At 63.4% G+C, this 323,649-nt stretch carries 319 protein-coding genes, 5 tRNA genes and 1 riboswitch; of the genes, 162 read left to right on the forward strand and 162 right to left on the reverse strand.

Annotated elements, in window-relative coordinates; translation table 11 throughout:
* Positions 1–82: 82 nt before the first annotated feature.
* Positions 83–159, forward strand: a tRNA-Met gene (locus tag CHR90_RS14860).
* Positions 160–214: 55 nt separating this feature from the next.
* On the opposite strand, the gene CHR90_RS14865 is transcribed toward CHR90_RS14860, so the two are convergent.
* From CHR90_RS14865 to CHR90_RS14885, 5 genes are all read right to left on the reverse strand, one after another.
* The gene (locus CHR90_RS14865) at positions 215–361 is read right to left on the reverse strand and encodes an SGNH/GDSL hydrolase family protein (RefSeq protein ID WP_212668704.1); all 147 of its coding nucleotides are present in this window, start codon (positions 359–361) and stop codon (positions 215–217) included.
* Positions 362–426: 65 nt separating this feature from the next.
* Entirely contained in the window at positions 427–1,065 is a 639-nt protein-coding gene (locus tag CHR90_RS14870) for an SGNH/GDSL hydrolase family protein (RefSeq protein ID WP_094409833.1), read from the reverse strand.
* Between the two features lie 9 nt (positions 1,066–1,074).
* Positions 1,075–1,533, reverse strand: a complete 459-nt coding sequence (locus CHR90_RS14875) for a hypothetical protein (protein ID WP_094409835.1) — start codon at positions 1,531–1,533, stop codon at positions 1,075–1,077.
* A gap of 76 nt (positions 1,534–1,609) precedes the next feature.
* Positions 1,610–1,930 (reverse strand): ribbon-helix-helix domain-containing protein, encoded by a 321-nt coding sequence (locus CHR90_RS14880; RefSeq protein ID WP_094409836.1) that lies wholly within the window; start codon positions 1,928–1,930, stop codon positions 1,610–1,612.
* Between the two features lie 54 nt (positions 1,931–1,984).
* A complete protein-coding gene (locus CHR90_RS14885; RefSeq protein WP_094410194.1) occupies positions 1,985–2,566 on the reverse strand; it encodes a DJ-1/PfpI family protein in 582 nt (193 codons plus the stop codon).
* Positions 2,567–2,713: 147 nt separating this feature from the next.
* On the opposite strand from CHR90_RS14885, the gene CHR90_RS14890 reads away from it, so the two are divergent.
* From CHR90_RS14890 to CHR90_RS14900, 3 genes are all read left to right on the forward strand, one after another.
* Entirely contained in the window at positions 2,714–3,637 is a 924-nt protein-coding gene (locus tag CHR90_RS14890) for a pyridoxal-phosphate dependent enzyme (protein WP_094409838.1), read from the forward strand.
* A gap of 93 nt (positions 3,638–3,730) precedes the next feature.
* Positions 3,731–4,678, forward strand: coding sequence for a UDP-glucuronic acid decarboxylase family protein (locus CHR90_RS14895; protein WP_094409839.1), 948 nt, complete (start codon positions 3,731–3,733; stop codon positions 4,676–4,678).
* Positions 4,679–4,776: 98 nt separating this feature from the next.
* Positions 4,777–5,289, forward strand: a complete 513-nt coding sequence (locus tag CHR90_RS14900; RefSeq protein ID WP_094409841.1) for a TIGR00645 family protein — start codon at positions 4,777–4,779, stop codon at positions 5,287–5,289.
* On the opposite strand, the gene CHR90_RS14905 is transcribed toward CHR90_RS14900, so the two are convergent.
* A complete protein-coding gene (locus tag CHR90_RS14905) occupies positions 5,283–6,293 on the reverse strand; it encodes a TAXI family TRAP transporter solute-binding subunit (protein ID WP_094409842.1) in 1,011 nt (336 codons plus the stop codon). The genes CHR90_RS14900 and CHR90_RS14905 overlap by 7 nt on opposite strands.
* A gap of 147 nt (positions 6,294–6,440) precedes the next feature.
* Here CHR90_RS14905 and CHR90_RS14910 point away from each other — a divergent pair, with 147 nt between their 5' ends.
* The 6 genes from CHR90_RS14910 (at position 6,441) to CHR90_RS14935 (ending at position 10,882) form a co-directional block, all read left to right on the forward strand.
* Positions 6,441–7,166 (forward strand): glycerophosphodiester phosphodiesterase family protein, encoded by a 726-nt coding sequence (locus tag CHR90_RS14910; protein WP_170941423.1) that lies wholly within the window; start codon positions 6,441–6,443, stop codon positions 7,164–7,166.
* 67 nt (positions 7,167–7,233) lie between these two features.
* On the forward strand, positions 7,234–8,622 hold the full coding sequence (locus CHR90_RS14915; protein ID WP_094409845.1) for a leucyl aminopeptidase family protein: 1,389 nt from the start codon (positions 7,234–7,236) through the stop codon (positions 8,620–8,622).
* Between the two features lie 5 nt (positions 8,623–8,627).
* Positions 8,628–9,245 (forward strand): NAD(P)H-dependent oxidoreductase, encoded by a 618-nt coding sequence (locus CHR90_RS14920; RefSeq protein WP_094409847.1) that lies wholly within the window; start codon positions 8,628–8,630, stop codon positions 9,243–9,245.
* A gap of 96 nt (positions 9,246–9,341) precedes the next feature.
* Positions 9,342–9,701, forward strand: a complete 360-nt coding sequence (locus CHR90_RS14925; protein ID WP_094409849.1) for a MarR family transcriptional regulator — start codon at positions 9,342–9,344, stop codon at positions 9,699–9,701.
* A gap of 64 nt (positions 9,702–9,765) precedes the next feature.
* A complete protein-coding gene (locus CHR90_RS14930) occupies positions 9,766–10,191 on the forward strand; it encodes a MarR family winged helix-turn-helix transcriptional regulator (RefSeq protein WP_212668705.1) in 426 nt (141 codons plus the stop codon).
* 73 nt (positions 10,192–10,264) lie between these two features.
* Positions 10,265–10,882, forward strand: a complete 618-nt coding sequence (locus tag CHR90_RS14935; protein ID WP_094409852.1) for a permease — start codon at positions 10,265–10,267, stop codon at positions 10,880–10,882.
* Between the two features lie 69 nt (positions 10,883–10,951).
* Here the strand turns inward: CHR90_RS14935 and CHR90_RS14940 are convergent, their stop codons facing one another.
* The 4 genes from CHR90_RS14940 to fsa form a co-directional block, all read right to left on the reverse strand.
* Positions 10,952–12,199, reverse strand: coding sequence for a methyl-accepting chemotaxis protein (locus CHR90_RS14940; RefSeq protein ID WP_094409854.1), 1,248 nt, complete (start codon positions 12,197–12,199; stop codon positions 10,952–10,954).
* A gap of 168 nt (positions 12,200–12,367) precedes the next feature.
* The gene (locus CHR90_RS14945) at positions 12,368–13,327 is read right to left on the reverse strand and encodes a tyrosine recombinase XerC (RefSeq protein WP_094409855.1); all 960 of its coding nucleotides are present in this window, start codon (positions 13,325–13,327) and stop codon (positions 12,368–12,370) included.
* 2 nt (positions 13,328–13,329) lie between these two features.
* Positions 13,330–14,070, reverse strand: coding sequence for a DUF484 family protein (locus tag CHR90_RS14950; protein ID WP_094409857.1), 741 nt, complete (start codon positions 14,068–14,070; stop codon positions 13,330–13,332).
* A 17-nt stretch (positions 14,071–14,087) separates the two neighbouring features.
* Complete coding sequence (gene fsa / locus CHR90_RS14955; RefSeq protein WP_094409859.1) at positions 14,088–14,744, reverse strand: fructose-6-phosphate aldolase; 657 nt, start codon at positions 14,742–14,744, stop codon at positions 14,088–14,090.
* A 93-nt stretch (positions 14,745–14,837) separates the two neighbouring features.
* On the opposite strand from fsa, the gene CHR90_RS14960 reads away from it, so the two are divergent.
* The 9 genes from CHR90_RS14960 (at position 14,838) to CHR90_RS15000 (ending at position 24,634) form a co-directional block, all read left to right on the forward strand.
* Entirely contained in the window at positions 14,838–17,069 is a 2,232-nt protein-coding gene (locus CHR90_RS14960; RefSeq protein ID WP_094409861.1) for a primosomal protein N', read from the forward strand.
* A gap of 88 nt (positions 17,070–17,157) precedes the next feature.
* Positions 17,158–18,375: a bifunctional phosphopantothenoylcysteine decarboxylase/phosphopantothenate--cysteine ligase CoaBC gene (gene coaBC / locus CHR90_RS14965; RefSeq protein ID WP_094409863.1), complete on the forward strand. Its 1,218-nt coding sequence runs from the start codon at positions 17,158–17,160 to the stop codon at positions 18,373–18,375.
* Positions 18,375–18,833, forward strand: coding sequence for a dUTP diphosphatase (dut, locus tag CHR90_RS14970; RefSeq protein ID WP_094409864.1), 459 nt, complete (start codon positions 18,375–18,377; stop codon positions 18,831–18,833). The genes coaBC and dut overlap by 1 nt, the downstream gene beginning before the upstream one ends.
* A gap of 13 nt (positions 18,834–18,846) precedes the next feature.
* Entirely contained in the window at positions 18,847–19,296 is a 450-nt protein-coding gene (locus CHR90_RS14975; RefSeq protein ID WP_094409865.1) for an RrF2 family transcriptional regulator, read from the forward strand.
* A 69-nt stretch (positions 19,297–19,365) separates the two neighbouring features.
* Positions 19,366–20,319 (forward strand): cysteine synthase A, encoded by a 954-nt coding sequence (gene cysK / locus CHR90_RS14980; protein ID WP_094409867.1) that lies wholly within the window; start codon positions 19,366–19,368, stop codon positions 20,317–20,319.
* Positions 20,320–20,390: 71 nt separating this feature from the next.
* On the forward strand, positions 20,391–20,786 hold the full coding sequence (locus tag CHR90_RS14985; protein ID WP_094409868.1) for a MarR family winged helix-turn-helix transcriptional regulator: 396 nt from the start codon (positions 20,391–20,393) through the stop codon (positions 20,784–20,786).
* 46 nt (positions 20,787–20,832) lie between these two features.
* Complete coding sequence (locus CHR90_RS14990; RefSeq protein WP_094409870.1) at positions 20,833–22,137, forward strand: MFS transporter; 1,305 nt, start codon at positions 20,833–20,835, stop codon at positions 22,135–22,137.
* Positions 22,138–22,234: 97 nt separating this feature from the next.
* Positions 22,235–22,798: a NifU family protein gene (locus CHR90_RS14995; RefSeq protein ID WP_094409872.1), complete on the forward strand. Its 564-nt coding sequence runs from the start codon at positions 22,235–22,237 to the stop codon at positions 22,796–22,798.
* A 99-nt stretch (positions 22,799–22,897) separates the two neighbouring features.
* Positions 22,898–24,634 carry a glucosaminidase domain-containing protein gene (locus CHR90_RS15000; protein ID WP_094409874.1) on the forward strand — a complete coding sequence of 579 codons (1,737 nt, stop codon included), beginning with the start codon at positions 22,898–22,900 and terminating at the stop codon, positions 24,632–24,634.
* Here CHR90_RS15000 and CHR90_RS15005 read toward each other — a convergent pair.
* Entirely contained in the window at positions 24,631–25,521 is an 891-nt protein-coding gene (locus tag CHR90_RS15005) for a LysR family transcriptional regulator (RefSeq protein WP_094409876.1), read from the reverse strand. The genes CHR90_RS15000 and CHR90_RS15005 overlap by 4 nt on opposite strands.
* Positions 25,522–25,645: 124 nt before the next feature.
* On the opposite strand from CHR90_RS15005, the gene CHR90_RS15010 reads away from it, so the two are divergent.
* Positions 25,646–27,022 (forward strand): MFS transporter, encoded by a 1,377-nt coding sequence (locus CHR90_RS15010; RefSeq protein WP_094409878.1) that lies wholly within the window; start codon positions 25,646–25,648, stop codon positions 27,020–27,022.
* A 36-nt stretch (positions 27,023–27,058) separates the two neighbouring features.
* On the opposite strand, the gene CHR90_RS15015 is transcribed toward CHR90_RS15010, so the two are convergent.
* The 8 genes from CHR90_RS15015 to CHR90_RS15050 form a co-directional block, all read right to left on the reverse strand.
* The gene (locus CHR90_RS15015; RefSeq protein WP_094409880.1) at positions 27,059–29,440 is read right to left on the reverse strand and encodes a transporter substrate-binding protein; all 2,382 of its coding nucleotides are present in this window, start codon (positions 29,438–29,440) and stop codon (positions 27,059–27,061) included.
* Positions 29,441–29,849: 409 nt separating this feature from the next.
* Positions 29,850–30,641, reverse strand: a complete 792-nt coding sequence (locus CHR90_RS15020) for a hypothetical protein (RefSeq protein WP_094409881.1) — start codon at positions 30,639–30,641, stop codon at positions 29,850–29,852.
* Between the two features lie 21 nt (positions 30,642–30,662).
* Positions 30,663–31,076, reverse strand: coding sequence for a DUF350 domain-containing protein (locus CHR90_RS15025; RefSeq protein WP_094409883.1), 414 nt, complete (start codon positions 31,074–31,076; stop codon positions 30,663–30,665).
* Positions 31,076–32,662, reverse strand: a complete 1,587-nt coding sequence (locus CHR90_RS15030) for a DUF2491 family protein (RefSeq protein ID WP_141210966.1) — start codon at positions 32,660–32,662, stop codon at positions 31,076–31,078. The genes CHR90_RS15025 and CHR90_RS15030 overlap by 1 nt, the downstream gene beginning before the upstream one ends.
* Before the next feature lie 115 nt (positions 32,663–32,777).
* The gene (locus CHR90_RS15035) at positions 32,778–34,358 is read right to left on the reverse strand and encodes a methyl-accepting chemotaxis protein (protein WP_170941424.1); all 1,581 of its coding nucleotides are present in this window, start codon (positions 34,356–34,358) and stop codon (positions 32,778–32,780) included.
* Positions 34,359–34,660: 302 nt separating this feature from the next.
* A complete protein-coding gene (locus tag CHR90_RS15040) occupies positions 34,661–35,485 on the reverse strand; it encodes an N-acetylmuramoyl-L-alanine amidase family protein (RefSeq protein ID WP_094409888.1) in 825 nt (274 codons plus the stop codon).
* Between the two features lie 155 nt (positions 35,486–35,640).
* A complete protein-coding gene (locus tag CHR90_RS15045; protein ID WP_170941425.1) occupies positions 35,641–36,087 on the reverse strand; it encodes a ribbon-helix-helix domain-containing protein in 447 nt (148 codons plus the stop codon).
* A gap of 430 nt (positions 36,088–36,517) precedes the next feature.
* On the reverse strand, positions 36,518–36,880 hold the full coding sequence (locus tag CHR90_RS15050; protein WP_094409892.1) for a hypothetical protein: 363 nt from the start codon (positions 36,878–36,880) through the stop codon (positions 36,518–36,520).
* A gap of 513 nt (positions 36,881–37,393) precedes the next feature.
* On the opposite strand from CHR90_RS15050, the gene CHR90_RS15055 reads away from it, so the two are divergent.
* The 4 genes from CHR90_RS15055 to CHR90_RS15070 all read left to right on the forward strand — a co-directional run bounded on the left by CHR90_RS15055 (position 37,394) and on the right by CHR90_RS15070 (position 41,255).
* Positions 37,394–38,368: an aliphatic sulfonate ABC transporter substrate-binding protein gene (locus tag CHR90_RS15055; RefSeq protein ID WP_094410195.1), complete on the forward strand. Its 975-nt coding sequence runs from the start codon at positions 37,394–37,396 to the stop codon at positions 38,366–38,368.
* A 91-nt stretch (positions 38,369–38,459) separates the two neighbouring features.
* Entirely contained in the window at positions 38,460–39,626 is a 1,167-nt protein-coding gene (ssuD, locus tag CHR90_RS15060) for an FMNH2-dependent alkanesulfonate monooxygenase (protein ID WP_094409894.1), read from the forward strand.
* A 7-nt stretch (positions 39,627–39,633) separates the two neighbouring features.
* Entirely contained in the window at positions 39,634–40,470 is an 837-nt protein-coding gene (locus tag CHR90_RS15065) for an ABC transporter permease subunit (RefSeq protein WP_094409896.1), read from the forward strand.
* Between the two features lie 5 nt (positions 40,471–40,475).
* On the forward strand, positions 40,476–41,255 hold the full coding sequence (locus tag CHR90_RS15070; protein ID WP_094409897.1) for an ATP-binding cassette domain-containing protein: 780 nt from the start codon (positions 40,476–40,478) through the stop codon (positions 41,253–41,255).
* Here CHR90_RS15070 and CHR90_RS15075 read toward each other — a convergent pair.
* The 4 genes from CHR90_RS15075 to CHR90_RS15090 form a co-directional block, all read right to left on the reverse strand.
* Positions 41,252–42,142 carry a hypothetical protein gene (locus CHR90_RS15075; RefSeq protein WP_094409898.1) on the reverse strand — a complete coding sequence of 297 codons (891 nt, stop codon included), beginning with the start codon at positions 42,140–42,142 and terminating at the stop codon, positions 41,252–41,254. The two genes, CHR90_RS15070 and CHR90_RS15075, sit on opposite strands and share 4 nt — an antisense overlap.
* A complete protein-coding gene (locus CHR90_RS15080) occupies positions 42,139–43,620 on the reverse strand; it encodes a cobyric acid synthase (RefSeq protein ID WP_094409900.1) in 1,482 nt (493 codons plus the stop codon). Before CHR90_RS15080 ends, CHR90_RS15075 begins: the two co-directional genes overlap by 4 nt.
* A 1-nt stretch (position 43,621) precedes the next feature.
* Complete coding sequence (locus tag CHR90_RS15085) at positions 43,622–44,299, reverse strand: lipid-binding SYLF domain-containing protein (protein WP_094409902.1); 678 nt, start codon at positions 44,297–44,299, stop codon at positions 43,622–43,624.
* Between the two features lie 130 nt (positions 44,300–44,429).
* Positions 44,430–45,215 (reverse strand): hypothetical protein, encoded by a 786-nt coding sequence (locus CHR90_RS15090; RefSeq protein WP_094409903.1) that lies wholly within the window; start codon positions 45,213–45,215, stop codon positions 44,430–44,432.
* Positions 45,216–45,396: 181 nt separating this feature from the next.
* On the opposite strand from CHR90_RS15090, the gene CHR90_RS15095 reads away from it, so the two are divergent.
* The 7 genes from CHR90_RS15095 (at position 45,397) to CHR90_RS15125 (ending at position 51,207) form a co-directional block, all read left to right on the forward strand.
* Positions 45,397–46,872 (forward strand): AMP nucleosidase, encoded by a 1,476-nt coding sequence (locus CHR90_RS15095; protein WP_094410196.1) that lies wholly within the window; start codon positions 45,397–45,399, stop codon positions 46,870–46,872.
* 3 nt (positions 46,873–46,875) lie between these two features.
* Complete coding sequence (locus CHR90_RS15100) at positions 46,876–48,147, forward strand: DUF445 domain-containing protein (protein ID WP_094409905.1); 1,272 nt, start codon at positions 46,876–46,878, stop codon at positions 48,145–48,147.
* Between the two features lie 3 nt (positions 48,148–48,150).
* Entirely contained in the window at positions 48,151–49,041 is an 891-nt protein-coding gene (locus CHR90_RS15105) for a LysR family transcriptional regulator (protein WP_094409907.1), read from the forward strand.
* Between the two features lie 105 nt (positions 49,042–49,146).
* A complete protein-coding gene (locus CHR90_RS15110; protein ID WP_094409908.1) occupies positions 49,147–49,581 on the forward strand; it encodes a DoxX family protein in 435 nt (144 codons plus the stop codon).
* A gap of 62 nt (positions 49,582–49,643) precedes the next feature.
* On the forward strand, positions 49,644–50,270 hold the full coding sequence (locus tag CHR90_RS15115; protein WP_094409910.1) for a peroxiredoxin: 627 nt from the start codon (positions 49,644–49,646) through the stop codon (positions 50,268–50,270).
* Between the two features lie 39 nt (positions 50,271–50,309).
* A complete protein-coding gene (locus CHR90_RS15120; RefSeq protein ID WP_141210967.1) occupies positions 50,310–50,543 on the forward strand; it encodes a hypothetical protein in 234 nt (77 codons plus the stop codon).
* A gap of 4 nt (positions 50,544–50,547) precedes the next feature.
* Positions 50,548–51,207, forward strand: a complete 660-nt coding sequence (locus CHR90_RS15125) for an SCO family protein (RefSeq protein WP_229671552.1) — start codon at positions 50,548–50,550, stop codon at positions 51,205–51,207.
* A 22-nt stretch (positions 51,208–51,229) separates the two neighbouring features.
* Here CHR90_RS15125 and CHR90_RS15130 read toward each other — a convergent pair whose 3' ends face one another.
* From CHR90_RS15130 to ddpX, 4 genes are all read right to left on the reverse strand, one after another.
* Entirely contained in the window at positions 51,230–51,649 is a 420-nt protein-coding gene (locus tag CHR90_RS15130; protein ID WP_141210968.1) for a hypothetical protein, read from the reverse strand.
* Between the two features lie 289 nt (positions 51,650–51,938).
* Positions 51,939–52,160 (reverse strand): hypothetical protein, encoded by a 222-nt coding sequence (locus CHR90_RS15135; protein WP_094409916.1) that lies wholly within the window; start codon positions 52,158–52,160, stop codon positions 51,939–51,941.
* Between the two features lie 189 nt (positions 52,161–52,349).
* Positions 52,350–53,372 carry a polysaccharide deacetylase family protein gene (locus CHR90_RS15140; RefSeq protein ID WP_170941426.1) on the reverse strand — a complete coding sequence of 341 codons (1,023 nt, stop codon included), beginning with the start codon at positions 53,370–53,372 and terminating at the stop codon, positions 52,350–52,352.
* A 134-nt stretch (positions 53,373–53,506) separates the two neighbouring features.
* Positions 53,507–54,067: a D-alanyl-D-alanine dipeptidase gene (gene ddpX, locus CHR90_RS15145; RefSeq protein ID WP_094409920.1), complete on the reverse strand. Its 561-nt coding sequence runs from the start codon at positions 54,065–54,067 to the stop codon at positions 53,507–53,509.
* A gap of 126 nt (positions 54,068–54,193) precedes the next feature.
* Between ddpX and tsaB the strand changes: the two genes are divergently transcribed.
* The 7 genes from tsaB (at position 54,194) to CHR90_RS15180 (ending at position 59,643) form a co-directional block, all read left to right on the forward strand.
* Positions 54,194–54,922 carry a tRNA (adenosine(37)-N6)-threonylcarbamoyltransferase complex dimerization subunit type 1 TsaB gene (tsaB, locus tag CHR90_RS15150; RefSeq protein WP_094410198.1) on the forward strand — a complete coding sequence of 243 codons (729 nt, stop codon included), beginning with the start codon at positions 54,194–54,196 and terminating at the stop codon, positions 54,920–54,922.
* Positions 54,919–55,386, forward strand: a complete 468-nt coding sequence (locus CHR90_RS15155) for a GNAT family N-acetyltransferase (protein WP_170941427.1) — start codon at positions 54,919–54,921, stop codon at positions 55,384–55,386. Before tsaB ends, CHR90_RS15155 begins: the two co-directional genes overlap by 4 nt.
* 140 nt (positions 55,387–55,526) lie before the next feature.
* The gene (locus CHR90_RS15160) at positions 55,527–55,946 is read left to right on the forward strand and encodes a Ros/MucR family transcriptional regulator (RefSeq protein ID WP_094410199.1); all 420 of its coding nucleotides are present in this window, start codon (positions 55,527–55,529) and stop codon (positions 55,944–55,946) included.
* A gap of 222 nt (positions 55,947–56,168) precedes the next feature.
* Entirely contained in the window at positions 56,169–56,555 is a 387-nt protein-coding gene (locus tag CHR90_RS15165; RefSeq protein WP_094409923.1) for a Fur family transcriptional regulator, read from the forward strand.
* Between the two features lie 5 nt (positions 56,556–56,560).
* Positions 56,561–57,415, forward strand: coding sequence for a GNAT family N-acetyltransferase (locus tag CHR90_RS15170; protein WP_094409924.1), 855 nt, complete (start codon positions 56,561–56,563; stop codon positions 57,413–57,415).
* Positions 57,416–57,427: 12 nt separating this feature from the next.
* Complete coding sequence (locus tag CHR90_RS15175; protein WP_094409925.1) at positions 57,428–58,267, forward strand: lysophospholipid acyltransferase family protein; 840 nt, start codon at positions 57,428–57,430, stop codon at positions 58,265–58,267.
* Positions 58,264–59,643 (forward strand): L-serine ammonia-lyase, encoded by a 1,380-nt coding sequence (locus CHR90_RS15180; protein WP_094409926.1) that lies wholly within the window; start codon positions 58,264–58,266, stop codon positions 59,641–59,643. Before CHR90_RS15175 ends, CHR90_RS15180 begins: the two co-directional genes overlap by 4 nt.
* 42 nt (positions 59,644–59,685) lie before the next feature.
* Here CHR90_RS15180 and CHR90_RS15185 read toward each other — a convergent pair whose 3' ends face one another.
* Entirely contained in the window at positions 59,686–61,152 is a 1,467-nt protein-coding gene (locus CHR90_RS15185) for an aminotransferase-like domain-containing protein (RefSeq protein ID WP_229671553.1), read from the reverse strand.
* Positions 61,153–61,356: 204 nt separating this feature from the next.
* Between CHR90_RS15185 and CHR90_RS15190 the strand changes: the two genes are divergently transcribed.
* The 10 genes from CHR90_RS15190 to CHR90_RS15235 all read left to right on the forward strand — a co-directional run bounded on the left by CHR90_RS15190 (position 61,357) and on the right by CHR90_RS15235 (position 68,301).
* Entirely contained in the window at positions 61,357–61,617 is a 261-nt protein-coding gene (locus CHR90_RS15190; RefSeq protein WP_094409927.1) for a hypothetical protein, read from the forward strand.
* Between the two features lie 91 nt (positions 61,618–61,708).
* Positions 61,709–62,461: an alanyl-tRNA editing protein gene (locus CHR90_RS15195; protein ID WP_094409929.1), complete on the forward strand. Its 753-nt coding sequence runs from the start codon at positions 61,709–61,711 to the stop codon at positions 62,459–62,461.
* An 11-nt stretch (positions 62,462–62,472) separates the two neighbouring features.
* Positions 62,473–63,078 carry a GNAT family N-acetyltransferase gene (locus CHR90_RS15200; protein ID WP_094409930.1) on the forward strand — a complete coding sequence of 202 codons (606 nt, stop codon included), beginning with the start codon at positions 62,473–62,475 and terminating at the stop codon, positions 63,076–63,078.
* Complete coding sequence (locus CHR90_RS15205; protein WP_094409932.1) at positions 63,075–63,917, forward strand: PhzF family phenazine biosynthesis protein; 843 nt, start codon at positions 63,075–63,077, stop codon at positions 63,915–63,917. Before CHR90_RS15200 ends, CHR90_RS15205 begins: the two co-directional genes overlap by 4 nt.
* 65 nt (positions 63,918–63,982) lie before the next feature.
* The gene (locus CHR90_RS15210) at positions 63,983–64,813 is read left to right on the forward strand and encodes a PhzF family phenazine biosynthesis protein (protein ID WP_212668706.1); all 831 of its coding nucleotides are present in this window, start codon (positions 63,983–63,985) and stop codon (positions 64,811–64,813) included.
* Positions 64,814–64,857: 44 nt separating this feature from the next.
* A complete protein-coding gene (locus CHR90_RS15215) occupies positions 64,858–66,612 on the forward strand; it encodes a DNA polymerase III subunit gamma/tau (RefSeq protein WP_094409934.1) in 1,755 nt (584 codons plus the stop codon).
* Positions 66,613–66,639: 27 nt separating this feature from the next.
* Positions 66,640–66,963 carry a YbaB/EbfC family nucleoid-associated protein gene (locus CHR90_RS15220; RefSeq protein WP_094409935.1) on the forward strand — a complete coding sequence of 108 codons (324 nt, stop codon included), beginning with the start codon at positions 66,640–66,642 and terminating at the stop codon, positions 66,961–66,963.
* 18 nt (positions 66,964–66,981) lie between these two features.
* Positions 66,982–67,581: a recombination mediator RecR gene (recR, locus tag CHR90_RS15225; RefSeq protein WP_094409936.1), complete on the forward strand. Its 600-nt coding sequence runs from the start codon at positions 66,982–66,984 to the stop codon at positions 67,579–67,581.
* 79 nt (positions 67,582–67,660) lie between these two features.
* Positions 67,661–67,918: a type II toxin-antitoxin system VapB family antitoxin gene (locus CHR90_RS15230; RefSeq protein ID WP_094409938.1), complete on the forward strand. Its 258-nt coding sequence runs from the start codon at positions 67,661–67,663 to the stop codon at positions 67,916–67,918.
* On the forward strand, positions 67,912–68,301 hold the full coding sequence (locus CHR90_RS15235) for a type II toxin-antitoxin system VapC family toxin (RefSeq protein WP_094409939.1): 390 nt from the start codon (positions 67,912–67,914) through the stop codon (positions 68,299–68,301). Before CHR90_RS15230 ends, CHR90_RS15235 begins: the two co-directional genes overlap by 7 nt.
* Here CHR90_RS15235 and CHR90_RS15240 read toward each other — a convergent pair.
* The 6 genes from CHR90_RS15240 to CHR90_RS15265 form a co-directional block, all read right to left on the reverse strand.
* The gene (locus tag CHR90_RS15240) at positions 68,270–69,070 is read right to left on the reverse strand and encodes a glycosyltransferase family 2 protein (protein WP_094409941.1); all 801 of its coding nucleotides are present in this window, start codon (positions 69,068–69,070) and stop codon (positions 68,270–68,272) included. The two genes, CHR90_RS15235 and CHR90_RS15240, sit on opposite strands and share 32 nt — an antisense overlap.
* A 14-nt stretch (positions 69,071–69,084) precedes the next feature.
* On the reverse strand, positions 69,085–70,227 hold the full coding sequence (locus CHR90_RS15245; RefSeq protein ID WP_094409943.1) for an NADH:flavin oxidoreductase/NADH oxidase: 1,143 nt from the start codon (positions 70,225–70,227) through the stop codon (positions 69,085–69,087).
* An 87-nt stretch (positions 70,228–70,314) separates the two neighbouring features.
* Positions 70,315–70,641 (reverse strand): acyl carrier protein, encoded by a 327-nt coding sequence (locus CHR90_RS15250; protein ID WP_094409944.1) that lies wholly within the window; start codon positions 70,639–70,641, stop codon positions 70,315–70,317.
* Positions 70,642–70,706: 65 nt separating this feature from the next.
* Positions 70,707–72,224 (reverse strand): lipopolysaccharide biosynthesis protein, encoded by a 1,518-nt coding sequence (locus CHR90_RS15255; RefSeq protein WP_094409946.1) that lies wholly within the window; start codon positions 72,222–72,224, stop codon positions 70,707–70,709.
* Between the two features lie 12 nt (positions 72,225–72,236).
* Positions 72,237–73,307, reverse strand: coding sequence for a GDP-mannose 4,6-dehydratase (gmd, locus tag CHR90_RS15260; protein ID WP_094410202.1), 1,071 nt, complete (start codon positions 73,305–73,307; stop codon positions 72,237–72,239).
* A 53-nt stretch (positions 73,308–73,360) separates the two neighbouring features.
* A complete protein-coding gene (locus CHR90_RS15265; protein ID WP_094409948.1) occupies positions 73,361–74,152 on the reverse strand; it encodes an RNA methyltransferase in 792 nt (263 codons plus the stop codon).
* Positions 74,153–74,274: 122 nt separating this feature from the next.
* On the opposite strand from CHR90_RS15265, the gene CHR90_RS15270 reads away from it, so the two are divergent.
* Entirely contained in the window at positions 74,275–75,462 is a 1,188-nt protein-coding gene (locus CHR90_RS15270) for a GGDEF domain-containing protein (RefSeq protein WP_094409949.1), read from the forward strand.
* Between the two features lie 71 nt (positions 75,463–75,533).
* Here the strand turns inward: CHR90_RS15270 and CHR90_RS15275 are convergent, their stop codons facing one another.
* Genes CHR90_RS15275 through cysS form a run of 3 tightly spaced genes read right to left on the reverse strand, consistent with a single transcriptional unit; the run spans position 75,534 to position 79,060 of the window.
* Positions 75,534–76,082, reverse strand: a complete 549-nt coding sequence (locus CHR90_RS15275) for an ATP-dependent Clp protease proteolytic subunit (protein WP_094409951.1) — start codon at positions 76,080–76,082, stop codon at positions 75,534–75,536.
* Positions 76,079–77,671 carry a citramalate synthase gene (cimA, locus tag CHR90_RS15280; protein WP_094409953.1) on the reverse strand — a complete coding sequence of 531 codons (1,593 nt, stop codon included), beginning with the start codon at positions 77,669–77,671 and terminating at the stop codon, positions 76,079–76,081. The genes CHR90_RS15275 and cimA overlap by 4 nt, the downstream gene beginning before the upstream one ends.
* A 15-nt stretch (positions 77,672–77,686) precedes the next feature.
* On the reverse strand, positions 77,687–79,060 hold the full coding sequence (gene cysS, locus CHR90_RS15285) for a cysteine--tRNA ligase (RefSeq protein WP_094410203.1): 1,374 nt from the start codon (positions 79,058–79,060) through the stop codon (positions 77,687–77,689).
* A 37-nt stretch (positions 79,061–79,097) separates the two neighbouring features.
* On the opposite strand from cysS, the gene CHR90_RS15290 reads away from it, so the two are divergent.
* Positions 79,098–79,550 carry an HIT domain-containing protein gene (locus tag CHR90_RS15290; RefSeq protein ID WP_308421778.1) on the forward strand — a complete coding sequence of 151 codons (453 nt, stop codon included), beginning with the start codon at positions 79,098–79,100 and terminating at the stop codon, positions 79,548–79,550.
* A 515-nt stretch (positions 79,551–80,065) separates the two neighbouring features.
* A tRNA-Met gene (locus tag CHR90_RS15300) sits at positions 80,066–80,142 on the forward strand.
* Between the two features lie 26 nt (positions 80,143–80,168).
* Here CHR90_RS15300 and CHR90_RS15305 read toward each other — a convergent pair.
* A complete protein-coding gene (locus CHR90_RS15305) occupies positions 80,169–80,864 on the reverse strand; it encodes a GntR family transcriptional regulator (RefSeq protein WP_094409957.1) in 696 nt (231 codons plus the stop codon).
* A gap of 94 nt (positions 80,865–80,958) precedes the next feature.
* Between CHR90_RS15305 and CHR90_RS15310 the strand changes: the two genes are divergently transcribed.
* Positions 80,959–82,131, forward strand: coding sequence for a benzoate/H(+) symporter BenE family transporter (locus CHR90_RS15310; RefSeq protein WP_094409959.1), 1,173 nt, complete (start codon positions 80,959–80,961; stop codon positions 82,129–82,131).
* Between the two features lie 30 nt (positions 82,132–82,161).
* On the opposite strand, the gene hflC is transcribed toward CHR90_RS15310, so the two are convergent.
* Positions 82,162–83,037 carry a protease modulator HflC gene (gene hflC, locus CHR90_RS15315; RefSeq protein WP_094409961.1) on the reverse strand — a complete coding sequence of 292 codons (876 nt, stop codon included), beginning with the start codon at positions 83,035–83,037 and terminating at the stop codon, positions 82,162–82,164.
* A complete protein-coding gene (gene hflK / locus CHR90_RS15320) occupies positions 83,034–84,230 on the reverse strand; it encodes an FtsH protease activity modulator HflK (protein ID WP_094409962.1) in 1,197 nt (398 codons plus the stop codon). Before hflK ends, hflC begins: the two co-directional genes overlap by 4 nt.
* A gap of 114 nt (positions 84,231–84,344) precedes the next feature.
* Here hflK and apbC point away from each other — a divergent pair, with 114 nt between their 5' ends.
* Positions 84,345–85,454: an iron-sulfur cluster carrier protein ApbC gene (gene apbC / locus CHR90_RS15325; protein ID WP_094409964.1), complete on the forward strand. Its 1,110-nt coding sequence runs from the start codon at positions 84,345–84,347 to the stop codon at positions 85,452–85,454.
* Between the two features lie 47 nt (positions 85,455–85,501).
* On the opposite strand, the gene CHR90_RS15330 is transcribed toward apbC, so the two are convergent.
* The 9 genes from CHR90_RS15330 to CHR90_RS15370 form a co-directional block, all read right to left on the reverse strand.
* Entirely contained in the window at positions 85,502–86,650 is a 1,149-nt protein-coding gene (locus CHR90_RS15330; protein WP_094409965.1) for a DUF4167 domain-containing protein, read from the reverse strand.
* Between the two features lie 238 nt (positions 86,651–86,888).
* Positions 86,889–87,770, reverse strand: coding sequence for a peptide chain release factor N(5)-glutamine methyltransferase (prmC, locus tag CHR90_RS15335; protein ID WP_212668707.1), 882 nt, complete (start codon positions 87,768–87,770; stop codon positions 86,889–86,891).
* Entirely contained in the window at positions 87,754–88,827 is a 1,074-nt protein-coding gene (gene prfA / locus CHR90_RS15340; RefSeq protein ID WP_212668708.1) for a peptide chain release factor 1, read from the reverse strand. Before prfA ends, prmC begins: the two co-directional genes overlap by 17 nt.
* Before the next feature lie 12 nt (positions 88,828–88,839).
* Positions 88,840–90,090 (reverse strand): histidine--tRNA ligase, encoded by a 1,251-nt coding sequence (gene hisS, locus CHR90_RS15345; RefSeq protein ID WP_094409970.1) that lies wholly within the window; start codon positions 90,088–90,090, stop codon positions 88,840–88,842.
* 62 nt (positions 90,091–90,152) lie between these two features.
* The gene (locus CHR90_RS15350; RefSeq protein WP_094409972.1) at positions 90,153–90,908 is read right to left on the reverse strand and encodes an alpha/beta fold hydrolase; all 756 of its coding nucleotides are present in this window, start codon (positions 90,906–90,908) and stop codon (positions 90,153–90,155) included.
* Between the two features lie 133 nt (positions 90,909–91,041).
* Positions 91,042–92,361 (reverse strand): bifunctional folylpolyglutamate synthase/dihydrofolate synthase, encoded by a 1,320-nt coding sequence (locus CHR90_RS15355; RefSeq protein ID WP_094409974.1) that lies wholly within the window; start codon positions 92,359–92,361, stop codon positions 91,042–91,044.
* 18 nt (positions 92,362–92,379) lie between these two features.
* The gene (gene accD, locus CHR90_RS15360) at positions 92,380–93,255 is read right to left on the reverse strand and encodes an acetyl-CoA carboxylase, carboxyltransferase subunit beta (RefSeq protein WP_094409975.1); all 876 of its coding nucleotides are present in this window, start codon (positions 93,253–93,255) and stop codon (positions 92,380–92,382) included.
* Positions 93,256–93,284: 29 nt separating this feature from the next.
* Positions 93,285–94,010, reverse strand: coding sequence for an orotidine-5'-phosphate decarboxylase (gene pyrF / locus CHR90_RS15365; protein WP_094409976.1), 726 nt, complete (start codon positions 94,008–94,010; stop codon positions 93,285–93,287).
* Between the two features lie 11 nt (positions 94,011–94,021).
* Entirely contained in the window at positions 94,022–94,978 is a 957-nt protein-coding gene (locus CHR90_RS15370) for a bifunctional riboflavin kinase/FAD synthetase (RefSeq protein ID WP_094409978.1), read from the reverse strand.
* A gap of 237 nt (positions 94,979–95,215) precedes the next feature.
* Between CHR90_RS15370 and CHR90_RS15375 the strand changes: the two genes are divergently transcribed.
* Positions 95,216–96,268, forward strand: a complete 1,053-nt coding sequence (locus CHR90_RS15375) for a response regulator (RefSeq protein ID WP_141210969.1) — start codon at positions 95,216–95,218, stop codon at positions 96,266–96,268.
* A gap of 53 nt (positions 96,269–96,321) precedes the next feature.
* On the opposite strand, the gene CHR90_RS15380 is transcribed toward CHR90_RS15375, so the two are convergent.
* The 4 genes from CHR90_RS15380 to CHR90_RS15395 all read right to left on the reverse strand — a co-directional run bounded on the left by CHR90_RS15380 (position 96,322) and on the right by CHR90_RS15395 (position 100,742).
* On the reverse strand, positions 96,322–97,824 hold the full coding sequence (locus CHR90_RS15380) for a tripartite tricarboxylate transporter permease (protein WP_094409982.1): 1,503 nt from the start codon (positions 97,822–97,824) through the stop codon (positions 96,322–96,324).
* Positions 97,825–98,457 (reverse strand): tripartite tricarboxylate transporter TctB family protein, encoded by a 633-nt coding sequence (locus CHR90_RS15385; protein WP_094409984.1) that lies wholly within the window; start codon positions 98,455–98,457, stop codon positions 97,825–97,827.
* Positions 98,458–98,597: 140 nt separating this feature from the next.
* Positions 98,598–99,581, reverse strand: coding sequence for a Bug family tripartite tricarboxylate transporter substrate binding protein (locus CHR90_RS15390; protein ID WP_094409986.1), 984 nt, complete (start codon positions 99,579–99,581; stop codon positions 98,598–98,600).
* A 273-nt stretch (positions 99,582–99,854) separates the two neighbouring features.
* The gene (locus CHR90_RS15395; RefSeq protein WP_094409988.1) at positions 99,855–100,742 is read right to left on the reverse strand and encodes a LysR family transcriptional regulator; all 888 of its coding nucleotides are present in this window, start codon (positions 100,740–100,742) and stop codon (positions 99,855–99,857) included.
* A gap of 126 nt (positions 100,743–100,868) precedes the next feature.
* Here CHR90_RS15395 and CHR90_RS15400 point away from each other — a divergent pair, with 126 nt between their 5' ends.
* The 4 genes from CHR90_RS15400 to CHR90_RS15415 all read left to right on the forward strand — a co-directional run bounded on the left by CHR90_RS15400 (position 100,869) and on the right by CHR90_RS15415 (position 104,606).
* Complete coding sequence (locus tag CHR90_RS15400) at positions 100,869–101,966, forward strand: 4-oxalomesaconate tautomerase (protein WP_094409990.1); 1,098 nt, start codon at positions 100,869–100,871, stop codon at positions 101,964–101,966.
* A gap of 44 nt (positions 101,967–102,010) precedes the next feature.
* Positions 102,011–102,403, forward strand: a complete 393-nt coding sequence (locus CHR90_RS15405) for a hypothetical protein (protein ID WP_094409992.1) — start codon at positions 102,011–102,013, stop codon at positions 102,401–102,403.
* A gap of 96 nt (positions 102,404–102,499) precedes the next feature.
* Positions 102,500–103,216: a helix-turn-helix domain-containing protein gene (locus tag CHR90_RS15410; protein WP_170941428.1), complete on the forward strand. Its 717-nt coding sequence runs from the start codon at positions 102,500–102,502 to the stop codon at positions 103,214–103,216.
* 10 nt (positions 103,217–103,226) lie between these two features.
* Positions 103,227–104,606: a PepSY-associated TM helix domain-containing protein gene (locus CHR90_RS15415; protein ID WP_094409995.1), complete on the forward strand. Its 1,380-nt coding sequence runs from the start codon at positions 103,227–103,229 to the stop codon at positions 104,604–104,606.
* Between the two features lie 160 nt (positions 104,607–104,766).
* On the opposite strand, the gene CHR90_RS15420 is transcribed toward CHR90_RS15415, so the two are convergent.
* The 6 genes from CHR90_RS15420 to CHR90_RS15445 form a co-directional block, all read right to left on the reverse strand.
* The gene (locus CHR90_RS15420) at positions 104,767–105,792 is read right to left on the reverse strand and encodes a hypothetical protein (RefSeq protein ID WP_141210970.1); all 1,026 of its coding nucleotides are present in this window, start codon (positions 105,790–105,792) and stop codon (positions 104,767–104,769) included.
* 8 nt (positions 105,793–105,800) lie between these two features.
* A complete protein-coding gene (locus tag CHR90_RS15425) occupies positions 105,801–107,060 on the reverse strand; it encodes a pesticin C-terminus-like muramidase (protein ID WP_094409998.1) in 1,260 nt (419 codons plus the stop codon).
* A gap of 2 nt (positions 107,061–107,062) precedes the next feature.
* Positions 107,063–107,926 (reverse strand): PAAR domain-containing protein, encoded by an 864-nt coding sequence (locus tag CHR90_RS15430; protein WP_170941429.1) that lies wholly within the window; start codon positions 107,924–107,926, stop codon positions 107,063–107,065.
* Positions 107,927–108,121: 195 nt separating this feature from the next.
* Positions 108,122–108,198, reverse strand: a tRNA-Arg gene (locus CHR90_RS15435).
* A gap of 28 nt (positions 108,199–108,226) precedes the next feature.
* The gene (gene pip / locus CHR90_RS15440; protein WP_094410002.1) at positions 108,227–109,198 is read right to left on the reverse strand and encodes a prolyl aminopeptidase; all 972 of its coding nucleotides are present in this window, start codon (positions 109,196–109,198) and stop codon (positions 108,227–108,229) included.
* 59 nt (positions 109,199–109,257) lie between these two features.
* Positions 109,258–110,055, reverse strand: coding sequence for a carbonic anhydrase (locus CHR90_RS15445; protein ID WP_094410004.1), 798 nt, complete (start codon positions 110,053–110,055; stop codon positions 109,258–109,260).
* Positions 110,056–110,124: 69 nt separating this feature from the next.
* Between CHR90_RS15445 and CHR90_RS15450 the strand changes: the two genes are divergently transcribed.
* The 6 genes from CHR90_RS15450 (at position 110,125) to CHR90_RS15475 (ending at position 116,136) form a co-directional block, all read left to right on the forward strand.
* The gene (locus tag CHR90_RS15450; RefSeq protein ID WP_141210971.1) at positions 110,125–110,904 is read left to right on the forward strand and encodes a thermonuclease family protein; all 780 of its coding nucleotides are present in this window, start codon (positions 110,125–110,127) and stop codon (positions 110,902–110,904) included.
* Between the two features lie 58 nt (positions 110,905–110,962).
* Positions 110,963–112,471, forward strand: coding sequence for a M48 family metalloprotease (locus CHR90_RS15455; RefSeq protein WP_094410008.1), 1,509 nt, complete (start codon positions 110,963–110,965; stop codon positions 112,469–112,471).
* Positions 112,472–112,502: 31 nt separating this feature from the next.
* Positions 112,503–113,024, forward strand: coding sequence for a MarR family winged helix-turn-helix transcriptional regulator (locus CHR90_RS15460; protein ID WP_094410010.1), 522 nt, complete (start codon positions 112,503–112,505; stop codon positions 113,022–113,024).
* Between the two features lie 39 nt (positions 113,025–113,063).
* Positions 113,064–113,567 (forward strand): arsinothricin resistance N-acetyltransferase ArsN1 family A, encoded by a 504-nt coding sequence (locus CHR90_RS15465; RefSeq protein ID WP_094410012.1) that lies wholly within the window; start codon positions 113,064–113,066, stop codon positions 113,565–113,567.
* A gap of 80 nt (positions 113,568–113,647) precedes the next feature.
* Positions 113,648–114,904, forward strand: coding sequence for an FAD-dependent oxidoreductase (locus tag CHR90_RS15470; protein WP_094410013.1), 1,257 nt, complete (start codon positions 113,648–113,650; stop codon positions 114,902–114,904).
* Positions 114,901–116,136 (forward strand): MFS transporter, encoded by a 1,236-nt coding sequence (locus tag CHR90_RS15475; protein WP_141210972.1) that lies wholly within the window; start codon positions 114,901–114,903, stop codon positions 116,134–116,136. The genes CHR90_RS15470 and CHR90_RS15475 overlap by 4 nt, the downstream gene beginning before the upstream one ends.
* Here the strand turns inward: CHR90_RS15475 and CHR90_RS15480 are convergent.
* On the reverse strand, positions 116,075–116,494 hold the full coding sequence (locus CHR90_RS15480) for a rhodanese-like domain-containing protein (RefSeq protein WP_094410016.1): 420 nt from the start codon (positions 116,492–116,494) through the stop codon (positions 116,075–116,077). The genes CHR90_RS15475 and CHR90_RS15480 overlap by 62 nt on opposite strands.
* Positions 116,495–116,587: 93 nt before the next feature.
* On the opposite strand from CHR90_RS15480, the gene ftrA reads away from it, so the two are divergent.
* The 3 genes from ftrA to CHR90_RS15495 are packed head-to-tail and all read left to right on the forward strand — an operon-like array spanning position 116,588 to position 118,658.
* A complete protein-coding gene (ftrA, locus tag CHR90_RS15485) occupies positions 116,588–117,643 on the forward strand; it encodes a transcriptional regulator FtrA (protein ID WP_094410017.1) in 1,056 nt (351 codons plus the stop codon).
* A 13-nt stretch (positions 117,644–117,656) separates the two neighbouring features.
* Positions 117,657–118,220 carry a biotin transporter BioY gene (locus tag CHR90_RS15490; RefSeq protein WP_229671554.1) on the forward strand — a complete coding sequence of 188 codons (564 nt, stop codon included), beginning with the start codon at positions 117,657–117,659 and terminating at the stop codon, positions 118,218–118,220.
* A gap of 18 nt (positions 118,221–118,238) precedes the next feature.
* Entirely contained in the window at positions 118,239–118,658 is a 420-nt protein-coding gene (locus CHR90_RS15495; RefSeq protein ID WP_094410019.1) for a DUF1284 domain-containing protein, read from the forward strand.
* Here the strand turns inward: CHR90_RS15495 and CHR90_RS15500 are convergent.
* From CHR90_RS15500 to CHR90_RS15520, 5 genes are all read right to left on the reverse strand, one after another.
* Positions 118,655–119,278 carry an FMN-binding negative transcriptional regulator gene (locus CHR90_RS15500; protein ID WP_094410021.1) on the reverse strand — a complete coding sequence of 208 codons (624 nt, stop codon included), beginning with the start codon at positions 119,276–119,278 and terminating at the stop codon, positions 118,655–118,657. The genes CHR90_RS15495 and CHR90_RS15500 overlap by 4 nt on opposite strands.
* Before the next feature lie 16 nt (positions 119,279–119,294).
* Positions 119,295–119,627 (reverse strand): AzlD family protein, encoded by a 333-nt coding sequence (locus CHR90_RS15505; RefSeq protein WP_094410023.1) that lies wholly within the window; start codon positions 119,625–119,627, stop codon positions 119,295–119,297.
* Complete coding sequence (locus CHR90_RS15510) at positions 119,624–120,340, reverse strand: AzlC family ABC transporter permease (protein ID WP_170941430.1); 717 nt, start codon at positions 120,338–120,340, stop codon at positions 119,624–119,626. Before CHR90_RS15510 ends, CHR90_RS15505 begins: the two co-directional genes overlap by 4 nt.
* 145 nt (positions 120,341–120,485) lie before the next feature.
* Positions 120,486–120,701: a DUF1150 family protein gene (locus CHR90_RS15515; protein ID WP_094410025.1), complete on the reverse strand. Its 216-nt coding sequence runs from the start codon at positions 120,699–120,701 to the stop codon at positions 120,486–120,488.
* A gap of 167 nt (positions 120,702–120,868) precedes the next feature.
* Complete coding sequence (locus CHR90_RS15520) at positions 120,869–121,327, reverse strand: Hsp20 family protein (RefSeq protein ID WP_094410026.1); 459 nt, start codon at positions 121,325–121,327, stop codon at positions 120,869–120,871.
* A 161-nt stretch (positions 121,328–121,488) separates the two neighbouring features.
* Between CHR90_RS15520 and CHR90_RS15525 the strand changes: the two genes are divergently transcribed.
* Positions 121,489–121,821 carry a type II toxin-antitoxin system RelE/ParE family toxin gene (locus CHR90_RS15525; protein WP_094410027.1) on the forward strand — a complete coding sequence of 111 codons (333 nt, stop codon included), beginning with the start codon at positions 121,489–121,491 and terminating at the stop codon, positions 121,819–121,821.
* On the forward strand, positions 121,808–122,113 hold the full coding sequence (locus CHR90_RS15530) for a helix-turn-helix domain-containing protein (RefSeq protein WP_229671555.1): 306 nt from the start codon (positions 121,808–121,810) through the stop codon (positions 122,111–122,113). The genes CHR90_RS15525 and CHR90_RS15530 overlap by 14 nt, the downstream gene beginning before the upstream one ends.
* Here CHR90_RS15530 and nth read toward each other — a convergent pair.
* Positions 122,110–122,745: an endonuclease III gene (nth, locus tag CHR90_RS15535; RefSeq protein WP_094410206.1), complete on the reverse strand. Its 636-nt coding sequence runs from the start codon at positions 122,743–122,745 to the stop codon at positions 122,110–122,112. The genes CHR90_RS15530 and nth overlap by 4 nt on opposite strands.
* A gap of 96 nt (positions 122,746–122,841) precedes the next feature.
* Here nth and CHR90_RS15540 point away from each other — a divergent pair, with 96 nt between their 5' ends.
* The 7 genes from CHR90_RS15540 (at position 122,842) to CHR90_RS15570 (ending at position 130,095) form a co-directional block, all read left to right on the forward strand.
* On the forward strand, positions 122,842–123,354 hold the full coding sequence (locus CHR90_RS15540; RefSeq protein WP_094410028.1) for a DUF2244 domain-containing protein: 513 nt from the start codon (positions 122,842–122,844) through the stop codon (positions 123,352–123,354).
* 111 nt (positions 123,355–123,465) lie between these two features.
* On the forward strand, positions 123,466–124,437 hold the full coding sequence (locus tag CHR90_RS15545) for a tripartite tricarboxylate transporter substrate binding protein BugD (RefSeq protein ID WP_094410029.1): 972 nt from the start codon (positions 123,466–123,468) through the stop codon (positions 124,435–124,437).
* Between the two features lie 160 nt (positions 124,438–124,597).
* Positions 124,598–125,059, forward strand: a complete 462-nt coding sequence (locus CHR90_RS15550) for a tripartite tricarboxylate transporter TctB family protein (protein WP_094410030.1) — start codon at positions 124,598–124,600, stop codon at positions 125,057–125,059.
* 13 nt (positions 125,060–125,072) lie between these two features.
* Positions 125,073–126,575, forward strand: coding sequence for a tripartite tricarboxylate transporter permease (locus tag CHR90_RS15555; protein ID WP_094410031.1), 1,503 nt, complete (start codon positions 125,073–125,075; stop codon positions 126,573–126,575).
* A 77-nt stretch (positions 126,576–126,652) separates the two neighbouring features.
* Positions 126,653–127,699: a LacI family DNA-binding transcriptional regulator gene (locus tag CHR90_RS15560; RefSeq protein ID WP_094410032.1), complete on the forward strand. Its 1,047-nt coding sequence runs from the start codon at positions 126,653–126,655 to the stop codon at positions 127,697–127,699.
* A gap of 39 nt (positions 127,700–127,738) precedes the next feature.
* Positions 127,739–129,295 (forward strand): exodeoxyribonuclease VII large subunit, encoded by a 1,557-nt coding sequence (gene xseA, locus CHR90_RS15565; protein ID WP_094410033.1) that lies wholly within the window; start codon positions 127,739–127,741, stop codon positions 129,293–129,295.
* Positions 129,292–130,095: a M23 family metallopeptidase gene (locus tag CHR90_RS15570; protein ID WP_229671556.1), complete on the forward strand. Its 804-nt coding sequence runs from the start codon at positions 129,292–129,294 to the stop codon at positions 130,093–130,095. Before xseA ends, CHR90_RS15570 begins: the two co-directional genes overlap by 4 nt.
* A gap of 7 nt (positions 130,096–130,102) precedes the next feature.
* On the opposite strand, the gene CHR90_RS15575 is transcribed toward CHR90_RS15570, so the two are convergent.
* The 3 genes from CHR90_RS15575 to CHR90_RS15585 all read right to left on the reverse strand — a co-directional run bounded on the left by CHR90_RS15575 (position 130,103) and on the right by CHR90_RS15585 (position 131,769).
* Positions 130,103–130,414, reverse strand: coding sequence for a hypothetical protein (locus CHR90_RS15575; protein ID WP_094410034.1), 312 nt, complete (start codon positions 130,412–130,414; stop codon positions 130,103–130,105).
* Between the two features lie 132 nt (positions 130,415–130,546).
* Positions 130,547–131,044: an arsenate reductase/protein-tyrosine-phosphatase family protein gene (locus tag CHR90_RS15580; RefSeq protein WP_094410035.1), complete on the reverse strand. Its 498-nt coding sequence runs from the start codon at positions 131,042–131,044 to the stop codon at positions 130,547–130,549.
* Between the two features lie 209 nt (positions 131,045–131,253).
* Positions 131,254–131,769, reverse strand: coding sequence for a hypothetical protein (locus CHR90_RS15585; protein WP_094410036.1), 516 nt, complete (start codon positions 131,767–131,769; stop codon positions 131,254–131,256).
* Between the two features lie 206 nt (positions 131,770–131,975).
* On the opposite strand from CHR90_RS15585, the gene hslV reads away from it, so the two are divergent.
* The 7 genes from hslV (at position 131,976) to yihA (ending at position 137,137) form a co-directional block, all read left to right on the forward strand.
* A complete protein-coding gene (hslV, locus tag CHR90_RS15590; RefSeq protein ID WP_094410037.1) occupies positions 131,976–132,521 on the forward strand; it encodes an ATP-dependent protease subunit HslV in 546 nt (181 codons plus the stop codon).
* The gene (gene hslU / locus CHR90_RS15595; protein WP_094410038.1) at positions 132,518–133,831 is read left to right on the forward strand and encodes an ATP-dependent protease ATPase subunit HslU; all 1,314 of its coding nucleotides are present in this window, start codon (positions 132,518–132,520) and stop codon (positions 133,829–133,831) included. The genes hslV and hslU overlap by 4 nt, the downstream gene beginning before the upstream one ends.
* Positions 133,832–133,904: 73 nt before the next feature.
* Complete coding sequence (rpmH, locus tag CHR90_RS15600) at positions 133,905–134,039, forward strand: 50S ribosomal protein L34 (RefSeq protein WP_094410039.1); 135 nt, start codon at positions 133,905–133,907, stop codon at positions 134,037–134,039.
* Between the two features lie 67 nt (positions 134,040–134,106).
* A complete protein-coding gene (gene rnpA, locus CHR90_RS15605) occupies positions 134,107–134,466 on the forward strand; it encodes a ribonuclease P protein component (RefSeq protein ID WP_094410040.1) in 360 nt (119 codons plus the stop codon).
* Positions 134,463–134,768, forward strand: coding sequence for a membrane protein insertion efficiency factor YidD (gene yidD / locus CHR90_RS15610; RefSeq protein WP_170941431.1), 306 nt, complete (start codon positions 134,463–134,465; stop codon positions 134,766–134,768). The genes rnpA and yidD overlap by 4 nt, the downstream gene beginning before the upstream one ends.
* Before the next feature lie 15 nt (positions 134,769–134,783).
* Complete coding sequence (gene yidC, locus CHR90_RS15615; protein WP_308421781.1) at positions 134,784–136,466, forward strand: membrane protein insertase YidC; 1,683 nt, start codon at positions 134,784–134,786, stop codon at positions 136,464–136,466.
* Positions 136,433–137,137 carry a ribosome biogenesis GTP-binding protein YihA/YsxC gene (gene yihA, locus CHR90_RS15620; protein ID WP_373283918.1) on the forward strand — a complete coding sequence of 235 codons (705 nt, stop codon included), beginning with the start codon at positions 136,433–136,435 and terminating at the stop codon, positions 137,135–137,137. Before yidC ends, yihA begins: the two co-directional genes overlap by 34 nt.
* Here the strand turns inward: yihA and CHR90_RS15625 are convergent.
* Positions 137,134–137,901, reverse strand: coding sequence for a class I SAM-dependent methyltransferase (locus tag CHR90_RS15625; RefSeq protein WP_094410042.1), 768 nt, complete (start codon positions 137,899–137,901; stop codon positions 137,134–137,136). The two genes, yihA and CHR90_RS15625, sit on opposite strands and share 4 nt — an antisense overlap.
* Before the next feature lie 194 nt (positions 137,902–138,095).
* Here CHR90_RS15625 and argB point away from each other — a divergent pair, with 194 nt between their 5' ends.
* From argB to CHR90_RS15650, 5 genes are read left to right on the forward strand one after another with little or no spacing between them, the layout of a single operon-like run.
* Positions 138,096–139,010: an acetylglutamate kinase gene (argB, locus tag CHR90_RS15630; RefSeq protein WP_094410043.1), complete on the forward strand. Its 915-nt coding sequence runs from the start codon at positions 138,096–138,098 to the stop codon at positions 139,008–139,010.
* 24 nt (positions 139,011–139,034) lie between these two features.
* Positions 139,035–139,874: a 2,3,4,5-tetrahydropyridine-2,6-dicarboxylate N-succinyltransferase gene (gene dapD / locus CHR90_RS15635; RefSeq protein WP_094410044.1), complete on the forward strand. Its 840-nt coding sequence runs from the start codon at positions 139,035–139,037 to the stop codon at positions 139,872–139,874.
* Positions 139,825–141,024: a succinyl-diaminopimelate desuccinylase gene (gene dapE, locus CHR90_RS15640; RefSeq protein WP_094410045.1), complete on the forward strand. Its 1,200-nt coding sequence runs from the start codon at positions 139,825–139,827 to the stop codon at positions 141,022–141,024. Before dapD ends, dapE begins: the two co-directional genes overlap by 50 nt.
* Entirely contained in the window at positions 141,021–141,599 is a 579-nt protein-coding gene (locus CHR90_RS15645) for a hypothetical protein (RefSeq protein WP_094410046.1), read from the forward strand. The genes dapE and CHR90_RS15645 overlap by 4 nt, the downstream gene beginning before the upstream one ends.
* Before the next feature lie 5 nt (positions 141,600–141,604).
* Positions 141,605–141,946 carry a DMT family protein gene (locus tag CHR90_RS15650; protein ID WP_170941432.1) on the forward strand — a complete coding sequence of 114 codons (342 nt, stop codon included), beginning with the start codon at positions 141,605–141,607 and terminating at the stop codon, positions 141,944–141,946.
* A gap of 6 nt (positions 141,947–141,952) precedes the next feature.
* Here CHR90_RS15650 and CHR90_RS15655 read toward each other — a convergent pair whose 3' ends face one another.
* From CHR90_RS15655 to CHR90_RS15680, 6 genes are all read right to left on the reverse strand, one after another.
* Positions 141,953–142,258 (reverse strand): type II toxin-antitoxin system RelE/ParE family toxin, encoded by a 306-nt coding sequence (locus CHR90_RS15655; protein WP_170941433.1) that lies wholly within the window; start codon positions 142,256–142,258, stop codon positions 141,953–141,955.
* 2 nt (positions 142,259–142,260) lie between these two features.
* Positions 142,261–142,506 carry a ribbon-helix-helix domain-containing protein gene (locus CHR90_RS15660; RefSeq protein ID WP_094410048.1) on the reverse strand — a complete coding sequence of 82 codons (246 nt, stop codon included), beginning with the start codon at positions 142,504–142,506 and terminating at the stop codon, positions 142,261–142,263.
* A 50-nt stretch (positions 142,507–142,556) separates the two neighbouring features.
* Positions 142,557–143,306, reverse strand: a complete 750-nt coding sequence (gene truA / locus CHR90_RS15665; RefSeq protein ID WP_094410049.1) for a tRNA pseudouridine(38-40) synthase TruA — start codon at positions 143,304–143,306, stop codon at positions 142,557–142,559.
* A 152-nt stretch (positions 143,307–143,458) separates the two neighbouring features.
* The gene (gene purH, locus CHR90_RS15670) at positions 143,459–145,066 is read right to left on the reverse strand and encodes a bifunctional phosphoribosylaminoimidazolecarboxamide formyltransferase/IMP cyclohydrolase (RefSeq protein ID WP_094410050.1); all 1,608 of its coding nucleotides are present in this window, start codon (positions 145,064–145,066) and stop codon (positions 143,459–143,461) included.
* 8 nt (positions 145,067–145,074) lie between these two features.
* Positions 145,075–146,934, reverse strand: coding sequence for a polysaccharide biosynthesis protein (locus CHR90_RS15675; RefSeq protein WP_094410051.1), 1,860 nt, complete (start codon positions 146,932–146,934; stop codon positions 145,075–145,077).
* Positions 146,934–147,887 carry an MraY family glycosyltransferase gene (locus CHR90_RS15680; protein WP_229671558.1) on the reverse strand — a complete coding sequence of 318 codons (954 nt, stop codon included), beginning with the start codon at positions 147,885–147,887 and terminating at the stop codon, positions 146,934–146,936. The genes CHR90_RS15675 and CHR90_RS15680 overlap by 1 nt, the downstream gene beginning before the upstream one ends.
* Before the next feature lie 310 nt (positions 147,888–148,197).
* Between CHR90_RS15680 and CHR90_RS19960 the strand changes: the two genes are divergently transcribed.
* Entirely contained in the window at positions 148,198–148,506 is a 309-nt protein-coding gene (locus tag CHR90_RS19960; protein WP_094410052.1) for a BrnT family toxin, read from the forward strand.
* Entirely contained in the window at positions 148,469–148,798 is a 330-nt protein-coding gene (locus CHR90_RS15690; protein WP_170941434.1) for a BrnA antitoxin family protein, read from the forward strand. Before CHR90_RS19960 ends, CHR90_RS15690 begins: the two co-directional genes overlap by 38 nt.
* On the opposite strand, the gene CHR90_RS15695 is transcribed toward CHR90_RS15690, so the two are convergent.
* Together CHR90_RS15695 and mutY are read right to left on the reverse strand one after the other, a co-directional pair.
* Complete coding sequence (locus CHR90_RS15695; RefSeq protein ID WP_094410054.1) at positions 148,795–149,439, reverse strand: hypothetical protein; 645 nt, start codon at positions 149,437–149,439, stop codon at positions 148,795–148,797. The two genes, CHR90_RS15690 and CHR90_RS15695, sit on opposite strands and share 4 nt — an antisense overlap.
* 3 nt (positions 149,440–149,442) lie before the next feature.
* The gene (gene mutY / locus CHR90_RS15700; protein ID WP_094410055.1) at positions 149,443–150,483 is read right to left on the reverse strand and encodes an A/G-specific adenine glycosylase; all 1,041 of its coding nucleotides are present in this window, start codon (positions 150,481–150,483) and stop codon (positions 149,443–149,445) included.
* A gap of 132 nt (positions 150,484–150,615) precedes the next feature.
* Between mutY and CHR90_RS15705 the strand changes: the two genes are divergently transcribed.
* The 3 genes from CHR90_RS15705 (at position 150,616) to CHR90_RS15715 (ending at position 154,844) form a co-directional block, all read left to right on the forward strand.
* Positions 150,616–151,050: a DUF721 domain-containing protein gene (locus CHR90_RS15705; RefSeq protein WP_170941435.1), complete on the forward strand. Its 435-nt coding sequence runs from the start codon at positions 150,616–150,618 to the stop codon at positions 151,048–151,050.
* Positions 151,051–151,142: 92 nt separating this feature from the next.
* Positions 151,143–154,142: a phosphoenolpyruvate carboxylase gene (locus CHR90_RS15710; protein WP_170941436.1), complete on the forward strand. Its 3,000-nt coding sequence runs from the start codon at positions 151,143–151,145 to the stop codon at positions 154,140–154,142.
* An 87-nt stretch (positions 154,143–154,229) separates the two neighbouring features.
* Positions 154,230–154,844, forward strand: coding sequence for a DsbA family protein (locus tag CHR90_RS15715; RefSeq protein ID WP_094410058.1), 615 nt, complete (start codon positions 154,230–154,232; stop codon positions 154,842–154,844).
* Between the two features lie 87 nt (positions 154,845–154,931).
* Here the strand turns inward: CHR90_RS15715 and CHR90_RS15720 are convergent, their stop codons facing one another.
* Positions 154,932–155,480 (reverse strand): TetR/AcrR family transcriptional regulator, encoded by a 549-nt coding sequence (locus CHR90_RS15720; RefSeq protein WP_094410059.1) that lies wholly within the window; start codon positions 155,478–155,480, stop codon positions 154,932–154,934.
* A 79-nt stretch (positions 155,481–155,559) separates the two neighbouring features.
* Here CHR90_RS15720 and CHR90_RS15725 point away from each other — a divergent pair, with 79 nt between their 5' ends.
* Entirely contained in the window at positions 155,560–156,405 is an 846-nt protein-coding gene (locus CHR90_RS15725) for an alpha/beta hydrolase family protein (protein ID WP_094410060.1), read from the forward strand.
* A gap of 18 nt (positions 156,406–156,423) precedes the next feature.
* Here the strand turns inward: CHR90_RS15725 and CHR90_RS15730 are convergent, their stop codons facing one another.
* From CHR90_RS15730 to xth, 3 genes are read right to left on the reverse strand one after another with little or no spacing between them, the layout of a single operon-like run.
* Positions 156,424–157,623 carry a phosphoglycerate kinase gene (locus CHR90_RS15730; RefSeq protein ID WP_094410061.1) on the reverse strand — a complete coding sequence of 400 codons (1,200 nt, stop codon included), beginning with the start codon at positions 157,621–157,623 and terminating at the stop codon, positions 156,424–156,426.
* Between the two features lie 18 nt (positions 157,624–157,641).
* Positions 157,642–158,115 carry a hypothetical protein gene (locus CHR90_RS15735; RefSeq protein ID WP_094410062.1) on the reverse strand — a complete coding sequence of 158 codons (474 nt, stop codon included), beginning with the start codon at positions 158,113–158,115 and terminating at the stop codon, positions 157,642–157,644.
* Positions 158,112–158,915 carry an exodeoxyribonuclease III gene (gene xth, locus CHR90_RS15740; RefSeq protein ID WP_170941437.1) on the reverse strand — a complete coding sequence of 268 codons (804 nt, stop codon included), beginning with the start codon at positions 158,913–158,915 and terminating at the stop codon, positions 158,112–158,114. The genes CHR90_RS15735 and xth overlap by 4 nt, the downstream gene beginning before the upstream one ends.
* A 332-nt stretch (positions 158,916–159,247) precedes the next feature.
* On the opposite strand from xth, the gene gpmI reads away from it, so the two are divergent.
* From gpmI to CHR90_RS15765, 5 genes are read left to right on the forward strand one after another with little or no spacing between them, the layout of a single operon-like run.
* Entirely contained in the window at positions 159,248–160,801 is a 1,554-nt protein-coding gene (gene gpmI, locus CHR90_RS15745; RefSeq protein ID WP_094410063.1) for a 2,3-bisphosphoglycerate-independent phosphoglycerate mutase, read from the forward strand.
* Position 160,802: 1 nt separating this feature from the next.
* The gene (locus tag CHR90_RS15750) at positions 160,803–162,035 is read left to right on the forward strand and encodes a murein hydrolase activator EnvC family protein (protein ID WP_094410064.1); all 1,233 of its coding nucleotides are present in this window, start codon (positions 160,803–160,805) and stop codon (positions 162,033–162,035) included.
* A gap of 8 nt (positions 162,036–162,043) precedes the next feature.
* Positions 162,044–163,426 carry a S41 family peptidase gene (locus CHR90_RS15755; RefSeq protein WP_094410065.1) on the forward strand — a complete coding sequence of 461 codons (1,383 nt, stop codon included), beginning with the start codon at positions 162,044–162,046 and terminating at the stop codon, positions 163,424–163,426.
* Positions 163,427–163,460: 34 nt separating this feature from the next.
* Positions 163,461–164,648, forward strand: coding sequence for a divergent polysaccharide deacetylase family protein (locus tag CHR90_RS15760; protein WP_094410066.1), 1,188 nt, complete (start codon positions 163,461–163,463; stop codon positions 164,646–164,648).
* Positions 164,645–165,130: an RNA pyrophosphohydrolase gene (locus tag CHR90_RS15765; RefSeq protein ID WP_094410067.1), complete on the forward strand. Its 486-nt coding sequence runs from the start codon at positions 164,645–164,647 to the stop codon at positions 165,128–165,130. Before CHR90_RS15760 ends, CHR90_RS15765 begins: the two co-directional genes overlap by 4 nt.
* On the opposite strand, the gene CHR90_RS15770 is transcribed toward CHR90_RS15765, so the two are convergent.
* From CHR90_RS15770 to queE, 9 genes are all read right to left on the reverse strand, one after another.
* Positions 165,127–165,861: an energy transducer TonB gene (locus CHR90_RS15770; RefSeq protein ID WP_094410068.1), complete on the reverse strand. Its 735-nt coding sequence runs from the start codon at positions 165,859–165,861 to the stop codon at positions 165,127–165,129. The genes CHR90_RS15765 and CHR90_RS15770 overlap by 4 nt on opposite strands.
* Positions 165,858–168,674 carry a hybrid sensor histidine kinase/response regulator gene (locus CHR90_RS15775; RefSeq protein WP_094410069.1) on the reverse strand — a complete coding sequence of 939 codons (2,817 nt, stop codon included), beginning with the start codon at positions 168,672–168,674 and terminating at the stop codon, positions 165,858–165,860. The genes CHR90_RS15770 and CHR90_RS15775 overlap by 4 nt, the downstream gene beginning before the upstream one ends.
* Positions 168,671–169,972 carry an urea ABC transporter substrate-binding protein gene (locus CHR90_RS15780; protein ID WP_094410070.1) on the reverse strand — a complete coding sequence of 434 codons (1,302 nt, stop codon included), beginning with the start codon at positions 169,970–169,972 and terminating at the stop codon, positions 168,671–168,673. The genes CHR90_RS15775 and CHR90_RS15780 overlap by 4 nt, the downstream gene beginning before the upstream one ends.
* 110 nt (positions 169,973–170,082) lie before the next feature.
* A complete protein-coding gene (locus CHR90_RS15785) occupies positions 170,083–170,760 on the reverse strand; it encodes an energy-coupling factor ABC transporter permease (protein WP_094410071.1) in 678 nt (225 codons plus the stop codon).
* 35 nt (positions 170,761–170,795) lie between these two features.
* Positions 170,796–171,007, reverse strand: a riboswitch (cobalamin riboswitch).
* A gap of 31 nt (positions 171,008–171,038) precedes the next feature.
* Positions 171,039–171,815: a nickel/cobalt efflux transporter gene (locus CHR90_RS15790; RefSeq protein ID WP_094410072.1), complete on the reverse strand. Its 777-nt coding sequence runs from the start codon at positions 171,813–171,815 to the stop codon at positions 171,039–171,041.
* A gap of 6 nt (positions 171,816–171,821) precedes the next feature.
* Entirely contained in the window at positions 171,822–172,073 is a 252-nt protein-coding gene (locus CHR90_RS15795; protein WP_094410073.1) for a metal-sensing transcriptional repressor, read from the reverse strand.
* A 69-nt stretch (positions 172,074–172,142) separates the two neighbouring features.
* A complete protein-coding gene (gene queC / locus CHR90_RS15800; protein WP_094410074.1) occupies positions 172,143–172,868 on the reverse strand; it encodes a 7-cyano-7-deazaguanine synthase QueC in 726 nt (241 codons plus the stop codon).
* Positions 172,868–173,239 carry a 6-pyruvoyl trahydropterin synthase family protein gene (locus CHR90_RS15805; protein ID WP_094410075.1) on the reverse strand — a complete coding sequence of 124 codons (372 nt, stop codon included), beginning with the start codon at positions 173,237–173,239 and terminating at the stop codon, positions 172,868–172,870. The genes queC and CHR90_RS15805 overlap by 1 nt, the downstream gene beginning before the upstream one ends.
* A gap of 1 nt (position 173,240) precedes the next feature.
* Positions 173,241–173,897 (reverse strand): 7-carboxy-7-deazaguanine synthase, encoded by a 657-nt coding sequence (gene queE, locus CHR90_RS15810; RefSeq protein ID WP_094410076.1) that lies wholly within the window; start codon positions 173,895–173,897, stop codon positions 173,241–173,243.
* Positions 173,898–174,008: 111 nt separating this feature from the next.
* On the opposite strand from queE, the gene def reads away from it, so the two are divergent.
* The 12 genes from def to CHR90_RS15870 all read left to right on the forward strand — a co-directional run bounded on the left by def (position 174,009) and on the right by CHR90_RS15870 (position 187,004).
* Positions 174,009–174,539 (forward strand): peptide deformylase, encoded by a 531-nt coding sequence (gene def, locus CHR90_RS15815; protein WP_094410077.1) that lies wholly within the window; start codon positions 174,009–174,011, stop codon positions 174,537–174,539.
* 2 nt (positions 174,540–174,541) lie between these two features.
* A complete protein-coding gene (gene fmt / locus CHR90_RS15820; protein WP_094410078.1) occupies positions 174,542–175,450 on the forward strand; it encodes a methionyl-tRNA formyltransferase in 909 nt (302 codons plus the stop codon).
* A 13-nt stretch (positions 175,451–175,463) separates the two neighbouring features.
* Complete coding sequence (locus CHR90_RS15825; RefSeq protein ID WP_094410079.1) at positions 175,464–176,210, forward strand: SDR family oxidoreductase; 747 nt, start codon at positions 175,464–175,466, stop codon at positions 176,208–176,210.
* A gap of 147 nt (positions 176,211–176,357) precedes the next feature.
* Positions 176,358–178,499 (forward strand): methyl-accepting chemotaxis protein, encoded by a 2,142-nt coding sequence (locus CHR90_RS15830; protein WP_094410080.1) that lies wholly within the window; start codon positions 176,358–176,360, stop codon positions 178,497–178,499.
* A 40-nt stretch (positions 178,500–178,539) separates the two neighbouring features.
* Positions 178,540–179,388 (forward strand): DeoR/GlpR family DNA-binding transcription regulator, encoded by an 849-nt coding sequence (locus tag CHR90_RS15835; protein ID WP_094410081.1) that lies wholly within the window; start codon positions 178,540–178,542, stop codon positions 179,386–179,388.
* 93 nt (positions 179,389–179,481) lie between these two features.
* Positions 179,482–181,050 (forward strand): glycerol-3-phosphate dehydrogenase, encoded by a 1,569-nt coding sequence (gene glpD / locus CHR90_RS15840; RefSeq protein WP_229671559.1) that lies wholly within the window; start codon positions 179,482–179,484, stop codon positions 181,048–181,050.
* Positions 181,047–182,123, forward strand: coding sequence for an ABC transporter ATP-binding protein (locus CHR90_RS15845; protein WP_094410083.1), 1,077 nt, complete (start codon positions 181,047–181,049; stop codon positions 182,121–182,123). Before glpD ends, CHR90_RS15845 begins: the two co-directional genes overlap by 4 nt.
* A gap of 7 nt (positions 182,124–182,130) precedes the next feature.
* Complete coding sequence (locus tag CHR90_RS15850) at positions 182,131–183,225, forward strand: ABC transporter ATP-binding protein (RefSeq protein WP_094410213.1); 1,095 nt, start codon at positions 182,131–182,133, stop codon at positions 183,223–183,225.
* On the forward strand, positions 183,218–184,105 hold the full coding sequence (locus tag CHR90_RS15855; RefSeq protein ID WP_094410084.1) for a carbohydrate ABC transporter permease: 888 nt from the start codon (positions 183,218–183,220) through the stop codon (positions 184,103–184,105). Before CHR90_RS15850 ends, CHR90_RS15855 begins: the two co-directional genes overlap by 8 nt.
* A 2-nt stretch (positions 184,106–184,107) precedes the next feature.
* Positions 184,108–184,905 (forward strand): carbohydrate ABC transporter permease, encoded by a 798-nt coding sequence (locus tag CHR90_RS15860; RefSeq protein ID WP_094410214.1) that lies wholly within the window; start codon positions 184,108–184,110, stop codon positions 184,903–184,905.
* A gap of 11 nt (positions 184,906–184,916) precedes the next feature.
* Positions 184,917–185,198 (forward strand): DUF2160 domain-containing protein, encoded by a 282-nt coding sequence (locus CHR90_RS15865; RefSeq protein ID WP_094410085.1) that lies wholly within the window; start codon positions 184,917–184,919, stop codon positions 185,196–185,198.
* Between the two features lie 63 nt (positions 185,199–185,261).
* A complete protein-coding gene (locus CHR90_RS15870) occupies positions 185,262–187,004 on the forward strand; it encodes an ABC transporter substrate-binding protein (protein ID WP_094410086.1) in 1,743 nt (580 codons plus the stop codon).
* A gap of 152 nt (positions 187,005–187,156) precedes the next feature.
* Here CHR90_RS15870 and CHR90_RS15875 read toward each other — a convergent pair whose 3' ends face one another.
* Positions 187,157–187,750, reverse strand: a complete 594-nt coding sequence (locus CHR90_RS15875) for a TetR/AcrR family transcriptional regulator (RefSeq protein WP_094410087.1) — start codon at positions 187,748–187,750, stop codon at positions 187,157–187,159.
* 114 nt (positions 187,751–187,864) lie between these two features.
* Between CHR90_RS15875 and CHR90_RS15880 the strand changes: the two genes are divergently transcribed.
* Positions 187,865–188,614 carry an SDR family NAD(P)-dependent oxidoreductase gene (locus CHR90_RS15880; protein WP_094410215.1) on the forward strand — a complete coding sequence of 250 codons (750 nt, stop codon included), beginning with the start codon at positions 187,865–187,867 and terminating at the stop codon, positions 188,612–188,614.
* 48 nt (positions 188,615–188,662) lie between these two features.
* On the opposite strand, the gene CHR90_RS15885 is transcribed toward CHR90_RS15880, so the two are convergent.
* Positions 188,663–189,691 carry an NAD(P)/FAD-dependent oxidoreductase gene (locus tag CHR90_RS15885; protein ID WP_212668715.1) on the reverse strand — a complete coding sequence of 343 codons (1,029 nt, stop codon included), beginning with the start codon at positions 189,689–189,691 and terminating at the stop codon, positions 188,663–188,665.
* 121 nt (positions 189,692–189,812) lie between these two features.
* On the opposite strand from CHR90_RS15885, the gene tsaE reads away from it, so the two are divergent.
* The 4 genes from tsaE (at position 189,813) to trxA (ending at position 197,220) form a co-directional block, all read left to right on the forward strand.
* Positions 189,813–190,301 carry a tRNA (adenosine(37)-N6)-threonylcarbamoyltransferase complex ATPase subunit type 1 TsaE gene (tsaE, locus tag CHR90_RS15890; protein WP_094410089.1) on the forward strand — a complete coding sequence of 163 codons (489 nt, stop codon included), beginning with the start codon at positions 189,813–189,815 and terminating at the stop codon, positions 190,299–190,301.
* A gap of 13 nt (positions 190,302–190,314) precedes the next feature.
* Positions 190,315–193,251, forward strand: a complete 2,937-nt coding sequence (gene addB / locus CHR90_RS15895) for a double-strand break repair protein AddB (RefSeq protein ID WP_094410090.1) — start codon at positions 190,315–190,317, stop codon at positions 193,249–193,251.
* Positions 193,248–196,799, forward strand: coding sequence for a double-strand break repair helicase AddA (gene addA / locus CHR90_RS15900; RefSeq protein ID WP_094410091.1), 3,552 nt, complete (start codon positions 193,248–193,250; stop codon positions 196,797–196,799). Before addB ends, addA begins: the two co-directional genes overlap by 4 nt.
* 100 nt (positions 196,800–196,899) lie before the next feature.
* On the forward strand, positions 196,900–197,220 hold the full coding sequence (trxA, locus tag CHR90_RS15905; protein WP_094410092.1) for a thioredoxin TrxA: 321 nt from the start codon (positions 196,900–196,902) through the stop codon (positions 197,218–197,220).
* Between the two features lie 139 nt (positions 197,221–197,359).
* Here the strand turns inward: trxA and CHR90_RS15910 are convergent, their stop codons facing one another.
* A complete protein-coding gene (locus CHR90_RS15910) occupies positions 197,360–198,559 on the reverse strand; it encodes an MFS transporter (protein ID WP_170941438.1) in 1,200 nt (399 codons plus the stop codon).
* Positions 198,560–198,664: 105 nt separating this feature from the next.
* On the opposite strand from CHR90_RS15910, the gene CHR90_RS15915 reads away from it, so the two are divergent.
* Entirely contained in the window at positions 198,665–199,702 is a 1,038-nt protein-coding gene (locus tag CHR90_RS15915) for a GlxA family transcriptional regulator (protein ID WP_094410216.1), read from the forward strand.
* Here CHR90_RS15915 and CHR90_RS15920 read toward each other — a convergent pair.
* A complete protein-coding gene (locus CHR90_RS15920) occupies positions 199,620–200,885 on the reverse strand; it encodes a GAF domain-containing sensor histidine kinase (protein WP_094410094.1) in 1,266 nt (421 codons plus the stop codon). The two genes, CHR90_RS15915 and CHR90_RS15920, sit on opposite strands and share 83 nt — an antisense overlap.
* A 79-nt stretch (positions 200,886–200,964) precedes the next feature.
* Here CHR90_RS15920 and CHR90_RS15925 point away from each other — a divergent pair, with 79 nt between their 5' ends.
* Together CHR90_RS15925 and CHR90_RS15930 are read left to right on the forward strand one after the other, a co-directional pair.
* Positions 200,965–201,714, forward strand: a complete 750-nt coding sequence (locus tag CHR90_RS15925) for a hypothetical protein (protein ID WP_094410095.1) — start codon at positions 200,965–200,967, stop codon at positions 201,712–201,714.
* Positions 201,711–202,607 (forward strand): glucosamine kinase nucleotide-binding domain-containing protein, encoded by an 897-nt coding sequence (locus tag CHR90_RS15930; RefSeq protein ID WP_094410096.1) that lies wholly within the window; start codon positions 201,711–201,713, stop codon positions 202,605–202,607. Before CHR90_RS15925 ends, CHR90_RS15930 begins: the two co-directional genes overlap by 4 nt.
* A 2-nt stretch (positions 202,608–202,609) precedes the next feature.
* Here CHR90_RS15930 and CHR90_RS15935 read toward each other — a convergent pair whose 3' ends face one another.
* From CHR90_RS15935 to CHR90_RS15980, 10 genes are all read right to left on the reverse strand, one after another.
* A complete protein-coding gene (locus CHR90_RS15935; protein ID WP_170941439.1) occupies positions 202,610–204,172 on the reverse strand; it encodes a methyl-accepting chemotaxis protein in 1,563 nt (520 codons plus the stop codon).
* 347 nt (positions 204,173–204,519) lie between these two features.
* Complete coding sequence (locus CHR90_RS15940; RefSeq protein WP_094410098.1) at positions 204,520–206,217, reverse strand: methyl-accepting chemotaxis protein; 1,698 nt, start codon at positions 206,215–206,217, stop codon at positions 204,520–204,522.
* Positions 206,218–206,415: 198 nt separating this feature from the next.
* On the reverse strand, positions 206,416–207,126 hold the full coding sequence (gene phoB, locus CHR90_RS15945; RefSeq protein ID WP_094410099.1) for a phosphate regulon transcriptional regulator PhoB: 711 nt from the start codon (positions 207,124–207,126) through the stop codon (positions 206,416–206,418).
* A gap of 4 nt (positions 207,127–207,130) precedes the next feature.
* On the reverse strand, positions 207,131–207,877 hold the full coding sequence (gene phoU, locus CHR90_RS15950) for a phosphate signaling complex protein PhoU (protein WP_094410100.1): 747 nt from the start codon (positions 207,875–207,877) through the stop codon (positions 207,131–207,133).
* Positions 207,878–207,900: 23 nt separating this feature from the next.
* Entirely contained in the window at positions 207,901–208,707 is an 807-nt protein-coding gene (gene pstB, locus CHR90_RS15955; protein ID WP_094410101.1) for a phosphate ABC transporter ATP-binding protein PstB, read from the reverse strand.
* A 5-nt stretch (positions 208,708–208,712) separates the two neighbouring features.
* A complete protein-coding gene (gene pstA, locus CHR90_RS15960; protein ID WP_094410102.1) occupies positions 208,713–210,020 on the reverse strand; it encodes a phosphate ABC transporter permease PstA in 1,308 nt (435 codons plus the stop codon).
* The gene (pstC, locus tag CHR90_RS15965) at positions 210,013–211,398 is read right to left on the reverse strand and encodes a phosphate ABC transporter permease subunit PstC (RefSeq protein ID WP_094410103.1); all 1,386 of its coding nucleotides are present in this window, start codon (positions 211,396–211,398) and stop codon (positions 210,013–210,015) included. The genes pstA and pstC overlap by 8 nt, the downstream gene beginning before the upstream one ends.
* 114 nt (positions 211,399–211,512) lie before the next feature.
* On the reverse strand, positions 211,513–212,541 hold the full coding sequence (locus CHR90_RS15970) for a substrate-binding domain-containing protein (protein ID WP_212668709.1): 1,029 nt from the start codon (positions 212,539–212,541) through the stop codon (positions 211,513–211,515).
* Positions 212,542–212,873: 332 nt separating this feature from the next.
* A complete protein-coding gene (locus tag CHR90_RS15975) occupies positions 212,874–214,373 on the reverse strand; it encodes an ATP-binding protein (protein WP_229671560.1) in 1,500 nt (499 codons plus the stop codon).
* 19 nt (positions 214,374–214,392) lie between these two features.
* Positions 214,393–216,660 carry an NADP-dependent malic enzyme gene (locus CHR90_RS15980; RefSeq protein ID WP_094410104.1) on the reverse strand — a complete coding sequence of 756 codons (2,268 nt, stop codon included), beginning with the start codon at positions 216,658–216,660 and terminating at the stop codon, positions 214,393–214,395.
* A gap of 419 nt (positions 216,661–217,079) precedes the next feature.
* Here CHR90_RS15980 and mdh point away from each other — a divergent pair, with 419 nt between their 5' ends.
* The 5 genes from mdh (at position 217,080) to odhB (ending at position 224,550) form a co-directional block, all read left to right on the forward strand.
* On the forward strand, positions 217,080–218,039 hold the full coding sequence (mdh, locus tag CHR90_RS15985; protein WP_094410105.1) for a malate dehydrogenase: 960 nt from the start codon (positions 217,080–217,082) through the stop codon (positions 218,037–218,039).
* 250 nt (positions 218,040–218,289) lie between these two features.
* Positions 218,290–219,486, forward strand: a complete 1,197-nt coding sequence (sucC, locus tag CHR90_RS15990) for an ADP-forming succinate--CoA ligase subunit beta (RefSeq protein WP_094410106.1) — start codon at positions 218,290–218,292, stop codon at positions 219,484–219,486.
* A gap of 2 nt (positions 219,487–219,488) precedes the next feature.
* Positions 219,489–220,367: a succinate--CoA ligase subunit alpha gene (sucD, locus tag CHR90_RS15995; RefSeq protein ID WP_094410107.1), complete on the forward strand. Its 879-nt coding sequence runs from the start codon at positions 219,489–219,491 to the stop codon at positions 220,365–220,367.
* 44 nt (positions 220,368–220,411) lie between these two features.
* Positions 220,412–223,312: a 2-oxoglutarate dehydrogenase E1 component gene (locus CHR90_RS16000; RefSeq protein ID WP_094410108.1), complete on the forward strand. Its 2,901-nt coding sequence runs from the start codon at positions 220,412–220,414 to the stop codon at positions 223,310–223,312.
* Positions 223,313–223,329: 17 nt separating this feature from the next.
* The gene (gene odhB / locus CHR90_RS16005; RefSeq protein ID WP_094410109.1) at positions 223,330–224,550 is read left to right on the forward strand and encodes a 2-oxoglutarate dehydrogenase complex dihydrolipoyllysine-residue succinyltransferase; all 1,221 of its coding nucleotides are present in this window, start codon (positions 223,330–223,332) and stop codon (positions 224,548–224,550) included.
* Positions 224,551–224,631: 81 nt separating this feature from the next.
* Here the strand turns inward: odhB and ccmB are convergent, their stop codons facing one another.
* The 3 genes from ccmB to CHR90_RS16020 are packed head-to-tail and all read right to left on the reverse strand — an operon-like array spanning position 224,632 to position 226,050.
* On the reverse strand, positions 224,632–225,291 hold the full coding sequence (ccmB, locus tag CHR90_RS16010; RefSeq protein ID WP_094410110.1) for a heme exporter protein CcmB: 660 nt from the start codon (positions 225,289–225,291) through the stop codon (positions 224,632–224,634).
* Between the two features lie 11 nt (positions 225,292–225,302).
* Entirely contained in the window at positions 225,303–225,836 is a 534-nt protein-coding gene (locus CHR90_RS16015) for an RNA polymerase sigma factor (protein WP_094410111.1), read from the reverse strand.
* Position 225,837: 1 nt separating this feature from the next.
* A complete protein-coding gene (locus CHR90_RS16020; protein WP_094410112.1) occupies positions 225,838–226,050 on the reverse strand; it encodes a YgaP family membrane protein in 213 nt (70 codons plus the stop codon).
* A 130-nt stretch (positions 226,051–226,180) separates the two neighbouring features.
* Between CHR90_RS16020 and CHR90_RS16025 the strand changes: the two genes are divergently transcribed.
* A complete protein-coding gene (locus CHR90_RS16025) occupies positions 226,181–227,068 on the forward strand; it encodes a LysR substrate-binding domain-containing protein (RefSeq protein ID WP_094410113.1) in 888 nt (295 codons plus the stop codon).
* A gap of 86 nt (positions 227,069–227,154) precedes the next feature.
* Here CHR90_RS16025 and CHR90_RS16030 read toward each other — a convergent pair whose 3' ends face one another.
* Both CHR90_RS16030 and CHR90_RS16035 read right to left on the reverse strand, forming a co-directional pair.
* Positions 227,155–227,604, reverse strand: a complete 450-nt coding sequence (locus CHR90_RS16030) for a Dps family protein (RefSeq protein WP_094410114.1) — start codon at positions 227,602–227,604, stop codon at positions 227,155–227,157.
* Between the two features lie 45 nt (positions 227,605–227,649).
* The gene (locus tag CHR90_RS16035; protein WP_276526806.1) at positions 227,650–229,488 is read right to left on the reverse strand and encodes an ABCB family ABC transporter ATP-binding protein/permease; all 1,839 of its coding nucleotides are present in this window, start codon (positions 229,486–229,488) and stop codon (positions 227,650–227,652) included.
* Positions 229,489–229,616: 128 nt separating this feature from the next.
* Here CHR90_RS16035 and CHR90_RS16040 point away from each other — a divergent pair, with 128 nt between their 5' ends.
* Positions 229,617–230,429: a ComF family protein gene (locus tag CHR90_RS16040; protein ID WP_229671562.1), complete on the forward strand. Its 813-nt coding sequence runs from the start codon at positions 229,617–229,619 to the stop codon at positions 230,427–230,429.
* Here the strand turns inward: CHR90_RS16040 and CHR90_RS16045 are convergent.
* Together CHR90_RS16045 and CHR90_RS16050 are read right to left on the reverse strand one after the other, a co-directional pair.
* Positions 230,405–231,955, reverse strand: a complete 1,551-nt coding sequence (locus CHR90_RS16045; RefSeq protein WP_094410115.1) for a methyl-accepting chemotaxis protein — start codon at positions 231,953–231,955, stop codon at positions 230,405–230,407. The genes CHR90_RS16040 and CHR90_RS16045 overlap by 25 nt on opposite strands.
* 297 nt (positions 231,956–232,252) lie before the next feature.
* Entirely contained in the window at positions 232,253–232,750 is a 498-nt protein-coding gene (locus CHR90_RS16050; protein ID WP_094410116.1) for a c-type cytochrome, read from the reverse strand.
* A gap of 312 nt (positions 232,751–233,062) precedes the next feature.
* On the opposite strand from CHR90_RS16050, the gene CHR90_RS16055 reads away from it, so the two are divergent.
* Positions 233,063–233,695: a YitT family protein gene (locus CHR90_RS16055; protein WP_094410117.1), complete on the forward strand. Its 633-nt coding sequence runs from the start codon at positions 233,063–233,065 to the stop codon at positions 233,693–233,695.
* 4 nt (positions 233,696–233,699) lie between these two features.
* Here CHR90_RS16055 and CHR90_RS16060 read toward each other — a convergent pair whose 3' ends face one another.
* The 6 genes from CHR90_RS16060 to CHR90_RS16085 all read right to left on the reverse strand — a co-directional run bounded on the left by CHR90_RS16060 (position 233,700) and on the right by CHR90_RS16085 (position 238,955).
* A complete protein-coding gene (locus tag CHR90_RS16060) occupies positions 233,700–234,713 on the reverse strand; it encodes a zinc-binding alcohol dehydrogenase family protein (protein WP_094410118.1) in 1,014 nt (337 codons plus the stop codon).
* Positions 234,714–234,971: 258 nt separating this feature from the next.
* Complete coding sequence (locus CHR90_RS16065; protein ID WP_094410119.1) at positions 234,972–235,766, reverse strand: MetQ/NlpA family ABC transporter substrate-binding protein; 795 nt, start codon at positions 235,764–235,766, stop codon at positions 234,972–234,974.
* A 69-nt stretch (positions 235,767–235,835) separates the two neighbouring features.
* A complete protein-coding gene (locus CHR90_RS16070) occupies positions 235,836–236,492 on the reverse strand; it encodes a methionine ABC transporter permease (protein ID WP_094410120.1) in 657 nt (218 codons plus the stop codon).
* A complete protein-coding gene (locus tag CHR90_RS16075) occupies positions 236,485–237,453 on the reverse strand; it encodes a methionine ABC transporter ATP-binding protein (protein ID WP_229671563.1) in 969 nt (322 codons plus the stop codon). The genes CHR90_RS16070 and CHR90_RS16075 overlap by 8 nt, the downstream gene beginning before the upstream one ends.
* A gap of 6 nt (positions 237,454–237,459) precedes the next feature.
* Positions 237,460–237,660 (reverse strand): hypothetical protein, encoded by a 201-nt coding sequence (locus CHR90_RS16080; protein ID WP_094410121.1) that lies wholly within the window; start codon positions 237,658–237,660, stop codon positions 237,460–237,462.
* Positions 237,661–238,070: 410 nt separating this feature from the next.
* Entirely contained in the window at positions 238,071–238,955 is an 885-nt protein-coding gene (locus CHR90_RS16085; protein ID WP_094410122.1) for a TauD/TfdA dioxygenase family protein, read from the reverse strand.
* Between the two features lie 270 nt (positions 238,956–239,225).
* Between CHR90_RS16085 and CHR90_RS16090 the strand changes: the two genes are divergently transcribed.
* The gene (locus tag CHR90_RS16090; RefSeq protein ID WP_094410222.1) at positions 239,226–239,669 is read left to right on the forward strand and encodes an RrF2 family transcriptional regulator; all 444 of its coding nucleotides are present in this window, start codon (positions 239,226–239,228) and stop codon (positions 239,667–239,669) included.
* A 188-nt stretch (positions 239,670–239,857) separates the two neighbouring features.
* On the opposite strand, the gene CHR90_RS16095 is transcribed toward CHR90_RS16090, so the two are convergent.
* Positions 239,858–240,556: a pirin family protein gene (locus CHR90_RS16095; RefSeq protein WP_094410123.1), complete on the reverse strand. Its 699-nt coding sequence runs from the start codon at positions 240,554–240,556 to the stop codon at positions 239,858–239,860.
* Between the two features lie 121 nt (positions 240,557–240,677).
* Between CHR90_RS16095 and CHR90_RS16100 the strand changes: the two genes are divergently transcribed.
* Positions 240,678–241,610 carry a LysR family transcriptional regulator gene (locus CHR90_RS16100; protein WP_212668710.1) on the forward strand — a complete coding sequence of 311 codons (933 nt, stop codon included), beginning with the start codon at positions 240,678–240,680 and terminating at the stop codon, positions 241,608–241,610.
* 42 nt (positions 241,611–241,652) lie between these two features.
* On the opposite strand, the gene CHR90_RS16105 is transcribed toward CHR90_RS16100, so the two are convergent.
* From CHR90_RS16105 to CHR90_RS16135, 7 genes are all read right to left on the reverse strand, one after another.
* Complete coding sequence (locus CHR90_RS16105) at positions 241,653–242,168, reverse strand: chorismate--pyruvate lyase family protein (protein WP_094410124.1); 516 nt, start codon at positions 242,166–242,168, stop codon at positions 241,653–241,655.
* A gap of 76 nt (positions 242,169–242,244) precedes the next feature.
* Entirely contained in the window at positions 242,245–242,913 is a 669-nt protein-coding gene (locus CHR90_RS16110; RefSeq protein WP_170941440.1) for a YoaK family protein, read from the reverse strand.
* Positions 242,910–243,338: a DoxX family protein gene (locus CHR90_RS16115; protein ID WP_094410125.1), complete on the reverse strand. Its 429-nt coding sequence runs from the start codon at positions 243,336–243,338 to the stop codon at positions 242,910–242,912. The genes CHR90_RS16110 and CHR90_RS16115 overlap by 4 nt, the downstream gene beginning before the upstream one ends.
* A 2-nt stretch (positions 243,339–243,340) precedes the next feature.
* Positions 243,341–245,194 carry an amidohydrolase gene (locus CHR90_RS16120; RefSeq protein ID WP_212668711.1) on the reverse strand — a complete coding sequence of 618 codons (1,854 nt, stop codon included), beginning with the start codon at positions 245,192–245,194 and terminating at the stop codon, positions 243,341–243,343.
* 53 nt (positions 245,195–245,247) lie between these two features.
* A complete protein-coding gene (locus tag CHR90_RS16125) occupies positions 245,248–245,499 on the reverse strand; it encodes a DUF1427 family protein (protein WP_229671564.1) in 252 nt (83 codons plus the stop codon).
* Between the two features lie 11 nt (positions 245,500–245,510).
* Positions 245,511–246,338: an alpha/beta fold hydrolase gene (locus CHR90_RS16130; protein WP_094410128.1), complete on the reverse strand. Its 828-nt coding sequence runs from the start codon at positions 246,336–246,338 to the stop codon at positions 245,511–245,513.
* A 66-nt stretch (positions 246,339–246,404) separates the two neighbouring features.
* The gene (locus CHR90_RS16135; RefSeq protein WP_094410129.1) at positions 246,405–247,064 is read right to left on the reverse strand and encodes a hydrolase; all 660 of its coding nucleotides are present in this window, start codon (positions 247,062–247,064) and stop codon (positions 246,405–246,407) included.
* Positions 247,065–247,343: 279 nt separating this feature from the next.
* Here CHR90_RS16135 and CHR90_RS16140 point away from each other — a divergent pair, with 279 nt between their 5' ends.
* Positions 247,344–247,829, forward strand: a complete 486-nt coding sequence (locus CHR90_RS16140) for a hypothetical protein (RefSeq protein WP_094410130.1) — start codon at positions 247,344–247,346, stop codon at positions 247,827–247,829.
* Here the strand turns inward: CHR90_RS16140 and CHR90_RS16145 are convergent.
* On the reverse strand, positions 247,804–249,897 hold the full coding sequence (locus tag CHR90_RS16145) for a methyl-accepting chemotaxis protein (protein WP_094410131.1): 2,094 nt from the start codon (positions 249,895–249,897) through the stop codon (positions 247,804–247,806). The genes CHR90_RS16140 and CHR90_RS16145 overlap by 26 nt on opposite strands.
* A 474-nt stretch (positions 249,898–250,371) precedes the next feature.
* On the opposite strand from CHR90_RS16145, the gene CHR90_RS16150 reads away from it, so the two are divergent.
* Positions 250,372–251,718 carry a nitrate regulatory protein gene (locus tag CHR90_RS16150; RefSeq protein ID WP_094410132.1) on the forward strand — a complete coding sequence of 449 codons (1,347 nt, stop codon included), beginning with the start codon at positions 250,372–250,374 and terminating at the stop codon, positions 251,716–251,718.
* Positions 251,719–251,725: 7 nt separating this feature from the next.
* Here the strand turns inward: CHR90_RS16150 and CHR90_RS16155 are convergent, their stop codons facing one another.
* Positions 251,726–252,427 carry a GntR family transcriptional regulator gene (locus tag CHR90_RS16155; protein WP_094410133.1) on the reverse strand — a complete coding sequence of 234 codons (702 nt, stop codon included), beginning with the start codon at positions 252,425–252,427 and terminating at the stop codon, positions 251,726–251,728.
* A 298-nt stretch (positions 252,428–252,725) separates the two neighbouring features.
* On the opposite strand from CHR90_RS16155, the gene CHR90_RS16160 reads away from it, so the two are divergent.
* The 5 genes from CHR90_RS16160 (at position 252,726) to CHR90_RS16180 (ending at position 257,654) form a co-directional block, all read left to right on the forward strand.
* The gene (locus tag CHR90_RS16160; protein ID WP_094410134.1) at positions 252,726–253,706 is read left to right on the forward strand and encodes an ABC transporter ATP-binding protein; all 981 of its coding nucleotides are present in this window, start codon (positions 252,726–252,728) and stop codon (positions 253,704–253,706) included.
* Between the two features lie 57 nt (positions 253,707–253,763).
* Positions 253,764–255,056, forward strand: a complete 1,293-nt coding sequence (locus tag CHR90_RS16165; protein WP_094410135.1) for an ABC transporter substrate-binding protein — start codon at positions 253,764–253,766, stop codon at positions 255,054–255,056.
* Between the two features lie 63 nt (positions 255,057–255,119).
* On the forward strand, positions 255,120–256,022 hold the full coding sequence (locus CHR90_RS16170) for an ABC transporter permease (RefSeq protein ID WP_094410136.1): 903 nt from the start codon (positions 255,120–255,122) through the stop codon (positions 256,020–256,022).
* A gap of 1 nt (position 256,023) precedes the next feature.
* The gene (locus CHR90_RS16175) at positions 256,024–256,914 is read left to right on the forward strand and encodes an ABC transporter permease (RefSeq protein WP_094410137.1); all 891 of its coding nucleotides are present in this window, start codon (positions 256,024–256,026) and stop codon (positions 256,912–256,914) included.
* On the forward strand, positions 256,914–257,654 hold the full coding sequence (locus CHR90_RS16180; RefSeq protein WP_094410138.1) for an aspartate/glutamate racemase family protein: 741 nt from the start codon (positions 256,914–256,916) through the stop codon (positions 257,652–257,654). The genes CHR90_RS16175 and CHR90_RS16180 overlap by 1 nt, the downstream gene beginning before the upstream one ends.
* Here the strand turns inward: CHR90_RS16180 and CHR90_RS16185 are convergent.
* From CHR90_RS16185 to CHR90_RS16210, 6 genes are all read right to left on the reverse strand, one after another.
* Positions 257,628–258,551 (reverse strand): ROK family protein, encoded by a 924-nt coding sequence (locus tag CHR90_RS16185; protein WP_094410139.1) that lies wholly within the window; start codon positions 258,549–258,551, stop codon positions 257,628–257,630. The two genes, CHR90_RS16180 and CHR90_RS16185, sit on opposite strands and share 27 nt — an antisense overlap.
* 3 nt (positions 258,552–258,554) lie before the next feature.
* Positions 258,555–259,610: an ABC transporter ATP-binding protein gene (locus tag CHR90_RS16190; protein ID WP_094410140.1), complete on the reverse strand. Its 1,056-nt coding sequence runs from the start codon at positions 259,608–259,610 to the stop codon at positions 258,555–258,557.
* Positions 259,610–261,112 carry an argininosuccinate lyase gene (gene argH, locus CHR90_RS16195; RefSeq protein ID WP_094410141.1) on the reverse strand — a complete coding sequence of 501 codons (1,503 nt, stop codon included), beginning with the start codon at positions 261,110–261,112 and terminating at the stop codon, positions 259,610–259,612. The genes CHR90_RS16190 and argH overlap by 1 nt, the downstream gene beginning before the upstream one ends.
* Before the next feature lie 6 nt (positions 261,113–261,118).
* On the reverse strand, positions 261,119–261,937 hold the full coding sequence (locus CHR90_RS16200) for a carbohydrate ABC transporter permease (protein WP_094410142.1): 819 nt from the start codon (positions 261,935–261,937) through the stop codon (positions 261,119–261,121).
* The gene (locus CHR90_RS16205) at positions 261,934–262,836 is read right to left on the reverse strand and encodes a carbohydrate ABC transporter permease (RefSeq protein ID WP_094410143.1); all 903 of its coding nucleotides are present in this window, start codon (positions 262,834–262,836) and stop codon (positions 261,934–261,936) included. The genes CHR90_RS16200 and CHR90_RS16205 overlap by 4 nt, the downstream gene beginning before the upstream one ends.
* Before the next feature lie 68 nt (positions 262,837–262,904).
* Complete coding sequence (locus tag CHR90_RS16210; protein ID WP_094410144.1) at positions 262,905–264,170, reverse strand: extracellular solute-binding protein; 1,266 nt, start codon at positions 264,168–264,170, stop codon at positions 262,905–262,907.
* Between the two features lie 198 nt (positions 264,171–264,368).
* Between CHR90_RS16210 and CHR90_RS16215 the strand changes: the two genes are divergently transcribed.
* The 4 genes from CHR90_RS16215 (at position 264,369) to CHR90_RS16230 (ending at position 270,831) form a co-directional block, all read left to right on the forward strand.
* The gene (locus CHR90_RS16215) at positions 264,369–265,547 is read left to right on the forward strand and encodes an ROK family transcriptional regulator (protein ID WP_094410145.1); all 1,179 of its coding nucleotides are present in this window, start codon (positions 264,369–264,371) and stop codon (positions 265,545–265,547) included.
* 7 nt (positions 265,548–265,554) lie between these two features.
* Positions 265,555–267,621 (forward strand): PIG-L family deacetylase, encoded by a 2,067-nt coding sequence (locus CHR90_RS16220; protein ID WP_170941441.1) that lies wholly within the window; start codon positions 265,555–265,557, stop codon positions 267,619–267,621.
* Between the two features lie 114 nt (positions 267,622–267,735).
* Positions 267,736–269,883, forward strand: a complete 2,148-nt coding sequence (locus CHR90_RS16225; protein WP_094410147.1) for a TonB-dependent siderophore receptor — start codon at positions 267,736–267,738, stop codon at positions 269,881–269,883.
* 72 nt (positions 269,884–269,955) lie between these two features.
* Positions 269,956–270,831 (forward strand): ABC transporter substrate-binding protein, encoded by an 876-nt coding sequence (locus CHR90_RS16230; RefSeq protein WP_094410148.1) that lies wholly within the window; start codon positions 269,956–269,958, stop codon positions 270,829–270,831.
* Here CHR90_RS16230 and fhuF read toward each other — a convergent pair.
* Genes fhuF through CHR90_RS16265 form a run of 7 tightly spaced genes read right to left on the reverse strand, consistent with a single transcriptional unit; the run spans position 270,809 to position 280,104 of the window.
* Positions 270,809–271,528 carry a siderophore-iron reductase FhuF gene (fhuF, locus tag CHR90_RS16235; RefSeq protein WP_094410149.1) on the reverse strand — a complete coding sequence of 240 codons (720 nt, stop codon included), beginning with the start codon at positions 271,526–271,528 and terminating at the stop codon, positions 270,809–270,811. The two genes, CHR90_RS16230 and fhuF, sit on opposite strands and share 23 nt — an antisense overlap.
* Complete coding sequence (locus CHR90_RS16240) at positions 271,525–273,456, reverse strand: iron ABC transporter permease (protein WP_170941442.1); 1,932 nt, start codon at positions 273,454–273,456, stop codon at positions 271,525–271,527. Before CHR90_RS16240 ends, fhuF begins: the two co-directional genes overlap by 4 nt.
* The gene (locus CHR90_RS16245) at positions 273,453–274,259 is read right to left on the reverse strand and encodes an ABC transporter ATP-binding protein (RefSeq protein ID WP_094410151.1); all 807 of its coding nucleotides are present in this window, start codon (positions 274,257–274,259) and stop codon (positions 273,453–273,455) included. Before CHR90_RS16245 ends, CHR90_RS16240 begins: the two co-directional genes overlap by 4 nt.
* Positions 274,260–274,313: 54 nt before the next feature.
* Positions 274,314–275,624, reverse strand: a complete 1,311-nt coding sequence (locus CHR90_RS16250; protein ID WP_094410152.1) for a lysine N(6)-hydroxylase/L-ornithine N(5)-oxygenase family protein — start codon at positions 275,622–275,624, stop codon at positions 274,314–274,316.
* Complete coding sequence (locus CHR90_RS16255) at positions 275,621–277,423, reverse strand: IucA/IucC family protein (RefSeq protein ID WP_094410153.1); 1,803 nt, start codon at positions 277,421–277,423, stop codon at positions 275,621–275,623. Before CHR90_RS16255 ends, CHR90_RS16250 begins: the two co-directional genes overlap by 4 nt.
* Complete coding sequence (locus CHR90_RS16260) at positions 277,420–278,334, reverse strand: GNAT family N-acetyltransferase (protein ID WP_094410154.1); 915 nt, start codon at positions 278,332–278,334, stop codon at positions 277,420–277,422. The genes CHR90_RS16255 and CHR90_RS16260 overlap by 4 nt, the downstream gene beginning before the upstream one ends.
* A gap of 3 nt (positions 278,335–278,337) precedes the next feature.
* Positions 278,338–280,104 carry an IucA/IucC family protein gene (locus tag CHR90_RS16265; protein WP_094410155.1) on the reverse strand — a complete coding sequence of 589 codons (1,767 nt, stop codon included), beginning with the start codon at positions 280,102–280,104 and terminating at the stop codon, positions 278,338–278,340.
* Between the two features lie 113 nt (positions 280,105–280,217).
* Here CHR90_RS16265 and CHR90_RS16270 point away from each other — a divergent pair, with 113 nt between their 5' ends.
* On the forward strand, positions 280,218–281,399 hold the full coding sequence (locus tag CHR90_RS16270; protein WP_170941443.1) for an MFS transporter: 1,182 nt from the start codon (positions 280,218–280,220) through the stop codon (positions 281,397–281,399).
* A gap of 91 nt (positions 281,400–281,490) precedes the next feature.
* Here the strand turns inward: CHR90_RS16270 and CHR90_RS16275 are convergent.
* A tRNA-Ala gene (locus CHR90_RS16275) sits at positions 281,491–281,566 on the reverse strand.
* A 246-nt stretch (positions 281,567–281,812) separates the two neighbouring features.
* Here CHR90_RS16275 and CHR90_RS16280 point away from each other — a divergent pair.
* Positions 281,813–282,547, forward strand: a complete 735-nt coding sequence (locus CHR90_RS16280) for a substrate-binding periplasmic protein (protein WP_094410157.1) — start codon at positions 281,813–281,815, stop codon at positions 282,545–282,547.
* Between the two features lie 76 nt (positions 282,548–282,623).
* On the opposite strand, the gene CHR90_RS16285 is transcribed toward CHR90_RS16280, so the two are convergent.
* Positions 282,624–282,992 (reverse strand): TIGR02300 family protein, encoded by a 369-nt coding sequence (locus tag CHR90_RS16285; RefSeq protein ID WP_094410225.1) that lies wholly within the window; start codon positions 282,990–282,992, stop codon positions 282,624–282,626.
* 186 nt (positions 282,993–283,178) lie between these two features.
* On the opposite strand from CHR90_RS16285, the gene aroA reads away from it, so the two are divergent.
* From aroA to CHR90_RS16305, 4 genes are all read left to right on the forward strand, one after another.
* Complete coding sequence (gene aroA / locus CHR90_RS16290) at positions 283,179–284,513, forward strand: 3-phosphoshikimate 1-carboxyvinyltransferase (protein ID WP_094410158.1); 1,335 nt, start codon at positions 283,179–283,181, stop codon at positions 284,511–284,513.
* 1 nt (position 284,514) lies between these two features.
* On the forward strand, positions 284,515–285,132 hold the full coding sequence (gene cmk / locus CHR90_RS16295) for a (d)CMP kinase (protein ID WP_094410159.1): 618 nt from the start codon (positions 284,515–284,517) through the stop codon (positions 285,130–285,132).
* A 143-nt stretch (positions 285,133–285,275) separates the two neighbouring features.
* Positions 285,276–286,967 carry a 30S ribosomal protein S1 gene (gene rpsA, locus CHR90_RS16300; RefSeq protein WP_094410160.1) on the forward strand — a complete coding sequence of 564 codons (1,692 nt, stop codon included), beginning with the start codon at positions 285,276–285,278 and terminating at the stop codon, positions 286,965–286,967.
* Between the two features lie 199 nt (positions 286,968–287,166).
* Positions 287,167–287,595 (forward strand): hypothetical protein, encoded by a 429-nt coding sequence (locus CHR90_RS16305; protein WP_094410161.1) that lies wholly within the window; start codon positions 287,167–287,169, stop codon positions 287,593–287,595.
* Between the two features lie 17 nt (positions 287,596–287,612).
* Here CHR90_RS16305 and CHR90_RS16310 read toward each other — a convergent pair whose 3' ends face one another.
* Positions 287,613–288,791 carry an alginate O-acetyltransferase AlgX-related protein gene (locus CHR90_RS16310; RefSeq protein ID WP_094410162.1) on the reverse strand — a complete coding sequence of 393 codons (1,179 nt, stop codon included), beginning with the start codon at positions 288,789–288,791 and terminating at the stop codon, positions 287,613–287,615.
* A gap of 3 nt (positions 288,792–288,794) precedes the next feature.
* Positions 288,795–290,168 (reverse strand): MBOAT family O-acyltransferase, encoded by a 1,374-nt coding sequence (locus CHR90_RS16315; protein ID WP_094410163.1) that lies wholly within the window; start codon positions 290,166–290,168, stop codon positions 288,795–288,797.
* A 123-nt stretch (positions 290,169–290,291) separates the two neighbouring features.
* On the opposite strand from CHR90_RS16315, the gene tyrS reads away from it, so the two are divergent.
* The 3 genes from tyrS to CHR90_RS16330 all read left to right on the forward strand — a co-directional run bounded on the left by tyrS (position 290,292) and on the right by CHR90_RS16330 (position 292,487).
* The gene (gene tyrS / locus CHR90_RS16320) at positions 290,292–291,560 is read left to right on the forward strand and encodes a tyrosine--tRNA ligase (RefSeq protein WP_094410164.1); all 1,269 of its coding nucleotides are present in this window, start codon (positions 290,292–290,294) and stop codon (positions 291,558–291,560) included.
* Between the two features lie 67 nt (positions 291,561–291,627).
* Entirely contained in the window at positions 291,628–292,155 is a 528-nt protein-coding gene (locus tag CHR90_RS16325) for an EndoU domain-containing protein (RefSeq protein ID WP_094410165.1), read from the forward strand.
* Between the two features lie 11 nt (positions 292,156–292,166).
* Positions 292,167–292,487, forward strand: a complete 321-nt coding sequence (locus CHR90_RS16330; protein WP_094410166.1) for a hypothetical protein — start codon at positions 292,167–292,169, stop codon at positions 292,485–292,487.
* A 5-nt stretch (positions 292,488–292,492) separates the two neighbouring features.
* Here the strand turns inward: CHR90_RS16330 and CHR90_RS16335 are convergent, their stop codons facing one another.
* The 4 genes from CHR90_RS16335 to CHR90_RS16350 all read right to left on the reverse strand — a co-directional run bounded on the left by CHR90_RS16335 (position 292,493) and on the right by CHR90_RS16350 (position 295,689).
* Positions 292,493–293,761, reverse strand: coding sequence for a Tom20 family protein (locus CHR90_RS16335; protein ID WP_094410167.1), 1,269 nt, complete (start codon positions 293,759–293,761; stop codon positions 292,493–292,495).
* A gap of 7 nt (positions 293,762–293,768) precedes the next feature.
* The gene (locus tag CHR90_RS16340) at positions 293,769–294,413 is read right to left on the reverse strand and encodes a hypothetical protein (RefSeq protein WP_094410168.1); all 645 of its coding nucleotides are present in this window, start codon (positions 294,411–294,413) and stop codon (positions 293,769–293,771) included.
* A gap of 128 nt (positions 294,414–294,541) precedes the next feature.
* Positions 294,542–294,618: transfer RNA gene (locus CHR90_RS16345), tRNA-Pro, on the reverse strand.
* 60 nt (positions 294,619–294,678) lie between these two features.
* The gene (locus CHR90_RS16350; protein WP_094410169.1) at positions 294,679–295,689 is read right to left on the reverse strand and encodes a polyprenyl synthetase family protein; all 1,011 of its coding nucleotides are present in this window, start codon (positions 295,687–295,689) and stop codon (positions 294,679–294,681) included.
* A 172-nt stretch (positions 295,690–295,861) separates the two neighbouring features.
* On the opposite strand from CHR90_RS16350, the gene CHR90_RS16355 reads away from it, so the two are divergent.
* From CHR90_RS16355 to CHR90_RS16385, 7 genes are all read left to right on the forward strand, one after another.
* Positions 295,862–296,620, forward strand: a complete 759-nt coding sequence (locus CHR90_RS16355) for a tRNA1(Val) (adenine(37)-N6)-methyltransferase (RefSeq protein WP_094410170.1) — start codon at positions 295,862–295,864, stop codon at positions 296,618–296,620.
* A 99-nt stretch (positions 296,621–296,719) separates the two neighbouring features.
* Positions 296,720–298,096: an MATE family efflux transporter gene (locus CHR90_RS16360; RefSeq protein ID WP_170941444.1), complete on the forward strand. Its 1,377-nt coding sequence runs from the start codon at positions 296,720–296,722 to the stop codon at positions 298,094–298,096.
* Positions 298,097–298,108: 12 nt separating this feature from the next.
* Positions 298,109–298,363 (forward strand): hypothetical protein, encoded by a 255-nt coding sequence (locus CHR90_RS16365; protein WP_094410172.1) that lies wholly within the window; start codon positions 298,109–298,111, stop codon positions 298,361–298,363.
* Between the two features lie 125 nt (positions 298,364–298,488).
* A complete protein-coding gene (locus tag CHR90_RS16370) occupies positions 298,489–299,364 on the forward strand; it encodes a glycine--tRNA ligase subunit alpha (RefSeq protein ID WP_094410173.1) in 876 nt (291 codons plus the stop codon).
* Between the two features lie 17 nt (positions 299,365–299,381).
* Positions 299,382–301,535: a glycine--tRNA ligase subunit beta gene (glyS, locus tag CHR90_RS16375; protein ID WP_094410226.1), complete on the forward strand. Its 2,154-nt coding sequence runs from the start codon at positions 299,382–299,384 to the stop codon at positions 301,533–301,535.
* A 116-nt stretch (positions 301,536–301,651) separates the two neighbouring features.
* Positions 301,652–304,342: a pyruvate, phosphate dikinase gene (gene ppdK, locus CHR90_RS16380; RefSeq protein ID WP_094410174.1), complete on the forward strand. Its 2,691-nt coding sequence runs from the start codon at positions 301,652–301,654 to the stop codon at positions 304,340–304,342.
* A 218-nt stretch (positions 304,343–304,560) separates the two neighbouring features.
* On the forward strand, positions 304,561–306,687 hold the full coding sequence (locus CHR90_RS16385; RefSeq protein WP_170941445.1) for a sensor histidine kinase: 2,127 nt from the start codon (positions 304,561–304,563) through the stop codon (positions 306,685–306,687).
* A gap of 455 nt (positions 306,688–307,142) precedes the next feature.
* Here CHR90_RS16385 and CHR90_RS16390 read toward each other — a convergent pair whose 3' ends face one another.
* Genes CHR90_RS16390 through CHR90_RS16400 form a run of 3 tightly spaced genes read right to left on the reverse strand, consistent with a single transcriptional unit; the run spans position 307,143 to position 309,203 of the window.
* Positions 307,143–307,703, reverse strand: coding sequence for a carboxymuconolactone decarboxylase family protein (locus CHR90_RS16390; protein ID WP_212668712.1), 561 nt, complete (start codon positions 307,701–307,703; stop codon positions 307,143–307,145).
* Positions 307,700–308,578 carry an NAD(P)-dependent oxidoreductase gene (locus CHR90_RS16395; RefSeq protein WP_094410177.1) on the reverse strand — a complete coding sequence of 293 codons (879 nt, stop codon included), beginning with the start codon at positions 308,576–308,578 and terminating at the stop codon, positions 307,700–307,702. The genes CHR90_RS16390 and CHR90_RS16395 overlap by 4 nt, the downstream gene beginning before the upstream one ends.
* A 10-nt stretch (positions 308,579–308,588) precedes the next feature.
* Entirely contained in the window at positions 308,589–309,203 is a 615-nt protein-coding gene (locus tag CHR90_RS16400; RefSeq protein ID WP_094410178.1) for an FMN-dependent NADH-azoreductase, read from the reverse strand.
* Positions 309,204–309,303: 100 nt separating this feature from the next.
* Here CHR90_RS16400 and CHR90_RS16405 point away from each other — a divergent pair, with 100 nt between their 5' ends.
* Positions 309,304–310,224 (forward strand): LysR family transcriptional regulator, encoded by a 921-nt coding sequence (locus CHR90_RS16405; protein ID WP_212668713.1) that lies wholly within the window; start codon positions 309,304–309,306, stop codon positions 310,222–310,224.
* A 13-nt stretch (positions 310,225–310,237) separates the two neighbouring features.
* Here the strand turns inward: CHR90_RS16405 and sppA are convergent, their stop codons facing one another.
* Genes sppA through fabI form a run of 6 tightly spaced genes read right to left on the reverse strand, consistent with a single transcriptional unit; the run spans position 310,238 to position 315,161 of the window.
* Positions 310,238–311,977, reverse strand: coding sequence for a signal peptide peptidase SppA (gene sppA, locus CHR90_RS16410; protein WP_094410180.1), 1,740 nt, complete (start codon positions 311,975–311,977; stop codon positions 310,238–310,240).
* A gap of 10 nt (positions 311,978–311,987) precedes the next feature.
* Complete coding sequence (locus CHR90_RS16415; RefSeq protein WP_094410181.1) at positions 311,988–312,584, reverse strand: peroxidase-related enzyme; 597 nt, start codon at positions 312,582–312,584, stop codon at positions 311,988–311,990.
* A gap of 31 nt (positions 312,585–312,615) precedes the next feature.
* The gene (locus tag CHR90_RS16420; RefSeq protein ID WP_094410182.1) at positions 312,616–312,897 is read right to left on the reverse strand and encodes a helix-turn-helix domain-containing protein; all 282 of its coding nucleotides are present in this window, start codon (positions 312,895–312,897) and stop codon (positions 312,616–312,618) included.
* Positions 312,894–313,235: a type II toxin-antitoxin system RelE/ParE family toxin gene (locus tag CHR90_RS16425; protein WP_229671566.1), complete on the reverse strand. Its 342-nt coding sequence runs from the start codon at positions 313,233–313,235 to the stop codon at positions 312,894–312,896. The genes CHR90_RS16420 and CHR90_RS16425 overlap by 4 nt, the downstream gene beginning before the upstream one ends.
* Positions 313,236–313,266: 31 nt before the next feature.
* Complete coding sequence (gene aroC, locus CHR90_RS16430; RefSeq protein WP_094410183.1) at positions 313,267–314,337, reverse strand: chorismate synthase; 1,071 nt, start codon at positions 314,335–314,337, stop codon at positions 313,267–313,269.
* 5 nt (positions 314,338–314,342) lie between these two features.
* Positions 314,343–315,161 carry an enoyl-ACP reductase FabI gene (gene fabI, locus CHR90_RS16435; RefSeq protein WP_094410184.1) on the reverse strand — a complete coding sequence of 273 codons (819 nt, stop codon included), beginning with the start codon at positions 315,159–315,161 and terminating at the stop codon, positions 314,343–314,345.
* Between the two features lie 304 nt (positions 315,162–315,465).
* On the opposite strand from fabI, the gene CHR90_RS16440 reads away from it, so the two are divergent.
* Entirely contained in the window at positions 315,466–315,702 is a 237-nt protein-coding gene (locus CHR90_RS16440) for a hypothetical protein (RefSeq protein ID WP_094410185.1), read from the forward strand.
* A 49-nt stretch (positions 315,703–315,751) separates the two neighbouring features.
* Here CHR90_RS16440 and CHR90_RS16445 read toward each other — a convergent pair whose 3' ends face one another.
* The 4 genes from CHR90_RS16445 to CHR90_RS16460 form a co-directional block, all read right to left on the reverse strand.
* A complete protein-coding gene (locus CHR90_RS16445) occupies positions 315,752–316,339 on the reverse strand; it encodes a hypothetical protein (RefSeq protein ID WP_094410186.1) in 588 nt (195 codons plus the stop codon).
* A 182-nt stretch (positions 316,340–316,521) separates the two neighbouring features.
* Positions 316,522–318,345, reverse strand: coding sequence for an extracellular solute-binding protein (locus CHR90_RS16450; protein WP_094410187.1), 1,824 nt, complete (start codon positions 318,343–318,345; stop codon positions 316,522–316,524).
* Between the two features lie 39 nt (positions 318,346–318,384).
* Entirely contained in the window at positions 318,385–319,074 is a 690-nt protein-coding gene (locus CHR90_RS16455) for a TetR/AcrR family transcriptional regulator (RefSeq protein ID WP_094410188.1), read from the reverse strand.
* A 224-nt stretch (positions 319,075–319,298) separates the two neighbouring features.
* Complete coding sequence (locus tag CHR90_RS16460) at positions 319,299–319,847, reverse strand: c-type cytochrome (protein ID WP_094410189.1); 549 nt, start codon at positions 319,845–319,847, stop codon at positions 319,299–319,301.
* 219 nt (positions 319,848–320,066) lie between these two features.
* On the opposite strand from CHR90_RS16460, the gene CHR90_RS16465 reads away from it, so the two are divergent.
* The 4 genes from CHR90_RS16465 to CHR90_RS16480 all read left to right on the forward strand — a co-directional run bounded on the left by CHR90_RS16465 (position 320,067) and on the right by CHR90_RS16480 (position 323,601).
* Positions 320,067–320,816, forward strand: a complete 750-nt coding sequence (locus CHR90_RS16465; protein ID WP_094410190.1) for a 3-deoxy-manno-octulosonate cytidylyltransferase — start codon at positions 320,067–320,069, stop codon at positions 320,814–320,816.
* Positions 320,817–320,843: 27 nt separating this feature from the next.
* Positions 320,844–321,710, forward strand: a complete 867-nt coding sequence (locus tag CHR90_RS16470; RefSeq protein WP_094410191.1) for a prephenate dehydratase — start codon at positions 320,844–320,846, stop codon at positions 321,708–321,710.
* Positions 321,711–321,791: 81 nt separating this feature from the next.
* Complete coding sequence (locus CHR90_RS16475; protein ID WP_094410192.1) at positions 321,792–322,658, forward strand: prephenate dehydratase; 867 nt, start codon at positions 321,792–321,794, stop codon at positions 322,656–322,658.
* A 1-nt stretch (position 322,659) separates the two neighbouring features.
* On the forward strand, positions 322,660–323,601 hold the full coding sequence (locus tag CHR90_RS16480) for a glutaminase (protein ID WP_094410193.1): 942 nt from the start codon (positions 322,660–322,662) through the stop codon (positions 323,599–323,601).
* Positions 323,602–323,649: the final 48 nt, after the last annotated feature.

Below are 323,649 nucleotides of genomic sequence, written 5' to 3' on the forward strand. Positions count from 1 at the left end.
CGTCCTCAAGCAGCGCTACGCGCGGTAGGACAAACAAACACCGTCCTAAAGTAGGCCAAAGCCGATAGGACAAACAAACAAACGCGGGGTGGAGCAGCCCGGTAGCTCGTCAGGCTCATAACCTGAAGGCCGCAGGTTCAAATCCTGCCCCCGCAACCAATCCAAAAAAAACCCGCAAATCACACGATCTGCGGGGATTCTTGGTTTTAAGACCTTACAGCCCAAGCAGCGCGCGAACCCTTGGCGCGAGGGCTTGCCCCAGGGCGCGGGTATTGGCCGCATCGAGGTGAGTGCCATCGAGCGGCGTCGTTTCGGCGACCGTGCCCGCGTCGAAAAAGCTGCACCCAAGTTCGTCGGCCAAATCCCGATAGACGNAAAAAAAACCCGCAAATCACACGATCTGCGGGGATTCTTGGTTTTAAGACCTTACAGCCCAAGCAGCGCGCGAACCCTTGGCGCGAGGGCTTGCCCCAGGGCGCGGGTATTGGCCGCATCGAGGTGAGTGCCATCGAGCGGCGTCGTTTCGGCGACCGTGCCCGCGTCGAAAAAGCTGCACCCAAGTTCGTCGGCCAAATCCCGATAGACGCTCGCCAGCAGGCGCGACTCCGCGACGCTGCCCCGGTACATCGCCGCAAACACCGGATTGTCGGTTTCGCACAGCGGCGGCGGGGCAACGAGCAGAATCTGCGGCGGGGTCGCATCCCGCCCCCAATCGTGAAAGCGGATGAGGCCGACGAGCCGTTTCATCCCCTGGCGCGCACCGATGGCCGAGCCATGGATCATCGGCTTCATGTCGTTGGTGCCCAGCATGATAATCACGAGGTCGAGCGGACCGTGGCTGTGCAGCAGGGTCGGCAGGAGGCGCGCGCCGTTGCGGTCGCAGTCGGCGAGATAATCGTCATAGGCGGTCGTCCGTCCGCCGAGCCCTTCGGCAACCACCTCGACCTCCGGCCCGAGGGCGGAGCGCAGGGCGGTCGGCCAGCGGTCCGCATACGCATGACGCCCGCCAGTCGCGGCGTCGGTGCCCCAGGTCAGCGAGTCGCCAAAGCAGAGAATAGTCTTCATGGCCGAGACTTAATCTTTCGGGGCCGTCCAGGGTTTGGCCTGCGGAGCGGGCGGCGGAGCGACAAAGCCGACCGGCAGGGCTTTCGGACGCTCGCCGAAACTCTCGATACAGGTCTTCTTAACGCCCGAATCTTCAATGGTGCCGCATTCCACCTTCTCGCGGATTTCGCGGAACCAGGGGCTATTGTTGATCAGCGCCGTATAGCGCTTCTCGGCCGCCGGGTTGCTGGGCGGACCATCGGGCTTGGCATCGCTGTCGGGAACCACGAGGGCCGCCGGAACCGGCTTAACAGCGGCGGGCGGCGCGGCGGGCTTCATCGGGACGATCACTGCGGCGGGCTGCACGCGCACGGCGGGGCGCGGCTGCGCTAACAACGGTTCGTTCCCGCCAACCCACGTGAAGCCGAAGGCGAAGCCGGTCGAGAGGCCTAGCACTAAGCCGCCGGTGATAATTCCGAGTGCGCGCATCTGCCGTCTCCCTGGCCAAACGTTCGGCGCAGTGTATCGGCGTCCTGCTTCAGGAACCAGCCTTGTATGACGCGCGTCAATGATGAACCGGGATCCCGCGCAGCGGGAGGCGTCGGTCGGTTGGGATCGTGCCGGTCAGTTGCAGGCTAAGGTAACGTGTGCAGCAGACCCGTAGGAAGGAGGTGAAGTTCCCCACCTCCGGGCGGCTTTCGCAGAGTTCATCGTAGAGTTTGGTGATGAGCTGGGCGAGGGAGAGCCGGTCGCGCGTGGCGATTTCTTCCAGCACGCCCCAGAACATCCGCTCTAACCGTAAGCTGGTGGAGACGCCGCCGAGGCGTAGGGAGCGGCTTTCGGCCTCCCACAGGGCTGGGTCGGCGGACATAAAGATTTCGCACATGGTTCCCTCCCCGACCTTGGCCCCGATTGCGCATCGAGGCCAGGCCAAAGAAGTTTAGCCGTGCTGGACGGTCACGCCAAGCACGGTCAGGATCTGGGCGATCCAGGCGGGATGGGCGGGCCAGGCTGGGGCGGTGACCAGTAGCCCATCGGTTACGGCGCCGTCGATGGGAATATCGGCATAGAGGCCGCCCGCCAGTTCTACTTCTGGGCGGCAGGCCGGATAGGCTGAGCAGCGCTTACCCTTCAGAACCCCGGCCGCCGCCAGCAGTTGTGGACCGTGGCAGATGGCGGCGATCGGCTTGCCTGCGGCGTCGAAGGCCTGCACCAGCGCGATCACCTGGGCATCGAGCCGCAGATATTCCGGTGCGCGGCCCCCTGGGATGACCAGCGCATCAAACTCCTCGGCCTTGACGCTGGCGAAGGTGCCGTTGAGGGCAAAGTTATGCCCGCGCTTTTCCGAATAGGTCTGTTGGCCTTCAAAATCGTGAATGGCGGTCGCGACCGTCTCCCCCGCCTTTTTACCGGGGCAGACCGCCGTGACGGTTAAGCCAACGGCCGCGAGCGCCTGGAAAGGCACCATCACTTCATAATCTTCGACATAGTCGCCCACGACGAACAGCAGCCGCTTGCCCATGCGTTTCATCCCTTATTGTGTTTGATCCCGGTTATTCCGGCGCAAGAAGCCTAATCCGCTTCGTCGGGCGGTGGGTGGTATAGGCTTAACACAGGGGTAGCGCGGCGCGCAGCGGCGGGGCAGGGTGGCATCAGCAAGGAGACGAGAATGCGCTTACATCACCAGACCCCGTTTGTGATCTCGACGGCGCTATCCGTCCATGCCGGGCGAACCGTGGGGCTGAAGATGGAGGCGTTGCAGCCTTCTGGCTCGTTCAAGCTGCGTGGGGTGGGGCACGCCTGCGAAACCTATCGGGCGCGCGGGGCGCAGCGCTTCATCTCTTCCTCCGGCGGGAATGCTGGGCTGGCGGTCGCCTATGCGGCGCGGGCCTTGGGCGTGCCTGCCGTCATCGTCGTGCCGGAAACCACCTCTGACCGGGCGCAACAGTTGCTGCGCGCCGAGGGGGCGGCGGTGATCGTCCACGGCGCCTCCTGGCAAGAAGCGAACGCGGAGGCGCAGGCACTGATCGGCGCGGCGGACGCTTTTATTCATCCCTTCGACGACCCGCTGCTGTGGGAGGGGCACGCCAGTATGATCGACGAGGTAGCCGCCGAAGGATTTCGCCCCGATGCGGTGATCGTCTCGGTCGGTGGCGGCGGGTTGATGGTGGGGGTGATCCGGGGCCTCCAGCGCAACGGCTGGGGCGATGTGCCGGTGCTGGCGGTGGAAACGGCGGGGGCAGCGTCCTTGGCGGCGGCCTATGCGGCAGAAGAGCGGGTGACCCTGCCCGCCATCACGTCCCTCGCGACCTCGCTGGGGGCAAAGCAGGTGTGCGCCGAAGCCTTCGATCTGCGCCATCGTCACGCCATAACCCCGGTTCAGGTCACCGATGCCCAGGCAGTTACGGCCTGCGCTCGCTTCCTTGACGATCACCGGATTTTGGTGGAACCGGCCTGCGGGGCCGGTTTGGCGGTGGTCTACGACATGCCGGAGCGTTTGGCCGATTTCGCCCGCGTCCTTATTATCGTCTGCGGCGGGGCGACGATGACGGCGGCGCAACTCGCAGCGTGGCAGCAGGGCGTGCCAAGCTGACGGTGGGGTTACCGAAAATTCAGTGGCGCCCCCGGCGCGCTTGCGGCACTACTCGTGCTCTCGATACCGTTTCTGAGCGTGGGGTTTCCGGCGATGTTTTCTGCCAAGCGTATTCTGGTCAGCGGTGGGGCGGGCTTCCTCGGGTCGCACCTCTGCGAGCGCCTGCTGAATGAAGGCCACGACATTCTGTGCGTGGATAATTACTTCACGGGGACCAAGGCGAATATCGCCCATCTGCTCGATCATCCGCGCTTCGAAGTGATGCGCCACGATGTGACCTTCCCGCTGTATGTGGAAGTGGACGAGATTTATAATCTCGCCTGCCCGGCCTCGCCGATCCATTATCAGTTCGACCCGGTGCAGACGACGAAAACGTCGGTCCACGGCGCGATCAATCAACTCGGTCTCGCCAAGCGCGTGCGGGCGAAGATTTTCTTGGCCTCCACCTCGGAAGTTTACGGCGATCCGACCGAACATCCGCAGACCGAAAGCTATCGCGGCAACGTCAACCCCATCGGCCCGCGCGCCTGCTACGACGAAGGCAAACGCGCTGCCGAAACCCTGTATTTCGACTATTGGCGCCAGCATAAGCTGCGCATCAAAGTCGCGCGTATTTTCAACACCTACGGCCCGCGCATGCATCCCAACGATGGGCGTGTGGTGTCGAACTTCATCATTCAGGCCCTGCAAAACGAGCCGATCACCCTCTACGGCGACGGCAGCCAAACCCGGTCCTTCTGCTATCAGTCCGATCTGATCGAAGGTTGGGTGCGCCTGATGAATACCGGCGACGAGGTGACCGGCCCGGTCAATATCGGCAATCCCCACGAAATGACCGTGCGCGAGTTGGCCGAAACCATCGTGCGCTTGACGGGGTCTAAGTCCGATCTCATCTACAAGCCACTACCGCAGGACGACCCGACCCGCCGCCGCCCGGATATCACCCTGGCGAAGAAGCTGTTGGATTGGGAACCGAAGGTGGCGCTGGAAGACGGGCTGAAGGAAACCATCGCCTACTTCCGCAAGAAGCTGAACGGTTAGTCTCGGCCTAGTCCTCAGGCGGGCGGCGGGGCGCAAGAACCTGCCGCCCGCCGCCGTCGCGCCGATCCATCCCTCTCGTGAAAGCCCCACCCTGTCCGATGAAAAAAGCCGTCGAACATCGCCTGGAGCAGTTGATTTTCAGCAGCCGCTGGCTGATGGCGCCCTTCTATCTGGGCCTTATCGTCTCGCTGGCGCTCTTGCTGGTGAAATTCGTTCAGGAACTGATCCATATCCTGCCGAATATCCTGGCGCTCAAGGATACCGAGGTTATTCTCGCGGTCCTAACGCTGGTCGATCTGTCGCTTGCGGGTAATCTGCTGCTGATGGTGATCTTTGCCGGGTACGAAAACTTCGTTTCCAAGATCGATACCGGCGATTCGGAAGATCGACCGGAATGGATGGGCAAAGTCGATTTCAGCGGCCTCAAGCTAAAGCTGGTGGCCTCCATCGTCGCCATCTCCGGCATTCACCTGCTGAAAACCTTCATGAATGTGCATCAGGTGAATAAGGAAGACCTTGGTTGGCAGGTCGGCATTCATATGGCCTTCGTTGTTTCCGGCGTGCTGCTGGCCTATATGGATAAGCTGGCGCATGCGGCGAAGGATCACTGATCCTTTTTGACGAGGGCGGCATAGGCGGCCATCGCCCCCGGGTGATAGGCCAGAACGCTGGACCGCCGCGCCCCCGCGAGGCTGATTTGACCGACAGCGCCGGCAGCGCCGATGGTTTTCAGCGTCGTCGGCGCCCAGAGCGAGCGGACGAAGGCTTCGGTGAAGTCATCGGGCAGGTCGGCGCGCACGACGAGAACCAGCGGCTGGCCCACCGTCTCCACCCCGGCAACGCCGGGATAAAGCGCGCCGGGCAGCACTTCCGCCGTCAAAACCCGCTGCGAGGCGAGCGGCGTTACCGGCAGCAGTTTGAGCGGCAGGCTGCGCGCCCGCTGGCTGACCAACGCATTGCCCGGCCAGAGGGTGGCGAAGGCGGCGCGCACTTCCCCCTCCGCCAAGGCATCCAGGGCGAACTCAAGCGGCATGAGTAAAGCGCGCTGCCCGGGTTTCAACAGATGGGCGGGGCCGATGACCTGCCGGGCCAGCCCGGTTCCGGCCTCAGGCCCTTGCGCCAGGGCGAGCGGTTGGCCGATCAGATCGCCGAGGCTGCTGGCCGGATCGTCTTGCCGCAGAAAAACATGCAGGGTTTCGGCGGACAGGGTGGCAAGCGCCCGCAGCGACTCCTGCGCCCCGGCGTCACCCGCCGAGAGCCAGGAGGCAAGATCGCGGGCAAAGACCAACGCCCCTTCTGCCTGCCCGCCGCGCAAGAGATCGAGCGCCCGGGCCGGGCCGTGGGCGGCCCCCTGCGCCACGACGATAAGCCCCGGCACGCCGCAACTGCCGCCCTTATCGCAGCCCCGCCCGCCCAAGGGGTTCGAGAGGCTGGTGGCCAGCCCGGTCGCTAGCGCAAAGGCGGCACTTCCCAGCGGCCCGGCGGCGAGGCGGAAGAACCGCTGTTCCGGCACGTCTTGCCCCCAGGCGGCCCGCCCTGATGCAAGCAGGCACGCCGTCCCGCCGATCAGCAGACCGCGGCGCGTTGGGGAAAAGCGGAAGACAAAGCCGGACATGGCGGAAAGGGCCGTGAATAAACGAGAAAGACCTGTAAAACGCCAAGCAGCGTGCCTAAAAACTATGGCAGCATCGCGCCGAATATGCACGCTATGGCGTCGTTGGTCGCATCTTTGTCTTACATCATGACGTTTAGGGGAAGGTTAATGGTCGATCTAGGGCTGCCGCCAATCATTGGGCATCGGGGCGCGCGCGGGCTTGCGCCGGAAAATACGCTCAGCGGGCTAAAGGCCGCTTTCGGGCAAGGGGTGCGCTATGTCGAGATCGACGCCAAGCTGACCCAGGACGGCGTGGTCATTCTAATGCATGACGAAACCCTGGACCGCACCACGAATGGCAGCGGCGCGGTTGCCGAAACCCCCTATGCGTTGATCCATACGCTGAATGCCGCAAAAGCCTTCCCCGATCTGGCCCCAGAACCGCCGCCGACTTTGGTGGAAGTGCTGGAGTTGGTGCAGTCGGTCGGGGGTGGCATCAATATCGAAATCAAACCCTGCCCAGGCCGGGAGCGGGAAACCGCCGCCGCCGTGATCGACGTGGTGCGCGCCACTTGGCGCCAACCGATCTTGCCGCTGCTCTCCTCCTTCCAGCGCGCGTCGTTGGAAGCCTGCCGCGATCTCGCCCCCGATCTGCCGCGCGGCTACCTGTCGGAAATCGAGGGCGAAGATTGGGTTGCCGAAGCCAAAAGCCTCGGGTGCACGACCTTGAACCTCGGGTGGAAGATGCTCACCCCTGCGCAGGTTCCGGGGCTGATCGCGTCCGGCCTGCCGCTGCTATTGTGGACGGTGAACGAGCCGGAGGTTGCCCGCGCTTTCCTGGCCGCTGGGGCGACCGCCATTATCACCGACCGGCCTGACATTGTTTGCGCCTGACACGGCTTTTCAAATCCGACTAGGGGCGGCATGGTAGGCCCCTGCCTATTTTTTGTGAGTATTCGGAATGAGCTTCGCTCTCGTCGATAAAGCCGAAAATCCCCGGCTTCTCTACCTCGCCACCCGAGACACGTTGGAAGGCTTGCTGGAAACCCTCGGTGCCGACGTTCGCGCCTGGGCCGACAGCCAAGGCTTTACCGCCGATCCGGGCAGCCAGCTTGGGTTACCGGACAACGGCGGGGTGATCGTCGGGATGGGCGACGACAGCAGCCCGCTGGGCGGGGCGGATGCGGAGTTCTGGGCGCTAGGCGCTTTGCCGGACAGCCTACCCCTCGGCAGCTATGTGCTGGCGCATCAGCCCGCCGAACCCACGGCGTCGCGCCTTGCGCTCGGTTGGGCGCTCGGGGCCTATGCTTTCACCCGCTATAAGAAGCGCAAACGCGCGCCTGCATCGCTGGTCTGGCCGGAACAGGCCAACCGCGAGCGGGTAACGGCAATGGCGGAAGCGGTCTATCTGGGCCGCGACCTGATCAATACCCCGGCGGGTGATCTGGGGCCGAAGGAACTGGCGGCAACCGCGCGCGACGTGGCCGAACAGCATCGCGCGAGTTGTTCCGTCATCACCGGCGATGATTTGCTGATCGAAAACTACCCGGCGGTCCACGCGGTCGGGCGGGCGGCGACCAATGGCCCGCGCCTGATCGATCTGCGCTGGGGTGATGAGAATCACCCGAAGATTACCTTGGTTGGTAAGGGCGTTTGCTTCGATTCGGGTGGGCTGGATATTAAGCCTGCGGGCGGCATGCAGCTTATGAAGAAGGATATGGGCGGCGCCGCCAGCGTACTCGCCCTTGCCCATGCGCTGATGCGGGCGAAACTGCCGATCCGCCTGCGCGTGCTGATCCCGGCGGTGGAAAATGCCATCTCCGGCAATGCCTTCCATCCGCTCGACGTGCTGGCGACGCGCAAAGGCCTGACGGTGGAGGTTGGCAATACCGATGCCGAAGGTCGCTTGATTCTCTGTGATGCCCTGGCCGAAGCCGACCGCGAAAAACCCGCGCTGCTGATCGATTGCGCTACCCTGACCGGTGCGGCCCGCGTCGCCCTGGGGCCGGACCTGCCGGTGATCTTCACCCGGCATGACGCGCTGGCCGACGATTTGCAGAATAAGGCCGCCCAGCAGGCCGATCCGGTCTGGCGTCTGCCGCTATGGCCGGGCTACCGTCGCTTGCTGGACAGCAAGGTCGCCGACCTTAGCTCGACCGGCGAAAGCAGTTTCAACGGCGCGATTACGGCAGCGCTGTTCTTGGCCGAATTCGTCGATCCCAGCACCAAGTGGGTGCATATCGATATGATCGCCTGGAACACCCGCAGCCGCCCAGGCCGCCCGGAAGGCGGGGAAGTGCAGACGATCCGGGCGCTGTTTGCCCTGATCGAAGATTATGTGACGGCCTAACGCCGATGCCGCACCTGCTGCTCGTCGCCGCCCATCCCGACCCGGACAGTTTCACCCTGGCCCTGGCCCGGCGGATGGCGGCGGCGGCGACCGCAGCGGGCGCGACGGTCACCTTCCACGATCTCTACCGCACCGCGTTCGACCCGCGTCTGACGGTGGCCGAAGCGCGCGGCCAGCCCAGCGACGATCCGTTGGTGAAGGCCCATATTCACGATTTGGTAACGGCGGACGCGCTGATCGTTCTTCACCCCAATTGGTGGGGCGGGCCGCCCGCGCTGCTAAAAGGCTGGATCGACCGGGTTTTCGCCCCGGGGGCAGCCTATGATTTCGAAAAGAAGATCGACGAGGGCGGTCTACCGATCCCGCTGCTGCGCACCCGCGCGGCCCTGATCGTCAATACCAGCAATACCGCCGAGGCGCGCGAGGCAACCGTTTTCGGCGACCCGCTAGAGCGGATGTGGCGCGACTGCCTGCTTGGCTTCTGCGGGGTGCAGGGTATCGACCGCTGGGTGCTGCGCATCATCGCCACCAGCACGCCGGAACAACGGGCCGCGTGGCTATCCGATGCCGAATGCCGGGTGATGGCCTTGCTTCAAGCGCTTACCAGCCCGCGCCCTGCGTAAAACCTTAATCCGCAGGATCACAAATCATCTTGCTTTAGCCCGTGTCATACCGCAGCTTGATTTGACTTCGAAACGAGTGCGGCGAGTGCGACCAGAATGGCCGATGCACGGGAACCGATGAAAACCGCGACGGCGCTCGATATGTGGCGCCTGACCACGGTGGAAGGGGTGCGGCGCGATTCGCCGGACCTGACCGCACGGCAAATGGCGGTGATGCTGACCGTCTATCTAACCCCGCCGCCCCATACGGTGCGGGGGCTTGCGGCGCAATTGAATGTATCGAAGCCCGCCATCACCCGCGCGCTCGACCGGCTATCGCAATTGGGCCTCGCCAAACGCAAGGTCGATCAGACCGACCGCCGCTCCATTCTGGTGCAGCGGACGGTCAAAGGGTCGATCTACCTTACCGAGTTCGGGGAAATCGTGACGACAACCTTGCGGACGCTGGAGCTTTAGACTTCACTCAAGCGGGATGGAAAAATCATTTGACAGAATAGGTTGATATAAACATAATTGGATTGTGAGCACGACCCCGACCCCCTTTGACGCTGCGACGTTCTGTTTCTGCCTTGCTGCCAGTAAGGCAGCCCGCGCCTTAGCACGGCGCTACGACGAAGCGTTTCGGCCTATTGGGCTTACGAACGGACAGTTCTCGATCTTGGTTGGCGTTGCACTCGAATTACCCGTCGGCCTAGGCGAATTGGCCGACGCGCTTGGGATGGATCGCACGACGCTAACTGCAGCCTTAAAGCCGCTCGATAGGCAGGGGCTGGTTTCAATTACGCCTGACCCGAAAGATGCCAGGCTAAGGCGGTTGCGATTGACCGAGCGGGGTAAGGACGTTGTGGCAGCGGCGCTGCCAATCTGGGCTGAAGTTCAAGCCGAAGTCCGGGCCCGGTCTGATGGCATCGATGTATTAGGTACGCTCAACCGCGTCAGTGTTTAGACCGGGCACATACCGCCGCTTTTGGTTGGTGTAAATAGGTTGATATCAACTTATCTCGAAAGGAGATCGAATTATGACGCACCCTGCCAACGCACTCGCTGAACATCCCCATCGGGGGGCGCATCAGCGGGTCGCCGCTGTTGCCGCTCTCTGGCTCGTCACCGTTATCATCGCGGCACAGACCGGTACACTCACCCGTCTCTATATGCCGCTGATCGGGGGAATTGTTGCCGTAACCATACTGGCCCCGACCCTTTGGTACTTCCGGTCTCCTAGTCTGCGCGCCTTCGTGGATTCGATAGGGCATCGGCCCCTTATGCTCCTCCACATTTGGCGGATTCCCGCTGCTCTCGCTTTTTTCTGGTACGGCGCGCAGGACGCGTTACCCCCGTTGTTCTGGGGGCTCGCAGGAACGGGCGATTTAATTGCGGGGGGCTATGCGGCATGGCTTGCCACGCGACCGGAAAGCCGGACGCAATACGTATCGTTCCACCGTTTCGGCTTCGCTGATTTTGTCGTTGCTGTCGGTACTGGTCTTACGTTTACCCTGTTAGAAGATCCGCGTATGGGCCTCATCGCCGAACTTCCCTTGGCGCTCATTCCACTTTTTGGCGTCGGCATCTCTGGGACGACACACCTTATTGCCTTCGACATGCTGCGTCGGGGTACCGGGCTTCGTACCGACGCCTGAACCGCAATTTCTAAAGCCAGAAATTGGTCATGGCTGTCGGTTTCCCCGACGGCCATGACCACTGCCCGATCATACCGCGCGAATTCGGGCGATAAAGCGATCCACTTCCTGCATCAGATGCGAGGATTCGCGCGTCAGTCCCGAGGTTGCGGTCAGCACTTGCGCGGCGCTCGATCCGGCTTGCCCGGCGGCCTGCGACACGCCCGCGATGGTGCGGCTCACGTCTTCGGTCGAACGCGCGGCTTCCTGCACATTGCGGGTGATTTCGCGCGTGGCCGCTGATTGCTGTTCGACGGCGGCAGCAATACCGCTCGAAATATCGTTGATTTTCAAAATGGTCGCGGCGATGCCCTGGATCGATTCGGCGGCGCCGCGCGTGGCGGTCTGAATGGTTTCCGCCTGCTCGGCGATATCCTCGGTCGCTTTCGAGGTTTGGGTGGCGAGCGATTTGATTTCGGACGCGACGACGGCAAAGCCGCGCCCCGCCTCTCCCGCCCGCGCCGCTTCGATGGTGGCATTCAGCGCCAGCAGATTGGTTTGCGCGGCGATTTCGTTGATGAGGTGAACGACTTCGTTAATCTTCTGTGCCGCCGCGACCATGCCGGTGACCGATTCGGTCGTCCGCCGCGCGTCGCCCGCCGCTGTGCTGGCAATGGTCGCCGATTGCGTGACCTGTCGCCCAATCTCGCCGATGGACGCCGCCAGCTCTTCCGAGGCGGAGGCGACGGTCTGCACCGAATGGGCCGCCTGATCGGTCGCTGAACTGACCATCTGCGATTGGCGCGACGTTTGTTCGGACAGCGCCGCCATTTCCCGCGCGGTGCCGTTCAGCGTATCGGCGGCATGACTGACCGAATGGCAGACGCCGCGCACCGATTGTTCGAAACTATTGGCGAGATCTTCCAGCAGGCGGCGCTTTTCGGCTTCGGCATTGGCTTCGGCGGTGCGCTTTTCCGCGTCCAGCCGGTTGATCTGGGCCAGATTCTCCCGGAAGATTTCCGCCGCGCGCAGCACGTCGCCAATTTCATCGCGGCGGCGGACCATTGGAATCGCGGTGTTTACGTCGCCCGCCGCCAAGCCACGCAGGGCGGCAATCGCCGCCCGTAAGGGGTTCCCGATGCCGAAGCGCGCGATCACCAACCCTTGGGCACAGCCGAAAACAATGCAAACGATCATAACGATCTGCAAGTGATCGGCGGCTGCCGGGGTTGCGGCGGCGCGGATGCCCATCAGGCCGACAATCAGCGTTAAAACGGCTTGGACGGCGATTAAGGTCGTCTGCTTCCAAAACAGACGGGTATCTGCCAGCAGGCTCATGTGCTTTCCCTCCCCAGGGAATCCTAATTTTTAAGGATTTGTTAGCATGACTATTCATCAACTTTTAGGGAGTGTCAATAACGTCATTCAGTTTACGTGAACGGCAGATTCTTTTCGTCTAAAGTCTTAACTTCGGTCACAGAAGAACAGGGTGTAATACCTGACCTTTTAGGGCGTTGGGACGGCCCGGCGGGAGCGGGGATGGGCGGCGCGATGCACCGCCAGAAGCCGCGCGGCATCGACTTCTGTATAGCGCTGGGTTGTCGAGAGCGAGGCGTGGCCCAACAGCTCCTGAATGGTGCGCAGGTCGCCGCCCGAGGCCAGAAGATGCGTCGCAAAACTATGGCGCAGGGCGTGGGGCGTCGCGCTTTCGGGCAGGGCGAGCGCCGCGCGTAGGCGCCGAACTTGCCGCTGTACAACGCCCGGATTGAGCGGCCCGCCGCGCGCACCGACGAACAGCGGCCCGTCCGGCGGCAGCGGGTGCGGGCAGGCGGCCAAATAGGCCCGCATCGCCTCGGTGATGACGGGCAAAACCGGGACGATCCGCTCCTTATTCCCCTTACCGCGCACGCGCAGCACGTCCGACAGGGGGGCCTCGGCGCGCGTCAGGCCAAGGGCCTCTCCCAAGCGCAGCCCGCAACCGTAGAGCAGGGTGATCAGCGCCAAATCGCGGTCGCCGATCCAGGGTTCGCTGGCGATCTCCGCAATATGCTCCAGACTATCGGCGGCTTCCGCCTCGCTCAGGGCTTTCGGGGCGGCTTTTGGCAGGCGTGGCGTGCGGATGACCGCCATAACCGGATTATGCAGCACCCCCTGCTGATCCAGCCGGGCGAAGAGGCTGCGCAAGGCCGACAGCCCCCGGGCCAGCGAGGCGCGGGAAATCCCGGCTTCCGTTCGCCGGGCGAGGAAGGCGCGAATATCGGCGGGGGTAAGGGCGGCAAGGCTGGCCAGCGTCGGCAGCGCGCCGTGATGTTCGGTCAAAAACAGCAGGAAAGCCGCAAGGTCGCGGCCATAACCATCTAACGTGTGTTTGGAGGCACGCTTTTCCGCCCCCAACCATGTTAACCACGCGGTGACGCTATCAGTCAGATCGGCGGCAGCAGAAAGCTGAAGCCCGGCGGGCAGCATGATTAATCTTCGAGGTCGAGCCAGGCGCGGGTCGTAATCTCCACCGTCTCGGCCAGGAAACTGATGAGTTCGGTTCCCTGCCCCGGATGGAAAATACCCGGACGCCGCGCCCCCAGCGCCAGTAGCGCGGGCGGGGCATGGCTGGAGATATGCAGGCGGATCAGCGCGTCCGACCGGGCGAGGCCCGCCAGTTCTTCGCCGTAAATCTCCGGCTCGCCAGTAATATCGGCGCGCAGCAGAATGGGTTCGCTGCCCAGCGTCTGGTCGATATACCCAGCGGGCAGAAGGCGCACATTGCTATTCGCCGCAACCGACCCGTCGCCCGTCGCTTCCAAGCAGAAACCCACGGCATCCACATCGAGCAGGCTGGCGAGTTCGTCGGTCAGCACGGTGATGAAATCTTCAAAACTGCGCGCGCCGATCAAGGCAATGATCGCGGCATGCACGCGGCCCTGGCTGACCAGATTATTGCGGCTGGTGGCGATCAGCTTGCGCTGATTGAGCTTCAAGCGGCTGATGTCCGACCGCAGTTTTTGGACAATGAACTGCTGAAGATCGACTACCCCGTCACCCATCGCGCGCACGGGCGGTAGCAGCACCCCGGCAATATCGGGGTGCCGCACCAGAAAATCGGGATTGCGGCGCAGATAGGTCAGCACGGCGGCATCGGTTAGCGCATCGGCCTTACTTTTGCCGCTGCCCTCGCCGGTCCGTCCGCTCTGTTCCGCGCTGCGCTCGTCCATCCCTGGTTACTCCGGTCCTAGAGGATCGACTGGCCGGTCCCGGCCCAATCCTTAATGAAGGTCTCAAGCCCCTTGTCGGTCAGCGGATGCTTGTAGAGCGTCCACAGCAGCGAAGGCGGCAGGGTCGCCACATCGGCGCCCATCTTAGCGGCCTGGATGATATGGCCGGGATTGCGCACGGAGGCGACGAGCACTTCCGTCGTGAACTGCGGATAGGCCGAATAGATTTCCAGAATATCGGCGATCAGCCCCAGACCATCGTGACCAATATCATCGAGCCGCCCGACGAAGGGGGAGATGAAGGTCGCGCCCGCTTTCGCCGCCAGCAGCGCTTGCGCCGGGGAGAAGCAGAGGGTGACGTTGGTTTGGATGCCCTTGTCGGACAGTGCCTTACAGGTCTTCAGCCCATCGACGGTCAGCGGCAGCTTCACGGTGACATTGCTGGCGATGGCGGCGAGGTGCAGCCCTTCCTTCAGCATCGTCTCGTAATCGGTCGCGGCGACTTCGGCTGAGACCGGGCCTTCGACGATCTCGCAGATTTCGGCAATAACTTCCGTGAACTTCCGGCCGGATTTCGCTACCAAGGACGGGTTGGTCGTGACCCCATCCACCAGCCCGGTCGGGACCAGGGCTTTGATTTCCGCAACATCGGCCGTATCGATAAAGAACTTCATCCTGATGGCTCTTCCCTTAACCAAGGCGGCTTCCCCGCCCGGATTTACCGCCGCAGGCCGAACCTGGGGCGTAACACAGGTGGACTTTAGCCGATGACCCGCCGTCCCGCTAGGCCCGAGGCAGCGCGCGAGACTGCATCGCTCCTAAGCGAGCCTGCACGCGTGGCCGTTCTGCTGCCGCTGCCCCTTGGGGAACTCTATGAGTATGCCGTGCCGGAGGGGATGGAGCCGCCCGCGCCGGGCACGATCTGTTCGGTGCCGCTCGGTAAGCGCTTCCTGCCCGGCGTGGTCTGGGACCGGCCGGAGGGCCTGCCGGAGATTGCGGCGAGCCGCTTAAAGCCGCTGGCCGCGCTCTACCCCGTGCCGCCGATGGCGGCGCCGTTGCGCAAGCTGATCGACTGGGTCGCGGCCTATACCCTTAGCCCGCCCGGCGCCGTGCTGCGCATGGGCCTGTCGGTGCCCGATGCGCTCGAGGAACCGGCGTCCCTGTCGCGCGTTCGCCTCTCCCGCCTCGGCGGCGAGGGGGCGATGACGGCGGCCCGGAAGAAAGTGCTGGCGGTGCTGGAGGAGGAGGCGGACGCGATGGCGCCCGCCGACCTCGCCCGCGCCGCCGGGGTTAGCCCGTCCGTGGTTGCCGGTCTCGTTAAAACCGGTTGGCTGGAGCCGCTGACCCTTTCCGCCGATACGGGGGACGCGCCGGACTATCAGTGGCGGGAAGCGGAATTTTCGGGCGATCAGCAGGCGGCGGCAGATCATTTGGGGGGGCAGGTGCGGGCGGGCGGGTTCGCCGTTACTCTGCTGGATGGGGTCACGGGATCGGGCAAGACGGAAGTTTACTTCGCTGCGATTGCCGCCGCCCTCGCGGCTGGGAAACAGGCGCTGGTGCTACTGCCAGAAATCGCCTTGTCGACCCAATGGCTGCACCGCTTCCGTAAGCGCTTTGGGGCCGAGCCGTTGGTTTGGCACTCCCATCTGACCCCAGCGGCCCGGCGGAAATCCTGGCGACGGGTGGCCTTGGGGCAGGCGCCGGTGGTGGTCGGTGCGCGCTCCGCCCTCTTCTTGCCGCTGCAAAACCTGGGGCTGATCGTCGTTGATGAAGAGCATGAAGCCAGCTTCAAGCAGGAAGATGGCGTGCTCTATAACGCCCGCGATATGGCGGTGGTGCGGGCCCGGTTGGAGCAGATTCCGATTCTGCTGGCCTCCGCCACCCCGTCGCTCGAAACCGTGGCCAATGTCGAAGCCGGGCGCTTCCACTGCACCGCCCTGCCCGAACGGCATGGCGTGGCGGCCCTGCCGGAAATCGCCGCCATCGACCTGCGGCGCAGCCCGCCGCCGCGTGGGGCGTTTCTGTCGATCCCGCTGCGCGACGCCATTACGGAAACCCTGGCGAAGGGCGAACAGGCGATGCTGTTCCTCAATCGCCGGGGCTATGCGCCGTTGACGCTGTGCCGCACTTGCGGGTTCCGCTTCGAATGCCCCCATTGTTCGGCGTGGCTGGTCGAGCATCGCGGGCGCGGGCGGTTGCTCTGCCATCATTGCGGCCATAGCCAGCCGGTCCCGCACGCCTGCCCGTCCTGCGGGACGGAAGACGCGCTGGTTCCTTGCGGGCCAGGGGTGGAGCGGGTGGCGGAGGAAGCAGCGGCGCTGTTCCCCGACGCGCGGTTGGCGATCATGGCGTCCGACCTGCTGAGTTCCGCCGACGCGATGAAAAAGCTGATCACCGAGGTGCAGGATCGGCAGATCGACCTGCTGGTCGGCACGCAAATGATGGCGAAGGGCCATCATTTCCCGCATCTGACCCTGGTTGGGATCGTCGATGCCGATCTTGGCCTCGCCGGTGGCGACCTGCGCGCGGGGGAGCGGACGTTCCAGGTTCTACACCAAGTCGCAGGCCGCGCGGGGCGTGCCGAGCATCCTGGTCGGGTGCTGATGCAGACCCTGCAGCCGGAGCATCCCGTCATCGCCGCGCTTTTGGCTGGGGACCGCGACCGCTTTCTCGCCGCTGAAATGGCCGACCGGCGCGCCCACGGCATGCCGCCGTTCGGGCGGCTCGCGGCGATCATCCTGTCCGCCCCCAGCCCGGAGCTGGCCGAACAAAGCGCCCGCCGCCTCGCCCGTCTGGCGCCGACTGACCCGGATGTAACCATCCTCGGCCCTGCGCCTGCCCCGCTGTCGATGCTGCGCGGGATGTACCGCTGGCGCTTTCTGATCAAAACCCCGCGGGAGAAGCTGCCGCAACCCCTGCTGCGGGCGTGGCTCGCCCGGGCCGACCTGCCGAAAACTGTCAAGCTGGCGGTCGATATCGACCCCTATAGCTTTCTGTAAAACGCCATCGTGGCCCCGATTCCCCTTGCAACGACGGCCATTTCATCGCATTTTCCATGCGTAAATTGTCCTTTAGGCGGTCAAACAGATGCTGTCGGGAAAAAGGCTGCTGCTGATCATCGGCGGGGGAATTGCCGCCTATAAGGTGCTGGAGCTGATTCGCCGTCTGCGCGATCGCGGCGTCGATGTGCGCTGCGTGCTGACCAAGGCGGGGGCGGAGTTTGTGACGCCGCTATCCGTGGCGGCCCTGTCGGAAAATAAGGTCTATCAGGATCTCTTCTCGCTGACCGATGAAAGCGAGATGGGCCATATCCGCCTGTCGCGAGAGGCCGATCTGGTGCTGGTGGCCCCCGCGACGGCCAATTTGATCGCCAAGATGGCCGCCGGGATTGCCGACGATCTCGCCACCACGGCGCTGCTGGCGACCGATAAACCCGTGTTGATTGCCCCGGCGATGAACACCCATATGTGGCAGCACGCGGCGACCCAAGCCAATGTCGCCACGCTGATTGCGCGCGGCATTACGGTCATCGGCCCAGCGGCGGGGGATTTGGCCTGCGGCGAGGTCGGGTCGGGCCGTCTTGTGGAAGTGCCGGGCCTGCTGGCCGCGCTGGAGGAGGCGTTTCACCAGCACCAACCGCTGCCGTCGCTGGTCGGCAAGCACGCCATCGTCACTTCCGGCCCCACCCATGAGCCGATTGATCCGGTGCGCTATATCGCCAACCGCTCCTCGGGCAAGCAGGGCCATGCGATTGCGGCAGCGCTGGCAGCCGCAGGCATGCGGGTGACGCTGGTTTCCGGCCCGACGCAGGAACCGGTTCCAGCCGGTATGGATTTCAAGCCCATCGAGAGCGCGCAGCAGATGCTGGCGGCGGTGGACGCGGCCTTGCCCGCCGATGTTTTCGTTGGGGCGGCGGCGGTCGCCGATTGGCGCGTCGCCAGCGCCGCTGATCAGAAGCTGAAAAAGGGCGCCGATGGCCCGCCCGCCCTGGTGCTGACCGAGAACCCCGACATTCTGCGCACGGTCTCCCAGCATCCGAAGCGCCCGGCGCTGGTGATCGGCTTTGCGGCGGAGACGGAAAAGGTGCTGGAGCATGCCGCCGCCAAACGGGTGCGCAAGGGCTGCGACTGGATTTTGGCCAATGACGTTAGCCCGGAAACCGGCACGTTCGGCGGCACCCATTCGCGCCTGTTCCTGGTGACCGCCGCCGGGGTCACCCCCTGGCCGCATAGCGCGAAGACCGACGCCGCCCGACGGCTGACCCACGCCGTCGCCGAATATTTTTCAACCATGAGAGACGCCTGATGACCGCCGTTCCCCTGCCTGTCCGCCGCTTGCCCCACGGGGCCGATCTGCCGCTGCCCGCCTATGCGACCGAGGGAGCGGCGGGGTTCGATCTGCTGGCGGCGGTGGCCGAACCGCATACGCTTGCCCCCGGTAAACAGGCGCTGATCCCGACCGGCCTCGCCTTCGCTATTCCTGCCGGATACGAAGGGCAAGTGCGTCCCCGCTCCGGTCTCGCTGCGAAGCACGGCATTACCGTGTTGAACGCCCCCGGTACCATCGACGCGGATTATCGCGGCGAGGTGCAGGTGATCCTGATCAACCACGGCGATCTGCCCTTCACGGTGGAGCGGGGAATGCGTATTGCGCAGTTTCTGCTCGCCCCGGTGACGCGGGCCGATCTGACCCCGGTGGATAGCCTGGACGATACCGCGCGCGGCGCGGGCGGCTTTGGCTCCACCGGCCTTGCTTCAGCCTGAGGAGGCTCCTGTGATGCTCGGCCTGCCGCGTAAAACCCTGCTTGCCATCGAAGCCGTTCTGGATATCGCCTATCACGCGGGCGGCACCACGGTGCAGTCGGGGGATATCACCACTCGGCAAGGCATTCCCCGCCGCTCGCTGGAGCCGATCCTGCAACAATTGACCCGCGCCGGGATTCTGGCGGGGGTACGCGGGCCGCGCGGCGGCTATCGGCTGGCGCGCGAACGGCGGCGCATCACCTTGGGCGAAATCATCCGCCTCGTGACCGGGGAGGAGGAGAACGAGGGGCCGGACGCCAGCACCTCCGACCTCGGCACCAAGGTCGTGCAGCCGCTGTGGACCGAACTGACGGCGGAAGTCATGGCGCGGCTCGAATCGATCACCCTGGAAGACCTATGCGACCGCGCCCGCAGTGCCGGGATTCTGGCGAATACCACCGCCGTTGTGGATTTTACCATTTAACATCCGATTGGCGATGTTATATACAATTCCACTAGAATAATTTCGGTAATTTACCGACGGAGATCTGTAATGACCGCCACCTTCCGTAACCGCATTTACGACAGCATCGTCGATACCATCGGCGCGACGCCGCTGGTGCGCGTGTCGAAACTGGCCGCCGACCGGAAGGCGGGGGCCGAAATTCTGGCGAAGCTGGAGTTTTTTAACCCGCTCGCCTCGGTCAAAGACCGCATCGGTCTGGCGATGATTGATGCCGCCGAGCGCGACGGGCGCCTGAAGCCGGGGGCGACGCTGGTCGAACCGACGTCGGGCAATACCGGCATCGCGCTGGCCTTCGTGGCGGCGGCCAAGGGCTATAAGCTGGTCCTGACCATGCCCGAATCGATGTCGGTCGAACGGCGTAAGATGCTGCGCCTCTTGGGCGCCGAATTGCGCCTGACCCCGGCGGCCCAAGGGATGAAGGGGGCGATTGCGGCGGCGAACGAGTTGGTCGCCAATGATCCGAATGCGATCATGCTGCAGCAGTTCGAAAACCCGGCGAACCCGGCCGTGCATCGGGCGACGACCGCCGAAGAAATCATCGCCGATACCGAGGGCAAGGTCGATTTCATCGTCGGCGGCGTCGGCACCGGCGGCACGATCACCGGCGTCGGTCAGGTGCTGAAAGAAAAGCTGCCGGGCGTCAAGGTGGTGGCGGTCGAGCCGGAAGATAGCCCCGTGCTGTCGGGCGGCCAGCCCGGCCCCCATAAGATTCAAGGCATCGGCGCCGGGTTCGTGCCGGGCATTCTCGATACCAAAGTGATCGATGAAGTGATCCGCATCGGGAACGACACCGCCTTCCGCACCGCCCGCGATGTGGCGCGGCTGGAAGGCTTGCCGGTCGGCATTTCCTCTGGTGCGGCCCTGGCCGCAGCGCTGGAACTCGCCGCCCGCCCGGAAAATGCGGGCAAGCGCATCGTCGTCATCATCCCGTCGTTCGCCGAGCGTTATCTTTCGACCGCGCTCTTCGAAGGGCTGGAATAAGCCGCATGCAGGGGAAGGGTCAAACCTTCCCCTTGCTTTAATCGGGATGCGGGCATATACCCGTTTCTACGATGAGCGACTGCTACTGCATCCTGCTGCGCACAGCCTCCCGCAAAGTCACCGCGCTTTATGATGCGGCCTTGGCGCCCTTCGGCATTACCCTGGCACAGTTTAGCCTGATGCGGCGTATTCGGCGGGGGGAGCCAGTGTCGATCACCGACTTAGCCCAGCGGGCGGAGTTGGACCGGTCGACCGTCGGGCGCAACCTGAAGCCGCTAGAACGGTTGGGCCTCGTGCAGCATGTCACCAGTCTTGACCAGCGCGAAGCCTCCGTCGCTTTAACCGAGGCGGGGCATGCCCTGTTGAAGCGGGCCGATCCAATTTGGCATCAGGTCCAGGTCGATCTTGAAACCCGGTTGGGCGCGGTGGATGCCGGGCAGCTCACCCGCTTGCTTCACGCTTTGTAATTTTTACTTAAAAACGGGTATATACCCTTAATGAACGGAGGCGCCGATGCGCGCGGACCCTGTGACCCAAGACCCCAGCCGATTGGCGGCCTTTCTCGCCCAACGCGGCATTCATTATGGTTGGGTGGTCGCAGCGGCGACCTTTCTGACCATGCTCGCCACCGCCGGGGCCCTGGGGTCTGCCGGGGTGATGATCGAGCCGTTGCAGCGGGAATTCGGCTGGTCCACCGCCGATATTTCCTTCGCCTTTGCCGTGCGGCTGTTGCTGTTCGGGCTGATGGGGCCGTTTGCGGCGGCCTTCATGACGCTGTTCGGCGTTCGCCGCGTTGTGATGCTGGCGCTGGGGATGATCGGCAGCGGCATTTTCGGCTCGCTGTTCATGACCCACCTGTGGCAGCTCGTGCTGCTGTGGGGCGTTATCCTCGGCTTCGGGACGGGCATGACCGCGCTCGTGCTGGGCGCGACGGTGGCGACGCGCTGGTTTGCCCATCGGCGCGGGCTGGTCGTTGGGCTGCTGACCGCCAGCAATGCCACCGGCCAATTGGTCTTTCTGCCGCTGCTGGCGACGCTGACCACTGAAATCGGCTGGCGAGCGGCCTTGATCTTCATCCTCTGCGCGTTGACGCTGGCGTTTGCGTTGGTCGCCCTGCTAATGCGCAATCATCCGGCCGATGTCGGCCTCGGCCCCTATGGCGGCAGCTTCCAGCCCGCGCCCGCCCCGCAGGATGCGAGCCTTAGCAACCTGATCGCCCTTCCTTTAGGCGCGTTGAAAGAGGCGGCGGTAACGCGGACCTTCTGGGTGCTGTTCCTAACCTTCTTCATCTGCGGCCTCTCGACGAATGGGCTGATCCAGACCCATTGGGTCGCGATCTGTGGCGATTTTGGCATCGTGCCGGTCGGCGCCGCCGGGATGCTGGCCCTGATCGGTGTCTTCGATTTCATCGGCACGATCGGCGCGGGCTGGCTGTCCGACCGCTACGATAACCGCTGGTTGCTGGCGTGGTTCTACGGGCTGCGCGGTTTGTCGTTGCTCTATCTTCCGTTCACCGAGTTCAACGTCTATCTTCTGTCGATCTTCGCGGTCTTCTACGGCCTCGATTGGATTGCCACCGTGCCGCCGACGGTGAAACTGGCCGCCGAGCGTTTTGGCCCGGCGCGGGCGCCCCTGGTTTTCGGCTGGGTGTTCGCGGGGCATCAGTTGGGCGCGGCGACGGCGGCGTTCGGGGCGGGAACGGCGCGCACGGAATTTGGTACCTATCTGCCCGCGCTTTATATCGCCGGGGCGGCCTGCTTGGTGGCAACGCTGCTGATCCTATCGCTCAAGCGCGCGGCCAAACCAGCAACCGCATAGAAGATCGCCGTTAACCCCCTCTTGCCTTCCGGCGCGAAACGGACCAAATTGGTCCCATATCGCGCCGGACGCCCCGGCTCTACCTAAGGGACCAGCCATGTTCATCCAGACCGAAGCCACGCCCAACCCCGCCACGCTGAAGTTTCTGCCCGGTCGCCCGGTACTGGGGCGCGGCAGTGTGCATTACGCCTCGGCGGAGGAAGCCGTCTCCTCGCCGCTGGCGCAGCGGTTGTTCGGGGTTGCCGGCGTGACCGATGTGTTCCTGGGCGATGATTTCGTCACCGTCACCAAGGCGGGCACGGAAGAATGGTCGGTGCTGAAGTCCATCGTCATGGCGGCGCTGATGGATCATTTCCTGTCCGGCCTGCCGGTGCTGCAGGATATCGACGGCACCGACATGGACGAAGACGAAGAGTTTGCCGAGGAAGATGCGGGCATCGTTCAGCAGATCAAAGAACTGCTGGACATGCGCGTCCGCCCCGCCGTGGCGCAGGATGGCGGTGATATCGTTTTCCGAGGGTTCGACAAGGGGGTCGTCTATCTTAAGATGCGCGGTTCCTGCGCGGGTTGCCCCAGCTCCACTGCGACCCTGAAAATGGGCATTGAAAATATGCTCAAGCATTACGTTCCAGAAATCACGGAAGTGCGTGCTGTCGCTTAAAGAATCGCGTTTGAAGCAAAACTGGGCCTGCGCGTAAGACCAAGTCTGACGCGCAGAGTCCAAGACTCCTGCCGATCATCGCGCTAGACTTTTGGCGCGATGCGGGAGGAAGCGGAAACACTGGCGGTCAGCCCGCCGGAAAAGCGATTCTGGCGGCCGTTGCTCGGCCTGCTGGCGCTTGAGTCTGCCGTCGCAACGCTGATCCTGATTGCAGGCCATCCGCCGCGCCCGCCCGCCGCCGTCACCATTCATCTGCCGCCCGCGCCGCTGCTGGCGAAAAAGCAGTTCGTGCCGCCCCCCTCGGAACTCGCGGCCCTGGCCGAACAGCGGCACGCGCCGGTGCCGTTGACGCCGCTGCAAGCCTTCGCCCGGCTAAAGCCGCTGGTCGAACCCGCAACGGCGGCGCTATCGGTGGACCGGATCGGCCCGACGCCGTTCACCCCCCGCCGCGATCCGTTTCGGCCGGAGCCACGGCTGCCGGATGCCCTGCCGGTGGACCGGGCAATCGTTAACCCGCGCCCGCGCGAGACGGAAGCAACCTGGCTACTCGCCGCGCGCGACCGGCTCGACCCCGCGCCGCCGCCCGTCGCCGCGCCGCCCGACGAGACGCCGGGGCAGACCGCCTGGGTCGATCCCGACCAGACGCTCGCTTATGACCTGAGCGAACCCGCCCCGCTGCTGCTGGCCCAGCGCGCCGATCCTATCCCGGACGCGGCCCTGCGCGATCAAGCGGAATTGCTGCCGGGTCCGAACGTGCCGCCGCTAAGCGAAAGCCTGCGCGCCGTCGCCGAATTGGTCGCCCTGCGCGAGGAGTTGCACGGGCTGCCGCCGGGGGCCGATCCGCTGGTCCGTACCCGGGCACTGCTGGCCGATGCGCTGGTGCCCGGTGGGTATAAAGATCAGGATCTCAGCGGGTTTCGCGGGGTCGAAATGTTCGATTACGCCGCCCTGCAACTCCAGCGCCGCAGCGCCAGCCGCCCCGCGCGGGCCACGCCGCGCTTCGGCATCGAACCCTATGCCGGGGCCTTCACCGTCAGCGCGGTTTCCCCGCCGAAGCCGGAGCTTTTGTCGCGCAGTGCCGTCGGTTCGACCGCCAAGCTGCTCTCGCTATTCGACGCTCATGATTACGATACGGCGCTGGAGTCAGAGGTGCCGGGCGTTTTTCTGGCCCGCCTGCCGCACGATCTGCCCCATGCGGTCGATCCGCAGGAGCGCAAGGGCGTTTTCGTGCGTTCCGTCCTGCCGCATCTTTTGCACGTCAACGAGCATCTGCTGGAAACCCGCCGCCGCATTCTGAAGCTGGCCGGGCGGGTGGAGACGGGCGAGTTGACCGACGAAGACCGCGCGTTCGTGACGGCGGTGCTGACGGAATTTCGCTTAGACCGCTGGTCGTTGCCCGAGTTGCTGAAGCGCGTCGATATCGTGCCGCCGTCGCTGGCGCTTGCCCAAGCGGCGGAAGAAAGCGGCTGGGGCACCTCCAATCTGGCCCGCGATGGCAATGCCTTGTTCGGGATGGTCATGTGGGTGCGCGATGCCGATGGGCGGCAGGTGCGCCGCCAGCGCCCCTATGCCGATCTGGCTGAAGGGGTGGCCTCCTATATCCGCAATCTCAACACCCATTTCGCTTATGCCGGGTTCCGCGACCAGCGCGCCCGCCTGCGCCTCAGCGGGAAGGAAATCTCCGGCCCGGCGTTGATGGCCTCGCTGGGGCGCTATTCCGAACGCGGGCAGGATTACGTGCGCTCGGTCAATAGTCTCCTCGCCTATAATAATCTGCACGTCCTTGATTCGGCCCGCCTGCGCCTTGCCAGCGCCGAGACCGAACCGACGCCCTAAGCCTTACAAATCGCCCGCAAAGTTTCCCGCAGCCAGCGGTGCGCCGGGTCGGCGTCGAAGCGCGGGTGCCAAAACAGCGAGACGGTGATTTCTGGCACCGCAATCGGCAGTGGGAAAGCAATCAACCCCGCCCGCAATCCCGCCGTATGTTGCTCCGGTACGGTCGCGATCAGATCGCCGCTCCGCACCAGAAAGAGTGCCGCCGCAAACCCGCCGACAATCGTGCGGACCTGCCGGGTTAGGCCAAGCGCGGCGAGGGCCTCGTCGGCGGGCCAGCGTTCCACCGGGCGGCGGGCGACGGCGATATGCTGCCCGGCAGCATAGTCTTCCGCCGTTACCCTCCCTCCGGCCAGCGGATGCTCCGGGCGAACGACGCCGATAAACCGGTCGCGAAACAGCGCCTGCGCCCGGACTTCCGGTCCCATTGCTGGGCCGATCACGCCGGTTTCGAGGTCGATGCTGCCGTCGCGCAAGGGGGCGCTATCCTTATCCTGCTTCGGCACAAAGCGTAGCCGCACCCCGGGGGCCTCACGGGCCAGCGTTGCCAGCAGGGGTGGGCCGAAGGTTTCCAGAAAACCATCGCTGATCCGCAGGGTGAACGTGCGGGATAGATGGGCGGGGTCGAAATCCGCACCGATCCGAAACAGTGCCTCGGCCGCCTCCAGCACGCGCCGCACCTCCGGGCGCAGGGCTTCGGCGCGCGGGGTCGGCACCAGCCCGCGCCCGGCGCGGACCAGCAGCGGATCGTTGAAACTGGCCCGGAGCCGGGCCAAAGCGCGGCTCATGGCAGAGGGGCTGAGCTGCAAGCGTTCCGCCGCGCGGGCAACGCTGCCTGCGCTCAGCAGAACGTCGAGGGTGATCAATTGGTCAAGGTCGGGGCGGGGCATGCCAGTCAGCTTAGCACGGCCTGACAGGGCGTTTCATGCAGCTATTCAGTGCAATCGCTGCGCCTGCCGCCTGATTTGGCAGCGCGGCACACTCCAGGGATCATGCCTTGTAAAGGATAACCCCATGTCATCCACGTCTACCCCGCGCCGGGCGTTGGCCGGTCTGGCGCTCAGCCTTCTGCTGGCCGCCCTCGGCACCAGCAGCGCCACCATCGCCCTGCCGACCCTCGGCCAGAGTTTCGCCGCGCCGTTTCCGGTCCTGCAATGGGTCGTGCTCGCCTATCTTGCCACCAGTACCGCCCTGGTCGTCGGCGCGGGCCGGATCGGCGATTTGCTGGGGCGCCGCCGCCTGCTGCTCGGGGCGCTGTCTCTCTTTACCCTCGCGTCGATCCTCTGCGCGCTGGCGCCGTCGCTGCCGGTCTTGATCGCCGGGCGCGCCTTCCAAGGGATCGGCGCGGCGGCGATGCTGGCGCTAACCGTTGCACTTGCCAGTAGTGCTGTGCCGAAAGAGCAAACGGGCCGGGCGGTCGGCTTGATGGGAACCATGTCGGCCCTAGGCACGGCGGCGGGGCCGTCGGTTGGCGGGTTCCTGATCGCCCATCTTGGTTGGCCGTCGCTGTTCTGGCTGAATGTGCCGCTGGCGCTGATCGCCCTCGGGCTGGTTACCGCCTATGGCCGGGCAGACGCGCCGTCCAAACGCGGGGGGAGCGCGGCGGCGGTTCTGCCCGGCACGCTGCTGCTCGCTTTGGCCTTGGCGGGGGGCGCCTTGGCGATCACCCTGCGCGGCCCGTTCGCCAGTGCCGAACGGCTCGGCAGCCTCGCGGTTGCGACCATCGCCCTGCTGCTATTTTTCGCGCGGGATGCAAGGGCGGCAGTGCCTTTACTGCCTTGGTCCCTGCTGCGGACGGACGGGCGCAGCCGTACTTTATTGGTGGCGCTGCTGGTCGCGGCGATCGTGATGACCAGCCTCGCCGTTGGGCCGTTCTACTTGGCGCGCGGGCTGGGCCTATCGCCCGATCTGGCGGGGCTAATCTTGTCCTGCGGCCCTGCGATGACGGCGCTGATGGGCGTGCCCGCCGGACGTTTGACGGAGCGCTGGGGCAGCAAAAGCGCCAGCCGGATTGGCCTCATTGGCATGGCAGCGGCAAGCCTGTTGATGGCTCTGGTCGTGCCGGGGATGGGTGTCCTTACCTATGGCGGCGCGTTGATGCTGCTGACCGCCAGCTATTCCCTCGCCAATACCGCGAATACCGCCGGGCTGATGCAAACGGCCCCAACCGACCAGCGCGGGCTGCTGTCCGGGCTGCTGACCCTGGCACGCAATCTCGGGCTGATCGCGGGCGCGTCGGCGATGGCCGCCCTCTTCGCCCTCGGCAGCGGGGCGGCGGATAGTGCCGACGCCGCCCCCGCCCAAGCGGCGCAGGGGTTGACGCTGGCGTTTCTCGTCGCTGCCGGACTGGCGGGGGTTGGTTTGGTGTCTGTCCGCGTTAGCGCCCGCTAAAGCGGTTTCAGTTCGCTTAGGCTCACGTCAACCGCTTTAGCCTATTGTTTTATGACGCAAATGCGTCGTCGCGAGTGAACCCACCCGCTCGGGATTTGCGCTAAGATACGGGCTACTTGGCGCTGGGGGCAGTAGGGCCGGGGCGCGCAGGATAGTCGTGATCCGCCCGTCTGCCGTTACCCGCCCGATGGCCAGCGGCTTGTGCAGATGGTGGTTCTGCGGGTCCATCATCACCTCCACACCGCCAGGGCCGGTAATCCGACTGCCCGCCATCGCGGCGGCAACCGCTTTCGGGTCCGTTGTTCCGGCTTTCTCGACGGCGGCACACCAGAGATGGAAGCCGATCCAGGTTGCTTCCATCGGATCGTCGGTCACGGCCTTGGCGTCGCCGGTATGGCGTCGCCACGCCTCGATAAAGCGGCGGTTTTCCGGCGCCTCAAGGCTCATCAGATAGTTCCAGGCGACAAGATGCCCGTCCAGTAGTCCGGCCCCCAGGCTGGCCGCCTCATTCTCGCCGACCGAAAAGGCCATCACCGGCAGCGTTGCCGCCGTCACGCCCTGGCGGGCGAGTTCACGGTAGAAATAGATATTGGCATCGCCATTGACCGTGGAGATCACCGCCGCTTTCCCGCCCGCCGCGAACCGGCGCATGGCGGCAACCTCCGCCGACCAATCCTCATGCCCGAAGGGGGTAAAGCTGACGGCGACGTCGCTGCCGCCGATCCCCTTCGACTGAAGATAGCCTTGCAGAATCTTATTGGTGATCTGCGGGTACACATAATCGGTCCCGACCAGATAAAAGCGCCGGAAGCCGCCGCCTTGGGGCGACATCAGATAATCGACCGCTGGCAGCGCCTGCTGGTTCGGCGTCGCCCCGGTGTAGAAAACATTCGGCGACTGTTCTTCCCCTTCATATTGCACGGGATAGAGCAGCAGGCCGCCCAGATCCTCGACGACCGGCAGCACCTCCTTCCGGCTGATCGACGTCCAGCAGCCAAACAGCACCGAAACCTTGTCTTCGGTCAGCAGCTTGCGGGCGAGGCTGCCATAGAGCGGCCAGTCGGAGCGGGGGTTGACGATCACCGCCTCCAGCGGGCGCCCAAGCAGGCCGCCCGCCCGGTTGACCTCCTCGATCATCATGACCAGCAAGTCTTGCAAAGGCCGTTCGCACCCCGCCATCGTTCCGCTGAGTGAATGCAGCACGCCAACGCGGATACCGCCGCCGCGAATATCCCCCAGGAACCCAGCGACCGAGTGGCGCAGCGTTTCGAACTCGCGGGTCAGATCGACGGTCACGCCCATCACCTGGTCGGACGCGGTTTTCGTGTCTGCGGCAGCCCCGGCAGCGGCGGTGAGGTCAGTGACCAGCGTGCCGACGCCGCCCGCGGCCATCAGGGCCGTCCGGCCGATTTCCGCTGCCGCCATTTCCCCTTCCACCGCGGCATCGGCAAAGCCCGCCGCCAGCCGGTCGAGCCCGCCAATCGCCTCGGCAATGTCAGAAATCGCCGTCACCGCCTCGGTAACCGCGCCGCTCATCTGTCCCACATCGGTGCGGATATCGGCGGTGGCGGCGGTGATCTGTGCGGAGAGCGCTTTGACCTCATTCGCCACAACCGCAAAGCCGCGCCCGGCATCGCCCGCCCGCGCCGCTTCGATACTGGCATTGAGCGCCAGCATTTGGGTTTTCTGGGCGATGGCGCCGATCAGCGTGGCAATGCTGGCGATCCGGTCGGTTGCTTCGGTCAAGGCCGCGACCGAGGCATTGGTGCTGGCGACGGTGGCGACGGTGCTGGCCGTGACCGTGCGGCTTTCGTCAGCCCGTTCGCGGATCCCCTCGATCACGTGCGCCAATCGGTCGGAGGCGGTGGCCATCGTGCCGATCTGGGCCGATACGGTGCTGGCCGTCCGCACCCCTGTTGCGCTTCGTCCGTCCGCCACTTCGGCATGGGATAGTAGCGTTTCGGCCATGCGGCTCAGCGCCTGAGTGGCATCGCTCATCTCAGAGAGCAGGGTTGCGGCGTCGGTTTCAAACCGGCCCGTCAGAACGGCCCGCGCTTGATTGCGGATGGTCTGCTGCTGCCCTTCCGCCTGGCGTTCGGCGGCCAGGGTATCGGCATCGGTGACGGCTTCGCGCAGCTTCAGCGCCGCTTGGGCGATCTGGCCGAGCGGGCCTAGGGTCTGTGTGTAGGGCACCTGCACAAAGCGTTCGCGCAGGGCGAGCGCCCGAAGGGCACGGGCGAGGGGTGTCAAGCTGCGGCGGTTCAAAAGCTGGGCCGTTAGCCCGATGCTAAGCCCGGCGACAGGGGCTAAGAGCCAATAGATCCAAGGCCCTGGCAGAAAAGGGGCGAGCCATCCGCCCGCCGCCACCGCAACCCCTGAGGTTCCCCCGACGATCAATCCGGCCCAGCGTGAACTCATTGGCGGTGACTCGCGTGCAGTCTATGGATCGGTTAACAATGAACCTAGGTTTACCCATATCGCAGACAAACGAAGAGACCGTTAACTCGGTGCCCCACGAGGAGCCACAAAGCGTCAGGATCACTTGTATTTTTGAGAGAGGCAAACGCGAAGGCCAGGGTTCGAAATATTTTAGACACGATAATTAAAAAGCATTCGTATCAATTTCTCAATATGTTTTGAGCAGGAATTGGGGAGGGGCGAAGGGACGCCGAGAACGGCCCCCCTTCCAAACAACAAAAACGGAGGCGCGAGGCCTCCGTCGTAGGGAAAAAAGATCGGTCGCTTTGGCTTACGGGAGCCGTCTCAACCCTTTGTTTTGTTCTGCATAGGCGTCGTCGCGGATGGTTCCCCCCGCTCGGGATAGGCTCTAACCGGACGGCAGCGACTTCTGCCCGCCGCGTAGGGCGGCTAGACGGGCGCCGACATCGGTCTTCGGGACGGCGGCCTGACCGCTGGCTGCTGCCAGGGCGGCAGCGATATTCGGGTCTTCCTGTTCCGGCTTGCCAAGCGACAGCAGCTTGGTTTTCGCCAGTTGGGCTTCGGCGGACACCCGTTCCTTTTCGGCGCTTTCCTTCATCGCCTTCAGCGCGGTGCCAAGCCCATCGGTGGAGCTGGCCAGTCCCGCAGCCTTACGGGCGGCTTCCGCCTGACGGTCAGCGACGGCGCGCTGCTGTTCGGCGCGGCTAAGATCCCGTTGCGCCCGTTCCAGTTCCGCCCGTGCATTGCGTAGCTTGCTGCCCGCATCGGCATAGGTATTTTCCAGCATGCTCAGGAATTCCTGCGCATCCAGGGCATCCTGCTTTTCGCGCTCGATCTCTGGCGCCATCTGTTCGAGCATATCGAGCAGGGTGGTTAGGCTCTTTTCGACCTGGGCTTTCTTGGCCGGATCGGTCTCGGCGGCGGCCTGCGCCCCCAGATGTTCGGCGGCAGCAAGGCGCTGGTTATAGAGGGCGACGATAGCGTCGGCCTCCTTCTGCTCCTTATCGAGGGCAAGGCGCGCCTGCGCCACTTCGCGACCAAGCTGGTCGAGGTTTTGCTCCATCGTGCGCAGTTCGGCCTCGGTGGCGGCCTTCGGATCCCAGCGCACCAAGGCTTCGACGCCGGTTTTGATCGCCTGATCGGCTTTGACGCCCAGAAGATTTTTGATGAAGGCGAACATGGGGCTTCCTCTTACTGTGAATTAACCCGCCAGCGCGGCGGCGTTGAGCAGACCGATGGAGACTTGCCAGCCCGCCAGCGTAATCGCGGCGGCCATATCGCCGCGTTCGATGCGGCCCGGCAGCGTCGGGGCGATGAAGCGGGCGACGCCGAAGATGATCACTTGCACCAGCGTCCCCACGCCGCCCCAGATCAGGACATCGACGACGCCCTGAGCGGTGGCCAAGGTCGCCGCCAGCGGCAGGGCAAGACCAATGGTGGCAGCGGCGAGCGAGACGGCGGCGGCGCTATTGCCTGCGGCAATCAGTTCCTTCTCCTTCATCGGGGTCAGCACCATGTGCAGCCCGATACCGATTAGCAGCAGCACGACCGTGACGACGAAATGAACGAACAGCAGCGGCAGCCCGGCGGCCAGCCCGGCAAGAATATCGGTCATTAGGCGAGTCCCAAGCTAGAGAGCGGCAGATCGATGCCGAGGTAGAGTTCAACCCAGGCTTCTTCCGGGGTTTCGGAGGCGAAGACCAGCAGATATTCGGTTTCCGGCGCCGGGGATTTTTGGCCGGTGTCGCGGGCGTAGAGCATGGCGGAAATCGTCCGTTCCATCACCCCATCGGCGCGCTCGCGGAGTTCCGTCAGGCGGCGCGGGGCGATGCGGCGGTCGCCGGGCAGCCATTGGCGGCTATAGGTATGGCCGCTTTTGGTCTGGAATTCGGGCCAGCCGATCATCCCGTCTTCCTCCGCCAGCCAAAACGCCCATTCGTCGGCATCGGCGGGGTAGACTTCATCGATTTTGCCGAAATAGCGCGCGCCTTCCGGCTGACCGTTGGCCGCTAGGGCGACTTCGACGAAGCTGTTTTCGGAAAGCTGCAACCAAGCCTGCCGCGCCGTATTCGGGTTTTCGCCCGGCGCCGTTAGGGTGCTAATCGCCGTCACGGTCGCCACACCGCCGCTTTGTGCCGGGCGCGGAACGGGGGAGGTTGGGCCGAGCAGGATGAAGGCCGATGGGTCGAGCGTCACCCCCATGCCGAGGCGCAGATAATCCGGGCGGTAAGGCGTCTTATTGCCCAGCTTGCCTTGCAGAATGGATTTACCAAGGCCGAAAGGGGTGGAACCCATATCACTCTCCGCAGAGGCGTTCGGCGGCGTGCGCCGACGCAGGATGAACCAATAGACTGCGCCGCCGATGACCAGCGCGACGATCACCCAGCCCCAGGGGAAGCCGCCGCTGTCTTTTTCGGCCAGATCGGGCGGAATATAACTGGCATCGCGCGGTTTGCCGCTCTGGGCCTGCGTAGCGATGCTGCGATCCACCTCGGCCAGCTTCGCTTTCAGCTCGGGGTCGGTCGCGGCCATCTTGTCGGCTTCCGCCCGCCACGCGAGGTAATTGGGGTCTTGGGCGTGATGGTAGAAAAACGCCGAATGGCTGGGGCTGTTCAGCGAGTTGAGCATGAAGAACAGCATCGCCGCGTCCCACATACCGAAGCGCGACGGTCCGGCGTAGTAAGGCGGTACATACTGCTGATAGGCGGGCGTCTGGCGCGGGATGCGGATACCGGAGCCGGTCGTATAGCTGCCGGACGATCCGCCGCTATAGGAACTGCCCGCATTCGGCACGCTGCCGCTGGGGGCGCTCGGCGTGCTTGGCGCCTGCCGGGCTTGGAAATCATTCAGCCCCTGGCGGGAGGCCGCGCGGGAGGCATCGCGGTCGCTGGACGAGAGCGAGGGCGTGCGCGTCGGCGCGCTCGGCACCGGGCTGGGGCGGGCATATCCGCCGGACGATCCGGTGCTTCCCGAGAAAGACGGGGTGCGGGACGAACTGCTGCCCGAGCGTGAATAACCGCCGCTGCTGGACCGGCTGGAACTGCGGGCATCGGCCGTGTCGCTCCATAGGCTAACGGCGGCGGGGGCCGCGACGGCAAGGGCGGTGGCGAGGGAACGAAGTCCGATGAGGCTCGGCAGCGGCTGTGCCACGGCCAAAAGCCCGGCCAGCGCGACCGCCAGCCCTTGACGCCATATCCTCACCCGCTTCCTCTCCCTCGTTCTACTGCCCGGTGCAAGACCGGGCGCAGTATATCTAGGAAGCGCCCCGGCGTCTTGCATCCTGCGCCGGGGCTGGGGCGTGAAAATTTTCTTAGACTTAGCGGGCGACGCGAACCGTGCGCAGGAAGTCATTCACTTGCGTATCAAGCTGATGGCCACTGCGGCGCAGATCGGCGGCGGCCGTTAGAACCTGTTCGGCTGATCGCTGCAGGTCGCGCGCCGCACTGGAAACATCGCCGACCATCGCCGACACGTCGGATGTGCGCTGCGCCACCTCCTGAGCATTGCGGGCGATTTCTTCGGTCGCCGCGCCCTGGCTGACAACCGCGGTGGCGATGATACCGCTAGTGGAATTCACTTGAAGCATCGTCGCCGTTACCTGCTGGATCGACGTCGCCGAGCTTTGCGTGGCGGCCTGGATCGCTTGGACCTGGGCGGAAATCTCCTCGGTTGCCTTGGCGGTTTGGCTGGCCAGCGCCTTGACTTCCGAGGCAACGACCGCGAACCCCTTACCCGCCTCCCCGGCGCGCGCGGCTTCGATCGTGGCGTTGAGGGCCAAGAGATTCGTTTGTCCGGCAATATCGGCGATCAATTGCACGACAGTACCGATCCGGTCGGCGGTAACGGCGAGTTCGCGCACTTTTTCATCGCTGCTATGGGTTTGATCGACCGCCTGTTCGATCATGCGGGTCGATTCGGACACGCGCTGACCAATTTCAGAGATCGAAGCGGTCAGTTCGACGGTGGCCGAGGCGACCGTCTGCACGCCTTGGGTGGCCTGTTCTGCCGACGCGGCGACATCGGACGAGCGCTGCGACGTCTGCTGGGATGTACCGGCCATACCCTCCGCCGTGTTTTCGAGGGAGGCGGCGGCGGCATTTACTTCCGCAATGACGCTGCCAATCGTTTTCTCAAAGCGTAAAACACTCGCTTCGATCTCGCGGGCGTGATCGAGCTTGCTTTGCTGATCGCGGGCTACGTCTGCCCGCAAGGTTTCCGCTTCCTGCAACTGGCTTTGAAAGGCGCGCAGCGTTTCTGCCATGCGCCCGATTTCGTCGCGTCGGTCGCCAATCTCGATACGGCTAGTCAGGTCGCCTGCGGCAAGGTCAGCCATGCGCCGGTCAATCGCTGACAGGGGCAGGGTGATATTGCGGGCAATGATGTAGAGAATACCCGCCGTCACGGCCAACAGGATCAGGGCAAGCCCGCCGATCTGTTTGGTCAAATCGTAGAACACTGCATCAACGTCATCGATATAGACACCACTGGTTAGATAAATCCCCCAGGGGTCGAAGCGTTTAAGATAATTAATTTTTAGCTTCGGTTCCGGGCTGCCGATCTTTGGAAAATAATAATCGAAGGTCGCTTCGGGTTTTTCCTTCATCAACGCCATTTGCGTTGTGATGATTGGCGTGCCACGACTATCTTTCAGGCCCGTCGCATCCTTTCCCTCCAGATGCGGGACAACCGGATTGATGACCATCACGCCTTGCAGGGTTGCGGCGGCAACGTAATTCTGGCCGCCGTCATAGCGCATGGCGGAAACATGATCATGAAACAGCGTCAAGGCCTGATCTCGCGTAATTTTGCCCTGCGAAACCTGCCCTTCAAAATATTGCGCAGTCGTATGAACAAGCTCCACAGCCGCCCGCAACTTGGCAACGCGGTCCTCCATCATCTGCGCGCGCATAACGTAAATAACTACGCCACCGACGAGAACAATAGAGAGTGCGGACACTGCAAGGATAAGCCAGAGCTTTCCCTTAACACTTAACTTATTCAGCATGATAAAGCTCCGGCGGTATATCCGTAAGTGCTTCTTGCAAACCCTTACGAGACGCATAAGGCGCAATGATACGACTTTGAATTGAAGATATCAGAATATTGCCCTGCAAGAAAGTTTGAAGCCATTCTTGCGACAAAATGTTTAACGCCACCCAGGGGGTGGCGTTCGCAGTTGCATCAGGATTTCAGACCGGGTTAAGCGGCAAAAAAACTATCTACCGCTGCCGTCAAGCGCCCCGCCAGCTTGCGCTGATAGCTGTCTTCGCGCAGGGCGCGCTCATCGTCGCGGTTCGACAGGAAGCCCATCTCGACCAAAACCGATGGAATATCTGGCGAGCGCAGCACGGCGAAATTCGCCTGCCGGTGCGGCTTTTGCAGCGGCGGGAAGGCGGGCGTCATTTTGGCCAAGGTCGCATGGGCCATCGCCAGCGAACTATTCGTCGTTTCGCGGTGCATCAGGTCCAGCAGAATGGTTTTCACCTGCCGCGAATGCTGTGAAAGATCGAGACCCCCGACAAAATCGGCGGCATTTTCGCGGTCGGCGAGGGCGGCCGTCATCGAATCCGATGCTTTATCCGACAAGGTATAGACCGAAAAGCCGCGCGCATCGGGGTTATTCGGAATCGAGTCGGCATGCAGCGAAACGAAAAGTGCCGATTTCGCCTTCCGCGCGGCGACAACCCGCTGCCCTAGCGCAACGAAGGTATCGTTGCGGCGGGTTAAGATCGGCGTGTAACGGCCCGTGGCTTCCAACTGGCGGGCAAGCTCACGGGCAACCGAAATGGTGATCAGCTTTTCATAGGTTCCCTGGGCGCCGATGGCCCCCGGATCCTTGCCGCCGTGCCCCGCATCAATCGCAATGATCTTCTTAGGGATCACCGGGGTCTTGCTAGCCGTTTTACCCGCCGACGCCTTGGTCAGAAGTTGCTGGGCCGCCTGGGCGAAGGCTTCTTCCGCCAGCAGGCACGTGCCGCCGACCAAAAGCGCCTGTTTTAAAAATCGCCGCCGGTCCCACGTCATGACCGCTCACCCCGTCCGAATTCCGCTGGAATGGCAAGAATGCCTGATAAGCTACTGACTTTTCTAAGTCATACCCGGGGAGGCGTCAATCGGAACAAATCCGGTATTTTGTGATTTATATAGGCCTGGCAGGGTATTGAGCCGAAAAGCTCATGCTAGGTATTGGGGGCTTCCGCGTCGGTTTCGGCCGCGAGCGCCTGGAGACGTTCGCGGCGGTTGGCCTCAAAAGCCTCCAGCACGGGGTCGAGCAGGGCAATCCCTCCGGCCACCGGGGGCGGGGCTTGGAATCCGGCAGAGGCGATATCAAAGGGGGCCGCAGCCTCGGCTAAACGAGGCGCCGGGGCAGCCCCTGATGAGGACGCCACAGCGGCGATCGCCCGGAAATAAAAAATCGAAAAAACCCGGATGGCCGACGCCAGACTAGCCCCCAGCCGCCGCTGATCGATCAGGGTTAGCAAGTCGGACAGCGTGCATTCTTCGCGCTTACAAATATCGGTCAAAGCATCCCAGATGGCGACTTCAACACTAATACTGGTCCGTCGCCCCGACACGATCACCGTTCGGCGATGACGCGCCCCTTCATCACTATCACTCGTCGTCACTATCCGCAGTTCCTGCTAATGAATCGCCTTTTCCAAGTCCCGTGCGCATCTTGGATGGCAAGCGGACAATCAGGCTAAGGCGGATCGCACATCATTGTGTGCGTAACAGTGCCGCAAGCGCGGTTAAAACTCAAGGCTAACAAAACAATTTGCAACTAATCCCATAAATCTCGAGCGTGCATATCCATTTATCCAGGCCCAGTATCAGCAGTGCGCATATTTCTATACAGCTTGTAGTGCTGTAAATGGAGTTATATGGTTAATGAAAAGCGATTTTCGCTATGATGGTCGGTTGTGATCGTATCAAGAATTGTGACTTATAAGATTGTTATTGCATTTGGTGTTAATTTAATCACAGGGCTTCGATGCCTGTGGAGTCATTTGTCCACCAAACAAGGATTCGGCGGCATCGCTGCCGCCGATTTTGGCGTTATTCGTACTTAGCCCAAGTCTTATCTTCAGACTTACTGTAGAAAATCGAGATTTTAGAAATTTCGCAGAGATCGAAATTATACCATTCGACGGGTGTATTATCGTCATAAACGACTTTCAGATCGTAAGAGCAGACCTGATTCTTTTTGGGGAAGGTGATATCAACCCATTCCCCATTCGCCAGCGTATCGCGGCCCAAAACATCTTCTTCCCAATCATTGCTCTTTGACGGCGCAACATAGACCTTATCGATCGTGTACCCAGTTTTATTGGTCAGGCGAAAGTCCTGTTTCGATTGGGCCAGGGCGCTCCCCGAAGTGATCAAAAGCGTTGCGGCGGCAGCAAGTGTAAAAACACGCATGTTTTCCCCCAGAGGTGATGTTAGCTCTTTACGGTATCATGGGCAGCCTAGGCGGATAAAATTAAATATGTTTTTTGTTTCAATCCTTTGGCTGGGTGTTTTACCAGGGGAGGCGCAACAAGATGCATTGTAAATCCATATGATCTATAAAAATTATAGATTGACTAGGATGATGGATTTGACCAAGCTCTCCCCATAGACCGGCCCGCGGGGATCATCGTGGGGGGCGGTCTGCCTCGCCCGTTTAGGGTTTTACGATGGGGATTGAACGATGGTCGCTCGTCCTGGTTTGACGCCACAGCTTGCCGCCGCCTGCCGGACGTTGCTGGTTGGCTGTTGTTGCCGTCGCGACTGATCGTCCCCCGCCCTCGGGCGTCGCTGTTTCAAAGAGTTTGATGCGGCATCGGCGCAAGCGTTCGCGTTTGCGCAGGTCACGCCCTTAACCCTGCTGCGCCGTCGGCTCTGCTGATGGGGTTCGGCTGCGCGGCCCCTTTCGACTGCAAGGATCGTTTCATGGAACGCTTTTCCCCCGCTCGCCGGGCCGTTACGGCCGGGCTGCTCGCCCTGTCGGCTGCCGTTTTCCTGCCCTGGGCGGCTGCCGCCCAGACGGCCACCCCGAAAGAGGTGCGCATCGGCTATCAAAAAAATGGTCTGCTGATTTTGGCAAAGCAGCGTAAATCGCTGGAAGCCAAGCTCAATCCCCTTGGGATCGAGGTTAAATGGGCCGAGTTTTCGTTTGGTCCGCCGCTGTTGGAAGCCCTTGGCCTCGGGTCGGTCGATTTCGGCACGACCGGCGATGCGCCGCCGATTTTTGCCCAGGCCGCCGGGGCGAACCTTCTCTATGTCTCTGCCCAAGAAGCCGCCGGGTCCGGGGCGGCGGTACTGGTCGCCGACACTTCACCAATCAAGACCCTGGCCGATTTAAAGGGCAAGAAGGTCGGCTTCGCCAAAGCCTCCTCCGCCCATAATCTCACCATCGCGGCCTTGGAAAAAGCGGGGCTGACTTATCAGGATATCGAGCCGGTCTATCTGCCGCCCGCCGATGCCGCCGCCGCTTTTGCGCGCGGGGCCATCGATGCCTGGACGATTTGGGATCCCTATTTCGCCATCGCCGAAAAATCGAAGAACACCCGCATTCTGTCGCTGGCGCGCGGGATCGTGACGCAGAATTCCTTCTTCTTGGCGAATAAGGATTTCACGCAGAAGTACCCGCAGATCGTCGGCGCGATTAACGAAGTTTTGGTCGATACGGCGCGCTGGGCTTCCCAGGATCAGGAGGCTGTCGCGAAAGCCTTGTCGGAAATTACCGGCGTTGATCTCGAGTCGCAGCGCCGCGCTGTCGCCCGCACGGAATTTGCCGTTTCGCCGGTCTCCACCGCCGTCGTGGCCGAACAGCAGCGCATCGCCGACCGCTTCCACCGCCTGGGCCTGATCCCGAAGCCGATCACGGTCAAGGACATCGTTTGGTCCTGGACGCCCGCGAGCTGACCCTTCCCGGCCCGCTTAAGTCCAGGGCGGCGCGCGGGGCGTTCCCACGTGGTCCCGCGCGCCCTCTTTCCCCTTTCTCGCGAGAGTTCCCATGAGCATTACCCCTTTGAAGCCGCTTGATCTATTTTGGTTCATCCCCGTCAGCGGCGACGGCAGCTACCTCGGCACCCTCGACGGCCACCGCCCGGCGGACTTCGATTATCTGAAGCAAATCGCCCAGGCCGCTGACCGGCTCGGCTTCGGCGGCGTGCTGATCCCGACCGGGCGCGGCTGCGACGATCCCTTCATCACGGCGGGGGCGCTGGCGAGCCATACCCAGCGGCTGAAGTTCCTGGTTGCCCTGCGGCCTGGCACCCTCTCGCCCACCTTGGCCGCGCGGCAGGCGGCGGCCATCGACCGGTTGAGCCAGGGGCGCTACATCGTCAATATTGTGTCGGGCGGCAATGCCACCGAACTGGCGGGCGACGGAATCTTCCTCTCCCATGATGCGCGCTACGAGCATACGGCGGAGTTTCTGTCGGTTTACACCCGCCTTCTGGCTGGGGAAACGGTTAGCCTCGACGGAAAGCATGTGCGGGTGACGGGGGCGAAGCTCGATTTCCCGCCGGTGCAAAACCCGCCGGCGGTCTGGTTTGGCGGCTCGTCTGAACCAGGGCAGGAGGTGGCGGCGGAACATGCCGACGTTTATCTGACCTGGGGCGAACCCTTGGACCAGGTTCGGGAAAAGCTGGATCAGGTGCGCGCCAAAGCGGCGGCGCGCGGGCGGCAGGTGCGCTTCGGGCTGCGCATTCATCTGATTGTCCGCGAGACGGAGGCAGAAGCCTGGGCCGCCGCCGATGCGCTGATCGCCAAAATTCCGCAGGCGGCCATCGATGCCGCCCAGAAGAAATTCGCCGAAGAATCCGATTCCATCGGGCAAAAGCGCATGAGCGCGCTGCATCGCGGCGGTTCTCGCGCGGCGCTGACCATCGCGCCGAACCTTTGGGCCGGGATCGGTCTGGTGCGCGGCGGGGCGGGGACGGCCCTGGTCGGCACGCCGGAACAGGTGGCGGCGCGGCTACGCGAGTATCAGGCGCTGGGGATTGAAACCATCATCGCCTCCGGCTACCCGCATCTCGAAGAAGCCTATAAGGTCGCGGAACTGCTGTTCCCGGCGCTTGGCATTGCGCCGAATAAAGCCCGCCACCACGGCACCCAACCGGGCGAGTTTGGCACCAGCGGCACGGGGATCACCCCGGCGCGCGCCTCGGCCTCGTGAGGGTGCGATGACCAGCGTCAGCGAGACGGCGGCGCAGGCCGCCCCGCCGGGCCGCCTTCCCCGCCTTCGGTTTGATCTGCGGCGCGCGGGGCAGACAGCCCTCCCCTGGCTGTTGCCCGGCTTACTGCTGCTTGTGTGGGAACTCTTGGGCCGCACCGGGCATTTGACCGCAGCGCTCCTTCCCGCGCCCTCGGAAGTTTTGACTGCCGGGGTAACGCTGATCGGCACGGGCGAATTGCTGACCCATCTGTGGGTTAGCTTTACCCGTGCGATCTCGGGCCTTGCCGTCGGTGGCAGCCTCGCTTTTCTGCTCGGGTTGGCGAACGGTCTCTCCCGCCTCAGCGAGCGGCTGACCGATACCAGCATTCAGATGATCCGCAATATCCCGGCGCTCTCGCTGATCCCGCTGGTCATCCTATGGTTTGGGATCGAGGAGGGGGCGAAGCTCTTCCTCGTTTCCCTCGCAGTGTTTTTCCCGATCTATGTCAATACGTTCCACGGGATTCGCACGGTCGATCCGCAGTTGGTCGAAATGGGCAAATCCTATGGCATGAACCGCTGGGATTTATTTGCCCGCGTCGTGCTGCCGGGGGCGCTGCCGTCGATCTTCGTCGGGTTGCGCTATGCCTTGGGGCTGATGTGGCTAACGCTGATCGTGGCCGAAACCATCGCCGCGCAATCGGGCCTCGGCTATCTCGCCATGCACGCGCGGGAATTCATGCTGACCGATGTGGTCGTTCTCGCCATCCTCATTTACGCGCTGCTCGGCAAGCTCGCCGACAGTATCGCCCGGCTGCTGGAGCGCAAAACCTTGCGCTGGCATGCCGCCTTTCGGTCGGAGTAAGCGCTATGACCGCTTTGCGCCACGATCTCCTTACCGCCGACGCCATTCACGTGCGCGGCGCCGAAAAATCCTTCGGCGAGACCCGCGTGCTGCACGGCATCAATCTCGATATTCCTGCTGGGCAGTTCGTCGCCATCATCGGGCGCAGCGGCTGCGGCAAGAGCACGCTGCTGCGTCTGATTGCTGGGCTGGACGATCCAACCAGCGGTCAAGTCGAGATCGGCGCGGTCCCAGCGGGCGAGGCGGAGCATACCCGCCTGATGTTCCAGGAACCGCGCTTGCTGCCCTGGGCCTCCGTTCTGCGCAATGTCGAAGTCGGCCTCGGCGCGGCCCGGCGCAAACCGGGGGCGCTGGCCCAGGCGCTCGAAGCCTTGCGCGCAGTTGGGCTGGAGGCGCGGGGCCATGATTGGCCCTCCGTCCTTTCCGGTGGGCAAAAGCAGCGCGTGGCCCTGGCCCGTGCCCTCGTCAGCCGCCCGCGCGTGCTGGCCCTGGACGAACCTTTGGGGGCGCTCGACGCGCTGACCCGGATCGAAATGCAAGGGCTGCTGGAGCGGGTGTGGCAGGACCAGGGGTTTACTGCTGTGCTGGTCACCCACGATGTGTCGGAGGCTTTGGCCTTGGCCGACCGGGTGGTGATGATCGAAGACGGCGCCATCGCGCTCGATCTGGAGGTGCCCCTGCCGCGCCCGCGCCGACGGGGGAGCATCGCCCTGGCCCAGCTTGAAGAGCGGATTCTAAAGCTGCTGTTGAAGAACGACCTGGGGGCGCCGGAGTATGCGATTTAATCCGTCGCCCTCTCGCTTAAAACCCCCAAAATCCACCCTTCTTCCTGCGTTACCCGAATCCGCTCGGCCGTCGCGAGACCTGGCAGGGTGAAATAAGGCGTAAGATCGGTTCCCCGCACCCAATCGCAGAGGGCGGCCACCTGCCGGGCGTCTTTCACCGCGCCCGCCGGGCCGAGGTCGGGGCGGTCGGCGGGGATGGGTAGCAGGGAGGGGAAAATCTCCGTCAGCACCAACGGGGCCTCCGGCACGGTCAGCCCCGTCTCGAACGGCCAGACGCGGCAGTGGGCGGCGAGCGCGGGATCGTGGCGCAGGCGATAAAGGAAGGGGATGCCCATCAGGCTCTGCCCGCCGACGCTGCCAGTGGTATAGAGTTTCCACGGTGAATGGGCCTTGCCGAGTTTTTCCGCCAAGCGGGTTTCAGTCACGCCCCAAGCGGGGTTCCAGGGCGGGCGGGTGGTCGTCAAATCCGGCCCGGCGGCTTTTGGCGGGCAGGACCAGAAGGGGCCGGGCGCCGCGCCGATGCGACGGTTAAGGGCGGCGGCAACCGAAAAACGGTTATTCTGATTCTCCGGCCCGTCCTGAATGGCGCGCGCCAGCAAGGCCCAAATCGCCGACCACGGCGGCCCATCAAGCCCGAGGGCTTTGGCGAACCCCTGCGGGTAAGCGAGGGCGAAATCGAACCCCGCCAGCACCCGGCGCCCCGCTGCGATTTCCTCAGCCAGCAGGCTCACCAGTGTCGGAAACAGCGCCGCCCGCGCCGGTGGGTTGAACAGCTTCGGCACCCGATCCCCGGGGCGCGATATCGCCACCCAAATCGAATCCGCGCCGGTTTTCGGCGTGGCGGCGGCGCTCCAATCGACCATGACGATGGTGTCGAAGCGGGTCATGCGCCGCCCCGCGTTTGGGCGACGGCCCACAGCCCATCAAGGTCGAGGTGCGTTTCAAGATGGTCGGCCAGCCCATCCAGCACGCTTTCAACCCGGGCTTCGAACCCTAACGCCGCCCGTCGTTCGGGGCGGAACTGGGCCAGAAACTCGGCGCGGTAGGCGTCGCTGGCAAATAGCCCATGCAGATAACAGCCGCCGACGCTGCCGTCGGCCGACTGCGCCCCCTCCGGCCCGTGCGGCAGGGTGAGCAGCGGGCGGGCGGTATCCGGCCCCTGGGTGCGCCCGATATGGATTTCATAGCCATAAAGCGGCGTGCCGGTGACGGAGGTTCCTGAAACCGGGCGCAGAATTTTATCGCCCGCCAGGGTGGTTTCAACATCGAGCAGGCCGAGTCCCGGCTGGCTACCTTGAACCCCCTCGATCCCCGCCGGATCATGCACCCGGCGCCCCAGCATCTGATAGCCGCCGCAAATCCCGAAGACCGCCCCGCCTTGGCGGTAATGGGCGATAATATCCACATCCCAGCCTTGGGCGCGCAGGAAGGCGAGATCGGCGAGCGTCGCCTTGCTGCCGGGGATCAGGATGAGATCAACGTCGCGCGGTAGCGGTTGGCCGGGCGGGGTGAAGATGACCGCCACATCCTCCTCGGCCTTCAACGGGTCGAGATCGTCGAAATTAGCGATGCGGGACAGCATCGGCACGGCAATACGCAAGGGGCGCTCCGCCTGCGGGATGGGCCGCTCCAGCGTCACCGCGTCCTCGGCGGGCAGCAGGCCGACGTCGCGGAACCAGGGCACCACGCCGAAGCTGGGCCAGCCGGTACGCTCGGTAATCGCGGTCAGCCCACCATCGAACAGCCGAACGTCGCCCCGGAATTTATTGACGATGAAGCCGCGTATCTGCGCCGCATCCGCCGGGTCGATCACGGTCTTCGTGCCGACGAGCGCCGCAATCACGCCGCCCCGGTCGATATCGCCGACCAGCACCACCGGCACCCCGGCGCGGCGGGCGAAGCCCATATTGGCGATATCGCCCGCGCGCAGGTTGATTTCCGCCGGGCTGCCCGCGCCTTCGACCAGCACCAAATCGGCTTCGGCCTCCAGATGGGCGAAACTTTCTAAAACCGATCCCAACAGCCGGGCTTTCAGCGCCTGATAATCGGCGGCCTCGGCCGGGGCGAGGGCGCGGCCCTGCACAACGACCTGCGCGCGCCGGTCGGTTTCCGGCTTCAGCAGGACCGGGTTCATATGGACCGACAGCGGTACCCGCGCCGCCCGCGCTTGCAAGGCTTGCGCCCGCCCGATCTCGCCGCCGTCGGGCGTCACCGCCGCATTGTTCGACATATTCTGCGGCTTGAACGGGCGCACGGAAAGCCCGCGCCGGGTGAAGGCGCGGGCTAATCCTGCCGTCAGTAAGGATTTCCCCACGTCCGACCCCGTGCCTTGCAGCATCAGGGCAGGGGGGCGACGGGCCGTCATCCTATTCGCGGCTGTTGAGGGCCGCTTTCAAATTGTTCGAGCCATAGTTTTCGAACTTGCGTTCGACGGTAATGGCGCGCGTGGTGGCGCCGCTGCCGTAATAGGCGTTGTTCCATTCTTCACGCGGGCTAAGCACGCTGCCTTCCAGCGACCCGCCGCCGAAGAGACCGGCCGCCTTGCTGTAGGTATATATATCGGCGGACATATTGGCCGTGGTCGAGGCTTCGATCCCCGCACCGACCGGGCCGACCGCCACCGAGGCATCGGCGCCGAGCTTCATCGAATTATTGAGGATTTTGCGCAAGCCGCCTTCGTTCATGATGATCAGCATCACTTCCGACTGCTGCACCCCAATCTGAAGGCCGAGCGAGCCGGACCCCATGCCGAAGAACGCGGGGGATGACCAAGTGCCGTCCGGGCCTTTGACCAGCAGCACGCCGTTGCCGCCTTCCCCGCCCAGGATGAACCCGGCCTTGAACATATTCGGGAAGATCATCACGCCATAGGCGCGCTTCAGCAGATTATTGATTGGCTTGCCGAGGTTGGCGTCGGAACGCAGGCTATCGACGCTGATTTTCGCGCGATCGACCAGTTCTTGCTGATCGTTCGCCAGCACCGGCTTTACGATCATCATCAGGCCCAGCATCAGGCTGGCGGCCAGGGCGGTCATGCGGAACATCGGGCTTCTCCTTTTCAAGCGCCTTCCGGGCGTATTTTCTTAGCCCGGTAATAAGACGAATGTAAGGCGTTGCCCATCGCCAAACACCGCCGGGGCCAGAAAGTTACGCTGGCCCCGGCCGCATAGGGGATTACGGGGTGGTCAGAACCAGCTTGCGGCGAGTGTCCATCCCTAAGGCGCTTAGGGCCGCGCCGAAATGGGTCTTCAGCAACTCGGCCTGCTTGCCGCTCTGCTGTAACCGGGCGAGGCCCTCGGCCAGCGGCGCCGCGTAATCCTTGGCCTGCTGCGACAGGTAGAAGCGGAAGTCGCGGTCATAGACCAGCAGTAAGTCTTTCTCGATGGCGAGATCGGGGTGGGTCGCCGCTTCGGCGCCGATCTCCGTCACCCCGCGCGAGAAATAATCGACCTTCCGGTCCCCGGCGGCGACCATTTTATAGAGGGTCCGCCACTCGCCCGCCTGTTCCATGACCGGCAGGCTATTGGCCTTCCAGACCGCAACGTCAAACCAGCCTTGACCAAAGCCACCGACCAAGCCGCTGGCCTTGAGATCGGCGACTGACTGGATCGCGGCAAACCGATCTTGATCGACGGGGCGGATCAGCAACACGCGCTGACCAATCAAGCCGTTGGTTAGGGGCACCGCGACGCCGACGAATTTTTGGTCCCGCTCCGGCGATTGGACGAACCAATGCACGTCCAGCGACCCATCTTCCAGCATCGAGCCGATGCGCGGCTGCGGCACGTCCAAACGGCGCTCGACCGTCACCGGTTTTTGCGCAGCGGCCAGTGCTTCAACCAGCAGTGCATGGTAATAGGCGTGCGTATTATCAGAAAAAGCCGCCATTTTCAGAGTCTGCGCTGGGGCAGAGGTGCTGAAGATCAAGGCAATAACCGCGATTGTTAGCCGCATTTTCATGGGAGTTTCCTGACTTATTCGGTGTTGGTCAGGGTTGTGCGAGAAAGAGCCGGTGAGGTCAACTATCGGTAATTTTGAAATATTTCGATAAAATTACATATTTCTACCCATCGGCAGCCCTCTTAGCAAACCGCCGAGTTTGGTGGTATAGAACGGTACTGAAACGAAGAGAGAGATGAAAATGATGGACCCGCGGGCTCCTCATGCCGCCGTCGCCGACGGCGTTGAAGCCTTTACCGATGCCGATGCCGCGCTGGCGCGCATCGCCGAAATTTATGATCGTTCCGCCGGGCATATCCGCGCTGGGTTCGAGGCGCTGGCCAAGGGCGGCGATATTGTGCCGAACGGCGCTTACTATCCCTATCTTGGGATTACCGTCACCGCTGCCGATCTGCATCTGGATGCGCGCTTCGCCTATGGCGTCGCCGTCGATCCCGGTGCCTATGGCACGACGCTGACGCGCCCGTCTTTGCTGGCGGATTACTACCGCGATCAGATCCATCTGCTGATCCAGAACCATAAGGTTCCGGTCTATGTTGGCGTTAGCAAGCGCCCGATTCCGCTGCCTTTCGTCATCGAAAATGCCACGGCGGATGTGACCGAAACCCAAGTGCGGGCGATGGCGCAGCGCTTCGCCCTGCCCGACCTTAACGTGATCGACGATTCGATCGCCAACGGCACCCATACCCCGGCGGAAGGGCTGCCGCGCCCGCTGTCGCTGTTTACGGCGGAACGGGTGGATTATTCCATTGCCCGCCTGGGCCATTATACGGCAACCGCCCCGCAGCATTTTCAGCGCTTCGTACTGCTGACCAATTATCAGCGCTACGTCGATGAGTTCTGCGCCTACGGCAAGCGGTTGGTGGCCGAGGGGGATGAATACGATAGTTTTGTCGAACCCGGCGACGTTTTTACCCCCAATCCCCGCCTGACCGATAAGCCCGCCAGCGGCACGCCGCTGGTCAACCTGCCGCAGATGCCTGCCTATCATTTGACCCGGCCCGACAAGCTGGGGATTACGATGGTCAATATCGGCGTCGGCCCGTCGAACGCCAAAACGATTACCGATCATCTCGCCGTGCTGCGTCCGCACTGCTGGCTGATGCTGGGCCATTGTGCCGGGCTGCGCCGCAGTCAGTTCCTGGGCGATTACGTGCTGGCGCACGGCTATGTCCGCGACGATCAAGTGCTGGATGCCGATCTGCCGCCCTATGTGCCGGTGCCGCCGATTGCCGAAGTGCAGGTGGCCCTGCAACAGGCGGTCGCCAAGATCACCGGGCTGGAAGGGGCGGACCTCAAGAGCCGCCTGCGCACCGGGTCGGTGCTGACCACCGACAACCGCAATTGGGAGCTGCGCTTCCAGGATATTTACGCCCGGCTGAACCAATCGCGCGCGATTGCGGTGGATATGGAATCGGCGACGATTGCCGCCAACGGCTTCCGCTTCCGCGTTCCCTACGGCACGCTTCTGTGCGTGTCCGACAAACCCCTGCACGGCGAAATCAAGCTGCGCGGTATGGCGAACGCTATGTACCGGGAGCGCATCGCCCAGCATTTGGAAATCGGTATCGAAACCATCGATATTCTGCGGGCGGAAGGGGTGCGAAAGTTGCATTCCCGTAAGCTACGCAGCTTTGACGAGCCGAGCTTCCGCTAAGCGATGAGCGGCATCCGCTGGGCCGCGCACGGGCTGCTGGTCGGTTCGGCGACGGCCTTTATCGGCCTCAGCCTGTGGCCGCAGCCGCCGGTGTGGGGCCTTGCCCTGCGGGCGATGGCGGAAGCGGCGACGGTCGGCGCGCTGGCCGATTGGTTCGCCGTCACCGCCCTGTTCCGCCGCCCGCTGGGGCTGCCGATCCCCCATACCGCCCTGCTACCGCGCAATAAGGCGCGGATCGGTAAACGGTTGGGCGGGTTCGTCAGCGACAAGTTTCTCGATCCCGAGACGCTCGCCCGCCGCGTGACCGGCGCCGACGTGCCGACCCGGCTGGCCGATCTGCTGACGCGGGCGGACGTGCGGGCGGGACTGTCCCGGGCCGTCGATGGCCTGCTCGGCGAGGCGGAAATCGCCTTACAGGGGGCGGGTGTTAAGGCAGGGGCCAAGGCGGAAATTCACCGTCTTCTTGACGGTATCGACCTCGCCCCGCTCGCCCGCGACGGGCTGTTTACTTTTCTGCACGAGGGTCATTATCTGCCGTTGCTCGACCGGGTAGCGGCCTGGGGCGAAGCGCAATTGATCGCCGAACGGCCCCGCATCGAAGCCTTCCTGCGCGACCGGGTGGTCGCCTATCTCGCCGATAAGCTCGATTCCGGCGTCACCCGCCTGCTCGGGATCGACCCGACCTCATTGGCCGATGGGGCGATTGCCCGCCGGGTGGGCGACGCGCTGGCGGAGGCGATTTTGGCCGATGCCACCGCCCGCTTGGCCCAGCTCCGCACCCCCGGATCGGAGCTGGCGCAGCAGGTCCACGCGACGCTGTTGCAGCAGGCCCATCGCGTGACCGAAGGGCCGGATTGGGCCGCGACCTTCGCCGGGCTGAAGCGGCATCTGCTGGCGCCCGAGCGCTTCGATCCGGCTTTCGACGGTCTTTGGGCGCAGACGACCGCCACCATAACCGCCGCCCGCCCCCGGTTGCAGGCGGGGCTGCTGACCGTCATCGATACACAGATCGGGCGGTTGCGGACCGACGAGGCCTTGCGGGCCGCCGTCACGGCGCAGGCGGAGGCCCTGGTGCGCGGGATGATCGCCGACGCCCGCCCGCTCGCCGCCGATCATATCGCCGCTACGGTGACCGGGTGGGACGATGCCGCCGTGACCGCCGAATTGGAACGGGCGGTCGGGCGCGATCTTCAGTTTATCCGCATCAATGGCACAATCGTCGGTGGGGTGGCGGGGCTGGCGCTGTTTTTGATCGACCGCTATTGGCTGGGCTGACCCATGAACCTCGAAACCATCTCCCTCGACCAACTGCGGGTTTTTGCCCGCGCGGTGGAACTCGGCAGTTTTTCCGCCGCGGGGCGGGAGTTGGGGCGGGCGCAGTCGGCCGTCAGCTATGCCATCACCACGCTTGAAAGCCAGTTGGGCCTGACCCTCTTCGACCGCTCCGGCCATACGCCGAAATTGACCGATCACGGCGCGGCGGTGCTGGCCGACGCCAAGGCGATCTTGGCACGCACCGAAGGGCTGCACGCGCGGGCGGCGGGCCTGCGCGATGGGCTGGAGCCGGAACTGTCGATCTGTATTGACGTTATGTACCCCGTGCCGCGCCTAGCGCAGGTGCTGGCGGAGTTTCGCCAGCGTTTTCCCACGGTGACCATGCGCGTTGGGGTTGAAGTCTTGGGCGCGGTGGCCGAACAGGTTATTCAGGGCCGGGCGAAATTCGGCGTTATCGGCTCCATGCCGTTCCGGCCCGATGGGCTGATGGGTGATCCGCTGCCGCCGATCCGGCTTATCCCCGTTGCGGCGCCCCATCATTCCCTCGCGCAAATGCCCCGCGCCGAGCGCTTATCGGCGCTGCCCGACGAAGTGCAACTGGTGCTGACCGACCGCAGCCGTCTGACCGAAGGGCAGGATTACGCCGTCTATTCGGCCAAAACTTGGCGCTTATCTGACCTTGGCACCAAGCTGGAGTTTCTGCGCGCGGGCCTGGGGTGGGGCAATATGCCGGAACATTTGGTGGCGGAGGATATCGCCTCGGGCCGCCTCCTCCACCTCTGCGGCATTACCCGCAGCGTGACGGAGTGGTTACCGATGCATCTCGTCCGCAAACCCTCCGTCGCCCTGGGACCAGCCGGGCGGTGGCTCTGGGATGCGATGCTCACTCCATAGAAAATTTCGATAGATACCGCTGAAATTTGACCGGGTTTCAAGATGGACGGTGTAAAGTAGCGTCAGCGCCAGGAAAACACTCTTTCTCGTTTTTGGAGAAATCCCATGTCTGTCGCTGCTTCGCAGAAAACCGATCTTGCCCTGTTGCTCCTGCGCGTCTCCCTCGGCCTGATGACCTTCGCGCATGGCTTTATTCTGAAAGTTATGACCTTCACCCCCGCCGGGACGGCGCAATTCTTCGTCTCGGTCGGCTATCCCGCCGCCTTCGCCTATCTCGTTATTCTGGCCGAAGTGCTGGGCGGTCTGGCCCTGATCGCCGGGGTCTTTACCCGTCTTGCCGCCGTTGGCCTGATTCCCATCCTGCTCGGCGCGACCGCCCTGCACGCCGGGAATGGCTGGGTGTTCAACGCCCCGAACGGTGGTTGGGAATATCCGGCCTTCTGGACCGTGACGCTGGTGGTTCAGGCGCTGCTGGGGCCGGGGGCTTATTCAGTTGGCCGTCTGCTGCCGACCAGCCTGCCGGGTCTGGTCCGCGCTTAAAGCGTTTGACCGATAGGTCTAAACTTGCTCCCCTCCAGGGCCTCGGTCCTGGAGGATTTTTTATGTCCGAAACCCCGATCAGCCTGCCGCGTCTTGGCGATTTTGCCCCGGATTTCGAGGCTGACAGCACGCATGGTCGCCTTTCGGTGCGCGATTTTCGCGGCAGTTGGCTGGTGCTCTTCTCCCATCCCGCCGATTTTACGCCGGTCTGCACCACCGAATTCGTGGCGCTCGCCAAGGCCGCCGACCGGCTCGCGGCGCTCAACTGTCAGCTTTTGGGCCTCTCCATCGATAGTGTGTATAGCCATATCGCGTGGCTGCGGACCATCGAAGCCCAGTTCGGCACCGCCATTCCCTTCCCCGTGCTCGCCGACCACGACCGCGCCGTCGCCACCCGCTATGGGATGCTGATGCCGGGCGAAAGCAGCACGGAAGCCAGCCGCTGCCTGTTCGTGATCGATCCCGACGGCAAAGTGCGGGCGATGATCTATTATCCGATGATCGTCGGACGGAATATCGAGGAGGTGGTGCGCCTCGTCACGGCCTTAACGACGACCGCCGCCGCCCGGGCCGCCGCGCCCGCCGATTGGCAGCCGGGGCAAGCCTTGCTCGAACCCGCACCGCGCACGCTGGAAGGGGCGGCGGAACGCGGGACCGGCGCCGATTGGTTCTTGAAACAACGCCCCTGACCCATGCCCTGCCTTAACCCCGATGGGACATTGACGCGCGTGGCGCGCGACCTGTTGACGGCCTTAGAGCCTGCGCCCGTCCCGGCGCCGGTTTTGGCCTCGGCAACTGGCCTGCCGCTCTGGCGGGTGCGGGCTAGCCTGCGGGAATTGGCTGGGCAGGATTTGGTGGCGGCCTCTGGCCCCTTGTCGCCGGGCGACGATGCGCCCCATGTGTTGACGGAAACCGGGCGGCAGGTGCTGGATCTCAGCCGCGCCCTGGATGGAGAGGAATAAGCGAATGACCGAACCGAACAAGCCGAAGGCCCCCGCAGCCATGCCGGCGGGGCTGCGCCTGTTCGTGATTGCCGGGGTGATGGTTGTGGTCGCCGGGATCGGCGCGATTGCGGCGCTGCTGACGACCGACCGGCCCATCGGCGCCGCGCGCGAGGGCCAGAGCAGCGGCACACCGCTGGTCGGCGGCGCCTTCACCCTCGTCGATCAGGACGGCAAGACGCGCACCCAGGCCGATTTCGCTGGAAAACTGATGCTGATTTACTTCGGCTATACCTTCTGCCCGGATGTTTGCCCCACCGGCTTACAGCGGCTGGCCGAAGGGCTGGATGCGCTTAGCGATGCCGACCGGGTGCAGGTGTCGCCGGTCTTCGTGACTATCGACCCGGCGCGTGATACCCCGGCGGTGCTGAAGGAATATGTGGCGCAGTTCCATCCTGATCTGATCGGCCTCACTGGCACGGCGGACCAAGTGTCGGTCGCGGCGAAGGCCTATCGCGTTTATTACCGCAAGTCCGACCAGACCAAAGATCAGAAGGATTATTTAATGGACCATTCGTCCATTATTTTTCTGATGGGCAAAGACGGCACCTATAAAGCCCATTTCACCCACGAGAGCAAACCAGAGGAAATCGCCGCAGGGGTGCGCCGGGCGCTGCAAGGTTAAGCCCGCGCCCGCGCAGACCGGATCAATGACCGACGATCAACCCGTCGATCATATGCAACAGTTGGAAGACGATAACGCCGACAAGGCCGCAGGCGGCGCCAAGGGCGACCAGCATGCCAAGGCGGGTGGCGGCCGACCCAATCGGCGCGCCCTTGATGCCATCCAACTGGCGGCGCAGGGCGATCGGCGGCAAGCGGGATGCCTGCGGGGTCGCATTATATTGAACGGAGTAGAGGCGGCGTTTGCCATTCTCGGCATCAGAAACGATCCGCAGATTTTCCGCCCCTAGGCTGGGGACGAGCCTGCGCACCTGGATCAAGGCCGTTTCCAGGCTCCGGGCTTCCTGCTGCGCGACCCACTCCCCACCAATACGGGCTTCAATCGTATAGTCCGTTTGATCGTTGAGGGTATTCGCGCCGGACGAGGTTGAAAATTCAGTCATGTTAGTCTCCATCGCGACGGAATATCCCATCTTACCAAAATGCCGCAGGTAAACAAAGGCCCCGGCTGTGACTTGGCCGTGATAGAATCGCATCCCTAATACGATGCAAATGCTTAAGAATAAATTATCAAAAATGCGATGAATATTTTGACGATTAGTTTTGAATATGACGGTCGTGTCAGTTTCGACTCGTCTTTGAGCATATTAGGATGCGTAAACGCCAATAGGTCCGCCCTGTGATGGTCGGGCGGACCTGTCAAAATCCCAGCCAGTGCCGGACAGTGTAGCGTTAGATGCTGAGGTCCAGCGCGTGGCGATGCTGCTGACGAAGATCGACGTCGCGTTCTTCATCACGATCACGCTTGTCGCGCATCTTATTTTGTTCGGACTTCGGGGCCGGCTTTGTGGCGCGTTGGGTTTGTGCCGACGTCGGCGGTTGGGCCGGTTGCGCCTTGGCTTGGGCGGCGCCCGCCATAGCAACGACAACCGGATTGATCGGTGGGACAATCATTCTGTGTCTCCTGTCAACCCGCGAGAAAGAGTTCTTCGGAGTCCAGCATATAGGTTGTCACAGAAAATTTGCGACTCTTTTTTGACGCAAAAAGGTCAAACGGGCTGGCATTTGTGCCGCTCTGTTGCGCAAAAGACGCGGTGCCCTGATAAGAGTCCCGTCTCCAGGCTCCGATTCTGTCGTTCGTCGTTAGGGAACCACGAATTGCATGCCGAACCAGCGCCACCGTCCCTCGTTGGCGGGAAGGGTGCAGTTGAGGCGCGACCGCCCGGTGGGTAGGGTGTCGCGCGGGCGCACTTCGATGCGGCGGTCGCCCAGTTCGGTGACATCCGCCCGCCCGACGCCGGAGACGAAGCAGGCGAGGGCGGAAATCGCATTTGCGCCCATCATTGGATCGAGCGTGAAGCCGATGGCGGGCGGGTTGCTGTCTAGCGCCATTTCCGCCGGGGTGACGTCGGTCACCAGTAGCGGCAAGGCCTGCACGGCCAGCCGCAGCCGCTCGACCGAGGCGAAGGGGTCGTTCATCGCAAAGCGCGGTAGGGCGAAGGGATCGAGCCTAGCGTGGGCCACCCCCGACTGCTGGCCAAAGGCGGCGCTATAGCCTTCCGCCGCGACCAAGGCGCGCACGGCGGCGTCATGTTCGCCATAGGGATAGGCGAATAGGGTCGGCTTGCGGCCCGTTTCGCCCTGGATACGGTCGGCAGCGCGGGCAATCTGACCGAGCAGATAGGCGCGCTCAATCCCCAGCATATGAGGGTAAGATGCGGTCTGATTGCCCAGTTCCAGCCCTTCGCTGGCCATATCGCGGATCTCGGACCAAGACAGCGTATCCGCCCCCGCCCGGTCCACCGTATCGGTGGCGACGAATAGGGTCGCGGGCAGGCGGGCGGCGCGCAGGCGCGGCCAAGCGGTGGTATAGACGGAGCTATGGGGCTCGTCGAAAAGAATGCCCACGGTTTTATCGGGCAATGGGCGGCCCGCGCGGAGGGCGTCGATAATGTCCGGCACGGGCAGCACGGTAAACTCGCCGCTGCGCAGTTCGGCCAAATGGGCTTCGAAATTCTCGATGGAGATGTTCGAGCCCGTGACCCCGGATTCATCGCCGACGCGGCTGTAGCTAAGAATGACCGCGCGCGGCAAGGTCGCGTCGATCCCCGTCTGGGCTGCGGCCAAACTGGGCAACAGGCAGGCCAGCCCAAGCGTGGCCGCCATTATGACGCGGCGCCATAGGCGTTTCAGTCTGCCGCTGCGCCGCCGAGTGCGGGCGTGCATCATTATCATCGTGTCCCCCCGGTCCCAACCCTGGGGAGGACGACGCGATTTGTCCAGTCTTTCCAATGCCGCATCTATTCCTGGGGCATCATCCGCCGGGGCAGAACGCTATCGCTGATCAGCGGATAGCTGCGGGCGTTGAACAGTTGATAATGCCACCACTCCTTCGCATAAAAATCCCAGCCCGCCGCCGACATCAGGCCGAGCAGCAGCAGCCGGTTGCGCTGGGCCTCAGGGCTAATGTCGGTCCGGGCGTGGTGGGATTGTTCGGTAAAATCATCAAAGGGGGTGCCCATATCGAGTTCCCGCCCGTCGCCGTCGATCAGCGTTAAATCGATGGCAACGCCGCGCGAGTGGGGCGAGCCTTTGCGCGGATCGGCAACAAAATCGGAATTGGGGGCAAAGTTCCACAAAGCCCATTGCGCTTCGGGCGGGCGGAAGGCATCGAAAATGCGGAACCGATAGCCCAGCGGCGCGGCCAAGGCGACGGCGCGGCGAAGTGCGGCGGCGGCATCCGTCTGCAAGTAACAGTCGGCTTGCGCATAAATCGGTTTGCCCGTCACATTATTGACTGTGGCATAGGCAAGCGCGATGTCTACGGAGTATAGATCGGGCGTTATGCGAACCAACGACATTCGACAGTTTCCTTTGCAGGCAGCTTGGCCGACCGGCGTTAGCCGATGGCCGAATTTGGCGCCGGATTGGGTGATAGCATCGCCACGGCCCGCCTGCCACCCCGGGCGCGTGCGGGAGGGGCTGCAATGACGGCACTGCTCGTGCTCGATGCCAGCGGCGCCGCCGTTTCGGTTGGCCTTGTCGCCCTGCCGGGGGGGGAGGTGCTGGCGAGCGATAGCCTGATCCTCCAGCGCGGTCAGGTCGAAGCCTTGCTGCCGATGGTGGCCGAGGTGCGGGCGCGCGCCGGGATCGGCTTTCCCGATCTTGCGGCCGTGGCGGCGACGGTTGGTCCCGGCTCCTTCACGGGCATTCGCCTGGGGTTGGCGGCGGCGCGCGGGATCGGTCTGGCGGCCGGGCGTCCGGTTTTCGGGGTCGGAAGTTTCGATGCGCATCGCGAGGCGGTTCTTGCCGCTGCGCCCGATCACCCCGGGCCGCTGCTGGTGCTGCTGGATAGTAAGCGCCACGATGTTTTTGCCCAAGCTTTCAACGCCGGGGGCGCGGCGCTGACCTCGCCGCAGGTTCTGAGCCCCGAGGCCGTGCGGGCTTTGGCGGAGCGGGTAACGGCGGACGAACCGGGGCCGTTGATGGTCGCCGGGGATGCCGCCGCTTTGCCCAGCCTCGATGGTCTGGCGCTCACGCGGGGGCCGGGTGGCCCCTTGCCGATTGCGGCGGTGGCCGCCTGCGCGGTGCGGCAGTGGCAGGCGGGCGGCGCGGAATTGCCCCCGGCCTCGCCGCTCTATCTGCGCCCGCCCGACGCGGTGGTGCCGCAAGGGGGCGGGGTGCTGCCACATTTGCGTGGGCCGGGGGGCGCGTGACCCCGCCGCCGCCCCGCCTGGTCGATCTCGGGTTGCCCCATGTGTCGCTGGTGTCGGCCCTGCACGGTGCCTGCTTTGAAGACGGCTGGCGCCCCCAGACATTTCTCGATCTTATCCAGGGCGGCGGTGTGTTTGGTCTACTGGCGCTCGATTGGCGGGATCGGCCGCTGGGCTTTGCGCTAACGCGCCTAACCGTGGGGGAGGGCGAAATTCTGACCCTCGGCGTTTTGCGGGAAGCGCGGCAACAAGGGGTCGGGAAGCTGCTTTTGTCTGGTCTTTGCGCCCGTCTTGCGGTACTGGGCTGCCATGTTCTGTTTTTAGAGGTGGCGGAGACAAATAATCCCGCCCAGCGTTTGTATGAATCATTCGGATTTCGACAGGTAGGGCGTCGAAAGGATTATTACACCCATTTGGATGGTTCACGCGAAGCGGCCTTGGTGATGCGGCGTGATTTGCTAACCTGATTAACCGATATCCACTTCAAGAAATTTATTTTTAAGGCTTTGCATTCAATTTTTTAACGAATGGACTTGCAAAAGGATTGCAACACCGCGCTAAGGGCTTTATACATTGCGCAGTATCAAGCGACATGGAATTGTTAACAATGTCGGATAGCAGCACTTCGCGAGACCTTACTGCGCTGACCACAAACGTGGTTGCCGCTTATTTGTCCAATAACTCCCTGCCTGTCGGAGATTTGCCAGGTCTTATCCGCCAAGTCTACTCGGCGTTAACGAATCTGGGTACTCCTGTTGAAGTGGCGCCGGAAAAGCCGGTTCCTGCAGTTCCCGTAAAGAAATCGGTTACGCCCGATTACATCATCTGCCTTGAAGACGGCAAAAAACTGAAGATGCTGAAGCGTCATCTGAAAACCGCCTTCAATATGACCCCGGAACAGTATCGGGAACGTTGGGATCTTCCCGCCGATTACCCGATGGTGGCGCCGAATTATGCCACCCAGCGCAGCTCGCTGGCGAAGCAGATTGGCCTTGGGACGCGCTCGCGTCGCGGGTCGGGCAAATAAGCCCTCGCTGAAAAGCGCTCAAAAACGAACGGCGGAAGGATAAAACCTTCCGCCGTTCGTGTATCTGCCTCTATATAAGGCCACTTCCCGCGCCGCCCGTCACAAGGGGGATGCGGAGCGCCGGAGGTTTCGAGTATATAGAGAGGCAAGGGAGGAGGGCTTTTCGTGCCACAGGAAACACTCTCGCGCCTTGAGCGCTTATGCATCGACAAAGGTCTGAAAATGACCGAGCAGCGCCGCATTATTGCGCGCGTTTTGTCCGATGCCTCCGATCATCCCGATGTGGAGATGCTGTACCGGCGGGCGACGGCGCTCGATTCGCGCATTTCAATCGCCACCGTCTACCGCACGGTTCGCCTGCTTGAAGAGGCGAATATCCTGGAACGTCACGATTTCGGCGATGGCCGCGCCCGGTACGAAGAACTGCCCGAAGAACACCATGATCATCTGATTGATGTGGAAACCGGGGCCGTTATCGAGTTCCAGAATACGGAAATCGAAGAGCTTCAGCGTAAGATCGCCGAAACCTTGGGGTATCGGCTGGTGGATCACCGGTTGGAACTTTATGGTGTCCGCCTGGATAAGAACGAACCCGCGAAAGGTAACTGATCCATATGGGACAGGGGGTAGCACCGGTCACGCCCAAACTTGCGGGCGATCTTAAGACCGGCTCGCTGGAAGTCCGGCTGGCAGAAACAGCGGCGGAACTGGATGCTGCGCAAGCGTTGCGCTATCGCATTTTCTACGAAGAAATGCAGGCCAAGCCCGATGCGACGACCGAGGCCGCCCGTCGCGATGTCGATGCCTATGACGCGCAGTGCGATCATCTGCTGGTGCTCGATCATTCTCTGGGCGAGGGGGCGGATGCCGTCGTTGGCACCTATCGGCTGATCCGCAAGCCGGCAGCGGATGCCGTAGGCGGTTTCTACACAAGGGACGAGTTCAATATCGCCCCGCTGCTGGCGCTGAAGGGCAATCTGCTGGAGCTTGGGCGGAGCTGCGTCGATACCCGCTATCGGACCCGCCCGACCATGCAGTTGCTGTGGCGGGGCATTGCCTCCTATGTTTTTCATTATGATATTGCGCTGATGTTCGGCTGCGCCAGTCTGCCGGGGGTGGACCCCGATGCGCATAAGTTGGCCCTGTCGTACCTGCATCATTATCATCTGGCGCCGGAAGAGATGCGCCCGCGCGCGCTGCCGGACCGGTTCGTTGCGCTCGACCGCATGCCGAAAGACGCTATCGATATGAAGCGGGCGCTGGCCGATCTGCCGCCGCTGATCAAAGGTTATCTGCGTTTGGGCGGTTTCATCGGCGATGGCGCGGTGATCGATCATCAGTTCAATACCGTCGATGTCTGCATTCTGGTGAAGACCGATCTGGTGACGGATAAATATTTCAATCACTACAGCCGCACCACCGGTGGCCCGTCGGTCGGCGATGGTGATGAACCCGCTGGCGTGGCGTAAGCCGATAGCACCATGAGCGGTCTGATGGCGGGCATCGGTTCCCTTCCGCTGGCGGTTTTCCGGCTGGTGGTTTACCTGCTGTTCACGGCGCTCTGCATGCCCGTGCAGGCGCTGGCCGTGGCGTGGAAGCTGCCGCTGCGCAGCCGCTTTCCCGTTTGGTACCACCGCCGCTGCTTGCGGCTGCTGGGGGTGGAGTTGGAGGTGACGGGTACCCCGTCCCACGCCCATCCAACCCTATTTGTCGCCAATCACGGCGGGTATCTCGATATCAGCATCCTCGGCGCGCTGATCCCGGGCAGTTTTGTCGCCAAGTCGGAAGTCGGTACTTGGCCGCTGTTCGGTTGGCTGGCGAAATTGCAGCGCACGGTTTTCGTTGATCGCAAGCGCGGCTCCACCCATACCCAGCGCGATGATATCGTCAGCCGCTTGCAGGATGGCGATAATCTGATCCTGTTCCCGGAAGGCACCAGCAGCGACGGTAACCGCGTGTTGCCGTTCAAAAGCGCCTTGTTCAGCGTGGCCGCCCTCGAGACCGGGCATGGGCCGCTGGTGGTTCAGCCCGTGTCGGTCGCCTATACCAAGATCAACGGCATGCCGATGGGCCGGGCGCTGCGCCCGTTCTTGGCGTGGTATGGTGATATGGACCTAGGGCCACACCTCGTGCGTCTCGCTGGTCTCGGGCGCGTTACGGTCGCGGTGACGTTCCACCCGCCCGTCACGCTGCTCGGCCTCGGGAGCCGCAAAGCCCTTTCCGCCCATTGCGAAAGCACGATTGCCGCCGGGCTTGCCGCCGCGCTGTCGGGCCGGTCGCTTCCTCCTCCCGCCTCTGATCCCGCCCTGGTGCCCCAATGAGCGTTAGCCTTTTCGATTTGTTCAAGGTCGGGCTTGGCCCGTCCAGTTCCCATACCGTCGGGCCAATGAAGGCGGGGGTCCGCTTCGGCGAGGCGCTGGCCGCCGCCGGGCTATTGCCGCGCGTCGCCCAGGTGCGGGCGGAACTCTTCGGCTCCCTCGCCTTAACCGGCAAAGGGCACGCCACCGATAGCGCCGTGATCCTGGGGCTGGCGGGGCATCTGCCCGATAAGATCGACCCGGATCAGGTGGCGCCCTTGCTTGCGGGGATTGCCGCCGAGCAGAGTCTGCCGCTGGCGGGGGCCTTCCCGGTGCCCTTCGTTGAAGCCCGCGATCTTCTGTTCCAAATGGCGGAAACCCTGCCGCGCCATACCAATGGCCTGCGCTTTACCGCCTATGATGCCGAGGGCGGCGAGCTGCTAAGCCGCATTACCTATTCGGTCGGTGGCGGCTTTATTCTGGACGAGGCGGAGTTCGATCAGGTCGCGGCGGCGCGTGGCCCCGTGCTGCCCTTCCCGTTCAATTCTGGGGCGGAACTGCTGGGCATGGGCATGACCTCCGGCCTCAGCATCGCCCAAATGGTTATGGCCAATGAGTTGGCCCTGCGCCCACGGGCCGAGGTGGAGGAGCATCTGCGCCGGGTATGGGAGGCGATGCAGGCCTGTGTGAAGCGCGGCCTATCGACCGAAGGCATTCTGCCGGGCGGCTTGCGCGTCAAACGCCGGGCGCCTGGGTTGCACCGGGCGATGCAGCGCAGCCTTGCCGCCAATCAACCGTCGCCGACCTTGGCCTTCGAGCGCGCCAGCCTCTACGCTATCGCCGTGAACGAGGAAAACGCCTGCGGGGGGCGCGTCGTTACCGCGCCGACCAATGGCGCCGCCGGGTTGATCCCCGCCGTGCTGCATTATTTCAAGGATTGTTGGCCCGAGCTGGCGCAGGAAGAGAAAATCTTCGAATTCCTGCTGACCGCGACCGCCATCGGCAGCCTGTTTAAAACCCGCGCGTCGATTTCCGGGGCGGAGGTTGGCTGCCAGGGCGAAGTCGGCGTTGCCTGTTCAATGGCCGCCGCTGGGCTTGCCGCCGCGCTAGGCGGCAGCAATGCGCAGATCGAGAATGCCGCCGAAATCGGCATGGAGCATAACCTGGGGCTAACCTGCGACCCCATCGCCGGCCTCGTGCAAATCCCATGCATCGAGCGCAATGCCATGGGGGCGGTGAAAGCCATCAATGCCGCCGCGCTGGCCCTACAGGGCGACGGCACGCACCGGGTGTCGCTGGATCAGGTGATCGAAACCATGCGCCAGACTGGTCACGACATGATGACCAAATATAAGGAAACCGCCCAGGGCGGCCTCGCGGTCAACGTGGTGGCCTGCTAGCGCGCTTCATGCCTTACAAGGGGGGGATCAGAGGGTTTCCCCTCAGATCACACTCTCTTCCAAAGCGGCTTCTTCCGCCCGTCCCGTGCCGCCAAGCAGGCGGCCAAGGACGTGGAAGCCGCGTTCAATATCCTCCCGCCCGCGCGGCGTCCCCAGGGCGAGGCGTAGCCCGTCGCTGACCGTGCGGCCTACGCAAAAGGCGGCGGTGGGCGATAGGATCACCCCATCGCGGCGGGCGGCGGCGATCAGCACATCGTCGCGCCAGCCTTCCGGCAGATCGAGCCAGAGGTGGTAGGAGCTTGGGTGCGTCGGGCGCGGGCTTAGGCCGTACCCGCCCAAGACGCGGCGGGCGATGGCTTGGCGGGCGGCGGCTTCCAGGCGCTTTTCGGCAATCAGACGCTGGGCCGTGCCACTATCGACCCAGAGGCGGACGATTTCGGCCATCAGCGGCGGCGCCATCCAGACGGTGGTGCGCACACCGGTGGCGATGCGGGTTGCCGCTTCCGGCGGGGCAACAAGCGCGCCGATGCGCAGGCCCGCCGCCAAACTCTTCGAGGTAGAATTGAGGTAATAGACCTGATCCGGCGCATAGCTGCGCAGTGGCAGCGGCGCTTCGGGCACGAGGAAGCCATAGACATCATCTTCCAAGATCGCGACGCGATAGCGCTGGGCGATCTCGGCAATCTCTGCCCGGCGGGCGGCGCTCCAGATGATTGCCGTCGGGTTTTGCAGCGTCGGCATGCAGTAGAGCGCCTTCACCAGCCCCTCGCGGCAAGCGGCGTCGAAAGCGTCGGGCAGAATGCCCTCGGCGTCGCCCGGCAGGCCCTTTAAGCGTAAGTGCATCAAGCGCGCCGCCGACTTCAGCCCGCCATAGGTCAGCGCGTCGCAGGCGATGGTATCGCCCGGCGCGGCAACGGCGGATAGGGCCATGAGCAGCGCATGCTGCGCGCCGGAGGTCAGGAAGACGCTTTCCGGCAGTGGCTCGAACCCGGGACGGGAGAGGAAGCGCGCCATCGCCGCACGATGATCGGCCATGCCGAGGTGCGGTTGATAGGCCAGGAAGGGTTCGACCGCGCCGCCCTGGGCGATTTCGGCCAGGGTTTCACTCAGGCACCGCGCTTCACTGCCGCAATTGTTTCCCGACACATTGATCGCAAGGTCGATCAATGTGTCGCTATTGGTCAGCGCCGTCGCCGCCACTTGTTCCAGGCGTGGGCGGACAAAGGTGCCGCGCCCAACCTCGCCCCCGATGAGCCCGCGCTTTTCCGCCTCCGAATAGGCGCGCGTTACCGTGCCGACGGTGACTTTCAGCCGATAGGCAAGCTCGCGATGGGTCGGTAGGCGGGTGCCGCTCGGCAGGCGGTTTTGCTCGATATCCTCCGCCAGCGCATCGGCAATTGCCTTATAGCGCGGCCCCCGAAACCGGCTGAGATCGGGCAGCCAGAGATCGCCGGGGCGATGCGGCAGCGCGGCGGCAGGGCGGGCGTAGGTTTCGAGCATGGCGGTCATGGCCGGTCTCCTTTGTCTCGATCCTAGGGGAAGTACCCCCAGGTGTCGAGAGAGATTGTCCTCTTTTTCTCACGAAAATTCATAATTGTTTCGAAATTTTTCAGAACAATTTTGTCTTCGAGACAATTATTCCCCTCGACAGAGTGGTTGTTTGGGATCGAAATAAGGGCCTGTCCATAAATTGTATCCTAAAGGAGAAGGACAATGGCTCAGAAAACGGCACAAATCTTTTACGCTTCCGTCGAAGCAACCGGCGCCGCGCCGCGTCGCGCCGTTTCCAAGACCATTGTCCGCACGCTCGCGGCGCCGCTGCTGTGGCTTGCGGCGGTCAATCGGCGGTATCGCCTGCACGTTCGGTTCGAAGACCTGCCGCCCGATATTCGGCGTGATCTTGGCTTTCGGGAAGATACGGGACAATCGGGCTTGCGGGGAGGGGACAATGTCCGCTTTCCTGACTGGACCTGACGCGACGGCGGCCCGCGCCCCGCTGTGGTCCCTGTGGGCTGCACGGTGGCTGTCCGCGCCGTCACCGTCTTTCGCCGATGAGGAGAGCGACATGACCGAGACACTCACCGCCGCCGTGCCTGCCACCGAGGATTTATTCCGCGCCGATGCTTACGCGGTCACGACGACCGCAACGGTGCTGGCGGTTTTGGCGGGCGAGGCGGGGGCGGAGATTATCCTCGATCGCACCCTCTTCTACCCGATGGGCGGCGGCCAGCCGGGCGATACGGGCGTCATTCTTGCCCCTGACGGGACGGAGTGTGTCATCACCGATACCCGCAAGGGCATCCAGCCGGGGACAATCGCCCATCGGGCAGCCTCGGCGGGAACGCTGGCGCCGGGGCAGACGGTGACCCTGCGGCTCGATTGGCCGCGCCGTCATAAGCTGATGCGCATGCACACCTGCCTGCATCTTCTCTCCGCCGTCATCCCGGCTGGGGTAACGGGCGGGCAGGTTGGGGAGGATAAGGGGCGGCTGGATTTTGATATTGGCGAGCTGGTGCTGGACCGCGACGCCATCGAAGCCCAGCTCAACGCCCTGATTGCCGCCGATCACCCGGTGGGGCAGCGCGCGATCACCGATGCCGAACTGGACGCCAATCCGGGCCTTGTCAAAACCATGTCCGTCCAGCCGCCGCGCGGCGCGGGGATCGTGCGGCTGATCGAGATTCCGGGCGTCGATCTTCAGCCCTGCGGCGGCACCCATGTTGCCCGCACGGGGGAAATCGGCCCGGTGCGGATCGAGAAAATCGAGAATAAGGGCAAGCGCAACCGCCGGGTCGTGCTGGCGTTTGCCGAAGGATAAGCGAGAGACCGATGGACCTTTCCCCCGTTACCCTGCGCGGGCGGCGCGTTACCCTCGTGCCGCTCACCGCCGATCACGGCCCGGCGCTGGCCGCCGCCATCGGCACCGATCCGGTTTTCCGCTATTTCGGCGGCCTTCCGGCGGCGGATAGCGCGGCGGTGCCAGCGTTTCTGGCCGTTGCCGAGGCGATGGTTGCCGCCCAGACTGCCGTGCCTTTCTGCACGCTGGATGCGGCGACCGGCGCGCCCATCGGCTCCAGCCGGATCGCCATGATCGACCCGCAGCACCGCCGGGGGGAGATTGGGTGGACCTTCCTGATCCCGCGCTATCAGCGCAGCGGCACCAACCGGGAAGCCAAATATCTGATGCTGCGCCATGCCTTCGAAACGATGGGCTTTAATCGCATTCAGATCAGCACCCACCACGAAAATATCCAGTCGCAAACCGCCATCGCCGCCTTGGGGGCGGTGAAGGAAGGTGTGTTGCGCAATCACATCATCATGGGCGACGGCTCGAACCGCCATACGGTGGTTTTCTCGATTGTGCCGGACGAATGGCCCGCGATCAAAGCGCGCCTCGAAGCGCAACTTTATCCCGATGGAGATATCCCCGCATGAGCTGGACGCTGCCCTTCTATCAGGTCGATGCCTTTCATCCGCAGCGCTATCGCGGTAATCCGGCGGCGATTGTCCTGCTGACGGAGGCTTTGAGCGACGCCGACATGCAGACAATCGCGGCGGAAAACAACCTATCGGAAACCGCCTATATCCGCCGTCGTCCGGGCGCGGCGGTGGACTATGACATCCGCTGGTTCGCCCCAGCGCTGGAAGTGCAGCTCTGCGGTCACGCCACCCTTGCCAGTGCGGCGGTGGTGCTGGAGCGGCTGGAGCCGGGGGCGACGCGCGTCACCTTCCAAAGCCTCAGCGGGCCGCTCTATGTCGATAAGGTCGCGCTCGCCGATGGCACGCCCGGCTATCAATTGGATTTCCCGCGCGACGTGCCGGATGTCCTCACCGACGCGGCCTTGGTGGCCCAGGTTGCCGAGGCGTTTGGGGTAGAGGTGCTCGGTCTGCTGAATAGCCCAACAGCCGCCTATCGGCTGATTGCCCTGGTCCGCGATGCGGCAACGGTGGAAAACGCAGCCCCCGATCTGACCAAGGTGAAGGCTATCCCCTATCGCTCGCTGTCCCTGACGGCGGCGGGGGATGGCGCGCATGCGGATGTGGATTTTGTCTCCCGCATGTTTGCGCCGCGCGCGGGGATCAGCGAAGATCCGGTGACCGGCTCGCTGCACTGTATCCTCACCCCCTATTGGGCGAACAGGCTGGGGAAGACCAAGCTGCGTGCCCGGCAACTCAGCGCCCGGCGCGGCGAATTGACGGTGGAAGATACCGGCACCCGCACGCTGATTGCCGGGGCGGCAACCTTCGTGATCGAAGGGCAGATCACCGTTTAGCCCTTGTGTCTTTTGCTGTTGCGCCGATATGGGCGTAAGGCCCCCAGGATTGGAAACCGCTGCCGATGTCGCTGACACTGCCCTTTTTTCAGGTCGATGCTTTCACTGCCGAACGGTTTCGCGGCAATCCCGCCGCCATTGTGGCCGAGGCCGACCCGTTAACCGAGGCCCAGATGCTGGCGATTGCGGCGGAAAATAATCTGTCGGAAACCGCCTATCTTCGGCGGCGGCAAGGGACGGCAGCAGAATACGATATTCGCTGGTTCACGCCGGTGATGGAGATGGACCTTTGCGGCCACGCCACCCTCGCCAGCGCGGCGGTGGTGCTGGAACGGTTGGAGCCAAGGGCGGAACGGGTGATATTCCACGGCCAGCGCGGCCCGTTGCGTGTGGATAAAATAACCTTACCAAACGACGCGCCCGGCTATCAGCTCGATTTTCCGCGCGATCCGCTTCAGCCGGTCGATAATCCGGCGTTGCTGGCGGCGATAACGGCGGCGATTGGCGTTGAACCCTTAGGCTTGCTGGGTACAGGGCGCGCGGTGGCGCTGCTGCCCGATGCCGCCAGTGTCGAAGCGCTCACCCCCGATCTCGCCCGGGTAGCGGGGCTGGAGCCGTCGTGGCTCGCCGTCACCGCGCCGGGTGACGGGGCGCATGGCGATGTCGATTTCGTCAGCCGACTATTCGCGCCGCGCGAAGGCATTCCCGAAGACCCGGTCACAGGCTCCCTGCACTGTATGCTGATGCCCTATTGGGCGGGACGCTTGGGCCGCCCCAAATTGCGCGCCCGCCAACTCAGCGCCCGGCGCGGCGACCTATGGCTGGATGACACTGGTACCCGCACCCTCATCGCTGGGTCGGCGGTGTTTGTGATCGAGGGGCGGATTTCGATCTAAACCCTTAGCCAGCCCCGCCGCGCTTCGCTACACTGCGCGCCGTTATGAGTGAGAGCAAAGCCCCCGAATATCGGGTTCTGGCCCGAAAATACCGCCCGCAGACCTTCGCCGATATGATCGGGCAGGAAGCGTTGGTGCGCACCCTGACCAATGCCATTCAGTCGGGCCGCTTGGCGCATGCCTTCATGCTGACCGGCGTGCGCGGGGTGGGGAAGACCACCTCCGCCCGTATCGTGGCGCGGGCGCTGAACTGCATTGGTGCCGATGGCACGGGCGGGCCGACGCCGGAGCCGTGCGGCGTGTGCGATCCCTGCGTCGCCATCGCCGCCGACCGCCACCCCGACGTGATCGAAATGGACGCTGCCAGCCGCACCGGCGTCGATGACATCCGCGAGATTATCGACGGCGTGCGCTATAAGCCGATATCGGCGCGCTATAAGATCTACATTATCGACGAAGTGCATATGCTCTCCAAAAACGCCTTCAACGCGCTGTTGAAGACGCTGGAAGAGCCGCCCGACCATACGAAGTTCCTCTTCGCCACCACAGAAATCCGCAAAGTGCCGATCACGGTGCTGTCGCGCTGCCAGCGCTTCGATCTGCGCCGCATCGAACCCGAAGTGCTGGCCGCCCATTTCACCCGTGTCGCCGGGCTGGAAAAGGTAACGCTGACGCCGGAAGCCGCGGCCTTGATCGGGCGGGCGGCGGACGGGTCGGCGCGCGACGGCATGTCGCTGCTCGATCAGGCCATTGCCCTCTCGTCGGGCGGCACGGTCGAAGCTGAAACTGTCCGCGCAATGCTGGGCTTGGCGGATCGGCTGCTGGTGTATGATCTGTTCGGCAAGGTGATGGCCGGGGCAATCGCCGAAGGGCTGGCCCTCTACGAAGACATGCACCGCGCCGGGGCTGATGCCAGCCAAGTATTGCAAGATCTGATGGGGCTGTGCCACACGGTCACCCGCCTGAAAGTCGCGCCGGGGGCGCTGGAAAGCGCGGCGGAAACCGAGCGGCGCGCGGCGGGGGATCTCGCGGGCAGCCTGTCGGTCGCGGCGCTCACCCGGGCGTGGCAGATTTTGTTGAAGGGCGCGCAGGAAGTTCACGCCGCCCCCGATCCGCGTGCCGCGCTGGAAATGGTGCTGATCCGCCTTGCCTATGTGACGGACCTGCCGAGCCCGGCGGACTTAATCCGGCGCTTGACCCAGGAGGGTGCCCCCGCCGTTGGCGGCCCGGCACCCAGTGGCGGCGGGGCCGGGCCACGTCTCGCGATGATCGCGGGCGGCGGGGCGGTGGCGGTGGCACAGGCGGCGCCTGTTTCCGTCGGTCTGCCGCAGCCGACGAGTTTCGAGGAGGTGGTCGCCCTCGTCGAAGCCAAGAAAGACCTGTCGCTGCGCACCCATTTGATGAACGACGTGCGCCTCGTGTCCTTCGAGGTTGGCAAGATCGACCTGATGCCCTTGGAACGGGCGCCGCGCGACCTCGCCGCCAAACTCTCAGGCTGTTTGCAGGACTGGACTGGGCGGCGCTGGATGGTCGCGCTGACCGCCAGCGGCGGCGGCCAAACCCTGCGCGAACAGGAACAGACGGAAGCGGCGGCGCGGCGCGACCGCCTCGCCCGGCACCCGCTGGTGCAGCAGATCGCCAAGACCCTGGGCGGCACGGTGGAGGAGATGATCGTCACCCCCCGCCAGGGCTTTCTGCCCGCCGCCCCGCAGGCCCCGCTCGACCCCGATGCCGAAGGGCTTGACGAGACCGGCGATTTCGTTGTCGATGACGCCGATTTCCTGGATCACACCTTCTAACCGGCTGAAGGCCGAAGGAGTTTCCCGATGAAGAATTTCGGGCAGATGATGAAGCAGGCCCAGCAGATGCAGACCAAAATGGCCGAAATGCAGGCCAAGATGGAAAGCACCGAGGTTGACGGCCAAAGCGGCGGCGGCATGGTCAAGGTCCGCGTCAACGGTAAGGGCGACCTGAAGAAGATCAGCATCGATAAATCGCTGTGCGATCCCAATGAAGTCGAAATGCTGGAAGATCTGATTATGGCCGCCGTCAACGACGCCAAGGCCAAGACCGAAGCGATGGCCGCCGAACAAATGGCCTCGCTGACCGGCGGGCTAAAGCTGCCGCCGGGGTTGAAGCTGCCGTTCTAATCGGGCCTTTCGCGTTTTATGACCGATGCTACGCCGCTCGATGGGCTGATTGCTCTGCTAGCGCGTCTACCGGGGCTGGGGCCGCGGTCGGCGCGACGGGCGGCGCTGCATCTCTTGAAGCGCCGCGACGCGCTGATGCTGCCCTTGGCCGAGGCGCTGGCGGAAACCGCCCGGAGCGTGAAAACCTGCACCACCTGCGGCACGCTCGACCTTACCGACCCTTGCCGGATTTGCAGCGACGATACCCGTGCCGAAGGGCCGCTGTGTATCGTGGAGCAGGTGGGCGACCTTTGGGCGATTGAACGCACCGGCAGTTTCAAGGGCCGCTATCACGTGCTCGGCGGCACCCTCTCGGCGCTCGAAGGCGTCGGGCCGGACGCGCTCGGTATTCCCAAACTGATCGCGCGGGTCCAGCAGGCGGGAACGGGGGAGATTATCCTGGCGCTGAACGCCACCCTTGAGGGGCAAACCACCGCCTATTACCTCACCGAAGCCTTGGCCGACACGGGCGCAAAACTCACCCGCCTCGCCCACGGTGTCCCGGTGGGTGGGGAGCTGGATTATCTTGACGAAGGTACGCTCATGGCGGCCTTTTCGGCCCGGCGGAGTGTGGAGTAGGGGAATTCTGACGGTCCCTTGCGTTAGGCTTCCTGCGGTTTTATCTTTATGGGCATAATTTTTCTGCCCAGGTGCCCCGATGCCGCTGAACATCAAAGATCCGACGACGGAACATTATGTCCGGGCCCTTGCTGCGGCGACAGGCGAAGGGGTGACTTTGGCGGTTCGGAAGGCGGCGCAGGAGCGTTTGCAACGGATTAACCGTGACCGCACAGGCCGATTGACGGCGGAACTGTTGGAAATTGGGCGGCGTTGCGCCGCCTTGCCTGATCTTGATAGTCGTAGCGCCGATGAGATCATTGGATATGACGAGCACGGCGTTCCGCGCGCATGGTGATCGATACCTCGGCCATTATTGCGATTTTGCTGGGGGAGCCTGAGGCGCCAGAGTTGGCCCGCGCTATCGAAGACGGCTCGCCCCGCCTGCTATCGGCGGCAAATCTGCTGGAAACGTCAATGGTGATTGAAGCCCGTAAGGGCGACGCCGCAGGCCGGGAGTTGGACCTATTGCTCTATCGCGCTGGCATTGATGTGGTGCCGGTCGATCAGGAACAGGCTGAAATCGCTCGGGTCGCTTGGCGGCGTTATGGCAAAGGACGGCATCCGGCCAACCTGAACTTTGGTGATTGTTTTGCCTATGCTTTGGCCAAAACAACGGGCTTACCCCTACTCTTTAAGGGCGATGATTTTAACCAGACGGATATAGGTCGGGTGGCTTAGCGCTTCCCTCCCGCCGCTCTAAAATCTCCCGTGCCTTGAGATACGAGAGGATCGGATAGAGCGCCGCGAAAATGCCGAGCAGCAGGCCTGTGGCGCCCTCCTTATAGCCCTTGCGCTGCACATAGGCCTTGACGAAGCGCGTTACCATTCGCCGCAGATTGCCGCCAAGAGTGCCGATGTCGCCGCTGTCCACGAGATCGAGCGCATGGGCGCTGGTGTAACGGTTGAGGCGTTGGAGCGTATCGGCGAAGTCTTTATCGACGTAATGAATGAGCCCTTCGGAAAACCGCGTGCGGGTGCCGCGCAGGACGATCTTGGGGTGGACGGGCTGATCGCCCCAGTCTTTTGCGTCCTTATGGAACAGGATCGGTTTGGCGCCGACGCCATTATAGGCGCCCCAGCCATACACAATCTCGCGCCCGCCGATGAAATTGCGGATCGGCACCAGCGCGTACCCCTGCGGTGGGGTTTCTAGGAAGCGCAGAAGTTCGGCGGCAAGCTCGGGTGTTACCCGTTCGTCGGCGTCGATTTCCAAAACCCAAGGATGGGCGCAGGCGTCGATACCAGCCCGGCGGCGGGGGCCTTCAAGCGGCCAAGACCCCGCGATAATCCGGTCCGTATAGCGGCGGGCAATCGCCTCCGACCCATCGGTGCATTTATCCAGGACCACGATGATCTCGTCGGCGAAGCCCAAGGTGGCGAGGCAGGCGTCTAACTGGGTTTCCTCGTTATGCGCGACAACGAGGGCCGAGACGGGCTGCCGCGCCATGCCTGCTTCTTTCCCTATTCCGCTGCAACGGCAAGCGGGGCGTTCTTCAACGCCGCGCCCGGCCAAGTTTTACCCGTGGCGCGCTGGTAGCGCCCATCGAGGCGTAGGTCAACCCCCAGGGCCTCGGCGGCGCGCCACACCCAGCGCGGATCGTCGAGGAAGGCGCGGGCGATGGCGATCGCGTCGGCCTTGCCTTGCTGAAGAATCGCTTCCGCCTGCGGGCCGGTCACGATCATGCCGACGGCGATGACGGGGATCGAGACGGCCTTCTTGATGGCGTCGGCGGCGGGCACCTGATAGTTCGGGCCGACCGGGATTTTCGCGGACCCCACGACACCGCCCGAGGTGATATGGATAAAATCCAGCCCGATGGCTTCCAGCTTCTGCGACAGGATGGCGGTTTCTTCGACCGACCAGCCGCCATCCACCCAATCGGTGGCCGACAGGCGGATGCCAAGGCTCTTGTGCTTCGGCCAGACGGCGCGCACGGCTTCGGCGACTTCCAGCGCCAGCCGCATACGGTTTTCCAACGAACCGCCGTAACGGTCGGTGCGCTTATTGACCAGCGGCGACAGGAATTGATGGATCAGATAGCCGTGCGCGCCGTGGATTTCCACAAGATCAAACCCGGCGCGGTCGGCGCGCTTGGCGGCCTCGACGAAGGCGGCGACCGTTGCGGCAATCTCCGCCTCGGTCAGTGCATGGGGCGCTGGGCCATCGGCGGTGAAGGGTTCGTCGGTCGGGCCGACCGGCTGCCAGCCACCGTTGACGCCCGGCGCCAGCGGCTTGCCGCCTTCCCAAGGATAGCCGGTGGAGGCTTTGCGCCCGGCATGGGCCAACTGAATGCCGAAGGGAACCTGACTATAGGTGCGAATATCGGCCAGCAGCTTGGTCAGCGCGGCTTCCTGGGCGTCGGTCTCCAGCGCAAGGCAGTAGGGGGAGATGCGGCCCGCATTGGTCACGCCGGTCGCTTCCAGAATGATCAGTCCGGCGTTGGAGGCGGCGAAACCGCCCAAATGCTGCTGATGCCACGGCTGGGCTACGCCGTCTATGGCGCTATACTGGCACATGGGGGCAACGATGACGCGATTATCAATCGTCAAGGGCCCAAGGGCCAGCGGGGTGAAGAGCAGCGGCGACGCGGGAGTCGAAACCATCAGGCGGCCTCTCTGAAATGCAGGAACACCCATCAAGGATGGCGAGTGAACACTGTTATTTAAAGTGCGTGGCGCGCATGGCGCCCCCTATTGCGCCGCAGGGTTGATGGCGCGGCAGGCCCCGGCAAAGCCTTCGGAAATAAAAGTCGGTTGCTTGTAGAAGCCCTTTAGCCAGCAGGAGAGCAGGCAGAGTTCTTCCATCTTCAGCACTTCGTTTAGTGTGCCGGGCGGAAAACGGATGGCGAAGGTTTCGCTGATATAATCCAAAATCGCTTCGACCTGATCGATGGTCAGGCCGATATCGGTTTCCAGCACGGCGGTGCGCTTTAGAATAGCCTCGTCGATACCATATTGATCGCGAATCAGTTTCACGATGGCGCGGCTGAGTTCTTGCCAGTTTTTGACGTCGGCCATCGTTCTATGGACCCCAAGCTACCGATCTGTTCGCGCGCATCCTACCCGAAGCCGGGGGCGGGATGCTATCCCCGTCGCCATTTTAGCAGGCGCCGTATCTGGCGGCGCCCGGCGGGGGTGGCGAGGAGGGCGCCCACGACGGCGAAACCGCCCGTGAGAATCGCGAGGGCGAAGTTCAGACTGGTCAGCGGTGCCCCCTGAAGGCCATAGGCGCCAATCAGGCAGGGCAGCGCCGCGCCGAGCAGTGGGGCGGCGAGGGCGTCGCGCAGGAGCCGCCCCATCTCCCCAGGAAGGAGGGCGCGGGCGGCGACGCCGAGGAAGAGGGCGAAGCTACTAACATCCAGCAGTAGGCGGGCGCCAATCGGCAGGAACAGCCCCACTATCGGCGTTGCGACCAGCACGAGCGGTAGATAGACCGCGCCGGACAAAATGGCTTGCCAGAACAGCACCCGCGTCGTGCCCAAGGCAAGCTGGGCCATATAGGGCAGCATATTGAGCGCGCTGGCCGCCCCGGCGATCACCAGCAGGCGAAAGGCCAGGATCAGATCGGGCGGCACCGTGACGGTCGGGAAAAGCGCGGCCAAGACGCGCGGGGCGAACAGCAGCCCCGCGATCGTCGTCGGCAGGATCAAGGCCCCAGCGATTTGGGCGGCGGCGTGATAGCTGCTGGTAAACCCGTCCCGGTCGCCATCGGCCTGTTGGGCGATCCAGCGCGGGAAGGCGGCAAAGGCAATGGGGGCCGTCAGCCGGGTCGGCGCGGCGGCTAGCGTGCTGACGATGTGATAAAGGCCGAACAGATCAATCGGCAGCAGCCGGCTTAGCACCAGTTTATCGGCAAAATTGGTGGTGATGGAAACCAAGGTAGAGGTGCCATCACTCCGGGCGGATCGGATCAAGGGGCCAGCCAGTGCAATCCGGGGCCATCCGCCACCGGGAAACCCTTGGCGGCGCAGGCAATGCCGGGTCACCAGCCCGATCACCAGCATTTCGGCTAGAACGGCACCCAGCCAGGTGAGCAAGAGCGCCAGAATGCTTCGGTCGATGACGAGCAAAACCAGCAGCGAGAGGAGCAGCCGGACCGCCAGCGATCCGGCCTGTAGAAAATTACTGAGGCCCTGGCGTTCAATCCCGTTGAGGGCGGCGAGATCCATCACGCGGAAGCCGTGCAGAAAAATCACTGGCCCCAGCAGCCACAGGGCATGCTCGGCCTCGTCGTGCAGGGCGGGGGGGATGACCAGCCAGCGGCGCGTCAGAAAATCCGCCCCCAGCATCACGGCAGCGCTAAACGGCAGCAGCAGCCCCAGGAACAGGAGATGCGCCGTCGCCAGATAGTCTTGCGGCGGGGCGCCGGGGGCGGTCTGGGTGGCGGCTTGGGCGAAGCGGCGCGTAACCGCACGCCCAAGGCCGATATCGAGACTAATGCCGAACGTCAGCAGAAAACTGGCGGCCCCGACGATGCCGAAGCGATCGGCCCCCAGCAGCGGCACATAAAGAATGCTGGCGAGCAACGGCAGCAGGCTAATGGTCATTAGCCCGGCGAAGTTCGACAGCGCGTTGCGCTTCAGGCGACGGGGGGCGGTCATCAACCCCCGGGGCTATTCAGCCCCGGTGCCCAAGGATCCGCCCGACCGCAGCAGGGCGAGATCGGAGGCGACCATTTCTTTCACGAGATCGGGGAAGCTGGTCGTCGGCTCCCAGCCCAGCTTAGCGCGCGCCTTGGCGGCATCGCCGAGCAGCAGATCGACCTCCGCCGGGCGGAAGTAGCGCGGATCGATTTCGACGACCACTTTGCCGGTCCTGGCGTCTTTCCCGACTTCCTCCACCCCCTCACCCGACCAGACGATCTGCCGTCCGGTTTCGGCGAAGGCGCGTTCCACGAATTCGCGCACCGAACGGGTTTCCCCGGTCGCCAGCACGAAATCCTCAGCTTCCGGCTGTTGCAGAATGCGCCACATGCCTTCCACATAGTCGCGGGCATGGCCCCAGTCGCGCTTGGCGTCGAGATTGCCGAGGTAGAGCTTGTCCTGCTTGCCAAGCTCGATGGCGGCCACGGCGCGGGTGATCTTGCGAGTCACGAAGGTTTCGCCGCGGATCGGGCTTTCGTGATTGAACAGGATGCCGTTGCAGGCATAGAAGCCATAGGATTCGCGGTAATTGACCGTGATCCAATAACCGTAGAGCTTCGCAACGCCATAGGGCGAGCGCGGGTAGAAGGGCGTGGTTTCACGCTGCGGCGTTTCCTGCACCAACCCATAGAGTTCGGAGGTGGAGGCTTGGTAGAAGCGCGTCTTCTGCCCCAACCCCAGCAGGCGAATGGCTTCCAGCAGGCGCAGCACGCCGATGGCGTCGGCATTGGCCGTATATTCCGGCGTATCGAAGCTCACCTGCACATGGCTTTGCGCCGCGAGGTTATAAATCTCGTCCGGCTGGGTTTCCTGCACCAGACGGATCAGGTTGGTCGAATCGGTCATGTCGCCGTAATGCAGGCGGAAGCGCGCATCGGCTTCGTGAATATCCTGATAGATATCGTCGATACGGCCGGTGTTGAAGGACGACGAGCGCCGCTTCAGCCCATGTACCATATAGCCCTTGTCGAGCAGCAGCCGCGCCAGATAAGCCCCGTCTTGCCCCGTCACGCCCGTAATCAGGGCAACCTTCTGCGTCATATCCGTCTCCTGACCAAAGCGCCGCATCGCATCGGGCGGCACTGCTGTCTCTGCTACTTCTCTGTTTCCGGTGCTTCAAGTGAATTAGCGGAAAGGCGCTTCGTCACCAGCTCCGTCAGCATGCCGTGTAGGGTGCGGACTTCCTGATCCGTCAACTGCATGCGCCCGAAAAGCGCGCGGATATTGCGGACCATCGCCGGACGCATATGGGGGATGCGCAGGAAGCCGCATTCCTCCAACTCCGTCTCCAGCCGCAGCAGATAGCTTTCGAGATGCGCGCGGCTGGCGAGGGCCGCCGTGCCGGTGCGCAGTTCCGTCGCTGGGGTCTCGTCGGCGGCCTGGAACCATTCGTAACCGATCAGCAGCACGGCTTGTGCGAGATTGAGCGAGGAGAAATCCGGGTTCACCGGGCAGGTGATAACAGCATCGACTGGCGCCAGATCGTCGTTGATCAGCCCCATGCGCTCCGGCCCGAACAGCACCGCCGTCCGGGTTCCGGCAGCGGCATGGGCGCGCAGTTCGGCGGCGGCCTGCCGGGGGGTGACAACGCGCTTCACCAAATCGCGCGGCCGGGCGGAGGTAGCATAGACCACCTGCCGGTCCCCCAGGGCTTCCGTCATCGACCGATAGACGGTGGCATTCTCCAGCACTAGGGCGGCGCCGGAGGCGGTGGCGGTCGCCCGTTCGCTCGGCCATTCTGGGCGCGGGTTGACAAGGCGCATCCACGTTAGACCGAAGTTCAGCATGGCGCGGGCGGCAAAGCCAATATTATCGGCCAATTGCGGTTCGACCAGCACAAAGGCGGGCTGATCTTCAGGTGGGCGGACGAGCGGGCGTAAGGTCATGGCGGTTACCGTCGATAGATAATATTCAAGATTGTTTTTAAGTAACTGGTCTATGGACCATTGATGCGCTGGGCGAACTGTTGCATGGCATTTTTCGGCTGGAACCCTTAGAAGCGATATACATGCTCCTATATGCCGAAGGGCGCCGCCGCACCACTATGATTTTGGATAGCTACACGCTCATTATTAACAGTGCCGTCATCTCCTTCGTCATGATGATCGCCATGATGATGGTGTGGTCGGTCAGCCGGGAACATCGGTCGGCGCTGCTCTGGGCGGCGGCTCTCGGGCTAAACTGCGGCGGCCTTATCGTTTATACCTTATCGCCCCTGCTGCCGCCGTGGGGGCCGCCGTTCGGCAATTTCTTTTTTGCGATTGCAGGCTATCTTCTATGGGCGGGATTGCGCGATTTCCGAAAGGCGTCCTTCCTGCGGTCTCCGGTCATCCTTTTGCCGGTCTATTACATCCTCGGGATTCTCTATTTTCTCTTTATCCAGACCGATTTGACCGCGCGCATTTTCATCGCCTCGACGTTTCAGATTAGCGCGGGGATGCTTTATGCGCGGGAAGCCTTGCTGATCCGTCGGCGCGGCTTGGCTGGGGCGGTGGCGTCGATTGCGGCAGCCATCTCCATCGGTCACGCGCTGTATTACGCCTTCCGTCTGATTTCCGCTCTCGGGTTCGAGCCCGTCCCGACCTTGCTGGGACCGCATACGTGGCAGACATATACTTTCCTCGAATCGGGGATTTATGTTCTGGCCACCGGCGTCGCCTTAATGGCGATGACGGTTGATAATCTTTATCTTCAGCTTCGGTTGACCGCGCTCAGCGACCGCACGACGGGGCTCTTGAGCCGCAACGCGGTGCTGGAGCGATTGACCGAAGAAATGGCGGCCGCCCACAGCGCGCACCGGCCCCTGCACCTGATGATGATCGACCTCGACCATCTCGACCGGGTGAACGAAACCTACGGTCACAAGGCGGGGGATGCGATGCTGGCGGCCTTCGGCAGTCTGATGCGCAACGAATTCCGCCTGGAAAAAAACAGCGGGCGCTATGGCGGCGACGAGTTTGCCCTGGTGCTACCCGGCATGACGGCGGCGGAGGCAACCAATCTTGCTCATCAGATCCGCCGGGCGACGGAAGCGCTGATCCTGCCGCTGGAAAACGGCCGCGTCAGCCTGACGGTCAGCATCGGGCTCACCGGGCTTCAGCATCAGGATCAGCAGTTCGACACGCTGATCGCCCGCGCCGATACCGCCCTCTACCGCGCCAAGCAGACGGGGCGGAACCGGGTGGTTGTGCTATAATCCTTGTCGGGGTGAGGGCTATCGGGCACTCTGATGCGCCAGGATGGGAGGCTTCGATGCAGAAATTGCTATTAAATTTGAATGATCTGGAAGCCCTGCGGGAGAGTGAATTCCCGCACGCCCTGCACCAGCCCAGTCTCGATCGCCTGTTGCGGCGTGAGGTAAACATCCCGATAACGCCGCGCGGCCAAGATATCGTCGGGCAGTCGGGTGTTTTGGCGCAAGATCGTTTCCGTGCGGAAGTCGTCCGCCAAAGCCGCGTCGAGCGAGGCTTGTAGTCGTTCTGCCGATTGCCCCTCCGTCCCGCTATAAATAGAGGTCGGGTGAGTCATAAACATAGCGTGGGCAGAGCAGTAACGATAGGTTCCCGCTAAAAAGACAACCAAAGCAATCGAACTAACGCTGCCGATATTATAGATCGTCAATTTAAACGGCATCGCCCGAATGTGATTGAAAAGATAAATTCCGTCGGCGACATACCCGCCCCCAGAACTGAACGCTAGGCTAACTTCTTCGCATCCTTCATTGGCGGCGCTATTCAAGGCGGCGGCAATACGCGATGCCCCGTTAGGTTCTATTGGGCCGGTGTAACCGAAGAAAACCGTTCGGGGGCTTGTCATGCTTTTTCCGCCCCGAACTTTAGCAGCGCATAGCTGATGACATCGTGCAGCGCGTTAAAGCTGGCGTCGATGATGTTCGGCGAGACGCCGACCGTCGTCCAGCGTTCACCGTTTGCCCGCTGGCTTTCGATCATGACGCGGGTGACCGCCTTGGTGCCGTCCTGCGGCGACAGGATGCGGACCTTATAATCGGTCAGGTGAATATCTTCGAGGCTGGGATAGAGCGGGATGAGCGCCTTGCGCAAGGCGGCGTCGAGCGCGTTCACCGGGCCGTTACCGTCCGCCACGGTCATTTCAGGCTTACCGTCCACGGTAACGCGGATGGTCGCTTCCGACAGGGTGACGAGCTTGCCCAGGGCGTTCCAGCGCCGCTCATCGAGCACGCGGAAGGAGGTGACGGTGAAAAACTCCGGCACATCGTCGAACAGGCGGCGGGCCAGCAGCTCGAAGCTGGCGTCGGCGCCATCATAGGAATAACCGTCAAACTCGCGCGATTTGACTAGGTCTACCAGCCGGTCGAGCTTTGCGACGTCGCTCGGCACCTCGATCCCCAGATCGCGGCAGCGCGAGACGACGTTGGAGCGCCCGGCCTGATCGGATACGAGAATGCGGCGCTGGTTGCCGACGGTTTCCGGCGGGATATGCTCGTAGGTGCGTGGGTCTTTCTCCACCGCCGACACATGCAGCCCGCCCTTATGGGCAAAGGCCGACGCGCCGACATAGGGGGCGTGGCGGTTTGGCGCGCGGTTCAGCCGTTCATCGAGCAGATGCGACAGGCCGGTTAGGTGGCGCAATTCTGCGACCGGCACCCCCGTATCGAAGCCCATCTTCAGCACAAGGCTGGGCAGCACCGAAATCAGATTGGCGTTGCCGCAGCGCTCTCCTAAGCCATTGATCGTGCCTTGGACTTGCCGCACCCCAGCCTGCACGGCGGCGAGCGAGTTGGCCACGGCGTTTTCGGTATCATTATGGGCGTGGATGCCCAGTTTCTCGCCGGGGAAATGCTGCGTCACTGCGCCGACGATGCGGGCAACCTCGTGTGGCAGGGTGCCGCCATTAGTATCGCACAGCACCATCCAGCGGGCGCCATTGTCGTGCGCGGCGCGCAGGCAGGCGAGGGCATAGTCGGGATTGGCCTTATAGCCATCGAAGAAATGTTCGGCGTCGTAAATCGCCTCCCGCCCCAAGGAGACGAGATGGGCGATACTATCGCCGATCATCGCAAGATTTTCCTCGCGCGGGATGTTCAGCGCCACATCGACATGAAAATCCCAGCTTTTGCCGACCAGGGTGACCACCGGCGCGCCGGAGTTGGTCAGGGCGGCCAACCCTGGATCATTCGCGGCGCTGCGGCCGGGGCGGCGTGTCATGCCGAAGGCGGTGAACTTGGCCCGCTTCAGCGGTGGGGCGTCGCCGAAAAACGCATCATCGGTCGGGTTTGCCCCCGGCCAGCCGCCTTCGACGTAATCAATGCCAAGCTTATCGAGCGCAATCGCAATCGCGCGCTTATCCGCAACGGAGAAATCCACGCCCAGGGTCTGCGCCCCGTCGCGCAGGGTGGTGTCGAAGAGATAAACGCGATCAGCCATGATTATCCTATGCCCTTAATTTTTGCGCCGCCAAACCGTTCCACCCGGCCCATCTTCCAGCAGAATGCCTGCGGCGATGAGCTCGTCCCTAATTCGGTCGGCTTCGGCGAAATCCTTGGCTTTGCGTGCGGCAAGACGGGCGGCCAGTTTGGCGTCGATGGCCTCGGCGGAAAGGTCATCCGTCCCGCCCCGTTGCAGCCAGGCTTCCGGGTCTTGCCCGAGCAGCCCGAGCAATGCCCCCGCACCGAGGATTTGGCCCTTAAGGGCCCTTTGTTCTGCCCAATCTTCGGTTTTATTGAGATCGGTGACCAGGGCGTGCAGGGCGGTCAGGGCGAGTGGCGTGTTGAGATCGTCGGACAAGGCCGCGCGCACACTGGCGGGGGCCTCTGGCGTTGCCTCGATATCAGCCACCCGGCGCAAGGCCAGATAGAAGCGGTCTAGCGCACCGATAGCGTCCTGTAAGCCTTTCTCCGTCCAATCCAGCGGCTGGCGGTAATGGGCGGTCAGCAGCATGAAGCGCATCGCTTCTGCCGGGGCGCGGTCGAGAAGATCGCGGACGGTGAAGAAATTGCCCAAGGATTTGGACATTTTCTCCCCTTCCACCCGCAGCATGCCATTGTGAATCCAATAGCGTGCAAGCGGCGCCCCAGCATGGGCGCAGGTGGATTGGGCAATTTCATTTTCATGGTGCGGGAAAATCAGGTCCGTCCCGCCGCCGTGAATATCAATGGTTTCGCCGAGATGGGCTTCGATCATGGCGGAGCATTCGATATGCCAGCCCGGTCGCCCACGTCCCCACGGGCTATCCCAGCCCGGCAGATCGGGGGTGGAGGGTTTCCACAGCACGAAATCGGCCGGGTCGCGCTTATAGGGGGCGACATCGACGCGCGCCCCGGCGATCAACTCGTCCCGGCTATGGCCCGACAGGCGGCCATAATCGGCCATCGACGGTACGTCGAACAGCACATGCCCTTCTGCCTCATAAGCATGACCGGCAGCCAGCAGCTTGCTGATAATCGCAATGATTTCGGGGATATGATCGGTTACGCGCGGCTGCACGACCGGCGGGATAACGCCAAGCGCCCCCATATCTTCCTGGTAGAAGCGTTCCGTTTCTGCGGTCACTGTGCCGATCGGCACCCCGCGTGCGGCCGCGGCGGCGTTGATCTTATCGTCAACGTCGGTGAAATTGCTGGCGTGAATGACATTGGGATAGGTCAGCCGTAGCAGGCGAACCAGCACATCGAAGACCACCGCCGGGCGGGCATTGCCAATATGGGCGCGGTCATAGACGGTGGGGCCGCAGACATACAGCGTCACGCGCTCAGGATCAGCGGGGGTAAAAACCTCCTTTTGGCGGGTGAGGCTATTGTGCAGCAGCAGATCCACGGTCATCCTCAGTCAAATCAGCGAAAGGGGGTAGAGAGTGAGCGGGGCAGACGCATCGGTCAAGCCGGGAGATGAGATGGGCACGGGCTTTGCGCTGGACGCGCGGCTGGCGGCGGATACTGTCGCGGTCGCCGATCTGCCGTTGTGCCGCGTTCTTCTGATGAAGGATGCGCGCTTTCCCTGGCTGATCCTGGTGCCGCGCCGGGCGGGCGTATCGGAAATCCTCGACCTAGCCGCCGCCGATCACGCGCAGCTTTGGGCGGAGATCACCCAGGCGGCAGCGGCGCTGCGGGCGGAAACCCAGCCGCTGAAGCTGAATATTGGCGCTTTGGGGAATATCGTTCGGCAGTTGCACGTCCATATCGTCGCGCGGCTCGACGGCGACGCGGCTTGGCCCGGTCCGGTTTGGGGCAGCGGTACGGCCCTGCCCTATGACGCGCCGGGGCTGGAGGCCCTAAGGGCGCGGCTGGCGGAGCGCCTCGGCGGTTGACGCTGGAGCGAGCGCTGCCAAACGGCGGATTTCCTGCCCAAAGACCCAACACAACCGCGCTATCAGAACAATCGCCAAGGCGGCGGGCATTAGGGCCAGCCGTTGATTATCAGCATCGCTGAGCAACAGAAGCACGGTCATGCTATTCAGGGCCAGAATCGCCAAGCCCTGCACTAAGCATTTCTTCGTATTCTCAAAGCTTAATGCTAATATCGCGAGAGATTGGGGCATGATGGCGGGACCATTATTCGGCTGTATCGACTCGCTTTTCAGCTCCCCGAGTCGGAAGGTTGTGGTTCTTTTGTTGCTTGTCCTCTTGGAAAAGTCAACAGGTTTCGGAATATTCGACTACTCATATAGAATCTTAACGATAAGATATTAGCTAAAATATCTGATTTTACTTTGATTAATTTTGCACCTGCAAAACCGCCAGACTAAGCGTCGATGCGCTGCTTCGTGCTTGACAGGCGGCAGCGCTGCCGGTAAGAACGGCGGCCTTGAAGGGTCCGATCCGTGGCGGGATAGCTCAGTTGGTTAGAGCAGGGGACTCATAAGCCCAAGGTCGGTGGTTCAACTCCACTTCCCGCCACCACTCTTCTCCTCCCCTCCCCAAAATTTTCAGCGCCGCTCGGCAAAAAACCGCGCGATGCTGGCGGCGGCGACGTCGAGATGCCGTCGCAGCACGGCCTGGGCCGTTTCGACATCGCGGGCTCGGGCGGCCGCCAGCAGCGCGCGATGTTCGTCTTGGGCCATATGGTCGCGGCCCCTGGCGGCTAGGTGAAAGCGTAAATAGCGGTCCCCGGCGGCCAATTGCGTCGCCACCAGCGCCAAAAACTTCGGATGCCCTGCCGCGCCATAGAGACAGAGGTGAAAGCGGCGGTTGAGATCGCCCAGCCGCGCTTGATCGGCCTCGCCGTCCAGCTCGCTCAGCAGGTCTTCCGCCCGCTCAAAATCGCTGTCGGTCAGGCTCGGGATCGACAGGGCCAGCGCCGCCGGTTCCAGCGCCCGCCGGATGGCGTAATTATCGGCGGCATCCGCAGCGGAAATTTCGGTGACCACCGCGCCCTTATGGGGTTCGAAATCGACCAGGGCCTGCGCTTCAAGCTGCCGCAGCGCCTCGCGCACGGGCATCCGGCTGACACCGAAGAGGGTCGCCAGTTCCTCCTGCCGCAATGCCGTCCCAGGCGCGAGCTTGCCCGACAGGATCGCCTGCCGCAGGCGCGCTTCGACGAATTCCGTCGCCGTGCGCGGGCGGGGGCCGCTTTCGCCCAACCAATCGGCCAGGGCAGCAAGGCTGTTCTGCGGGTCACTCATCCAAAATCCACTTGTAGATTGGATCCAATATCCGTTTAACTGATCTCCGAGCCTGCCGCGAGACGCGGGGAAAGGCAAGGGGAAGGAAAAGACTATGTCGGCAGCAGGCCGCGATGGCATTGGGGATTTCATTCAGCCGACCAGCGCCGGGGTTCTGGCGGCGGTGGTCGGTTTCGCCTCGGCCTTCACCATTGTGCTGCAAGGCCTCGCGGCGGCGGGGGCGACCCCGTTACAAGCGGCATCCGGCCTGATGGCGCTGTGCGTGGTGAAGGGGCTACTGGGCATCCAGATGGGCTGGTCGTCGCGCCTGCCGATCTCGATTGCTTGGTCTACCCCCGGCGCGGCGCTGCTGATCGCGACGGGGGTGCCGGCAGGCGGCTTTCCGGCGGCGGTCGGTGGGTTTCTGGTCGCGGCCGGGCTGATTATCCTGGCGGGCCTATGGCCGATGTTCGGGCGGTCGGTCGGGCGGATTCCGATGGGCCTTGCCAGTGCGATGCTGGCGGGGGTGCTATTCGACCTCTGCCTTGCGCCCGTGCGCTCGATGCAGGCGCTGCCCTGGTTGACCCTGCCGATCCTGCTGACCTGGGCGCTGATGCTGCGCTTTGCGCGGCTCTATGCCGTGCCGGTCTCGGTGCTCGTAACCTTCGCCTTGATCGGCTGGAGCACGCCCTTGCCCGACCTTGCGGCGGCTTGGCCGCGCCCGGAGATGATCGTGCCGGTCTTTTCGCTCGAAACGGCGATTAGCATCGGCGTTCCTTTGTTCATCGTCACGATGGCCTCGCAGAATATCCCAGGCCTCGCAGTGCTGCGCGGCAATGGCTACCATCCCGAAACCGGGCCGATCTTTATCGTCACCGGCATGGGCAGCGCCGTGGCGGCGCTGTTCGGCGGGCAGGCAATGAATTTAGCGGCGATCACCGCCGCCCTGTGCGCGGGGCCGGAGGCGCACCCCGATCCTAATAAACGCTATCGGGCCACGGTGGCGGCGGCGGCAACCTATATCGTGCTGGGCCTCGGCGCCAGCTATGCGGCGGCTTTCATCGCGGCGGCCCCGCCGCGCCTGATCCAGGCGGTTGCGGGGTTGGCGCTCCTGCCCAGCCTTGCCAGTGCTTTGGCCGGGGCGTTAACGACAGAGACGGAGCGGCTGCCGGTCATTTTGACCTTCACCGTCGCGGCCTCCGGCATCGGCTTTTTCGGGATCGGCCCGGCGTTCTGGGGGCTGATCGCGGGGGGCGCTTTGATGCTCGTCCTCCACCGCGCCTCGTGAAAATCCCCGCCGAAGCGGGGATTTCCTGGCTTATTTCCCGCCCGAAACCGGGGGGTTGAAGTAACGGAAGAAGCTGCTATCGGGCGAGAGGACCAGGGTTGAATCGCCCTGGCCCAGCGCGGCCCGATAGGCTTGCATCGACCGGTAGAACCCAAAGAACTGCGGGTCTTGGCCGAAGGCCTCGGCGTAGATCTGGACGGCCTTGGCCTCGCCCTCGCCGCGAATGCCCTGGGCTTCCGATTGGGCATTGGCGATCAGCACTGTGCGGTCGCGGTCGGCGCGGCTGCGAATCTGCTGGGCGATTTCCTGGCCTTGCGCGCGGAGTTCTTTCGCCTCGCGGTCGCGTTCCGAGCGCATGCGTTGGAAGACCGACGCGCTGGTTTGATCGGGCAGATCGGCCCGGCGCAGGCGCACATCGACGATCTCGACCCCATAGGCCTTGGCGCGTTCGTCCACTTCCTTCTGGATTTCTGCCATCAGGCTTTCGCGGCCGTTCGACAGGATCGTGCTCATCTGCGCCGCGCCGAGAACGCGGCGGATGGAGGTATTGATGATCGGCGCAACGCGCGCCTGGGCGCCCTGCTCGTCGCGGACATTCTGATAGAAGGCCAGCGGATCGGTAATGCGGTAGCGCGAATAGGCATCGACGATAATGCGCTTCTGGTCGCCCAGAATGACTTCCTGGGTCGGCGGATCGACCTCTAGCATCATCTTGTCGTAAAAGCGCACGTCCTGCATGAAGGGGATCTTCACTTGCAGGCCGGGTTCGCGCACGACGCGCACGGGATTCCCGAACTGGGTAACGAGCGCCTGCCGGTACTGCGGCAAAACGAAGAAAGTATTGCTGACCGTGAAAAGGGCGACGAGCGCGACCCCGCCCGCGATCAGCAGCGTGCGCTGGTTCATTGCTTCACTCCCTGGGCATCGGCGGGACGCGGCGTCAGGCGCTTCACTTCCGGCAGCGGCAGATAGGGCAGGACGCCCGGGCCGCCCTCGGCCTTATTATCGATGATGATCTTCTGGCTGTTCTTCAGCACCTCTTCCATCGTCTCTAGGTAGAGGCGCTGGGTGGTGACATCCTTCGACAGTTTGTAGCTTTCATAAACCGACAGGAAGCGCTTGGCGTCGCCCTCGGCCCGCTTAACCACTTCTTCGCGCGACGCTTGGGCTTCTTGCAGCAGCCGTTCAGCATCGCCGCGCGCGCGGGGGATAATGTCGTTGCGGTAGGCTTCGGCCTCGTTGCGCAGTCGCTCGCGGTCGGCACGGGCGCGCTGCACTTCGTTAAAGGCATCGACCACCGGCTGCGGCGGATCGACCAGGGCAAGCTGAAGTTGGCGGATTTCCACCCCGATGCCATAGCTATCGACAAGCTGTTGCAACAGCACTTGGCTGTCGGCCTCGACCTTGCCGCGCCCTTCGGTCAGCGCCTGCTGGATCAGCGTTTGGCCGATGATCTGGCGCATGACGCTTTCCGCCGCAACGCGGATCAGCTTTTCCGGTTCCCGTGCGGTGAACAGGTAAGCGCCCGCATCTTTGATGCGCCACAGCACGTTGAATTCGATATCGACGATGTTTTCATCGCCGGTCAGCATCAGCGTATCGACCGATTCGCCCGCGGTGCGGCCCGAGCGCGGATCGACGGCGACGCGCTTGCCGACGCTGAGAAGGTTGTCGCGGGTGACGGAGGGACGCTCGACGCTCTGGATCGGGCTTGGCCAATGCCAGTTCAACCCGGGGGAGGTCGTATCGGTCCAGCGACCGAAGGTCAGGACCACGCCCTGCTGATCCGGTTCGACGCGGTAAAAGCCGCTCGCCAGCCAGACGGCAAGGCCCGCCAGAACAGCCAGACCGACGCCGCGCGCCGAGCCGAAGCCGCCGGGCAGCATCTGGCGGCCCTTGCGGAACAGTTGATCGAGGTCCGGCCCGTCGCCGCCCCACGGCGGGGTCGGCCCACCGCGATTACCGCGATCGTTGCGACCATTATTGGCGCCCCACGGGTTGATCGGCTCGTTATCGTCCGGGCCTTTGCCGCCCGGGCCTTTGTTCTGATCGCCGCCGCCGCCACCCCAGGGGCCGCCGGAATTATTGTTCCAAGGCATACCGTCTGTTTCCCTCCTGCTGCGCGCCCGCTTTTCAGCGACGGTCGCGCACCGTATATCACCTATGCAAGATCTTCCCGACGCATATGTGAAGATTCACAGGAGAAAACAAGCATGACCCCTCCCATTTCCGGCGCTTCGTCCGATTCTCAGGCTTTGGAGGCGCAGATTCGCGCCGCGCTTGACCGGGTGACGCTGCCGCAGTCCAGCCAAGGGCTGATCGCCGCCGGGCGGATCGACGGGATGGTTGTCCGCGAGGGGAACGTCGTCTTCGGCATTACCATTGACCCGGCGGAAGCGGCGGTCATGGAACCGGTGCGCCGCGCTGCCGAACAGGCGGCGCTCGCCGTTCCGGGGGTGAAGTCGGTCAGCGCCGTGCTAACGGCCGAGCGCAGCGCCGGACCGGGGACGAAATCCGGGCGCCCGACCTTGCTGCCGACGGTGGCGCAGGTAATCGCCGTCGCCTCTGGCAAGGGCGGGGTCGGGAAATCGACCACCGCCGCCAATCTGGCCGTCGCGCTGGCGCAATCAGGCCTGAAGGTCGGGCTGCTCGACGCCGATATCTTCGGCCCCTCCGCCCCGCGCATGATGGGGCTAACGGCGCGGCCAGAGATGACTGCTGACCGTAAGCTGATCCCCTTGCAGGCGCATGGCGTCGCCGTCATGTCCATCGGCTTCCTCGTAGCCGAGGATAACGCCATGATCTGGCGCGGGCCGATGGTGATGGGCGCGCTCGAACAATTGATGCGCGATGTCGCCTGGGGGCCGCTCGATGTGATGGTGATCGACATGCCGCCGGGGACGGGGGATGCGCAGTTGACGATTGCCCAGCGGGTGCCTTTGGCCGGGGCGGTGATCGTCTCGACGCCGCAGGATATCGCTCTGCTGGATGCCCGGCGCGGCATCGCCATGTTCCGCAAAGTGGAAGTGCCCATCCTCGGCATCGTCGAGAATATGAGCTATTTCCTGTGCCCGAACTGCGGCCATCGCGCCGATATTTTCAGCCACGGCGGCGCCCATAAGGAAGCGGAGACGATGGGGGTGCCCTTCCTCGCCGAAATTCCGTTGGAACCTGCGATCCGCGAGGCGGCAGACGGCGGCACCCCGGTGGTGGTGAGTGCGCCCGACAGTCAAAGCGCGGCGCTCTATCGCGGCTTGGCCGACAAAGTGCGCGCGCAAGTGGGAACGGCCCCCCGCGCCGCGCCGACCATTCGCGGCCTGTAAGAGACAAAAAAAAAACCCGGGAAGAGCGACTCTTCCCGGGGGGATTGTTAGGCCTCGACCGGCGGCTTGGCTTTCGGCGGACGGCCGCGCTTGCGCTTCGGCGGTTCCGCAGGTGCCTCGGCCTCAGCAGGCAGGTCGAGCGGTAGGGCGGCTTCTGCAATCGGCACGACGACCGGCGCCGGAGCTTCGGCGATGACCGGTTCGGGCGCGGGTGCCACGACGACAACCGGCGCGGCTTCGACGGCCACCGGTTCGGCGCGGGGGGCTTCAGCGCGCGGCGTCTCGGGGCGCGGCGTTTCGGCACGGGGCGGCAGACCGCCGCCCGCCGGGGTGATGACCGTCACCGGGCTGGGCTGCTCGGCGTCCGGCTGGGCCTCGTAGCTCGGCTGATAGGGCTGGCGCTGCGGGCGACCGCGTGGCTCGCCCCGGCTTTCGCCTTCATAGCGGCGCGTGTCGCGCGGGTCGCGGTTATCCCGGCGCTGCTCGTCGCGCGGTTCCATCTCGTCGCGCGGGCGACGGGCGGGCTGGCGCAGGAAAGCGGGCTGTTCGTTGAAATCGCCCGTCTCGGGCCGGTTTTCAGCGCGGTTGTCGGGGCGATTGTCCTGGCGGAAACCATCGCGCTCCTGGCGGCGATCCCGAAAATCGCGGCGCTCCCGGCGCTCGCCAGTGTCGCGCATATCGCGGGGTTCCCGCGGCTCCCGGCGATCTTCGCGCGGGTCGCGCCGATCATCGAAGCGCGGCTGGTCGGCGGCAGCGAAATCGGGTTGCGGTGCTTCCAGGCCGTTTTGATCGGGCGCGATGCCCTCCTCAGCGCCATTGGTCTGCGGGTTGCGCTCGTCGTCCTGTTCCAGATCGAACGAGTCGCGTTGCTGCATATGTTGAGGGATATAGGGCTGGCCGTCGCTGAACGAGGCGATAATACGATAGTAATGCTCGGCGTGCTGGTAGTAATTTTCCGCCATAACGCGGTCGCCGGAGGACGTGGCGTCGCGCGCCAGCGACATATATTTTTCGTAAACCTGAATAGCCGTGCCGCGAACGCGCGTATCGGGGCCGTTGCTATCAAAGGTCTGATGGCGCGACGACCCGGGTTTACGGTTATTGTTATTCCCGCCCCCGCCGTTGCCCTGACTGCCCCCTTGATAGCCGCCTTGGCCTCGACCCCGTTGACGCTTAATCTGCGGACCTTGTCTCATGGTATCCGTTTCTTGGCAGTATGTTTCTCGGCAGGATTTGGCTGCAAAAACCCGTCATCGGGGCGTTCCAGTTCCAGGAGTGGCCGTGTCTCAGGCTCTTCCCAGGGCATCGCCCCACCCTGCGGGGGAGATGCAAAGACCAGGGCTGCGTCGGCGCCTGATTCTTTCGCGACCAACCGTCGCGACTATGCCGGAACGCTTTGACCGTAGACGCAGCCCCCCAAAAAACCAACAATTTTTACGGGTTACCGTTAACGGCGCGCGGAGTTTGTGGCGGATATGCAACAATAACCCGGTCGCGCCCCGCTAAATCGGGCAGGCAAGCCACATCGCGCCAGCCCTGTTGTTGCAGAAGCGCCGTGACGGCGGCCCCTTGATCCCAGCCGATTTCCAGCGCCAGCAAACCGCCGGGGGCAAGGAACCCGGCAAGCCCCGCCGCGAACCGCCGATAGGGATCGAGACCATCCGCCCCACCGAAGAGGGCCAAAGCCGGATCGAAACAGCGCACTTCCGGGGCCAGACTGTCACGGTCGGCCAGCGGGATATAGGGCGGGTTCGAGAGGATCACATCGAACCGCCCGGCCAGCGCCTCGGTCCAATCCCCGACGGCAAAAGCGCTGCGGCCCCCGACGCCCAAGGTTTCGGCATTCCGCTGGGCCATGGCGGCGGCGTCCGGCGCGCGGTCGAGGCCAAGGCCCCAGGCAGCGGGGAGTTCGGTCAAGAGCGCGATCAGCAGGCACCCGCTGCCAGTGCCGAGATCGAGCAACCGCAAGGGCTTATGCCGATCCACCCGGTCGAGGACGGCTTGCACAAGGCATTCCGAATCGGGGCGCGGGTCGAGCGTTGCCGGCGAGATTTGGAACGGCAGGGACCAGAAATCGCGCAGGCCCAGAATGCGGCTGACCGGCTCGCGCGCTAACCGCCGGGCCAACATCCCTTCAAAGCGCGCGAGCCCCTCCGCTGTTACCGCCGGCGTGCCGAGCGTCAGGGCGTAGGGCTTCCAGCCAAACGCCGCTTCGAGCAGCAGGCGCGCGTCAAGTCGGGAGCTTTCCACCCCCGCTGCGGTCAATTGTGCCGTCGCCGCCCGAAAGAGCGCCTGCGCGTCAGGCGAGGTCGGCAAGCCGCTCGGCCTGATCTTCGGCGATCATCGCGTCGATCATTTCGTCCAGCGCTTCGCCGTTGATCACCTTGTCGATTTTATAGAGCGTCAGGTTGATGCGGTGATCGGTCACGCGGCCTTGCGGGAAGTTGTAGGTGCGGATGCGTTCGGACCGGTCGCCGCTGCCCACCTGGGTTTTGCGGTTGGCGGCGCGCGCTTCGTCCTGCCGCCGCCGTTCGGCGTCATAGAGGCGGGAGCGCAGCACCTTCAGCGCCTTGGCCTTATTCTTATGCTGGGATTTTTCATCCTGCTGAATAACGACAAGGCCGGTCGGTAAGTGCGTAATGCGCACTGCGCTATCGGTGGTGTTCACCGACTGCCCACCAGGGCCGGAGGAGCGGTAAACGTCGATCTTCAGGTCTTTTTCGTCGATCTGAATATCGACTTCCTCGGCTTCCGGCAGCACGGCCACGGTGGCGGCAGAGGTATGGATACGGCCCGAACTTTCAGTTTCCGGCACGCGCTGCACGCGGTGGACACCCGATTCGAACTTCAAGCGCGCGAACACCCCGCGCCCGGTGATGGAGGCGCTGGCTTCCTTGAAACCGCCAAGGCCCGTATCGGCGATATCCATCACTTCAAAGCGCCAGCCGTGGAGTTCGGCATAGCGCTGGTACATGCGGAAGAGGACGGAGGCGAACAGCGCGGCTTCCTCCCCGCCGGTTCCGGCGCGGACTTCCAGAATAGCGTTCTTTTCGTCCGCCGCGTCCTTTGGCAGCAGTTCCACCTGAAGGGCGCGTTCCAGCTCTGGCAGGCGGGCTTTAAGGTCGTGGTATTCCGCGAGGGCGAAGTCCCGCATCTCCGCGTCGAGGCTGGCATCTTCGGACATGGCCTGCAGCGAGGCCAATTCCTCCCGCCCCTGGGTCAGCTCGGCGATTTTCTCGACGATGGGGGTCAGGTCGGAATATTCTTTCGAGAGTTTGGCGAATTCCGCAGGCTCCAGCCCTTCCTTCGCCAGCATCTCGTTCAAGTCTTTATGGCGCTGCGCTAGGCGCGCCAGCTTATCGTCCATACTCACGGGCGGAAATCCTTATGCCGAAACTGCTGCGCGGGCGTGGCCGACCAGCGCATCCAGCGCCACGGCCACCTGCGTTCCCGCGTCAAGATCGCGCCACTGCGCTTGCCCTGCGGTAAGCTCGTCCTCGCCCAAGATAATGGCGAACTGCGCATTGATCTTATTGGCGCGGGCGAGGCGCTTTTTCATGTTGCCGCTAAAGCCAACGTCGAGGCTCAGGCCCGCCCGGCGTAGGGCGCGCGCCAGCGGAACGGCGGCTTTCTCGGCGGCCTCGCCCATTGGCACCAGGGCGATGGGGCGGGCGGCGGCGGCGGGATCATTGGCCAGCATGGCGAGCCGTTCGACCCCGGCAGCCCAGCCGACGCCGGGGGTGGACGGGCCGCCCATCTGTTCGACCAGCCCATCGTAGCGCCCGCCTGCCAGCACCGTGCCTTGCGCGCCGAGATCGGTGGTCACGAATTCAAAGGCGGTATGGCAGTAGTAATCGAGACCGCGCACCAGCAACGGATCGTGCTTATAGGCGATCCCGGCGGCGGTCAGCCCCTCGGTCACCGCGCCGAAGAAATCTTGTGCGGCCTGGGTGAGGTATTGGCCGAACAGCGGCGCCCCGGCGACCAGCGCCTTATCACCCTCGTCCTTCGAATCGAGAATGCGCAGCGGGTTCTTATCCAACCGCGCAAGACTGTCTTCCGACAGCTTATCCTTATGCGCGGTGAAATACTCGACCAGCGCCGCGCGGTAAGCGGTGCGGCTTTCGGCGTCGCCCAGGGTGTTGAGATGCAGCAGCACCCGGTCCAGCAGCCCCAGCGCTTCGAGAATATCCGCGCCAGCAGTGATCACTTCGACATCGGCGAGCGGCGTTGCCGGGCCGATCAGCTCGACGCCGATCTGGTGGAACTGGCGCAAGCGGCCCTTCTGTGGGCGCTCGTAACGGAACATCGGGCCGTAATAGAAGGCCTTGAACGGCAACGACTGGGTGAGGCCGTTGGAAATCAGCGCGCGCACCACCCCCGCTGTCCCTTCGGGCCGTAGCGCCAGGGTCTCGCCGCCCCGGTCGGTAAAGACGTACATTTCCTTCGAGACGATGTCCGACGTTTCGCCGACCGTGCGGGCGAAGACATCGACAAACTCGAAGATCGGGGTGGCCACCCCGTCGAAGCCGTAACGCCCGGCAATCAGGCGCGCGGTTTCGGCCACATGGCGGTGTCGGCGGGCCTCGTCCGGCAAAAGATCATGGGTGCCACGGACCGGCTGCACCTTTTCCACGGGGCGTCTCCTTCAAAAGCGGAAAATCGGACCCCCTCGGCTATCGGCTTTAGCGCCCGTGGTCAAGTCTGGATGGCATCAAGCCCGGGTCGCAGAGCGTTGGTAACGGCATCCGGCGCCTCCAGCATCATCATATGCGCCGCATCCCGCAGGCAGAGAAACCGCGCGCCGGGGATTTTGCCCGCCATCCGTTCCACCCCCTGTGGCGGGGCTTGGCGGTCGTGTTCGCCCGCCAGGCAGAGGACGGGCATCGTGAGCCCCGGCAACGCTGCGCGCCGGTCGAAGGTGACGAGACAGGCGAGGGCGGCGCGGTAGGTGGCTTCGTCCATCTTGGCCAGTGCGTCGATACTGTCGGCCATCAGGTCGGGGGCGGTTCCCGGCAGGAAAAGATCAGCGGTCAGGTCGGGGGCGAGGTCGGGCAGGCGCTGCCCGGCGTCCAGCGGCCCCAGCCGGTCGGCGAGGAAGGCGCGCTGGAAGCTGCCGTCGGCGCTCCCGAACAGGGCGGCACTGCCAAGCAGGGCGAGGGAGGCGCAGCGGTCCGGCGCGCGGGCCGCGACTTCCAGCGCTAACATGCCGCCCATCGAATGGCCGACCAGATGGGCGGTGCCGATGCCGTGGGCGTCCAGAAACCCCAGCAGCGCGGCGGCTAACCCTTCAAAGCTCAGCGGTTGCCCGTCCCACGGGGCGCCGCCGTGGCCGGGCATATCCCAGGTATGGCAGGCGAAACCCTCCGCTGTTAGGGCGGCACCCTGTGGCGCCCAGCAGCGATGATCCAAGCCCAGCCCGTGCAAAAAGACGATGGGTGCGGTTCCGGCCATCTGATGTTCCCCCCCTGAAATATTTTTTGGTTTAGAGCATTTTTCGTTCGCTGTGGCTCACGTCAAACGCTCTAAACTTTTGTTTTTTCAGCAAATACGTCGTCGCGGGTGTTCCGCCCGCTTGGGATTTGCTCTAACTGATCGGCGGAGGGCAGCGGTTTTCGGCCAGCACCCGCCCGGCCAAATAGAGCGAACCACAAATCAGCACGCGCGCGCCCAAGGCGCGGTCGGCGATTTCGCGCAAGCCTTCCGACACGGCATCGACCGAGGCGGCATCGGCAAAGCCGACGTCTTGGGCAATCGCCGCCAGCCGGTCGCCCGCCACCGAATTGGCTTCGTCCGGGATGGTGACGGTACGGATGGTCTTGGCAAACGGCTGCAAGGGCGACAGAAAACCGCGTGGGTCTTTCGAATCGATCATGCCGACGATCAGGAATAAGGGCCGGTCGCGCCACTCTTTCAACGTCTCGGCCAGCGCCTCGCCCGCGCCGGGATTATGGCCGCCGTCGAGCCATAGCTCGCAGGTATCGGGCAGCAGATCGACCAGCGGGCCGGTGATCAGCCGCTGCATGCGGGCGGGATGTTCTACCTTGCGCAGCCCTTGGGCCAGCGAGACGGCGGTGATCTTCTGAAAGCGCTTGCGCAACTGCAAGGCGCAGGCGACGGCAGTTCCAGCATTGGCGATCTGATGGGCGCCGAACAGGCCTGGTTTCGGCAGCAGCAGCGTGCCGATCGCATCCTGATACTTCAGCCCCTCCGGGCAGGCGCCCGCCGTCCATTCCCGTCCGCACGCCAGCGCCGTGGCGCCGACCGAGGCCGCGCGCAGATCGATTACCGATAGGGCTTCTGGCGGCTGCGGGCCGACGATAGCGGTGCAGCCTTCCTTGATAATCCCGGCTTTTTCCCCGGCAATCGCTGCCAGCGTATCCCCAAGATAGTATTGATGGTCGAGCGAGATCGGCGTAATCGCCGTCAGTAGCGGCGGCGGGATGACGTTGGTGGCATCGAGCCGCCCGCCAAGGCCGACTTCCAGCAGCAGCACATCGGCCGGATACTGCGAAAAGGCGACGAAGGCTGCCGCCGTGGTAATTTCGAAGAAGGTGATCGGCGCCCCGGCATTGGCGGTTTCCACCCGTTCCAGCACGGCGGCCAGCGCGTCATCGGTGATCTGATTGCCGCCCAGCACGATGCGCTCGTTAAAGCGCACCAGATGCGGCGAAATATACGTATGGGCCTTATAACCCGACGCTTGGAAGATAGACTTTAGATAGGCGACCAACGAGCCTTTGCCGTTAGTCCCCGCAACATGAACGACCGGGGGTAAGCTGCGTTCGGGATTATCGAGCTTATCGAGCAGCGCTTGCATACGCCCCAACGATAGATCGATCACCTTCGGGTGCAGCGCCTGCAACCGTTTCAATACGTCGTGGCAGCGTTCCACCGGCTCGGTCATGGCGGCCCTTTCGCGGGGTTAGGCGGCGCTTGGGGTCGATTGCGGGGTGGCGTGCATCAACAGACGCAGCACCTTCGTCAGCGCGCCGCGCAGTTCGGCGCGCGTTACCACCATGTCCAGCATGCCGTGCTCCAGCAGATATTCGGCGCGCTGGAAGCCTTCCGGCAGTTTTTCGCGCACAGTGTTTTCGATCACCCGGGCCCCGGCGAAGGCGATATAGGCGCCCGGTTCGGCGATCTGCACGTCCCCCAGCATGGCGAAGGAGGCGGAGACGCCGCCGGTGGTCGGGTCGGTCAGCAGCACGATGTACGGTAGCCCGGCTTCCTTAACCATCTGCACGGCAATGGTGGTGCGCGGCATTTGCATGAGCGACAGAATGCCTTCCTGCATGCGCGCCCCGCCGGAGGAGGTGACAGCAATGAAGGCCGCCTTACGCGCCACAGCTTCCCGCGCCGCCGCGACGAAGCCATCGCCGACGCCGATGCCCATCGAGCCGCCCATGAAGCTGAAATCCAACACCGAGACCACAGCCGGAACACCGCCGATGGTTCCGGCGGCGGAGGTGAGCGCATCCGGTTCCGGGCTTTTCGCGTGGGCGCGCTTCAGCCGGTCCGTATAGCGTTCCTTATCGCGGAACTTCAGCGGATCGACGATCGGCTTCGGCATCTCGAGCTTGGTGAAGCCCTCGTCCAGCATCAGCGCCAAGCGCTTGGCCGTATCGATGCGCATATGGTTGCCGCAATGGGTGCAGACGTGCAGCGAGGCTTCGAGCTCGCGATGAAAAATCATCGTGCCGCATTTGTCGCATTTGACCCAGAGATTATCGGGAATCTCGGCCCCGCGGCTTACCAGCGCACGGATCTTCGGACGGACGAAATTGGTCAGCCAATTCATAAGCCTAAAACTCCTTCACGCCGGGCGGGTCAGGCCGCGGCCATCATATCTGCACGCACGCGGCGGGCGGCATCGGCCGGGTCGCGCGCTTCGGTAATCGGGCGTCCCACCACCAGCAGGCTGCCGCCCAGGCGCACGGCTTCCCCCGGGGTGACGATGCGCTTTTGGTCGCCCGCCTCGGCCCAGGTCGGGCGGATACCTGGCACGACTAGTAGCGGCGCGGCGCCCAGCTTCGACCGCAGCAGGGCCGCTTCCTTAGCCGAAGACACGACGCCCGCCAAGCCGTTCTGCACGGCAAGCTGCGCCAGACGCACGACCTGATCGGGCAACGGGCCGCTTTGGCCGGTCTGCTGAAGGTCGTCGTCGGCAAGGCTGGTGAGGACGGTGACGCCCACGACCTTCGGCACCGGCACTCCAGCGGCTTTGGCCGTGGTTTCCGCCGCCTCCACCGCCGCGCGCATCATCGCCGCCCCGCCGCTGGCGTGAACGGTCATGACGGCAACCCCCAAGCCGGCGACGGCGCGCACGGCGCCCGCCACGGTATTGGGAATATCGTGCAGCTTCAGATCGAGGAAGATCGGCAGGCCGACGGTTTGGATCGCGCGGACGCCAGCGGGGCCGTGGGCGAGGAAAAATTCCAGCCCGAGCTTCACCCCATCGACATGCCCGGCGATTTGTCCGGCCCACAGGCGGGCCTGCGCCAGATCGACGGTATCGAGTGCGCAGTAAAGCTGCGCCGTGTGTGCGGTGGTCATGGAGACCTCTTTTAGCAGAGCGCGGCCAGCTTGTCGCGCGCGGCTTGGGCGTCGCGGGCGATCTGCGCCGTCAGCGCCGCCAGCCCATCGAACTTCATTTCCGGCCGCAGGAAGTGGTGCAGGGCAACGCAGAGTTTGCGGCCATAAAGATCACCCGAAAAATCAAAGAGATGCACTTCCAACCGCTCCACCAAGCCCGCCACGGTCGGGCGGCGGCCCAGATTGGCGACGCCGTGATGAGGTTGCCCGTCGATTTCGACCGTTACCGAGTAAACGCCGAAGGCCGGGCGCAGATAGTCGCCCAGCTCGATATTGGCCGTCGGGAAGCCGATGGTGCGCCCGCGCTTATCGCCGTGGCGAACGCGCCCGACGATGGTGAACGGGCGGCCCATCAGCGCGGCGGCGGCTTCCGTCTCGCCTTTGGTCAGATGGTCACGGATCAGGGTGGAGGCGAAGGCCTCCCCCTCCGCCCGGCGCTGGGGCGGCAGGGCGGTGACGGTGAAAGCCGCCTCGGCACTTAAGGTTCCGGCATTGCCCGCCCGCCCGCGCCCAAAGCAGAAATCATGACCGACCGCCACATGCTGCGCCCGCAGCCCGTCGATCAACACGTCTTGAATAAACTGGTCGGGCGTTTGTTGGGCAAACTCCGGCGTGAAGCGCAGGGAGACGATGCAATCGAGCCGCAACCCGTCGAGCGCCAGGAACTTGACGAAGCCGGGGGTTAGCCGAAACGGCGCGCCGCCGCCCTTCTGCCGGGCAAACACGGTACGCGGGTGCGGTTCGAAGGTCAGGCAGAGCAGGGGAAGGGCGCGGGCGTCGGCGACCTTACGGGCGGCGTCGATCACCGCCCGGTGCCCCAGGTGAACCCCGTCGAAATTACCAACCGCAACCGCCCCGCCTTTGAGCGCCGGCGGCAGCGCGGCCAGGGTCCGCACGAAACAAGTGCCCTGCGGCAGGGTAAGGCTCATTCTGGATCCCTTGTAATCCTGATCGGGCATTCAGCCGTTCCCAACGAGTCGCGGCCGATAATATCCCGAGTTATAGGCAGATGAGGGCGGGCGGGCAACCATCGGCCCGGCAACAAAAGATTGATTTTTACGTTTTAGGTTGACATTTAGGGCTATTCCGGTACCCCAATCCCTGAAGATATCGGCTCAGATTTTGTGCCATCATCTTGGAAAGCCGCCCAGTGGGAGGGAAGCGCCGTGTTTGAGCGTTTAAGCGTGCTGATCATCGAAGACAGCCCTTTTTTCCGGGGGATGCTGGCGGAGATTTTGCGCGCGCTTAAAGTCGGCCGCATCGTCGCGATGGAAGAAGGCGGCGCCGCCATTACCCATCTGCGGTCCATCGGCAAAAACGCAGCGGCGGCCCAGGCGCTGGTGCCGGATATCATTATTTGCGATTACCTGATGTCGCCGATCAGCGGGCCGATGGTGCTACGCTGGGTGCGCCAGAGCGAAGATTCGCCCGACCGGTTCATCCCCTTTGTTATGATTTCCGGTGCAGCGGATGGCGATAAGGTGCGCGAAGTCCGCGATCTTGGCGTGACGGAGTTTCTGGCCAAGCCGTTTTCGGTGAAGGCGGTGGCCAACCATCTGATTGCCGCCATCGATGCGCCGCGCCCCTTCGTCTATACCCGCGACTATTTTGGCCCCGACCGGCGCCGACAGGTTCGCCCGTACAATGATGTGGATCGGCGCGTTGCCAAAGAAGGCGATGTGGAGATTCTTTACACGGGCACGCGCCTGCGCTCGGTCAATCCGAATGCCAAGGCCTTTATGTTCAAACTGCCGAACCGGCTGCGCGAAAAGATCGCTGGGATCGGACGCGGGCCGCTGACCATCGATCCGCAGTTACTCCAGCAGGCCGAACAGCAGCTCGACCGGATGGAGGAAGATTATTCCGATTGGGTGCGCGGGTCGATCCAGCAGCTTTATGACGCCCATCGCTCGGGAAGGGCGCTAGACCCGCGTAAGCGCATCGTGCCGATCCAGACGATCAACAGCATCGCCCATGATCTGCGCGGCCAAGGCTCGACCTTCGGCTACCCGCTGATCACGGTTTTTGGCCGTTCGCTATACGAATGCACGCTGAATATCTCTGAAGCCAGCGACCAGCTTTTCGAGTTTATCCGCACCCATATCGACGGGATCAACGCGGTCATCCGCGACAAGATCAAGGGCGAGGGCGGGCAGCTCGGCAAAGAATTGGTCGCGAGCCTGGAGCGGGCGCGCGACCGGCTGCTGGTCAGCCATTAATAAGCATCGGCGGCCTTCCCTAAAGAGTGGGAAGGCCGCCGAGGATACCCACCCTATTCGACGAACACGTCTTCCCGGCTTTTGCGGAAGCTCGGCAGTAATGCCAGCACCAGCATCCCCAATGCCAAGAGCAGCAGACCCACCGAAATCGGGCTGGCGATGAAAGTTGTCAGATCGCCGCGCGACATCAGCAGGGCCCGGCGGAAGTTTTCTTCCATCAGATCGCCCAGAACGAAGCCCAGCAGCAGCGGCGCGGGTTCGAAACCGAATTTGCTGAGTGCATAGCCGATCAGCCCGAAGATGGCGATCATCAGCACCTGCACGGGTTCGGCATTGATCGAGAAAATACCGATGCAGCAGAACATAAGAATGGCCGGGAAGAGGATGGGGTAGGGCACCTTCAGCAGCCGCACCCACAGGCCGATCATCGGCAGATTGATGATCAGCAGCAGCAGGTTGCCGATCCACATGGAGGCGATCATCCCCCAGAACAGATCGGGTGTGCGCGTCATCACCAGCGGCCCCGGAATGATGCCGTGAATGGTCATCGCCCCGACCATCAGCGCCATGACGGCATTCGGCGGAATACCCAGCGTCAGCAGCGGAATGAAGGAAGTTTGCGCCCCGGCGTTATTCGCCGATTCCGGCCCCGCCACGCCTTCGATGGCGCCTTTGCCGAAGCGCGACGGGTCTTTCGCCAGTTTCTTTTCCAGCGAATAGGTGGCGAACGGCCCCAGCACGGCGCCATTGCCGGGCAGCAGCCCCAGGATCGAGCCGATCAGCGTGCCGCGCGCAATCGGGGCGGCGGACTGCTTCATATCGGCTGTCGACGGCAGCAGGCGCCCGATGGTGCCGCGCACGACATCGCGGTTTTCCACCGCATCGAGGTTGCGCAGAATTTCGGCGATCCCAAAAATCCCCATCGCCAGCACGGCAAAATCAATCCCATCGGACAGGAATTCAAGCCCCAGGGTCATCCGCTCCTGCCCGGTGCCAAGGTCGGTGCCAACGGTCGAGAGCAGCGTGCCGACCAGGATCATCGCGATGGCTTTTAGGATCGACCCGTGCGCCAGCACGACGGCGAAGACCAAGCCCATCAACATCAGGGCGAAATATTCGGCAGGGCCGAAGACCAGCGCCAATTTGGTCAGCGGTGCCCCGAGGGCGGCGATCAGCAGCGTGGCAAAGGTGCCCGCGATGAAGGAGCCGATGGCGGCAATCCCCAGCGCCACCCCGGCGCGGCCTTGGCGGGCCATTTGATGCCCATCGAGCGTGGTGACGACGGCGGTCGCTTCCCCGGGAATATTCACCAGAATGGCGGTGGTGGAGCCGCCATATTGCGCCCCGTAGTAAATGCCCGCCAACATGATCAGCGCGCCGACTGGATCAAGACCAAAGGTAATTGGCAGCAGCATACTGATGGTCGCAATCGGCCCGACGCCGGGCAAAATCCCGACGAGCGTGCCGACCAGACAGCCGACGAAGCAGAGCGCGATATTTTGCAGGGACAGGGCGACACTCAGCCCGAGGCCGAGGTTTGCGAAAAGATCAAACATCTAGCGGCCCCCCCGCGTGCGGGTCAGAAGAAACAGCGCAAGCGCGGTGGCCAGCAGCGCGGCGGCGGTCAGGCGCAGGGCGCCCTTATAGCTCCAATCCGCGAACAGGTTTTCCGCCAGAAACTGCGGCAGCAGCGGGATCGGCAGGTTCAGCATATCGCCGAACAACAGCATGCAGAGCGGGGTCAGCGTCAACGCCAGCAGCAGCAGGGGCTTGAAGCGCGCCCCCGGCGCGGCATAGCCGCCCAAGAAAATCGCCAGCGGTCCAGCGACGGCCAACCCCAATTCCGGTGTGGTGAGGGCGCCGAAGCTCATCGGTTTGATCGTCAGGGCAAAACCCGCAATCGCCAGCGAAATGCACACCGGCCCGCGCAGCGACCCTTTCGGAATTGCCTCACCCCGGACGAGAAAACCGGACACCGTTAAGACAGCGCCGCAGAGGGCGATCAAAACCGCCAAGGCTTGCGGCAGCATGCCCGGCCCGGCGGAGCGCAGACTGCCGCGCGGTAAATCGGCGGTCAGCCAAAAGGCGATCCCGGCCAAGGCCAGCAGTACGAGACCGGCAACGAAGGTCTGGGGAGCCGCAGGGGCGCGCAACGGCACCGCGCGTGGCACGGCGGAAGAAGGGTGCATGGGGAAAATCCTGAAATCGGGCGGCGCGGCTCAGGGGCGGCGCGGTTTGACATCGGCCCCTCGATCCAGCCAAGGGGAACGGCCGGGGGGGGAGAGACGCGCCGAGGGGCCGATGCCAAGGACAGGCGGCCTTGGCCGCGTTAGTCGATCGAAATATTGCTGCTGGCGAGGAACTTCGCCCAGCGGGCCGACTCGGCCTTCATCATCGCGCCGAATTCCGCCGGGGTATCGCCAACGATTTCGGTGCCTTCTGCCGCCAACCGTTCTTTGATGATCGGCGCCGCCAGCGCGGCCAGGGTTGCCTCGCGCAGTTTTTGGATGACCGGCTGCGGCGTATTCTTCGGTACCGAGAAGCCATACCACGCGGCGGAAGTATAGTCGGGCAGGCCGCTTTCGGCGACGGTCGGAACTTGCGCCAGCTTTTCCACCCGCTTATCGGTCGTGACGGCCAGCGGCACCATTTGGCCGCCGTCGATCAGGCCGAGGACGGAGGGAAGCGTCGTCACCATAAAATCCCCACGCCCGCCGAGCATATCGTTCAAGGCCGGGCCAGCGCCCTTATAGGGGATGTGAACCGCCTCGATATTGGCTTGGGCCAGCAGTAGGGCGGTGGCGAGATGGCTGGCGGAGCCATTGCCCGCCGATCCGTAACTAAGCTGCCCGGGCTTGGCTTTGCCGTGGGCCATCAGGTCTTTAAAGCTCTTGAACGGCGAGTTTTTCGAGACGACGACGACCAGCGGCGTGCGGGCGATCAGGGTAATCGGCTCGAAGGCTTCCAGCGGGTCGATGCGCAGGTTTTTGAACAGATGCGGATTGACCACCATCGGCCCCTGATTGGCCATGAGGACCGTGTAACCATCGGGTTTGGCATTGGCGACGGTTGTGGACGCGACATTGCCGCCCGCCGTGCCGTTATTTTCGACGATCATCGTCTGGCCCAGCTTTTCGCCAACACCATTGGCGACCAGCCGGGCAATTGCATCGGTGCCGCCACCCGCGGCATAGGGGACGAGCAGCCGGATCGGGCGGCTGGGGAAGCTATCGGTTTGCGCGACCGCCAGCGAGACGGGGGCCACCGACGCAGCGGCGATGACGAGGGCGCAGAGCGCGCGGCGATTGAGCATTTTATTTCCTCCCAGGGTTATTGTGCACAGCATTCCTCGGTCGCGCCGTTTTTTATGAACGGCGCGCGATCTCTGCCGGTCGCCAGTCAAAGCCTGGCGGGTCAGGGTGAAGCCCCCTTTCGGTAAAGCGGTCTCGGGGTCGCCTTCTGCGGGCGCGGGCCGAAGCCATAGGGGGCGCGATCTTGTGCTTACAGCAGATAGCGCGTCGCAATTCGGAGATGAATTGCAAAGATCGGCAGGATTAATGCGTCTAGCTTATTAGTGTGGGGGCGATTAGCCCCAGCGCTGCATCAGCATATCGTAAAACCGCTGCCCCGCCGGGGACAGGCTGGCCCCCCGCCGCCGGACGATGCCGACCGTGCGCGTTACCACCGGATTGATCAGCGGTCGGCTGGCGAGAACCGGGTGGGGACCGGCGGGTAGGCTCATGCGCGGCAGGGCGGCGATGCCCAATCCCGCTTCCACCAAGCCCAGGGAGGTGGAGAGATGCTGAACCTCATAGAACCAGCGCGGGCGCCAATCGGTCTGCGCAAGCTGGAGGTCGAGGATCAAACGATTGCCGCTTAAGCGCCCCACTGTGATGAAGCGATAGGGCTTCAGGTCTTGCCAGGCCACCTCTTTGCGGGCCGCCAACTCGTGATCGCCCCGGCACGCCAGAACGAAAGGCTCTTCGACCAAGGGATCGAAGGTGATTTCCGATTCTTGGGTGCCCAGCAGCGTTATCCCTAACTCTACCTCGCCATTCAGCACCGATTGCAGCACGGCATTGGCGCCTTCATCGACCACGCGAATGCGGATGTTCGGATAGGTGCGGCTGTAGGTGGCGATCACATCGGGCAGGAAGTAATAGGCGGCGGTTGGGATGCAAGCGATGTTGACGAGGCCGGAGCGATGTTCGGCAATTTCCCGCACCGACAGCAGCGACGCGTCGAGATCATCCAGCAGGCGGCGGGCTTTGGGCAGAAAATCGCGCCCCACGGTGGTCAGTTCTACCCGGCGGGTTGTGCGTTCCAGCAGACTAACGCCCAGATTTTCTTCGAGTTTTTGAACCCGCCGTGTCAGCGCCGGTTGCGACAGGTGGATAAGCTGCGCCGCCGCATTGAAGCTGCGCAGTTCGGCGACGGCGACAAAGGCCCGCAAATCTTCGAGATCGACATTCATGCTTTTCACGCATCAATCGTTCAGTTCATTGAAATTCACAAAATTAACCCGTTTCGTCAAGTTGACCCCACGCCGGGCGCTGACGGCCCTTGCCGCCGCCCCCAAAATCCGACCGATGGGGATGAAATGGGATCAATTCCGTGTGTGCTCATGCGTGGCGGCACGTCGCGCGGGCCGTTTTTTCTAGCCTCGGATTTGCCGCAGGATATAGCGCAGCGCGATGCGATCCTCATCGCCGCCCTTGGGTCTGGTCATCCGCTGCAAATCGATGGGATCGGCGGCGGTAACCCCTTGACCAGTAAGGTCGCGATCTGCGGCCCGGCGACCAAGCCGGGGGCCGACGTGGACTATCTCTTCGCGCAAGTCGATGTCAGCCGCCGCACGGTCGATACCAGCCCAAACTGCGGCAATATGCTGGCGGGCGTCGGGCCGTTCGCTCTGGAAGCGGGGCTGGTGACGGCAAGCCACCCGCGCAGCCGTTTGGTTATTCACAACGTGAATACCGGCAAGCTCATCGAAGCGACGGTCGAGACGCCGAACGGGCGGGTTACCTATGACGGCGCGGCGCAGATCGACGGGGTGCCGGGGACGGCGGCGCCGATCCGCCTCACTTTCCTCGATGCTGCCGGGGCCAAAACCGGCAAACTGCTGCCCACCGGCCAAGCGCGCGATGTGATCACCGATACTGCCGTAACCTGCATCGATATGGCCGTACCGATGATGCTTGTTGCTGCGGCAGCCTTGGGAAAAACCGGCCAAGAGCGCCCCGCCGAGTTAGACGCCGATGCGGCGTTTCTAACCCAGCTTGAAACCCTGCGCCGCCAGGCCGGGGCGCGGATGGGGTTTGGTGATGTGAGCGAGCGGGTGGTGCCGAAGCCGGTGCTGCTGGCCCCCCCAGCCCAGGGCGGCACGATCACCGCGCGCTACTTCATGCCGCGAACCTGCCATACGGCCCTCGCGATCACCGGCGCCATCGGCATTGCCACCGCCTGCTGCACCCCGGGGACAGAGGCCTATCGCTTGGCCAATCTGCCGCCGCTGGATGCCGAGGGGCACCGGACCCTGATCATCGAGCATCCATCCGGTCAAATCGCCGTCGAGCTTGAGCAAGACCCGGAGACCGGGGTGATTCGCCGCGCCTCGCTGCTGCGCACGGCCCGCCGCTTGTTTGAAGGGCGCGTGCTTGTGGCCGATCCGGTGGAAACGGCGGTTCCCACCCCTTAAGGATAGTTTTGCAGGCGGGGGCATTTCCGGGTAGAGGTAACCCCATGTCGCGCCCGATCACCCTTCCCGCCTTCCTGCTGCGCCTTTTGTGCGCGGTGGCCGTGCTATGGGGCGGCATGACGCGAAGCAATCCGGCTTTTTCGGTCGCCCCGATGGCGGCCGATCTGGCGCTGTACGCGCTGCCCGATGGCTCCTTACCGCTGCTCTGCCTGCCCGGCGGGGCGGATGATGCGACTGGCAAGACAATGGCCGGGCATCTCTGCGATCTCTGCCTGCTCGGGGTGTCCGTTCTGCCGCTTGGCGCCGGTTCCCCGGTTCTCCGTGTGCATCTGCCGGTTCAGCAGGTCGATTTTCTGCCCCGGCCGGAAGCCCTCTATCGGCAGTTCTTTCCCCCGCAAGCCCCGCCCATAGGGCCGCCTACCCGCGCGATCGCCTAAGCGCCGCTTCGGAGTCTCCGAAGCGGCTCAGCCATCGCGCGCCGACTGCGGTCTGCCCCTCCTGGCAGTCCCCGGCGCTGTGCCGAGGGAATGCCTATGCAGATCATCAGCCTGCCAATCGCCGCGCCTGCCGAGCGGCGTTTCGGCGTGCGGCGAGTGCCGCACCGCAATATTAATGCCGCCCGCTGGATGCGAATGCCGCCCGCCACGGTTCTCCCCCTGCGCGAGAGCGCATCCGACGACGCCTTGCGCATCATCCGGGGCTGTGTCGCGCTCTATCAACTGCTGCCCGACGGGCGGCGGCAGATTCTCGATATTCTGGGGCCGGGGCGCTTAATCCACCGCCAGATGACGGATAGCGCCGCTTGTACGGCGGAAACCCTGTCTCCAACCCAGTTTGATCGTCACCCGTTAGCGGCACCGCAGGCGACCGCCGACTGGCTGGCGGCGGCGCTGCTGATGCTGCGCCGCGCCCAGCAGCATGCCCTGCTCCTGGGGCGAAAAACCGCCCGTGAACGGGTCGCCTTTGCTGTTCTCGACCTCGCCCAGCAGTTTGGCGCGCGGATGCGGGACTGCACCTATGCCGAAGTGATCTTCCGCCTGCATCTGACCCGCACCGATCTGGCGGATTGGTTGGGGCTGACCGGCGAAACCGTAAGCCGCACCCTCAACGCCCTGAAGCGGGAAGGGCTGATCGGCTTCGATACGCCGGACATCATCACCGTCAAAAGCCTCACGGCCTTGAAAACCCTCGCCGGGGAAACCCCGGCGTCGCTTGCGACGCTGGACCCTTTGCCCAGTCTAACCTTTTAGGGAGGTTCCCATGTCAAAACCCCTCGAAGACCGCCGCTTTTATCAGGCGGCGTGGCGCTGGCATTTCTATGCTGGCCTTTATGTTGCCCCCTTCCTCATCATGCTCGCGGTGACCGGGCTGCTGATGCTGTGGTCGGCGGTTCTGGTCGGTCGCGATGGCGAGAAGAGCGTCGCCGTTCGCCCGCAAGCCAGCAGCCTTGCCGTTTCAGTGCAGGCGGTCGCGGCGGAAGGAGCCATCCCCGGCGGCAAAGTCGTGCAGTATATTGCCCCCCGCACCTCTGACCAGCCTGCCGTGTTTCGCGTGAACGGTGACGCCGGGGCCAAAATGGTTGCGGTCGATCCTTATACGGGGCAGGCGCTGAGCCATTGGGACCGCCGGAATGGCGTATATGATCTTGCGAATAAGATCCACGGCACCCTCTTTCTGGGGAACGTCGGCGACTGGCTGATCGAAATCGCCGCCGGGTTCGGTATCGTGCTGATTGCGACCGGCCTTTACATGTGGTGGCCGCGCGGCGAAGGGCTGCGGGCGGCCTTGCTGCCCGATTTTAGCGCGACGGGCCGGGTTTTCTGGAAATCGCTGCATAAGACCGTTGGCGCCTATAGCGCGCTTCTGCTGGCCGTCTTTCTCATCTCCGGTCTTACCTGGGCCGGGGTTTGGGGGGAAAAATTCACCCAGGCCTGGAGCACCTTTCCGTCGGAAAAATGGGATAATGTGCCGCTGTCGGACGATCTGCACGCCAGCATGAACCACGGCGGCGTGAAGGAAGTGCCTTGGACGTTAGAACAGACGCCGATGCCCGCCTCCGGCTCCTCTGCCGGAACGGTCGGAACCGCCCCGGGCGCGCCGGTGACCCTGGATAGCGTCATCGCCTTCGCCCGCGCGCAGGGCTTCGATGGGCGTTTCCAACTGGCGTTCCCGAAGGGGGAAAAAGGCGTCTGGACCCTCTCCCGCGACACGATGAGCAATGATAGCGCCGACCCGACCGCCGACCGCACAGTGCATCTCGATCAGTTCACCGGCAAGGTGCTGGCCGATATTCGCTATGCCGATTACGGCTGGGCAGGCAAAGCCATGGCCATCGGCATCGCCTTCCACGAGGGCGATATGGGCGCTTGGAATATTGCACTGGTCACCGTCTTCTGCCTGTCGGTCATCCTGATCTCGGCCAGCGGGATCGCCCTCTGGTGGCTGCGGCGGCCGAAGGGCGCGGGCCGCCTGCTTGCCCCGCGTCTCCCGGAAAACCTGCCGCTGTGGAAAACAGGGGCTTTGGTGATGGTCGGCGCGGCGCTGCTCTTCCCGCTATCGGGTGCGGTCTTGGTGGCGGTGTTGGCGCTCGACCTGCTGCTCATCTCGCGGGTCAAGCCGTTGAAGAAGGCGCTGAGTTAACCTGCCGTCCTGCCGAGGGCGCCTCTCCCCAAGTCTTGGTCACGATCCTGCGCCAAGGCTTGGGGAAGCTGGGTTTTTGGAGAGTGGGAAGACGGGTGCGGTATCTCTTCCTCACTCTCACAAGTAAGCGCTGCCGGTGCTCCGGTAGGGCGAGATCTGATTACTGTCTTCCCCCTCTTTTTGCCGCGTCGGGGAAGATTGGTTTTAGGTAGTCCGGCATCGCGGCATCATCCATCAATGGCTTAAAGGCCACCATACAGCGTTTGATCGGGATAGGTTGCCAGCGCTGGACCCAGGGCCTTTCTTTTTCTAATATCTTCAGATCGTAATGCGAGAAAACACTTAAATATGATGCTAAGGTACTCGCAACAGGATCGTTACTCGCAGTTGAAATCTCATCGTCTCCAGCAAGGACATGTTTAATCTTTTTGTATATCTCTTCTGTTGCCGTGCTTTCCCAGTTGCCTTGGGTATGGACGTATAAAAATTTCTCCCCAATCATCCAATATCCATTTGCCATGAGTTCCATCATAATTAAACCGTCATATTTCTTAATAAAATCGAAAATATCTATTCCCGCTTTGGGCCAGTCATAATTTTCTTTTCTCCACATCTTTTCAACTGTGTCAGGGTAGAAAAGAGGACGAGAATGATAGTCACGAAAATAAGGCAAGCCTCTTTGCATCTCCTCGTGCAGTGATATGATTTTATCATTTCGAGCAAAAAGTTGGTTAATTTTTCGGATTTGATCCTGATTCTTATTTTTTATCAAAATAATATCTTTTTGTAGAGATTTTTTTAAATCTCTATAATCAATAATATCTTCAAAAAAAAGAGTCGACTTAGAAAAAATATTTAGAAAATAATAATATTTTTCCGTTGGTTTTGTGATAAAAACTCTCCGGCGAGCGTCATATTTGTCACCTTCCTCTATTTTTTTATCAGAAATGTACATCAGAGAGCCATAATCATAAGTATGTAAATTGATATTATCGTGTAATATATTAGGAAAAATCTCTTTTATTTTCAATATATTTGACTCCTCATTAAGTTTACTTTTTGAAGAGCCCAATAGAATATGATCGCGAAACTGCCAACAGCGGTGCCAGCCAAGCATATCCTGGGAAAGGCCCGTGCCTCGAACAATGGCAGGAGGAGCATCAAGCGTTGGGGGAAGAGCGTCCATATTGCCTCTCAAGGTGACGGGGTGTGGTAACTTTTTTCCTGCATGATCCTGGAGTTGTTTGGGTATGTAGCCCAAAACCCATCCCAGTCCTGTTGAATAAATAGATTCAACCTAGCTTCATAGATTGAGCCGACACCATTTTGATATTGTCTCGAGTAAAATATAGTTTGATCTTGCCTGGGAAGTTGCCGAAAATCGGCATATAGGACAGGTTGAGAAGGCTCTATGGGTTTTGGACCAATTTTTTCGTCTTTCTCCCATTTTTCGAGAATCTGTCTATACTCTTTAAGTTTTTTATCAAAATCATTCTTTCGAGCGGTATTTATTTTATTTCTTTTGGCATTATAACGTGCAAACTCCGTGTTTCCACGCATGTCATTGGAATATTCTGAGGGATAGAATCTCCCGAATGCCGCCCATCGGTCGAGCCAATCGGCTTCCTGCTGTGAAACAACCAATGGGTGATCGGAAAGATAGGTGCAGGCCTCCTGTCGCACCTTCCCCATATAAGGAACAAGTTTGTCAATCAAACCAGATGGAGCGGAGTGGACATTACTGAAACTTCTCATAAATTTCTCATTGTTTATGCCGAGGTCTACACCCGATGCGATTGTGATTCCCGATTTATTATCAGTCGCACCTTTAAACCAGGGAACATAGCCGGTCAAACTTTGACCACCCTCCCATTCGCTCACCTTGATGTGATCGATATTTGTGCCGAGCATTGCATTGATGTCATCTGACAATTTCTGACTCATGGTCGTTCTTGACCGTGTCCCAACGCAGTTCGGCTGCTTGCCACATGTTCGGATGATGCCATTCACAGAAAATCGGGAACACGCTAAACCAATGCGCTTTTCCGTTCCAGTAATCTCGGCCCTCTGATGATCCTCTGCCAAGGTATTCACCCGCCGATAACCATCCTCAAGTTTCTGTTCTTCGGACAAACGCGGATCGGCCATCTTCAGGGCAATTTCAGCATCCGCTGAATTGATATCAGCAAGCCGGGTACTAAGCCGTTGCTTCAGTTGCGGATCCCGCGCCGTCTGGGGCTCCGAGAGTTCCCGCAGGGTCTCGACGCGCATCTGCGTCAATCGCTGCTGCAAATGCGCATGATGAACCAAGGCCGCTTCCGACTTCAGCCCGGCGGCCTGCCCCTGGGTAAGCCAATCCACGGCTTCTTGAGAGTTTGCGGACAGCAGCCGCCGGGTCTTGTCCGTCAACGCGGCGGGGGCCAGGGCCTGAACCCGGTCGAGAACGCTTGTCATGGTTATACGCTCCCCTGATTGAGACGCAGTCGAACATCGGCCCCAGCGGACCTGAACCCGGTTAGGAGAGTGCGCAGCGGTGCAAAAATCGGATCATCTGCGAGCGGCAAACCGGGCCGAGCACGGCTATCCCACCAGCGCAGGACCGCGGGGCTGCCAGCCTGATCGGTCTGCGTCGCGGGCAGAAGCTGGGCCTGAAGGGCCGCGAGGTCGGTTTCTGCGGGAACCGGGCAGAAGCCGCCCCAGGGTATTGCCTGCCCTGCCAGCCAAGCGGCAAGCGCATCGCCGGGTGTGACTAGGGTCACCCAGGGCGCAGTACCGAGCACCGGCGCACTCACCCTATTCCCCAAGAGGCATAAAGCCTCCCCGCCATGATCGGCGAGGCGGGGGAGGGCTTCTGGCAGCACCGCAGGGTCGATCACCGCCAGTCCCGCTTGGCCCGGCGCGAGGGGAACCAGAGTTTCCGGCGGCAGCGGATCGGGTGAAACGGGCAGGCGGGCGTGGTCCTTGGGTATAGCTGCCTCGCTTTCGCAAGCGAGTGCCACCGGTGCCCCAGTTGCGGCGGCATCCCGCAGGGCACGGGCGGTTTGATCCGCTTCCGCCGTACCGACGAACGTATGGAAGCGGTTCCGCAGCACGCGCCCACCGTGATCGGTCTCGCTGCCCTCAATCGCCGCCCCGGCCCCCTTCAGGAAATAGAAGCTCGATCCGGTGGTAATGGTTGCGCCGCACAGGGTTCGGTGCCCGATCCGGCTCATTGCGCGCCCGGCAATGGTGAAGGCGGCAATCCCTTCGGCGATGCGCGTCAGCCCGTGAACCGGGCAGGTGACGATATCGCCGACGCAGGCCTGCGTCTTATCGATCATAATAGTCTCGCTGAAATTAGAAAAGAACATATATAGAACAAACACGCGAAGGCGTCAAGATTTTCCCCAAATAGGGGCAGTGGGCTTGCATCAGGTTCGGTTGGCCGATAGCCGCCTTAGCCATCGTCAGCAGGGGGGCGCCCGGTCAGCACGCGCGGCTGCGGGTTTCAATGCGATCTAGATTTTGATGGTGATTGGCGTCCCCGGCGGGATTCGAACCCACGGCCTGCAGCTTAGGAGGCTGCCGCTCTATCCTGCTGAGCTACGGGGACCATGCGCCCGGTTATACGGTAAGGGCGCTTACGGGGCAACGAGGGAGGCGAGGTCGAGCTTATAACGTTCGGTTGCGCGCACCAAGGCGGCCCGAATACCAGGTTCGAGCGCGGCGTGGCCCGCGTCGGGAACCATCACCAGATCGGCTTCCGGCCAAGCCTGTTTCAGGTCATAGGCCGAGACTGCGGGGCAGACGATATCGTAGCGGCCTTGCACAATCGTGCAGGGCAGACGGCGGATACGCCCGACCTGGGCCAGCAACTGCCCGTCTTCCAAGAAAATCCGATGGACGAAATAATGGGCTTCGAGACGGCTGATCGCCAGCGTTGCGGCATTCGGTTCCTGCGGCAGGTCCGGGGCGGGCAGCAGGGTGGAGGCGCGGGTTTCGAACTGGCTCCAGGCGTGCGCGGCGGGCAGATGCACCGCTGGGTCTGGGTGGGTCAGGCGGCGGTAATAGGCCGCCAGCAGGGTTTCCCAGCTAAGATCACCCTGCGCGTCGGCGGGCAGCGCGGCGATGAAATCCTGCCAGGCATCGGGGAAAATCTGCCGCATGCCGGTCAGGAACCATTCAATCTCCGTTTGGCGCCCCAGGAAAATGCCGCGCAGGATGAACCCCAGGCAGCGATCCGGGTGGGCTTGACCGTAAGCCAGCGCCAGGGTCGATCCCCAAGAGCCGCCGAACACCAGCCAGCGATCCACCCCCAGTTCTGCGCGTAAGGCCTCGATATCGCCGATCAACTCTTGCGTGCTGTTGTCGCGCACTTCGGCACTGGGGCGGGAGCGACCGCAGCCGCGCTGATCGAACAGGATGATGCGATAGGCGGCGGGATCGAAAAAACGCCGATGAGTTGGCGAGGCCCCGGCGCCCGGGCCACCGTGCAGGAAGACCACAGGGATACCGTCGGGCGTGCCGCACTCTTCCCAATAAATCCGGTGCAGTCCGCGCGTCAGCGTGCCAGTGCGGTGCGGGTCGATGGGGGGGAAGAGGTCGGTGCGCATGGGTTCACTCGCCGGTTGCGGGGGGTCGAAGCCCCCCGTTGCCAGCAAACACGGTTAAGTTACAGGGTTTCAAGCAAAAAGCGCCGGTTGAGGCTTTGGGTTGGGCGGGCATTCGGCGGAAAGAGCTTGGTTAGCGCGTCAATTTGGGCTTGGGAGGCCTGGACCGGGCGGCGGAAGACCGTCCAAAGCACGCCCTCCGTACACGGCGGGGTAGTCAGGGATCCCATATAGCGGAAATAGGCGCGGTCATCGGGGATCAGCGCGTCGAGACGGATCGGCTCCGGCAGTCGGGCCTCGCTGCTGGGAGTCGGCGGATTGGTCAGCAGCGGACGCAGGGCGCTATTTTCATACCCGGTCTCGATAAAAACGGCCGTCACGGCGGGGCTACCATCCTCTGCCCGGTGGAAGAACTGGACTTCCAGCGGGAAACTTTTGCCGTTGAGCTTATGTTCGCTGGGGTGGTGGAACTCGACTTGGGTCAACTGATAAACCTTGCGGCCCAGCAACAGGCGGCTGCCGTCCGGCGCGCCGATGACCAGGGTTTTACCCGTATGGGTGCGGGTGACCAGGCCCTCGCGATAGTCGATGTAAAGGCCGCCCAGATCGGCCTTAATGCCGTCGCGTAAGTTCAGGGGGCTTTGTTCGGTTCCCGCGTCGCAGGTTTTGAACTCGGGCTTCAGTTTCCCCCAATCAGCGGGACCGGAAAGGCCGCTGTAGGCCCAGGGAATATCGGCGGGCGGCTGCGGTGCCGCCGGGACAGGGGCCGGTGGTGTCTGCCCCCAGGCGGGGGCTGCTAGCCCGAGACACGCCAGAAGAAGGGGGACAAAGCGTCGGCGGTTCGCCGTATTCATCTGCATTCGTTCACTCCTAGGGGCGTGCCAATGTGTCGGATATGATGCCGGAGAGCATAGCAAAGGAACAAGCCTGTGCTGAGACGGGAACTATTGGTGGTGATGGCCGCAGGGGTGCTGGTACCGGGGGCGGGCCGCGCGGCGGCGGCGGGACAGGTCGTTTCCGTCGAGGGCGGCAGTCTGGTGCTGGTGGACGGGCGAAAACTCTGGCTGCTCGGCGTGCTGATGCCCCAAGCCGGGGCAACGCCGGAGCTGGGGGAGCCGGGCGCGGCGGAGGTTGACGCGGCGCTGGCCGCCGATGCGGTTGGGCGGGCGGTAGAGCTATCCGCTTTCATGGGGCCGGATCGCGGCGGGCGCTTCGGCGCCATCGTGACGCTCTCGGGCGACCAAGGATCGCTGAACGAGCGGCTGATTCGCGGTGGCTGGGGGCGTGTGTATCTTCTACCCGGGCTTGCCAAGGCCGATGATCCGGGGGCAACGCTCTTGCCTAGCCTGCTGCGGGCCGAAGTGGCGGCGCGGGCGGAGGGGCGCGGTCTCTGGCATTATCCCGCCTATCGACCCCGGCAGGCGGGGGCGGAAGACCTGTGGTCGGCGCGCGACCGCTTTCATCTGGTCGAAGGCCGGGTGCGGCGGGTGATGAAGCGGGCGGGCTTTGGGGCGGAACTGACCCTAGGCGAAGGGCGCAATGCCCTGCGCGTTGTGATCGCCAGCCCGGTCGGGCGTGCCCTTAAGGCGCAAGGCGCCGACCCGCATGATTTGGACGACGCGAAACTGCGGGTGCGCGGCTGGCTCGGCCTCGGGGGCGGGCTGACTATCACCCTGGAGCGGCCCGAATATCTGGAAAAGCTGCCGTAAATTTGCCCCGCGCCGTAGCTCCTGCTATTTTGACCAGGGTTTTAAGGGAGAAGACGCCGTGAAATTCAACCTGTCACCGCTCGTGCTGGCCGCTCTTTTGGGGACTGGGGCGCTGCTTTCCGGCTGTTCGACCAATCCGGCAACGGGACAGCAGAGCTATACGGCCTTCATGTCGCCCGAGGAAGAAAAGCGCGTCGGCGCCGAACAGCATCAGGAAATCTTGAAGGAATATGGCGGCAGCTTCGATCACAATGGGCTGGCGGCCTATGTGACCGGCATCGGCAAGAAGCTGGTCGCCCAGTCGGAATTTGCCGGGCAACCGTTTACCTTCACCGTGCTGAATTCGGAGATCGTCAACGCCTTCGCGCTGCCGGGTGGCTATGTCTATGTCACGCGCGGGCTGCTGGCGCTGGCCTCCTCGGAAGCGGAGCTTGCCAGCGTGCTCGGTCATGAAATCGGCCATGTCACCGGGCGACATACGGCGCAGCGGGTGAGCCAGGCCAATACGGCGAATATCCTCACGGGCGGGCTTGCCGTGTTGGCGGGGGTGCTGACCGGCTCTAGCGAGCTTGGCTCAGCGGTCGGCGATATCGTCGGCACGGGGGCGGCGGCCTATGTGCAATCCTTCTCCCGCGATCAGGAGTTTGAGGCGGATTCGCTGGGCGTGCGCTATATGACGCGCGCGGGCTACGACCCCAGCGCCTCGGCGGCGTTTCTGGCGAAGCTTCAGGCTCAGTCGGAACTCGATGCCAAGCTGGCGGGGCGCGATCCCGAGGCGGGCTATGACATGATGGCCAGCCACCCGCGCACGCAAGACCGGGTGGCGAAGGCGGTGGCGGAAGCCGCCCAAGGCGAAGGCGCGCGGGCACAAACCAGCAAACCCGCCACCGAGCTTGGGCGCGAGGCGCTGCTGGCGCGGATTAACGGCCTTGGCTATGGCGCCGACCCGCAAGAAGGGCTGGTGCGCGGCAATAGTTTCATCCTGCCGCCGCAGCGGGTGCGCTGGTCGGTACCGTCCGATTATCGCCTGCAGAATGGCGCCGAGGCGGTGATAGTGGCCGGGCAGGCGGCGAAGGCCCGCTATGATATCGCTCGCAATACAGCGGGGGCGGCAGACTATCTGCGCGCCTGGGGCCAGAGCTATGGGGTGCGCAGCCTGTCGCGCATCGCGGTGCCGGGCGGGTTGGATGCGGCGACCGGGCTAATCCAGACCCAAACCTCCCAGCGCCAGCCGGTGCTGGTGCGGCTGCTGGCGATTAAGACGGACGCCAATACCATCCACCGCTTCCAGATTCTCGGCGGTTTGCAGAACCAGCGGGAGGTTGATCGCGTCGCCCAGACGATTGCGGAGAGTTTCACCCAGCTTTCCGCCGCCGAAGCCGCCAGTTTCAAGCCCTTGCGGCTGGAAATCGTGACGGCGGGCAGCGAGGCCCAAACGCGCCAGCAAGCGGCCAGCATGCCGACCCCGACCGGGCGGGAAGCCGCGCGCCTCTTCGAAGTGCTGAACGGCCTCGCGCCCGGGGCGATGCCCGCGCCGGGGACGAAGATTAAGCTGCTGCGCTCTTGACCTGCGGCGGCGGGAAGGTTATGGTTGTTACATGCAACGATCTCTCCCGCCCGCTGATCCCGCCCTCGACCAGGATGCCGTTACGCTGCACGAAGCGGTCTCGGCCCTTGTGCGCGTCTATCAGTTTCGCGATCGCGACCGGATCTGCTGCTACGATATTTCGGTGACCCAGTGTCAGGCGCTGAAGAACCTTGTCGATTCAGGACCGATGCGGGCGCAGGCTTTGGCCGAGACGCTCTTCCTCGATAAAAGCACCACCAGCCGGGTGTTAGAAGCTTTGGAGCGTAAGGCCTATATCGCCCGCCAGCCCGACCCGACGGATGGCCGCGCCCAAGTTGTGACGATCACCAACGCCGGGCGGGCCTTATTCGCCAAGATCACCGATGATCTGATCGACCAGCAACGCGCGGTGATCGAAGATCTGGACCCAGAAGCACGCCGCGCCGCCATCGAGGTTGTCACCCGTCTGCATCGGTTGGCGGAGGCCCGCTTTACCAGCGGCGTCAGCGTCGGCCCCTGTTCCCCATCGCGGTTAACGGCCCCCGCCGTTTAAACCTTTGCCCATATAGTTGCATGTAACAACGGAAAGCCCATGATCACCATCCGCCCCGCGACCGAAGACGATGCCGACGCGATTGCCCGCATCTATTCCATCGGTATCGCCGAACGCACGGCGACTTTTGATACGGACCCGCGCACGGCGGCAGATATTCTGCCAAAGATCGCCGATGCGGCGCGCTATCCCCAGGTTGTTGCCGTCACACCCGATGGTGCCGTTGTCGGGTGGGCTGGGACGAGCGGTTACCGTCCCCGCGCGTGCTATGCCGGGATTGCCGAGTTTTCGATCTATATCGACCCTGTGGCGCGTGGCCAGGGCATCGGTAAGCCGCTGTTGAACGGGTTGATCGAGGCCGCCGCAGCCGCAGGTTTTTGGAAAATCCTGTCGCGGATTTTCACCTTCAATGCCCCCAGCCGGGCGCTCTGCGCCGCCTGCGGGTTCCGCGAGGTAGGGATCTATGAAAACCACGGCAAGCTCGATGGGCGATGGCTGGATGTCGTCATCGTCGAGCGGCTTCTTCCGCAGAATCTGACCTAACCCCCGTTTTCTCTCTCCATCCACCTCAGCGGCGCCGTGCAAAGCGCCGAACGCTCCCCCTTTGCCTGAAGGAACTCATCATGGAACTCCCTGTCGTCATTATCGGTGCCGGTCCCGTTGGTCTGGCCGCAGCGGCCCATCTGCTGGAACGCGGCTTGACGCCGCTTATTCTGGAGGCGGGGCCGAGTGCGGGAACTCATATTCGCGCCTGGGGTCACGTGCGGCTATTCTCGCCGTGGCGCTATTGTATCGACCGCGCCAGCCGGGCTCTGCTTGAAGCGTCCGGTTGGCAGGCGCCGGACCCCAAGCGCCTGCCAACCGGGGCGGCGTTGGTCGAGGAATATGTTGAACCGCTGGCCGGATTGCTCGCCCCGTATCTACGGTTCAACCGCCGGGTTGTCGGGGTTAGCCGCGACGGGTTCGACAAGGTCCGCAGCGCCGGGCGGAACGAAGCCCCCTTCGTGATCGTCACCCGGACGCCAGAGGGAACGGAAGACCGCATCACCGCCCGCGCCGTCATCGACGCTTCGGGCACCTGGAGCCAGCCGAATCCAATGGGGGCCAGCGGGCTTCCCGCCTTGGGGGAAGACGGTTCCGGCCGCGTGCGCTACGGGATCCCCAATGTTTTGGGGCCGGATCGCGCGGCTTATGCCGGACGGCGGGTGTTGGTCGTCGGCTCCGGCCATTCAGCGATGAATGCCGTTCAAGACCTTGTGAAACTAAAGCGGGTTGAGCCGGGGACGGAAGTTTTCTGGGCGATGCGCCGAGCCCCCGATCCGCTGACCTTTGGCGGTGGTGCCCAAGATGCCTTGATTGCCCGTGGACAGTTGGGCGCCGAGGCGGAAGCGGCGGTCACGCGCGGCGATGTAACGCTGCTGGCACCCTTCCCCATCGAAGCGCTGGCAGAGCAGCCGGACGGGGTGCGCGTTACGTCCGTAGGTGGGCAGAGCGTCACCGTAGACCGGATCATCGCCTGCACCGGCTTCCGGCCCGATCTGGCTTTTCTGCGGGAAGTGCGGCTGGGGCTTGATTCATGGCTCGAAACCACCCCGGCGCTCGCGCCGCTGATTGACCCGAACCTGCATAGCTGCGGTACCGTGCGCCCGCATGGGGCGGCGGAACTGGCGCATCCCGAACCGGGCTTTTATGCTGTCGGCATGAAAAGCTATGGTCGCGCCCCAACCTTTCTGCTGCTCACCGGCTACGAACAAGTTCGCTCCGTCGCGGCGGCTTTGGCGGGGGATAGCGCGGCGGCGGCGCGGGTAGAGTTGGACTTGCCGGAAACCGGCGTTTGCATCACTCAGCGCACTCCGGCAAAAACGGGGTGCTGCGGATGACAACGGACAGCCCCCGGCCCGGCCCGCTGGTCTGGGGGCTGGGCATTGCCCAGATCCTCGCCTGGGGATCGTCGTACTATTGGCCCGCGCTGTTCACGGCGGCGGTGGCGGCGGAAACCGGTTGGTCGGCCACCGTCATCGTTTCGGGCCTCACGGTCGGCCTCAGTGTTTCCGGCATTCTCACGCGCGGTCTTGGGCATCGCATGCACCGCTGGGGACCGCGCCGGGTGATGGTGGCCGGGGCGATGCTGCTGGCGGCGGGGCTGGTGGGGCTGGGACTGGCGCATCATCTGATGGCCTATTGGTTGGCCTGGGCGGTCCTGGGCGCCGGGATGGCGTGCGGCCTTTATGACGCGGGGTTCGCCACCCTAGCGGCGGTTCTCAAGGAAAAATCGGCGCTGACCATTGCCCGGCTAACGCTGCTCGGCGGATTGGCGAGTACGGTCTGTTGGCCGATCAGCCATTTCTTGATCGAGACGATTGGCTGGCGCGCGGCGTGTTTCGTCTATGCCGGGTTGCATGTCTCGGTCAGCCTGCCGATCTTTCTGCGGCTCTTGCCAAAACAGGCGGTAACGCCGGTCGCAGCAGCACGCGCTGTGGCGGGGCCAACGGCGGCGGAGCGACCGTTGATGCTGACGATGGGGGCGATTCTGGTGCTGCAAACCCTGCTGTCAGCCACGATGGCGGTGCATCTGCCGGGTCTGCTGCAAGCCTCTGGCCTCAGTCTGACGGGGGCTGTCGCGATTGCGGCTTGGCTCGGCCCGGCGCAGGTTGTGGCGCGGGCGGTGCAAACGCTGTTGACGGCGCGGTTGACACCGCTGGCGACGCTGTTCATCGCCGTCGGGGCGGCGGGCTGTGGTCTGGCGCTTCTGCTCCTGACCTTGACCGTTTGGTCGTGGCCCTTGCTGGCGGTGGTCGGTGTGTTGATCTATGGCGCCGGGAACGGTCTGCTGACGATTGCCAAGGGCACGCTCCCGCTCCAGCTTTTCGGGCGGGAGCGGTATGCGCGCGTGCTTGGCCATCTAGCGGCGCCTAGTCTGATTGCTCAAGCCTTGGCGCCCTTGTTGCTGACGTGGGCGTTAACGCAGACCGCCATGTCCGGGCTTGTCGGTGGGTTGGTGGCGCTGGTCGCCGTTAGCCTGGGGCTGACGGCGGTGCTGGGGCGCCAGGTTAAAGCTGCCCCGGTTCCGTCCCCGTTGCCAGCGGAAAGCCTTCATCGGCCCAGCCGGTAAGCCCGCCCAGCATTAGCTTAACCTTCCGTCCGAGTTCCGACAGGCGCAGGGCGCCCCGGTCGGCGCCGTTACAATGCGGCCCGGCGCAATAGACGACGAACAGCGTCTCCTGCGGCCACGCCGATAGCCGCTCTTCGGTCATTTCGCGGTAGGGCAGGTTCAGCGCGCCGGGCACATGGCCGCGCGCATAGGCGCCGGGGCCGCGCACTTCCAGCAGCACGAAATCCGGCTGGCCACTTTTCAGCGCCTCATGCACATCGGCGCAATCGGTTTCGAACGCCAGACGCGCGGCAAAATGGGCGCGGGCAACCTCTGGCGCGGCGGCGGGAATGGCGGCAACGAAGGACGGCTGGGGCATGGGGATTCTCCTCTCTCGGGCTGTCGATGGCCTTAGACTGCCGCACGGGAGGGGCGTTGACGATTGGCCTGAAGGACAAGTATCGTCAAGATCATGCCAAAAGCCGAAACCCCGCCGCTGCCGAATTCCACCGTCGTCGCCCTGGCCTACGATGGTCTGTGCCTGTTCGAGTTTGGCGTGGTGGCGGAAGTCTTCGGCCTCGCGCGCCCGGAAATCACCCGGCCCGATTGGTATAGTTTCAAAATTGCTGCCGTCGATCCGTTGCCGCTGCGCGCGCAGGGCGGCTTATTGCGCATCGAGGCGGATGGCGGGTTGGAGCTGCTGGAGACCGCCGGGACGATCCTCGTGCCCGGTTGGCGCGGCGTAACAGGCAACGTGCCGGACGCTCTCTGTGCGGCCCTACAGGCCGCCGCTGCGCGCGGGGCGCGGGTTCTCTCGATCTGTTCCGGTCTGGTGGTCCTGGCAGAAGCCGGGCTTTTGGCCGGGCGGCGGGCGACGACCCATTGGCGCTATCTTGACGCCGTGCGCCAGCGGTTTCCCTGGCTGACGCTCGACCCCAACGTGCTGTATGTCGATGAAGGGCCGGTGCTGACCTCCGCAGGCAGTGCGGCGGGGATCGACCTCTGTTTGCATCTGGTGCGCCGCGACTTTGGGGCGGAGATCGCCAATCTCGTCGCCCGCCGTCTCGTCGTCGCCCCGCATCGGGATGGCGGGCAGGCGCAGTTTATCGACCGGCCCATCCCCAACCGCGCAGGCACGCTGTTCGCCGCCCTCTTCGAACGGGTGCAGGAAGATCTGACTGCGGAATGGCCGATTGACCGGCTGGCCAGCCTTGCCGGGATGAGCCGCCGCACGTTTCTGCGGCGCTTTCAGGCGGCGACTGGGCAGACCCCCGCCGATTGGCTGCTGGGGCTGCGGCTGCAAACGGTCCGCGATCTGCTGGAAACCAGCGATCTTTCGGTCGAGGACGTGGCGGCGCGCGCCGGGTTCGGCAGTGCGGCTACCCTGCGCCACCACTTCCGGCACAAGCTGGATATGACGCCGCAAGCCTATCGCCAGCGCTTTACGCGCGCGGCCCCTGCGACCGCGAAGACCTTGCCGCGCCGCGAAGACAGGTCTATCGTCGGCCATCGAAATAAAATGTCGTGAGGAAACCCGCGTCATGTTGAAGTTTTTTGCCGCTCTTCGCCAGCCGTTGCTGGCCCGTCAACTCGCCAACGCTTCCTGGATGACCAAGGCCGTGGCCATCCTCATCGGCTCGCTGGTGTTGGCCGCGTCGGCGCAAATCCAAGTGCCGATGTATCCGGTCCCGATGACCATGCAGACCTATGCCGTCTTGATTATCGGCGCCCTCGGCGGCCGTGTGATCGGGGTTGGCGCGATTGCCGCCTATCTGCTGGAAGGCGCGATGGGCCTGCCGGTGTTTGCGGGCGGCGCTTCGACGGCGGCCTTCTTCGGCCCGACCGCAGGCTTCCTAATCGGCTTCCTGATCAGTGGCGCGCTTGCCGCTTTCGCCGCCGAACGCGGTCTGCTGCGTGGTTGGGTGAGCGCGATTGCAGCGCTGACCGTCGCCCATCTCGCGGTTTTCATTCCGGGCGTGCTGTGGCTCTCGACCTTTGTTGGCTTCGAGAAGGCCATCGCCGTCGGTTTCGTGCCCTTCATTGCGGGCACGGTGCTGAAGACCGGCCTTGCGGTGCTAACCGTCCGTAAGGCGGACGCACGTTAAGCGACGACCGGGGCGGGCGTGATCCCCTTACGCCCGCACCATCTTCTGTGTCTGCTGACGTTCGTCGGGCGGGGCTATGCCGATAGCTTCGCCCGTCGTCTTTTGGCGGTGGTGGAGAGCCTGAAGGCAGGCACCCCCGCCCGGTTGGTGACCGGGCCGGACGCAATTTGCGCGGGTTTGCTTGGTTGCACCAACGACGATGGCCATTGCCGCCAACCCAGCGTGACCGCCCGCGACGCCGACGCCCTGCGCTTGCTCCAGCCTCATTTCGACGGCGGTTTGACGGTGGGGGCGGAAATCCCCGGCCTATTGGCTCGGCGCGCCGCCCTCCGGGTGGCCTATCGCGACGGCGCCTTTCGCGCGGCCTGCCAGGGCTGCCCCTGGCAAGGGTTCTGTGCGGAGATTGCTAGGGGCGGCTATGCGGGGGCGTGTTTTTAGGGAACCGGGGTTACATCGGCCAGCGCCTCGGCCCCATCGGCGCGCAGTCCAGCGATGACGCCCAGCCGATCTTCCGCCGGGCGGTTCTGCGAGAGTTTCCATTTCCCGGCCAGGGTGGCGATGGGCAGCTTGAAGGCGGTAATCCCCTTCAGCATGGCGGCAATATAGCTCTCTGGCGCGTCGGAAACCTGCCAGCGTTCGGCGCGGTGGCTTTCAAATTTATCCGTCAATCGGACCAGCAGGGCGCGCATCGCCGCCGGGTCGGTGATCGCCTCGGCGGTGCCGGTGACATCGACAAGCTGGTAATTCCAGGTCGGCACCGCTTTGCCGTGCTCCTGCTTCGTTGGATACCAACCGGGCGAGATATAGCCGTCCGGCCCTTGAAAGATGATCCGCGACGGCGCGGTAAAGACGGCTGCGCCCTGCGGATTGGGCTTGGCGAAATGACCGTAGAGGGTACCGTGCGCCCCTTCTTCCGGCGCCAGGATCAGCGGCAGACCCGTGACCAGCGGCGCGCCGCCCGCCGGGTCCGCCGTCGTCAGCAGCGCGAAGGGATGCGCGGCGATAAAAGCGTGCAGGGCAGCGCGGTCGGTTTCGGCGAAGGCGGGCGGGATATACATGGGGCACTCTCGACAGTTAGGCGCCCAAAAGCTTAAGCCCGACCGTGACCGCCACGGCAAGCCCCAGAGCTACGGCCAATTGTCCGGTCAGCCGTGCACCAAGATAGGCCGCCCCCGCCCCTGCCCATTCGGCAGGGCCGCCCTTCAACAGTGCAGGCAGCACCAGCGCGGCGAACATGGCCCCGGGGAGATGGTGCAAAAAGGCATCGAGAAACGGCGACGGCTTTAAAAAGCGCACCATCAGAATGCCGCCCGCGCGCACGGCAAAGCTGGCGGCGCCCATCGCAATGAAAGCGAGCAGGGTGAGGCTATCGACGCGGAGCATCTCCGCCAGGCTGGGGAAACTCATGCGGCGGCCCTCTGAAACTGTGGTTTCCTGGCGTCACGCAGCGCCCCGGCCAGCGATCCGGCAATGCCGCCGATCAAGATGTACCAAGCGCCCGGTAGGGTCAGGCTGGCCACCCCGGCGCAGGCGGCGGCGACGCCCCAGGGCATCAGATCGGCAGGGCTGCGGTAGAGGCCTTGCAGCAGCGAGACGAAAACGGCGGTGCCGACGATGCCAAGGCCCAGGGCTTCCGGGTTCGGTACCAAGCCGCCCGCAAACCAGCCGATCCCGCCAGAAATCGCCCAGAAGCTATACAGGCAGGCGGCGGACCCCAGGTAATAGCTGGCGCGCACGGCATCCCCGTCCGGCCCGCGCAGCGCCTTGATGGTTACGGCCCAATTTTCATCGGCATTGAAGGCGGCGGCGGCCAGTGCGCGCGGCAGCCCGAGCGGTAGCAGTAGGTCTTTCAACGCTGCCGTTTGCAGCAGATAGCGCAGGTTCAGGATCAGCACGGCCAGCGCCAGCACGGGAATCGCGGGCGGCTGGGTCCAGAGTTCGAGGGCCAGCAATTGGCTGGACCCGGCGAAAACGATCAGGCTCATCAGCACGGTTTCGGCGGTGCTATAGCCCTTACCGGCGGCGATCAGCCCATAGACCAGCCCGAAAATGACGACGCTGAAGGCAAGCGGTAGGCAGGCGATAAAGCCCGCCCGAAAACCATAGACCGGGGGAGACACGGGACGCTTCCTATACCCAAGGGCCGATCGACCGGATCGGCACGGAGGGATAGGCTAGCGGGGCAGTCGATGCGCGGTCTTGAACGAAATTGCGCGGCCCTGGGAAGGGCCGCGCGCCAGCACGTCTAGCGGAGATTGGCGGGGGTCAATGGGCGTCCATCGGCTCCAGGTCATTCTGTTTGATCGCGGCCAGGGCAAGGTCGCGCGTGGTGGCAATGGCCATCGCGGTTCCATCGGCCCCGAAAATTCCATAGGCAGCTTGGCCGTCATGAATGACCGGCTTCACATAGGCCACCCCGCCTGCGCCCAGCGCGGCGAAATCGGTGGGGGTGAAACTGGTGGGGCGCTGCATGAACAACATGGTGTCGTCCTTTCTGTCTTTGACGCTCCCGCTTCGGTCTGCGCGGTGCCAGAGGGAAGGGGACGCTTCGGGGCCAGTATCACCGACGGGTGCGCGTTTGTCGCCCGTATGCGGTTACTGTGACGGGAAAATTCTTAAGAAGCAATTACCGATGCCTGAGACAAATCTCAGTCCGGCGCCACGTCGAGAGTCTTGGGTTTCGGCGCGGGGGCCTTGACCGGCGTTTTAATTTCGACCGTGCGCACGGTGATTTCCGGCATCGGGCGGTGGAGGTCGACGTTCAGCAGGCCATTATCGATCTCGGCACCCGTAACCTCGATCCCCTCGACCAGCACAAAGGTGCGCTGGAATTGCCGCGCGGCAATACCCCGATGCAAAAAGATCCGATTGGGATCGTCTTGCTGGCGGCCGCGGATCACAAGCTGGTTGTTCTCGATCTGGATCGATAGGTCTTCGCGCCGAAACCCGGCAACGGCCAGGGTGATGCGTAGGCTGTTTTCGCCGGTCTGTTCGATATTATAGGGCGGGTAGCCCTCGTTCGCGCTTTTGGCAATCCGGTCGAGCGTGCGTTCGACATGCTCGAACCCTAAGAGAAACGGCGAATTCAGCACCGAAACGCGGGTCATAATGTCCCTTCTCCTTCGATAAAGCGAGCGGGCAAATACCCTCCGACCCGGAACGGCATCAGAGGGGGGATTAGTCACCCCGCATACATGGCATTGCCGGGGCGCTTCATCAAGAGAGCCGTAAGGGTTTTCGAAAGATAACAAATCTGTTAATGTTTCCTATGGCCTTCGTCATTCGATATTACAGCGTCGACGTTCAATCAGGGATTGCGTCCCTGCCAGCTTCCCTGATTGCGCGGTATATCGCTTTGACGGAACGCATGATTGACTATGGCCCGAACCTTGGGGCGCCGCATACCAAAGCGCTGGGGGATGGTCTATTCGAATTACGTCTGAAAAGCGCCGATGGTATCGCTCGGGTTTTCTTCGCTCTACAGGCGGGGCAGATCATTGTGATGCTGCATAGTCTTGTGAAGAAAAACCAAAAGACTCCGCCGCGTGATCTGCGGCTTGCCGTTTCCCGTTTGCAGGAGATCCGCCGTGCCCCACGATGATGCCCCGCTGTCCCATGATACCTTTGTTGCGGCGCTCCTGGCAAACCCAGCCGTCAAAACGGAATATGACCGGTTAGCAGCAAGTGAGATGCCCGCTTTTGATGCAATCCTCGCAGCCCGGCGCGAGGCGGGTTTAACCCAAGCCGAAGTGGCCGAACGGATGGGGACCAAGGCGCCTGCGGTCGCGCGGTTGGAACAGGCGCTGGTGACCGGGCGACCGTCGCCATCGCTTGCAACCCTTAATCGTTATGCCCGGGCGCTCGGGAAAAAGCTGGAAGTTCGGCTCGTCTAGCCGATGGATTTCCCCTTGTACCGGCAAAATTCCGTCACCGGGCAGCGGTCACACTCCGGTTTCCGGGCCTTGCAGATGTAGCGGCCGTGCAGGATCAACCAATGGTGGGCGTGGCGCAGCCATTGGACGGGGATGCGCTTTAGCAACGCTTCTTCGACGGCGAGAGGCGTTGCGCCGGGGGCGAGGCCGGTGCGGTTGCCGAGGCGGAAAATGTGGGTATCGACCGCCATTGTCGGTTCGCCGAAATAGACGTTCAGCACGACATTGGCGGTCTTGCGACCGACGCCGGGCAGGGCTTCCAAATCCTCCCGGCGGGCGGGGACGTCGCCGTTGAAGCGATCCAGCAAGATTTGGCTCAGCGCCAGCACATTCTTGGCCTTGGCGTTGAAGAGGCCGATGGTCTTGATGTGGTCGCGGATACCGTCTTCCCCCAACGCCACCATTTTTGCCGGGGTATCGGCGGCGGCGAATAGGCCGCGCGTTGCTTTGTTGACCGATACATCGGTTGCCTGGGCCGAGAGCACGACCGCGACCAGCAGCGTATAAGCGCTGGAATACTCAAGCTCGGTCTTCGGGTCGGGATTAGCGGCGGCGAGGGTCGCGAAAAACCCGTCGATCTGGGCCTTCGTCATCTTCGGCGACGCGGGGGGCGGCGTTTCGGCCATCATATCCTTCCGGGCGGGGTTACGCTGTTGACTTTGCCGAGGCTGGGCGCAAGATCAAGGCCCATGTCTCTTTCACCGCCGGATATAGCCGAAACTGCGGACCCGGGGCCTGTGGTTTTCGATGCCGAATTGCGCCCGCACCGCTCGCTGTCGATGCGGGGCTTTCGGCTGTTGATGGGGGCGGTGATTGCCGTCAGCGCTATTGCGGGCGGGGCGGTCTATGTCGCCGGGGCCTGGCCGGTGATCGGGTTCATGGGCGCCGATATTCTGCTGATTTATTGGGCTTTCCGCGCCTCCTACCGGGCGGCGAAACGCTGCGAGCGGTTGCGGCTGACCCCCGCGTGGCTCACCATCCAGCGCATCGACCCGCGCGGGCGCGGCCGGACGGAAGCCCTGCGGCCCCACTGGTTGCGCGTCGAGTTGGATGACCCCGCCGGGCCGTCCTCCCCCCTGCTGCTGTGGAGCCACGGGCGCGCGACGCCGGTCGGCAGTTTCCTGCCACCGACGGAACGCGAACGGTTAGCCGCGTCCCTCCGCGCCGCGCTGGGGCGGCTGCGGTTCGAGCCGATCCGCTGATCTGGCGAGCCTGCCAGCCCGGCCTTGCGGAAAACCACAATGGACCTGATGGATTTTCCGCAGGTAACGTCTATCCTTAATAAATAAGACCAAAATCGGGAGGAAAGCCTTATGAAACGGTTCCTACTGTCTGCCCTGGCCACGACCACTCTGCTGGCAGGGGCGGCCCACGCCCAGGATTATCCGAACAAGCTGATCACGGTCATCGTCCCCTTCGCGGCGGGCGGGCCGACCGATACGGTCGCGCGGCTGGTTGGCCAGTCGATGAGCAAGTCGCTGGGCCAGCAGGTCATCATCGAAAACGTCGGCGGTGCCGGTGGTACGCTGGGCGCGGCGCGCGTGGCGAAAGCCGCGCCGGACGGCTATACGGTGCTGCTGCATCACATTGGTCAAGCGACCAGCGTGGCGCTTTATCGTAAGCTACCCTACGATACGCTGAATGATTTCGCCCCGGTCGGCCTGATCACCGATGTGCCGATGACCTTCGTGGCGAAAAGCGCTTTTCCGGCGAAAGACCTGAAAGAACTGGTCGCTTACGCCCAGGCGAATAAGGACAAAGTATCCTACGCCAATGCGGGCGTTGGTTCCGCCTCGCATCTCTGCGGTATGCTGTTCATGACGGCGATCAAGGCCGAGCTGACCACGGTTCCCTATAAGGGGACCGGCCCGGCGATGAACGATTTGCTGGGCGGTCAGGTCGATTTCATGTGCGATCAGACCACCAATACCACCAGCCAGATCAAGGGCGGCAAGATTAAGGTCTATGGCGTTACCACCAAGACCCGCGTGCCGTCGCTGAACGAAGTGCCGACGATGGACGAAGCCGGTCTGCCGGGCTTCGAAGTCGCGGTGTGGCACGGTCTCTACGCGCCGAAGGGCACGCCGCAACCGGTCATCGCCAAGCTGACCAAGGCTTTGCAGGAAGCCTTGAAAGACCCGAATGTCGTCACCCGCTTTGCCGAACTGGGGACCGAGCCGGTCAGCCCGGACCGCGCGACGCCGGAAGCCTTGGGCAAGCACTTGAAGGCCGAAATCGACAAATGGTCGCCGATCATCAAGGCGGCGGGGGTTTACGCGGATTAATCGGCCAAGGCCGCGTTGATCCTCGGGGCGGGGGGAAACTCCCGCCCTTTTTAATGAGAGACCTGACAGGGCGCGCTAGGCGCGGCCTTGTGGTTCCCTAACATCATACCGCCGCAACAAGGCGGATTTTGCGGACGCATAACCCTGGGAGGGGACGGGCATGGCTTTATCCATCCGCCATCCGAAAGACTTCCTGTCCGGCGTGATCTTCATCGCGCTCGGCCTGGGCTTTCTCTATATCGCGCAAGATTATCGCATGGGCACGGCGACCCGCATGGGGCCGGGCTATTTTCCGTCGATCCTGGCAGGCATTCTAACCCTGATCGGCCTTACCACCAGTTTGCGGGCCTTGTTCCGTGACGGCGAGAAGGTCGAAGGTTTTGCCTGGAAGCCGCTGGTTATTGTGCTGGTGGGCACGGTGCTGTTCGGCGTGCTGGTGCGCGATGCTGGGCTGATCGTTGCCCTGCTGGCCTATATCGGTATCACGGCCACGGCCTCGATCTATTTCCACTGGCGGCCGACGCTGATGATGGCGGTCGGGCTGACGGTGTTTTCCGTCATTATCTTCATCAAAGCCTTGGGCCTGCCGATCCCGATGATCGGCGCCTGGTTCGGCGCGTAAGGAGGCCCTGGGCATGGAACTTCTCGCTAATCTCGCGACCGGCATCGAAGCCGCGATCACCTTTCAAAATCTCCTGTACTGCCTGGGCGGGGTGCTGCTTGGCACGCTGATCGGCGTGTTGCCGGGCTTGGGGCCGGTGGCGACCATCGCCATGCTGCTGCCCGCGACGTTTGCCCTGCCGCCGCTGTCCGCCCTGATCATGCTCGCGGGTATTTATTACGGCGCGCAGTACGGCGGCTCAACGACCGCCATTCTGATCAACCTGCCGGGTGAATCTTCGTCGGTCGTGACGGCGCTCGACGGCTATCAGATGGCCCGCCAGGGCCGGGCCGGAGCGGCGCTGTCCACGGCGGCGCTGGGGTCGTTCTTCGCGGGATCGGTGGCGACGCTGCTGCTGGCGGTTTTTGCGCCGCCGCTCGCCGAAATGGCGTTGAAATTTGGCCCCGCCGAATATTTCTCGCTGATGGTCTTAGGCTTGGTCGCCTCCGTCGCCCTCGCCCACGGCTCCTTGCTGAAAGCCATCGGCATGATCGTGCTCGGGCTGCTGCTCGGGCTGGTTGGGGCCGACGTCAACAGTGGCACGCCGCGCTTTACCTTCGATATCCCCGAACTCGCCGATAACATCAACTTCGTCGCCCTGGCGATGGGCATGTTCGGCGTCGGCGAGATCATCAAGAACCTCGAAAGCGAGGGTAACCGCGAGGTGATGATCAAGAAAGTGACCGGCCTGCTGCCGACGCGGGACGATTTCAAAGCGATCTGGAAGCCGGTGCTGCGCGGCACGGGGCTTGGCTCCATCCTCGGTATTCTGCCGGGCGGCGGGGCGATCCTCTCGTCCTTTGCGGCCTACTCGCTGGAAAAGAAACTGTCGAAGACGCCGGAACGCTTCGGCAAGGGTGCCATCGAAGGCGTGGCTGCGCCGGAAAGCGCCAATAACGCCGGGGCTCAGACCAGCTTCATCCCGATGCTAACCCTCGGCATTCCGTCGAACCCCGTGATGGCCTTGATGGCCGGCGCGATGATCATTCAGGGCATCCAACCGGGGCCGCTGGTGATGACCGAACAGCCGACGCTGTTCTGGGGGATCATCGTGTCGATGTGGATCGGGAATTTCTTCCTGGTCATCCTGAATCTGCCGATGATCGGCCTATGGGTGCGCCTGCTGACCGTGCCCTATCATCTGCTGTTTCCGGCGATTCTCGCCTTCTGCGGTATCGGGGTCTATAGCCTCAACAACACCAGTTTCGACGTGTTCCTGATGGCCGGGTTCGGCGTCGCGGGCTACATCTTCGCGAAACTGGAGTGCGAGCCTGCGCCCTTGTTGCTGGGCTTCATCCTCGGGCCGATGATGGAAGAAAATCTGCGCCGCGCCATGACCCTGTCGCGCGGCGATGCGATGGTCTTCGTCGAACGGCCGATCAGCGCGACCATGCTGGTGCTCTCGGCACTGGCCTTGATCGTCGTCCTCAGCCCCACGATCCGCAAAAAGCGTGAGGAAGCCTTCCAAGAGGAATGAGCGTCTACTGCGTGTAAGGCTTGCCAGCCCCGATCAACTATGATCATGAAAGGGAGCATTTTAGGAGAATACGGGGTATGGCAGCACCACGCGCGAATCTGAAGACCTTGGCCGAACATCTCGGCCTGTCGGTCACGACCGTCTCGCGGGCGCTGAAAGATGGGCCGGAGGTGCGCCCGGAGACGATTGCCAAAGTAAAAGCCGCCGCCGCCGAATTCGGCTATGTGCCGAATATCGGCGGTGTGCATTTGCGCACCGGGCGGACGATGAAAATCTGCTCGATCCTCTATGCACCCGAGGTTGGTGATTATGGCGACCCGGCGTTTTTGGCGCAGGTGGAGAGCCTGTCGAACGGGCTGGAGCCCGCCTTTTATAATCTGATGGTTTTGGCCCAAACGGCCGGGCAGGCGCCGCTCGATCCGGTGCGCAAGGTGCTCGACCAGCGCCTTGCCGATGCGGTGATTTTCTCGCGCACGCAGCCACAGGACGCGCGGGCGGCCTATTGCCTGGAGCGGGATTTTCCCTTCGTTAGTTTCGGGCGCACCGCGCTTCCCACCCCGCACGCCTATATCGATCATGACGACGAGGGGGCGGTCTTCGATGCGGTGACGGCGCTGATCCGCGATGGTCACCGGCGGATTGCCCTTCTGAACCCGACGGGCGGTCTAACCTATCTTGGTTTGCGCGAGCAGGGTTACCGGCGCGCTTTCGAGGCGGCAGGCCTGCCTGTCGATCCGGCGCTGCTGCGGCTCGCTCCCCTCTCGGTTCGTGCGCATCGGGAGGCGGTCATGGCGCTGCTGGCGGAAGCGCCGAGCGTCACTGCCTTTGTGGGCGCCAATCAAATGTCGGTCGTCGGCGCCCTCGAAGCGATTGTCGAAACTGGGCGCGATACCGGGCGCGATGGGCTGCGCGTCGTTGGTTTCGGCGGCATGCCATTCCGCATGCTGTCGGACCAAAAGGTGGTTTACTACTATCAGCCGCAGCGGCGCGTTGGGGCCCTGCTGGCGGAGCATTGTCTGGCGCTGCTGAACGGGGCGGACCCCGCGGGGCTGCAAACCGTACTGCCCTATACGCGGATCGAGGATTTGCGCCGCTTTCGCATCAATGAGGAACTGGGCGAATAGGCGTTTCCTAAGCGGGTTGAATTGGTCTAGGCTCCCGCCATGACCGCGCCCGAGTTGACCCATAATCTGCCCGAACTATCCGTCGGCCAATTGTCGAACGCGCTTCAGCGCACCGTGGAGAATGCTTTTCCGCGCGTGCGGGTGCGCGGCGAAATCTCCGGCTTTAAGCGCGCCCCTTCGGGCCATCTCTACCTCACCCTCAAAGACCCGGATGCGGTTCTCGGTGCTGTGTGCTGGAAGGGCGTCGCCGCCCGCCTGTCCATCCGGCCCGAAGACGGGATGGAGGTGATTGCCACCGGTAAGTTGACCACTTTCGCCGGGCAGTCGAAATATCAACTCGTCATCGATCAGATGGAACTGGCCGGGCGCGGGGCGCTGCTGGCGCTGATCGAGGAGCGGAAGCGCCGCCTGGCCTCCGAAGGGCTGTTCGAGGCGGCGCGCAAGCGCCCGTTGCCGCTGCTGCCGCGCGTGATTGGCGTCGTCACCTCCCCCACCGGGGCGGTCATCCGCGATATTCTGCATCGGTTGAACGACCGTTTTCCGCGCCCCGTGCTGGTCTGGCCGGTGCTGGTGCAGGGGGAACAGGCGGCGGCGCAGATCGTCGCCGCGATCCGGGGCTTCAATCAATTGCCGGACGGCGGACCGATCCCGCGCCCGGATGTGCTGATCGTCGCGCGCGGGGGCGGGTCGATTGAAGATCTGATGGCGTTTAACGAGGAAGCGGTGGTGCGCGCGGCAGCGGCCAGTGCGATCCCGCTGATTTCCGCCGTGGGCCATGAAACCGATACAACGCTGATCGATTTTGCGTCCGACCGCCGCGCCCCGACGCCGACCGCCGCCGCCGAAATGGCCGTGCCGGTGCGGGCTGAGTTGCGCCAGGCGGTGCGGGAGCGCGGGCAACGGCTCGATCAGGCCGCCGACCGTCTGCTACAGGACCGTAACTTACGCCTCGATGCCCTGGCGCGTGGCTTGACCGATCCGCGCCGGGCGGTGGCGGAAGCCCGTCAGCGTTTGGCTGACCGGGATCAACGCTTGCAGCAGGCGATGCGTCAGCGGCTGGCGGTGCAGCGGGCATCGGTCGCGACCTTAGGCGCCCGCCTGCCGCATCCGCAGGCGCAAATCACCCTGGCGCGCAGCCGGTTTGTGGCCGAAGGCAAAGCGCTCGATCAGAGTGTGCAGCGGCAGGTTTTCGTCTGCGGGCAACGGCTCGACGGCTTGGCGGCACGCTTACGGGTCGAACCCCTGCGGCAAGAGTTAGGCCGTCAAGCCCAAGGGCTGCGGCAATTGGCGGATCGGTTGCCGGTGGCTTACGCGCAAATGCGCCGTCTGCGCGAGGACCGGCTGGGCGGCCTTGGGCGGTTGCTGGAGAGTTATTCCTATAAGGGCACGCTGGCGCGCGGCTTTGTTGTGCTGCGGGATGAGGCGGGGGCGCTGCTGTCGGGCCTCTCCGCGCTGCCCGCCGGGCAGCGGGTGGTCCTGGAAGCGCAAGACGGCACCCGCACAGCGGAACTGCTGGGGGAAGGCGCCCCGCCGCCGACGCGCCCGGCAAAACCCAAGTCCAAGGCGGCTGCCGCAACCCAGGAGAGCCTGTTTTGATCCGTTATCTGGCCGCTGGCGTTGCGCTGCTGCTCTCCACCGCAGCGGTGGCCTTCACCCTTGATGCACCGGTCGAACAGGGGCGGTTGGTCCGCGGGCAAACGGCGCCGGGGGCCCAGATTTTGCTGGATGGCAAGCCGCTGCCCGTCTCCGCCGCCGGGGCTTTCGTCTTCGGTCTGGCCCGGGACGCCAAGGGCAGCATCACCCTCAGCGAAAACGGCGTGGCGACCGTGCTGCCGATTGCAGCGAAAGTCTGGGATATTCAGAAGATCGACGGGTTGCCGCCTGCTAAGGTCAATCCTGACCCTGAAGGGATGAAGCGCATCCAGGCCGAAGCGGCGCAATTGAAAACCGTGCGGGCGCTGGTTAGCGATCTCACGGGGTTTGCCGAGGCGTTTCAATGGCCCGCCGAGGGGCGGATCAGCGGTATTTATGGCTCGCAGCGGATTTTGAACGGCGAGCCGCGCGCCCCGCACTTGGGCCTCGATATTGCCGGGCCGACGGGAACGCCCATCCGTGCCCCCGCATCGGGGAAGATCGTGCTGGCGGAACCCGATTTGTTTTTCACCGGGCGAACGCTGATTCTGGATCACGGCCACGGCGTCGCGTCGATCTTCGCCCATCTATCGGCAAGTTCGGTGACGGTAGGTCAGGCGATCCAAGCCGGGCAGGAAATCGGCCGGGTCGGGGCGACGGGCCGCGTGACCGGCCCGCACTTGCATTGGGGCGTCTATTGGGGCAGCGTCACGGTCGATCCGCGCCCGCTGCTGCCTTCCCAAGACCCGACGCCGCTGCCGTAACCCGGATTTAGGCTAAGGCGGCCAGCGCCGTCACGGCCCGTTCGCGGGCAGCGTGATAGCTGCGCGCGGTATTAGCAGCTTCCATCGCAACGCCAGCGATACGATCGCGCTGCCAGCCGGGCAGGGAATTGAAGGCGCGGCCGGCCGCCGCTTTGGCCTTGCCGTCCAAATCCTGTTCCAGCGCGCGGGAGAGCGTTTGATAGACCTTGCTCACCTCACCGACGACGGCTCCCGTCGCGGTCAGCAGGATCGTCATGGCCGACCGATCAGCTTCGGGGTCGATCAGGGTCGTATCGGAAACCAGTTTAAGATGCGCCATCGTCCCTTCTCCTTGCGGCGAATGAACGGACGATAGCGCATGTTTTCTGCGGTTTCTAGAGGATTTGTTAAAGTAATTTCTTACGAATTGAGCAACCTTGTATAACGCTTTGATGCAGAAAGGTTTTACCTGTTATACGGTTTCCTGACCGATTTCGGCAAGCCGGGTCTGCATCGCCATCTGCGACAGGGCATCGAGCCGCAGGGCCGCGAAAATCTTGACCCGATGTTCAAGCTGGCGGAAGGCCAATCGGTAGGCGTTCATTTGGGCGAGATCATCGCCTTCCGGAGCCAGGCCAACGGGATCGTCCACTTCCCAATGGGCGACGATGGGGCTGCCCGGCCATGCGGGAAGCGCCGTACCCGGTTCGCCGACGATGAAGATGAAATCCATGACGGGGGAGGCGGCGGCGGCAAACTCGTCCCAGCTTTTGCTGCGCAGGGTATCGGCGGGTAGATTGAGCGAGGCGAGCAGGCGTAGCGCATAGGGATTGGGCGCGGCGGCCGGGGCGCTGCCGGCGCTATAGGCTTTAAACCGGCCCTTGCCCCATTCGTTCAGCAAGGCTTCGGCCATGATGCTGCGCGCCGAATTCTGCGAGCACAGAAACAGCACGTTATAGATTTTTTCCATTGGAAACCCCCTTCGGGCTGGCGTCGCGGGACGGGCGACGCAAAGGGCGTAGCATTCCTTGATTGCCGATTGATGACGCATCCGTCAGCCGGGGCAGAAAAACGCCGCCGATGCAGGGCAGCGGCGGCGAAAGGCACCAAGGGACTTGCACATCATCCTACCGGGCACGGGTAAAGCCCGGCTTAACGGCGGGGGCGATTTTTCGGGGATTAGCCGCGCCCGTGACCGTCCTTATGCAGCGCGCGCAGCTTTTCCTTCTGGTCGGGGGTCAGGCCGTCCATGACCTTTTTCATCGCGGCGCGGAAGGTATCGCGTTCGGCGCTGGTCATCTGTTCGCGGGTCTTGCCGCCGCGCGCCTTATCCAACTCGGCCTTTTGCTCCGGCGTCAGGATCTTTTCGAAGTCGGCCCGGCGTTGTTCCATGCGGTCGTGCATCGGCTTGCGGGCGGCATCGAGCTTGGCCTTTTGATCGGGCGTCAGGCTGGCCATCACTGCGTCATGGGCCTTGCGCATATCGCTGCGCGCGGCTTCCAGCTTGGCTTTTTGTTCCGGCGTCAGCACCTCGTCCATCGCCTTGCGATAGGCGTGAAACTCCCCGCGCGGTCCACCGTGCTGGGCAGCATGGTGCGGGGCGGGCTGCCCCGGGGAAGCGGGCGCCGGGGCCTGTGCCAGGGCGGCGGTGGCGAGCATGGTGGTGGCGGCCAGGGCGGTCAGAAAACGCTTCATGGTGGTGGCTCTCTTTTTCATCAGGTGAGGGATTATTGTGTGAGGCCTCGTTTTGGGATAGGGCGGCGCCCTGGCATTCATCCCCGGTCCGATCTGCGTTTCTTGCAGGATGGCTATGTAAGTCTTGATTGGCTGCTAGCCCCCAGCCCATCTATCGAAGGGTAAGAGGCGGTGCCGATCCTGGGCCGCCCAAGGAATGAGACGCGATGGATCACGCTCCCGATACCTGGTACGGCACAACGGTTCTGTGCGTGCGCAAGAACAACGAGGTCGTGCTGGCCGCCGACGGTCAGGTGACGTTCGGCAATACGGTTCTAAAACATAACGCCCGCAAAGTGCGGCGGCTGGCGGACGGCGCGGTGATCGCCGGGTTCGCGGGGGCGACGGCGGATGCTTTCACCCTGTTTGAACGGCTGGAAGCCAAACTGGAAAAGCACCCCAAGCAGCTTACCCGCGCTTGCGTCGAGCTTGCTAAAGACTGGCGGACCGACCGCTATCTACGCCGCTTGGAAGCCATGATGGCGGTGGCGGATAAGGATGTGTCGCTGATTCTGACCGGCAATGGCGATGTGCTGGAGCCGGAAGACGGCGTGATCGGCATCGGTTCCGGCGGGCCGTTCGCTTTGTCGGCGGCGCGTGCCCTGATCGACGTGGACGGAATGGACGCCGAAACCATTGCGCGCAAGGCGATGAAAATCGCGGGCGACGTTTGCATCTACACCAATCACAACGTGATCCTGGAACGGCTATGACCAATTTCAGCCCGCGCGAGATCGTCTCCGAACTCGACCGCTTCATCGTCGGCCAGCAGGACGCCAAGCGCGCCGTGGCCATTGCCCTGCGCAACCGTTGGCGCCGCCAGCATCTGCCGGAAGGCCTGCGCAACGAGGTTCTGCCCAAGAATATTCTGATGATCGGGCCGACCGGGGTGGGGAAGACGGAAATCGCCCGCCGCCTCGCGCGCCTCGCCAATGCGCCCTTCATCAAGGTCGAGGCGACGAAATTCACCGAAGTCGGCTATGTCGGCCGCGATGTGGATCAGATCGTCCGCGATCTTGTCGAAATCGCCATCGGCCTTGCCCGCGAAACCCTGCGCAAGGACGTGCAGGTGAAGGCGGAAGCCCGCGCCGAAGACCGGGTGCTCGACGCCCTGGTCGGCCAGAGCGCTTCCCCGGAAACCCGGCAGAAGTTCCGCAAGATGCTGCGTGAAGGCCAACTCAACGACCGCGAGATCGAGTTGGAAGTGCAGGATACGGCTCCCTTCCAAATGCCGGGCTTCGACATTCCGGGCATGCCGGGCGGCCATGTCGGCGTGATGAACCTTCAGGACATGCTGGGCAAAGCCTTCGGCCAGGGTCGGACCAAGACCAAGCGCCTGACCGTGCAGGAAAGCCACACCGTCTTGCTGGCCGAAGAAGCCGATAAGCTGCTGGACGAAGATCAGGTGGTGCGCACGGCGATCACAGCGGTGGAGGAAAACGGCATCGTCTTCCTCGATGAAATCGACAAGATCTGCGCCCGGTCGGAACGGACCGGCGGCGATGTGTCGCGCGAAGGCGTGCAGCGCGACCTGCTGCCGCTGATCGAAGGCACTTCGGTTTCGACCAAATACGGGCCGGTGAAGACGGATCACATCCTCTTCATCGCGTCCGGCGCCTTTCATATCGCCAAACCCTCGGACCTGCTGCCGGAGCTGCAAGGCCGCCTGCCGATCCGGGTGGAGCTGCAACCGCTGTCGGTCGAAGACCTGCGCCGCATTCTGACCGAACCGGAAGCCAGTCTGATCCGCCAGTACGAAGCCTTGATGGCGACGGAACAGGTGACGCTGCGCTTCACCGATGAGGCGATCGACGCGCTGGCGGCCCTAGCGGCGGATATCAACCGTTCCGTCGAAAATATCGGCGCGCGGCGCCTGCATACGGTGCTGGAACGGCTGCTGGAGGATATCAGCTTCGATGCACCGGATAAGTCCGGCGCGACCGAGGAGATTACCGCCGCGCGGGTGGAAGAAAAGGTCGGCAGCCTCGCCAAAAAGGCGGATTTGTCGAAGTTCATCCTTTAGGGTCCGAACAATCGTTGACTCACGGGCTGACTGCCCTTATACGGACAAGCCATTTTTCTCGGGAGTTCCCATCGTGAAGCGCACTTACCAACCGTCCAAGATCGTCCGCAAGCGTCGGCACGGCTTCCGCGCCCGCATGGCGACCGTCGGCGGTCGCAATGTCCTGGCGAACCGTCGTAGCCAGGGCCGGAAGCGTCTGTCGGCCTAAGGCCCGGACCATCCAGATAAGGCGGCGGCGCCCGGCGCTGCCGCCTTCTGTTTTTGGGGGATACCCCATGCGGACGCCGCTCTATCCGTTAAAGCGCCGCGCCGATTTTCTGCGGGTTGCCGCCCTGCGTCGCAAATGGGCGATGCCTGGGCTTGTGTTGCAGGTCGCGCCCAATCCCGCGGATGCCGAGGCGAAACCGCGGATCGGTTTTACCGCCAGCCGCAAGGTCGGCGGGGCCGTACAGCGCAATCGCGCCCGCCGTAGGCTGCGCGAGGCGGTGCGCGCTATTCTTGCCCCCCATGCCGCCCCCGGTCTCGATTACGTCGTCATCGCCCGCGAAGAAACCGTGGTCCGCCCTTGGGGCGATCTGCTGCGCGATCTCGAAACCGCGATGCGCCGCTTAAAATCCTGGCGCGAGTCCGCGTGACCGCCCCGGCCCCCAGCATCGCGGCCCGGTTGCTGCGTGGCGCGGTCTACCTCTATCGGGGGACGCTCTCGCCGCTGTTACCGCGCGCCTGCCGGTTCGAACCAAGCTGTTCGGCCTATGCGCTGGACGCCCTTAGCCTGCATGGCGCGGGCATGGGGTCCTGGTTGACCTTGAAGCGTTTGTGCCGCTGCCACCCCTGGGGGGGATACGGGTATGATCCCGTCCCGCCCGTTTCGGGCTTTACGCCTGGGCGTTTTTCAGCGACACAGGTGCCCTCTTCTTCGCCCTCCCAAGAGTCGTGAGGCTGCCTTAGTATCATGGAACAACGGAACCTGATCCTTGCGATCGTGATTTCCATCGCCATTCTGGTCGGCTTCCAATTCTTCTTCGATCAGCCGAAGCCGCCCGCCCCGGCACCGCAAACCGCCAGCAGCCCCGCCGCGACCCCGGCCATTCCGGGCGCGGCGCCCGTTGCCCTGCCGGTCCTGCGCGAGCGGACGGAGATTCTGGCCGATAATCCGCGCGTGACCATCGAAACCCCGCGCACCAAGGGCTCCATTGCCTTGGTCGGTGGCCGGATCGACGATATCGTTCTGACTGGCTACCGCGAGACGGTCGATCCCAACAGCCCGCAGGTCACGCTGCTGCACCCCTTGGGCGCGAAGGATGCCTATTACGCCGAATTCGGCTGGTCCACGACCGATACCAGCCAGCCGGTCCCGTCGCAGGATACGCGCTGGACGGCGGATTTCGATAAGCTGACGCCGACCCAGCCGGTGACCCTAACGTGGGACAATGGCAAGGGCCTGACCTTCATCCGCCAATATACGGTGGATAAGGATTACATGATCACCGTAACTCAGCGTGTCGACAGCAAAGCGGCGACGCCGGTGGTGCTGCATCCTTACGCGCTGGCCTCGCGCTCCGGCACGCCGATCACCCAGGATTTCTTCATCCTGCACGAAGGCGCCATCGGCGTGCTGGGCGATGTGCTGCAAGAGCATAAGTACAAGGAACTGCGTGAAAAGCCCGAAATTACCGGCACCACCAAGGGCGGCTGGCTGGGCTTTACCGATAAATATTGGCTGGTCGCGCTCATCCCGGATCAGGCCGACAGCGTGAAGACCTCCTTCCGTTACAGCAAGCCGAACGGGATTGAAAAATTCCAGGTCGATTACCTTGGCGATGCGAAGACGCTGGCGCCGGGCGGCAGTGTCGAGGCGAACCATCGGCTGTTCGCCGGGGCCAAGGAAGTGTCGCTGCTTCAGCGCTATGAAACCGACCTGAAGATCAACCGCTTTGATTACGCGGTCGATTGGGGCTGGTTCTTCTTCTTCACCAAGCCGATCTTCCAGTTGATGGAAATCATCTATCATCAGGTCGGTAACTTCGGCATCTGCATTCTGGTGCTGACCGTCATCATCAAACTGCTCTTCTTCCCGCTGGCCAACCGGTCCTATGTGACGATGAGCAAGATGAAGAAGCTGACGCCGGTGATGCAGGAACTGCGCGAAAAATATGCGGGCGACAATGCCCGCATGCAGCAGGAACTGATGGGCCTGTATAAGCGCGAGAAGATCAATCCGCTGTCGGGCTGCTTGCCCATCGTCGCGCAAATTCCGGTGTTCTTTGCGCTCTATAAGGTGCTGTTCGTCACCATCGAAATGCGCCATGCGCCGTTCTTCGGCTGGATTCAGGATTTGTCGGCGGCGGACCCGACGACGGTGTTTAACCTCTTCGGTCTCATTCCGTGGGCGCCGCCGCACTTCCTGATGATTGGCGCTTGGCCGCTGATCATGGGCGTGACCATGTGGCTGCAAATGAAACTGAACCCAACGCCGACCGATCCGATCCAGGCGAAGATGTTCATGATCATGCCGGTGGTCTTCACCTTCATGCTCGGCAGCTTCCCCGCCGGTCTGGTGATCTATTGGGCGTGGAACAATACGCTGTCGATTGCCCAGCAATGGGTGATCATGCGGCGCCTGGGGGCGGCGTGAGCCAGCCCGCGCCGCAAGGCCCGCTGGAGGGCATGACGCCAAGCGATTGGGCAGCGGCCGTTGAGTTCGGTCGCAAGCTCTTCGCTGGGCCGTGCGACTTTGTGGCGGCGGTGCCGACGATTGACCGGTTGCCGCCGATCACCCTGACGGAAGTGGCCTTCGCCGGGCGCTCCAATGTTGGCAAGTCGAGTCTCGTGAACGCGCTGACGGGGCGCAGCACTTTGGCCCGCACCTCGAACACGCCGGGGCGCACTCAGCAGCTCAACTTCTTCTCGCTCGGGGAAAAGCTGCTGCTGGTCGATATGCCCGGCTATGGCTATGCCGAAGTGCCGAAGGCGGAAGCCGCGCGCTGGGCCGAGGTGATCGACCTTTATTTGCGCGGTCGCGCCTCCCTGCGCCGCGTCTGCCTGCTGGTCGATGCGCGCCACGGGGTGAAGAAGAACGATCTCGATAGTATGGATTGGCTCGACCAGCGCGCCGTGCCCTATCAGATCGTCCTCACCAAGGCCGATAAGCTGAAGCAGAAGGACCGGGAAGATTTGCTGGCCGCGACGGCGAAGACCATTTCCCGCCGCCCGGCCGCCCATCCCGATATTATCGTGACCTCTGCTGAAACCGGCGAGGGCATTCCGGCTCTGCGCGCGGTTTTGGGGCTGTTCGCGGCGGCTTAGGCCGCCGCCTCGGGCCGCGAGGCGATGACAGAGAACATCGATACCTCGCCGCCCGAAATCGGCGCGCGTTGGGTATGGAAGCTTAAGCGCACATCGCTGAACCCGAGGATTCCCAAAGCCGATACGAAGAAGGCCGGGCTGAAGGCCCACCAGGTATGAACCTGCTGCGCGCCAAGGTGCGGCAACAGCTCGCAGACCGCCCGATCCCCCAAGTGGGGGTAATAGGTTTCAGTAACGATCATCGTCTTGCGAACCCGTTTTGCCGTCTGCTCCAGCAGCGAAAACGGCACCCGGCAGTGCAGCAGCACGCTGGCCAGCAGGCCGATATCATACTCGCCGATTTCCGCCGGAATGGCGTAGGGGTCGGTTTCGATCATCCGCACGTTCGACTCGAACAGCGCGTGGCAATACCAGAAGGAGTTACGCACCCCTTCTAGATGGGGGGTGAACTCCGCCTTCCAGCCGTCGATATTGAAATTGCGGAAGGGCACGATGTCCCACAGATGGCTCATCGGTGGCTCGATGCAGGTCACCGCCGCCCCCGCCCGTTCCATATGGAACGACAGGTACCCGCTGGCCGGGCCGATTTCGAGCACCGAGCGGTCCTTAAAATCCACCTCGCCCAAATAGGCGTCGGCGGCGGCGCGCAAGTCCCATTGGCCGTCCACCGTTTCGTCGGGCAGGGTGAAGGAATGGTAGAATTCGCAGTCTTCGCGCCGGGGGAAACGGGGCGGAATTACACTGAAGGCGGGGGACTGGGGCATCTTAATCTCGGTCAGGCGCAGGGGCTGTTAAGCTGCGGGATGCGGCGAAGGCTGGCAATGGAATTTATGCGCCCGGCCCATGCGCGTTTTTGTCCGAATTTCCGCTTCTCCTAAGCCCCTGTTTTGCGCATGATCCCGCCGCCCACCGCGCCCGGCGCGATGGGGGTTTGATGCCGCTTCGGAGATTGCCCGCGATGACCGACCAGAAACCCGTCGATATTGCCTCGCTCGATTGGCCGACCAAGGCCAATATTCTCTCCGAAGCGCTGCCGTTTATGCGCCGTTTCGCGGGCAAGACCTTCGTGATCAAATACGGCGGCCACGCGATGGGCGACGATCACCTTGCCGATCTGTTTGCGCGCGATGTGGTGCTGCTGAAGCAGGTCGGCATCAATCCCGTCATCGTCCACGGCGGCGGGCCGCAGATCGGTAAAATGCTGGAACGGCTGAAAATCCAGTCCCAGTTCATCGACGGGCTGCGCATCACCGACGAAGCGACCGTCGAGATCGTCGAAATGGTTCTCGCGGGGTCGATCAATAAGCATCTGGTTGGTGCCATCAACCGCGCGGGCGGCCTCGCGGTCGGCCTGTCGGGCAAGGACGCTAATCTGATCACCGCGCGCCGCCTGACGCGCACCAAGGTCGATCCCGATAGCCATATCGAAAAGGTCTTGGACCTCGGCTTCGTTGGCGAGCCGGAAACGGTCAACGCCAAGGTGCTGGAAGTCTTCGCCCAGTCGGACATTATCCCCGTCATCGCGCCGACCGCCATCGGCTCCAAGGGCGAAACTTTCAATATCAATGCCGACACGGCGGCGGGGGCCATTGCTGGGGCGCTGGGCGCGACCCGCTTGCTGCTGCTGACCGATGTGGCGGGTGTGCTGGATAAGAGCAAGACGCTGCTGAAGGAACTGAGCACCGAAGATTCGCGCCGCCTGATCGCCGACGGCACGATTTCCGGTGGCATGATCCCGAAGATCGAAACCTGCGTGTCCGCCGTCATGCAGGGCGTCGAGGGCGCCGTCATTCTCGATGGCCGCGTGCCGCACGCGATTTTGCTGGAAATCTTCACCTCGGGCGGCGTCGGTACGCTGGTTCGTCGCGGCTAAAGAAAACACAAGGAAACGACCAGAATGACGCAAGATCTCGCCGCCGCCATCGAAGCCGCCTGGGATGCCCGCGATACGCTTTCGACCAGCACACAAGGCGCCGTGCGCGAAGCGGTGACGGAAGCCCTCAGCCTGCTCGATTCGGGCAAGGCGCGCGTTGCCACGAAGGAAGCGGGCGGCTGGACCGTTCACCAATGGCTGAAGAAGGCCGTGCTGCTGTCCTTCCGCCTTAATGATATGGAAGCGATTTCCGGCGGGCCGGGTGGGGCCGATTGGTGGGACAAGGTCCCGTCGAAGTTCCAGGGCTGGGGCAGCGAAGAGTTTAAGGCCGCGGCCTTCCGCGCCGTGCCGGGCGCCATCGTGCGCCGCAGCGCCTTCGTCGCCCCCAACGTCGTGCTGATGCCGAGCTTTGTTAATGTCGGTGCCTTCGTCGATAGCGGCACGATGGTCGATACGTGGGTCACGATTGGTTCCTGCGCGCAGATCGGGAAGAACTGCCATATCTCCGGCGGCGTCGGCATCGGCGGCGTGCTGGAGCCGCTGCAGGCCGGGCCGGTGATCATCGAGGATAACGTCTTCGTCGGCGCGCGGTCGGAAGTGGCGGAAGGCGTGGTGGTGGAAGAAGGCTCGGTCCTGTCGATGGGCGTGTTCTTGGGCGCCTCCACCAAGATCATCGACCGCAGCACGGGCGAAGTCTTTGTTGGCCGCGTCCCGGCCTATTCGGTCGTCGTTCCCGGCGCGCTGCCCGGTAAGCCGCTGCCCGATGGCACCCCCGGCCCGTCGCTCTATTGCGCCGTTATCGTCAAGCGCGTCGATGCCCAGACGCGCAGCAAGACCGGCATCAACGAACTGCTGCGGAGCTAAAGGCGTGGCGGCACTCGACCCCATTGCGCTGACCCAGGCGCTGATCCGCTGCCCGAGCGTGACCCCGGCAGATGCCGGGGCCTTGGGGGTGCTGGCGGAAACCCTGACGGCCCTTGGGTTCGTGTGCCATCCCTTGCGCTTTGAAGAAGCAGGCACGGCGCCGATCGATAATCTCTATGCCCGTTTCGGGGCCGGCAGTCCGCACTTCTGCTTTGCCGGTCACACCGATGTGGTGCCGCCGGGCGATTTATCCGGCTGGTCGGTCGATCCGTTTGCTGCCGACATCAAAGGGGAGCGGCTGTTCGGGCGCGGTGCCGCCGATATGAAGGGCGGCATCGCCGCCTTTGTCGCCGCCGTTTCGGCTTTTCTCGCTGAAAACCCCGCTTTCGGCGGCTCAATCAGCTTGTTGATCACCGGCGATGAGGAAGGCCCCGCCATCAACGGCACCAAAAAGATGCTGGAGTGGCTGGCGGCGCGCGGCGAGACTATTGATGCCTGCGTCGTCGGCGAGCCGACCAACCCGCGCAGCTTGGGCGAGATGATGAAGATCGGGCGGCGCGGCTCGCTCTCGGGGACGATCACGGTGCAGGGCGTGCAAGGCCATGTTGCCTATCCGCATCTCGCCGATAATCCGATCCCGAAAATGGTGAAACTGCTGACCGCCCTCGGCTCCGGCGCGCTGGATGATGGCACCACCCATTTCCAGCCGTCGAACCTCGAAGTGACAACGGTCGATACTGGCAATCCGACCAGCAACCTTATTCCTGGCAGCGTTACCGCCAGTTTCAATGTGCGCTTCAACGATAGTTTCAGCGGCGCAACCCTGGAAGCCCTAGTGCGCCAGCGGCTCGATAGCGCTGGGGTGCCCTATGAGTTGAAGATTTCAATCTCCGGCGAAAGTTTCTTCACGCCGCCCGGTCCGCTCTCGGCCCTGGTGGCGGGTGCGGTGGAAACCGTGCTGGGGGTGACGCCGGAGCTGTCGACAACCGGCGGCACGTCGGACGCGCGGTTTATCCGCGCCTATTGCCCCGTGGTGGAATTCGGTCTGGTCGGCCAATCGATGCATAAGGTTGATGAAAATCTACGCCTTGCCGATCTCGCCGCCCTTACCCAAATCTATCGGGTAATGCTCGACCGGTACTTCGCATGATCCCCCCGTTTAAGGCCTTTCTCGCTCTGCTGTGGGCGACGCCCGACTGGCAGCGCTATTTTGCCGATACGGTCGGCGAGGTGCGCCGCTCCTTCCTGCCGCTCGCTATCGAATTCGGAATGCTCGTCGCCTTCTGGCTGATCGTGGGCGGCGGGGACAGCGGTTTCGGGTTCACGGGCATTCTGTTGCAGTCGATGGCCGATCTGGCGGCGACGGCCTGCTTCCTGACGCTGTTTGCCGTTGCCGCCCTGCGCTTCGGGTTCCGCAGCGGCCTGTGCCGGACGATTGCCGCTTTCAACTGGGTGTCGCTGATTCTCGCGGTCATGGCGCAAATCATGGTAGGGGTGTCGCAACTGATCGACTCGCAGTCGCTTTTGCTCGGTAGCGGCGCCATGCTGTTCATCTGGTTGAACGTGACGCTGTTCCGACTGATGAAACAGGCGATGCAGCTACCGACCGCCGGGATCGTTGGCGCGCTGGTGCTGCATATTCTGCTGGCCCTGACCTTCACCCAGGCGGCCTTTGGCGTGCAGATGCGCTTCGACCCGCCCGCCGCCCTGCAATCGGCGTCGTGAGGCTGATGTATACTGCCCTGATGACCATCGGCCTGCTGGTCGCCTCTAACCTATTCATGACCTTTGCTTGGTACGGGCACCTCAAATACCGGGACACGGCGCTGTGGCAGGTGATCCTGGTCGCCTGGGGTATCGCCTTTTTTGAATATTGCCTGCAAGTGCCCGCCAACCGTATCGGCTACGGCATGTTCACGGCGGCACAACTGAAGATTATGCAGGAAGTCATCACGCTGGTGGTCTTCGCCGGATTTTCGGTCTTTTACCTCGGCGAGCAACTCCGCTGGAACCATGCCGCCGCGGCGCTGTGCTTGGTCGGGGCGGTTTATTTTGTGTTTATGAAACCCTAGGGTGGTTTAGAGAGCGGATAGGAGCAGTTTTATCCAGTCACGCCGGGCATCCAGCACGCGGACAATATCGACCGCCGTATCCGTGACCTGATAAAAAATTAGCGAGGGACCGCAGGGGAAGCATCTAATTCCTTGGAGAATCTCGTCCAGGGAGCGTCCCAATTGCGGCGTTTCGGTAATCAGGGCTGCGACGTGCTCAATCTTCGAAAGTGCGCCAAGTGCGACCGTCTCACCATACCGTGCCGCAAGGTAATCTCCCAAGGTGGCGAGGTCAGTTTCGGCTACCGGGCGAATTAACAGACGGTGCGCCAAGCCTATTTTCCGTAGCGTTGCCGTAAGCGCTTAAACACTTGTTCGGCCGGTTCGCCGGGGCCACTCGCCATTCCAGCTTCTAACAAACCGCGAAGATCGGTTCGCGCTTGTTCCTGATCGTCCCAAACATTGACGACGGCAGATACCGCTTGGGTAAGATCGGGATAAAGCCCCTCCGCCACTGCCGCATTCAACCGAGCGGCGGTTTCGGGTGTTAGTTCAATGGTAACGGTCTGAGACAGTGGCATCGCTCCTCCGATATTCAGAATGCCTGAAGGCTGGGCGAACCGTCAGCCTATTATTCCTCTGGATATACCGCGCCCATAAAATACAGCCCCTCCGCCGGGGCCGTTGGGCCTGCTACCGACCGATTGCGGGCTTCGAGGGCGCGGGTTACGTCGTCGGGCGTCCATTTGCCTTGGCCGACGAGGGCGAGCGTGCCAACCATATTGCGCACCTGATGATGCAGGAAGGACCGGGCGGCGGCGGTAATCTGGATTTCGTCCTCGACCGCCCGCACCTCTAGCCGGTCGAGCGTGCGGATCGGCGAATCGGCTTGGCACAGGCTGGCGCGGAAGCTGGTGAAATCATGCCGCCCCAGCAGCCGGTCGGCGCCCGCCTGCATGGCGTTGGGATCGAGTTTATAACCGACCGACCAGACGCGGCCTTTGTCCAGCGCGGGCGGCGCGCGGCGGCACAGAATCCGATAGCGATACCAGCGCCCGATGCAGGAAAAGCGCGCGTGCCAATCGTCGGGCACGATGGATACATCCAGCAAAGCAATCGGCTGCGGCTTTAGGTGAAAATTCACCGCTTCCATCAGTTTGAACGGCGGCCAATTCTTCGCCAGCGTTACATGCGCCACTTGCCCGCGTGCATGCACCCCGGCGTCCGTCCGCCCGCAGGCGTGCACCGTCGCTTCCTCCTGCCCGCTCGCCAGAATCGCGCGCTCAATCGCCTCCTGAATGCTGAGAACCCCCGCCTGCTGGCGCTGCCAGCCGGAATAGCCAGTGCCCTCATATTCAACAATCATGCGATAGCGCGGCATGGAGATCCTGTGTGTTGGGCAAGGGCGCCGCCCTTGCATCCCGCTCAAGGGGCGACCGCCCCTTGAGAATCCGGGCTTCTCGATTCAGAAAATGGGATCGCCAAGGGGTAAGCCCCTTGGCTGGGGTTGTTAGGGGCGATGCCCCTAACCTCTTAGTGCTTGAAGTGCCGTACGCCCGTGAAGACCATCGCCGCGCCTGCGGCATCGGCGGCGGCGATCACTTCGGCGTCGCGCTTCGATCCGCCCGGCTGGATGGCGGCGGTAACGCCTGCCTTGAGGCAGACTTCGAGACCGTCCGGGAAGGGGAAGAAGGCGTCGGAGGCCACGATGGCGCCGATGGCACGGCTTTGCGGCTCGCCCGCCGCCTGGGCCATCGCGGCGGCGCGGGCGACGGCCTGTTGCGCGGCATCGACGCGCGAGGTCTGGCCCCCGCCGATCCCGACGGCAGCCCCGTCCTTCACCAGCACAATGGCGTTGGATTTGACGTGCTTGACCAGGGTGAAGGCCAGCAGCATATCGCGCACTTCCGCCGGGGTTGGGGCGCGCTTGGTGACGGTTTGCAGCGCCTCGGCCCCGACGTGGCCGTTATCGCGGCTCTGCACCAGCACCCCGCCCGCGACGGAGCGGTAGGTGAGGCCCGGTTCCTTCGGATCGGGCATGGCGCCGGTGATCAGCACGCGCAGGTTCTTCTTATCGGCCAGGGCGGCGGTAGCCTCCGGCTCGATGGCGGGGGCGATGACAACCTCGGCGAAGAGATCGGCGATCATCAGGGCCGTTTCTTTATCGAGCGGGCGATTGACGGCGATGATGCCGCCGAAGGCGCTCACCGGATCGCAGGCCAGCGCCCGGCGATAGGCTTCCGCCAGGGTTGGGGCGATAGCGACACCGCAGGGGTTGGCGTGTTTGATGATGGCGACGCCCGGTTCGGTCAGTTCGGCGACCAACTCGAAGGCGGCATCGGTATCGTTGATGTTATTGTACGAAAGCTCCTTGCCCTGCACCTGCTGGGCGGTCGCCACGCCGGGGCGGGCGTCTCCCGTGGCGTAGAAAGCCGCCTGCTGGTGCGGGTTTTCGCCGTAGCGCAGCGTCTGCTTCAACGCGCCGCCCAACGCCAATTGGCGCGGCGTGGCTTCCGACACCTGACCGTTGAACCAGGCGGAGATACCGGAATCATAGGCGCCCGTGCGGGTGAAGGCGCGGGCGGCGAGCGTGCGGCGCAAGGAAAGGCTGGTGCCCCCGGCGTCGGTCAGCGCGGCGATCACCTCGGCATAATCGGCGGGATCGGTAATGACGGTCACGGCGGCGTGGTTCTTGGCGGCGGAGCGGATCATCGACGGACCGCCAATGTCGATATTCTCGATGCAGGTGTCGAAATCCGCGCCTTTGGCGACGGTCGCTTCGAAGGGATAGAGGGTGACCACCACCACATCAATCGGGCCGATGCCGTGCTGCTGCATGGCGGCCTGATGGCTGCTGCTATCGCGGCGGCCCAGAAGCCCGCCGTGGATTTTCGGGTGCAGGGTTTTCACCCGCCCATCCATCATTTCCGGGAAGCCAGTGTAATCGGCCACTTCCGTCACCGGCAGACCGGCGGCGCGCAGCGTATCGGCGGTACCGCCGGTCGAGAGCAGTTCGGCCCCAGCGGTATGCAGGGCGCGGCCAAGCTCGACAATCCCGGCTTTGTCGTAGACCGACAGCAGGGCGCGGGCGGGTTTCACCAGATCGGGCAGCGGCAGATCGCCGGAAACATGGGCGGGCATGGCAATTCCTAGGGGGCTGGGGAGAATTCCGGCACAAGCCGGTGAAGAATAGTCAGGGCAGCGGCGGTATCGCCGCGCGCGACGGCCTCGGCCATCGCATCGAACTCGCGGGTTAGATCGGGCAAGGCCCAGGTGCGCGGCGCGGCAAGGCGGACGCCAGAAACCGGGGTCGGGTCCAGCGCTTCGCTATCGTGGAACAGCTCCTCATAGAGTTTTTCACCGGGGCGCAGGCCGGTGATTTCTATTGGAATATCCACCTCCGGCCGCAGCCCGTGCAGGCGGATCATTTGGCGGGCGAGGTCGATGATTTTCACCGGCTCGCCCATATCCAGCACAAAAATCCGGCCAGGCGCGGCGGCGTCGGTGGTGCCATAGGCGGAGGCGTGCAGCACGAGTTCCACCGCTTCGGCAATCGTCATGAAATAGCGGGTAATCTCGGCATGGGTCACGGTCAGCGGGCCGCCGCGCTGCAACTGGCGCTGGAACAGCGGAATGACCGAGCCGGTCGATCCCAGCACATTGCCGAAACGCACCAGCACGAAGCGCGGACCGTGATTTTCGGCCAAATCCTGCGCCTGCACCCACATTTCGGCAACGCGCTTGCTGGCGCCCATCACATTGGTCGGATTGACGGCCTTATCGCTGGAAATCAGCACCATCGCCTTCGCCCCGGCGCGGCGGCTGGCTTCCGCCACGATGCGCGAGCCAAGGATATTGGTGGCGAAACACTCCAGCGGGTTCGCTTCGGCCAGCGGCACATGTTTGATGGCGGCGGCGTGGAAGACAAGGTCCGGCGCGGCCTCGGTAAAAATCCGCCCGATGCGCCCGGCGTCGCGCACGTCGGCAATTACTGCGCGACGGGGCAGGGCGGGGAAAAGTTCCGAGACCTGAAGATCAATGGAATAGAGCGCATATTCCGAGGCATCGAGCAGTGTCAGATGGGCGGGGCCGAGGGCGGCGATCTGGCGAACGAGTTCTGCGCCGATAGAGCCGCCCGCGCCCGTCACCAGCACGCGCTGCCCGCGCACGAGGTTTTCTAGCGGCGCGCGGTCCAGCGGTTGCGGCGGGCGGCCGAGCAGATCTTCCAGCGCCAGCGGGCGCAGGGCGACGGAAATATCGCCGTCGCGGAAATCGGTCAGGCGCGGCAGGCGCACCAGTGGCAGGTTCAGGCTTTGCGCTGCTTCCAGCAGGCGCCGAACCGTTTCGGGCTTGGCGTCCGACTGGGCCAGGATCAATTTCTGTGGGGCCTCGTCGCGCGCCGACAGCCGGGCGATCACCTGGGGCAGCGCGTCGATACCGCCTTCGACCCTTACGCCCCGAATGGCCTGACCGTGGCGGCGCTCCCGCTCATCCACTAGGGCGACCACCCGGTAGGGGGCGGCGGAGCGCTTAAGGTTGGCGATGAACAGATCGGCCTCGTCCCCAGCGCCGATCAGCACCACCGGTTCCCGCGCCGCCGAGAGCAGGGCGGCGGCGCTGCGCTCCTTAATGGCGCGATAGAGTGCCCGTCCGGCGATCAGCAGCAATACCAGCAGCGCCCAGGCATAGAGCAGCGACGAGCGCGGCAGATAATCGCCGCGCTGGATGAAAAAGAGGACCAGGGCGAAGACCGGTACGGTCAGCGTTGCCGTTTTTACGACCCCCAGCAGGTCGGCCAAGCTGGTATAGCGCCACACGCCGCGCGTCAGCCCGGTCAACCGGGCGCTGATTAGGGTCAGAGCGGCGAAGAGCAGCGTGCCGCCGGTCATCAACTCGGGCCGGTCGGTGAAAGCGTCCCAGCCCACCCGCAGCACAACGGCGCCGATGAAAGCCAGTGCGGCGGCGGCGGTATCATGGACCAGGGTCAACCAGATCGGCGGCAGGCGCATCAGGCGGCCCCCCGACCTTGGGCGAAGACCCGCATCAGCGCAGCGGTAGCGCAGAGGCCGAGGGCAAGCCCCGTCCAGCCGATCCCCAGGATCGGGTGCAGGCTGGCGGTGGCCAGCGCCACCAGCAGCGCGTTCAACCCGGCGATTCGCAGGCTAACGGCGCTATGGGAAAAGCCGCGCTGCACGGCCTTCTGGTAAAAATGCCGCCGGTGCGGCTGCCAAATCTTTTCCCCGTCGTAGGCCCGCCATAGAAGGGTGACGGTGGCATCGACGAGGTAATAGAGCGGGATGGTCAGCGCGGCAGACAGGGCGCCCGCCAGCGCCGTTTGCAGCAGCAGCCAGCCGCCGAGTAGCCCGAGCGGGACGGAGCCGACATCGCCCAAAAAGACTTTAGCCGGGTGCCAGTTCCACCACAGAAACGCCGCCGCGCACCCGGCATAGACCAGGCCGAAGGCGGCAAGATCGAACCGGAAAAAGGCTAAGGCGGCAATCAGCGCCGTGCCAAGCCCGATGGCTCCGGCTTCGATGGCGGAAATCCCGTCGATCCCGTCCATGAAGTTGAAGAGATTGACGAACCACAGCCAGCCAATCCCGGTAATCAGCCGGTCGGCGAGCAGCGGCAGCGCGCCTTGAAACACCAGCCGGTCGGGCGCCTGCATCGTCAGCACAAAGGCGATGGCGGCGATCTGCACGGCAAACCGGATCGACGGCGGCAGCGGCTTGCGGTCGTCGCGAAACGATAACCACGCCAGCACGATGGTTGCCGACAGCAGCGCCGTAAGCTCGGGCAGTAAGGTGCCGGGCGTCCACACCATCAGCGCCGCCCAGCCGGGCAGGAGCCCAATCAGCACGCCCAGCCCGCCGCCGCGCGGGGTTGGCACTACGTGGGAACTGCGCGCATTCGGCCGGTCCATCGCCTTACGCCGCAGCCAGGGCAGCAGCCACCCGGTCACGAGGAGGCTCGCAAGAGCACTCAGCGCGGCAATCAATAGGATCACAGGCAGCGGGGGCATCATGGAGGGGGGTTATAGCCGGGGGCGGCGGGGGGCGACTATCGAAATTATCGCGGTTCGCGCATGAGCGGTGAGATGCCGCGATGGTGTTAATGCTTGCAATGTATATACAATACGAATATACATGCTGAATGGATGGCCAGAGGCCGTTTGAAGCGAGACAGATCCTGTCCGCTCAACCATCTGGGATGGTTCAAAAGAAGATAACATGAAACATCTTCTATAAGATCAATCCTGGAAGGAAGCGATTATGTTCCAAAGAGGCGATCTGCGATCGGTTCGTAAATTTGAATGGGACCCAGAGAAGAATATATCAAATGTTCGAAAACATGGTATCGATTTTGATGTGGCCAAGGTGTGTTTTCTTGATCCGATCCTCATACGGGTCGACGATAGAAATGATTATGGTGAAGAGAGGTATGAAGCCATTGGTCTTGCTTTTGGGTTAACCGTTCATGTGATTTTCACAATACGGAATGCCGATACCGTCCGGCTTATCTCTGCATGGAAAGGAGGACGAGATGCCCGAAAAGCATATCGTGACGCGTTCTTGGGATGATCTTGCAAACACGGTTCTAACTGATGACCAGAAGGCGCAGTTAGCCGCCCTTGAAGCTATGTCGGATGAAGAGATTCAGCGTCGTGTTGCGGATGACCCCGATGCTGCTCCTTTTGATCCGGCCCTTTGGGTCGATGCCGAGCTCGTCTCCCTGAAAATCCCTGTTAGCATTCGCTTGGATGCAGAGATCGTTGCCTATTTCAAAGCGGGTGGGCCAGGGTATCAGAGCCGCATTAATTCAGTTCTGGCAAACTATGTGCGCGCAAAACAGCGGGAGCAGAAGCCCGCTTAGGGCATCGAGCCCGCCAACCCCGCCAGCGCAGCGCCGAACCGTTCGGCGGCGATGCGGGCGGGCCAGGGTTCCCAAGGCAGACCGCCATAGATCGGTGTCAGCGGGTCGGCGGACAGCGGGGCGGCGCGAATGCCCAGCGCCTCCCGGCATTCCGCGAGGCTCCAGCCCGCAACGAAGATGGCCTCGGCGGCGGCGGCGCGCTTGTCGGCGGTTTTGATCGGCTTTTTCCAGGCGGGCGGCAGGTCGGCGGGCAGCCCGAAGCGGCGATGGACGGCGGTTTGCAGCGCTTGGTCGAGCTGCCGATAGCCTTCCCCCAAGAAGGGTTTGAGCGGCGAGATTGGGTCGAAACAGACGCCCAGGCATTCCGAAGCGTCATGCAGCAGGAACGCGAGCTTTTGCGCGGCGGTCAGCGGGCGCGGCGCCTCGGCCTCGCCAATCGCCAGCACGGTCAGCGAGTGTTGGGCGACCGATAGCGGCCACTCCCACACCGAATGACCGCCCCAGCGCACCGTGCGCGCGGCCCCGAGGGCCAAATCGTCGGCTTCGAAATCAAAGGGCGTCGGATCGAGAAGATTAAGCCGCCGCCCGGACGGCAGCCGTACCCAGGCGCGTTTGGTCAGGGGCTTCTGGATCGACGGCATCTCTCAGCGCCCCAGCACGGCTTTCGCCACTTTGCGGTAGAGGGTCGGCAGGGCCACCTCCCCGAACCGGTCCGGCGTGACCCACGTGCCGAGCTTGGGATCGCCCAGACCAACGGCGGCGCGATAGATGCTAAGGTCGAGATGGAAGTGCGTGAAAGTGTGCCGCACGCCCCCCTCCAGCCTCTGCCACTCCGCCTTCACCGGCGCGTCGCCGAGCGGGGCGGGCGGGCGCTGGTCGAGCCACTCGGTGCCGGGCACCTCCATCATACCGCCGAGCAGCCCTTTTTCCGCCCGCCGTCGCAGCAGTACGGCGCCGTCTTTGCGCGTTAGCCAGAAGACGGCGCCATAGCGCGTCGGCTTATCGGGCTTGGGGGATTTCAGCGGAAACCGTTCGGGATCGTCGGAAATCCGCGCGACGCAGCGGGCCGAAACCGGGCAGAGGCCGCAGGCCGGGCGGCGCGGGGTGCAGACCATCGCCCCCAGGTCCATCATCGCCTGCGCATAATCGCCGGGGCGCTGCTGTGGGGTAAGGTCGGCGACCAGCGCCTTTAGGCGCGGTTTCGCGGCGGGTAACGGTTCTTCCACCGCGAATAGGCGGGAGACGACGCGCTCGATATTGCCGTCCATCACTGCCGCCGGAATATCGAAGGCAATCGCACTGATCGCTGCGGCGGTGTAATCGCCGATGCCGGGCAGCAGGCGTAGGGCCGCTTCATCTGCCGGGAAGCTGCCCCGGTGCCGCGCCACCACCATCGCCGCGCATTTGTGCAGATTGCGGGCGCGGGCGTAATAGCCAAGGCCCGCCCATTCGGTTAGCACGTCATCGAGCGGCGCTTGCGCCAAATCCTGCACGCGCGGCCAGCGGGTAAGGAAGCGGCGGTAATAGTCGGCCACCGTCTGCACTGTGGTTTGTTGCAGCATCACTTCCGATAGCCAGACGTGATACGGGTCAGGCACCTGTCCCGCCTCCGCCCGCCAGGGCAAGCGGCGGCGATTATGGTCATACCAGTCGAGGATCAAATCCGCATGCGCGGGGTGGGTCATGCTGCCGAACCATGATAAGCAGACGGAATGGCCCGTCGTGCGCAAACTTCCTTTCAACAGATAGCGTCCCCCCCGGCTGGGGTCGAGGGGGGAACCGAGAAACCGCGCGCTTGGCGCGCAGGACCGCGCGCCTTGGCCGCCGATCTCGGTAAGATCACCCGCCCGGCGGCGAAAAAATTCGGGTTTGCCGATGCCCGGCTGCTCACCGATTGGCCGGTGATTATGGGGGAGGCGCTGGCGCGCATGACCCTGCCGTTGGAAGTGAAGCGCGATAAAACCGGCACCCGGCGCACGCTGGTGCTAAAATGCTCCGCCGCCGCCGCGCCGCTGGTTCAACATTACACCCAGCAGATTCTGGAGCGAGTGAATACCCACTACGGGTTTTTGGCCGTCACGCATCTTCAAATGAAGCAAGGGCCCCTGCCGCCGCCGCCGCTTCCCCCCAAGCCGCGTGTGCCCTTATCGGCGATGCAGGAAGCGGCGCTGCGGGCGGAGATTGCTGAAGTGGAGACGGAAGCACTACGGGCCGCGCTGCTGGATTTAGGCCGTTGCATTCGGAATGGGTAAGCTTACCTGCCGTTTGTAGTGAAATTACATTGAACTGCGCGGCGGCTTGCCGCAGGATGCCGGAATATTCGTCTCACTCTAGGACTATTCCCATGGCCCGCGCCGCCGCCAAGCTCCGTTCTGTGCCGCCTGTTGCGCCCGTTCCGGGCGTTTCCGTTGGGGAAATCTGGTTTCCCGCCGATGAAACCACCGACGCGGCGGCGCTGCATAAAACCCTGATGGAGCGGTTGACCGGCCTGCGTGACCGGGCGGAGGTCGATCCCTTCGGCGATCCCATCCTGATGCTGGCGCTCGACCTAACGCGGATGATGGATAAGGGCGACGTCTCGCCGAGTGCGGTCGAACATTTGGTGCAGCATCTTACCGCGCGCAGCTTTCAGGCCCGGTCGGCGCGGCTTGCGGCCTATGTCGGCGAGATCGACCCGGCGGCCAATGATGCTAAGCTGGAAGCCCTGCTGCGCGGCGTCGCCGAGGGCCAGAGCTTCGAAGCCTTCGCCGATAAAGTGCAGGCGCTGCACTATGGCATCGTCTTTACCGCGCACCCCACTTTCTCCACATCCCTCGAACTCTCGCGCGCGATGGCGGCACTGGCGACCGGCCAGGATGCCGACGGTATGCCGCTGACCGAGGCGGGCAAACAGGCGCTGATGGAGGCGATCACCCGCGCCGATCATCGCCCGCCGCGCAGCCTGACTCTGAGTGTCGAACATCGCTGGTGCCTGGAGGCGCTGGAGAATGCCCAAAGCGCGCTGGAGCGGCTGCACGCCCTGGTGCTGCGCCTGACCAAGGAACTCTATCCCGACCGCTGGACGGAACTATCGCCGGGTCTCGTCTCGCTCGCCACGTGGGTTGGCTATGATCACGATGGGCGGGCCGATATTACCTGGGCCGATACGCTGCGCCTGCGGTTGATCGTGAAGCAGGCGCAAGTGCAGCGCCATCGTCGCACCCTGGCCGGGTTGATCGCCGAGGCGGGCAATGGCGCGACGGCAACGGTACTCGAACTGCTCGAATCGCTGCTGGCGCTGGCTGAAAAACAAGTCACGGACCAGATCGCCGCCGCGCTGCTGGCCAATCAGAGCCTCGAAGACGCCCAGCGTTTCGCCTTTACTTTGGTGCAGGGCACGGAAACCGCGCTGGTCGATGCCACCCGGCTGGTGGCGCTGGCGGGCCGGGCGCTGGAGCAAAATCTTGGCGAAGGCGGGGCGTTGGCCGAACGCCTTTCGGTGCTGAAAGCCTCCCTCGCCCTGCATGGGCTGGGGGCCGGGCATAGCCACTTCCGCCTCAATTCCACCCAGTTGCACAATGCCATCCGCCGCCAAGTGGGGCTGGAAACCGGGCCGGAAGACCCGGCGCACCGCCGCAGCTATTACAATGCCATCAACGATCTGATGGAGCGGGCGCAGCCGGTCAGCATCAATATCGGTTCGCTGCTGGCCGAACAGGCGTCAGCGAAGCGCATGTTCATGATGATCGCCGAACTCGCGAAAGCCATCGACCGTGAAACGCCGATCCGCTTCCTGATTGCCGAAACGGAAAGCGCCTTCACGCTGCTGACCGCGCTCTATTACGCCAAGCTGTTTGGGCTTGAGGACCAGATCGAAATCTCGCCGCTGTTCGAAACGGTCTATGCACTGGAACACGGCGACCAGATCATCGAAGACGCGCTGCGCTCCCCCCATTATCGCGCCTATGTGCAAAAGTCCGGCAAGCTGTGCATCCAGTTCGGCTATTCCGACTCCGGGCGCTATATCGGGCAGTTGGCGGCGACCTTCCATATCGAACGGCTGCGCCTGCGTTTGGCCGCTGTGTTGCAGCGCGCGGGCCTGGCGGGCGTGCAGGTGGTGCTGTTCAATACCCACGGCGAATCCATCGGGCGCGGCGGCCATCCGCTGAGCCTGACCGACCGGCTGCATTACCTCGCCCCGCCGTTCAGCCGCAGCGAGTTCACCAACAATGGTATCGCGGTCAAAGAAGAAAGCAGCTTCCAGGGCGGCGATGGTTACCTGATCTTCCAATCGCCCGATCTCGCCTATGCAGCAGTGGCGCGGATTGTCGAGGCGACCCTCGTGCCCAGCCCAGAGGCGGAGAATGATCCGATCTACGGCCAGGGCGATTTCTCCACCGAGTTTTTTGCGGCGGTAAAGCAATTCTTCGGGGAGTTAGTGGACGATCCCAATTATGCGGCGCTGCTCGGTGTGTATGGAACCGCCATGCTGTACCGCACCGGCTCCCGCCCGGTAAAGCGCCAGTCGGAAGCCTGGGGCCGCGTGCCCGACCTCTCCCACCCGTCGCAGCTTCGCGCCATTCCCAACAATGGCGTGTTGCAGCAGTTGGGCCTGCTCGCCAACACCATCGGCGGCCTTGGGCGGGCGATGAGCAAAGACCCCGATCTTGCAGCGGCGCTGCTCAAATCCTCCCCGCGCTTCCGCCGGGCGATGGCGCTGGTCGAACATGGTATGTCGGTCAGCGACCTCGATGTCATGCGCGCCTATCTTGATACGCTTGACCCCGGCATGTGGCTGCACCGCTCGGGCCGGACCAAGCTGCCGACCCGGCGGGAGGAGTTGCGCGTCCTCGCCCGGCATCTGGAGCGGCTCGATTCCCATCACCGGCTGGCGAAGGTCTTCCGCAAGCTCCAGGCCGATTTCCTCGCCCTGCGCGATACGCTGGCCTATTGCCGTGCCCAGGGGTTAGATGTGCCGCCGGTGGGGCTGGGCGAGACGGAGCGCAACGATCTCGTGCTGTTGCACGCCATCCGCGTTGCCCTGATCCACCGTATTTTCCTGCTGGCGACCCATATTCCCGACTTCAGCCCGCAGCACGGCACGACGTTTGAGGAAATGTTCGCCCGCGTCCTGCACCTTGATCTGGAACCGGTGCTGGATTTCCTGGCCGATGTTTTCCCGGCGCGACCCGATGCCGATGCGCCGACCGCGCTCGATTTCGGCGAACCGGCCACCTATCGCGGCGGCGTGGGCCAAACCTATGAGGCAGAACACGAGCGCTTGTTCCGCCCGATGCGCGGTTATTTTGAACTGATCCGCCGCATCGGCACGGCGATCACCTATCAGATCGGCGCGGTTGGGTAACGGGGCGGGCGGGGTTATCCCCGCCCTTGTTCCGCCACACTCCGGGGGCTACTACTGGGGCTGATCCCTGTTAACCGGAGAGGCCCCATGCTTACCCGCCGTCAGTTCCTTCCCGTTGCCGCCGCATCCGTGACCCTGCCGACCCTGCTTGGCGCGCAACCGGCCTTCGCTGCCGTCGATCCGCTGTTGTTGGCGCGCGAGGGCGACCGGGTGTTGGGGAAGGCCGAGGCGCCGATCACCATTGTTGAATATGCGTCCTTCACCTGCCCGCATTGCGCCCATTTTGCCAATAAGGTGCTGCCGGAGGTGAAGAAAAATTGGGTTGAGACCGGCAAGGCCAAGCTGGTTTACCGCGATTTCCCGCTCGACCGTGTTGCCTATGAAGCAGCGATCCTGGCGCGCGCCGTGCCGGGCGACCGTTATTTCGCTTTCATCGATACGCTGTTCGCCCAGCAAGAAAAATGGGCGACGGCCAAGGATACCAAGGCGGCCCTGTCGCAGCTCGCGAAGCTGGCCGGTCTCGGCGCGTCGGATATCGACGCGGCCTTCGCCAATAAGGTGGTGGGCGATGCCATTCTGGCCCAGCGCTTGGAAGCGGCGGAAAAGCTGAAGGTCGATTCGACGCCGACGCTGTTCATCAACGGCAAGAAGGCCGATCACGGCACCTACGAGAGCTTCTCGAAGGCGCTGAGCGCGGCCTAGAGCGGTCTCCGCTCGCGTCAGCCGCTCTAGCCTATTTTTTTTAGCAAATGCGTCGTCGCGGGTGCGCCCAACCGCTCGGGATTTGCTCTAAACCCCGTCCAGAACGGTTTGAAACGGTTCGGTGGAGCGTTGGATCCGCGCTAGGATCCACGCGCCCTCCAGTGCCGCAAAGAAGCGCAGTACGCGGGGGCGCAGCGCCCCCGTTTCGCCCAGGCGCTCCGCCTCGGCGATGATCCGCTGCAACAGGGTTTCAAGCGCGGCGTGAACGGCCACATGCAGCCGTTCCGACTCCGGGACAGCGGTCAGTGCGATAGCCGTGACCGGGCAACCCGCCTGCCAGCCCGACGACACGAGAATTTCCGACACCGCGTGCGTGAAGCGCGTTAGGCCGTCCGGGAAATCCACGGCCTCGGCAAACGCGCGGTCGATCACCCGCGTTAGCCCGGCGACCGCGAGGGCGATGGCGGCTTCGGCCAGCTCCTCCTTCCCGCCGGGGAAATGGTGATAGAACGAGCCTTTTGGCGCGCCGCTGATCTCGATCACCTCCGACAATCCAACCCCATGATAGCCGCGCCGCCGAAATAGATCGGCGGCGGTAGCGATGAAGCGCGATTTTGCGTCGGACGGTCGAGCCATAGGCCCAGAAATGCCAGTTGTATGGCGATCGGTCTAGTGGTAATAATTCTATGGCAACCACCATAGAATAGGCGCCGCCATGCCGAAGACCCATCCCGTGCAGTTCAACAGCGCCCCCGGCGCGGTCCTTAACGGCACCCTGTTTCTGCCCGATGCGCCGCCGTGCCGGGCGATTGTGATGAATGGGGCGACGGGGGTGCCGCATGGCTACTACGCCCGCTTCGCCGCTTGGCTGGCGGAGACCGAGCAGGCCGTGGTGCTGACCTACGACTATCGCGATTTCGGCGCGTCGGCGGGTGGTTCGCTGCGCACCTCGCGCGCGACAATGGCCGATTGGGGCGTAGGTGACCAATCGGCAGCGGCGGATTTTCTGCTGGAAACCTATCCCGATCTGCCGCTGTGGGTGATCGGCCATTCGCTCGGCGGGTTGTTCGTGCCCTTCCATGCCCAGGCAGACCGGGTGGAGCGGGTGATCGCCGTCGCCTCTGGCCCCGCCCATTGGTCGGGGCATCCGCTGACGTTCATGCCGACCGTGCTGTTTTTCTGGTGGCTGGCCGGGCCGCTGCTGACGCTGTTGTTCGGCTATACGCCCGGTCGCTTGCTGGGGCTGGGGGAAAACCTGCCGGCGGGCGTATTCTGGCAGTGGCGGCGCTGGTGCCTCTCGCGCCGCTTTTACCGCCGCGACTGGGGGAAAAGCCTGCCCGTGCCGCGCTTTGCCGCCGTGCGCTGCCCCGTGACGCTCATCAGCATTGCCGACGATGAAATGCTACCCCCCGCTACCGTGGCGCGGTTACGGCAGTTCTACCCGGAAGCCCAGGTAGACCACCGCACCATTTCCCCCGCCAGCATCGGCGCCCGCCGCATCGGCCATATCCGGCTGTTTTCCGACCGGAATGCCGCCGCTTGGCCTGCGGTTCTCGGCTAGCGGGGGAGGGGTATCCCCCTAAGCTGCCAGCGCGGCGACGCCCGGCAGGGTTTTGCCTTCCAGCCACTCCAGGAAGGCGCCGCCTGCGGTCGAGATATAGGTGAATTTTTCCACTGCCCCGGCATGGGCCAGCGCCGCGACCGTATCGCCGCCACCGGCGACCGAGATGAGCTTCCCAGCTTGGGTCAACTCAGCGGCGGCCTGCGCGAGAGCGACCGTGCCCGCATCGAAGGGTGGAATTTCAAAGGCGCCCGCCGGGCCGTTCCACACCAGGGTCGACGCGGCTTCAAAGGCCTTGCGGGCTTCGGCGACGCTGGCCGGGCCAATGTCGAGCGCCATCTTGCCATCGGGGACTTCGGTTGCGGCAACCACGCTGTTTTCCGCCCCGGCCTTGAACTCGCCCGACACGGTCAGATCGACCGGCAGCACGATCTTGCAGCCGACGGCGGCGGCCTTTTCCAGAATGGTTTTGGCGGTATCCGCCATATCCTTTTCGCACAGCGAAGCGCCGACCGAATGGCCTTGGGCATAAAGGAAGGTATTCGCCATCGCCCCGCCAATGACCAGCGCGCCGACGCGGGTAACGAGGTTGGTCAGAATATCAAGCTTGGTCGAAACCTTGGCGCCGCCGACCATCGCCACCGTTTTGGCGCGGTCGCCGCCGCCGAGGGCCTTCGTCAGCGCATCCAGTTCCGCCTGCATCAGGCGGCCGGCGGCGGCGGGCAGCTTGTTCGCCAACCCTGCGGTCGAGGCGTGGGCGCGGTGCGCGGCGGAGAAAGCATCGTTCACCCACAGGTCGCCGTTTTGGGCGAGGGCAGCGATGAAGGCTGGATCGTTCTTTTCTTCACCCGCATGGAAACGCAGGTTTTCCAGCAGCAGCACGCCGCCGGGGGCCAGGGCGGTGACGGCGGCATCCGCCTTCGGGCCGATGCAATCTTCGGCGAAGGCGACTGGGCGCCCGCCAAGGGCCTTGCTGAGCGGGGCCACGAGGCGCGACAGGCTGTTTTCGCTATCCGGGCCGTTCTTCGGGCGCCCGAAGTGCGACAGAACGATGACCTTGGCGCCCTTATCGGCCAGTTCGGCCAGGGTGATCGCGGCGCGGTCGATGCGGGTCGCGTCGGTCACGACCCCATCCTTCATCGGCACGTTAAGATCGACGCGCACCAGCACGCGCTTGCCCGCAACCTCGACCTGATCGAGCGTCCGAAACCCGGCCATGTTTCTCCCTTTCAACTTTTAGTAAATGCGCAGGGCCAGAAGATTGGCCTGCGTGATACCGTTCAATGCCAGTTGATTGGCCTTCGCCGCTGCGTGGGCGCGACGGACGATGACGACAAAATCTTCCAGCCGCGAATCGAAGGTAATCGTGCGCGTGCCGGATTTCACGGTCAATTCCATCCAGCCGTTCAGCCGGTCGCGGCGCAGCGAATAGTAATTGAGGTTGAAGCGCGACAGTTCGGTCCAGCGGAAAGACACGGTATTGATACCGCGGATAAAAATGCCTTCGTCGTCGATGCCAACGACCGTTCGGTGCCGGATGTAGGTTTGCGCGACGAAGTAGAAGCACAAAAGGCCGATAGATCCGAGCATCATGGCAATCGGCCAATCGGGGCGCATGATGGCAATCGGGGCAATGGTCGCGATCATGCCCAACCCGGCGCGGATGTAATCGCCGTAGAGCAGGCGGATATCGTAGCGATGCAGGCTCACGCGGGCACCGCCAGTCGCACGAGAACGGGAACATGGTCGGAGGCTTTTTCCACCCCGCGCCACGGGCGTTGGATTTCGGCGGCTTCCAGCTTTTCTTTCAGCGGTGGCGTCACCCAAACATGGTCAAGGCGGCGGCCCTTATCGGCCAAATCCCAATCTTTCGCCCGGTATGACCACCAGGAATAGAGCTTTTGATCGTCCGGCACGAAATGGCGCACGGCATCGACCCACGCCAGCCCCTGCTGCCAGCGGCCCATGCGCTCAACCTCGATGGGCGTATGGCTGACGACGTCCAGCAGCTTTTTATGCGACCAGACGTCATGCTCCAGCGGGGCGATATTGAGGTCGCCCACCAGCATCATCGGCGTTTCAGCGCGGCGATTGGTGCTGAACCAAGCCGTCACTTCATCGAGAAACTGCAGCTTATGGGCGAATTTTTCGTTCTGGTCCGGGTCGGGAATATCGCCACCCGCCGGAACGTAGAAATTATGAATCTCCACCCCCGCCACCTCGGCGGCGATATGGCGGCTGTCGGTCTTGCCGCACCAATCGAGGCTATGGGGGCGCGTGAGGGGGATGCGCGAGACGATGGCAACGCCGTTATAGGCCTTCATGCCGCGCACGGCCTGATGCGGATAGCCTGCCTGGGTAAAGGCCGCGCCGGGGAACAGCGCATCTTCCGTTTTGATTTCCTGAAGGCACAGGACATCGGGCGCCGCGTCGCGCAGGAACTGCAAAACAGTATCGATCCGCAGGCGGACGGAATTGATATTCCAGGTCGCAACAGTCAAGGAGGGCATCGAGAGTCCAGACGATCAGGCGTTGTGCGCGGTGGCGGCGGCGGTAAAAATTTCGCGCGCCAAGGCTAAGCCCATGATTCTAAAAGTCCACATGCCCAGCATAAAGGTCGCCCTTACCCGAAGGAGTGTCGAGACGCGAAATCGTTTCTTTATGGCGTGTTGCACCGCGCCCGTCCAGAGCCGAGCTTTGTGACCGGTGAGAGATCACAGGGGGAATCCTGGAGGGAGCACAATTCCGCAGCGCAAGACTGTCTCTTGCTGATTGCACCATTCTGCCCGATATAAACTGAGCGATATCGAAAGGCTGTTCCGTCCGACGAAAGGAAGCGATTATGTCCCAGCGCCCGGTTGTTTTGTGCATTCTCGATGGCTGGGGGCTGCGGGCAGAGACCGAGAATAACGCCATCGCCCAAGCGAAAACCCCGACTTTCGACCGGCTCAGGGCGACCTGCCCGACCGGGCGGCTGAATGCGTCTGAACGGTTCGTTGGTCTACCGGAAGGCCAGATGGGTAATTCGGAAGTTGGGCACATGAACCTTGGCGCGGGCCGGATCGTCGTGCCGGACCTGCCCCGCATCGATAACGCCCTGCTGGATGGCTCGCTGGCGGCCAAACCGGGGCTAGCGGCCTTCGCGCACGCTGTGAAGGCCAAGGGCGGCGCGGCGCATCTGCTGGGGCTGATGTCGGACGGCGGCGTGCATAGCCATCAGGATCACATTGTCGGCGTCGCGAAGATTTTGGCCGCGCAGGGCGTGCCGGTGGTCATCCATGCTTTCACCGATGGCCGCGACACGCCGCCGCAAAGCGCGCTGACCTATCTGGCGCAGGTCGAAGCCGCGCTGGCGGGCGTTGCCGGGGTGAGCCTCGGCACCGTCTCTGGCCGGTTCTATGCGATGGACCGCGATAAGCGCTGGGACCGGGTGGAGGCCGCCTATTCGGCTATCGTCCAGGCCCAGGGCAAAACCGCCGCGAGCGCCAAGGCTGCTATCGACGCCTCCTATGCTGCGGGCGAGTTCGATGAATTCATTCAGCCGACGGTGATCGGCGCCTATGCCGGGATGCGCGACGGCGATGGGCTGATGATGGTCAATTTCCGCGCCGACCGCGCCCGGGAAATCCTGACCGCGCTGGTCGATCCGGCTTTCGATGGGTTTGCGCGCGCCAAGACGGTCGATTTTTCGGCCAAGCTCGGCATGGTCGAATATTCCAGCGCGCTCAACGCTTTCTTCCCGGCACTGTTCCCGCCCGAAGATATTCCCGATACGTTTGGCGAAGTGCTGGCTAAGGCGGGTAAGACCCAGTTGCGCATTGCCGAGACGGAGAAATACGCCCACGTCACCTTCTTCTTCAATGGCGGGGTTGAAACCGTGTTTCCGGGCGAGGAGCGCATTCTGGTTCCCAGCCCGAAGGTGAAAACCTATGACCTGCAGCCGTCGATGTCGGCGGTGGAAGTAACCGATAAGCTGGTGGCCGCCATCGAAAGCGGCCGCTTCGATGCGGTGGTCGTCAATTACGCCAACACCGATATGGTCGGCCATTCGGGGATTCTAAGTGCCGCGATTGAAGCGGTGGAAACGGTCGATGCGTGCCTAGCGCGGCTCGAAGCGGCGGTGGTCAAGGCGGGCGGTGCCATGCTGATCACGGCGGATCACGGCAATGCTGAACAGATGGAAGACCCGGAGACCCACGAACCCCACACGGCCCATACGCTCAACCTCGTGCCGACGATCCTCGTCAACGGTCCAGCGTCGGTGAAAGGGTTGCGCGATGGGGCGCTGGCGGATGTGGCCCCGACCTTGCTGGCGCTGATGGGCTTGCCGCAGCCCGCCGTGATGACGGGCCGCGCGCTTCTATCGGAAACGGCGGTTCCGGCGGCGGCGGAATAGCATGGCCTTCCGGCGGAGAGGGGCGGCGGCGCGCGGCGGGCTGATGCTCGCGGCGGCGCTGGCCGTTGCCCTGCCCGCCGGGGCGCAGCAGCGCAGCCCTGAGGAACAGAAGGCTCTGGAGCTGAAGCGGATCGAAAGCGATCTCGCGGCCGCCAGGGCCCAGCAGCAGAAATTGCAGCAGCAGCGTAAAGCCGCCCAGGACGAGGTCGAAGGCCTGCGTGCGCAACTGACCGTCGCCGGACGGTCAGCCAGCGAAAATGAAAAGGCGCTGTCGGATCTCGAGGGCGCCCTGCGCGATCTTGAGACGGATGCCGAGGATAAGCGCGTCACCATCGCCCTGCGCCGGGCGGAACTGGTGGAACTGCTGGCGACCGGCCAACGCCTCGCGCAGTTTCCGCCGGTCGCCTTGCTGATGCAGCCCGGCGACCCGCAAAATGCCATTCGCGCTGGGTTGATCATCGGCGGGACGGTGCCGACCGTGCAGGAGCGGTTACAGGCCCTGCGCGGGGAACTGGAAGAACTGGCCAAGGTCGATGATACCATCCGCCGCCAGCGCGACCGGGTGTCGGCGCAAGTGCGCGGTCTTGCGCAGGAGCGCTCGCAGATTGCCGCCCTGCTAAAGCGCAAGGAAGCGCTGGAAGAACAGCTTGAGGGCGAGGTTGATAAGTCCGGCGCCAAGCTGAAGCAGCTTTCCGCCAGCGCCAAGGATGTGCGCGAGCTTCTCGATAAGCTGATCGCCGAACGCCAAGCCGACGAACGCCGCCGGGCGGAGGAAGCGGGCCGGTCCGCCGTGCGCCGCGAACAGGCGGCGGGGCACGTTACCCTCGGTGACGCCGAAATCACGCCTAAATCTGGCCGCACTTTACCGGTAGCCGGAAAGATCACCGGCGCCTACGGTCAGGCGACCGATGTGGGCGCCACGGCGCGCGGCATGTCCATCGAAACCCGGTCGGGGGCGGTGGTTTTGTCGCCTGCTGGGGGGCGGGTCATCTTTTCCGGTCCTTTCCGGGGCTATGGGCTGATCTTGATTGTGGAACATCGGGATGGGTATCATAGTTTGCTTGCAGGGTTAGGTCGGCTGGACGCCACAGTGGGGCGGCAGGTCGATCCCGGCGAGCCGGTGGGGGCGATGGCGGAGGGGGGCGATCACGCGCCCGTGCTCTATTTCGAACTGCGCCGTCAGGGGCAGACATTGAACCCGCAGACCTGGGTGTCGGCGCAACGTGCCAATTAGGAGTGGTAATGCAGCAGCCTCCTCTCTCGCCTGAAACCCGGTCGTCCCGGCTTCGTTATCTTGCGCGCGGCGCCGCCATTGGGCTGCTGATCGGCACGGGCGTGGTTATCGGCCAAGCGCTGAGCATCCCCGAAACCTTGGCGCAGACCAAAACCTCGGATACCTACCGCCAGCTTGATCTGTTCAGTCAGGTCTTCGAGCGGGTGCGCGCCGATTACGTCGATAAGGTTTCCGATCAGCAACTGATCGAATCGGCCATCAACGGCATGCTGACCTCGCTCGACCCGCATTCGTCCTATATGAACGCCAAGAGCTTCCAGGAAATGCAGGTGCAGACCACCGGCGAGTTCGGCGGTTTGGGGCTGGAAGTCGGCCAGGAACAGGGCGTGATTAAGGTCGTCTCCCCCATCGACGATACCCCCGCCAGCAAGGCTGGGCTAAAGCCCAACGATCTCATCACCCATATCAATGGCGAAGCAGTGCTGGGCCTGACGCTGCAAGAATCGGTCGAGAAAATGCGCGGGCCGGTGAATAGCGAGGTGCGCCTGACCATCCGGCGCGAGGGCCGCGATGCCTTCGACGTGACGCTGACGCGCGCCGTTATTAAGGTGGAAAGCGTCCGGTCGCGCCTGGAAGGCGAGGATATCGGCTATATCCGCATCACCAGCTTCACCCAGCAGACCGATAGCGGTTTGCAGAACGCCATGAAGAAGTTCAAGGAACAGGCGGGCACTAAGCTGAAGGGGATCGTGCTGGATCTGCGCCGCAATCCGGGCGGGTTGCTGGATCAGGCGGTAGCCGTGTCCGATGATTTTTTGGAGCAGGGGGAAATTACCTCCACCTCCAGCCCGCGCCGCCCGGAAGGGGCAACGCGCTTTAACGCCAAGCCCGGCGATATTACCGGCGGCCTGCCGATCGTCGTGCTGATCGACGATGGCTCGGCCTCGGCGTCGGAAATCGTGGCGGGCGCCTTGCAGGACCATAAGCGCGCCGTGATCATGGGCGTGAAGTCCTTCGGCAAAGGCTCGGTGCAGACGGTCATGCCGCTGGGGCCAGGGAATGGCGCCATGCGCCTGACCACCGCGCTCTACTACACGCCGTCGGGCCGGTCGATCCAACAGAAGGGGATCGAGCCGGATATCGTCGTGCCGTTGGCGCGTGTCGAGGCGATCAATACCGGCGAACGCCGGAGTGAAGCGTCGCTGCGCGGCTCCATCCGCAACCCGAATGATCGCAGCGGCGGTGCGGCAACGCCCGCCATCGCCCCAGCTCCGGCGGCGAATGGCGAGCAGGCGCCGCTCACCCTTGGGTCGGCGGATGACTACCAGCTTGCCCGCGCGGTCGATCTGCTGCGCGGTATTTCGATCTACGTCAACCGCGCTCCGAACTGAGCCGGGCCAACCAGCAGAAGGCTGAGCGACCGCCATGTCCAGCATGTCCCATCCCAGCGGCGCTGCGCCGCAGAACCGAGGCGGCGGGATTCTCGCGGCCGCTTGGCTCCTGCTGATCGCCCTGTTCGCCGGGGTAGCGGCCTGGGTTTTCGCCGTCACGCGCGGGGCGGAGGTTCCGGTGGCGCTGAAGCCCTTGGCGTCGGCGACGGTCACCCTTGCCCCGGCGAAGCCAGTGGCCCCCGCGCCCGTCGCGGCGGCCCCGAAGGCAGAAGCCGCAAAACCGGCCCCGACAACCGCAACGCCCGCGCCGATGCCGACGCCTGCGCCCGCGATGGTGTCGCCCCCCGCCTCCGTTGCCGTGCTGCCGCCCCCGGCCCCGGCGCTTCCGGGGCAACCGCTGGCCGCGATCGAACCGGCCCTGCTGCGCGATAGCCCCTATGGCCCGATTCCGCGCCTGTCGGCGGACCGCAAGCGCGCCCCCTGGCAGGTCTATGCCGCGCCCTTCGACGCGAGCGACACGCGCCCGCGCATCTCGGTCGTCGTCACCGGCCTTGGGCTGGCGAAAGATGTAACCGACCGGGCTATCGCGAGCTTGCCGCCGCAGATTTCTCTGAGCTTCAGCCCCTATGCTGCGGAGACGCCGAGCGCCGTTGCGGCGGCGCGTCAGCGCGGGCATGAGGCGTTGCTTGATCTCGCGCTGGAGCCGGTCAACTACCCGACCGTCGATCCCGGCCCGGCGACCCTGGTTTCGACCTATTCTGCGACCGATAATGTTGCGCGGCTGGACTGGGTGTTGGCGCGGGCGCAGGGCACCATCGGTGTAATCGCCCAGTTCGGCGACTCCTTCGGCGCGAGTGCAATGGCGATGGCCCCGATTGCGCAGGCCTTGCGCGAACGGGGGCTGATGTATGTGGATAACCGCGCCAGCCCGCAGCCAGCGATGATCCGCCTGTCGCGCGATTTCGCGGTGCCCTGGGCCTTTGCCGATGCCACCGTGCCCTTCGGTTCGGCGGATGAGGCGGAGGCACTGGTCGCCACCTTACACGCGCTGGAAAAATCGACGGTGAAACAGCGGTCGGTCATGGCCTTGGTGCCGGTCAGCCCGGTTGCTATCGTGACACTGGCCAATTGGGCCAAGACGGTAGAGCCGCGCGGCTTCGCCCTCGCCCCGGTCAGCGCTATCGCCAACCGCCAAGATGAACGGGATGCGGTGCGCCCATGACCGCAACGATGGAAGTCAACGGCGTCCGCTACCGGTTGGGCGTCGGGTTGATGCTGGTCAATGCCGACGGCCTGATCTTCGTCGGCGAGCGCGAGGATACGCCGGGCGCTTGGCAAATGCCGCAAGGCGGGATCGACGACGGCGAAGACCCGCGCGCGGCGGCCCTGCGCGAGTTGGGCGAGGAAATCGGCACCGAGGCGGCGGTGATCGAGGCCGAAACCGCCGATTGGCTGCGTTATGATTTCCCGGATTTTCTGGCCGGGAAAGCCTTTAAGGGCAAATACGCCGGGCAGATGCAAAAATGGTATCTGCTGCGCTTCACCGGCGCCGATAGCGATATTCGCCTCGATGCGCACGAACAGGAGTTTAGCCGTTGGCGCTGGTCGTCGGCGGAAGACGTGCTAACGGCGATCGTGCCGTTCAAGCGCGGCCTGTATGAACAAGTTCTGGCCGAATTCGGCCCCCTTTTGACCCGCGCTTAATCGGTTAGCCGAAACGGCACCTCCACCTCTGCCCAGGCGGGGGTTGGTGTGCCGTTTTCGTGCGCCGGTTCCAAAACCCAGGCACGCGCGGCGCTCAGGGCGGTTTGATCCAGCAACCGATGCCCGGAACTGCGCAACAGGCTTACTTCCGCCACGCGGCCATCGGCGCCGATCAACAGCTTGAGCCGGACCGTGCCTTCAATCTCGTCGCGCTGCGCCTGGGCTGGATAGGCGGGTGCTGGGCGGTGGCGGAATGTCGGCGCGGTCAGGTGGACCGGGGCGGGCGGCCCTGGGATGGATGGTTCTGGTATGACAGGTGCCGCCGCTGCGATCTCGGTTGACGCCCCTGGCGCCATCGCGGGAGCGGCGGCTACCGGCGCAGGCACCGGGGGCGCCGAGCGGGGGGCGGACTTGACTGGGCGCGGTTTCGGTGCCGGCAGGGCCGCGCTCGGTGGTACAACCGGCAGCGGGTCAGGTGTGGCTTGCGCCGCCTCCTGCGTGGCGGCAGGGGCCGGTGACGGCGGGCTATCGGCTTGCGGCGCCGGTTCCACAGGCGACGGAGCGAGGGCGACCAGTGCGACCGTTACACGCGGGGCGGGGGGCGGCACGGCATCGCGCGGCAGCGGTGCCCGTAGCACGGCGGCCAGCACAGCGGCGTGCAGCAGCAGGGAACCGACGACGCCCAGCGGCCCGAGACCGCGCGCTAAGCGGCTGAACGTCCGCTCGGTCACAGGCCGGGGTCGGCGGCTAGATCGTCGCCGCCAAGACTTTGCGCTTCCCAGGCGGCCAGCACCGCTAGCCCGTCGCGGTGGGTGGCACGCAGGGTAGGAATGCTACCACGCTCCTCGGGTGCGGCTTCGAGGTCGCGGGCCAAGGCGCGCAGCCGGGCGAACCCATAGTTCCCCGCCGCGCCCGCCAGCTTATGGGCAGCATCGGCACGCGCGGGCGCGTCGACGGCTTGGGCGAGGTCGGTCAAATAGCGGTCGAGCACCGAGCGGCAGACGCTGAGCAGGCGGCGGGTTTCCTGCTCCCCCAGGGCTTCGCAGAGTTCATCGAGCGGTTGCGGGTCGAGCAACGGCGGCCCGGCGTCGGCATCGGGCGGGGCGGGGTCTTCCGCCGGTTCGCTGCGCCAGGTGGGGGAGAGGGCGCTATCCTCCTGATCCCACAGCATTTCGCCGGACGACAGCACGGCCAAGGCCCGGTCGAGGCGGGCGGAGTCGATCGGTTTGCCTAAAACGCCAGACATCCCCGCCCGGCGGCAGGCGGCGAAAATATCCGGCATCAGATTAGCGGTAACGGCCAGGATCGGCAGCGGTTCCGCCCGTTCCGTTGCACGGGCGAGCAGGCGGCGCGACACCTCGTAGCCGTCCATGCCCGGCAGGCGCAGATCGACCAGCACGACATCGACCCGATGGCTTTCAAAGGCGGTCAGCGCTTCCGGCCCGTCCTTGGCGATCACCACCCGATGCCCCGCCCGGCGCAGCAGGCCGGAGAGCACCTGACGGTTGACCTCCTCGTCTTCCACCAGCAGGGCGACCAGTGAGGGCGCGTCGCGGCGGCGGTTGGCCGGGCGGGTTGCCGGGGCGGCGCTGGAGCGGGCGAAGGAGAGATCAATCCAGAACCGGCTGCCGGTGCCAACCAGACTATCGACCCCCATGCGCCCGCCCATGCCTTCCACCAGCCGCTTGCCGATGGCGAGGCCGAGGCCCGACCCGCCGAAGCGCCGAGCGGTGCCGCTTTCGACCTGATAGAAGGCATCGAAGAGGCGCGGGAGTGCCTCGGGCGGGATGCCGATGCCCGTATCCTCCACCGTAAAACGCAGGGCGATCCGTTCGGTCGCCGATTCTTGCACGGGGGCGCGGGTAACGGTCAGGCGCACCGCACCGCGCGGGGTGAATTTCACCGCATTGCCCAGCAGATTGAACAGCACTTGGCGCAGCCGGGCCGGGTCGCCCATCAGGTGGGCGGGTAGATCCGGTTCGATGGTCAGATCGACGCGCAGGCCCTTGGGTTCGGCGGTCACGCGCGTTAGGTCCACGAGGCCGCGCAACAGCGTCCCAAGGTTGAAGTCGCGGTTGTCGAAACTCACCTGCCCGGCTTCGATGCGCGACATATCCAAAAGATCATCGAGCAGCACCGATAGCATTTCGCCCGATTGGCGGATGGTCGCAACATAGGCGCGGGCGGTGGAGGAGAGCGCCTCCGCCTCCAAAAGTTCGGCCAACCCGATGATACCGTTCATCGGCGTGCGCAACTCGTGGCTCATCACCGCCAGAAACTCGGTCTTGGCGTAGGTCGCGGCTTCAGCTTGTTCCTTCGCGGCGCGCAGTTCGGCGGTGCGGTCATCGACCATCCGGCGCAGGCCGGTCTGATAGGCGTAGATCTTGCCCGCCATATCATTGAAGACTTCCGCCAGTCCCGCCACCTCCCGGCTGCCTTGCACGGGGGCGGGCAGCGGGGCCTGCGTGCCGCCAAGCGACCGGGCGGCCTGCGATAAGGCACCCAAAGGGGCGGCGATGCCGCGCGCGATTAAAATGGTGGTCAGCAGGGTTAGCAGCAGCGCGCCGATCATCGTCAGCGTGCCCGCCGTCTTCAACCGTTCGACCGTGCTCAGAGTTTCCGCCTGATCGGCCTTGACGATCAAGCCCCAGCGGAAGGTCGGCAGATAGCGCCATGCCGCAATGACCGGCTCGCCCCGGTAATCGACCAGAATATCGGTGCCCCGGTCGCCGTTGAGGGCTTTCGCCATCGCCGTGCCGAGGGGGGTATCGAAATAGAGCGACCCTAACTCCTGCCGATGCCGCACCGGGCCGAACAGCAGTGCCGCCTGCACCCCTTTACCGCCGACGATCGCTTCCCCCGACCGGCCCAGGGCGGCGGTATCGCCGATGATGTCGATCACCGTGCGCTTATCGATTTGCAGGGCGACGACGCCGATCAGCGTGCCATCCTCGAACACGGGGGCTGCGACGAACGCCGCAAGATCGCCCGACCGTTCGAGGTAGGAGAAGTCAGACACTTCGGCCTGCAACAGTGTCCGCGCCCGGTCGAACACCCCAGCGAGAACGGAGGTGCGGCCCGGCCCGCGCGCTAAATTGATGCCGATGTGGAATTTATCAATATCAGCGAATTTCACCGTGCCATCGGCGGCGATCAGGAAAATATCGGCGGCGCCGATGGCCACCCGGTAGCGGTTCAGGTCTTCGGCATAGCGTGCTTCCGCCTGCTGACGCCGAAAGAGGTTGCCGAAGTCGGACACGGCGGCAATCACGGCGGGCATGCGCGCGAGCAGGCTGACTTCCGACAGCCGGTCGCGGGCGAAACTTTCGATCCGCGCGGCCTTTTGATCGGCCAGCGAGGCCATGCGCGCCCGGGTTTCCGTTTCCAAGGCCGATTGCGTCGCGGTGAAATAAAGCCAGACCAGCGACATCAGCGGCAGCACTGCCAGCAACAGCGTTCCCAGCGCAATTTCGGCGGCCAACGGAATGCGGGCGCGGCGCCAGAAACTGCGGCGGGCGGGACGAAAGGGTTTCGCGTCGCTCATCGGATCGTCCGCGCGTCGGCAAGCGGCGGCTCCCAGCGGGCGCCCCAAGCGTCGTACAGCCGGTCGAGCGCGTGTTGCCAGTCGTCGGGGTCGAGCAACGTGGGGAAGGGGACGGGGCGCACCGGGCGGCTGCTGTCCCACACAGTGTCGATCTGGCCGTCGTCGGTAATCTTGCCAATGCGCACGGTTTTCCAAGCATAGAAGGTGAAGGGATCAATCGAGATCACCCCGCCCGGCGCCAGGAAGGACAGGCCGCCTAAAACCGGGCGCACGTCGCGCCAGGCAACCGATTGGGCGTCGCGCACCGCCCGCGCCCACAGGTGAATGCCGACATAGGCCGCCTCCATCGCCGCCGTGACGGGGACTTCGGGGCCGAAGCCGCGCAGCAGCCGGGCCTTAAACGCCTCGCTTTCCGCCGTGCGGATACTGTTGAAGGAGCTTTGCACCACGTAATCGCCCGCCATCAGCAACGGACCAATGGCGCGGATATCATCCTCGGTCACGGCAAAGGACATGACGGGTGTATGGTTCGACATAATGCCCGCCCCGCGCAGGGCTGTGGTGAAGGGGCCGTTGATCGTGCCGGCGCTGAAGTTGAAGATCACATCCGGGCGGGCGGCCTGAATGCGCGCCAGGACTGTGCCGAAATCCTGGGTGGTGTGGGACACATATTCCTCCCCCACCACCTGCCCGCGCAGGGCGTTGGTTTGCAAGCGCACCAGCCGGGCGGCGATCCGCGCATTCACCCCATCGAGACCGACGATAAAAATGCGGCGCCCCAGCGTATCCATCGACCATTTGATCACCGGGATGATCTGCTGGTTGGGGGCGGAGCCGAGATAGAGGATGTTCGGCGACTCCTCGATCCCCTCGGTCGGATAGGGGTAGATCAACCCGGCGTCGGCGGCTTCGATCAGCGGGCGGACGCTTTTGCGGCAGCCGGAGGTGGCGCAGCCGAAAATGGCCGGAACCTTCTCCCGCCCCAGCAGGCGCTGCACTTCGGCCAGGGCGACGGCATTGTCCGACATCGTATCGGCGGTCACGGCCTCCAGCGGGCGCCCGAGCAAGCCACCGGCGGTATTGATTTCCTGGATCGCGAGGCGCTGGGCTTTTTCGACATTGCGATCGGCGACCGACAGCGGCCCCGTGCGGGCGATCAGCAGACCGATCTTGATCGGGCGGGTGCTGGCGGGCGGCCCATCGAGCGCGATGCGGATGGCCCCCATCGCCGCCAGTGTCGCAACGACGGTGACGAAGACCCCGACCATGAACCCATTGCGCCGCCGCCGCTTGACCATCGTTCCCCAACCCTTATTCGGCTGTCATTGTGCGGCAGGCGGTTGAGGCCGCAAATAAAAAACGGCGGGGTGCCGTGGCACACACCGCCGTTTCATGAGGGCCGGGGCCTTTACGCGGCGTTGAACAACCGGCGGTCGACCAGCCCGCTTCCCGCGAGCGACCGCAGCGTCTTAGCGCCCGCCAAGACGGCGAGATCGATCAGCGGTTCGATGGCGATCACCAGCAGATAGGCGCCGCCGAAACTGCCGACGGCGGTTAACGTCTCGCCAGCGACCCCTTGGCCGAAGAAGGCCCAGAAGGCTACCCAGGCGACGATTCCCGCCTGATAGGTCGCCGATAGCGCCAGCGCTTGGGCGTAGCGCAGATCGACATAGGCGGTGCCCGCCGAAATCACCTTGCCCGCCACATAGCGCAGCGCGAAGAGCGGCGCCAACAGCGTCGTAACATTCATCCCATATTGCGGCAGGTCGAAGGGCGCGAAGAACAGCCCTTGGATCAGCAGGCCCAACATCAGCCCGATTGCGGTCGGCGCCGCGCCAAGGATGAGGAACAGGGTGGAGCCGAGGATCAAATGAACCTCGGACACGCCGACCGGGTAATGCGGCAGGATTTCAAAGAAGGAAAACACCAGGGCCGTTGCCAGGATGCTACGGGCCGCAGGCGACAGCGGGCCGCGCGCTTTTACGGCGTCCCAGGCAGATTTGACGGTATAGCCGCCTAGGGCGGCGGCGGTCGTATAGCCAAGCCAGAGCTTCCCGCCCTCGACCAGACCGGGTTCGATATGCATCTCACTCTCCTCTGCCGTCACACCCGACGGCTTGCGGTTTCACGATGCACAGGGCCGGTCTCCTGACTCGCGGGTCGGTGCCGTATCCCGGTCTTCCCAAGCCTTGCGGCTCAGTGACGGTTCGGGGCGGCTCGCCGCATACAGTCGCGGGGGCGGTTGGGGTTGGGGCGCAGGCGCCAATCCCATTCCCGTTTCATCCCGGCGGTGGATGAGACCGCCATAGGACACCCTATGCCCGGCCATCAGGACGGGGAAACGGCGGGAGTGTCAAGCCGGGCTTACAGCACGCCTAGGCCGCGCAGCCCTTTAACGGCGAAATTCAGCGCTAGGACGAGGATCAGCAGCCCGGAGATCAGCGGCAGTGCCTCCGCCCACGCCGCGAGGCGCCCGCCGCGCCCGGCGGCATGGCGCAGGCCGAGGCTAGCGGCAATGCCGATCCCGACCAGGGTAACCGCCAGCCCGATGCTGAACGCCGCAACCATCCCCGCGCCGAGTGCCAGGGCTTTCACTTGCAGGCAGACGATCAGCACCGTGATCGCGGCCGGGCAGGGGGTTAGGCCGCCGGTAAAACCGAACCACGCGATCTGCCCGGCCCCGACCGGCCCCGCGCCGCCAAAGCGGGCGGCGATGTCGCGCGCATGGGCCGCCGCATGGGCGTCGTGATCGTGATCATGGTCGTGGTGGTCATGCGCATGGTCATGGTCGTGCCGGTGCGGCGCCCCTGCCGCCCAGACCAACCGCCCGCCCAGCACCGCGATAATCGCGCTCGATGCCAGCAACAACCAGGGTTCGGCTTTATCCAGAATGAGCGCATCCCCGAGGCTGAGGCCGATCAGGGCAATCGCCCAGACGACCAGCGAATGGCCCAAGGCGGCGGAAACTCCCAGCAGCACCGCCTGCTTTGGCGTGCCGCGAATGGCGACGATGAAGGCCGCCATCAGCGATTTCGAATGCCCTGGTTCAGCGGCGTGCAGCGCCCCCAGCAGCAGGGCGGCGGGCAGGTAGAGCCACGGGGTATGGCTGCCGTTTACGATGATCTGGGCGAGGTCCGGCATGGCTTCCTACAGGAATTTGGCGAGCTGCTTTAGCTCTTCGACAGCCGCAGGGACATTGCTGCCCGCATCGTCCAAACAGTGGAAAATGTGATCCTGGATCAGCTCTTTCTTCGCTTTGGCAATGGCGGCTTCCACCGCTTGAAGCTGCTGGGCCAACTCCAGGCAGGGTTTGCCAGCCTCGATCATGGTGATGACGGCGCGCAGGTGGCCATCGGCGCGCTTAAGGCGCCCGATGATTTTGGGGTGCGAGGCATGCATGCCCTTATCCTATCCCCCTGGAGAGGATATTCAAGCCCAAAAGAAAAGCGGCCCGCAGGCCGCTTTCAATCAGGGGGTTGTCGCCAAATCGGGCGGGTCGGCGCGATAGGCCTCCCAGCCGCGCGACCGCAGTTGACACGCCGGGCAGGTGCCGCAGCCGTGCCCCCAGGGGTGCAGATGGGTGCGGTCGCCGAGATAGCAGCTATGGCTTTCGCGGCGAATCAGTTCGATCAGATCGACGCCGCCCAGGGTTTCCGCCAGTTTCCAGGTTGCCGCCTTATCGAGCCACATCAGCGGCGTATGCAGCACGAAGCGCTTATCCATGCCCAGGCCCAGCGCCACTTGCAGTGCCTTAATCGTATCGTCGCGGCAGTCGGGGTAGCCCGAGTAATCAGTCTCGCACATCCCCCCCACCAGATGCCGCGCCCCGCGCCGGTACGCCAGCGCCGCCGCTACCGTGAACATCAGAATGTTCCGCCCCGGCACAAAGGTATTCGGCAGCCCGTTTTCGGCATAGGTGATGACGGTATCGGCGGTCATGGCCGTCTCGCCGATGGCGCCGACGACGCTTAGGTCGAGCAGATGATCCGGCCCCAGCTTGCCGCGCCATTGCGGAAACTGCGCTGCCAGCTCGTCGCGGATGGTCGCGCGGCACTCAAGCTCGATCTTATGGCGTTGGCCATAGTCGAAGCCGATGGTTTCCACCCGGTCGAAGCGGTCGAGTGCCCAGGCAAGGCAGGTCGCGGAGTCCTGACCGCCGGAGAAAAGCACCAGCGCGGTTTCTGGAATCGACATCAGTTTACCTCCGGGCCGAAATAGGTGCATTTATCGCCGCTCGCCTGCCGCCAGACCGTGACCCGGTTCAGCCCGGCAAGATCGGGGGCAAGGGTGCGCCACAGGTACACACACAGGTTTTCCAGGGTCGCCGGGCCAAGGTCGGGCACATCATCGAGGAAATGATGGTCGAGCCGCGCCCGCACCGCTTCGAGCGCCCGGGTGAAGAGCCCAAGGTCGAGAATCATCCCGCTCACCGGGTCGGGGCGACCGCGCACGGTGATTTCGGCATGGTAGGTATGGCCGTGGATGCGTCGGCTGCTCTCGGTTTCGATCACGCGCTCCAGCGTATGGGCGGCTTCGAAATAGAATTGCTTAGAGAGTTCGAACAATTCACGGAATCCCGATCATCTTGTGGGTTTGTAGGCTTAGGCGCCAACGTGGGTGGGCCTGACAATAGTCAACGGCAGCGGCGGTGGAATTGATCCGCATCACGCCGCCGTCGGAAAGACCATCCATCGGCTGCAGCCAATAATGGCCGAAGGCGTCGGCGTCCAGCGTTTCGAAAACGTCAGGCAGCAACTCGGGCTGTGGAAACACTAGCTTCAGCTCGTGTCCCCAAGTCTGCACGAAGGGCGCGCCCGCCTTGGGGCTGACGCAGATCCAATCGATCCCCGCCGGGGCAGGCAGCGTGCCGTTTGTTTCGACGGCGATCTCAAACCCTTCGACCTTCATCGCGGCGATCAGGGCGGCATCGAGTTGCAGCAGCGGTTCGCCGCCGGTGAAGACGGCATAACGAAACGCGCGGTCCGGCCCCCACAGCGCGGCCAAATGGGCGGCCAAATCCTCCGGGCGCGCGAATTTGCCGCCGCCGTCGCCATCGACGCCAACGAAATCCGTATCGCAAAAGCGGCACACGGCCTCGGCGCGGTCGGTTTCCCGCCCGCTCCACAGATTGCATCCGGCGAAGCGACAAAAGACTGCCGCGCGCCCGGCCTGTGCCCCTTCCCCTTGCAGGGTTTTGAAGGCTTCCTTGACGCTGTAAGACATGGGATGATCCTTTAACCCTGCCTTATAGCGAAGCGAAGGCCGGGATGGCAGGGGGCTGCTGTGCAGGCTGCCATGCTTGACGCTTCTGCATGCCCGGCTTATGTGAACCCTATGGCTTTACTCAACATCCTGACCGCGCCCGATCCGCGCTTGAAGCAGAAATCCACGCCCGTCGGCACTGTCACGCCCGAAGTGCGGCAGTTGATGGATGACATGCTGGAAACCATGTATGCCGCGCCCGGCATTGGCTTGGCCGCGCCGCAGGTCGGCGTTTTGAAGCGGGTCATCGTCGTCGATATCTCGCCGGAGCCAGAGAAGCGCGCGCCGCTGCGCATGGCCGACCCGGAACTCATCTGGGTTTCGGACGAGGATGCGGATTTCGAGGAAGGTTGCCTATCGGTTCCGCAGCATTATTCCAACGTCGTCCGCCCCGCCGCGATCCGCGTGCGCTATAAGGACGAAACGAATGCCGAGCGGGAGCTGGAGGCAACGGGCTTGCTCGCCACCTGCATCCAGCACGAGATCGATCATCTCGACGGGGTGCTGTTCATCGACCATATCTCGGCGCTGAAGCGGAATATCATTCTGCGGAAGCTGCTGAAGACGAAGAAATCCGCCACCTCTGCCGCGCCGGTCGCTTAAGCATGCGGCTCGCGTTTATGGGCACGCCGGTGTTTGCGGCGGTGGCGTTGCAGGCGCTGATCGATGCGGGGCACGAGATCGCCGCCGTCTACGCCCAGCCCGCCCGCCCGGCAGGGCGCGGGCAGAAACCGCAGCCCTCGCCGGTCGAAAACCTCGCCCGTCAGCATGGCCTGCCGGTGTTCACGCCGATCAGCCTGAAAGCGCCGGAAGAACAAGCCGCCTTCGCCGCCCTGAACCTCGACGCCGCCGTGGTCGCCGCCTATGGGCTGATCCTGCCGCGCGCCGTGCTGGAGGCCCCGAAACGCGGCTGCTTCAATATTCACGGCTCCCTGCTGCCGCGCTGGCGCGGGGCGGCGCCGATCCAGCGGGCGATTCTGGCCGGGGATGCCGCAACCGGTATCACCATCATGCAGATGGAAGCGGGGCTCGATACCGGGCCAATGCTGCTGAAGGGCGTGCTGCCGATCACGGCGGAAACAACGGGCGGCAGCCTGCACGACGCGCTTGCCGATCTTGGCGCGCGGTTGATGGTGCAGTATCTTGCCGATCCGGCGGCCTACCCGCCGGAGGTTCAGCCCGAAGACGGCGTGACCTATGCCGCCAAGATCGACAAGGCCGAATTGAAGCTCGATTGGTCGCTGCCCGCCGGGCAGCTCGACCGGGTGATCCGCACCTTCGCCCCCAAGCCGGGCGCCTGGGCGGAGATCAACGGCGAGCGCGTGAAGGTGCTGGCGGCGGTTCCTGCTCCCGGTTCCGGGGTGCCTGGCACCGCGCTCGACGATGCTGTGACGATTGCGACCGGGGAAGGCGCATTGCGCCTGACCCACCTACAACGCCCCGGGAAAGGCCCGGTCGCCGCCGCCGATCTGCTGCGCGGTTGGCCGGTTCCGGCAGGAACGCTGCTTCACTAAAGGATAGGATGCCATGACCCAGCCCGTCGTTCTCATCACTGGCGCCGGGCGCGGCATCGGTGCGGCGCTTGCCCAGCAGCTTGCGGCCCAGGGCGCCAAGGTCGGCGTGCTCGCCCGTCGCCGGATAGATGCTGAGGCGGTGGTGGCGACGCTGCCCGCCGGATCGGCCTTGGCGCTGGCGTCTGATATCCGCGACCGCACAGGGCTGCGCGAGGCCTTGGATGAACTGCAAGAGCATTTCGGCCCGCTGACGGCGCTGGTGAATAATGCCGCCATCATTGGCCCGCTGGAAAAATTCCACGAGGCGGACCCGGACGTTTGGGCCGAAGCCATCGATGTTAATCTGACCGCGACCGCCTGGGTAACGCAGGCGGTTCTGCCGCTGTTTCTGGCGCAGGGCGGCGGCACCATCATCAACGTGTCCTCCGGCGCCGCCCATCGGGCAATCCCGGGGTGGAGCGCCTATTGTGCATCCAAGGCTGGGTTGGCGATGCTGACCTATGCCCTGCACGCCGAATATGCCGACGCCGGGGTGCGGGTGTTCGGGATTGCGCCGGGGGTGGTCGATACGGGGATGCAGGCAGCAATCCGCGCGTCGGCCCATGCGCCGGAACGGTTGCGCGACCGCGCTAATCTGGCCCAGGCCGATGATCCGGCGCGGGTGATCGCCGCGCTGCTGGCCCCGGCGGCGGATGCGTATCGCGGGCAGGACCTCGACGTGCGCGACGCCGATTTGCGGCGGGCCTTAGCAATCACCTAATGGTTACTTAGCGTTTTTGGATACGAGACGATTGTCACGCGCCGTTAAAGCTGGCACCATTTTCTCCTAAACGGGCACAAACGAAAGAAATGCCCGAAAAATCGAAAGCACCTGGGGACAAGGCGCTTCGATGGGGGGAGAAAAACGATGCAGCCTGAAACCGGCGGATCCCGGTTTGGGATCAAGGCGCGTCTCTATGGGACTTTTGCGCTGATCGCCTGCTTAACCGCTATAAACGGTGGTGCGGCGTTCTTTTCGATGACGGAAACCGGCGACGGGGTGGACCGCTTGGGCGGGGCCGTGCTGCCGTCGGTCATCGCCTCGCTAGAACTCGCGCAAGTCACGGCCAGTTTGCAGGCCGAAGCGCCGGGGCTGGCCCGGGTTGAAACCGCCGAGGATTTGAAACAGCGCACCGATTTGGTGACGGGCCTCGCTGCCGCTCAAAAAGAAAAGCTCGCGGCCTTATCAGCCCTGCTGGGGGCCGAGGGGGTGGTCGAGAAAATTGCCATGCTCAGCAACCAGGGCGATGCGCAGATCAAACGGTTGGCGGACCTTGGGGCCAAACAGATTGCCGTCAATGAGCATCTGGCGAAAATCACCGCCGATACGATGTTTGATTTTGAGGATTTCAACGATTATCTGCGCCCGCTGATCGAAACCACCGATATGGATTTGAAGCGCACGGTGCGCTCGGTCAGCGATGCCGGGGCAAAAACGGCGGAATTGGCGCAAAAACTCTCCACCGCTGATCTGCCAACCCTACGGCTGCTGCTCGATATTCAATCGAACACCAATCTTGCCATCGGCATGCTGACGGCGGCGGCCAGCGTACCGCGCGGCACTGGGTACGATACGCTTCACCCTCGCTATAGTTGGGCCGAAGTCCGTATTACGGATGCGATCAACGCCTACCCGGACCCCACCGATAAGGAAAAATTGGCGAAACTGACCGGGGCGATCCTGAAGCGCGGTCAGGGGGCGGAGGGGGTGTTCGAAACCCGCGCGCGGCAATGGCAGCTTGAGGAAGAGGTAACCCAGGCCGAAGATCAACTCGCCAGCGGCTCGGCAACGCTCGGGCAGATCGTGGCGGATTTGGTAAGCGCCCAGCGCGGCACGGCTGCGGCGACTGCAACGGCAACCCGGGGCCAGGCCGAACTTTCGCTGATCCTGCAACTCGGTATCAGTGCGGCAATGATCGTTGCGATTTTCCTGCTGGCCTGGCTTTACGTCGGTCGGTCGGTGATGCGGCGCTTGCAGCATCTGGCCGATGCGATGCGCCGGATTGCGGCGGGCGAGCTTGATACGCCGATCACGACGCGCGGCGGCGATGAGGTGGCGGCCATGTCGCGCGCCTTGCTAGTCTTCCGCGATACGGCGCGGGATGCGGTGGCGGCCACTGCCCGCGTGGAGGCCGAACGCGCTGCCGCCGGACAGCAGCGGCGCGAGGCGATGCTATCGATGGCGACCATGTTCGAGGCCGATGTGCAGCAGGTCGCTACGCGCGTGTCGGGCGCCGTCGATAAGGTCTTCGGCAGCGTCGCGGCGATGCGCGACCTGACCGGGCAGAACCAAGCCAAGGTCGCCCAGGCGGTCGAAGCCTCTGAACAGGCCAATCAAAGCGTGGCGCAGGCGGCGGCAGCGGCGGAACAGCTCGCGCGCTCCATCACCGAAATTGCCCGCCGGGTTAGCGAGTCGGCGCAAATGTCGGGCACGGCGGTTCAGACCGTGACGGCGACGCGCGAGACGGTGGAAGGCCTGTCGACGGCGGCGCAGAAGATCGGCGCGGTGGTCGATCTGATCCATCAGGTCGCGGCGCAAACCAATCTTTTGGCGCTGAATGCCACTATCGAAGCGGCGCGCGCCGGGGAAGCGGGCAAAGGCTTCGCCGTGGTCGCGGGGGAGGTGAAGCAACTCGCCACCCAGACGGCCAAGGCAACCGACGAGATTTCGGCCCAAATCACCCAGGTGCAGAAGATCGCCGCCAATGTTGCCGAGGCAATCCGCACGGTGCAGTCGGTGATTACTGGGATCGAGGGGATCGGCGCGTCCATCGCGGCGGCGGTGGATGAGCAAGATGCCTCCACCCGTGAAATCGCCCGTGGCCTGCACGTTGCGGCGGATAGCAGTACCGAAGCGGCGGGCTTGCTCGCGACCGTTACCGAAACGGCAGCGACGGTCGGGCGGTCGGCGTCGGAAACCCTGACGGCGGCGCAAGTCCTGCGCGACGATACGGGGCATCTGTCCACGGAAGTCGATCATTTCGTTACGAAAGTCCGGGCGGCGGTTTAAGCCGCGCCCCGGTTAGCTTCATTGCCCTGGGAGGCCGCTCATGGTCCGTGTCCCGCTTTCCCTAACCCGGAGTGATCCGCGCCTGCACAGCCCGGTGCTGCAGGGGCTTGCCAATGACCGCCAGCAGGAAATCCTGAAGCTCGCCCGTGCGGCGGGCCGGGTGACGGTGGAGGATTTGGCGGCGCGCTTCGAAGTGACACCGCAGACCATTCGCAAGGATCTCAACGATCTCTGTGACCGGCGGCTGCTGTCGCGCGTGCATGGCGGCGCGGTGATTTCGTCGGGCGTTAGCAACCTCGCCTATCAGGCCCGGCGCTTTGTCGCGCAGGTGGAGAAGGAGGCGATTGGTGCGGCGGCGGCAAAGCATATTCCCAACCGCGCCTCGCTGTTCATCAATATCGGCACGACGACGGAAGAAGTGGCGAAAGCCCTGGGCGGGCACGAAGATTTGTTGGTGATTACCAATAATCTCAACGTCGCGACCCTGCTGTATCCCAACCCCAATATCGATGTGATCGTCGCGGGCGGGCCGGTGCGTCGGTCCGACGGGGCGGTGGTGGGCGAGGCCACGGTGCAGTTCATTCATCAGTTCAAGGTCGATTACGCCGTCATCGGAGCGTCCGCGATCGATGAAGAGGGTGCGCTTTTGGATTTCGATTACCGGGAAGTGCGCGTTTCCCGCGCTATTATCGAAAATGCCCGGCACGTTATTCTGGTGGCGGATCGGCTGAAATTCGAACGAACCGCGCCGGTCCGCATTGGTCATGTCTCGGAAATCGATCTTTTCGTCACCGACCGGCTGCCGGATGGAAAAATCGCAGAAATCTGCCGCGCGCACTCGGTCGAAGTGGAAGAGGTCGGCAGCTTCGAAGAAGAGACGGTCGCTTGATCGTTGCGAAAATATTGCATCGCACACCCGCGTTTCGGACTTGAGTTCGCGAAAAGGCGCGAATAGGATAAAACGAAATCAAGAAACGCGCGGATGAAGCCTGAAGGCGAAACAATCCGCGCTACACGGGGGGAACGGATGGAGCAGGTCTTCGACCTTGCCATCATCGGCGGCGGTATCAACGGCTGCGGCATCGCGCGCGACGCGGTGGGGCGCGGCTGGTCCGTCTATGTCTGCGAACAGAATGATCTCGCCAGCGGCACGTCCTCCTGGTCCACCAAGCTTATCCACGGCGGGTTGCGCTATCTCGAACATTATGAATTCCGGCTGGTGCGCGAAGCGCTGATCGAGCGGGAAATCCTCTGGTCCCTCGCGCCGCACATCATCTGGCCGCTGCGGTTCGTGCTGCCCCATCATCGGGGTTTGCGCCCGCAATGGCTGCTGCGCCTCGGCCTGTTCCTCTATGATCACATCGGCGGCCGCAAGCTGCTGCCTGCCACGCGAACGCTTGATCTGACGCGCGATGCGGCGGGCGAACCGCTAAAGCCGGGGTTCACGCGCGGGTTCGAATATTCCGACTGCTGGGTACAGGATGCGCGCTTGGTTGTGCTAAACGCGATGGATGCCAAGGCGCGCGGCGCGACCGTGGAAACCGGCACGCGCTTTGTTTCGGCGGAGCGCAAGGCCGACCGCTGGGTGCTGACCGTGCAGAGCGGCGACGGGGAGCCGAAGCAAATTCAGGCCCGCACCCTTGTGAATGCGGCGGGGCCGTGGGTGGCGGAGGTGCTGAGCCAGCGCATCCGCTCCAACAGTCAGGCCAAGGTGCGGCTGGTCCAAGGTTCGCACATTGTTGTGCGCAAAATCTTCGATCACGACCGCTGCTATATTTTTCAGAATGCCGATGGCCGCATCATCTTCGCGATTCCGTATGAGCGGGAATTTACCCTGATCGGCACCACCGATCAGGATTACCAGGGCGATCCGGCCAAAGTGGCGGCGACGCCGCAGGAAATCGCGTATCTCTGCGCGGCGGCCTCGGAATATTTCAAGAAGCCGGTACAGGAAAGCGATGTCGTCTGGACCTATTCCGGCGTCCGCCCGCTCTACGACGATGGCGCCTCGAAAGCGCAGGAAGCGACGCGCGATTATGTGCTGACGCTTGATGCGCCGGGCAGTGCCGCGCCGCTGCTGTCGGTCTTCGGCGGCAAGATCACTACCTATCGGCGGCTGGCGGAAGCCGTGCTGGACAAGCTCGGCCCCCTGCTGCCGGAAGCCCTGAAAAAGCCGAAAGGCTGGACCGGCGGCGAGCCGTTGCCCGGCGGCGATTTCCCCGTCACGGGCTTTACCGACCTGCTGGCCGATGTGCAAAAACGCTACCCCTTTCTGGCCCCTGCGCACGCTTGGCGGCTGGCGCGCACCTATGGCACCCGCGCGCACTTGCTGCTGGGCGGGGCCGATAGCGCCGCCGACCTGGGGCGGAACTTCGGGGCCGATTTGACCGAACGCGAGGTTCTCTATCTGATGAAACACGAATGGGCGCGCCGGGCGGAGGATATCCTCTGGCGGCGCAGCAAGCTCGGCCTGCATCTCTCGGCGGCGGATAGCGCGGCGCTCGATCAGTATATGGCGGCGGCAGCGAAAGCGGCGGAGGGCGCAGCATGAGCCTGACCCTCACCGGCATTGGTAAGCGGGTCGCGGGCGAGGATCATATCCGCGACGTCTCCCTGACCCTGGCGCATGGCACGGTGAACGTGCTGCTCGGCCCAACCTTGTCGGGCAAGACCAGCCTGATGCGGCTGATGGCCGGGCTGGATAAGCCGACCGCGGGCACGATGACCTTCGACGGGCGCGATATCACGGGCCTCGACGTGCGCAAGCGCTCGGTGGCGATGGTCTATCAGCAGTTCATCAATTACCCGACGCTTACGGTGTTCGAAAATATCGTCTCGCCGCTGCGGGTGGCGGGGGCATCGAAGGCCGAGATCGAGAAGCGGGGCCAGGAAGCGGCGGCGCTGCTACGCCTGACGCCGTACCTCGACCGCACGCCGTTACAGCTTTCCGGTGGCCAGCAGCAGCGCACGGCCATCGCCCGCGCGCTGGTGAAAGGCGCCGATCTGGTGCTGATGGACGAGCCGCTGGCGAACCTCGATTATAAACTGCGCGAAGAATTGCGCGAAGAACTGCCCCGCCTGTTTGCGGCGACTGGCAGTATCTTTGTGTACGCCACCACCGAACCCACGGAAGCGCTACTGCTCGGCGGCCATACCGCCACCCTGTGGGAGGGGCGGGTGACGCAGTTCGGGCGCACCGCAGAAATCTACCGCACCCCTCGCGATCTGATTACCGCGAAGGTCCTGTCCGATCCGCCGCTGAATACGGTGTCGGTGGCGAAGAGCGGCAATACCTACCGGCTGCCGGATGGGTCGAGTTTCGAAACCGGGCGTTTCCAGGTGGCCGATGGCGCCTATCTGATCGGTTTCCGCGCCCATCACGCCCGCCTGTCCGACGCGCCGGGGCTGCATCTGGCCGGTCACGTCGCCGTGTCGGAAATTACCGGATCGGAAAGCTATATCCATGTCGATGCCGGGGCCGACCGTTGGGTGGCACTTGCATCCGGCGTGGTGAAGGTCGATCCCGGCGCGCCGATCCGCCTATCGCTCGATCCGCAGCATCTTTTCCTTTTCTCGCCGTCCGGTGCGCTGGTTGCAGCCGCCGACGCGGCCCCGGTTGCGTGAGGCGATCATGGCCCGTATCGACCTGCAAGACCTCGCCCATTCCTATCACCCCAACCCGGCGTCGGACGCGGATTACGCACTGAAGCCGATGAACCGGGTGTGGCAGGACGGGGGGGCTTATGCGCTGCTCGGCCCGTCGGGCTGCGGCAAGACCACTTTGCTTAACATCATCTCTGGCCTGCTGGTGCCGTCGCGCGGGAAAATCCTGTTCGACGGGGTGGATGTTTCGACCCTGCCGACCGAAAAGCGCAACATCGCTCAGGTGTTCCAGTTCCCGGTCATCTACGACACGATGAGCGTTTACGACAATCTCGCCTTCCCCCTGCGCAACCGGAAAGTCCCGGAAAAGCAGGTGGACGCCCGCGTGCGCGAGATTGCCGGGATGCTCGACCTCGCCCGCGACCTGTCGCGCCCGGCGACCGGTCTGACGGCGGATGCCAAGCAAAAGATTTCGCTGGGGCGCGGCCTTGTCCGCTCCGACGTGGCGGCGATTCTGTTCGACGAACCGTTGACGGTGATTGATCCCCACCTCAAGTGGGAACTGCGCTCCAAGATCAAGGAACTGCATCGGCGATTACCGATCACCTTGATCTATGTGACGCACGATCAGACCGAAGCGCTGACCATCGCCGATCAGGTCGTCGTTATGTACGACGGCGGCGTGGTGCAAAGCGGCACGCCGGAAGATTTGTTCGAACGGCCCGACCATACGTTCGTCGGTAAATTCATCGGCTCGCCGGGGATGAACGTCCTGCCGTGCCGCTTGGAGGGCGCAACCGCTTATATCGGCGATCAAGCGGTCGCCGTTCCGCCGGTTGGAACGCCGACGCGCGGCGAAGCCCTCGAACTTGGCGTGCGCCCGGAATATTGCACCCTCGCCCCCGCTGGGGCCGGGCTGCCGGTGCAGATCACCCGGATCGATGATCTTGGCCGCGTCCGGCTGGCCCGCGTGACCCTGGCCGGGCAGCCAATGATTGCGACGGTTCCCGATGGGGTGGCGATCAACGGCAGTGAGGCGAGCGTGACCTTCGATCCGCGCGCCCTGCATCTTTACGAAGGCGGCTTCCGTCTTCAGCCCGCGTCTGGGGGGCATCATGGATAAGACCGAAAACAACAAAGCCTGGCTGCTGGTGCTGCCGGTCTTCCTGACCGTGGCCTTCAGCGCGATTCTGCCGTTGATGACGGTGGTGAATTATTCCGTCCAGGATACGTTCGGGAATAATCAGTTCTTCTGGAATGGGATTGGCTGGTTTGCGGAACTGCTGAACCCGTCCAGCGATCTCGGCGGGCGCTTCTTCGATGCGCTGTGGCGGAACCTTCTATTCTCCGGGATCATTCTCGCGATCGAAGTACCGCTGGGTATCGCGGTGGCGCTGGCCATGCCGCGCCAGGGCTGGACGGTGGCGGCGTGCTTGATCGTTATGGCCTTGCCGTTGCTCGTTCCCTGGAACGTCGTCGGCACCATCTGGCAGGTCTTCGCGCGGTCGGACATTGGGTTGTTCGGGGCGGTCGTGAACGGCCTCGGCATCAACTACAACTATACGCAGAATGCGCTGTCGGCCTGGGCGACCGTGATTATCATGGACGTGTGGCACTGGACCTCGCTGGTCGCGCTGCTGTCCTATGCTGGGTTGAAGTCGATCCCCGACGCCTATTATCAGGCGGCGCGCATCGACGGCGCCTCGCGCTTTGCCGTGTTCTGGAAGATCCAACTGCCCAAAATGCGCCGCGTGCTGCTGATCGCCGTGCTGCTACGCTTTATGGATAGCTTCATGATCTATACCGAGCCTTTCGTCGTCACGGGCGGCGGGCCGGGCAATTCCACCACCTTCCTCTCCATCGATCTCGTGAAGTTGGCGCTGGGTCAGTTCGACCTCGGCAAGGCCGCCGCGCTGTCGATCGTCTACAACCTCATCGTGCTGTCCGTCTGCTGGGTCTTCTATACCGTGATGACCCAGATGGACGCGCCGCGGAGGAAATGACCATGCTCACCCGCCGCCTTGTGATGGGCTTTTACCTGCTGTTCTTGCTGCTGCCGATCTACTGGCTCATCAACATGAGCCTGAAGACGAACAGCGAGATCATCTCCGGCTTCACCCTGTGGCCTCATACGCTGACGTTTGATAATTACATCAAGATTTTCACCGATGCGTCCTGGTACTCGGGCTATCTCAACTCGTTGAAGTATGTGGCGATCAATACGGTGGTCTCCATCGCCCTCGCCCTGCCTGCCGCCTATGCTTTCTCGCGCTACCGCTTCTTGGGCGATAAGCATCTGTTCTTCTGGCTGCTGTCCAACCGTATGGCGCCACCTGCCGTTTTCGCGCTGCCCTTCTTCAATCTTTATTCGGCGATTGGGCTGTTCGATACGCCCTTTGCCGTCGCGCTGGCCCACTGCCTGTTCAACATCCCGCTCGCCGTGTGGATTTTGGAAGGGTTCATGTCGGGCGTGCCGAAGGAGATTGACGAGACGGCCTATATCGACGGCTACAGCTTCCCGCGCTTTTTCGTGAAGATCTTCATGCCGATGATCGCGTCGGGCATCGGGGTGTCGGCCTTCTTCTGCTTCATGTTTTCCTGGGTCGAGCTGCTGCTGGCGCGCACGCTGACCAGTGTGGATACGAAACCCATCGCCGCCACGATGACGCGCACAATCTCCGCCGCCGGGATGGACTGGGGCCTCTTGGCCGCCGCCGGGGTGCTGACGATGGTGCCCGGCGCCATCGTCATCTGGTTCGTGCGTAATTACATCGCCAAGGGCTTTGCCCTCGGGCGGGTTTAAGGAGAACCGTCATGGACCATTTCGCCTGGATGGCCTGGACGTGGCAGACGGCCCTGTTTTTTGGGGGGATTCTGACCCTCCTCGTCACCCTCACGCTTTTGGCCCTGTTCCGGCCGGAGATTGAACGGGTCGGCGTCTTGCGCATCCCCACGACGCGCGGTGACCGGCTGTTCATCTCTCTTCTGGGCAGCGCCTTCATCCATCTCGCCTGGCTGGGGCTGATTTCGCCCGAGGTCTGGTGGGCTTCCGGGGTTTCCCTTGTTTATGCCGCAGCGGTGTTTCGCTGGGTTTAGGGAACTTTGGGTAACAAGACCGGAGAGAACCGGCACTAACGAACCATAAACAGGAGGACGCCGATGACCCGTAATCTAATCGTCTCCGTCTCGACCGCCGCGATGCTGTTCGCATCGGCGTCGGCATGGGCGGATATGGAAGCCGCAAAGCGCTGGATCGACAATGAATTCCAGCCCTCGACGCTCTCGAAAGAAGAGCAGTTGAAGGAACTGGAATGGTTCATCAAAGCGGCGGAACCGTTCAAAGGCATGGAAATCAACGTGGTGTCGGAAACGATCACCACGCACGAATATGAAGCCAAGGTGCTGGCGAAGGCCTTTTCCGAAATCACCGGGATCAAGCTGACCCACGATCTGATTCAGGAAGGCGACGTCGTCGAAAAAATTCAGACCCAGATGCAGTCGGGTAAGAATATTTACGACGCCTGGATCAACGACTCCGACCTGATCGGCACCCACTTCCGCTATAAGCAGGCCATTCCGCTGACCGACTGGATGGCGGGCGAAGGCAAGGACGTGACGCTGCCGTCGCTGGATGTGAACGACTTCATCGGCAAGTCCTTCACCACGGCGCCGGACGGGAAGATGTATCAGATCCCCGACCAGCAGTTCGCGAACCTTTATTGGTTCCGCTACGATTGGTTCACCCGCGCCGACCTGAAGGAAAAGTTCAAGGCCAAATATGGCTATGAACTGGGCGTACCGGTGAATTGGTCGGCTTATGAAGACATCGCCGAATTCTTCACCAACGATGTGAAGGAAATCGACGGCGTTAAAGTCTATGGCCACATGGACTACGGCAAGAAAGACCCGTCGCTGGGCTGGCGCTTCACCGATGCGTGGCTGTCGATGGCAGGGAACGGCGATAAGGGCATTCCGAACGGTCTGCCGGTCGATGAATGGGGTATCCGCATGGATGGCTGCCGCCCGGTCGGCTCCTCCATCGAACGCGGGGGCGATACCAACGGCCCGGCGGCGGTCTACTCCATCACCAAATATCTGGAATGGCTGAAGAAATATGCCCCGCCCCAGGCGCAGGGCATGACCTTCTCGGAAGCCGGGCCGGTGCCGGCCCAGGGCAATATCGCCCAGCAGATGTTCTGGTACACCGCTTTCACCGCCGACATGGTGAAGCCGGGTCTGGCGGTGATGAATGCCGATGGGACGCCGAAATGGCGTATGGCCCCGTCGCCGAAAGGGTCTTACTGGAAAGACGGCATGAAGCTGGGGTACCAGGATGCCGGTTCGTGGACGCTGCTGAAGTCCACGCCGCTGGATCGCCGCAAGGCCGCCTGGCTCTATGCCCAGTTCACCATTGCCAAGACCACCAGCTTGAAGAAGAGCCACGTGGGCCTGACCTTCATCCGCGAAACGGATATTTGGGATAAGAGCTTCACGGAACGCGCCAATAAGCTGGGTGGCCTTGTCGAATTCTACCGCTCGCCCGCGCGCGTGCAGTGGACGCCGACGGGGAACAATGTGCCGGATTATCCGAAGCTGGCGCAGCTCTGGTGGCAGAACATCGGCGATGCTTCCTCGGGCGCGAAAACCCCGCAAGCGGCGATGGACGCCCTGGCGGCAGCGCAGGATTCGGTGCTGGAACGGCTTGAACGCGCCAATGTTCAAGGCGAATGCGGGCCGAAGCTGAACCCGAAGACCTCGGCGGAAGATTGGTTCAAGAAGGCCGAAGCGGCGGGCACCATCGCACCGCAGCGGAAACTTCAGAACGAAAAGCCGAAGGGCGAAACGGTCGATTACGACACGCTGATCAAGTCGTGGCCGGCAACGCCGCCGAAGAAGGGCTAAGCCTTTCTAGCGCAAATCCCGAGCGGGTGGGCTCACCCGCGACGACGCATTTGCAGAAAAACAATAGTTTAGAGTGGTTGACGCGAGCCTAAGCGAACGGAAACCACTCTAAACAGACCTCTCTGGGGCGCTTCATGCGGGAAGCGCCCTTTTTATTTTGGGGCCGGGCTTTTGGAAGGAGTAGGCGCGAACACCCCTTCCAGCAAAAGATCGGCCAGCCGGTGCAACTCGGCGGCGGGGGTGCCGTCATAGGCTTGCCCCGCAAGGCCCTGGGTCAAGGCGATAATGGCGGCGGCGCGCAGGTCCGGCGCGTCCCATTCGCCCGTCAGCCGCTCGGTCAAGCGGGCTTGGGAGGCGCGGCGGGTGGCGGCCAGTTCCGCAATCACCTCCGCCGATGCTTCGGCTGCCGTGAAGAGGCCGATCTGCGCTAGGCAGGCGGGCGGGGCATCGGCGCGGGCGACCAGATCGATGATGCCATGCACCATCTGGCGCACGGCTTCCTGCGCTGTCGGCGCGGCGAACGCCTGCGTGCTAACCGCGTCCAACTGCGCCAGATAGCGGCGGACGACGGCGAGAAACAGCGCATCCTTATTGCCGAAAGCGGCATAGAGGCTAGGGCGGTTGATCCCCATTGCCTCGGTCAGATCATTCAGCGAGGTGGCGCCATACCCTTTGCGCCGGAACAGGCAGGCGGCCTGTTGCAAGGCGGTTTCGGGGTCGAACTGGCGCGGGCGTCCCGTTGCCATGATTCGTCTCCAGGAATTTCTATACTGATCGATACATAATCTCCTTGACGGGCGCTGTCGAGACTCCTATTTATGTATCGAACGGTACAAAAATCTTCCCCCTTGGAGATCATCATGACGAAGACGCTTAACGGTAAGATTGCCCTGGTCACCGGCGGCGCGCGCGGCATCGGCGCCGCCACGGTTAAAGCCCTGGCCGACCAAGGCGCCACGGTTGCCCTCAGCTATTCCGCCTCGGCAACTGCGGCGAACGCCCTAGTGGCCGATGTTGCGGCCCAGGGCGGCACGGCTGCGGCCTTCGCCGCCGATCAGGGCGACGCAGCGGCGGTGCGCGGGCTGATCGACGCGGTGGTCGCGAAATTCGGCAAGCTCGATATTCTGGTCGCCAATGCCGGTCTGCTGGCGGGCGGCAAGGCGGATGATACGAGCGTGGATGTTGCCGCGCTCGACCGGATGTGGGCGGTGAATGTGCAGGGCGTAGTGAATACCGTGCGTGCGGCGGCCCCTGTTCTGGCCGATGGCGGGCGCATCGTTATCATCGGGTCGGTGGTTGGGGAGCGGGTGCCCTTCGCCGGTCTGGCCGATTATTCGGCGACGAAGGGGGCCGTTAAACTCTATGCCCGGGGCGTTGCCCGCGATCTGGCGCCGCGCGGCATTACCGTCAATACGGTACAGCCGGGACCGATTGCGACCGATATGAACCCAGAAGACGGCCCCGCCGCCCCGGCAATGCTGTCGGCCATCGCCCTCGGGCGTTACGGGCGGCCTGAAGAAGTCGCAGCCGGTGTGGCCTTCCTCGCCAGCCCGGCGGCCAGTTTCATCACCGGGACGGAACTGACCATTGATGGGGGCGTGATCGCGTAAAACGCCGCGTCTCGGTGAAATCGGGGGCATTGCCCCCGATTTTCGTTTTTACGCCGCGCCGGGCACGCCTTTGCTGGTCGAATATTCAAAATGCAGCGCCTCGCCCGGATGAACGATGGCGTGGGCGGCGTGGGCGGCGGATGCGGCTTCGGCGAAGCCCGACAGAATCAGCTTCAGCTTGCCCGGGTAGGTCGCGATATCGCCCACCGCAAAAATGCCGGGGGCGGAGGTGGCGGAATTGGCCTGAGTGGTCGCGATTTGATTGCGCTCTAGGTTCAACCCCCAGTCGGCAATCGGCCCCAGGGTCATGGCGAGACCGAAGAAGGGCAGCAGGTGATCGGCTTCGAGCGTGCGGCGCTGCCCGTCGAGGGTTTCGACGATAACGCCCGAAAGCTGGCCGTTCACCCCCTCAAGCCCGGCGAGCTGATAGGGGATGATCATCTCGATCTTGCTGTCTTTGGCCAATTGATCGAGTTTCGCCGCGCTTTCCGGGGCGGCGCGGAACTTCGGGCGGCGGTGGACGACCTGTACCCGCTCGGCGACCTCGCTCAAGGAAATCGCCCAATCGACCGCCGAATCGCCACCCCCGGCGATGCAGATCTTTTTGCCGCGAAACGCTTCGCGCCGCTGCACGAAATATTGTACGCCGCCTGTCGCCTCATAGGCCTCCAGCCCCTCCAGCGGCGGGCGGTTGGGGCCGAAGGCGCCGCAGCCCGCCGCGACGATCACGACGGGGGCTTCAAGCTCGGTGCCTTTGGAGGTGGTGATTTTCCAGGTTTCGGCGTCGGTGCGAGTAAGCTGCATCACCTGTTCGCCAAAGTGGAAGACCGGGTTAAACGGTGCCGCCTGCTGCATCAGATTATCGATCAGGTCGGCGCCCGAGATGGCGGGATGGGCGGGAATATCGTAGATCGGCTTTTCCGGGTACAGCGCGGTGCATTGCCCGCCTGCGTCGGCCAACGTGTCGATCACATGGGTTTTCAGGCGCAGCATGCCGCATTCGAACACCGCGAACAGCCCAACAGGACCCGCGCCGATAATCACCACATCGGTCTTGACCGTCATCGCTTCCCTCAAAACTGTCATACGCGCAAACCGGCGCGCAGAGTGGCGCGCGCGTTGCGCCGATGCAACCCCCCATGCACTAAGGTTTTCGAGTCTTTGCGGGCGGGGGCTTTTCGCGTAGCCTGGGGCGGCTATGAAGATTACCGTTCCCTCTGCCGCCGCCTTTTCCTTTACGGCTAAAAGCCTGACCGCCACCCAAAGCCTAGCCCAAGAGCTGTCGGCCCTGGCCGATAAGGGCGATGTTATCGCGCTGCGCGGTGACCTGGGGATGGGTAAGAGCGCTTTTGCCCGTGCCTTCATCCAGGCCCGCGCCGGCGTGCCGATCGAGGTGCCCAGCCCGACCTTTACCTTGGTGCAAACCTACGAGCTGCCGTCGGGGCTGATTTCGCATTTCGATCTCTACCGCCTGAACGACGCCAGCGACGCTTACGAACTGGGGCTGGACGATGCCTTCGGCGGCATCACGCTGATCGAATGGCCGGAACGCTTGGGCGATGGGTTGCCGCGCGATCCGCTGATCATCGATTTCGCCCCTGCCGACGCACCCGATGCCCGCAAGATTAGCCTGCAAGGTGGCACCTCCTGGGCGGGCCGGTTAGATTTTCTGCGTTTGAAGTTCTGATCCGGGGGCGGGCGTGGCCGTCTATACCATTCCTGCCGGAATAGGCTTTGCCGAGGCACTGGTGCGCGGGCTGCTGCCGGAAGCGGACCGCGACCCGCTGGCCTTTGCGCGCTTGCGCCTGCTGCTCCCTTCCCGCCGCGCCTGCCGGACGATCCGCGATGCGTTCCTGCGCGCTGCCGATGGGCGGGCCTTGGTGTTGCCCAGCTTCAGCGCCCTTGGCGATATCGATGAAGACGATCTGACCTTCAGCGATTCGGTGGCGGTCGGCGGTATCGCGGCCGATCTACCGCCCGCAATTCCAGCGGTGAAGCGTCAGGCGATGCTGGCGCAATTGATCCGGGCGCGCGAACCCGGCCTGCCGCTCGACCGGGCCGTTGCCCTGGCGGCAGAACTGGCGCGCTTAATGAACCAAGCCCAAGCGGAAGGCCTGGGGTTCGACGCGCTGGTGCGCTTGGTGCCGGAAAACCTCGCCCATCACTGGCAGATTACCCTCGATTTCCTGCGCATCGTTACCGAGGCATGGCCGACAATTTTGGCGGCGGAAGACGCGCTCGATCCCATCGACCGCCGCGACCGGTTGATCCGCTTGCAAGCGGCGGCCTGGGCAGAGGCACCGCCGCCGGGGCGCATTCTGGTCGCGGGAACAACGGGTAGCCAAAAAGCGGCGCGCGACCTGATCGCCGTGGTGGCCAACCTTCCCCAAGGCGACGTGATTCTGCCCGGCCTCGATACCGCGATGCCGGAGGATGAATGGGTGGCGCTCCCCACCCACCCGACGCACCCGCAGTCGGGCTTACAGGATTTACTGGCGGCGATGGGCTTACTGCGCGCGGAGGTTCGCCTCTGGCCGGGGTGTGCTGGGGCCGCCCGAACCTCGCCCGATCGGGCCGTGTTGCTGGCGGAAGCGCTTTCGGTTGCGGCGCCGGAGGATCGTCCCGCTCCAGTCCTCAATCTCGATGCGGCTTTGGCGGGCGTTCGCCAAGTGACGGCGGCAACCCCGCAGGAAGAGGCGACGATCATCGCCGTTGCCCTGCGCGAAGCCTTGGAAACCCCGGGCCGGACCGCCGCGCTGATTACCCCCGACCGCGACCTTGCCCGCCGGGTGGCGGCGGAACTGGCGCGCTACGGTGTGCGCTGCGACGATTCGGCGGGGCAACCGCTCAGCGGGTCGGTCCCCGGCGTTTTCCTGCGCTTGCTGGCGGAAGCCGCGCGCGACCGTCTGGCCCCGGCGCCGCTGCTGGCGCTGTTGAAACACCCGCTGACCGGCCTCGGCCTCGATTTGCCGGAAGCGCGGCGGCGGGCGCAATTGCTCGAACGCTTGTTGTTGCGCGGCCCCCGCCCTGGGCCGGGGCTTGCCGGATTGCGGGCCGCAGCGGCAGAGCTTAAAAAACCGTCGCCGGACCTCACCGATTATCTCGATCGGTTGGCCGAGGCGCTAGGGCCATGGGAGGCGGCCTTGGCGCAACCGGGGCAATCGTTCCGCGCGTTGCTACTGGCGCATCTGACCGCTGCCGAAGCCTTTTGCCGCACCGACGATCAAGCGGGGGAAGAGCGGCTGTGGGCGGGGCCAGCGGGGGAAGCTGCGGCGGATTTCCTCGCCGATCTCGTCGATAACGCGGGCGCTCTGACCCTCGACGATCCCGCCGAATTTCCGGCGCTATTGATGAGCTTCATGGTGCCGGTCGCGGTGCGGCAAGTCTATGACCGCCACCCACGCCTTGCCATTCTCGGGCCGCTCGAAGCGCGCCTCGCTCGGCCCGATCTGATGATCCTGGCGGGTTTGAACGAGGGCACGTGGCCGAAGGAGCCGCCGGGCGATCCCTGGATGTCGCGCCCGATGCGTCAAGCCTTCGGCCTGCCCGCGCTGGAACGGCGCATTGGTCTTTCGGCGCATGATTTCGTGCAGGCGGCGATGGCGCCGGAGGTGATTTTCTCCCGCGCCGAACGGGTGGACGGCACCCCGACTGTGCCGTCGCGCTGGTTGCAACGCTTGGGCGTGCTGCTGGCCGGGCAGCAGCGGACCCTGGCGGGCTCGGCGCTGCCTAGTTGGGCGGCGGCGCTCGATGCCCCGGCCCGCTATGCGCCGCAACCCGCGCCGATGCCCTGCCCGCCAGTGGCGAGCCGCCCGCGCACGCTGTTCGTGACGGATATCGAGCTGTGGCGGCGCGATCCCTATGCGCTCTATGCAAAGCGCATCCTGGGGCTGAAAGCGCTTGACCCGTTGGATGCCGATCCCGGCGCAGCCGACCGGGGGCAGGTGATCCACGCGGCGCTCGATGCCTTCGTGAAAGCCTATCCCGACGCGCTGCCGGTCGATGCGCTGGCCAAGCTGCTGGAGATCGGGCATCGTGAATTCGGCTCGCTGCTTGCCTCCCCCAGTTTGCACGCCTTTTGGTGGCCCCGCTTCGAACGGGTGGCGGAGTGGTTCCTGGCCGAAGAAAGCCGCCGTCGGGCCGATATCGCCAGCCTCGCCACGGAAACCGAGGGCGGCTTGACCCTGGCCGGACGGGCGGGGGATTTCACCTTGAAGGCCAAGGCCGACCGGATCGAATATCTGACCGATGGTACCTATCGCATCGTCGATTACAAAACCGGCGCCCCGCCGCCGGAAAAGGACGTGCTGGCGGGCTATGCACCGCAGTTGCCGCTGGAAGCCTTGATCGCGGAAGGTGGCGGTTTCGCCCGGCTCCCTGCCAAGCCGGTCGCGGGGCTGGAGTTTTGGCAGCTTTCTGGCGGTGCGACCCCCGGTAAGATCGTGCCGATTAAGGCCGGGATGGCCGCGCTGCTCGATGAAACCCGCGACGGTCTTGCCTCGCTGATCGACCAATATGATCAGCCTGAGACACCCTATCCGGTCGCCCCGCGCCCGCAGTTCGCGCCGCGCTTTTCCGATTACGCCCATCTGGCCCGTGTGGCGGAATGGAGTGGCGATGGGGAGGCGGAGGAATGAGCGCGCTCGACCAAAACCGCCAAGCGGTGATCGACGCCGCGACGGCCCGGCAGACGGCGGCGACCGTCCCTGACCGTTCGGTCTGGGTGGCGGCGTCGGCGGGCACGGGGAAGACCAGCGTGCTCACCCGCCGCGTGCTGCGCCTGCTGCTGGCGGGCACGGCGCCGCACCGCATCCTGTGCATCACCTATACCAAGGCCGCCGCTGCCGAAATGGAAAAGCGGCTGATGGAAGATTTGGGCAAATGGGCTAGCCAGCCCTTACCGGATCTCATCGCCGCCCTCACCAAGCTCGCAGGCGGCACCCCGCCGCAGGACGTCGAACTGCGCCGCGCCCGGCAACTCTTCGGGCTGGTGCTGGAATCGCCGGGCGGGCTGAAAATCCTAACCATCCATTCCTTTTGCCAGTCGGTGCTGGCGCGCTTTCCGCTCGAAGCCGGGCTGCCGCCGCATTTCCAGGCGATGGACGAGGCCAGCGCCGAAGAACTGCTGCTGGATGCGCGCGAACAGGTGCTGGCCGAAGCGCGCGGTGGCGCCGGGCTGGCCGACCTTGGCGCCGCCTTGCAGATCGTCGCCGACCGGCTAAACGAAGATAGTTTTCACCAACTGCTGAAAACCTTAGTGGCAGAGCGCGGGCATTGGATGCGCCGCTTAGCGGCGACCGATGGGATCGACCCGCTGATAGCTGCCCTGGCGGCGCGGTTGGAGGTTGATCCCAGCGCCTCCCCCGCCGCACTTTGGCAAGCCGCCTTCAACGCAACCGTCGCCCAGGCCGATCAGCTCAGAACGGCGGCGCGCGCGCTGGGGCAGGGGACGGGCAAGACGGATAAAGCGTCCGCCGAAACCCTGCTGGCCTTTGCCGCCGAACCCTCGCCGCTCGGGTTCGAGGTGTATCGGTCGGTCTTTCTGACCGATAAAGGCACGATTCGCAAAAGCCTCTGCACCAAGTCGGTCCAGGCGGCGGCCCCCGATGTTGCCGATTGGCTGGGCACGGAAGCCGAACGGCTGCTGCGGGTGCAGGACGCCGTGCGCCGGGCGGAAATCTTTACCGGCACCGCCGCGCTGATCCGCCTGGGCGCGGCCATTCTCGCCGCCTATAGCGCGATGAAGCGCCAGCGCGCCTGGTTGGATTACGACGATCTCATCCTGCATACGGTGCAGCTTCTCGCCCGCGACGGCGGCGTGTCCTGGGTGCTGTTCAAGCTCGACGGCGGGCTTGATCATATCTTGATCGACGAGGCACAGGACACAAACCCCGACCAATGGCAAATCGTCCGCCTGCTGGCGCAGGAGTTTTTTGCGGGTCAAAGCCGGGCCGAAGGTATCCGCACGCTTTTTGTCGTCGGGGACGCCAAACAGTCGATCTATAGCTTTCAAGGCGCCGATCCGCGCGCCTTCCAGACCATGCGCCAGGCCTTTACCGATCTCTTAGCGCAGGTGGAGCGTCGGCTTTGGGTCGAAAGTCTCGATCATTCCTTCCGCTCGACCTCCGTCGTGCTGGAAACGGTGGACCGGGTGTTTACGGCCCCCGAGGCGGCGGCGGGCGTGGTGGAAGCGGGGGCGCCGCTGCGTCACGAAGTCTCTCGTCTGGGCGAAGCCGGGTTGGTCGAACTCTGGCCCGTGCTGCCCAAACGCGCCCCGGAAGACCCGGCAGGCGGCGATTGGAAGCTGCCGCTGCGGCGGGAAGGGGCGAGCAATCCGCCCGCCCTGGTCGCCCGCGTCATCGCCCGGCGCATCCGCGCGTGGCTCGATCATGGGGAAGAACTCACCGCCAAGGGCCGCCCGGTGCGCGCCGGGGATATCCTCATTCTCGTGCGGCGGCGCGGCGCGTTTGTCGGCGAGTTGGTGCGCGCCCTGAAACAGGAAGCGGTGCCGGTGGCCGGGGCGGATCGGCTGCGGCTGACGGCGCATCTGGCGGTCATGGATCTGCTGGCGCTCGGGCGCTTTCTGCTGCTGCCCGCCGATGATCTATCGCTCGCCTGCCTGCTGAAATCGCCGCTGATTGGCCTGACGGAAGAGGCGTTGTTCCACGCCGCCCAGGGCCGCGAGGGCCAAAGCCTGTGGCACGCCCTACGCGCGCGGGCGGCGGACCTTCCGGCGCTGAAGGCGGCGGAAGATCGGCTTAACCGCTGGCGCGCCAAGGTCGATTTCGCCCGGCCTTACGAGTTCTACGCCGAAATCCTGGGCCGCGAGGGTGGGCGCAAGGCGCTGCTGGAGCGGCTGGGGGCGGAAGCCGCCGACCCGATTGACGAGTTTCTTAATCAAGCCCTGGCGTTCGAGCGCATCCATACCCCCAGCCTGCAAGGCTTTATCCATTGGCTTGACCTGTCGGACCAGGAAATCAAGCGCGACAGCGACACCGCCGGGCGCAACGAAGTGCGCATCATGACGGTGCATGGCGCCAAAGGCTTGCAGGCGCCCATCGTTTTTCTGCCCGATTGCGCCAGCGCGCCGAAAAGCCGCCGCACGCTGTTCTGGCCGGAAGAGAGCGACTGGGGGCCGGTCTGGTCGCCGCGTAAGGCGGACGATGATCCCGTTACGGCTGCCCTGCGAGACGCGCAGGCCGACCAGGAAGCGGCGGAATATCGCCGTCTGCTCTATGTCGCCCTCACCCGTGCTGAAGACCGGCTTTATGTCACCGGCTGGCTTGGCGCGCGGGAGGAGGAGGCGAAAGACGGCACGTGGTACGCGCTGATCCAATCGGTGCTCGATCCGATGGCGGCGCGCGGGGAGGCCGAGACCCTCGATCTCGATTTCACCGCCGATGGCGCGCCGGAATGGGCGGGGAAGGGCGTGCGCCTTGCGACCCCGCAGCAGGTGCCGCCTCAGGATAAGGCGCCGGCGGTTGCCGCCGTGGCGGAAGGCGGGGCGCCCCCCGCGTGGCTGTTCGCGCCGCCGCCGGAAGAGCCGACCCCGAGCCGCCCGCTCACCCCGTCCCGCTTGGCCGAAGAACCGCCCGCCCGCTCGCCGCTGGCCGGGCAAAAGGCCGAGCTTCCCGCCGACGGGGCGCGGGCAGCCGGGTTGAAGCGCGGGCGGTTGGTGCATCGCCTGCTGCAAATGCTGCCCGATCTGCCGCAGGCCCGCTGGGCGGCGAGCGCGGTGGCCTATCTCGCCCGCGCCGTCCACGGGGTAACCCCGGAGGATCAGGACAGCCTGTGGCGGGAAGCCGAAAGCGTCTTGCGGCACCCCGATCTGGCGCCGTTGTTCGGGGCCGAGGCGCGGGCAGAAGTGCCGCTGGTCGGCCGGGTTGGCGATGTCATCGTTTCGGGGCAGGTGGACCGGCTATGGGTGGGGCCGGATGCCGTGCTGGTCGCCGATTTCAAGACCAACCGCCCGCCACCTCGCTTAGAGGTTGGGGTCTCCAAAGCCTACCGCCAGCAAATGGCGCTCTACCGGGCCGTGCTGCGGCAGCTTTACCCGGATAAGCCCGTGCGCTGCTGGCTGATCTGGACCGATGGGGCGCGGCTGATGCCGCTGTCGGACGCGCTGCTTGATGATCCCGAGCTTTTAACCGTCACCCGCTCTGCAGATTTTGATGAACAGCGTTAAGCATTCTGCGCGGCGGAATGGTTGACGCTGGGGGTGGGGCATCCCTAAATGTCTCTCATATCCCGCCGGTTCACCCGGCCTAATGATAGGAAAGAAGATCATGGCCACCGTTGCCGTTACCGATACCAGCTTCGAAAGCGATGTTCTGAAGGCCCCCGGCCCAGTCTTGGTCGATTTCTGGGCGGGCTGGTGCGGCCCGTGCAAAGCCATCGCCCCGGCGCTGGAAGAGCTATCGACCGAACTCGCGGGGCAGGTGACCATCGCCAAAGTCGATATCGACGATAACCCCGCAACCCCGGCCAAATATGGCGTGCGCGGCATTCCGACCATGCTGCTGTTCAAGAACGGCCAGGTGGTGGCGCAGAAGGTCGGCGCGATGCCGAAATCCATGCTGCAAGCCTGGCTGACCAGCGCGCTCTAGAGCTGCGTCAATTCTGACGCAGCTCTAGAAGCCGCCATTGCGGCGGCGGCCAAGGGCGCGGAGCGCCCGCCCGGCGAGGGCTAAAAGCCTGATTATCCTGTGAGGACCGGGCTTCCTGCATGCAGGAAACCCGGTTTTTTTATGCGGTAACGGTTTTGGCGCCGCGCAGGCGGTAGAGCATCACCCCCGCCCCCAGTAGCGTGACCGGGATTAGGCTGAGGTTCAGTACGCGGTCCCAGCCCAGGCTGGTTTGGATCGACCCAGCGGTAACGGCGGCGAGCGCCGATAGGCCGAAGACGGTGAATTCCGATAGGGCCTGCAGCCGGGCACGGTCCTGTGGCGCCTCGGCAGATTGGGCGATCAGGGTGGAGCCGCCGACGAACAATAGGTTCCAGCCGATGCCGTTCAGCACCAGCGCGATCGTGAACTGCGGCAGATCGAGGCCGCTGAGGCCCGCAAGGGCGCTGAGCAGAAACAGGATCAGCCCGCTTGCCAAAACGGGGATCACGCCGACGCGGGCGATCAGCTTGCCGGTCACGAAGGCCGGGGCGAACATGCCAACCAGATGGGCCTGAATGACCGAGGCGGAGGCCCCGACCGAAAAACCGCAGGCGACGACCGCGAGCGGCGTTGCCGTCATCACAAAGGTCATCGTGCCAAAGCCAAGGGCAGTGCAGGCGGTGCCGAGGAGGAAGCGCGGCTGGCGGATGAGTGCGGCCAGAGGGCGGCGGGCGCCTTGGGCGATGGTCATGGGGGGCGCAGCGGGCAGGGTGGCGAGCACCAGCACTGCCGCCGCGCCCAACGCCGCAATCGCGGCATAAGACCCTGCGAAGGGCACGAGATCCCAGATATTCCGCGATAGGGCGGCAATCTGCGGCCCCAGGAAGGCGGCGGCGAGGCTGCCGAGCATTACCCAGGATAGGGCGCGGGCCTTCCCGGCGGGATCGTCCACCGCGTCGGTCGCGGCATAGCGGTAATATTGCGAACTGGCCTGAAAGACCCCCAGGCAAGCGTTCCCCAAGCAGAAGAGCGCGAAATCGCGGCGAATCACGGCAAGGGCGGCGAGGCTTCCGGCCAAAATGGCGCTGGCGGCCCCGATTAAAAACCCGCCGCGCCGCCCGATCTTTCCCATCAAAAGCGACAGGGGAATGGTGGTTGCCGCCGAGGAGAGGATGACGGCGGCATAGGGCAGGGTGCCGAGATCAGGGCGCGGGGCGAGCGACTGGCCGACCAAGCCGGTCAAGGTCAGGCCGATAGCGACGGCGCAGAAGGCGAAACATTGGGCGACGGCCAAGGTTAGGGCCGTGCGGCGGGCGAGGGGGGGAAGCGGGGCGGGCATGGGCATCTCCGGCAAAAGGGATGGTGCCAGCTTAGTCAGCGCCGCCCTTGTCAAAAAGGACAGACGACCCGCATAATCCGCCAATAGGATCGCCCGGAGGCCGCCATGCGCACCATCGCCATTATCGCCTTTCCACAGTGCCAAAGCCTGGATTGCCTGGGGCCGACGGAGGTTTTTACCAAGGCGAATTATCATGTTCGCCAGTTGCACGGGCCGGACGCGCCGCAGCCCTATCGGGTCGTGCATGGGTCGGTCGCGGGCGGTTTCGTGCCGACCAGTTGCGGCCTGTCGCTGGGGCCGACGCTGCCCTTGGCGGACCTGCCGGAGCTGATCGATACGCTGCTGATCGTCGGCGGGAATCCGGGGGTGGAGATGGCGATTGCCGAAGGGGTATTGCCCGCCTGGGTAAAGGCTCAGGCCGGGCGGGTTCGCCGTCTTGCCAGCGCCTGCACCGGCGCTTTCATCCTGGCGGAAAGCGGCGTTCTGGCCGGGCGCCGGGCGACGACCCATTGGCATTCGTGTCAGGAGTTAGCGGCGCGCTATCCCGCCATTACAGTGGCGCCGGACGCGATTTATGTCGATGCCGACCCATTCTATACGTCGGCAGGGATCACGGCGGCGATTGACCTTTCCCTCGCCTTGGTGGAAGCCGATCTCGGGCAGCCGGTGGCGCTGGCGATTGCGCGGGAACTGGTGCTGTATCTGCGCCGTCCGGGCGGCCAATCCCAGTTTTCTGCCGTGCTGGCGACCCAGGCCCAGGCGGCGGAAAAGCGGGCAGAGGGGAAGTTCGGCGATCTCCTGACCTGGATTTCAGCCCATCCGGCGGAAGATTTGCGCGTTCCGGCGCTCGCCGCCCGGGTAGGGATGACGGAGCGCAGCTTTCTGCGTCATTTCACCGCCCGCACGGGGCAAACCCCGGCGCGGTTCGTCGAAACGGCGCGGTTGGATCGGGCGCGGCTGCTACTGGAAAGCACCGATCATCCGGTGGCCGAAATCGCGGTGGCGGCGGGGTTCGGGTCGATCGATGCCTTGACCCGTGCGGCCAAGCGCGGCCTGGGGCTTACGCCCGAGGTGTATCGGGCGCGCTTTGGGGCCGTAGCGACGCGCCGGACGTCGGCTTCGCTAGGGGCAGCCGCAGAGTGACCTTGGTGCCGTGATCGGGTTTGCTGGAAAAGGCGACCGAGCCGCCCATCGCTTGCAATAGCCGCCGCGATAAGGCAATGCCAAGACCCGCACCGCGTTCGGAGGAGGTCATGGCATTCTCAGGCCGCAGAAACGGGTCGCCCAAGCGGGCCAGCGTCTGCGGCTCGATACCGATGCCGGTATCGGTCACGGTCACATGCACCCATTCATCATCGCCCCAGGTTTCCGCAACCTGGGCGGCGACACGCACATTCCCGCCCGCCCGGGTAAATTTGACGGCGTTTTCTAGGAGATGCACCAGCACTTGATTGAGGGCGGATTTATCGGCCTGCACGGTCAGCAGCGTCGGCAACATGAGCTTCAGATGAACCTGCCGCCGGTCGGCTAGCGGGCGCACCTGCCGCACAGCGGCCAGAATGGCGCTATCGAGATCGACCGCCTCCAGCGTCATCGGCCGTTCGCCCGCTTCGATCTGGCCATAGTCGAGAATATCATCGACCAGTTGCAGCAGCCCGGTGCCGCCCTGGTGGATAGCGCGGGCATAATCGGCGATCCGGTCAGACGGCGATTGTAGCAGGATCATTTCGCTGAACCCCATAATGGCGTTCAGCGGCGTGCGCAACTCGTGGCTAAGGCTGGAGAGAAAGCGCGTGCGCGCCAGATTATCTTGCCGGGTTTGGGCGATAATGCGGTGCAGATCCAGCGCATCGACGGCCAGTTGCGCCAACTCTTTCAGAAGATTGAGCTGCGCTTCGGAAAATTGTCGGGGTTTTTGATCGATGACGCACAGGGTTCCCAGGCGGAACCCCGTTTCGGAAATCAGCGGGGCTCCGGCATAGAAGCGGATATGCGGCGCATCCGTGACCAGCGGGTTACCGGCAAAACGCGGGTCCAGCAGGGCATCTTCGACGATCATGATATCGTCGTCGAGAATGGCATAGGCGCAGAAGGCAATCCGGCGCGGGGTTTCGGTCACATCGAGACCGATCTTCGCCTTGAACCACTGCCGGTCCGAATCGAGTAGGCTAACCAGCGCGATCGGGCAATCGAGCAGGCGCGTCGCCAATTGGACCAGGTGATCCAACCGCGGGTCGTCGGGCGTGTCGAGGGCGCAAAAGCTATGAAGCGCTTCGAGCCGCGCCGACTCGTCCGCAGGGACCGGAGGAGAAGGAATTGCCGTCATCGCGTCAAGTGTGCCATAGGCTTACAAACTTGACTATATTGTTAGTCGCTATCCCACAGATGCCACACGCGGAACTGTTATGACGGATTGGACCGCAGGGCTGGGTACCTTGCTGCGTCGGGCGGCCGACCGCTGGCGCGACGGACGCGCGATGGCGGCGGTGGAGGCCTTTGGGCGGCGGCTGGGGCGCGACCCGGACGCGGCGCTCGCCAAGCTCGACGCCGATGCGAAAGGCGGGCGCGGTCACGCGCGCCTGCGGGCGGCTTGGTCGATGCGCGCCTGCGCCTGGATCGACCGCTGGACCGCCGATCACCCGATTGCCGCCCGCCGCCTGCTGGATGATCTGGCGGAGGCGGCGACCGCCCATCCGCAGGAAAGCGCCCTAATCTCCTATTGGGCGATGGGCGCCTTATCCTTCGTCTCCGTCCGCGCGGCGGCCGATCCGATTGGCTGCGTGTCGATTTTTGCGGCGATGGAGCCCTATCTTTTGGCCGACAGCACGCCCTTCGCGGTTCGCCGTCTCTGGGCGATGGCCGTGCAGCGCTGGATTATAGCCCTGGCGCGCAGCGATCCGGCGGCGTCTGCGGCGGGGTTGGGGCCGATGGCCGACCTTGCTTTGCAAGCGCCGCCCGATTTGGGGCTGGTGACCCTCTGGCGCGATACGGTGCTGGAACTCGCCACAACATCTGAGGTTCTGATGGACCCCGACCGGCGCCCGCCGGTGCTGGACCAGGCGGCAGCGCTTTCGGCGGCTTTCAGTCGCTATGGGACGACGGTGGCCGGGTTAGCCGCTTTGCAGATGCTGATTAAAGAGGATGTCAGACTATGATTTTCATCGGCATCGACGGGAGCGGCCCCGGTCTGCGGGTCCGAGTGGAAGCAGAGGATGGGGTAGGGCTAAGCTCGGCAACCGGCCCTGCCGTTTCGCTGACGCTCGGCACCGGCAAAGCCTGGCAGATGGTGCTCGAAACCCTGTCCGCAGCGCTGAAACCCTTGGGGCAGGCGACCGAAACCCTAACCGATGCGCGCATTGTGCTAGCGTTACCGGGGCTCAATCTTCCGGCCCAGCAGCAACTTTTCACGGCCTTGAACCCGCTCCCGGGGATTATCTGGACCTGCCCAGACTCTTACGCAGCCCTCGTTGGCGGGTTAGGGGATCAACCCGGCAGTGTCATTCTTCTCGGGGCGGGCTCGGTTCTCGCCGCCCGCCGTGCCGATGGCACTTGGTACGAGATCGGCGGCTGGGGCTTTCCCACGGGTGACGAGGGCAGCGCCGCCTGGTTGGGGCAACAGCTTGTTACCCTAACCCAGCGCGCGCTCGACGGGCGGCAGCCCTGGGAGCCTTTGACGCGCCTCTGTTACGGTCTTTGGGGCGGCGCGTGGGATGCGTTCTTCGAGCAGGTCGCGACGGCAACCCAGGCCGATTATGCCGCCTTAGCCGCGCCGATTGCCGAAATGGCGGCGGCGGAGGATGCGCTCGCGCAGCTTCTGTTGACCGAGGCAGGGCGCGAAGTGGGGGCGATGGCCGCTGCGGCCGACCCGGACGCCCGTTTGCCCCTGGCGCTGACCGGGCCGCTGGCGCCAGTGCTGGCGCCCTATCTGCCGCCGGAAGCAACCGCCCGCTTGATCGCGCCAGAAGGCACTGCGCTCGACGGAGCGCTGCGCCTGGCCCGCGCCCCGGAACCGCCGCCCGCCGCGCGGGGGCGGCGGCTGGTCGGTTAGGCTTAGGCCGTTTCTTCGATTCGCACGGCGGTAAAGAAGCGGGCGACTTCCTGGCGTAACAAATTGGCTTGAGCGTTCAGGCTGGCAACGGCGGCGGCGATTTCTTTCGACGTCTCGCCGGTCTGCCTGGCGGCCTCGGCCATTTCCTGGGTAATCCCGCTCATGTTTTCGGTGCTTTGGGCCGCTTCATTGACATTACGGGCGATTTCCGATGTTGCGGCGCTTTGCTGTTCGACCGCGCCTTTCACACCCAGGTTCAGCCCATTGATCTGCTCGATGGTGCCCGCGATGGCGGCAATCGCCGCTACCGCATGGCCGGTGGCCGATTGAATGGCGCCGATCTGGCTTTGAATTTCCTCCGTCGCCCGCGCCGTTTGGCCCGCGAGGCTTTTCACCTCCGCCGCCACTACGGCAAAGCCCTTGCCCGCGTCGCCGGCGCGCGCCGCTTCGATGGTGGCATTGAGGGCGAGAAGATTGGTCTGGGCGGCGATATCGGTGATCAGGCTGACCACTTCGCCGATGCGCTGGCTGGCTTCGGACAGAGTATGGACGACCGACCCGGTTTGCTTCGCCTCATCGACGGCGGTCCCGGCAATCGTGGCCGCTTGCCCGATCTGACGGGCGATTTCGCGGATCGAGGCGTTTAGCTCCTCGGTCGCAGACGCAACGGTCTGGACATTGCCGGTCGCCTGATGGGCCGCCGCCGCCACATCGCCGCTGTGGTGACTAGTCAGCGCGGCATTCTGGTTCAGGGTTTCGGAATTCTGCTGCAATTGTTCCGAGGCGGAGACCAGCGAGGTGATGACCTGATCGACGCTGCCGCTAAACCCGGCAATCGCCCGCTCGATCCCCGCTTTGCGGCGTAATTCCGCCTCCGCGTGGCGCTTTTCGTCCGCCGCATGTTGCCGGGCGAGGTCCAATTGCCGGGAATAATCCTGCAAGGCGCGGGCAAGGATGCCGATTTCATCTTTGCGGTCGGTATCGGTGACCGTCAGCGGTTCGGTCGAGGTTTGCAGCACGGTAAAGAGACCCGCGAGATGGCCGACATGGCGCATCTGGCCGCGCACGATCCAGGCGATGATGGCGATACCGAGGGCGGTCATAACCAGGGCGACGACGACATTCTGTTCGATGATGCGCGCGCTCTCGGCTTCCACCCGCTGGAGCGGCACGCCCGCGAACAGAACCGCCATAACCGTGCGGTCAGCCGTCAAAACCGGTTCGTAGCGGCCAAGATAGGCGCGGGAGGAGACCTGCACGATCCCGGTATAGGTCTGTTTCCGGCCAAAAACTGCGTCATAGGTCGGCCCCGGACCCATCTGCGTGCCGATGATGCGCTTGCCTGCCGCATCCAGCGCTGTTGTCGCAATGCGCCGGTCGCCCTGGAAAATCGTTGCGGTGCCGTTGGTCAGGGCGGCGAATTCATCGACAATTGTCGCATCCCCCTCCAGCGGTTTGCCGTTCAGGCCCAATTTACCGTCGGTGATTGCCAGCGTTCCGCGATGGGCGATCAGGGTTTTGAGCAATTGGCCGTTACGCTCCAAAGCATCGGAGGCTTCCGACATTAGTGCATCGCGGACGATGAAATACGAACCGCCGACGATGGCAGCAGATATCAAAAAAGATAAGAGCGAGAATGTTAAAAGAATGCGATTCGTAATGCTCATATTTTTGGCAAATGACTTCATTTCATTCTTTCTTTCGAGAAGGAATTTCGTTTGATCTGTGTATTTTCACAGGCAATTATTAATAAAGAGCGTTTGTGATTGTTAAGTATTTATTTCAATGCACTGTGCGAATTTCGCATGGCTTCGGCCCCTTTCCCATGACATGGATCAACGCACGCAAAAACACCCGGCGCAGGGCCGGGTGTTTGTCATACGCTTGAGGCTGGGAAAACCGGTGCAGCCGATCAGGCGGCCTCGTCTTCCTGCACTTTTTCGAGGAAATCCGCCACTTCCGTCTTCAGGGTTTCCGCCTGGGCCGTCAGGCTACCGACCGCCGACAGCACCTCGCCCGCCATGCTGCCGGTTTCCACAGCGGCGCGGGTGACCGCGATGGTGATTTCCGTCACATTTTGGGTGCTGCTGGCGGCTTCCGTGACATTGCGCGCGATTTCGGAGGTTGCGGCCCCCTGTTCCTCCATCGCGACCTTAACACCGAGGTTAATGTCGTTGATACGCTCGATGGTGCGGGTGATCGTGGTGATCGCCGTCACGGCCTGCTGCGTTGCCTGCTGAATGGCGCCGACTTGGGCCTGAATATCCTCGGTCGCCCGCGCGGTCTGCCCGGCAAGGTTCTTCACTTCCGACGCCACCACGGCAAACCCTTTGCCCGCTTCCCCAGCGCGGGCGGCTTCGATGGTGGCATTCAGTGCCAGCAGATTGGTTTGCGCGGCGATTTCGGAAATCAGCCCCACAACCTCGCCAATCCGCTGCCCAGCGTCGGACAAGGTGCGGACGATGCTGCCCGTTTGCTCGGCCTCCGTTACAGCGGTTCCGGCGATGGCGGCGGCTTCGGCGACCTGGCGGTTGATCTCCCGGATCGAGGCGTTGAGTTCTTCGGAGGCCGAGGCGACGGTTTGCACATTGGCGGTTGCCTGTTCGGCGGCAACCGCGACCTCGTTGCTTTGTTCGGAGGTCATCATGGCATTGCCGTTAACTGTTTCGGCATTCTGCTGCAATTGCGCGGCGGCGGAGACCACCGTGGCCACAACGCCGTCGATGCTATTGCCGAAATCGGCGATGGCCATTTCCAGGGCCATCTTGCGGGCAATCTCTTGCTTGATCTTGCGCGCTTCTGCAGCGGCGTGCTGGCGGGCCATGTCGAGTTGCCGCGAGTAGTCGGCCAGCGCCCGCGCCAGGGCGCCGATTTCGTCGCGTCGGTTCGTTTCAGCGGGCGTCAGAATGCGTGGATCGCTTTGCAAGGTGGCAAACAGATCGGTCAAATGCGAGACGCGGCGCAGTTGCGAGCGGACGACGAGGGCGACGATAGCGCTGCCCAAGATTAGGGCCAAGGCGGCGCCGATCAGATTTTCCTGCAGGATGGTGGCGCTTTCGGCAGCGACCACGGCGGTCGGTTCGCCAACGAATAGAATGCCGATCACCTCGCCCGCCCCATCCAGGATCGGATCATAGACCGCCAGATAGGGTTTGCCGAAAATATCGACCGGGCCGCTATAGGTGCGTTTGTCGCGGAAGATACTGTCATAGGCCGGGCCTTGCGCCAGCTTGGTGCCGATGGCGCGGCCCCCATCGGGCTTTTGAACGGTCGTGGAGATCCGTTCGTCCTTCTGGAAGATCGTTGCTACCCCGCCCGATAGTTTACTGACCGCATCGACCAAGGTCGCATCGCCCGCAAGCGGCAGCCCGGACAGGGTAAGGTGCCCGCCGACCAGCTCGAACCGGCCGCCGCGCTCGGCAACCAACAGTTTCATCACCTCAAGGCCCCGATTGACGTCGGCCTGTACGTCATGGACCAGGGCCGCACGGATCACGCGATAGGCGTTAAGGGTAATCGCCCCCGCCAGGATCGCGGCCAAAGCGACGAAGGTCAGGATCAGGCGTTGCTGAACGCCAAGCCCTGCAAAGGAAAAACGACTGGTCGTCATAGGGCGGCCCTCCGGGCGGGGTTCCCGATGGGGATCGGGAAAAGCTGTAAATTTCCCGTATATTTTACTATTTTTAAATAAATATCGACTAGGTATTTTTCAGACATGACGTGCATTGGTTGCATGCCTGCGAAAAGGCCAGGGCGGTTTCCCGTCCTGGCCTTTCAATTTTCCGTTGAAAACTGGCGCCGAAGACCCTCAGCCCGTGGCATCCACCGTTTCATCCAGCGCATAACCCGCCGAGCGGACGGTGCGCACGATGTCGGTTTCCCCCTCGCCATTCAGGGCTTTGCGCAGGCGGCGGATGTGAACGTCCACCGTGCGCGGCTCGACGTAGACATCGGCGCCCCACACCGCATCCAGCAATTGTTCGCGGCTGAACACCCGGCCTGGATGCTCCATCAGATAGCGCAGTAGCCGGAATTCGGTCGGCCCGAGGTGAATGTCGCGGTTGTTCCGGCGCACGCGATGCGCTGCCAGATCGAGCATGACATCGGCGAAATTCAGGCTTTCGCCATCCACCGACGGGCGGGTGCGGCGCAGCACAGCCTTGACGCGGGCGATCAGTTCCGAGACCGAGAACGGCTTCGTCACATAATCGTCCGCCCCGCTATCAAGGCCCCGGATCTTGTCGCCTTCCTCACCGCGCGCCGTCAGCATGATGATCGGGGTCGCGCGCGCCGTCGGCAGGCGGCGCAACCGGCGACAGACTTCGATGCCCGACAGCATCGGCAGCATCCAGTCGAGCAGCACCAGATCGGGGTTCTGCTCGGCGGCGATGATCAGCGCTTCCTCGCCATCCGCGGCAGTACAAACCCGGAAGCCTTCGCGTTCCAGATTGTAGCGTAGCAGTGTGGCAATGGCGGTTTCGTCTTCGACCACCAGGACTAACGGTGTGACGGGCGACATGCCCTTAGTTCCCTTTGCTGTCGGCAGCCACGAAGGTTTCACCCTTCTCGGTCATCGCGGTTACGCTCGACAGGTCGCCCTTGGCGCGCTCTTCCGCTGGAACCTTACCGCGCACGATGTAATAGATCGTTTCGGCGATATTGGTGGCATGGTCGCCCATCCGCTCCAGGTTCTTCGACATGAAGAGTACATGGGTGCAGGCGGTGATGTTGCGCGGGTCTTCCATCATATAGGTCAGAAGCTCGCGGAACAGCGACGTGTAGAGTTCATCCACTTCCGTATCGCGTTCACGGATCGCGGCGGCGCGGTCGGCGTTACGGTCGGCATAGGCATCCAGCACGTCATTGACGATGCTCTGGACGATCTTGCCCATGCGTAGCACGCCCGCCGCCGGTTTGACGGTCGGCGAGACGTTCAGCGCCAGGGTGCGTTTGGCGATATTGGCGGCGTAATCGCCGATCCGCTCGAGATCGGTCGCAATGCGCAGCGACGCAACAACGGTGCGCAGGTCGGATGCCATCGGCTGGCGCAGGGCCAGCATGCGCACGACCTGTTCGTCAATCTCGTGATGCAGTGCATCGACCTGACCGTCGTTGGCGACGACGGCGGAGGCTAATTGGCTGTCGCGCTTATTCATCGCCTGCAAAGACTGGGCGATCTGGGCTTCCACCAGCCCACCCATCTGCATGATCGACTTATGCAGCGCGCGCAGCTCTTCGTCGAAGGACGAAACGATATGTTCATTCGACATGATCTATTCCTTCTGCCCCCGGCTTAGCCGAAGCGGCCCGTGATGTAGCCCTGGGTGCGCTCGTCGTTCGGATTGGTGAAAATCTGCGCGGTATCGCCGACTTCGACCAGATCCCCGAGATGGAAGAAGGCGGTGCGCTGCGACACGCGCGCGGCCTGCTGCATCGAGTGGGTGACGATGACGATGGTGTAATTGCTGCGCAGTTCGTCGATCAACTCTTCGATCTTCGCAGTGGCAATGGGATCGAGCGCCGAGCAGGGCTCATCCATCAGAATAACCTCGGGATCGACCGCAATGGCGCGGGCGATGCACAGGCGCTGCTGCTGACCGCCCGAAAGCCCGGTGCCGCCTTCGTGCAGACGGTCCTTCACTTCTTTCCACAGACCGGCACGTTCCAGTGACCGCTGGACGACCGCATCGGTTTCTTCGCGGTTACGGACGAGGCCGTGGATACGCGGGCCATAGGCGACATTATCGTAGATCGACTTCGGGAAGGGGTTCGGCTTTTGGAACACCATCCCCACCCGGGCGCGCAGTTGCACGACATCGATACTTGGATCGTAGATATCCTGCTTGTCGAGCAGGATGGTCCCGCCGACGCGGCAGCCTTCGATCACATCGTTCATGCGGTTCAGCGTGCGCAGGAAGGTCGATTTCCCGCAGCCCGACGGGCCGATCAGCGCCGTTACCTCATGTTCGCGCACATCTAGGCTGATCTTATTCAGCGCCCGCTTTTCGCTGTAGTAAACCTCGACGTCCGAGGCTTTCATCTTTACGTGCTTGGCAGCGCCATTCACGGCAGCAGCGGTTTTCGTTTCGGTCGCCAACATGGGGATTACCACTTCCGTTCGAATTTCTTGCGGAGGAAAATCGCAATCGCGTTCATGACCAGCAGGAAGGCCAGTAGAACCATGATCGCGGCGGAGGTCTTTTCAACGAAGCCCCGTTCCGGGCTATCGGCCCACAGGTAGATCTGCACCGGCAGCACCGTTGCGGCCTGGGTGAAGCCCTGGGGAATATCGACGATAAAGGCGACCATGCCGATCATCAGCAGTGGGGCGGTTTCGCCCAGCGCATGGGCCATCGACAGGATCGTCCCGGTCAGGATGCCCGGCATTGCCAGCGGCAGCACGTGATGCGTGACCACCTGCACCCGGCTGGCCCCAAGCCCGAGGGCCGCTTGCCGGATCGACGGCGGCACGGCACGCAAGGAGGCGCGGGAGGCGATGATGATGATCGGCAAGCTCATCAGCGCCAGCACGACGCCACCGACAACCGGGGCAGAGCGGGGCAGGCCGAAGACATTGAGGAAGACCGCGAGGCCGAGCAGACCGAAGACGATGGAAGGAACCGCGGCGAGGTTGTTGATGTTCACCTCGATGATATCCGTCCAGCGGTTCTTCGGGGCGAACTCTTCAAGATAGATCGCCGCCATTACCCCGAGCGGGAAGGCGATAATCAGCGTTACCGCCAAGGTCAGGAAGGAGCCAATGATGGCGCCGCCAACCCCCGCCAGTTCCGGCTGACGGCTATCGCCGCTGGAGAGGAACCAAATGTTCAGGCTGCGGTGCACCTTGCCGTCGGCGCGCAGCGTTTCGAACCAGGCGATCTGCTGCGGCGACAGGCGGGCCTCGCCGCCCTTCGGCGTTTTACCGAAATGGCCCTTGGCGTACATGTCGTAGTCCGACGCGACCGGCACTTTAATCGTCACTTGCTGACCGATGAGTGCCGGGTTCGCCAGAACCTTATCGCGAATGTCATCGCCGGCGCCGTTGGAGAGCAGGGTGTAGAGCGCGCGGGTCTGGCTACGGTCGGTTACATCCGGGAACAGGCTGCGCAGCCCGGCGCGGGCGATGCCCTGGAAGTCGCCGGTTCGCATGTCGTCCGGGTTGCGCTTGCCGCCAGGATCGGCCATTGCCGGATCGATGGTGACCGTCAGCGTCAGGGTGGTCGCCGTGAAGGCGGTATACCCTTGGCTGACGATGCTCCAAAGCAGCACGGCCAGCGCAAGCATCGAGACTAGGATGGCGGCCAGCCCGTAACCGCGGAACCGCTTTTCAGCCGCATATCGCCGCTTCAAGCGCTTGGTAGCCTCGTCGGTGGCGTGAACACCGAGGGCGGGGCGTTCGACGATATCAGTCATATTTTTCCCGATATTTGCGGACAACGGCCAGAGCGATGACGTTCAGGCACAGGGTGATGACGAAAAGCACCAGCCCAAGGGCGAAGGCCGACAGGGTTTTGGGGCTGTCGAACTCCTGATCGCCGACCAGCAGGGTCGCGATCTGCACCGTCACCGTGGTCACGGCGGCCAGCGGGTTGAAGGTTAGGTTGGCGGCCAAACCGGCGGCCATCGCCACGATCATGGTTTCGCCGATGGCGCGGCTGATCGCCAGCATGACGGCGGCGACGATGCCGGGCAGGGCGGCGGGCAGCACGACCTGACGGATGGTTTCCGACTTGGTGGACCCAAGGCCATAAGCGCCGTGGCGCAGGCTTTGCGGCACCGCGTGGATCACATCGTCGGCCAGCGAGGAGACGAAGGGCACGATCATGATGCCCATCACGACGCCCGCAGCCAGCGCGCTTTCGGACGCAACATTCAGCCCGACGGCCGACCCGATATCGCGCACGAAGGGGGCGACGGTCAGCGCGGCGAAGAAGCCGTAAACCACGGTGGGGATCCCGGCCAAGACTTCTAGCACCGGCTTAGCGACCGAGCGAAGGCGCGGGCTGGCGTAATCGGCCATATAGATCGCCGACAGCAGGCCGACCGGCACAGCGACCAGCATGGCGATCACGGTGATCAGCAGCGACCCGGTGAACAGCGGCAGAAAGCCGAAGGCGCCGGAGGAGCCGACCTGATCGGCGCGGATCGCCGTCTGCGGGCTCCATTGCAGACCGAACAGGAATTCGAAGGCCGGGTATTTGGTGAAGAAGCGCAGCGATTCGAACACCAGCGACAGCACAATGCCGACGGTGGTCAGCACGGCGATGGTCGAGGCGATGATCATGATCGCCATCGCAAAGCGTTCGACCCGGTTGCGCGCGCGCATTTGCGGGTTGATGCGCCAGAAGCCGAAGGCAAACCCGGCGATCCCCAGAACCGCGCCGATCAGGCTGATGATGATCGCGCTGGTTTCGTGCAGCGCATGATAATGGCGTACGGCGTCGGCAATCGCGGGATCGGGGGTGCGGGTTCCGGCATTGCCATAGGCAAAGTTACGGATATCGGCCATCACCAGCGTCAACTGGTTCGAACTCATCGCCTGATAGGACGCGGGCATATTGCCCAGGACCAGATGCTGAACGACGGTCGGCTCCAGCACGCTCCACAGCGCCATGACCAGCGCCGCTGGCGCCAGGCACCAGAGCGCCATGTAATAGCCATAATAGCTGGGCAAAGAATGCATGCTCGCCCGTACGCGCGTGCCTTCCAGCGCAAGCACTCGGCGACGACCAAGGAAGAAACCGAAAACCGCAAGCGCGGCAATCGCTAAAAAAACCAAAGACGGGGACATTGGACCCCTCATGTATTCGAAATAACGGAAAACCGGATCGGCGGTCTTGTTCTGACGGGCAAGCGTGCCCTAGGCGAACAAGAGAAGGGGCCCGTTACCGGACCCCTTACCCTATTACATCGCGAGCTTGGTCAGACCGACCGAAGCTTCGCGCACCTTGGCGCGTTCGGCATCCGGCAGCGGGATCAGACCCTTATCGACCAGATAGCCTTCCTTGCCGTAAGCCTTTTCCGAGACGAATTCGGTGACGAATTCTTTGATGCCCGGAATAACGCCGACGTGCGCATTCTTCACGTAGAAGAAGATCGAACGCGAGATCGGGTACTTGCCAGCCGAGATATTGTCGAAGGTCGAGTCGAAGCCTTCGATCTGGCTGCCCTGCACCTTGTCCTTATTCTGATCGAGGAAGCTGTAGCCGAAGATGCCCAGGGCGTCCGGCGAGGTGTTCAGCTTCTGGATGATCAGATTGTCGTTTTCACCGGCTTCGATATAAGCGCCGTCTTCACGGAGCTTCGAGCAGGCCTGGGCCTTCACCTTCGCATCGGTGATTGCTTTGATTTCCGGGAAATCTTTGCAGCCGAAATCCATGACGAGTTCGACGAACGCATCGCGGGTGCCCGAGGTCGGGGGCGGGCCGATCACTTCGATCTTGGTGTTCGGCAGGTTCGGATTGAGCTGCGCCCAAGTCTTGTACGGATTTTCAGCGAGGCCGCCGTTCATCGGAACCTTTTCGGCCAGCGCCAGATAGATGTCCTTGCGCGACAGGTTCATCTTGGCCGAACCGAGCTTATCGGCAACGACGATACCGTCGAACCCGATCTTCACTTCGGTAATATCGGTCACGCCGTTTTTGGCGCAGGTTTCGAATTCCGACTTGGTCATCGGACGCGAGGCATTGGTCATGTCCGGGTGACCGGTGCCGACGCCTGCGCAGAACAGGCGCATACCGCCGCCCGTACCGGTCGATTCGACGACCGGGGTCTTGAACTTGCCCTGACGGCCGAAGGTTTCGGCCACGGCGGTCGAGAACGGGAACACCGTCGAGGAACCGACGATGCGGATCTGATCCCGCGCCTGGCCGAACGCGGCCGCCGGAATCATCGCAGCGGCAACAGCGGCCACCGCAAGGGTCTTCTTCATCATGCCTTCAAGCCTTTCTGCATGCGTCGCCAGGGCGCAGGTCCACCCCGGGTCAATAGCGTCGCCTTGGGTCGGCGGAGAGTTCCTCGACCTCAAAGACTGATGCGGACCCTAGCGGCGTCAGGCCTCTCTTTTATGACGAAAACATTGCGGATATGTGACAGTGCGCCCTGGCATAATTAACAGGTAGGGTTTTGATAGGGATTGCGGTTTTCAAATACCGCAAATCCAGGTCTCCACCCCAATGGTGTTCCTGGTCTTGCCCGCGATACACCGCTGTTTGCGATCAAAGCTATGCGACGTAAGCAGATCAATTGCGCCAAGAGGACTGGGCTTTACCCGCGCTCGGCGGCGGGCAAAAAAGCGGTAAAGCAGGTGCCCTTGCCGGGGTCGCTTTCGATGCGTAGCGCCCCCCGATGACGGTTGACGATATGTTTGACGATGGCAAGCCCGAGGCCAGTCCCGCCTTGCGACTTCGAGCGGGCCGGGTCGATCCGATAAAAACGTTCGGTGAGACGCGGGAGATGTTCGCGCGGGATACCCTCGCCGTCATCCTGCACCGCCAGGGCGACGGCGCCATAGAGGGGCGGCGGCATGGCGGCGGGGGGCGTCGGTTTATGGCGCACGGTGACCGTGACCGTCCCGCCCTCGCGGCCATACTTCAGCGCATTAACGATTAGGTTTTGGGCAAGCTGGACCAATTCATCGGCGGTGCCGATAACCCGATCATCCCCGTCCACGGTCAGCAGAATCCGCGCGCGGCGCTGATCGGCCTGGGGTTGTAGCCCGGCGATCACCCGCTCGAGCAGCGGGCCGAGGGCTAGGGCGGTGGTCGGATGCTCATGCTCGTGCTGTTCAATGCGGCTTAACGATAGAAGATCTTCGACCAGCCGGGCCATGCGCTGCGCCTCGCCCTGCATAATATCGAGGAACATCGCCTGCGCTTCGGGATCGTCCTTCGCCGGGCCTTGCAGGGTTTCGATGAAGCCGAGCAGCGTGGTCAGCGGCGTGCGGATTTCATGGCTGGCATTGGCCACAAAATCGACGCGGGTCTGTTCGGCGCGGCGCAGGGCGGTCACATCGTGCAGGGTCAGGACGGCGCAGGTACCGTCCGGCGCCACCGATTGCAGGCGCTGCACCGCGACGGTGAATTCCCGTTCCACCGGCGGGGCGAGGCTGAGGGTGGCCGTCGCCCGGCTTTCGCCGCCGCTCAGCACACTGCGCAAGGCGGTTTGTAACGCGGGTTGGCGGAACAGCAGCGTTGCGTCGCGCCCGATGACCGACCCAAAACTTTCAACCGCCCCGCGATTGGCGCCTAAAACCCGTCCGCCGCGATCCAGCGCGAAGACAGGATCGGGGACGGCGTCCAGCACCCCATCGCGCGCTTGAACCAGTCGCATCATTTCGTCATTGCGGTCGCGTTTGGCGCGGTAAAGCCGGGCAATCGCATAGCCAAGGTCGCGCAGCGCCGGGCTGCCTAATCGGGCGGAGGCGGGGAGGGGGCGGTCACCGCCGATCAATTCGTCGGCAAAATTGCGCAGATCATAAATCGCCCGCGCGTGCCGCCGTGCCATCAATACATAATAGAACAGCAGGGCCGCCGCCGCGAGGGCCGCGATCCACGGGCTTGGGATCCACCCCAGCACCAGCGCGGCCCCGATCAGCCCGACCGGCGGAAGGCCCAGCATCAGCACGGCCAGCGCGATGCGGCTGAAAGGCAGCGGCGGATCGGGCAAGGGGACCGGGGTTAGGTCGATATCCTCCCCGCGCACGCCCATCCCGGCGAGCGGATCGGTTGGCGGGGGGGCCGCAGGGTCCGGCGGACGTCCGGTCATATCGGCCACCCCAGCGCTGTTACGCGGCGACGGTTGCAGCGGCCAGCGCCGCCATCGTCACGATATCGCCGACCGTCGCACTCATCGGTACGATCTGGACGGGCTTATCGAGGCCCATCAGCATCGGGCCGACGACGGTGCCGCCGCCGAGCTGACGGATCAGCTTGGCGGAGATATTCGCCGCCGCCAGCGACGGCATCACCAGCACATTGGCCGGACCGGACAGGCGGCAGAAGGGGTAGAGCTTCATCAGCTCGGCATCCAACGCCACATCCGGCGACATTTCGCCGTCATATTCGAAGTAGGTCTTGCGCTGATCGAGGATCTTCACCGCCTCGCGAATACGGTCGCCATTGGCCGTCATCGGATTGCCGAAGTTGGAATAGGACAGCAATGCCACGCGCGGCTCGTGCCCCATGCTGCGCGCCTTGGCGGCGGTCTGAATGGCGATATCGGCCAGTTCTTCCGGCGTCGGCACCGGGTTCACATGGGTATCGGCGATGAACAGCGTCTGGTTGCGCAGCAGCATCAGCGTTAGGCCGAACAGCCGTTCCTGGGCGTGCATGTCGATGGCGTGGCGCACTTCTTCCAGCGTCGTCGAGAAGGACCGGGTAACGCCGGTCACCATCGCGTCGGCATCACCCAGCGCAACCATGCAAGCCCCGAACACATTGCGATCCTGGTTCACCATCCGCTGACAATCCCGGTACAGGAAGCCCTGACGTTGCAGCCGATGATAGAGATAGTCTGTGTACTTCTTGTTATGGCGGGCGACAGCGGCGTTGACGATTTCAAGATCTTCCGCCCCGACCAGCCCGGCGGCGCGAATGGTTTCTTGAATGCGATGTTCGCGCCCGATCAGCACCGGCTGGCCGTAGCCCGCCGCGCGGAAGCCCAGGGCAGCTCGGATCACCCGTTCCTCTTCCCCTTCGGCGAAAACGACGCGGCGCGGGTTCTGGCGCACGCGGTTAAAGATGCCTTGCAGGCTGGCCGCCGTCGGATCGAGGCGACTGGCGAGGGCGCGGGCATATTCAACGAGGTCGCCAATCGGTTTCCGGGCGACGCCGCTGTCCATGGCCGCTTTGGCGACGGCGGGCGGGACGGTGGCGATCAGGCGCGGATCGAAGGGCACGGGAATAATATATTCGCTGCCGTAACGCAGTTTGCGCCCGGCATAAACGGCCGCCAATTCTTCCGGCACCGGCTGGCGGGCCAGATCGGCGATGGCGTGGACGGCGGCGATCTTCATCGCATCATTGATGGCGGTGGCCCGTACGTCCAAAGCGCCCCGGAAGATATAGGGAAAGCCGAGGACGTTATTCACTTGGTTCGGATAGTCCGACCGGCCCGTTGCCACAATCGCATCGCCGCGCACATCCTTCACCTCCTCCGGGGTGATTTCCGGATCGGGGTTGGCCATCGCAAAGATGATCGGCTTTGCCGCCATATCGGCGACCATATCGGCCGTTACCGCGCCCTTGGCCGACAGGCCGAAGAAAACATCGGCGCCCTTCATGGCGTCGGCCAGGGTGCGCGCGTCGGTCGGCACCGCATGCGCCGACTTCCATTGGTTCATCCCTTCGGTGCGGCCCTGGTAAATCGTGCCCTTGGTATCGCAGAGGATAACGTTTTGGTGCGGAACGCCCAGCAGCTTGACCAGTTCGACGCAGGCGATGGCGGCGGCCCCGGCGCCGTTGACCACCATCTTAATGTCTTTCAGCGAGCGACCGGTCAGGTCCAGGGCATTGATCAGCCCGGCGGCGGCGACAATGGCGGTGCCGTGCTGATCGTCGTGGAAAACCGGAATATCCATCAACTCGCGCAGGCGCTGTTCGATGATGAAACATTCCGGCGCTTTAATGTCCTCAAGGTTGATCCCGCCGAAGGTCGGGCCGAGGTAGCGCACGGAATTGATGAATTCATCGACATCGCGGGTATCAACCTCGATGTCGATACCGTCGATATCGGCGAAACGCTTGAACAGAACGGCCTTGCCTTCCATCACCGGCTTCGACGCCAGCGCCCCGAGATCACCGAGGCCCAGAACGGCGGTGCCGTTGGAAATCACCGCGACCAGATTGCCCTTCGCCGTATAATCATAGGCCATATCGGGCGATTTAGCGATTTCAAGGCAGGGGGCGGCGACGCCGGGCGAATAGGCGAGCGCCAGATCGCGCTGGGTGACCAGCGGCTTGGTCGGTGTAACTTCGATCTTGCCGGGACGCCCGCTGGCGTGCATGGCAAGGGCTTCGGCGTCGGTCACTTTCTTTTGCGTGGGCGTCGTCATCGTCGCGCGTTTCTTCCCGAATTCCCTGGCGGACGGGCGGTTCCCAGCCAGAGATGTTTTGTTGCATTCGTATCGAATTTTTCCCGCAAATTCAGGGAATTCGATAGGGTTAGACTCCCAGCATAGCACATCCCGGTCAAACAAAAGCAGGGCTGCTGCGGCGGGTTGCCGCATTTGCTGCCGTGCACACGCTGCATGGCGGTTTTTTAAGGGGTTGGCCGGTGTGCGCTGCGTCGCTGTACTTGCCCTGGGCGGCGTTTCGCTGTAGCAAGCGGGACGATGACGCGTCCGGGCTTCATGCCGCACCGGGGCTGGCGATCTTGGCTTCCGCTGGGGGGCTAGGGTTCCTCGTCTAGAAGGGGCTGAGGGCCGGGCTGCGCCGGACCCCTGTTGTTTCTGAGTGAACGAGGAAAAGCCCAATGGCACGGAATAAGATTGCGCTGGTCGGTGCCGGCAATATCGGCGGCACCCTGGCTCTGCTGGCTGGCCTGAAGGAACTGGGCGACATCGTCCTGTTCGACATTATGGACGGCGTGCCGCAGGGCAAGGCCCTCGACATCGTTGAAGCCTCGCCGGTCGAAGGCTTCGATGCCAAGCTGACGGGCGCCTCCGACTATAGCGCGATCGCCGGGGCCGATGTGGTCATCGTCACCGCCGGGATCCCCCGCAAGCCGGGCATGAGCCGTGACGATCTGATCGCCACCAACGCGGGCGTGATGGCCAAGGTCGGCGAAGGCATCAAGACCTACGCCCCGAACGCTTTCGTGATCTGCATCACCAACCCGCTCGATGCGATGGTGTGGGTGCTGCAACAGAAGTCGGGCCTGCCGCCGGAAAAGGTCGTCGGCATGGCCGGCGTGCTGGATAGCGCCCGCTTCCGCTACTTCCTGGCCGAAGAATTCAATGTCTCGGTCGAAGACATCACCGCCTTCGTGCTGGGCGGTCACGGCGATACGATGGTCCCGTCGGTCCGTTACTCGACCGTTGCCGGTATCCCGCTGCCGGACCTCGTCAAGATGGGCTGGACGACCCAGGAAAAGCTGGACCAGATCGTCCAGCGAACCCGTGACGGCGGCGCCGAAATCGTTAACCTGCTGAAGACCGGCTCGGCTTTCTACGCCCCGGCATCCTCGGCGATTGCGATGGCCGACGCATACCTGAAGGACAAGAAGCGCGTTCTGCCGGTCGCCGCCTATCTGACCGGCCAGTACGGCGTGAACGATCTTTACGTCGGCGTGCCGGTGGTGATCGGCGCGGGCGGTGTGGAACGCATCGTCGAAATCGAACTGGATGCGACCGAAAAGGCAGGCTTTGAAAAGAGCTGCGATGCGGTGCGTACTCTTGTGCAAATCTGCAAGGACATCGACGCCAAGGCCTAAGCCTTAGTGTAACTCCCCTACGAATCCGCGTATTGCCACACGTCAGCCCTGATAAAGCTGCATTTCTTTGCTGCTGGGGCAGTGGTATGGTGCGCGCCGTTCGTGGGGGAGGCGTTTATTGTAATTTCGTGTCCAGAAGCCGGGGCGTTTTGACAAGAACAGACCGGCTTTTGGCTCCCGCCCGGGGTACCGGGCATCAGGATCCGCTGTCTGCCTCGAAGGGGTGGGGAGAGAGCGAACGGGAGGACCGATGAATATTCATGAGTATCAAGCCAAGCAACTCTTGGCGAAGTTTGGCGTAGCGGTTCCGCGCGGGGGTGTCGCCTATACCCCGGACGAAGCTGCCAAGGTTGCCCAGGAACTTGGCGGCCCGGTTTACGTAGTGAAGTCGCAGATCCACGCCGGGGGCCGCGGCGCCGGTCGCTTCCAGGACGATCCGAACGGCAAGGGCGGCGTCCGCGTCGTCAAGTCCGTCGATGACGTGCGCGACAATGCTGCCGCCATGCTCGGCAAGGTGCTGGTCACGAAGCAGACCGGTCCGCAGGGTAAGGAAGTGAAGCGCCTGTACATCGAAGAAGGCGCCGATATTAAGCGCGAACTCTATCTCGGCATGCTGGTGGACCGCGCGACCAGCCGCATCACCGTCATGGCCTCGACCGAAGGCGGGATGGAGATCGAAGAAGTCGCCCATCACTCCCCGGAAAAGATCCTGAAGCTGGCGATTGACCCGGCGACGGGCCTGCAGGGCTTTCACGGTCGCCGCGTCGCTTTCGCCCTCGGTCTCGAAGGCAAGCAGGTCGGCGCCTGCGTGAAGTTCCTGACCGCCATGTATAAGGCGTTTGTCGAGCTTGATGCCTCGATCGTCGAAATCAACCCGCTGGTCGTGACTGGCGCGGGCGATGTCATCGCGCTCGATGCCAAGATGAACTTCGACGATAACGCGCTGTTCCGTCATTCGGACATCGAAGCGCTGCGCGACGAAGACGAAGAAGACCCCGCCGAAATCGAAGCCTCGAAGCATCAGCTTTCCTATGTGAAGCTCGATGGCAATATCGGCTGCATGGTCAATGGCGCGGGCCTGGCGATGGCCACGATGGACATCATTAAGCTCTACGGCGGCGAGCCGGCGAACTTCCTCGATGTTGGCGGCGGCGCCACCAAGGACCGCGTGACCCAGGCGTTCAAGATTATCTTGGGCGATCCGAACGTCGAAGGCATCCTCGTGAACATCTTCGGCGGGATCATGCGCTGCGACGTGATTGCGGAAGGCGTTGTTGCCGCCGCGCGCGAAATCAGCCTGAACGTGCCCCTGGTGGTGCGCCTCGAAGGCACCAATGTTGATCTGGGTAAGAAGATCCTGGCCGAATCGGGCCTGCCGATCCTCTCTGCCGATAATCTTGCCGATGCTGCCGATAAGGTGGTGAAGGCCGTGAAGGAGGCCGCGTAATCATGGCTGTTCTGGTCGATAAAAACACGAAGGTCATCTGCCAGGGGTTCACTGGCGCCCAGGGTACCTTCCACTCGGAACAGGCGATTGCCTACGGCACCAAGATGGTCGGCGGCGTGACCCCCGGTAAGGGCGGCACCAAGCACCTCGATCTGCCGGTCTTCGATACGGTGGCCGATGCGGTTCTGAAGACGGGCGCCAATGCCTCCGTCATCTACGTGCCGCCGCCCTTTGCCGCCGATGCGATCCTCGAAGCCATCGACGCCGAAATCGAACTTGCGGTCTGCATCACCGAAGGCATTCCGGTGCAGGATATGATCCGCGTGAAGCGCGCCCTGCAAGGCTCGAAGACCCGTCTGATCGGGCCGAACTGCCCGGGCATTATCACGCCGGGCGAATGCAAGATCGGCATCATGCCCGGTCACATTCACAAGCGCGGCAAGATCGGCATCGTGTCGCGTTCGGGCACGTTGACCTATGAAGCGGTGGCGCAGACCACGGCGACGGGCCTCGGCCAGACCACCTGCGTCGGTATCGGTGGCGATCCGGTGAATGGCACCAACTTCGTCGATACGCTGGAGTTGTTCGTGAAGGATCCTGAAACCGAAGGGATCATCATGATCGGCGAAATCGGCGGCGATGCAGAAGTGCGCGGCGTCGAATTCCTGCAGGCCAGCGGCACGAAGAAGCCGGTCGTCGGCTTCATTGCCGGTCGTACCGCCCCGCCGGGCCGCCGCATGGGCCATGCCGGTGCCGTCATCTCCGGCGGTAACGATACGGCGGACTTCAAGGTAGACGCGATGAAGGCAGCAGGTATTACCGTTGCAGAGTCGCCCGCTCACCTCGGCAGCGCTATGCTGTCGCTGATGCAAGCCCGATAACCTCTCATCCGAAGGCGGCGGGGCATATGCCCCGCCGATTGCTTATGGCACAGGCCCTCGCTCAGAACTCCTTCCTCTCCGGTGGCAATGCCACCTATATCGCAGAAATTTTCGCGCAGTATTTGACCGACCCCGCCTCGGTCGATCCAAGCTGGGCCGCCTTCTTCGCCGGGTTGGACGATGATGCGCGCGCAGTGCTGGGCGAGTTGAAGGGGGCCAGCTGGTCGCGGGCGCGGACCAAGATCATCGGGGCCGAAGATCCTGCGGCGGCGTCGGCCAAGGGTGCCAAGGCCCCGGCCAAAGGCGGCAAGCCCGCCAACGACGGCGCTATTAGCATCGAAACGTTACAGGCCGCCGCGCGCGATAGTATCCATGCGATGATGCTGATCCGCACCTATCGCATTCGCGGCCATCTCGAAGCGACGCTCGACCCGCTGGGTCTGGAGCCGCCGAAGCCGGTCAGCGATCTTTCGATCGAATATCATGGGTTTACCGCCGCCGATCTCGATCGTCCGATCTATGTCGGCGGGGCGCTGGGCTTTGAAACCGCGACGCTGCGCGATATCGTCGCCCGCTGCCGCGCGGTTTATAGCCGCACCATCGGCGTCGAATATATGCACATCCAGGACCCGGACCAGCGTCTGTGGATCCAGCAGCGCATTGAAGGCGAAACCGAAAACACCACCGATTTCACCCAGCGCGGCAAAAAGGCGATCTTTGAACGCCTCGTCGCTGCCGAAGGGATGGAACGGTTCCTCGATAAGAAATACACCGGCACCAAGCGCTTTGGGCTTGAAGGCGGCGAAACCCTGATCCCGGCCATCGAGCAGGTGTTGAAGCGCGGCAGCCAGCTTGGTCTCGAAGAAGTCGTTCTTGGCATGCCGCACCGTGGCCGCCTGAACGTGCTGACCAATGTGATGCTGAAGCCCTTCAAGGCGCTGTTCAGCGAGTTCCAGGGCAATTCGGCCAGCCCGGACGATGTGGAAGGGTCAGGCGACGTTAAGTACCATTTGGGCACCTCCGCCGACCGCGAGTTCGACGGCAAGATGGTCCATCTGTCGCTGACGGCGAACCCGTCGCACCTCGAAGCGGTAGACCCGGTCGTTGTCGGCAAGGTGCGCGCCAAGCAGGAACAGCGCGGCGATACGGATCGCACGAAGGTCATGGCCATGCTGCTGCACGGCGATGCGGCCTTTGCCGGTCAAGGCCTTGTTGCCGAAACCCTGGCGCTGGCCGAACTGCGCGGCTACCGCACCGGCGGCACGATCCATTTCATCGTGAACAACCAGATTGGCTTCACGACCGCCCCGTCCTACTCGCGCTTTACGCCCTATCCGTCCGATCTGGCCAAGGCCGTGCAGGCGCCGATTTTCCACGTCAATGGCGACGATCCCGAAGCCGTTGTCCACGCCTCGCGCATCGCCATCGAATTCCGCATGATGTTCAAGCGCGACGTGGTGATCGATATCGTCTGCTATCGCCGTCACGGCCATAATGAAGGGGACGAACCGGCTTTCACCCAGCCGCTGATGTACCGCAAGATCGCCACCCATCCGACCACCCGCCAGATCTACGAAGATCGTTTGGCGGCGGAAGGCGTGCAGAGCAAGGCCGAAGCCGAAGCGGAAGTGAACCGGTTCTTCGAATACCTCGAACAGGAATTCGAAGCCTCCAAATCCTACAAGCCGAACAAGGCCGATTGGCTGGAAGGCAAGTGGACGGGCCTGAAGACCGCCCCGGACGATGACCGCCGTGGCACGACCAGCGTTGAGTTGGACGTGCTGAAGGAAGTCGGCCTTGGGCTGACGAAATATCCCGATGGGTTCAACGTTAACCGCAAGATCGTCCGCCAACTCGAAGCCAAGCGCCAGGCGATTGAGACCGGCGAAGGCATCGATTGGGCGACGGCGGAAGCCTTGGCGTTCGGCACGCTGCTGGTCGAAGGCGTTCCCGTGCGCCTGTCGGGCCAGGACGCTGGGCGCGGCACCTTCAGCCAGCGGCATTCGGTGCTGATCGACCAGGATACCGAAGCGCGCTTCGAGCCGCTGAATAACCTGCGCCCCGAAGGCAAGCAGTCGCGCTACGAAGTGATCGATAGCCCGCTGGCCGAAGCCTCGGTACTCGGGTTCGATTACGGTTATAGCTTGGCCGAACCGCACGCGCTAACCCTGTGGGAAGGCCAGTTCGGCGATTTCGTCAACGGTGCGCAGGTCATTATCGACCAGTTCATCTGCTCGGCGGAATCGAAGTGGCTGCGCATGTCGGGCCTCGTCATGCTGCTGCCGCACGGTTACGAAGGCCAAGGGCCGGAACATAGCTCCGCCCGGCCGGAACGCTTCCTGCAGCTTTGCGCCGAAGACAATATGCAAATCTGCAATCTGACGACCCCGGCGAATTACTTCCACGCCCTGCGCCGCCAGATTCGCCGCGATTTCCGCAAGCCGCTGATCATCATGACGCCGAAGTCGCTGCTGCGCCTGAAGGCGTGCCAGTCGAGCTTGGCCGATTTCGCCCCCGGGTCGTCCTTCCACCGCGTGCTGGGGAATGAGGGCGAGTTGGTGGCGGGCGATGCCGTAAAGCGCGTCGTGATCTGCACGGGTAAGGTCTATTACGATCTCGCCGCCGAGCGCGAAAAGCGCGGCCTGAAGGATGTCGCCATCGTTCGCCTGGAACAGATCTATCCGTTCCCGAAGACCAAGCTGGCCGATGAACTGGCGAAATACCCGAACGCCGATGTGGTTTGGTGTCAGGAAGAGCCGGAAAACCAGGGGGCTTGGTTCTTCGTCGACCGTCGCATCGAAGGCACGCTGACGGCGATCAACCATAAGACCAAGCGCCCGGTCTATGTCGGCCGCGTTGCGGCGGCGGCACCGGCGACGGGTCTGCTGAAGCGTCACAATCAAGAACAGGCGGGGCTGGTGAACGCTGCCCTGACCGTTGCCTAATAAAGCTCGAGGATACAATGGCCATCGAAATCAAAGTCCCCACCCTGGGCGAATCGGTCTCTGAAGCGACGGTTGCCAAGTGGCTGAAGAAGGTCGGCGACGCGGTGAAGGCCGACGAAGCCGTCGTCGAGCTTGAAACCGATAAGGTGACGCTGGAAGTCAACGCCCCGGCAGCGGGCACGCTGACCGACATCGTCGCCGCTGAAGGCGTGACCGTTGGCGTTGCGGCGCTGCTTGGCGTCATCGGCGGCGATGGATCGGCGAAGCCGGTCGCGGCTCCGGCGGCTGCCGCTGCGGCGCCTGCCCCTGCCCCGGTGTCGGCCCCGGCCGCTGCCGCCCCGGCGGCGCATGCGCCGCTGCCCTCGGCTGCGAAGCTGATCGCGGAAAACAACCTCGCAGCCTCGGCGATTACCGGGTCGGGCAAGGATGGCCGCGTGACCAAGGGCGATGTGCTGGATGCACTGGCCGCCAAGGTCGGTGGCGCGGCCCCTGCCCCCGTTGCGGCCTCGGCCCCGGTCGCTGCCGGTCCGCGGGAAGAGCGCGTCCGCATGACCCGCCTGCGCAAGCGCATCGCCGAACGGCTGAAGCAGGCGCAGAACACTGCCGCCATTCTGACCACCTTCAACGAGGTGGATATGACGGCGGCAATGGCCTTCCGCACGCAGTACAATGAAGCCTTCGAAAAGAAGCACGGCGTGAAGCTGGGCTTCATGTCGATCTTCGTGAAGGCCTGCTTGGCGGCGCTGAAGGAACTGCCGGCGGTGAACGCCGAAATCGACGGCGATGAAATCGTCTACAAGAACTTCTACGATATTGGCGTGGCCGTTGGTACCGAACAGGGCCTGGTCGTGCCGGTGCTGCGCGATGCCGATCAACTAGGGTTCGCCGACATCGAAAAGAAGATCGCTGAACTCGGTAAGCGCGCCCGCGACGGTAAACTGTCGCTGGACGAACTGCAGGGCGGCACCTTCACCATCTCCAACGGCGGCGTTTACGGCTCGCTCCTGTCCACCCCGATCCTCAATACCCCGCAGTCGGGTATCCTCGGGATGCACAAGATCCAGAAGCGCCCGATGGTGATCTCCGATAAGTCGGGCGACCGGATCGAAATCCGCCCGATGATGTATTTGGCGCTGTCCTATGACCATCGCATCATCGACGGTCGTGAAGCGGTGACCTTCCTTGTGAAGGTAAAGGATCTGATCGAAGATCCGCGCCGTCTGCTGTTCGACGTCTAATCGACGCTTGAAACAGAAACCCCCGCCGGAGCGATCCGGCGGGGGTTTTCTTTTGCGAGATTTTATTCGGATAGCGAAACTTCAGTCGCCCACTGCCAGTCGTAACGCTAACGCAACGACCATCGGCGCGAGCGGCAGAGTAACAGCCAGCAAGGCCCCCAGGATCAACAGCGCTGGGCCAGCGCCAAGGCCGGTTGCCGCCCCCTCCACTGCGCTCACCCCGAAGATCAGCACCGGTAGCACCAGCGGCAGCACAAGTAGCGGTACCAGTGCCCCGCCGCGCCGCGCGCCCAGGGTAACGGCGGCCCCGATCGCGCCGATCAGGCTGAGGCAGGGCGTGCCGAGCGCCATCGCCGCCAGCAGCGCGCCATAGGCGTCGGCCTCCAGGTTCAACATGACACCGAGCAAGGGGGAGAGCAGCAGCAGCGGCAGACCAGTGGTCAGCCAATGCACGGCGATCTTGGCGGCGGCGAGCAGGGCGAGCGGCTGCGGGGACAGGGCGAGCTGTTCCAAACTGCCATCGGCATAATCGCCCTCGAACAGCCGGTCGAGCGACAGCATAGCGGCGAGCAGGGCCGTGACCCAGACGATGCCGCTGGCGATGCGCCCCAGCAACTGCGGCTCCGGCCCGACGCCGAGCGGGAACAGGGTGGCGGCGAGAACAAAGAAAATCAGCACCGGCATCAGGTCCGACGCTTGGCGCAGCGCCAGCCGCAACTCGTGACGAAAGAAAGCTCCCATGGGACGGGAGTTTAGGCAGGGCCAGAGGGGGCGTCCAGCCCTAGCAGGTCGGCACGCACCTTGGCGCGGGCACGGTGCAGGCGGCTTTTGACGGCGGGTAATGAAAGGCGGACGGTGGTGGCAACTTCCGTCAGCCGATACTGCTCAAAGTCGCGCAATACGAGAATCTGCCGATCCAGTGGCTGCAGCGCGGCAAGGCTGCGGGCAAGATCGTATCGCAGCCCTTCCGGCGTTGGGTGATGATAAAAGAGTTCGTCCCTCTCCTCGATTGTTTCGAACCCAAAAAGAGGGGAGAGGGCGCGCAGGCAGGCGCGGCGAACGATCTGCACCAGCCACCCAGTAAAGGCGCCAACCTGGCGTAACTGGCCGAGGCGGCGGGTAACGGCAATCAACGCATCTTGCATGGCATCGTCGATATCGGCACTCCGGGCGCAGTAGCGCTGGGCGTAGCGGCGAATATCCGGCTGGCTGCGCGTCAACAGATCGGCAAGGGCGGCGGCATCCCCGGCCTGCGCGGCTGCGATGAGTGGGGCGGGTAGGGACATACTATCCTTTCAGGCGTCGGTCCAGCCGCCGACCGACCAGGGCGCAGGCCGGGCAGAACCCGACGATAGCGGTGAGAATAGCAATCCCCCCACCCAAAATCAGCCCAGTCTTCCAGGCCAGCGGGCCGGCGAGACCGCCTGCCACAATTAATCCGGCGCCTGCTGCTACCCGTAAACCGCGCTCCCAACCGGGAATGTTCTTAATCCAAAACATTTGTCACTCCTTGGAGACGAGCCGCAAGAGGGGCGGCTTCTTAAGGAGAAGAGGCGACGGGGGGGCAAAAGGGTTCACGGGAACGGAAAAAAATCTGGCACCTTAACGCCGCTTGCGCTCCTCTAGCCCCATGAGCCGCCGTCTACCGCCCCTCAATGCCCTAAAAGCCTTCGAAGCCGCCGCCCGCACGGGCAGTTTTACGGCGGCGGCGGCGGAATTGGGGGTTAGTCAGGCGGCGGTCAGCCAATTGGTGAAGGGGCTGGAGGCGCGGCTAGGCCTCGCCCTTTTCGAGCGTCGCGGCAATGTCCTCTCGCTCACCCAGCGCGGCGCCGCCTATGGGCCGGTTCTGACCGAAGCCTTTGACCGTATCGCTCTCGAAACGGAACGTTTGGCGGCGCAGCCCGATCATATTCTTACCCTGGCCTGCGGGCCGACCGTGGCGATGCGCTGGCTGATCCCGCGCCTGCCGGAGTTTCACCGGCGGCACCCGCGCTTCGAAGTGCGGCTATCGACCTCCGTGACCGTTGAGGAAAGCAGCACCGGTTCCCTGCTGGCCAATGGGTTGACGGCGGCGATCCGTCTAACGGAAGCCACCGGCTTGCGCCCGGATGGGCTGATGGCGGAACCTTTGTTTACCGCCGATCTGTTCCCCGTCGCGGCGCCCAGCGTTGCTGCCCGGCTGCGGCGCCCGACCGATTTGACCGGCGAAACCCTGCTGCACGTCCGCCACGCCGAAGACGAGTGGCCGATCTGGCTGCGCGCGGCGGGCCTTGCCCCGAAAATGGGGACGGCGGGCGCGCTTTGGTTCGATTTCCATGCTTTCGCACTGCAAGCAGCGCTTGATGGGCTTGGCATCGCCCTAGCGCGCCGGCCTTTCGTGGCGGAGGATTTGGCCGCCGGGCGGCTGGTAGCGCCCTTCGATCTGAGCGTGCCGAAAGGGGCGGCGTGGTGCTTGATTTATCGTCCCGGTGCTGAAACGATCCCGGCCTTTGAGGCATTTCGCGCCTGGTTGCGGTAAGTGTCTGCACATTCAATACGAGACCAAAACAAAACCCGGCACCGTTACCGGAACCGGGTTTGTGATGGGTAAGGGCGGCGCGGGGGTTAGCCGAGCAGCGCCGAGAGCATCCACGCGGCCTTCTCATGCTCGGTTACCCGGCCGGTGGCAAGGTCGGCGCTCGAATCGTCGCCCACGGCTTCGGCGGCCTTAATGACGGCATAGGCCGATTTGGCGGCGGCGAGATTATCGTCGCGCAGGGCGGTAATCATGTCGCGCGCAGCCGGGGCACCGGCGGTGCTTTTGAGGCTGGAGCGTTCGGCAAACTCGCCGAAGGACGCCGGGGCCGGGAAACCGAGGGCGCGGATACGCTCGGCCACCTCGTCAATCGCGCCCGACAGCGCCTCATACTGGTCGCCGAACAGCGTGTGAAGCTGGACGAAATCCGACCCAACGACATTCCAATGATAGTTCTGGGTTTTCAGCGCCAGGATGTAGCTGTCGGCCAGCAGCACGCCGAGGGCGGCGGCAACGTCTTGGTTAGGGCGAACGGACATCGTGTTTCTCCAATATTAGAATTTCTCTAATCTACCCCAAGGGCCTCAGACTGTCGACTCGCTGAGCGCCGGGGCCGGGCCTGCGTCCTCCGCATGGTCCGCCAATTGCTGGCGCCACATGCGGGCGTAGCGCCCATCCAGCGCCAGAAGCTGGGCGTGGCTGCCGCGTTCCGCAACCTGGCCCTTATCCAGCACTAGAATTTCATCGGCGCCCACAACCGTCGAAAGACGGTGGGCGATAATCAGAGTGGTGCGGTCAACCGACACTTGATCCAGGCTTTCCTGAATCTGCTTTTCGGTTTTGGTGTCGAGGGCGCTGGTTGCCTCGTCGAAGATCAGAATGCGCGCGCGCTTCAGGATGACGCGGGCGATGGCGACGCGCTGCTTTTCGCCGCCGGAGAGCTTCAGGCCGCGCTCCCCGACCTTGCTTTGGTAGCCATCGGGCAAGGAGAGGATGAAGTCGTGGATCCGCGCCATGCGCGCCGCTTCCTCCACCTCCGCCGGGGCGGCGTCCGGGCGACCGTAGAGGATGTTGTAGTAGATCGTGTCGTTAAACAGCACGGTATCCTGCGGCACGATGCCGATGGCAGCACGCAGGGTGCCCTGCTTCACCTGCCGAATATCCTGGCCGTCGATGCGGATGGCGCCGCCCGTTACGTCATAGAAACGATAGAGCAGCCGCGACAGGGTGGATTTCCCCGCGCCGGAAGACCCGACAACGGCCAGCGTCTTGCCCGCTGGGATGGTGAAATTGACCCCGTGCAGGATTGGGCGGCGCGGGTCGTAGCCGAAATCCACCGCCTCGAACCGCACTTCGCCGCCATTGAGGGCGAGCGGCTGGGCGTCGGGGGAATCAGCCACTTCCCGCTCTACCCTCAGCAGGCTGAACATTTGCTCCATGTCGATCAACGATTGGCGGATCTGGCGATAGACGAAGCCGAGGAAGTTCAACGGTAGGTAAAGCTGGATCAAGAAGCCATTGACCAACACCAAATCGCCGACCGTCATCGTGCCCTTGGCAACGCCCTGGGCGGTTAGGGTCATGACGGCGATCAGCCCGATGGCGATAATCGTTCCTTGACCGATATTAAGCGCCGAAAGGCTGGTTTGGCTGCGCACGGCGGCGCTTTCATAAGCTTGCAGCGCGCTATCGAAGCGCCGGGCCTCGTGGGCTTCGTTACCGAAATACTTGACCGTTTCATAGTTCAACAGGCTATCGACGGCCTTCGTGGTGGCCTCCGAATCGCGGTCGTTCATTTCGCGCCGGTATTTGCTGCGCCATTCCGTCATCAGAATGGTAAAGGCGATATAGCCGATGATGGTGACGAAGGTGATCGCAGCAAATTCGATGGAATAGAGGTTCCACAGAATGCCGCAGACCAGCACGATTTCCAGCAGGGTCGGCAGCACGTTGAACAGCATGAATTGCAGCAGAAATTCGATACCCTTGGTGCCGCGCTCAATCGCGCGCGAAAGGCCGCCCGTCTGCCGATCGAGATGGAAGCGTAACGATAGCGCGTGCAGATGCCGGAACGTCTCTAGCCCGACCCGGCGGATCGCCCGTTGTGCGACTTTGGCGAAAACCGCATCGCGCAATTCGCCGAAGGCCTGGCTCAGCACCCGCAACAGGCCGTAGGCGACGATCAGCCCAACGGGGGCTAGCACCACGGCATCGACGCCCTTGGCACTGAGGGCGTCAATCGCTTCCTTAAACAGGATCGGCACATAGACCCCGGCGACCTTCGACAGGGCGAGCAACATCAGGGCGATAACAACGCGGGCCTTTAACTCCGTCTCCCCCTGGGGCCAGAGGTGCGGGGCGAGGGCGCGCAGCGGCGATTCCTTCGGCGGAGCGGTCGGGGCTTGAACGGCAGGGGCTGTCACGGGATGATCCTTGGCGAACTGCAGCCGGGGGCTGGAAACTTTCGTGTTTTCAGCAAATGCGTCGTCGCGGGCAAAGTCGCCCGCTCGGGATTTGCTTTAACATGAGCGGAAGGTAAGGGGTTAACGCCGTGAAGACAAGCCCGTCTTCTACCTTTGTTCGCGGCCTGCGCAGCGCATCCCGTCCGCTGGCCTGGGCGCTCGATTGGGCCTTGCCGCGCCGCTGTGCTGCGTGCGGGGCGACGGTTGCGACCGATGGCGGCCTCTGCGCCGACTGTTGGCCGCGACTAACCTTCCTGGCCCCGCCGTTCGGCACGCGGCCGCTATGCCAGTGTTGCGGGGTGCCGCTGCTGCCGCTGGAAAGCCTCACCTGCGCGGCCTGCCTGCGCCAACCGCCGCGTTTTCGCCGGGCGCGGGCGGCGTTGCTCTATGATGACGCTAGTAAGCCCTTGATCCTGCGCTTCAAGCACGCCGACCGTACCGAGGGCGCCCGCTTATTCGGGCGTTGGATGGTGCGAGCGGGGGGCGAAGTGCTGGAGAGTGTCGATCTGCTGGTGCCGGTGCCGCTGCATCCGCTGCGTTTGCTCACCCGCCAATTCAATCAGGCGGCGCTGCTGGCGCGAGCGGTGGGGCAGGAAAGCGGTGTGCCCCTTGCCTTGACGGCGTTACAGCGCGTGCGGGCGACGGGCATGCAGCGCCACCGCAGCCGGGCCGAGCGGCGGCGGAATCTTGCCCAAGCCATCCGAGTGACGCCGGGCCAAGCCGCAGAACTGACCGGGCGGCATATCGCGGTCATTGACGACGTCTTAACCACAGGAGCGACGCTGGACGCCTGCGCCAAGGTTCTGCTGGCGACAGGCGCCGCGTCGGTCCAGGCCCTGGTGCTGGCCCGCGTGCCAGCCCCAGGGGATCAGGAGGCTCAGGAAGCGTTGCGAATGTCGTGAATGAAACCCAGCACCCGGCTGCGCAACCCATCGACATTACCGGTGATGGCGGTCGCGGCGGTCAGCACGGTGCCAACAGCGCCGCTGGTGCGGTCGGCGGACTGGGAGACGCTGGCGATATTCTGCGACACATCCTGCGCGCCGCGCGCCACTTCCTGAACATTGCGGGCGATTTCCTCGGTCGCGGCCTTTTGTTCTTCGGCGGCAGCCGCGACGGTCGAGGCGATTTCGCTGATCTTGGCGATCAGGCCCGCGATACTATCGATATCGGCGACGGCGGCGCGGGTGGCTTCCTGAATGCCGTTGATCTGGGCGGAAATATCCTCGGTCGCCTTGGCGGTCTGGCTGGCGAGGTTCTTCACTTCCGACGCCACGACCGAGAAGCCTTTCCCGGCCTCCCCGGCGCGGGCGGCTTCGATGGTCGCGTTCAGCGCGAGCAGGTTCGTTTGACCGGCAATGTTGGAGATCAGGCCGATGACGGCGCCGATCTTGTCCGCAGCATCCATCAGTTGCGCCACGGTTTCCGACGCTTTGCCCGCCTGCACGCGCGCTTGATCAGTCATCGAGGCCGAATAGGTGACCTGCCGGGCGATTTCCAACGAGGAGCTGCTGAGTTCTTCCGTGGCGGTCGCGACGGTGCCAACGGTCTGGGTCGCTTGTTCGCTGGCGGCGGCGACCAAGGACGAGCGGCGGGTGGTTTCTTCCGAGGTATTCGAGAGAACATCGGCGGTTGAGCGCATATCGGCCGCCGACCGGGTCAGCGCCTCCACCATCTGGCCGACCGTATTTTCAAGGTCGGTCGCCATGGCATTCATGCTCTCCTTCCGCTGGGCTTCGGCGGCCAAACGCTCCGTGCGGCGTTCGGTGGAGATGCGGTCCATTTCGACGGCATTGTCTTTAAAGACCTGCACCGCGCGGGCAATATCACCGATTTCGTCGGGGCGGCCGGTATTGGGAACCTGCTGTGTGCGGTCGCCGCTGGCGAGTTTCGTCATCACGTCGGTAAGTTGACGCAGCGGGCGGGCGATGGCGGCGAAGGAGAAAAACACGGCCAGCGCCAACAGCCCAACCATCAGCAGTGTGCTGACGATAGCTTCGGTCACAGCCGCGCGCTTTGCCGCTTCCACCGCGGCGAGGCTGAACCCAACCTCCAGCACGCCCAGTTTTTCCTTATTGCCGCCATCCTGATAAATGATATCGCGCCGCTCCGTAATACCGGCAGTCATCCCCGGCTTGGCCGTTTCCGACACAAGCTTACCGTTGGTACCGATAACGCGGGCTTGGGCGAAATTATCGTCTTTGGCGATTGACGCCAGAATAGATTTAATTTGCCCATCTGATAGATCCCACAGCGGACGCGCTAGCGCGTCCGCCTGCATTTCGGTGATCCGCTCCAGGGACTCCGATAGGTCGGCTTGCTCTCGGTTTGCTATATTAATGTAGCCATAGGTGGAGAAACCGGCCTGGAGGACCAGGGCTAGGGCGGATATTAAGAGAATGACACGCGTTTGCAGGTTGATCTTCATCCGGCTCTTCGCTTTCTGCGCGTCGCGGCGCGGGTGGGTTCGCTTCGGTTACTGCGCGCCAGCATAGCCTAAAAGTCTTAAAAATCACGATATGTGATACGGAGAATCGGCGATAAATTGCGATTGATCGGGTTCATTTAATAAATTTTTACGAAACTGTCGAAAGCATCCCTATCGGATCGGTCTAAGGCCTCTCTATAAAAACAAAGGCTGAACCGGGGATGGGTCAGCCTTCGTCTTCAATGGTCTTGATGTTTTAGAATGATTTCAGAAAATCAAGCGTTCCTTGATCCCTGATTACTGGGGCATGACAACCGTCAGATAAGGCGCTTTGGCCTTTTCGCTCGGCCCAACCAGGGCGGGGGCGGCATTCTTGACCGGCTTTAGGCTTTTCAGATAGGCGGCCAGGGCATTGGCATCGGTATCGGTCAGCTTGGCATAGCTCATGAACGGCATAGCGGGGGCGAGTTGACGGCCATCTGGGCGCACGCCGGTGCGCACGGCTTTAACGATATCAGCCGTGCTCCATTTACCCAGACCGGTTTCGGCATCCGGGGTCAGGTTCGGCGGGTAGAAGATGCCAAGCCCTGGGATTTGAAAGCCAACTTCCGAGCCGCCGAGCAGCCGCGCCATATCGGGTTTTCCCAAAAAGGTTCCCGGCGTATGGCAGCCGGTGCAGTCCATAATGCTGGCCAGATAGGCACCGCGCTCGACGGTCGGTTTGGCCGTCTGCGCAAAGGCGGGAAGAGCGGCGAGAAGGGCGGTGCCGAGGGCGGCGAAGGTCAATTTGGTCATCTGTGTCTGTCTCGAGGCCTGAGGTAGCAACGCGCTTGGGGCGGACGATCTGCCGCCGCACCCCTTGGGGTTGTCTGGGGAATTGAGTGGGGGCGCCCACGCGTGCGGGCGTCAATGGCAATTACTCTACTCGAGAAATAAGCCGCGTGAAGCTAAGAGATTGCTAATCTGCGGCTGTCCCCTTGGGGCCTATCCCAGGCAAGGCCTGCGGCATGAAGGTTGCTAGAAGGGTTTTAGACGGTCGGCGCGATCAGACATAATCCGCAATTTCCCGTCAGTGCTGTTCTGGACCGCTCGAAAAGGGGGCAGGCGATGACCCAAATTTCAGCAAGCCCCGCGCCGGATGCTGTTTCGCGCCATCGTTTTCACGAGGATGCTCTGGCACTACTGTTGGGCACGTCCTTCGTGGCGCTTGGTATGGCGGTCTATGCGCAATCGACCCTGCTGCTCGGCGGGATCGCAGGGGTGACGCTGCTGCTCAGCTATGTCACCCGCTGGGATTTCGGGCTGATGTTCTTTGCGCTGAATCTGCCGTTTTATCTTTTGGCCTGGAAGCGCATGGGGCCGGGCTTCACGCTGCGCACCGCTTCGGCCGTGGGGCTGGTGACGCTGTTTTCCCGCCTGAGTGCCGATTGGATCGGCTTTTCCCATCTCCACCCGCTCTATGCGGCGGTGATTGGCGGCGCCTTGAGCGGCGTTGGGCTACTGATGCTGTTTCGGCACCGCACGGGCCTGGGCGGGATCAATATCCTGGCGTTTTATTTGCAGGAGCGTTTTGGTCTGCGGGCGGGATATGTCCAGCTTGGGATCGATCTCGCCATTTTGATCGCAGCGGCCTTTGTTCTGCCGGTAGACCGGCTGCTGCTCTCGGTCCTAGGCGCGGTGGTGATGAACCTCGTTTTGGCCCTCAACCACCGGCCTGGCCGCTATCTGGGGATGAGCTAACGGTTTAGAACCCGCTGAGCACGGTTTTACCGATGCTGCGGCCACTTTCGACGATGCCGTGAGCCTGTCGGAGGCTGGCGGCGGACAGGGGGCCGAGGTCTTGCGTCAGCGTCGTGCGCAACACCCCGGCATCGACGAGATCGGCAACTTCCGTCAGCAGTTCGTGCTGCCGGATCATGTCTTCGGTGCCGTAAAGCGGGCGGGTGAACATGAGTTCCCAATGGACCGACAGGCTCTTGCGCTTCATCGGCAGGATATCGAGCGTCTTTGGATCGTCAATCAGGGCGAGCGCGCCTTGCGGGGCCAGGGCTTCGATAAGCTGCGGTAAATGCTGATCGGTGGCGGTTAGGCTGGCGGCATAGCGCACCTGGGGAAGGCCGATGCGGGCCAGTTCTTCCGTCAGCGGCAGGCGGTGATCGATGACGTGATGGGCGCCCTGGGCAAAGCACCAAGCAATGCTTTCCGGGCGGGAGGCGGTGGCGATGACCGTCAAGCCGGTCAGCCGCCGGGCGAGTTGGGTCAAGATCGACCCGACCCCGCCCGCGCCGCCGACGATCAGCAGCGCGTCGCCGCCGCTTTTCTGGCCGTAGGGTACCCGCAGCCGGTCGAACAAAAGTTCCCAGGCGGTGATCGCGGTGAGCGGCAGGGCGGCGGCTTCGGTGTTGGAAAGGCTGGCGGGTTTCCGCCCAACGATGCGTTCGTCCACGGCCTGAAACTCGGCATTACTGCCGGGGCGGTCGATGCTGCCCGCGTAGAAAACGGCATCGCCTGGTTTGAACAGCCTTGCCTCCGGTCCCACGGCCTCGACGATGCCAACGGCGTCGAAGCCCAGCACGCGCGGGGTTCCATCGGACGGGGCAACATTCCCGCGCAGTTTGATATCGACCGGATTGACCGAAACCGCCTGAACTTTCACCAACAGATCGCGCGGGCGCAGGTCGGGTATCGGCAGATCAAGGTCGATCAGCGCGGCGGGATCGAGCAGGGGCAAGGGTGTCGTATAACCAATGGCTTTCATCGCGGGGGTCCTTCAGGAAATGCGGATGGCGCGATCCTGCGGTCCCGAGATCAAAAAGAAAAACGAATAAGAGTTATCGAAAGAATTCGAAAATCGTATGGATCATCTCCGTCAGCCGGTCACCGGAGCTGAGAGCTTTGTTACGCAAGTGCGGTCAGAGCGACGGGCCGACGCTGACCTGGACCAGCCGATGGGCGGGGGGCAGCCAACAAAAAGGCGGGGGATACCCGCCTTTTCGTGTGAGCGATGACGATCAGCTTACCAGACCGGCAGTTGCGCGCCCTTGAACTGGGTCAGGATAAACTGGCGGATAGCGTCGTCGTGATAGGCCTTCACCACGCGCAGATAGAGGGGATTGTCCTTATCCTTTTCGCGGGCGGCGATGATATTGCCGTAGGGATTATTCTTGGTGCCTTCCACGGCAATCGCGTCGCGGCCCGGATGCAGATTGGCTTGCAGCGCGTAATTGGTATTGATTACGGCTGCGTCGAGATCATCCAGGCTGCGCGGCAGTTGCGCGGCGTCAAGCTCGCGGAACTTCAGCTTCTTGGGGTTTTCGGTGATGTCGAGAACGCGCGGCAGAATGCCGACGCCGTCTTTCAACTTAATCAGGCCTTGGGCCGCGAGCAGCAGCAAACCGCGCCCGCCGTTCGACGGATCGTTGGCGATGCCGACCTGCGCGCCCTCCTTCAATTCGGCGGGGGCTTTCACTTTTTTGGAGTAAAGCCCGATGGGGGAGACGACAGTATCGCCGATGGCGACGATCTTATAGCCCTTGGTCTTCACCTGATTTTCCAGGAAAGGCTTATGCTGGAAGGCATTGAGGTCGAGATCGCCCCCGTCCAGCGCGGCATTGGGCAGCAAGTAATCGTTGAAGACGCGGATCTGAATATCGATCCCGTCCTTGGCCGCCACCTTCTTCACCTCCTGCCAGATCACTTCGCCGTCACCGCCGGAGACGCCGACGGTCACCTTATCGCCAGCCTGGGCAAAGCCGGGGAGAAGGAGCGCAGCCGCAATGGCGGCGGTTTTCAGGAAAGACGCGATACGCATGGAATAAACCTCCGGTAAGGCGCATCGTCGGACGCGCCGGAATTAAACGACTGGGAGAGGGAAGAAGGATCAGGCGCGCTTGTTGACGCGGGCCGCGAGCCGGTCGCCGGTCCGTTGCACCAGGGCGACGAGGGCGATCAGCACGGCGATGACACCCAGCATGATATCGGTCTCGAACCGCTGATAGCCGTAGCGGATGGCAAGATCGCCCAGCCCCCCGGCCCCGACCGCGCCCGCCATGGCCGATGCGCCGATCAGGGTGATGATCGTCAGGGTGAAACCGGCAATCAGGCTGGGCAGGGCTTCAGGCAGCAGCACGTGCCAGACGATTTCCGCCTTGCGCGCGCCCATCGCCTGGGCCGCTTCGATCAGGCCCTTATCGACCTCGCGTAGGCTGACTTCGGCCACCCGGGCGAAGAAGGGCGTTGCCGCGATGGCCAGCGGCACAATCGCCGCCGCCGTGCCGATGGTCGTTCCAACGATCAGCCGCGTGATCGGCAGTAAGGCGACCAGCAGGATAATGAAGGGGGTGGAGCGAAAACCGTTGATCACGGCGCCCAAGACGCGGTTCACCGCCCGCTGTTCCCACAGGCCGCCCGGTGCTGTGATGACGAGGATCACGGCCAGCGGCACCCCGGCCAGGAGGGCGATCAGGCTGGAAATGCCGACCATCGCGAATGTCTGCCAAGCCGCTTCCAAAAAGAGATCGAGGATCGGGTTAGACATGGCGGACCACCTCAATCGCGGTGCCGTCGCGCCGTAGTTTTTCCGCTAGCGCTTCGGCGTCTGCGGGGGAGCCTGCGAGGCGCAGCAGCACGCCGCCGCTTTCCGGTGGGGCAAATTGGCTGGCCTCCAGCAGGCTGCGCGTGACCGCGCTGCTCGGCTGGGCGAAAACCGTGGCGACCGGGCCGAGATCGACGATGCGGCCGCCGTCGATGACCGCCACCCGGTCGGCGATTTGGCGCACCACGCCCATTTCGTGGGTGATCAGGATGACGGTCAGCCCCAGGCGGCGATTGATGTCGCGCAGCAGGTCGAGGATCGCCCGCGTCGTTTCGGGATCAAGGGCGGAGGTTGCTTCATCGCACAGCAGCACGTCCGGGTCATGGACGAGCGCACGGGCGATACCGACGCGCTGTTTCTGCCCGCCGGATAATTGCGCCGGATAGGCATCATGCTTATCGGCAAGGCCGACGAGCGCCAGCAGGGCTTTGACCTTTTCCGCCCGCTCCGCTTTCGGCACCCCGGCCAAGCGTAATGGCAGGGCGACATTCTCCGCGACCGTTTTCGCCGACAGCAGATTGAAGTGCTGGAAGATCATGCCGATGCGGCGGCGCAGGGCGGGAAGTTCCCGCTCCGCAAGATCGGTCACCGCGTGGCCGGAGACGCTGATCCGCCCGGCGCTGGGTGTCTCCAGCCGGTTGATCGTGCGGATCAAGGTGGATTTCCCGGCGCCGCTCCGCCCGATGATGGCAAAGATTTCGCCCGGCTGAATATCGAGCGAAATATCCTGAAGCGCCGGGACTGGGCCGTTTGCCCCGAGGTAGGTTTTGCCGACTGCCTCTAAGGTGACGCGCCCCCGATCCGCCGTTGCGACCCGTGACGGGGCGGTTGGTGCTTCCGTCTCGCGCTCGGCCAGAAATCCGGGCGCGAATTCAGAAATAAAGCTGAAGTGCAGCATATCCATTCCGCCTTAAGCCTGCCCGCGCACGGCGGGTTCCCCCGCCAGAATGCGTTTTACCGCTTGTTGGGCGTCGCGCACGCGGCGGAAGCAGCGGCGGTCGATGGCGCGGAAGTCGGAGGTAGAGGCGAAGAAACGATAGCCCCGGCGTTGACGAACGACGAGGCCCGCCGCCGTTCCGGCGACGGAAATCACGATAGCATCAGAAGACATGATAATCCCCCGCAAGCCCGCGCCGTTGCCTCCAGCGGCGGACTATCGAAACACCTGTGTTGGAAAAGCGGGCCTAAGGCCCAAAGCGCATTAGGTGCGACAACAACAGGTCCGCATCGCGCCGATAAGGGCGGGGGAAAAGCGGCGAGAGGTGAAAGTCATAGGCGGCTCCTATCATCGGAACCACGACAAACGTCGTGGCGCTTTAGCGTTTGGTGACGCGGCGCAAGCTGCAAACTCAAATGCCCGCGGAAGGAAATCCTTCGGCCCCGCTGCGATCAGCGAGGCCCTTATCTAAGCCCAAGTTTTCGCCGTTGAAAAGGGGAAAAATACTATTTCTATAGAAAAATATTATTTCAACGAAACGGATTGTAAAAAGGCGGCCCCGGTCATGCCGGGGCCATCTGCCATCACGCCGCGATCCCGCGCGGCGCGTCGCCCTGCACCGTGGTCCGATACAGCGTTCGCCGCAGCTCCGGCGGGCAGCCGGTGGCGAGATGCAGGGTCTGGCGATTGTCCCAGAACAGCATATCGTGCGGGCGCCAGCGGTGGCGATACTGGAACCGCTCCGCCGTCGAATGGGCAAAGAGGAAGGCAAGCAGCGCGTCGCTCTCGTCTTCCGGCAGACCGATGATGCGGGTGGTGAACCCTTCGCTAACGAATAGGGCGCGTTTGCCGCTTTCGGGATGCACGCGCACCACCGGATGCACGACCGGCGGCACGCGGGCTTCTTGCTCCGCCGTCAGGCCCGGGCGATAGGTGCCCGTCACCTGCTGCTGCTTGCGGTTCCGGGCGAGGTAGCTGTGCTCGGCCTGCAAACCATCGACCTTGGCTTTCACATCGTCGGGCAGCGCCTCATAGGCCGCGACCATATTGACGAACAGCGTGTCACCACCTTGCGCGGGCCATTCCTTCGAATGCAGCAGTGAGCCGAGGCTGGGGAGGGCAAGGTAGGACAGGTCCGAGTGCCAATATTTCCCGGCATCCACTAGGCCGATGGGTTTGCCGTTTTCCACCACATTAGAGACGATCAGAATTTCCGGGTGGCCGCTCAGATGGAAGTGATGCTGCACATGGATTTCCAGCGGCCCGAAGCGGCGGCTGAAGGCGATCTGCTGCTCCGGCGTCAGGCTTTCCTGATCGCGGAAAATCACCACCTGCCGCTGCGCCAGCGCGTGGCGGATGCGGGCAAAATCTTCGTCCGATGGCGGCTGCGACAGGTCGAGACCCAGGATTTCGGCGCCTAGAATCTCGGGCAGATCGCGGATTTCAAAAGCGGTGGTTACGGTGCTCATGCTTGCTCTTGCCCCCAGCGGTGAACAGTGGCTGATGAGTATAGCAGTAAGTCGTCCGGCGAAAACACTCGGTGTTTTAAGCTGCCCGCGATGGTTGTAATTTCCGCGCGAGGTCTATGCGGCGGCTGCTTAAGAAGGCCTGCGTCGGCGGTCGAGGCCGCGCTCAACAGGGGGCCTGTTTCACAGGCGAACGCCCGAGATTTCGATATGGCTTAGAAAGCCAATAGGTTATATGGACCCCCGGGGAACGGCTGGGGTATGGGACTCGGGATGCTGACGAACAAGGGCAAATACGGGCTGAAGGCGCTGATCCATCTGGCGGCACTTCCGCCGGGAGAGACGGCCCAAGTCGCCGAGATTGCCGCCCAAAATCAAATTCCCAAGAAGTTTCTCGACGCGATCTTGCTGGAACTGCGCAACGCCGGATTGGTGCGCTCCCGCAAAGGGCCGGGCGGCGGCTATGCACTCGCCAAACCGCCGGAGGAAATTTGGATCGGTCAAGCCGTGCGCGCGCTTGACGGGCCGCTCGCCCCCATCGCCTGCGCCAGCCGCACAGCGTTCGTGTCCTGCGATAATTGCGTCGATGTCGTCACCTGTCCGGTGCGGATGATCATGGTCGATGTGCGCGATGCGATTGCCGGGGTTCTCGACAATACCTCGCTCTCGGCCCTGGCAGCGCGCACCGATCCGCTCTCCTGGGCTTACGCGATTTAGGGGATTGGATTAGACTTATAAAGTATAAGATTTTATAGAATGCACTTAATTTTCGCATAATTTTGATGGTATTGGTGATCTATTGCTTAGATTGATTTGCTCTATTCGGTGTAACTGACGAAATCCCCCGCCCAAAGGGTTGCCAGCCCTTAGGGCGGGGGTGTCGGGGGGCACACCCCCCGACAGGGTTACGCGGCATCGACCAGCACGATTTCGCTGTCTTCGAGCGCCGTGATGGTCACGGTTTCAAGTTCGGAAATCGCGGCACCGTCGCGGGCGTTGACCCGCTGACCGGCGATTTCCACCACGCCGACCGCCGGGACCAGATAGGCGCGCCGATTCGCCCCTAGGTGATACTCGGCGGTTTCCCCGGCCTTCAGGGTGGCGCCGACAACGCGGGCATCGGTACGGATCGGCAGCGCGTCCGTATCCTCGGCATAGCCCGAGGCGAGAGTAACGAACTGGCCGCTGCGCTCGCCCTTCGGGAAGGGCTTCGTACCCCAGGACGGGGCGCCGCCGCGTTCGGTTGGGATGATCCAGATTTGGAAGATCTTGGTGGTTTCTTCCTCCCGATTATATTCCGAATGGGCGATGCCCGTGCCCGCCGACATTACCTGTACGTCACCCGCTTCGGTGCGGCCTTTATTGCCAAGATTATCCTCGTGGGTGATGGCGCCTTCGCGCACATAGGTGATGATTTCCATATCCCGGTGCGGGTGCGGCGGGAAGCCGGTATCGGGCGCGATGGCGTCATCGTTCCAGACGCGCAGATTGCCCCAATTCATCCGCTTCGGATCATAGTAATCGGCGAAGGAGAAATGGTGTTTGGCCTTCAGCCAACCGTGGTTGGCACCGCCGAGGCTGGCAAAGGGGCGAAGGTCGATCATAGCGATGGTCCTTTCTCTGAGAGGGGGCCGCGTCGGTGCGGCCTCGATGGGCTTAGATATAGACCCGCCCGCTTTTCGAAATTAGACTGATAATCTCGGTCAAATTGTTCGAAAGATTAGAATGATGAGCAACCCGGGCACGCCGACCTTCGATCAGTTGCGCATCTTTCTGGCGGTGGTCGATACCGGCAGTTTTGCAGGCGCCGCGCGGCGAATGAACCGGGCCGTGTCGGTCATCAGCTATGGTATCGCCAATCTTGAAGCGCAGTTGGGTATCGAGCTGTTTCAGCGCGAAGGCACGCGGCGACCGCAGTTAACGGTCGGTGGGCGGGCGGTGCTGGCGGAGGCGCGGGCCATCGGCCAGGGCATGGATGCGCTGCGCGCCAAAGTGAAAGGGCTGCTGGATGGGTTGGAGGCGGAGGTTGATCTCGCCCTCGACGTGATGGTCCCGCCGGAACGGGTCGGCGGCGTCTTGCGCGATTTCGCCCAAAAATTCCCGACCGTGACGCTCAAATTGCACGTGGAGGCCCTGGGGGCGATCACGGCGCTGATCCTCGACCGGACCGCCAGCATCGGTGTCTCTGGGCCGCTGGCCGCTGGGGTGGAGGGGGTCGATTGTATTGCGGCGGGGTCGGTGCCGATGATCCCCGTCGCCGCCCCCGATCACCCGTTGGCGCGGCTGGAGCGCATTCCGCCCGGCGAGGGCCGGAACCATGTGCAGATCGTGCTAACCGACCGGTCGCGCTATACCGAAGGGCGGGATTATTCCGTCGTCAGCCCGCGCACTTGGCGCTTGGCCGACTTGGGCGCCAAGCATGCGCTGCTGCGCGAAGGCGTGGGCTGGGGGAATATGCCGTTGCCGCTGGTTCGCACCGATCTCGCCACCGGGGCGCTGGTGCGCCTCGCCATGCCCGACCATTTGGGCGGCACCTACCGCTTTGCGGGCGTCTGGCGCCGCGACACGCCCCCCGGCCCGGCGGCGTCTTGGCTGCTGAACGAGTTCGTGCGCCTAGGGGCGGCGGATGTGGAAGAAGATGGGTTCGCCGATATTTAGCGCGTTTGACACACAGGCGACACCACCGGCTCGGGATGTGCGTTAGGCCGCTATCGCCCAAAACCCTGGCAAAAAGGCTTCCGACACGAGGATCGGTACCCCCGCTCGGGTGAAGACGGAGCGCCGGGCGAGCAGTGCGTGCTCGCCGTCGATGAAGGGCCGCGTTACCCCGCGCAAGGCCATCGTCGCCTCAAGGGCGGCGAAAGCGAAGGGTGTGCGGGTCGTTTCCGGCGTGTAGAGGATTTTGGCGAGCGGCGTCGTTCGCAGGGTTTTGACCGCTGCCCAAGGGCCGCCGTCCCCGTCAGGGACGAGGGAGCGGGCGGCGACGGCGGGGGTGCCGTCGATGGCCATCAGCACTTCGCGGATAAAATAGCGCCCGGGCGCAGCGGCGGCAGGCCCTGCCGTTTCATCGGGGGCGGCTGGGCCGAGGGTTTCGCGCAAGACCTGCAAGCGCACCCGCCCGAGGGTTTCGAGATGCGCGGTCAGGGCGCCGGTCGCGGTCAACCACCGCACGGTCAGCGGGCTGGCGTCGGACGGCAGGGAGAGGGACCACGGCATAGCGATACTCGGAGAAAGAAACAGCCCGGCGCCAGGGTTCTAGCGCCGGGCCGGGGATGGCTCAATCCCTTTCGTCTCAAGCGTTACGGGTACAGAGCAATGTCGCCCCCAGGATTAAGGCGCCCGTGAGGGCCAGCGGGATAGCAAGCCCGACTTTGATGACCAGCAAGGCGCCAATCCCGGCGCCAAAGCCGATGGTAGCGACCGACCCGAGACGGCGGCCCCAATTGGGATTGCCGCCGCCCGCCGCGCGCGAATCGGCAGCGAGGCCGGTCAGGGTGAGGGTCAGGACCGTCGTTGTCAGATCCGGCACTTTCAACTGGCGCACAGTGCCATTGCGCAGCCCCATCGCCACAGCGGTCAGCGCGATGATCGCCAGCAGCAGCGCAGAAGTGGCGCCGCCCGGCGGTAGAAGGAAGCTGAGGCCCGCCGCGCCCCACAATAGCCCCGCTTCTAGCCCGGCGACGATACGCAGCCAGCGCGCGAGCGGCCCGGCACTGAGCCGTATGCCGAGCTTTCCCGCGAGGAGCGCCCCCAGCAGAAACGCCAGCAGCGCGACGATATAAAGCTCCGCCCTAAAATCCGGCGTGCCGACGGCGGCAAAGCCGAGAAAGACGATATTTCCCGTCATATTGGCGGTGAAGACTTTTCCGAGGCCGAGCACGCTGATCGCATCGATCAGCCCGGTCGTGAACGATAGCACCAGCAGCAGCGCCACCAGGGGTTTTGGGGCGGGGGCGGTCATGCCTGTCGCTCCCGCTCGGTGAGGGCTGCCGCCAAGAACAGCCCGCCGATCAGGCCGAGATGTTCGAAGAAGGCGTTGCGCGCCATAAACCGCTCCATCCCCGCCATCGCCCAAAAATTATTGGCGATGATTGCGGCCAGAAGGGTGAAGACCCCCAGCATGCCAGCGCCCAGCCAGGCCCAGCGGCGGGTGAGCACCAAGACCGCGCCCAGAAGCTCCACGGCAATCGTCAGTGCCGCGAAGAGGTCGGGCGGGGTCAGGCCGAAATGCGCTTGTTCGGCAATGGCCCCCGGCCAGTCCAAGAGTTTCACGGTCCCGCCCAGCAGATAGGCGCTGACCAGGGCCAAGCGGGCGGCCAAGCGAAGGGCGGGTTGGGCGAGCAGCCCCGCCGCCCCGGCCTGCGCGCGTGTGAGCAGGCGGGTCATCGTCACACCGCCCAACAACCGCAGCCAAGGGCGCCCCAGAAGCTCTGGACGTCGGCGGCGGGAACATCGGCGCCGAGGGCGGCCGCATGATCATGGCCATGCACGGTGCAGCCGCTGGCGCAGCCGCAGGCGGTGGCGAGCTTCGCCCGGTGCTGCGGGCTTTGGTGATAGCCGCCGAAGAGGTTGACCGGCGACCAATCGGGCATGGCTTTCGGCAGGTCCGGGGCCAGCGGCGCGAAATCGCCATCGCCATGCACCACTTTGCCGCCGAGCACGGTCAGGACGGAGGAAAGATGGATGATCTCATCTTCCGGCACGCTGAAGTAATCGTCAGACAGTACGGCGAAATCGGCCAGCATCCCGGCTTTGATCTGGCCCTTTTTGCCGCCTTCGTTGGAGAACCAGGTATTCGCCTCCGTCCACAGCCGCAGCGCCGTCTCGCGATCGAGCCGATGGGCCTGCGGGTAGAGGGCGAGGCCACCAACGGTTTTCGAGGTGACGAGCCAGGACAGCGAGACCCAGGGGTTATAGCTCGCCACGCGCGTCGCATCGGTGCCCGCGCCGACCGGCACGCCTGCCGCCATCATCTTGCGAATCGGTGGGGTGCGTTCGGCGGCTTTGGCGCCATAGCGCTCGACGAAATATTCGCCCTGATAAGCCATGCGATGCTGCACGGCGATGCCGCCGCCCAAGGCCGCCACCCGATCAATATTGCGGTCGGAAATGGTTTCCGCATGGTCGAAGAACCAATGCAGCCCCTCGAAGGGGATGTCTTTATTGACCTTTTCGAAGACATCGAGCGCGCGGGAGATGGTTTCGTCATAGGTCGCGTGCAGGCGCCACGGCCAACGGTTTTCCACCAGCAAACGGACGACGGCTTCGAGATCGCCTTCCATAGTGGGCGGCATATCCGGGCGGGCGACGCGGAAATCTTCGAAATCGGCGGCGGAATAGACCAGCATTTCGCCCGCGCCATTGTGGCGGTAGGTATCGTCGCCGTCGCCCGGCTTCACCTGTTTGCCCCAGGCTGCGAAATCGGCCAGCTCTTCCTTCGGCTTCTGGGTGAACAGATTGTAGCTGATGCGCAGGGTCAGTTCGCCCTCGTCATGCAGCTTCTGGATGATGGCGTAATCGTCCGGGTAATTCTGGAAGCCGCCGCCCGCGTCGATCACGCCGGTCACGCCCAAGCGGTTCATCTCGCGCATAAAATGCCGGGTGGAGTTGAGCTGATACTCCGGCGGCAGCTTCGGGCCTTTCGCCAGGGTGGAATAGAGGATGGTAGCGTTCGGTTGCGCCAGCAGCAGGCCGGTGGGATTGCCCGCAGCATCGCGGACGATCTCCCCGCCCGGCGGGTTCGGCGTGTCCTTGGTATAGCCGACGACACGCAGGGCGGCGGCGTTCAGCAAGGCGCGGTCATAGAGGTGCAGGATGAAGACGGGGGTATCCGGCGCGGCGGCGTTGAGTTCGTCCAGCGTCGGCAGGCGTTTTTCGGCGAATTGATGCTCGGTAAAGCCGCCGACGACACGCACCCATTGCGGCGGCGGCGTGATTGCGGCCTGCCGCTTCAGCATCGCCATCGCGTCGGCCAGGGTCGGCACGCCGTCCCAGCGCAACTCCATATTATAATTCAGCCCGCCCCGGATGATGTGCATATGGCTGTCGATCAAGCCGGGGATAACGCGACGGCCTTGTGCGTCGATCACCGGCGTTTCCGGCGCGGCGGCGGCCCGCACCTCTTGCTCCGTGCCGATGATGTGGAAGCGCCCGTCGCGGATCAGCAGCGCCTGGGCGACGGGGTTTTCGCGGTCGAGCGTCGTGATTTTGGCGTTCGTGAGAATAAGATCGGGTGCGGACATGCCGTCTCTCCAAAAAAGCGGAGCGTGCGGGCGGCACGCTCCAAAATTCATGATCAGGCCTTAGGCGTCGGCGTTTTATCGCCGGGCAGTTTGCCGAGAACGTGCTCGGCGCAGTCGGATTTCACCACGGCGAGAATATTCTCGCCCGCCAGCGCGCGTTTGGCGATGGGAACCACCTGCTCGCCGATCAAGATGCCCAGCAAACCGATCAAGGCGATGGCAGGCGGCGCCGGGGAGCGGACATTGAGCAGGCTGTAGATCACGCCGACCAGCAGCCCCGCACCCAAGGAGAGAAGATAGGCCATGATCGCGCCCCCTATTTCTGGATGAAGGCCAGAAGATCGGCGTTGAGGCGGTCGGCATGGGTCTGGGCGAGACCGTGATCGGCGCCGTCGTAAACGATCAGTGTACCGTTCGGCACCAGCGTCACCGCCAGTTCGGCAGCATGGCCGATGGGGACGATTTGATCGTCGCTGCCGTGGATGAACAGGGTCGGCACGTTGATCTTCTTCAGATCGTCGGTGTAATCGACTTCCGAAAACTCACGGATGCAGGCGTATTGCCCAACAATGCCGCCCGCCATGCCCTGGCGCCAGAAATCCAGCCGCAGCCCGTCGTTCACGCTCTTGCCGGGGCGGTTGAAGCCATAGAAGGGCGTCGTAAGATCAAGATAGAATTGGGAACGGTTCGCGGCCACCCCGGCGCGAATACCGTCGAAAATATCGAGCGGCAGACCGTTCGGATAAGCGTCGCTTTTCGACATGCGCGGCGGCACAGCCCCGACCAGCACCGCTTTTGCCACCCGGCCCGTGCCGTGACGGCCGATATAATGGGCAACCTCGCCGCCGCCGGTCGAATGGCCGACCAGCACGGCATTGTTCACGTCGAGCGCGCTGAGCACCGCCGCCAGATCGTCGGCATAAGTATCCATATCATTGCCGGTTGCGGTCTGGTCCGACCGCCCGTGGCTGCGCCGGTCGTGGGCGATGACGCGGAAGCCCTTCAAGGCGAAATGCAGCATCTGCCCATCCCAAGCGTCGGCGCTCAGCGGCCAACCGTGGGAGAAGACGATAGGCTGCCCGGTCTTGGGGCCCCAATCCTTATAGAAAATCTGGGTGCCGTCTTGGGCGGTGATGAACGACATGATGGGCCTCGCTTGGTTCGAATAATTAGAAGACGGGGCGGGCGGGAACCCGCCCCGGCGGAAGGCTTAGTGACCGCCTTCGGATGCGCCGAACATCGTCTTGGCGTAGGTGATGCCAAGGCCATAGGCGCCGCCAAACTTGCGGGCGATGCCGGTGGTCATGTCGTAGGTTTCGGTCCGCGCCCAGTCGCGTTGCAGTTCCAGCAGATATTGCAGCGAGGTGATCGGCTTGGCGCCGAGCTGGATCATGCGTTCGACGGCCCGTTCATGGGCTTCCGTCGAAATATCGCCCGAGGCATCGGTGATGACATAGACATCGAAGCCCTGATCGATGGCGGAAGCAACGGGGCCGACGATGCAGACGGAGGTCCATAGCCCGGCGAACACCAGCCGCTCCTTGCCGATGCGGTTCACTTCCTCGATCACGGCGGCGTCTTCCCAGGTGTTCATCGAGGTGCGGTCGAACAGCTTCTGGCCGGGGAAGGCATCGGTGATTTCGCTGAACATCGGGCCGGAGAAGCTTTTTTCCGCCACCGTGGTCAGGATGGTCGAAACGCCGAACCCGGCAGCGGCATGGGACACAAGGGCGGCGTTATTGCGCAGCGTCGTCGTGTCGATCGACTTGGTGGCGAAGGCCATTTGTGATTGGAAATCGATCAAAATGAGCGTGTGATCCTTCGGCGACAGCAGGGTCTTGCCGGGGGTCGGGGTCGCAGTGATGGCCATGATCAAATCTCCTGATGAATGAAGCAGTTAGCGTTGTGTTGGGTCGGCGTCGCTGCCGTGAAACAAGGAATACGTGAGTCCGCGTTATCGAAATAGCTGGATAAAGAAAAACAGATTGTTCGATTTTTTAGAAAAGATGCATGATGCCGATGACGAAGTATGAGCGACTCGGCCCATGACGGCTAGGCGATTTGCGGTTAAGCTGGGGGCGCCGCGTGCAAATGGCGGTTGTGGGGGCGTTCGCCGCCGCTGCAGGCCCCTAGCATACGAGGTGCGCCCATGCTGCTCGGTCTATCGCTTTCCGCCTTCACCCGTGTCCATGTGCTTATCAGCCTGATCGCGATTGGAACGGGGCTGGTCTGGCTGGCTGCGGCCTGGAACGGTCGCCGGGTGCCGGTTTGGAACGCGGTCTTTTTGATCACGACGATTGCCACCAGCGTGACCGGGTTTCTGTTTCCCGCTACCGGCTTTACCCCCGCGCAGGCGTTCGGTCTGATCTCGTTGGTGGTTTTAGCCCTGGCCGTTTGGGCCTTGTGGCGCGGGGCGCCCCGCACGTATGGGATTGCGGCGGCGGTGGCGCTTTATCTCAATTGTTTCGTGCTGGTGGTCCAGGCGTTTCAGAAAATTGCGCTGTTGAACGCCTTAGCCCCGACCGGCAGCGAGCCGCCGTTTGCCATCGTGCAGGCCATGGTCCTGGCCGGGTTTATCTTGGCGGGCATCCGGCTGTTCCGGCGCGGCGCTACCCCGCCCGGACTTGGCCGATGAACTGCTGCAAGCTGGTCTGAAGCGTCGCGGAGAGGGTTTCGAGGTCTTTGGCAATCGCCAGAACTTCGGCTGCGGTGTGGCCACTCTCGTCGGCGGCATGGGCCACGGCATCGACGGTGCCCGAGACGGACTGTGCCCCCTCGGCGATATTTTGGATACTGGTCGCGATTTGGTCGGTTGCGGTCTCCTGATCGGCAAGCGCGGTGGCGGCCCCGGCGATAACGGTCGCCATATCACTCATCCGGGCGCGAATATCAGCGATCATTGCCGCAGTGGCCGTTGTTTCGCTTTGGATGGTCGCAACCTGATGGGTGATATCCTCCGTCGCCCCGGCGGTCTGGCCTGCAAGGCTCTTCACTTCCCCAGCGACAACGGCGAACCCCTTTCCGGCGTCCCCGGCGCGGGCGGCTTCGATGGTGGCATTCAGTGCCAGCAGATTGGTTTGCCCGGCAATCGATTGGATCAGCGTTACGACGGTGCCGATTTTCCCCGCCGCGCTTTGCAGTCCGGTGACCGTCTCGGCGGTCCGTTCGACCGTGGCGACTGTCGCCCCCGTCTCCTGGCTGGTTTCTGCCGCCCGCGTCGCGATACCGCGAATGGCGCCCGACAGCGCATCGGCGGCGTGCGAGACCGCCTGAACCCCGGCCAAAGATTGCCGGGAGGCGCTGGCGAGCGTTAGGGCGCGCTGGCAGGCCTCTTCGGCGCTCTCGAACATGCGCTGGGCGCTGCCGTGCATCCGTTTTGCCATATCGGCTAAGGTCGTCAGAATGGTTTGGCTGGCGGCGCTGAACGCATGCACCGCATCTTCGATGGCCTGTTGCCGCGCGTGTTGGGCTTGCCGTTCCTGCTGCTGCTGAGCGGCCAGGGTCGCGGCGTCGCCGAGGCCGCTGCGGAACAGGCGGAGGGTTTCCGCCATCCAGGGCGTCGGGTGCGGGGTCTCGGCAAACTGGGCGACGGTGGCCCGCACCGCCGCCGAAAAGCGGCGGTCACGCCGGGCGTCGGCGATCAACCGATGGCGGGTGATCTGGTAATCGGCCCAAAGGCGCAACCCCGCGCCGGGGATGACGGTACGGATCGGCGCTTGAAAGGCTGCCAGCGCCGCGCGGCGCTTCTCGGCGCACAGTGTATGAAGATCCTGAGCCAGCGAATCTTCCACCTGTTTCAGCCCATCGATGCGCTGGGTCGCGGCCTCGTACCACGCCTGTCCGGTAATTCCGTGCAGATCCCCGCTCATGCCTTGGCGAACGGCCACCTGGCGCATCGCGTCGAAGGCCGCCCGCTCGGGCCCCGCCAGGCATTGGTGTAGCCGGGTTGCCTGTTCTGGCGTCGCATACTCGCTGAAAATGCGGAACGCGCGGCTTTGGGCCGCGATCAAATGTTGAAACCGCCGGTGCAGCGCCGCGTCGAACCGTCCTGCCGAAAACCCAGCGCCGCCGGTTGCGCGCTCTTGCCCCGCATATTCTTTGCCCTGCATAAAATTAAACAGGGCGATCAACGCGGCGGACATGGCGGGATCGGCCACCACGTCGAGCGCCTGGGAGACGAGCGCCAGCAGTTTGGCGATTAGACCGGAAAAGGCGGCAATCGATTCCGGTGGCGTAAGCTGCAAGGCCTTGCCCCGTTGCCGCAGATCGGCCAGCCCGGCAAAATCCTGCATCGCCGCCTCGGCACAGTGAAACAGGGCGGCGCTATGGGTCAGCCGGTCGAGCGTCCCAAGGCAGGCGCGCAACTGCGCTTCCTCCGCGTTGCAGAGGATGATCTGCTGGTCAACCTGCGGGCCGAACTGCTGTCCTTGGCTGTTCAAATACACGGTCCAACTGCCCCGTTCCTTCTGCAAGGCATGGATCGCGGTACTGACCCGGGTGACAAGGGCGGAGACATCGGCCAAACGGTCCAGGCTGCTCAGGGCGCGGAAGCGGGCGGTCAGCAGCAGGCGGGCGGCGGTCCGCTGATGGTGGAAACGAACGGGCCGGGACGCCGCCTCCCCTTTTGCGCCCGCATCCTGCCACCGGGACAGATCGGGCACGGTGACGGCGGGCGGGGGGCTGGCATAAAGGGGGGCGTTCATTCCGGGGTTCTCCAGCAGTGACCACGGAAGCGGCGATGGGGCTTCCCCTTAGGGCGGCGGCGGGCCGATCCTAGGGGGAGTTCCTTAAAACTGTCGCGTAGACCGTGGCGAGACTATCCTGGCCGCGCCCAAGGCCCCTTGGGGGGGTGAAGCGCCGCGTTGTCGGTTCACCGCCCGTCGTTGGGCCTGTGAGACACGTGCCGGACGCCGGTATCCGCGCACACTCAGGCGTCAAAAAAGCACGAAGCATGCCAATGTCTTCTGGGTGGGTTTTTCGGCATGGGGCCGGTTGCAGGGCAGGTGTTTAGCCTGATTAAACGCCAGACTGCCCCAGGAATAGGCAAAACTATCACGTTTCTCGGCAGCGGCGGCGGTTTAGCGCGGCGCGGGTGCCGTCGCCAGCGCTTGGCCTGATGCTTGCCTTCTTTCCCTCGACAGCCGTCCGTCGCAGGGCGGGGCAGGAAGGGGGACGGGATGACGCCCAGGGATGACACGGCGACAGGGCTTAGCCTGGATCGGGCGGACGCTGGTTCGGGGGCGGCGGCGCGGTTTCTGCGGGCAGCGCGGCTTTGCCGGATTCGCGACCTTGAACGGCTGCTCTCGGTCAGCGAACTGCTGAAGGATTTGGGCGAACTGATCCATGCGCTTCAGAAGGAGCGGGGGGCGTCTTCCGTCTATCTGGGGTCCAACGGTGCGGCCTTTGCCGACCGGTTGGCAACCCGAGTGCAGGACTGCTGCCGCCTGGAACAGACCGTGCGTGACCGGCTGGAAACCATGCATGTGCCGCACGAACTGCTGAGTTCCGGCGCGCAATTCTATAACCGGCTGGCGATTGCGCTGTTTGCGCTCGACGGTTTGCCGGGCTTGCGCGCGCAGGTGAGCGGCTTGACCTTAGCGCCGCTCGATGCGGTGAAGGCCTTTACCGATATTATCCGCGACCTGCTGGCCGTTATCTTCGAAGCGGCCGACGTGACGCCGGACCCACTGATTTCGCGGGCGCTGGCGGCCTTATTTAATGTCATCCAGGGTAAGGAATTCGCGGGGCAGGAACGGGCCACGGCGGGAATGGCCTTTGCCCGCGGGCATTTCAGCGATACCGACCGCCGCCGCTTGCGCCACCTGATTGCGTTGCAGGAGCGCGCCTTTCATCTCTTCGGGGAATTTGCCGAAATCGATCAAGCGATGGCGTGCCGAAGCCTGCTCACGGCACCGGGGACGGAAACGGTCGAACGGATGCGCCATCTCGCGCTAACCGAAGTGCGGGGCGGCGACTTGCCGCCCGAGACGGCAGAAATCTGGGTGACGGCGACGACCCAGCGGATCGACGCGCTGAAGGGCTTGGAAGACCGGCTGACCGCCGATCTGCGCAGCCTGTGCGGGGCGCGACTGGCGGACGCACGGGCCGATCTCGATAAAGCCGACGCCGGGGGGCCGGAAGCGGTGGTTCCGGTTGCGATGGTAGTGATGGATTCCGATCTTACGGCGGACGGGGGCGAAACGCTGCCCGGCATTTATGCCCTCGATGGGATCAACCCGCGCATGATGCGCTCTATCCTCGATGTGGTGCAGTCGCAGTCACGGCAGATCAAAGATGTCAGCAGTCAGCTTGAAACGGCGCGGGTGGCGCTGGCCGAGCGTAAGACCATCGACCGCGCGAAAGGCGTGCTGATGGGCAGTCGGGGCCTGACCGAAGAGGGCGCCTATAAGCTGATGCGCAAAGCGGCGATGAACCAGAATAAGCGCATTTTCGACGTTGCCGAAGCGATTATGAGCACGGCGGATATTCTGCGCGGTCTTGGCCCGGAAAGTTCGGGGGGCTGACGGGCCGTCAGCTTTTCAGAATATCCGCTAAACTTTCCGGCGGTTTGGGCGGATCGATCAGCTCAAGGCTCGCCTCAATCTCGTCGAGATGATGAACCATAAGATCGGCGGCTTCATCGCCCTTCCCGGCTTCGATGGCGGCGGCAATAGCCTCGTGGTGATCGGTCCCGCAAATAGGCGCGCGCGGACCTTGATAGAGCAGAATGATCAGCGATGACCGCGCCACCAACTCCCGCAAAAAAGCGGCATAGACGCCGTGTTCGGCCTTCGCGGCGATCAGGCTGTGGAATTCCCCCGATAGCCGAATAGCCGCCGATTGATCGCCCCGCGCCAGGGCATCGCGCTCGGCGGCCAGATGCGCCGCGAGATCGGGGCCAAAAGCGGCGCCCCGGGCGGCGGCGATACGCGCCATCGCGGGTTCGATCAGCTTGCGCGCTTCGAACACTTCCCGCGCGTCTTTCGGCGTTGGTTGCGCAACGAAGGCGCCGCGATTTTTTTCGATAACGACAATGCCGTCCGCCGCCAGCGATTGCAGCGCCGCGCGCACGATGGTGCGGCTGGCACCGTAAATCTGCCCCAGGTCATCCTCGCCCAGCTTGGTGCCGGGCCGCAGCCGATGTTCGAGAATTGCCGTGACGACGCCCCGGTGGATCAACTGCGCCCGGTCCACGGTCGAACGGCCGGGCTGGCGGCTGGCGGAACCTGTCATTCTTTCTCCCCAGATCAGACGGCGACGGGCGGCGGGCCGTTCTCTTTATCGCCGCCGATTGTCCGGCGCCATCGCTGATTTTGTATACAATTACTGTTTATTTTGTGTTCAAACCGCTGAAGTTTTAGCGCGCCCGGCGGCGAACTCCCTAAAATCCTGGCTTTCGAGAGAACGTGTATCAGGTTAAATCATTGTTTTTAAATGATTTTCTGCGCCGCGCTGCAGGAGGTACATCCCTGGCACGCGCTTTGCGAATTAGCAGCCATTCCGGGTTTTCGCAGAAAGGCGCCCCTCGCTCATGGCCGTTCCAGCCCCGCTCGAACTTGCCGCTGTCACCAAACGCTATGGCGCGACCGTGGCGGTGGATGCCATCGACCTGAAAATCCCGGCGGGAACTTATTGCTGCCTGCTGGGGCCTTCGGGCTGCGGTAAATCGTCGACCCTGCGCATGATCGCCGGGCATGAAAGCGTGTCCGAGGGCGATATCGTGCTTGGCGCCGCGAATGTTACCGATCTGCCACCCGCCCAGCGCGGCACGGCGATGATGTTCCAATCCTACGCGCTGTTTCCGCATTTATCGGTGCTGGATAATGTCGCCTTTCCACTAAAGATGCGCGGCATCGATAAAGCCGCCCGCTATGCCAAGGCGCAGGACTTACTGGCGCTGGTGGCGATGGACCGTTACGCCGCGCGCCTGCCCGCGCAACTGTCGGGCGGGCAGCAGCAGCGCGTCGCCCTGGCCCGCGCGCTGATCACCGAACCGCAAATTCTGCTGCTGGACGAGCCGCTGTCGGCGCTCGATCCCTTCCTGCGCGTGCGCATGCGGGCGGAGTTGAAGCGCCTGCAACGGGAACTGGGCATTACCTTCATCCACGTCACCCACGGTCAGGAGGAGGCGCTGGCCCTCGCCGATCTGATGGTGCTGATGAACGGCGGCAAGATCGAACAGCAGGGCCGCCCGCGCGATGTGTTCAACGCGCCGCGCACCGAGTTTGTCGCGCGTTTTATGGGCGGCCATAACGTCATCCGCACTCCTGGCGGCGCCCTAGGCGTTCGCACCGATCATCTGCGCCTAACGCCGCTCGACGGGGCCGAGCGCCTCGCCCGGGTGACGGAGGTCGAATATCAGGGCGCCTGGGTTCACGTCAGCCTGACCGGTGAGGATGGGGGCGATTTGATCGCCCTGCTGCCGGAAGCCGTGTTCGACGCCGCCCCCGTCACCTCGGGCGACAGGGTGGGCGTGGGCTGGGATCCCGCCGCCGCCCAGCCACTTGCCTAAATACCGCCTTTCCCCCGCCCCGCCGCCCTACAGCGCCGGATCACTCAGGAGAGTATCATGATGGACCAGACGCAGACGCCGACCGGCCTTAGCCGCCGTACCGTTCTAAAGGGGGCTGCTGGCCTCGCCGGGATTGCGGCGGGATCGGGCATCACCGGCTTTCCCTATATTGTGAAAGCGGCAGAACCGAAGGTGCTGCGCTACCTCGGTACGGCAGTGAATGCGGGCGACGAGATCTCTAAGCGCTGCTTTGCCGATACGGGCATCAAGATCGAATATATCACGGCGACCACCGACGATGTGACCAAGCGCGTGATCACGCAGCCGAACTCTTTCGACGTGCTGGATACGGAATATTTCAGCCTGAAGAAGCTGGTCCCCTCGGGCAATATTCTGCCACTCGAAGCCAAGAAGATTAAGGAATTCAATAATATCACCCCGGTCTTCACCAAGGGCGAGCTGCCCAACGGCAAGAAGATCGGCGGCCAGGGCACGGCGCCGTGGAAAGTCCTCTACCTCGAAGGCAAAAACTCCAAAACCTTTGCCAAAAGCCCAACCGATTTCGTGACGCTGATCCCGACGGTCTATAACGCCGATACGCTTGGCATCCGCCCCGATCTGATTAAGCGCCCGATCACCTCCTGGTCGGAGCTTCTGAACCCGGAATTCAAGGGTAAGGCCTCGATCCTCAATATCCCCTCCATCGGGATTATGGATGCGGCGATGGTCGTGGAAGCGGCGGGCCTGCATAAATATGCCGACAAGGGCAATATGACCCGCGCCGAAATCGACCTGACCATGAAAATCCTGACCGAAGCCAAGAAGAGCGGCCAGTTCCGCGCCTTCTGGAAGGATTTCAACGAAAGCGTCAACCTGATGGCGTCGGGCGAAACCGTTATTCAATCCATGTGGTCGCCCGCCGTCACGAAAGTGCGCTCGATGGGCATTCCCTGCACCTTCCAGCCGCTGAAGGAAGGTTACCGTTCCTGGGCCTCCGGCTTCTGCGTCTCGAAGGGCGTCACCGGCGCCAAGCTGGAATGGGCCTATGAGTTCGTGAACTGGTTCCTGTCCGGCTGGGCGGGCGCTTACCTCAATCGCCAAGGTTATTACTCGGCGGTGCTGTCGACCGCGAAAGCCAATATGGCCCCCTTCGAGTGGGCCTATTGGATGGAAGGCAAAGCCGCCGAAAAGGACATTCTTGCACCGGATGGGTCGCTGCTGGAAAAGGCGGGCGCGGTGCGTGACGGCGGCTCCTACGATGATCGCATGGGCAATGTAGCCTGCTGGAACGCGGTGATGGACGAGAATGACTATATGGTCCGCAAGTGGAACGAGTTCATCGCGGCCTAAGTAACCTCGCGGGGGCGGCGCGATTTGCAGTCGCCCCCTTTGCCTTCTGAAAGGGAACCCCGGATGGCCGCTGCCAAACCGCGCCTCGCCCGCTGGTCGGACCAGACGACCGCTTGGCTGCAAGCCTTGCCGCTCAGCTTCGTCTTTGCGCTCTTCTTCCTGCTGCCGCTGGCGCTGGTGGTGATGGTCAGCTTCTGGGACTACAACGACTATGAGATGATCCCGGGCTTTTCGGGCCGGGGCTATACGGATAGTTTCGAAGGCTGTTTGGCCGAACTGCCGAACCTCTGCACCATTCTGAAGACCTATGCAAAAACGCTCAAGCTGTGCTTTCTCGTCTGGCTGCTAACGCTGCTGATTGGCTTCACGGTCGCCTATTTCCTGGCCTTTCACATCCGCTCGAAAACTTGGCAGATCGCTTTATCGCTCCTCTGCACCATTCCGTTCTGGACCTCCAACGTCATCCGGATGATCGCCTGGATTCCGCTACTGGGGCGCAATGGGTTGGTGAACCAGGGGTTGCTTGGTCTCAACATCATTGATGCACCGATTGAATGGCTGCTGTTTTCCGAATTTTCTGTGGTGCTGGCGCTCGTGCATCTCTTCACCTTTTTCATGGTGGTGCCGATTTTCAATTCGATGGTGCGCATCGATAAAGCCTTGATCGAAGCCGCCTATGACGCCGGGGCCAGCGGCTGGCAGACCCTGGTGAACGTCATCATTCCACTGTCGAAACCCGGCATCGTCATCGGGTCGATCTTCGTCATCACTATCGTCATGGGTGATTTCATCACCATCGGTGTGATGGGCGGCCAGCAGATCGCCTCCGCCGGTAAAATCATCGAAACCCGGCTGAATGCGCTGCAATTTCCCGCCGCCGCCGCCAATGCCGTTATCTTGCTGGGGGTGACCCTGCTGATCATCGCCGCGCTGTCGAAGCTCGTCGATGTGCGCAAGGAGCTGTAGAATGATCCGCGACCGGGGCAAGGCCTTCTATTTTCTGGCGATTTTCTTTGGCCTTTATGTGCTGTTCCTCTATGGGCCGATGATCGCCATTTTCGTGCTGTCCTTCCAAGGGCCAGACGGCGGGCTAACCTTCCCGATGAATGGCGTCTCGCTGTTTTGGTTCGAAAAGCTGTTTTCCGGTGGCGGCATTGTTGATATCGGCGCGGCTTTCACCCGCTCGCTGAAACTCGGGCTGGTGGTAATGCTGCTGACGGTGACGATTTCCGTCTCCGCTGGCTTGGCGTTCCGCAAGAAATTCCGGGGATCGGCGGCGCTTTTCTATATCGCGGTGGCCAGCCTGATTGTGCCGTCGATTATCACCTCGCTCGGCATCGCGCTGGAATTTCGGCTGATCGACGATCTTGTAAAAAACTATGGGCCGGATTGGTTGGCGGAAACCCATACGACCTTCATGGGGCTGTTTACCTCTGGCCTTGGCGCGCATCTCACCTGGACGCTGCCCTTCGGCCTGTTGATCATGTTCGCCATCTTCAACCGCTTCAATCCGGCCTATGAGGAAGCGGCGCGCGACCTGGGGGCGACGCCGTGGCAGACGTTCCGCCATGTGGTGCTGCCGATCATCCTGCCCTCCGTCATCGGCATCGGCCTGTTCGGCTTCACCCTGTCGTGGGACGAAATTGCCCGCTCCTCCCAAGCCATCGGCGAGGTGAATACCCTGCCTCTGGAACTGCAAAGCCTGACGACGACGGTGACCAAGCCGGATATTTACGCCCTGGGCACCGTCACCTCGGCGGTGTCCTTCCTCGTCATCTTTCTGGCGCTCGTCGCGATCCGCGCGCTGCAGAACCGTCAGGCCCGGCAGGGGTCGGACGCCGGATCGGGAATGCTCTAATGCGCCTGCATATCGTCAATCCGAATACCACCGCCTCGATGACGGCGAAGATCGCCGCCGCCGCCCGCGCCATCGCTGCGCCCGGAACGGCGGTGCAGGCCAGTCAGCCGCAAATGGGGCCGGTATCGATCGAAGGCTATTACGACGAAGCCTATGCCATTCCCGGCATGCTGCAACGGATCATCGAAGCGGAACGGGACGGGGCCGAGGCGCATATCATCGCTTGCTTCGACGATACCGGGCTCGATGCCGCCCGCCAGGCGGTGGCCGCCCCGGTGATCGGCATTGGCGAGGCGGCTTTCCACATGGCCAGTTTGATCGCCGGAAAATTCGCGGTGGTGACGACGCTCGATCTGTCGATCCCGGTCATCGAGCATAATCTGATCCGCTACGGCCTGGCGTCCCGCTGCGCCAGGGTGCGGGCAGGTGGGTTTGAGGTGCTGGCGCTGGAAGACCCCGGGTCGGACGCGCGCCATCGGCTGTCGGCGGAGATTGAGGCGGCGAAGCAGGGGGACCGGGCGGATGCCATTGTCCTTGGCTGTGCGGGCATGGCCGATCTTGCCGCCGATCTCACGCAGCAGCATGGGGTGCCGGTGATCGACGGGGTGGCCGCTGCTGTGACCTTGGCCGAAGGGTTGGTGCGGCTGGGGGTGAAAACGTCGAAACGTGGCGGTTACGCGCCGCCCCGGCTGAAGCCCTATGCCGGGATTTTTTCAGGATTCGCGGTCGGCGGGGCCTAGGGAAAACCCCGCCTGCGCGCCAACCAGCGCCGCCCCGAACACCCCGGACGCCGCCCCCAACTGCGCTGGGACGATCCGGGTTGCCAGCGGCGCGGCCATCGCTTGCCGGGCAACGGCGGCAATCCCATCGCTGAACAGGCGTTTCACCTCCGACACACCGCCGCCGATAACGATGACCTCGGGATCATAGATATTGATCAAACTGCCGATGGTTTGGCCGAAGGCAGCGATGAGTTCTTGCATCACCATTTCGGCATCAGAATCGCCGTGCTCAGCCTCGCGCGCAATATCCCAGAGTGGTAGCGGCAGACCGGATAAATCTTCGTAGCGGCGTTCCAGCGCGGTGCCAGAAAGATATTGTTCGACGCAGCCGGTGCGCCCGCAGTAGCAAGCCCGCCCGTCGCGGTCGAGGGTGAAATGGCCGATCTCCCCAGCAATCCCGTGGCGCCCGCTGTGCAAGCGGCCCTCGATCACCCAGCCGCCGCCAACCCCCGTGCCGATGGTCACGCCCAAAACGGTTCGGGCACCGCGCCCCGCGCCAAAATGGGCTTCCGAGAGGGCGAAGGCCTGGGCATCATTGACAACAGCCACCGGCTGGCCGGTCCGTTCCGATAGCGCCTGCGGCAGTGGGATGCCGTCGAGCCAGGGCATGACGCAGTTTCGAACCATGCCGCTGGTGGGATCGATAGAGCCGGGCAGGCCGAGGCCGATGGTCAGCCTGTCACCCGCTTCCTGTTGCGTTTCCAGAATCCGGTCGGCCAATTGGCGGATCAACGCCTCCGGCCCGCCGGTGGTTTGGGTGGCCTCGCGTTTGCGCCACAGCGGATGATCGATGGCGGCGCCGGACAGCGCGCTTTCGATTTTTGTGCCGCCGAGATCTATGCCCAAATGCAACATGCGTTAGCCCCGCATCGCCTGCCCGCTGGCAGCATCGAAAACGTGCACCCGGCCCGGCAGTGGGGCGAGCGGCAGATGATCCCCGACCTTGGGCAGGGCGGGGACATCGCGCGCATTGACCTTCATCACCAGTTCAACCCCGTCGCGGTCCAGGGTTAGGATCGACTCGGACCCCAGCGGTTCGACCAGAACCACGCGCGATGGTAGGCCGCCCTCGGCAATGATCAGATCATCGGGGCGGATCCCCAGGACGACCGCCTGACCTTCCGCCGCGCCGGGGGCGGGGGCCGAAAACCCGAAGGCTTGGGCGTGCCCCTTTACCACCCGGCCCGGCCCTTGGTTCATCGCCGGGGCGCCGATAAAGCCCGCCACGAACAGATTGGCCGGGCGCTCATAGACCTCCATCGGGGTGCCTACTTGCTCGATCCGCCCGTCTTTCATAATGACGATACGGTCGGCCAGGGTCATGGCCTCCACCTGATCGTGGGTGACGTAAATCACCGTCGTCTGCACCGTCTGGTGCAGCTTTTTGATTTCGGAGCGCATGGTATTGCGCAGCTTGGCATCGAGATTGGACAGCGGCTCGTCGAATAAAAATACCTGCGGGCGGCGGACCATCGCACGCCCCATCGCCACTCGTTGCCGCTGCCCGCCAGACAGTTCGCCGGGTTTGCGCTCCAAAAGCGCGTCCAGCCCCAGGATGGCGGCGGCCTCTTCGACGCGGGCTTTCACCTCGGCTTTGGGTGCCCCCGCGACTTCCAGTCCAAACCCCATATTCTGCCGCACGCTCATATGCGGATAGAGGGCGTAGTTCTGAAAAACCATCGCGATATTGCGGTTCTTCGGCGCGACGTTATTCACGATCCGGCCCCCGATGGAAACCGTGCCCGCGCTAATATCCTCCAGCCCGGCGATCATCCGCAGGGTCGTCGATTTCCCGCAGCCGGACGGGCCGACCAGCACGATAAATTCCTTATCGGCAATCGATAGATCGATGCCATGCACGGTGGTCACGCCGCCATAGCGCTTGACCAACCCCGCGAGATCGACGGCGGCCATTATGCCGCCTCCGCAATCAGGGCGGCGACGGCGGCGGCCAGACGCTCGGCGGCGGCGGCTTCCCGATCCGTTGCCACCCGATGGCGGGCCGAAAGCTCGGTCAGCCGGGCGCTGTAAACATCCAGGGCAGCGGCGAGGGCGGCTTTCCCCGGCCCGCCCGGCAAAGTGCGTACTTCGATGAAATGCTCTGGCGTTGCCAGAGCTTGAATTTCCGCCAGCGGCAGCCGGGGCGGGCGACCCGCCACCTCGGCAAACAGCCGGCTAAAATCCTCCGGCGGGAGGGCGCTGGCCGGAACGCCGCGATCCACGAGATGGCGGGATAGTTTGCTTGCCACCTCATGCCCCTGGCGGAACGACAGACCTTCGAGCCGCACCAGCGAATCGGCGACTTCGGTCATAACCAAGCAGGCCTCGTCGATATGGCGGCGGACCTTATCCTCATTGATCCGCACCGCCGCAATAAAATCGGCGAACAGCGGCAGGATGCGGTCGGCCACGGCAAAGGCGCCATAGCCTGCGGCCTGGGTCGGCCCTTCCGCGTCGTTCATATCGGTGAACGGCGTATTATGTAGGGTCAGCAGCACCGTATCGCAGTGCCCGGCGCCGTGCGACAATTGCAAGCGCATATGTTCGATGGGGACCGGGTTGCGCTTCTGCGGCATGATCGAACTGATCTGCACAAAGGCGTTCGGTACATAGAGATGCCCGACCTCGAACCCGGACCAAAGGTTCATATCTTGAATAAAGCGCCCAAGATTGAGGAACAGGCCCTTTAAGGCGCTATAGACGCTCATAAGATAGTCGGCGGCAGCGATGCAGCCGTAGGAATTGAGCTGAAGGCTGGAAAAGCCCAAAAGATCGGCCATGCGTTCCCGGTTCAGCGGGAAGCCAGTGGTGGTGATCGCTGCCGCGCCCATCGAGCAGAGATCGGCATCGTCCCGGGCGTTTAACAGCCGGTTGAGGTCGCGCAACAGCACTTCGGCCAGGGCCGCGAGATAATGACCGAAGCGGGTCGGTTGCGCCGGCTGACCATGGGTATAGGCGACGACCAGGGTTTCCTTCTCCCGCTCCGCCACGCTCAACAGCGTGCGGATGACACCGGAGAGATGGGCGATGGTTCGGTCCAGGCGCCCCTTCAGCACCATTTTGAACTGGGTCACGTCGATATCATTGCGGCTGCGCCCGGTATGCAAGCGCCCGCCTAAGTCCCGCCCAACGCGCTGGCATAAAGCGTCTTCAACGACGAAAAACAGGTCTTCGAACTGCCCGGTATAGGTCTGGGCAGGAAGATCGATGGTCGCATCGATGGCGTCCAGCGCCGCCAGAATGCGCCCGGCTTCGCCGCGGCTTAGGATGCCTTGTTCGGCCAGCATTACCCCATGCGCCCGATTAATGCGCTGGAGCGGTTGATAGTAATGGGCCTTCGCCTCGTCAAACAGCGGGGACAGAACGGCGCCCTTATAGCTTTCGGCGGGGAAGCGGGACGTATCGGCATGGGGCATGATGGCTTAACTCTTCAAACCGGACAGGGTGATGCCCTTGATGATGTGACGTTGGAACAGCAGGAACGCGACCAGGGTGGGGAAGGAGGCAATCGCCGCCCCCGCCATGATCATTTCCCATTCCGCCTGATGTTCGCCGCTAAAGAAGGCCATCCCGACCGGCAGCGTATAGAGATCGCGCGAGTTGGTGATGATCAGCGGCCATAAAAACGCAGCCCAATTTCCAAGAAAAATGAAAATCGCCAGCGCCGCCAAAGCGGGTTTGACCAGCGGCAGGGCGATCCGGCGAAAAATCGCAAACTCCCCCAGGCCGTCGATCCGGGCAGCGTCCAGCAGTTCATCCGGGACGGTTTCGAAGAATTGCTTCATCAAAAACGTGCCGAACCCCGTCATCATGCCCGGGAACATGATGCCCCAGTAGCTATCGAGCCAACCGAAACTCTTGGCCATTACATACCAAGGGATGACCAGCATTTCGGTGGGGATCATCAGGGTCGAAAGGATCAGGATGAAGACCAGCTTCTGCCCACGGAACCGGTATTTCGCCAGGGTGTAACCGACGAGACTATCGAAGAACAGCACGCTTGCCGTGGTTGCCAGGGCCACGATCATACTATTGGCAAACCAGAGCGGAAACCGGCCTTCGCTGAGGATTTTGATATAGTTTCCCAGCGTCGGATTGGCGGGGATCAGCGACAGATCATAGGCATCGGCACTGAACTTGAGCGAGGTGGAGAGCATCAGCCAAATCGGCAGAATGCACAGAATCCCCCCCGCCAGCAGCGCCAGCGCCATCATCCCCTGGCCCAGGCGGCGCGACATCATGGTTTTTTCCCCAGAAGTTTCATCTGGATCAGGGTGATCAGCATCAGGATGGCAAAAAGCACGACCGTTGCGGCGGAGGCGTAGCCCATATCGAACTTGTGAAACGCCGTCTGATAGATATGCAGCACGATTGGTTTCGTCGAATTGACCGGCCCGCCCAGGCCATCCTGGGTCATATTGTAGACCTGATCGAAAATGCGCAGCAGATGAATGGTGTTGATGATGGCGAGAAACAGGATCGTCGGCTTCAGCAGCGGCAGGGTAATGCGGCGCAGGATTTGCCAATTGCTGGCGCCGTCGATGCGCGCGGCTTCGTAATAGGTCTCGGGAATAGCCTTCAGCCCCGCTAAAAAGATCACGACATTAAAGCCCAGCCCGGCCCAAACGACCGGCGCGGTAATCGCCGGGATCGCTTGGGTGGTCGAGGTCAAAAAGCGCTGCGGATCGCCGCCGAGATCGGTGATCAGATTGTTGAACAGTCCGATGGGGGGCGGCTGATATAGCCAGCGCCAAACCCAGGCCATCGCCACGGTCGAAGCGATATGCGGTAGGAAGTAGAGCGCCCGCAAGAAGCCCTGACCGAAGGAGACTTTATCGAGGAAATAGGCGATCAAAAAACTCAACGCCAGCCCGACCGGCAGCCCGATGCCGACATATTCGAACGTATTGCCCATCACTTTCCAAAACAGCGGGTCTTTCATCAGCCGCTCGTAATTGGCGAGACCGACGAACTGTTTGGTGGGGGAGACGATGTTCCACCGGGTCAGAGACAGATAAAAACTCTCCAGCGCCGGATAAAAGCGGATAACGGTATAAAAGACCGCCGGGACGGCCAGGAACAGATAGGCCGTCATCGCCTGGCGCTGGCGGATGGTCAGATGCTCGGTCGAAAAGCGCATCGGATTTTAGCTCCGGCAGGGCAGGCGATAACGGCCTTGCGCGTGACAGGACAGGTGAAACGGCGGGTCTATTTTCCGTAGAATTCGTCCAGCAATTGCTGTTCGCGCTCGGCCATCGCCTTCACGGCGTCCTTGCCGCTGCGCCCGGCGGAGACGGCTTCGTCCACCGCATCCAGCATCACTTGCCGCTGCCCGCTTTCGTCGATGAAATAGGTGGCATGGGCATAGTCGAGGCCCTTGATGAACGGGCCATAGAGCGGATGGTTCAAATTCTCCGGCGTCAGCGCTACCGACTTCCGCGCCGGAAGCTCGCCGACCTTTGCCAGCCAGACCTTCATTGTCTTTTCAGAGGTGATGTATTTGAGGAATTTGACCGAGGCCTCCAGCTTCGCGCCCTTGGTGCTGCTGGTGATGCCATGCGCCCAGAAGGAGGCGAAATTCGATTTTACCCCATTATGCGCGGGCAGCTCTGCCACGCCATAATTCAACCCTGCCTGGGCATTCAACGCCGCAAGGCGGAAGGAGCCGTCGATATTCATCGCCGCTTTGCCGGAGCGGAAGGCGGTCACATCGTCCGTCATGAAGCCCGGGAAACCGACCTTATGCTTCGTGATGAGATCGAGATACCATTGGAAGGCTTCCGCCCCCGCAGGCGTATTATAGGCAACCTTCTTATTGTCTGGCGAATAGGGCGTCACGCCCCATTGGCGGAATAGAACCTCGCGAATGAAGTGCTGTCCCTGACCGGCAGGATGCACCGCCGACCCGGCCACGACAATATTCCCCTTGCCGTCGCGCTCGGTCATTTTCAGGCTATAGTCGAGATAGTCCTGCAAGGTTGCGGGCGGTTTGGCCGGGTCGAGACCGGCTTTGGTAAACAGGTCTTTATTATAGAATAGCGCCAACGACCGCACGGCGGTCGGCAGGGCATAATATTTGCCGTCGACTTTGGCAGCTTTCACCAAATCGAAGAAATCTTTCTCCACCTCGGCCGCCGGAAACTCTTTTTCCGGCAGCGGCTGCAAATAACCGCCCTTTAGATATTGCGGTAGCCAGCCGTAGAAAAGATTGATGACATCGGGACCAACCCCCGCCGGGACCGAGCTTGCGACCTTGGTGCCGTAATTGGCATAGGGGAAGGTTTCGTGCTTGACCTTAATGCCGGGGTTTTCTTTTTCGAACTCGGCGATCAGCTCGTTAACAACCGCCTCCTTCTCCTTCAGAAAATACTGCCAATAGGTGATTTCGACGGTCTGGGCGGCGGCCCCGGCGGACCAAACCAACCCGGCCACCCCCGCCAGAAGCCCCATTATCCGCGTGTTCCGCTGAACCATATCCCTCTCCCCGCTGAAGCCTTGCGCCCGACAGCCCCGATGACCGGCGGTGCGTCCCATCTGGTGGGCGGGTTTTGCTGATCCGACTGGCCCGCCGCATTAATTCAATTCACTTGATTTGAAGAAAGAAAGCGGCTTTTGTAAAGGGAGAATCGTAAGGATCGATCAGACAATCGGTGAAACTGCCGGGAGCCGACGATGATAGCCCCCTCTGGCGGCACCAATCTCGATTATGCACGCTCGTTCAATCGTAAAGTGGTGATCGAAGCCGTGCGGCTGAAAGGGCCGGTCAGCCGGGCAGAACTGACGCGGCTGACGCATCTTTCCGCCCAGACCGTTTCCAACATTGTCGCCGAACTGCTGGAGGCGGGGTTGCTGCGGGAGGAGGGGCGCCGCCAAGCCAAGCGCGGCCAACCGGCGATTGACTTGGTCCTGAACCCGGACGGCGCCGCCACCATCGGTTTGACGGTCGAACAGAGCCAGCTTACGGCCATCTTGGTCAATCTGGTCGGCGAAACCCGGGCGCGGCGCACGCTGCGGTTGGATCGGGCCAGCCCGGCAGACGTTCTTCCGAAAGCTGCCGCCTTGGTGGCCGAGCTGCGCGACATTATCGGGTCGACGCCCCTTTGGGGGGTAGGCATCGCCATGCCGGGGCCGTTCGCCGTCGATGGCGCCGATTTTTCCAGCCCGATGACTCTGCCCGACTGGGGCGGGGTCGATATTATCGGGGCGTTTACCCAGCTTCTCGACTTGCCGGTAGAGTTGGAACGCGATGCCGCCGCGGCGGCGCGCGCCGAGTATCTGTATGGCGCGGCGCGGGAGATGCAGCAGTTCTTCTATTTGCATTTCGGCGTCGGTCTGGGCGGGGCCTATGCGCGGTCGGGGCATCCACTGCGGGGGGTGCGGGGGAACGCAGGGGAAATCGGCTTGATCCCAGCGCGCGATGGCCGCCCTTTGGAAGATCATGTGTCGCGCTTGGCGCTCGAACGGGCGGTGGCCGCCGCCGGGGCCGATCCCGCCAGCCTTGCCGATCCATCGGCCCCCGCGACTGCCGCGTGGATCGCTGGCGCCGTGCCCGACCTGCGGCGGGCGATTTGCATTCTCGAAAATCTGTTTGATCCGCAGTCCATCGTCCTGGGTGGGAATTTGCCGCCCTCAGTTCTAAGCGCGCTGATCGCTGCCCTGCATCCCCTTGATCCCAGTATCGCCGACACGCACGACCGGCGTTTCCCTCGGGTAACCGCCGCTGCACTTGGGCCGGATGGTCAGGCCCAAGGCGCGGCAGCCCTGCCCGTGTTCGAAACCCTATCCCCCCAACCCGCCAGCCTGCGCAAATCCGGGTCCGATGACCCGGGGTTGCCGCTGTCCGACCGCTGAGGTTGCTATGCCCGACCGCCGTTTAGATCACGCTGCCGCGCATCCGCGCTTGCTTCGAATCGGGCGGGTGTTTACCCGCTTGGGGTCTTCCGTGCGTATCCTGATCGCCGGGGCGCACCCCGATGATGAACCCAGCAGTCTGATCGCGCGCTGGTCCTTAGGCGATGGGCACCGGGTGCATTATGTTTGTGTGACGCGCGGGCAGGGGGGACAGAATAGCATCGGCCCCGAAACCGGCGCCGCGCTTGGGGTGCTGCGCGCGGCGGAAATGGCGGTTGCCGCCGACCGGTTGGGCATGACCTATGCGCTGCTCGATACCGGGGCGGCCGACGACCCGCTTGCCGATTTCGGCTTCAGCAAATCTGCCGACGACACGCTGCGCCGCTGGGGCGCGGAGGTGGTTTTGCGGCGGCTGGTGCGCGAAATCCGCAGCTTCCGCCCGGATGTGGTGCTGCCGTGCTTTCTCGATGTTCCCGGCCAGCACGGCCACCATCGCGCGATGACCCGAACCCTGCTGCGGGCGTGGGAGGTGGCAGCCGATCCGACTTTCGCCCCCGACCTTGGCCCCGCCTGGGCGATCAGCAAACTCTATCTGCCCGCCTGGAGCGGCGCGGGGGAGAGCTATGACGATGCCGAACCGCCGCCCCCGGCAACGACGCTGATCGATCTGTCGGGCCAGGATCCGCTGACGGGCATGAGTTGGGATCAGTTGGGCGAATGGTCGCGCGCCGCCCATGCCAGCCAGGGCATGGGGGTATGGCCGCCATCGGATCGCCCCCGCCATCGTCCATTGCATTTGCTGGCGTCCCGCGTCGGCGAAACCGGGCCGGAACGGGGGATTACCGATCATCTTCCAGCAAGCCTCGCGGCGTGCGACGATCCGGCGTTGGCGCAATTGGCGGCAGCCGTTGGCCTGTTGCGCAATCAATTCCCCCATGACGACCGGATGCGCGGTGCCTTGGCGCAGGTGCGCGGCTTGCTGGCCGGGATTGGCGAGAAAGCGCCGCCGCTTGCCGCGCGTCTCGACGCCTTGCGCAACGATCTCGCCGCCTTGGATGCGCTGCTGGAAGACGGTCTTTCTCTGCCGCCCCCGCCCACCAAACCCTCCCCCCACTCGGCGTGGCTGACGCGCCTGCCCGCAGGGGCCTATTATAATCTGGCCGCACCGCATCCGCTGACGCTGCCGATCTCGACGAATGGTCCCTGTCCGCAGGCGATCCTACCGCCCGGCTGGCAGGTGGAATGGTCGGCGGGTCAGCGGCCCGGCGATTGGCGACTAACCCTTCAGCCCACCACCGAGGTAACGGACGGCACGATCGAGATTGCGTTTGAATTTGCCGATGGTCCCGCCGTCCTGCGCTACGCCAGCCATTATCCGCACGTTGGCCCCATTCAGCAGGATTTCCCGGCGCGGCTAAGGGTTGCCGTGGTGCGCGTCGCCCTTCCCCAGAAGCGCCGACTTGTGGTGCTGGAGGGGGAGCGGGCCGACCTCGGCCTTTGCCTTCAGCAGTTGGGGTTCACGGTAACGGGCATCGAGGGGCTGGCAAGCGCCGACGCGATCCTCCTCGGGCCGATGGGCTGGCGGCGCTGCCCGGAGGCTCTGGCTCGTCGGGCAGAGATTTTCGACGCGGTGGCGCGCGGGGCGCGGTTAGTTACCCTCTATCATCGCCCGATGGATCATTGGGGGCCCGATGCCGCCGTGCGTCCCTTGACCATCGGCACCCCCTCGCTGCGGTTCCGGGCCTGCGAGCCAGACGGCCCGGTGACGGTGCTCGAGCCGACCCATCCCCTTCTCACCCATCCCAACCCGCTTTCGCCCGCCGATTGGCAGGGCTGGGTGCGCGAACGCGGGCTGTATTTTGCCCAAGGCTGGCACTCCGGGGATTGGCGCCCCCTGTTGGCGGTGCAGGATCGGGGGGAGGAGCCTTTGGTGGGCAGCCTGCTGGTCGCCGATCACGGCGCAGGGCAGCAGGTCCATTGCGCCCTCGCGCTTCATCATCAGCTCCCCGCTCTGGTCCCTGGGGCCGCCCGGCTGCTGGTCAATCTTCTGTCTACCGAGGGGTTTTCGGGTTAGGGCCGAACCGCGTAGGTTGTAGTTGCGATTGACTCTCATTTTCTATAGGGTCGCCGCAGTTTTAATGGTACGCGAGCCGCCGCCAGCGTTTTAGTTCCCTGTCTGGAGACTGAAATGCAGAAAGCATTCCCGGCCCCGCGCCTGTCCCGCCGCCTGGCTTTGGCGGCTACCGCCCTTAGTACCCTGGCCCCGGTCGCCTTGGCCCAAACCGCCCCGCCCGCTGCGACGCAAGCCGCGCCAGTTCTGCTGCCGCCCGTGACCATCGAAGGCGAAAAGACCGCGTTTAGCCCGGTCGAAGGCTATCGCGCCCGCCGCAGCATTACCGGGGCGAAAGGCGATTCGTTGATCAGCGATACGCCCGCCAGCGTGCAGGTGGTGCCGCATCAGGTGCTGGAAGACCAGAATGCGACGCGGGCCAGCGACGCGCTGAAAAACGTCTCCGGTATCACCTCCGCCACCGGGTCGTACCGCTATTTCAACGATTTCACGATTCGCGGCTTTTTGCTGAACGGGAATAATTACTTTCGCGATGGGTTGCGCGATGACAGCTTCAGCCAGTCGCAAAGCCTGTATGGCGTGGAGCGCGTTGAGGTGCTGAAAGGCCCGGCGTCCTTGCTCTATGGCGCCTCGCAGCCCGGCGGGTCGTTGAACTTTATCTCGAAACTGCCGACTGCCACCCCGTCCTATCAGGCGGAGGTCGGATATGGGACCGACAATCACTGGTTGGGGATGTTCGACGCCAGCGGCCCGGTAACGCAGGATAAATCGATCCGCTACCGGCTGATTGCGGCGATGGATCAGACTGATCGTTTCGTCGATAATATGGACAGCACCCGCCGCTACCTGAACGGCACGGTGCAGTTCGGCGCCGACCGCGACACCACCTTTACCCTTCAGGGCGAATATCGCGAGGGGTCGGAGCCGAATTTCTACGGTGTGCCCGCCTATGGCACGGTCGATACCAGCCGGATCAAACTGCCGCGCAGCCGCAGCTTCCAGGAACCTAGCGATTCGCGCGATTATTTCGTCGTTTCGCTGACCGGTACCCTTGATCATCGCTTTAACGATACGTGGTCCTCGCGCACGCAAGTGCGCGGCACGATCCATGAGTATGAATATAGCGGCTATATCCCCGCCAGCCTGAACGCCACCCGCACGGCGGTGAACCGCAATTACACCCTGGGGAAACAGGAACCCTATTCCTATAATTTCGACAGCAATCTGACCGGGAAATTCGATATCGGCTCGATGTCGAATACCCTGATCGTCGGCATTCAGTCGGATTATTCGACCAATAAGGTCGAAACCTGGCGTCAGGCCGGGACGCTGCCCGCCATTTCACTGACCAATCCGGTCTATGGCACGCGCCCGGCGGCGCTGGCGCTGCAGAATAACTACCGTGGCCGCAGCTTCAGTAAGAGCCTCTACGCTCAGAATCAGCTCGAACTGACGCCGGAAGTGCAGATCATCGTCGGCGCGCGGCTGGATAATGTGACTCAGGATCTGATCGATGCGACCAGTAACCGGACCCTGACGCGCGACGATACCGAACTGACCAGCCGTGTCGGCGCGATTTATAAACCGACGAGCAAACTGTCCTTCTATACCGCCTATTCGCAATCCTACCTGCCGAACTCCCCCTCCACGATTGACCGGAATGGCAATAATTTCGGGCCGGAGTCGGGCACGCAGGTGGAAGCCGGGGTGCGCTATGATCTGCTGCCGGGTCTCAGCGCCTCTGCCGCCATTTTCCAGATCGATCGGCAAGACGCGCTGGCGACCGATCCGCTGAACGCCACCCGCGCCGTGCAGGTCGGGGAACAGCGCTCGCGCGGCCTCGAAATCGACGTGGCGGGTGAAATCACCAAAGGCTGGAACGTGATCGGCACGTACACCTATACCAAGGCCGAAATTCGCAAAGATACGGTCTATGCCGCCGGGAACGAAATGCCGAACGTCGCCAAGCATGGCGCCCGCCTGTGGTCGGTCTATGATTACGCGCTCGATGATCGGTCGGGCGTTGGTATTGGCGCGGGGGTGAATTGGGTCGGGTCGCGCCAAGGCGACCTTGGCAATACCTTCAAACTCGCCAGCTACGCGCTGGTCGATGGGCTGCTGTATTACCGTTACGACGGGATGAAAGTATCCCTTAACGCCACCAATCTGCTGGATGAGGAGTATATCGAAGGCTCCACCTCCGCCGTGCGCGTCTATCAGGGCGAACCGCGTCAGGTGATGCTGCGCCTCTCCTCGAAGTTCTAAACTGTGCCGAGAAACCCTCTCCGTGCCCTGATCCGGGCAGGAGGGGGTTTTTGCGTTTTAGGAGATGATCCAATGACCCGATGGCTGCTGCGGCTTCTGACGACCCTGGGAGTATTGATTGGCCCGAACGCCGTCGCCGCCCCGCAGCGGGTGGTGACGTTGGAGTTTATCGCGACGGAAGCCGTGCTGGCGCTCGGGCTGACCCCTGTTGGCGCCGCCGATGCGGCGGGCTATCGCAGTTGGGTTGCCCGCCCCGCGTTGCCTGCATCGGTGCCCGATGTCGGCACGCGGCAGGAACCCAGCCTAGAGACGATCGCCACCCTGGCCCCGGATTTCATCCTCGGCCCGGCCCTGCGGCTAAAACCGGTCGAAGCGCGCCTCACCGCCCTGGCGCCGACGCTACTGCTCGACGGCTATCCGAAGGATGTCAACGCCAGCCAGCTCGATTTTATGCTCGCGGAGTTTCGCAAGATCGGCAGCGCTTTAGGCCGTTCGGCTGAGGCGGAAACACTGATCGCGACCCTCACCGCCCGGCTTGCGGCGCGCAAAGCGCAGCTCGCTGCCGCCGGGAAGGCGGGGGCGGTCGTCGTCGCGCAATATCTGCCGGGTACCCCGCGCCTGCGGGTGTTCACCCGCAATGGCCAGGTCGGCGGCGTGATTGCGGCACTCGGGCTGACCAACGGCTGGACCGCGCCGAACGATGTCTATGGGTTTTCTACTGTGACGGCGGAGGCGCTGGCGGGGTTAAGCGCCGAGACCACCGTGATGGTCATCGCACCGACGGGGGACGCCGGATGGCAGGCGCTGCGCAGCGGGCCGCTGTGGCAGGCGCTACCCCCCATCCGCGCCGGGCGGGAACGGTCCCTCGATCCGCGTACCTGGACTTTCGGCGGTCCCGTTTCCGCCCAGACCCTCGGCGATCAGATCAGTGACGCCCTGCTGAACTAGCCAACCAGTCTGCCACCGTCAGTTTCGGGCAGGTCGAGCACAAGGGTTTGCCCGGAATAAGGTCGCGGATGCAGCAGATGCGGCGTTGGCGCACGGTTTCCGGCAAATCCGGGTGGCCGGGGGTGATCCAGCGGATGTGATCGAAAAGCGGATTGGCGCTGCCGTCCACCCGCTCCGGGGTCTCCAGCAAATCCCGCCGCAGACCCACCGCGACCGGGGAGAGCTGTGCGAGACGCTCCAAGGTCGCGGTCAGCAGATTGGCAGCATTAGACCAGATTACGCGCGGGGCGATGCCGCTGGCCGCCTTCAACCCCTCGGCCAGGGCGGACAGATGGGCATAAAGGCCCGCGATTGCCTCCGGCCCGCTGACGGCGCGGCGCACGACGAGGGCGGAAAAATCGGCGCGCAGGGCGCAGGTGCTTGGCGTTAGATCGAGCGGCAGGCCGCCGACCGCCGCGATCATTGGCGCTGGGATGATGCCGCGCAGATAAGTCTTCGACCACAGCGAGGCGATGGCACGCCGGTCGCTCCCTTCGGGATACTCCGTCGCCGCGCGGTCCAGCGCATGCGCTAAACCCTCCCGCGTTAACAGGGCGGCGATGGGGAGATCGTCCGGGCGGGGCGCGGTCGTCAGGGCGGCGCCATACGGGGCGAGCGGGCCGGGAAAGAGGGCGGGCAGCCGGGTGAGGTCGCTCATGCCGAGGCTCCCGACCGCCGCAGCAGCCACAGGAAGTAGGGCGCCCCCGCCAGCGCGGTCATCAACCCAGCGGGGATTTCGCGCGGGGCCAGCAGGCTGCGCCCAGCCAGATCGGCGATGGCCAACAGCAGCGCCCCGAGGAGAGCCGCCGTGATCACCTGCGCTCGTCCGCGCCGTGCCCCCAACAGCCGCGCGGCATGGGGGGCGATAAGGCCGATGAAGCCGATGGCGCCGACGCAGGCGACCGACGCGGCTGAGGCGGCGACGGCCAGAATCAGCAGTCCCGCCCGCGCCCGCCCAACGGCAAGGCCAAGCCCCTGGGCTGTCTCGCGACCAAGCGCAAGGAGGTCGATCCGCGCGGCCAGCAGCACGGCAAGTGGCAGCAGCACCAGCAGCCAACCGCCGAGGGCCGCTGCCTCCTGCCAACTGCGCCCGTAGGTACTTCCGGCGAGCCAGGTCAGCGCTTGGCCGAGTTGCAGCCGCGCGTCGAGAATCAATAGCCGCGCAACCGCCCCCGCCAGCATGCCGACGATAAGCCCGAGCAGCGCCAACCGCGCCGGGCTCAAACCGGTTTTCGCCCCGCCTGCTAAGACCAGCAGCAGGGCAAGGAAGCCGCCCGCGAAAGCCGCCACCTGCATGCCAATCAGCCCGGCGTCCGGCCACAACAGCAGCAGGGCCAGTGCCGCGACCGAGGCACCGGGGCCGACGCCCAGTAGTTCCGGCCCCGCCAGCGGATTACGGATCACCCCTTGCAGCAGGGCGCCGCTGATCCCGAGCAAGGCCCCAGCGGCGAGCGCCGTGACCGTGCGCGCGGCGGCGAGGTCGAGATAGAGCGCGCGCGGCAGGCGGGAGGTTGCGGCGTGCCACGCCACACCGCCCGCTAGCAGCAGGGCCAACAGCAACAGGCCTTCGCCGCGAAAGCGCCCGGTCGCGGTGGATGTTTCGCTGCGGGCGGGACGATCCAGCCGGGGTTGACGGCGGACGAGCAGATAGAGCAGCGGTGCGCCGAGCAGCGTTACCGCGACCCCCGCCGGAACGGGGAGGGAGCCGGTACTGAGCGCCCCCGCCACGCCGTCCGCCGCCACCAATAACCCGGCCCCCCACAGCGCCGATAACGGCAGCAGGGCGTAATGACCGCGCACCCCCGCCAACCGCAGGCCGTTTGGCACCAAGGTTCCGATCAGTCCGATGGGTCCGGCCAAACAGACGGCCCCCGCCGCCAACACGGTTGCCAGCAGCGCCGCCGCCGCCTCGATCCGGCGCACGCGCAGCCCAAGCCCCTGGGCGGTATCGCGTCCCAGGCCCAAAAGGTCGAGCGGCCCCGCGAGCAGCAGCAGCCCGAGCAGCGCCGCGCCGATCCACGGGGCAAGCGTTAGCCCGGCGTCCCACCCAACCTGAACCAGCGACCCGGTGATCCAGAGCGCGAGGCCCGCCGTCCGTTCTTCACCCGCCAGCATCGCCGCAATTGCCGCCGCGCCCGCCGCCAATGAGACGGCAACCCCGGCGAGCAGCAAGCGCAGCGGCGGCGCCGTCAACCCCCCGGCGACTGCGATGGTCAAGAGCACCGCCCCGCCCGCGCCGAGGATCGCAATTCCGAAAATCGGGATCGGCAGGGCGGGAAAGAGTAACAGCGCCAAGGCAAGCGCCAGATGCGCCCCCGCCGTCGCGCCCAGAAGGTCGGGCGCGGCCAACGGATTGCGCATCACCGCCTGTAAGGCCGTTCCCGCCATGCCGAGGCAGGCGCCGACCAGGACACCGGCGGCCAGACGTGGGCCGTGGTGGAACAGCAGAACGACCCCGGCCATCGGGGCCAAATCCTCCCCCTTGATCAAGGCCTTCAGAACCAAAAGACTATCGGCGGGGGCATGGCCGAGAAGGGCGAGCGCCAAAAACCCGACCCCACCAAGCGCGAACGGCCAAGCCTTCATCCTGCGGCCCCCGGCAGGTCGGCGGGCAGGCACAGCAAGGCCCCGGACAGCGGATGCCGGGCGAGAACCACGTCGAGGTCGAAAACCTGCTTCAGGCATTCGGGGGTGAGCACGCTTTCCGGCGGCCCATCGGCCACCACCGTGCCATCGCGCAACAGCACCAAGGCATCGCTATAGGCGGCGGCCTGATTGAGATCGTGCAGCACCCAGATCACGGTCAACCCTTCTTCGCGGTTCAATCGGCGGATCAGGGTCAGCACATCGTGCTGGTGGCGGATATCGAGGTAGGTCGTCGGCTCGTCGAGCAGCAGAATGCCGGTGCGCTGGGCCAAGGTCATGGCGATCCAGGCGCGCTGCCGCTCCCCGCCCGATAGCAGGGCGACGGGCCGGTCGGCGAGCGGATGCAGAAGGGTTTTTTCGAGCGCCCAATCGACCGCCTGCCGATCTTCCGGCCCTGGACGGCGTAGCAGCCCGAGGTGCGGATGGCGTCCGAAACCGACCAATTCGCGCACGGTGATCCCGGCCGGAACCTCTGGCGTCTGCGGCAGGATTGCGAGGCGGCGGGCCAAGTCGCGCGGCGGCAGGTCGGCGGTGGGGCGATCATTCACCAGCACGCGCCCGCCTGTCACGGGGGCCAAACCGCAGAGAGCGCGCAGCAGGCTACTTTTACCCGAACCATTGGGACCGCAGAGGGCGGTGACCGCTCCTCGGCGGAAGGCGACGGAAACTTGGTGCAAAACCGGGCGCCCGCCGTAGTGCAGATCTAACTGCTCAGCGGCGAGGGCGATGGGGGATAAGCCCATATCGGAACGAACCTTTCAGGAGGCTAGCGGGTAAGGCTGGCATAGGATGAGGGGCTAAATTGCAAGTTTTAGATCACGCCCGGCATCCCCCGCCGTTTCCCAGCGCAGCAGCGAGACGTCGCCGTCCACCGCATAGACCGTTCGCCCCATCAGCGCATTGACGATGCGGGCTGACCGCCACGCCATTAGGCTAAGCTGCGGGTCGGCGATCCCGAGGGTCTGGCGCCCGACGTTCTGGGCGAAGATGCGCCGGTCGTCCGGTCCATCCCAGGTAACGCAATAGTCGCGGCCCATCACGAAGCGGCGGTCGTCGTCGAGCGATAGGCGCGGGCGTAGCGGATCGAGACAGGCGGGCAGGGCGATACGATAGCCGGTGGCAAGGATCAACACCGCACCGTCGATGGTTTCGATGCCGCCGTCGAACCCATTGCGCAGGGTCAAGCGATAGGCCCCCGATCCGCCATCGAGGGCAATGGCGTCGCGGTAGGGCAGCAGCGCCGCGAAATCCCGGCGGCGGTCGAGGTAGGTAATTTCATAGAGCCGCTGATAGAGCGCGCGCAGCGTCGCGTGGGAAATCCCGTCGCTCGCCAGTTTTTGGCTGGCGAGGATGCGTTCCTTGCGCTGCGGCGGCTGGGCCAGGAACGCTTCAAGATAGCCCGGCATGAAATATTCATTGGTGAAGGGCGCTTCGTCGATGGGTGCGAAGGTCGGGCGGCGGCTGATCCAGGTGACCGCCGCTGGCGCGGCCGCGTCGCTGCGGTTCAGCAGATCGAGCACGATTTCCGCCCCGGACTGCCCACCGCCGACGACGATGACCCGGCGCCCGGCGACCTTGGGGGCATCCAGCAAAAAGCGGCTGGAATGAACACAGTTTGGCCCCAGCGCCCCCTCTGCCCAGGCCGGGGTTGCCGGAACCGGCCCGGTTGCGAGCGAGAGGTTGCGGGCGGTGACGGTGGTATCGTTCACCGTGAGATGAAACAGCCCATCGGGGCCGAAATCGACGGCAGAAACTGTCTGTTCGAAGCGCAGGCTTTCCAACTGGCCCGCAACCCAGCCCATATAATCGGCGAACTCGCGGCGCAGGATGGCGTCGAACTCGGCCGAAATGAAGCGGTAAAGCCGCTTGGTCGCGACCAGATAGGCAAGGAAACTATAGCGGCTCGTGGGATCGGCGGCGGCGACCAGATCTTTCAGCCAGGAGGTTTGCAGCGTCGCGTTCGGCAGCATCATGCCGGGGTGCCAGGCGAAATCCGCGCGCCGGTCGAAGAAGCGGGCCGATACCTCCGTCTGCGGATCGAGCAGCGCGGCAAGGCTGAGATTGAAGGGACCAATGCCGATACCGGCGAGATCGAGGCTCTGGGTCATGGAACGGGGTCCAATACGGCTGGGGAAACGGACGGCACCCCCGCCAGCCCGGCATCCAGCCCAAGGCGTAGCGAGTTGCGAAGGGGCGTGCCGAGGGTCGGCAGCGGGCGCTGGGCCGCGTCGCCATAACCGATGGCCAGGCGGACCCGGTTGATGCAAACGCGGTGAATCTCCGGCGCGAAAACGTCGAATTCGGCAAAGCGGGCGGCGAGATCGGGGTGGCGGGTTTGATAGCGGCGCAGCACGCCGGCCAAAAGCCCGTAAAAACGATCCTCCGGGAACCCCGCCGCCTCCCGCAGCGCTTCCGACAAAAAGCGCAGGCTGGTGACGAAATGGCCGGTCAGCAGCCCGTGGGCCACATACAGCGGCGGTTTGCGCGGCAGGGCGGCGCGGGCAGCCGGGGCGAGGCTGTCGAGTTCCGGGAAGGGCGCATCGACCAAATCCATGTCGCCCTGAAAATCCTTCAGCGTCACGCCGACCGGGCGACCTTGGCGAAAGACCGCGCCGATATTCTGACCGTGGGCGATGAAGCCAACGCCATAGCGGGCGAGGAAATGGTAGAGCGGCACGGTCACCGCTTCAAACAGCGCGTCCAACCATTCTTCGGTCGACAGACCCGACTGGGCGATCCAGGCGCAGGCGAGCGGTGGTCCGTCCGCCACCCGGTGCCAAAGCGCGCCGACCATCGCGCTGCTTTCGCCCGGCAGCAGCGCCGGGCTTTCGCGCCAGATCGCCCCCAGCATCTCGCGGTACTGATAGGGCGCGTCGGTCAACGCTTCGTAATAGGGATGCGGGTAGAAAACCCCGGCAGGCTCGCCCTGCACCAGCACGCGGCGGCCCTCGGCCAACTCGGGATCGGTCGCCACGATCCCTTTCAGCCAGTCCGAGACAATCGGGCCGATGGCGAGATATTTACCGGGAATGCCGCGCCAAGCGGAGGTGTTGAGAACGGTCAACGCGAGTTTCAGGTGCAACTCACGGGGCCGGTCGGCATTTGCCAGGGTACGCAGCGATTGCAGCGGACGGTAAGCGTCACCCAAGGGGCCGAGCGGCACCAACCGCTGCGCGGCGATCTCTCCCGCGAAGGCAGGCGCGATCATCGCCTGCCATTGCCACGGATGGATCGGCAGCGGCAGGTACTGGGCCGGATCGAGACCCTGGTCACGCAGCCGTTGGTCAAACGCAGCAACCTCGGGGTCGGATAGGGAGGCGCGCAGCAAGCCCTGGGGGGTGATGTCGGCTCCGGCGCTCCAACGGCAGGCGTCGCGATGGGCCGCCGCCCAGACCACTTGAAACCTGCCGCCGAATTCCGGGGCGTAGGCGGTCAGGCTCTCCAGCCCCCAGCCCAGGCGGCCTTTGCTGCCCGGCGCTTTCGGGTGGCCGTCGAGATAGGATTGCAGGTCGTCGTCCGGCAGGGCGATCAAGGCCGCCGCCGACTGCCCGGCATTGCGTGCCAGCACGGCGCTATCGGCCAGCAGAGTGTGCAGAAGCTCCCGCCCATAGCCCGCCAGCACCTCCGGTGCGGCGGCAAACTCGGCCTGCGCGTCGAGCAAGAAGGGTAAAGCCTCCGTCACCGTCACCCCATCGCGGGTCAGGCTTTCCGGTGTAATCGTCAGGCTGCCCCAGATGCCGCGCACGGCCTGAAAGCGATAGGTGACGCCGGAGGCGAGGCGCAGCGTCCAGCCGTCGCCGTCTTGCTGCGGAGTAAAACTCTCCTCATAAGCAAATTCGCGGATCAGCTTGGCCAGCAGGGCGCGGTTGCGCTCCGGCCATGCGGCGGCGAACGGCGGTAGGGTCACAGCGCCACCTCGGCAAAGAACCGCCGCCGTTGGCAGACCATCAGCGCCGCGCGCTTATGGGGAAAGTCGAACTCCTTCACTTTGTCGAAGGCACAATCCGCCGCATAGCGCAGCATCTTCACATGGCTGGCGCGCGGCTCCCCCACCACCCGTTCGGTGCGCGGGTCTTCGAGGAACAGGTAATGGGTGATGGTGCGGAACCACGCCAAGGTGCGCACCCGCCCCAAATGGGCTGTGTTGCCGATCAGCGCGTGCCAGCCGTGGTCATAGGGGTGCGCGTCGTAATGGGGGCCGAGCCGGTCCTCCATCCCCCAATAGGCTTCGAAATAGGCCGATGGCTCGCCGTCGATACAGCCGATCAGCCCATAGGCGTGGGGATCGGCCTCCAACTTGGCGAGATACTCGGCCAATTCTTCCTTTGGCTTGGCGAGTTCCCAGAAGAAGGCGACGCGCCCCTGGTTCATCCAGAAATGAAAGAGATCGAGATCGGCGGTCTTATCGATCACCCGCAGGCTGAACAGCCCTTCCGCGGCGGGATCGTAGCGGCGATAGACATCGCCCACCGGCTGGCGCGGGCGCAGGGGGTGCCCCGCCTCGGTCGGCAGATAGGGGAAGGGGCCGCGCGGCTGGGTCAGCGCCGATCCGGGCCATTCGTGAAAGCCGCGCCGGTCGATCCACGGCAGCAGCTCGCCGCTGTCGGGGTGCGGCGCCAGACCGTGGACTAGCCCGAGGCCGATCAACTCCGCCGCCCGGTCGCAGTGGCTTCCGTCAAGCCAAAGGCGGGTCGTCTCCGGTTGGCGCAGGAAGTCAGCCGTCACTGCCGCCACGAGCGCTGACAGGTTGGTGGCATCGGACGCAAGCGGTGTGGCCGCCGCCGAGGCGGGGGGGCGCGGCAGAACATCAACAGACATGGATCAGACCACCAAAGGATTGGGAAATGCGTGATAAAGGCTGAGTGGATCGACGCTCGCCCCGGCCTCGTCAAAGCCGCCCAGGGCGATGCGGAAGTTGCCCTTCGACGTCAGCTCCGGCGAGGTCAGCGCCAGATCGAATAGGCTGCGGTCACGCCGTTCCCCAGCCGCCAGGGCTTCGAGGAACCGCCGCCAGATTGCGAATAAAGCCGCCTCCGCGACCTGATCCGACCGGGCAATCGCCGCAATGGTTAGGAAGACGGCGTTGAGGATGATGTAATAAGAGACGAGCTTCGCCGCCGCTTCCGACGAAAAGCCGGGGCAGCCAGAGGTCGGCAAGTCCGGCAGATGCGCCGCAAGATCGGCTTCGAACGCTTTCACGTACGCCGTGCCCTGGCAGTCGCGGAACATCGCCGTTTCCGGCAGACCGTCTTTTAACCCGATCAGCAAATTCTGCTGATGGGCGCCGAACAAGAGGCCGACGTCGCTGGCGGTCAGCAGCACCGGGGCGATAGCGACGGTCAGGAACCGCTCGAACCACAGGCCCGCCGCCTCGGCGTAAGGCAGCCCGCGCGCGGCGGCGACCTGACCGATCAGCGAAACGACCCAGGACGGCCCCCCGAACGGACCATCCTGGCACAGGCTCGCCAGCATCGCGAGGGGGGCATCGGCGCTGCGGATCGGGTTTTCGCGCAGGGTGATCAGACTATCGGGCAGATCGCGCCCCGCCCGGTCGCGCAGCAGGGCATAGACCGGCTCGCCCAAAAAGCGGAATTGCGGGAAGCGTTGGCGCAGCGTCGCGCCGACCGGCGAGGCGAGCAGCTTATGGATAATCCGCCCGCGCTCCACCTCCGCCCGGCGCAGCACGCGGAGGGAGTTGGTCATCTGCACACTCAGCGAGGCTTTCACCATATAGTCGGCATGGGGCGCCCATAGGGAGCGGACGGAGGCCGTGGGCCACCAGGGCCGGGCATCGTGCGGCAGTTCCCGCACAAGGCCCGCCGCGACCAGTTCCGCGACCGGGGCCACCCGCTGCAACCGCGCCCATTGCCAGGGATGCATCGGCATCGGCCAGCGCCCTGCGTCCACCGGCTGGCCATAGAGCGCGGATAGCGCCTCAGCCGCCAGCCCATCTTCCGCTTCGCCGATCGCTAAAGCTTCCGGCGCGACCGATAGCCAGACCAGCGGGAAGCGCCCACCCAGTTCGGGGGCATAGCGCGCCTCCTCCCCATCAAAAACCGCGCGGGTTTTTGGCGCCGGGTGAACCGGATGACCGAGAAGCAGCGCCTGTTCGGCGGCCAGAAAGGTCGGCGGGGCAGCCAGAGCGGCGTCTAACCACGGGCGGCGGGCGTCGAGGAAATCGGCAACGGCAGCAACCGAGGCCCGCGCGCGCGCCAGCAGGTTTTCCCGCTGCACCGGCGTTTCCCCGGCGGATAAATCGGCCCCGCGCAGAATAAGGTCCAGCGCGGTTTCCGCCGGGATTGGATGCTCCTCCCCCGCCGGTCCCAGACGGCGCCAATCGTCGCCGAAACCGTGCCGCCCGGCGCGGCTAACGGGGCGCAGCGAGACGCGCAGCGCGCCGCCTCCCCCTAGCTTCGGCAGCGGCAGGTGCAGGGTCTGGCCCGTGATCTGGCCCGCGCTGGTTTCGCGCAGCAGCGCATTCACCAGCCCGGTCAGGCCGTGGCGCAGGGCAAAGAAATGGTTAGAACGCGCGGCATCAGGAAGCGGCGGCACCTGGTCCGAGGCGCGGAGGATCGTCTCCTGACGCATTCGGTTTCTCTCTGGATTAGCAGGATGAGGTTATGATATTCAGAATCATTCGCATTCGCAAGATATTTCCCTGACTGATATGCAGGACGATGGAAAAAGACAACCGAGGACCGATGAAAGTCGCCGCGATTCTCAACCGCTTAGCTGCAGGATCGTTGCTGATTGGGCTAGGGCAGGGGGCGCAGTTCGCGCTGTTGCCGCTGATTGTGGCAATGACGGGCTTATCTCCGGCGCTCCTAGGGGGGATTGTCGGCGGGGGAACCTTGGTCGGGCTGCTGGGGGCCTTGCTGTGGGGTCGGATGGCCGACCGCCAGGGCTATCGGCGTGTGGCGGTTTGGGCGGTGGCGGTCTATGCAGCCGCCCAAGCGCTGATGCTTCTGGCGCTCTTCGGGGCGCAGCAAGACTGGCTGACAGCGGCTGGGGTTGCCGCCTGGATCGCGGTCGTCCGGCTGGCGCATGGTTTTTCCGTTGCTGGGATTCAGCCCGTGCTTCAGGGCTGGTGCGGGGTTTTAACCGACGCGGCCGGGCGGTTCGCCGGGCTTGCGAAACTCTCGGCCGCGCTATCGCTGGGACGATTGGTCGGGCCGCTGCTGGCGACGGCAGCCATTCTATCGCCCCTTTTGCCCTTCGGTTTGGTCGCGCTGTTGGCGCTGCCGATCTTGGCCGTGATCATCCGGTTGCCGGATCCGGTGGTGACCCCGGCCCTTCCCGCCGAACGCCGCCGCCTGCGCCCCGATCGCGCCCTGGCGGTGGGCTTTCTCATGACCCTGGCGCTCGGGCAAATCTACGCCACCTTAGGGCTTTATCTTCAGGCGCGCGATGGGCTGACGGCCGAAGCGGCAGCGGGGGGGATGGGGCTTAGCCTCAGCCTCGCCGCCCTCGCCGCGCTCGGCCTTCAAACCCTGGTTCTGCCGCGCCTGGCCTTAACGCCCCGCCTAACGCGACCGGGGCAGATCGCGGCGATAGCGCTCGGCCTCGGCTGTCTCGTTCCCCTGTGGCTGCGGGGCATCGTCGGCGCCGCCCTGGGGGCCAGCCTGATCAGCCTCGGTGCAACTTTGCTGGCAGCGATAACGGCGACCCGCGTTAGCCTAGGGGCTGGGCCAGGCCAGCACGGGCGGGTGGCGGGCGGGCAGAGCGCCGCGCAAAACCTAGGCTATGCGGCGGGGGCTGCGGCGGGCGGGGTTTTGTTCCAGATCGCCCCTGCGGCACCGCTCATCGCGGCAGCAGCCTGTGCGGTGGCTCTGCTTCTCCTTGAGAGCCTCCCAGCCGCCGCAAAGCCACTGCTACCGCCTTAGGGTTTCCCCCGTCCACCCCATCACATCATTTCGTATGATAACACAGCAAAAAGGAGTTAGCCGCTTTATGCTGCTAACCCCTTGATTTGTTTGGTGGAGCTAAGCGGGATCGAACCGCTGACCTCTACAATGCCATTGTAGCGCTCTCCCAGCTGAGCTATAGCCCCGAAACTTCTGGGTTGTCGCAGTGCCGTTGCCGGTACCGTCTGGCGTGAGCGGTTTGTAGACCAGGGGCGGCGGGGCGGCAAGCGAAAAATGACAGTTTTTTAGCATCACTGAATGGATAACCGTCACGGCCGGGCGGGAGGCTGGGGGGCGGCTTATCAGGTGTCGCCGTCATGAAATCGCAATACCTGTGCGCCATGCTGATTAAGACTAGTTAACCTCATCCTTTCGCGTGCTGGAGGCTGCCCATGAAACAGGGATTCATCGCCGTTATTCTGGCCGGTTTTATGGTGACGCCCGCGCTCGCGCAGCCGACGGTGAAGCTGACGACGCTCGATTGGTGCCCCTATACCTGCGTTACCGCGCCCGACGGCGGGTTTTCGACGGTTATCGTCAAGGAAGCCTTTAAGGCGGCAGGCTATACGGCGGAGGTCGAGTTTCTGCCTTGGCAGCGCGCGGTGCTCACGGCCAAAGATTCAAAGGATGTCGCTGGCTATTACCCCGAATATCCGGGGGAGGTTGAGGGCTTCACCCTATCGCCGGCCATCGGGGCGGGGCCGCTGGGGTTGATCTTGCGGAAAGGCGCCCCGGTGCCCGCGCCGACCGTCGAGGGGCTCAAGGCGCTGAAGCTTGGAACCGTCACCGGCTATATCAACTCCAGCCAGGTTGCGGCGGCGATTGCGGCGGGGCTGAAGCCGGAAAGCGTGTCCGACGATGTCACGAATATCCGCAAACTCGCCGCTGGGCGCATCGACGCGGCGGAGATCGACCAGTTCGTCTTCGGTCATCTGTTAAAGACCGATCCCAAACTGGCGGATGTGAAGACCGACGTAGTGTTCGCTCTGCCGCTCGAAGAGAAAAGCCTGCATGTGGCCTTCAACACCACCGATTACGGCAAGAAGCTCGCGGCGATTTTTGCCGAAGGCTTGGCGAAGGTCGATACCAAGGGCTTGCAGCAGAAATATTTCGCGGCGGCCCGCTGATCTCGGCCCAAAACAAAATGCCATAAAAAAGGCCCGGTCGCGCGACCGGGCCTTTTCCTTGCCAGGGGCGAGCGGGTTAGCGCTCGTCCTCACTATCAAGATTTTCGATGACTTCGGCCATATCGTCCTCGTCTTCACCGAGGTCGGACGTGTCTTCCATCAGATCATCGTCCTCGTCGCTGACCGCATCCTCTTCGACGAGATCGGCTTCGACATCGGGTAGATCGACGACATCAGGCAGATCAACCTCGTCCGCCACCACGGCCACGGGCTTGGCGGGCTTATCGTCGGGCAGCGGCGCGCGCGACCGGCGCGATTTTAGAATCGCTTCGGGATCATAGGTCGTGCCGCACTTTGGGCAGACGATGGGATCGCGGAGCAAATCGTAAAACGGTGCGCCGCAGGAATGGCAAATGCGCTTTGCGCCCCATTCGGGTTTCGCCATGTCAGCTTGTTCCTTGGTCTGGTGAAATAGTCTTGGCCGTTCCTGCCAGGGGGGGCGGCGCTTGTCAATCATCTGAACGCGCAAGCCCCCCGTGACAAGCAGGTAGCCCCTGCGGGGCGGATGCTTGAGGACGGCGTGAAATTCAGGTACGCCGTGCCCAAGGTTTCGCCAGAAGGGGTTTTCCGCATGCATGCGCCGCGTCCGCTCACGTCCCGCAAAGCCGGGGCTTTGTCCGGGACTATCCGGGTTCCCGGCGATAAGTCGATTTCGCACCGGGCGCTGATGTTTGGCGGCCTTGCCCTGGGGGAAACGCGGATTACCGGGCTGCTGGAGGGCGAAGACGTGTTGGCGACCGCCGCCGCCATGCGGGCGATGGGCGCGACGGTCACGCGCGATGGCGATGGGCAGTGGCGGGTCACCGGCGTTGGCGTTGGCGGCCTGTCGGAGCCGGACGCGCCGCTTGATCTCGGCAATGCCGGAACGGCGACGCGCTTGCTGATGGGGCTGATCGCTGCCCATCCGTTTACCGCCTTCATGACCGGCGACGCCTCGCTGCGCTCCCGCCCGATGGCGCGGGTGACCGTGCCGCTGGAACAGATGGGCGCACGGTTTGTCACCCGCAGCAAGGGCCGCCTGCCGCTGGCCGTCATCGGCACGGCGACCCCGACGCCGATCAGCTATACGCTGCCCGTGGCCTCCGCCCAGGTGAAATCGGCGGTCCTGCTGGCGGGTCTCAATACCCCCGGCGAAACCAGCGTGATCGAGCCGGAGCCAACGCGCGACCATACGGAAAATATGCTGCGCCACTTCGGCGCGACGGTGCGGGTGGACGAAACGCCGGAAGGCCGTAAGGCAACCCTGGTCGGCCAGCCGGTACTGAAGGCCGCCGATGTGGTGGTGCCGGGCGACCCGTCGTCCGCCGCATTTCCGGTGGTCGCAGGCTGCATCGTACCGGGGTCGGACATTATCGTCGCGGGCGTCGGGCTCAATCCGCTGCGCGCCGGGGTCTTTGCCTCGCTGCGCGATATGGGCGCGTCGATTGACGAAGTGAACCCGCGCGTTGAGGGCGGGGAGCCGGTGGCCGACTTGCGTGTGCGCTATGCCCCGTTGCACGGGGCGGAGATTCCGGCCCATCGCGCGCCCAGCATGATCGACGAATATCTGGTGCTGGCGATGGCGGCGGCCTGCGCTTCGGGCCGCACCATCCTGCGCGGTCTGTCGGAACTGCGGGTGAAGGAAAGTGACCGTCTGGCCGCGATTGCCGAGGGGCTGACGGCCTGCGGCGCCATCGTGACGGTGGCGGGCGACGATTGCATCATCGACGGCACGGGCACCCCGCCGAAGGGCGGCGTGACGATTGGCGCGAAACTCGATCACCGTATCGCCATGTCCTATCTCATCCTCGGTGCCGTGACCGAACAGCCGATCCGCATCGACGATGCGGCGCCGGTTGATACCTCCTTCCCTGGGTTTGCCGATCTGATGAACAGCCTCGGCCTGAAGATCGCGGCGGAGGCGTAAGATGCCGGTGATTGCCGTTGACGGTCCCGCCGCGTCGGGCAAGGGCACGATCGCCAAACGCCTCGCCGCGCACTTCGGTTATCCGCATCTCGATACCGGCCTGCTTTACCGCGCTGTGGGGTGGGTGGTGCGCGACCGGCTGGACGATCCGCGCGCGGCGATTGCGGCGGCGGAAGCCTTCGATATCGCCATGACCTGCGGCGATGAGCTGCGGACGGAAGAAGCGGGGCGTGCCGCCTCCAAAATCTCCGCCATCCCAGAGGTTCGGGCGGCGCTGCTGGCTTTTCAGCGTAGCTTTGCCGCCCAGGCGCCGGGGGCAGTGTTGGATGGGCGCGACATTGGCACGGTGATCTGCCCGCAGGCCGAGGTGAAACTCTTTGTAACGGCCTCCGTCGAAGTTCGGGCCGGGCGGCGGCACAAAGAGTTGCAGGCGCGCGGGAATCCTTCTATATACGCCGACATCCTGGCTGATCTTATCGACCGGGACCGCCGCGATAGCGAGCGCGCCACAGCGCCTTTGAAGGCTGCTGAGGATGCGTTCCCCCTGGAAACGTCCCAAATGGATGCCGACCAGGCCTTCGCAGCGGCCCTAGCCTATGCGGCGCCCAGGATAAGTTAACCGCCCTTTGCGGCCGGGGTTTCGAAGGAAACGCCGGAGGCAAGGGGTTTTCGTCACTTTCCAACCCCGCACCGCCGTTTTCGTCCAACGGTGGGGCTGTCCGGCAATCGGGCCGGGCCAGGGATAACAGGACCGGAGCATGTATGAGCACGAGTGAAAGCTTTGCCGCGCTTCTCGAAGAATCGCTGGGCACGGGTGAAAACCTGGAAGGCACCGTCGTTAAGGGCACGATCATTGCCATCGAAAACGACTTTGTCCTGATTGATGTTGGTCTGAAGTCGGAAGGCCGTGTGCCGCTGCGCGAATTTGCAGCGCCGGGCCAGCCGAGCGAACTGAAGGCCGGCGATACGGTGGAAGTGTACCTTGAGCGTATGGAAGACAAGAATGGCGAAGCCAGCTTGTCGCGCGAAAAGGCCCGCCGCGAAGAAGCGTGGAACGTGCTGGAGCGCGCTTTCACCGAACAGCAGCGTGTTACCGGGATCATTTTCGGTCGCGTCAAGGGCGGTTTCACCGTCGATCTGTCGGGCGCCGTGGCGTTCCTGCCGGGCAGCCAGGTGGATATCCGCCCGGTCCGCGATATTACCCCGCTGATGGGTTCTCCGCAGCCCTTCCAGATCCTCAAGATGGATCGCCGCCGCGGCAATATCGTCGTGTCGCGCCGCGCCGTTCTGGAAGAATCGCGCGCCGAAGCCCGGTCGGAACTGGTTGCCTCGCTGAAGGAAGGCCAGATCCTGCAGGGCGTCGTGAAGAACATCACCGATTACGGTGCGTTCGTTGATCTCGGCGGCGTCGATGGTCTGCTGCACGTCACCGATATCGCGTGGCGCCGCATCAATCATCCGTCCGAAGCCCTCACCATCGGCCAGCAGGTCAATGTGCAGGTCATCCGCTTCAACCCGGATACCCAGCGCATCAGCCTCGGCATGAAGCAGCTTGAAGCCGATCCGTGGGAAGGCGTTGCCGCCAAGTACCCGGTTGGTGCCAAGTTCAATGGCCGCGTGACCAACATCACCGATTACGGCGCGTTCGTGGAACTGGAACCGGGCATCGAAGGCCTGGTCCACGTCTCCGAAATGAGCTGGACCAAGAAGAACGTTCATCCGGGCAAGATCGTTTCGACCAGCCAGGAAGTCGAAGTGATGGTCCTGGACGTCGATCCGGTGAAGCGTCGCATCAGCCTTGGCCTGAAGCAGTGTATGGACAATCCGTGGGATACGTTCGTCACGAAGTTCCCGGCCAATACGGAACTGGAAGGCGAAGTCAAGAACATCACCGAATTCGGTCTGTTCGTTGGCCTGCCGGGCGACATCGACGGCATGGTTCACCTATCGGATATCGATTGGGAACGTCCGGGCGAAGAAGCCATCCAGGACTTCAAGAAGGGCGATCAAGTGCGCGTCCGCGTTCTTGACGTCGACGTGGAAAAGGAACGCATCAGCCTGGGCATTAAGCAGCTCACCGCTGATCCGTTCGAAGCTTCCATCGGCACCGTCCGTAAGGGCGAAGTCGTGACCTGCACCATCACCCAGGTTCAGGAAAACGGCATCGAAGTCGAAGTCGCCGAAGGCGTCATCGGGTTCATCCGTAAGGCCGAACTGGCCCGCGACCGCAACGACCAGCGCACCGAACGCTTCGCCGTCGGCGATAAGATCGATGCGAAGGTCACGCAGATCGACAAGGGCTCGCGCCGCGTGTCGCTGTCGGTCAAGGCCCGCGAAATGGAAGAAGAAAAGGCCGCGATGGCCGAATACGGCTCGTCCGACTCGGGCGCGTCGCTCGGCGACATCCTGGGCGCTGCCATGCGTCAGGCCCGTCAGAAGGAAGACGCGAAGTAAGCCTTACGGCCCTTCGTTCCAACTGAATGCGACCGCCGCCGGGGGAAACCTCGGCGGCGGTTCGTTTTTTGTGGCACGTGGGAGATTATTGATATGTCATTTTGGTGTTATTGTTTTTATTTTTCTATTGAAGACAGTTAAATTTTCTATTTAAGGTATCATTTGTCAAAATGTCTGAAATAAATACCTTGAGGGTGAGATGGTCGGGAAAAAAAACTTCATCGAGATCGCTGGAAAAATTGCCGACAATATCTTGGTTCCAGGATATGTCACAGCTGTTGTTAATGCGTTTTCTGACGCCCAGGATGAAATTAAGGCGGCAGAATTAAAGGGGATGGTTGAGTTAGAGATGGAGGCTCAAAAACAAAAAATCATAATGGAGTTTCAAGCTCATCAGGCACGAGTTTCTCAAGAGGTAGCGATAGCAGAGAGAATTGCTACTTCTCATGAAGTCGAAATTACAGAGTATTATGACGCTCATGGAAAGGGAAGTGCGGGTTTAGGTATTCAAGATTCTAATATATCTATTGGGGTAGGAGGTGAGGGGCGCAGGGTAACGCATAGGGTAATAAGGTTTTCTGGCTCTAATAAATTCTCTGATACAGATTCTGAACAGATCGCTTCGTAATTTGTTAACCGCCGGGCCTATTCATTATTAAAAAGGCGGCGAGCCGCCCTAAGACTATTCGATTCCGCCACCATCCCCCCTTCGGAAAACAGGAGGAGAATGATGTCCGGGTTGAAGGCCTCCACGGCGATCTGCCGAAGGGTCGCCCGTTGCGCCGCGCTCAAGCGTTTCCCCTCGTTGAGGGAGATATGCCACAGGTCGCTGAAATATGGCGCCAACCCCGGGGCGATGCCAGTGCCAAAAGAATCGCTGAGCAACAGCAGCCGAGGCCGCCGCTCGGTATCCGCCTTCGGCGTTGCGGGCCAGAAGCGCGAGACCTGGATTAGACGCTCGGCGATCTCCGGGAACTCCGGGAAACACTCTGGGCGATCTCGGCAACTCAGCATTCCGGTCCCGGACCAATCCGGTTCAGCCTCGGTAATCGGGCGGCTGAGGCCCGGCATGAAGCTGGTCAGGTCGGAAAAACTGTTGAAGGGGCGCAGCGTCGGGTTGGTGCGACGGGCAAGGCCGAGATGGGTTTCGGCGATCAACCGGGCTATTGGCCAAGCGCCCGCCACGGTCCAATGAAAATTGGCAGCCGGGTAAGGGGTCGCCGCCCGGAATTCTGTCAGCGGGTACAGAATAGGCCGATCTTTCCCCAAGCGTGCCGCGGCTTTGGCGAGGATCTCGGGCATCGGCGGGTGGGATTGGGCGCAGTCGGCCTGCAGCCAATCGGGTAATTTTTCGGGGATCACCCGGCTTTTATCGGGGATCACCACCAGACGCACCTTTGGATTGGCCGTGTGAATTTCGGCGATGTAATCGACCATCTGCGCTATCCGCTCTGCCATCGGCGGATCGACGATATCCAGGCCGCAAATACCGCGTAGGCTGCGCCAGGATTCCCCTTTGCCGAAATTCAGAAAAATCTGATCGTCCTTACCGCGCACTAAGTCGGCGCCAGGATATTCACCGAACAGCGCGTATTTTAGCCGGTTGTGCCAAACGGTCAGCAGACCGCGCAGACCGAAGTGATCGGTTAGCCAGGCCGATGTTTGGGCGGGGAAAGCGGTCAGCGTCGGCCAGTCTGTCGGCAGCGTCGGCGGGGCAGCGATTTTACGGTTTTCCGTCAGCGGCGGCGACAGGGGATCCCAGGCGGTCGTGGCGAGCGGTACGGTTAGCAGGGCGATCCACAGCAGGGGAAGCAAGCGCCGCATGGCTTAGAACCTGAAATAAAGGAACGGGCTATAGCTGCCCTGGGCCAAGATCATACCGATCCAACCGAGGGCAGTGACGCCCAGGATAAACCGGCCCCACGGCCAGCGCGGCGCGGCGAAAGACGTGTGGGGGCGCAGCCGGGCGATGGGCAGGAGTGACAGCCCGGCAACTCCGATAGCGGCCAGCGTGCTCGCCGACAGAAAGCGCTCGGCGCTGGTGATAAACTCCGGCTGTGCGGCGCCCAGCATCGCGGTATAGACGCGCATCGCTTCGGCCAGATCGCCGACGCGGATCAGCACCAGACCGATGATCGTCACGAGCAGTGTATACATCTGCCCGAGGGGACGGGGTAAACTGGTCAGGCGCGGGACCAGCCGTTCAACGATCAGGAAAGCGCCATTATAGGCGCCCCATAGGATAAAGTTCCACCCGGCGCCATGCCATAGGCCGCACAGCAGAAAGACGATGGCAAGGTTCAGGATCGTGCGGGTCTTGCCCGTCCGGCTGCCCCCTAGCGGCAGATAGAGGTAATCGCGAAACCAGCGCGACAGGCTGATATGCCAGCGGCGCCAAAAATCGGTGACAGAGGTCGCGCGCAGCGGATAGTTGAAGTTACGCGGAAAGCGAAACCCCAGCATCAACGCCAGCCCCATCGCCATATGGGAATAGCCAGAGAAATCCAAATAAAGCTGAAGCGTGTAAAGAGAGGCGGCGATCCACGCCAGCTTCGTGCTCAACCAAGTCGGGTCGAGCCCATAGATCGCATCGACCGGCTTTGCCAGCGTATCGGCCAGCACCAGTTTTTGCAAAAGCCCGATCAGCAGCAGTTCCGCCCCGACCCGGAACCGCCCCAGCGTCAACCAGCGCCGGGCAATCTGGCGGTGTAGGCTGTGAAAGCGCACGATGGGACCGGCGATCAACTGCGGGAACAGCAGGATATAAAGGGCGAGATCGCTGAAACGCCGGGCGGGCGGGGCGGCGCCCCGATAGACATCGATCAGATACGACAGGGCGTGAAAGGTAAAAAATGAAATCCCCAGCGGCAGCGACGGCGCGCTATCGGCCGCCAGCGGCGCGGAGGGCACTAATCCGGCCAGGGTCGCGAGAATAAAGCCGCCGTATTTGAAAGTGCTCAGCAGCAGAAGCTGCCCCGTCACCCCAGCGGCCAGCCAGCGCCGGTTTCCCGCCACGCGCAGGCCGACCCCATAGGTAAAACCCATCGACAGCCCAAGCACCCAGAGGTTCGCGAGATCGCCCCAGGCATAAAAGAGAATACTGCCCGCCAGCAGCACGGCATTACGCGCCGGGATCAGCACGTAGAGCGCCAGAAAGATCGGCAAAAAATAAAATAGAAAAGGGACCGACGGGAACAGCATGAGCTTTTGTAGCCTGCCCGCTGGGGAAAGGGGAAGCAGGCAGAACCCGGCAATCTGCCTTGCGCCCCGCGCCAAACCCGCCTATCCCTCATGCCTGAGGTTCTTTACGCAGGATGCAAGAGAATGAGCGTGTTAGAGGTTTTGGAAGCGCGGGGCTTGGTCCATCAGAAGACGGCGGAAGATCTGGGCGCGGTGCTCGCGGCTGGTCCGATCACCTTCTATAATGGCTACGACCCCACGGCGACCTCGCTGCACGTCGGGCACCTGCTGCCGCTAACGCTGATGAAGCATATGCAGCGCGCGGGCCATAAGGTTATTGCGCTCATCGGCGGTGGCACGGGGTTGATTGGCGACCCGTCCGGTAAATCGACCGAACGCAATCTGCTGACGGCGGAAACCGTGGCGGAGAATGGCAAGCTGATCCATGCACAGGTGACGCGGATTTTGCAGGCCGACCAAAACCCGCCGATCTATGCCAATAACCTCGATTGGCTGGGCGGGGTGAAGCTGCTCGATTTCCTGCGCGATATCGGCAAGCATTTCTCGGTCAACGCCATGATCCAGCGCGATTCGGTCAAGTCGCGCTTCGAGCGCGACGGCGAGGGGATTTCCTTTACCGAATTCACCTACTCGCTGCTGCAAGCCTATGACTTCCTGGAATTGCATAAACGCTATGGCTGCACGATGCAGACCGGCGGGTCGGACCAATGGGGCAATATCGTCTCTGGTACCGATCTGATCCGCCGCGTCACCGGCAATCGGGCGTTCGGGCTGACCGTGCCACTGCTGACCAATTCGGACGGCAAGAAGTTTGGTAAGTCGGAAAAAGGCGCGATCTTCCTCGATCCGGCGCTGACCAGCCCCTATGCCTTCTATCAATTCTGGCTGAATGCGGCGGACGCCGACGTGCAGCGCCTGCTGCGGCTATTCACCGATATTCCGTTGGACGAAATCGCCGCGCTCGACGTCAATTCAGGTGCTCGCCCGGCGCAAAAGCTGCTGGCGGAAACCCTGACGCGCGATATCCACGGGGCGGACGCGCTGGACGGGGCGAAGAAAGCGTCGGAAGCGCTCTTCTCCGGCGCGATCCAAGGGCTGCCGGTGGCGACCCTGCTGGAAATCTTTGCCGATGTTCCTGCCGTCAGCCTGCCGCGCGAAAAGCTCGCCGAGGGCGTGGCATTGACGGATCTTCTGACTGAAACCGGCCTCACGGCCTCGAAGGGCGATGCCCGCCGCCAGCTTCAACAAGGGGCTGTGCGCCTGAACGGCGGCGAGCCTGTTTCCGGCGAACCCGTACTAACCGCCAATGATTTCATCGATGGTCAAGTTCTGGTGTTGCGTAAGGGGAAGAAGAGCTACGGGTTGGTGAGGGTCGCCGCGTCAAAAGAATAAAATGCGAGAAATTCGCCCGCCACGAGCGTATCGTCGATGAGGTTATTCTCTTTTGGCGGGTGTCCTTATGAAGCTAACGGTAACTTTCGCCCTTATTGGCGGCGCTCTGGTCTTCTCAGTCGGGGTTCCGGGGGCGGCGAAAGCCACGTGCCCGCTCCCGGCTTGGAGCAGCACGACCCCATCGTTGAACCAGACGCATGTTTTCTGCGGAGAAATCTCGAGCAAGGGCGATGTGAAAGGGTACCACTCGGAAGTGATCGTGCCGCCGAAGGCCGGGAATACGGTTGTGTCTGTCGTCGGGCAGAAATCTGTAAACGGGGATATTTTTGCGGGCTATCCGAAATTCTCCAACGGCAAGAGTAAATATTCCACCTTCTTCCCGAAGTCCTGCACCCAGGCGCAGATTATCGCATCGGCATTATACGTCGCTTCGACCGGCTCGCCCGCCCATGATTGGGGGGTGGTCGGCCTCTCCGCACCGGCCACAGGCGGTTCGACCTATTGCCTGAACCAAGGCGCCGCTTTCCCCATGAAGGTTGACCCGAAGAAGGATAAGGCGGGTCAGTTGATCCTCAATACCGCCTTCCCGCTGTAAGGAGCGTTCGGATGGACTCTCATGCCAAGGCTTTGGAACTACTAGGGCTTCCGGTAGACGGGCTGGCGGGGAGTCCACCCATTCTTGCGGATTATGTCGTCTCCGACGTTGGGCGCGACGTGCGGCGGGCGGAGGCGCTGATCGCCGCCTTGGGGGAAGCTGACGCAGCAGCGCAATTCTATGGCAATCTCTATGTGCTGGAGCCTGAGGCTGACGGGGTGCGTATCCGCCACCTTTATGACGAGGCGCGCCTAGCGACATTGCCCAAGGCGGAGGTTATCACGTGGCTGACCCGCTGGCGGGCTTTGCTCGATACGCTCCCCCAGTCTTGATGGGGTTAGTCCGAGGGGGCTTTCTCTGCTTGCCGGGCGATGTCGAGAAGCTCGGTAAACCACGCCTGCTCCCGATACGGCTCCATCCCCGGTAAGGTCAGCAGCACGGCGGGGGAGGGCAAATCCTTGCAATCCTCCAGCGCAATGCGAGCGGCATCTTCGTCCCCCAAGAGGGCATGGACGATAGCTTCGTGGAAAGTATGCCTGTGTCCGCGCACGACGGCGGCGGCCTTATAGTTGGCCAGGGCGTCGGCGAAATGCAGATCGGCCTCGCCGTCGCGCACAAGGCGGGCGTGCAGTAGATGGGCGTTGCCGAGGGTGATTAGCAGGCTGGCATCGCGTCGCTCGGTCATCGCAACCGCTTCTTCGAAGCGCCCCAGCGCGACATAGAGCAAGCGGGCCGCGTCGCTATCATCGACATAGCCCGCCAGTTCGATGAGCGTTTTACCGTGCAGAACCCGTGCATCAAGGGCGTCGGGCAGCAGGGTTACGGCGTCATTGGCAGTCAGGTTTGCTTGTTTGACCAGGGCGAAGGCCGCGTCCTCGTCCTGCACGGTTTGGGCGCCGCTCAGCAGCAGTTCGGCCAATTGCGGCAGGGTCTTCTTGAGTTCCGGCAGCTTCGGCACGGCGACGCGCAACAGGGCAACGATCCGCTGGAGCCGTTTTGCCGTATTGTCCGGGTCGACGCGCGCGCTGACTTGTAAGGTATCGAGCAACGGCAGCAGCGTCACGACCTGCAGGGGCGCCGCCTTGTACCGGGCTTCGGCGGCGGCCAGTTCAGCGTCGATCCCCTCCAGGGTTTCAAGCGTGACGCTATCGGCTGCGGCTTCTACCAGCGCCAGCAATAAGCGCGCTTGCGTAAGGGCCAAGCGGTTGAGGGCGACGTCGAGCTTTTGGGCTTTCGCTAGGGCCGCTTCGGCCCCTTGCAGCAGTTCAGGCAGCGGTTGCCCGCCCGCTTCGGCGATCCGCAACAGGGCGATGCCCATTGCCTGCCACAGCCGCCCGTCCTCTGGTGCCTTTTCGATTGCCGAATGCAGCATATCTTCGGCGGCTTCAAAGGCAGGCATATCGTCCGGCGTGGCGGCTACCAATAAAAGCGAGGCACGGAGCCCGAGGGTCATCGCCTCGCTCTTGGCGGCTTTCGCCAACCGTTCGACCTTATCTTTCGCGGCCTCTAGGGTCGCTTCCGTCTCCAGCGCCGCGCGGGTAACCTGCAGCAGGCTACCCGCTTCGAGATGCTGCGCCGGGATCGGCCAAAGCAGGGCGGAAGGCATGCCGGGTTTAGTTCTCCACCGGCTCCCACGGCAGGGGCACTTCGGCTTCGGTCCCCAGCAGGCGGCAGAGGGTGATCAGGTCCGCTTCGGTCGTATCCGGGCTGCTGTGCAGTTCCGGGATCGGCAGGAAGCGCCCGTCTTCCGGCAGGTCGCAGAGGGTGCTGAGCAGTTCCGACGGCTCATCCAGCCCATCGTGATCGACGCCATTAAGGTAATCGAGGCACACGGCCAGCAAATCGGCGAAATCTTCGTCGGTTTCGAACACGTCGGAGATATCGGCGGCGTCGATGGTCACATAGGGCAAGCCCGAAGCGCGCAGCACTTGGATCAGCAAATCCCGATGGTTCGATAGGCTGCCCCGACCAGGATAGGCGGCTTCGAGGCGCGGCACGGTCTTTTCCAGCCGGGCAATCGCGTCTTCAACCCGGGCGAGCGGCGCCGTGAGCTGGGTGACGATCTCTTCCCCATCCTCGCCCTCGGCTTCGACCATTTCGGCTTGGTACAATTGCTCCGGCCCGAACAGGCAGAGCCACAGCAGCGGAATATTTTCCTCGTCGACCGCAAGGGCCTTGAGGGTGATGCCTTCGTCGGCCTCGGGGCTGGGATAGATCGTCTCTTGATCGCAGGCGAGCAGGAAGGCAGTGCGGGCCATGATCGGTCCTTTCGGGCGATTGGAATGGGGCAACCATAGGGGAAAGCGCCGGGGCTGGATAGGGCCGAGAAGGTTCAGCAGCCCAAAACAAAACCGCCGCAGCGGTTTCCCACAGCGGCGGTTTGGTTTGGTCGGAGTGAGAGGATTCGAACCTCCGCTCTCTTGCTCCCGAAGCAAGCGCTTTACCAGGCTAAGCTACACTCCGTCAGGTCAGCCCCCGTTTTCGCGGGGGAGGGCGGCTGTATAGCGCCCCCGCGCGGCAGCGTCAATACCCCCGCGCAACAGCGAAATCGATGGCCTCCATCAAACTCGCGCGGATCGGCAAAGCCGGGAAGCGGGCGAGGGCGGCCTTGGCGTCTTCACCGACCTGACGGGCGCGTTCCACCGTTTCGCGGATGGTGCCGTATTTTTCCATCAGCGCTTGGGCGGTGGTCAGATCATCGTCGGTCTGTTCCAGATCCTCGATGGTCCGGTGCCAGAAGGCTTTTTCTTCGGCCGTGCCGCGCGCATAGGCCAGGATCACCGGCAGCGTCACTTTGCCCTCGCGGAAATCGTCGCCCACGGTCTTGCCCAGGGCGGCCTGACTGGCGGCATAATCCAACGCATCGTCGATCAACTGGAAGGCAACGCCAAGCTGCGTGCCGAAATAGCGCAGGGCGCTAATCTCTTCCTCGGGCCGGTCGGCGACCACGGCGCCCACTTCGGCGGCGGCGGCGAAGAGGACGGCGGTTTTAGCGCCAATCACCTCAAGATACCGCGCCTCATCGGTCGCAAGATCGCCCGTGGTCAGCAGTTGGTGCACTTCCCCTTCGGCAATCACGGCAGAGGCATTGGCGAGAACGCCCAGCACGCGCAGCGACCCGTCTTCGACCATCAATTGAAACGCGCGGGAGAAAAGGAAATCGCCGACCAGGACGCTCGATTTATTGCCAAAAACCGCATTGGCCGAGGCGGCGCCCCGGCGCAGCAGGCTTTCGTCGACCACATCATCGTGCAGCAGGGTGGCCGTATGGATGAATTCGACGCAGGCGGCCAACATCTGGTGCCGGGTACCGCGATAGCCACAGAGTTGGGCCGCAGCGAGAGTGATCAGCGGGCGCAGCCGCTTGCCGCCAGCGGCGATCAGATGGCTGGCAAGCTGCGGGATCAGCGCGACCGGGCTTTGCATGCGGTCGAGAATGAGCGCATTCACCGCCGCCATATCCTCCGCAACCAGCGCGACGAGCGGGTCCAGGGACGGCGCGGCCGTTTCGGGCGAGGGCATCGGTCGGGTCATGATAGCGCGTCAATCCGTCCTTCGGTCGGGCGTCAAGCCAGGGGTCTCTCGACGCGCTCGCCGTAACCCCTTAGACTTGAGAGAACATCCTTGCGGCGGGAGCATAGGCGGCGCACCCGTCCGGTCAAGTCAGATTACCAGGATCAGCCGCTGCTAAGGGCGTTTCTTTCCCGTGTTAACCTCTGCCGTCTTCCCCGAAACCGTGACCGAGGCCCCGTTTTACGGTGGGCGCCTGCGTCTGCGGCAGCCGGAAAGCGGCTATCGCGCGGCGATTGACCCGGTGTTGTTGGCCGCCCGGCAGGCGCCGCGTCCGGGATCGGTTTGGCTTGATCTGGGGTGCGGGGTGGGGGCGGCCAGCCTCTGCCTGCTGGCGCGCTGCCCGGAGGTTTCGGTGATCGGGGTGGAGATCGACCCGCTCTTGGCGGATCTCGCCCGGCAGAATGCCGCGCTGAATGGGTTTTCCGACCGGTTTCGGATCATCGAGAGCGATGTGGCGGCGCTGCGGTCGGTCGATTTACCGGCGCTTGCGGGGATCTTCACCAATCCGCCGTTTCATGCTCCGGCGGCCACCCCCTCGCCGGACGGGCGCCGCACCCGAGCGACACATGGGGACGTCTTGACGGATTGGTGCGCGATTGCCGCTCGGCTACTGCCCCATCGCGGCAGCTTTAGCCTGATCACCCGCGCCGATGCCCTGGCCGCAGTGCTGGCAGCCTTCGCAGCGGCGCGCCCGGCGTTCGGCGGGATTACGCTGCTGCCGCTATGGCCGCGCGCGGGCCAAGCGGCCAAGCGCCTGCTGGTGACGGCGCGATTGGGGAGCCGGGCGCCCTTCGTCCTCGGCGCAGGGCTGGTGCTGCATGCGGCGGGAAACGCGTATACAGCCGAATGTGATGCAATTTTGCGGGGAGGGGCATCCCTCGAAAACCGCTAAAGTCACGGCGTCGACGCTTTGTATGCTTGACCTCTCGGTCAGGAGGGGGTTGGACTAACATTTTACCAAGGCCATCTTGGAATTATGAGCGCCGAACCGATGATCGGGGCCCCCGCTAGTGGCGGCCTCCCCCATGCCTCTCTCTCGCTGGTGGCGCAGGCCCTTGCCTCCCTGAAGCTCGCGGTGCCGATTATTATCGGCCAATTGGCGCTGATCGGCCTGAACGTCGTCGCGACGCTGCTGATGGGCCGTATCGGGACGCAAGCAATGGCGGCGGGCGTGCTGGGGAACGCTTTCTTCTTCTCGATGGCAGTGATCGCCAACGGGATTCTGTCGTCAACCGGCGTGATGGTCGCGCAGGCGGAAGGGCGCGGCGATCCGCAGCGGGCGGCAGGCTATGCCCAGCGCGGGCTGTTGCTGGCGCTGTTGCTGTCGGTCCCCGCCTGCGCGGTGCTGATCGGCGCCCCCTATTTCCTGGCAGCGATCGGTCAAGCCCCGGCGCAAGTGGCGTTGACGGGCCGCTATCTGGGCACTTTGGCTTTTGCAATGGTGCCTTATGCGATGGTGCTGGCGCTGCGCTATTTTCTGGCGGCGGTCGAACGCCCGATGATGGGGACGGTGACGGCAATTTTTGGCGTCGGTGTCGAATTTATTGTCGGCCAGATGCTGCTGCCGATGGGCGTCGCGGGCGTCGGGCTTGCCGTGGCGGCGGGGTGCCTCGCCATGTTGCTCGGCATGCTGGTCTATCTGCGCCTATCGGTGCCCTTGCAGGTCTATGGGCTGTTTCAGCGGGGGCGGGCACAGGCGGGTCAGATGGGGGACTTGTGGCGCATCGGTTGGCCGATGGGGGTGGCGTTTGGGGCGGAAACCCTGTTTTTTATGCTGACCACGACCCTGGCGGGCTATTTCACCCTGCCGGAAATCGCCGCCCATAGTATCGGCTATCAAAGCATCATCACCGCCTTCATGATCGCCGTTGGTCTGTCGCATGCGACGATGGTGCGCGTTGCCCGCGCGGCGGGGGAGGGGGATATCGTCGCCGTTCGCCGCATCGGTTGGGCGGGCATTATGCTCGGCTGGCTGGGGATGGGCGGCACGGGGCTGGTATTGGCCTTGGGCGGGCGCTGGATTGCGGCGCGCTTCCTTGATCCCGCTGTGGGGGACGCGGCCACGGTTTTCGATTTCGCCGCGCCGCTGCTGGTCATTGCGGCGCTGTTCCAACTGTTCGACGGCACCCAGGCGATTGCCGCCGGGGCCCTGCGTGGCCTCAAAGATACGCGCGGGCCGATGGTGATCGGGCTGATCGCCTATTGGCCGGTCGGGATGGCCAGCGGCGCGCTGCTGGCGTTTACCTTGGACTTGCGCTTGATCGGTCTTTGGAGCGGCCTTGCCCTTGGCCTTGCAGTAGCGGCAGTGGCGCTGACGGTGCGCTTCCACGTGAGATCGCGGCACTTGCCAGCGTCCGCGAAAGGGTGAAAACTGCGCGCCATGTTCGGTTTCTCCTTCGCAAAGCTCCTGGTTCTCGTCGCCGTCTGCGTTGCCGGATGGTATCTGCTGACCCGCGCCCGGGCCGTGCCGCCCGCCCGCCGTCCGCCCGCGCCGGAACCGCAAAAGCCGCCGCCCCGCCCTGCCGAAAGCGCAGGGCAGATGGAAGATTTGCGCAAGTGCACCTTCTGCGACATCTATGTGCCCGTGCGCAATGCGCGCTCCTGCGGGCGGCCCAACTGTCCGCACGCGCCCTAAACCCCTGAAACCGGCCAATTCGTTTCGGGTGCAACGCCGAAAACCTGCGGCACGGCGCTTGATTCGCCAAGGGTCGGCAGACTAAGGTGCGCGCGTTTTTCGCTGTGTCACCGAAAGGTCATAGGATGGCGTCGCGCCCGCTTCCGTTTCAGTCGCTGATCCTGACGCTGCAGAGCTTTTGGGCAAGCCAAGGCTGCGCGCTGTTGCAGCCCTATGATGTGGAGGTTGGGGCCGGTACCTTTCATCCGGCAACGACGCTGCGCACCCTGGGGCCGGAAACCTGGAACGTCGCTTACGTTCAGCCGTCGCGCCGCCCGACCGATGGCCGTTATGGCGAGAACCCCAACCGCCTACAGCATTATTATCAGTTCCAGGTCATCCTGAAGCCGTCGCCGGTCGATCCGCAGGCCCTGTATCTTGAAAGCCTGAAGGCGCTGGGCATCGATCCCGCCCTGCACGACATCCGCTTTGTCGAGGACGATTGGGAAAGCCCGACCCTGGGCGCCTGGGGCCTTGGCTGGGAAGTCTGGTGTGACGGGATGGAAGTCACCCAGTTCACCTATTTCCAGCAGGTGGGCGGCATCGAAGCCAATCCGGTGTGCGCCGAGCTGACCTATGGGCTGGAACGCCTCGCCATGTACGTCCAGGGTGTCGAGAACGTCTATGATCTCGACTGGAACGGCGTCGAGGGGCCGGGGCGCAAGACCTATGGCGATGTCTTCTTGGAAAACGAGAAGCAGTTCAGCGCCTATAACTTCGAGCATGCCAATACCGAGGTGTTGTTCCGCCACTTCATCGAAGCCGAAGCCGAATGCCAGAAGCTGCTGGCGGCAAACCTGCCGCTGCCCGCCTATGACCAAGCGATCAAAGCCAGCCATACGTTCAACCTGCTCGATGCGCGCGGGGTGATTTCGGTCACCGAACGCGCCGCCTATATCGGCCGGGTGCGCGCGCTCTCGAAAGGGTGTTGCGAAGGCTGGCTTGCGGCGCGCAGCGCCTAATGCGTCAGGATCAGATTATGGCCGATTTGCTGCTCGAACTCTTTTCCGAAGAAATCCCCGCCCGCATGCAGGCGCGCGCGGCGGAGGAGTTGAAGGACCGTCTGACGGTGGCTTTGACCGACGCGGGCCTCGCCCCCGCTAGCGTCACCGCTTGGGTAACGCCGCGCCGCGTCGCCTTCCACGTCACGGGCCTGCCGACCGCCCAGCCAGACCGGACTGAAGAGCGCAAAGGCCCGCGCGCCGATGCGCCGGATGGGGCGATCCAGGGCTTCCTCAAATCGACCGGCCTGACCCGCGACCAGCTTGAAACCCGCGAGACCGATAAGGGCGCGGTGCTCTTCGCCGTCACCCATATTCAGGGCCGCGCCACGCGCGAGGTTCTGCCTGAGCTGATTTGCGGCCTGATCCTCGGGTATACGTGGCCTAAATCGATGCGCTGGCGCGACACGCGCCTTGCCTGGGTGCGCCCGCTGCGCTCGATCCTGGCGCTTTTCGACGGGCAGGCGCTGCCGGGCGGTCTGCATCTAGGCCGGAATCTCGAGGGCGGCGAGCAGCCGGGCTATCGCGCCGCCGGGGCGGCGGACGATCTCAACTATCTGCCGTTTGGCACCACGACCTATGGTCATCGTTTCCTGGCGCCTGCCGCGATCACGGTGGCCGATGCCGCCGAGTATCAGGCGAAGCTGCGGGCGGCCTCGGTGCTGCTTGACCGCGAAGAGCGCAAACGCCTGATCTTGGCCGAAGCGGAAAAACTGGCCGAATCGGTCGGCTGCCGTCTGAAGCCTGATGCCGGATTACTCGAAGAAGTGGCGGGCCTCGTTGAATGGCCGGTGCCGCTGCTCGGGCGCATTGACGATGCCTTTATGGATGTGCCTGCCGAGGTGCTGACGACGTCGATGCGCGAACATCAGAAGTATTTCGCCCTGACGCCCAAGGATGCGGCAGACGGCGATACGCGCATCGCCGCCTATTTCATCACCGTTGCCAATATGGTGGCGCAGGATGGCGGCGCGGCGATCATTTCCGGCAATCAGCGTGTGTTGCGCGCCCGCCTGTCGGACGCCCGCTTCTTCTGGGATCAGGACCGCAAGGTGCGGCTGGAAGCCTGGGCGGAAAAACTGCAAAGCCGGGTGTTCCACGCCAAGCTCGGCACGGTTTCGGCCCGGGTGGATCGTCTCGCCGTGCTGGCGCTCGCGCTCGCGGGGCAGACCGGGGCCGATGGCGCCTTGGCGGAACGGGCCGCGCGTCTCGCTAAGGCCGATCTTTCGACCGGCATGGTCGGGGAATTCCCCGAACTGCAAGGCGTGATCGGGCGCTATTACGCCCGCCATCAGAAAGAAGACGAGGCGGTGGCCCAGGCTATCGCCGATCATTACGCGCCGCTCGGCCCGTCCGATCGGGTGCCGACCGCGCCGGTATCCCGCGTCGTCGCGCTCGCCGATAAGCTCGACTTGCTCGCCGGGTTCTTCGCGATTGACGAAAAACCGACCGGCTCGAAAGACCCGTTCGCCCTGCGCCGCGCCGCCCTTGGCGTGCTGCGCATTATCACTGAAAACGGTCTGCGCCTGCCGCTGCGCCCGGTGTTGGAGGCGGCGGTGTCGCTCTATGCGCCGCTGGTCGAAAAACTCGACAAGGCCGCGACGGTCGATGCGCTGCTAGCCTTCTTGGCTGACCGCCTGAAAGTTGCTCTGCGCGATCAGGGCCAGCGCCATGATCTGATCCAGGCGGTGTTCGCGCTTGGGACGGAAGACGATGTGGTGCGCCTGCTCGCCCGCGTCACCGCGCTCAGCGATTTCATCGCGACGCCGGTCGGGGCCGATATGCTGGCCGCCTATCGCCGCGCCGCGAATATCCTGAAAATCGAAGAAAAGAAGGACGGGCGCCCTGCCCAGGCGACCGTTTCCACCCCTCTGCTGGCCCAAGCAGAGGAAAAAGCCTTGGCCGAAGCGCTTTCGACGGCATTGCCCGCCGTCGAAGCCGCTCTGGCGCAAGAGCAGTTCGTCGAAGCCATGACCCGGCTCGGCGCGCTGCGCGATCCCGTTGATGCGTTCTTCACGCATGTGACGGTGAATGCCGATGACGCGGCCCTGCGCGCCAATCGTTTGGCGTTGCTGGCCCAAATTCGGCAGGCCTGTTCGGCAATTGCCGACTTTGGTCTGATTGAAGGTTAGAGCGTTTATTTAGCAAATACGTCGTCGCGGGTGTGCCACCCGCTCGGGATTTGCTCTAGGGGCGTCGGGGCTAAGCAGCCCATAACAACCGCTTTTACCGGGGTAAGGGGAATAAGATGGCTGACGCAACGAAGTGGGTTTACAGCTTCGGCGACGGAAAGTCGGAAGGTAACGCTGGCATGCGCAATCTGCTCGGCGGCAAGGGCGCGAACCTTGCCGAAATGAGCAACCTCGGCCTGCCGGTGCCGCCGGGCTTCACCGTGACCACGGAAGTCTGCACCTATTACTACGCCAATGGCCGTCAATATCCTGCCGAGTTGCGCGCCCAGGTGGCGGCGGCGCTTGGCGATGTCGAAGCCATTGTCGGCAAGAAATTCGGCGATCCCGCCAATCCGCTGCTCGTCTCCGTCCGCTCCGGCGCCCGCGCTTCGATGCCGGGGATGATGGATACGGTGCTGAACCTCGGCCTCAACGACATCACTGTGGAAGGGCTGGCCCAGCTCTCCGGCGATGCGCGCTTTGCCTACGACAGCTACCGCCGCTTCATCCAGATGTACTCGAACGTCGTGCTCGACATCGATCATCATCACTTCGAAGAAATTCTCGACCGGCATAAGGACGAGAAGGGCCATAGCCTCGATACCGACCTGACCGCCGACGATTGGAAGGCCGTGGTCGCCGACTATAAGGCCGAAGTAAAGCACGCCCTGGGCAGCGATTTCCCGCAAGACCCGCAGGAACAGCTTTGGGGCGCGGTCGGTGCGGTGTTCGCAAGCTGGATGAACCAGCGCGCCATTGTTTACCGGCGCCTGCACGAAATCCCGGAAAGCTGGGGCACGGCGGTCAACGTCCAGGCGATGGTCTTCGGTAATATGGGCCAGGATTGCGCGACGGGCGTTGCCTTTACGCGCGACCCCTCGACCGGCGAAAATGTTTTCTATGGCGAATATCTGATCAACGCCCAGGGCGAAGACGTGGTGGCGGGGATCCGCACGCCGCAGCAGATCACCATCCAGGGCAAGCTCGCCAATCATTCGACGCTGCCCGCGATGGAAGAATCCATGCCCGGCGTGTTTGCCGAATTGGCGGCGGTGCGCGACAAGCTGGAAAAGCATTTCCGCGACGTGCAGGACATCGAGTTCACTGTGCAGTCGGGCAAGCTCTACATGCTGCAAACCCGCAGCGGTAAGCGCACGGCGCAGGCGGCGCTAAAGATCGCCGTCGATATGGCGAACGAGGGGCTGATCACCCAGGACGAAGCCATCCAGCGCGTCGAGCCGCGCAGCCTGGATCAGCTTCTGCATCCGCGCCTCGACCCGAACGCGCCGCGCAATCTGCTCTCGCGCGGGCTGCCGGCGTCGCCGGGGGCTGCGGCGGGGAAAGTAGTTTTTTCGGCGGATGCGGCGGAAGATCTCGCCTCGAAGGGCGAAGCGGTCATCCTGGTGCGGATCGAAACGAGCCCGGAAGATATTCACGGCATGCACGCCGCCAAGGGCATTCTGACGACGCGCGGCGGCATGACCAGCCACGCGGCGGTGGTGGCCCGCGGCATGGGCCGTCCGTGCGTCGCCGGGGCGGGGGATATCCGCGTCGACTACGCAGCGGGCACCCTGTCGGTGCGCGGCACGACGGTGAAGGCGGGGGATTTCATCACCCTCGACGGCGGTACCGGCGAAGTCTTCGTCGGTCAGGTGCCGACCTTGCAGCCGGAACTGTCGGGCAGCTTCGCCACGCTGATGGGCTGGGCGGATGCCAAGCGCACGCTGAAAGTCCGCACCAATGCCGAAACCCCGCTGGATGCCCGCACCGCGCGGCAGTTCGGCGCGGAAGGCATTGGCCTGTGCCGGACGGAGCATATGTTCTTCGACGCCGACCGCATCATCGCCGTGCGCGAAATGATTATGTCGGACGATGAAGCGGGCCGCCGGGCGGCACTGGCGAAGATTTTGCCGATGCAGCGCAGCGATTTCGTCGAGCTGTTCACCATCATGGCCGGGCTGCCGGTGACGATCCGCCTGCTCGATCCGCCGCTGCACGAGTTCTTGCCGCATTCGGAAGCCGAAATGCAGGAAGTAGCCAAGGCGGCGGGGAAGGATTTGGCTTTCGTTAAGGCGCGCGGGGCGGCGCTGCACGAATCGAACCCGATGCTCGGTCATCGCGGCTGCCGCTTGGGCGTGACCTATCCTGAAATCTACGAAATGCAGGCGCGGGCGATTTTCGAAGCCGTCGTCGCGGTTCAGAAGGACAGCGGCGCGACGGTCGAACCGGAAATTATGATCCCGCTGGTGGCGACCCGCAAAGAACTCGATCTGTTGAAAGCGGTGATCGACCGGGTAGCGAGCGAAGTGTCGGCGACTTCGGGTTTGAAGCTCGCGTATCTTGTCGGCACGATGATCGAACTGCCGCGCGCGGCGCTGCAAGCCGGGAAGATCGCCGAAACGGCGGAATTCTTCAGCTTCGGCACCAACGATCTGACCCAGACAACCTTCGGCCTGTCGCGCGACGATGCGGGGAACTTCCTGCAATCCTACCTGCGCCAAGGCATTCTGGAGGAAGACCCCTTCGTCTCCCTCGATCAGGACGGCGTGGGCGAGTTGGTGCAGATTGCCGCCGACCGTGGCCGGGCGACGCGCGGCGACCTAAAGCTCGGTATTTGCGGCGAACATGGCGGCGATCCGGCCTCCATCGCCTTCTGTCAGAAGGTCGGCCTCAACTACGTCTCCTGCTCGCCCTACCGGGTGCCGATTGCCCGGCTGGCAGCCGCACAAGCAGCGCTTGCGGTTAGCTTTAATAAAGACAACCTTTAGCGTGTAAATCGGGCGGGGGCTTAGGTGAGACCCCGCCTTTTTTGCGCAATTCTGCCAGGTTCGGCGCCCTAAAACCGCGTTCATTCAGACATTAATTTGCGGTTAGAGAATAAAAAACCGGGGCAACCGGTGTGCCGAATGTCTATACTCCTGTATACGACCTACTTCAGCGGGAGTGACGCGCGGCGATGCGCACAGGGGAGGGAATGAAGCCCGGAATGGCCAGCCGCATCCTGCTGATGCGCGCGGGCATTGTGCTGGGAACCCTCGCCTTCATTGCCGCCGTGTTTTTGCAAGCCTCGGTCAATGTCCGCACCAACGAGGCGACGGCGCGGGCCGCAGCCTCGCGTGCGGCGGATATGACCGCGCTCTCGCTGCGGTCGCTGGTCGATCAGACGTTTGGGCAGGTCGATCAGGCCATCCAGATTTTGGCGCCGCATATTTCCCTGCCATTCCCGCTCGCGCCCGCCGCCGTGAAACCCGATTTGAATGACCGGATGGCCGTGCTTGTCGGCACGCTCGATGCGGTAACGGGGGCGATTGCCTTATCGCCGGATGGTATTCTGCTGGGGCGCTGGGGGGAGGAGCTGGACGATCCGCTAAGTTCCGATCTGTACCGCATGCCCCGTCCGGGGGGCGGGTTCGAGATTGAAGCGGTGGGCGACATGGGCCGCCCCGGGCGCGTGGTGCTGGGGCGCTGGGTGCAGTCCGACCTTACCGGCGCGCAGGCAGTGGTTTTGGTGACGATCGACCTAAAGCGCCTCCTACCGCCGGAACTGCCTGATCAACTGGGCGCGGGCGGGCGGCTGGCCCTGCTGTTGCAAACAGGTGAGGTCGCGGCGGTTTTGAAAACGGGCCGCCCGGCGTTGGCGGCGGGCAAATTTGTTTCGGTCAGCAGCGAGGCGGAGGGCGGGGTAACCCGCACCCCATCAGGCCTGCCGTTTGGAACCTTAACCGGCGCGCGCGTTGGTCAAGAAGTGATCTGGCGCCTGCCGCTGCGCACGACGCCGATGGACCTGCTGCTGACGTTTCACCCAACCGAAACTTTGGCAGCCGTTCGCGATGGCGCACGCAGCACGTGGATCGTCGCCTATGCCGCCTCCTTCGTCGTTCTCATCCTTGGCATTGCCCTGATGGCGCAGTTGATGCGGGTGGAGCGCAACCGCCGTCGTCTCGATGCGCAGGATGCCGCACTGCGCGCCAGCAATACGAAGCTAGAAGCGGCCCTGGCCCATATGAACCAGGGGCTTGTGATGTTCGACGGCGATGGGCGGATTTTGCTCTATAACCGCCGCTACCTCGATATCTTCGGGTACGACCCAAACCGCTCTTACCTCAATCTCACGTTGGCCGACCTTTATGCGATGGCCGAACAGATGGGCCGCTTAGGGCCGATGGTCGATGCCGAGCATATTCAGGCGCGGCTGGATAGTTTGGAGCGGGGGCAGCGGCTGCAGTTCATTCGGCAACTCTCCAACGGCACTTATGTGGAATGCCGTCACGAGCCGCTGAATAATGGCTGGTCTTTATCCACTTATACCGATGTCAGCGATTTGATCCGCACCGCCAATGCCTTTGCTAAGGCGAAAGACGAGGCAGAGCAGGCCAACCGGGCGAAATCGGTCTTTCTCGCCAATATGAGCCACGAGCTGCGCACGCCGTTGAATGCCATCCTCGGCTTTTCCGATGCGTTGATCGGCGGCTACTTCGGGCCGGTGGCGGAAAAACACCTAGAATATCTTCAGGCTATCCAAACGTCGGGCCGTTATCTGCTGGAGTTGATCGCCGATATCCTCGACCTCGCCAAGATCGAAGCCGGGCGCTACGACTTGCAGCCCGGCTGGCTGCGCGTCGAAACCCCCGTCCAAGAAGCCCTGGCCCTTTTGGCGGCGCGGGCTGAAAAAGCCCGGATCGATTTGGTGGCGAAAGTGCCATCCGATTTGATGATCTATGCCGATGACCGCGCCCTGCGGCAAATTCTGCTAAACCTGCTGACCAATGCCGTTAAGTTCACCCGGCCCGAGGTGGGGGAGCGCGGGACGGTGTCCGTCAAAGCGGCTGCCGCCTCGGACGGGCGTGGCGTCACCCTGACCGTGCGCGACAATGGCATCGGCATCCCGCCCGAAATGCAGGAGGCGATCTTGCAGCCCTTCGTGCAGGTCGAATCGGCACAGACGACCACCGACGGCGGTACCGGCTTGGGCCTATCCATCGTGCGGGGGCTTGTGGAGGGCCACGGCGGGCGGCTGACGTTCGAAAGCGAGGTTGGGGCGGGGACGGTCTTCCGCATCTGGCTCCCGACACCGCTGACGGAGGCGGCGCAGGACCAGGCCCCCGGTGCCTAGGCCGGTCAGCCGCTTAGTATTTCTATGAAAAAGACCCCAGGGATCGGCACCATAGGGTGCGATATCGCCCTTGGCTTGAATCTATCGGTTGGCTATATCTAGTTCCGGTTAAGCGGGCGTGGCGGAATCGGTAGACGCAACGGACTTAAACCAAACTGAGTGCGCTTGGGGAAACCCAGGACGTAGAACTGCTCAAAGTCGGGGAAACCTTCACTGGCAATCCCGAGCCAAGCCCGGAAACGGGAAGGTGTAGAGACTAGACGGGCAGCACCTAAGGCCAGACGGCTAGGGTGAAGGGATAGTCCAGACCACAAACGCCTTGGTTCCGGGGCGGCGGCGAAAGCCGTAGCTGGTACGAAAATCCGTCGGGGGCAACCCCATACCGGTTCAAGTCCGGTCGCCCGCACCATTCTTCCGAATTTCTGGCCCCTCCGAAAGGAAGGGCCATTGTTACATCAGCGTTCGTCGGGATGAACCCAGGCGAAGGGCTTTACGGGATCATCCAACTCGGTGTGTGCCAAGGCATTGGTGAAATTCGATAGAAGTTTAGCGGCTAAGCCCATCAAGATTTCCAGCGCTTGCCGTTGGCTGAAACCGGCCGCAAAAAACTCCGCGAGCGCTGTGTCGCCGACGTGCCCCCGCTGAAGAAGAAGCTGTCGCGTGAACTGCCGCAAGCTCTCGAGGCGCGGATCAGTCAGGGGTTTGCCGTCCCGCAAGGCAGTGATGATGTCGGCGGGCATTTTTTGCAACGTCATCAGTAGCGAATGACCGGCGGTGCAATAATGGCACCTGTTCTCATAATTTGCCGTCATCATAACGATTTGCTGTTCTAACGGGGACAGGGTGGTTTCCGCTAGGAACAGCCCGAAGGTGGTGGTGTATGCCTGATATAGGGGCGGCGCTTCGGCCATGATTTGATGAAGCTTCGGAAAGAAACCGAATGTCTTTTCTGATTGCGCGATGAGGGCCTGCGAGGCTTCCGGGGCGGTGGCTTTGGTATGGTAGACGAACATCATATTTTCTCCGGCGGTGAGGCGGCTGGGGCGTAGAGACGGATAATCCCGGTGAGATTATCGGCGCCGAATCCTGCGGCGATGGCGCGTTGGAACACGGCGCGGGTTGCGGCGATCATAGGGGCCTGTGCGGCTGCTTCGGCGGCATAACCAAAGTCTTTTTCCACGATTTCAACGGGAAACAGAGGCGGAAAGCCTTGGGATAGCATGCTGGTAGCGGCAGCTTTGGCGGCGGGGCTGGCCGCTGGGGTAGCGATCAGCGCTTCAACGGCGCGCGCTGGGGCGTCGATATGGGCAGTAATCATCGGAATGATTTCTGCCAGCGCGGCAACTTGGATGCCAAAGAGGGCGTTTACCGCGAGTTTCGTAATCGCGCCGCTGCCGTTCGGCCCGAGATGATGGAGGATGCTTCCCATTGTCTGAAGAATGGGAGCCATCTTCCCAACGGTGGTCTCGGTGCCCCCCAGGAGGAAGATCAACTGGCGTTGATCGGCTTGCGGGCGCGACCCCACAACGGGCGCATCGAGAAAGTTAATCCCTCGGTTAGTTGCCGCAGCGGCGAGGGCTTTTACCCACGGTAGGCTCAGGGTCGAACATTCCACCGCCGTCGCCTGCGGTGTCATGGCCGATAGAGCGCCGGTTACTGGATCCAACCAAACGGCGCGCGACGCTATATCATTCCGAACCATAGCGAGAACGCTATCCGCCCCCGCTGCCGCCTTCGCGGGGGTTTCGGACCATTCAGCCCCCGCTTGAAGCAGGGGCGCGGCCTTTTCCGGCGACCGGTTCCAAATCCGAACGGTATGCCCGGCGGCAATCAGATGGGCCGCCATGCGGCTTCCCATCGCGCCCAATCCTAAAAAGGCTATCGTTGCCATGATGGCCGCCTTACGCGGGGAGGGCGGTGTCGATCGCCGCCTTCGCTGCCTCGATCTGGCTGGCGAGTGCGTCGCCGCCCGTTGCAGCCATTTCAGCATTGAAGAAGTGCGTATCGGCCATGCCCAGAAAGGTCAGCAGGAAGCGCAAATAGGGTTCAACGAAGTTGGCGGCGCTGAAGCCTTGCCCCGGCCCATATCCGGCCGCCCCATAGGCGCAGGTCACGAAGACCTGTTTACCGGTCACCAGCCCGTCGAATGTCTGCCCGTCATAGCGAAAGGTATGGCCAATGCGAACAATCTGATCGATCCAGGCTTTTAGGGCGGACGGGATCGAGAAATTATACATCGGCACGGTCAGCAGCAGATAATCGGCGCTCCGCAGTTCGCCGATCAGCTCGTCTGAAAGGGCTGTGGCCGTGCGGAGGGCATCCGTCATTTGGTCGGTCGGCGTGTAATAGCCAGCAATCGTGGCTTCGGTGATATGGGGTAGGGACGCGAGATCGCGTCGCAAGATGCGAAGGTCTGGTTTTGCCAAACGCAGACGGTTTTCCAGATGGTCGCCCAATTGACGGGAAACCGACCCTTCTTGACGGGCGCTGGCATCAAGACGAAGCAAAACAGGCATGAGGAACCTCCAAGGAATGCCGCGTCCCCTATGGACGCGCCTTAGAGAGTTCACCGATGTCGAATGATCGATTAAGCTGGCTTCTTGGAATGATATTGATGTGGATCAAGCATTAATGAATTTGAACGATGCCCGCCTGCTTATCGAAATCGCCCGTCGGGGGTCCTTTGCCGAGGTTGCGCGTGATCGCGGGGTCGATCCTTCCTGGGTATCGCGGATGGTGGCGGGAATAGAACAGGCGCTCGGCTTTCGGCTGTTTCAGCGGACGACGCGGCGTGTCGCGCTGACCGAGGCCGGGGAAATTTATCTGCGGCGCATCCAACTGATTGCCGAGGAGCTTGATCAGGCGCGGGATGATGCTTTGGCCGTTACCCGTGGTCCGGTCGGCATCCTGCGCATGACGGCAACGGTTGCCTTCGGTCAAACGGTGCTGGTGCCGTTAATCCCGCAATTTCGAAACGTTTATCCGGGCGTAGCGCTCGATCTGCTGCTGACGGATGCGACGGTCAATTTGGTCAGCGACCGGATCGACCTTGCCATCCGGCACGGCCCGAGCGTTACGGGCGATATGGTTGTCACCAAGCTGCGGACGACCCGATATCGGGTTTGCGCGAGTCCAACCTATCTGGCCCAGGCAGGTGCCCCAACCCATCCGCAGGAATTAGCGCACCGCCCGTGTTTAAGGTTCGCGTTACCAGGGTTCCGAAGCCGCTGGCTGTTTCGGGAAGCGACCGCCGGGCCGGTGATAGAGGTCGAGGTTGGGGGAGACATCACTGTTTCTGGGGGGCTTGCCCTGCATAGCCTGGCCCTAGCCGGGGAGGGGCCAGCTTTGCTGGCCGATTGGCTGATTGAGGCCGATATTGCCGCTGGACGCTTGATTGATCTCTTTCCCGGTTGGCAGGTCACGGCCACGAGTTTCGAGACGGCGGTTTGGCTGCTCTATCCCAGCCGGTCATTTCTACCCCGCAAGGTGCGGGCGATGATCGACTTCCTGAAAGCCTCGGTCGAGGGGGGCGCGTAGCCCCCCATCCGCCTTACGGCGTTACATCGACCGGCAGATAAAGGCTTTCGCCCTTGATCAGCGGCTCCAGCTTGGCGCGCACGCCGTCGATCTGGATGGCGGTGCTTTCGATCTTCGACAGCAGCTTGCGGACTTTGGTGAACCCGTCTTCCGGGGCGGGATAGTCGATTAGGCGCAACTGGGTATCGGGCGGCTGGCGCAGCAGTTGGCGCATTTCGTCGGTTGCTTCCACCATACCGCCGAGCCGGTCCACCAGTCCGGCGTCCTTGGCCGAGGCACCGCTCCAGATCCGGCCTCGGGCGATAGCATCCATCTTATCCATCGGGATTTTGCGGCCCGCCGCCACGCGCTGGGTGAAATCGGCATAGATACGGTCGAGATTTTCCTGGAACCGCGCCCATTCTGCCGGGGTAAAGTCGCGGTTCGGGCTGATTTGCCCGGCGGAAGCACCGCTCGCCACCCGATCCCAGCGGATACCCAGCTTCTCCCACAGGCCCGACAGCACGAATTTACCGCTATAGACGCCGATGGAACCGGTCAGCGTGCCCGGTTGTGCCACGATCTTATCGGCGGGCGCCGCGACGAAATAGCCGCCGGACGCGGCATAGGTGCCCATGACGGCCACCACCGGTTTCCCAGCATCCTGGGCGGCGCGGACGGCCTGCCAGATCGTGTCCGAGGCGACATAGGAGCCACCGGGCGAATCGATGCGGAAGATAATGCCCTTCACCGTCGGGTCGTTCACGGCGGCGGTGAAGGCGGCAGCCACGCGCCCGGCAGCGAAACTGCCTTCGTCGCTGGCCAGCGGATTATCGCTATCGCCGCCGCCGCGCACCACTGGCCCGGCGGCTTCGATCACTGCCACATGCAGGGCGGCATTCGGCAGCGTATCGGGGACGCGGTAATCTGCGAGGGCGACCGTTGCCGGGGTGCGGCTTGCGTCTTTCAAGGCGCGCAGGGCGTCGCTGCGGTAGCCCATCTGATCGATCAGCCCCTGGGTCACGGCGTCTTGCGCGGCAATCGGTGCGGTATCGATGGCGGCGGTTACATCGTCGGGGGCCAAGTTGCGGCCTTTGGCGATCATCTCCACAGCCTGCTTCAGCATATCGTCGGTCAGCTTTTGCAGCGAACCGCGCAGGGCTGGGGACAGGCCTGCTTCGGTAAACATGTCGATCCCGCCCTTGAACTCGTGGCGTTGATCGACGCGCGGGGCAATGCCGACGCTTTTCAGCGCTTCGGCCAGATAGGGCCGTTCCAGCGCTAGCCCATCGATACCGAGGGCGCCGGCGGGTTGCAGCCACACCCGGTCGAACTGGGCGGCCAGTGCGTAGGTGAAGGTGGCGCCACCCGTTTCGCCCAGCGTATCGGCGAAAGCATAGGTTGGCTTGCGCTTCGCCTTGAAGCGCTGCACGGCTTGCGCCAATTCCTGCGCGGCGGCGGGCGACAGGCGGGCGTTCGACAGATCGACGAACAGCCCCTGCACGCGGCCATCTTTCGCGGCGCCGTCGATCCGGCCCACCATCTCGCGCAGGGTCAGGCCTTCGCCGGTCAGCTTGCGGAAGGGATTGTCGCTGCGGGCGGCGGGCGGTTCGCCGCTAATGCTGAGGGTCAGCAGCAGATGCGACGGGAGGTCGGGGGCCTTCGCTTCCTGAAATTCGCTGAACCCACGCCAGACGAGATAGCCGAGGCCGCCGCCGATCAGCAGGAACAGAACGCCCAGAATAGACAAACACCCCACCAGAAACCGGCGCATGGCGGCTCTCCTATCGTGCTTGGCGATGATAGTCGGGATTGGGCATCATATCGACGCCGTGGGCAACGCGGTTGGTCATATTGAAAAAGCCCGCAACCTCGCAGATATCGAAAATATCCTCATCGCTGAACCCCTGCGCGCTGAGGGACGCGCGGTCATTCGCGGTAATCATATGCGGGGTTTCGGTCAATTTTACGGCGAAATCGAGCATGGCGCGCTGCCGGGCGGGCAATTCGGCCACCCGATAGTTCATCACCAGCATTTCCCCCAACTCGGGATCGCCGGACATCTGGCGCACCGCTGCACCGTGGGCGACGAGGCAGTAATAGCAGCGGTTCACCGCCGAGACGGCAACGGCGATCATCTCCCGCTCCAGCTTGCTGAGTCCGGAGGCACCGAGCATCAACTCGTTATAGCTGGCGATAAAGGTGCGCAGTTTTTCAGGGCGCAGCAGCCAAGCACGCAGCACGTTCGGCACCATGCCGAGCTTGTCACGACACTTTTGAAAATAGGGTTTCAAATCATCGGGGAGGCTGGCCTCGTCCGGGGTGTGTAGGTCCATCACCTTCTGCGGTGAATATTGGCCGGGGCGCGCGTCGCTGCTCATGGTTTGCCGCTCGTTTGTTATCCGCGCCGCGTCAGGCGGCGTCCTCCAGATGAAGCCGTAGCTTGAAGCCTGCCGCGGCGGCAATGTTTACGAGCGCATCGAGCGAAAATTTATCAATCTTTCCCCGCAGAAGATCATTGAGCCGTGGGCGGGTGAGGCCAAGTTTCTGGGCGGCCTGTTCCTGCGGCAGCGCCCATTCGGCCACCCGGCCCCGGATATGCAGCATGAGATCGGCCCGCGCGGTTAAATTCGCCGCCTCGGCAGGCGTATCGGCGAGCGCATCGAAGACGGAGGGGAATAGGGGGTCGTTCATCGGGCGGCTCTCCAGGTTTTCAAACGCTGTCGGGCGAGGTCGATATCCTTGTCTGCCGTCTTTTGGCTCTTCTTTTGGAAGGCATGCAGAACTAAAACTCGATCCGGCAGTGTGGCGACATAGAGAATACGGAACGCCCCCGTCGCATCACGTAATCGGATTTCCCGAACACTGTCGCCGACCGACGCCATCGGTTTCCAGTCGCTCGGGTCGGCGCCAATTTGGACCGCCCGGAGTTCAAACCCAGCCCGCTGGCGGATTTTATCGGGAAAGCCCCTTAGGGCGTCGAGACTATCGCCAAGAAATTGGATTGGCTTGCTAATAACGGACTGTATCAAAACGGATACTCCTGTGCAAGCCGATCCCCGCTTACCCGCACTGCGCCCGGTGCTGCATCATCTGATCGGCCAGCACCAGGGCCAGCATGGCTTCGGCGACCGGCACGCCGCGAATACCGACGCACGGATCGTGGCGGCCTTTGGTGAAAATCTCTGTTTCCTCGCCCGCCGCGGTAATCGTCTGGCGCGGAATAAGGATCGAGCTGGTCGGCTTCACCGCCAGCCGCACGACGATATCCTGCCCCGTCGAAATCCCGCCGAGAATGCCGCCCGCATGGTTCGATAGAAACTGCGGCTGCCCGTCCACCAGGCGGATTTCGTCGGCATTTTCCTCACCGCGCAGGGCGGCGGCCGCGAAGCCGTCGCCGATCTCGACGCCCTTCACCGCGTTGATCGTCATCATCGCCTTGGCGATTTCGCTGTCGAGCTTCTCATAGAGCGGCGTGCCCCAGCCTGCCGGAACGCCGGAGGCGACGACTTCGATTACCGCCCCGCAGGAGGAGCCTGCCTTGCGGATACCGTCGAGATACTCAGTCCAGCGGGCAACCGCGCTGGCGTCCGGGCAGAAGAACGGGTTTTCGTCCACTTGGCCCCAGTCCCAGGCCGTGCGGTCGATCCCTTCTGTGCCGAGTTGTACGAGGGCACCCCGGATGGAAATTTCCGGCCCCAGCACTTTGCGGGCAATTGCCCCAGCCGCAACCCGCGCGGCAGTTTCCCGGGCCGAGGACCGCCCGCCGCCGCGATAATCGCGGATGCCGTATTTGGCGTCATAGGTAAAATCGGCATGGCCGGGCCGATAGGCGCTGACCAGATTGCCATAATCCTTCGAGCGTTGATCGACGTTCTCGATCATCAAGGAAATCGGCGTGCCGGTCGTTTGACCTTCAAAAGTGCCGGAGAGGATTTTTACCGCATCCGGCTCCTGCCGCTGCGTGGTAAAGCGGCTTTGGCCGGGGCGGCGCTTATCCAGCCAAGGCTGAATATCCGCCTCGGTTAGGGCCAAGCGCGGCGGCACCCCATCGACAACGCAGCCCAGGGCCGGGCCGTGGCTTTCGCCCCAGGTCGTGAAGCGAAAGAGGCTTCCGAAGGAATTCCCGGCCAAGACGCTTAGTCCTTCGCAACGTTGATGTCGGGCGCGTCCACGGCCTTCATGCCGACGACGTGATAGCCGCTATCGACGTGATGGGTTTCGCCCGTGACGCCGCTGGACAGGTTCGAGAGCAGGTAGAGACCCGCACCACCCACGTCTTCCAGCGTCGTATTGCGCTTCAGCGGCGAGTTATACTGGTTCCACTTCAGAATATAGCGGAAATCGCCGATGCCGGAGGCGGCGAGCGTCTTCATCGGCCCGGCAGACAGGGCATTGACGCGGATATTCTGCCCGCCGAGATCGACCGCGAGATAGCGGACGGAGGCTTCGAGTGCCGCCTTGGCCACGCCCATCACATTGTAATGGGGCATTACCCGCTCGGCACCGTAATAGGTGAGGGTCAGCAGGCTGCCGCCCTCGGTCATCAGCGGCGCGGCGCGCTTGGCGACGGCGGTGAAGGAATAGACCGAGATATTCATCGTCAGCAGGAAATTATCGAGGCTGGTATCGACATATTTCCCCTTCAGCTCTTCCTTATTGGAAAAGCCGATGGCGTGAACGACGAAGTCGAGCTTGCCCCAAACTTTGCCGAGATGATCGAAAACGGCATCCACCGACGCAAGGTCCGACACATCGCAGGGCAGCACTTCGCTCGAGCCGAGTTGGGCGGCCAGCGGGCGCACCCGCTTTTCCAAGGCCTCGCCCTGGAAGGTGAAGGCCAGTTCCGCACCTTGCGCCGCCAAAGCCTGCGCGATGCCCCAGGCAATCGACTTATCGTTGGCCAGGCCCATGATCAGGCCGCGCTTGCCTTGCATCAGCGGAGCAGGAGACACCATTCACTTTATCCTTTTATTAACCAAAGGCGGGCGCAAAAACGCCGCGCATCCTAGCGGAAGCCACGGCGGCCGGGGAAGAGGCTTGATGCAGCGGTGCCGTTTCTAAGCCTGGGACAGATCTGTTACAGGAAAACCATATTCTCGTCCCATTTCTGGGGCAGTCTTCAGCATCGGTTTCGAGCAACGGTCGGGATCGGTCAAAAGAGGGGGTAATCCGGGATGAGGTTAAAGCGGCAACTTCTGCCGTCTCTGAATGGATCACTTCTGGCGAGACCGTCCCACAGCGAAAAATGGGAGAAAGATCATGACTAAGACTTTCATCATCGCCGGTGCCGGTCTGCTGTTTCTGGCGGCGTGCGGGAATAATCCTGGGGATCGTGCCCTGTCCGGCGCCGGGATTGGCGCGGCGGCGGGGACTGTCGGCGGCTTGATGGTCGGCGCTCCCGTCACGGGTGCAGTCGTCGGCGGGGCCGCCGGGGCGGCGGTCGGGGGGCTGACGAAGAAGAAGGATCTTGATCTCGGTAAGCCGATTTGGCGTTAAAACAACGCGATCAGGACGAGAAGGGGGCGGTTTTCCACCCCCTTTTGCTTTATGGCGTCGGCAGGGTACCTTCGTCTTTCGGGGTTAATTCGCCCCTATAAGCGATGTGGGTAATGAAGGTTTTCACCGTTTCCGGCGCAAGCGCTGCCCCATTGGCGGCGCAGATAAACCCGAGGGCAGAATAGCTGCGCCAATAGGCCCGATAGGCGGCGCAATTATTCTTTTTGCCATCCTTACCCGTCACGGCTACCGGGATTGCGCGGAAATCCGCAGGCCCATGATCGACATCAAAATATTCGCCCAAAACAGGCTGGTTCTCGGAAAAGAAACGATTAGCAATATTTTGGATCGTATCGCGATTCCAGGTCGTCTGATTTGGTGCTTCGTGAACGACAACAACGGCATAATAACCTTGGGCGCTGGCGGTAATCGATGAATTGATAACCTCCATATGAATATTATTGTCACCACCAGCATTTGTCGAGGCGCGCCGAATGCTGCTCTTTCCCCAACCGGTCAATTTAATGTCGATCATCGACTGTTCGGCTGGGATTTCCCGAGCAGAGCCCCATTGTTGGGCAAAGGTTGGGGGCGCAAAGAGAGCGATGGTCAAGGCGAGAGCGGCTGAAACACGCATGGGAGTAGCCTTTAGAAAGGGCGTAGGGCAGGGTGGTTTCAGTAGAAACCGGCGTTGAGAGGCAAGAGTCTGGCTTTTAAGGCAAAACCCCAGCATCTTCCCAGTGGAGATACCATAAGCCTCCGTCCGCTTCCATCGGTTTAACGGAATTTTAATTTCCTACACCTGTAGGAAAGGAGCCGTTACTTGCCCTTCTTGGCTTGCGTTGCCGCAGCTTTTTCGGCATCCCACCACCAGCGATCAAAGCTCTCGCGCTGAAGCGTCTCCACTCCCGTGCGCCCGTAGAAATCCCAATGGGCATAACGCGTGGTACGCCCGTGGAACTGCGGGATAACGTAATGGCCCCAGCGCAGCAGCCGGTCGAGCGCGCGGGTGCGCGTCACCAGCGCCGCGCGGCTGGGGGCGTAGATCACCTGTTCGATCAGCGCGTCGATGGCCGGGTCTTTGATGCCCGCAAGATTGCGCCCGCCCGGAATATCGGCGGCGTGGGCACCGAAGAAATCACGCTGTTCGTTACCAGGGCTGATCGACTGCGGGAAGATGCCGATCATCATATCGAAATCATAGGCTTCGATCCGCTTCTGGTACTGCGCCACATCCAGCAGGCGCAGGGTGGCGGTAACGCCCAACTGTTCCAGATTTTTGATGAAGGGCAGCGTCGTGCGTTCGAAGGCTTGATTGTCGATCAGGATTTCGAAGGTCAGCGGTTTGCCCTCGGCATTGACCAGCTTATTATCCTTCACCGTCCAGCCCGCCTCCCGCAGCATCCGCAGGGCCGTGCGCAGGTTATCGCGGATATTGCCGCTGCCATCGGTCTGCGGTGGCAGATACTCTTGGGTGAAAACCTCGTCCGGTACTTTGCCGCGAAACGGCTCCAGCAACGCCAACTCGTCGCCCTGCGGCAGACCGCGTGCGCGTAGCTCGGAATTATCGAAATAGCTGGCCGTGCGGATCAGCTTACCGTCTGATAGGGTCTTATTCGTCCATTCGAAATCGAAGGCATAGGCCAAGGCGGCGCGCACGCGGCGGTCAGCAAAGATCGGGCGGCGGGTATTATAGACCCAGCCCTGCATGCCACGCGGGCTGCTATCGCCGATTTCGGTACGCTGGATTAGCCCTTGCCGCACCGGCGGCTTATCGTAAGCGGTCGCCCAGCGGCTAGAGGAGGTTTCCTGCCGCAAGGTCAGATCGCCCGCCATCAAGGCTTCGAGGGCGACCCCATCGTCGCGGTAATAATCGTAGCGCAGCGTATCGAAATTATGATGGCCCTTCTGCGGGCCGAGATCTTTCGCCCAATAGTTGGGGTCGCGCTGATAGGTGATCGAGCGGTTCGCATCCACCGCCTTCACCTTATAGGGGCCGGAGCCGAGCGGCGCATCGAGACTGGTCTGATCGAAGGGTCGATTGGCGTAGTAGCCGGCGGAAAAGACGGGGAATTCCCCGATAATCAGCGGTAACTCGCGGTTCGTACCGTCTTTGAAGCGGAAGGTAATCGTCCGCGCATCGGGGGTTTCCACCGCCGTCACATCGCCGAAATAGCTGCGATAATGGGGGGAGCCTTTTTCCTTCAGCATCTTATAGCTAAAGGCGACATCTTGCACCGTGACCGGGCTGCCGTCATGGAACTTGGCGTCGGCCCGCAGGGTGAAGGTGATTGAGGCGCGGTCGGCGGCAATCTCCATCGTTTCTGCCAGCAGCCCATAGCGGGTAAACGGTTCGTCGTCGGACGCGATGGTTAGCGTATCGAACAATAGGGCGAGCCCGGCGGCGGCGTTGCCTTTCAAGATGAAGGGATTAAGGCTGTCAAAGCCGCCTAACACCGCTTGGCGCACCTCGCCGCCCTTGGGGGCATTGGGGTTCACATAGTCGAAATGACTGAATCCCGGCTTATATTTCGGCTCCCCATAGAGCGCGATCCCATGCACCGGCTCGGCGGCGGCGAGGCCAGCAGACAGGCAAGCACAAAGGCTCGCGGCGAGGGCGATTGCCCGCGTCGTGCGCGTCATAAACTCTCCTTCATCGCCCGCCAAACCGGCGATAGCGGATCAGTGCGACAGTTGGGGATGGTCGGGGGCAAGCCCGCGCAGCAGCGTATCCAGCAGCGTATCGATCATCACCTCGGGCGTTGCCGCCGGATGATCGCCGGATTTGATCAGCAGCGTCGCAAGACCGTGGACGGACGCCCAGAGTGCCGCCGTAATGGCTGCCGGGTCGCCATCGCGCAGCAGCCCTGCCGCCTGGCAGCGGGCCACGCCCTTTTCCAGGCTGCCATAGGCCTGTTCGCACAGGCTATCGCAGCATTCTTCCTGCTTCTGCTGGCACATGTCGCGCTTGGCTTCGGGCGGCAGCGTCATGAAGACGACGCGGTAATGATCGGGGTAGGCAAGGCCGAAGCGGATATAGGCTTCCAGCCCCTTGCGCAGGGCGCAGAGCGGATCGGTAACCGGACACATCACCGATTTCAGGTTTTCCAGCAGAATGCCGAAAGTTTCCTGAACCAGGTGGAAGACCAGTTCTTCCTTATTCTTAAAGTACAGATAGAGGGTGGTCGGCGTGACGTTCAGCTTCGCCGCGATATTGCGCATCGACGTGCGGTCATAGCCTTCCGTCAGCATCAGCTCGCGCGCGGCGGCTAGAATCTCGCTGCGGCGATCTTGGCCCCGGTCGGCAGGCGAATTCGCCGGGCGAACCGCCCCCGGGGTCGCGGTTACAATGGAAATCGGAACAGCCGTCATGCCACACCCTCCTTGACCCGGCCGCGCTCCTGTCGCTCCTCGACGCGCCGTAGCCCAATTGTTGGCAGGATTATACTGGTAACCTGCTCTAATTGGTATGGGGTCTTCACGAGAACGTCACAAGAGCGAACTGCGTTTTTCCGCCGACATTACACCGATTTCATAGAAAAAGGCCGCAAGGTCCGGCGGACCTGCGGCCTTCTGTCCCGATTGGGCGCAGCCGGTTACGGCAGCGGCTTCGGCGCGTCACTCAGCGAACGCAGGTAGGCGATCACTTGGGCGCGTTCTTCGGCCTTCTTAATCCCGGCGAAGGACATTTTGGTGCCCGGAGCATAGGTCTTCGGATTGGCGAGGAACTTATTCAGCTCTTCGTAGCTCCATTCCGCATCGGCCATCTTCTTCAGCACGTCGGAATAAGCGAAGCTGGCGACATGGGCATGCTTGCCCCCCACGACATCCCACAGGTTCGGGCCAACCTTATTGGCCCCGCCCTTATCGAAGCTATGGCACGCGGCGCACTTCTTGGCGGCGGCTTCGCCGGCCTTCACATCGGCGGCGGCCAGCAGCGGACCGATCGGTTCGATCGGCGCGTCGCCCGCCGGGGCAGCGCCGCCCGAGGCGGCGGCGGGGGCGCCAACGCCCTCCACCACATAGACGTTCTTTTCCAGCGGATGCGGCTTAATCAGCATGCCGCCCAGAATGCTGGCGACCATAGCCGTGATCCCGGCGACCAAAACGGCGGCGGCGATTTTGTTCAGTTCGAAACTCGACATCGTATTCTTCGACCCGTCTGCTCAGCGATTTGCCGGAAAATAGCTTCAAAGATTGGTCCTGTCCAATGTCTCATTCCCCAGGACGGTCTTTCGCGGTGCGGTAGGCCGGGCAACGGGGGTGCCGAAAACGCAGACCTGCGCCCTCTTGCGAAGGCTAAGCTCTTGCTTCACAACAGCGAGCGCGCCTTTTTTGGTCCGGGCGCCCTGAAGGGTTTTACCATGTCGCTCAATCCGCTGATCGTCATTCCGTCCCGCATGAAGGCCGTCCGCCTGCCCGATAAACCCTTGGCCGATATCCAGGGCGAACCGATGATCGTGCACGTTTGGCGGCGCGCGGTCGCGGCGGCGGTGGGGCCGGTGGTAGTGGCCTGCGGTGATCAGGCGATCTACGATGTCATCGTCGCGCGGGGCGGTAGCGCGGTTTTGACCGATCCCGATCTGCCGTCCGGCTCCGACCGGGTGCATGTGGCGGCGCAAACGGTCGATCCCGATGGGGATTTCGACGTGATCGTCAATCTGCAAGGCGATTTACCGACGCTGGATCCCTCCGTGCTGCGCAATGTACTGGAGCCGCTGGAAGCCGATCCCGCCGTCGATATCGCAACCCTGGCGACGGAAATTCACGACGCTGCGGAGTTTCACGCCCCCAGCATCGTTAAGATAGCCCTCGCCCGCGCCTCGGACCGGGCGAGCATCGGGCGGGGGCTCTATTTCTCTCGCGCGCCGATCCCGACCGGCGACGGGCCGCATTATCATCACATCGGTATTTATGCCTACCGCCGCGACGCCCTGGCGCGCTTTGTCGCGGCTCCCGTCGCGGCGTTAGAGGCCCAGGAAAAGCTTGAGCAGTTGCGCGCACTCGCCAACGGCATGCGCATCGACGTGAAGATCGTCCATACCAATCCGCTTGGCGTCGATACGCCCGCCGATCTTGAGCAGGCCCGCGCCCTGATCAACCGCGCGAACTGAGTCGCCGTCCTTTCTATAGAGCATGCCATGACCGATCTCGTCCGCCTCGTCGCGTTCCAGGGCGTCCCCGGGGCCTATTCCGACCTCGCCTGCCGCGCCTTTTTTCCCGGCGTGGCGACCTTGCCCTGTGCGACCTTCGAAGATGCGCTGGCAGCGGTCAGGGATGGCGAGGCCGACCGGGCGATGATCCCCATCGAAAACTCGCTGGCGGGCCGGGTGGCCGATGTGCATCACCTAATGCCGAAATCGGGCCTGCACATCGTCGGCGAACATTTCCAGCGGGTGAACCATCAGTTGCTGGCCCCCAAGGGCGCCCGCCTCGGCACGATCAAGCGCGTGCGCAGTCATGTTCAGGCGCTCGGTCAGTGCCGGGGCTTCCTGCGCGCCAATGGGCTGGAGGCGGTGGTCGATATCGATACGGCGGGGTCGGCAAAATTCGTGGCGCAACAGGGCGACATAACCGAAGCGGCCATCGCCTCCGCCCTCTGCGCCGATCTCTATGGGCTGGCGATTGTCCAACCCGATATTGAAGACGCCAAGCATAACACCACCCGCATGCTCATCCTCTCGCGCGTCGCCGATGTGCCGGACGCAGCCGAGGGGCCGTGCATCACCACCTTCGTCTTCCGGGTCCGCTCGGTCCCAGCGGCACTCTATAAAGCGCTCGGTGGGTTTGCGACGAACGGCATCAATCTGACCAAGCTTGAAAGCTATATGGTCGGCGGTAATTTCGTGGCGGCGCAATTCTATGCCGATGCGGAAGGGCATGTGGACGAACGCTCCATGCGCCTCGCTTTGGAAGAACTGCGCTTCTTCAGCCGCGAAGTGAAGGTGTTAGGCGTCTATCCCGCCAATCCCTTCCGGCAAACCGGTATGGCCGATCTCGGGGAATAGCGGGCAGGCTCTTTACTTTCCGGCCGAACTTAGGCATTGCCGCAGACGGGGGGAGGCCCATCTGGGTCCGCAGGAGAGAGAATGACCGATCCGATCCGTCTGGTAGCCTTTCAAGGCCAAGCCGGTGCCTATTCCGACCTCGCGTGCCGGGCGTTCTTTCCCGGCGTGGCGACGCGCCCCTATCCGACGTTTGAAGATGCGCTGGCGGCCGTGCGCGAGGGCGAGGCCGACCGGGCGATGATCCCGGTGGAAAACTCGCTGGCGGGCCGGGTCGCCGACGTGCATCACCTGCTGCCGAAATCCGCGCTGCATATCGTCGGCGAACATTTCCAGCGGGTGAACCATCAGTTGCTCGCCCCGAAAGGCGCCACCCTAGCCACGATCCGAACTGTCCATAGCCACGAGCAGGCGCTCGGCCAGTGTCGCGGCTTCCTGCGCGCTAAAGGGTTCGAGCCGATAGCGGAAGCCAATACGGCGGTGGCGGCGGCGAAAGTCGCGGCGGCGGGCGATATCACCCAGGCGGCCATTGCTTCGTCTCTGTCGGCAGATCTCTATGGGCTGGAGATCGTCCAACCCGATATCGAAGACGCCAAACATAACACCACCCGTATGCTGGTCTTCGCACGCACGCCGGAAATTCCTGACGCGGCGGACGGGCCGTGCATTACCACCTTGGTCTTCCGGGTCCGCTCGGTCCCGGCGGCACTCTATAAAGCGCTCGGCGGGTTCGCGACGAACGGCATCAATCTGACCAAGCTCGAAAGCTATATGGTCGGCGGCAATTTCGTTGCGGCGCAGTTCTACGCCGATGCCGAGGGGCATGTGGACGAGCGTGCCATGCGGCTTGCCCTCGAGGAATTGCGGTTTTTCAGCCGGGAAGTGAAGGTCTTGGGGGTCTATCCCGCCAATCCCTTCCGCCAGACCGGCATGGCCGACCTCGGGGAATAAGATGACCCCGCTCAGCACGCCCGACCTGCACGCGCTGGTCGAAGGCGTTTACGCCGATCTTGCCCCGTTTCGGGGCGAGGGGGCGGTGGCCGACTATATCCCGCAACTGGCGCGCGTCGATCCGCAGAGCTTCGGGCTGGCCGTTGCCACCACCGGCGGCGATGTGATTACGGCGGGTGACGCGCTGGCGCCCTTTTCGATCCAAAGCGTCTCGAAGGTCTTCACCCTGGCGTTGGCCCTCGGCAAATGGGGGGATGGCCTGTGGAAGCGGGTGGGGCGGGAGCCGTCGGGGACGGCCTTCAACTCCATCGTGCAGCTCGAACAGGAAAAGGGCATTCCGCGCAATCCCTTCATCAATGCTGGGGCGATTGTTGTCACCGACTCGCTGCTCGCCGGCCATCAGCCGCGCGAGGCCTTGGGGGAGATTCTGCGCTTCCTGCATTTTCTGGCGGATGACGAGAGTATCGTCGTCGATCAGGCGGTGGCGCGATCGGAGCAAGCGACCGGGTTTCGCAATCAGGCGCTCGCCAACTATATGCGCGCCTTCGGCAATCTGCATCACCCCGTCGATCTGACCCTCGGGGTCTATTTCCACCAGTGTGCGATTGCCATGAGCTGCGCGCAATTGGCCAAGGCCGGGCTGTTCCTCGCCAATGCCGGGCGGCTGATCACCGGCGGGTCGGTTGTCTCGCGCGAACGGGCACGGCGGATCAATGCGCTGATGCTGACCTGCGGTCATTACGATGCCTCGGGCGATTTCGCCTATCGCGTCGGTCTGCCGGGCAAGAGCGGCGTCGGCGGCGGTATTCTCGCTATCGTTCCGGGGCAGGCGGCGATTGCCGTTTGGTCGCCGGGTCTCAACGCCAATGGCAACTCGGCCCTGGGGACCCGCGCGCTCGAACTGCTGGCCCAGCGCACCGGCTGGTCGGTTTTTGGCGGCTAACGGCCTCCTAAGCATGTTTTGAGAAGAAAGTTGTTGCGGGGTTTTGGT

This window comes from Elstera cyanobacteriorum (assembly GCF_002251735.1).
GTDB lineage: Bacteria > Pseudomonadota > Alphaproteobacteria > Elsterales > Elsteraceae > Elstera > Elstera cyanobacteriorum.

Bases quoted from the DNA above. Each gene is read 5' to 3' on its own strand.
- CHR90_RS16450 (WP_094410187.1), bottom strand. From the start codon at position 318,345: ATGACGCGCACGACGCGGGCAATCGCCCTCGCCGCGAGCCTTTGTGCT.
- def (WP_094410077.1), top strand. From the start codon at position 174,009: ATGGCTTTACTCAACATCCTGACCGCGCCCGATCCGCGCTTGAAGCAG.
- CHR90_RS16110 (WP_170941440.1), bottom strand. From the start codon at position 242,913: ATGACCGCCCCCGCCCCAAAACCCCTGGTGGCGCTGCTGCTGGTGCTA.
- CHR90_RS15500 (WP_094410021.1), bottom strand. From the start codon at position 119,278: ATGTATATCCCGCCCGCCTTCGCCGAAACCGACCGCGCTGCCCTGCAC.
- pip (WP_094410002.1), bottom strand. From the start codon at position 109,198: ATGCGCACCGACCTCTTCCCCCCCATCGACCCGCACCGCACTGGCACG.
- CHR90_RS16305 (WP_094410161.1), top strand. From the start codon at position 287,167: ATGGTCGGGAAAAAAAACTTCATCGAGATCGCTGGAAAAATTGCCGAC.
- odhB (WP_094410109.1), top strand. From the start codon at position 223,330: ATGGCCATCGAAATCAAAGTCCCCACCCTGGGCGAATCGGTCTCTGAA.
- CHR90_RS15845 (WP_094410083.1), top strand. From the start codon at position 181,047: ATGAGCCTGACCCTCACCGGCATTGGTAAGCGGGTCGCGGGCGAGGAT.
- CHR90_RS15020 (WP_094409881.1), bottom strand. From the start codon at position 30,641: ATGTTCGCCTTCATCAAAAATCTTCTGGGCGTCAAAGCCGATCAGGCG.
- CHR90_RS16395 (WP_094410177.1), bottom strand. From the start codon at position 308,578: ATGGCAACGATAGCCTTTTTAGGATTGGGCGCGATGGGAAGCCGCATG.
- glyS (WP_094410226.1), top strand. From the start codon at position 299,382: ATGGCCGATTTGCTGCTCGAACTCTTTTCCGAAGAAATCCCCGCCCGC.
- queE (WP_094410076.1), bottom strand. From the start codon at position 173,897: ATGTCTTACAGCGTCAAGGAAGCCTTCAAAACCCTGCAAGGGGAAGGG.
- CHR90_RS15355 (WP_094409974.1), bottom strand. From the start codon at position 92,361: ATGACCGAGCCGGTGGAACGCTGCCACGACGTATTGAAACGGTTGCAG.
- CHR90_RS15420 (WP_141210970.1), bottom strand. From the start codon at position 105,792: ATGGACGCTCTTCCCCCAACGCTTGATGCTCCTCCTGCCATTGTTCGA.
- CHR90_RS15130 (WP_141210968.1), bottom strand. From the start codon at position 51,649: ATGACTGAATTTTCAACCTCGTCCGGCGCGAATACCCTCAACGATCAA.
- CHR90_RS15515 (WP_094410025.1), bottom strand. From the start codon at position 120,701: ATGTTGTTCATGCAGCGCCCCACCAGTTTCACCCCCACCGATTTCGCC.
- cimA (WP_094409953.1), bottom strand. From the start codon at position 77,671: ATGGCTGATCGCGTTTATCTCTTCGACACCACCCTGCGCGACGGGGCG.
- CHR90_RS16415 (WP_094410181.1), bottom strand. From the start codon at position 312,584: ATGAGCAGCGACGCGCGCCCCGGCCAATATTCACCGCAGAAGGTGATG.
- CHR90_RS16020 (WP_094410112.1), bottom strand. From the start codon at position 226,050: ATGTTTTGGATTAAGAACATTCCCGGTTGGGAGCGCGGTTTACGGGTA.
- CHR90_RS15750 (WP_094410064.1), top strand. From the start codon at position 160,803: ATGGCCTTCCGGCGGAGAGGGGCGGCGGCGCGCGGCGGGCTGATGCTC.
- CHR90_RS16475 (WP_094410192.1), top strand. From the start codon at position 321,792: ATGACCGATCCGATCCGTCTGGTAGCCTTTCAAGGCCAAGCCGGTGCC.
- CHR90_RS15275 (WP_094409951.1), bottom strand. From the start codon at position 76,082: ATGACAAGCCCCCGAACGGTTTTCTTCGGTTACACCGGCCCAATAGAA.
- CHR90_RS15850 (WP_094410213.1), top strand. From the start codon at position 182,131: ATGGCCCGTATCGACCTGCAAGACCTCGCCCATTCCTATCACCCCAAC.
- yidC (WP_308421781.1), top strand. From the start codon at position 134,784: ATGGAACAACGGAACCTGATCCTTGCGATCGTGATTTCCATCGCCATT.
- CHR90_RS16190 (WP_094410140.1), bottom strand. From the start codon at position 259,610: ATGGCCGCCGTCGATCTCGCGGGGTTGGTCAAGCGCTATGGCGGCGTG.
- CHR90_RS16170 (WP_094410136.1), top strand. From the start codon at position 255,120: ATGGCCGCTGCCAAACCGCGCCTCGCCCGCTGGTCGGACCAGACGACC.
- apbC (WP_094409964.1), top strand. From the start codon at position 84,345: ATGACCCCTCCCATTTCCGGCGCTTCGTCCGATTCTCAGGCTTTGGAG.
- CHR90_RS16030 (WP_094410114.1), bottom strand. From the start codon at position 227,604: ATGTCCGTTCGCCCTAACCAAGACGTTGCCGCCGCCCTCGGCGTGCTG.
- CHR90_RS16465 (WP_094410190.1), top strand. From the start codon at position 320,067: ATGTCGCTCAATCCGCTGATCGTCATTCCGTCCCGCATGAAGGCCGTC.
- CHR90_RS15445 (WP_094410004.1), bottom strand. From the start codon at position 110,055: ATGCAGATGAATACGGCGAACCGCCGACGCTTTGTCCCCCTTCTTCTG.
- CHR90_RS16370 (WP_094410173.1), top strand. From the start codon at position 298,489: ATGGCGTCGCGCCCGCTTCCGTTTCAGTCGCTGATCCTGACGCTGCAG.
- tsaE (WP_094410089.1), top strand. From the start codon at position 189,813: ATGAAGATTACCGTTCCCTCTGCCGCCGCCTTTTCCTTTACGGCTAAA.
- CHR90_RS14990 (WP_094409870.1), top strand. From the start codon at position 20,833: ATGCGCGCGGACCCTGTGACCCAAGACCCCAGCCGATTGGCGGCCTTT.
- CHR90_RS15550 (WP_094410030.1), top strand. From the start codon at position 124,598: ATGGCTTTATCCATCCGCCATCCGAAAGACTTCCTGTCCGGCGTGATC.
- CHR90_RS15115 (WP_094409910.1), top strand. From the start codon at position 49,644: ATGTCCGAAACCCCGATCAGCCTGCCGCGTCTTGGCGATTTTGCCCCG.
- CHR90_RS15935 (WP_170941439.1), bottom strand. From the start codon at position 204,172: ATGTCGGAAGCCTCCGATGCTTTGGAGCGTAACGGCCAATTGCTCAAA.
- CHR90_RS15005 (WP_094409876.1), bottom strand. From the start codon at position 25,521: ATGCCCCGCCCCGACCTTGACCAATTGATCACCCTCGACGTTCTGCTG.
- CHR90_RS16080 (WP_094410121.1), bottom strand. From the start codon at position 237,660: ATGTCTTCTGATGCTATCGTGATTTCCGTCGCCGGAACGGCGGCGGGC.
- hflK (WP_094409962.1), bottom strand. From the start codon at position 84,230: ATGCCTTGGAACAATAATTCCGGCGGCCCCTGGGGTGGCGGCGGCGGC.
- ddpX (WP_094409920.1), bottom strand. From the start codon at position 54,067: ATGTCGTTGGTTCGCATAACGCCCGATCTATACTCCGTAGACATCGCG.
- CHR90_RS15525 (WP_094410027.1), top strand. From the start codon at position 121,489: ATGGCCTTCGTCATTCGATATTACAGCGTCGACGTTCAATCAGGGATT.
- CHR90_RS15660 (WP_094410048.1), bottom strand. From the start codon at position 142,506: ATGCCACTGTCTCAGACCGTTACCATTGAACTAACACCCGAAACCGCC.
- CHR90_RS15175 (WP_094409925.1), top strand. From the start codon at position 57,428: ATGAGCGGTCTGATGGCGGGCATCGGTTCCCTTCCGCTGGCGGTTTTC.
- CHR90_RS15410 (WP_170941428.1), top strand. From the start codon at position 102,500: ATGCAGATCATCAGCCTGCCAATCGCCGCGCCTGCCGAGCGGCGTTTC.
- CHR90_RS15875 (WP_094410087.1), bottom strand. From the start codon at position 187,750: ATGGCAACGGGACGCCCGCGCCAGTTCGACCCCGAAACCGCCTTGCAA.
- CHR90_RS16055 (WP_094410117.1), top strand. From the start codon at position 233,063: ATGACCCAAATTTCAGCAAGCCCCGCGCCGGATGCTGTTTCGCGCCAT.
- CHR90_RS15395 (WP_094409988.1), bottom strand. From the start codon at position 100,742: ATGAATGTCGATCTCGAAGATTTGCGGGCCTTTGTCGCCGTCGCCGAA.
- CHR90_RS15190 (WP_094409927.1), top strand. From the start codon at position 61,357: ATGGCTCAGAAAACGGCACAAATCTTTTACGCTTCCGTCGAAGCAACC.
- CHR90_RS15625 (WP_094410042.1), bottom strand. From the start codon at position 137,901: ATGCCCCAGTCCCCCGCCTTCAGTGTAATTCCGCCCCGTTTCCCCCGG.
- CHR90_RS15090 (WP_094409903.1), bottom strand. From the start codon at position 45,215: ATGAAAATGCGGCTAACAATCGCGGTTATTGCCTTGATCTTCAGCACC.
- CHR90_RS16250 (WP_094410152.1), bottom strand. From the start codon at position 275,624: ATGACCCAGAGCCTCGATCTCGCCGGTATCGGCATTGGTCCCTTCAAT.
- fhuF (WP_094410149.1), bottom strand. From the start codon at position 271,528: ATGAGCGACCTCACCCGGCTGCCCGCCCTCTTTCCCGGCCCGCTCGCC.
- CHR90_RS15920 (WP_094410094.1), bottom strand. From the start codon at position 200,885: ATGACGGCAATTCCTTCTCCTCCGGTCCCTGCGGACGAGTCGGCGCGG.
- ssuD (WP_094409894.1), top strand. From the start codon at position 38,460: ATGAGCATTACCCCTTTGAAGCCGCTTGATCTATTTTGGTTCATCCCC.
- CHR90_RS16065 (WP_094410119.1), bottom strand. From the start codon at position 235,766: ATGCGTATCGCGTCTTTCCTGAAAACCGCCGCCATTGCGGCTGCGCTC.
- CHR90_RS14890 (WP_094409838.1), top strand. From the start codon at position 2,714: ATGCGCTTACATCACCAGACCCCGTTTGTGATCTCGACGGCGCTATCC.
- CHR90_RS16205 (WP_094410143.1), bottom strand. From the start codon at position 262,836: ATGCGCTTTTCGACCGAGCATCTGACCATCCGCCAGCGCCAGGCGATG.
- CHR90_RS15015 (WP_094409880.1), bottom strand. From the start codon at position 29,440: ATGAGTTCACGCTGGGCCGGATTGATCGTCGGGGGAACCTCAGGGGTT.
- CHR90_RS15215 (WP_094409934.1), top strand. From the start codon at position 64,858: ATGAGTGAGAGCAAAGCCCCCGAATATCGGGTTCTGGCCCGAAAATAC.
- yihA (WP_373283918.1), top strand. From the start codon at position 136,433: ATGGGTGATCATGCGGCGCCTGGGGGCGGCGTGAGCCAGCCCGCGCCG.
- CHR90_RS15140 (WP_170941426.1), bottom strand. From the start codon at position 53,372: ATGGCGGCCACGCTTGGGCTGGCCTGCCTGTTGCCCAGTTTGGCCGCA.
- CHR90_RS15540 (WP_094410028.1), top strand. From the start codon at position 122,842: ATGTCTCTTTCACCGCCGGATATAGCCGAAACTGCGGACCCGGGGCCT.
- CHR90_RS15035 (WP_170941424.1), bottom strand. From the start codon at position 34,358: ATGATGGAGGACCGCGTTGCCAAGTTGCGGGCGGCTGTGGAGCTTGTT.
- CHR90_RS15865 (WP_094410085.1), top strand. From the start codon at position 184,917: ATGGACCATTTCGCCTGGATGGCCTGGACGTGGCAGACGGCCCTGTTT.
- aroA (WP_094410158.1), top strand. From the start codon at position 283,179: ATGCATGCGCCGCGTCCGCTCACGTCCCGCAAAGCCGGGGCTTTGTCC.
- CHR90_RS15380 (WP_094409982.1), bottom strand. From the start codon at position 97,824: ATGTTTGATCTTTTCGCAAACCTCGGCCTCGGGCTGAGTGTCGCCCTG.
- CHR90_RS16470 (WP_094410191.1), top strand. From the start codon at position 320,844: ATGACCGATCTCGTCCGCCTCGTCGCGTTCCAGGGCGTCCCCGGGGCC.
- CHR90_RS15160 (WP_094410199.1), top strand. From the start codon at position 55,527: ATGTCGGATAGCAGCACTTCGCGAGACCTTACTGCGCTGACCACAAAC.
- CHR90_RS15245 (WP_094409943.1), bottom strand. From the start codon at position 70,227: ATGGTTTCGACTCCCGCGTCGCCGCTGCTCTTCACCCCGCTGGCCCTT.
- CHR90_RS16315 (WP_094410163.1), bottom strand. From the start codon at position 290,168: ATGCTGTTCCCGTCGGTCCCTTTTCTATTTTATTTTTTGCCGATCTTT.
- hflC (WP_094409961.1), bottom strand. From the start codon at position 83,037: ATGAACCAGCGCACGCTGCTGATCGCGGGCGGGGTCGCGCTCGTCGCC.
- CHR90_RS16460 (WP_094410189.1), bottom strand. From the start codon at position 319,847: ATGTCGAGTTTCGAACTGAACAAAATCGCCGCCGCCGTTTTGGTCGCC.
- CHR90_RS15645 (WP_094410046.1), top strand. From the start codon at position 141,021: ATGATCCCCCCGTTTAAGGCCTTTCTCGCTCTGCTGTGGGCGACGCCC.
- CHR90_RS15780 (WP_094410070.1), bottom strand. From the start codon at position 169,972: ATGGTCAAGCGGCGGCGGCGCAATGGGTTCATGGTCGGGGTCTTCGTC.
- CHR90_RS15010 (WP_094409878.1), top strand. From the start codon at position 25,646: ATGTCATCCACGTCTACCCCGCGCCGGGCGTTGGCCGGTCTGGCGCTC.
- CHR90_RS15910 (WP_170941438.1), bottom strand. From the start codon at position 198,559: ATGCCCGCCCCGCTTCCCCCCCTCGCCCGCCGCACGGCCCTAACCTTG.
- CHR90_RS16115 (WP_094410125.1), bottom strand. From the start codon at position 243,338: ATGACCCGCCTGCTCACACGCGCGCAGGCCGGGGCGGCGGGGCTGCTC.
- CHR90_RS15470 (WP_094410013.1), top strand. From the start codon at position 113,648: ATGGAACTCCCTGTCGTCATTATCGGTGCCGGTCCCGTTGGTCTGGCC.
- CHR90_RS16350 (WP_094410169.1), bottom strand. From the start codon at position 295,689: ATGACCCGACCGATGCCCTCGCCCGAAACGGCCGCGCCGTCCCTGGAC.
- CHR90_RS15785 (WP_094410071.1), bottom strand. From the start codon at position 170,760: ATGCATATCGAACCCGGTCTGGTCGAGGGCGGGAAGCTCTGGCTTGGC.
- CHR90_RS16265 (WP_094410155.1), bottom strand. From the start codon at position 280,104: ATGCGTCAGGAGACGATCCTCCGCGCCTCGGACCAGGTGCCGCCGCTT.
- CHR90_RS16000 (WP_094410108.1), top strand. From the start codon at position 220,412: ATGGCACAGGCCCTCGCTCAGAACTCCTTCCTCTCCGGTGGCAATGCC.
- CHR90_RS14895 (WP_094409839.1), top strand. From the start codon at position 3,731: ATGTTTTCTGCCAAGCGTATTCTGGTCAGCGGTGGGGCGGGCTTCCTC.
- CHR90_RS14940 (WP_094409854.1), bottom strand. From the start codon at position 12,199: ATGAGCCTGCTGGCAGATACCCGTCTGTTTTGGAAGCAGACGACCTTA.
- gpmI (WP_094410063.1), top strand. From the start codon at position 159,248: ATGTCCCAGCGCCCGGTTGTTTTGTGCATTCTCGATGGCTGGGGGCTG.
- CHR90_RS15230 (WP_094409938.1), top strand. From the start codon at position 67,661: ATGCCGCTGAACATCAAAGATCCGACGACGGAACATTATGTCCGGGCC.
- CHR90_RS15720 (WP_094410059.1), bottom strand. From the start codon at position 155,480: ATGGCTCGACCGTCCGACGCAAAATCGCGCTTCATCGCTACCGCCGCC.
- CHR90_RS15040 (WP_094409888.1), bottom strand. From the start codon at position 35,485: ATGACGTGGGACCGGCGGCGATTTTTAAAACAGGCGCTTTTGGTCGGC.
- CHR90_RS16480 (WP_094410193.1), top strand. From the start codon at position 322,660: ATGACCCCGCTCAGCACGCCCGACCTGCACGCGCTGGTCGAAGGCGTT.
- CHR90_RS16155 (WP_094410133.1), bottom strand. From the start codon at position 252,427: ATGACAGGTTCCGCCAGCCGCCAGCCCGGCCGTTCGACCGTGGACCGG.
- CHR90_RS15080 (WP_094409900.1), bottom strand. From the start codon at position 43,620: ATGACGGCCCGTCGCCCCCCTGCCCTGATGCTGCAAGGCACGGGGTCG.
- CHR90_RS16130 (WP_094410128.1), bottom strand. From the start codon at position 246,338: ATGTCGTTCATCACCGCCCAAGACGGCACCCAGATTTTCTATAAGGAT.
- CHR90_RS15755 (WP_094410065.1), top strand. From the start codon at position 162,044: ATGCAGCAGCCTCCTCTCTCGCCTGAAACCCGGTCGTCCCGGCTTCGT.
- CHR90_RS15025 (WP_094409883.1), bottom strand. From the start codon at position 31,076: ATGACCGATATTCTTGCCGGGCTGGCCGCCGGGCTGCCGCTGCTGTTC.
- CHR90_RS15085 (WP_094409902.1), bottom strand. From the start codon at position 44,299: ATGTTCCGCATGACCGCCCTGGCCGCCAGCCTGATGCTGGGCCTGATG.
- CHR90_RS15055 (WP_094410195.1), top strand. From the start codon at position 37,394: ATGGAACGCTTTTCCCCCGCTCGCCGGGCCGTTACGGCCGGGCTGCTC.
- rnpA (WP_094410040.1), top strand. From the start codon at position 134,107: ATGCGGACGCCGCTCTATCCGTTAAAGCGCCGCGCCGATTTTCTGCGG.
- CHR90_RS15075 (WP_094409898.1), bottom strand. From the start codon at position 42,142: ATGACCCGCTTCGACACCATCGTCATGGTCGATTGGAGCGCCGCCGCC.
- CHR90_RS15925 (WP_094410095.1), top strand. From the start codon at position 200,965: ATGACGGATTGGACCGCAGGGCTGGGTACCTTGCTGCGTCGGGCGGCC.
- CHR90_RS14905 (WP_094409842.1), bottom strand. From the start codon at position 6,293: ATGTCCGGCTTTGTCTTCCGCTTTTCCCCAACGCGCCGCGGTCTGCTG.
- dapE (WP_094410045.1), top strand. From the start codon at position 139,825: ATGCCCAGACGCGCAGCAAGACCGGCATCAACGAACTGCTGCGGAGCT.
- CHR90_RS16335 (WP_094410167.1), bottom strand. From the start codon at position 293,761: ATGCCTTCCGCCCTGCTTTGGCCGATCCCGGCGCAGCATCTCGAAGCG.
- CHR90_RS15560 (WP_094410032.1), top strand. From the start codon at position 126,653: ATGGCAGCACCACGCGCGAATCTGAAGACCTTGGCCGAACATCTCGGC.
- sucD (WP_094410107.1), top strand. From the start codon at position 219,489: ATGGCTGTTCTGGTCGATAAAAACACGAAGGTCATCTGCCAGGGGTTC.
- CHR90_RS16045 (WP_094410115.1), bottom strand. From the start codon at position 231,955: ATGAAGATCAACCTGCAAACGCGTGTCATTCTCTTAATATCCGCCCTA.
- mdh (WP_094410105.1), top strand. From the start codon at position 217,080: ATGGCACGGAATAAGATTGCGCTGGTCGGTGCCGGCAATATCGGCGGC.
- CHR90_RS16400 (WP_094410178.1), bottom strand. From the start codon at position 309,203: ATGCCTGTTTTGCTTCGTCTTGATGCCAGCGCCCGTCAAGAAGGGTCG.
- CHR90_RS15235 (WP_094409939.1), top strand. From the start codon at position 67,912: ATGGTGATCGATACCTCGGCCATTATTGCGATTTTGCTGGGGGAGCCT.
- CHR90_RS15725 (WP_094410060.1), top strand. From the start codon at position 155,560: ATGCCGAAGACCCATCCCGTGCAGTTCAACAGCGCCCCCGGCGCGGTC.
- CHR90_RS16090 (WP_094410222.1), top strand. From the start codon at position 239,226: ATGCTGACGAACAAGGGCAAATACGGGCTGAAGGCGCTGATCCATCTG.
- pyrF (WP_094409976.1), bottom strand. From the start codon at position 94,010: ATGACCACCGCACACACGGCGCAGCTTTACTGCGCACTCGATACCGTC.
- CHR90_RS15930 (WP_094410096.1), top strand. From the start codon at position 201,711: ATGATTTTCATCGGCATCGACGGGAGCGGCCCCGGTCTGCGGGTCCGA.
- glpD (WP_229671559.1), top strand. From the start codon at position 179,482: ATGAAGCCTGAAGGCGAAACAATCCGCGCTACACGGGGGGAACGGATG.
- CHR90_RS15240 (WP_094409941.1), bottom strand. From the start codon at position 69,070: ATGGCGCGGCAGCCCGTCTCGGCCCTCGTTGTCGCGCATAACGAGGAA.
- CHR90_RS15775 (WP_094410069.1), bottom strand. From the start codon at position 168,674: ATGAGCGACGCGAAACCCTTTCGTCCCGCCCGCCGCAGTTTCTGGCGC.
- CHR90_RS14875 (WP_094409835.1), bottom strand. From the start codon at position 1,533: ATGCGCGCACTCGGAATTATCACCGGCGGCTTAGTGCTAGGCCTCTCG.
- CHR90_RS15105 (WP_094409907.1), top strand. From the start codon at position 48,151: ATGAACCTCGAAACCATCTCCCTCGACCAACTGCGGGTTTTTGCCCGC.
- CHR90_RS14995 (WP_094409872.1), top strand. From the start codon at position 22,235: ATGTTCATCCAGACCGAAGCCACGCCCAACCCCGCCACGCTGAAGTTT.
- CHR90_RS16420 (WP_094410182.1), bottom strand. From the start codon at position 312,897: ATGAACGACCCCCTATTCCCCTCCGTCTTCGATGCGCTCGCCGATACG.
- CHR90_RS15065 (WP_094409896.1), top strand. From the start codon at position 39,634: ATGACCAGCGTCAGCGAGACGGCGGCGCAGGCCGCCCCGCCGGGCCGC.
- argH (WP_094410141.1), bottom strand. From the start codon at position 261,112: ATGCCCCATGCCGATACGTCCCGCTTCCCCGCCGAAAGCTATAAGGGC.
- CHR90_RS15385 (WP_094409984.1), bottom strand. From the start codon at position 98,457: ATGCACCCTTCTTCCGCCGTGCCACGCGCGGTGCCGTTGCGCGCCCCT.
- trxA (WP_094410092.1), top strand. From the start codon at position 196,900: ATGGCCACCGTTGCCGTTACCGATACCAGCTTCGAAAGCGATGTTCTG.
- CHR90_RS16160 (WP_094410134.1), top strand. From the start codon at position 252,726: ATGGCCGTTCCAGCCCCGCTCGAACTTGCCGCTGTCACCAAACGCTAT.
- CHR90_RS15710 (WP_170941436.1), top strand. From the start codon at position 151,143: ATGGCCCGCGCCGCCGCCAAGCTCCGTTCTGTGCCGCCTGTTGCGCCC.
- CHR90_RS16270 (WP_170941443.1), top strand. From the start codon at position 280,218: ATGAAAGTCGCCGCGATTCTCAACCGCTTAGCTGCAGGATCGTTGCTG.
- CHR90_RS15835 (WP_094410081.1), top strand. From the start codon at position 178,540: ATGGTCCGTGTCCCGCTTTCCCTAACCCGGAGTGATCCGCGCCTGCAC.
- CHR90_RS15370 (WP_094409978.1), bottom strand. From the start codon at position 94,978: ATGAGCCTTACCCTGCCGCAGGGCACTTGTTTCGTGCGGACCCTGGCC.
- CHR90_RS15170 (WP_094409924.1), top strand. From the start codon at position 56,561: ATGGGACAGGGGGTAGCACCGGTCACGCCCAAACTTGCGGGCGATCTT.
- CHR90_RS16095 (WP_094410123.1), bottom strand. From the start codon at position 240,556: ATGATCGACCTTCGCCCCTTTGCCAGCCTCGGCGGTGCCAACCACGGT.
- CHR90_RS16245 (WP_094410151.1), bottom strand. From the start codon at position 274,259: ATGGGCTTATCCCCCATCGCCCTCGCCGCTGAGCAGTTAGATCTGCAC.
- CHR90_RS15095 (WP_094410196.1), top strand. From the start codon at position 45,397: ATGATGGACCCGCGGGCTCCTCATGCCGCCGTCGCCGACGGCGTTGAA.
- CHR90_RS15520 (WP_094410026.1), bottom strand. From the start codon at position 121,327: ATGACCCGCGTTTCGGTGCTGAATTCGCCGTTTCTCTTAGGGTTCGAG.
- CHR90_RS16230 (WP_094410148.1), top strand. From the start codon at position 269,956: ATGACCCGATGGCTGCTGCGGCTTCTGACGACCCTGGGAGTATTGATT.
- CHR90_RS15915 (WP_094410216.1), top strand. From the start codon at position 198,665: ATGCGCACCATCGCCATTATCGCCTTTCCACAGTGCCAAAGCCTGGAT.
- pstB (WP_094410101.1), bottom strand. From the start codon at position 208,707: ATGTTGGCGACCGAAACGAAAACCGCTGCTGCCGTGAATGGCGCTGCC.
- CHR90_RS15220 (WP_094409935.1), top strand. From the start codon at position 66,640: ATGAAGAATTTCGGGCAGATGATGAAGCAGGCCCAGCAGATGCAGACC.
- CHR90_RS14880 (WP_094409836.1), bottom strand. From the start codon at position 1,930: ATGTGCGAAATCTTTATGTCCGCCGACCCAGCCCTGTGGGAGGCCGAA.
- CHR90_RS16280 (WP_094410157.1), top strand. From the start codon at position 281,813: ATGAAACAGGGATTCATCGCCGTTATTCTGGCCGGTTTTATGGTGACG.
- CHR90_RS16455 (WP_094410188.1), bottom strand. From the start codon at position 319,074: ATGACGGCTGTTCCGATTTCCATTGTAACCGCGACCCCGGGGGCGGTT.
- pstA (WP_094410102.1), bottom strand. From the start codon at position 210,020: ATGACTGATATCGTCGAACGCCCCGCCCTCGGTGTTCACGCCACCGAC.
- CHR90_RS15480 (WP_094410016.1), bottom strand. From the start codon at position 116,494: ATGCCCCAGCCGTCCTTCGTTGCCGCCATTCCCGCCGCCGCGCCAGAG.
- CHR90_RS15250 (WP_094409944.1), bottom strand. From the start codon at position 70,641: ATGGCCGACGTCAAAAACTGGCAAGAACTCAGCCGCGCCATCGTGAAA.
- cmk (WP_094410159.1), top strand. From the start codon at position 284,515: ATGCCGGTGATTGCCGTTGACGGTCCCGCCGCGTCGGGCAAGGGCACG.
- CHR90_RS15730 (WP_094410061.1), bottom strand. From the start codon at position 157,623: ATGGCCGGGTTTCGGACGCTCGATCAGGTCGAGGTTGCGGGCAAGCGC.
- hslV (WP_094410037.1), top strand. From the start codon at position 131,976: ATGGATCACGCTCCCGATACCTGGTACGGCACAACGGTTCTGTGCGTG.
- xseA (WP_094410033.1), top strand. From the start codon at position 127,739: ATGACCGCGCCCGAGTTGACCCATAATCTGCCCGAACTATCCGTCGGC.
- CHR90_RS15415 (WP_094409995.1), top strand. From the start codon at position 103,227: ATGTCAAAACCCCTCGAAGACCGCCGCTTTTATCAGGCGGCGTGGCGC.
- queC (WP_094410074.1), bottom strand. From the start codon at position 172,868: ATGTCGATTCCAGAAACCGCGCTGGTGCTTTTCTCCGGCGGTCAGGAC.
- CHR90_RS16050 (WP_094410116.1), bottom strand. From the start codon at position 232,750: ATGACCAAATTGACCTTCGCCGCCCTCGGCACCGCCCTTCTCGCCGCT.
- CHR90_RS15430 (WP_170941429.1), bottom strand. From the start codon at position 107,926: ATGATCGATAAGACGCAGGCCTGCGTCGGCGATATCGTCACCTGCCCG.
- CHR90_RS15135 (WP_094409916.1), bottom strand. From the start codon at position 52,160: ATGATTGTCCCACCGATCAATCCGGTTGTCGTTGCTATGGCGGGCGCC.
- CHR90_RS16385 (WP_170941445.1), top strand. From the start codon at position 304,561: ATGGCCAGCCGCATCCTGCTGATGCGCGCGGGCATTGTGCTGGGAACC.
- CHR90_RS16085 (WP_094410122.1), bottom strand. From the start codon at position 238,955: ATGAGCACCGTAACCACCGCTTTTGAAATCCGCGATCTGCCCGAGATT.
- addA (WP_094410091.1), top strand. From the start codon at position 193,248: ATGAGCGCGCTCGACCAAAACCGCCAAGCGGTGATCGACGCCGCGACG.
- CHR90_RS14915 (WP_094409845.1), top strand. From the start codon at position 7,234: ATGAGCTTCGCTCTCGTCGATAAAGCCGAAAATCCCCGGCTTCTCTAC.
- CHR90_RS15200 (WP_094409930.1), top strand. From the start codon at position 62,473: ATGGACCTTTCCCCCGTTACCCTGCGCGGGCGGCGCGTTACCCTCGTG.
- CHR90_RS15460 (WP_094410010.1), top strand. From the start codon at position 112,503: ATGCAACGATCTCTCCCGCCCGCTGATCCCGCCCTCGACCAGGATGCC.
- CHR90_RS15390 (WP_094409986.1), bottom strand. From the start codon at position 99,581: ATGCTCAATCGCCGCGCGCTCTGCGCCCTCGTCATCGCCGCTGCGTCG.
- CHR90_RS16180 (WP_094410138.1), top strand. From the start codon at position 256,914: ATGCGCCTGCATATCGTCAATCCGAATACCACCGCCTCGATGACGGCG.
- fabI (WP_094410184.1), bottom strand. From the start codon at position 315,161: ATGGTGTCTCCTGCTCCGCTGATGCAAGGCAAGCGCGGCCTGATCATG.
- CHR90_RS15795 (WP_094410073.1), bottom strand. From the start codon at position 172,073: ATGCATGCCTCGCACCCCAAAATCATCGGGCGCCTTAAGCGCGCCGAT.
- purH (WP_094410050.1), bottom strand. From the start codon at position 145,066: ATGCCCGCCCATGTTTCCGGCGATCTGCCGCTGCCCGATCTGGTGAAA.
- CHR90_RS15860 (WP_094410214.1), top strand. From the start codon at position 184,108: ATGCTCACCCGCCGCCTTGTGATGGGCTTTTACCTGCTGTTCTTGCTG.
- CHR90_RS15185 (WP_229671553.1), bottom strand. From the start codon at position 61,152: ATGACCGCCATGCTCGAAACCTACGCCCGCCCTGCCGCCGCGCTGCCG.
- CHR90_RS15715 (WP_094410058.1), top strand. From the start codon at position 154,230: ATGCTTACCCGCCGTCAGTTCCTTCCCGTTGCCGCCGCATCCGTGACC.
- sppA (WP_094410180.1), bottom strand. From the start codon at position 311,977: ATGCGCCGGTTTCTGGTGGGGTGTTTGTCTATTCTGGGCGTTCTGTTC.
- ftrA (WP_094410017.1), top strand. From the start codon at position 116,588: ATGCCAAAAGCCGAAACCCCGCCGCTGCCGAATTCCACCGTCGTCGCC.
- CHR90_RS15870 (WP_094410086.1), top strand. From the start codon at position 185,262: ATGACCCGTAATCTAATCGTCTCCGTCTCGACCGCCGCGATGCTGTTC.
- CHR90_RS16340 (WP_094410168.1), bottom strand. From the start codon at position 294,413: ATGGCCCGCACTGCCTTCCTGCTCGCCTGCGATCAAGAGACGATCTAT.
- truA (WP_094410049.1), bottom strand. From the start codon at position 143,306: ATGCCGCGCTATCGCATGATTGTTGAATATGAGGGCACTGGCTATTCC.
- CHR90_RS14935 (WP_094409852.1), top strand. From the start codon at position 10,265: ATGACGCACCCTGCCAACGCACTCGCTGAACATCCCCATCGGGGGGCG.
- accD (WP_094409975.1), bottom strand. From the start codon at position 93,255: ATGAATTGGCTGACCAATTTCGTCCGTCCGAAGATCCGTGCGCTGGTA.
- CHR90_RS15000 (WP_094409874.1), top strand. From the start codon at position 22,898: ATGCGGGAGGAAGCGGAAACACTGGCGGTCAGCCCGCCGGAAAAGCGA.
- CHR90_RS15110 (WP_094409908.1), top strand. From the start codon at position 49,147: ATGTCTGTCGCTGCTTCGCAGAAAACCGATCTTGCCCTGTTGCTCCTG.
- pstC (WP_094410103.1), bottom strand. From the start codon at position 211,398: ATGTCCCCGTCTTTGGTTTTTTTAGCGATTGCCGCGCTTGCGGTTTTC.
- CHR90_RS15880 (WP_094410215.1), top strand. From the start codon at position 187,865: ATGACGAAGACGCTTAACGGTAAGATTGCCCTGGTCACCGGCGGCGCG.
- CHR90_RS16015 (WP_094410111.1), bottom strand. From the start codon at position 225,836: ATGTCCCTACCCGCCCCACTCATCGCAGCCGCGCAGGCCGGGGATGCC.
- CHR90_RS15350 (WP_094409972.1), bottom strand. From the start codon at position 90,908: ATGGCCGGAACCGCACCCATCGTCTTTTTGCACGGGCTGGGCTTGGAT.
- CHR90_RS16100 (WP_212668710.1), top strand. From the start codon at position 240,678: ATGATGAGCAACCCGGGCACGCCGACCTTCGATCAGTTGCGCATCTTT.
- CHR90_RS15255 (WP_094409946.1), bottom strand. From the start codon at position 72,224: ATGACCGCCCCCCGTCGCCTGAAGCGCAACGCGCTGTCGAACTTCGCC.
- fsa (WP_094409859.1), bottom strand. From the start codon at position 14,744: ATGAAGTTCTTTATCGATACGGCCGATGTTGCGGAAATCAAAGCCCTG.
- argB (WP_094410043.1), top strand. From the start codon at position 138,096: ATGACCGACCAGAAACCCGTCGATATTGCCTCGCTCGATTGGCCGACC.
- CHR90_RS16210 (WP_094410144.1), bottom strand. From the start codon at position 264,170: ATGGTTCAGCGGAACACGCGGATAATGGGGCTTCTGGCGGGGGTGGCC.
- CHR90_RS15555 (WP_094410031.1), top strand. From the start codon at position 125,073: ATGGAACTTCTCGCTAATCTCGCGACCGGCATCGAAGCCGCGATCACC.
- CHR90_RS14985 (WP_094409868.1), top strand. From the start codon at position 20,391: ATGAGCGACTGCTACTGCATCCTGCTGCGCACAGCCTCCCGCAAAGTC.
- CHR90_RS14920 (WP_094409847.1), top strand. From the start codon at position 8,628: ATGCCGCACCTGCTGCTCGTCGCCGCCCATCCCGACCCGGACAGTTTC.
- CHR90_RS16175 (WP_094410137.1), top strand. From the start codon at position 256,024: ATGATCCGCGACCGGGGCAAGGCCTTCTATTTTCTGGCGATTTTCTTT.
- CHR90_RS15400 (WP_094409990.1), top strand. From the start codon at position 100,869: ATGGGATCAATTCCGTGTGTGCTCATGCGTGGCGGCACGTCGCGCGGG.
- CHR90_RS14975 (WP_094409865.1), top strand. From the start codon at position 18,847: ATGCTCGGCCTGCCGCGTAAAACCCTGCTTGCCATCGAAGCCGTTCTG.
- CHR90_RS15650 (WP_170941432.1), top strand. From the start codon at position 141,605: ATGTATACTGCCCTGATGACCATCGGCCTGCTGGTCGCCTCTAACCTA.
- CHR90_RS14960 (WP_094409861.1), top strand. From the start codon at position 14,838: ATGACCCGCCGTCCCGCTAGGCCCGAGGCAGCGCGCGAGACTGCATCG.
- CHR90_RS15195 (WP_094409929.1), top strand. From the start codon at position 61,709: ATGACCGAGACACTCACCGCCGCCGTGCCTGCCACCGAGGATTTATTC.
- CHR90_RS15330 (WP_094409965.1), bottom strand. From the start codon at position 86,650: ATGAGACAAGGTCCGCAGATTAAGCGTCAACGGGGTCGAGGCCAAGGC.
- CHR90_RS16025 (WP_094410113.1), top strand. From the start codon at position 226,181: ATGAGCCGCCGTCTACCGCCCCTCAATGCCCTAAAAGCCTTCGAAGCC.
- CHR90_RS15760 (WP_094410066.1), top strand. From the start codon at position 163,461: ATGTCCAGCATGTCCCATCCCAGCGGCGCTGCGCCGCAGAACCGAGGC.
- CHR90_RS15970 (WP_212668709.1), bottom strand. From the start codon at position 212,541: ATGATGAAGAAGACCCTTGCGGTGGCCGCTGTTGCCGCTGCGATGATT.
- CHR90_RS16330 (WP_094410166.1), top strand. From the start codon at position 292,167: ATGGACTCTCATGCCAAGGCTTTGGAACTACTAGGGCTTCCGGTAGAC.
- CHR90_RS16060 (WP_094410118.1), bottom strand. From the start codon at position 234,713: ATGAAAGCCATTGGTTATACGACACCCTTGCCCCTGCTCGATCCCGCC.
- CHR90_RS15505 (WP_094410023.1), bottom strand. From the start codon at position 119,627: ATGAGTTTCCCCAGCCTGGCGGAGATGCTCCGCGTCGATAGCCTCACC.
- fmt (WP_094410078.1), top strand. From the start codon at position 174,542: ATGCGGCTCGCGTTTATGGGCACGCCGGTGTTTGCGGCGGTGGCGTTG.
- CHR90_RS15205 (WP_094409932.1), top strand. From the start codon at position 63,075: ATGAGCTGGACGCTGCCCTTCTATCAGGTCGATGCCTTTCATCCGCAG.
- CHR90_RS16445 (WP_094410186.1), bottom strand. From the start codon at position 316,339: ATGCGTGTTTCAGCCGCTCTCGCCTTGACCATCGCTCTCTTTGCGCCC.
- CHR90_RS15575 (WP_094410034.1), bottom strand. From the start codon at position 130,414: ATGGCGCATCTTAAACTGGTTTCCGATACGACCCTGATCGACCCCGAA.
- CHR90_RS14945 (WP_094409855.1), bottom strand. From the start codon at position 13,327: ATGCTGCCCGCCGGGCTTCAGCTTTCTGCTGCCGCCGATCTGACTGAT.
- CHR90_RS16145 (WP_094410131.1), bottom strand. From the start codon at position 249,897: ATGAACGCCCCCCTTTATGCCAGCCCCCCGCCCGCCGTCACCGTGCCC.
- CHR90_RS15310 (WP_094409959.1), top strand. From the start codon at position 80,959: ATGTCGGCAGCAGGCCGCGATGGCATTGGGGATTTCATTCAGCCGACC.
- phoU (WP_094410100.1), bottom strand. From the start codon at position 207,877: ATGTCGAATGAACATATCGTTTCGTCCTTCGACGAAGAGCTGCGCGCG.
- CHR90_RS16140 (WP_094410130.1), top strand. From the start codon at position 247,344: ATGCTGCTCGGTCTATCGCTTTCCGCCTTCACCCGTGTCCATGTGCTT.
- CHR90_RS14900 (WP_094409841.1), top strand. From the start codon at position 4,777: ATGAAAAAAGCCGTCGAACATCGCCTGGAGCAGTTGATTTTCAGCAGC.
- CHR90_RS15070 (WP_094409897.1), top strand. From the start codon at position 40,476: ATGACCGCTTTGCGCCACGATCTCCTTACCGCCGACGCCATTCACGTG.
- CHR90_RS16185 (WP_094410139.1), bottom strand. From the start codon at position 258,551: ATGTTGCATTTGGGCATAGATCTCGGCGGCACAAAAATCGAAAGCGCG.
- CHR90_RS14925 (WP_094409849.1), top strand. From the start codon at position 9,342: ATGGCCGATGCACGGGAACCGATGAAAACCGCGACGGCGCTCGATATG.
- gmd (WP_094410202.1), bottom strand. From the start codon at position 73,307: ATGACGCAGAAGGTTGCCCTGATTACGGGCGTGACGGGGCAAGACGGG.
- CHR90_RS16225 (WP_094410147.1), top strand. From the start codon at position 267,736: ATGCAGAAAGCATTCCCGGCCCCGCGCCTGTCCCGCCGCCTGGCTTTG.
- CHR90_RS19960 (WP_094410052.1), top strand. From the start codon at position 148,198: ATGTTCCAAAGAGGCGATCTGCGATCGGTTCGTAAATTTGAATGGGAC.
- CHR90_RS15975 (WP_229671560.1), bottom strand. From the start codon at position 214,373: ATGACCGGACGTCCGCCGGACCCTGCGGCCCCCCCGCCAACCGATCCG.
- CHR90_RS15050 (WP_094409892.1), bottom strand. From the start codon at position 36,880: ATGCGTGTTTTTACACTTGCTGCCGCCGCAACGCTTTTGATCACTTCG.
- CHR90_RS15695 (WP_094410054.1), bottom strand. From the start codon at position 149,439: ATGCCGTCGATCCAGAAGCCCCTGACCAAACGCGCCTGGGTACGGCTG.
- phoB (WP_094410099.1), bottom strand. From the start codon at position 207,126: ATGTCGCCCGTCACACCGTTAGTCCTGGTGGTCGAAGACGAAACCGCC.
- CHR90_RS15475 (WP_141210972.1), top strand. From the start codon at position 114,901: ATGACAACGGACAGCCCCCGGCCCGGCCCGCTGGTCTGGGGGCTGGGC.
- CHR90_RS14885 (WP_094410194.1), bottom strand. From the start codon at position 2,566: ATGGGCAAGCGGCTGCTGTTCGTCGTGGGCGACTATGTCGAAGATTAT.
- dapD (WP_094410044.1), top strand. From the start codon at position 139,035: ATGACGCAAGATCTCGCCGCCGCCATCGAAGCCGCCTGGGATGCCCGC.
- CHR90_RS16075 (WP_229671563.1), bottom strand. From the start codon at position 237,453: ATGGATATGCTGCACTTCAGCTTTATTTCTGAATTCGCGCCCGGATTT.
- tsaB (WP_094410198.1), top strand. From the start codon at position 54,194: ATGACGGCACTGCTCGTGCTCGATGCCAGCGGCGCCGCCGTTTCGGTT.
- CHR90_RS15790 (WP_094410072.1), bottom strand. From the start codon at position 171,815: ATGCCGGACCTCGCCCAGATCATCGTAAACGGCAGCCATACCCCGTGG.
- CHR90_RS14910 (WP_170941423.1), top strand. From the start codon at position 6,441: ATGGTCGATCTAGGGCTGCCGCCAATCATTGGGCATCGGGGCGCGCGC.
- CHR90_RS16200 (WP_094410142.1), bottom strand. From the start codon at position 261,937: ATGATGTCGCGCCGCCTGGGCCAGGGGATGATGGCGCTGGCGCTGCTG.
- CHR90_RS15585 (WP_094410036.1), bottom strand. From the start codon at position 131,769: ATGAAGCGTTTTCTGACCGCCCTGGCCGCCACCACCATGCTCGCCACC.
- CHR90_RS15125 (WP_229671552.1), top strand. From the start codon at position 50,548: ATGACCGAACCGAACAAGCCGAAGGCCCCCGCAGCCATGCCGGCGGGG.
- CHR90_RS15765 (WP_094410067.1), top strand. From the start codon at position 164,645: ATGACCGCAACGATGGAAGTCAACGGCGTCCGCTACCGGTTGGGCGTC.
- ppdK (WP_094410174.1), top strand. From the start codon at position 301,652: ATGGCTGACGCAACGAAGTGGGTTTACAGCTTCGGCGACGGAAAGTCG.
- CHR90_RS16310 (WP_094410162.1), bottom strand. From the start codon at position 288,791: ATGCGGCGCTTGCTTCCCCTGCTGTGGATCGCCCTGCTAACCGTACCG.
- CHR90_RS15830 (WP_094410080.1), top strand. From the start codon at position 176,358: ATGCAGCCTGAAACCGGCGGATCCCGGTTTGGGATCAAGGCGCGTCTC.
- mutY (WP_094410055.1), bottom strand. From the start codon at position 150,483: ATGACCCACCCCGCGCATGCGGATTTGATCCTCGACTGGTATGACCAT.
- hslU (WP_094410038.1), top strand. From the start codon at position 132,518: ATGACCAATTTCAGCCCGCGCGAGATCGTCTCCGAACTCGACCGCTTC.
- recR (WP_094409936.1), top strand. From the start codon at position 66,982: ATGACCGATGCTACGCCGCTCGATGGGCTGATTGCTCTGCTAGCGCGT.
- tyrS (WP_094410164.1), top strand. From the start codon at position 290,292: ATGAGCGTGTTAGAGGTTTTGGAAGCGCGGGGCTTGGTCCATCAGAAG.
- CHR90_RS14950 (WP_094409857.1), bottom strand. From the start codon at position 14,070: ATGGACGAGCGCAGCGCGGAACAGAGCGGACGGACCGGCGAGGGCAGC.
- CHR90_RS15980 (WP_094410104.1), bottom strand. From the start codon at position 216,660: ATGACGACGCCCACGCAAAAGAAAGTGACCGACGCCGAAGCCCTTGCC.
- CHR90_RS15545 (WP_094410029.1), top strand. From the start codon at position 123,466: ATGAAACGGTTCCTACTGTCTGCCCTGGCCACGACCACTCTGCTGGCA.
- dut (WP_094409864.1), top strand. From the start codon at position 18,375: ATGACCGCCGTTCCCCTGCCTGTCCGCCGCTTGCCCCACGGGGCCGAT.
- rpsA (WP_094410160.1), top strand. From the start codon at position 285,276: ATGAGCACGAGTGAAAGCTTTGCCGCGCTTCTCGAAGAATCGCTGGGC.
- CHR90_RS15690 (WP_170941434.1), top strand. From the start codon at position 148,469: ATGCCCGAAAAGCATATCGTGACGCGTTCTTGGGATGATCTTGCAAAC.
- CHR90_RS16360 (WP_170941444.1), top strand. From the start codon at position 296,720: ATGATCGGGGCCCCCGCTAGTGGCGGCCTCCCCCATGCCTCTCTCTCG.
- CHR90_RS15265 (WP_094409948.1), bottom strand. From the start codon at position 74,152: ATGACCTTACGCCCGCTCGTCCGCCCACCTGAAGATCAGCCCGCCTTT.
- ccmB (WP_094410110.1), bottom strand. From the start codon at position 225,291: ATGGGAGCTTTCTTTCGTCACGAGTTGCGGCTGGCGCTGCGCCAAGCG.
- CHR90_RS16325 (WP_094410165.1), top strand. From the start codon at position 291,628: ATGAAGCTAACGGTAACTTTCGCCCTTATTGGCGGCGCTCTGGTCTTC.
- CHR90_RS16260 (WP_094410154.1), bottom strand. From the start codon at position 278,334: ATGTCTGTTGATGTTCTGCCGCGCCCCCCCGCCTCGGCGGCGGCCACA.
- CHR90_RS16285 (WP_094410225.1), bottom strand. From the start codon at position 282,992: ATGGCGAAACCCGAATGGGGCGCAAAGCGCATTTGCCATTCCTGCGGC.
- CHR90_RS15855 (WP_094410084.1), top strand. From the start codon at position 183,218: ATGGATAAGACCGAAAACAACAAAGCCTGGCTGCTGGTGCTGCCGGTC.
- CHR90_RS16215 (WP_094410145.1), top strand. From the start codon at position 264,369: ATGATAGCCCCCTCTGGCGGCACCAATCTCGATTATGCACGCTCGTTC.
- CHR90_RS15180 (WP_094409926.1), top strand. From the start codon at position 58,264: ATGAGCGTTAGCCTTTTCGATTTGTTCAAGGTCGGGCTTGGCCCGTCC.
- CHR90_RS15825 (WP_094410079.1), top strand. From the start codon at position 175,464: ATGACCCAGCCCGTCGTTCTCATCACTGGCGCCGGGCGCGGCATCGGT.
- CHR90_RS15580 (WP_094410035.1), bottom strand. From the start codon at position 131,044: ATGGAAAAAATCTATAACGTGCTGTTTCTGTGCTCGCAGAATTCGGCG.
- CHR90_RS16240 (WP_170941442.1), bottom strand. From the start codon at position 273,456: ATGAAGGCTTGGCCGTTCGCGCTTGGTGGGGTCGGGTTTTTGGCGCTC.
- CHR90_RS16390 (WP_212668712.1), bottom strand. From the start codon at position 307,703: ATGATGTTCGTCTACCATACCAAAGCCACCGCCCCGGAAGCCTCGCAG.
- CHR90_RS15465 (WP_094410012.1), top strand. From the start codon at position 113,064: ATGATCACCATCCGCCCCGCGACCGAAGACGATGCCGACGCGATTGCC.
- CHR90_RS16070 (WP_094410120.1), bottom strand. From the start codon at position 236,492: ATGTCTAACCCGATCCTCGATCTCTTTTTGGAAGCGGCTTGGCAGACA.
- coaBC (WP_094409863.1), top strand. From the start codon at position 17,158: ATGCTGTCGGGAAAAAGGCTGCTGCTGATCATCGGCGGGGGAATTGCC.
- CHR90_RS15490 (WP_229671554.1), top strand. From the start codon at position 117,657: ATGTTGAAGTTTTTTGCCGCTCTTCGCCAGCCGTTGCTGGCCCGTCAA.
- sucC (WP_094410106.1), top strand. From the start codon at position 218,290: ATGAATATTCATGAGTATCAAGCCAAGCAACTCTTGGCGAAGTTTGGC.
- CHR90_RS14870 (WP_094409833.1), bottom strand. From the start codon at position 1,065: ATGAAGACTATTCTCTGCTTTGGCGACTCGCTGACCTGGGGCACCGAC.
- CHR90_RS15100 (WP_094409905.1), top strand. From the start codon at position 46,876: ATGAGCGGCATCCGCTGGGCCGCGCACGGGCTGCTGGTCGGTTCGGCG.
- CHR90_RS16150 (WP_094410132.1), top strand. From the start codon at position 250,372: ATGACGCCCAGGGATGACACGGCGACAGGGCTTAGCCTGGATCGGGCG.
- CHR90_RS16135 (WP_094410129.1), bottom strand. From the start codon at position 247,064: ATGGCCATCACTGCGACCCCGACCCCCGGCAAGACCCTGCTGTCGCCG.
- xth (WP_170941437.1), bottom strand. From the start codon at position 158,915: ATGCCCTCCTTGACTGTTGCGACCTGGAATATCAATTCCGTCCGCCTG.
- CHR90_RS16365 (WP_094410172.1), top strand. From the start codon at position 298,109: ATGTTCGGTTTCTCCTTCGCAAAGCTCCTGGTTCTCGTCGCCGTCTGC.
- CHR90_RS16165 (WP_094410135.1), top strand. From the start codon at position 253,764: ATGATGGACCAGACGCAGACGCCGACCGGCCTTAGCCGCCGTACCGTT.
- CHR90_RS15305 (WP_094409957.1), bottom strand. From the start codon at position 80,864: ATGAGTGACCCGCAGAACAGCCTTGCTGCCCTGGCCGATTGGTTGGGC.
- CHR90_RS15405 (WP_094409992.1), top strand. From the start codon at position 102,011: ATGTCGCGCCCGATCACCCTTCCCGCCTTCCTGCTGCGCCTTTTGTGC.
- CHR90_RS16125 (WP_229671564.1), bottom strand. From the start codon at position 245,499: ATGGCCTATCTTCTCTCCTTGGGTGCGGGGCTGCTGGTCGGCGTGATC.
- CHR90_RS16120 (WP_212668711.1), bottom strand. From the start codon at position 245,194: ATGTCCGCACCCGATCTTATTCTCACGAACGCCAAAATCACGACGCTC.
- CHR90_RS15940 (WP_094410098.1), bottom strand. From the start codon at position 206,217: ATGACGACCAGTCGTTTTTCCTTTGCAGGGCTTGGCGTTCAGCAACGC.
- CHR90_RS15270 (WP_094409949.1), top strand. From the start codon at position 74,275: ATGCTCCTATATGCCGAAGGGCGCCGCCGCACCACTATGATTTTGGAT.
- cysK (WP_094409867.1), top strand. From the start codon at position 19,366: ATGACCGCCACCTTCCGTAACCGCATTTACGACAGCATCGTCGATACC.
- CHR90_RS15210 (WP_212668706.1), top strand. From the start codon at position 63,983: ATGTCGCTGACACTGCCCTTTTTTCAGGTCGATGCTTTCACTGCCGAA.
- nth (WP_094410206.1), bottom strand. From the start codon at position 122,745: ATGACGAAGGCCCAGATCGACGGGTTTTTCGCGACCCTCGCCGCCGCT.
- CHR90_RS15675 (WP_094410051.1), bottom strand. From the start codon at position 146,934: ATGCGCCTGCCGCCGATCTGGTTGACCCTGGTCCATGATACCGCCGCC.
- CHR90_RS15165 (WP_094409923.1), top strand. From the start codon at position 56,169: ATGACCGAGCAGCGCCGCATTATTGCGCGCGTTTTGTCCGATGCCTCC.
- CHR90_RS16440 (WP_094410185.1), top strand. From the start codon at position 315,466: ATGACTAAGACTTTCATCATCGCCGGTGCCGGTCTGCTGTTTCTGGCG.
- CHR90_RS16105 (WP_094410124.1), bottom strand. From the start codon at position 242,168: ATGCCGTGGTCCCTCTCCCTGCCGTCCGACGCCAGCCCGCTGACCGTG.
- CHR90_RS16220 (WP_170941441.1), top strand. From the start codon at position 265,555: ATGCCCGACCGCCGTTTAGATCACGCTGCCGCGCATCCGCGCTTGCTT.
- CHR90_RS15425 (WP_094409998.1), bottom strand. From the start codon at position 107,060: ATGACAAGCGTTCTCGACCGGGTTCAGGCCCTGGCCCCCGCCGCGTTG.